A 326,518-nucleotide genomic window follows, 5' to 3' on the forward strand; every position below is an offset into this window, starting at 1 on the left:
GCGCGTGGCGCTGCACGGCCGTGGGTGCGAACAGGGCCACGAGCGCCTCCAGGAGCGCGCGCGCCTTGCCCGAATGGTCCGCACCGAAGTTGCACACATAGACGTCGAGCGTGACGGCCTGCTGTTCGGGCCAGGTGTGCACGCACAGGTGCGACTCGGCCAGCAGCACGGTGGCGGTCACCCCGCCAGGTCCGTGGGCGGTGGCGGGAAATCCGTGGAACAGCTGGCCCACGGGCTGCAGCCCGGCGGCGCGCACGGCGTCGCCGCAGGCCTGGCCCAGGGCGGCGGCATCGAGCAGCCACACGGGGGCGCAGCGGCAGCCATGGAGATCGGCGGTGAGGTGCAGTCCTTGCATGGCCCGCACTGTAGTGCATCACGGGGGCGGGCGGCGCCGGGCTTTCGGGCCCGCATCGCGGCCGGGCTGGCGCCACCCCGGCCGGTCCCGGCGGTCCAGCGCCCAGGCGGTGGTCGCGCGCGCGGCGCCACGGACTATCCCGCCGGGGTAGGGCGATGCGCCGGGCGCTCGGGTAGCCTGCGCGGCCCATGACAGCCCCTGCCCCGCAACCCCGGCCCGGCCACCCGAAGCCGCTTGTGCCAACTATTACCGGATCACGCCTGCGCGCGATCGTGGGCCGCCGTTTCGCGGGCGCCGACACCCCCCATAGTGTCGCCACCATGAAGATCATCCTTGCCGACGACCACACGCTGTTCCGCGAAGGACTGCAGCACCTGCTGTCGGCACTGGACCCTCAGGCCCAGGTGCTGGAGGCGAACGACTACGCCAGCGCGGCGTCGCTGGTGGTGGAGCATCCCGATGCCGCCCTCGCCCTGGTGGACCTGGACATGCCGGGCCGCGACGCCAGCGCGCCGGGTGGCGGCGGCCTGGAACGCCTGCTGGCGCTGGCGCCCGGCGTGCCGGTGGTGGTGCTCTCCGCCCGCGAAGACCCCGCCGTGGTCCGCGACGTGCTGGACGCGGGCGCCATGGGGTTCATCTCCAAGCGCGAACGCGCCGCCGTGATGCTCAACGCCCTGCATCTGGTGCTGGCCGGCGGCATCTACCTGCCGCCCATGCTCCTGAGCACGGCGGCCCGAGCGTCCGCCTGCGCCGCCCTGACCCCCCGGCAGGTCGAGGTGTTGCACGGCCTGGCGAACGGGCATGCCAACAAGGTGATCGCGCGCCAGCTCGGCATGAGCGAGGCGACCGTGAAGGCGCACACGGGTGCCATCTTCCGCAGCCTGGAGGTCAGCAACCGCGTGCAGGCCGTGCGCATGGCCCGGCGGCTGGGCCTGCTGGCGCCCGACTGAGCCCAGGGAAGCTCCTGATTTGATAGCTTCCAGCGCTTTATAGACAAGCTCCGGCGCCCTGTTTTATTCAAAATTGAAGGTCCGGCAGGCCGCGGTGCGGCGGCCGATCACGGAGCGCAGATGTGCCGCGGGCCGTGCGGCATCCGCCGGGGCAAAAGCCGCCAGCGCGGGGGACCGCGCTCCGGGCTCCAGGCCGCCGGTGGAGGGGCGGGGGCGCCGCCCCGGTAAAATGCCGGGTTTCCCCTGAACCTCCCACCCTGAACCCTCCCCCATGGCCAACACCCAGCAATCCCAACAGATGGCAAATGCGATCCGCGCATTGGCCATGGACGCCGTTCAACAAGCCAACTCCGGCCACCCCGGCGCCCCGATGGGCATGGCCGACATGGCCGTGGCGCTGTGGAGCCGCCACCTCAAGCACAACCCCACGAATCCCCAGTGGTTCGACCGCGACCGCTTCGTGCTCTCCAACGGCCACGGCTCGATGCTGCTGTACGCGCTGCTGCACCTCACCGGCTACGACCTGCCCATTGGCGAACTCAAGAACTTCCGCCAGCTGCACAGCAAGACGCCAGGACACCCCGAAGTGGGCTACACCGCTGGCGTGGAAACCACCACCGGCCCGCTGGGCCAGGGCATCACCAATGCCGTGGGCTTCGCGCTGGCCGAAAAGCTGCTGGCCTCCGAGTTCAACCGCGAAGGCCACGCGGTGGTGGACCACAACACCTACGTGTTCCTGGGCGACGGCTGCCTGATGGAAGGCATCAGCCACGAGGCCGTGTCGCTGGCTGGCGCCTGGAAGCTCAACAAGCTGATCGCGCTGTATGACGACAACGGCATCAGCATCGACGGCCAGGTCGCCCCCTGGTTCGCCGACAACACCCCCCTGCGCTTCGTGGCCAGCGGCTGGAACGTGATCGGCCCCATCGACGGCCACGACGCCGACAAGGTGGCCGCCGCCATCGTGGAAGCCAAGAAGCAGACCGAGCGCCCCACCCTCATCGTGTGCAAGACGCACATCGGCAAGGGCAGCCCGAACCGCGCCAACACCGCCAAGGCCCACGGCGAGCCGCTGGGCGCGGAAGAAATCAAGCTCACGCGCGAAGCCCTGGGCTGGACCAGCGAGCCCTTCGTGGTCCCGGACGACGTGTACGCCGGCTGGGATGCCAAGGCCAACGGCCAGGCTGCAGAGGCCGCGTGGAACGAGCGCTTTGCCGCCTACAGCGCCGCCTTCCCCGAGCTGGCCGCCGAACTCACGCGCCGCATGGAGGGCAACCTGCCCGCCAACTTCGCGCAAGTGGCCGTGGACGCCGTGGTGGCGGCCCACACCAAGGGCGAGACCGTGGCCAGCCGCAAGGCGAGCCAGCTGGCGCTGGAAGCCTTCACCGCCGCGCTGCCCGAACTGCTGGGTGGCAGCGCCGACCTGACGGGCTCCAACCTCACCAACACCAAGAGCACCCCCAACCTGCGTTTTGACATGCAGGGCCACGTGGTGCAGGCCACGCTGGAAAACGGCCAGAAGATCGGCGGGCGCCACATCAACTACGGCGTGCGCGAGTTCGGCATGGCCGCGATCATGAACGGCATCGCGCTGCACGGCGGCTTCATTCCCTACGGCGGCACCTTCCTCACGTTCAGCGACTACAGCCGCAACGCCATCCGCATGGCCGCGCTGATGAAGCAGCGCGTGATCCACGTGTTCACGCACGACTCCATCGGCCTGGGCGAAGACGGCCCCACCCACCAGTCCATCGAGCACGCCGCCAGCCTGCGTTTGATCCCCAACCTGGATGTGTGGCGCCCCGGTGACACGGCCGAAACCGCCGTGGCCTGGAGCGTGGCCCTGTCCAACAAGGACAAGCCCACCGCGCTGCTGCTGTCGCGCCAGAACCTGCCCTACGCGCCCAAGCGCGACCTGGGCGACATCTCGCGCGGCGCCTACGTGCTCTCCGAACCCGCGGATGTCGGCATCAAGAAGAAGGCCGTGGCCGTGATCATCGCCACCGGCTCCGAAGTGCAGCTGGCGCTCAAGGCCCAGCGCCTGCTGGCCGACAAGAAGATCGCCGTGCGCGTGGTCTCCATGCCCAGCACGACCACGTTCGACCGCGAAGACGCCAAGTACAAGGGCAGCGTGCTGCCCGCCGGCGTGCCCCGCGTGGCCGTGGAGATGGGCGTGACCGACGGCTGGTGGAAGTACGGCTGCGCCGCCGTGGTGGGCATCGACACCTACGGCGAATCGGCCCCGGCGCCCGTGCTGTTCAAGCACTTCGGCTTCACCGAAGAGAACGTGGCCGACGCGGTGCTGGTCGCCATTGGCGCCGCACGGCTCAAGCCCGCCAAGAAGGCCAAGGCCCGCTGAGACTCCTCCCCGCCCGCTGCGTGCCCACTGCTGCAGCGGGCGCGCCCCGGCAGATTCCTGATTTCGACTTTGCAACCTTGGAGAGACACCCTATGACGATCAAGATTGGTATCAACGGCTTTGGCCGCATCGGCCGCAACGTGCTGCGCTCGGCCATCCAGAACTTCAGCGACATCGAAGTCGTGGGCATCAACGACCTGCTGGAGCCGGAGTACCTCGCGTACATGCTGCAGTACGACTCGGTGCACGGTCGCTTCAAGGGCGAAGTCTCGGTGGACGGCAACACCCTGGTCGTCAATGGCAAGAAGATCCGCCTGACGCAAGAGCGCGACCCCGCCAACCTCAAGTGGAACGAAGTCGGCGCCGACGTGGTGATCGAATCCACCGGCCTGTTCCTGGACAAGGTCACCGCGCAAAAGCACATCGATGCCGGAGCCAGGAAGGTCATCCTGTCGGCCCCGTCCAAGGACGACACGCCCATGTTCGTGTTCGGCGTGAACCACGACACCTACGCCGGCCAGGCCATCGTGTCCAACGCCTCGTGCACCACCAACTGCCTGGCCCCCGTGGCCAAGGTGCTCAACGACAAGTGGGGCATCAAGCGCGGCCTGATGACCACGGTGCACGCCGCCACCGCCACGCAAAAGACCGTGGACGGCCCGTCCAACAAGGACTGGCGCGGCGGCCGCGGCATCCTGGAAAACATCATCCCCTCGAGCACCGGCGCCGCCAAGGCCGTGGGCGTGGTGATCCCGGCGCTGAACAAGAAGCTGACCGGCATGTCCTTCCGCGTGCCCACCAGCGACGTGTCGGTGGTCGACCTGACGGTGGAGCTGGACAAGGCTGCCACCTATGAGGAAATCAAGGCCGAGATGAAGGCCCAGTCCGAAGGCGCGCTCAAGGGCGTGCTGGGCTACACCGAGGACAAGGTGGTGGCCACCGACTTCCGTGGCGACACCCGCACGTCCATCTTCGACGCCGACGCCGGCATCGCGCTGGACGGCACCTTCGTGAAGGTCGTGAGCTGGTACGACAACGAATGGGGCTACTCGAACAAGTGCCTGGAAATGGTGCGCGTTGTTTCCAAGTAAGCGTTACCCTTGAGAATGAAGAAGCATTAGAAGCAACTACCCTGTTCAAGCCGGCCGCCTGCAAAGGCTGCCGGCTTTTTTTTGCCCCCCGCCTGCCCCGCGGTGCGCGGCAGGCCACCGCCTCAACGCGCGGCCACGGACGCGGCGGCGGCCGCCGCAGCAGCAGCACCAGCCAGCGGCGCCGGGCCCTGGGACTGCGCAGGCGCGCTGGCGATGTGCACCGTGCTGGTGGGAAAGGCAAACTCCACCCCCATGGCCTTGAACTCGCGCATGAGGCCCAGATTGATGGACTGCTGCAGGTCCATGTAGAGGTTGAACGCCGGGTCCTGGACGATGTAGACCACCTCGTAGTCCAGCGAACTCGCGCCAAACGCCTTGAAGTGCGCGCGGTCGAAGCGCAGCTCCGGATGGGCGTCGATGAGCTTGCGCACCACGCCCGGGATTGCCTCGGCCTGCTCGGGCGTGGTGTTGTACGACACACCGAAGCCGAACACGATGCGCCGCTTCTCCAGCATGCGGTAGTTGCTGATGGTCTGCTTGAGCAGGTCGGTGTTGGACATCACGATCTGCTCGCCCTGCAGGCTGCGGATGCGCGTGGTCTTCAGCCCGATCACCTGCACCGTGCCCGAGACGCTGCCGACCACGATGAAATCGCCCACCTCGAAGGGCTTGTCCACCGCGATCGCGAGCGAGGCGAACAGGTCGCCCAGGATGTTCTGCACCGCCAGCGCCACGGCGATGCCCCCCACCCCCAGGCTGGCGATGAAGGCCGTGATGTTCACGCCCACGTTGGACAGGATGGCCAGCAGCACCACGCTCCACAGCAGCGTGCGCAGCCCCCAGGACAACAGCGTGGCGGAGGCGCTGACCTGGGTCATGCCCGTGGACGAATGGCGTTCCACATACCGCCGCACGCCCATGCCGATGGCCCGCATGCCCCACAGGCCCATCTGCAGCGCAAGGGCGACAAACCACAGCTGGCTGAGCCGGCTTTCCCAGCGGCCCGGCAGCTCCAGCAGGCTCGCGCCCACCAGCAGGGCCACGACCACCATGAGCAGGCGGCTCGTGCCCTCCAGCACCTCCACCACGGTGTGCGCCGCCGCGCTGCCGGACTGCGTGGCCCACACCCTGGCACGGCCCGTGAGCAGATGCAGCACCAGCAGGATGCCCACATAGGTCGTGGCGGCGGCGGCCAGCGCCACCATCAGGCTCCACAGCGGAACGCCCACGAAGGTCGTCTCGCGGATCCAGGTTGAGAAGGTCGATGGCGGCATGGTTGTTTCTCCTTGGTGGGGCGGCGGGCGCGGCACGCGCGCCGGGCTGCGGCGCGTGGCCCGCTTGCAGGCCTGCGTGGGCGCGGGTGCGGCCGCCGATGGCCGATGGCCGATGGCAGTGGCGCGCGGTGGACTGATTGATCGACAGCCATCGCCGCGCAGAGTTCCCGCACCCTTGCTCGGCAAGGCCGCCAGCACCTGAGCGAGGGACGGGTGAAGCGGTGGACGACGCCCGGCACAGGCCCGGCCACGCCCCACGCAAATTGCAAGCGTTCGTAAGACATGGCCCACAGGAATACAGAGGCAGTGCCTACGCGGGCGGCGGGCCGCGCGGCGAACAATGCATTCATCAAAAAGCTGGCATGCATTGCCTGGCGCCGCGCCCCCTGCCCAGTGAGGCGCGCAACGCGCCGGGGCATGCCCACCAACAATCCACCCGCTCAGGAGGTCTCCACACCATGCACCCATCCACCCCCCTCCGTCTCACGGCCGCAGCCCTCGCGCTGGGCGCCCTGGCAGCGTGCTCGTCCACGCCCCCGCCCACTGAACAGATGGCCGTCACCCGCACCACGGTGAACCGCGTGGCGGCGGCGCCGGCGACGGCCACCAGCGCCCCCGTGGACCTGCAGCGTGCGCAGGAAAAACTCATCCTCGCCGAGAAGGCGATGGCCCAGCAGGACTACAAGAACGCCCGGCGCCTGGCGGCCGAGGCCGAGGTCGACGCCCGCGTGGCCGAGACCCGTGCCGACGCGGCACGCAATGCGACCAACCTTGCCCAGGTCCAGGACAGCATCCGCGCGCTGCAGGAAGAAATCAACCGCCGGTCCCCCCGCTGAGGGCCGAGGGCTCCTGACCACGCCGCCCGCACCGCGGGCCGCTCTTGACCTTTGAAGGACACCACACCATGCACCGATTGATCCAACGTACCACTGCCCTGTGCACCAGCCTCATCGCCGTGGGGCTGCTCGCGGCCTGTGCCAGCACCGCGCCGTTCCCGGCCCTGGAGCAGGCCCGCTCCGCCGTGAGCGCCGTCGCCGGCGACCCCATCGTGAACCAGTACGCCCCCGTGGAACTGAAGGAAGCGACCGACGCTCTGGCCCGCGCCGACCGCGAATGGGCCGACGACCACGACGAATCGGAAACCAACCACCTGGCCTACATCGCACGCCAGCGCGCCGAGATCGCCACGAACGCGGCACGCTCGCGCCAGCTGGACGCCAGCATCCAGCAAGCCAGCGGCGACGCCGACCGCATCCGCCTGCAGGCCCGCACCCAGGAGGCCGACCAGGCCCGCCTGCGCGCCCAGCAGGCCCAGGCCCAGGCCATGAGCGCCGAGCAACGCGCCGCCCAGCAGCAGGCCAACGCCACCGCTGCCATGGCCCAGGCCAGCGCCGCACAGGACCGCGTGCGCGCACTGGAAGCCCAGCTGCGCGACATGGAAGCCCAGCAGACCGAGCGCGGGCTGCTCGTGACGCTGGGCGACGTGCTGTTTGCCTTCAACAAGGCGGAGCTGTCGGCCCAGGCCGGCCCCCGCCTGGACAAGCTGGCCAGCTTCCTCAAGCAGTTCCCGGACCGCAAGCTGCTCATCGAGGGCTACACCGACAGCGTGGGCTCCGACGGCTACAACCAGGACCTGTCGGACCGCCGCGCCCAGTCCGTGCGCGACGCGCTGGTGCAGCGCGGCGTGGACAACAGCCGCATCACCGCGCGCGGCTACGGCAAGGCCCACCCCGTGGCCGACAACGCATCGCCGGAAGGCCGCGCCATGAACCGCCGCGTGGAGATCGTGATCGCCGACGACAAGGGCACCCTGCGCGGCCGTTGAGCCCCTGGGGCGCCCGATCCCTCGGCGGACAGGCCGGGGGACGGCAAGGTCACCAGATCCCGCCAGCGTGCCGAACGAACAAGCCCTGGAGCAGTGATGCTCCAGGGCTTTTTCCTTTCAGGAAGCGCAGCCTTTGAACGTGGCCGCGAGCGGAGGTCTGCGAGGTGTTTGTGACCGCGGAATGCCGCAGCCCGCCTGGTGAGATGGGCGAGAGCCCTCGTGCCTGTGCCTGGCTTAGCCTGCCGAGGACCGACCGGCCGAGACGGCGCTCTGCCGCGCCTTGTTCAATTCGCTCAGGTACGAGCCCGGAATCTGCTGCACCTCCTGCACGGGTCCGAGCACGCTGATGCGCGCGCCGTCCACGGCCACCTGCAATCCCGCCGGCACCGCAAGGAACTGGATCAGGTCGGGGCGGTGCACGCCCAGCTGGTACAGGGAGGTCTTCATGAAGCGTGCCGGATCCTCAAGGCGTGCCTCGTCGTCCAGGTCCGAGAGCCACCAGCCGGAATCCGCCGCGTCGACGGGGTCGTTTCGGGTCAGCAGGATTCGACGGGCTTCCTGGTAGTTCACGTGCACGACGGCGCTTTGGCGAAGCGACGGAAAGTCCGGCGCGATGGACGGGGAGAGGCTCTCCACAACGTCTTTCTGGTTGCGCAGCTGCATGAGCGTGTTGTCGACCGAATCGACGAACTTCACGGGCACCACCTGCATGTCGGGCTCCAGCACCCGCAGGAATCCTGCGGGCCCCTCTTCCAGCATCGTGAACATCCAGCCGACCTGCAGGCTCTCGCCACCGCGGAACTTCTCGCCCCGGGCGACCCGTTGCTCGAAGAACTGCAGCAGGAAGGAGATGTCCTCCACCGGCACCGCGCTGTTCGACACGCGGATCTGGAACTCGGGATGGCCGTACAGCTTGCACCGGGAAGTGGCGTGCACGGATGGCGTGTCCAGCCGCGCCGGTGCAGGCTTGCGGCCGAATGTCGAGAGGATGGAGCGCAGGGACATTTTTTTCAGGTGCGGCTGGGCGGCCCAGGGCGGCCGGGCGTCGTCCGTGGCGCCCGCCAGGCGGTCCGGGGCCGCAGGACGACTTACACCGCGTGGCTTTCGAACGTCTCGGTGTCCACCTCGCTCGCGCTCTGCGCGCTGTAGCGCGGGCCCACCACGGTGCGCTCGTTGATCAGTGCATCCAGCCGCGCGAGCACCGTGGCATCGAGCCGCACACCGGCCGCGCCCACATCGTCCCGCAGGTGCTCCACGCTGGTCGTCCCGGGGATGGGAATGATGTGCCCGCCCTGGTGCAGCAGCCAGGCCAGCGCCAGCTGCGCCGGCGTGCAGCCCACTTCGCGCGCGATGGCCTGGTAGCCGTCCAGCAGCTGCAGGTTGGCGGCGTAGGCATCGGGCGCGAAGCGGGGCATGGCGCGGCGGATGTCCTTGGGGTCGAGGGCGGAGACGTCCCTGAGTTCGCCGCACAGAAAGCCCCGCGCCACGGGGCTGAAGGCCACGAAGGCCGCGCCCAGGTCGCGGCAGGCGTCGAGCACGGCGATCTCGGGGTTGCGTGTCCACAGCGAATACTCGGTCTGCACCGCCGCGACGGGGTGCACCGTGTGCGCGCGGCGCAGGGTGGCGGCCGACACTTCGGACAGGCCGATGCTGCGGATCTTGCCCGCGCGCACCAGGTCGGCCAATGCGCCCACGCTGTCCTCGATGGGCACCTTCTTGTCCCAGCGGTGCAGGTAGTACAGGTCGATCACGTCGGTCTGCAGGCGGCGCAGGCTGTCCTCGCAGGTCTGGCGCAGCGTGGCGGGGCGGCCGTCGATCACGCGCACCAGCTTGCCGTCGCCGTTCACGTCCACGCCCTGCATGCCGCATTTGCTGGCCAGGGTGAAGCGGCTGCGGTGGCTTTTCATCACGCGGCCCACCAGCGTTTCGTTGGCGCCGAAGCCGTACAGCGTGGCGGTGTCGAACAGCGTCACGCCCGCATCGAGCGCGGCCAGCAGCACGCGCTCGCCCTGCTCGGCCGACACGGGCGCGCCGTAGGCGTGCGAGAGGTTCATGCAGCCCAGGCCGATGGCCGAGACGGAGAAAGGTCCAAGGTTTCTTTGTTGCATGGCGCAAGCTTACGGCATGCATGCACCCCGCGCCGCACGGCCGCTACGCGGCGTGCTCACTCCCAGAAGCTGTCCGTGGTGCGCGCGCGCACGCGCTGCACGCTGTACCGCGCAATCTGTTCGATCAGCTCTGCCGGCAGCGGCTGGTCGTAGGGCAGCACGATGGTGCCCTTGGTCGTCCTGACGGCCTGCAGCGCCTGCCCGAAATGCGCGAGTGCCGCAGCGGGCGGCGCAAAGCTCGCATGCGCCTTGTGCGCCGAAAAGGCGTACACGAAGCGCGGCTCGATGAAGAACGGCGTGTTCCACTTGATGGCTTCCTCGGCCTGCGGCGCGGCGCGCTTCAGGATGGCGTACAGCGCATGCAGCAGCGGCTGGCCCGCCTTGGGGGCGGCCGCGATGTAGTCCGCGATGGTGGTGGGTTGGGAGGGCGCGGGCGGGGCCATGGTGGGCGAGGTCCTTTCAGGCCGAAGGTGTAGCAGCATCGCCCGCGCGGGGGCGCCGGGTCCACAGGTCGATCCGCTCGCCGGCCACCGAGGCCGCCAGCAGCTGCGCAAACCGCGCCGCGCGGGTTTCAGGCCGCTTGGCCGACGTCACCCAGTGCAGCATGGACTTGCGGTAGCCCGCGGGGGCGGCCTCGAAGAACTGCCATGCCTTCTTGTGGCGTTTGAACTCGCGCGACTGCGCGGCGGGCAGCTCGGCCACTGCGGCCTGTTCGTGCGAGTAGATCGCGGACTTGTCGGCCTTGCGGTGGCTGAAGGCCGCCAGGCCCGCGGGCGTCATGCGGCCGGCGGCCTTCAGCTGCTCCATCTTGGCGATGTTCACCGCGCTCCAGACGGACGATGGCTTGCGCGGCGTGAAGCGGATGGAATAGGTGTGCTCGTCGATGCGCCGGCGCACGCCGTCGATCCAGCCAAAACACAGCGCCTCGTCCACCGACTCGGACCAGGTCATGCACGGGCGGCCCGAGCCGACCTTGTGGAAGCCCACGAGCAGTTCGGGCGCGTGTGCCGCATGGGCTTGCAGCCACTGGCGGAAGGCAGCGGAGGTGGCAAAGAAGGCAGGCGTGGTCATGGGGTGCCATTGTTGCCAACATCCGCGCGCACGGATAGCCGGCCATGGCGCGCCGGCCACGGAGGCCGCGGTGGTTTGCTGCGCCGGGTCGGCGCGATACATTACGCGAAGCCGCGCGCACCGCAGCGGCCCATCCCGCCCAGGAGAAGCGCCATGCCTTCCGCCATCTACGCAGCCTTCTTCTTCACTGTCGCCATGCTCGTCACCACCGCCTACTTCCTGCTGGGCGGCCTGCCGCTGCTGATCCTCCAGCACGACGAGCCGCTCGACGCCCGGTTCGTGCGCGGTTTCTTCAATGTCTACTACAAGGCTGCATTTTGGGTGGCCCTGTGCGCGTCGGCCAGCTACGCGCTGTGGGGACAGTGGGCCTATGCCGCTGGCGCGGCGGCCATGGCAGCGGTTTCCACGGCCTTGCGCAAGCGCCTGGTGCCCGCCATGCAGCAACTGGGCAGCCAGATAGAAGCCAGGAACGGCGGGGCGGTGCAGCGGTTCCGCCGGGTGCATGCCACCGCGCTGCTCGTCAATCTTGCCCAGCTGGTGGTGCTTGTCTGGGGGCTCATCGCGCTGTCCCGGTCCCTGTGACAGCCCGCGCCTGCCGGCCGCGTGGTGCCGGTGGCGTCAGGCCCCGCGGCCGGGGGTGCCCAGCACCAGCGGCTTGCGGAACACGCAGTTGCGCTGTTCCACAACGAAGCCGCAGTCCGTATAGACGCGCAGCGCGCCGCTCGCATTCTCACTGTCCACCCCCAGCCCGGACTCCTGCATGCCTGCATCGGCCTGGACGCGCAGGCTGCGCGCAATCAGGGCCCGCGCCAGGCCGCGGCGCCGCCAGCGCTCGCCCACGCTGATGAATTCCGTCCATCCGCGCTGGCGGCCATTGCCCGCGTTCCATGTGGTGTCGATGTAGGTGCGCACCTGGCCCGCCACCTCGTTCATCCGCACGTCCCAGGCCACCTGCCACAGGTGCGGCTGGAAGACCGGGCTGGCCAGCCAGCGCTGGTAGTCCGCCTCGTCGGGCGGTGCATAGCCCCAGTGCGCATGGAAAGCGCGGGCATGCGCATCCCAGATGGCGCGGTAGTGGCCGGGCTGCACCGCACGCACTTCCAGGCCGGCAGGCAGCGCAAAGTCGGCAATGGCCTGCAGCGTGGGGCGGCCCATGGTGAAGAAATAGCGCTCGGGCCGGTAGCCCGCTTTTTCCAGCAGCGCCGCACGTGCGGTTTCGCCCTCTGTGACGAAGGCGTGATGCGCATGCGGGCCGGCCTGGCCCAGGGCCGCCGCCATCTCGCGCTGGCGCGCCTCCAGCCACGCATGCAGCCGTGCGCCGATGCCCTGCCGGCGCCACCGCGGCGCAACGACCGCAAACTGCCCGTAGAGCTGCAGCCCATCGGCCTGTGCCCAATGCCAGGCACGCACATAGCCAGCGATCTCATCGCCCGCCTGCGCGATCCACACGTCCTGCTGCGGCACGCACTGGGTGAACGCGGCGTAGTCCCGCGCCACGTCCTCCACGGTGCGAAAGAACCGGGTCTGGTCGGCGGCAAAGCTGGCGTTCGCACAGGCGACCATGGCCGGAAAATCCGAGGCCCCGGCAAAAGCCCGGAATGTCACGTGCTGCGGTGGTTGCATCGGGATGGGCTCCTGGGGCGGTGTGTCCGGGGTGTGAGGGCATGGCAAGCCTGGCATTGTGGCCAGCGCACCCTGTGTGCCACCTTAAGACGCAGCCACACGTTTTATATATAATTCGTATACGTTTTGTATAGAGATCATCCATGGGTATCGTCAAGATTTCAGACCAGATGCACGAAAACCTGCGTGTCGCAGGCACCGCGCTGAGCCGCTCCATCAACGCGCAGGCCGAGCACTGGATGCGGGTGGGCATGCTGACCGAGATGCACCCGGAGCTCGACCACCGCGAGATCTGCCAGTTGCTGGTGCGGGCCGAACTGGCGGGTGGCTTCGATATCGGCATGGCGGTGAACGGCCTGCCGGCCAAGCCCCGCGCCGTGGCCAACGGGAAGCACTGATGGCGCGCGACGTTCCCATCCGGTCTGCGGACGAGCTGGCACAGTCCCGGCGCGCCGCGCAGCTGGCCGCCGAGGTGCTGCACATGATCGAGCCCCACGTGGTGCCCGGCGTGAGCACCGAGGAACTGGACCGCATCTGCCACGACCACATCGTGAACGTGCAGGGCGCGGTGCCGGCCAACGTGGGCTACCTGGGGTATCCCAAGACCATCCTCACTTCCGTCAACCAGGTGGTCTGCCACGGCATTCCGTCGCACGACAAGATCCTGAAGAAGGGCGACATCGTCAACATCGACGTGGCCGTGATCAAGGACGGCTGGTACGGCGACACCAGCCGCATGTACTTCGTCGGTGCGCCCAGCACGCTCGCCCGGCGCCTGGTGGAAACAACGTACGAAGCCCTGTGCGCAGGCATCCGGCAGGTGCGGCCCGGCGCCACGCTGGGCGACGTCGGCCACGCGATCCAGACCGTGGCGCAGCGCGAGCGCTTCAGCGTGGTGCGCGAATACTGCGGCCACGGCATCGGACAGGTCTACCACGACGTGCCCAACGTGCTGCACTACGGCCAGCGCGGCACCGGGCTCACGCTCGAGGCCGGCATGGTCTTCACCATCGAGCCCATGCTCAACGCGGGCGGCCGCGAGACCAAGGAGCTGGCAGACGGCTGGACCGTGGTGACCAAGGACCGGTCGCTGTCCGCGCAATGGGAGCACATGGTGGCGGTGACGCCCGACGGGTACGAAGTGCTCACGGCCTGGCCGGGCGGCACGGGCAGCTACGCACCGATCTGACCGCCGGCTTCAGCCAGGGGCACTGCGTGTGCAGGACGCCCGGGCAAGAAAAAAGCAGCTATCGATTCGATAGCTGCCCGCGCGCTCCTAATGAGCGCAGGGGGCCTATCCAGCCCCATAAACCCAACTTCAGCCCGCGTTGAGCTGCTGCTCCAGGTCGTGCAGCACCTCGTAGCAGGCGAGCACGCGGCTCACGCTGGAGTTGGGCTCGCGGCCTTCGCGGATGGCGGCGAAGAACTCGCGGTCCTGCAGCTCGATGCCGTTCATCGACACGTCGACATGGCTCACGTCGATCTTCTCGTCCTTGCCGTTGTACAGGTCGTCGTAGCGCGCCAGGTACGTTGCCGTGTCGCCGATGTAGCGGAAGTACGTGCCCAGCGGGCCGTCGTTGTTGAACGAGAGCGACAGCGTGCAGATGGCGCCGTTCTCGGCCTTGAGCTGGATGCTCATGTCCATCGCAATGCCCAGCACCGGGTGGATCGGGCCCTGGATGGCGTTGGCCTTCACGATGGGGCTGCCCGCCTGGTACGCGAACAGGTCCACGGTGTGGGCGGCGTGGTGCCACAGCAGGTGGTCCGTCCAGCTGCGCGCCTGGCCCAGCGCGTTGGTGTTGGTGCGGCGAAAGAAGTAGGTCTGCACATCCATCTGCTGGATGTTGAACTCGCCGGCCTGGATCTTCCGGTGCACGTACTGGTGGCTGGGGTTGAAGCGGCGCGTGTGGCCGCACATGGCCACCAGGCCTTTTTCCTTTTGCGCGGCGACGACCTGCTGCGCGCCCTTCAGGCTGTCGGCCAGCGGGATCTCCACCTGCACGTGCTTGCCGGCCTTCAGGCATGCGATGCTCTGCTCGGCGTGCATCTGCGTGGGCGTGCACAGGATCACCGCGTCCACCTCGGGCAGGGCCAGGCTGTCGGCCAGGTCGGTGGTGACATGGCCGATGCCGTACTTGGCGGCGACTTCCTTCGTTTTGTCGAGGTCGCGGCTGATCAACGAAACGACTTCCACGCCGTCGATGTTCTGGATGCCGTCCAGGTGCTTGATGCCGAAGGCACCCGCGCCCGCAAGCGCTACTTTGATGGTCTTGGTCATGTCAGGTGTTCTCCAGGATCAGGTGGCCCACGGCCGTGTTGGATGCGGGCACATGGTAGAAGCGGTGCACCAGCTTCGGGGGCTTGCCGCCGGCCACGTCGGCCATGGCGCCGCGCGCGATGAGCCACATCACGAGTTCGATGCCCTCGCTGCCCGCCTCGCGCACGTAGTCGATGTGCGGGATGCTGGCGGCGGCCTCGGGGTCGCTGATGAGCTTGTCGAGGAAGGCGTTGTCGAAGTCCTTGTTGATCAGGCCCGCGCGCGGGCCCTGCAGCTGGTGGCTCATGCCGCCCGTGCCCCAGATGTGCACGTTGACGTCTTCGTCGTAGCTCTCCACGGCCTTGCGGATCGCCTGGCCCAGGTTGTAGCAACGGCGGCCGCTGGGCACGGGGTACTGCACCACGTTGACCGCGAACGGGATCACCGGGCAGGGCCAGGCTCCGTCCACCGGATCCTGCGGGCCGCACATGAGCGACAGCGGCACCGTGAGGCCGTGGTCCACGTCCATGCGGTTGACGATGGTGAGGTCGAAATCCTGCTGGATGACCGACTGCGCGATGTGCGAGGCCAGGTCCGGGTGGCCGATGACCTTGGGCACGGGGCGCGGGCCCCAGCCCTCGTCGGCGGGCTGGTACTCGGCGGCGGTGCCGATGGCGAAGGTGGGGATCATCTCCAGGCTGAAGGCCGTGGCATGGTCGTTGTAGACGAGGAAGATGACGTCGGGCTTGTTGTCCTTCATCCACTGCTTGGAGAAGTCATAGCCCGCGAACAGCGGCTTCCAGTAGTCCTCTTGCGTCTTGCCCAGATCGAGCGCGGCACCGATGGCGGGCACGTGCGAGGTGAAGACGGAGGCGGTGATACGCGCCATGTTCAGTTTCCTTTCTTTCCCGCAGCACCCTGCGGCTGGCGGTGCGCCTGGGCATCGCCGTCTTCGCCGATGACGCGGTTGCCCTGCGCCGACCGGCCGCCGCTGACCATCATGGCGCGGTACTCGTCCTCGGTCATTCCGGTCATGGAGCCGGCCATCTGCTGGAAGCTCTTGCCATCGGTGGCACCGATCTTGGCCAGGAAGTAGATGTTGCCGCCCAGGCGGATGCACCAGTTGAGGTCGCGCGCGAGCACGGCCTGCTTCTGTTCCTCGGTCATCGCCCACTCGTCGAGGTAGGCGCGCTCGTCGGCCTTGAAGCGGGCGCGGTTGTCGGCCTTCATGAGGCTCATGCAGAACTGGTTGAGCCAGTAGCCCTTGCGGCTTTGCTCTGCATCGAAGATGGTCGTGCCGGGCACGTCCAGGTAGGGTTTGTCGAGGGACATGGCGTCAGCCCTTTTCTTCTTCCGGCCAGTACAGCCGCATGGGATTGTCCACCAGCAGTTTTTGCTGCAGCCCGGCCGTGGTGGCGATGTGCGGGATGAAGTCCACCAGCAGGCCGTCGTCGGGCATGTGGTCCTTGAGGTTGGGGTGTGGCCAGTCGGTGCCCCAGAGCACGCGGTCCGGGAACTCCTCGACCACGCGGCGCGCGAATGGCACCACGTCGCGGTAGGCGGCCTGCTCGCCATCGAGCGCCTTGGGCCCGGCCACGCTCAGGCGCTCGGGGCAGCTGACCTTGCTCCACACATTGGGGTGCTGGCGCATGAATTTCAGGAACAGCTCGAACTCGGGCCCGTCCACGGGCTTGGTCACGTCAGGGCGGCCCATGTGGTCCACCACCACCGTGGTGGGCAGTGCGGTGAAGAAATCCCACAGCTCGGGCAGGTCCACCGCCTCGAAGTAGATCACCACGTGCCAGCCGAGCTTGGCGATGCGCGCCGCGATCTCCATGAGCTCGTCCTTGGGCGTGAAGTCCACCAGGCGCTTGACGAAATTGAAGCGCACGCCGCGCACGCCGGCGTCGTGCATGGCCTGCAGCTCCTCGTCGCTCACCGAGCGGCGCACCGTGGCCACGCCGCGCGCCTTGCCGCCCGAGTGCACGAGCGCATCGACCATGGCGCGGTTGTCCGCGCCATGGCAGGTGGCCTGCACCACCACGTTGCGCGCGAAGCCCAGGTGGTCGCGCAGCGCATAGAGCTGCTGCTTGCTGGCGTCGCAGGGCGTGTACTTGCGCTCGGGCGCGTAGGGAAATTCGGCGCCGGGGCCGAACACGTGGCAGTGCGCGTCCACGGCGCCCGCGGGCACCTGGAAGCGCGGCTTGCTCGGGCCGGCGTACCAGTCGAGCCAGCCAGGGGTCTTGGTGAATTCACTCATGTGCGTGCTCCTTGCGTTTCGCTCCGATCAATCCAGCGACACATTGGCCTTCCTGATCACGTCGCCAAAGCGCTGGCTCTCGTCCTTCACGAACTGGGCGAACTGCGCACGCGTGGTGGGGAACTGCTCGTAGCCGAAGGTCTTGAACTTCTCGGCCACATCGGCACCCGTCAGGGCCTGCTCGATGTCGCGCTTGATCTTGTCGGTGACGGCCGCGGGCAGGCCGGGCGGCACGGCGATGGCGTTCCAGCCGGTCACGGCGAAGTCCTTGGGGCCACCGGCTTCGGCCACGGTGGGCACGTCGGGGAACTCGGCCGACCGCTGGGGGCCGGCGAACGCCAGCAGGCGCAGCTTGCCCGCGCGGTACAGCGGCCCGGCGGTGGCGGCGCTGCCCAAGGCGAAGTCGATGTCGCCGGTGGCGACCGAGGTGTACAGCTGCGTGGTCTCCTTGAAGATCACGTGCTCCATCTGCGTGCCGGTGGCGCTCTCGAACAGCTCGGAGCCCAGGTGCACGGGGTTGCCCACCGACCAGGAGCCGTAGTTGAGCTTGCCCGGGCGGGCCTTGGCGTCGGCCACGATGTCGCCCACGGTCTTGTACTTGCTGCCCGTGCCCACGGTGAAGAAGAAGTGGGTCTTGAACAGCGGCAGCAGCGTGTCGAAGTCCTTGGCCACGTCGTAGGGCAGCTTCTTGAACAGGCTGGGGTAGGCGGCCAGGTGCACGTTGTCCAGCACGATCAGGTCGTGGCCGTCCTTGGCACCGCGCTTGAAGGCATCGATGGCGATGAAGCCGTTGCCGCCGGGGCGGTTCTCGACCACCACGGGCTGGTTCCAGATGCGGCCCAGCTTCTCGGCCACGATGCGCGCCACGCCGTCGGGACCACCGCCCACGGGGAAGGGCGTGATGATGCGCACGGGCTTGGTAGGGAAGGCCTGGGCGTGTGCGCCGTGGGACGCGAGGCCCAGGGTGGCGGCCAGGCCCAGGGCCAAGGCAAGACTGCGACGCAGGGGGGACAAGGTGCGAAAGGTCATGGGATGCAGAAAAAAAGAATGCTATAAATTCAATAGCTTCCAGCGCTTTCCAGTAAAGCGTTAGAGGCCTGAAAGATTCAAAACTGGCGTGTCAGTCGATGTACCTGAGGCCCGCCTTCTCCAGGCCGGGGCGCATGTTGTACATATCCAGGCCCAGCACGCCCGAAGCGAGCTTGGCGCGCTTTTCGCCTTCGAAGCTCTCGCGCTTTTGCGCGGCTTCCAGCGTGGCGGCGGCACGTGCGGCGGGCACGCAGACCACGCCGTCGTCATCGGCCACGATCACGTCGCCCGGCGTGACGAGCGCACCGGCGCACACCACGGGGATGTTCACCGAGCCCAGCGTGGCCTTGATCGTGCCCTTGCTGCTGATGGCGCGGCTCCACACGGGGAAGTTCATCTCCTGCAGCGTCTTCACGTCGCGCACGCCGGCGTCGATGATGAGCGCGCGGGCGCCACGGGCCTGGAAGGACGTGGCCAGCAGGTCGCCGAAGTAGCCATCGGTGCATTCGGAGGTGACGGCCGCCACCACGATGTCGCCGGGCTGGATCTGCTCGGCCGCCACATGCATCATCCAGTTGTCGCCGGGCTGCAGCAGCACGGTCACGGCCGTGCCGCTGACCTGCTGGCCGCCGTAGATGGGCCGCATGTACGGCTTGAGCAGGCCCACGCGGCCCATGGCCTCGTGCACGGTGGCCGAGCCCAAAGCGGCCAGGCCGTCGGCGGCCGCGCGGTCGGCGCGGGTGATGTTGCGGTAGACAACGCCTAGTTCGTACATGTCAGAGCCCCTTTGCCTTCAGGCGTGCATCGAGTCGGGAGAACACGCGGCGCGTGTTGGCTTCGTAGATCTGGTGCTTGTCTTCGGCACTGAGGATCGTGGACGCCTCGATGTAGCGCTTGGTGTCGTCGTAGTAGTTGCCGGTGGTCGGGTCGATGCCGCGCACCGCGCCGATCATTTCGCTGGCGAACAGCACGTTCTTCACCGGGATCACCGTGTTCAGCAGGTCGATGCCGGGCTGGTGGTACACGCAGGTGTCGAAGAACACGTTGTTCATCAGGTGCTCGTCGAGCAGCGGCTTCTTCATCTCTTGCGCCAGCCCCCGGAAACGGCCCCAGTGGTAGGGCACCGCGCCGCCGCCGTGCGGGATCAGGAACTTGAGCGTGGGGAAGTCCTTGAACAAATCGCCCTGGATCAGCTGCATGAAGGCCGTGGTGTCGGCGTTCAGGTAGTGCGCGCCCGTGGTGTGGAAGCACGCGTTGCAGCTGGTGCTCACGTGGATCATGGCGGGCAGGTCGTACTCCACCATCTTTTCGTAGATGGGGTACCAGTGCTTGTCGGTCAGCGGCGGGCTGGTCCAGTGGCCGCCCGAGGGGTCGGGGTTCAGGTTGATGCCGACGGCGCCGTATTCGTGCACGCACTTCTCCAGCTCGGGGATGCAGGTGGCGGGATCGACACCGGGGCTTTGCGGCAGCATGGCCACGGGCACGAAATGGTCGGGGAACAGCGTGGAGACGCGGTAGCACAGCTCGTTGCAGATGGCGGCCCAGGTGCTCGACACGTTGAAGTCGCCGATGTGGTGGGCCATGAAGCTGGCGCGCGGGCTGAACAGCGTGATGTCGCTGCCGCGCTCCTTCATCAGCTTGAGCTGGTTGGTCTCTATGGATTCGCGCAGCTCGTCGTCGCTGATGTGCAGGTCTGCCACTTTGGGCATGGCGGCTGGGTCTTTGATGCCGGCGATCTGCGCATTGCGCCAGTTCTCCAGCGCCTTGGGGGCCGTGGTGTAGTGGCCGTGGCAGTCGATGATGAGGCTCATGTCTCGGTTCTCCTTATGTCTATGTCAGTTCTTCGCACCGGCCCGCAAAGCCCGCAAGCCTTGCCGCTGGCACGACGTCATCGCGAGGGACGCCAAGCAAGGGCCGCCCCGCAGCGAGGGCGTCGTCCCCCTTCCCGCAGCGCGCAGCGGTGCGAGAGAAGGGGGAAGGCGCGAAGCGCCTCGGGGGGTTGTTCCTCATACAGGCTCCATGCCCTGCTTGCGCTTGGCATCTGCAGCCTGTGGCGACGCCATGTAGACCAGCAGTTCGCGCGCGGCATCGGCCTGCTGCGACAACGCGCCGATCCCAGCGGAAAACGTGGTCGTGATCTGGATGGCGGGCGGCAGCGGCCCGACGATGGTGATGCCCTGCACGTGCAGCAGCTCGCTCAATTGCTGAAAACCGAGTTCCACCTCGCCCTTGGCCACCAGCGAGCCCACGGGCACGCCGGGCGGGGCCTGCACCATGCGGCCGGCGATCTCATCAGCGATGCCCCAGCGCTCGAACAGTTTTGCCAGCGCCACGCCGCTCGGGCCGGTGGAATAGCTGATGCTGCGCGCCGCCAGCACGGCCTGGCGCACGGCGTCTTCGGAGCCGATGTCCGGCAGCGGCGCACCGGCGGGCACGGCCACCGCCACGCCCGAATGCACCAGGTCCACCACGCTGCCGGGCACGATGCAGCCCGCGGCCAGCAGCCTGGCGATGGCGTCGGAGGCGAGCACCACCACATCGAAGGCCTCGCCGGCCAACACGCGCTGGGCGGCGTCCACACCGCCCACCGCCTCGATGCTGGCGCGGTGACCGGTCGCCTCCTCATAGCCGGAGGTCAGCTCGGCCAGCACCTGGCGGGTGGCCATGGACGAGATTCCGCGAAGGTGTTGGGGCATGACGGGCGTCGATTGGAAAGGGGACAACAAGGCTGCGGCACAGGCGGCGGTGCCGCTGTGTAGGCCGATTCTGGGTGAAGGCAAGTTATACAAAAAGTAGGCACACCATCTATCAGGTATATCATTTACCGATAGGAAACACTCCCCTCTGTCGACCCCCATGGACCTCAAGCAGCTGGAATACTTTGTGCGCGTGGCCGAGCTGGGCAGCTTCACCCGCGCGGCCGCCGCGCTGGACGTGGCGCAGTCGGCGCTGAGCCGCCAGATCCGCCTGCTGGAGGTGGAGCTGCGCCAGAACCTGCTGGTGCGCAACGGCCGGGGCGCCACGCCCACCGAGGCGGGCAAGCTGCTGGTGGAGCACGGGCGCGGCATCCTGCACCAGATGGCGCGGGCGCGCGAAGACATGGACCGCATGCGCGGCGGGCTGTCGGGCCGCGTGGCCATCGGCCTGCCCAACAGCGTGGCGCGGGTGATGACGGTGCCGCTGACCCGCGCGTTCCGCCAGGAGCTGCCCGAGGCGCGCCTGTCCATCAGCGAGGGGCTCTCGGGCGCCATCCTGGAGGGGCTGGTCAGCGGGCGCCTGGACATCGTGGTGCTCTACAACGCCCAGCCCTCGCGCGACATCGATGTGTCGCACCTCATCGACGAAGACCTGGTGCTGGTGCGCGTGCGCCCGCCCGGCCTGGCCGAAGACCCGCCGCCCGGCCCCATCCCGCTGGCCGAGGTGGCGCGGCTGCCGCTGATCATCCCGTCGCGCCCGAACGCCATCCGCATGCATGTGGAATCGGAAATGGCCAGCATCGGCTGCCGCCCCGAGGTGGCGCTGGAGATCGACGGCGTCTCCGCCATCCTGGACCTGGTGGCCGACGGCGCGGGCTGCGCGGTGCTGTCGCGCAATGCGCTGCTCAACTCGCCCCGGCCTTCGGCCTATACCGCCCAGGTCATCGGCACGCCTGGCAAGCCACCGCTGCGCATCGCGCTGTCGCTGGCCACCAGCCTGCAGCGGCCGGCCACGCAGGTGCAAAAGGCGGCGCTGGACCTGATCCAGCGCACCGTGCCGCTGGTTTTCGAGCCTACCTAGAACGGTCCCCCGAGGGAGTGCGGGCCGCAAGCAAGGCATCCGCGTAGTCCTGCCAGCGCGCGCCTTGGGCCACGTCCGCAAACGCGCCCGTGGCGGCCAGGTCGGCCACCCACTGCTGCTTGGCGGCAATGGCCGATGCCATCACGGGCTCCATGCCCGCTTCGCGCACGGTGTGGGCGGACTCGCGCATTTCCTCCGCGCGGCGTTGGCCGTGCTGCGCCACGCGGCTCAGGAAGTACGCGCCCTGCGCGCTCCAGTCGATGCCGGGAAAGGTCTCCTGCAGCGTGGGCAGCACCTGGTCTTCCACACCGTAGTGGCGGGCCGTGGCGTAGCTCTCGGCCACCAGCGCCTCCAGGCCCTTGATCATGATGCTGCGGCACATCTTGATGGCGCTGGCGATGCCCAGTTGCGCGCTCACCGGCTTGGCATCCATGCCCCAGCGGCCCAGCACCTCCGCCAGCGCGGCGGCCTGTGCGCCGCCCAGCAGCATGGGAACGCGGATGCCATGGGGCGGCACCGAGGTCATCACGCCCGCCTCCACGTAGTGCGCGCCGCGCGCATCCACCAGCGCGGCCGCCTGCTGCTTGGTGCCGGGCGATGCGGAATTCAGGTCGAGGAACACCGTGCCCGCGCGCAGGTGCGGTGCGGCCGCTGCGGCCACGGCCAGCGTGCTGGAGGCAGTGACGGCCGAGATGACAAGGTCCGAGCGCCCGCACAGCTCGCGCACCGAGGCCGTGGCCACGACGCCCGCCCGGTCTGCGTGCGCGCGCTCTGCGGACGCGGTGCGATCGTCCCCGAACTTCAGGTCCCAGGCAGCGATGCTCGCCACGCCCGGCTGGCCCTTGAGGCCCGTGCCGAAAATCTTGCCCACCTCGCCGTAGCCAATGAGGCCGATGTGTTCAATCTGCAGGTTCATCTTTTGCCTCCGTGTCGACGCAGCCCCCGGGCGCACCATGCGCCTTGCGGAGCGCCCTACTGCCGCGCGATCTTGGCCCGGGCGATCACATCGGCCCAGCGCCGCGCGTCGGCCGCCAGGTGTTCGCTGGCCTGCGCGGGCGTGCTGCCCTGGGCCTGCAGGTTCAGCTCCAGCAGGCGTTTTTTCACGTCGGGCTGGGCCAGGGCCGCCTGCACTTCGCGCGAGAGCCGCTCCACCACGGCGGGCGGTGTGCGCGCGGGCACGGCCAGGCCGTTCCAGGACGTGACGTTGAAGTCCTCCAGCGGGCCGCCGCTTTCGCGCACCGTGGGCACACCGGGCAGCTGCGGCGCGCGCCGGGCGCCCAGCACGGCCAGCGGGCGCAGGGCCTTGGCGGCGACCTGCGGCATCAGAGCGCCGAGGATGTCCACCATGGCGTCCACCTCGCCGCCGCGCACGGCCGTGATGACCGGCGGCGTGCCGTTGAAGGGCACCACCTGGGCGTCGATGCCGGCGGTCACCTTGAAGAGTTCGGCCGCCAGGTTCTGCGTGGTGCCGATCTGCGGCGTGCCGATGTTGAGCTTGCCCGGGTGGGCGCGGCCGTAGGCCAGCAGGTCCGCCAGGGTGGAAAAGCGCCCGCCTTCGCGCACGACGATCGCGAGGTCGAAGGTGGCCAGCAGGGACACCGGCGCGAAGTCCTTGAGGGTGTCGAAAGGCAGCGAATGGAACAGCGCGGCGCTCACCGCCGTGCCGCTGCTGATGAGCAGCAGCGTGTGGCCGTCGGGCTCGGCACGCGCCACCAGTTCGCCCGCCACCACGCCGCCGGCGCTGGGCTTGTTCTCGATCACCACGCTCTGCCCCAGGGGGCCCGCGATTTTCTGGCCCACCGTGCGCGCCGTGATGTCGGCCGCGCCGCCCGCGGCGTTGGGCACCACGATGCGGAGGGGGCGCGAGGGGAACGCCGGCTGCTGCGCCTGGCTCCCGGCCGCGAAAGGCACGGCGCACAACGCCAGCAGGGTTCTGCGGTGCAGGAAGGCCATGGCGGATCTACCGCGCCACGCCCAGCAGGCGGCCGAGCAGCTCGGGCTGCGCCTGCAGCTCCGCGGCCGTGCCGGTGTGCACCACGGTCCCCCGGTCCAGCACGGCGGCCTGGTCGGAGATCGCCAGGATGGCCTGCGGGTGTTGCTCCACGATGATGGCCGACAGGCCTTCTTCGCGCGTGATGCGGCGGATGGCGCGCAGCAGCTCTTCCACGATGATGGGCGCCAGGCCTTCGAGCGGCTCGTCGAGCAGCAGCAGGCGCGGGTTGAGCACCAGCGCGCGGCCCACGGCCAGCATCTGCTGCTCGCCGCCCGACAGTTGCGTGCCCAGGTTGGTCTTGCGTTCGGCCAGGCGCGGAAACATTTCGTACACGCGCTCTGGGGTCCAGGGCCGGGCACTGGAACCCTTGCGGCCGGGGCGCGCCACGGCCGTGAGGTTCTCGTGCACCGTGAGCGACTTGAAGATGTTGCGCTCTTGCGGCACCCAGCCGATGCCGGCCGCCGCGCGCTCGTGCGAGGGCAGCCTGTGCAGCACGGCACCGCCCAGCGACACGCTGCCGCCATGCTGGCGCGTGGCCCCCGCCAGGGTGTTGATGAGCGTGGTCTTGCCGGTGCCGTTGCGGCCCAGCAGCGCCAGGGTGTCGCCCTCGGCCAGCGAGAGGGAGATGCCTTGCAGCACCACGGCCTCGCCGTAGCCCGCGCTGAGGCCTTCGATCTTCAACAGCTCAGGCATGCGCATCCTCCCCATGCCCCAGGTACACGGCCTTCACCTGCGGGTCGTTGGCAATCGTGTCCGGGTCGCCCTCGGTGAGCACCGTGCCGTTGACCAGCACCGTCATGCGGTTGGCAAAGCTGAAAACCAGGTCCATATCGTGTTCGATCAACAGCACCGAGACATCGGCGGGCAGTGCCGCCACGGTCTGCAGCAGTTCTTCGCGTTCGCCCGCAGGCACGCCGGCCACGGGTTCATCCAGCAGCAGCACGCGCGGCTCGCAGGCCAGGGCGATCGCGATCTCCAGCAGGCGGCGCTTGCCGTAGGCCAGCACGCGCGTTTCCTCGGCCATCACGGAGGTCAGGTGGAACTGCTCGAGCAGTTGCTCGCAGCGCTCGGTAACCGCACGGCGCGCGCCCAGCGGCTGCCACCATTTGCCGCCCAGGCCCTGGTGCTGCGACACGGTGAGCGCCAGGGTTTCCAGCGGCGTGAGGCTGTCGAACAGCTGGTTGATCTGGAAGGTGCGCACCATGCCGCGCGCCACGCGCTGGTGCGGCGCCAGGCGCGTGATGTCCTGCCCTTCGAGCACGATGGAGCCTTCGGTGGGCTCCAGCACGCCGGTCAGCAGGTTGATCAGCGTGGTCTTGCCCGCGCCGTTGGGGCCGATGAGCGCATGGCGTGCACCCTTTTTCAGATCGAGCGTGACGTTGTTCGTGGCCGTGATGCCGCCGAAGCGCTTGACCAGTCCCTGCGCCGACAGCACGGTGGTGGAGGTTGTCGTGTTCATATCAATGGCCTCCCGCGCTGGAGCTGGCGCCGGGCTTGCGCCCGGCGCGGAACCAGGTCCAGGGGCGGAACAGGCGGTCGCGCCCGACCAGCACCAGCACCACGAGGAACAGGCCGATCCAGAACGTCCAGTACTGCGGTGTGACGGAGGAGATCACGTCCTGCAGCAGCTTGAAGCCCACGGCGCCCAGGATGCCGCCGTAGAGCCAGCCCACGCCGCCGATCACGAGGATCAGCATCACGTCGGCCGAGCGGTGGAACTCGAACAGGTCCAGCGACGCAAAGCCCGTGGTCTGCGTGAGCAGCGCGCCCGCGGCGCCCGCCAGTGCGGCGGCCAGCGTGTACACCTGCGCCAGCTTGGCCGTGACGGGGATGCCGATGGCCATGGCGCGCAGCCGGTTGTCGCGGATGGCCTTGAGCGTGGCGCCGAACGGCGACTGCACGATGCGCCGCGCGATGAGGAAGAACACCAGCAGCACGGTGAGCGAATACCACGCCGCCGTGCGCCCGTACAGGTCGAACTCGAACTGGCCGAGCACCGGGCCCATCACCACGCCCTGCAGGCCGTCGGCGCCGCCGGTCAGCCAGTCGAGCTTGTTGGCCAGCTCCAGCATGATGAGGCCCACGCCCAGCGTGACCATGAGCCGCGTGAGGTCGGTGCCGCGCATGATGGTGAGCGAGGCCACCGCCCCCAGCACCGTGGCCGCCGCGATGCCCACCGCCAAGCCCACCAGCGGGTCGGGCATCACGTGCTTGGCGAACAGCGCCGCCGCATAGCCGCCCAGGCCGAAGAAGGCCGCATGGCCCAACGACACGATGCCGGTGTAGCCCAGGATCAGGTCCAGCGACAGGGCGAACAGCGCCACGATGGCGATCTCGTTGATGATGAGCGCATGGCTGGGCAGCGCCAGCGGCGCCACGAAGGCCAGGATCCAGAAGATGGGTTCCCACCAGCGAAAGCGCCGGGCCTTCAAGAGGATGGAGGTCTGAGCGTTCATCTCATTTCCCTCCCTTGCGGACAAACAGGCCCTGGGGCCGCCAGATCAAAATCACGATCATGAGGCTGTACACGATGAAGGCACCCAGCTTGGGGATGTAGTACTTGCCCGCCACGTCGGCGATGCCCAGCAGCAGCGCGGCCAGCAGCGGGCCGGTGATGGACGAGGTGCCGCCCACCGCCACCACGATCAAAAAGTAGATCATGAACTTGAGCGGGAAGCTCGGATCGAGCCCCAGCACCTCGGCGCCCAGCGCACCGCCCAGCCCCGCCAGGCCCGAGCCAAACGCGAAGGTGGACAAAAACACGATGTTCACGTTGATGCCCATGCCGGCGGCCACGCGCTGGTCGTCCACGCTGGCGCGCAGGCGGCTGCCGAAGCGTGTCTTGGTCAGCACGTACTGCAGCCCTACCGTGAGCGCCGCGCACACCGCGATGATGAACAGCCGGTAGTGCCCCATGCCCAGCATGAAGGCGCCGCTGCCGATCTCGGTGCGGCCCTTGAGCCATTCGGGCAGCTGCATGATCTGCTGGGTGGAGCCCACAAAGTAGTCCACGCTGGCCACGGCCATGAAGACCAGCCCGATGGAGAACAGCACCTGGTCCAGGTGCGCCTTGTTGTAGAGCGGCCGGTACAGCGTGCGCTCCAGCACCGCCCCCAGCAACGCCGTGCCGACAAAGGCCAGAGGCAGGCACACCAGAAACGGCACGCCCAGCCGCTGCATCAGCAGCACCGTGATGTACCCGCCCGCCATGGCAAAGGCCCCGTGCGCCAGGTTGATGAAGTTCATCAACCCCATGGTCACGGCCAGACCCACCGCCAGGATGAACAGCAGCATCCCGTAGGCCACGCCGTCGAAAAGAATGGTCAGCATGAAATCACTTCAATGAAGACGAACAAGAGTCATGGGCTCGTGCACGGCGCCCTGGCTTCGACATGCTCAGCCCGAACGGGTGGAGGAAAGAGGGCCACCGACCCCAAAAACTGGCACGCCCCACACCGGATGGAAAACCGCCCCCGCCCGCAACAACCGGCGCGCCCCAGGCCAGTGCCACCGTGGAACTGGCTTCGCCAGGCCACGGGTGGCGTCCCCCTCCGGGGGAAGGCGCGAAGCGACTCAGGGGGGCTTCCTATCCCGGGGTTACTTGGTTTTTCCGGGGTCCTTCACATCCTTGATCACATCGAACTCCACGTTGTACAGCTGCCCATTCACGCGCTCCACCTTGCGCAGGTACACGTTCTGCACGATGTCGCGGGTCTGCGCGTCGATGAACACCGGGCCGCGCGGGCTTTCAAAAACCTGGCCCTTCATGGCGGCCAGCAGCGCGTCGCCACCACCCGCGCCCTTGGTGGTGCGCAGCGCTTCGTAGATCACGCGCATGCCGTCGTAGCCGCCCACGGCCATGAAGTTGGGGCGCAGGCCCTTGTTGGCCTTCTCGAAGGCATCCACGAACTTCTTGTTCAGCGGCGAGGGGTGCGCGGCCGAGTAGTGGTGCGAGGTGACCACGCCCAGGGCGCCGTCGCCCATGTCGTTGAGCTGGTCGTCATCGGTCACGTCGCCAGTGGCGATGAGCTTGATGCCGGCCTTGTCCATGCCGCGTTCCAGGAACTGCTTCATCACCGCGGCGCCCGCGCCCGAGGGCACGAACACGAACAGCGCGTCGGGCTTGGCGTCGCGCACCTTCTGCAGGAAGGGCGCGAAGTCGGGGTTGCGCAGCGGCACGCGCAGGGCCTCGGTCACCTGGCCGCCGTTGAACGTGAGGCGCTGGTTGAAGTACTTCTCGGCGTCGATGCCGGGGCCATAGTCGCTCACCAGCGTCACCACCTTCTTGATGCCGTTCTTGGGCGCCCAGTCGGCCAGGGCGACCGACACCTGGGGCAGCGTGAAGCTGCTGCGCACCACGTAGGGCGATGCCTCGGTGATGCTCGACGTGGCGGCCGCCATCACCACCAGCGGGGTCTTGGACTGCGTGGCCAGCGGCGCCGTGGCCATGGCCGACGGCGTGATGCCCATGCCGGCGAGCACGTTCACCTTCTCGTTCACCACCAGTTCCTGGGCCAGGCGGCGCGTCACGTCGGGCAGGCTGGTGTCGTCCTTGATGATGAGCTGCACCTTCTTGCCGGCCACGGTGTCGCCGTTCTGCGCCATGTAGAGCTTGGCGGCGGCCTCGATCTGGCGCCCCGTGGTGGCCTGCTGGCCTGTCATGGGCAGGATGAGGCCGATCTTGAAGACGTTGTCCTGCGCCGACGCGGGCACGGCGGCCAGGAGGCCTGCGGACAAAGCCAGGGCGGCAGCGGCCGAGGCGCGAAGAAGGTGGCGTTTTTGCATCGTTGTCTCCTGTGGAATGTCGTTGTATACAGCAACTGCTGGCCGGAGTTTGGAGCGTGGGGCGTCATTTCACAAGTGGGATTTCCGACTTTTAGATATCGCCAAATGGGATAACTAAGCCTTCCGCTGGGTGCCCTGGGGCGGCACCCTGTCCTTCGGGCGCAGAGGGCAGCCACGGGCTGGGGCCAACCCGGACTCGCCGGGGCCGCGCCCGCCTGCTTCATGCGCGGCACCCTGGAGGGCCGGCAAAAGTCCACATCGCCGCAGTATCAAAAAGATAGCTGCTGGCGCTTTCCACATATGCCCCGAACCCCATTTTTCCGCCCAAGAATCACCCGCGCTCGCGGATGAGCCCCACCCCCGGCAGCCCCTGCACCTGCGCCGCCTGCACGGCCGCCAGCAGGTTGCGCCGGGTGACGCGCGAGTGTTCGCGCATGATGGCCTCCGCCCGCGCGCCCTCGCGGCGTTCGATGGCATCCAGGGCCTGGCGGTGCTGGTCCTGCGCCACCACCAGCATGTCGCGCGCCGCGTGCGAATGCGTCTGGACCACCACGAAGGCCGAGGGCGACGCGAAGGGCAGGCCCTTGACGCGGTCCAGCTCGCGCGCAATGACATCGCTGCCCACCATGCGGCTGAGCAGCAGGTGAAAACGCGCGTTGAGCTCCACGTAGCGCGCGAAGCCCTCGTCGTCCAGCGTGCGCGGGACCAGGGCGGCATCGATGTCGTCCAGGCAGGCGTGGGCCTGGGCCAGCACGGTGGCCTCCACGCCGCGCTCGGCGGCCAGGCGCGCGGCCAGCCCTTCCATGGTGCCGCGCAATTCGATGGCATCGGCGACATCCGTCTCGGAGAAGGTGCGCACCGCATACCCGCCCCCGGGCAGCCGGTGCAAAAGCCCTTCCTGCTCCAGCCGCATCAGCGCCGCGCGGATGGGCGTGCGCGACACCCCCAGTTTTTCCACGAGCGTCAGTTCGGCGATGCGCGCACCGCCCGGCAGCTCGCCCGCCAGGATCATCTCGCGCAGCCGCAACTGCGCCTTCACGGCCTGGGAGGCGCCCGCGTCAGCCACGGGGGAAGGACCGGAAGCGGTCAAGGGGTCGTCGTTCAGATTCATGGGGGGAACTCCACGCCCGGCCTTGCGCAGGCCGGCGAAGAAATACACAGACAGAGGCGCCATGTGGCGCCCCTCAATGTATACAAAAATTCCCCCCTGGATTCACAACACGCCCAGCAAAATCAATCAAAACAACAGCTTATAGGCCATGCCAATGTGCGATAGCTGATTTCGTTGATTTTTATGTATACAGCGCCGCCGGCATTTCGCACAATTCGGACCAGCGCCCAGGCTTTGCGGCCGTGCCGCCCCGGGCCCCACGACCCCCACAGAAAGAGACAAACCGCCATGTATCCCAAGAACGCCTGGTACGTCGCCTGCACACCCGACGAAATCGCGGACAAGCCCCTGGGCCGCACCATCTGCGGCGAGAAGATCGTGTTCTACCGCCCCGCGCCCGACCAGGTCGCCGCGCTCGACGACTTCTGCCCCCACCGGGGCGCGCCGCTGTCGCTGGGCACCGTGTGCGACGGCCACCTGCAATGCGGCTACCACGGCCTGCGGGTGGAATGCACGGGCAAGTCGGTGTCCATGCCCGGCCAGCGCGTGCAGGGGTTTCCCAAGGCGCGCAGCTTTCCGGTGGTGGAGCGCTACGGCTTCATCTGGGTGTGGCCCGGCGACGCGGCCCAGGCGGACCCGGCCACCATCCACCACCTGCCCTGGGCCGACAACCCCGAATGGGCCTATGGCGGCGGGCTGTACCACATCGCCTGCGACTACCGCCTGATGATCGACAACCTGATGGACCTCACGCACGAGACCTACGTGCATGCCACCAGCATCGGGCAAAAGGAAATCGACGAGGTGCCCTGCAAGACCCGCGTGGAGGGCGACGAGGTCATCACCAGCCGCTTCATGGAAGGCATCGAAGCCCCGCCGTTCTGGAAGATGGCGCTGCGCATGAACGGCCTGCCCGACGACCAGCCCGTGGACCGCTGGCAGATCTGCCACTTCACGCCACCGAGCCACGTGCTGATCGAAGTGGGCGTGGCGCTGGCCGGCCACGGTGGCTACGACGCGCCGGCCGACAAGAAGGCGTCGAGCATCGTGGTGGACTTCATCACGCCCGAGACCGAGACCTCCATCCACTACTTCTGGGGCATGGCGCGCAACTTCAAGCCGCAGGACCCGTCGCTCACCACGCAGATCCGCGAGGGCCAGGGCAAGATCTTTGCCGAAGACCAGGAAATGCTGGAGCTGCAGCAACAGAACCTGCTGCGCTACCCCGAGCGCAAGCTGCTCATGCTCAACATCGACGCGGGCGGCGTGCAATCGCGCAAGGTGCTGGACCGCGCCCTGGCGGCCGAACGCGCGCCCGCGGAGCAGCCGGCATGACCGCCCAGGAGACCCTGCAGGTCCGCGTGGCCAGCAAGCGGGCCGAGGCCGAAGGCATCGCCAGCTTCGAGCTGGCGCGCGTGGACGGCGCGGCGCTGCCCCCTTTCAGCGCGGGCTCGCACATCGACGTGCACCTGCCCGGGGGGCTGACCCGGCAGTACTCGCTGTGCAACGCCTCGCACGAATCGCACCGCTACCGCATCGCGGTGCTGCGCGACCCCGCTTCGCGCGGCGGCTCGGTTGCCATGCACGACAGCGTGCACGAGGGCGACGTGATCACCATCAGCACGCCACGCAACCACTTCGCGCTGCACCCGGCGCAGCGCACGCTGCTCCTGGCGGGCGGCATCGGCGTGACGCCGCTGCTGTGCATGGCCGACCGGCTGGCGCACACGGGCGCCGACTTCACGCTGCACTACTGCACCCGCTCGGCCGAACGCACGGCGTTCGCCGGCGAGATCGCCGCCTCGGCCATGGCGCCGCACACGCAGTTCCACTTCGATGCGGGCGCTCCCGGCCAGAAGCTCGACCTGCCCGCGGCGCTGGCCGGACCCGGGCCCGACAAGCGCCTGTATGTGTGCGGCCCCCCGGGCTTCATCGACCACGTGGTGAGCACCGCCAAGGCCCTGGGCTGGCCGCAGGACCATATCCACCTCGAATACTTTGGCGCCCCCGCGCAGGACACCTCGGGCGATCAGGACTTCGACGTGCGCATTGCCAGCACCGGCAAGGTCTACCGCATTGCCTGCGATGTGTCGGTGGTGGAGGCCCTGCGCAGCGAAGGCATCGACATCCTGACCTCGTGCGAGCAGGGCGTGTGCGGCACCTGCCTCACGCGCGTGCTGGAGGGCGAGGTGGACCACCGGGACATGTACCTCACCGACGAAGAAAAAGCGGGCAACGAGCAGTTCATGCCCTGTTGCTCGCGCGCGCGCAGCAAGCTGCTGGTGCTGGATCTGTGAAGTTGACCGCCCCCTGAGTCGCCCGTGGCGCCGTCCTCCTGAAGGGGGACGGAGCCCCCGAAGCGGGGCGGTTGTTGCTTGGCGGGCCTCGCGGGGGGCACGCCCAGCTCATGCACCCGCTCCAGGACAAACACCAGGCTCCTGGAAAAGCTCCTGAATTTATAGCTGCCAGCGCTTATCCATCAAGCGCTGGCGGCCAATTTCATTCAAAACTACTCTTCCACCGCCGTCCGGATGGTGTCGCGGCCGTGGCGGTCCTTGGCCCGGCCCAGGTCGGTATCGAGGGCGCGGCCCAGCTTGTCGGCGGCACCGATGAAGGCGTTGGCCATCTTGTCGGCTTCGTCGGTCACGGTGATGGGCTGGCGACCCGTCACGCGCGCTTCGATGCGGCAGCGCTTGTCGTTGGCGCCGGACTTGCCCGCATCCAGGTCCGACAGAAACACCTCCAGCCGCGTGACGTGATCCTGAAAGCGCGACAGGCGGCTTCTGGATTCATCCGTGATCCACTGCGCGAGCGACTCGCCGCCGTGGATGTGGTCGTCTGTGTTGACGTGTACTTGCATCGGGGTTCCTTTCAGATGACGTTGCTTGAGAAACCTGTCTGACTGGGAGTCGTCGGCTGCGGATTGGCCACAGCGGTCCATTTTTTTACCGTCTTTGGCCCCATGGCTCGGCCATGGGGCTGCAAATCCAGCAAAAACCATCCTCGCCGGGGCCAATCTTCGCTTCGACGCTCCAGGTCAGACAGGCTCCCGACCCCATGATGGCACCGCGGGCCATGTCCCCGGTGAATACATGTCAAAACATCCTCACAACTTGTCCAGCGCCACGGCGGGCGACCAGTCGCCGCCAGCGGGCAAGGCGCGCGCCACGGCCACGCGCTCCTGCAGGCGCAGCGCCGCCGCATCGCCGGGCACGCGCGCCAGCACCTGCGCCAGATGGCCATTGGCGCGCTCCCAGTCGCGCGCATGGAAGGCGCCCAGCGCCGCCAGGCTGGCATCGCGCACCACGGCATCGTCGCAGGGCGTGAACACGCGCACCGACTCGGTCTTGCCCTTGACGATCACATCGTCCAGCGCGCGCAGCGCCACCGAGGCGGGCAACTGCGCGGCCGTGGCGGCCGACAGCAGGATGCCCGTGCCAAACGCCTTGTTGGCGCCCTCCAGCCGGGCCGCGAGGTTCACCGCGTCGCCGATCGCGGTGTACGAAAAGCGCTGTTCCGACCCGACGTTGCCCACGACCACCCGCCCCGTGTGCAGGCCGATGCGCATGTGGATGGGCGGCAGCCCCCGCGCCACGAGGTCGGCCACCAGCGCCTGCATCGCCTGCTGCATGGCGATGGCCGCCTGCACCGCATGCGCGGCATGCTGCGGGTCGTCCAGCGGCGCGCCCCAGAACGCCATCACGGCATCGCCGATGAACTTGTCCACCGTGCCGCCGCTGGCATGCACGATGGGCGTCATCGCGTTGAAATAGCCGGTGAGGACCTCCACGGTCTGCTCCGCGCTCAGCTGCTCGGACAAGGTGGTGAAGTTGGCCAGGTCGGTGAACATCAGCGTCACCTCGCGCGCCTCGCCGCCCAGGCGCATCAGCCCGGGCTGCGCGATGAGGCGCGAGACCACGGCGGGGGGCACGTACTGCGCGAACATCGCCCGCGTCTGGCGGGCCCGCTGGCGCACGATGGCAAAGCCCACGAGCGCGGCCGCGCCATAGACGGCCACCGCGGCCGCGGCGGGCAGCAGCGGCGGCCACCAGAGGCGAAAACCGGCGAACAGCCACCACGACACGGCCCCCATCGCCACCACCAGCGCCCCCGTGAGCGCCGCCGCGCCCGCAGGGTGCAGGCGGCGGCTGCCCCACAGCAGCACGGGTACCAGCAAGGCGGTGAGCGCGAGCGTCCAGCCCTCCGAAACGCTGCGCAGCCCGCCGCCGGACAGGAAGTTGTCCACCAGCGTGGCCTGCAGCTCCACCCCCGGGAACAGCCGCTCGCCCCCCGCCGTGCCAAACGGCGAATTGAAGAGATCGGCCTGCGAGCGCGTGAGCTCGGTGGCCGTGCGCGCCGAGCGCCCCACCAGCACGATCTTGCCTTTGAAGAAGCCCGCGGGCAGCAGGCCCGGCTCCAGCGCCTGGTAGTACGAGCGCGTGTCAAAGGTGCCACGCGGGCCCCGGTAGCCAATCCAGTCGAAGTGGCGCAGCACCGGCATCTGGCCGCGCGCCTCGGCCGCGCGCTGCGCCAGGCGCAGCGCAAAACTCTCGCGCGCCACCGGGGCGCGGCGCACCACGAAGTCGTCGTCCGGCTCCACGCCGGCATCGCCCGCATCGGCACCGGCGTCCAGAAAACGCTGCAGCGGGAGAACGTCCATCCACAGCGCGGCGTTGGCGCTGTCGATCTTCTCGCGGGTGGCGGCCAGGACCACGGGGCCTGTCTCGGCGATGCTGCGCGCCAGGGCGGCGTCTTGCGCCTCGGTGGACGGGTCGGCGAACACGATGTCCAGGCCCACGGCGGCGGCGCCCTCCGCGTGCAGGCGCCGCAGCAGGGCCGCATGCATGCCGCGCGGGAACGGCCAGGTCTGCTGCAGTTCCTGGAAGGTGGGTTCGTCGATCGCCAGGATCACCACGGGCAGGCCCGGGCGCTGCGGCGCGGCCAGGGCCGTGAGCACGTCGAAGGTCTTGAACTCCAGCGCGTGCCACGGGCGGCTGAGCGTGGCGGCGCCCACCAGCAGCAGCGCCAGCGCGCAGGCCCCCAGCGACAGCAGCCGCTGCCGGCGCCGCGCGGTGGGCGCGGCAGGCTCAGAAGCGGTAGCGCGCGTCCAGGACATAGCGGGTCTTCCTGCGGTCCGACTTCGGCGCCCACAGGTTCATGGCGGCCACACCCACGACCCAGTGCTTGTCCTGCGATTCCCAGAATCCCATGAGGTCCACGCCCCAGCCCGGCGCGATGCGCGTGAGGTTCTCCTTGTCCTCGAAGCGCTCCGACCGGTACACCGCGCGGCCGCTCAGGTACAGCCGCTGCGGGCTGGCCCAGGTGGCGCCCACCGCCAGCGTGTGGCGCGGGATGTAGGGGATGCGGCCTACGGGCACGTCCGCGTCGTGGCTGCGGCTTTCGCTGCCCTGGTAGAGGTACTTGGCATAGCCCGACCAGCGCCGGCTGAACATGTGGTTGAGGCCCGCGCCCAGGGTCTTGAGCGTGCCGGAGTCGAAGCTGGGCGTGTCTTCCAGCAGGTCGGTGGTCGAGAGGTTGACGAGCTGCGCGTTGCGCATTTCTTCGAGGAACGGCAGGCTGGGCGTGCGCAGGTCCACGCCCACGGTGCCGGGGTTGCGCACGCGCAGGTGGTCCGCGCGCAGGCTCAGGAAGGTGCTGGCACCCAGCTCCAGGCCCACCTGCGCCACGGTGCGCTTGTGGCGGCCGCCGGCCTCGACCAGACGGTCCTCGACGGGAATCCCCGCCGTTTCCACGCTGGTGAGCGTCGATACGCTGAGCGGGCGCAGCCAATCCTGGTAGGCCATGCGCACCGTGGTGCCCTGCGCTGGCTGCCAGACGAGGCCGACGCGCGGCGTGACCACGCGTTCCATCTCGGCGCGGCGCGCCTCCTCCTCGCTGAAGTGGTCCAGATTCACCAGGTAGCTCTGCGTCAGGCCATCGACGCGGTGGCGTATCTGCTGCAGGCCCAGCGCCGCATCCAGGTTCAGCGCGGGGTCCAGGCGCTGGGTCGTGGCCAGGGTCAGGGCGGTGTAGCGCCGGTCCACGCGGTTGTACCCGCCCACCAGCAGGTAGTCGCGGTACTCGCCTACGCCCGGGATGTTGGCGCCCACGGCCGCCTCGCCCCCGATCAGGTTGTTCTGGCGTTCGCGCACGTGCTCCAGCGCCACGCTCCAGCGGCTGCCGGGCGCGGTGTCCACCGTATGGCGCAGTTGCAGGTCGGTGAACTGTTTCTTGGGTTCGCTGCTCACGCCCATCAGGCTCACGAAGGGCGGCTGCAGATACAGCGTGGGGTAGCGCAGCAGCAGGATGTCCTCCACGCTGCGCCCCAGCTTGATCCAGGTCTGCTCGGTCGGCCCCCAGCGGTAGGACATGCCCAGGGCGCCCTGGGTGCTCTTGTTGTCCATGGAGGTCTCGAACAGGTTCTGGCTGCGCAGGCGCATGTCGAACTGGTTCACATAGGCAAACAGGTTGATGCGCTCGGTGGGCTGCATGCCTGCGCCCACCGTGACCGCGCGTGCGCGCACGTCGCCATAGCCGCCCCGCACGGCCGGGGCATCGTTGACCTGCAGATCGAACGGAAACTCGCTGGCATTGGCCGACTGCGCCTTGAAGAACCACGACACGGGCACGTGGGTATTGTCCATGCCGTTGAGGGTGACCGCGGGCGCCCGCATGCGGTACAGGTCCTTGTCCAGCGTCACCCCCACGGCCCCGTGCGCGCCCGGCTGCTGCAGCAGCGACGAATACCGCTGGCTCGCGCCAAACGCCATCGGGTCCGTGAGGAAGCCCTGGAACAGCGCCGAGTTCTTGTTGAACTCGCCCGGGTAGCGGTCCGCCAGGAACAGGTGGCTGCCGCCCCAGTACGGGTAGAAGCTCTGCTGCGCCAGCTCCAGCGCCCAGTCCTCCATGCCGAAGAACGCGAGCGAGGCGCCCAGGTTGGCGCTGCCCTTCTGGTCATTGGCCACCTGGTTGAGGGACTTGAGATAGGGCATGCGTTCGACGGCGGCGCGGGCCGCCTCCACGGCCTCGCCAGGCTGGAACAGGTCGGTGTGGATCTGCGCGAGCAGCATGTACGGGACGGGGTCCTTGTCGTCCAGGGCGCTGGCCTGGTGCAGCGTGGCCAGGGCATCCTGGTGGCGGCCGAGCTGGTAGTACGCCACGGCCGTCCAGGTCTTGGCGCGCGCGTAGCGGGGCTCCATCACCCCGGCGCGCAGGAACACGTCGAGCGCGGCCTGCGGCTGGCCCTGCTTGAGGTGCAGCAGCCCCTGCCCCGTGAGCGCCACATAGTCCGCCGGGTTCTCGCCGAGCGCCGTGTTGAATGCCTGGCCCGCCTCCGTGAACTGGTTGGCGAAGATCTCCAGCGTGCCCAGTTCGCCCCAGGCGCCCGGGCTCTGCGGCGCGAGCGCCAGGGCCTGCTTCAGGCTGGCGCGGGCCGGGCCGGAGTCCTCGCGCTCCGTGTGCGCGCTGCCCAGGCCCTGCCAGCCGCGCGCGTCGCCCCCGGCCAGCCGCGTGGCCTCGGTGTAGGCCGCCAGCGTGGCGGGCGCATCGCCCCGGCGGCGGGCCAGCTCGGCGCGCACCAGGGCGATCTCCGCGTGCGCGGTGCCCTGCGCCGGGGCCAGCGTGGCCGTGGCGTCCTCCACGCGGTCGCTCAGCATCTGCACCCGGGCCAGCTGGGCCACCAGCGCGGGGTGCGCGGGCCAGTGCTGCAACGCCGTGCGCAGGGTCTGCGCGGCGGCGGCACCATCGCCGTCCATGAGCTGCAGGTCCGACTGCATCAGCCACGCGGGCAGCGGGGCGGCGGCCGGCGCGGCGGCGGCGAGCTGGCGCGCCAGCAGTTCGCGGGCGGCCAGCACCTCGCCGGACTGCAGCGCGATGGCGGCGTCCATCACCGCCGCCCACGGTGCGGGCGCCTGGCCCCGCGCCTGCGCCAGCGCGGCGCGGGCGGTGGCCAGATCGCGGGCGGCCAGCGCGGCGCGCACCGGCGCGAGCGGCGGCGGCACGGGCTCGGCGGCGAGGTGCGGCACGGGGTCGGCGCGCAGGGCGTTCACCCACTGGATGCGGTCGCGCGGCTGGCTCAGCACGAGCTTGACCGGGGCCTTGCCCACCTCGGCGATGGCGGCCTCGTTGGCGCCCACCGAGACCTGGCCCTGCGCATTGGAGAACTCCACCGTGCCCGACAGCACCGTGAGCAGCGTGCGGCCATCGTCCTCCACGGCGAGGTCCCAGTCCGTGCCGCGGATCGCGGCGGTGGCGGCCGGCGTCTCCAGGTTCAGCCGGCTGCCATCGGCCCGGCGCGTCTGCGTCCACGCGCGCCCGGCGTTGAGCAGCAGGGTGGTCACGGGCTGGGCCGGCGTGGCCACGCCCTTGACCTGCAGCACGGTGTTCTGGTGCAGGCGCAGCTGCGTGTCGTCGGCGAACAGCAGGGCCATCTTGGCGGCCTGGCGCGTGCGCACGAAGTCGCCCGTGGCCAGGGCCTGGGCGGGGCGGGCGGGCTGCCAGTCGGCGGCGGCCGCGGCGCGCTGGTCGCCCGTACCCTGCAGGCTGATGATCTCCGCGGCCGCGCCCGCGGGCACGGCCGCGTGGCCGGAGAGCGGCCAGGCCAGGGCGGTCAACGCGGCCAGCGCCGTGAGGGCGGGCAGGCAATTCTTCTTGTGGGGCATGTCGTGGACTTTCGGGGAAGGCTGGAATGGCACCCGCCGGGCGCAACCTCCCTGGCGCCCGGCGTGCAGAAATTATCACGAGCCCCGGCCCCGCAGCCCCCCGCCTTCACGCTGCATGCGCTTGCATTTTCATGAAGAAAGCCACATTTCGCAGCATCAAGTCAGGGCCCGGGGATCGCGCACCACCCCGCACGGCCCCTTCCTACAGACGCCGTGCGGGGTCGGTGCTACAAATTGGCATACCCCTTGCATCGCACCGGGTGCACACCATTTGCGTACTGCCCGGAGCCCTCCACCATGCCCGCTTCCCGCCGCCTCAAGATTGGTCTGTCCGCCTGTTTCCAGCATGCCGACCCCACCCGCCCGCTTTTCACCGGCAAGACGCTGCAGTATGTCGAGCAGTCCATCGCGCACTGGCTCATGTCCGCCGGCGCGATGGTCGTGATGGTGCCCTGTCCCACGGGCGAGACGGCGCGCGGCGACGTGACGCTCGCGCACTACGCCGACTGGCTCGACGGCGTGGTCATGCACGGCGGCGCCGACGTCTGGCCGGGCAACTACGGCGAGGAACCGCTGCGCGAGGAGTGGCTGGGCGACCGGGTGCGCGACCTGTACGACCTGGCCGTGGTGAAAGCGTTCGCCGAGGTGCGCAAGCCCATCTTCGGCGTCTGCCGGGGCCTGCAGCTGATCAACGTGGCGTTTGGCGGTGCGCTCTACCAGGACCTGCAGACCCAGCACCCCGGGGCGCTGGAGCACCGCAACGCGACCACGTACGACCAGCATTTCCACGACATCCATATCGTGCCGGACTCGCACCTGGCCAAGCTGTATCCCGACACGCCCCGCGCCCGCGTCAACAGCATCCACCACCAGGGCATCAAGCGGGTGGCGCCGGATTTTGTCGTCGAGGCCCTGAGCGAACCCGACGGCGTGCCCGAAGCGATCCGCCTGAAGCCCGCGCCAGGGCGCGGCTACATCGCCGCCACGCAGTGGCATCCGGAATTTCACAAGGTGGGCGCGGACACCTTGGACGACACCGCCATCCTCGACGACTTCCTGTCCGCCTGTGCGCTGGCCAAGGCCAACCCCCCGCCGCACCGCGGCCCCCTGCGCATCCGCGACCGGGCGACACGGATGCTGCGGCAGGCGCTGCACAGGACCCGGGAGTGAGCGCACGCCGCGCCCGGGCGCGGCGCCTCAGGCGGGCTGCGCCCGCACGGCTTGCCCGGCCTTGACCTCGGCGCCCAGGCCGCCGGCCAGGGCCGTCCCCACCACATCCTCCATCTGCGCCCGCAGCCAGCGGTGCGCCGCATCCTGCTGGTAGCGCGCGTGCCAGACCAGGTACATCGGCAGGCGCGGGCAAGGCACCGGCACGGGCGCGCTGGCCAGCGCCGAGAGCGCCGTGCGGCCCAGCAGCGAGGGGGCGGTGGTGAGCAGCGGCGTGCCGCGCACGAAGGCGGGCAGCGCCCCGAAGCCCGGCACGCGCACCGCGAAGCGGCGGTGCAGGCCGCGGGCCGCCAGCTGGCGGTCCAGCGCCAGGCCGCGGTGCGCCTCATAGGCCACCGTCACATGCGCCGCCGCGAGATAGTCCTGCGCGTCGCGCGGCGCCTCGCGCACGGCAGGGTCGTAAAACACCCGGTACTGGTCCTCGAACAGGCGCTTTTGCAGGATGTCGGTGCCGTCCGGCGGGCGCGGGGTGATGGCCAGCTGGCATGCATCCGAGCGCAGCAGGTCCGCGCCGGGCGCGCCGCTGGGCACGATGCGCAGCGTGACATCGGGCGCGGCCTCGCGCAGGCGGGCGGCCAGGGGCGGCAGCAGCAGGTCGCGCTGGAAATCGTTGGCGGCCAGGGTCAGGTCGGCCCGCCAGCGGGCAGGGTCGAACGCGCAGCCCTGCGCGAACTGCTGCATCTGGCGCAGCAGCTCGCGCGCCGGCGCCGCCAGGCTTTCGGCCCGCGCGGTGGGCACGATACCCCGCCCCCGCTTGACGAACAGCGGGTCGCCCGTGATGGCGCGCAGCTTGCCCAGCAGGTGGCTCACCGCCGACTGCGTGACGCCCAGGCGGGCGGCGGCGGCGGTGATGCTGCCGGTTTCCAGCACCGCCACCAGCAGTTGCAGCAGGTGGGCATCCAGGCCGGACCAATCATCGATTCTGCTCATGCGTTCGATGATCTTTGCCCCCTTCATCTTTCGCAATGCACGCCCGACACTGCGGCCTGACCTACATCAAGCCACGGAGACATCGTGACCACGAAACCCACCCCGCCGCGCCCCATCCCGGGCACCACGCCGTTCGACGGCGCCCAGGCCCGCAAGGGCTATGCGCTCAACAAGATGTGCTTCTCGTTCAACGACGAGGCCAACCGCAAGGCCTTCGCCGAGGACGAGGAGGCCTACATGAAGCAGTACGGCCTGAACGCGCAGCAGGCCGCCGCCATCCGCGCCAGGAACGTGCTGCAGCTCATCGCGGCGGGCGGCAACGCCTACTACCTGGCCAAGTTCGCGGGCATCTTCAAGCTCGACATGCAGGACATCGGCGCGCAGCAGACGGGCATGACCAAGGACGAATTCAAGGCCATGCTCGTGGCCGCCGGCCAATAAGGAGACATCACATGGCACAACTCATCGGTGGCCTCGGCACCTCGCACATCCCCGCCATTGGCGGCGCCATCCACAAGGGCCTGCAGAACGAGCCCTACTGGAAACCCTTCTTCGACGGCTTTCCGCCCATCCGCCAGTGGCTGCAGGCCCGCAAGCCCGATGTGGTCGTGATGTTCTACAACGACCACGGCCTGAACTTCTTCCTGGACAAGATGCCCACCTTCGCCGTGGGCGCCGCCGCCGAATACCACAACGCCGACGAGGGCTGGGGCATTCCCACGCTGCCGCCATTCGCGGGCGAGGTGGACCTGTCGTGGCATCTCATCAACACGCTGATCGACCAGGAGTTCGACGTGACCACCTGCCAGGAGATGCTGGTGGACCACGCCTGCACGCTGCCGCTCAAGCTCTTCTGGCCCGAGGGCGACTGCCCCGTGACGGTGGTGCCGGTGTGCATCAACACCGTGCAGTTCCCGCTGCCGTCGGCCAAGCGCTGCTATGCGCTGGGCAAGGCCGTGGGCCAGGCCATCCAGAGCTGGGACAGCGACAAGAAGGTGGCGGTGATGGCCTCCGGCGGCCTGAGCCACCAGCTCGACGGCGAGCGCGCGGGCTTCATCAACAAGGCGTTCGACCTGCAGTTCATCGAGAGCCTGACCACCAACCCTGAATGGGCCACGCAGTTCAGCGTGCACGAGCTGGTGGAGAAGACGGGCACCCAGGGCGTGGAGCTGCTGATGTGGCTGGCGATGCGCGGCGCGCTCAGCGCCGCCGCGCCGGGCGTGCGCCGCGTGCACAGCAACTACCACATCCCGATCTCGAACACCGCCACCGCTGTCATGGCGCTGGAGGCGGCGTAGCACCGTGGACGGCAGCCCAGGCGCCCAGAACCTGCCCAGGGGTTCTGGATGCGCGGGTTAACGGCCGGCCACCGCGACTGGCATCCCATCCAGGCAAGGAAGGCGCGCTGCGCCACCAAGACCTCGAACAGGTTCCAAGGAACGCTGGCCGCCGCCTTCAACGCCCTGCCGGCTGGTGCAGGCCAAAGCGGACCCCGCCGGGGTCCGTGCACATGAGAAACACGCCAAAGCCGGGCTCCTGCGGCCCCGGAGGCTGCACGGTCCCTCCCAGCGCCAGCACACGCTGGGCCGCCTGCGTCGCATCGGCCACTTCAAAGAAGGGGGTGATGGCCCGCGCAGGGTCTGCGCCATGCAGGCCGACGTTCATGTTCCCATTGCGAAACCAGCCCTCGCCCTCCTTCTCCGTGGGCTCGAAGGCCCATTGAAAGAGGTGGCTGAAAAACTGCTGCGAAACCAGGGCGTTTTCGGCTCCAATTTCAAGGAATGAGACGTTGGCGTGCATCGGAAGCTCCATCTGAAAAAAACAAGTCAGGTTCGCCAGTCTGGGCTGCTTGCGCCTGTCCGTCTTGAAGAAAAATGACCTGGGGGGTTCCGGTGCCTCGGACCGCGGCCCCGTCCTCTCCCCCCGGCTACGCCGTCTCCACCAGGCTGGCAGGCTTGCCCGGGACATCGGCCCAGCCTGCGCGCTGATAGGCCGCTGGCGAGCAACCGGCAAAGTGCCGGAACTCCCGGCTCAGGTGGCTCTGGTCGGCATATCCGCAGCGGGCGGCCAGATCCGCCAGGTCCGCCATCCCCGCAGGCCCGGTGACCTCTCCCAGGGCCTGCTGGGCCGCGCCAAAGCGCAGCCGCCGCGCCAGGCGCTTGGGTGTATCCCCCAGCTGGTTGCGGGACTGCAGCGCCAGATGCCGCTCGCTCCAGCCCACGGCGCGGCACAGGGCAGACATGGACAGGTTGCCGCGCTGCGCGCTGAGCAATGCCCAGGCCTGCCGCACCGGGGCCTGCGCCGTGTGGCGCGACCGGCCCAGCACCCCCTGCAGGCACCGCTGCACCAGGGCAAACCGCGCGGGCCAATCCGGCGCGTGGTGCAACTGCTCGGACAGCCGCGTGGCCGTGCCGCCCCACACATCGGCCAGCGCGGCCACCGGGCACGAGAGCACATCCGGACTGCCATGGAACAGCTGAAAGCCCAGCCAGGGTGCCAGCGTCACTTCCACGCAGGACTGCGCTCCCAGGTGCTCGGTCACCATCGGCCCACCACCGAGCCCCGCCACCAGGGATTGGTACCGCTGCATGGCGCCGCCGGGCTGCCCGACGCCGTAAGCCGCGTGCCAGCCGATGATCAGCTTGATGCCCGCGTGCGCGACCTCCAGGCGGCGCACCGTGTGCGGCAGGTATTCCTCGAACCCCCACATCGCACAGGCGGCGGCGGGCAGCCCCGGCAAGCCGGGGCCGGGGATGGCCCGGCTTGAGGCGATGAGCGATGGCATGGGTTCCTCCTGCCGGGGCCGAAGTGCGCCGGTGGGCCACCTTACACCGCCCAGCGGCTCCCCAGGTCGCCGGGGTTCACGGACCCCGCGCGGCCCGCGAACCCCGGCGGTGCTGGCACGGGAGGCCGCGCAGCCACAGGCTTCAAGCCTTTTTGGCGCCCAGCGCTTGATCCATCTGCACGAACAGCTACTTTTTTAATAGCAAAGACACCCTGGAGGCTGGTCGGGCATCGGAAAATACTGTAAATTCATACAGTGAATTTACAGTCCAAACTCGCCATCCTGGCCGACGCCGCCAAGTACGACGCCTCGTGCGCATCCAGCGGCGCGGCGCCGCGCGATTCGGTGGGCGGGCGCGGCATGGGCTCCACCGAGGGCATGGGCATCTGCCACAGCTACGCGCCGGACGGCCGCTGCATCTCGCTGCTCAAGATCCTGCTCACCAACTTCTGCCAGTACGACTGCCTGTACTGCGTGAACCGGGTCAGCAGCAACGTGCCGCGCGCCCGCTTCACGGTGCAGGAGGTGGTGGACCTCACGCTGGACTTCTACCGGCGCAACTGCATCGAGGGGCTGTTCCTCTCCAGCGGCATCATCCAGAGCCCCGACTACACCATGGAGCAGGTGGTGGAGGTGGCGCGCGTGCTGCGCGAGGAGCACGACTTTCGCGGCTACATCCACCTCAAGACCATCCCCGATGCCTCGCCCGAGCTGATGGAGCGCGCGGGCCGCCATGCCGACCGGCTGAGCATCAACGTGGAGCTGCCCACGCCCGAAGGGCTCACGGCCCTGGCGCCGCAGAAGGACGGCGCGGCCATCGCGCGCTCCATGGCGCGCATGGCGGTGCACATCGAGGACGCGCGGCAGGCGCGCAAGGAACAGCAGGCCGCCGCCCAGGTGGTGTCGATGCCCGCCACCCGGCGCACGCTCACGCGGCGCGCGGCGGCACCACACTTCGCGCCCGGCGGCCAGAGCACGCAGATGATCGTCGGCGCCGACGCCACCGACGACCGCACCATCCTGGCCACCAGCGCCGGGCTGTACGGCGTGCACCGGCTGCGGCGCGTGTACTACTCGGCCTTCAGCCCCATCCCCGACGCGGCGCGCGCGCTGCCGCTCGTCGCGCCACCCACCGTGCGCGAGCACCGCCTGTACCAGGCCGACTGGCTGATGCGCTTTTATGGCTTCGCGCACGGCGAGATCGTGCCCGCCGGCCAGGGCGGCATGCTGGCGCTGGACATGGACCCCAAGCTCGCCTGGGCCATCGCGCACCGCGAGCGTTTTCCCGTGAACCTGAACACCGCCCCACGCGAGCTGCTGCTGCGCGTGCCCGGCTTCGGCGTGTTGACGGTGGACCGCCTGCTGGCCGCGCGCCGCCTGCGCCGCCTGCGCCACGCCGACCTGGCGCGGCTGCACGTGCCGCTCCAGAAGGTGCTGCCTTTCGTGGAAGCCGCCGACTACCGGCCCGGCCGCACGCTGGATGCGACCGACCTGGCCGCGCGCATGGCCCCGCCGCCAGCGCAGCGCAAGCTTTTCGATTGAGGCAAGCCACCATGGCCCTGCACACCATCACCCTCGCACATGCCACCGACTGGCCGGGCTTTCGCCGGGCCGCGCGCGCGCTGGTGCAGGCCGGCGTGCCGCCGCAGGAGGTGCAGTGGTTCACGGCGCAAGGGGCCGCGCAGGACCTGTTCGCCAGCCCCGCGCCACCGGGCTCCTCCGTGGATCCGCTGCCGTCCCCGGCGGGCGGCGCAGCGCCCCGGGTGCCCGAGGATTTCCTGCGCCTGTGCGAGCGCCTGGTGCTGCACCGCAACCCGGTGCGCTTCGCGCTCATGTACCGCCTGCTGTGGCGCCTGGTGCGCGAGCGCGGGCTGCGCCACGACCCCTTGGATGCCGACCGCCTGCAGGCCCACCACATGGTGCGTGCCGTGGCGCGCGACATGCACAAGATGCACGCCTTCGTGCGCTTTCGCCCCGTGACCGACACCGAAGGCCATACCGTGCAGGTGGCCTGGTTCGAGCCCGACCACTTCATCACCGAGGCCAATGCAGGCTTCTTCGTGCGGCGCTTCACGCAGATGCGCTGGGCCATCCTCACGCCCGATGCCAGCGTGCGCTGGGATGGCACGGCGCTGCACACCGGCCCGGGCGGCCAGCGCAGCGATGCGCCGCCGCCCGACGCCGGCGAGGCGCTGTGGCTCACCTACTACCGCCACATCTTCAACCCCGCGCGCCTGAAGACCGACATGATGCGCAAGGAGATGCCGCAGCGCTACTGGCACAACCTGCCCGAGGCCTCCCTGATCACCGAGCTGGCGCGCGGCGCCCACGAACGCAGCGCGCGCATGGTGCAGGCCGAGGCCACCACGCCGCGCAAGGCCATCGCGCCGCTCATTCCGTCGCACGCGCACGCATCGCGCTGAACTGCGGCGCGGGCTCGGCGGCCGTCCAGCGCCAGGGCAGCGCATGTGCGCGCCACACGCCGCCCAGCACCTGCAGCCGCAGCACGCGCTGCGCGCCGGGCCAGCGCGCACGCGGGGCCTCGTCCCAGAGCAGCTCGGCGCGGGCGGCCACGTGCAGCAGGCCGCCGCCGTCATAGTCCACCCACAGCAGCCCGGCCTGCGGGTGCAGCGCGAGATTGCCCAGGGTGTTGAAGAACAGGTTGCCAGGGTAGTCGGGAAGGCTGAGCACCAGGCCCTCGGCCGTTTGCTCGGCATGCACGAAGCCCGGCTCGCCGCCACGGTGCGACACGTCCACGCCTTCATCGCGCCCTGCGCCCGGGTGCGCCGCCGAGGCACTCGCGATGAACATCGTGTCGCTGCGCGCGATCAGGCCCCGCGCGGCGGCGTCGAGCCCCGCACCCAGCACCTGGGCCGGTGCCGGCGGCGTCACCTCCGCGCGCAGGCCGGGCGCACGCGCCTGGATGTACTTGGGGCAGTTGCCGAAGCTCTGCACCACGTCCACCTCCAGCCCGCGGGCGCCGAACGACGCCACCCGCCCGTTCATGCGGTTGCGCCGGCGCGTGTGCGGCTCCAGGCCCAGCACGCCCACCGGCGCAGCGGGCACCAACTGGGCCAGCACCGGGTCGGCCGCATCGGGCACCACCGCCATGTGCATGGCACGGGCATCGGGCGTGTGCACGAAGCCCGGCGGTCCGGCCACCATGGTGGCCCAGGGCTGGCCCTGGTCGTCGAGCGCACCCAGCAGCAAGGTGGGCAGCTTCTCGAACAGCTCGCGGTGCTGGTCGGGCATGTGGTCGCGCAGCACCAGGGGCCCCACGGCGGCCATGCGCTCGCGCACGCCCACGCGCTCCTGCAGGGCCTGCTCGCCCGCGTGGAAGGCGGCGGCGGGCGTGGCGTTCATGCCGGCACCATGGCGCCAGGGGCGGGCAGGCGGTCCGCCAGCGGCACATAGCCCGGCAGGGCTTCCATGCGCGCCACCCAGGCCGCGATGCGCGGATAGGTGGCGAGCGACAAACCGCCGATCGGCGCCTGCGAGGTGTAGCTCACCATGGCGATGTCGGCCAGCGTGGGGGCGGCACCGCCCAGCAGCCAGTCGCGGCCGTCAAGCGCGGGCTCCATGAAGTCGAAGAGCCTGCGGCCGATGGCGAGCGCCGCCTCGCTGGGCTCGCGGCCCGTGAGGGCGGCAAAACGTGCGCTCGATGCCCCGGGGGCCAGCATGCCGGCCGCCAGGCTGAACCAGCGCTGCAGGCCGGCCTGGCCCACCGGGTCCTGCGGCAGCCATTGGCTGCCGGGCGCGTAACGCTGCACCAGGTACACGAGGATGGCGTTGCTGTCGGACAGCACCACGTCGCCATCCACCAGCACGGGCACCTGGCCCAGCGGGTTGCGCGCCAGGTGGGCGGCCTGCCGGTGTTCGCCGGCGAGCAGGTTCACGTCGATCAGCGCGTGGGGCAGGCCCAGCATCGAGAGCATCAGCTCGGCACGGTGGCAGTGGCCCGAGATGGACATGCGGTACAGCGTCAAAGGGGAGGTGGGTGCCATGGCGGTGGGTCCTGGAGAGGGTCAACAAAGAAGCCTCCACGTTAGCTATTGCGTATCCTGCCGTGAATAGCCATAGTTCGCCTTTCAAAATTGCATTTTCCGCAACAATGGACCATCTCGACACCCTGCGCTGCTTCGTGGCCGTGGCCGATGCGGGCGGCTTCGCCGTGGCGGCGCGGCGCCTGGGCTGCTCGGCCACGGCCGTGACCCGCGCCATCGCGGCGCTGGAGGCACGCCTGTCGGTGCTGCTGTTCCAGCGCAGCACGCGCACCGTGCGCCTGACCGAGGCGGGCGAGCGCTTCCTGGCCGACTGCCGCCCGATCCTGAACGACCTGCAGGAGGCCGAGCAGGCCGCCAGCGGCGCGCAGGCCGAGGCGCAGGGCCTGCTGTCCATCACCGCGCCGCAGATGTTCGGCATCCAGCACGTGGCGCCCATCGTGCTGGACTTCCTGCAGGCCCAGCCCCGCGTGCAGGCGCGCACGCTGTTCGTGAACCGGCTGGTGCACCTGCTGGAGGAGGACATGGACGTGGCCGTGCGCATCGCCCACCTGCCGGACTCGGGCCTGACCGCGCTGCGGGTGGGTGCGCTGCGGCGCATGGTGGTGGCGTCGCCCGGCTACCTCGCGCGGCATGGGGAGCCGCGCCACCCGCAGGAACTGGGGCAGCACCGGGCGATTGCCTTTTCGTTCGATGCGCGCGCGCCCGCGCCCTGGAAGTTCCGGGGCGGCGCCACGGGCATGCCGCAGCAGGCCTGGATCAGCAACAGCAACGAGGTGGACATCGCCGCCGCCGAGGCAGGCCTCGGGCTCACCCGGTGCCTGGCCTACCAGGCCGCCGCCAGCCTGCGCGCCGGGCGCCTGCGCGTGGTGCTGGCCGAGCACGAGCCCGACCCGGTGCCCGTGCACATCGTCTACCCCGCGGGACGGCGCGCGCCCGCCAAGGTGCGGGCCTTCGTCGAATTCGCGCGCGGGCGGCTCGCGGCCGAGCCGGTGCTGCAGGGGCGGGGCCTGGCGCGGCGCAGCGGCGGGCGGGGGTGACGGGCCGCCATGGCGATCTCGATGATTTTGGCCGCCAACGCCCGTCCATCCGGCGCAAATAGCTATTAAATAAATAGCAATCCGACCCCTCAGTCCGCAGCATGCCCCGGCAGCCGCAGCGCCGCCGCCGTGGCCTGCAGGATCTCGTCGGAGAACTGCGGGTCGTCCGCAGCCCGCGCCAGCACCAGGGCGCCCACGAGGCTGGCGTAGTCGGCCAGCGCGCGCTGGCGCCTGGCGGCCTTGCTGCGCCCGGGCACCAGCGTGGCCAGGCCCGCCACCTGGGCCTGCATGCCTTCGGTCACGGCCCGGCGCACGGCCGGCCCCTGGCGCGACGCATCGCCGCCCAGCGCGGCGAGCAGGCAGCCCTGGCCCGGCGCATCGCGGTGGCCCGGCGACAGGTAGGCCGACTCGATCGCGGCGAGCGGATCCCGCCCCTGCGCCGCGGCGCCGCGCGCGAGCGCGGCCCATGCCGACTGCAGCCCGTCCAGCGCGCGTGCCGTGGCCTGCGCCATCAGCTCGTCCTTGGACGCGAAGTGCCCGTAGAAGCCGCCGTGCGTGAGCCCCGCGCTCTTCATGAGGTCCGCCACGCCGATGCCGTCAAACCCGCGTTCGCGGAACAACCGCGCCGCCGCGTCGAGGATGCGCTCGCGGTTTTCCGCCATTTGTTCCTTGCTCACCTTCATCGCCGATCCCCTTTGTGCCGGATGCCCCGAAAACGCCAGCTTGACATTTTAAATGATGGTCGTCATATAATTTAAACGTGATGATCGTCATCTAAAACACGCTTCCAGGAGCCCCCATGACCACCCCCACGGCCCCTTCCCCGCGCCCCTTGCCGGGCACGGCGCCACGCCGCCGCCGCCACGGCCTGATTCCGCCCACAGCCACGCCATCCGCAGGAATAGGGAAGGCTCCGCCATGCAAGCACTGATTTCCGCCTATGCCCGCTCCCCCTTTCACTTCGCGCGCAAGGGCGCGCTGGCGGGGGTGCGGCCCGACACCCTGGCCGCGCAGGTCGTCACGGGCCTGCTGCAGCGCACCGGCATAGACCCGGCCACGCTCGAGGATGTGATCGCCGGCTGCGCCTACCCCGAGGCCGCGCAGGGCAACAACATCGCGCGCATCGTGTCGCTGCTGGCGGGGCTGCCGCACGCGCTGGGCGGCATGACGGTGAACCGCTTCTGCGGCTCGTCCATGTCGGCCATCCACATCGCCGCCGCGCAGATCGAGGCGGGCCTGGGCGAGGCGTACCTGTGCATCGGCGTGGAGTCGATGAGCATGGTGCCGCAGGGTGGCTTCAACTTCTCGGCCCACCCCGCGCTGTATGAGCACAGCGACGCCTACATCAGCATGGGCGAGACGGCCGAGAACGTGGCACGCCGGTACGCGGTGTCCCGCGCCGACCAGGAGGCGATGGCCGTGTCATCGCACCGCAAGGCCGCCGCCGCGCGCGAGGCCGGCCGGCTGCAGGCGGAGATCGTGCCCATCGCGCTGGACGCGGGCGAGGTGGTGGCGCAGGACGGCTGCATCCGCCCCGGCACCACGCCCGGGGCGCTGGCCGCGCTGCGCCCCGCGTTCCGCGAGGACGGCGTGGTGACGGCGGGCACCTCGTCGCCGCTGACCGACGGCGCCGTGGCCGTGCTCGTGGCCACCGAGGCCTACGCCGCCCGGCACGGACTGTCACCCCTGGCGCGCATCCGCGCCCTGGCCACGGCGGGCGTGGACCCGGCCTACATGGGCATGGGCCCCGTGCCCGCCACGCGCAAGGCGCTGGCGCGCGCGGGGCTCTCGGCCAGCGACATGGATGTGGTGGAGATCAACGAAGCCTTCGGCTCGCAGGCGCTGGCCTGCATCCGCGAACTCGGGCTGCGCGAGGACACGATCAACCTCGACGGCGGCGGCCTGGCCATCGGCCACCCGCTGGGCGCCACGGGCGCGCGCATCACCGGCAAGGCGGCCGCGCTGCTGCAGCGCCAGAAGGGCCGCTACGCACTGGCCACGCAGTGCATTGGCGGCGGACAGGGGATTGCGACGGTGCTGGAGGCGCTGTAGCCCTCTCCACGCCGGGCCTCGGCCTGCCCGGGGGCCGGCCCACGAGGCCGCAGCCAGCGTGGGCGGCCGCCACCCTCCATGTCAGTGCTGGTGCCCGTGCGCGCCATGCACATGGCGGTGCGCAATTTCTTCGGCGCTGGCGGCGCGCACATCGGTCACCTTGCAGCTGAACTTCAGGGCCTGGCCCGCCAGCGGGTGGTTGCCGTCCAGGTGCACTTCGGGGCCCTTGATCTTGACCACGTTGAACACGGCGGGCTGGCCGTCGCTGCCCACGCCCTGCAGCTGGCCGCCGACCTTCACGCCGGGCGGAAACTCGGTCTTGGGGATGGTGCGCACCAGGTTTTCGTCGCGCGCGCCGAAGGCGTCTTCCACGGCGAGGTCCAGCGTGGTGGCAAAGCCCACGGACTGGCCTTCGAGGGCGGACTCGACCTTGGGGAAGATGTTTTCGTAGCCGCCGTGCAGGTACGACAGGTTGCCGGCATCCAGCGGCTTGCCCTGGGGCGTGGTGACCTTGTAGGTGAGGGTGACGGCGGAGTCTTTGGTGATGGGGGTGCTCATGGCTGGGCTTGCGCTTTCATCTTTGGGTCAGGGGGTGCGGCGCGGCGCCTTGCCCGCCGGCAGGCGCCCGGGCCGCGCTGCGCGCATCGAAAACCTGAATTGTCCACGAGCGGCCCGGCACCCCGCCCGGCCGCGCCCGCGACCCCACCGGGCGAAGGTGTTCAGGCCTGCGCCGCCGCGGCGTCCTCGCCGGGGCGCTCTTCCTCGGCCTGGCCGGGGTAGCGCGCAAACCGCCGCGCCTCGGTGCCGTGCACCGGGTCCTGCTCGGCCCAGGGCCAGCCGCCGAACTGGGTGCGGCGGTAGTCGTTCATGGCCTGCATGATCTCGGCCTGCGTGTTCATCACGAAGGGGCCGTACTGCGCCACGGGTTCGCCAATCGGCCGGCCCTGCAGCACCAGGCATTCCACGGTGGTGGCGCCGGTGTTGGCCAGCAGCCAGTCCTCTTGCGGGCGCACCTGCAGCGCGGCGTGGCGGTCCACGTCCTGCGGGCCCACGCGCAGGCTGTCGCCCACGAAGAAGTACAGCATGCGCTGCGTGCCTTCGCCCTGGGCGGCAGGCAGGGTCCACTCGGCCCCCGGCTCCAGGCGCAGCGTCCAGATGGCCACGTCGCCCTCGGGCTGCGAGGCCCAGGATTCCGGGGGGGGCGGCAGGGGCGCGGGCGCGCCGGGCAGGGCACCCGCCACCACCGTCACCGTGGTGGCGCGGCCGGCGGCGTCGTGGTGCACCAGGCGCGGGATGCGCTCGTTCCACAGCATGGTGAAGTGCGGCTCCACCATCTTGTTGCGCGCGGGCAGGTTCAGCCAGATCTGGAACAGCTCCAGCGGGTTGGGCTCGGTGGCGTTGAGCAGCGGGAACATCTCGGAATGCACGATGCCCTTGCCGGCCGTGACCCACTGCACGTCGCCGCCGCCAAACCGCGCGGCCGCGCCCAGCGAATCGGAATGGTCGATCAGGCCCTTGCGCACCAGCGTCACGGTCTCGAAGCCCCGGTGCGGGTGGCCCGGAAAGCCGGGCACGGTGTCGCCGTGGTACATGCTCCAGCCGTCCTTGCGGCTGAAGTCGCTGCCGATCTGGCGGTCTTCGATGGGCACGGCCGGGCCAAACGCGGCGTTGCCCGCGGGATAGGCATCGTCGTGGTGGGCGCAGAAAAGAAACGGGTCGAGCGTGGGCCACTGCGGTCCCAGCAACTGGGCGCGCACGATGGGCACCAGGGCGGTGGTTGCAGCAGGTGTGGACGACGACATACGAAGGCTCCTCGTGTTGTGCACCACCACGATCGGGCGGCATGCCAGTGGAATATGGCGCCAATGGTGCCTGAGCAGAAGTGCGCCCGGTGGAACAGTGCGGTGCGCCAGGCAGGACAGTGGGGGCCATCCCGGCGGGCCCACCTTGCTCGCAATTTGAAAGAAATGGGGCGCTAGCGCTTATGGATATTGCGCCAACAGCTATCTATTCAATAGCAATAGCAGTTCGTTTTTTATCCCCTAGTGAGCCGCCACCTGCGCGCCCACGGCCGGGGGCCGCGCGGGCCGCAGCACCAGGCCACCCAGCAGCGCCGCCGCCAGCGAGCCCGCGGCCGCCACCCAGAACGCCAGCTGGTAGCCGCCGTTCAGGGCCATCGGGGCCAATGCCCCCGCTTCGCGCAGCGCGCCGGTGCGCGCATCGGCCAGGCTGGCCAGCACCGCCAGGCCCAGCGCGCCGCCCATCATGAACGCGGTGTTGACCACACCCGAGGCCAGGCCCGAATCCTCGGGCTTCACGTCGCCCATGGCGGCCAGCAGCAGCGGATTGAGCGCGATGCCCGCCCCCACGCCCAGCAGCAGCATGCCGGGCAGCACATGCGGCACGAAGCGGCCGTCCACGGGCGCCAGCGCGAACAGCACCAGGCCCACGGCGGCCAGCAGCAGGCCCCAGCCCAGCGTGCCGCGGATGCCGTAGCGCATCACCACCCAGGCCGACAGCCCCAGCGAACAGCCCGCCATGATGAGATTGGACGGCAGGAAGGCCAGGCCCACCTGCATGGCGTCGTAGCCCAGCACCAGCTGCATGTACAGCGCCGACAAGAAGAACCACGCGAACATCCCGGCGGCCCACAGCACGCCCACCACGTTGGAGATGGCCAGGTTGCGCTGGCGCAGCAAGGGCAGCGGCACCAGGGGCGCGGCCACGTGCGATTCGATGTACAGGAACAACGCCAGCAGCGCGGCCGAGGCGCCCAGCAGCCCCACCGACTGCAGCGAGGCCCAACCCGCCTCGTTGCCGTTGACGATGGCATACACCGCCAGCATCAGCGACGCGGTGATGGTGACGGCGCCCGCCACGTCCAGCCGCTGGCCGTGGGCATGCCCCTTGCCGCCCGGCAGCAGCACCAGGCAGGCCGCGTAGATGGCCGCGCCCACGGGGATGTTGACCAGAAAGATCCAGTGCCAGCTCAACGCACTGGTGAGCACGCCGCCCAGCAGCACGCCAATGCTGCCGCCTCCCGCGCAGACAAAACCATAGACCCCCATGGCCCGCGCGCGCTCGCCGGGCTCGGTGAACAGGTTCATGATGAGCGACAGCGCCACGGCCGACACCACGGCCCCGCCCACGCCCTGCACCGCGCGCGCCGCCACCAGCAGCCCCTGCGTATGGGCCAGCCCGCAGGCCAGCGACGCGAGGGTGAACAGCGTGATGCCCGCCAGGAACAGCCGCCGGTGGCCATACAAGTCCCCGAGCCGCCCGCCCAGCAGCAGGCAGCCGCCAAAGGTGAGCATGTAGGCGTTGACCACCCACACCAGGGACGTTTCGGTGAAGCCCAGGTCGGCCTTGATGCTGGGCAGCGCGACGTTCACGATGGTGGTGTCGAGCACGATCATGAGCTCGCCCAGGCACAGCAGGATGAGGGCGGGCCAGCGTGCGCGGCCTTCGATGCGGAGGGTCATGGAGCGGCGGGAGTGAAAAAAAGGATTCGCAGCGCGGCGCGCGCCCCTCCAGGGGGGGCGCACCGCGGCGGCTCAGGGGGTTCTCGTGTATTTTGCTTGCATGATCTGGTTCCAGCTGCCGTCCGGCTGCTGGCTGAACGACGTCAGCGTGCGCTCGGTGGCGCTCACCAGCGTGATCACGTCACGGTAGCAGGCGGTCTTGCCGTCGCCCTTGAAGCTGGGGCCTTCGGTCTCCAGCGTGAGCACCTTCCGGTCGGCATCGAGCGTGCCGCGATAGACCCACATGTGGGTCATCATCGAGCCCACCCAGGTGCCCAGGAACACGTTCTTCTCGGGGTCGTAGCCCAGCGTCATCTGCATGCGCGCCTCGCCGCCACCGGGCATGGTGCCGGTGCCTTCGAGGATCACCCACAGGTCGCCCAGGGCGCGGCCATGTTCGGCGCCCACGGACTGCTGCGCCGGTTCGCCCGGCGGCGGGTCGCAGTCGGAGGTGCTGGTCCAGTGGCCCAGCAATTGCTGCAGCCAGCGGTGCATGGCATGGGGTTCGGGATTCATCATGGAAGTCTCCTTGCAGGGGAATGTGAGGGGGTGTGAGGGTTGGGGGGTCAAGCCGCCCGGCCGTCGTAGTGGTGGACGGGCACGCTGCCCAGGTCGAGGCCCTCCACGCAGCGCAGATTGACCGCCGCCACGGGCTGGCCCTTGGGGTCCACGCCTTCGCCAAAAGGATGGATGCCGCAGGCCGGGCAGAAACGGTGCCGGATCACGTGCCTGTGGAAGGTGTAGGTGGCCGCGTCGGCCTCGGGCGTGGTCAGCCGCAGCGCGCCGCGCGGCACGAACCACAGCAGCGATCCGCGCCGGTGGCACATGCTGCAATTGCAGGCCAGGCCGCTGTCGACGGTGCCTTCCACTTCAAAGGCGACCTTGCCGCAGTGGCAGCTTCCCTGGTACTTCATGGCCGCCGCGCTCATTCCGGCGCCACCACCATCCACGACACGCCAAAGCGGTCGGCCACCATGCCGAAGGCTTTCGAGAAGAAGGTCTTGGCCAGCGGCATCTGCACCTGCCCGCCCTCGGCCAGCGCGTCGAAGTAGCGCTTGGCCTCCGCCTCGTTCGCGGGGCTCAGCGCCAGCGAGATGCCCTGGAAGTTCAGCTGGCCCGAACCCATGCCGTCCGACGCCATGAGCTGGGTCTCGCCCACGTTGAAGGCGGCGTGCATGACCATCTCGGGCGTGGGGCCGGGGCCGGCGCCCTCGGCGCAGCCCTGGCCGGCGGCGGGCTCGGGGTTGTCCTTGTAGCGCATGAGCATGGTGACCTGCGCGCCCAGGGCGCGGCGGTAGAAATCCAGGGCCTCTTCGCAGCGGCCTTCAAACATCAGATACGGCTCGACTTTCATGGGGGTCTCCTTGGGAAGGTCTCGGAACATGGATTTCGGCGCACAATTGTGAACACCGTCCACAAACAATACCAAAGATAATGGACAGTGTCCACATCTCACCGCCCATGACCGTAACCACTCGCAACACCCCCGCCGCACGCAGCACCTACCGCCATGGCGACCTGCGCCGCGCCCTGCTGGACGCGGGCATCGAGCTGGCGCGCCAGGGCGGCCCCGACGCCGTGGTGCTGCGCGAGGCCACGCGCCGCGCGGGGGTCGCGCCCAATGCGGCCTACCGCCATTTCGCCAACCGCGACGACCTGCTGGACGCGGTGCGTGCCGCCGCCGTGGCGGCCGTGGCCCAGGCCATGGAGGCCGAACTGGCCCAGGTGCCCGCCACGGGCACGGCCACCGAGCAGGCCCACGCCAAGGTGCGCGCCGTGGGCGCGGGCTACCTGCGCTTCGCGCATGCCGAGACAGGCCTGTTCCGCACCGCCTTCGGCGGGCGCTTCACCGTGCAGCACGACCCCGACCCGGCCATGGGCGGCGCCACGGGGCTCAACCCGTTCCAGCACCTGAGCGCGGCACTCGATGACCTGGTGACGGCAGGCGCCCTGCCGCCCGAGCGCCGCCCGGGCGCCGAATACCTGGCCTGGTCCACCGTGCACGGCATGGCGCTGCTCTCCATCGACGGGCCGCTGCGCGGCACGCCGCAGCAGATGCTGGACCTGCTGGGCCTGCGCCTGCTGGACATGGTGCGGCGCGGCCTCTAGGCGCCCGTTTCCGGCGCGCGCAGCGCCGCATGTCCGAAGCCATTCCACGCGCTGGCGCTTGAAGGACAAGCGCTTTAAGCTACATATTTGATAGCAAATTCACATTCTGCTGCTCAGCCACCGTCCAGCCCGTACATCCGCGCCGTGGCCCGCACCCGGGCCACCAGCGCACGGCGCAGGGCGGCGGGCCGCAGCACCTCCACCTGCGGGGACAGGCGCAGGAGCTGGCCGCAGGCGTGCTCCACCGACTCGATGGGAATGGTCACCGCCACGCGCCCGTCCGCCCGGCGCGGGGGGGTGGCCGTGGGCGCGGCCGCCACGGCCCGGGCCACCGCGCTGCTGAGCGCGCGCAGCCCCTTGAGCCCGGCGGGCGTGGCCAGCAGCGCCGCCTCGCCGGTGTAGAGCCCGGATTCAAAGCGCCGGATCGAGCGCGCCCAGTAGCCCGGCAGGTCGAACCGCGCGGGGCGGCGCACCGGCGTGGCGAGCGCCTGCGCCGCCAGGATGTTCGAGACGCGGTAGGTGCGTGGCCCGCTGTCGCCACCATCGCCACCATCACCGCCGCCCTTGCCCGTGGCCTTGTCCGCCGGCAGCGCCACCAGGTACCAGGCACCCGCCTTGAGCACCAGGCCCAGCGGGCTCACGGTGCGCTCCACGGTGTCGGACCAGCTTTCATAGCGCATCGCGATCTGGTGCCCGCTCCACACGGCGGCGGCCACCGTGGACAGGTGCGGCGTGGGGTCGCTCTCGCGGTACCAGTCCACCGGGTCCAGGTGCAGGCGGGCGCTCACGCGCTGCGCGTCCTCGCGCCATGCGGCGGGCAGGGCGGCCAGCAGCTTCAGGCGTGCGCCCTGCACGTCGCTGCCCAGGCCCAGGTCCTGCGCGGGGCCGGGCAGGCCGCTGAGGAACACGGCCTGCGCCTCCGACGGCGTGAGGCCCGTGAGCGTGGTCTTCCAGCCCGGCAGCAGCGCAAACCCGCCATGGCGCCCGCGCTCGGCATAGATGGGCACGCCCGCGGCGCTGAGCTGGTCCACGTCGCGGTACAGCGTGCGCACCGACACCTCCAGCGCCCCGGCCAGCGCCGGCGCGCTCATGCGGCCCTGGGTTTCGAGCAGCATCTGGAGCGAGAGCAGGCGGCTGGCGCGCATGGCGGGAAGGAAGTGGTCCGGTAGGGTGCGGCGCGGGCCCGGGGCCCCTGGCCAGAAAAAAAGAAGGCAGCTGCGGCGAAGATACCTGAAATACCTGCCATGCGGTGTCATGTATGGGGGCGCAGACTGCGGGCATGACTTTCATCGACCCCCACCCTGCAGGAGCCCGCATGCACGACACCGCCATGGCCACGCGCCACCCCTGCGCCCCACCCGCCGCCGACGAATGCGCCATCGTCGAGCTGCGCCAGTACACGCTGCACCCGGGGCAGCGCGACGTGCTGATCGAGCTGTTCGACCGCGAGTTCGTGGAGACCCAGGAGGCGCAGGGCCTGCGCGTGCTGGGCCAGTTCCGCGACCTGGACCGGCCCGACCTGTTCGTGTGGCTGCGCGGCTTCGGCAGCATGCAGGCGCGCCGCCAGGCGCTCGAAGCCTTCTACAGCGGGCCCACCTGGGCCGCGCACCGCGACGCCGCCAACGCCACCATGATCGACTCCGACAACGTGCTGCTGCTGCGCCCCGCCTGGCCCGGCGCGGCCGCCGCGCTGCCCCAGCACGCGCGCGCGGCGCCGGGCGCCAGCGGCGCGGCCCCCGGCGTGGTGGCGGCCACGGTGTTTCACCTGCGCGAGGCCGCCACGCCCGCGCTGCTGGACTTCTGCCGCCACCGCATGGCGCCCACGCTGCAACGCGGGGGCGCGCGCCAGGTGGCCTGGTACTGCACCGAGACCAGCCCCAACACCTTTCCCCGCCTGCCCGTGCGCGAGGGCGAACATGTGCTGCTGGGGCTGGCGCTGTTCGGCCGCGAGGCCGCGCTGGAGGCGTTCACCGGCAGCACCCCCTGGGCGCGGGGTGTGGCGCCGGGCCTTGCCCCCTGGCTGGCCCGCGAACCCGAGACCCTGCGCCTGCAGCCCACCGCCCGCTCCGCGCTGCACGCCTGACGCCCCCCGCTTCACCGATGAAAGACCCCACCATGGCCACCCCGAACCTCATCACCATCCCCTCGCCCGCCGTGGCGCCCAGCGCCGTGCGCGACTTCGACTTCCTCATGGGCCCCTGGCGCATCCGCAACACGCGCCTGGTGCGGCGCCTGGCCGGCTGCACCGACTGGGAGGTGTTCGACGCCACCGGCACCGCCCGCCCCCTGCCCGCCGGCATCGGCAACTGCGACGACTTCACGCCCCTGGCCTGGAAGCCGGGCTTCGTGGGCATGACCCTGCGCGTGTTCAGCCCCGCCACGCAGCGCTGGAGCATCTACTGGCTCGACAACGCCACCGGCGGCCTGGACCCGGCCACGGGAATGCTGCAGCCCCCGGTGGTCGGCGGCTTCCAGGACGGTGTCGGCATCTTTGACGGCCAGGAGCTGTTCGAGGGCCGCCCGGTGCGGGTGCGCTTCGAGTGGTCACGGATGCACACCGGCGCGCCACGCTGGCAGCAGGCGTTTTCCGAGGACGGCGGCGCCACCTGGGAGGTGAACTGGGTGATGGAGTTCACGCGCCCGGTGTAGGCGCGCTCCGGCCGTTCTCAGCGCGCGGCCGACATCACCCCGGCCAGCCAGTCCACGAAGACCCGCACGCGCGGCGACAGCTGGCGGCTGTGCGGGTACAGCACCGACACCGGCATGGGCGCGGGGCGAAACGGCGCCAGCACCTCGCACAGGCTGCCATCGGCCAGCCGGGGCGCGATGTGGTAGCGCGGCACCTGGATCAGCCCCAGGCCCGCGGCGCAGCAGGCGTGGTACGCATCGGCATCGCTCACGGCCACGGGGCCCTTGAGCTGCACGCTTGTGGCCACGCCGTCCACGATGAAGTCAAAAGGCAGGGGCTTGCCCGTGCGCTGCGAGAGGAAGTTGACGGCCCGGTGCCCGCGCAGCGCCTCCACGGTGGCGGGCGTGCCGTGGCGCGCCAGGTACCCGCGGCTCGCGCAGGTCACCTGCTGCAGCAGTGCCACGCGCCGCGCCACCATGGTGGAGTCGCGCAGCTCGCCGCCGCGCAGCACGCAGTCCACGCCCTCGCGCACCAGGTCCACCAGCCGGTCGCCCATGCCGATCTCCAGTTCCACCTCGGGGTAGCGCGTGCAGAACTCGCCGATGCGCGGCAGCACGAAATGCCGGGCCAGCGTGCCCTGCAGGTCCACGCGCAGCTTGCCACGCGGCGCGCTCGCGGCGTGGCCGAATGCCGCCTCTGTTTCCTCCAGGTCGGCCAGCAGACGCTGGCAGCGCTCGTAGTACGCCTGCCCGTCGGGCGTGGTGCTCACGTGGCGCGTGGTGCGCTGCAGGAGCCGCGTGCCCAGGCGCTTTTCCAGCGCCTGCACCGCCAGGGTCACGCTCGCGCGCGGCAGCTGCCGGTCTTCGGCCGCGCGGGTGAAGCTGCCCAGCTCGACGATGCGCGTGAAAAGCTGCATGGATTGAAAGCGGTCCATCGCGACGGGCTCCCGGTGGGTCTTGATTGTTGTTCTGTATTGAACAGTGAAGTCAATTCTAGGTATTTATCAATTTTCGCAACAACAGAACAATACCGCTGCCACACGCCGCCACCGGGTGGCGTCCCTTCCCCACCGCACCAGGAACCTTGCCATGCAGCCGCTGTCCACCACCCCTTCCTCCTACTCCTCTTCCCGGGAGTCCGCCCCCACGGGCCCGCGCACCGCGATCGTCACGGGCGCATCGCGCGGCATCGGAGCCGCCATTGCCCACCGGCTCGCGCGCGACGGTTTCCGCGTGGTGGTCAACTACGCCGGCCGCACCGAAGACGCCCAGGCCGTGGTGCAGGCGATCACCGCAGCGGGCGGAGCGGCCGTGGCGGTGCAGGCCGACGTGGCCGACAGCAGCGCCGCGCGCCAGCTGTTCGACGCCGCCGAGCAGGCCTTCGGCCGCGTGGACGTGCTGGTCAACAACGCGGGCGTGATGCCATCCACCCTGCCGCACCTGGCGCAGACGGACGACGCCACCTTCGACCGCCTGGTTGCCATCAACCTCAAGGGCACGTTCAACACCCTGCGCGAGGCCACGCACCGGCTGCAGCCCGGGGGGCGCATCGTCAACTTCTCGACCAGCCTGGTCGGCACGGCCCTGCCGGGCTATGCCGTGTACGCCGCCACCAAGAGCGCGGTGGAGACCCTGACCAGCGTGCTCGCCAAGGAACTGCGCGGCCGGAACATCACGGTGAACGCCATCGCGCCCGGCCCCACGGCCACCGCGCTGTTCCTGGACGGCAAGACGCCCGAGCTGATCGGGCGCCTGGCCCAGGCCAACCCCATGGAGCGCCTGGGCACGCCCGAGGACATCGCCAGCGCCGTGGCCTTCCTGGCCGGGCCGGACGGCGGGTGGATCAACGGGCAGACCCTGCGCGCCAACGGCGGCATGGTGTGACGGCGCGCTCCGCGCGGGCCCCGGCACCTACGCCGGCGCGTGGATCACCGGCGCGCCCCGCCCCAGCGGATCGAGCGCCACCGCCAGCCGCGGGGCATCCGCCAGATCGGGCCGGCCCGTGCCGCCCAGGTCTTCCAGCGCGGTGAACTGGCCGTCCAGGAAGAGGAAGCTCGTCGTGCGCGCGATGTGCGCCAGCGCCTCCCGCGCACCGGCGAACCCGCTGCCCGTGGCCTGGTCGCCGTCGAGCAGGTAGGCGTAGGTGCCGCCGTCTCCCTCCTGCGACAGGCGCCCCAGGTCCACGAGCTTGTGCCTGACGTTGCTGGCGTACACGCGGCCCTGCAGCGCATACAGCACGAAGCGCGCGCCCGCGGGCGCCGGGGAGGGCGAGGCGGCGGTGGTGTTGGTGGAAACAGGCATGCCGGGCTCCTCACGATGAACGGCGGCGGGCGGCCCACACGCCAAGGCCCAGGCCGACCACGCCCAGCACGGCCACCAGGCCCATGCCGTGGCGCCGCGCATCGCGCTGGCCGCCATCGATGGCGGTGCCGCGCGACGGTGCGAACAGGTTGCCGTCGCTGCGGGGCGCGGGCCGGGCGCCGCGCAGCGCACGCTCGGTCACCCAGCGCATCGCGGCGCCCAGGCGCTGCGGCGCCAGGGCATGGACCACGCGGCCCGGCGCCGCACCGGCGCCCAGCCAGGTCACGGCCCTGGGCCGGTCGGCCAGCGCGGCCACCGCCTGGGCGACCCGGCGCGGATCCAGCAGCGGAATGCGGGGCTGGATGCTGCGGCCCGTGTAGTTGGCGCCGTGCGAGAGGCCCGGCGAATCGACGAAGGTGGGCGCCACGTCGCACACATGGACCCCCGGCAGGTCCGACACCTCGGCGCGCAGCGCCTCGGAGAGCCCTCGCAGCCCGAACTTGCTGGCCGTGTACGCGGCCGCATATGGCGACGGCAGCCAGCCGCCCACCGAGATCATGTTGATGAGCGTGCCCTGCCCGCGTTCGCGAAAGTGCCGCAGCGCCGCATGCGCGCCATGCAGGTGCCCGAGCAGGTTGGCCTCCAGCACGCGGCGGTGCGCGGCCAGGGGCGTCTGGTCGAACCGCCCCACCGCGCCCACGCCCACGCCGTTGACCCAGACGTCGATGTGGCCATGGTGGCGCAGCGCCGTATCGGCCAGCCGGGCCACGGCATCGGCGTCGGTCACATCGGTGGGCACGCCCAGCGCCGCCGCCGCGCCCGCGTTGCGGCAGGCCATGGCCACCGGGGCCAGCGTGTCGGGGTTGCGCGCGGCGAGCACCAGGCACGCGCCCCGCCGCGCGAACGCGAGGGCGGTGGCGTGGCCGATGCCGCTGGACGCGCCGGTGATGACCACCACCTGCGCCGGGGGCGGCGGCAGCGGCACGGTGGCGGCATCGGCCGGGGAAACGGGATCGGCCGGCGCGGCCGAAGGAGCGCCCGGGAGCGCGGCGGGGTAAGTGGGGGAAGTGGGGGAGGAAGACACCATGGCAGAAGAAAAGCGCTTGCTGGAGGACTGGGGAATGGCTGGCCCACGGGCTGGCGGCAATGCGGCAAGCCTGTGCCTGTTGTAGATCGTCCGCCGGTCCGGCGCTGTAGGACGGCTGCCAGAGAGCCTTGCGGACAGGACAGCACCCGCCGCGGCGGGCGGGCCGGCGGATCCGAGCCCCCATGGCATCCAGCGCTGTCTTCGCAATGCCCCAATGCTATTCATTCAATAGCAAACGCAGCCAGTGGCCGCCCCTTCACGTCACGGCCGTCCCGGCAGCCTGGGGAAAGTCCGTCGACGCGGCCACGGCGCTCCACTGCGCGGTCTCGGCGGCCACCCGCGCATGCTGCTCGGCGATGGTGCGCAGCGTGTCGGAGCCCAGGGGCAGGCGCACCGGCGGCATGGGGCTGGCCACCAGCTGCAGCAGGGCGCGGGCCAGCCGCGCCGGGTCGCCGGGCTGCTGCAGGTTGATGCCGGGCACCGCCTGGCGCACCACGCCCGCGCTGGCCGCATAGTCGTCCAGCACGCGGGGCGAGACCTCCAGCGACGCGCCATCCAGGAACTCGGTGCGGAAGTACCCCGGCTGCACCGCCGTGGCATGGATGCCCAGCGGCGCGAGCTCGGCGTGCAGCGCCTCGGTGATGCCCTCCACCGCGAACTTGGTGGAGCAGTACAGGCCAAAGCCGGCACTCGAGCGCACGCCCCCCAGGGAGGAAATGTTGATCACGTGCCCCGCGCGGCGCGCCCGCATGGCCGGCAGCACCGCGCGCGTGACGTTCAGCAGGCCGAACACGTTGGTGTCGTACAGGCGGCGCACCTCGTCGGCGGTGGCCTCCTCCACCGCCCCCATCAGGCCGTAGCCCGCGTTGTTGACCAGCACGTCGATGCGGCCGAAACGCGCGAGCGCGGCCTGGACGGCGTGCTGCGCCTGGGCCTCGTCGGTCACGTCCAGCGCCAGGGGCAGCAGCGCGCCCCCGCCGCCCAGGCGCTGGCCGACGGCGGCGGCATCGCGCGCGGTGGCGACCACGGCATCGCCCTGGGCGAGGGCCGCTTCGGCGATGCGCGCGCCCAGGCCGCGCGAGGCGCCGGTGATCATCCAGACGCGGGAGGGTGAAACGGTGGTGGTGGTGGTCGTGTCGGCAAAAGCCATGGCGAATCCTTCGGGGGTTCAGGGGTGGTGGATGGGCTGGGTGGGCGCCTTGGCGGGCCCACGGGGGTGAACTGTAGGGAGCCCATTGACATCGGACTAGCCCATAATTTATGGATACATTCACAAGCAGCACTTGCCAATCCACTCCCCAACCCCACCATGGCCATCAACGAACTGCGCGCCATCGCCAACTTCGTGAAGGCGGCCGAACTGGGCAGCCTGCGCCAGGCCGCCGCCACGCAGGGCATCACGCCCCAGGCCTCCAGCCAGCTGCTGGTGCAGCTCGAGGCGCACCTGGGCGTGCGGCTGTTTCACCGCACCACCCGCAGCCTGAGCCTCACCGAAGAGGGGCGCCAGTTCCTCGCGTCGGCGCAGCCCGGCCTGGCCACGCTGCAACACGCCGTGCAGGGCGCACGGCGCGGCCGGGAAGAGATGGCGGGGCCGCTGCGCATCGTGGCGCCGCGCTCCATCCTGCTGGAGGTGATCTGGCCGGTGCTCGACGCGTTCTGCCGCCGCCACCCCCGGGTGGAGCCGGACGTGCAGCTCGACGACCGCATCGGCAACTGGGTGGAAGACCGCGTGGACGTGGGCTTTCGCTCGGGCTATCCGCCCGAGGGCGGCGTGGTGGCGCGGCGGCTGCTGGCGCTGCAGCTCATCGTGTGCGCCGCGCCGTCCTACATCGCACGACACGGCGCGCCCGCCAGCATCGACGCGCTGGCAACCCACACCTGCAGCGGCTTTCGGCACCCGTCCACGGGCAAGCCGATGCCGTGGGAATTCCAGGTGGGGGACGACATCGTCTCGCACGCCATCCCCGCCGCGTTCTGCACCAACGACATCGAGGTGGAAACCCGCGCCGTGCTGGGCGGGCACGCCATCGGCCAGCTGGTGGGCCCCACGGCCGCGCCGCTGGTGCGCAGCGGGCAGCTGGTGCCCCTGCTCACGGAGCACGTGGCCGAGCACCTGGGCCTGTACGTGTACTACGGCAGCCGCACCGCGCTGCCCGCCCGCGCGCGCGCCTTCATCGACCTGGCGGTGGAGATGGTGGCGAACAACCCCGCCCATGCGCTGACGCCGCAGGAGCTGGCGGCATCCCCCGGCCGCAAGGCCCGGCCGCGCAGGGCCAAGGGCTGAGAAAGAGAAACCGCCCCGGGCTCGCCCGCGCGGCGGCTCAGGCCGCGAAGCCGCCGTCGATGAGCAGGCTGGCCCCGGTCACCATGCCCGACTCGGGCCCGGCCAGGTAGGCCACCATGCCCGCGATCTCGTCGGGGTGCGCGTGGCGGCCGAGCGCCATCAGGCCGTGCATGCTGCCGGCCATAGGGCCGTCGGCGGGGTTCATGTCGGTGTTGACGGGACCGGGCTGCACGTTGTTCACGGTGATGCCGCGCGGCCCCAGGTCGCGCGCCAGCCCTTTCGTGAGGCCCACGATGGCGGCCTTGCTCATCGCATAGACGCTGAACCCGGCCCATGGCACGCGGTCGGAATTGGTGCTGCCGATGGTGATGACGCGGCCGTAGGCGCCGCCCTGGCCCATGTGGCGCGCGGCGGCCTGCGTGGCCACGAACACGGCGCGCACGTTCACGTCGAGGGTGTGGTCGAAGTCCGCCAGCGCGAAGCTGTCCAGCTCGCCCGCCACCGCCACGCCGGCGTTGTTGACGAGGATGTCCAGGCGGCCCAGCGTGCGCGCCGCGCCGTCGATGGCCTGCGCGAGCGCCTGCGCATCCGCGCTGTCGGCCCGCAACGCCAGGGCCTTGCCGCCGTCCGCCTCGATGGCGGCCACCAGCGCCTGGGCGGGGGCTTCGGAGCTGCTGTACGTGAAGGCCACGGCCGCGCCATCGCGTGCCAGGCGCCGCACGATGGCCGCGCCAATGCCGCGCGCGCCGCCGGTGACGAAGGCGGCCTTGCCGGCCAGCACGCGTGAAGCAGCGGCGGGCCCGGGGGCGGGGAGTGTGGTGTGGGGCACGGAAGACATGGTGTTTCTCCAGAAAAAGTGATGGTGAAGAGGAAGCGGTTCGTGGCAGAACCGGGAACACCTGCAGTGTCGGAAAACCATTGCACGGGCGGTAGCCATGAATGGGCTGGATCTATTTCAACCAGCAGTTGAAAATGTAGGCCATGCAGCCCCTGAGCCATCTCGAGTCCTTCGTCCAGTCCGCCGAGTGCGGCAGCTTCTCGGCCGCCGCGCGGCAGATGGGCCTCACGCCGGCCGCCGTGAGCAAGAACGTGGCGCGCCTGGAGGCCAGCCTGGGCGTGCGGCTGTTCCAGCGCAGCACGCGGCGCCTCACGCTCACCGAGGGCGGGCAGCGCCTGCTTGCGCAGATCGGCCCGCCGCTGACGGCGCTGGCCGATGCGGTGGAACACGCGGCCGAGGCCGAGCAGCAGCCCGCGGGCACGCTCAAGGTGAGCATGGGCCAGGCCTTTGGCCGGGCCTACCTGGTGCCGCTGCTCACCGAGTTCTTGCAGCGCTACCCCGCCATCCAGCCCGACTGGCGCTTCGAGAACCGCCAGGTCGACCTGATCGGCGAGGGCTTTGACGCAGGCATCGGCGGCGGCCTGAACCTGAACCCCGACATGGTGGCGCGCACGCTGGGCCCGATCCACCTGGTGGTGGTGGGCTCGCCCGCGCTGCTCAAGGGCTGCAAGGCACCGCGCCACCCGGCGGACCTGGCGCGGTGGGACGGCATCGCGCGCCGCGCCATCCGCACGGGGCGCATCCCGGTCATCACGCTGCGCAACAGGGCGGGCGAGGCCGCCGCGGCCGAGTTCCGCCCGCGTGCCGTGTTCGACGACCCCGAAGCCATGTGCCAGGCCGCGCTGATGGGCCTGGGCCTGGCCGTGCTGCCCATGCCGTTCGCGCAGCCCTGGCTGGCCAACGGCGGCCTGGTGCGCGTGCTGCCCGGCTGGTGGGCAGACGCAGGCCCCACCTCGCTCTACTACCCCAGCAAGAAGCTGCTGCCCGCGCGCACCCGGGTGTTCGTGGATTTCGTGGTGGAGCAGTTCGCGCAGCGCGGCTTCGCGCAGCGGGTGCGCGGCGACTGACCCGCAGCGCCCGCGCGCAGGCGGCCGTGGCCCACCGGGCATGGCCGCGTGGGAAGCGCTGCTGGCATCATGGCGCCTGTCCGCCGACACGGCGCCCTCCGGCCACCCGCCCAACCGCATGACCGCTTCCATCACCCCCGCCCCTTCCATGCCTTCCGGGGCCGCGCCGCTGCACATCGGCATCGTGGGCTGCTCCGCCGAGGGCGCGGCGCTGTGCTACCGCACCATCTGCACCGAAGGTGCCGCGATCCTGGGCCAGGCCCATGCGCACCCCGAGGTGTCGATGCATACCCCCTCGCTGGCCGCCTATGTCGACTGCCTGGAGCGGGGCGACCTGCAGGGCGTGGCCGACCTCATGCTGGCATCGGCCCGCACGCTGGCACGCGCGGGCGCGGACTTCCTGGTCTGCCCGGACAACACCATCCACCAGGCCTTCGACCGCGTGGCCCCCCACTCGCCGCTGCCCTGGCTGCACATCGCCGAGGTGGTGGCCGCCGAGGCGGCGGCGCGGGGCCACCGGCGGCTGGCGCTGACGGGCACGCGCTGGCTGGTGGACAGCAGCGTCTACCCCGACAAGCTGGCCGCCCAGGGCCTGGCCTGCGTGCGCCCCACCGAGGCCGAGCGCACCGAGATCGGCCGCATCATCATGGACGAGCTGGTGCCCGGCGTGGTGCGGCCCGAGGCGGTGGCCACGTTCCAGCGCGTGATCGCGCGCATGCAGCGCGAAGAGGGCTGCGATGCCGTGGTGCTGGGCTGCACCGAGATTCCGCTCATCATCAGCGACGCGAATTCCGCGCTGCCCACGCTCGACTCCACGCGGCTGCTCGCGCGCGCGGCGCTGCGCAGGGCCGTGGGCAGCGGCGGCAGGGCCTGAGCGCAGGCGCGCGGCACTGCGCCCCGCCGCGCCGCCTTTGTTCTTTGGCCGGCGCAAAGGTTGCGGCGCCTACACTGCGCGCACCGTCCGTTCTTCGCCCGAAGGAGCCCGCATGCGCCCCCGCTGGACCCGCCGTTCGACCTGCATCGCCCTGGCCCTGCCCGCCTGCCTGGCCGCTGGCGCCGCGCTGGCCCAGCCGGCACCCGCCGGCGCCTGGCGCGAAGCCCCGGCCCCCGGCGAGCAGGCACTGGATGCCGCCGCCTTCCAGGGGCCCGATGCCGCGCTGGCCCGCGAGTTCACCGACGTGCAGAGCGCCGTGGTGGTGCTGGACGGGCGCGTGGTGTACTCGTTCTACCGCGACGGCGACGCCGAGAAGCTGCGCGACACGCAGTCCGCGTCCAAAAGCGCGCTGTCGGTGCTGCTGGGCACGGCCCTCGCGCAGGGCCGCATCGCCAGCGTGGACCAGCGCGTGGTGGACCTGGTGCCCGAGTGGGCCGGGGCCCACAGCGACCCGCGCGCGGCCGCCATCACGCTGCGGCACCTGCTCACGCTGACGGCGGGCTTCGCGGTCCGCGACGCCATCGGCACCGCCGCGCCGCTGCGCCCGCGCGATGCCTGGGCACGCCCGCTGGCCAGCGACCCGGGCCAGGCCTTCGCCTACGACAACTCGGTCGTGCCGCTGCTCGTCGCCGTGCTGGAGAAAGCCACGGGCATGCCCCTGGCCGACTACGCGCGCCAGCAGCTGGTGGGCCCCCTGGGCTTCGCCGAGCCGTCGTACCGGCAGGGCCTGCACCTGCGCACGCTCGACATGGCCAAGCTGGGCCAGCTCTACCTGCGGCATGGGCGGTGGAACGGCCAGCCGCTGGTGCCCGAGGCATTCGCCGATGCGTCGGTGAAGGCGCAGAACGCGGGCGGCCCGCCGGTGGGCCTGTCGTACGGCTACCTGTGGTGGGTGGTGCCGTCGCCAGCGCCGCGCCCGACCTTCCTGGCCAGCGGCTACGGCGGCCAGTTCATCTGGGTGTACCCACCCCTGGACCTGGTGGTGGCCACCACCTCCGCGGTGTCGCCGGACAGCCACCGGCGCGGCCATGCGCTGCAGTGGATCCGCACGCAGGCGTTCGCGGCGGCCCAGCAGCGCGCGCAGGGCGCGCCGCGCTGATCCGCGAAAGCCGCCCAGGGAATTTCAGGCAAAAAGGCCTTCAGCGCTTTTCCATTAAGCGCTGATAGCTATATTTTTAATAGCAAATGTAGACAAATGCGGACGACGGCGCTCAAGGCTGCGGCTTGTTCACGAAGGCCACCACCAGTCCCCGGGCCGTCACGGTGATGGGCCCCGGCTGCAGGCCCAGGCCGTCGAACACGGCCGTGTCCTGCGGGCGCAACTGGTGCAGCACCACCTCGCGCAGCGACTGCTCGGCGAGCACCGGGCCGTAGGCGTTGAGCATCTCGTTCACGGCCGGCTTGAGGCTCGGGAAATCCAGGCGCCCCAGCCGGATCTGGTGGGCACGCACCGTGCGGTCGCCGGCCTCGTAGCGCAACGCGAATTCCACATCGAACGTGCCCGCATGGCTGCGGCGCAGCGCCGGGCCCGCGACCTCCACGGCCATGGTGGCTCCCAGCCGGTTGGCCTCGGGCAGCAGGCGCAGGCGCGGCGCCTGCACGGCCAGGTCCACCAGCCCCTGCACCGGCACGCTGCGCGGAAACTTCTGCGCCACGGCCTCCTGCAGCTGCCCGAGCGGCACGGTGTAGCTGGGCTGGGCCCGGGCGGCGCGCAGCCCGGCCAGGGCGGAGGCCCCCCCGGCCAGGCCCCGCAGCGCGGTGCCCAGGAATCTTCTGCGGTGCACCATGCGTGCGCTCCTTTGCTGCGGTGATGGTGGTGGTGGTGGGATCGGCCCCGGGCGGCGCGGGCCCGCAATAATCAGCGCCATGACGCCCCCGCCCGTGCACCATTGCCAGGTTTTTGCCTCGCCCTGGCAAGGTGTGTACTGCACACGCGCCGAAAGTTCCCGCCGCTACGGCAAGCACTGGCACGCAGTCTACGGGCTGGGCCTGCTGGACGACGGCGCGCAAAGCTCGGCCAGCGGGCGCGGGCCGGTGGATGCCTATGCGGGCGACCTCATCACCACCAACCCGGGCGAGGTGCACGACGAGCAGCCGCTGGGCAGCGCATCGCGCCGCTGGCGCATGGTGTACATCGAACCGGCGGTGCTGCAGGCCCTGGCCGACGACGAGGGCGCCGTGGCGGGGCAGGCCGGCATCGCGCTCACGCGCCCCGTGATCCAGGACGCCGCCCTGGCCCGCGCGCTCCACACCCTGGTCGCGCGCATCGCCCTGTGGAATGTGGTGCAGCCGCCGGCGCCGCCCACCGCAGCGATGGCCGGCGCCGTGGACCGCCTGGCCTGCGAGGAGTCGCTGGCCCAGACCTGCGCCCTGCTGCTGCAGCGCCACGCCAGCACGCCCCCGGCAACTGCCCCGCGCACCGCCCACGCCGCGCCCGCGCTCGGGCAGGTGCGCGACTGGCTGGCCGACGCGCCCCTGGCGCCCCCCACGCTCGCGCAGATGGCCGCCTTCGCCGGGCTCAGCCGCTACCAGCTGCTGCGGCGTTTCGCCGGCACCTACGGGCTGCCGCCGCACGCCTGGCTGCTGCAGCAGCGCGCCGAGCGCAGCCGCCACCTGATCGGCCAGGGCGTGGGCCTGGCCGATGCGGCGGCGGCCAGCGGCTTCGCCGACCAGAGCCACATGACGCGCATGTTCACGCGGCAGTTCGGCTTCACGCCGGGCGCGTGGCAGAAGGCCCGGCGCGGCCCGGCGGCGCAATAACGTTCAAGACGCGCCGCGCCAGACGCCGCAGACTGGCCGCTGATTCACCACTTCGGCAGGGTTTCCGGTCATGTCAGATTCATTCAAGGGCCAGCTGCTGTGCAGCCTGGCGATGGTGCTCGTGGGCAGCACGGTGGTGGCCAGCAAGGTCATCGGCCAGGACATCGAACCTTTTCTCGCCACCGTGCTGCGGCACGCGCTGGCGCTGCCCGTGTTCTTTGCGCTGATGCGCTGGCGCGGCCAGCGGCTGCCGCGCGTGGGCCGGCGCGACGCGGTGCTGCTCACGGTGCAGGCGGCCGCAGGGAGCGTGGGGTACTCGGTGCTGCTCATCCTGGGCGTCACGCTGTCGAGCGCATCGGACGCGGGCATCGTGGCGGGCACGCTGCCTGCCGCGGCCGCGCTGCTCTCGGCCGTGGTGCTGGGTGAGCGGCCCGCGCTGCGCCTGGTGCTGGCCATCGGGCTGGCCACGCTGGGCGTGATGGCCGTGGCTTTCTCGCCCGGCGGCGGCGGGGCCAGCCCCGCGCGGCTGGCGGGCATCGCGCTGGTGCTGGCCGCCGTGGCCTGCGAGGCGGTCTTCATCCTGGCCCACAAACGCCTGGCGCGGCCGGTGCCCGCGCTGGCGCTGTCCACCCTCATGTCGGCGGGCGGCCTGCTGCTGTCGGCCCTGCCCGCCGCGTGGCTGGCGTGGCGCGCCGCCACCCCCCTGGCCTTCGGCGCGCCCGCGCTGGCGGGCGTGCTGTACTACGCGTGGGTGCCCACGGTGGGCGGCTTTCTGCTGTGGTACGCCGGCAGCGCGCGCACCAGCGGCGTGCGCGCCTCGCTGGCCACGGTGTGGCTACCCGTGTCGGCCCTGGTGCTGTCGGTGCTGCTGCTCGGCGAGTCCGTGCGCCCTTGGCAATGGGCGGGCCTGGCCTGCGTGCTGCTGGCCATGGTGCTGGCGGCCAGGGGCGCCCCGGAGCGGGCGACGGCGCGCGGGGAACGGGCCACCCTGCGCGCCTAGCGCCCCACCACCGACCAGCCGGCCTGCTGGTTGGTCTTGTCGTTCTCGTACTCCCACGCGGTTCCGCAGCGGTCGCACACGTAGCGGGTGATGGTGACGGAGCCGTGGTCGCGGTCTTCCTTGCGATTGCCCCGCTGCACCAGTTCGGCATGGCCCGGCGCCTTGCGCCAGTTGCGCTGGATGCCCTGGCAGGGCTCGCACAGCGCCATGGGTTTGAGTTCGTTCTGTCGCGCCAGGTCTTTGGTCATGGGGGGCAGCCTTGGGGGCCGTGGTGTCGGGGTGGGATTGCATGCTGCGGGGCGGCTACTGTAAGCCACCCGCGCACGCCCGGGCGAAACACGGCGCCCGAACCACTCCCCGCCACAGGCCCGGCAGCGCGCCGGCGCTGGATGGACCGGCACAGCAAGCTATCAAAACAAGAGCTTAATGCGGCCCCAGCAGCTTGGCCATGCGCGCATTGCGCAGCACCACGCCCTGCCGCTCGGCGTGCTGGCGTGCCAGGACCTCGAAGCCGCTGGCGGCGAAGAAGGACTCGGCGGCCAGGCTTACATCGGCATGCAGCCGCGCGATGCCGCGCCGCGCCGCCTGCGCGTGGATGTGCGCCATGAGCGCGCGGGCCACGCCCTGGCCGGCCCAGTCGGGCGCGACGAAGAACTGGTCGATGTACCCCGTGGGCTGCAGGTCGGCAAACCCCGCGATGGCGTTGCCGTCCGCGGCCTGGGCGACGAAGGGCTGGTTGGCCCGCATGCGGGCGGCCCACTGCGCGGCGTCGTGCTGCGGAGGTGCCCAGGCCGCGAGCTGCCCGGGGGTGTAGTGCCTCGCGGCCAGGCCGTGCACCGACGCGTGGAAGACGGCGTGCAGCAGGGCTTCATCGCCGGGGCGAAAGTCGCGGATGAGGATCTCGGGCAGGGGCATGGGCGTGAAGGCGGACGGGGGGCAGAGGCAGGAAAAGCGCGCGATTGTGCCGCACGCCGGGGGCGCTGCGGCCCGACGGGACGCACCGGCGCTGCCTCGGGCTGCGGGGACGTAGGCCGTGGCGCACGGAAGCCCGGGATCACCCGCCGCGACGCCCTCCCCGGCGCCCCGATAGCATTGCCCGCATGCCCCGCGCCCCTTCGCCCGCCCTGCACCTGCCCGCAACACCCCCGCCCGGCCCGCCGCTCGTGCGGGCCGCCATCGATTTCGCGGCCCCCGCGCACGAGGTGGCGCGGCGCCTGATCGGCGTGACGCTGCTCGTGGACGGCGTGGGCGGCCGCATCGTGGAGACCGAGGCCTACGACCAGTCGGACCCGGCATCGCACACCTTTGGCGGGCCCACCGCGCGCAACGCCGCCATGTTCGGGCCACCGGGCTGCGCGTACGTGTACCGCTCGTACGGCCTGCACTGGTGCATCAACACCGTGTGCCGCGAGGCCGGGCACGGCGCCGGCGTGCTGCTGCGCGCGCTGGAGCCCACCCACGGCATCGGCACCATGCAGGCGCGGCGCGGGCTGGAGGACGCGCATCTGCTGTGCGCGGGCCCCGGGCGCCTGGCCCAGGCGCTGGGCATCGATGCCAGCTTCAACGGACGGCCGCTGCACCTGCCGCCATTCGCGCTGCTGGAGCCCGATGCGGCCGGCGCCCCCGGCTGCCCCCCCGTCGGCGTGGTGGCCGGCCCGCGCATCGGCATTTCCAAGGCGGTCGATGTGCCGTGGCGCTTCGGGCTTCGCGGGTCGCGCTACCTGAGCCGCGCGTTTGCCGCTCCGGCGGGCGCTGGCGGGCCCGGCCGCCGCTGAAAGGACGCCTCAGCCCGCGGCCATGCGCAGCCTGCGCGCCGCGTCCTCGGCCCGCGCATCGTCGATCTCGCGCAGCACCGCCTGCATGTCCACGTCGGCATGGTCCGGCGCGTAGCGGCCCGTGAGCGGCGTGGCGTTGTCGAGCAGGCCGCTCTGGAACAGGCTCCAGATCTCGGGGCCGTACTGGGTGCTGCGCAGCTCGGGCGCGAACTGGCCGAAGAAGTCGCGCAGGTTGGCCACGTCGCGCAGCAGCATGCGCTGGGCATGGTTGTTGCCGGCGGCGTCCACCGCCTGGGGCAGGTCGATGATGACGGGGCCATCGTGGCCCCCTTCGCCATCAGCGCCGGGCAGGTGCGCCAGCAGGATGTTGAACTCCGACAGGTCCCCATGCACCACACCCGCGCACAGCATGCGCACCACCTCGGCCACCAGCGTGGCGTGGTGGGTGCGCGCGTCCTCGGGCGTGAAGCTCACGTCGTTCAGGCGCGGCGCGGCGTCGCCGTGGGCGTCGGTCACCAGCTCCATCAGCAACACGCCGTCGTGAAAGTTGTAGGGCTGCGGCACGCGCACGCCCGCGGCGGCCAGGCGGTACAGCGCATCGACCTCGGCGCTTTGCCAGGCGGCCTCCTGCTCCTGCCGGCCGAACTTGCTGCCCTTGGCCATGGCGCGGGCCGAGCGCGAGTTCTTGACCTTGCGGTTCTCGGTGTAGTCCACCGCCTGGCGGAAGCTGCGGTTGTTGGCCTCTTTGTAGATCTTGGCGCAGCGGGTGTCGTCCCCGCAACGCACCACGTAGACCATGGCCTCCTTGCCGCTCATGAGCTGCCGGACCACGGAGTCGATCAGGCCTTCCTCGATGAGGGACTGGAGTCTGGGGGGTGCTTTCATCGGGCCTGTGCGCTAGAGGGGAAGCGGACCATTGTCGCCGCATGGCCGGTGCACGGCCTTGGCGGGTGGGGGCGGGCGCGGCGGACGCCACGTGCTGAACGACAATCCGGCGGCTGCCCGCCCCCGTGGGCACGCCATCCCTTCCCCGCCGCGCCCAGCTCCCCGGAGACCTTCCCCATGCCCTTCGCCATTGCGCCCCCAGCCCCTGCCCTGCGCGCCGTCTTGCTCGGGTGCCTGCTGGCCTGTGGGTGCGCCGGGGCCGCGCAGCCGGCGGCGGCGGCCGGGTTCCGCCCGGGCGCGTACGCCGATGCGCTCGGCGGCCCGGCGGTGGTGTGCGTGACCTCGGAGCACATGGCCCGCCTCACGGCCGCCGCCTGGAAACTCGCCCTGCAGCAGCGCGGCGTGGACTGCACGCTCAGCGAGTCCGCCCGGCCGATGCCCGGCCACGAAACCTGGGCGGCCAGCTGCACGGGCCCGGCCCTGGGCGCCAGCGCCCCGCACCGCTACCGGTTCACGGTGCACGCCGACGGCGACCAGCTCGTCATCGACAGCAGCATGGCGGCTTCCGCGGGCCCGCCGATGATGATGACGAAGAAGGCCTTTGCCGGCAGGTACCAGGGGGCGTGCGCGCCCGGCCACCCGCCCCTGGACGTGGAGGCCTACCTGGACGGCATGCACGGCAGCGAAGGCACGCCCGCGCAGGCAGGCGCCCGCAAGGCGGTGGCCCTGGACCTCATCCGCTGCGGCCATGTGTTCAACGGGCTGTCGCTCGGCGTGGCGAAACCCCGGCAGGAAGGCATGCGCGCAGCAGCGGCGGCGATGATCGCGGCCGCCGTGGAGCTGCACCCCGGAGAGGGCGGCTTCCACCTGGAAGCGCTCAGGCAATCCGCGCCCGAGGTGTCCGCCGAGCTGGTGGGGGCGCCCGCGGAGAAGAAGTTTGCGCTGTACCAGTCGTGCAGCCCGTACCTGGAGCCGGAGGGTGTCGCGCGGGCCGTGCAAGGCCGCATGGCGGCGGACGCGGCCGCACGCTAGGCCCGTGGTACGCGATGCGCGGCTACAGCGCCCCCGCGTCCCGGGCGCGAAGCGCGGCCAGCCGCTGGTGCACCGCGTCGCCCGCATCCACGGGCCGCTGGTGCTTGGCCTCGAGGTAGTGGGTGGTGAACACGTCCAGGTACGCCTCCAGCGCCTGCGCGGCATGCGCCTCGCCCGCCAGCTCCAGGCACAGGGCGCCGACCTCGGACGTGCAGAAATGGTCCCTGCGCGTGGACCGGCGCAGGTGGTAGCGCGAGAGCTGCTCGGGCTGCAGGCTGAGCACGGGCAGGAGGTCGAGGTACGGGCTCTTGCGGAACATCTTGCGGGCCTCGGGCCAGGTGGCGTCGAGCAGCACGAACAGTGGGCGCTTGCCTTCTGGCATGGCCACCTGCGTGACCACGCGCCCGGGCGCCACGAACTCGCCGGGGAACACCACATACGGCTGCCACTGCGGGTCGGACAGCAGCGCCAGCAGGCCGGGGTGCACCTCGGTGCGGGCCCAGCCAAAGGCAAACGTGTCGGGCACCACGTCGGCGATCAGCCAGCCCGTGTTGCTGGGCTTGAGCGGTTCGATGTCGGCCATCAGCAGGCACATGCCCGCGCGCGTGGGCAGCACGGGCCGCAGCGCGCAGATGCAGTGGCTGGGCACCAGGCGGCAGCCCGCGCAGCGCTCGCCCCTGGGGCCGCCCCGGGCCAGGAAGGGCTTGGCGCTGCGCGCCAGGCGCTCGGCGCGCAGGCGCGCCACCGCGTGCGGCGCGGCGGGGTTCGCGGGGGAATGCGTCACTGCCCGCCCGCCTGTTCCAGGGCAAACAGCGGCACCTGGGCCTGGCGGCTCAGCCACACGCCGCCGCCCAGTTCGATCGCGCCCTCCTGCAGGCCGCGCCGGTACAGCTCGGCGCGGTGGCGGAACAGGCGCGGATCGGTCAGGTCCTCGTCGATGATGTCGCGCTCGTAGTCCTCGCGCGAGACGGCCTCCACGTACAGCGCGCCGCGGCTCAGGCGCCCCAGGTTGTGCAGCGCGGCCTTCAGGTCCGGCGGGCTCAGGTAGGGCAGCACGCCCTGGCAGATGACGAGGTCGAACGGCTCGCCGGCCGCGTAGTCCACCACCGAGCCCTGCTGCCATCCGAAGCGCTCGCACAGGTAGGCGCTGAACTCCACGCCCTGGTAGGTGGCCAGCGGGAAATGCCGCGCCACGATGTCCTTCCACAGCCCGATGCCGCAGCCCACGTCCAGCACGCGCTGCACCGGCACGCGCAGGTACTTGAGGTAGCTGCACACGAACGTGCCCAGGCGCTCGACATGGTCCGGGTCCACCACGCTGGTCTTCTTGTCGAAGTAGTAGCGCTGGTAGTAGGCCTCGTCGAAGGTGGTGGCGCTGGCGGATTTCAATGGGGGTCCTTGTGTCTAGGCGGTGGGTGTGAAGCGGGCGAGTATCCCCCACCCGGCCGCGCACGGCTGCGTGTAGGCTGTCGCCATGGATTCGCTGATCACCGCCGCCGCACGCGCGCTGGCCGCCGGGGACCCGCTGGGCGCGCTCAAGCGCGTGGCGCTGCGCGACGACCCGCCCGCGCTGGCCCTGCGCGGCATCGCCATGGCCCAGCTGGGCGAGCTGGCCCGCGCGCGCGACCTGCTGCGGCAGGCGGGCCGCGCGTTTGGCGCCCACGAGGCCCGGGCCCGCGCGCGCTGCGCGGTGGCCGAGGCCGAGGTGGCGCTGGCCCTGCGCGACCTGGGCGGCCAGGGCCAGGCACTGCTGGCGGCGGCCGACACGCTGCAGGCCCATGGCGACGCGATCAACGCCCTGCAGGCCCGGCTGGTGGCGGCCCGCAGGCTGATTCTGCTGGGGCGGCTGGCGCAGGCCTCCGCCGCACTCGCAGCCATCCAGGCGGCGGGCATGCCGGCCCAGCTGCCCGCGCCGCTGGCCGCCGTGGCCGCGCTCACGGCCGCAGAGCTGGCCCTGCGCACCTTGCACATCGACGCCGCAGACGCCGCGCTGCAGCGGGCCGCCGAGGCGGCCGGCCACGCCGGGGTGCCCGCCCTGGTGGCCGAGGTGGCCCACGCCCGCACGCTGCTCCAGCAGCCCGCGGCCCGCCGCCTGGGGCCGGGCACAGAGCACCTGCTGCAGCTGCGGGACGTGGCGGCGCTGCGCGCAGCGGGCGACACACTGGTGGTGGACGCCTGCCGCCACGGCGTGCAGGCGGGCGGCGCGTGGCACCCGCTGGCGCGCCGGCCGGTGCTGTTTGCACTCGTGCGCGCGCTGGCCCAGGCGTGGCCGGGCGACGCGGACCGCGATACGCTGATCGCCGACGTGTTCCGCACGCGCCACCCCGACGAGACCCACCGCGCCCGCCTCCGCGTGGAAATGGGGCGCCTGCGCGCGCTGATGGCACCGCTGGCGGGCGTGGAGGCCACCGCACGCGGCTTCGTGCTGCGCCCCCAGGGGGGCCGCGGGGTGGCCGTGCTCGCGCCGCCGGTCGATGGCGCGCAGGGCGCGCTGCTGGCGCTGCTGTCCGACGGCGCCGCGTGGTCCACATCGGCCCTGGCGCTCGCGCTGGGCGACAGCCAGCGCACCGTGCAGCGCGCGCTGGCCGAGCTGGAGGCCGGCGGCCAGGTGCGCGCCATCGGCCAGGCCCGCGCCCGCCGCTGGCTGGCGGCGCCGCTCGTCGGATTCACGACGATCTTGTTACTCCCCACGGCGCAGCCGATTCCCTAAAGTGGCATCACCAACCGTTGAAGGAGCCCAGCCATGACCACCATCACCCGCACCCCACAAGCCCCCCGCGACGCAGCCTGCAGCAGCCAGGTGGGCGACACCCCGCCGCCGCACCGGCAGATGCCCATCGCCTCGCGCCAGCCCGCCCAGGTGGTGCGCGAGTACGGACCGTTCGGCGATGCCGGGGCGGTCCATGGCGTGACGCACGACGGCCAGCGCGTGTGGGCCGCCACGGGCGAGCACCTGGTGGCTTTCGACCCCGCCAGCGGCACCACCGCCCGCACGCTCGACGTGGCGTGCGACGCGGGCACGGCCTTCGACGGCACGCACCTCTACCAGATCGCCGAGGCGCGCATCGACAAGATCGACCCTTCCACCGGCCGCGTCCTGGCCACCATCCCCGCGCCGGGCGGCGGCAACGACTCGGGCCTGACCTGGGCCGAAGGCAGCCTGTGGGTGGGCCAGTACCGCGACCGCAAGATCCACCAGATCGACCCCGCCACGGGGGCCATCCGCCGCACCATCGAGTCCGACCGCTTCGTGACCGGCGTGACCTGGGTGGACGGCGAGCTGTGGCACGGCACCTGGGAGGGCGACGAAAGCACGCTGCGCCACATCGACCCCGCCAGCGGTGCCGTGCTGCAGCAGCTGGACCTGCCGCAGGGCATGGGCGTGAGCGGGCTCGAGTCCGACGGGGCCGGCCTGTTCTACGCCGGCGGCGGCAGCAGCGGCAAGGTGCGCGCCGTGCGCCGGCCCGGGGCGCCCCGCGCCTGAACGGGGCGGCCGCGCGCCGCGCCCATCGCCGTGCACCCCACGGGCCCTGCACCGGCCCCGCGCTTTCCGCGCGGGCCGCAGGCCGGGGACAGGTGCGCCTGGCCCGCCCGCGAGCCCATCCTTCTTCTACCCCACCCACCACCCCATCGAGGAGTCCTCCATGAACGCCCCCACACAACAACATCCCGTGGTCTCCGCCCGCCAATGGCTGGCCCAGCGCCACACCCTGCTGGCCCGCGAGAAGGCGCTGACCCGCCTGCGCGACGAGATCGCCCAGGAGCGCCGCGCACTGCCCTGGACCCGCGTGGACAAGCGCTACACCTTCGACACGCCCCAGGGCCCGCGCGCCCTGGCCGACCTTTTCGACGGCCGCAGCCAGCTGCTGGTGCAGCATTTCATGTTCGGCCCGGGGTGGGAGCAAGGCTGCCCCAGCTGCTCGTTCATGGCCGACCACCTGGGTGGCATGGAGCTGCACCTGCAGCACCGCGACGTGTCGGTGCTTGCCATCTCGCGCGCGCCGCTGGCCGAGATCGAGCGCTTTCGCGAGCGCATGGGCTGGCGGTTCCGCTGGGTGTCGTCGCACGGCAGCGACTTCAACCACGACTTCGCCGTGAGCTTCACGCCCGAACAGCGCGCACGGGGAAACGGCGAGGTCTTCTACAACTACGGCATGCGGCCGTTCCCCGCCGAGGAGGCACCGGGCATCAGCGTGTTTTTGCGCAACGATGCGGGCGAGGTGTTCCACACCTACTCGACCTTCGGGCGCGGCGTCGAGGCCATGATGGGCACCTACCAGCTGCTGGACCTGACGCCGCTGGGGCGCCACGAAACCAACCCGGCCTACCCCATGGACTGGGTGCGCCACCACGACCGCTACGCGCCCGCCGACGCCGCCCGCACCCCGGCCGCTCCGGCTGCGCAGGCAAGCCAGGCCCACCCGGCACCGGGCGCGTGCTGCGCCGCACGGGGCTGAACACCGCCCCACGGCCATGGACACCCTCTGGCCCTGGCTCGCCACCGCCGCGCTGGGCGCCCTGCATGGGATGAACCCTGCCACGGGATGGGGACTGGCGGCGGCCTGGGGCCTGCGGACGCACGACCACGGCATCCCGCTGCGCACCGTGCTGCCCCTGGCCACCGGGCACCTGGCCTCGGTGGCGCTGGTGGCCGCCACGGCGGTGTGGGGCCTGCCGCTGGCCCGGCCCGTGCTGCTGGCGGTGGCGGGCGGGTTGTGCGCGGTGGTGGTGCTGGCCCACCTGCGTGGGCATACTGCGCCGCCCGGCATCCGCGGGCCTGCCGGGCCCGCGGGCCTGGCCCTGTGGTCCTTTGGGACGGCCACCGCCCACGGCGCGGGGCTGATGCTGGTGCCCGCGCTGGCGCCGCTGTGCCTGGGCGGTGGCGCGGCAGGGGGCGGTGCCGCATCCACCCCCCTGCTGCTGGCGCTGGCCGCACTGGGCGTTCACACCCTGGCCATGCTGGCGGCCAGCGCCGCCATGGCCGCCGCCGCATGCCGTGGCGTGCGGGGGGCCACACGCTGGCTGCAGCGCCACAAGCGCCGCGCCTGCCGCCCAGTCCGTTGACTATGCCTTTGGGGGGCGGTGCAGCGCGCAGAGCTTGTTGCCGTCCGGGTCGCGCAGGTACGCCAGGTACAGCTTGCCGCCGGGGCCTTCGCGGTAGCCGGGCGGGTCTTCGCAGGTGGTGCCCCCGTGGGCGACACCCGCCGCATGGAACGCATCGGCCTGCTCGGGCGACTGCATGGCAAAGCCGATGGTGCCGCCGTTGGCAAAGGTGGCGGCCTCGCCATTGATGGGGGTGCTGATGCAGAAGGTGCCGGAGGGGCCCCGGTAGAAGTAGCGGTTCTTGTTGGCGACGCCAGGGGGCACACCGATGGTGCCGAGCAGCGCGTCGTAGAACTTTCGGGATACCTCCAGGTCGTTCACACCGACCATCACATGACTGAACATACTTTTTTGTCTCCGCTGGGCCCCGATGGGGCGGTTGATGGGCGAAGGGATGTTACCGGCTGCGCACCCGCGCGCTGTCGCCCAGCAGACCGTGGCGCGGGCAGCGCCTGCTTGGAGTGAGTGGCCTGCACGGCGCGCGGGGGCACCACTGCCGGCGAACACGCTGCAGCCTGGCATTTTTCAAGCCAAAATGCCCTGGAGCGCACATTCAATCACCGCCATCAGCTATCAATTAGAGAGCATTCACCCTCCCGCCATGCCACCCACCGCCCACTTCACCCCCGTCCCCCTCGACAAGGCCTACCGCCTGCTCAACCACGGCCCCACCGTGCTGGTGTCGGCCGCGCACGCCGGCCAGCACAACGTGATGGCGGCCGCCTGGGCCTGCGCGCTGGACTTTTCCCCGCCCAAGGTGACGGTGGTGCTCGACAAGGCCACGCGCACGCGCGAACTGGTGGAGGCCAGCGGCGCCTTCGCGCTGCAGCTGCCCACCGTGCCCATGGCGGCGATGACCGTGGCCATTGGCACCGACAGCGCCAAGACCCACCCCGACAAACTGCGGCAGCACGGCGTGGAGCTGTTCCACGCCCCCGGCCACGCCAATACCCCGCTGGTGCACGGCTGCGCGGCCTGGCTGCTGTGCCGCGCCATCCCCGAGCCGCACAACCAGCAGGCCTACGACCTCTTCATCGGCGAAGTGGTGGCAGCCTGGGCGGACGAGCGCGTGTTCCGCAACGGGCACTGGGAGTTCGACACAGCACCCCAGGAGCTGCGCACGCTGCACTACGTGGCGGGCGGGCAGTTCTATGCGACGGGGGCGTCGGTCGTGGTGTGAAAGGCGCTGTGGCCACCACAGCGCGGCAGGAAGGGCAGTGGGGGCCGCCTCCCGGAGAATCCGGTCCATGCGGAATACCCTAGTGGCTCCGGTTCTTTGACCAGATAATATGCATGCATAGCGAATGCGAAGCCGCTGCGCTGCCGTGCCACGGTCAACCGCAGTCCCGGCGCGCTGCGGCAGCGGCGCCGTGCGGCGGCTGCCTTTCGACTTCGCTGCGTGTATCCCCCGGTTGTAGATGAAACAAGGAAGCTGAAATGAACATGGGTTTTCGAAAGACCGTGCTGGCCGTGGCGAGCGGCGTGGTGGTGTCGGTAGGTGGGGCAGGGGTTGCGCAGGCGCAGTCGCTCACCATCGCGCTGGCGGCCGAGCCGACCGCGGCCGATCCGCACTATCACAAGATGACGGCCAACGATGCTTTTTCGGCCCATGTCTATGACTCGCTGGTGGCGCGCAACGCCAAGATGGAGCTGATCCCTTCGCTGGCCACGTCGTGGAAGAACCTGGACAACCTGACCTGGGAGTTCAAGCTGCGCCCCGGCGTCAAGTTCTCGAACGGCCAGCCGTTCACGTCCAAGGACGTGCTGTTCACCATCTGCCGCACGCTGAACAACGAGACCAACGTCTCGGAGTCGTACACCGACACCACCAAGCGCATCACCGACGTGAAGACGCCCGATGACCTGACCGTGATCATCAAGACCGTGGCGCCGCTGCCGCTGCTGCCCGCCGAAATGGCGCGTTCATTGCCGATTCTGTGGAGCGGTATTGCCCAGGGCGGCAAGCTCGCGTTCGCACCCAAGACGGGCTGCGGCGTGACCGGCGCCTGGCCGACCGTGACCGATTTCAATACCGGCAAGACCGCCATCGGCACCGGCCCGTTCCTGATGAAGTCCTACGTCAAGGGCACCGGCATCCAGCTGGAGCGCAACGAAGCCTACTGGGGCGAGAAGCCCCACTGGAAGACGGTGAAGATGGTGCCGGTGCCCAGCGCCGGCCCGCGCCTGACGGGCCTGCTGTCGGGTGACTACGACGTGATCGAGAACCCCGCCGCGCGCGACCTGACGCGTGTGAAGGACAACGCCAAGTTCGACTTCGTCGCCACGCCATCGACGCGCCTCGTGTTCCTGCAGCCCGACATCGGCCGCAACCCCAGCCCCCTGGTGAAGGCCGCCGACGGCAAGAACCCGCTGCAGGATGTGCGCGTGCGCCGGGCCATGAACATGGCCATCGACCGCAAGGCCATCGTGCAGCGCATCATGGACGGCATGGCCACGCCCGCCTACCAGTACATGCCCGACGGCATGTTCGGCGCGCTGCCCCAGGCCCCCGAGATCAAGTTCGATCCCGAAGGCGCCAAGAAGCTGCTGGCCGAAGCCGGTTACCCCAACGGCTTCGAGCTGACGCTGTCATCCACCAACGACCGCTACGTGAACGACGCCCAGGTGGCCCAGTCGGTGGCGCAGTACTTCACGCGCATCGGCATCAAGACCAACGTGGATGCGATGACCGCGTCGATCTACTTCCCCAAGCGTGCCAAGCGCGAATTCAGCCTGCCCATGGGCGGCTGGCCCGCGGAAACGGGCGAGGCGTCGGCGCTGTTCCAGCTGTGGGTGGCATCGCTGGATGCGCCCAAGGGCCAGGGCACCAGCAACTACGGCGCCAACTACAACCCCGAGTTCGACAAGCTGTACCTGCCGGCCGCCGACACGGTGGACCCCGCCAAGCGCAAGGCCGGCCTGGAAGCCGCCACCAAGTTCGCCCTGGACAACGTGGCGCTGATCCCGCTGCACTTCGAGAGCAGCATCTGGGCCTTCAAGAAGGGCCTGAGCTACGAAGGCCGCCGCGACCAGTACACGCTGGCCACCTCGGTCAAGGCCAAGTAAGCCACTGCCGGCCAGTGGACGGATACGGGGTGCGCTTGCGCACTCCGTATTTTTATTTGCCACGCCGCGTTGTCGCAGGCCCGCCATGTCCAGGCCCCCACGCCTTGGCCTTTGCAACGCCACCGTGGCGCGGCTTCCATCCATTTCGCAAGGGGGTGCCTGAGTGCTCGTCTTCATCCTGCGAAGGTTCATGCAGAGCCTTCTTGTCCTCCTGGCGGTGTCGCTGGTGGTGTTCTTTGCGGTGTATGCCGTGGGCGACCCCATCGAACTGCTGGTCAACGCCGAGGCCAGCGAGGCCGACCGCCTGGCGATGATCAAGCGCCTGGGCCTCGACCTGCCCATCTGGCAGCAGTACACGAGCTTTCTGTTTCGCGCGCTCAAGGGCGACCTGGGCACCTCGTTCGTGCACGGGATTCCGGCCATCGAACTGATCGTGCAGCGCATTCCGGCCACGCTGGAGCTGGTGCTGGTGGCGATCACGCTGACCATCGTGGTCGGCATTCCGCTGGGCCTGGTCGCCGGCCTCAAGAATGACAAGCCCACGGGGCGGGGGCTGATGGCGGGCTCGGTGCTGGGTTTTTCGCTGCCCAACTTCTGGCAGGGCATGGTGCTGATCCTGTGTTTCGCCGTGTGGCTGCAGTGGCTGCCCGCCGCGGGGCGTGGTGACACGGTGGCGGTGTTCGGCGTGCCGCTGTCGTTGCTGACGGCGGATGGCTGGTCGCATGTGATGCTGCCGGCCGTGAACCTGGCGCTGGCCAATATCGCGCTGGTGTTGCGCCTGACGGCGACGGGCGTGGTGGACGCCAAGACACAGGAGTACGTGAAATTCGCCCGCGCCAAGGGCCTGACGCCGCGCCGCATCCTCACGCGCCACATCCTGCGCAACATCCTGATCCCGGTGGTCACGGTGATCGGCATGGAGTTTGGCTCGCTGATCGCCTACTCCACCATCACCGAGACCGTGTTTGCCTGGCCCGGCATGGGCAAGCTGCTGATCGACAGCATCTACCAGCTCGACCGCCCCGTGGTCGTGGCGTACGTGATGCTGGTGACCTTCATCTTCGTGATGATCAACATGCTGGTGGACATGCTGTATGCGGCGCTGGACCCGCGCGTGCAGCTGCAAGAGTCCGAATAGGAAAGCGGGCACAAGCGATTTATGCAAACTCCAGAATCCCCCCCCACTCCCCACGCCCCGTTGACGGAAACGCCGCGCCGCCGGGCCATCCTCAAGCAATTGCGCAGCCGCCCGTCCCTCAGGGGCTCGGCGATTTCGCTGGTCGTGCTGCTGCTGGTGGTGATGCTGGCGCCGTTCCTGGCGCCGCAGAACCCCTATGACCTGGCCGCCCTGGACCTGATGGACGGGCGCCTGCCGCCGGGCTCGGCCAGCATGGACGGCTTCCACTACTGGCTGGGCACCGACAGCCAGGGCCGAGACATGCTCAGCGCCATCCTGTATGGCCTGCGCATCAGCCTGACCGTGGGCCTGGCCGCGGTGGCGCTGGCCACCGTGATCGGCAGCCTGATCGGCCTGCTCGCGGCCTACGTGGGCGGCCTGGTCGACACCGTGCTGATGCGCATCGTGGACTTCATCCTGGGCTTTCCGACCATCCTGGTGGCGCTGGTGCTGCTGGCGATGCTGGGGCGCGGCGTGGACAAGGTCGTGATCGCCATCGTGATGGTGCAGTGGGCGCACTACGCGCGCATCATGCGCAGCCGCGCGCTGCAGGAGCGCCGCAAGGAATACATCGAGGCGGCACAGAACCTGGGCTTTCCAGCCTGGCGCATCATGCTGCGCCACCTGCTGCCCAACTGCCTGGGCCCGGTGATGGTGTTTGCCACCATCCAGATCGCCAACGCCATCGTGCTGGAAGCCACGCTGTCGTTCCTGGGCGTGGGCGTGCCCATCACCGAGCCATCGCTGGGCCTGCTCATCGCGAACGGCTTCCAGTACCTGCTGTCTGGCGACTACTGGATCAGCATGTTCCCCGGCCTGGCCCTGCTGGCCCTCATCCTGGCGATCAACGTGATCGCCGACCGCCTGCGCGCCGCGCTGGACCCGAGAAGCCCATGACAACCCCTTTGCTTGCAGTGCGTGGCCTGCACACCGTTTTTCACACCGAGGAAGGCGCCTGGCCCGCCGTCAGCGGGATCGACCTGTCCATCGGGCCTGGCGAGATCCTGGGCCTGGTCGGCGAATCCGGCTCGGGCAAGTCGGTCACCGGCTTTTCCATCTTCGGCCTGATCGACCCTCCCGGCGAGGTGATCGCCGGCGAGGTGCTGTTCAAGGGCCGGAACCTGCGCGAGCTGAGCGAGGAGCAGATGCGCCAGCTGCGCGGCGACCGCATCGCGATGATCTTCCAGGACCCTCTGATGACGTTGAACCCGGTGCTGCGCATCGAGGAGCAGATGCTCGAGGCCATCCAGACCCATGCCAGCGTGCCGCGCACCCAGGTGCTCCAGCGCTGCGTGGAGGCGCTGGAGATGGTGGGCATCCCCGCCCCGGCTTCGCGCCTGCGCAACTACCCGCACGAGTTCTCGGGCGGCATGCGCCAGCGCGTGGCGATCGCCATCGCCATGCTCAACAAGCCCGAGCTGATCATCTGCGACGAGCCCACCACGGCGCTCGATGTGACGATTCAGGGCCAGATCCTGTACCGCATGCAGGAGATCTGCCGCACGCACGGCACGGCGCTCATCTGGATCACCCACGACCTTGGCGTGATCGCCGAGCTGGCCGACAAGGTCGCGGTGATGTACGCGGGCAAGATCGTCGAGTCCGGCCCGGTGGATGAGGTGCTGGATGCCCCGGTGCACCCGTACACCCGTGGCCTGCTCGATTCGCTGCCCGGCGCCGCCCTGCCCGGCGGACGCCTGCGGCAGATCAGCGGCATGGCGCCGATGCTGGGCAACCGCCCCGCCGGCTGCGCCTTTGCGCCGCGCTGCGCGCACGCCCTGGCGCAATGCGCCACGGGCGAACCGGAGAACACCACGGTGAATGGGCGTACCTACCGCTGCTTTGCCCCCCTCGTTGCCCTGGACCCTGCCGCATGAGCCACACCGCACCACCTCCCGTCATCGAATTGCGCAATGTGTACAAACGCTTTGTCAAAAGGCAGGACCTGATCGGGCGCGTGTTCGAGCTGGCCGGCAAGAAGCCCGAGCCGCGCACCGTGCATGCCGTCAACGGCGTGAGCCTGGCGATTGCGCAGGGCGAGGTGCTGGGCCTCGTGGGGGAGTCCGGCTGCGGCAAGTCCACGCTTGGCCGCATCGTCGCCGGCCTGCACCGCCAGACCGAAGGCGAACTGCTGTACCAGGGCGCCGCCGTGGACGGCCTGGACCGGGCCGCCAGACTGGCCTACACACTGGGCGTGCAGATGGTGTTTCAGGACCCCCAGGCCTCGCTCAATCCGCGCCAGCGGCTGCACCAGATCCTGGGCGAGGCGCTGCACGTGCACAAACTCGCGCCCGCCGGCGAAATACCGGCACGCGTCGACAGGGCGCTGGCCGAAGTGGGCCTGGCCGCCGAGTACCGCACCCGCCTGCCGCACCAGCTCTCGGGCGGGCAGCGCCAGCGCGTGGGCATTGCCCGGGCGCTGATGGTGTCGCCCCGCTTCCTGGTCTGCGATGAGCCGGTCGCGGCGCTGGACGTGTCGATCCAGGCGCAGGTGATCAACCTGTTCATGGACCTGCGTGCCCAGCACGGCCTGACCTCCCTGTTCATCAGCCATGACCTCGGTGTGGTGCGCCACATCTCGGACCGCGTGGCCATCATGTACCTGGGCAAGATCGTCGAGATCTCGACCACGGCCGAGATTTTTGCGCGCGCCAACCACCCATACACCCAGGCGCTGATGGCCGAGGTGCCGAACCTGGAGCGGCGCAAGCGCGTGTTCGTGCCGATCCAGGGAGAGATTCCCTCGCCACTGAAACCGCCACCGGGCTGCACCTTCCACCCGCGCTGCCCGCACGCCATGGCCCGCTGCCGCGAGGAAGCACCGGCGCTCGAAGCCATCGCCCCCGGCCATTGGTCGGCCTGCCACCTGAACACCGCAGCGGCCTGACAACGGCAATGCCGCCCCGCCTGCTGCCCTGCCCCATTTCTTGCCTATGCCCAACGAACTTCATCTGCAATCCCTGCGCGACGCCGTGCAGCGGGTGGGCCGCCACGCGGTGGACTACAGCAACAGCCCCCTGCCCGGTGGCCGCTCCATCACGCTGAACACCTACCGGCCCGCACATGCCACGGACCACAGCCCCATCGTGCTGGTGCAGCACGGCGTGATGCGCAACGGCGACGACTACCGCGACTTCTGGATGCCCGCCGCCGACGAGCATGGCCTGGTCATCATCGCGCCCACGTTCTCGAACGCGCAGTGGCCCGACGTGGTGAGCTACAACAACGGCAACCTGCTGGCCACCGCCGACCGCGAAGCCCACGCCGACACGGCTCCGGCGAACCCACCCGGGGACTGGTCGTACACCGTCGTGACGCGGCTGGTCGATGAACTCAAGGCATCGGGCGTGTTGACCACGCAGCCGCTGTACCTGTTCGGCCACTCCGCCGGCGGGCAGTTCGTGCACCGGCTGATGAGCGTGCTCACGCCCGGCACCTTTGCCGGTGTGGCCGCGGGCAACCCCGGCTGGTACACGCTGCCGCTGCTGGAGCTGCCGTTCCCCGAAGGCCTGGCCGGCACTCCCGCCGACACCGGCAGCCTGGCGCGCCTGTTCGCCTACCCGTTGACCATCCTGGCGGGCGACCAGGACATCGCCACGGCCGACGTGCACTTGCCGTCCGAACCGGCGGCACTGCGCCAGGGCCCGCACCGCTATGCCCGCGCGTTGAACTACTACGCCACCGCCCGGGCCGAGGCCGCGCGCCGCGGCCTGCCGCTGGCTTGGCAGCTGCACACCGTGGCGGGCATTGGCCACGATGGCAAGGCCATGTCGGCCGTCTGCGCGCACCTCTGGTTCCACGGCCACCTCCCCGACGCTGCGCAACTGGCCCGGCTGGCCGGCGAGCACACAGCCTGACGCCCGCCGCCTGCACCTCCTCGGCCTCAGCCCTCCGTCCTGCGGGAAGCAGGCGGAGCCCCCGAACCACCCTGTCCCACCCTGTCCCACCTTGCACCGCCATGACCACCTCCGCCACGACACAGACGCTCATTGACGGCATCACCGCCTGGATGCAGTGCGAGTCACCCACCAGCTCGCCCGCGGGCGTGGCGGCCATGGTGGCCGACATGGCCCGCTATGCCCTGGAAGGCGGACTGCAGGCCACCGTGACGCCACTGGGCGAGCGCGTGGGGCCGCTGCTGCACGTGACCAACCGCGCAGCCGGCGACACGCGCCCCGGGCTGCTGGTCCTGGGCCACTCGGACACCGTGCACCCGGTGGGCACCTTGAGCGACAACCCCTGCCGCATCGAGGGCGACCGCTTCTACGGCCCCGGCGGCTACGACATGAAGGCAGGCATCTACCTGGCCATGACGGCCCTGCGCGACCTGGCGGCCGCCGGCGCCAGCGCGATGCCGATCGACTTCGTGGTCGTGCCCGACGAAGAAACCGGCAGCCACGCTTCGCGTGTGCACATCGAGCGTTTTGCGCACAATGCCCGCTACGCCCTGGTCTGCGAGCCTGCCCGTGCCAATGGCGGCAGATGCGTGACCGCGCGCAAGGGCACGGGCATGCTGCGCCTGGGCGTGAAGGGCCAGGCAGCCCATGCGGGCGTGGCGCATGAAAAAGGCCGCAGCGCGATCCGCGAAATGGCGCACCAGATCCTGGCGCTGGAGGCCATGACCGACTACGCGCGCGGCGTGACGGTGAGCGTGGGCACCATCGAAGGTGGCACCGCCACCAACACGGTGCCGGCGCAGTGCCGCTGCGTGGTGGACTTTCGCCTCCCCGACCTGCAGGCCGCCGACGAGCTGGTGCACAAGATGCAGGCGCTGCGCCCGGTGGGCGCGGACATGGAACTCGACATCGAGGTCGAGGTGAACCGCCCGCCCATGGTCAAGAGCGAGGCCGTGGTGGCCCTGCTGGACCGCGCCAAGGCGTCGGCCCGGCATGCGGGCTTCGCGCTCGAAGATGCGCCCATGACCGGCGGCGGCAGCGACGCCAACTTCACCTCGGCCCTGGGGGTGCCCACACTCGACGGGCTGGGTGCCGACGGCGACGGCGCCCACACGCTGCAGGAACACATCCTCGTCTCGACCCTGGAGGCGCGCCTGAACTTCTGGCGCCATCTGCTGGCGCACCTGGCGTAAGGGGGCGATTCCCTGGCGGGCGCCTGAAAGGCGGTGTCAGGGCTGTTCGAGGTAGCGGACGGCCAGCGCCTGCCGGGCCGCCGCGCTCACGCCCAGCACGTCGCCCAGGTAGGCATCGACGCCCTGGAACTCGGTGTCCACCATGTGCAGGGCTGCATTGAGAAACTCCTCCTGCACACGCCACAGCACGGCCAGCACTTCGTCGGGCGCGTGGCTGGCCAACCCCTCGGGGCGGCGGTAGAGGGTGTTGGTGAGCAGGTAGTCCTGCATCACCACCTCGCGCGGCACGCCCAGCGCCAGCAGGATGAGGGCGGCGGCAAAGCCTGTGCGGTCCTTGCCCGCGGTGCAGTGGAACACCAGCGGGGTGGCGCTGCCTTCATCGAGCAGCAGGCGGAACAGCTCGGCAAATCGATGCGCGTTGTCGTGCACAAAGCCCCGGTAGGTGTCCTGCATCAGCGCCACGGCGTCTTGCGCGGTGAGCTGGCGGCCGGTGCGCTGCAGTTCCAGCGCGCGCTGCACCACCGTGGGCTCGATGGCCAGCGGGTGGTAGCTGATGCCCGGCAGCGCGTAGGCATACGCGGCGCTTTCGGCCTGGCCGCGAAAGTCCACCGCGCGGGCCAGGCCCAGCTCGGCCAGCAGGGCCCGGTCCTGCGCGGTGAGGCCCGCCAGGTGGTCCGAGCGGAAGATGCGCCGCCATTTGACGGTGCGCCCGCCATGGCCGGCGTAGCCGCCCAGATCGCGGAAGTTGGTGGCCCCGGCCAGGGGAAGGGAGCGGGTGGGTGCTGACTGCATGGTGCGTGGCGGGGGATGCGGTGGTGGGCTGGTGAAGCGGAAAGGATAGCCGGGCGGTGCGGCAGGCGCATGTCGCGCGCGTGGCTGGACGGGTGTGCCTGCCAGCACATCGCCGGTGTGCAGAATCCGGGCATGCAGCGTCTTGTGCCCCTCCCCTCCGATCTACAGCCCTGGTTGATGGCAGCGGTGGTGATCGATGCCCCTGCGGAACTGGCGCAGTCGCATTTCCCGGCGATGGTGTCGAGCATGCTGGTGGTGCGGCTGGCCGGGCAGGTGCGGTGCCGGGGCGCGCTGGTGCCGCCGTCGGCCTGGATCAGCGCCAGCACCACGGCCACGGTGTACGAACACGGCGGACCGGTGCGGGCCGTGGGGCTGGTGCTGCAGCCTGAGGCCGCCGCGGCGCTGTTTGGCAGTGCACGCGGGCTGGTGAACACGCTACGGCCGCTGGCGGAACTGGTGGGCCCGCAATGGGCAGAGGTAGAGCATGGCGTGCTGGCGGCGGCAGACGATGCCACACGGCTTACGGTGCTGCACCAGTTCGTCCGGCAGCTGGCCGCACCGCCGTCGCCTTGTGATGCACGGCGGCGGCAAGCCCTGGCCTTGCTGCAGGCGGCCAGCGCCGACGCCACGGGCGCGGAATCAGGCCACCAGCGCATGGGCCTGGGCCAGCGGCAGTTTGAGCGGCGCTTTGCGGCGCACTGGGGCATGGCGCCCAAGCAGTTTCAGGTGATTGCGCGGCTGAACCGCACGCTGGGCAACGCCCTCGCCGCGCCCGGCGGCCCGGTGGTGGACCTGGCCGCCGGCCAGGGGTACTACGACCAGTCGCACATGGGGCGCGATGTGCGCAGGCTGGCGGGCCACCCGCTGCAGGCCCTGGTGCAAGGCACGCGCAGCCCGCTCACCGCGCACTGGCCCTTGCAGATCGGCGCGCAGGCCCTGCCGAATCAGCCTGCCCCACCCTTGGAGCCCACGCGCAAGCGCTGAGCCAGGTAGAGCGGCATCACAAACGCGAGGCCAATGCCAAAGCAGGCCGCGATGTAAGCCCAGCGCCACGCACCCAGGCTGCGGTCTGCCGCCACCCAGGCCGAGAACGCCACGGCGGCCAGGTACACGTCGAGGGTGATGCCGGTGGTGAGTGCATTGGCAAACGCATCCCGCCAGAAGACATCGGGCATCACGCTGCCGCCCGCCAGAAAGTACACCCCATTGAAGTACCAGGGGACGGCCAGGCCCACGAGGGCCAACAAAAGAAAAAAGGCGCGCAGGTGTGTGTTTTTTTGCATCGGTGCATGCGGCCCCCCAAAGAAAAGGAGAGAGGCCCTGGGTAGTGAATCAATGCACCGATTGAATCCGCGCGGCCCCCTGGCGGGCTAGGAAAAAAACGACATACCTCGCACCGGCGGACGAGCCGCTGCACGCCATCTTCATGAACTTACTGCGCGCGCGGCAGCGATGTCACAGCGCCATCCACCGGCAGCTCCTGCGTGCCCTTGGGGCAGGGCTGGTCGGTGTAGGTGGTGCGGCCGTCCTTCACACACTTGCGCGGCTGCGGGGCCACGGGCTCAGACGCTCCACTGTTCGCAGAGCGGGCCTGCGCGGCAGGCTGCTGCTTGCCGGGCGGCAAGGTGTCGGGGCCGGGGCGGGTGATCTTCTTCCAGGCCTGCTCGGTCCACGGCCCGGCGTGGGGCAGCCACTGGTCGGCCGTCCACCATGCGGCGGCTGCGGCGGCCAGCAGCAGTGCGGCCAGGATGGACCAGAGGGTGCGTTCGCGGGTGCTGCGCATGGGGTGGGCCTGTGGTGTGGTGGGTGACCACCAAGCTTAAAACATCACGACGCCCACCCGACCACGCGGTATCACGGCTGCTTGCCTTTGGCCGCAGGGCGCCCATAGCGCGCCGTGAGCGTGGCCTTGCCCAGGCTGTTGGCGTTGATCATGTAGCCGGCCAGCGCGGCGGTGGCGTCGGCAGGCAAGTCCAGGCGCGGCACCTTGAGCGCGTGCACGGTGAAGATGTAGCGGTGCGGCGCATCGCCCTCGGGCGGGCAGGTGCCGCCCCAGGCCGCCACGCCGTAGTCGATACGCACATGACTGGCGCCTGCGGGCAGCTTGGCGCCACCGGCAGCACCCGCGTCGGGCCGCAGCTCGGTGGTGCTGGCGGGGATGTTGACCACCGACCAGTGCCACCAGCCCGAGCCTGTGGGGGCATCGGGGTCGTAGGCGGTGACGGCAAAGCTCTGTGTACCCACAGGCGCGCCGCTCCAGCGCAGGGCGGGCGACTGGTTGTCGCCCGCGCAGCCAAAGCCCTTGAACTCAAACCGCTGGGGCAGTGTGCTGCCCGCCGCAAAGTCGGGGCTGCTGAGGGTGAATGCCTGGGCGTGGGCGGCTGGGGCCAAGCCGATCGTGGCGAGTGCCGCGATGGCGGTGCCAACGCGAAGAGGGCGCGAAAGTGGGTGGGTCATCTGAAAAGCTCCTTGCAGTAGCGGTGTGAAACAAGGGCTTGATGGTGCTGCGCGCCGCGCCTTCGCATTGGCCCGGTGGCGTCAATGGCTGTGCGCTGCGCGTCAGCCGCAGGAATCAGGGCCGCAGCTGCGAGGGCGGAAAGCCAAAGCGTTCGCGGAAGGCCGCGCTGAAGCGGCTGTGCGACTCGTAGCCGCAACGCGCTGCGATCTCGGACACCTGCAGCGCGGAGCTTTGCAGCAGCACCAGCGCCGTCTCTAGCCGCACGTCGCGCAGGCACTGGCTCACGGTTTCGCCCTCTTGCGCCAGGCGGCGCTGCAGGGTGCTGGCGCTGGTGGCAAAGGCGCTGGCGATGCGCTCCACCGTCCAGTCGGCCTGCGGGCTGGGGGCCACCAGGCGGCGCACGCGTTCGGCCCAGCCCAGCTCGCCGGGCGGGGCGAAGACGATGCCCGCCTCAGCCAGCATCAGCAGCACTTCGAGCGCGCGGTGTTCGCGCAGCGCCTGCGAGCTGGCTTCGCTCTCCAGCGCGGCCACGGCGCGCATGAAACTGTCTTCAAAGGCGGCGTCGGCCGCGAGGCCCGCGCAGCCTTGCACTGGTGGAATGGCCGCGAACTGGCCGAACTGGCGGTGGAACTGCGCCACCAGCTCGGGCGCGAAACACAGCAGCCGCGCCACATAGCGGCCTTGGGGCGCCGGGTCGTTGACCACCTCCCACTGCGCGCCGCGCGGCAGCACAAACACCCGGCCGCTGGGGTAGCGGTGCCCGCCGCCGGGCGTGACCAGGTGCTTGGTGCCCGACACCACCCAGCCCACCGAATCCATGCGCACGGTGACGGTGTGGATGCGGTGGTGCACCGTGGTGGCGATCTGCAAGGACAGCGCGGGTTCGCCCATCATTCTTTCCCCTGCGGTTCAGGTTCCATCATCGACCGTGGGGGCGGAAAGGCTGGCTCCGCGCAGGTTCGGCAGGTTCAGCGGGGACGGCCTGCAAGGCAGCACACCACGCGTCAGCGCGTGCGCTCCCGCGTCACGCCCACATCGATATCGCCAAACACGGTGACGCCGCTGGCGCCCCGCGGTTGCTGCGGGCTCGCGGGGTCGCTGGAGCGCGCAAAACCTGTCGTGCTGCTGCAGCCGCCCAGCGCGCCAACGACCGCGAGAGCCACCAGCGCGGTGCGCCAGAAGCCCCACACAGGCGATGCTGCGGATGCTGCGCGTGGCTTCATCCTTCGCCACCCAGGTGGTTGCCCAGAATGCCCGCCAGCTCGAACATGCCCGCGCTGTCCTTGCCAAACACGGCGCGCAGCTTGTCGTCGGCGACGATCGTGCGCTTGTCCTTGGGATCCTGCAGGTTGTTTGCCTTGATGTATTCCCACATCTTCTTGACGGCCTCGGGCCGGGCCACGGGCTCGGCGCCGATCACGGCGGCCAGGGCGGCGCTGGGGGCCTTGCCGGCTGCGGCCTTGCGCGGTGCCTTGGCAGCGGCGGTCTTGGTGGCCGGGGCTTTCTTGGCGGCGGCAGGTTTGGCGGCTTTTTTGGCCGCAGCGCTTGTCTTTCCTGCCTTTGCTGCTATTGCTTTTGCAGCAGCACCTGGGCGCGGCGGGAACTTGCTGGGCGCAAACTCGAAGTTGACCTTGCCCGCCTCCTTGTCCCACGCCAGGTGGGCCTTGAAGGCGCGGCGCGTGCGCATGCTCACGAACTTGTCGAGCAGGTCGGTCTTGCCCGTTTCCAGCAGCTTGTGCATCTGCTCGCGCTCCACGGGCTGCTGCAGGATGATCTTGCCGCTCTTGAAGGTGCAGCTGGGCGTGGGCTGCGCGGCGGTGGGCACGGCCTTGCTGCACACGTAGTTGCTGCCGTGCTCGTGCACTTCCGATCCGCAGATGGGGCAGGGGCCGAGCGCGGCGTCTTCAAACTCCACGAGCTCGCCCGATTCCTCGCCCTTCTTGTCGTCGCCAAAGTCGAATTCGAGCTTGTAGTTGTGCGCCTCGTCGTCGTACTTGATGACGATCTCGGAGGTGAAGGGCCAGCCGGCCTTGGAGCGGAAACCCTCCAGCGGCCCGATCTTCTTGTCGCGCAGCAAGGCGTTGGCCTCGGCCGTCTCGAAGGTGCGGCCGGCTGGCGACTTGCCGAAGCTGAAGCCGCAACCCTCGGCACCAGGCTTGCCCACGCAGGCAAAGCGGCGGTAGTTCTCTTTCACCACACCACCGCAGTTGGGGCAAGGCGATTCGAGCGTGGCGTAGTCGCCGGGGATGGTGTCGCGGTCGTATTCCTTGGCCTTCTTGACCATGCGCTCGGTCATGGCGGCGATGTCGGCCATGAAGGATTCGCGGCTGAGCTGGCCCTTTTCCATCTGCGAGAGCTTGAACTCCCATTCGCCGGTCAGGTCCGCGCGGCACAGTTCCTCGACCTCCAGCCCGCGCAGCAGCGTCATGAGCTGGAAGGCCTTGGCCGTGGGAATGATTTCGCGGCCTTCGCGCAGCATGTACTTTTCGGTCAACAGGCCTTCGATGATGGCCGCGCGCGTGGCAGGCGTGCCCAGGCCTTTTTCCTGCATGGCCTCGCGCAGTTCGTCGTCGTCGATCTGCTTGCCGGCGCTTTCCATGGCGCCCAGCAGCGTGGCTTCGGAGTAGCGGGCGGGCGGCTTGGTCTTGAGGCCCTTGGGGTCGGCTGCCAGGGTGTTGACGCTTTCGCCGGGCTTCACGGGCACCAGGTTCTGGCCCTTGTCGCCGTCCTTGCCGCCTTCGACCTCGTCGGCCGCTTCCTTGCCGTAGATGGCCAGCCAGCCCGGCTTGACCAGCACCTTGCCTTCGGTCTTGAAGCTGTGGGGCGCCACCGTGGAAATACGGGTGGTGACGGTGTATTCGGCGCTCGGGAAGAACACCGCCATGAAGCGGCGCACGACCAGGTCGTACAGCTTCTGCTCGGCGTCGGAGAGGCCGCTGGGGGCCTGCAGCGTGGGGATGATGGCAAAGTGATCGCTCACCTTGCTGTTGTCGAAGATGCGCTTGGACGGGCGCACGTAGTTGTTGCTCAGCGCCGTGGCGGCGTGCGGCGCGAGGTGGCGCATGCCGCTGTCGGCCAGCATCTCGAAGGTCTGCCTGGCCACGGGCAGGTAGTCCTCGGGCAGCGCGCGCGAGTCGGTACGCGGGTAGGTCAGGGCCTTGTGGCGTTCGTACAGGCTTTGCGCCAGCGCCAGCGTGGTCTTGGCCGAGAAGCCGAACTTGCCGTTGGCCTCGCGCTGCAGGCTGGTCAGGTCGAACAGCAGGGGCGACGCCTGCGTGGTGGGCTTGCTCTCTTCGGTGACGGTGGCCTGCTGGCCGCGCACGGCGTTCGCAATGGCCGTGGCCTCGGCGGCGGACCACACGCGGTCCGCGCGCATCTCCACGTCCTCGCCCTTCTTCCACTTGGGGTCGAACCACTTGGCGGGGTACTCGCCGGCCTGCGCGCCGAAGGTGGCGTGGATTTCCCAGTAGTCGCGGCTCACGAACTTGCGGATCTTTTCCTCGCGCTCCACCACCAGCGACAGCGTGGGCGTCTGCACGCGGCCCACGGTGGTCAAGAAGAACCCGCCGTCGCGCGAGTTGAACGCCGTCATGGCGCGCGTGCCGTTGATGCCCACCAGCCAGTCGGCCTCGCTGCGGCTGCGCGCGGCGCTGGCCAGGCCCGCCATCTGCTGCTCGGTGCGCAGTGCGTCGAAGCCGTCGCGGATGGCCTGGGGCGTCATGGACTGCAGCCACAGGCGCTTGACGGGCTTGCCCAGGGGCTTGGCGCCGCCGGCGTACTGCTCGATCAGGCGGAAGATCAGCTCGCCCTCGCGGCCCGCGTCACAGGCGTTGATGAGTTGCGTCACGTCCTTGCGCTTGGCCTGCTTGACCACCGCGTTCAGGCGCGTCTTGGTCTTGTCCACGGGCTTCAGGTCGAAGTATGGCGGGATCACGGGCAGGTGGGCAAAGCTCCACTTGCCGCGCTTCACGTCGAACTCCTCGGGCGCCTGGATCTCCACGAGGTGACCCACGGCGCTGGTGACCACGTAGCGGTCGTTCTCGAAGTGGTCGTCGTGCTTGTCGAACTTGCCCGCCACGGGGGTGAGCGCGCGCACGATGTCCTGCGCCACGGAGGGTTTCTCTGCAATTACCAGGGTCTTGGTCATTTGGGGCTCTTGCCTGTCATCGTCGTCGTTCGTTCTGAGCGCCCGGTTCCGGCCCGGTCGCTCCTACAATTCGGGTTTCGCGCGCATACACGCGCACGCACACATGTGTGCACTATCAAGTTAACAGAGTTTTTGCCATGCCCCGCTTTGCCTCGCCCGCCGCCCCCACCGCCGCACCGGGACGCCGCATCCAGACCCGGCGCTCGGGCGTCCATGGCAACGGCGTGTTCGCCGCCCAGGACATCGCCGAGGGCGAGGTGCTGGTGGAGTACACCGGCGAGGTCATCACCTGGCAGGAGGCGCAGGACCGCCACCCGCACGACCCCCTGCAGCCCAACCACACGTTCTACTTCCACGTGGATGAAGACCGCGTGATCGACGCAAAGTTCGGCGGCAATTCCTCGCGCTGGATCAACCACAGCTGCAACCCCAACTGCTACGCCGACGAACGGGACGGCCGCATTTTCATCACGGCGCTGCGCAATATCAAGGCGGGCGAAGAGCTGAACTACGACTACGGGCTGATCATCGAAGAGCGCTACACGCCCAAGCTGAAGGCGGAATACCCCTGCTGGTGCGGCAGCGACAACTGCCGCGGCACGCTGCTCGCGCCCAAGCGCGGCTGGGCGCCGCCGGTGCCGCGCAGCCCCGCCAAGGCGGCCACAAAGCCCGCCCTGCCCGCCAAACCGACCAAAACCGCCAAGGCCACCCAGCCAGTCCCAGGGAACCTCCAGCCCGGCGCCCGGAAAGGCCGCCGCCAGTGACCGCCGCCCCCATCCGCTGGCCCGCCGAGGCCGTGTGGGAGGCGGTGTCACCGCTGTTACCCGGTTTTACCGTCGAGGTGCTGCCCAGCATCGACTCGACCAACACCGAACTCATGCGCCGCGCCCGCGCCGGCCAGTGCGAGCCCACGCTGCTCGTGGCCGAGCAGCAGACCGCCGGTCGGGGCCGCATGGGGCGGGCGTGGCAGAGCGATGTGGGGTCTTCGCTGATGATGTCCCTGGGCCTGCCGCTCGCGCCGCGCGACTGGTCGGGGCTGTCGCTCGCCGTGGGCGTGAGCGTGGCCGAGAGCCTGCAGCCCGTGCTGCCGCCGCTGGGTGCGGGCCAGGCCGCCCGCGTGGGCCTGAAATGGCCCAACGACCTCTGGCTGGGCGGCGCGGGTGGCGACCGCAAGCTGGGCGGCATCCTGGTCGAGACGGCCAGTTTCGTGGCGCTCCAGGGGGCCGCGCCGTCCCCGCAGGGGCCAGCCGGCACGGCGCGCTACGTGGTCGTGGGCATCGGCATCAACGTGCTGCCGCGTGGCAGCGAAGGCATGAGCATGCCGCCGGGCAGCCTGCAGGACGTGGAGCCCGGCCTGGACGCACCCGCCGCCCTGCTGCGCATCGTGCCGCCGCTGATCGGCATGCTGCGCTCGTTCGAAGGCTACGGCTTTGGCCCCATGCAGCCACGTTTCGCAGCCCGCGACGTGCTGCAGGGCCGTGCCGTGGCCCTGAGCGACGGCACCGCGGGCACGGCCCACGGCGTGGGCGAGGACGGCGCGCTCCTGGTGCACACGGCCGGCGGCATGCAGGCGATCACCAGTTCCGAGATCAGCGTGCGGCCCAGCGCAGTGCAAGAGCTGGGGAGCCCCCCCTGAGCCGCGCCGCGCCTCTCCATCGGGGCAAAGGCCGCCCGTCGTGGCCTGGCGACGCCCGCTCCAGGGCGGCCCTGGCCCTGGGCGGGCCCGCCACGCGGGCGGGGACGAGGACGCGCAACCCCATGGACAACCGGCGGGAAAACAAGGAAGGGCCCCCATGCTGCGACTTGCCGTGATCGCGCTGCTGCTGGCCAACGCGGGCTACTACGCGTGGTCGCAGGGGCTGCTTCGGGACTGGGGCTTCGCCCCCGAGGAGCAGGCCGAGCCCCAGCGCATGGACCAGCAGATACGGCCCGAGACGCTGCAGATCCTGCGGGTGAACTCCGGCAAGGCCCCCGCCGCGGCGCCCGCCGCCCCCAGCGCAGCGGCTGCGGCTTCCGCCGAGACCCCCACCCCGCCCGACACCGGCGAATGCCTTCAGGCGGGCGTGTTCGACGAACGCCAGGCCGACGCCCTGCGCGCCGCCGCCGCCAACCTGCCCCAGGGCAGCTGGCTGCTCGAGCCCACGCCCGTGCCGGGCCGCTGGATGGTCTACATGGGCCGCTTCGAGGACCTGGAAACGCTGGACAGGAAACGGGCCGAACTGCGTGCCCGCAAGGTCGACCACGACCGCGCGGGCGGCACCCTGGAATTCGGCCTTTCGCTGGGCCGCTTCGCCTCGAAGGAGGCCGCCGAGCGCGAGCTGGCCACCCTGGGCGGCAAGGGCGTGCGCACGGCCCGCGTGGTGCAGGAGCGGCCGGACACGGCAGGTTTCACGCTGCGACTGCCCGCCGTGACCGAATCGCTGCGCCCCCAGCTGGACGCCCTGCGCACGGCGATGGCCGGCAAGACGATGCGCGCCTGCGGCTGAACCGTGGTGGCCGCGCTGGCGGTCGCGCCCGGCGTTCCGCGCCCATCCTTCGATTCCGCCCCTCCTTTCGCGAGCCCCGCGCCATGACCGAAGAACTCTCCGCCATCCACTGCCACCGCCACGGCGAAGCCACCGCCACCTACGTCTGCGGGCACCTGTGCCGCCAGCCGGCGCAGCGCTGGTTCTGCGACATGCCGGCGCCGGACTGCCCCTTTCCCGACGCCTGGTGCGCCAGTTGCCAGGCAGCCCTGGAGCGGGAGGGCGGCGAGTGGAACGAGCGCAACGAGGACTGCCTGGACCTGCAGATCATCTGCCACCACTGCTACCAGGACTCCATGGCGCAGAGTGTCGGCGCCATGGCGGATGCGCCGCACGACGCCTGGGTGGACGCGGTCACCGAAAGCCACCAGGCCCTGGTGGGCAAGCAGGATGCCCTGGAGACGGACCACGGCATCTCGCGCTTCGAGCGCTGGGACTATGACCAGGTGCAGGGCACGCTCACCTTCTCGCACGCCGGCGTGCCGCGGCTGGTGGCGGACATTGAATTCATCGGATCGATTTCCCGGACCAGCGGCACCTGGCTGTGGGCCTGGGCCAATTTCCACAACGATCCCCAGGTGGTGGCCCGCATTCCCGCGGTGTGGGAGTGGGGCGACGAGCGCGGCTTTGCGCCCCTGACGGTGCCGCGCTGGGAAGCGGACGAGACCGACGGCTGGGAACTCGCGGGCGTGGCGGCGCAGGTGCTGGGCGCGCTGGGGGTGTACCGCGCGCCCACCCAGAATGGCTTTCTCTTCATGGCGCTGATGTCCCTTCGCGCGCTGCGTCCGCCGCATGCGCCTGCGGCATAGCCGTCACGCTGCGTCCTTGCCGAGCGTGATGCGCGCAAACCGGCTGACGCGCCGCATCTTCTCGACCTCCTTGCGGATCTGCGCGGCAAACTCGTCCGGCAGGCTGCCCGAGGCAAACAGCCCCTGCTCTCCCAGGCGCGCCAGCACCGCGGGCTCGCGCAACACCGTGGCCACCGCGTCGCGCAGCCGCCGCGCCGTGGCGGCCGGCGTGTGCGCAGGGGCCACCAGGCCGAACCAGGACGGGTCGTTGTTCGAGAACAAGCTGAGCTCGGCGTAGGTGGGCACCTCGGGCAGCAGGGCCAGGCGCCGACTCCACGACACGGCCAGGGCCCGCAAACGGCCGGCCTGGATGTGCGGCAGCGACGACGCCACCTGGTCGAAGTACACCGGCACCCGGCCCGCCAGCACCTCGGCCAGTGCTGCGGTGGCGCCCGCCTGGGGCAGGTGGTCCATGCGCACATTGGCACTGCTCTTGAGCAGCTCGCCCCACATGTGGCCGATGGTGCCGTTGCCCGGCGAGGCATAGGCCAGCTGGCCCGGCCGCGCCTTCAGGTGCTGCATGAACTGCGCGAAATCGCGCACCGGCAGGCCGGGGTGCACCACCAGCACGCCCGGGGCCTTGACGATCTCGGTGACGGGGGTGAAGCCGTCCAGCACGTTGTAGGGCAGGTGTTTGTAGACGGCTGGGTTCACGCCATGGGTGGACAGCGTGGCCACGCCCAGCGTGGCGCCGTCGGGCGCGGCGGCAGCGACCTCGGCCATGCAGGTGGCACCGGCCGCGCCGGGGCGGTTCTCCACGGCCACGGGTGCACCCAGCAACTGCGACAGCGGACCGGCGAGGGCGCGCGCCGTGATGTCGGTGGCGCCGCCCGCGGCAAAGGGCACCAGCAGCCGCAGGGGCCGTGCGCTGCCCGTGGACACCGGGGCGGATTGCGCCTGGGCAGCACCTCCCAGGCAGGCAGCGGCGGTGGAGATCAGCAGCTTGCGCCGTTTCATCGTCGTCATCGTGGTCCTCTCCTCGCCTCGCGGCATGTGCGGCCCATTCTGGAGAGGCATGGCCGGGCTGGCTAACGACGTTTGGAACTCATCCCATTCCGGCGCGGAATGTGCCGCAGCGCGAAAGGCCATGCGGCGGGGTGCACCCGGCCTGGCTCAGGACCCCGCCACCACATCCCGCGCCGCGAACCGCACGCTGAAACGCGCGCCGGGCGGGTGGTGGCCAGGGCGCGCGTCTTCCAGCGTGACCTCGGCCCCGTGCTTGCGTGCGATCTCCAGCACGATGGGCAGGCCCAGGCCCGAGCCGTCGGCCTCGCTGCCCAGCGCCCGGTAAAAGGGCTGGAACACCAGCTCGCGCTCGGCCTCGGGCACGCCGGGGCCGGAGTCTTCCACCTGCAGCAGCAGCACGTGGCCGAAGGTATCGGCCAGCACGTGGGCCGTGACCACGCCGGGCTTGGCGGGGGTGGAAGGCGTGTAGTTGATGGCGTTGTCGAGCAGGTTGCGCACCAGTTCCTTGAGCAGCGTGGGGTTGCCGTCCAGCAGCACGCCGGGAGAGCCGGGCTCGGCGCCGTCGTAGCCCAGGTCGATGTGTTTTTCGAGCGCGCGCGGCACCGAGTCGCGCACCACCTCGATCACGAGGCGCGCCAGGTCGCAGGGCTGGCGCGCGATGCCCACGCCGCTGCCTTCCGCGCGCGCCAATGCGAGCAGCTGGTTCACGGTGTGCGTGGCGCGGATGCTGGAGCGGCCGATCTGCTGCAGCGAGCGCTTGAGCTCTTCGGTGCTGGTGCCTTCGCGCTGGGCCAGGTCGGCCTGCATGCGCAGGCCCGCCAGCGGGGTCTTGAGCTGGTGCGCCGCGTCGGCCAGGAAACGCTTTTGCGTGGCCAGCGAGTCGTTCAGGCGCGTGAGCAGGTCGTTCACCGACGAGACCAGCGGCGCGACCTCGAGCGGCACGGTGCGGTCGTCCAGCGGCGAGAGGTCGTCGGGGTTGCGCGCGCGGATGCGCTGCTCCAGCTGGTTCAGCGGCTGGATGCCGCGCGCGAGCGCCAGCCACACCAGCAGCACCGCCAGCGGCAGGATGACGAACTGCGGCAGCATCACGCCCTTGATGATCTCGGTGGCCAGCACGCTGCGCTTTTCGCGCGTCTCGGCCACCTGCACCAGCGCCACGGGCGTGCCCTCCAGCGGCAGGCGCACCCAGATGTAGGCCACGCGGATCTCGATGCCGCGCATCTCGGCGTCGCGCAGGCGCACCTCGCCGGACAGGGGCACCTCGTCGCTGGCGGGCTCGGGCAGTTCCCGTTCGCCGGAGAGGAATTCGCCCCCCGGGCCGATGACCTGGTAGTAGACGATGTCGGAGTCGTCCGCGCGCAGGATTTCGCTGGCCGGCTGGGGCAGGTTGAACTGCACCTTGCCGCCCACCACGGACACGAGCTGGGCCAGCGCATGGGCGTTGTACTCCAGCGCCCGGTCGAACGGCTTGTTGGCCAGACCCTGGGCCACGAGCCAGGTGAGCGCCAGGCTCACGGGCCACAGCAGCAGCAGCGGCGTGAGCATCCAGTCAAGGATCTCGCCGAAGAGGGAGCGCTGCTCTCGCTGGAAGATTTTCAAGGTTTCAAGCCCTTTGAGCCACTGGCGCCCGTCTAGAAAGCGCAAGCAGCTATCATTTCAGGAGCTACCCTGGAATCTTTTCGAGGCAATAGCCCAGGCCGCGCACGGTGGCGATGCGGATGGGCCCGCCCTCGATCTTCTTGCGCAGGCGGTGGATGTAGACCTCGATGGCGTTGTTGCTCACCTCCTCGCCCCATTCGCACAGGCGCTCCACCAGCTGCTCCTTGCTCACCAGGCGGCCCGCGCGCTGCAGCAGCACTTCCAGCAGGCCCAGTTCGCGGGCGGACAGCTCGATCATCTTGCCGTCGATGGTGGCCACGCGGCCGGCCTGGTCGTACACGAGCGGGCCGTGCTTGATGGCGCTGCTGGTGCCGCCCATGCCCCTGCGCGTGAGGGCCCGCACGCGCGCCTCCAGCTCCTGCAGGCTGAAAGGCTTGGCCATGTAGTCGTCGGCACCGAAGTCCAGGCCCTTGACGCGCTCTTCCACGCTGTCGGCCGCGGTGAGGATGAGCACGGGCAGCGCCGAGCCCCGGCTGCGCAGCTTCTTGAGCACCTCCAGCCCGTGCATCCGGGGCAGGCCCAGGTCCAGGATCAGCAGGTCGAACTCGTTGTTGGTCAGCAGGGCCGCGTCGGCCTCGCTGCCGCTGGCCACGTGGTCCACGACGGCGCCCGACGCCCGCAGCGTGCGCAGCAGGCCATCGGCCAGCACCTGGTCGTCTTCGGCAATGAGGATGCGCATGCGGTGTCTCCTTGAGGGTTGGCTACGGTCTGGCGCCGCGCCTGCCCTCGATTCTAGGATGGCCCCGCCCTTGCGCGCCGCGTCAGCGCGGATCGTGTGCGAGCAGCAGGCGCACCAGTTTCTGCAGGTCTGCCTGCAGCCGGGCCATGCCCTCGGGGTGCTGGGCGAGCGTGCCCTCGTCCATGTAGAGCTTGCGGTTGATCTCGACCTGGATGCTGTGGCGGTGCTGCGCGGGGTTGCCGTAGCGGCGCACCAGCTCCACGCCCTTGTAGGGGTGGTTGTATTCCACGCTGTAGCCACAGCCGCGCAGGTGCTCGCACACCAGCGCCGACAGCGCCGGGCTGGCGGTGGTGCCGTCGCGGTCGCCCACCACGAAGTCCGCGTGCTCCAGCCCCGGGAACTCGGTGGCGAAGCGCCCTGCCACGGCGGGCATGGAGTGGCAGTTGATGTGGATGCTGTAGCCGTGGCGCGCATGGGCGGCGTCGATGGCCTGGGCCACGGCCGCATGGTAGGGGCGCCAGCAGCGGTCGATGCGCGCGCGCACCTCGGCCACGGTGAGCTGGCGGCTGTAGATGGGCTCGCCCTCGTCGGTGAACTTCCAGATCAGGCCCTTGCCCAGGCGCACCTTGCTGAGCACCTGGGGGTCGGTGGAGATGGGGCCGGTCCACTCGCCGTCGAGCAGGGAGGTGTCGAGCTCGGTCGTGTCGCGGTTGGCATCGAGGTAGATGCGGGGGAAGTGGGCTTCGACCCAGGCCACGCCCAGCGCGGGGGCAAAGGCGTAGATCTTCTCGACGTGCGTGTCCTCGGCGCGGCGCAGCGTGGGCAGGTCGCAGGCCGAGCCGAAGTCGGCGGGGTATTGTGTGCCGCTGTGCGGCGAATCGAGCACCAGCGCCGTGGTGCCGGGCAGGTAGGTGAAGGCCGCAGGCGCCAGCGGGGTGCCGGGGGAACCGGTGGCACCGGGCTGGGCCTGCTGGAATCGTCGGTTGATCAGTTTCAAAGCGGCATGCATAGGCAGAGTGTGCGCAAAGTGGGGCGGCCGGCCTAGCCGCCCGGACCGGTTGGAGACCATGGTTATCCCTGAGACGGGCTCCTCCAGCTGTGGCCGCCGGGCCCAGGGGCCCGGTATCGAAGAAAATGGGGCTCCCCCTGGCCGCCGGCCCGCCACCGCCCGTGGGGTGGATCGCGCGAGGCGGCTCAGCGGGGGCCCATGTCAATCCAGCGCCACCTTCGCAAAGGCCGCCACCCGTTTCATCTTGTCGATCTCGCGGGCGATCTGCGCCGTGAAGTCCCGGGACGTTGTGCCCGACGGGTACAGCCCCTGTCCCGCCAGGCGCTCGCGCACGGCGGGCTCCTTGAGCGCCTGGGCCACGGCCTGCTGGATGCGGTCCACCGCGGCCGCGGGCGTGCCCGCGGGAGCCACCAGGCCGAACCAGGACGGGTCGTTGTTGTTGGCGAAACCCAGCTGTGCGTAGGTGGGGACGTCGGGCAGCACGTCAAGCCGCTCGGGCCAGGACACCGCCAGCGCCCTGAGCTTGCCGGACTTGATGTGCGGCAGCGAGGAAGCCACCTGGTCGAAATACACAGCCACCTGGCCGGCCAGCACGTCGTTGACGGCCGGGCCCGCACCGCGGTAGGGAATGTGCACCATGGCCGTGCCGGTGCTGCTCTTGAACAGCTCGCCCCACATGTGGCCGATGGTGCCGTTGCCGGGCGTGGCATACGAAACCTTGCCGGGATGGGCCTTCAGGTACTTCACGAGGTCGGCAAAGTCCTTGACGGGCAGCACGGCCGGGTTCACCACCACGACGCCGGGGGCCTTCACCATCTCGGTCACGCCCACGAAGTCCTTGATGGGGTCGTAGGGCAGCTTGCTGTAGACGGCGGGGTTCACGCCATGCGTGGACAGCGTGGCCACGCCCAGCGTGAGGCCGTCGGCCGGAGCGCGCGCGGCTTCGGCCATGCCGATGGAGCCCCCCGCGCCGCCGCGGTTTTCCAGCACCACGGGCTGCTTGAGGATGCGGGCCAGCGACTCCTGCAGGCTGCGCACGGTCATGTCCGTGGCGCCTCCGGGCGGAAAGGGCACGATGATGCGCAGGGGCTTGCCTTCTTGCGCCAGAGTTATTCCAGGAACGAAAGATACTGTGGCCAGGGCTGAGAGCAGATGACGGCGTTGCATGGGACATTTCTCCTATGGGGTAAGTTGAGACTAATGGAATCCACAAGCCCTACCAAGCAATGGATATGCCTGATAACATTCCCATATGGAATGATTTGATAACTTACGATGTCTTCCCTGCGCCGCCTTTCACCCCCCTTGCACCTGCTGCGGGCGTTTTCCACCGTCACGCGCTTCGGCAGCGTCTCGCGGGCCGCCGAGGCCCTGCACCTCACGCAGAGCGCGGTGAGCAAGCAGGTGAAGGAACTGGAGGCCTGGGTGGGCGTGCCGCTGTTCGAGCGCAGCCGCAAGCGCCTGGCGCTGACCCCCGCGGGCGAGCGCTACGAGAAGGCCGTGCGCGCCGTGCTGGCGCAGCTGGAGGCCGCCACCCTGGAGCTGATCACCAGCGATGACGGCGGCGGCGCGCTGCACCTGTCGAGCCTGCCCACCTTCGCCGCCAAGTGGCTCATTCCGCGCCTGCCGCAGTTCCAGCAGCAGCACCCGCAGGTCACGCTGCACTTCGTGCCGTACGTGCACAGCTACAACTTCGAACGGCCCGAGCTCGACTGCGCCATCCTGTTCGGCGATGGCCACTGGCCGGGCGCCCACGCCCACTACATCACGGGCAACGACGTGGCCCTGATCGCGCCGCGCGCCAAGGTGGCGGACTGGCCCATCCACACCCCGCGCGACGTGGCGCGCTACGCGCTGCTGCGCCATGTGACCGTGCCCGAGGCCTGGCTGCGCTGGAGCGAGACGCACGGGGTACAGGGCCAGCTCGACCCGCTGGCCGGCCCGCAGTTCGACCAGTTCCAGACCATGATCCGCGCGGTGATGGCCGGCATGGGCCTGGCCCTGGTGCCGCGCTGCCTGGTGCAGGACGAGATCACCGCCGGCCTGGTGCGCGAGCCGCTGGCCGCCGCCGTCCAGCGCGGGGGCTACCAGAGCGAGGTGGGCTACTGGCTCTGCTACCCCGAAGGCCGCACGCAGTTGCATGCGCTGCAGTGCTTCCGGCAGTGGTTGCTGGCCTGCGCGGAGCCCGCAGGCGCGGCGCCCCCGCCCACGGGCGCCGCGGCTGGCACCGGGCCGGCGCCCTGAGGGCCCGCCCCCCCGGGCCAGGCTCCCGGCCCTGTCGTCAACCCTTGTTGACGATACGAGTTCCGTCAACTACAGTTGACGAATGCCGAGCCCACCGCCCCTGCAGCTGCCCCCGCACGACGACCCCGAAGCCGCGCTGGCCGCCGTGGTGGCCTTGCGCCTGATGGCCGACCGGCTGGAGGCGGCGGCCGTGGCCACCGCCCTGGAGCGGGGGTGGTCGTGGGCGCAGATTGCCCAGGCCCTGGGCGTCAGCAAGCAGGCGGCGCACAAGCGGCTCTCTCCCCAGGCCACGCGCCCCGCCCACCCTGGATGATGGAAGGACTCCTCCCCATGCTGCAACACATCCGCCAGCGCCTGAACGACATGCGCACCCTGCACCGGCTGTGCACGCGCGCCGAGCACCACGCCCGCGCCCGGGGCCAGCCGCAACCGGGCGCGGAGCACTTCCTGCTGGCCGCCATCGAGCTGCCCGACGGCTCCGCGCGCCGCGCTTTCGCGCGCGTTGGCGCGAACCCGGACGCCCTGCCCGCCGCGATCGAACAGCAGTACCGCGATGCGCTGGCGCAGATCGGCATTGATGCCGAAATGCCGCCCGCCGCACCCTGTGCGCCGCAGGCCGGGATCTACCGCGCGCAGCCCTCCGGCGAGGGCCTCATCCAGGCACTGGCGGAGGCCCGCAAGGGCCAGCCCGGCCCCTTGCTGGGTGCGCACGTGGTGGCGCTCATCGCGGCCACGCCGCAGGGCGTGGCGGCGCGGGCATTGCGCGCGCTGCGGCTGGACCCCCACGCGCTGAGCCACGCCGCGCGGCAGGAGAGCGCCCCGCGCGCCTGAAGGCCAGGCCCACACCCCGGGGCGCCTGGATGACCGTGCAGCGGCCTAGCCGCCCGCATAGGCCTCCAGCCCGATCGCCACCACGGTGGCCACGTCGTTGCCCACCTCCGCCCGGAACTCCGCCTCGGCCTGCGCGACGGCATCGCGAAACGCCTGCAGCCAGGCCAGGCCCGTGGGCGTGAAGCACACGCGGCGCGCACGCGCATCCAGCGGATCGGCCTCGCGCGTGACCAAGCCCCAGGCCTCGCACTGGTCCACCAGGTTGGCCATCGCCTGCTTGGTCATGCCCGCGCGCTGGGCCAGGTCGGTCAGCCGGTCGCCCTGCAGCGCCAGGTGGCGCGTGATGTGCACGTGGGCGGCGCTCACCTGGTCGCGCGCCGCGAGGTTGGACAGCGCCAGCGGCACCTCCACGTTGTGCGCCATGAGTTGCAGCACGCGCGCGTCGAAGCGCCGCATGGCGTGGCCGAACAGGCGGCCCAGGTGGGTCTGGCGCCAGCCGTCTTCGGCGGGTGAAGGAAGAGGCATATCAGGCATCCGCACATTGTCAGGCAAACTGACTAAATTAAGCTTGAATGCCCCGCGACGACTCGCATAAACTACTGTTCAAGCATCCAGCCTGTGATTAACCGCAGAGCGGTGCAGGCACCCAACCCATTGTTTCTCAAGGAGTTTTCTCATGGACGTCGCAGTCAAAGGCACCAACCCCGCATTGCCCGTGAACACCGAAAAGGCCAAGGCCCTGGCCGCCGCGCTCGCCCAGATCGAGAAGCAATTCGGCAAGGGCACGATCATGCGCCTGGGCGAAGGCGAGGTGATCGAGGACATCCAGGTGGTCTCCACCGGCTCGCTGGGCCTGGACATCGCCCTGGGCGTGGGCGGCTTGCCGCGCGGCCGCGTGGTCGAGATCTACGGCCCGGAATCCTCGGGCAAGACCACGCTCACGCTGCAGGTGATTGCCGAGATGCAAAAACAGGGCGGCACCTGCGCGTTCGTGGACGCGGAACATGCCCTGGATGTGCAATACGCCCAGAAGCTCGGCGTGCAGCTGTCCGACCTGCTGATCAGCCAGCCCGACACCGGCGAGCAGGCCCTTGAAATCGTGGACAGTCTGGTGCGCTCGGGCGCCGTGGACCTGATCGTCATCGACTCGGTGGCCGCGCTCACGCCCAAGGCCGAAATCGAAGGCGAGATGGGCGACGCCCTGCCCGGCCTGCAGGCCCGTCTCATGAGCCAGGCGCTGCGCAAGCTCACGGCCACGATCAAGAAGACCAATTGCATGGTCATCTTCATAAACCAGATCCGCATGAAGATCGGCGTGATGTTCGGCAGCCCCGAAACCACCACCGGCGGCAACGCGCTCAAGTTCTACGCCTCGGTGCGCCTGGACATCCGCCGCACCGGCACCATCAAGAAGGGCGACGAGGCCATCGGCAACGAAACCAAGGTCAAGGTGGTCAAGAACAAGGTGTCGCCGCCGTTCAAGACGGCCGAGTTCGACATCCTGTTCGGCGAGGGCATCAGCCGCGAGGGCGAGATCATCGACATGGGCGTGACCGCCAAGATCGTGGAGAAGTCGGGCGCCTGGTACGCCTACAACGGCGAGAAGATCGGCCAGGGCCGCGACAACGCGCGCGAGTTCCTGCGCGAGAACCCCGACCTGGCCCGCGAGATCGAGAACAAGGTGCGCGAGGGCCTGGGCATTGCGCTGCTGCCCGACGCGCTGCAGGCCCCTGCCGCCGCGGCCGAATGACCGCCACAATTCAAGCCAGATTGCCTTCCAGCGCTTGATTGACAAGCGCTGGCAGCTATTGAATTGAAAGCAAAGAAGAGGCCATGGGGTTCACCACGCTCTCGCTCAAGGGGCGGGCGCTGCGGCTGCTGAGCCAGCGCGAGCACTCGCTCGCTGAACTGCGGCGCAAGCTCGCGCCGCATGTGCAGGAGGGCGACGACCTGCAGGCCCTGCTGGAAGACCTGCAGGCGCGCGACTTCATCAGCGAGGCCCGGGTGGTGGAATCCGTGCTGCACCAGCGCGCGGGCCGCCTGGGTTCCCAGCGCATACGGCAGGAGCTGCACGCCAAGGGCATCGGCCCCGAGGCGATTCAGCACGCCCTCGACCAACTCAAAGGCAGCGAATGGGCACGCGCCCATGCACTGTGGCTGCGCAAATTTGGCGCCGTGGCGGACGATGCGCAGCAACGTGCGCGGCAAGTCCGCTTTCTGACCGCACGCGGGTTTTCGGGCGAGATCACCCGGCGCGTCGTGCGTGGCGAAGCACCCGAAATCCAGGGCGAGATCTAGGGCCGGTCACGCGGGCAGGGGCGGCGCCCCAAGGCCCCGGGACCCAGAAGACAGCACAGGCGGCCACGCTCCGGAGCCGCCTGTTGTCCCCACCGATCCCCGCCGTCAGAGGCCCAGCATCAGCTGCAGGTTCTGCACGGCCGCGCCGCTGGCGCCCTTGCCCAGGTTGTCCAGGCGCGCGATCAGCACCGCGTGCCGGTACTCTTCGTTGGCGAACACGCGCAGCTCCAGCTTGTTGGTGTCGTTCAGCGCGGTCGCATCCAGCTTGCCGTCGGCCGTGGCGGGCAGCACGCTGACCCACTGCTCGGGTGTATTGCTCCTGGCGTAATGCGCCGCCAGCGCGTCGTGCAAATCGGCCGCCTTGGGCGCGCCGGGCAGCAGGTCCAGATGCAGCGGCAGCTGCACCAGCATGCCCTGGCGGAAGTTGCCTACCGACGGCACGAAGATGGGCCGGCGGGTGATGCCCGTGTAACGCATGATTTCGGGCAGGTGCTTGTGCTGCAGCGTGAGCGCATAGGCCTCGAACAACGGCGCCGTGCCGGCCTCATAGGCCTCGATCATGGTCCGGCCGCCGCCCGAGTAGCCGCTGACCGAGGGCAGGGCGAGCGGGAAGTCCGGGGGCACCAGGCCCGCATCCACCAGCGGGCGCAGCAGCGCAATCGCACCGGTGGCATAGCAGCCGGGATTGGCCACGCGGTCCGCCTGCGCGACCGCTTCGCGCTGGCCGGCGGCCAGCTCGGGAAAGCCGAACACCCAGCCGGGCGCCGTGCGGTGGGCCGTGCTGGCGTCGATCACCTTGACCTTGCGGCCCATGCTCCGGGCAATCTCGTCCACCATCGCCACGGTGTCACGCGCAGCATCGTCGTGCAGGCACAGGATCACCAGATCCACGCCGGCAATCAGGTCGCGTTTCGCGGCAGGGTCCTTGCGCAACTCGGGCGCGATGCTGACCAGCTCGATCTGCGGCATGGCCTGCAGGCGCTCACGGATCTGCAGGCCCGTGGTGCCGGCTTCGCCATCGATAAAGACTCTGGACATAAGGGTGCTCCTGCAAAAAATGGGCAGCAAAGTCTGCCAAGAAACCACGAGAAAAGCCAAGAAACTGCCACCCGGCAGGCGCGGCGAAGCCGTCAGCCACGCACAAGGATGGTGCATTGCAACATGATACAGTCGCTGGTTGCCATGTCCCCAGCCCGCGGCCAGACATTTTGTTGTTCATGGCAAACGGGTAACCACCATCCTTCCCTGAGAGAGACCTCATGAAGATTCACGAATACCAAGGCAAGGAAATCTTGCGCAATTTTGGTGTGCCCGTTCCGCGCGGCATTCCCGCATTCACGGTGCAAGAAGCCGTGGAAGCAGCCCAGAAACTGGGCGGCCCCGTGTGGGTCGTCAAGGCCCAGATCCACGCCGGTGGCCGTGGCAAGGGCGGCGGCGTGAAGGTTGCCAAGACCATCGACGACGTCAAGCGCATCGCTGGCGAGATCCTGGGCATGCAGCTCAAGACGCACCAGACCGGCCCCGAAGGCCAGAAGGTCCGCCGCCTGTACATCGAAGACGGCGCCGACATCAAGAACGAACTGTACGTCTCGCTGGTCACCGACCGCGCCACGCAGAAGGTGGCCCTGATCGCTTCGAGCGAAGGCGGCATGGACATCGAGGAAGTGGCGCACTCCACGCCCGAGAAGATCATCACCGAGATGATCGATCCGATTGCCGGTATCACCACCGAGCAGAGCAAGAAGGTCGCAGCCGCCATCGGCCTGACCGGTGCTTCCATTGACCAGGCCGTGGACATCTTCGCCAAGATCTACAAGTGCTACATGGACACCGACGCGTCGCTGGTGGAAATCAACCCGCTGAATTGCGACTCCAAGGGCAATCTGATGGCCCTGGACGCGAAGTTCAACTTCGACGCCAATGCGCTGTTCCGCCACCCTGACATCGTGGCTTTCCGCGATCTGGACGAAGAAGATCCAGCCGAAGTGGAAGCATCCAAGTTCGACCTGGCCTACATCAGCCTGGACGGCAACATCGGCTGCCTGGTGAACGGTGCCGGCCTGGCCATGGCGACCATGGACACCATCAAGCTGTTCGGCGGCGAGCCGGCCAACTTCCTGGACGTGGGCGGCGGCGCCACCCCCGAGAAGGTCACCGAAGCCTTCAAGATCATGCTCAAGAACCCCAAGGTCGAAGGCATCCTGGTCAACATCTTCGGCGGCATCATGAAGTGCGACACCATCGCCACCGGCGTGATCACCGCCTGCAAGGCCGTGAACCTGAACGTGCCGCTGGTCGTGCGCATGAAGGGCACGAACGAAGAGCTGGGCAAGAAGATGCTGGCCGAGTCCGGCCTGCCCATCATCGCCGCAGACACCATGGCCGAAGCTGCGACCAAGATCGTTGCTGCCGTCAAGTAAGCCCGGAGAACACACATGTCGATCTACATCAACAAAGACACCAAGGTCATCACCCAGGGCATCACGGGCAAGACCGGCCAGTTCCACACCGAAAAGTGCCAGGAATACGCGAACGGCAAGAACTGCTTCGTGGCAGGCGTGAACCCCAAGAAGGCCGGCGAGTCGATCTTCAACATCCCGATCTACGCCTCCGTCAAGGAAGCCGCATCGCAGACCGGCGCCACCGTGTCGGTGATCTACGTGCCGCCCGCAGGCGCTGCTGATGCGATCTGGGAAGCTGTGGAAGCCGACCTGGACATGGCCATCTGCATCACCGAGGGCATTCCGGTCAAGGACATGCTGATGGTGCGCAACAAGATGAAGGCCAAGGAAGCCGCCGGGGGCAAGAAGACCCTGCTGCTGGGCCCGAACTGCCCCGGCCTCATCACGCCCGACGAAATCAAGATCGGCATCATGCCCGGCCACATCCACCGCAAGGGCCGCATCGGCGTCGTGAGCCGCTCCGGCACGCTGACGTACGAAGCCGTGGCCATGTTGACCGAAGTGGGCCTGGGCCAGTCGAGCGCCGTGGGCATTGGTGGCGACCCCATCAATGGCTTGAAGCACATCGACGTGATGAAGGCGTTCAACGATGATCCGGACACCGACGCCGTGATCATGATCGGCGAAATCGGCGGCCCTGACGAAGCCGAAGCCGCCCAGTGGTGCAAGGCCAACATGAAGAAGCCTATCGTGGGCTTCATCGCTGGCGTGACCGCGCCTCCCGGCAAGCGCATGGGCCATGCCGGCGCGCTGATCTCCGGCGGCGCCGACACGGCCGATGCCAAGCTCGCCATCATGGAAGAGTCGGGCTTCATCATCACCCGCAACCCGTCGGAGCTGGGCAAGCTGCTCAAGGCCCAGCTCAAGTAAGCTGCCGGCCCTACACCGGCACGGGCATTCGTAAGCACAACTACGGACGCCCGCAGCCGCAAGGCCCGATAAACTGGCCGCTCCAATAAAAAGAGAAGCGCTCGGAACCCTGGTTCCCGGCGCTTCTTGCATTCATAACAGTGGAGTTCAGTATGGAGTTTGTGCAAAGTGCCGATTTCTGGATCGGCCTGATGAAGATCGTCTGGATCAACATCATTCTTTCGGGCGACAACGCCGTCGTCATCGCCCTGGCGGCCCGGTCCCTCCCTCCCCATCAGCAGCGCAAGGCGGTTTTCTGGGGGTCTGGCGCGGCAGTGGTGCTGCGCATCCTGCTCACCGTGGTGGCAGCCAAGCTGCTGGAGCTCTCGTTCCTGCAGATCGTCGGCGGCTGCCTGCTGCTGTGGATCGGCTTCCAGCTGCTCAGTGACGATGAGGAAGAGGAAGGCGAGTCGAAGGCCTATGGCAGCCTCATGGCGGCGGTGCGCACCATTCTCATTGCGGACCTCGTGATGAGCCTGGACAACGTGATCGCCGTTGCCGCTGCGGCGCACGGCAACGTGCTGCTGCTGGTGCTCGGCCTGGCCATCAGCATTCCGCTCGTGATCTTTGGCAGCACGCTGATGATCAAGCTCATGGAGCGCTTCCCCGCCATCGTGCTGATGGGGGCCGCCTTGATTGGATGGGTGGGGGGCGAAACCATTGCCAATGACGCAGCGCTGCATGGCTATGTGGTGGCGCATCCTTCGCTGCACTATGTGGCCGCGGCGCTTGGCGCGCTGCTGGTGGTGGGCGCCGGGAAATTCTGGCCCCACAGGGCCCGGCGGGAATCGGCGGCCTGATTACGCCCATCACATGGTGCAACAAATTGTTGCACCATGTGACAAAAGTGGCACCCCCACAGCGTGGCGGCCGCCTCGCCACGACAAGAAGGGCATCCGTGCCTGCAGGGGCCCAGCGGCGCTGCGGTAACGGCGACGGCCGCGCACCCTGCCCGCCCGGGCGCAGATATTGCTTTTACCCACACAAATACAGTGTGGAACCAATAGCAAGTGGGACGAACAACCTCGGGTCGGTGGCTGGGCATGTGGCGGACCGATGGGTTTCGGGGCGCAGTGGCCTCGGCGGTGGTCATTGCGCTGTGTGCGGCCGCTGGTGTCTTCCAGTCCCTGGAATACCGCGTGTATGACGCAGCGAGCAGTGTCGCCACGCCACCCCCCTTGCCTGAAATTGTCATCGTCGGCATGGACGATGCCAGCCTGGCAGCGCTGGGAAGCGCACCCTGGTCCCGCGATGTCTACGCCCGGCTCGTCGACCAGCTGGCGGCCGCGGGCGCCAAGACCATTGTCTTAACCCCTTCCTTCGCCACCCCTGAATCCGACCGCGGCCTTGCCTACGTCCGCAAGGTGCGGGAGACGCTTGCGCGTGCCGGAGACACATCTCCGCTGGCCGCCGAGTTGGGCCGTGCCACCGCCGAGGCGGAGCAGGCGCTCGACACCGATGGCCGCCTCGCGGCCAGCATCCAGCGCGCCGGCAATGTGTTCCTGGCCTCAAGCTATGCCCTGGCCGGAGGAAAGGCCACGCCGCTGCCCCCCTATGCGCACCGCAGCGTCCTGCCCGACTCCGGGTCCTTCGCCACGCCCGCCACGTCGGCCCGGCACCCCATCGCGGAACTCGGCTCCGTGGCGGCAGGCGTCGGCCACCTGTCCATGGAAGCGGATGACGACGGCCGCGTGCGCCGCATCCCACTGCTGCTGCGGTATGACGGAGTCGCGGTGCCCTCGCTGGCATTGCTGGCAACGCGGCACAGCCTGCATCTGGGCCCGAACGAGATCCGCACCCAGGACGAGCCGCGCGGTGTGCGTGTGGGCGGACTGCACATTGCCACGGACGAGGTCGCCGCCATGCACCCGCGCTTTCATGCCGCGCAGGATGGCGCGACACCGTTTCCCACGGTGTCCTTTGCCCAGGCGCTCAGCGGCAAGGTGCCCCTTCACACCTTCAAGGACAAGGTCGTCTTGGTGGGGGACACCAGCGAGGCACTGGCGGCCCTCTGGGTTCAGCCGGGCGCACGGACGATGTACCCGGTCGAGATGCTCGCGCACACCGTCTCCGCCATGCGGCAGGGCCTCGGTGTGCAAAGGCCCTCCTGGGCGCCCGCGGCTGCATGGGGAGCGGTGCTGGGGGCCTGGCTCTTCGTGGCCTTGGTTCTTCCCCGGCTTTCACGCGCCGCGGGATGGGCGCTGAGCGCAGTGCTGCTGTTGCTCCTGGCAGGCACCGAATGGGGCTTGCTGCGCCATGCCGGGCAGTGGATATCGTTGGTACCCGGCGCCCTGGCCTTGCTCGTGGGGGTGGTGGCATTCACCGCGCTGCGCATGGGGGGAGGCAGCACCCAGGAATCGTCCGGGGAAGCCGCCGAAACCGACCGCATGATGGGGCTGGCCCTGCAAGGGCAGGGGCAGCTCGACATGGCATTCGAGCGCCTGCGCAAGGTACCTCCCAGTGATGCCTTGATGGACAACCTGTACCACCTGGCGCAGGACTTCGAGCGCAAGCGCAACTTTGCCAAGGCCAAGTCCGTCTACAAGCACATCCTGCAGCACAACCGCGCCTACAAGGATGCATATGCCCGCTACAAGCGCGTGCGGGCCCAGCTGCAGAAGGACGCGGATGGCCCGCCCTCCAGCACGCCCGCGTCGGTCCCGCCGGCCTCGCCGCGCCTGCCGGGCGATGCCACAGCCGGTATCCCGATGCTCGGTCGCTACCGGATCGACAAGGAGATCGGCAAAGGAGCGATGGGCGTCGTCTACCTGGGACGGGATCCGAAGATCGGGCGCGTGGTCGCCATCAAGACGCTGGCCCTGGGAGAGGAATTCGAAGGGGACGCGCTGATCGACGCGAGGGCCCGCTTCTTCCGCGAGGCGGAAACCGCGGGACGCCTGCAGCATCCCTACATCGTGACGATATTCGATGCCGGCGAAGAACACGACCTCGCCTACATCGCCATGGAATTCCTCAAGGGCTCCGACCTGACGCAGGCATGCCGGGCCGGGCAGCTCCTGCCCGTGGACACCGTGCTGTCCATTGCGGCCCGCGTCGCCGAGGCACTGGACTATGCCCATGCGCACAACGTGGTGCACCGCGATATCAAGCCGGCCAACATCATGTTCGACGCCGCCACGGACGCCGTGAAGGTGACGGACTTTGGCATCGCGCGCATCACGGACTCCAGCAAGACGCGCACGGGGATGGTCCTGGGCACCCCCAGCTTCATGTCGCCCGAGCAGCTCGCGGGCAAGAAGGTGGATGGCCGATCGGACCTGTATTCCTTGGGCGTCACGCTGTTCCAGCTGCTGACCGGGTCCTTGCCGCTGCGCGGCGAGTCGATGACCGAGCTCATGCACAAGATCGCCAGCGTGGACGCACCCGACATCCACCAGCTGCGGCCGGAGCTTTCATCCGCGGTGGCCCGCGTGGTGGCCCTGGCCCTCCAGAAGCGCCCGCAGGCGCGCTACCAGACGGGGCGGCAATTCGCTTCCGACCTGCGCCAGGCAGGCGCAGCATCCTCGGCGCCGGAAGTGTTACCGAGCCCGGAAGCAGTCGTCTATGATGCGGACCGCGATGCAACAGGGCATGAAATGGCGGATTTTCAGGAAACCGTGATGGAGCCACCCGCCGGGCGGGGTGCGGCATCCCCGCCGATTCCAGGCGCCCGATGACGCACGCCTCCACATCCATGACCTACGAATTTTTCGCGCGGACCGACAAAGGCCGCGTGCGCACCAACAATGAAGACGCGGTGGCGGTCGACCGGGATGCGCAGGTCGCCATCCTGGCCGATGGCATGGGCGGATACAACGCCGGCGAAGTGGCAAGCGGCATGGCCACCACCTTCATCCGCACCGAGATGGCCCGCTGGCTGGGGCAGGCAGGCGGCACGCCGCAATCCACCGACGTACGCCGCGCCCTGGAAATCTGCGTGGAGAACGCCAACCACGCGATCCTTGGAGCGTCGCTGTCCAACCCCCAGTACGCAGGGATGGGCACCACGCTGGTGGTGGGGGTCTTCCACGGCAGCCGCCTCATCCTCGGGCACATCGGCGACTCCCGCTGCTACCGCGTGCGGGACGGCGTCCTGCAGCAGATCACGCGCGACCACTCCTGGCTTCAGGAACAGGTGGATGCCGGCTTGCTCACCGCACAGCAAGCGGCCCTGTCGTCCAACCGCAACCTGGTCACCCGCGCGCTGGGCGTGGAGCCCAACGTCATGATGGAAGTCAACGAATTCCAGGTCGCGCCGAATGACTTGTTCCTGATGTGTTCGGACGGGCTCACGGACATGGTCGCGGACGCGGACCTGGCGGAACTGGTGCGGGCACCTGTTCCCCTGGAGGAAAAAGCCACACTGCTCATCGACACCGCCAATGCGAATGGTGGCCGTGATAACGTGAGCGTACTGCTGGTGCAAGCGGCCGCGGGAGGCAAGAAGCGCGGCCTTATGTCCCGATTGCTAGGGGCCGCGTGAGTGGCCGCTACTACAACAATTACTCATCACATCAGGAGTGGATCATGCCCAGAATGATCGTTTCAATCGACGGGGTTGTCATCAAGGAAGTGCAACTGACCAAGGAGCGGACCACGCTGGGCCGGCGCCCCTACAACGACATCGTGATCGACAACCTCGCTGTGAGCGGCGAGCATGCCGTCATCCACATGGCGGGCCAGGATGTGGAGATTGAAGACCTGGGCAGCACCAACGGCACCTACGTCAATGCCAAGGCCGTCAAGCGGCAGGAACTGCGCAACGGCGACACGGTCGAGGTGGGCAAGTACAAGATCCGCTTCCTGCACGAGGCCGAGGGGCAGAACTTCGAGAAGACCATGATCTTCAAGCCCGGCATGGTCCCGCCCGTCGGCGCAGCCGCGCGCCCCGCAGTTCCGGCGCCGGCTCCTGTTCCCATTTCCGCGGTCATCCGGGTCATGTCGGGAGCCGCCGCCGGGCGTGAAGTGTCGCTGCAGAAGGTGGTCACCACCATTGGCAAGCCTGGCGTGGCGGTTGCCTCCATCACCAAGCGCCATCAAGGATTCGTGCTGGCCCATGTGGAAGGTCCCGACATGCCGTTGCTCAACGGCGCCTCCATCGGAACATCGCCCGTGCCGCTCAAGAACGGTGACCGGCTCGAACTGGCCGGCACGGAAATGCAGTTCGAACAGAGCTGACCGCCACCGCCGGACTGCAGCAGCCCCATAGGCGGCTCATTCCGGCCCACTGCCCCTGGAATTCGTGCGCAATCCCGTCTTGCACCTGTTCTGGCGCCATGGGCGGCGCATGGCGGTCACGTTGATTCCGCTGGTATTTGCGCTGCTGCACATTGCAGGCGTTCTTCATCTCCAGGTCCTGGAGCGGCTGGAAAACATCATCTACGACACCCGGCTGCGCGCCACCATGCCGCGCACGCTGGACGAGCGCATCGTCATCGTCGACATCGACGAGAAAAGCCTGGAGCGGGTGGGGCATTGGCCCTGGGGGCGGGACAAGCTCGCCACCCTGAGCCGTGAATTGTTCGAGCGCCAGCAGGTGGCGGTCGTGGGCTTCGACGTCCTCTTTGCGGAAGCCGACGGAAGCTCGGGACTCTCGAGCCTCGAGCAGCTGGCCCGGGGCCCCTTGCGGGCCCAGGCAGGGTTCAAGGAACAACTCGTGCGCCTGGCCCCGGCGCTCGACTATGACGCGCTCTTCGCCCGGTCGCTCCAGGGGCGGCCGGCGGTTCTGGGCTACTACCTCACCAGCGACCGGGACGGAAGGACAAAAGGCGTGTTGCCCGCGCCAGCGCTCTCCCCGGAGCGGCTGCGCGGGCTGCCGCTGAAAACCACTTCCTGGGGCGGTTATGGCAGCAACATCGAAGAGCTTGCCAGCGCCGTGCCCGCCGCAGGCTTTTTCAACTCCATCACCGATGACGATGGCGTCGTCCGCTCCCTCCCCCTGCTTGCGGAGCACCAGGGGAAGTACTACGAATCCCTCGCGCTGGCGATGTTTCGCACGGTGCTTGGCATGCCGGAAGTGCACCCCGGCTTTGCCAGCCCCCTTCCTGAAGGCGGATATGACACGCTGCAGAGCGTCGTGCTGCGCCAGGATGGCCGCGCGCTGGCATTGCCCGTGGACGCCCAGCTCGCAACCCTCATCCCCTTTCGCGGCCCCGGGGATGTCGGCGGTGGGTCGTTCCGGTACATCTCCGCGTCCGACGTCCTGGAGGGCAAGCTCCCTTCCCATAGCCTTCAGAACCAGCTGGTGCTGGTGGGCTCGACCACGCCCGGCTTGCTGGACCTGCGCGTGACCCCGGTGGGCCGCACCTACCCAGGCGTGGAGACGCACGCCAACATGCTCTCGGCCTTTCTGGACGGGAAAAGCATCGTGCGGCCAGACTACGCCGTGGGCTTTGATGCCGTGCAGCTGCTCATCGCAGGCCTTTTGCTGGCGGTGGCGCTGCCAGCGCTTTCGGCGACCTCCGCGGTCTTGCTCAGCCTTGGGACCGTCTCAGTCCTTGCCGTGCTCAATCTCTGGCTCTACCTCGCCCATGGCCTGGCCATGCCATTGGCTACCGTGGTGGTGATGGCGGTGTTCGCATTCGCCCTGAACATGGTCTACGGCTACTTTGTGGAAAGCCGCTCCAAGCGGGAACTGGCTGCGCTGTTTGGCACGTATGTGCCGCCGGAACTGGTGGACGAGATGGTCAAGCAGCCCGACAAATACAGCATGCAGGCCAGCAACCAGGAACTGACCGTCATGTTCTGCGATATGCGGGGGTTTACGGCCATGTCGGAACAGATGGAACCGCTGCAACTCCAAGCCCTGCTCAACGAGGTGTTCAGCCGGCTCACCCACATCATTCGCAGTCATCGCGGCACCATCGACAAGTACATGGGGGACTGCGTGATGGCGTTCTGGGGAGCGCCGGTGGCTACGCCAGACCATGCGCAACTGGCGGTGCGGGCAGCGCTGGACATGGAGCAGACAGTGGAACAGATCAATCTGTCGCATCGGGAGCGCAAGCTACCGGAGATTGGTATCGGCATAGGACTCAACACCGGCACCATGTGTGTGGGCGACATGGGCTCGGAAATGAGGCGCAGTTACACGGTCATCGGCGACGCGGTCAACTTGGGATCTCGTCTAGAGGGCCTGTCCAAGCACTATGGCGTTCGCACCGTGGCGAGTGAATCCACCCAAGCCCAGGCACCAGGTTTTGTCTGGCAAGAGTTGGATCGGGTGCGCGTCAAGGGCAAGGCTCAGGCAGTGGCTATCTATTCGCCGGTTGCCGCACTGCACGCCACGATGCCTCAGAAAGCGGAAGAATTATCCATATGGAAGCACTTTCTGGACGCCTATCGCGCCCAGGACTGGGCACAATGCGACAAACTGCTGGTGAGCTTGCAGCAAACTACCGTGCCCTCTGCCATCTATGACATGTATGCGTCCCGCGTGCAAACCTTACAAGGGCAGCTCTTCGACCCAGAATGGGACGACGCCACCAATTTCGACACTAAATAGACAGGTTGGCCCATGAAGGTTCGTGTATTGGGCTGCTCCGGGGCCATCGCCAAAGATTGCCGGACTACTTCCTTCCTCATCGACGATAGCATTCTGGTCGATGCGGGTACGGGGGTGGGCGACCTGACACTGGACGAGATGCGCAAGATCGACCATGTGTTTCTGACGCATTCCCATCTGGATCACATCGCGGCGTTGCCGCTGATGCTCGACGCCGTGTCGTCGCTTCGCCAAGCCCCTGTGCAAATTCACGCTTTGCGGCCGACAATTGAGGTGCTGCGCAAACACATCTTCAACGATATCATTTGGCCTGACTTCGCACGTATCCCTTCGACAGACAGTCCATTCATGCGGTTTTGTCCGCTCAATGTGGGCGAACAATGTACTTCCGCTGGTGTGGTCGTGGAGGTCCTTCCAGCAGTCCACACCGTGCCCGCGGTGGGCTATGCCATTCAAGGACTGCAAGGATGGTGGGTCTTCAGCGGTGATACCGAACGGAACTCGGCCTTCTGGGACCGGGTGAACCAGTTGCCTGTTGCCATGCTCGTCATGGAGACCGCATTTAGCGAACGCGAGAGAGCCCTGGCCCGCCGTAGCTTGCACCTGTCGCCTCGGTCGTTGTTGGCAGAATTGCGCCTGTGCGAACAGCGTGGCTGTCCGGTGTACATCACCCACACCAAGCCGGCTGAAACGGAAGTCATCATGGGCGAGATACGGGAGCTGCTTGCCGACAAGACTGTCAATCTTTCGGATGAGGGGACCCCATTTAGCATCCAGTGGTTACAGGCAGGACAGGAATTCACCTTGTAGACCAGCGTTGTTCACGCACGCGCCCCCTCGTCGGCTGCGCAGCTTCAATGACAAATCCTGCACAACTGGCAACAAAACATGGAATCGATGACAGTCGTGACGGAACAAAAATGTCACCCCATCCTCCGTAGCCGCATATTAGGCTGCGCCAGCGAGCTGGGATCGTGCAGAGTGGACTCACTGCCTTTGGCAGACACCAAGCTGGCATGAGAAATGCTGCATCATGATCAGACCTGGAGAATTCTTCTGCAGGTTGTTAATTGCAATCGACCTCCAAGGAGTTTCTTATGAAGCGCAATCTGCAAAAGGGTTTCACACTCATCGAACTGATGATCGTAGTGGCCATCATCGGTATTCTGGCTGCTGTGGCACTGCCTGCTTACCAAGACTACACCATCCGCGCCAAGGTATCTGAAGGCCTGAGCTTGGCATCGGCCGCGAAGACGGCAGTTGCAGAAACATTTGCGAATACCACGCAAGGCACGATTGAAGCCTATGCTGGCACCGGTGCGATTGTCGCTCCCGCGCTTGGAAACACCACGTATGGATATGAATATACCGCCGGCACCAATGTAGCTTCTATTGCGATTGCAGCGACTACCATTGCTGTTCCCGTCGCAGCTAATTCTGGTCGAATCACCGTTACCTATGCCGGTTCCCTTGGAACCACTTTGGGCAATCCGTTGTTGCTCACTCCCGGCGCTGGCACGGTAACCAATTCCGCCGTACCAAGTGGTCCTTTGACAGCAGGCGCTCCTGTTGTCTGGGGTTGCGGCATTGCTGCCACCGCCTCTTTCAAGTATGTTCCGGCCAACTGCCGCTTTAACAACGTCTAATAAAGGCGATTGGAGAAAGGCCGCCTTGTGCGGCCTTTTTTTTGGTGAATCACATTTGAATGTTGCTGTGCTTTCATTCGTCACTCATTCAATTCAAGTGCCACTTCAGTTGTATGGAAGAGAGGAAGAAGGCATGAAACAGCACTTTCAATCGGGATTCACTTTGATCGAATTAATGATCGTAGTGGCCATCATCGGAATCTTGGCAGCGGTGGCACTGCCCATGTATCAAGATTACACCATCCGTGCCCGAGTTACAGAGGGCCTTAGCCTAGCTGGCACTGCCAAAACAGCGGTGGTGGATTCATTCTTTGCAACGCAAAGCGGCGGTATCTTGCCCTATGCTGGCACGGGTGCCCCGGTGGCGGGCAGCTATGGATATCAGTACGTCCCAGGAACGCATGTCACCTCGATTGCTATTGGCGCCATTGCAGACGTCTCTGCACCTGTATTGCCAGAAGGCCGCATCACGATCAACTACGGAGGTGGGGTAGGTTCTGTATTGGGGACTCCATTGGTTCTGACCCCCGGCAGCGGCATTGTGACCAACACCGCGGTCCCCGGGTCACCGCTCGCCGCCAGAGCTCCTGTAGTATGGGGCTGTGGAGTGGCCTTGATGACCGCCTTCCGCTATGTACCAGCCAATTGCCGCCATCCACTTTAAGGGGAAATCGTGGTTTATAGGAGTTGGTGTTTTTAACGTTTTTTGACTTACTTTGTCCCATGCGTATTCGCCACCGTGCCGCCCTAAAGGCCTCGACCACTCACTTGCTCGTGACCGTCATGATCGCCACGTTGGCCGCGATTCTGGTTTTTTATGTTTGGTATCCCTGGCCGTTCTATGAACTCGTTTCTGGCCGTGAATTGTTTTGGTTGGTAATTGGGGTTGATGTGGTATGCGGGCCGCTGCTGACCTTGGTGTTGTGGAATCCCGCTAAGTCTGCAAGAGAACTAACCCTCGACATGTCGCTCGTCGGTTTAATCCAAGCTGCAGCGCTGGCCTACGGAATGAGCACCGTGACAGATACTCGTCCTGTACGCTTGGTATTTGAGGTGGACCGTATTCGTCTGGTTTCGGCGGCAGAAGTCAACTCCGCCCATTTAGCGCATGCGGTAAAGGGACTTCAACAGCTCCCATGGATGGGGCCAGTGCTCGTTGGCATCCGGCAACCCAAAGATAATCAAGAGATGCTGGAAAGCATCGACATGTCACTGGAAGGGCTGGAGCCGTCACTGCGGCCGGACTGGTGGCAAACATATGATCTGTCGATTCCTCAGGTGTTGAAGGCGGGGCGGTCAATAGCCGTCTTGAGAGCTAATCGCCCAGCGGATGCAGAACGAATAAACACTGCGGTACGAGCTGCAAAAACTTCTGAATCCGATCTAATCTGGCTACCACTGACAGCTGGACGTAGATTTGATTGGGTAGTTTTTCTTCACAAATCAACTGCCTTGCCTGTGTCTTACGCCCGTATTGATGGTTTTTTCTGACAGCCTAGTCTCACCTCCCAGCTCGGCGAGCCTCTCGGTCACAAAACTCCCTGACTTGCCCCCATGCTTTTCCACTATGCACACATCGTGGATAGACATTCCCCTGTCAACGGCCTTGCACATGTCGTAAATAGTAAGTAGGGTTATCTGAACGGCGGTGAGTGCTTCCATTTCCACACCAGTAGGGCCAACCGTTTCCACTGTTGCAGAGCAAACTATGCCAATCGTTCCCGGCTGCCGCGCACCAGAATCTTCGAATTCAAGGGCAACGCGGGTGAGTGCCAGAGGATGACACAGAGGGATTAAGTCACTGGTTTTCTTCGCTGCCATGATGCCTGCGACACGCGCAATGCCAAGCACATCTCCCTTGTGGGTAGTACCGGATTGGATCAACGCCAGAGTGGCAGGCAGCATTTCAATCCGGCCCCTGGCCACTGCGATTCGGCGAGTAGCGGGTTTGGCACCAACGTCCACCATATGGGCTTTGCCTTGGGCGTCGAAGTGGGTGAGAGGCGAGGTGAAGATGGACATGCGAATGGAGCGAAACATTTAGAAGGCGAAGGCATCATACGGCGTTAGTACAGGGCAAGGCATGTGCATCGCCCTGCGGATGGGAAGGACCTTCGTGCGGAAATTTCAGCGAAAATGGCTTCGAGTGCCTATGCATAAAGCGGTAGCAGCTATATTTCTTGTAGCTCATGAGGCGTTGCATATGCCGTTGGCGGTGGCCCAGACCGATCTCCCCACCCTCGGCGACTCCAGCGACCTCACCACCAGCGCCGAGCGCCGCCTGGGTGACCGCATCATCCGCGAACTCTACCGGGATCCCGACTACATCGACGATCCTGTGATCGCGGACTATGTACAAGGCATATGGCGCCCGCTGATGGCTGCCGCCAAGGCACGCGGGGAACTCTCTTCCGAGCTGGATGAGCGCTTTGCCTGGGAAATCCTTCTGGGCCGGGACCGCACAGTCAATGCCTTCGCGCTGCCTGGGGGCTATCTGGGCCTGCACCTGGGGCTCGTCGGCGTCGTGACCAGCCGCGACGAACTGGCCTCTGTGCTGGCCCATGAACTCAGCCATGTCACCCAGCGCCATATCTCCCGCCTGGTCACCCAGCAAAGCAAACAGACGCCCCTGCTGCTGGGCGCGATGATTCTGGGTGCCCTGGCGGCCAGCAAGAACCCGGGTGCCACACAGGCGCTGGTGGTGGGAGGCCAGGCGCTGGCGATGCAGAACCAGCTCAATTTCTCGCGCGACATGGAGCGGGAGGCAGACCGCATCGGCTACGGCCTGATGGCGCCCGCGGGGTTCGCGCCGCAAGGATTCGTGAGCATGTTCGACAAGCTCCAGCAGGCCAACCGTCTTAACGACAACGGCTCCTGGCCCTATCTGCGCAGCCACCCGCTGACCACCGAGCGCATGGCGGACATGCACTCGCGCATTCCCCCGGGTGCCACCACCACGGCGGCAGCGCCTTCCACGCTGGAACACGCGATGGTCGCGGCGCGTGCCAGGGTGCTGTCCAATCCGGGGGTCGACACCCTGCGCCAGTGGATCGCCGAGCCCCAGGGCACGGGGTTTACCTCCCAGCCCGCCACCCGGCGCGCCGCCGTGCTGTACGCGGCAGCCCTGGGCAGCAGCCAACTGCGGGATGCCACAGGCGCGCGCGCGACCGCAAAAAAACTGGAAGATCTGGTTCGCAGCGACGCCCCGGCCCACCGATTGGCAAGGCTGCTGGAGGCCGAAATTGAACTGGCGGCTGGCGAGGCAGGCGCCGCTGTGAACATGCTTTCCAGCGATGTGGGCGGCGGCGACAGCCATGGCGGCAACCGCCGCCCTGAACTGGTTCTGCGTTCACAGGCCCTCCTGCGTGCCGGGCGTGCGGCCGAGGGCGGCGGGCCACTGCAAAGCTGGGTTGCCACAAACCCCAGGGACGCCACGGCGTGGCAACTCCTGGCATCGACTTGGCAGGCCCAAGGCCAGCCGCTGCGGGCCGTGCGTGCGGAAGCGGAGGCGCACGCCGCGCGCTATGACTACGCGGCGGCGGTGGACCGTTTCAAGGCAGGCCAGGATCTCGCACGGCGTGGCGGACCGCAGGTGGACCACATCGAGGCATCCATCATCGACACGCGGCTGCGGGCCGTGGAGTCACTTCTTCGTGAACAGGCCGCCGAGCGCTGATTCGATCACCACGCCGAGCAGGGAGTAGATCAGCGATCCCAGCAACGCGGCGCCGAAGCCATTGACGTGAAAACCGTCCAGCACGCTGGCCGCCGCCCAGAACATCAGCGCATTGATGACGAAGAGAAAGAGGCCCACGGTGACGATCGTGACCGGCAGTGTCAGCACCACCAGCACCGGCCGCAACACCACGTTGAACAGGCCAATCACAAAGGCCGCGATCAATGCGGACGTGAAGCTTTGCACTTCCACGCCGCTGTAGACATAGGCCACGAACAGCAGCGACGCGGCGCTGAGCAGCCATTTCAGAAGGAGTTTCATGGCCGGAGAATAGCACCGGCCCGGCGTGAAAAGGAAATGCGCGAAGCAGGCCCCTCGCCCCCCGACGCCGGGAAGAAGGCGCCCATGCAGGCCCGCCGCCGGTCTACTCGAGTGCAAGCACCCACAACGCCCCGAAGCCCGTGAGCAGGCTGCCCAGCGTTCCGGGCAGCGGCGACCAGCGCTTGTTGTTGTCGGGACGGGCGGGCTCCTGGGGCATGTCGGTCTTCGGCCGGCGGGCATCCACCACCTGGGCGACAGACGCCCCCGCAGCCTGGAGCTGGTCCGTGAGTTCGGCCAGCGGCCCCTTGGCCAGCACCGTGGTCACCCTGCCCGCAGGCACCCGCAGCACGGGAAGAATCTGGGCGAACAGCTTGTCTGCCCACTTGAGCCGCCAGTTCTCCCGCGCGCTGTGGCTCACCCATTTGCTGATGCGGTGGGTCATTCGCGGCGCGCATGCCACCAGCACCCACTGCGTCTGGGCAGCCGCGTCACGGGCGAACAAGGGTGCCAGCACCTGCTGCGCATATGCCGCGTCGTCCACATACACGATGACTCTGTCCATACCGCCTCTCCTGTTGGTGCCAAGAACAAAGGGGGGCTGAACGCCCCCCTTTTTCTCCTGGCCGGTTCAGATTGTTGCCTCTATTCCTCAGCCCTGCTGCTCGGCTGGTGCCGCGGCCGCACGGCGTGCAAGGATGATCTTGCCCGCCAGCAAGACGAGCAGGGCACCGGCCACGCTGGCGCCGTACTTGATCACGTCCGTCTGCGGCAGCTTCAGCATCCATTGCCATTTGTCGGGGTTGGAGAAGGCGGGGTCCGTCACCAGCATGCCGCCAGCGATCCAGCCCAGCAGCATGCCGCCGAGCGTGATGATCATGGGGAAGCGCTCCATGAGCTTGATGACCAGCTGGCTGCCCCAGACGATGATCGGGATGGAGATCAGCAGGCCCAGCACCACCAGCAGGAACGAGTGGTCGCCCGCATTCTGTGCCGCGCCCGCGATGGCGATCACGTTGTCCACGCTCATCACGAGGTCGGCCACGATGATGGTCTTGATGGCGGCCAGCAGCTTGTCGCTGCCCTGCACGTCGCCGTGGCCTTCTTCATCGGGGGCCAGCAGCTTGACGCCGATCCACACCAGCAGCAGCGCGCCCACGAACTTGAGGAACGGCAGCGCCAGCAAGGTCATCGCGAAGGCGATCAGGATCACGCGCAGCACGATGGCGCCGGCTGTGCCCCAGATGATGCCCTTGGTCCGCTGTGCGGGAGGCAGCTTGCGGCAGGCCAGCGCGATGACCACCGCGTTGTCGCCGCCCAGCAGGATGTCGATGATGATGATCTGGCCGAGTGCGAGCCAGAATTCGGGCGAAGCCAAAAAGTCCATAAAGTCCTCAGTATCAATGTGCGCGAAGGAGGGTCTCGCCGCCACTGTAGCGCCGAGTCCGCCCAAGGGATAGAGGGCCCGCGGCAGGAGGATCAGGACGGCCCCGGGGCTGGGGCGTGAATGCGAAGGGCGGCCTTGATCAGCCCTGGCGGGCCCATCAAAGGTCTTGCTCAGTCCGGCGCCCTGGTGGGGTGCGCTGAACCCGGACCGCCGGAAGCGATGTTTCGCTTCGTATTGACGACGGTTCCGATGCCTCGCTTCCCAATCGCCAGCGCCTGGCCGTGCCGGAATGCAAGTCGGGAGCTACTCCCCTTCGAAGCGTCGATTGGAACATCGCCAGCACGGACGCGCAAGTGCGGCGCGATTGTGGTTATTGCGTATGCGACGCGATGGCGGTCCGCCGGGGCATAACACCTTTGCCAGGATTGCCTTGCCCGCGCGGCTATGATCCAGCCCCCTTCGCGCAATCGCCCATGGCCGCCATTCACATCACCGACATCGAAGCCGCCATCAACCACTGGCGCGGCCGCGCGCCGTCACCCGATGGAGTCACCCTGGCGCCGCAGATCCGCGCCCTGGGGGAGGTGTATGCGCTGATGGTGTACCGGCGCGAGGATGCCGTGGACGAGGACAGCTTCCCCCTCGATGCGCTGGCCGCCTGGCAGGCCTGGTATGACACGACCCCCGACACGCCCTGTATCGCCATCTGCTCCACCAGCCAGGGCGATGACCTGTGCAAGGGCTGCGGACGGACTTTTGACGAGGTGCAGTTCTGGCCGGCGATGACACCTGTCGAGAAACGCACGGTGTGGCGGCGCATCACGCTGGAGCATTCCGCGTGGCGGTTCAACCGCTATGCGGAGCGTGCCGCCGAAGGCGCATCCCGGACACCGGCCGAGGCACCTTAGCGGCTGGGGCCCGCGCCCCGCGGGGACTGTACGCCAGGCGTTCAAACCGCTATGGTGGTCCCATGCTGCGCCTCACCCAAGCCCCGAACATCGCCATCGCCACGCTGTGGGCGGACTTGTTGTGCGAGGCGGGCATGGCGGCGTCCGTGCAGCGCCAGTATCTGGGCGCTGCGGCGGGGCACCTGCCGCCCGACCAGTGCCTGCCCGAAATCTGGCTGGACTACGACGAACACGCCGCCCGCGCTCGTACTCTGCTGCAGGAACTGCAAGATTTGCCGCAGCGCCGCTGGGCATGCCAGTGTGGGGAGACGGTCGAAGGCGGGTTCGAGCAGTGCTGGCAATGTGGCACGCTCATGCCACGGGATTGATTCGAAAGCTACGAAATTGATAGCTACTGACGCCTATCTAGCAAGCGCCAGAGGTTATTCTGACTAGCGCTCCAGTCACTTCCAGCGCACGGGCTCCACATGTACGCTGCCCTGGGTGCTGCTCAGGGTGATCGCGCCCTCCTGCACCGTGGCCTGCAGCTGCATGCTGCGCTCGGCCAGCTGGGCGAGCGCCTGGGAGGCCTCGGTGGGAATGCGCCACACCTGCAGCTTTTCCAGCCGCGACAGCTTGGTCTCGATGCCCTTCCACCAGATTTCCGCGGCGTGGTTGAAGCAGTAGACGATCACGGAATCGGCCTTGCTGCAGGCCTTGGTGAGCGGCTTGTCTTCCGGCTGGCCCACCTCGATCCAGACGCGCTTGCGGCCCGTGAAGTCGGTCAGCGACGCATCCGGGTCATCGGGGTCCGACAGGCCCGCGCCAAACGCCAGCGTGGCGTCGCCATTGCACAGGTCGTTGAGCTGGTGCGCGGCAATGGCCAGGGCGGCCAAGCGGACCATCATGCGCTCATCCGTCTCGCTGGGATGGCGGGCGAGCGTGAGCGCATGGTCGGCGTAGTAGCCGTGGTCGATGTCGGCGATCTGGAGATTCGCCTTGAAGATGGTGGATTTGATGGCCATGCAGCCTCACTACTAAATAGATAGCTGCCAGCGCTTGACAGGCAAGCGCCAGAGGCCAAAAAGGCTGAAAAACCTGAGGTCAGACCCGGCGAGCCAGCTCGGCCGCCTTGCCGACGTAGCTGCCCGGCGTCATCGCCAGCAGCCGGTCCTTTTCGGCCTGGGGGATTTCCAGCGAATGGATCAGCCCGTGCAGCGCCTCGGCCGTCACGGTCTTGCCGCGCGTGACTTCCTTCAGTTTTTCGTAAGCGCCCTGCACGCCAAAGCGGCGCATCACCGTCTGGATGGGCTCGGCCAGCACTTCCCACGAGGCGTCCAGGTCTTCGGCCAGGGCCTCTTCGTTCAGCTCCAGCTTGTTCAGGCCGGTCAGCAGCGAGGCATAGGCCAGCGCCGCGTAGCCCAGGGCCACGCCCATGTTGCGCAGCACGGTGCTGTCGGTCAGGTCGCGCTGCCAGCGGCTGATCGGCAGTTTTTCGGACAGGTGCTTGAGCAGCGCATTGGCCAGGCCCAGGTTGCCCTCGGCGTTTTCAAAGTCGATGGGGTTGACCTTGTGCGGCATGGTGCTGGAACCGATCTCGCCAGCCTTCAGGCGCTGCTTGAAGTAGCCCAGGCTCACATAGCCCCAGATGTCGCGCGACAGGTCGATGAGGATGGTGTTGGCGCGGGCCACCGCGTCGAACAGCTCGGCCATGTAGTCGTGCGGCTCGATCTGGATGCTGTAGGGCTGGAAGGTCAGGCCCAGGCCCAGCGGCTCGGGGGTTTCGATGACCTTCTTGCTGAAGGCTTCCCAGTCGAAATCGGGCCAGGCGGACAGGTGGGCGTTGTAGTTGCCCACGGCGCCGTTCATCTTGCCCATGATCTTGACGGCGGCCACGCGCTCGCACGCCGTCTGCAGGCGCATGACCACGTTGGCCATCTCCTTGCCCACGGTGGTCGGGCTGGCGGTCTGGCCGTGGGTGCGGCTGAGCATGGGCACGTCGGCGTAGGCGTGCGCCATTTCGCGCAGCTTGAGCACGATGCGGTCCAGGCCCGGCAGCACGACCTGGTCGCGGCCCGAGCGCAGTTGCAGCGCGTGGCTGGTGTTATTGATGTCTTCGCTGGTGCAGGCAAAGTGGACGAACTCCGAGGCTTTTTCCAGCTCGGGGCGCGCTTCGAACTTGCTCTTGATCCAGTACTCCACGGCCTTCACGTCGTGGTTTGTTGTTTTTTCGATCTCCTTGATGGCCGCGGCGTCAGCCTCGGAGAAGTTCTTGATGAGGCCCAGCAGGTAGGCGCGGGCGCCGGTCGTGAGAGGCTTGAATTCGGCAAAACCAGCGTCCGAGAGGGCGATGAACCAGGCCACTTCCACCTGCACGCGGCGGTGCATGTAGCCATGTTCGCTCATGATCGGGCGCAGGGCGGCAAGTTTGCTGGCGTAACGGCCGTCAAGCGGCGACAGGGCGGTGATGGTGGACAGGCTCATGGCGCGCAATTGTAGGCGCCGCGCATCAGTCAGCCCCGCGCAGGCCGCTGCCGATAGAATCAAACTCGAATTGTTCTGCTTACCCGCGCACTGGAAGACAAACCATGAAATTGATCGGAGCCTCTGCCAGTCCCTACGTCCGCAAGGTGCGGATCGTGATGGCTGAAAAAAAGCTCGACTACCAGTTCGTACAGGAAAACGTCTGGGCGGACGACACCCATATCTCCACCTCCAACCCGCTGGGCAAGGTGCCCTGCCTGGTGATGGAGGGCGGCGAAGCCGTGTTTGATTCGCGCGTGATCGTGGAATACCTGGACACCCTGTCCCCGGTGGGCAAGCTCATCCCCACCCAGGGCCGCGAACGCGCCGAGGTCAAGACCTGGGAAGCCCTGGCCGATGGCGTGGTGGACGCCGCCATCCTCGCGCGGCTGGAAGCCACCTGGGCCCACCGCAAGGACAGCGAACGCAGCCAGGCCTGGATCGACCGCCAGCTGCGCAAGGTGCACGACAGCCTCAAGTCCATGAGCCAGGGCCTGGGCGACAAGCCGTTTTGCAGCGGCATCCACCTGAGCCTGTCCGACATCGCCGTGGGCTGTGCGCTGGGCTGGCTGGAATTCCGCTTTCCGGAGATCGCCTGGCGCAATGAATACCCCAACCTGGGCAAGCTGCTGGACAAGCTGATGCTGCGCCCGAGCTTCGCGGACACCAAGCCCAGCTGAGCCGCCCGCCAGCGGCGCGGGGCGGCACGGCCGGACGCCGCGCACGGGCTTGCGGCACGGCGTGGCGGGCATGCCGTATGCTACGCAGCTTATGAACGAAATGGTTCAAAACATCCCCAAGGCCCTTGGCGCGCGCGCCAGCCGGCAACGCGCGGCGCGCGACGCCGCCGCCACGCCGGGCGCGGACCGGGTGCGCGTCAACGACCCCGACCGCACCATGGCCAACATCCTGCAGGTGGCCACGGCGGAGTTTGCCGACAAGGGCCTGGCGGGGGCGCGCATCGATGAGATCGCGGCGCTGACCAGCACCAGCAAGCGCATGATCTACTACTACTTCGGTAGCAAGGAAGGCTTGTATGTCGCTGTGCTGGAGGATGCCTACCGGCGCATCCGCCGCATCGAATCGGAACTGCACCTGGAAGACCTGGCGCCCGAGCAGGCGCTGCGCACGCTGGTCGGGTTCACAGTGGACTACCAGCTCGCCAACCCCGATTTCATCCGCCTGGTGATGAATGAAAACATGCACCGGGGCGAGTTCATCAGCCGCTCCACCACCATCCAGGAACTCAACATTCCCGTCATCCACGCGGTGCACAACGTGTACCAGCGCGGCGTGGCTGCCGGCGTCTTCCGCCCCGACGTGGACCCGGTGGACCTGCACATGTCGATCTCGGCGCTGTGCTTCTTCAATGTGGCCAACCGCCATACGTTCGGCGCGATCTTCAAACGCTCGCTCGACACCCCGGCCGCCACGGCCCAACGCCGGGAATCGATCATCGAGATGATCGTGCGCTTCCTGCGCCCCTGAACCACCGGCGCCGGCGCGCGCCACCACGCCCTCGCCCTGAACAGGCCGCAGCGCGATGCAGCACCGCGCCCGGGCGGCATTGCGTCCCCACGCGGCTGCGGCCAATACGGCAAAACGGTGTTCAGGGTTTGCACCTAGATCAAATACTAACCAGTTCGTACAAAATTCTTCCAGCCTTTCAACCACAACGACTGGAGACACCATGTTCGCACTGGCCGACCGCGTGCTGCGGGGATACACCCGCGTGCTGGATGTATTGGCGGGCCTGTGCCTGGCCATCATGGTGGTGCTCGTTTTTGGCAATGTGGTGCTGCGCTACACCTTCAACTCCGGCATCACCATCTCCGAAGAGCTGTCGCGCTGGCTGTTCGTGTGGCTGACCTTCATGGGTGCCGTGGTGGCGCTGCGCGAACATGGCCACCTGGGCGTGGACGCCCTGGTCTCGCGCCTGCCCACGCTGGGCAAGAAGATCTGCCTCCTGGTGGCGCAGGTGGCCATGCTCTATGTGTCGTGGCTGCTGCTCACGGGCAGCTGGTCGCAGACGGTCATCAACTGGGAAACCGAAGCCCCCGTGACCGGCGCCTCCGTGGGCATCTTCTACGCCAGCGGCGTGCTCATGGGCGCCTCGGCCATCGCCATCCTGCTGCGCGACCTGCTGCGCACCCTGTTCGTCCCCCTGGCCGACCATGAGCTGATCATGGTGCAGGAGAGCGAGGAGGCCGCCGCGCTGGAGCAGATCCAGCGGGACGCGCAAGCGGCCGCCGACACCCCGGGCGCGAACAGGCCCTGACGACAGACAACCAGCCCGGAATACCTCCCATGACCGTCGCGATCTTCCTCGGCTCCCTGCTGCTGGCCATGGCCATCGGCATTCCCATCGCCTACGCGCTGCTGCTCAGCGGCGTGGCGCTGATGTGGCACCTCGATCTGTTCGATGCGCAGATCCTGGCGCAGAACGTCATCAACGGCGCGGACAGCTTTCCGCTGCTGGCCGTGCCCTTCTTCATGCTCGCGGGCGAGATCATGAACGTGGGCGGCCTGTCCAGGCGCATCGTCAAGCTGGCGCTGGCCCTGGTCGGCCACATCCCTGGCGGGCTGGGCTATGTGGTCATCATGGCGGCGGTGATCCTGTCGGCGGTGTCGGGTTCTGCGGTGGCGGACGCGGCCGCGCTGACGTCGCTGCTGCTGCCCATGATGGTGGTCGCGGGCCACAGCAAGGAGCGCTCGGCCGGACTCATCGCCTCGGCGGGCGTCATCGGCCCCATTATTCCGCCGTCCATCGGCTTCGTGATCTTTGGCGTGGCGGCCAATGTGTCCATCAGCAAGCTGTTCCTCGCGGGCATCTTCCCCGGTCTGCTGCTGGCCGTCTCGCTCGCGGTCACGTGGTGGTGGCTCGGCCGCCGTGAAAACGTCATGCCTCCACCGCGCGCCACCCGCGCCGAACTGAAGGTGGCGCTGCGCGAGGCCGCGTGGGCGCTGGGCCTGCCCATCATCATCCTAGTGGGCCTGCGCATGGGTGTCTTCACGCCCACCGAGGCCGCCGTGGTGGCCGCGATGTATGCGCTCGTCGTCTCCATGGCGGTGTACCGCGAGCTCTCGTGGCGCCAGCTGGTGGGCATCTTCCAGGCGGCCGCGCGAACCAGCGCCGTGATCATGTTCCTGGTGGCCGCCGCCATGGTGTCGGCCTGGCTCATCACCGTGGCCGACCTGCCGTCCAAGGTCATCGGCATGCTCGAACCCTTCATGGGCAACCCCACCCTGCTGCTGGTGGCGATCATGGTGCTGGTCATGGTGGTCGGCACGGCCATGGACATGACGCCCACCATCCTCATCATGACGCCCGTGCTCATGCCGGTGGTGAAGGCCGCAGGCATCGACCCCGTCTACTTCGGCGTGCTGTTCATCATCAACAACTCCATCGGCCTCATCACGCCGCCCGTGGGCACCGTGCTCAACGTGGTGGCGGGCGTCGGACGCATCTCCATGGGCCAGGTCACGCGCGGCGTGATGCCCTTCATGCTGGCGCAGTTCGTGGTGATGTTCCTGCTGGTCGCGTTCCCCTCGCTCGTCACCGTGCCCCTGCGCTGGCTCGGCGGCTGATTCCCGTGCCCCTCCCGCCTTCCGTTCCTTCCTGTTTCTGCCCCGCCCAAAACCCAAGGAGACATCCATGAAACTCTTGAAGACCCTGCTCGCCACCGCCCTCGTCGCGGCTTCGCTGCTGCCCGGTGCGCATGCTCAGGAACGCACCATCAAGTTCGCGTTCCAGAACCAGAAGGAGCACCCGCAGGCCCAGGGCGCGCAGAAATTCGCCGACCTCGTCGCGGCCAAGACCAGCGGCCGCATCGCGGTCAAGCTTTTTCCCGGCGGCACGCTGGGCGGCGACCTGCAGACCGTCTCGGCGCTGCAAGGCGGCACCGTGGAGATGACGGTGCTCAACGCCGGCATCCTGTCCGCACAGGCCAAGGAATTCGGCATCTACGACTTCCCGTTCCTGTTCGCCTCGCCCCAGGAGGCCGATGCCGTGACCGACGGCCCCTTCGGCAAGAAGCTGCTCGACAAGCTCGCGGCCAAGAACCTGGTGGGCCTGGGCTACTGGGAACTGGGCTTTCGCAACCTGACCAACAGCAAGCGCCCCATCACCAAGGCCGAGGACATCGCGGGCCTCAAGATCCGCGTGATCCAGTCGCCCATCTACATCGACATGTTCAACGCGCTGGGCGCCAACGCCGTGCCCATGCCGTTCCCCGAGCTGTACACGGCCATGGAGCAAAAGGCCGTGGACGGCCAGGAGAACCCGTTCTCCACCATCCTGTCGTCCAAGTTCGCCGAGGTGCAAAAGCACCTGACCATCACGCGTCACATGTACAACCCGCAGGCGGTCATCGTGAGCAAGAAGTTCTGGGACAGCCTGAACCCCGCCGACCAGAAGGCCGTGACCGAAGCCATGGCCGAGGCCACCGCGTTCCAGCGCAGCGTCTCGCGCTCGCAGGCCGACGTGGCGCTCGAAGAGCTCAAGAAGGCCGGCATGCAGGTCACCGAGTTCTCGCCGGCGGAAGTCGACAAGCTGCGCGCCAAGGTCAAGCCCGTGGTGGAAAAGCACAGCGACAAGGTGGGCGCCGAGACCGTGCAAGAGGTCTATGCCACGCTGGCCAAGCTGCGCGGCGGCAAGTAGGCCATCGCAACGCAGCAGCCACCCCCGCGCTGCGGTGCGGGCACCAACGCCCACACGCCAGCGCGTCCTCCACGCAACCCGCCCATGAGCACCCAGCTCCTTGATCCCCCGGTGTCATCCACCGCATCCGCCATGTCTTCCACAAGCCCCCGCAAGGTGCTGATCGGGCTGATCGGTGCCGGCATCCAGAAGTCGCTGTCTCCCGCCCTGCACGAAGAGGAGGCGCGGCACCACGGCATGCGCCTGCACTACCAGCTGATCGACCTGGACCGCTCGGCGTCTTCTCCCGCACAGCTGCCCACGCTGCTGTCGGCTGCACGCATCATGGGCTATGCCGGCTGCAACGTGACCTACCCGTGCAAGCAGGCCGTGATCCCCTACCTCGACAGCCTGTCGGAAGAAGCGCAAGCCATGGGGGCCGTGAACACGGTCGTGGTCCACGATGGCAAGCTCGTGGGGCACAACACGGACGGGTCAGGCTGGGCCCGGGGCTTCACCCGTGCGCTGCCGGGCGCCGACCTCGGCCGCGTCGTGCTGCTGGGCGCGGGCGGTGCGGGCGCCGCCATCGCGCATGCCGTGCTGCGCCTGGGTGCACGGCACCTGACCATCGTCGATGCGCAGCCCGAACGGGCCGCGCAACTGGCCGCCGACGTGAATGCGCTCTATGGCCCCCGGGCCGAGGCCGGCGAGATCCACGCGGCCATGGCGCGGGCCACCGGGCTGATCCACGCCACGCCCACGGGCATGGACAAGCTGCCCGGCCTGCCCCTCGATACGGGCCTGCTGCACCCCGCGCTGTGGGTGTCCGAGGTCGTGTACTTCCCGCTCGACACCGCCCTGGTCCAGGCCGCGCGCGCACTGGGCTGCCGCGTCTCGGACGGGGGCGGCATGGCCGTGGGCCAGGCGGTGGGTGCCTTTGAACTGTTCACCGGCGTGGCGCCCGACGCGGACCGGATGGACGCCCACTTTCGCCGGCTCGTCAGCCCGCGCTGACACCACCGCAACCACACGCAAGGAGTCCAACGCATGAGCACCCCGATGATGGCCGCCCGCGAGGCGCTCGGAGACCTGCCCAACCCCCTGGGACTGCAGGGGGTGGAGTTCATCGAATACGCCACCAGCCGCCCGCAGGCCCTGGGGCAGGCGCTGGAGCGCATGGGCTTCCAGCCGGTGGCGCGCCACCGCTCGCGCGAGGTCCTGCTGTACCGGCAGGGCGACATGAACATCATCGTGAACGCGCACCAGGACGAAGAGCGCACCGGGCCGCACGCGCCGTCCGCCCTGGCGGAAACCCCCGTGCTCGCCGCCATCGCCTTCCGTGTGGGCAACGCAGCCGCCGCCTACCGCCGCGTGCTGGAGCTGGGCGCCTGGGCCGTGCACACCGAGGTCCAGGTGATGGAGCTGAACATTCCCGCCATCCACGGCGTGGGCGCGAGCCGCATCTACTTCGTGGACCGCTGGAAGGAATTCTCGATCTACGAGGTGGATTTCATCCCCATCCCCACCGTGAATCCGCGCCCGCCCGCGCTGCAGGGCCTGCATCTGTTCGGCGTGGTGCAGTACATCGGCCTGGGCAGGGCGCCTGACTGGATCCATTTCTACGGCGAACTGTTCGGCTTCGCCGAGCTGGCGCCCGACCAGTCGTTCGGCGTGCTCACGCATGGCCGCATCCTGGCCAGCCCCTGCGGCACGCTGCACTGGCAACTGATCGAGCCGCTCGTGGATGCGCTCGATGCCGACCCCGAGGAGCTGCTGCAGCGCGTGGCCTTCGGCACACCGGACGTGCTGGCCACGGTGAACGCGCTGCGCGCCCGGGGCGTGGACTTCGTGGAATCCCCCACGGGGGTGCACACGGGCACGCGCGGCGCGCTCACGCGGGCCGATGCCGGCTCGCCCAGCTTCGAGCTGGTTCTCGACGCCCGCTGACCACCGCCCGGAGACTTCGATGCGCACTTCGACCATGCAACGCAACGTCGCCGACTTCGGCATGGACACCATCAGCCTGGCCGGCCCGCTGGAGGCCAAGCTGGCCGCCGTCAAGGCGGCGGGTTTCGGCCAGATCATGCTGGCGGCCCGCGACATCGTGGGCCATCCGCAGGGCATCGAGGCGGCCGTGCACGCCGTGCGCAGCAGCGGCCTGCGCGTGACGGGCTTCCAGGTGCTGCGCGACTTCGAGGGCCTGTCGGGCCACCTGCACAGCTACAAGGTGGACATCGCCAAGCAGATGATCCTGATGGCGCGCGACCTGGGCGCGCCGGTGCTGCTGGCCTGCAGCTCCACGTCATCGCACGCCACCGCCGATGCCGATGCCATCGCGCGCGACCTGCGCAAGCTGGCCCTGCTGGCGCTGCCGCACGGCATCCGCGTGGCGTTTGAAGGGCTCTCGTGGGGACGGCACATCAACGAGGTGCACCAGGCGTGGGCGGCGGTCGAGCAGGCCGATTGCCCCAACCTCGGCCTGGCCATCGACTCGTACCACCAGTTCGCCACCAGCACGCCGCTCACGGCGCTGGCCGACGTGGACCCCGCCAAGATCTATCTGGTGCAGCTTTCGGACTTCATGTGGCAGGAGACCCGCACAGTGCAGGAGCGCATCGACACGGCGCGGCACTTTCGCGTGTTCCCTGGCGAAGGCGTGCACAGCCAGGCGCTGGCCGAGCTGGTGCGCACGCTCGATGGCATGGGCTACCAGGGTGACTACAGCTTCGAAGTCTTCAATGACGACTACCAGCAGCTGCCGCTGCCTTATGTAGCACAACGCGCATGGAACAGTGCGCTGTGGCTGGCCGAGGGCGTGCTGCAGCGCGCCGTGCCGCTGCCGGGGCACCCACGCATCAAAACGCTGGCGTGATCAATGCGTCAACGGCCAACAATCAACTGTTGGCGCGTTTCTTGAGCCAGCGCATCAGCGCGCCCAGCACCGGCAGCTTTTCATACAGCTCTTCGGCGGCGTCCCAGTAGTCGCGGTGTAGCGCCACCAGGTCCTGGTCATCGAACACCAGGTGCGAGGCGCCGCGCACGGTCTGCGTCACGCCCTTGTCAAAGCCCTTGAAGGCGAACAGGAACTCCCAGGTCAGGAAACACTGCGGGCCCTGCACCACGCGGCCGGTGACCACGAAACGCGGCTGCTCCAGCGCATCGAACATGTGGTCGAAGATGGCCTGGATGGCGGGCAGGCCCAGCACTTCGTTGAACGGGTCCTTGAAGCGCGCATCGGCCGCGTACAGGCGGCCCAGTGCCGCCACGTCGGCCGGGGCCAGGGTCTCGAAGAAGGCCACCACGCGGGTGACGGCTTCTTCGGTGGAGGTTGTGGTGCGAGGTGGCTGCAGCATGGCGCTCAGAGTCCCGTGAACCTGCGGACCGCAGGAAAGTACCACCGATACGGCAACACGCGCAGCAGTTTCATCACCCGCGTGAAGCGCTTGGGGAAGTGGATGTCGAAATGCCCCCGCTCCCAGCCCTGCAAGATGGCCGCTGCCGCCGCCTCGGGCGAGATCAGCGCGGGCATCGTGAAGTCGTTGCCCGCCGTGAGCGGCGTGGCCACGAAGCCGGGGTTGATCACGCTCACGCCAAGCCCCAAGCCGTGCAGATCCAGGTACAGCGACTCGGCCAGGTTGATGAGCGCAGCCTTGGTCGGCCCGTAGGCCAGGCTCCTGGGCAGCCCCCGGAACCCCGCCACGCTGCTGACCACGCTCACATGCCCGGGGCGCCCCGCGTGCGCCGCGGCCAGCATGGCGGGCAGCACGGCCGCCAGCACGTGCAGCACACCGCTGTAGTTGATCTGCCCGTGGCGCAGCATGTCGGCCAGATCCAGGTCGGTGGCGCGCATGTCGCGGTAGGTGCCGGCGCAGTAGCACACCAGGTCGGGCGCGCCCCCGGACAGCACCCGTGCGGCGGCAGCCTGCACCTGCTCGGGCTGCGCTATGTCCAGGGGCAGGGCCAGGCTGCCGGGGTGCTGGGCGGCAAAGGCATCGAGCGCATCGCCGCTGCGGGCCGACACCGTGACCTGCGCACCGCGCGCATGCAGGGCCGACGCCGTGGCGCGCCCGATGCCGCTGGACGCGCCGATCACCCAGGCCCTGCGGCCCTGCCAGTCGCGCAGCGGTGGGTTCAGGCTCATGGCGCGCGCCTGGTGAACGACAGCGTGATCTCGCCCAGGCGCACGCCAAACTTGCTCATGGTGGCGCGGTTGAGCATCACGCGGTCGTCGATGAGAACCATCCAGTCGTCCAGGTCGACGTGGTAGACCGTGCCATCCACCGGCAGGGCCAGCGTGTAGTTCCAGCGGAAGACGTTGCCCCGCGCCTGCCCGTGGGCCGTGCCCACCACGTCGTCGGCGGTGCCGGTGGTACGGCCGTCGGCGTGCTGGGTCAGGCGCCAGATGCGGCGCTGGGTGGTGCCGTCCGAATAGGTGAAGGCCTCGTCGAGCACGCCCTCGTTGCCCTGCCACTGGCAATCCATGACCACGGTGAAGCGTTTGACGATCTGGCCGCTGCGGTCCTGGAAGATGCCCCAGGCGTCGATCTTGCCGTTGAAATACCGGGCCAGGTCCAGCACGGGCTTCTCGCTGGCATAGCCTTCGATGCCCGGGCTGGCGCAGCCGGACAGGGCCACGGGCGCAGCCGCCACGGCGGAAAGGAGGAGGCGTCGTTGCATCATGGGGTGGGCCCTGGGGTCGGTTCGGACAGGTTGATTCAAACAATCGCTGCGCTGCGGGGACGCCGCAGGAGCAGGGCGTAGAGCGCCGCCGCCGCCATCAGCTTGAGCACGCAGGGCAGCACCGCATAGGCGATGCCCAGGGTCTGCAAGCCGCCGTCGCCGCGCGTGCCGGGGGTGTAGCCCAGCCAGCCCAGCAGGGGCAGCGCCAGGCCCGCGGCCAGCGCCAGGTTGAGCTTGGTGGCGAAGTTCCACCAGCCGAAGTACGCGCCTTCGTGCTGGCCGCTGTCGCCCTCGGCCGCGATCACGCCGGCCAGCAGGGCGCCGGGCAGCGCCAGGTCGGTGCCCAGCGCCACGCCCGACAGCGCGCAGACCGCGAGGAAGGGCAGCACATCGCCCACCCCCACGAACGCGGCCCACACAAACACTGCGACCGCCAGCAGCATGCCCGCCAGCCAGGTGCGCGCCAGGCCCCAGCGCGCCACGGCGCGCAGCCACAACGGGATCGACAGCGCGGCGCAGACGAAGTAGGCCGCGAGGAACAGGGGCTCCTGGGCGGGTGGAGCCTGCAGGCGGTCCTGGATGAAGAACAGCACCAGCGTGGCCGGGATGGCGCTGGCAATGCCGTTGAGCATGAACACCGCCAGCAGGCGGCGGAACGCGGGGCGCCCCCACGGCCGCCACAGGCTGGCGCGCCGCGACGGGCGATACCCGCCCGCCACGGCGCCACCCGCATGCGCCGGGGGGCGCGGCGCGCGCGTCCAGGCCCACCAGCCCAGCAGCAAGGCCATGGCAAACACGCCGAGCATGACCGGCAGCCCCAGCAACGCGGGCAGCACCGAGGCCAGCACCACGCCCGCCAGCGCGGCGCCTTCGCGCCATGCCACGATGCGGCCGCGCTGCAGTTCGTCGCCGCCCAGGCGCGCGCCCCACGCCTGGTGCGCAATGCCCAGCTGGCTGTAGGCCGTGTAGGTGATGAGCAGCGCCACCAGGGCCCAGGCGGTCAGCCCATCGGCCCCGCGCACCAGCGGAAAGAACAGGCCGGTCAGCCCCAGTGCGAGCACCATGGCCGACACCGCGCCCGCCGCCAGCACGGCACGCACCGAGCGGCCGAACAGGTGGTCGCAGAGGCGGCCCAGCAGCGGGTCCGACACCGCATCGAACAACCGCGCCGCCAGCAGCACCGAGCCCAGCGTGGCCAGCGGCATGCCGAACTCGCGGGCATAGTGGTTGGGCAGCAGCACGTACAGCGGCAGCGCCACAAACGCCAGGGGCAGGCCCAGCAGCCCATAGGCCAGGCCGTGGCGGGCGCGCAGGGGCTGGGTGGTGCGGGTCATGGCTGCCCCATGGCGCGGGTCGCGCCCAGCAGTTCCTGGCGCAGCCTGGGTTCGGAGGTCTGGGGCGAGAGCCAGATGCCGAAGAACAGGCGCGAGAACTCGGCATCGGGCACCTCGCCCACCACGCGCCCGGCCATCCTGAACACCGCACCCACGCCCGGCTGGTGAATGCCCAGCAGGCGGTCGCCCGCCTTCACGTCCGGCAGCGCCGCCTGCAGCGCCTGCTGCCAGCGCGCGGCCTGCTGGGGCGTGAAGCTGCCCACGCGGCGCATTTCCTCGATGGAGCGCCTGGCGATGGCCTCCGCCGTGAAGTCGCGGTGGTAGGTCAGCTCCAGCGCCAGCGGCTGGGCGCCGTAGTTCTCGGCGTCAAAGCCCGGCTGCACCCACAGGCGTGCGCGGTAGACCTCGAAACCCAGGAACCGGAGCACGCCCTGGCCCGCCAGGCGCACGCCGGACAGCGGCGCCGCCGTGGCCTGGGCCGCCCCTGCCCCTTGCGCCACAGCCATGCTGGAATGAAAAACGGCTGCAGCGCAGATAAAACACGCGGTGGCAGCTATATTTTTCATAGCAATCTCAATCCTTGGCCAGCGTGTACTGCACCAGGTCGATGTTGCTCATCGCAAACGCCGCCTCGCAATACGCCAGGTAGAACTCCCAGATGTGCAGGAAGCGCTGGTCGAACCCCAGCTGCAGGATCTGCGTGCGCTGGGCCACGAAGCGGTCACGCCAGCGCCTGAGCGTTTCGGCATAGTCCTGGCCAAAGGCGAACTCGTCCACCACGCGCAGGCCCGCGGCCTCGGCCTCGCGGCGGAACTCGCGCGGGCACGGCAGGCAGCCGCCCGGGAAGATGTACTGCTGGATGAAGTCCGTGGAGCTGATGTAGCGCTCGAACAGGCTGTCGTCGATGACGATGCTCTGGATGCAGGCCTTGCCACCGGGCTTGAGCAGGCGGTTCACCGACTGGAAGTAGGTGGGCCAGTACTCGCGGCCCACGGCCTCGACCATCTCGATGGAGCAGATGGCGTCGTAGGGGCCATCGTGGATGTCGCGATAGTCCTGCAGCCGCAAATCGGCCTGGTGCTCCACCCCCTGCCCCGCCATGCGCCCTTGCGCGAAGGCCAGTTGCTCGGTGGACAGGGTCACACCGGTCAGCGATGCGCCGAACTCGGTGGCCGCCATCTCGGCGAGCGCCCCCCAGCCGCAGCCGATCTCGAGCACGCGGTGCCCCGGCCGCACCCCCGCCTGGCTCAGGGCGCGGCGCACCTTGGCATGCTGGGCCTTGCGCATGTCGCCGCCCGCATCGCCTTCGAACCAGGCGGACGAGTAATTCATCGTGTCGTCCAGCCACAGCGCGTAGAACGCATTGCCCAGGTCGTAGTGCGCATGGATGTTCTTCTGGCTGTTGGCGCGCGTGTTGCGGTTGAGCAGGTGCTTGATGCGGTACAGCAGGCGTCCGGCCCAGCTTCCATAGATCACGCCTTCCACCTGCTGGCGGTTGGCGATGAAGAGCTTGATCAGGTCGGTGAGGTGCGGCGTGGTCCAGTCCCCCGCGATGTAGCTCTCGGCGAAGCCGATGTCCCCCGACCTGAGCGCCGCGCTGCACACGTTCCAGTTCCTGAGCGTGATGGCCGCCGAGAGGCCGCCCCCCTGGCCGAAGTGCTGCAGCGTGCCGTCCGGCAGTTGCACCGTGAGGTTGCCATGCTGCAGCCCCTGCAGGAGCCGAAGGGCCGTGCGCGCGGCAGCCGGCGTGCCGGCGGGCAGGGTGGCGTGCAGGGCGGCGCCGGTGGTCGTGGTCGTGTTCATGGCGGTCTCGTCGGGCTGTGGGGTCAACGGGTCACGATGGAGGCAGGGGCCTCGGGCTTGCGGTGAAAGCGCACGCGCTTGAGCCACAGCCGCAAGGCCTGCCAGTGGATGCGCGCGATGACGGCCAGCGTCATGGCCGGGTAGCCCCACAGGGCCCGGCGCAGCGTCTGCCCCGTGATGGGGTGCAGGGTGCCGCTCACGCTGGTCTCGATCAGCGGTCCGGCGTCGTCGTCGTAGTCGATGCGCGCCACGGTGCGGCCCGCATCGGCGGGCCCGCCCGCCGTGCGCAGGAAGCGAAAGCGGTAGCCCCCGCCCGCCTCGCAGAAGGGCGAGACATGGAACACCTTGCGCGCCCGCAGTTCCACGCCGTAGCGGGGCGCGTCCAGCAAGTAGCAGTGCCGCTCGCCAAAGGTGTTGTTCACCTCCACCACGATGGCGCGCAGGCTGGCGTCGGCGCGGTGGCAGTACCAGAAGCTCACGGGTTTGAAGGTGTAGCCCAGCACGCGCGGGTAGCAGTGCAGCCAGACTTCGCCGGTGGCGTCGGCAATGCCTTCGGCGCGCAGCAGCTCGTCCAGCCAGGCCAGCGCCCCGCCCTGCGCGGCGCTGCGGCCGTCGCCATGGTCCGTGTCGTGAAAGCTGATGGCGCCGCGCCGGTTCACGGCCAGCGGGCCCGGCGCTGCGGCGCCCATGGTGCGCAGGGGCAGCAGGAGAAAGAACGTGGGGTAGGCAAACGCATGCCGCCGGGGCCGCAGCCGCGCATGGCGCACCTGGCCAAAGCCGATCAGCGGCTGCGGGGCCTCGGGAGCGGTGCCCATGCCGATGTTCATGCGGCCTCCGCCAGGGGAGCGGGCTGGCGGGCCAGCACCTGTTCGGCCACGGCGAGCCCGGACTTCAGTCCGTCTTCGTGGAACCCGTAGCCCGTCCACGCCCCGCAGAACCAGGTGTGCCCATGGCCCTGGATCTCGGCCACCTGCCGCTGCGCGCGAATGGCAGCCAGGTCGAACACCGGGTGGGCGTAGTCGTAGCTGCCGATCACCTGGTCGGGCGCGATCTCGCGCACGGGGTTGAGCGAGACGACCACGGGCTGCGCGAAGGGCACGGGCTGCAGCTGGTTGATGAGGTAGTGCAGGCACACGCGCGCCGATTCGCGGCCGGGCTGCGCGGCGCGCTCATAGTTCCACGCGGCCCAGGCGGCGCGGCGCGCGGGCAGCACCGCGGTGTCGGTATGCAGCACCGCGCGGTTGGCCTGGTAGCGGATGGCGCCCAGCACGGCGCGTTCCTGCGGCGTGGGCCGCGCGAGCAGCGCCAGCGCCTGGTCGGAATGCGTGGCCACGACGACCTGGTCGAAATGCCCGGTGCCGCCGTCGGTCACCACCCACACGCCGGCCGCATCGCGCTCGATGCGGCGCACGGGGGTCGACAGGCGCTTGTCCGCGATACCGGCCACGATCTTGTCCACATAGTGGCGCGCGCCCCCCGCGACCGTCCACCACTGCGGGCGGTCGCTCACCTGGAGGAGGCCATGGTTGTGGCAGAACCGGATCAGGGTGGCTACCGGAAACTGCAGCATCTGGTCGGTCGGGCAGCTCCAGATGCAGCCCAGCATGGGCAGGAAGTACCAGTCGCGGAAGGCATCGCCAAAGCGGTGCTCGCGCAGGAAGTCGCCCAGGGGCTGCATGAGCGCCGCATCGGCCCCGGCCTCGGCGATGCGGGTGCACAGGCGGTTGAACTGCAACAGGTCCGCCAGCATGCCCAGAAAGCGCGGACTGACCAGGTTGGCGCGCTGCGCGAAGACGGTGCCCAGGTTCGTGCCGCTCCACTCCAGCGGCCGGCCGCCCCGGGCCCCGGGCACCTGCACCGAGAACGACATGTCGGACCGGCACGTCTGCACGCCCAGTTCGGCCAGCAGGCGGATCAGCTGCGGATAGGTGCGTTCGTTGAAGACGAGAAAACCGGTGTCCACGCCCTGCGTGACCAGCCGGCCGCTGGCATCCCGCAGCGTGACATCCACGGTGTGGGTGTGGCCGCCAAAGTGGTCGCCGGCCTCATACAGGGTGATGTGCGCCTGGCCACGCAGCCGGTGCGCGGCCGCCAGTCCGGAGATGCCGGAGCCGATGATGGCGATTTTCATGGCCGGCCCCCTCTGGCCGGTGCCTGGAATAAAAAGGTTGCGAAGCGTCCCGAAACGAATAAGAGAGGGAGGGAGGAGAAGCGCTCCAGGAGGTCAGTCGGAACCCGGGGGCCCGAAAGGCTTCGCAACACTAAAACTGTACGCCACGCAATCGCAGCGTGCAGGGAATAGAGTGGGGCCCTCGCGCGGAAGTTCCAGGCCCCGCGCCGGTTTTTTTTAAAGAAACGTAAAGAAAACATTGCAATCACCGTGGAGCGGCAACAGCGAGTTGCTGTTCGATGGCGCGCATCAGGCCCTTGCTGTCAGGGGCGGTGAGGCTGGAGTACTGGTCGACCAGCTTGCCGTCGCGGCCCAGCAGGTATTTGTGGAAGTTCCAGCGCGGCGCGGTGCCCGACAGCTGTGCCAGCTGGCGAAACAGCGGCGAGGCGTCCGCGCCCTTCACGCTGCTCTTGGCGAACATCGGGAATTTCACGCCGAAGGTGTTCTCGCAGAAGTCCGCGATCTGCTGGTTGCTGCCGCTCTCCTGCGAAAAGTCGTTGGACGGAAAGCCCAGCACGACGAGGCCCTTGTCCTTGTACCGGGCATACAGCTCCTCGAGCCCCTTGTACTGGCCGGTGAAGCCGCAGAAGCTGGCGGTATTGACCACCAGCACGACCTTTCCGCTGTACTGGCACAGCGACTGCGGCTTTTCGTCCTGCAGCCGTGCAAAGGTGTGCTGCAAGGTGGCCGGGCAGCTTTCCGCGTCCGCCGCCCACGCGCGAGGGGCAAGCCCGGCGGCCATTGCGAGGACAAGAAGGCCCGTGGCCGGAAAAAGGCGTCTGGAAGAGGTTTTCATAGGACTCATAGCGCAGTGGTGTGGGCAATTTAACCATTCCATCATTTTTTGTCCACATGAGTTTTTATTTGTACTCATTGGTATACGCCGATGGATGGCCACTGGATTCAGATTCCCGGCAGCGGGAAGGGGGTATTGCGTGGCGCACGGCCAGGCGGGCATCGGATGCAAGCCGGATGCCGGGCATCAGCCCCCGTGGGAGCGTTGAAAAGCGGGCCAGGGAGTGCCCATGGCGGCCACACCGGGCGAGGGGGCGTTCACCCGCATCGGGTGCGGCCCCGCTGCGGGGCCGAAAAGATCAGCCCAGGTTGAGCAGGCGGTCGAGCGGGAGCTTGACCCGCACGTCCTTGAAGGCGACCACGCCCGTGACTTTCCAGGGCGGCATGCCGGTGTCGCGGGGAATCGGCTCGCCCGTGGGCATGCCGTCCCGGTTGGTCACAACCGCTACCTTGGGCGTGGTGGCCGTCGTACCTCGGCGGATGACGACACCCACCTCCTGGCTGGCCAACCGCACAAAGGCCCCTGGCGGATACACGCCCAGCGTCTTGACGAGCGCTGCACCGGCCTCGTCCACCTGGTGCTCCTCATCGTAGTAGCTCGCCTGCATGGCCGCCGTGACCGGCATGGGCCAGCGGGCGGCGCGGGGCGCCATGCGGGCGCCAAAGATATCGGCGCGCTGGATCAGCCGGGCCATCTGCTGGGCTTCCGTCTTCTTGGCCAGCGGGCCAGGCGTGCGGTGGTGGTGGCAGCGCACGGCCTCCAGCCATGCGGTGTCGGCCACGCCCAGCGAGCGCAGCAGCGCCTCGGACCGTGATGCGTGGTCTTCCACGGCCGCGATCTGCTGGGCAGTCAGGGGGTGGGTCTGCTGGGCCAGCTGGTCCTGCAGTTCGGTCATGGCGATGTTCATGGACAAGGCCGCATGCCCGAGCTGCTGCACCCGGCCCTCGGGCCAGCGCAGCATCTCGCGCGCGACCACCATGCACACGCAGGCCACCAGCATGGAGTGGGTGGCGCTGTACATGCGGGTTTCCTGGGCCGACAGGTAGATCAGGGCCAGCAGGGTGACATCGGGCGTCTGCTCACAGTGGCGCGAGAGTTCGTCGTGCAGCGCCTGGAAGCGCCCGCCAAAGTCCGACGGGGACGGCGCGCGCAGCAGTTGCGTGGCGCGCAGCTGCAGCTCGGGCCAGTCGGGCAGGGCCCGGCCTCCGCGCCCGCGCCCCGCCGGGTCGTCGGCCGCCGTCATCTGCATGGCGGCGATCTCGCCCAGGTTGGTGTCCGCGATCAGCATGCGCTGCAGCTGCGCCAGGTAGGCGCGGTGGCTGTCGCCGGATTCATCGGTGTCCACGCACAGCTGGCGGCCCCGCGCCACCATTTTGGCCAGCTCGTCCCGGGTGCGGATGACATAGCCCTTTTGCGCCAGCAGCACGCCATCGGCCCCCCGCAGCACGAAGGGCAGCGGGTGGCCAAGCTGAATGGATTCGATGTTCAGGCTGACGAGGTTCATGGTGCTCGTTACATTATCTAACGACTGGCGCGCCACCAAACCCTGGTCAACCCGGGTGATTGCCCGGTTGTTCGGGCAACCACCACCGGGCCATCACGGTGCGGGCGGCGAGGCGGGCACCGGGGGCAGCGCCGGGGCGGCGGGCGCGTGGTGCGCACCCCGCAGCCGGCGCACCAGGCGCCCGAACCGCTGGCCCAGATCATCCACCCCGGTGAAGACGGCGGGGATGACCAGCAGGCTCAGCAGCGTGGACGTGATGAGCCCCCCGATCACCGCCACCGCCATCGGCGAGCGGAAGCTCGCGTCGGCCGCGCCGATGCCGATGGCAATGGGCAGCATGCCCGCGCCCATGGCCAGCGTGGTCATGATGATGGGGCGCGCGCGCTTGTGGCACGCGTCGATCAGCGCCTCGAAGCGCGTCATGCCGTGCTCGCGCCGCGCCAGGATGGCGTACTCGACCAGCAGGATGGAATTCTTGGTGGCGATGCCCATGAGCATGATGAGCCCGATGAGCGAGGGCATCGAGAAGCTCTTTTGCGCGATCAAGAGGCCCACGAACGCGCCGCCCAGCGACAGCGGCAGCGCCGCCAGGATGGTCACCGGGTGCAGGAAGTCCTTGAACAGCAGCACCAGCACGATGTAGATGCACAGCACGCCCGTGAGCATGGCCAGGCCGAAGCTGGCGAACAGCTCGCCCATCATCTCCGCGTCGCCGATGGTGATCTGGCGCACGCCCGGCGGCAGGTTCTTGATGGAGGGCAGCGCCTCCACGGCCTTGGTCACGTCACCCAGCGGCTGGCCCGACAGCTCGATCTCGAAGTTCACGTTGCGTGCGCGGTCGTAGCGGTCCACCACGGCCGGGCCGCCGCTGAATTCGAGCGTGGCCACCTGGCCCAGCATCACCGGGCCCTTGGCGCCCGGCACCGCCAGGCGCTCCAGTAGCGACAGGTCCTTGCGGGCGTCGTCCTGCAGCTTCACGACGATGGGCACCTGCCGCGACGCGAGGTTGAGCTTGGGCAGCGACACGTCGTAGTCGCCCATGGTGGCGATGCGCAGGGTCTCGGCGATGGCGCTGCTGGTCACCCCCAGGTCGGCGGCCCGGGCGAAGTCCGGACGCACCGCGATCTCGGAGCGCACCAGGCTGGCGGTGGACGAGATGCTGCCCAGGCCCGGGATGGTGCGCAGGTCCTTCTCGACCGCCAGCGCGGCCGTGGTCAGCGCCTGCGGATCGTCGCCGGAGAGCACCAGCACGTACTTCTCGCCCGATCCGCCCAGGCCCACCTTGCTGCGCACGCCGGGCAGGGTTTCGAGGGCCGTGCGGATCTTGTTCTCGATGCCCTGCTTGCGCGGCCGCTCGCCGCGCTCGGCCAGCAGGATGGTCAGCGTGGCCTTGCGGGTCTCGGCATTGGCTCCGCCCATGAAGGGGTCCGCCCCCGCGGAGCCACCGCCGATGGTGGTGTACACGCTCTGCACGTGCTCCACCTTGGCGATGCGCTCGCGCGCATCCTCGGCCACGGCGCGGGTCTGCGCGAGCGTGGCGCCGGGCGGCAGCTCCAGGTACACCTGGGTCTGCGAGTTGTCGTCCGGCGGGATGAAGCCGGTGGGCAGCAGCGGGATCAGCGCGAGCGAGCCGATGAAGAACGCCGCCGTGGCGATGAAGGTGATCCAGCGGTGCCTGATGCACCAGGCCGCCCAGCGCAGGTACACGGTCATCCAGCGCGGGTCCTGGTGCTTGTCCACGATGGGTTTGAGGATGTAGGCCGCCATCATGGGCGTGAGCACGCGGGCCACCACCAGGCTGGCGAACACGGCCAGCGACGCGGTCCAGCCAAACTGCTTGAAGAACTTGCCCGCGATGCCGCTCATGAAGGCCGTGGGCAGGAACACCGCGATCAGCGTGAAGGTGGTGGCCACCACCGCCAAACCGATCTCGTCGGCCGCCTCCATGGCCGCCTGGTAGGGCGTCTTGCCCATGCGCAGGTGGCGCACGATGTTCTCCACCTCCACGATGGCGTCGTCCACCAGGATGCCCACCACCAGCGACATCGCCAGCAGCGTGATCACGTTGATGGAAAAGCCCAGCAGGTGCATGCCGATGAACGCCGGGATCACCGACAGCGGCAGCGCCACGGCCGAGACGAACGTGGCGCGCCAGTCGCGCAGGAACAGCCACACCACCAGCACGGCCAGCAGCGCGCCTTCGTACAGCAGGTGCATGGAGCCGTCGTATTCCTCCTGCACGGGCTGCACGAAGTTGAAGGCTTCGGTGATCTCCAGGTCGGGGTGCTGCACGCGCATCTCCTTGAGCGCGGCCTGCACGGCCCCGCCCACCTCGATCTCGCTCGCACCCTTGCTGCGCGCCACCTCGAAGCCCACCACGGGCTTGCCGTTGAGCAGGGCCAGCGCGCGCGGCTCTGCAATCGTGTCCGACACCGTGGCAACCTGATCGAGCCGCACGTGGCGGCCGTCCGACAGCGACAGCGTGAGGCTGGAAAGCTCCTGGGCCGACTGCACCGTGGCCAGCGTGCGCACGGGCTGCTCGCTGCCGCCCAGGTCGGTGCGGCCGCCGGCGCTCTCGGTCTGCACCAGGCGCAGCTGGCGCGACACGTCGGCCGCCGAGGCGTTGAGCGCCTGCAGCTTCACCGGGTCCAGCGCCACATGCACCTCGCGCTGAACACCGCCCACGCGGTTGACCGCGCCCACGCCGCGCACGGTGAGCAGCTTCTTGGCCACGGCATCGTCCACGAACCACGACAGCGCCTCGCTGTCCATGCGGCTCGAGGCGATGGTGAAGGCCAGCACGGGCTGCGCGGCCAGGTCCATCTTGGTCACGATGGGGTCGCGCACGTCGCCGGGCAGGTCGCCGCGCACCCGCGCCACGGCCGAGCGCACATCGTCGAGCGCCTCCTGTGTGGGCTTTTCCAGGCGGAACTCGGCCGTGATGGTGGCGCCGCCGTCCTGCACCTTGGTGTAGATGTGCTTCAAGTCCTGCAGCGTGGCGATGCTGTTCTCGATCTTGCGCGCCACGTCGTTTTCCAGCTGCGCGGGCGATGCGCCCGGCAGCGCCACGGTCACGGAGATCGTGGGCAGGTCGATGTCCGGAAAGTTCTGCACCTTCATCGCGTTGAACGACAGCAGGCCGCCGAACGTCAGCAGCACGAACAGCATCAGCGCCGGTATCGGGTTCTTGATGGACCAGGTGGATACATTCATGGAGAACGCTCCTTATTTGATAGCTACCAGTGCTTGATCAACCTGCGCTACAGGCACTTTTTGTTTGAATTCCTGCAGGGAGGAGGTGCTGCCGCTCGCCGGCGGCGCGCCGACCACACGCACCAGGTCCCCGTCATTCAGGAAGCCCGCGCCGCGCACGGCGACGGAGGCATTCGCGTCCAGGCCCGAGAGCACTTCCACCCGGTCGGCCACGCGGCGCCCCGTCTGCACCTTGCGCTGCTGCACGCGCTGCTCGGCGCCCACCACGAACACGTACGAGAACCCGTCGCGCACCACCAGCGCCTCTTGCGGCACCGTGAGCGCATCGCTGCTGCCCAGCGCGAACTCGCCGCGCGCGAACATCCCGGCGCGGAAATCGCTGTTCGCCGGCAAATCGACATACACCAGCGCATTGCGGGTTTGCGGGTCCACCGTGGGGGCCACCATGCGCACGGTGCCTTCGGCCGCCGCGCCGCTGGCCGCGGTCACGCTGACCTTGGCGCCCGGCGCGATGCGGCGCAGCTCGGTGGACGTGACTTCGGCGCGCCATTCGAGGCGCCCCTTGCGCACCATGCGGAACAGCTCCGTGCCCGCGCCCACCACCGCGCCCACCGTGGCCGTGCGGGCCGAGATCACGCCGCTGTCGGGCGCCACCACCTGGGTGTACTTCAGGCGCAGCTGCTGCGCGTTCAGCGTGGCCTTGGCGGCCTCCACCCGGGCCTGCGCCGTCTTCTCGGCGGTGGTGTACTGCTGGATCTGCTGCTGGCTCAGGGCGCCCGTGGCCTGCAGCGAGCGGGCCCGGTCGGCATTGGCGGCGGCTTCGGCCGCGTTGGCCTGGGCTTCGAGCAGGCTGGCGCGCATCTGCGCCACGTCGGCCTGCACCGTTTCGGCCGAGAAGGTGGCGAGCACCTGGCCGGCCTTGACCACGTCACCCACATTCACCCGCACATCGGTCAGGCGCAGTCCATTGCTTTCGGCGCCGATGCTGGCCTCCTGCCAGGCGGCCACATTGCCGTTGGCCGCCAGGCGCAAGGGCACCGACGTCCGCTGGGGCTGGGCCGTGCTCACCGTGAGCGCGGGGCGGGGCTGGCCCGCCTTGGGCTCGTCGGCGGCGCGCGATGCGCTGGAGAAAACCAGGGCGCCGCCGGTGGCCAGCACGCAGGCAGCAATCACGGCGAAGGCCGTCGGAGAGAACTTGAAGGAAGAGAAATTTTGCATTTGCTTTCGTCCTGAAGAATTCATATCAACTATCCACGGCGCTACGCGCCACTCGCACGGGATGAAACTGGCGCGGCGCAGGCCAGTGCCCCCGCGCAAGGGCCGCCCCGCCGCGCCGGGGGCGTCCCCCTCTCCCGACTCGCCCAGCGAGTCGGGAGAGGGGGAATGCGCGAAGCGACTCAGGGGGTGTTTCACTCTTTCCAGCCACCGCCCGCGGCGCGGTACAGCGAAACCCAGGCGGCCTGGCGTTCGTGCTGCAGCGCGATCAGCGCGTTCTCGGCCGCCAGGGAGGTGCGGCGCGCGTCTTCCAGCTCCACCAGGCTCGCCAGCCCGCCGCGCCAGCGCGCCTGCGTGGCATCGAACGAGTTGCGGTAGCCCGCCGCCGCCACCCGCGCACTGGCATTGCGCTCGGCCGTGCTCTGCAGCCGCACCAGCGCCTGCTCGACCTCGCTCACGGCCTGGCGCACCTTGGCGCGGTAGAGCGCGGCGGCCTCGTCGTAGCGTGCCTGCGCCGCCTCCACCTGGGCGCCACGGCGGCCGCCGTCGAACAGGGGCACGCTGAGCGCCAGCGGGCCGATGGTCCAGGTGTTCAGGTCGGTCGTCACGCCGCCGCTGCGCACCCAGGCCGTTCCCACCGAGCCGCTGAGCGACAGGCGCGGGTAGCGCTGGGCCTGCGCGCTGCCCACGTCGGCGCTGGCGGCGGCGACTTCGCGCTCGGCGTTGTACACGTCGGGGCGCTGGGCCAGCACCTGGGCGGGCAGGGCGGCGATGGCGAACAGGGTGTCGGGCGCGGCGGATGCCGGCGTGGACAGGCGCGCGCGCAGCGCGGGCTCTTCCCACCCGGTCAGCGCCACCATGGTCTTGACGTCGACATCGCATTGCATGCGCTGCTGCGATGCGCGCGCCTGGGCTTCGGCGGCGCTGGCACGCGCCAGGGCGGCGGTGGCGGGCGCCGTGAAACCGGCGCGTTCGCTGAGGTCGGACAGCCGCGAGGTCTCGCCGCGCGACTGCGCATCGCGCTCGGCCACGCGCAGCTGCTCCAGGCAGGTGCGCAGGCTGCTCGTCTGCTGCGCCACCTCGGCGGCCACGCTCACGCGCGCCTCGTGCCACAGCGCCTGCGCGCCCGCCAGCCGCTCGTCGGCCGCCGTCTTGGTGGCCCGGTTGGCGCCGAAGAGGTCGATCTCCCAGCTCGCCTGCAGCCCGGCCTGCGCCGTGGTGGCGATGCCCGCGAGCTGCTCGTTGAAACCCCGGCTGGCGCTGGCCTGCGCATCGAGCGACGGAAGCAGCGCGGCGCGGCTGCTCACCTGCGTGGCACGCGCCTGCGCGATGCGGGCCTGGGCCTGCGCCACGCCAGGGCTGATGGCTTGCGCGGCATCGATCAGCTCGACGAGCAGCGGGTCGCCCAGCTGCGTCCACCACCGCGCCAGGTCCCCCAGCGAGCCCTGGTGCGGCAAGGGCGCCTGCCACGCCACCGGCGGCGGCGCGGGCACCTGCGCGGGGGGCGCCGTGACGGCACAGGCGCCCAGGGCCAGCGGCAGGCAGGCGGCCCAGAAGAATCGGGTCTTGCTCAAAGTCATGCGTTGGATTCCTTGTGCGAATTCCGTGAAGTACTGCGGCGCGCGGGCCGTTGTGCGGCCTGCCGCCGGGCGATCTCGCCCTGCACCATGCTCAGGGCGTAGCCGGTCAGCCGGTCCACCCACTCATCCACAGCCCCCGCCCCTGCCAGCTGCGGCGCAATGACCTGCAGCGGGTCGCGCTGGGTCCACATCTGCATGATCAGCCCGGCCAGGGAAAAGGCGAGGCGGTGCATGTCGTCGTCCACATCCTGCACGCCCATGTGGCGGCACAGCACCTGGACCAGGGCCAGGTGGGGGGCCCGGCACTCGCGCTCGATGAGCTCGGGCCACACGTGGGTCGGGTCCAGCAGCTCGCGCACATGCAGGCGCAGCGACTGGGTCACGAGGTCATCGTGCTTGAGCGGCTCCAGAAACCCCCCGAAATAGGAGGCGAGCGCCTGCGGCAGGGTCAGTGCGGGATCGGCGAACACGGCGATGAGGTCGCTGCCGCTGCCAAAGGGTTCATAGAACGTGGCCGTGTACAGCCGGGCCTTGTCGCCAAAGTGGTAGGCGATCGCGGCGACATTGGTGCCAGCGGCCTCGGCGATGGCGCGCACCGAGGTCTGTGCGAAGCCCCGCTCGGAGAACAGCTGCAGCGCCGCGTGCAGCAGGCGTGCGCGCGTGTCCTCGCCATCACTGCGGGCGGTGCGCTGGGCTGCGGGAATGAAATGGGCGCCAAAACTCATGGCACCGGATTAAACACCAGAATTCAAACAGTTGTTTGAATTGGCGAAGGCCAGCGGAAAATTCGCCCGCCAAAAATGCAACGAAACGTCACACCGGGACCGGCCTCAGCCGAACACCGCCCTCCACAGCGCCAGCACCGCATTCCGCTCGGCCTGCAGCGCGGGCGGAGCAACCTGGGTGGGCGCCTCGTCCAGGCGCGCCACGTGCTGCACGCGCCGCAGTTCGCGGTAGGCGTCGGCCGCCGCCATGCCCACTCCGGGCGGCAGCAGGCCCACCTGCTCGGCGCGCTGCAGCAGCGCGATGTTGCCCACGTTGCCCACCAGCTCCGGGTGGTTCGCGGATTGCGAGAGCACGAGGTACTGCACCGCGAACTCCGCATCCACCATGCCGCCCGGGCTGTGTTTCACATCGAACTGCCCGTCGCGCGTGGGGTGCGCCGCGCGCACGCGCTCGCGCATGAGCACGATCTCCTCACGCAGGGCGGCGGGGTCGCGTTCGGAGGTGATCACGGCCTCGCGCACGGCATCGAAGCGCGCCTGCAGGGCGTCGCTGCCCATCACGAAGCGCGCGCGCGTCATGGCCTGGTGCTCCCAGGTCCAGGCGGTGTTGCTGCCCCGGCGCTGCTGGTAGTTGGCGTAGGCCTCGAAGCTCGTGACCAGCAGGCCCGAGCTGCCATTGGGCCGCAGTGCGGTGTCGATCTCGTACAGGTCGCCCTCGCCCGTCTTCACGGTGAGCCAGTTGATGAGCTTGCGCACGAAAGCGGCGTAGACCTCGGGCGCGCGCTCGTCGTCGTCGTCGAACACGAAAACGATGTCCAGATCGCTGCCGTAGCCCAGCTCCTTGCCGCCCAGCTTGCCGTAGCCAATGATGGCGAACTGCGGGCTCTCGCGATGGCGCGTCTTGAGCCGGCTCCAGCACCACTGGGCGGTGATGCGCAGCACGCTGTCGGCCAGGGCGGACAGGTCATCCGCCACCTGCTCGACGGTGATGCGCCGCTCCACGTCGCGCGCGAGGGTGCGGAAGGTTTCCGCGTGCTGGGCGCGGCGCAGCAGGTTCAGCAGGGTTTCATCATCGTCCTCGCCCGTGGACTGCAGCGACGCGAGCCGCACGGCCAGTTCGCGCTCGAAGTCCGCCACCACGAAGCGCTCGGCCAGCAGCGAATCCCCCACCAGTTCATCGATCACGCCCGGGTGCTGCAGCAGGTAGCGGGCGGGCCATTTGGCCGCGCCCAGCAGGTGCAGCAGTTGTTCGTGCACGGAGGGGCGCTCCAGCAGCAGCGCCAGATAGCTCTCGCGGCGCAGCAGCGGCTCCAGCCAGTTGGCTAGGCGCAGCGCGGCCTCTTCGGTGACGCGGCCCTCCTTGAGCCACTGCGCGGTGCGCTGCACCAGCCGGAACAGGCGGGCGCGGGCTTCGTCGCGCAGGCCCGCCACGCGCGGGTGGCTGCGCCACTCGGCCACGCGCTCGCGGAATCCGGGCGGCAGCTGTTCCAGCAGGGTGTCGAATTCGGGGGGCGGGGGCGCCGAGGCGCGAGGGCCGCCGCAGCCGCCCCCATTGCACTGCTTCTTGCCCGCGCCACCCAGCAAGGTGTCGAACTCCTGGGCCACGAGTTCGCGGTGCGCGTCCAGCTCGTGCAGGAAGGCGCAGCAGTCGGTGTAGCCCAGGGTGTAGGCGATCCAGGCGAGGTCGTCGTCGCGCGTGGGCAGCACGTGGGTCTGCTGGTCGTCCAGGTACTGGATGCGGTGCTCCACCCGGCGCAAGAAGACATAGGCGCGCGCCAGGGCATCGGCGGTTTCCTGCGGCATGAGGCCCGCCTGGGCCAGGCGCGTGAGCGCATCGAGCGTGGGCCGGCGGCGCAGCTCGGGAAACTGGCCGCCGCGCACCACCTGCAGCAGCTGCACCGTGAACTCGATCTCGCGGATGCCGCCGCGCGAGAGCTTGACGTCGTTGGCGCGCTCGGGGTGGCCCGCGCTGCGCTTGGCCGCATGGTCGCGGATCTGGCGGTGCAGGGAACGCAGCGCATCGAACACGCTGTAGTCCAGGTAGCGGCGGAACACGAAGGGCAGCACCACGCCCCGCAGCGCCTGCACCTCGGGGCTGCCAATGCAGTCGTGCGGCGCCACCACCCGGCTCTTGAGCCAGGCAAAACGCTCCCATTCGCGGCCATGCAGCTGCAGGTACTCCTCCAGCGCCGACAACGAGACCGACGGCGGGCCGGAGTTGCCATTGGGGCGCAGCGCCAGGTCCACGCGGAACACAAAGCCGTGCTCGGTGGTATCCCCCACCAGGCTGTAGATGGCCTTGACCGCCCGCGCGAAGTATTCGTGGTTGGAGATGCGCCCCCGGCCGTCGGCCGTGCCCGCGGTCTCGCCATCGTGTTCGTACACGTAGATCAGGTCGATGTCGCTGGAGACATTGAGCTCGCGCGCACCCAGCTTGCCCATGCCGATGATCCACAGCTGCACGGGCTGGCTGTCCGGTCCGCGTGGCGCGCCGTGGCGCTCGTCCAGCTCCTGCCGCGCCTGGCGGCTGGCGCGGTCCAGCGCCAGCTCGGCCAGCTCGGTGACGGCGCGGGTGATGTCGGCGAGCGGCGCCTGCGCGTCGCAGTCCAGCTGGACGAGCCGTTCCATGACGAGCTGGCGCAGCACGCGCAGGGCCGTGCCCGTGTCGCAGCCGCGCGAGCGCAGCGCATCGTAGGCCGTCTCCATGGTGGCCAGGACCGGCGCCCCTGCGGGCAGCAGGGACAGATCGTCCGCATAGCGGCGGTGCAGGCGCTGGTAGAAGCGCGAATGCGCGGCCAGCGGGCCCTCGGGACGGGGCTGGTGGCAGCGGGGATCAGCGGGAGACGCGGGCATGGCAGACATGGCAAGGGGCCACATACATAAGGACACTGGTTTGTAGTGAACCCGCGCTAAGGCCGCGGGTCATAATTCCTGCCACATTCAATCCCACCATGATCGCTCCCACCACGCACCCCACCCGCCTGCTGAAATTCGTGGCAGGTCTCGCGCGGTGGTCGCTGGGTTTGCTGCTGGCCTTCTGGCTGCTGCTGGCCATCGCGTGGGGGGCACTTCATGGCTGGATTGTGCCGCGAATCGGCGATTTCCGCCCGCAGCTGGAGGCACATGCCGCACGGGCCCTGGGGGTTCCGGTGCGGATCGGGGCCATCGCGGCGCACACGGAGGGCCTGATCCCATCGGTCGAACTCTCGGATGTCGCGCTGCTGGACGCCGCGGGCCGTTCCGCGCTGCGCCTGCCGCGCGTGGTCGTGGCGCTGTCGCCCCGCTCCTTGCTCAACGGGGGTTTCGAGCAGCTCTACATTGAAGGGCCCGAGCTGGAGGCGCGGCGCACCGCCGACGGGCGCATCCAGGTGGCGGGCCTGGACTTTTCCCAGCAGCAGGGCGAGGACAACGCCGCGGCCGACTGGCTGTTCTCGCAGGGCGAAGTGTTCATCCGCAATGGCACGGTGCGCTGGACCGACGAGCAGCGGGGTGCCCCCGAGCTTGCCCTGGAGAAGGTGGACCTTCTGCTGCGCAATGGCAACTGGCACCACCACCTGCGGCTGGACGCCACCCCGCCGGAGGCCTGGGGCGACCGCTTCACGGTGGTGGGGCTGTTCCGCGCGCCTCTGCTGAGCGCACGCGACGGCAACTGGAAGCACTGGAACGGGCAGGTGTTTGCCGATTTCGCGCGGGTGGACGTCTCGCGGCTGCGCCACCACGCCGACGTGGGCGTGGAGGTGGCCCACGGCCGTGGCGCGCTGCGCGCCTGGGCCGACGTGCAGCGCGGGCAGATCGTGGGCGGCACGGCCGACCTGGCGCTGGCCGACGTCAACGCGAAGCTGGGCCCCGATTTGCAGGCGCTGGTGCTGCCCTCGATCCAGGGGCGTCTCGGCGGCCGCCGGCTGAACGGGGGTTTCGAGTTTTCAACCCAGGGCCTGCTGTTCCAGACCGATGACGGACTGACCTGGCCGGGCGGCAATTTGCGGCTGCTCCACACGGCCGCCGCGGGCAAGGTGCCCGCCCAGGGCGAGTTCCGCGCGGACCGCCTGGACCTGGCCGCGCTCGCGCAGATCGCGAGCCGCCTGCCGCTGGGGGCCACGGCGCACGATGCGGTCCGCACCTACGCGCCGCAAGGCCTGGTGGATGAGATCCAGGCCACCTGGAAAGGCCCCCTGGACAACCTGCAGCAGTACCAGCTGCGCGGGCGCATCCGCGGCCTCGCGCTGGCCGGCGATACCTCCGCCGGGGCCACCGCCCACCTGGGCCTGCGCGGGGCCACGGTGGACGTGGACATGACCCAGGGAGGGGGCAAGGCGGCCCTGACCATCGCCTCGGGCGCCCTGGTGCTGCCCGGCGTGTTCGAGGACCCGGTGCTGCCCCTGGACCGGCTCAGCGCCGACGTGCGCTGGCAGCTCGAGGGCAGCCGCATCGCGGTGCAGGCCAACGACGTGCAGTTCGCCAACGCCGACGCGCAGGGCGAGGCACGGGCGACCTGGCACACGAGCGATGCGGCCAAGGTGCCGCACCAGTCGCGGTTTCCCGGCGTGCTGGATCTCACCGGCACGCTGCACCGCGCCGACGGCACCCGCGTGCACCGCTACCTGCCGCTGTCCATTCCGGCGGATTCGCGCCACTATGTGCGCGACGCGGTCGTCGCGGGCAGCGCCAGCAACGTGCAGTTCCGCGTGAAGGGCGACCTGCACCACCTGCCGTTCAACGACCCCAGGCAGGGCGAATTCCGCATCGCCGCGCGCGTCAAGGACGTGACCTACGCCTACGTGCCCCCCAGCCTGCAGCCGGCGGGCACCCTGCCCTGGCCCGCGCTGACGGAACTGGGCGGCGAGCTGATCTTCGAGCGCTCGTCCATGCAGGTGCGCGGCGCCACCGGCAGCTTCGCGGGGCGCCAGGGCCTGCGCCTGTCCAAGGTGGATGCCCGCATCCCCGACCTGGCCCACACCGTGGTCAGCGTCAGCGCCGACGCCCGGGGGCCGCTGCCCGAACTGCTCGCGCTCATGGGCACATCGCCCCTGGGCCGCATGACCGGCAACGCGCTCGATCAGGCCAGCGGCACGGGCAATGCGGACTTCCAGCTGCGCCTGTCCCTGCCCATCAGCGACATCAACAAGTCCAAGGTCCAGGGCAGCGTCACGCTGGCCGGCAACGAACTGCGCATCACGCCCGACACCCCCGCGCTGAGCCGCGTGCGGGGCGTGGTGCAGTTCACCGAGGGCGGCTTCTCGCTCAACGCCGTGCAGGCGCAGGCGCTGGGTGGCAGCGTCAAGCTGGAAGGCGGCATGCGCGCGCTGCCGGCCCACGCGCCGGCGGCCGAGTCGGCCGTGCAGGTGCGCGCCCAGGGCACCGCGACGGCCGAAGGGCTGCAGCAGGCGCCGCAGCTGGGCATGCTCTCGCAGCTGGCGCGCCACGCCACGGGCAGCACGCCGTACGCCATGACGCTGGCGTTTCGCCGGGGCGTGCCGGAGGTGCAGGTAACGACCAGCCTGCAGGGGCTGGCGCTGGCGCTCCCGCCGCCGCTGGGCAAGACCGCGGAGACCAGCCTGCCCCTGCGCTTTGAAACCCAGGTGGCGCGCGAATCCCTGGCCGGCGTGACCCAGGCCGGGCACGGGAGCGGTGCCGACGCCCCGCCCCTGCGCGACCAGGTCACGGTGGACCTGGGCGCGCTGGGTTCGGCCGTGTACGTGCGCGATATCAGCGGACCCCAGGCCCGGGTGCTGCGGGGCACCATCGGCGTCGGCCTGTCGGGTGGCGAATCGGCCCCCATGCCCGCCCAGGGCGTGGCCGCCAACATCAACCAGGGCAAGCTGGATGTGGATGCCTGGGAGGACGTGCTGACGCAGGCCACCTCCCGCGTGGAAACCGCCGCGCGCGCGCCGGCCGCCGCGGCCCCGGCCAGCGCGCACAGCCTGGCGCAGGACTACCTGCCCACCACGCTGGCCCTGCGCGCGCGCGAGCTCACCCTCCAGGGCCGGACGCTGCACAACATCGTGGCCGGGGCCCTGCGCGACGGCACCACCTGGCGCGCCAACCTCGATGCCACCGAACTCAACGGCTACCTGGAATACCGCCAGCCCGGCGCCGCCGACCAGCCCAACGGGCGCCTGTTCGCACGGCTGTCCCGCGTGAACATGCCGCAAAGCGATGTGAACCAGGTCGAAGCGCTGCTGGATGAACAGCCCGGAGCCCTGCCCGCGCTGGACATCGTGGTGGACGACTTCGAGTTGCGCGGCAAGCGGCTGGGGCGCGTGGAGATCGAAGCGCAGAACCGCGGCGGCGACGGCGCGCAGCGCGAATGGCGCCTCTCCAAATTCAACATCACCGCCCCCGAGGCGAATTTCACCGCCAACGGCAACTGGGCGGTGATGAATGCCGCGGGAGGCGGGCCGCGCACCCCCGACCGGCGCACGGTGCTCAATTTCAGGCTGGACATCCGCGACTCCGGCGACCTGCTGGGGCGCATGGGCATGCCGGGCGTGGTGCGGCGCGGCAAGGGACGCATGGAGGGCCAGGTGGCCTGGATGGGCGCGCCCTTCAGCCCGGACTACCGGTCCATGACGGGCCAGATCAACGTGAACATCGAAGCAGGCCAGTTCCTCAAGGCCGAGCCGGGCCTGGCCAAGCTGCTCAGCGTGCTCAGCCTGCAGTCGCTGCCGCGGCGCCTCACGCTCGATTTCCGCGACGTGTTCAGCGAAGGCTTCGCGTTCGACTTCGTGCGCGGCGACGTGCGCATCGAGCAGGGCGTGGCCACCACGAACAACCTGCAGATGAAGGGCGTGAATGCCGCCGTGCTGATGGAGGGCAGCGCCAACATCGACCACGAGACCCAGGATCTGCGCGTGGTGGTGGTGCCCGAGATCAATGCCATGACGGCATCGCTGGTGGCCACCGCCATCAACCCCGTGATCGGCCTGGGCAGCTTCCTGGCCCAGGTGTTCCTGCGCGGACCGCTCATCGAGGCCGCCACGCAGGAGTTCCGCATCGACGGCACCTGGACAGACCCGCGCGTCGTGCGCGTCCCCCGCCGCGGGCGCGAGCCGGGCCCCGCCAGCGACGCAGCGCCCCGCACCAGCCCCGCCAGAACCGGAGAAGCCTCATGATGAAAGTCGCCGCGATCCAGATGGTGTCGGGCACCCGCCTGGAAGACAACCTGCGCGCCGCGCGCACGCTGCTGGAGCAGGCGGCCGGCACCGGCGCCGAGCTGGCGGTGCTGCCCGAGTACTTCTGCGCGATGGGGCACAAGGACACCGACAAGCTCGCGCTGCGCGAGACCCTGGGCGAAGGCCGGATTCAGGATTTCCTGGCCAGCGCGGCGCGCGACCTGCGGATGTGGGTGGTGGGCGGCACCTTGCCGCTGCAGACCTCCGCGCCGGACCGGGTGCGCAACACCACCCTGGTGTTCGACCCCACGGGCGGCTGCGTGGCACGCTACGACAAGATCCACCTCTTTTACTTCGACAACGGCCGCGAGCAGTACCACGAAGGCCGGGTCATCGAGGCCGGTGGCACGCCCGTGCAGTTCGAGCTGCCATCGCGCGACGGCCACCGCTGGCGGGTGGGCCTTTCCGTGTGCTATGACCTGCGCTTCCCCGAGCTGTACCGCCTGCATGCCAGCGCCGGAGCGGACCTCCTGCTCGTGCCCAGCGCGTTCACCCACACCACCGGCCAGGCGCACTGGGAGGTGCTGCTGCGCGCCCGCGCCGTGGAGAACCTGGCGTACGTGCTGGCCCCCGCCCAGGGCGGCGTGCACGAGAACGGCCGGCACACCTGGGGCCACAGCATGCTGGTGGACCCCTGGGGCACCATCCTGGCCGAGCAGGACCAGCAGGCGGGCGTGGTGTCGGGCGTGGTCGACGCGCAGCGCCTGCGCGACGTGCGCCTGCAGCTTCCCTCCCTGTCGCACCGCGTCCTGTGAAGATCCCGCAGCAGCGCACACTTTTCAGGCGCTGGCGGGGCGCATGGCGGCGCTGGTCGCTGTGGACCCTGCTGGTACTGCTCGTGATCTCCATGCTCGCCACCATGGTGTGGCTTGCGGGGCGGTACGAGGCCAGCCAGGTGCAGTCCCGCCTGGAGCGCGACACGGCCGACGCGGTGTCCGACATCCGCGTGGCGCTCACGCGCAACCTGCAGAGCCTGCAGGCGCTGCACGCGGGCGACCCGGGCCAGCTCGCCTGGGAAGTGGATGCCTCGGAGCTGCTGCGCAACCGGCGCGAGCTGGTGCGCATCGAGTGGCGGGATACCAGCCTGCGGGTGCGCACGCATGCCCAGTCGCCCTACCGCCCCGTGGCCTGGGACGCGCGGCTGCGCGAAGGCAACCAGTCCGACGCCGCCATTGCCTGCGCCAACGCGCGCCGCCTGAGCAGCCCCGCCTATTCCAGCAGCTACTTCCAGCCGCACGGCGACGGGCTGGGCTCGGAAATGATGGAGCTGTGCCTGCCCCTGAGCTCGGGGGGGCGCAGCACGGGCTTCCTCGTGGCCACCTACGCCCTGCAGGACGTGCTGATCAACCTGGTGGCGCACAACCTCACGCGCAGCCAGGAGGCCTCCTTCACCGAGGCCGACGGCACCCGGCTGGCCGTGCTGGGCGCCGCGCGCCGGGGCTCGCGCATGTTCACGGCCACGCACCTGCTGGATCTGCCCGGCAGCACGCTGGTGCTGCGCATGGACACCTGGCACAGCGCGCCCAGCCTGTTCCCCAATGTATTGACCGCGCTGGTCACCGCCATGTCGATCGCGCTGGTCACCGTGATGGTGGTGCTGGTGCGCGACAACCGCCGGCGCCTGCGCGCCGAGCGCGACCTGGCCGACGCGCTGGCATTCCGCAAGGCGATGGAGGACTCGCTGGTCACGGGCCTGCGCGCCCGCGACCTGGAAGGCCGCATCACCTATGTGAACCCGGCGTTCTGCGCCATGGTGGGGTTCAGCGCCCCGGAACTGCTGGGCCAGAGCGTGACCGCACCCTACTGGCCGCCCGAGCGCGTGGAGGAGTACCGCCAGCGCCAGGCCATCCGCTTCGCGGGCACCATGCCGCCACGCGAGGGGTTCGAGTCCGAATTCATGCGCAAGGACGGCACGCGCTTTCCGGTGCTCATCATCGAGGCCCCGCTCATCAACGCCCAGGGCCTGCACACGGGATGGATGAGCGCGTTCCTCGACATCAGCGAACAGCGGCGGGTAGAGGAGCTTTCGCGTGCCTCGCAAGAGCGGCTGCAGGCCACCGCCCGGCTGGCCACCGTGGGCGAGATGGCCTCGCTGCTGAGCCACGAACTCAACCAGCCCCTGGCCGCCATCTCCAGCTACGCCACGGGCTCCATCAACCTGCTGGAGGCGCCGGCGCCCCAGGCGGGAAGCCCGGCGGGCGCCGCACCCAACGCGGAGCAGCTGCAGGACGTGCGCATGGCCATGCAGCACATCGCGCGGCAGGCCGAGCGCGCGGGCAAGGTGATCAAGAGCGTGCACGACTTCGTGCGCCGCCGCGACCAGGCGCGGGAGGCCGTGCAGGCGCGCCAGCTGCTCGACGCCATCCTCCCGCTGGTGAGCCTGCAGGCGCGCAAGCTGGCCGTGCGGGTGAACACCACGGTGGAGCCGAACCTGCCCCCCGTCCTGTGCGACCGCACCATGGTCGAGCAGGTGCTGCTCAACCTGGCGCGCAACGCCATGCAGGCCATGGACGACCCCGCCATTCCCACGCGCGTGCTCGACATCCGCGTGCGGCGAGCCGCCTCGAACCAGCACAGCGGATGGATCGAGTTCGCGGTGACGGACCTCGGAACCGGCATCGCGGCGGACGTGGCGAAAAAACTCTTCACGCCCTTCTTCACCACCCGCGCCGAAGGCATGGGCCTGGGCCTCTCGATGTGCCGCACGGTGATCGAGCAGCACGGTGGTTTTCTCGGATTTGCCCCCCACGAGCCGCGTGGTACGGTCTTTACCTTCACGCTGCCCGTTCCCCAACCTTCGCCTGACACCTGATGGAACCCGTATCCAACGCCACCGTGTACATCGTGGACGACGACGCCAGCGTGCGCGAGGCCCTGGCCTGGCTGCTGCGCTCGCGCCGGCTCCCGAGCGAATCGTTCGACAGCGCCGAGGCCTTTGATGCCATGCTGCAAAGCCGCCCGGCGCAGCGCCAGCCCTGCTGCCTGCTGCTGGACGTGCGCATGCCCGGCATGAGCGGACTGGCGCTGTTCGACCTGCTCGCCGTGCGTGGCGACCTGGCCACCATGCCGGTGATCTTCCTCACGGGCCACGCCGACGTGCCCACGGCCGTGGACACGGTCAAGCGGGGCGCCTTCGATTTTTGCGAGAAGCCCTTTTCCGACAATGCCCTGGTGGACCGGATCGAGCAGGCGCTGGCGCAGTCGGCGGAGCGGCTGGCGCAGCTGCGCGAGCGCAGCGACCTGCAGGTGCGGCTCGCGGACCTGACGGAGCGCGAGCGCGATGTGATGGACCTGGTGGTGGCGGGCCTGCCCAACAAACTGATCGCCGACCAGCTGGACATCAGCGTGCGCACGGTGGAAGTGCACCGCTCGCGGGTGTTCGACAAGATGCAGGTCAAGTCGGCGGTGGAGCTGGCCAACCTGCTGCGCACGGGGCAGTAGGCCGGCCCCCGCGCCCGCGCGCCGGGGTGCGGCGGCTAGCCGCTAGCCGCGCGGGCGCTCACCCACGAAGATTTCCACCCGCCGGTTGCGGGCGCGGCCATCGGCCGAGTCGTTGGTGGCGATCGGGTAGCGCTCGCCCATGCCATCGATGGCGATGCGGCGCCCGTCCACGCCCCGTGCCGTGAGGTAGCTGCGCGTGCTGGCGGCGCGGTCCACCGAGAGCGGGTTGTTGATGGCGTCGCTGCCGGTGTTGTCCGTGTGGCCCACGATGCGCACATCGGTGTTGGGGTTGTTGCGCAGGCCGGCAGCGAACTGGTCGAGCACCGGGGCAAAGTTGGGCTGGATGTCCGAGCGGCCCACGGCGAACGAGATGTCGCTCGGGATGTTGAGCATGAGCTGGTTGTCGGCTGTCTGTGTCACGGCGATGCCGGTGCCCTGGGTCGCACGCTCCATCTCGCGCTTTTGCCGCTCCATGTTCTGCGACCAGATGTAGGTGCCCAGCGCCCCCACGCCCGCGCCCACGACCGCCCCCGTGCCGGCGCTGCCGCCGGTGGCGGAGCCGATGACGGCGCCGGCCAGCGCGCCCACGCCGGCCCCTGTGGCGGTACGGCGCTGGGTGTCGTCCATGCTGGCGCAGCCTGTGGCCAGGACGATGACGGCGGTGGCGCCGAGAAGAATGTGTTTGCGCATGGTGGTGCTCCTTGAAAGATTCGTTGGAGCTGGGCGCTTCGGGAGTTCCGTTCGCGTGCCGTGTGGCCTGTCCTTGGCCCCGGCCTCGGGTGCGCCCAGCTCAACGCCATCGTGGCCGCGGGCGGACACGGGCGCCATCGGCACAGCGGCACCCTGGCTGTAGGACGGCACCGCCTGGCGCCCGCGCCCCGCGCGCATGCCAAGTCACTGCGCCGGGGGCGGTGGAGGGGCGGGGGGCGGCGGCGGGGAATCCTTCGGGGGCTGCTGCAGCTCACCACCCTTGCGGCCTGAGAACATGGTCCACCAGACGATGGCGACCAGCAGCACCAGCGCGAGCAGCGCTTCAAGCAAAATCAGCCCCATGAAATTGACACTCCCAAGAACGTATTTACGGTCACCCCGTGGCCGCGCAGAGGCCTTTGCGGGATGGGATACAAGGCGCGGTCTGCGGCCCATGGCCCCGCTATTGGCAAGCGCCGCAACGCAGCAGACCGACCGCAAAGCCCTCGGCCCTTCGGGCTGGAGTGAAAGCGGGCGATGGGACGCCCCGGCTGCTTGCACAAGCGCGAGCCCCTGCGGCGCATCCGAGCCATCCACTCATCCCGAAGGCACTCCAACACGGCCACGGCATGATCGCAAACACCTTCTAGGCCTTGTATTGACGGCACTGATTGTAGGAACGCTGGCCGCCTGCTCGAGCCCACCGCCCGCAAGCCCCTCCCGCCCCCCGGCCATCCCGGCGCCCCTGCCGCCCGGCGCGGTGGTTCTGCCGGGCGACACCGGCCCGCTGCCCCCGCCGATGTCCCAGCCTAAGAGCCGCTGGGTGCCCGTGCGCTGGGCCGAGCTGCCCGGCTTCACCGAAGACGCGCTGCACGAGGCCTGGAACGCCTGGATCAAGAGCTGCGAGCGGCCCGCGCCGCCCTTCACCTCGCTGTGCAGCGACGTGCGCCAGCTGAGCATCGCCACAGGTGAGGAGCAACGCGCCTGGCTCATCGCGCGGCTGCAGCCCTACCGCGTGGAGGCGACCGACGGCAACCCCGACGGCCTGCTAACGGCCTACTACGAGCCGATGATGGAGGGCTCCCGCCAGCCCGGCAACGGTTTCAACGTGCCGGTCTACCGCGTGCCCGCCGGGCTCGGGACGCGCAAGCCCTGGTACACGCGCCAGCAGATCGAGACACTGCCCGAGGCCCAGGCCGCGCTGGCCGGCCGGGCCATCGCCTGGCTGCGCGACCCGGTCGAATCGATGGTGCTGCACATCCAGGGCTCGGGCCGCCTGCGCATCGCCGAGGCGGACGGCACGGTGTCGCTGGTGCGCGTGGCCTACGCGGGCACCAACGACCAGCCCTACCAGAGCATCGGCCGCTGGCTGCTGGACCAGGGCTACACCCGCGACGCCACCTGGCCCGGCATCCGCGCCTGGCTGGCCGCCAACCCCCAGCGCACGAATGAGCTGATGTGGACCAACCCGCGCTACGTGTTCTTCCGCGAGGAGCCGCTGAGCCCGCTGGACGCGGGCTTTGGCCCGCGCGGCGCGCAGGGCGTGCCGCTCACCCCCGGCCGCTCCATCGCCGTGGACCGCCAGAGCATTCCCTACGGCACGCCCGTGTGGCTCGCGTCCAGCGGGCCGCAGGTGCAGCTCAACCGCATGGTGATGGCCCAGGACACCGGCAGCGCCATCCTGGGCGCGGTGCGCGCGGACTTCTTCACGGGCTGGGGACCGGAGGCGGGCGACATCGCCGGGCGCCTGAAGCAGAACCTGCGGCTGTGGGCGCTGTGGCCCCGGTGATTTTTTTAAGTCATTTTAGCTTCCAGCCCTTATTGGAAAAGCGCTGAAAGCTATTGAATCAGGAGCATTTTCTTCAAGTGTCCCTGTGCCCCAACGCCCCGCGGCTGGCGGCCCCGTTCACGGGCACGGCACCCGCGCCGCATCGGTTTCCACCCGCTGGGCCGCAGCGGCCGCCGCGAACGCCATGGCCGGCGGCACGGTCACGGTGTGCAGTTGATCGCCTTCGATGCGGTACTCGTACTCGCGCGTCGAGCCCACCATCTCCGTCCTGAAGGTGCTGCCCGCCATGGTGGCCGCATACACCCGGGGGCGGACGACCTGATACCGGTACGTGGTGGTGGCCGTCCCGCTGGTGGTCTTGCAGGTGGATTCGAACTGGTCCGCCTTGAATTGCAGGGTGCAGCGGCCGGAGGTGTCTTCGGCCTTTTCGCCATCCGGGGCGGTCAGCACGATCCTGGCGGCGCGCCAGCAGCCGAGCAGGGAGGGGTCGGGGGCCGCCGCGCAGGCCCAGGAGGCCGCGAGCGCAAGGGAGAGGAAGCTGGAACGCGTGAAGCACTTCATAGGGAGGTCAACGTGCAAGGTCAGGGGCTGGGGCGGGCCTTTGCAAGGCATCCCGCGATGGTAGAGGCATCGTCCCTGGCGCCCCGCGCTGCAGGGCTGCCCGCCCCCGGGGCCCTGGCGCCCTACGGCTCCACCGTCCACCGCGTCACCCGCGGCGGCGCATCGCCCACGTGGAAGGCCAGCTTGCGGTCGCGCAGGGCCACGTCCGAGGCCGTCACCCGGTCGAAGCGCCGCAGGTGCTCGGTCCACGACTCGTCCTCGATGCGCTCCACATACCGCGCGGGCTGGCTGATGTCGTGCAGTAGCTGCCAGCCCAGGGCGCCCTGGCGCAGGCGGCTGCGGCGGCTTTCCTGCATGGCGGCGCGGAATTCGGCTGCGCGGGCCGGGTCGATGAAATACTCGATCGTGACCACGAGGTGCCCCGCCCCCGGCGGCACGTCGGCCACGGGCGCCTGGAAGGCGCGCGAGGGGCTCAGGTCCTCCTCCATGCTGCGGTCGGCCACCAGGCGCTGCACCAGCAGCATGGCCACCACGCCGGTGCCTGCGGCGATTCCCAGGCTCGCGTGCACGTCGCTCACCGTGGCCACCTGGCCCCACACGGCGGCACCCAGGGCCGTGGAGCCCATGATGGCCATCTGGTAGATCGACATGCCGCGCGCGCGCACCCAGTTGGGCAGCGCCAGCTGGGCCGACACGCTCAGTGAATTGGCCGTGGTGATCCACGCCATGCCGGCCACGAACATCGCGGGCACGGCCACATACACGTTGGGGGCCACGGCCATCACGCCGGTGGCCGCCGCCTGCAGCAGCGTGCCCCGGATCACCAGCACGTCGCGCGCCATGGCCTGGCGCAGGCGCGGCAGGAACATGGCGGCGGTGATGGCCCCCGCGCCCATGGACGCGAGCAGCAGGGTGAAGGTGCCCGCGCCGCCGCCTTCCAGGCCCCGGGCCAGCAGCGGCAGCAGGGCCAGCAGCGCGGTGGCGTGCAGGAAGAAGATGGAGATGCGCCACAGCACGGCCCGCATGCTGGGCGACTGCCGCACGAACTGCAGGCCCACGCGCATGGCGCTGGGCAGCTTCTCGCGGCCGAGCGGGCTGGGCACGTGGGTGCGCTTCCAGCGCATGATGACCAGGCCCGAGATGACGGACAGCACGGCGTTGAGCACGAACACCCAGGCGCTGCCCGCGCTGGCGATGATGGCACCGGCCAGCAGCGGGCCGATGATGCGCGAGGCGTTCATGGCCACGCCGTTGAGCGCCAGCGCCGCGGGCAGCTGCGGGCGGCTGACCAGCTCGGGCACGATGGCCGCGAACACCGGCCAGCGCATGGCCAGGCCGATGCCGTTGGCGAACGTGAGCGCGAGCAGCAGCGGCGCCGTCATGCCGCCCGCCATGATGGCCACGCACAGCACCAGCGCCACGGCGGCCACCCAGAACTGCGTGGCGATGAAGTAGCGCCGCCGGTCCAGGATGTCGGCCAGCGCACCGCTGGGCAGGCCCAGCAGGAACACGGGCAGCGTCGAGGCCGACTGCACCAGGGCCACCAGGATGGGCGAGGTGGTGAGCGTGGTCATGAGCCAGGCGGCCGCCACGTCGTTCATCCACATGCAGGTGTTGGCCGCCACCCAGGTGAGCCAAAGCATGCGGAACACGGGCACCGACAGCGGCGCCAGGGGCGAGAGCGAGGCGGAGTGGTCGAGCCGCGCCGCCACGGATTCTTCCGTGCCCTGGGCGAGGGCCGCGCGGTCCGCGGCCGCTTCACGCGCCGCGAGGTCGGCGGGCGCTTCGGGGGCCGGGCTCAGTTCAGGAGGGGGCGGGGGCGCAACGCTGCGCGTGCTTTCGTGGGACGGCAAAGGTGGCATGTCCGCGCATTGTGCGACGGGTTCTGCCGCCGCGCTGCGCCCGGCGGCGCGTCCGACGCCGGTGCAGGGGCATGGCCCGGGCCGGCGGCCCGATGCATTTTGGGCACCTGGCGCTTTCCCAGCAAGCGCCAAAAGCTATTGAAATGATAGCAATCAGGATTTGGCGCGCGCCAGGTGCGTGAGCGGCAGCGCGCTGCTGGCCTTGACCTCGCCCAGCGAAAAGCTGGTGTGCATGTCTTTCACGTTGGGCAGGTTGAGCAGCACGTCGCGCGCGAACTGCGAAAAGCTGTCCAGGTCGCGCGCCACCACCTGCAGCTCGAAGGTGCCCGTGCCGCTGATGTAGTGGCAGGCCACCACCTCGGGGATGCGCGCGATCGCCGCCTCCATCTCGCGCGTGAGGTCGCCGGTGCTGCGGTCGGCATCCAGCCGCACGAACGCCAGCACCCCCAGGCCGATCTTGTGCCGGTCGATCTCGGCGCGGTAGCCCTTGATGAAGCCCTGCTCCTCCAGCGCCCGCACCCGCCGCCAGCAGGGCGCGGCCGAAAGGCCCACGCGCTGGGACAGTTCGGCGTTCGTCAGGCGTGCGTCAGCCTGCAGCTCATTGAGGATGGCGATGTCGAATTTGTCGAGAGTGTTCACAAAATGGCCGTACCGAGAAAGATCCTTTCTCAGAATAGCCCAAACACGGCACAGAACGCAAAGACATATCAGCAATGCAGACATACACTTCTCTGCACACTGGAGTCGCTGCCCTAAACGGGCGGAAGGACTGCGCCCCGACCGGGCCCACAAGGCCCGGCCCCACAAAAAAGCCATTGGAGACATAGCCATGAACGCCCCACTGCCCGAGCACATCCGCAAGGCCCTCGAAACCGTCACGCTCGACGACAAATACTCTTTGGACCACGGCCGGGCGTTCATGAGCGGGGTGCAGGCCCTGGTCCGCCTGCCCATGCTGCAGCGCCAGCGCGACGCCGTGGCCGGCCTGAACACCGCCGGTTTCATCAGCGGCTACCGGGGCTCGCCCCTGGGCACGTACGACCAGGCGCTGTGGGCGGCCAAGAAGCATCTGGCGGCCAACAACATCGTCTTCCAGCCCGGCGTGAACGAGGAACTCGGCGCGACGGCCGTCTGGGGCACGCAGCAGCTCGACCTGTATCCCCAATCCAAGAAGTTCGACGGCGTCTTCGGCATCTGGTACGGCAAGGGTCCGGGCGTGGACCGCTGCTCGGACGTGTTCAAGCACGCCAACATGGCGGGCACCGCCAAGCACGGCGGCGTGATCGCGATTGCGGGCGACGACCACATCAGCAAGAGCAGCACGGCCGCGCACCAGAGCGACCACATCTTCAAGGCCTGCGGCACGCCGGTGTTCTTCCCCAGCAGCGTGCAGGAAATCCTGGACATGGGGCTGCACGCCTTCGCCATGAGCCGCTTCTCGGGCGTGTGGTCGGGCATGAAGACCATCCAGGAGGTGGTGGAGTCCTCGAGCAGCATCTCGGTGGACCCGGACCGCGTGAAGATCGTGATGCCCGAGGACTTCGTGATGCCGCCCGGCGGCCTGCACATCCGCTGGCCCGACGCGCCGCTGGAGCAGGAAGCGCGCCTCATGGACTACAAGTGGTACGCGGCCCTGGCCTATGTGCGTGCCAACAAGCTCAACTACAACGTGATCGAAGGCCAAAACGACCGCTTCGGCATCATCGCCAGCGGCAAGGCCTACAACGACACGCGCCAGGCCCTGGTGGACCTGGGCCTGGACGATGACACCTGCCGTCAGCTGGGCATCCGCGTGCACAAGGTCAACGTGGTGTGGCCGCTCGAAGCCACCATCACGCGCGACTTCGCCCAGGGCCTGCAGGAGATCCTGGTGGTCGAGGAAAAGCGCCAGGTCATCGAATACCAGCTCAAGGAAGAGCTGTACAACTGGCGCGCCGACGTGCGCCCCAACGTGCTGGGCAAGTTCGACGAGCCCGAGGGTGATGCCACGGGCGGCGAATGGTCCATGCCCAACCCCAGCCAGAACTGGCTGCTGCGCGCCAAGGCCGACCTGACGCCGGCCATCATCGCCAAGGCGATCGCCAAGCGCCTGAAGAAGCTGGGCGTCTCCAGCGACATCATCGCGCGCATGGATTCGCGCATCGCCATCATCGAGGCGAGCGAGCGCGGCATGGCCGAGCTCAAGGTGGACACGGGCGAGCGCGCCCCCTGGTTCTGCAGCGGCTGCCCGCACAACACCAGCACCCGCGTGCCCGAGGGCTCGCGCGCCGTGGCCGGCATCGGCTGCCACTACATGGCCAACTGGATGCCCGACCGCAACACGTCCACCTTCACGCAGATGGGTGGCGAGGGCGTGACCTGGGTGGGCCAGGCGCCGTTCACCACCGACCAGCACGTGTTCGCCAACCTGGGCGATGGCACCTACTTCCACAGCGGGCTGCTGGCCATCCGCCAGAGCATCGCGGCGGGCACCAGCATCACCTACAAGGTGCTCTACAACGACGCCGTGGCCATGACCGGCGGCCAGCAGGTAGGCGAGCGGCCCGAGGGCCACTCGGTGCTGCAGATCATGAACAGCCTGAAGTCCGAGGGCGTGGCCAAGCTCATCATCGTGACCGATGAGCCGCAGAAGTACGACGGCGTGGCGCTGGCCGAGGGCGTGACGGTGCACCACCGCGACGAGCTCGACACGCTGCAGCGCCAGTTCCGCGAGATCAAGGGCTGCACGGTCATCATCTACGACCAGACCTGCGCGACCGAAAAGCGCCGCCGCAGAAAGCGCGGCACCCTGGCCACGCCCGACAAGACCGTGGTCATCAACGAGCTGGTGTGCGAGGGCTGCGGCGACTGCTCCACCAAGTCCAACTGCCTGAGCGTGGAGCCGGTGGAGACGGAATTCGGCCGCAAGCGCCGCATCAACCAGAGTACCTGCAACAAGGACTACTCGTGCGTGAACGGCTTCTGCCCGAGCTTCGTCACAGTGGAAGGCGGCAAGCTCAAGAAGCCCAAGAAGGAAAAGAAGGGCGACCTGGCCAGCCTGCCGGCCATCCCTGAGCCGGTGCTGCCCGTGGCCGAAGCGGCCTGGGGCATCGTGGTCGGCGGCGTGGGCGGCACGGGCGTGATCACCATCGGCTCACTGCTGGGCATGGCCGCGCACCTGGACGGCAAGGGCGTCATCACGCAAGACGCCGGCGGCCTGGCCCAGAAGGGTGGCGCCACCTGGAGCCACATCCAGATCGCCAACCGGCCCGAGGCCATCTACACCACCAAGGTCGACACCGCCAAGGCCGACCTGGTGATCGGCTGCGATTCCATCGTCGCCGCGCACAAGTACACACTGGCCGTGATGCAGCCGGGCCGCACCTTCGTGGCGCTGAACACGCATGGCACGCCCACGGCGGCCTTCGTGACCAACCCGGACTGGCAGTTCCCGGGCGCCAACTGCGACAGCGCCATCGCGGCGGCCGTGGGGGCCGGCGGCGTGGGCAGCTTCGATGCCGAGCAGGTGGCCACGCAGCTCTTGGGCGACAGCATCTACACCAACCCGCTGATGCTGGGCTACGCCTGGCAAAAGGGCCGCGTGCCACTGACCTACGCGTCGCTGATGCGTGCGATGGAGTTGAACGGCGTGCAGGTGGACAACAACAAGGCCGCCTTCGAATGGGGTCGCCGCTGCGCGCACGACCTGGCGTCGGTGCAGGCACTCTTCCAGGCCGCGCAGGTGATCCAGTTCGTCAAGAAGCCTTCGCTGACCGAAATGATCGCCAAGCGCGTGGAGTTCCTCACGGGCTACCAGAATGCCGCCTACGCGTCCGAGTACACGGCCTTCGTAGAGAAGGTGCGCGCCGCCGAAAGCAAGCTGGGCACCACCACCCGCCTGTCGGAGGCCGTGGCCCGCTACCTGTTCAAGCTGATGGCCTACAAGGACGAGTACGAGGTCGCGCGCCTGCACACCGACAAGGCCTTCACGGACAAGATCGCGAACATGTTCGAAGGCGACTACAAGCTGGTGCACCACCTGGCCCCTCCGATGACGGCCAAGAAGAACGACAAGGGCGAACTCGTCAAGCAGCCGTTCGGCCCCTGGATGCGCAGCGCCTTTGGTCTGCTGGCCAAGATGAAGGGGTTGCGTGGCACGGCACTGGATGTGTTCGGCAAGACCGAGGAGCGCCGCATGGAGCGCGCGCTGATCGTGGAATACCGCGCCTGCATCGAGGAGCTGCTGGCCCGCCTGAACGCGGACAACCTGGCCCTGGCCGTGGAGATCGCCCGCATCCCCGAGGAAATCCGGGGCTATGGCCACGTGAAGGAGCGCCACCTGTCGGCCGCACGCCCCAAGTGGGACGGCCTGATGGCGCAGTGGCGCGCCGGCGGCACCACCGCCCAGCCGCAGCGCCAGGCGGCGTGAAGCCGGCTGCCGTGGCAGCCCTGTCGTGAAGAGCCCGCGCACCGCGCGGGCTTTTTACTATCAAGTCAGGAGCATCAAATGATTGACAGGCTGGCATCAATGGCCATTTTGATCTGATTTTTTCCCGCCATCGCGGCGCACCGCCCGCCCGCGGCAAACACCCGCCAGCGGCTTGGGTCTTCCCCCTTGGGCCGCGCACAGGGGGCCGCATACAATGCCCTGTTCCGCCCTGGAAGGCGCCCTCGCGCCGGCCCCTGGCGGGTTTTGTGAATTTTGACCATCCGTTGTGGAGTCCAGTCCGTGTTTATTTCTTCCGCTTTTGCCCAAACCGCACCCGCCGCAGCCGCTGGTGGTACCGACATCATGTCCTCGCTGACCGGCATGCTGCCCCTGGTGCTCATGTTTGTGGTGCTCTACTTCGTCATGATCCGCCCCCAGATGAAGCGCCAGAAGGAACACCGCGCCATGATCGACGCCATCGCCAAGGGTGATGAAGTGGCCACCTCCGGCGGCATCGTCGGCAAGGTCACGCGCCTGTCCGAAGGTTTCCTGCACATCGAGATCGCCAACGGCGTCGAAGTGCAGCTGCAGCGCAGCGCCGTGGTTCAGGTCCTGCCCAAGGGTTCGGTCAAGTAATCAATGAACATTCCCCTGAGGCGCTGCGCGCCTTCCCCTTGCCCCCGCGCCGCGCGGGAGGGGGACGACGCCCCCGGACTGGCAGAGCCAGATCCACGGCGTCCCTGGCAGGGGTCGGCGCATGGCGCCATGCACAACTGAGATAAGAGCGCGATCATGAACCGTTATCCGGTCTGGAAGTACGCGATCCTGGTGATCGTGCTGCTGGTGGGGGTCCTGTACACCCTGCCCAATTTCTTTGGCGAAGCGCCTGCGGTGCAGGTTTCGTCGGCCAAGGCCACCGTCAAGGTGGACACCGCCGTGCAGCAGCGGGTGGAAGAAGCGCTCAAGGCCGCGGGCGTCACGCCCGACTTCGTGGCGCTGGAGGGCAACTCGGTGCGCGCGCGCTTTGACACGCCCGACACCCAGCTCAAAGCCAAGGACGCGATCCAGAAGGCCCTGGTGCCCGATGCCAGCGATCCGTCGTACATCGTGGCGCTGAACCTCGTGTCCCGCTCGCCCGTCTGGCTCAAATCCCTGCATGCCAACCCCATGTACCTGGGCCTGGACTTGCGCGGTGGCGTGCACTTCATGCTGCAGGTGGACATGCAGGCGGCCCTGACCAAGAAGGCCGAGTCCTATGCGGGCGACATCCGCACCGCGCTGCGCGACAAGAGCATCCGCCACGGCGGCATCAGCCGCGAAGGCCAGAACATCGACATCAAGGTGCGCGACGAGGCCATGCTGACGGCGGCCCGCAACCTGATCGCGGACCAGTTCACCGACCTGCAGGTCGCCAGCACGCCTGAAGGCAGCGAATTCAAGCTGCGCGCCTCCATCAAGCCCGAAGCCACGCGCCGCGTGCAGGAGCAGGCCCTCAAGCAGAACATCGTCACGCTGCACAACCGGATCAATGAGCTGGGCGTGGCCGAGCCCGTGATCCAGCAGCAGGGCCTGGACCGCATCGTGGTGCAGCTGCCCGGCGTGCAGGACACCGCCAAGGCCAAGGACATCCTGGGCCGCACGGCCACGCTGGAAGTGCGCATGGTGGACGAGGGCACCGAGGCCCGCACCGCCGAGACTGGCCGCGGCCCCGTGCCGTTCGGCTCCGAACGCTACCTGGAGCGCAGCGGCCAGCCCGTGATCGTCAAGAAGCAGGTCATCCTGACCGGCGAGAACCTGACCGACGCGCAGCCCGGCTTCGACGGCCAGACGCAGGAGCCGACCGTCAACCTCACGCTGGATGCCAAGGGCTCGCGCATCTTCCGCGACATCACGCGCGAGAACGTGGGCAAGCGCATGGCCATCGTGCTGTTTGAAAAGGGCAAGGGCGAGGTGGTGACGGCCCCCGTGATCCGCAGCGAAATCGGCGGCGGCCGGGTGCAGATCTCCGGCCGCATGACCACGGCGGAAGCCAACGACACCGCGCTGCTGCTGCGCGCGGGCTCGCTGGCCGCACCGATGGAAATCATCGAGGAATTCACCATCGGCCCGACGCTGGGCGCAGACAACATCGAACGCGGCATCCACAGCGTGGTCTGGGGCCTGGCGGCCATCGCGGTCTTCATGTGTTTCTACTACACGCTGTTCGGCGTGTTCTCCAGCATCGCGCTCGCCGTGAACGTGCTGCTGCTGGTGGCCATCCTGTCGATGCTCCAGGCCACCCTGACCTTGCCGGGCATTGCCGCCATGGCGCTGGCCATCGGCGTGGCCATCGACTCGAACGTGCTGATCAACGAACGCATCCGCGAGGAACTGCGCTCCGGCATGTCGCCGCAGGCGGCCATCCATGCGGGCTACGAGCGCGCCTGGGCGACCATCCTGGACTCGAACGTGACGACGCTGATCGCGGGCCTGGCGCTGCTGGCCTTCGGCTCCGGCCCGGTGCGCGGCTTTGCCGTGGTGCACTGCATCGGCATCCTGACCAGCATGTTCTCGGCCGTGTTCTTCTCGCGCGGCCTGGTGAACCTGTGGTATGGCCGCCAGAAGAAGCTCAAGAGCGTGTCGATCGGCCAGGTCTGGAAGCCGGACGCCGATGCCGCCGTGGCCAAGACGAACTAAGAAACTCCAAGCAAGGAACAAAGATCATGGAGTTTTTCCGCATTCGAAAAGACATCCCGTTCATGAAGCACGCGTTGATCTTCAACGCGATCTCCTTCATCACGTTCGCGCTGGCCGTGTTCTTCCTGCTCACGCGCGGGCTGCACCTGTCGGTGGAGTTCACGGGCGGCACGGTCATGGAAGTGGCCTACAGCCAGCCGGCCGAGCTGGCCAAGGTCCGCGAGACGGTCTCCGGCCTGGGCTATCCCGACGTGCAGGTGCAGAACTTCGGCACGGCCCGCGACGTGATGATCCGGCTGCCCGTGCAAAAGGGCGTGACGTCGGCGCAGCAAAGCGAACAGGTACTGGGCGCGCTCAAGGCCGCCAACCCCGAGGTCACGCTGCGGCGCACCGAGTTCGTGGGCCCGCAGGTGGGCGAGGAACTGGTGCACGGCGGCTTGATGGCGCTGGCCATGGTCGTGGTGGGCATCGTGATCTACCTGGCCTTCCGCTTCGAGTGGAAGTTCGGCGTGGCGGCCATCATCGCCAACCTGCACGACGTGGTGATCATCCTGGGCTTCTTCGCGTTCTTCCAGTGGGAGTTCTCGCTGTCGGTGCTGGCGGCCGTGCTGGCCGTGCTGGGGTATTCGGTCAACGAATCGGTCGTGATCTTCGACCGGATCCGCGAGGCCTTCCGCAAGTACCGCAAGATGACGACGCACGAGGTGATCGACCACGCCATCACGAGCACGATGAGCCGCACGATCATCACCCACGCATCCACCGAGGCCATGGTGCTGTCGATGTTCTTCTTTGGCGGCCCGAGCCTGCACTACTTTGCCCTGGCGCTCACCATCGGCATCCTGTTCGGCATCTACTCCTCCGTGTTCGTGGCCGCGGCCATCGCCATGTGGCTCGGTGTGAAGCGCGAAGACCTTGTCAAGCCCGTGAAGAAGGATGGGGATCCGAACGATCCCCATGCCGGGGCCACCGTCTGAACCGCTAATATCGGTCCATGCAAGCCACGCCCCCTTCCGTTCCACAGCGCCGCCTGGCCCGCCAGGCGCGCCAGCGGTTCGTAGAGGGGCTGTGCGGCGGACTCCCGGACCTGGACAAGACGGTCCTGGATTTCCTGACAACGCTGATGTCCCAGACGGGCACAGCGCGCGAAATGCAGGCGCACCGCGATGCCTGGATGCAATATCAGCAGCACCATGCTGCCTGGACCGAACGCACCGGCAAGGCCTGGCGCGATGCGCTGGCGCCGCACAGCAGCACCACCCGCGGCACCCTCGCCACCGGCGGCGCGAGCCCCCAGTTCGAGCTGCTGAGCGACGACGTGGTGGAAAACAAGATCCTGGCTTCCCGCATGGCCCTCACGGTCAGCGAACAGGTCAGCCACCAGTTCGACACCTTGCGCCAGCGCACCCAGTCGCTGGAAGGGCAGGAGCTCGACAGCAGCGACATCCTCCGGCCCGACGCCGTGTGCCTGCTGCTGGTCGAGCAGTGGGTCGAGGCCGGCCTGCCCCGCACCGACCTGCAGACCGTGGTGGACCCGTTGCAGCGGGAACTGGCCAACCTGCTCCAGAAGCAGTACCAGGCCGTCAATGTGTTCTATGTGGAGCAGGGCGTCACGCCCCAGGCCGACCTCAAGTCGCGCGTGCGGCGCACTTCGGGCGGCACGGTTGCCGGTGGCGCCAGCAACTCTGGTGCCGGGGGCCTGGCGTCCCAGGCGCTGGCCCAGACGCGGGAAGCCATGGCTGCGGCGCGCGGCGGCGGCATCCCCCAGCCGGGCGGCGGTCACCCCATGCCCCAGCATCACCTGCCCGGCGGCAGGCCGCCGGCGGGCTATCCGCGGCATGGCCTGCCCACGGGGTTTGCCACGGGCATGACCCCGCTGGCGCGGGCCCGCCAGCGGGCGCAGGGCGTGATGGGGCAACTGCGCAGGCTGCTGACGCAACCGGCGACCGGGTTCGACATGGTCAATGCCCCGCCGGCTTCGGCCGCGCTCGCCCATGCCCTCACCGCCCACCGCGTGCACGCCGACACCTACTACAGTGGCGTGGCCACCCTGATGGAAGACTACAGTCCCGCGGCCGTGGTGCAGTTGGCGGGCGCGGTGCGCGAACGCTCGACCGAGCTCAAGAAGAAGGCCTCCACCGCCGGGGAAAAAGCCATCATCGAAGTGGTGGCCCTGATGTTCCAGAGCATCCTGGCCGAGGACCGCATCCCGCCGGCCGTGCGTGTCTGGTTTGCCCGGCTTCAGGTGCCCGTGCTGCGCGTGGCGCTGGCCGAGCCAGAGTTCTTCAGCAACCTCAACCACCCCGCGCGCCAATTGATCGACCGCATGGGGGCCTGCGTGATGGGCTTTGATGCCACCAGCATCAATGGCAGCGCGCTGGAGGCGGAAATCCGCCGCGTGGTCCAGGTGATCGAGCAGTACCCCGAGACCGGCCGGCGTGTGTTCCAGCTGGTCTACGACGAGTTCGAGAAATTCCTGTCCAAGTTCCTCACCGAAAAGCAGGCCACCTCGCGCCTGGTCACGGTGGCCCAGCAGGTCGAGCAGAAAGAAACCCTGGCGATCCAGTACACCATCGAGCTGCGCACGATGCTGCGCGACATGCCGGTGCGCGACGAGATCCGCGAGTTTCTCTTCAAGACCTGGGCCGAGGTGCTGGCCCTGTCGGCCGTGCGCGACGGCCCGCAGCACGCAGACACCGTATCGCTCAAGCGCACGGCCGCGGACCTGGTCTGGGCGGCCAGCGCCAAGCCCAACCGCAGCGACCGCGCGCAGGTCATCCAGAATCTTCCGGGCCTGCTGCAACGCCTGCGCCAGGGATTGGCCCTGATGGGGGTGAATGGCCCGGCGCAGGATGCGCAGATCAAGGTCCTCACCGACACGCTGGCCGACGCCTTCCTCTCCAAGACGGCATCCATTCCGCAGGCACACATCGACGCCATGGCCAAGCGCCTGGCCAACCTTGAGGATTTCATCAACGACGCGACGCTGGGCGACATGCCGCTCAACGCCGACAACATCGAGATGATGCTGGGCATTGATGCCTCGTCCATCCATGTGGTCGCCGACAACGGCGCGCCCGTTCAGGACGACATGGTCGCCTGGGCCCAGGAACTGCAGCCTGGCACCTGGTACACGCTGGACCACAACGGGGCATCGGCCCAGGTCCAATATGCCTGGCAAAGCCAGCGCAAGCAGCTGCATTTGTTCGCCGCTGTCGACGGCAGCAGCTACCTGATCCAGTTGCGCAGGCTCGCAGCCTATCTGCAGGCCGGCTTGCTCGTGGCCCAGGACGAAGAGGGCCTGACCTTGCGCGCCACGCGCGATGCGCTGGCCAAGCTGGACGCCAACCCCGAGCGGCTTCTGGACTGACCAGGCCCGGGCGCACCGAACGAAGCGGCGCGCGCCCGAACCACCACCGTCCAGAGGGGGCGCCTCAGGCGGTCCCCAGCCGCTGGAACAGGCCGCCCGGCAAACGGGCAACGCGGCCCTCGAGCTCCAGCTCCAGCAACGCCACCTGCAGCGACGCCGCATCCATGCCGGTGCGGGCCACCAGGGCATCCACGCCCATGGGGTCAAAACCCAGGGCCTTCAGCACAGGGCTGTCTGCCCCCCCGGGGATGCCCGGGTCGGTGTTGCTGCATGCTGATCCGGAGTCAACGAGCTGCCTGTCCACCGCCGGGGCGGAAGGCAGGCGCAACTCTTCCAGCACGTCCTGCGCGGACTCCACCAGCTTGGCCCCCTGGCGTATCAGCGCATGGCAGCCCCGTGATTGCGGTGCGTGGATGGAGCCGGGAATCGCAAACACTTCGCGGCCCTGTTCGGCCGCCATTCGGGCAGTGATCAGCGACCCCGAGGCCAGTGCCGCCTCGACCACCAAAGTCCCCTGGGAGAGGCCGGAAATGATGCGGTTGCGCTTGGGAAAATTGGCGGCCAGCGGTGGCGTGCCCAGGGGGTACTCGCTGACCAGAAGCCCGTGCGTGGCGATGCGGTGCGCGAGGTCCAGGTTCTTGCGCGGATAGACACGGTCGAGCCCCGTGCCCACCACGGCAATGGTGGCAGGTGCAACCTGCGCCGCAGCTTCAGTGTCAACGTCCAGCGCCCCTTCATGGGCCGCAGCATCCACCCCCAGCGCAAGCCCCGAGACAATGGTGAGGCCCGCCCCGCGCAGTGTCCGGGAAAAAAGCCGCGCGTTGTCCGCGCCTTGGGCGGTGGGATTGCGGCTTCCGACCACCGCGAGGCACCGGCCAACGGGAAACGGGGCCTGCGTGACCAGCCGGGCCGGGCCCATCAGGTACATCAGCAGCGGCGGGTCTTCGGTATCCAGCAGAGACTGTGGATACCGGTGGTCACCCAGCGTGACCACCGCGCGCGCAGGCCCCTGGGGATCGGCGCCCTCCAGCCATTGCCAGGTGGTATCGAGCAGCGCTTCCCATTCGGTGGGCACGGCGCACAGCGCCTTGGCCTGGGCCAAGGTCACACATTGCTGCAGCGCAGACTCCGATTGCTGGAAGACCGCCTGGGGCAGGCCAAAGCGCGCCAGCAGGCGCCGTGCGGCGCCATTGCCCACCCCCGCGGAGAGGGTGAGGCGCAACCATGCTCCCAGCTCGTCGCGGTCCATGATGGCGGTTGTAGAAGGCAAACAGCAGCAAAACAGGCCAGGGCCCGTGCCGCCCCTGGGCGGCTTCGCGGCCCCGGCAGGTCCGCGCAGTTACTCCTGGGGATTCACCAGGCGGTCGCCAACCCGCACGCCACTGCGAATCTCCAGGATCAGGGCATACGAAACCCGGTCGAAGGTCCGGAACACCATGGCGGTTCCGTTGTTCTCACTGGGCAGCTTGACCATGGTCTTCGCATCGCCGGTCACATCCTTGATGCGATCGCCCTTGGTCAGCAACGACAGCACATGGCCCGGCTCGATGCCGTCCTGCGAGCCCAGGTTGATCGCAACCACCTGGTTCTGGGCGGCGTAGGCCGCCGAGAAGCTACCGTAGATGGAGACGACCCGCGCGTCGACGTCGATATGGGGCGCACGGGGTGTGTAGCTGGTAAAGACCCGGGCGGGCGCAGGCAGGATGCGGTCCCCCGCGCGGATCTCCTCCTTGGTGCCCGACAGATCCACCGTGGCAGGCACATACTCGGAAACATAGCCGCCCTTGCCGTTGGGGATGTCCTCGAAAGACTCTCCCCGCACCAGCTCGGCCTTGCCCAGATACTGCGCTTCGTACCCCAGGATTTCACCCGTCACGGGATCCTTCATGGCCACGGCATCGCGAAAGACACGGAAGAAACGGGGCTCGCCCGCCTCGGCTCGAACGGGTGCGGAAGCATCCCCGCGCACATAGGCCCGGTCGCCACTGGCCATCAGCACCCGGTCTTCGGTGGTAGCGATGATGCGGGGAGCGCGCTGCAGCACCTGGGCATCCACCACCAGGGGCTCCACGAGGAAAGGCTCGATCAGGTGGGGCTTGAGGGTGGGCAGCGCGGTGCTGGCCAGGCTGTCGCTGCGGGTGCGCGGAGACACGCGCACCGTCTGCGTCTCGGGTTCCGCCACGCCCGGGGGCGTGGTCCGCAGGCGTGCGTAGCCTCCATCCTTGTCCAGATACAGCGTCTGGCCCGGGTAGATCAGGTGGGGGTTCGGAATGGACTGGAGGTTCATGCCCCACAGCTCGGGCCAGCGCCAGGGACGCTTGAGGTACATGCCCGAAATGCCCCACAGCGTGTCGCCGCGCTTGACGGTATAGGTATCCGGTGCGTTGGGCGCCAGCTCCGAAAGGGGAACGCCACGCTCCGATACCTGCTGTGCGGTCGCGCGCTGGCCGCTGGAGATGGGGTGGTTCTGCGCCTGGGCCGGGGCGATCAGCAAAGCGCCAGCGATCATGGTGAGCGCGCCCAGGGCGGTCCGCCGAACGCTGGTGAATGCCGTCATGTTGTTCCTCTTCTCATGCATTGTGAAACGCCCCCTCACTGGCGCCTCGGTGCCAGCAGCATGCGGGCGACCGGGCAAATACGTTACAAACCCTCTTAGATTCTCTGCTCAAGCCCTTGATTCGGCAACGATTATTGGCCTGCAACGCTGCGGCGAACCTCAAAAGTGGCGAAAATAGCGACATCTCTCGGCAGCATCCATGGCAATCCTTCCCATTCTCTGTTACCCGGACCCCCGGCTCCACAAGGTCGCCCGCCCCATCGAGGCGGTGGATGACCGCGTCCAAAAGCTGGCGGCCGACATGCTCGCCACCATGTACGACGCCCACGGCATCGGCTTGGCCGCCACCCAGGTGGACGTGCATGAGCGGCTGGTCGTCATCGACGTGTCCGAGGAGCGCGACGCGCCCTTGGTGCTGATCAATCCGGAACTTGTCTGGACCAGTGCGGAAAAACACCTCAACGACGAGGGCTGCCTCTCGGTGCCCGGTATCTATGACGGCGTGGAGCGCTTCGATGCCGTGCATGTGCGGGCACTGGATGCGCAGGGACAGTCGCGCGTCATCGAGGCCGATGGCCTGCTGGCAGTCTGCATCCAGCACGAGATGGACCATCTGATGGGCAAGGTGTTCGTGGAATACCTCTCGCCGCTCAAGCGCAACCGCATCAAGACCAAGATGATCAAGCAGCAGCGGGGGGCGCGCGAGTGACCCGCCCGGCGCTCTGCACCCTCAGGGGTGGCGGAGTGCTGGCGCTGTCGGCGCTGGTGGTCCAGCTCGCGGGCTGCGCGCTACCCGCCCGTGAAACGCCCGGCGCGCTGCGCGCCGATGTCATCGCCAGGCTGGGACCACCCACCGCCACCTTCTCCCTGCCGGGCGGCGAGCGGCTGCTGTACTCCGAGCTTCCCGCGGGGTTTGCGGCCTATAACCTGGATTTCGACGCCAGCGGCAAGCTGGTGCGCAACGAACAGGTGCTGACGCAGACACGCTTTGAGAACATCCCCGTCGGAGCCTGGACCCTCGCCGATGTGCAGCGCACCTTCGGCGCCCCCTTGCGCGTGGAACGGGTGGCGCGTTTTGATGGCGACATCTGGACCTACCGCTTCCGCCAGAATTCCGACCCGCGCCTGGCCCATGTCCACCTGGACCGCCAGGGCGTGGTGCGGCTCGTGATGTTCACGGACGAACAGCCCAACTTCGACAACACGCGCGACTGACCTGCCGCGCACCACCCCATTGGTTTCCATGAGAGTCATTTTTGCCGGCACGCCCGAATTCGCCCGCGCGGCGCTGGAACAGCTTCTGGCCGCAGGCTTCACCGTCCCGCTGGTCCTCACCCAGCCCGATCGCCCCGCGGGCCGCGGCATGAAGCTCCAGGCGTCTCCCGTCAAGCAGTGCGCGCTGGACCACCGCATTCCCGTCGCCCAGCCGCGCAGCCTGCGCCTGGAAGGCAAATACCCGGACGATGCCGCCGCAGCGCGCGACGCCCTGCTGGCCGCCCAGGCCGATGTGATGGTGGTGGCCGCCTATGGGCTCATCCTGCCGCAGTGGGTGCTGGACCTCCCGCCACGGGGATGCCTGAACATCCATGCCAGCCTTCTGCCGCGCTGGCGCGGCGCGGCGCCCATCCACCGCGCCATCGAAGCCGGGGACGCGGAAACCGGCATCACGATCATGCAGATGGACGCTGGCCTCGATACCGGGCCCATGCTGCTCACGGAGCGGCTGGCCATCGCGCCGACGGACACGACCGCCTCCCTGCACGACCGGCTGGCCTCCCTGGGCGGCCGCATGATCGTGGAAGCGCTCGAACTGGCCGCCTGCGGGGGCCTGCGGACAGAACCCCAGCCAGCCGAAGGCATCACCTATGCCCACAAGATCGAAAAAGCCGAAAGCACCATCGACTGGTCTTTGCCTGCCACGCTGATCGGGCAGCGCATCCGGGCCTTCGATCCCTTTCCTGGCGCCAGCACCGAATGCGCAGGAGAAACGATCAAGGTATGGAGCTATGAAATAGATAGCAATACACCCAATACTGGAAAGCACCACGGCCAGATAATCTCGGTGGACGGCCAGGGCGTGGCGGTGGCCTGCGGCGAAGGCGCGCTGCGCCTGACCACCTTGCAGCGCGCCGGCGGCAAGCGGCTGGCGGCAGCGGATTTCCTGCGGGGGTTCGACCTGCAGCCCGGCATGGTGCTGGGCGCCGCGCCCGCCGCGGCGGTGGCGCCGGCATGAGCCGCAGGGACCTCGTCGGCCGCACGCTGCGCCACCCCTCCTTTCGCATGGCCGCCACCGACATGGTGGGCACGGCCGTGGGCATTGGCGCGTGGGGCCTGGTCACCGGGGTGGTCATGGTCAAGAGCGGCCTGCCCATCGGCATGGCCGTCTTCATGTCCCTGGTGGTGTATGCCGGCAGCGCACAGCTGGCGGTCATCCCGCTGATGGCGGCGGGCGCGCCGCTGTGGGTGGTCTGGCTCACGGCCAGTTGCGTGAACCTGCGCTTCGTGATCTTCAGCAGCATGTGGCGCAGCTACTTCGCGCACCTGCCCGTGCGGCAGCGGCTGGCCGTGGGCTATTTCAGCGGCGACGTGATCTATGTGGCCTTCATGAAACGCTTTCCCGAACCGCGCCCGCAGCCCGAGCAGTTGCCGTACTTCTGGGGCGCGGCGGCCACCAACTGGCTGGCCTGGCAGGTGCCGTCCATCGCGGGCATCTTCCTGGCCAATGCCGTGCCGCTGTCCTGGGGCCTGGGGTTCGCGGGCGTGCTGGCGCTGCTGGGCGTGCTGCTGTCGCTGCTGTTCGACCGGGCCACCTGGCTCGCCACGGGTGTCGCCGCGACGGCCGCGATCGCGGCCTTCGCGCTGCCGCTCAAGCTCAACATCCTGGTGGCCCTGGCCGCCGCCGTGGCCGCGGGGTTGCTCATGGAGGCCGTGGACCGCCGCCGCCACAAGCCGGAACTGCTGCTGGTGCCCGCTGACAGCGTGATGCCGCCCGAGGAACGCGAACACGTCGAGGCGGGCGACATCGTGCCGCTGCGCGAGGAGCGCCACCCATGAATGCGCCCTGGTCGTCCTGGTGGGATCTGCTGGAACCCTTCATCGCCGTGGCGGGGCTGGCCGTCATCACGGTGGTCTCGCGCTCCTTCTTCATGATTCCCGAGCGCGAGCTGCCCCTGCCCGACTGGCTCAAGCGCGGCCTCAAGTACGCGCCACTGGCCGCCCTGACGGCCGTGATCGCGCCCGAGATCCTCATCACCCGGGGCGAGCTCATCGATACGCTCATGGACGCCCGGCTCCCCGCCGTCCTGTGCGCGAGCGCGTACTACTTCTGGCGGCGGGGCATCCTGGGGACCATCGTGGTCGGCATGGCCGTGTACCTGCCGCTGCACATCGGATGGGGCTGGTAGGGATCGGTGGCGGGGCAGGGCCGCGGGATGGGGCCGCGGGTGGGGCCGCCTAAAATGGCGGCCCTGATCCACGTGCCCCCACCAGGAAGCCCCCTCCCATGAACATCCTCCGCTTTTCCGATCTCTGTGCCCAGGGCAAGGCCCAAGGCCAGCGCGTCTTCATCCGCGCCGACCTGAACGTTCCACAGGACGACGCCGGCCGCATCACCGAAGACACCCGCATCCGCGCATCCATTCCCTGCATCCGCATGGCGCTGGACGCCGGCGCCGCGGTGATGGTGACCAGCCACCTGGGCCGTCCGACCGAAGGCGAATTCAAACCCGAGGATTCCCTGGCCCCCGTGGCCGCGCGCCTGGCCGAGCTGCTGGGCCGCGAGGTGCCCCTGGTCTCGAACTGGGTGGACGGCGTCGCCGTCGCCCCCGGCCAGGTCGTGCTGCTGGAGAACTGCCGCCTGAACGTGGGCGAGAAGAAGAACAAGGAAGACCTGGCCCGCAAGCTGGCCGCTCTCTGCGACATCTTCGTGAACGATGCCTTTGGCACCGCCCACCGCGCCGAAGGCACGACCTACGGCATCGCCCAGTTCGCACCGATCGCCTGCGCCGGCCCGCTGCTGTCGGCCGAGATCGATGCCCTGACCAAAGCCCTGGCCCATCCCCAGCGCCCGCTGGCGGCCATCGTGGCGGGCTCCAAGGTATCGACCAAGCTCACCATCCTCAAGAGCCTGGCCGACAAGGTGGACCAGCTCATCGTGGGGGGCGGCATTGCCAACACCTTCATGCTGGCGGCGGGCCTGCCCATCGGCAAGAGCCTGGCCGAGCCCGACCTGCTGGAAGAAGCGCGCGCCGTGATCGCCGCCATGAAGGCGCGGGGCGCGGAAGTGCCGATCCCGACCGACGTGGTCACCGCCAAGAGCTTTGCCGCCGACGCCCCCGCCACCGTCAAGGCCGCGGCCGATGTGGCCGAGGACGACCTGATCCTGGACATCGGCCCCGACACCGCCGCCCGCCTGGCCGCCCAGCTCAAGTCGGCAGGCACCATCGTCTGGAACGGCCCCGTGGGCGTCTTCGAATTCGCCGCCTTTGAGAACGGCACGCGCGAGATCGCCAAGGCCATCGCCGACTCGCCCGCGTTCAGCATCGCCGGTGGTGGCGACACCCTGGCGGCCATCGCCAAATACGGCATCGACAAGCAGGTGGGCTACATCTCCACGGGAGGTGGGGCCTTCCTGGAAGTGCTGGAAGGCAAGACGCTGCCCGCGTTTGAAATCCTCGAAAAACGCGCCGTTACCAGTGTTTGAAATTTGTTACACGCGGACGCACAAGCAAATGCAGCCGCGCGTAAGCAAGCACGCCAATCTGTGACCAAAAACAACGAATTGCGTGTGTCTGGGCGCAGTTACCTCAATTTTTTCTTGTTTTTGTTGAGTATCGCGCCCAGAATTATTTTTCAATCGCGTGGGATGTATCTGTTCATGTCCCCGCCTCTCAAAGTCCGTAGGAGGGAATCATGAAATTTTCAAAGGCAGTCAGCTTGGCGGTGCTCGCCGGCGCTGTGGCTACTTTGGCGGGATGTGCTTATCGTTCGCCCATTCCCCTGGCGGAAAACTTTGAGCTCACGGTACAACCCAAGGTCCGCTCCGCCGGTCACTGGGAACTGGTTTCCAACGACGTGGTGGCGCAAACGCTCAGCACGCTCGACAAGTCTGGCATGGCGCCGGGCACGCCGCTGCATGTGGCCTTGCCGCCCAACCCCAGCCCGTTCGACCTGGCGTTCCGCGACTTCCTGATCACCAAGCTGGTCCAGAGCGGCGCCCCCGTGCTGCAAGACCCCGGCCAGACGCTCAACGTGACCTACAACACGCAGGTCGTTCGCCACAACAGCCCGCGCCCCCATTTCATTCCCGGCCAGTTCACCATGATCGCCGCGGGCCTGATGGCCGCCTATGGCCTGCGCCACGAACACCTGGACGCGCAGATGCTGGCCACGCTGGGCCTGACCTCGCTGGCCGACTACGGCGCCAGCATCAACTCGGGCGGCCCCACCAACACCGAAATGATCCTGACCACCACCGTGACGCGGGGCGGCCAGTACGTGGCACGCAAGACCGATGTGTACTACCTGGAAAACGCGGACACGCCGTTGTTCCTGCGCCCCTCGTACTACAAGAACGTCAACATGAAGGTGGTCTCGCAATGAAATCCACAGCACTTCTGACCGCGCTGGCCGCCGCAGCCCTGCTGGCAGGTTGCGCCAACAACGGCACGCCCGTGCGCACGGAGCCCACGTACCAGGAAGCCGCCAACAACCAGTTCCTGGCCAACAGCCGCGATGCCGTCGCCAAGCTCACCGCGGGCTTTGACCTGAGCGCCGCAGGCAGCGGCCCGGTCCTGGTGGCCACCATCGTGAACGTGAACGACCTGAGCCGCTCAGCCCCCCTGGGCCGCACGCTGTCCGAGCAGTACGCCTCGCACATGGCGTCCAGCGGCTTCAACGTCAAGGAAATCAAGCTGCGTGGCGACGTGTTCGTGCGCGAAGGCGCCGGCGAGCTGCTGCTGTCGCGCGAGATCAAGGACATCGCGCGCAGCCACAACGCGTCGCTGGTGCTCGTCGGTACGTACTCGGCCGCGGCCAACTACACCTACGTGAGCCTGAAACTCGTGCGCACCGAAGACAGCCGCATCATCCGCGGCTACGACTACGCACTGCCCAACGACCGCGACGTGCAGCGCCTGCTGGCCGTACAGCGCTGAGCGGCCGGCCGCAAGCCGGTCCCGCACAAGAGCAATCAAAAAGGCCGTCTCGACGGCCTTTTTTGTTGCCCGCCGGCGGCCACCAGGCCATGCCGGTGCCACGGCAGCCGTCCCGGCCGCCAGAAAACCCCGCCGCGGCGGATGCCCCCACCTAAAATCACGCCCCATGACTTTCACCGACATGCTGCGCGACGCCACGGCGCAGAACAACTCCCTGCTGTGCGTGGGCCTGGACCCGGAACCCACGCGGTTTCCCGTGGGAATGCAGGGCGAAACGCACAGGATCTACGACTTCTGCGCGGCCATCGTGGACGCCACGGCCGACCTGGTCTGTGCGTTCAAGCCCCAGATCGCCTACTTCGCCGCGCATGGCGCCGAAGACCAGCTTGAGCGCCTGATGCAGCACATGCGCGCCAACGCGCCGCACGTGCCGGTGATCCTGGACGCCAAGCGGGGCGACATCGGCTCCACGGCCGAGCAGTACGCCAAGGAAGCCTTCGAGCGCTATGGCGCCGATGCGGTCACGCTGTCGCCCTTCATGGGGTTCGACTCCATCGAGCCCTACCTGGCCTACCACGGCAAGGGGGCCTTCCTGCTGTGCCGCACCTCCAACCCGGGCGGCGACGACCTGCAGACCCAGCGCCTGGCCAGCGTCGAAGGCCAGCCGCTGATGTACGAGCACGTGGCGCGTCTGGCGCAGGGCCCCTGGAACAAGAACGGCCAGCTGGGGCTGGTGGTTGGCGCCACCTACCCGCAGGAGATCGAACGCGTGCGTGGCATCGCGCCCACGCTGCCGCTGCTGATTCCCGGCGTGGGAGCCCAGGGGGGCGATGCCGTGGCCACGGTGCGGGCGGGGCTGCGCGACGGGGGGCCGATCATCGTGAACTCGTCGCGCTCGATCCTGTACGCATCCAAGGGCAGCGACTTTGCGGCCGCCGCCCGTACCGAGGCCCAGCGCACCCGCGCGGTGCTCGAAGCGGCGCGCGCGCGCTGATCCGCACCCGCACGGCCCCCAGCCCCGCGCCGCCGCCGCACCCCGGATCGGCCCATGCAGCTCAAGTGGCTTGAAGACTTCATCGTTCTCGCGCAGGAGCGCAGTTTCACGCGCGCGGCCGAACTGCGGCATGTGACGCACCCCGCATTTGGCCGGCGCATCCGCGCGCTGGAGGCCTGGGCGGGAACGCCGCTGGTGGAGCGGGGCGGCGGCCCCGTCTCGCTCACGCCCGCGGGGCAGAGCTTTCTGGAGACCGCAGGCCACATGGCGCGCAGCCTGGCGCAATCGCACGAGGAACTGCAGAGCCTGGCCGGCCGGCAGGCCCGCACCGTGACGCTCGCCACGGGCCGCACGCTGGCACGCACCGTCGTGGCCGACTGGCTCGTGCGGCTGCAGCCCCTCCTGCAGAACGGCGAGCTGTGCATCCGCACCCGCGCCCTGGCCGACACCGTGGCGATGCTCGAGCGCAACGAGGCCGACTTCTCGCTGGTCTACCACCATCCGGCACTGGCGATCCGGCTGGACGCGCGCCAGTTCACGCACGTCACCGTGGCCTCCGACCGGCTGGTGCCCGTGTCGCGCGCCACCGCGCAGGGCCAGGCGCTGCACCGGTTCGGGCAGGGCACGGCACTGGTGCCCTACCTGGCCTACGCGCCCCAGCTGGCCCTGGGCCGGCTGGTGGAAGACCACCTGACGCAGAACCCCCACGCGCCGCGCCTGCAGCGCGTGGTGGAGTGCGACTCCGCCGACGCCCACTACGAATACGTGCAAAAGGGCCTGGGCGTGGCCTGGCTGCCCTGGTCCATGGTGCATGCCGATTGCAAGGCCCGGCGCCTGGCGCCCGCGGGCGACGCGCGCATGGAAGTGCGCTTCGACGTGCGCCTGTACCGGCCCAAGCGCCGCCTGGGGCCCCTGGCCGAGGCGCTGTGGAAAGCCCTCTCCCAGCGCTGAAGCCCAGGGGTTTCCACCAGGGCCTGCAACCCATTTGGCAACAGACCGTGCCGTTTCAGCACCACGCTGGGGGGCGCGCCTTTTCACAATCGTGCCACCCACCGCGCGTGCCGCCGGGGCCGGCCTGCATGCATGCATGCACCGCCGGCCCGGGGCGCGCGGTGCCCAGCCCCCACGACGACCCAGGAGCCCGAACCATGCCCCACACCTTTTCCCGCCGCCGTGCCACGGCCGCCGCCACCGCCCTGCTGTGCGGCCTGTGCTTGCCCGCCGCGTCCGCGCTGGCGCAGGACGCCTACCCCTCCAAGCCCATCACCATCGTCGTGGGCTACCCGCCGGGGGGCAGCACCGACCTGACGGCGCGCACCGTGGCCACGGAGCTGGGCAACAAGCTCGGCGTGCCCGTGGTGATCGAGAACGTCGGCGGCGCGGGCGGCGCCATTGGCGCGCAGAAGGTGGCCAGCGCGGCCCCGGACGGCTACACCCTGCTGGTGGGCGCGAGCAACGAGATCGCCATCAACAAGCTCGTGACCAAGAAGGTGAAGTACGACGTGAAGGACTTCACCGCCATCGGCCTGATCGCCTCGCAGCCCCTGGTGCTCGTGGCGTCCACCGGCTCGGGCGTGAAGAACCTGGCCGAATTCACGCAGAAGGTCTCGAAGAACCCCGGCAAGTTCAGCTACGGCAGCTCGGGCGTGGGCACCTCGCTGCACTTGGCGGGCGAGATGGTCAAGGAGCAGGGCAAGCTGTTCATGACGCACATCCCCTACCGCGGCGTGGCGCCGCTGACCAACGACCTCATGGGCAACAACCTGGAGTACGGCGTGTTCGTGCTCTCCAGCGGCCTGCCGCACATCCGAAGCGGCAAGGTGATCGCCCTGGGCACCACCGAGGCCAAGCGTTCGGCCACCACGCCCGAGATCCCGGCGCTGGCCGAAACACCGCAGTACAAGAACGTGGACATCGGCGTGTGGTTTGCCCTCATGGCACCCGCGAACCTGCCCAAGCCGGTGTTCGACAAGGTGAAGAAGGCCCTGAACGACAGCCTGCAGTCGCCCGAATTCCGCAAGAAGATGGAAGCCACCGGCTCCACCGTGGCCGCCACCAACGTGAACATCGACCAGTTCCTGTCCGCCGAAGTGGCCAAGTACAAGAAGATTGTTGAATTCGCCAAGATCGAAGAATGAACGCCCAACACGACCACAGCAACGCGGCCCAGCCGCTGCGTTTTGAACTGCCCGCACCCGACCTCGGCGCCTGGCGCGCGGGCAACACCGGCACCGAGGGCGTGTGGCATTTCGACTCGGGGCAGCCCGGGCGCCACGTGATGGTCAGTGCCCTGGTGCATGGCAACGAGCTGTGCGGCGCGTGGGCCCTCAAGGGGCTGCTCGAAGCGGGCGTGCGCCCCGAACGCGGCACCCTCACGCTCGCGTTCTGCAATCTCGATGCATTCGACCGGTTCGACGCCCGCCAGCACGACGCCTCGCGCTTCACCGACGAAGACCTCAACCGCCAGTGGCTGGACGAGCGCATCGACGCTGCCGACACGGCTGAGCGCCGCCGGGCCGCCGCGTTGCGCCCTTTTGTGGCCCGCGCAGACTGGCTGCTCGACATCCACTCCATGCACGAGCCCTCGGCACCGCTGCTGCTCACCGGCACTCAGCCGCGCAACCTGGAGCTGGCGCGCGCCATGCGCTCGCCCGAACACATCGTGGTGGACGCAGGCCACAAGGACGGCGTGCGCATGCGCGACTACGGCCGCTTCGGTTGGCTGGACGCCGAGGGTGGGGACACCCGCTCCCTGCTCATCGAATGTGGCTTCCACGGTGACCCCGCCAGCCGCGCGGTGGCGCAGGACCAGTGTGTGCGTTTCCTCGCTCAGTCCGGCGTGCTTAGCGCCGAGGCCTTGGCGCAGCAGTTGCCCGGCTGGTGCCTGCCCGATGCGCCCCGCCAGTGGGCGCTGGAAGTGACCGGCCCCGTGGTCGCCACCAGCAGCGCCTTCCGCTTCGTGGCGCCGTACACCGGGCTGGAGGTTTTCGAAAAGGCCGGCACGGTGATCGGCGATAACGATGGCGTGCCCGTGGCCACGCCGTACGACGATTGCGTGCTGGTGATGCCCTCGGTGCGGCAGGCGCGGGCGGGCGTGACGGTGGTGCGTTTTGCGCGGCGACGTGTGCTGTAGGCGGCGACAAGTCGCGCGATTTGCTACATTTTTGCTAGCTACTAGTGCTTGATAGACATGTGCTGGCGGGTCATTGGATGGCTATTTCGCCAGATAGGCCTGCAGCTCCTTGCGGCTTTGCACGCCCAGCCGCGTGTAGATCTGCCGCCGGTGGTACGTGGCGGTGTTGGCGCTGATGCCCATGCGTGCGGCGATCTGTTCTTCAGGCACGCCGCGCGCGAGCCAGTAGGCCAGCTCCTGCTGGCGCTGCGGCAGGCCCAGCGCGCGCAGCGTGGGCAGCAGCCGCGCCACGCGCGCCACCCGCTGCGTGATGTGGATGCCCACCGCCCGGCTGCCGTCGAAGTCGCCTTCACCGGCCCCCGCCGCGGCCGCCATCTGCGTGGCGCGCAGCGAAAACCAGCCGCTGGCGTTGTGCAGGTCCAGTTGCGGCAGCGCTGGCGCCCGGCCCCGGCCGGTGCCGTCCTGCTCCACCCAGCGCAGGCGCTCCAGCAACACGCACAGCGCGTGTGGCAGCTCGTTGCGGCGGTACCAGCGCATGCCAAAGGCCAGCGCCATCAGCTGGTCTGCCTGGGGCGATGTCCACAGCAGCCTGCCCTGCGGCGTGGCGACCAGCATGGCGCTGTCATGCACCACACTGTCCTGCGCATCCAGCTCGCCCGGCTGCAGGGCACGCGCCAGCCAGGGCGAGGTCCGTTCAAGCAGGGCGATGTCTTCAGGCGCAAAGCGCGGCGCGCCAGGCCTGCGGCACAACTTGAGCGAGCCCACGCCCCGGCCTTGCGGCGTGCGCAGCACCAGGCTCAGAAAATCCTGCCACTCCGACGGCCGCGCCAGCTCGTTGTAGAAATCGCTGCGGATGAATTCGTGGTGAGTGACCTGGAGGATCTGCTCCATCAACAGCACCCCATGCTCATGGCGCACGGCCGCGTCGAAGTCGTGCAGGCTGTAGCGCACTAGCTTCAGCTCCTGCGCCTTCATCCGCGGGTCGAAGTACAGGTGCATCCACTCGCGCGCGGGTGAGGGCTCGATGTAGGCGTCCAGCGCCCCCTGGGCATCCGGATAGAAAAAAACCCCGCTATCGAAGCCGATGAGGCGGTGCAGTTCGTGCAGCACAGGCTCGATGAGCTGCAGCCCGCTGAAATCCAGGCAGGCCATCTGCCGCAGGCGCGCCAGGGCCTGCTGCTGCGTGCGGGAAAGGGACATGGACATAGGGCGCGTGGCAGGTGCGCCGCATCCATGCGGCACCTGGCGGGAGCGTAACGCATCGCACCGCCCCTGCGCCCCGCCCCCAGGGGTGGGGCACCGGGGGCGATGGGAACTCCTGCCGTGTCAGTGGCAGGGGCTGGCCCGGACACGCCACGAAAAAACTCCCCGCGTTCCTGGCCCCGGCCACCGGCGTCCACATGGGCGCGAGCGACGGCCCGCCTGGAAGACCAGCGAGGGGCACGCCACCCTGTTCGCCTGCGGCCCGCCGGGATGACATGCCTGCCAACGTTGTCGCAGGAGGAAAGCAGGCCCTCGGCCCCGGGGGCGCGTTACCGCCCCATGCGGCGCCGGACCAGGGCCAGCATGGCCAGGGACAGTCCCATCAGTGCCAGCGGACTGTTCGCGGGCACCGACACAGGGCCGCCGCCACCGCCGGGCGGGATGGATCCCGCGATGTTCGTCAAGGCAAACGTCTGCGTGATGGGTTGCTCCAGCACGGTGTCGTACACAATGGCGCTGACCTGGTGCAGGCCCACCGTGGCATCAGCGGTGGCCGTGACTTCCGCGAACCCACCGGCATCGGCCAGCGCGCTTTCCGCAGACAGCACCACCCCGCCGGAGGTGATGAAATAGACACGCACCTGCGGCGTGTTGCTGCCGTCCCAGCCAGTGACTTTCACGCGCAGTTTCTGGGCAAAGGTGGTATTGATCGGCGTGCTTTGGGGCGTGCCACCCACCGTGGTCATGAACTTGGGCAGATCGGCCACGTTTCTCAGCAGACGGGTTTGGGGGCTGACCAGCGCACTGCCCTGCACGCTGGCCTTCACCGAGTAGGTGCCGACAAACCCGTTGGCCGTCCCGCTCACCTGCGCGTTGCCTGCGGCATCGGTCACCGCCGTCAGTGCCGAGAAACTCGCCGTGGCACCCGAGACCGGATCGGTCGTGATGGCAAAAACAACCGTTGCGCCTTGCACCGGGTTGCCAAAAAAGTCCTGCACGTGCGCCGTGACGGGTGCCGAGAACGGCTTGGTGACATACGTCCATTGCGGCGTGGACACGTCAAAGGCAATGGCGGCGGCGGCGCCGGCCGGTGCGGAGTTCGACAGCTTGATAGAGGCACCGGTGGTGCCAGGCGCCGTGGCACTGACACTGTAGGCGCCAGACTTGCCCGTGGCGGTGGCCGTGACCGCCGCGAACCCGTTCGCATCCGTCACGGCCGTGGACGACGACAGCACCACGCGCGACGGTACGCTGGGGCCGCCGAACGTCACCGTGACGCCGGCCTTCGGATTGTTCGAGGCGTCGGTCACCCGCACCTGCAATGGCGTGCCAAAGGCAGTGTTGACCAGCGTGGTCTGGTTGTTGCCCGCCGTGACCGCCAGACTGTCCGTGTTGGTATTGCACAAATTGAAGAGCGGCACATTGCCCAGGCCGGTGATGAATCCCTTCATCTGATAACAACCCATCACGCCATTGGCCACCGGGGTATAGCTGAAGACACCTTGCGCATTGGTGGTGCCCGAGCCCGTGGACGCGATGGGCAGGCTGGGCCCCGGGTTCACCGGGGTCATGCTCACCACCAAGCCCGGCACGCCCACGCCATTGCTGTCGAGCACCTTGATCGACAGGGGTTGCGCAAAAGGGGTACTGAAAACGGTGCTCTGCGGCGTGCCGGTCGTCACGATGGACGAAGCAGCAAGGGCAGTGGTCTTGAAAACCGCAATTGTTCCAGCCCCCGGGCCTGAAGTCACGAGATCGGCGCGGCCATCGCGATTCAGATCAATGGCGGCGAGCATGCGCGTGACCGAATAGCCAATATGCTCATTCAATACAAAGCTGTGGTTGGCCTGCTGCAATCCCACATAGCCATCGGAGATCACGTCCAGCCGGCCATCGCCATTCACATCGGCGACGATGACTCGCCCCATGTCGCGGCCGCCTCCGCTGGAAACCCCCGTGGCGAAAAGCTTGGTGCTCGGTAAAAAGATACCGTTGCCCACGCCCTTGGCCAGCCAGACACCTTCGCCGTACTGGTTCTGCAAGAGCAAATCCAGCTTGCCATCTCCATCGACGTCAGCGATTTCAATATCTTCAATATTACCGACGCCGGCGCCTACACCAAGAAGTTGCGCTTGCGGTGCAAATGCTCCGTTGCCCGTACCTTTCAACCATGAAACCGTTGGGCTATTAACATCGTCGACAAAAACCAGGTCTGCTTCCCCATCGCCGTCAATGTCGGCCAGCTGTGTTTCACGTATAGTGCTATAGGAGGCCAGACCGCTGTAGGACACCTCATATTGACCCGTCAATATGAAAAATCCCAAGCCGACGTTCTGCAAAACCTCAAAATAGTGATTTCCACCCAAATCGCCTGGTTCATAGACGCCGACAACAATGTCCAATTTCCCGTCATGGTTCAGATCGGCAAGCATGGGGTTTTGAGCACCATAATCACTCGCATCCGCCAGCCCGGGCCGGGCCAGGGCACTGAAATCCCCATTGTTGTTGCCCGACCCTTTCAATATGGATACACCCAGACGGTCGGTAATGACCAGGTCCATCTTGCCGTCCCCATCCATGTCGCCCGCAGAAATGCCGTTGGGTGTTTGCAGGCCGAACACCAGGTTATTGAAATCATGCTTGAGCGCCAGGCCGCCAATGGGAGTGCCGAGATAGATGAGAAGCTGGTCGGTCTGAGCATTGAGAACCGCCAGATCGGGATAGCCATCGTTATTGAAGTCAGCACTCACGGCCGCTGTCGAAACATTGGGGGCGTTGCTGGCGCTATTGGCCTGCAAATCTGGCGGGCCATAGATATTGGCCGCTTGCGCTGGCAGCGCTGCCACGCAGAACGCGGCGGCGGCTGCAATGCCCATGGCAACGCCTTTCGCCCCTTTTATCCATCTGGTTGCTGTTTTGGGAGTTTTCATGGCTCTTGAATCCGACTGTTTCACTGGAAATCAGTTTAGGAAGCCAAGTCCCCCGGCGCCCCACCCCTGGGGATAGGCGCATCCACAAACAATCCGGCATCCCGGATCAACCGGGTGCAAGCCAGTGGATGACTGTGGTGGCGCGCAAAGCGAGCCCTTCGCCATCCCGCCCCTGGGGGTGGGGCGCAGCGGCGGGGGAATCCATAGACTGGGCGGCAGGTGCGAAATTGCTCCTGAAAACATAGCTTTTTGCGCTTGATGGGCAAGCGCTGGGGCAGTTTTTCTGCCATTTTTCGCCCATCACATCCACACACCGCCCATGCGAAAACACCTTGCCCTGCTGGCCCTCGCCGCCTTCGCCCACGCGGGCGCCTGGGCCGCCACCTACAGCTACACCAACAACGGCTACGCCGCCGCCAGCCTGCACAACTACACGGCGCCCTGCGGCGCGGGCAACTGCGCCAACTTCACCGCCGCCATGGCCCCGACGGCCACCTTCACCACGGCCGTGCCGCTGGCGCCCAACCTCGCCAACGCCGATGTCCTTTTTCCGGGCGGCAACATCCTGGCATTCACGGTGTTCGACGGGGTTACCACCTATACCCTGGGGGACCCGCAGGTGGCGGGGTTGTACCAAGTGAATGTCTCCACCGATGCCGCGGGCCAGCTGACGGCACTGTCGATGATCGTCCTGCGCTGGCAGAACCCCGGCCCGCACAGCGGCGCCAACATGCGGCTGGACTCGGTCAACACCGAGGGCGGCGCCTACCACAACGTGATATGCCAGGCCATCGATGTCGAAGACCGATGCACCGTCTGGGAAGCGCCCGGCAGCATCGACGGCAATACCAGTTGGGCCAATGTGGGCACGGCGCCCGCAGCCGCCGTGCAGAGCGTGCCCGTAGACAACCCCTTTGCCTTGGCCATCACTGCCGCCGGCCTGCTCGGCCTCTCCGGGCAGACGCTGCGAAGACGTCGCAAATTGCTCCCCAAAAAATAGCGCGCAGCGATTGATCCACCACCACTGAAGGCGCTTTTCATTTCGGAAACGCCACACCCCATGAAAAAACACATTGCGCTGCTCGCGCTGGCTGCATTCACCCACGCCGGGGCGCAGGCCGCCACTTTTGTGGTCGATGCCACGGCAGACCTGATCGACCCCACCCCCGGTGACAACATCTGCGGCACGGGTGCTGCGGGCACCTGCTCGCTACGCGCCGCCATCATGGAAGCCAACGCGCTGGCGGGCGCCGACACCATCACGCTGCCCGCGGGCACCTTCACACTGACGCGCGTGCCCGCCCCCAGCAACCTCCTGCAGATCACCAGCGACCTCACCATCAACGGCGCGGGCGCGGGCGACTCCTTCATCGTGGCCAGCAGCGGCAGCGGCGGCGACCGCATCGTCCTCCAGATCCTGGGCAGCCCCACCGTCAACCTCAACAACCTGGCCATCACCGGCGGCACCGGCGCGGGCGCGTCGTATGGGGGTGGGCTGTTCATCGGGGGCGGCACGGCCACGCTCGACCATGTGGCGGTGCACGGCAACAGCGCGGCCGGGTCCTCCACCCAGCAGGGCGGCGGCATCTACGTGTATGAGACGGCCACGCTCCACCTGATCGACAGCGAAGTCTCGGGCAACACCGCCCCCAGTGGCGGGGGCGGCATCGCGGTGCGCCAGACCGGCATTGCCAACATCACGCGCAGCACCATCACGGGCAATACCATGCCCCATCCTGGGGGCAGTGGCGGCGGCATCGCCAACAACGGCACGCTGAACCTCACCAACTCCACCGTCTCGGGCAACACGGCGGTGGGGGCCGGGGGCGGCATCTCGGGGGGCAGCGGCGGCACCACCACCATCCGCTTCAGCACCATCGCCCACAACACCACCGGCGCAGGCAATGGGCAACTGAGCGTCTTTGGCGCCACGGCCCACATCAGCGGCAGCATCGTCGCCAACCCGGCGGCGGGCCTCAATTGCCGGTTCCAGGCGGGCGCCCTGGTGTCCGGTGGCAACAACCTCGACAGCGGCACCACCTGCGGCTTTGGCGCGGTGGGCGATATCGCCAGCGCCAACCCCCTGCTGGCGCCGCTGGCCTACGCCAACAGCCTGCCCAACCAGACCCACGCACTGCTGCCGGGCAGCCCCGCCATCAACGCCGGCCCCACCACCGACCTGCCCGCCACCGACGAGCGTGGCACCCCACGGGTGCAGATGGGGCGCGCCGACATCGGCGCCTATGAATCCGCCCTGGCCCCAGGCGCCGGGCCGGGGAATGGGGGCGGCGTGCAGGCAGTGCCCGTGGACAGCCCCATCGCCCTGGCGCTGTCTGCCTTGGGTCTGCTGGGCCTCGCGCTGCGCGGCGGGCACAGGCTGCTTCTAAAGAAATAGCTGCATCGCTTTAGTTCTGAACGCTTGAGGCATTTCTTTACTCCCCCAAAAGCCCCATGAAGAAGCACCTTGCGCTGCTCGCGCTGGCCGCAGGTACCCACGCGGGCGCCTGGGCCGCCACCTACACGTATACCTATACCGGCAACCCCTACACCGCGCCCACCCTGTACAACTTCACCCACTGCACAGTGGGCAACTGCGGCAGCTTCACCACGGCGATGTTCCAGTCGGGCTGGTTCACCACGGCGGCGCCCTTGCCGCCTGGCCTGGGCAATGCCGACATCTCCGCCCTGGTGACAGGCTTTGTGTTTTCAGACGGGCTGACCAGCTATTCCAGCGCGGCGGGTGACACGCTGTATTCCGCCTCCGCGGACACCGATGCCAACGGCGCATTCACCGACGCCAGCCTCACCTTCTTCCACTGGGAGACACCGGCTCCCCATGCCGTGGGCGACCGCGTGAACCTCATGGGCCTGCATGAATTCGTCAATCACAACTACGAATGCCAGCAAGTTCCCGCTCCCTACAGCGGCGTGTGCACGACGGCGGTGGCAGGCACTTCGGGCAGCTACATCGACAGCCATCCCCACACCACAGGCTCCTGGCTCGTGACCGTCCTGCCTGCAGCGCCGGGCGCAGGCGTCAGCGCGGTGCCCACGCTGGGCGAAGGGGGCCTTCTGCTGCTGGCCGCCTTCATGGCGGGCACCGGCATGGTGATGCGACGCAAGGCGCCCCGCGACTTTTGAAAGAGGCCGGCCACGCCGCAGGGGCCTCGCAGACTTTACCTATCGACATCTTTCCGTTTCAAGGAGTTTCCCCATGTCCCCCGAACAGATCCACCTCGTGCGCCAGAGCTTTGCGCAGGTTGCGCCCGTCGCTGCGCAGGCAGGCGCGCTTTTCTACTCGAAGCTGTTCGCGCGCGACCCGGCCATCCAGGGGCTGTTCGGGTCGTCCGACATGCACGTGCAGGCACGCAAGCTGCTGGACATGATCGGCGATGCCGTGCGCCTGCTTGACCACCCCGAGCGGCTGGACGCCGCGCTGCGCGCCCTGGGCCAGCGCCACACGGGCTACGGCGTGCAGGCCGCGCACTACGACACGGTGGGCGCCGCCCTGCTGGAGACGCTGTCCGACGCGCTGGGCGGTGCCTTCACCCCCGCCACGCGCGAGGCCTGGGGCGCCATGTATGCCCACGTGGCGCGTACGATGCAGGCGCAGGCACAACTGCAGCACTAGCCAGAAAGCCCCATGACCCCCACCACGCCCCGCCTTCGCGCCCGCGCCGCCGCCTGCCTGGCGGCCGCACTGGCCATCTCTTGCGTCACTGCCATGGCCCAGACCGCAACGCCCCTGCTGTTCAAGATCGTCACGGTGCGCGACGAGATCCTTGTCGCCGTGCCGCCGGACGAGGCCGGGGCTCCGCGCCCCGAGGCGGCCGCCATCGGCCAGGCCCTGGCCGCCAAGGGCGCGCTCAGCCTCTGGCAATACGCCCCGCGCAAGGGCACCGACGGCGCGCTGGAGCTGGCCCCCCGCGCCAGGATCAGCGTGCTGGCGCACGACAGCCTGCGCGTGGAGCCGTACCCGCCCGCGCTGCGGGTCGTGCCGGTGCCATAGGCCCGCCGCGCACCGCGCCGTGAGTGCCTGTCCACGTTCCCCATGCGGGTCCGCACGCCTGCGCTGACAGGGTCGGCTGCCACCGGGCTCACCCGCGCCTGCGCGCTGGCGCTCGGGGCGCTGGCCGCGCTGTGCGGCTGCGACGGCAGTGCCACGGGCTACCAGCGCGGCTGGGCGGGCGCCTGGACCTACGGCGGCGCGGCCCTTGCCCCGGCCGACCCGGCCACGTTCCAGCCGCTCTCGCCGCACTTCGGGCGCGACGCGCGGCAAGGCTACTGCCGGGGCAGTGCCGTGGAGGGCAGCGAGGGCGCCACGTTCGAGGCGCTGTCGGAGCACGAGGCGCGCGACGGCCGCGCGGTCTACTACTGCAGCACCTACCGCAAGGCGCAGGAGTACTGGGCCTACCAGCACCTGCGCATCGCCACCATTCCCGGCGCCGACGCGGCCAGCTACCGCGTGCTGGCCCACCGCCATGCCCGCGACCGGCACCGCGCCTACGACCGGGGCCAGCCCTTCGCGGTGCGCGATGCGGCCAGCTTCGAGCCGCTCAGCCCCCGCTTCGCGCGCGATGCGCAGCGCGGTTATTTCGAGCATGCCGACATCCCCGGCAGCCACGGCGCAAGCTTTGCGCTGATGGACGAAGACGATCCCGGCTACGCCCGCGACCGCGCGCACGCCTGGCACGGCCACATCGAGGTCAACCAGCCGAACCGGGGCCCGCACCCGGTGCTGCGCCCCTTGCAGGGCGCCGACATGGCCACGCTGCGCGCCCTGGGGCGGGGCTACGCGGCCGATGCGCGGCGGGTGTGGTACCAGGGCGAGCCGCTGGCGCGGGCGGATGCGGCCAGCTTCACGGTGCTGACCGAGGCGACCGCGGAGGTGGACGCACGCGACCGCGCGCAGGCATGGCAGCGCGGGCGGGCCGTTGCGGGCAACGATCCAGGCCCCAGCCCCGGCGTGAGGTGAGGCACGCCGTGTCCCCACCCGCCGCCCTCCAGGGGCAGGGGCCTGCCGCGCGTTGCCAGGGCCCGAAGGCCACCGGCGGGCGGAACAACGCCGCCCGCCCCCGTCACTGCGCCGCGCGCGCGGCCTCCACATGCGCCTTCACCCGCTGCGCCAGGGCCATGTCGCCCGGGGTTTCGGGGCTCCACCTGTCGATGGCGCGGGGCTGTTCATCGGCGTCCACGGCGGTGTACACCGCCACGCAATGCAGCACCTCGTGCTGCGGCTCGCCATGGATGCCGCCGCTGCGCACCTCCACGGCCAGGTGCATGCCGGTCTCGGTGGTGAAGGCCAGGCGCGCATGCACTTCCACCAGGTCTCCGGGCCGGATGGGGCGCACGAAGTGCGCGCCGCCCACGAACTCGGTGATGCAGGGGCCCTTGGCCCAGGCGCTCGCACAGGCAAAACCCGCCTCGTCCACCCAGCGCAGCACGGTGCCGCCGGGCACCCGCCCCGCCTGCGGCAAGGTGCTTTGAGACGCCAGGAAACGCAGGGTGAGGGATTGCATGCCGGGGTGCTCCACGGGAGTTGGTGGGCCATTATTCTCCAGCCCCTGGCGGCGGCGCGGGGCGGTGCGCGGGCCGCCCCCCTCGAAGGCGCGCGCACCCGCATCTTGACCTGAGTCAAAACCCTGCGGGCGACAGTTGCCTACATTGCGTAACAACTCTGCGGGCCCCTGCGACACCGGGCCCGCCCAGCCGGGGCAATGGCCGCCCCCGCCGACCCGGCCTTCCCTACCCGCACGCCCAGCGTGTCTTCTGCCATGTCACTGCTTCACCGACTGAACCTGCTCGAGAAATTCCTCATCCTGGGAACCATCGGGTTGATGATGAGCGCGCTTCCCACATACCTGTATGTGTCCGATGCGCTGCGCGCCATCGGCCACGCCCGGCAGGAGGCCCGGGGCGTGCCGCCCGCGCAGGCGCTGACCCGCGTGGTGCAGCTGGTGCAGGTGCACCGGGGGCTGTCGGCGGGCATGTTCGGCGGCGACGAGTCGCTGGCGACGCGGCGCCCCGCCGCCCGCGACGCGGTGGAAAAAGCCCTGGCCGACGCCGCCGCGCACTTCGCGGCAGCCCAGGTGCCGGCGCAGCAGATGGCCGCCTGGACCGATGCCCAGCAGGCCTGGCGCACGCTGGAGCAGGCGGTGGCCGCCCGCAGCATCGGGCTGGCGCAAAGCACGGCGCAGCACACCCAGCTCATCGCCGCGCTGCTGCAGCTGACCGAGTCGCTGGTGCACGCCTACGGCCTGCAGGTGGACCCCGAGGCACCGACGCATGCGCTGATCCAGGCATCGCTGGTGCAGGCGCCGCAGCTGGGCGAGAACCTGGGCATGCTGCGCGCCCAGGGCGCCGGGGCGCTCGGCCGTGGCGAACTCTCGCCCCAGGGCAAGGGCCAGCTGCTCGTGCTGCAGCAGCGGGTGGCGGAGCTGCAGGCCGACACCTTCCGCGGCCTCGGCCGCGCCCTGCAGGGCAATGCGCAGTTCAAGCAGGCGCTGGGCAGCGGGGTGCAGGCCATCCAGGGCCAGATCCAGCAGTCGCTGCAGCTGGCCGAGCGCGAGGTGATGAACGCCGGCGAGCTCAAGTTCGCCTCCAAGGATTACTTTGACGCGTTCACCCGCACCATCGATGCGCTCAACACGCTCAATGCACAGTCGCTGTCGAGCCTGGACCAGGCCCTGCAAGACCGCGTGAGCGCGCTGCAGCGCCGGCTGCTGTGGGTGGCGCTCGCCCTCGCCGTCACGCTCTCGGCCACCAGCGCCATGGCCCTGGTGTTCGTGCGCTCCATGACGGGGCCGCTTTCGCAGGCCGTGGCGCTGTCGCGCGCCGTGGCCCAGGGCGACCTGAGCGGCAGCGCGCTGGCCCACGGCACCAACGAGGTCGGCCAGCTGCTGGAGGCCCTGATGCAGATGCGCGCCCAGCTCACGCAGGTGGTGCGCCAGGTGCGCAACGGATCGGAGAGCGTGGCCACGGCCAGCGTGCAGATCGCGCAGGGCAACAGCGACCTGTCGGCCCGCACCGAAAGCCAGGCCAGCGCGCTGGAGGAAACCGCCGCGTCGATGGAACAGCTCAGCTCCACCGTGCGCCAGAACGCCGACAGCGCGCACCAGGCCAGCACGCTGGCCCACAGCGCGAGCACCGTGGCCGTGCAGGGCGGCGAGGTGGTGGCCCAGGTGGTGGACACCATGCAGGGCATCAACGCCTCGTCGCAGAAGATCTCGGACATCATCGGCGTGATCGACTCCATCGCGTTCCAGACCAATATCCTCGCGCTCAACGCCGCCGTCGAGGCGGCCCGCGCGGGCGAACAGGGCCGGGGCTTCGCGGTGGTCGCGTCGGAGGTGCGCTCGCTGGCCGGGCGCAGCGCCGAGGCGGCGCGCGAGATCAAGGCCCTCATCAGCGCCAGCGTGGAGCGCGTGGAGCAGGGCACGGCCCTGGTGGACCGCGCGGGCACCACGATGAACGAGGTGGTGACCGCCATCCGCCGCGTGACGGACATCGTGGGCGAAATCAGCACTGCCAGCCATGAACAGTCGCTGGGCGTGGCCCAGGTGGGCGAGGCCGTGACGCAGATGGACCAGGTCACGCAGCAGAACGCCGCGCTGGTGGAAGAAATGGCCGCCGCCGCCGGCAGCCTCAAGGTGCAGGCCGAAGACCTGGTGCACGTGGTGTCGGTGTTCCGGCTGGGCGACGAAGGCCAGGGCCAGCACAGGGCGCTGCGCCCGGCAAAATCGCTACAAATTCAGTAGCTATTGGCGCTTATCCATCTATCGCTGGCGGCCAATTTCATTCAGATTCTGCGCCCCTATTCCCCTGGGGGCTGAGCCGCAGCGGCCGGCCCCGCCAGCGGCAGCACCAGCCGCGCGCGCAGGCCCTGGCCGGGAGCGCTGTGCAGCTCCAGCGCTCCCCCATGGGCGCGCGCCACGCGCTCGGCAATCGCCAGGCCCAGCCCGGCCCCGGGAACACCCGCGCGCGCCGCGCCGCCGCCACGCGCGAAAGGCTGGCGCATGTGGTCCAGCTCTTTGGCGTCCATGCCGGTGCCGTGGTCGGCCACCTCGATCCACGCCTGCTGCGCGCTGCCGCCCGTGCGCAGCACCACCGGGGCGGCGCCGTGGCGCCAGGCGTTTTCCACGAGGTTGTCCAGCGCACGGCGCAGCGCCTGCGGGCGCACGGGCAGGTTGGGCAGGTTGGGCAGGCCGCCCAGTTCCAGCGCCAGCACACGGCCGTGGTCGGCCTGCGCTTCGGCCACGGCCTGGGCCAGGTCGTTGAGCGATGCGGTGGCGGGCGCCTCGGCCTCGCCCGCGTCAGCGCCCACCCGCGCAAAGTCCAGGAACTGGCCCACGATCGCATCCATCTCGTCGATGCTGCGCGCCATGCTGGCCGCCAGCGGCGCATCCACCTGTGCCCCGGCGATCTCCACGCCCAGGCGCAGCTTGGTCAGCGGCGTGCGCAGGTCGTGCGACACACCGGCCAGCATCAGCGCGCGCTCGTGGTCGGCGGCGGCCAGGCTCTGCGCCATCTGGTTGAAACTGCGGCCCACGGTGGCGATTTCTTCGGGCCCGGCCTCGGGCAGCACCGCGGGTGTCTGGCCCCGCGCGAGCTGCCGCGCCGCCGCCACCACCTGGGCCAGCGGCTGGTGGATGTGGCGCTGCAGCCACCACGCGCCCAGCAGCGCCAGCAGCATGCTGGCCAGCGTGGCCACCAGCCAGGCCCCGGTGAACTCGCGCGTGGGGAACACGCTGGGCAGGTTGAGCCAGTAGTCAGCGCCCTCGTGCACCATGCGCAGGGCCAGCACGCCGGTGCTGTCGCGGCGCCACAGGGGCTGCGGGCTCTGCGCAGGCGCATCACCCACACCCAGGCGGCGGGCCACCGCCTGCACAAACTGCCGCTCCAACGGCGACAGCAGCGCGCGCCGCGCTGCGCTTTCCGGCGCAACGGGCGGCGTGGCCAATGCGGCCTGCCGGTTGAACGCCTCTACAAACGCCACACGCTGCGCCGGGGGCAGCGCCTGCAGCCCCGCCCGCAGCGCGGCCACATTGCGCGCCACGCCATCGGCCACCTGCGCCACGCGGGGCTGGAAGATCATCTGCCGCACCAGCACCGCCGCCACCAGCTGGCCCAGCACGATGAGCACGGCCATCAGCAGCAGGTTGCGCCCGAGCAGGCTGCGCGGCCAGAGCCCCCCGTGGCGGCGGGCGGGGGTTGCGGGTGCCGTCATGGCTGCCGCCCTCCGGCGGGCGCGGCGCCATCGGGCACGAACACATAGCCCACGCCCCACACGGTGCGGATGTGGCGCGGCTGGGCCGGGTCGGCCTCGATGAGTTTGCGCAGCCGCATGATCTGCACGTCAATGCTGCGGTCGGTGGCCGTGTGGTCGGGGCCATAGGCCAGGGCCATGAGCCGGTCGCGGCCCAGCGGGCGCTGAGGGTTCTGGGCCAGGGCCAGCAGCAGGGCGAATTCACCGGTGGTGAGGGGCACGTCCTCGCCGGCCCTCGCGCCCGCCCGCTCCAGCCGCCGTTCAGTCGGCAGCAACACGAAGTCGCCGAACGTCAGGCGTCCGTGCATTCCCTGCGGCCCGGTGTGCGCGCCCAGCATGCGCTGGCGTCGCACCATGGCCTGGATGCGGGCCAGGAGCTCGCGCGGGTTGAAGGGCTTGGGCAGGTAGTCGTCCGCCCCCATTTCCAGGCCCACGATGCGGTCCACCGGGTCGCCACGCGCGGTGAGCATCAGGATGGGAATGGTCTCGCCCTGCGCACGCAGGCGGCGGCAGATGGCCAGGCCGTCTTCGCCCGGCATCATCACGTCCAGCACCAGCACATCAAACCTCTCGCGCTGCAGCAGCACGTCGAGCGGGCCCGCGCCCTCCACCGTGCGCACGGCGTAGCCCTGGTCGCTCAGGTAGCGCTGCAGCAGGGCGCGCAGGTCGGGCTCGTCATCGGCGACCAGGATCTTGGCCAGGGTGTCGGTCATGGGCAGGGAGCAACGTGGCAGGTGAAGGCGGCGTGGTGGCAATGGTAGGCGCTGGCGCGGGCCATGCACCCCCAGCCATGACAAGGGATGACGGGGCCGCAGGCGTTTGTCATGGTTTGTCATACATCGGCGGATTCCTGCCATCAATGGCTCACACCTGGGACCCACAGTACAGCCATGCCACGCCCCCAGGCAAACCCCAAGGAGTTGACCACCATGCCTTTGCCGACACGCCCCGCTGACAACGACCTGCTGCAACGCCCCGCACTGGCAGCGGGTGTGTTGGTGTTCTCCACCCTCGCCACCCTGGGGCTGAGCGCCGTGCTGGCGCTGGCCGCCCCCACCGAAGCGCAGGCCCGCACCCGCCGCAGCGTGGAACACAACGCCGATGGCAGCACCACCGCCCGCACCGGTGTGGCCCGCAGCGGCCCGAATGGCGCGGTGCTGCGCGGGCGCACAGCCACCACCGATGGGCAGGGCAACGCGAGCGTGACGGGCCGGGGCGCCGCTGTGGGTGCGCAGGGCGGAGTGGCCGAGCGCCAGGGCAGCACCACCCGCAGTGCAGACAGCAGCGCCAGCCACAGCGGCACCGTGTCCGCCCAGAATGCCCAGGGCAGCCTGCAGAGCAGCGGCGGGGCGAGCCGCAACGCCGACGGCACCGTGACGCAGGCCCGCAGCACCACCGCCACCAACGCGACGACCGGCAACAGCGTGCAGGCGCAAAGCAGCTACAGCAAGGACAACGGCTGGAGCCGCAGCGCCACCTGCTACGACGCGAGCGGCACGGCCTTGGCTTGTCCAACGCGGCCTTGACGCCCTCTGGACCCAGCTACCGCTTGCCACCCTCTGACCTCAGGAGCCTTGCCATGTCCCCGCGCCATCTTCTGACCATGACCGCCCTGGCTGCCCTCACGCTGGCCACCGCCAGCGTGCAGGCCCAGACCACCGCGCAGAACGGCGGCCGCCTGCGCGCCCTCATCGCGCAGAAGCAGGCCGCCGCCGCACCGGCCACGCTGGCCGCCGGCGTGCAGCGCATCGCCGATGTGCCCTACGGCGCCGACCCGGCGCAGCGCATGGACGTGTATGTACCCACCAGCCCCACCACAGGAACCAACAGCCTGGTGGCCAGCGCGGTGCGCGCCCCGGTCATCTTCATGGTGCACGGCGGCGGCTGGCGGCATGGCGACAAGGCCATGGGCCGCGTGGTGCAGGAGAAGGTGAACCGCTGGGTGCCCAAGGGCTTCCTCCTCATCTCCATCAACTACCGCATGCTGCCCGATGCCCCCGTGGCCGTGCAGGAGCGCGATGTGCAGGCCGCCCTCATGGCCGCGCAGCAGCGCGCGGGCACCTGGGGCGGAGACCCGAGCCGCTTCATCCTCATGGGCCACTCGGCCGGGGCCCACCTGGTGGCCCTGCTCAATGCCCGTGCCCCGCAGGCACTGCGCGAAGGCGCCTGGCCGTGGCTGGGCACGGTGTCACTCGACAGCGCCATGATGAACGTGCCCGCCCGCATGCGCGCCCCGCACCTGCCGCTGTATGACGACGCATTCGGCGCTGACCCTGCGTATTGGGTGGCCATGTCGCCCTTGCACCAATGGACGGCGGGCGCCCCGCCGATGCAGATGGTGTGCTCGACCCAGCGGGCTGACGACCCCTGCCGGCAATCCGATGCCATGGCCCGCCATGTGCGCCACCAGGGCGGCCGCGCCGAGGTGCTGCCGCAGGACCTGGACCATGGCGAAATCAACGCCCAACTGGGCCTGGACAGCGACTACACCCGGGCCGTGGAGACCTTCATGGGATCGCTGGACGCCGAGGTGGCCCGCCGCCTGCAGTGATGTAGCGGCAATTTGCTACCAAATCAATAGCTCATAACGCTTGATAGATAAGCGCTAGCAGCCATTTTCATTCAGATTTCGCCCGCAGGTAGGGCGCCAGGTAACGCCCCGTATGGCTTGCCGGGTTGGCCGCCAGGTCCTCGGGCGTGCCCACCCCCACCACGGTGCCGCCGCCGGCGCCACCTTCAGGCCCCATGTCGATGAGCCAGTCGGCCGTCTTGATGACGTCCAGGTTGTGCTCGATGATGACGATGGTGTTGCCCGCGTCGCGTAGCTGGTGCAGCACCTTGAGCAGCAGGTCGATGTCCGCGAAGTGCAGGCCGGTGGTCGGTTCGTCCAGGATGTAGAGCGTGCGGCCGGTGTCGCGCTTGGAGAGTTCCTGCGCCAGCTTCACGCGCTGCGCCTCGCCGCCCGAGAGCGTGGTCGCCGCCTGGCCCAGGCGGATGTAGGAGAGCCCCACGTCCAGCAGCGTCTGCAGCTTGCGCGCGATGGCCGGCACGTCCTTGAAGAACGCGTGCGCGTCCTCCACGGTGAGCTCCAGGATCTGCGCGATGTTCTTGCCCTTCCACAGAACTTCCAGCGTCTCGCGGTTGTAGCGCTGGCCGTGGCACACGTCGCAGGGCACGTACACGTCGGGCAGGAAGTGCATCTCCACCTTCACCACGCCATCGCCCTGGCAGGCCTCGCAGCGGCCACCCGCCACGTTGAAGCTGAAACGCCCGGGGCCATAGCCGCGCTCCTTGGCGGTGTTCACCTCGGCCATGAGTTCGCGGATCGGCGTGAACAGGCCGGTGTAGGTGGCCGGGTTGCTGCGCGGCGTGCGGCCGATGGGGCTCTGGTCGACGTTGATGACCTTGTCGAAGTACTCGATGCCCACGATCTCTTCGTGCGCGGCGGGCTCTTCGTGGGCGCGGTAGATCTGGCGCGCCACGGCGGCGTACAGTGTGTCGTTGACCAGGGTGCTCTTGCCCGAGCCCGAGACGCCCGTCACGCAGGTGAGCAGGCCCACGGGGAAGTCCACGGTCACGTTCTGGAGGTTGTTGCCCGTGGCGCCCGCCACGCGCAGCGCCTGCACCGCGCCCTGGCGCGCGTGGTGTTCGGCCATGCGCTCGGCGCGGCGCTTGCTGGCCTCGGTCTGCGGAAAGCGCGACTTGCCCTTGGCCTCCACCACTGGCGCCGCCTGCTCCACCACCGGCAGCCAGGGCGTGCGCCGCTTCGGCACGGCGATGGACAACGTGCCCGACAGGTACTTGCCGGTCAGCGATTCAGGGTGGCTGCGCACCGCGTCGTACGTGCCCTGCGCCATCACGCGGCCGCCGTGCACGCCGGCGCCCGGGCCCATGTCGATCACGTGGTCGGCCGCGCGCATCATGTCCTCGTCGTGCTCGACCACGATCACGCTGTTGCCGATGTCGCGCAGGTGCTGCAAGGTGGCGATGAGCCGGTCGTTGTCGCGCTGGTGCAGGCCGATGCTGGGCTCGTCGAGCACGTACATCACGCCGGTGAGGCCCGAGCCGATCTGCGACGCGAGGCGGATGCGCTGCGCCTCGCCGCCCGACAGCGTCTCGGCGCTGCGGTCCAGGCTCAGATAGTTCAGGCCCACATCGTTGAGGAACTGCAGCCGCGTGGTGATCTCGCGCACCACCTTGTCGGCGATCTCGGCCTTGGCGCCCGTGAGCGTGAGCGCCTGGAACCAGCCGTGCGCGGCGCTGAGCGTGGCGTGGCTCACCTCGAAGATCGCGCGGGCCTGCGCGCCCTCGCCCACCTTCACGTGGCGCGCCTCGCGGCGCAGGCGGGTGCCGTGGCATTCCGGGCAGGGCTGGCTGCTGCGGTAGCGGGCCAGGTCCTCGCGCACCACGACCGAATCGGTCTCGCGGTAGCGCCGCGCCATGTTGGGCAGGATGCCTTCGAACGGGTGCTTCTTGGTGTAGACCTTGCCCTTGTTGGCGCCACTGTCCAGGATGTAGCTGAACGCGATCTCGTCCTCGCCCGAGCCGTGCAGCACGGCATGCTGCACGGCGGCGGGCAGCGACTCGAACGGCGCCTCCACGTCGAAACCGTAGTGCCGCCCCAGACTCTCCAGCATCGCGAAGTAGTAGCCGTTGCGCCGGTCCCAGCCCTTGATGGCGCCGCTGGCCAGGCTCAAGCCGGGGAAGGCCACCACGCGCGCCGCATCGAACACCTCGCGCTGGCCGATGCCGTCGCACGCCGGGCAGGCGCCCATGGGCGAGTTGAACGAGAACAGGCGCGGCTCCAGCTCGGCCAGCGAGTAGCTGCACACCGGGCAGGCGAACTTGCTGCTGAACAGGTGCTCCCGGCCCGTGTCCATCTCCAGCGCGAGCACGCGGCCGTTGCCGTCGTTGCCGCCCACGCGCAGCACGGCCTCGATGCTCTCGGCCAGGCGCTGCTGCATCTCGGGGCGCACCTTCAGGCGGTCGATCACCACGTCGATGCTGTGCTTCTCGGTCTTCTTGAGCGCGGGCAGGCTCTCGTATTCGTAGATGGTGCCGTCCACGCGAAAGCGGATGTAGCCCAGCGCCTGCATCTGCGTGAAGAGCTCGGTGAACTCGCCCTTCTTCTCGCGTGCCACGGGGGCCAGCAGCATGAGGCGCGTGTCCTCGGGCAGCGCCAGCACGGCGTCCACCATCTGGCTCACGGTCTGCGCGGCCAGCGGCAGGCCGTGGTCGGGGCAGTAGGGCGTGCCCGCGCGGGCGTACAGAAGGCGCAGGTAGTCGTGGATCTCGGTCACCGTGCCCACGGTGGAGCGCGGGTTGTGGCTGGTGGCCTTCTGCTCGATGCTGATGGCGGGCGACAGGCCCTCGATCAGGTCCACGTCGGGCTTGTCCAGCCGCCCGAGGAACTGCCGCGCATAGGCCGACAGGCTCTCCACATACCGCCGCTGGCCCTCTGCATACAGCGTGTCGAACGCCAGGCTCGACTTGCCCGAGCCCGACAGCCCCGTGATCACCACGAGCTGGTTGCGCGGGATGTCCAGGTCGATGTTCTTGAGGTTGTGCGTGCGCGCGCCGCGGATGCTGATGCGCTGCTCGCGCAGGGCATTGGCGAGGTAACGGCCAGCGTCGGACGGGGCAGCGGGCTCGGGGAGCGGGGCGGAAGGGGGGTTCACGGTGGGCGCGGCTCTGTGCAGGGAAACCCACCATGATAGGCCAGGCCCGCCGCGCCGGTGGGTGGCGGCCGTCATGCCATTAACATGGCGCCAAGTTCATCCGCACATTCCACCCCAGTGTCCGATCCCACCCTCCATATCCATGCCCAGGCGCTCACCGTCACCCGCAAGGAGCGCGAACAGCTCGGCGGCCACCCCGGACGGGTCATCTGGCTCACCGGCCTGTCCGGGGCCGGCAAGTCGACCATCGCCAACGCGCTGGAAGGCGAACTCCATCGCCAGGGCAAACGCACCTACATCCTGGATGGCGACAACATCCGGCAGGGCCTGAACCGGGACCTGGGCTTCTCCGACGCGGACCGGGCGGAGAACATCCGCCGCATCGCGCAGGTGGCCCGGCTGTTCGTGGATGCGGGGGTAATCGTCGTGGTGGCCTTCATCTCGCCCTTTCGCGCCGAACGCCAGGCGGCCCGGGACCTGTTCGCGGCGGGGGATTTCGTGGAGATCTTCGTCGACGTTCCACTCGCGCTCGCAGAGCAGCGGGACCCCAAAGGCCTGTACCGGAAGGCCCGCACGGGCGAGCTGCGCCAGTTCACCGGCATTGATTCCCCGTACGAGGCGCCGCTGGCCCCGGAGCTGGTGCTGCCCACCGCCGAGCTCACGCCCCGCGAGTGCGTGCAGCGGATCTGCGGCCTGCTGTGAGCCTGCCGCCGCCGTCCGGCAGGGCACCGCCATGGTCCGCTGAACCGGCACCGCGCCGCCCGCGCACCGGCAGGGGCCTGCCGCCAGGCGCCGCCCCCGCAGAGGCCTTCGGCCCCCTTCGCTCGCCCCTGCGGACAGGCGCTTGCGCGCAATGGGCGAAAATCCCCGCTTTACCCGCCCCATAGGGCACCACCGTGCCGGAATCCTCTTCCCCTTCTTTTTTGGGCGCCGCCCCGCAGCCCCCGTCCCCGCCGCCTTCCGACAACGCAATGACACCGCTGGAGCGCCGCTCCAGCGTGAGTCTGGCGCTGATCTTCGCGCTGCGCATGCTGGGCCTGTTCCTGGTCCTGCCGGTTTTCGCGCTGGAGGCACGCAAGTACCCCGGCGGGGACGATCCGGCGCTGGTGGGACTGGCCATGGGCATCTACGGTCTCACGCAGGCGCTGCTGCAGCTGCCGCTGGGCATGGCCTCCGACAGGTTCGGGCGCAAGCGCGTGATCGTGCTGGGGCTTTTGGTGTTCGCCGCCGGCAGCCTGCTGGCGGCGCTGGCCGATTCGCTCACGGGCCTGCTCGCGGGCCGCGCGCTCCAGGGCGCGGGGGCCGTGTCGGCCGCCGTGACCGCCCTGCTGGCCGACCAGACGCGCGACGCCGTGCGCACCAAGGCCATGGCGCTGGTGGGCGGCAGCATCGGCCTGATGTTCGCCGTGGCGCTGGTGGCGGCCCCCGTGCTGGCGGCCCACATCGGGCTGGCGGGCCTGTTCGGCCTGACCTGCGCCCTCGCACTGGCCGGGGTGGCGGTGGTGATCTGGTGGGTGCCTGCGGAGCCCGCGCGGCACGGCGATGCCGCACGGGGCCGCCTGGCCGACGTGTGGAGCCACCCGGATCTGCTGCGCCTGAACCTGGGCGTGTTCGTTCTGCACACCGTGCAGCTATCGATGTGGGTGGCCGTGCCGGCCCTGCTGGTGCAGGCCGGCCTCGCCAAGGACCACCACTGGCAGGTCTACCTGCCCGCCGTGGTGCTGTCGTTCGGGGCCATGGGCGGGCTCTTCGCGCTGGAACGCGCCGGCAGGCTGCGCGCGGCGCTGCTGGGCGCCATCGCGCTGGTGCTGCTCGTGCAGGTGGGCCTGGGCACGCTGGCGTCCAGCGCCGCGCCGCCGACGCTGTGGGTGCTGGGGCCGCTGCTGTTCGTCTTCTTCTGCGGGTTCAACGCGCTGGAGGCCAGCCAGCCCAGCCTGGTCTCGCGCATGGCGCCGCCCCAGCTGCGTGGCGCCGCGCTGGGCAGCTACAACACGCTGCAGTCGCTGGGGCTGTTCGCCGGCGGCGCGCTGGGCGGCGCGCTGGTGAAATGGGCCGGGGCTCCGGGCCTGTTCGCGGCGACCGCCGCACTCACGGCCCTGTGGCTGGCGCTGACCTGGCCGCTGCGGCCCGTGGGCCGCGGCGGCCATTGAGCACAACAAGCGGCGGCGGGCCTGGGCACGGCCGGGCGCTGCCGGGTGGGGGCTTCCATTGCCCCCCGCTTGCGGCACAATGGCGCGTTTGGCGCCCGGAAACTCTCTCCAAATCCGGCGCTTTGTTACTTCCTTAAGGCAAAGACAGCACCATGGCATCCGTAAACAAAGTCATCATCGTCGGCAACCTGGGCCGCGACCCTGAAATGCGCACTTTCCCCAGTGGCGACCAGGTGGCCAACGTGACGATCGCCACCACCGACAAGTGGAAAGACAAGCAGTCTGGCGAAATGCGGGAAGCCACGGAATGGCACCGCGTGGTCTTCAACGGCCGCCTCGCCGAGATCGCCGGCCAGTACCTGCGCAAGGGCTCGCAGGTGTACGTCGAAGGCTCCCTGCGCACGCGCAAGTGGACCGACCAGAGCGGCGTGGAAAAGTACAGCACCGAAATCCGCGCCGACCAGATGCAGATGCTGGGCAGCCGCCAGGGCATGGGCGGCCAGGGTGGTGGTGGCCAGCAGGGCGGCGGCTATGACGATGGCGGCTACGGCGGCGGCGACCAGGGCGGCGGCTATGACCAGGCCCCCCGCCGCGCCGCGCCCGCGCCGCGCCCCATGGCGGCACCCGCCCAGCGCCCCGCCCCCGCCCCCGCACCCGCGGCCCAGGCACCGCGCGCGGCCTCGGGCTTTGACGACATGGATGACGACATCCCGTTCTGATGGACCCACCCCTCTTGCAATGACCCGGCCAGGGGCCCGCAGCACGGACGCTGCGGGCCCTTTTTTTTTGCCCCGGCGGGCGCCGCGCGGCGCTTTTACACCGGCCGCGGCGCCGCCCACCCCGCCACTTTGTCCAGTGCGGCACCGCCGCAACGGGGCCAACACTTTTTTACATCCGGCGCGCCCAACTCGAAGATCATCTCGTCCTTGCCGGCCGCTGCATCCAGCAGCGGCGGCAATTTCAGCCTGTATCCACAACATTCAAGCAAGAACGAGAGAGAGGGAACGTCATGCCAGGATTCGTCCGCAAGATTCTGATTTTCATCACCGGCTACGCATGGCTGCTGCTGCTGGCCGGCCCGGGCCTGATCGGCCTGTCGCTGTACAGCGGCTGGAAGGCCGAGGGCGACCATGCCTACGCGGCGCGCGAGAGCCTGCAGTCCGTGGCAGGCACCGTGACGCAGGCGTCCGAGGTGACGGTCAAGCGCAAGCGCCGCTCCACCAAGAAGTACTACGAAATCAGCGTGAAGCCCGATGCCGCGGGCGCCGAGGAGCGCAAGCTGCGCATCGACTACAGCACGCCCCAGCAGCTGGTTGGCAACCTCATTGACGAGAAGATCACCGCCCTGGTGGACAAGAGCGACAGCGACCTGGTGTACGAAGTGGCGGTCGATGGCAAGCCCGTGATCAGCTACGAGGCGACCCGGCAGCGCCTGCAGGCCGAGGCGGCCTCCTCCGCACGGTCCTTCAGCGGCGCGGGCACCTGGATCTTCGCGATTGTGCTCACCCTGCTGGGCGCCTTGGGCGTGTGGTGCAACCGCAAGCTGCGCGCCGCCGACCAGGAGCAGCAGCTCAGCGCTGCCTGAGAATTTTTCACAGAGAGGGAGGGAGGGGCGCTGTGGCCATGCCCTTCCCCTGTTTTCACAACGATCCAATGGAGGAATGCGCCATGAACCCCAATGCACTGACCCCTTCGACGCCCGAGGGCGCGCCGTTTGAACGGCGCGACTTCATCGTCTCCACCTACAAGCACCTGGGCGCCGCCATGCTGGCCTTCGTGGTGCTTTCCGCCGTGCTGATGGCGACCGGCTTTTCCGGCGCAACGGCCAAGATGCTGCTGGGCAGCGGCAACAAGTTCCTGTGGCTGGGCGTCATGGGCGCGTTCATGCTCGTGGGCTGGCTGGCCTCGTACATGGCCGACAACTCTGAAAACCCGCAAACACAGCTGATGGGCCTGGGCCTGTACGTGCTGGCCGAAGGCCTGATCTTCGCGCCGATGTTCGGCATCGCGCAGATCGTGGCCCCCGGCGCCATCGGGGCGGCGGCCTTCATCACGCTGCTGCTGGTGGGCGCGCTCACCTGGACGGCGTTCACCACCAAGACCGACTTCTCGTTCCTGGGCGGCATCCTGAAGGTGGGGGGCCTGGTGGCCCTGGGCACCATCATTGCCGGCGCCATCTTCGGCTTCAAGCTGGGCATCTGGTTCTCCGGGATCATGGTGCTGTTCGCGGGCGCCTGCGTGCTGTACGACACCTCGCGCATCATCCACGACTACCCCGCCGACCGCCCTGCGGGCGCCGCGCTGCACCTGTTCGCCTCGATCGCGCTGATGCTCTGGTACGTGCTGCGCATCCTGATCAGCCTGGCGACCAACGACGACTGAGCCGAGCCGCCCGCGCGGCCCGCAAGGCCGGACTCCCGCCCGGAGTCCGGCCTTTTTTGTTGAGTGGCCACAGATGGAGGCAAGAAAACCGCCTCACCCCTTGCTGGCAAAGCGCCAGAAGCTACAAAAACAATAGCAAACCAGTACACGCCACGCCGTGCGCCCTGCCGGCCGCGGGATGCGCCGGGCCGCCGCGCCCCGCCCAGCAAGCCCGCAGCCCCTTGCGGTGCCCCATTTCCCATCGTCCTTTGGGCCTGCTGCTGGCACAATTGGACACCGCCAGCCAGCCTGCATGCCGCGCATGCGCGCCGGCTGGCGCGCCGAGTGCGCCTTGCGCCATGCCCCGGTGCGGAGGTCTCCAGCACTGCGGCAGGTGCCGTGCTTGCGCACCCGCGCCACCCACCTGCCACCCACTGATCTTTCTTTCTGTCCATCATGCGCAAATCTCTTTGGCTTTCTTTGTCCTGTGCGGCCTTGCTCGCCAGTTGCGGCGGCGGCTCCTCCGATGGAGCGGATGTGGGCCCCGCCCCGGGGGTTCAGCAGTTCCCTGGCGGCGTGTGGGAAGGCACGGTGGGCACGGGCGCGGCGCAGCGCCAGGTCGTGGGCTACATCGATCCGGGTCCGATGGGTACCGGCGGGGAGTTCTACCTGGCGCGCGAAGCTCCTGGCGCGGCGGGCTTCGATGCGCTCTACGGGCGCCTGAATGTCAACGTCACCGCGGTGCTGGCCACCGGCGTGACGTATTTCTCGGTGCAGGACGGCAAATTCGCCACCGGCCTGACGCTGCGCGGAACGGCATCGAACAGCGGCAAGATCGGCCGCACCGACGGCATCAGCGGCAACTACAGCGATCCGGCGCAGACGGCGGCCGCCTCCGGCGCCGTGGTGCCGTTGAAGCTCTCGTACAGCAGCCTCAATTTCCACACCGCGACCGCCACGCTGATCGAGGGCACCTACCGGGGCACGGGCCTGTTTGGCGGCGGATGGGTGCTCACCGTCACTCCCCAGGGCCAGCTCTCGGGCCGCATTGGCGGCTGCCTGGTCACGGGCTCGGCAACGCCCCGCGCCGCGGGCTCGCCCCTGTACTCGCTCACGCTGAACCTCTCCGGCGACACGACCTCCTGCGGGGCCAGCGGCACCCAGCAGTCCGGCATCGCCGTGCTGCGCTTCGACGCGGCGGGCGTACCCAACGGCATCTGGGCGTTCACGCGCAACGCAACGGGCCCCGACAACACCTACACCCTCAACGGCATCGCCGACCCGCGCACCACGACGCCGCCCTCGGCCACGCCGCTGTCCGTGGCGGGCAACTGGCAGGGCGCCTTCACGCTGCCCACAGGCGTGATTGGCGACACGTCCGTCTGGGGCAGCGTGCTCCCGGATGGCGGCCTGTTCTTCTACACCAACAGCAGCCTGGACCACAATGCGCTGTACGGTCGGCTCATCCGCTACGCGAACAACGCGACGAACAACCGCTTCGTGACCGCGAACGACGGGGTGTTCTTCAACCGGCTGCTGGCCAACACGGGCGCCTACAACGAGTCCGTGCTGATCGACGGCACGCTGCAAAGCGCCACGGGCTCCAGCACCGCCAGCCTGTTCACCGGCACCTTCAGCTACCCCACCCAGCCCGGCGGCGCCCCGACCCGCTTCAGCGTCCAGCCCGACCCCCTGTATGCGCTGCCCGCCGGCAAGGTGCCCACCACGGCCCTGATCGTCGGCACCTACAAGATGGCAGGCACCGGCTTTGGCGGTGACACCACGACGCTCACGGTCTTCGCCGATGGCGCGATCACGGGCCTGACCACCAGCGGCTGCGAGGTCGCGGGCAAGCTCCTGGGCGAACTCGGCAGCGGCCTGAACCTGTACCGCGTGGAGGCGTTCGGCTACCTCAACAGCCCGAATGCCCCCATCACCTGCGGCCTGTCGTCCGGCCCGCCGCAGTCCGGTTCAGCGGCTGCGCAGTTCGACGCCAACGGCAACGTGGTCGGCCTGCGTATCCTGACCGCCGGGCTGTCCGTCGCGGGATCGCGCGCCCACACGGTGTTTGTGGGCGCCAAGCAGGCCACGCCCTGAAGGTAAGGGGGTGGCACTCTGCCGCAAGACGGGGGCCACCCGCCGGCCCCTCGACGGCTTGTGCATGCGATGCCTTGCGTGCGTGCAGGCAGGCTGAGGCACACAGGTAGGTAGGCTGGCAAGCAGGCCACACGCGTGGCCGCCAGCAACAAAAAGGCCCGCCGCACTTCATGTGCGGCGGGCCTTTTTGTTGCCTGCAGAAAGCTGGTGGGCCCTCTGGGAAGTTCTGTGGCCTCAGTAGCTATAGGGCGACCGCAGCGGGTTGACCGGGAAGGCCTGCAGGCCGCTGTAGGGCTGGAACGCGTACCGCACATACAGGCCCCCCGCGAATTCGCGGTAGTTGCGCGCGTTGTTGAGCGACAGGTGCCCGCCCAGGAACACCTGCGGGTGCATCTGGTACTCCATGGCGGCGCCCAGGTTGTAGCCCAGGCCCGTGCGGGACTGGCCGGGGTAGATGGCGGTGGCGCCGGTTTCGCCGAAGGCCAGCGCGTCGCTGGCCGCCTGGACGGCACTGGCCTGCCGCGACGGGCTGTTGGGGAAGTACGGTGCCGCGTCTTCCTTGAAGTACTGCACGCCCACCGAGCCCTTGAGCTGGTAGGACAGGCGGCCATTGCGCTGCGCCCATTCGACCGGAATGCCGAAGGACACGAATTGCTGCGGGCTGAAGTACCCGCCGTGGCCCACGGTGAAGTAGCGCAGGTTGCGCTGGTACGACAGGCCCGTGAAACTCAGGCCGGCCGTGAGGTCCTCGTTGGAGGTGCGGTGCACATGCCAGTACATGCCGCCGCCCAGTTCGGCCCGCGCATTGCTGCGCACACGGGTGCCGGTCAGGCCGTGCAGCGAGCCGTAGCCGTACACGCCCAGCTCGCCATCGTCCCAGGTGAGGTCCAGGCGCCCGCCCGTGGCCGACACCCCCCCCCAGCGGTCTCCCGTGCGCGCATCGCGGGCACCGGCGAACGACAGCAGGCTGTCGGTCACCGGGCGGCGCGACAGGTCTCCCGCCACGGTGAGGTTGTCGGTGAGGGCCGTGCGGTATCGCACGCCGGCCGTGACGTCCGACTGGCCGAAGCCCAGCGGCGTGCTGCCGATGTCGGCCCGGAAGCCGCCGTTTTCATAGCCCACGCTCAGCCCGATGCCGCTGTCGCTCTGCGACCCCGCCGCGCGCTCGGGCATGTCCAGCGCGGTGACCGGGCCGCCGCCAAAGCGGCTGACGGTGCCGTACGGAGACCCGGGCGATCCCGCGCTGGCGCCCGTGGGGGTCACGCCCAGGAGCAGGTGCCCGTCGCCCACGCTCATCTTCAGCTGGACGGGGGCTTCGATCTCGGAATGCTGGCTCATGCCCGCCTCGCCCTGCCGGGCACGCGCCGTGGCACCGACCGAGAAGCTGGATATCTGGCTTTGCTGGACTTCCCGCAGCTCGTCGCGGGCCGTACGGGGCCGCGCAGGGTCCGGCACGTTGCCCATCCCGGCCGTGGCCCAGGCCGAGGGAGCCGCCGCGGCAGGCGCACCACCGCGCTGCAGCGGCTGGGGTGCCGCCGCATACCCGCCATAGGCCTGCGCGGGCGTGAGGTAGCCCCCGCTGGCGGCGGGCTGCGCAGGCACCTGGGAGGCGGACGGAGCAGCGTACGCGGGCGCCACGGCCGGTGCCACGGGCGCGGCGGCGGACGACCGCTGGACGGGGGCCTGTGGCGCCGCGCCGCGTGTCGCCGTGGCGCGGCGCGCGGTGCCTGCGGATGCAGCCGCATCGGCCACCGCGGCCGGGCTGGCGGCCTCGGGGTAGTAGCTGGCGGGCGTCATGGGGGCGGCCGGGGCGTAGGCCTGTGGCGCCGTGCCAAAGCGGCTGGCCCCCGCCGGATCCGGAATGTACAGGCCTGCGGGCGCATTGCTGCGCGCCACGGGCTGCGGGGCGTACTGCTGGGGGGTGTAGCCCACCGGCGAGCGCACTGCCGTCGTGGCGGCGCCCGGCACCGACAGCCCACCGCCGGCACGCTGGAACTGCTGCCCGGCGCGCTGGGCGAATGGATTCCCGGAGCGCGCCGGACCCGCCGGCACGCCACTGGCGGCCAGCACGGCATCGCGCTGCGCGTTTTCGGCCGCAACGGCCGCCGTGAAGAACTCGGTGGCCTTGGAGTTCTTGCCTTGCGCGCGGTACAGCCGCCCGGTGGCGGTCAGCACCTCGGGATCGCGGGGTGCGCGCGCCAGCGCCACGGACAGCAGCGACTCCGCGTAGCCGTAGTCCTTGGCGCCGGTGGCCATGGCCGCGGTCTGCAGGAGCAGGGACACATCATTGGGCGACTTTTCCAGCAGCCGCGCATACAGCGCCTGCGCCTGGGCATAGTCGTTGTTGGCCGCGTACATGCGGGCCAGCGCCGCCATGGCCAGGGGTTCGTCGGGCTGCTCGGCCAGCAGGGGGGCGAGCGTGTCGTAGGCGGCGACCAGGTCGCCCGCTTCGCGCAGGCCCTCGGCCTGGCGCACGATGTAGGCCCGGCGGATGTCGCTGAAGCTCTTGCGCTCGCGGTCGTTCATGGGGGCGGTCTGCAACTGCCGCAGGATGCCCGCCAGTTCCACGTCCTGCTGGGTCTTGAGCAGGGTCGCCGCGTACTGCAGGCGCAGGCCCACGTCGGGCCGGGCGGTGCGTGCCAGCACCTGGCGCACCATGCCCAGGGCGCGCTGCGGCTCGCCCGCGTCCGCGTAGGCCAGGGCCATGGCCCCCAGCAGCTCGGGATCTTGCGTGGCAAAGGACTCCGCCTGCGCCAGGGCGGCCAGCGCCTCGGACTGCCGGCCTTGCGCCGCCAGCGCCGACGCCGCCGAGGCCTGCACATGCACCCACACGCGCTTTTGCAGCGCGGCGATGTCCCGGGTGCGGTGCTTTTCGGGAATGCGGTCCAGGAGGGCCAGCGCACCCGGCCAGTCACCGGCCTCGGAGGCCAGCAGGGCGCCCGCGTACAGCGCCTCGGGCATGTTGGGGTTGGACAGCAGCAGCCCGTCCATCACGCCGCGGGCCTCGGCCACCGCGCCCATGCGCAGGTACAGGCGCGCGAGGTCCAGCCGCACCCAGGGGCTGGCCGGGTCGTTCAGCAGCGCGTCTTCCAGCGCGGCGCGGGCAGCCGCGACATCGCCGCGCTCCGTGGCGGCGCGCGCCTGGCCCAGGGCCTGCGCGGCGCGCAGGCGCCCCAGGGCGCCCACTTTTTCCTGCTGCGAGGGGGACAGTTTCTCGACGAGCGCCAGCGCTTCGGCGGCCTTGTTGTTCTGCGCCAGCACGCCCACCAGGCCGCGCACCGCGTCGGGGTTGTCGGCCTGGCGCGCCAGCACGCGCCGGTAGGCCGCCTCCGCCGCGTCGTATTGGCCGTCTTCGACCAGCAGGTCCGCCAGATCGCTCTCCGCCGTCACCTCGGCGGGATTGAGCCGCACGGCCTGTTCCAGCGAACGCCGGGCCGCCGCCGTGTCGCCGCGTTCGCGTTCCGTGGTGGCCTGCTCCACCAGGCTCCAGTAGGTGGCGCTGTCCAGGGCCTGCTTCCAGCGGCTGGCCGATCCGGCGCGCGAGGCGCGCTCCAGCAGCCCCCGCGCCTCGGCAAACCGCTCCTGGCGCAGCCGCAGGATGCCCAGGCCGCCCAGGGCGTCGCCATCGCTGGGGCGCGATTCGAGCACGTTCAGGAAGGCGGCCTCCGCCGCGTCCAGTTCGCCGTCGTCCAGGGCCTGGAATCCTGCCGTGGTGCGCTGGCGCAGCGGATCGGCCGTGCGGCCGGGAGCGGCCTGGGACTGCTTTTGCAGGTTCTGCGCCTGCACCAGGCGTGTCTGCACCGCCGTGTCGCCAGGATTGGCGCGCAGGAACTCCTGGTACAGCGGGATGTCGGCCGAGCGATTGCCTGTCCAGGCCAGCGCCTTGCGCCAGCTTTCCGTGGCAGCCTTGCCCACGTCGGGACGCCCCGCCAGCCGCGCCAGCTGGGCGATGCCGTCGCGGCGCGTGGACTCGCGGTAGGTCAGGTGCTGCGCCAGGGCCAGCGCGATCTGCGGATCCTCGGGCGACTCCTGCGCCAGGCGGCTCAGGCCGCGGCGGGCTTCGTCCCAGCCGCCCGCCGTGGCGCCCAGGGTCTGGTAGTACTCCAGGGCCAGCGGCCCGGTGGGGGCGCGGTCTCCCAGCGCCGCCTGGTAGGTGCTCAGCGCCTGGCTGGCCTGGCCGCTGCGGGCCTGCTGGCGCGCGGTTTCGATCTGCGGCGCGCTGCGCCCCGTGCGGATGGACTCCTGCAGCCGGCTCACCAGGGGGCTGCGCGGGTGCGCCGCCTGCAGCTGGTTCAGGTAGCGCTGCGCGCCCTCGGGGCGCTGGGCATTGAGCTCCACCAGCGCCATCCCGTACAGCGCCTGGGCATTCTGCGGGTTGATGCGCAGCAGCTTCTGCCATGCCTCGCCCGCCCGCTCGGTGTCACCGCGCTCCTGCCAGTACTGTCCCTGGTCCAGCAGGGTCTGCTCCGCCCCGGTCTGCGCCCAGGCCGCGGCGGGCGCCATCAGCGAGGCCAGCAGCCCCATGGCCAGTGTGTGGTGACGACGACGTTTGGAGGACATGCCTTCCTTCTCCCTGCGAGGTTCCCGGCCACCGAGGTGCCGGGACTGTGTTGCGTGATTCAGAAAATACCGGGCGTGCTGCGCCTTGCCTCAACCTTTTTGCTTGAGCCGCGCCCGTGCGCGCGCCCTGAGCGACAGGTACATGATGATCGCAATCAGCACCGCCGCCGACACGCCCAGCAGGATCAGCAGCAGCGGGTTGCGCGAAAGAAACCACTGCGCGTACAGCAGGGGGCCCAGCTGGCCCACATGGTAGTTTTTCTCGGCGACCAGGCTGTCCACCTGCTTGCCGCGGATCACCGTGGTGCTGCCCTGCACGTGCTTGAGCAATTCGGCGTCCAGCAGGGCATCCATCACCTGCCCCAGCCCCGCGGGCTGGTTGCTGGCCACGAGCACCACGCTGCGGCCGCTGCGCAGGGGCGATTCAAAACCAGCCACCAGCGCATCGGTGCTGTTGCTGGAGAACGCGACCTGGTTGCGCCGCGCGTGCACGCTGGACTCCTGGCCAAAACCCCACCAGCGCAGCAGGCGGTTGGCGAAGTCCGACATCTGGAAACTCTTCGCATCGCCCTGCAAGGCCGCGGGGATGGCGCTGGCCCACTGCTTGAGCAAGGGCTGGTTGCCGCCGGAGGCAATGACCAGCAGGTCCTTGTCGGCGAGCCTGTCCACCTGCTGGGCCTGCGCCACGGTCACGCCCAGGGCGGGGTACCCCGTCACGCGCCCCATGACGCCCATCAGCCCCAGGTAGGCCGTGTACTCCTGCACCCCCGGCTTGTCCGGCATGACCACGGCGGACTCCGAGAGATCGGCCATGCGGGTGAACGGGAACCCGGCATTGCCGAAGGCGGCCAGGTCGGGCATCGCGATGAAATGCGGGAAGCCGGAGATGTCGATGGTCGAATCGGCCTCCACCGAACCGCGCACGTTGTCCAGCGGCACGTCCTTGCACGCGCCCTGCTTGACCACGTCGTAGTAGTAGTGCATCTGCAGCTGCGACTGGGCTGGCAGCTTGAACAGCGGGATGTGGAAGCTCTCGCGCTCCGGCGCCATCTCGCCCTTGGGCATCACCGTCGTCAACAGGCGGTCGAGCGCGCCCGGCTCCTCATGGTTCACAGCATGCAGCGGCAGGGACCGCAGGAACTGCTGGTTCACGTTGATATTGAGCGTGGACTTGTCCGCGTTGGGGCGCGGCGTATAGCGGTAGCGCAGGTCCACCGGGATGCCCTTCTGGCGCCACGCGAACAGGTCGGGCGGCAGGAAGAAGTTCACGCGGATCAGGTCGGGCGAATAACCGGACACGTTGAGCGCCTGGGCTTCGACCAGCTCGCCAAACTTCACCGGACGGTCGTTGGCCAGCCAGTTGGGCGCGTCGTAGGGCTTGCGGGGCTTGAGTTCCGTGACCTCGGTGATCCGCGCCAGCGGGCCGGACAGGGCCGAGGAGCCGATGGCCAGCGCCTTGGCGGCCACGGCCAGCTCAGCCTCGTCACGCCCCATGACCAGCAGCAGCTTGCCGTTGCGGTCGGCCGGGTGGCTGACCACCGCCACCGTGGGGCCCTGGATTTCGGGCAGCGCCAGGCCCGCCGGGGCCTGGCCCCGGCCGGCCACCATCACGACGGCATTGCCGCGCGGTGGCAGTTCGCCAATGAAGGAGGGGAACTTCGCGCCCCGGAAACCCGCCAGCGCGCCGAACCAGGAAGACATGGTTCCCGCGGCCTGCAGCATGCCCGCGTTGGGCGCCGCGTTGAACACGATGGGCAGGTCCAGCGGCCGCACGTCCCGGCGGTCGAAGAACGGCTGGGGCAGCAGCGCCAGATCGTTCGTCTGCGCCACCGGCGCGACGGTGAGCTCCAGCACGCTGTCGTTGCCGATGTTGGCCCACAGGCTGGAGTGCAGCGGGTCCTCGCACTCCATGGTGTAGTGGCCGATGAGCTGCAGGTTCAGCCGGTTGAACTCGGTGATGAGGCGCGGCGGGATGGTGATCTCGCGCTGCAGGTTCTCGCCCGCCTGCTGCGTGGTCACCGGAATCGTCGCGGCCACCTGTTCGTTCACCAGCACCTTGATGTGGGACAGGTTGGTGAGCAGGGCGGGCGAGTACGAATAGTTCAGCTTCAGCCGGGCGCCGGTGACCACCTCGTCGCCGCGCACGCTGAAGGCCACGCCGCTGGTGCCGTCCACGCCCCGCAGTTGCAGGGGGAAAAGGGCGCCCAGGTCCTTGAAGCTGGTGCGGTGCACGCGCACGCCGCCGTCGGACTGCGGTGCCGCCGCCGCCGCGTCCACGCCGGCCGCCACGGGCGCGGGGGCGGCGGAGAGCTGCGAAACCGGCACGGCCGTCCCTGCCAGTACCAAGGCCAGCATGGCAGGCAGCATGCGCTTGCGCGGCAGCCGCGCTGTCGGATGTCTTTTGGAAATCATGGTGTGGAGTCTTTGGAAACAGGGAAAGGCTTGGAACGTGTCGGTGTTCTCAGCGGGGTTTCAGGGACTTGACGGCCGAGACGGTCAGCTGCCCCATGCCGCGCAGCCCGATCACGATCACGCTTCGGAGCGAGCGCAGTGGCTTGTCGCGCTGGCCGGTGCCCCAGCTGGTGATCCACGCATCGGCCCGCGCGAAGGTCAGCGACGCCAGCTCGGCCTGCTGGTGCAGGCTGAGGTTGTCGAACTTCACGCCCAGGCGGCCCTTGCCGCTGAACGTGACGACCGCGGGAAAGACACCTTCTTCGTCCGACCGGAACAGCGACACCGAAAGGCGGCTGCCCATGGGAATGTCGCTGTCCGGGGGCACGGACAGGCCCAGCCCGTGCTGGGAAAAGTCTTCGGTCTTGCACACCAGCGTGCGCCCGTTGTCGAAGCGGATCACGGCGGGCAGGGAGGCGGCCACGCGCGGCGTGCCCCGGATCTGGCGGGTCTCGCTGGCCACCGCGACGCTGGCGCCCAGCAGGATGACGTTGTAGGTGGTCCAGACCATGTTGATGACCAGCGTCGTGGTTTCATCGCCCGCCGACGAGAACAGCTTCCAGATTCCCACCGCGAACCCGACGAGATTGATGAGGAGCAGCACCACGTAGGGCCGTGCGATGGTCCAGTCGAAATAGGCCTTCTCGATCACCCCGCCCTTGGCCGTCACGTTGAACTTGCCCAGCTTGGGGTTGATGAACGCCACCAGCACCGGGCGCATGATGTACCAGGCCAGCACCGATTCGTACACCTCGTTCCAGAACGAATGGCGAAAGCGCCCCTGGATGCGGGAGTTGGTCACGCTGGCGTGGGCCAGGTGGGGCAGCGCGTAGGCGGTGATCATCAGCGCAGTGGCCTGGAACACATGCGCGCCAAAGAACAGGTAGGCCAGCGGCGCCGTCAGGAAAACCAGGCGCGGCAGGCCGTAGAAGAAGTGCAGCATCGCGTTCAGGTAGCACAGGCGCTGCCCGAACTTGAGGCCCTTGCCGAACAGCGGATTGTCGGTGCGCGCGATCTGCGCCATGCCGCGTGCCCAGCGGATGCGCTGGCCCACGTGGCCGGACAGGCTCTCGGTGGCCAGGCCCGCGGCCTGGGGCACCTCGAGGTAGGCCGTGTTGTAGCCCAGGCGGCTGAGCTTGAGCGCGGTGTGCGCGTCCTCGGTCACGGTTTCCACCGCGATGCCGCCCACTTCCAGCAGCTCCTTGCGGCGGATGATGGCGCAGGAACCGCAGAAGAACGAGGCATTCCACAGGTCATTGCCGTCCTGCACGATGCCGTAGAACAGTTCGCCCTCGTTGGGCATGCGGTGGAACGTGTCCAGGTTGCGCTCGAACGGGTCCGGCGAGAAGAACACGTGCGGTGTCTGCAGCATCACCAGATTGGTGTCCTTGAAGAACCAGCCCATGCAGATCTGCAGGAACGAGCGCGTGGGAATGTGGTCGCAGTCGAAGATGGCGATGTATTCGGAGTGCGTGACTTTCAGCGCCGCGTTGATGTTGCCGGCCTTGGCATGGTGGTTGTTGTCGCGGATCAGGTAGCCCACGCCCAGCTCTTCGCAGAATTCGCGGAACTCGGGGCGGCGGCCGTCGTCGAGCACGTACACGTGGAGCCGGTCGGCCGGCCAGTCCAGGCTCATGGCCGAGAACACGGTCTGGCGCACCACTTCGAGCGGCTCGTTGTACGAAGGGATGAACACGTCCACGCTGGGCCAGGTGCTGATGTCCTGGGGCATGGGAACCGGGCGACGTTGCAGCGGCCACGCCGTCTGGAAGTAGCCGATGAGCAGCACCGCGAACGCATACAGCTCCGCCAGCACCAGGCCGTACCCGAAAGCCGCATCCAGCAGGTTGGTGAACCCGATGGTGTCCGTGAAGCGCCAGTAGATGTAGCGCGACGACGCCGAGATCGACAGCACGATCATGGCCAGCGTGGACAGGCGGCCGGGCGTCTTGCTCAGCAGCAAGGCGGCACCGAACGAGCCCACGGAAAAGAGGATCTGGCCCTGGAGGTCGAGCGGCACGCTGATGACCAGCCCCATCAGGAGGGCACTGAACACCACCGCCGCGACACGCACCACGGGGTGCTGCCACAGGTTCCACCCGGTGATGGCATGCACCACGGTGCGCCAGCGGGCCTGGGGGCTGTGGGAGTCGGCGTCGGCGACTTCGTCGGCCCGGGGACGCTGGTCGACGCTCATCGCGCGGCCCCCGCCAGCGGCAGGCGCAGGCGCTGCGCCAGGACGCGCGCGCAGGCGCGCAGGTCATCGGCCGCCTGGCCCTGTGCGTCGTACTCCAGCACGCTCTGGTCGTAGGCCAGCGCTTCGCGCACGGCCTGGTCCTCGTGGATCACGCCCACCAGCCGCTCGCCCAGGTTGTCCTGCATGACGCGCGTGATGTCCTTGGACAGCTGGCGCGCGCCGTCGGCCTGGTTGAGCACATAGAGCGTTTCGGAAAAGTCGGGGCGCGGCGTGCAGTACGTGTGCACCAGGCGCTGCATCAGGGCGAGCGAGGCATACGATGCCGCGTCGGGCAGGCTGACCACGACGACCACCTGGGCTGCCGCCAGCGCCTGCTGCATGTAGACGGAGGGGCCGGGCGGCGTGTCGATCAGCACGACCGCGTCCTGCGGCAGTTCCAGGCTCTCCAGCTGCTGTGCCAGCCAGTGCGGATGCGCATCCAGATGCCGCTCGAAGGCCACGCGGTCGGCCTCGTTCACCACCCCATAGGGCAGCACATGCACCCCCGAGGGGCTTTCCACGCAGACGGAGGCCCAGCCTTCGCCCGCCAGGCTGGCCCGGGACACGCCCGCGAGGGAGCGGGGATCGGCTCCGAAGTGCAGGCCCAGCGCATTCTGGGGGTCCATGTCCACCACCAGCAAGGTCGCCACGCCCTGGCGCTCCAGCGCGGTGGCCAGGTTCGCGGTCAGTGTCGTCTTGCCCACGCCGCCCTTGGCAGAAACGATGGCAATCACTTTCATGGGTGGCCCTTGCGAGGCTGCCAGGCCGCTGCGGGCCGGGGCGGGGTGTCGCCCGCGCCCGCCAGGCGCGCAAACACCGACGGCAGATCGGCGGGCAGCGAACCGGGTTGCCCCGCCGCCGCATCGGAAGGGGAAGGGGCCGCCGCGGTGCGCAGGCCGGCCAGGCCGGCCAGGGGCGAACGGGCGGCCAGCGCGGCCGAGGGTGGCACGCGGTCCGCCGGGGTCATAGGCGCAGGCATGGGCGTGGGCGCCACCACGGGCGGAGGAACCTCGGCCGCAGGCCGCGCGGCGGGTTGCGCCCAGCCCGCGGGGACGGGCCGTGCCGAAGCCGGCGCGGGCGCGAAGGCCGCCTGGGGCGTCGGGGCGCCGGGGGCGCCGGCGCGGCGGTCTACGGAGGGAATGTCATCGGCGACGGCGTCCCGGACGGCCGACACCAGGGGCCAGCGCTCCCTGGAGAGCTTGTGCTCCTGCTGGCGGGCCAGCTCATGGTAAGGGTCCGCCTTGGCGCCGAACTGCTGAAAGAGGTTCACGATGTCGTCTGAATGCTTCATGGGTCACCGTCAATGCCGAAACGTAGAAATCCGAAATCCGCAGGGCTCAGCGTGCCAGCTGGAGGTGCACGCACCCCCAGGCATCCGCGGGCGCGCGCTGCACCACCTTGAGCTGGCCAGCGCCGGCCAGTTCGAACCAGCCCTGATAGACGCCCTCCAGGAAACCACCCGACCATGGTGCGTGGTCGGGCCCGAACGCAGCGGACACGGGCGACAGGCTGTGGTGGATGTCCAGTTGCGCCACGTCCTGCACCAGGCGGACCCAGCCCCAGTCGATGCGGGTCCACACGGCCGACATGGCCTGCTCCAGCTCCTGCAGGGTGGCGCACGCCGGCAGGGGATGCTCCGCCGCGAACCGTGCCCCCACCCGGAACATCAGCGCGCGCAGGTCTTCCGGCGCGAGTGCGGCGGCAAACTCCGACGCCAGGGCCTGAAAGAACCCCCTCCACTGGACCGTGCACTGCTGCTGGGCCAGGTGTTCGGCGATCTCGGGACTGGAGGGCATGGAAACGATGGAGGACATGGCGCGCACGCGAGCAAGCATCGGGCCGGTGATGGCCCTCGGCGGGGTGGACTAAGGGTTTACCATATGCATCGGTTGATACATGTGGTTTCAAACAGCGTTTGCAGGAATTTTAGGAGCCCTGCCCGCCGAAATGGCACTTGCCGCAGCGAACAGAAGGTCAACTTAGTTCAACTGGCGGTATCTACGTAGAGGGTTGTGGGTGCCACACCACATATCTCGCATCAATTGCTATTGAATCGTTAATTCGATAGTCAGTGACAATTGAAAAGCCCGCATTTGCGACCCGCCGCCACCTGGGCTGCGCTGGAAAAATCCCGAGTGTTTCAGTCTGTAGCCGACCCGATGACCCCGCCACCCAGGCACACCTCCCCGTCGTACAGGACCGCGCTCTGGCCGGGCGTGACCGCCCATTGCGCCTGGGAAAACCGCAGCTGGAAATCCGTGCCCGCCGCGCTGACGACCGAGCAGGCGGCGTCCTGCTGCCGATAGCGGGTCTTGGCGCCGTAGTGGCCGGGAACCGGTGGGTGGCCCGACGTCCAGCTGGCATCCTGGGCCTGCAGGGCGTGGGACAGGAGCCAGGGATGGTCATGCCCTTGCACCACGCGCAGCGTGTTCGTGGCGAGATCCTTGCGGGCGACAAACCAGGGCGCGTGATCGCCGCCGCCGCGCTGCACGCCTTTTTCCTTGATGCCGCCAATGCCCAGCCCCTGGCGCTGGCCCAGCGTGTAGAAGCTCAAGCCCACATGCTTGCCGATGGTGCGCCCCCGGTCGTCCTGGATGGGGCCCGGTGCGTGGCTGATGTAGCGGTTCAGGAACTCGCGGAACGGCCGCTCGCCGATGAAGCAGATGCCGGTGGAGTCCTTCTTCCTGGCGTTGGGCAGCCCGATCTCCTCGGCGATGCGGCGCACCTCGGTCTTGTGCAGCTCGCCCACCGGGAACAGGGTCTTGGACAGCTGGGCCTGGTTCAGGCGGTGCAGGAAGTAGCTCTGGTCCTTGGACGGGTCGAGCCCCTTGAGCAGCTCGAACAGGCCCGAGGCCGGGTTCCGGCGCACCCGCGCGTAATGTCCCGTGGCGATCTTCTCGGCGCCCAGGCGCATGGCGTGGTCCAGGAAGGCCTTGAACTTGATTTCGGCGTTGCACAGCACGTCGGGGTTGGGCGTGCGGCCGGCCTGGTACTCGCGCAGGAACTCGGCGAACACGCGGTCCTTGTAGTCGGCCGCGAAGTTGACGTGCTCGATCTCGATGCCGATCACGTCGGCCACGGCGGCCGCGTCCACGAAGTCGATGTTGGACGAGCAGAACTCGCTGTCGTCGTCGTCTTCCCAGTTCTTCATGAAGATGCCGACCACCTCATGGCCCTGCTGTTTGAGCAGGTGGGCGGTCACGGCGGAGTCCACGCCGCCGGAGAGGCCGACGACGACGCGCTGCTTGGGGGATGCTGTCATCGCACCGATTGTATTTTTTGTAGCGGCAGGGCACGCGCGGGCGCCAGGAACGCCCTGTCCCCCGGCAGGCCATCCGGCGGCCGGGGACAGGGCTGGGCGGAACTACACGAACTTGCCCGTGATGCCGCCGTCCACCACCAGTTCGGTGCCGGTCACATAGGCCGCCGCATCGCTGGCCAGGAAGGCGCAGGCGTGCGCCACGTCCCAGGCGGTGCCCATGCGGCCCATGGGCACCTGGCGGGCGCGCGCGGCGCGGGCCTCGTCGAGGCTGGCGTCCGAGAACATCTTGGCCACCGTGGTCGCGATGCGCGGCGTGTCGATGAGCCCCGGCACCACGGTGTTGGCGCGCACGCCCTGGCCCGCGTACTGCTGCGCCACCAGACGCGTGAAGTGGGTGACCGCCGCCTTGGTGACGCCATACGCCAGGTGCGGGTAGCCCAGGTAGCGCATGCCCGCGATGGACGAGATCACAATGATGGAACCCCGCCCGCGCTCCACCATGCCGGGCAGCACCTGCTGGCAGGCCAGCAGCAGGCTGTTCACGTTCACGCCGTGGATGCGGTCGAAGTCCTCGGCGCTGGTCTCCAGCGGGCCGCCCGTCTTGCCGATGCCCACGTTGTGGTGCAGCACGTCGATGGCGCCGCCGAAGCGTTCGCGCGCCTCGGCGAACAGGCGCTTCACCTCCGCCGCCTCGGCCACATCGCCCACGAAGGTGGCGGCGGTGCCGCCCTCGGCATGGATCAACGCCGTGGTCTCTTCAGCGGAGGCCGCATCGCGGTCGGCCACGCAGACGCTGGCGCCCAGGCGGGCGTAGGTCACGCAGGCAGCGCGGCCAATGCTCCAGCCCGGTCCGGCAGACCCGCCCCCGGCCACGAAGACCACACGGCCCGAGAGGTCCAGCGGCAGGGCGGGTGGATGCGGTACGGCGCTCACGCCGGGCCGCCCTGGCCCGCGCCGCCGACGAAGGGGATCGCATGCTCCACCGTGTCCCAGATGAAGCGGCCCGACGGGCTGTCTTGCTCCTCCACGATGTGCGCCACCAAGCCGGCCGCGCGCGAGATCACGGCAAAGCCGCGCATCACCGCCGTGGGCACGCCGATCTCGCCCAGCAGCGCCGCCACCGCGCCCGTGGCGTTGATGGTGATGGCGCGGCCTGCGACCTCATCGACGGCGCTGGACAGCATCTCCAGCGCGCGGATCTTGTCGCCCTGCAGTTCGGCCTCGGCGCGGCCCATCTCCAGCAGCTTGTAGGCGCGTGGGTCCACGGGCTTGTGCAGGTGGTGGCCAAAGCCGGGCACTGGGGATTTCAGGCCCTTGTAGTGGCGTGCAATGGCCAGCGCTTCGGCTTCGGGGTCCTCAGCCGCCGCGATGCGGTCGAGCAGACTGGAGCAGTTCTCCATGGTGCCCACGAAGGAGCTGCCCACGGCCAGCAGGCCCGCGCTCACGGCGCCCTGCAGGTTCTCGGGCGCGCTCATGTAGATCAGCCGCGTGGCGATCGCACTGGGCGTGAGGCCGTGCTCCATGAGCACGATGAGCACCACGTCGGTGATGCGCAGGTCCACGCCGCGCGGCGCGCGGCCCAGGATCTGCATGAGCATCACCTCGGTGAAGGTCTTCTTCCCCATCAAGTCCTCGACCAGGTTTGCATCGCGGTAATGCAGGCTGGTGAGGGTGTGGGTGCACAGGCGGGTGACGGGGGTCTTGGAAGTGGTGGAGGTCATGTGAATGGTTCCTTCAGGCCGTGGCGGCCAATGCCGCATCGCGCACGGCGGACTTGAGCACCTTGCCCACGGGCGAACGGGGCAGGCTCTCGTGGAAATGGATGTGCTTGGGCGTCTGCACCGGCCCCAGGCGTTCGCGCACGAAGGCGATCAGCTCGGCTTCCGTCGCCTGCGCGCCGGGGCGCAATTGCACGGCGGCCTGCACGGTCTCGCCCCACTTGTCGTCGGGCAGCCCGAACACGGCGCATTCGTGCACCGCGGGGTGCTGGCCCAGCGCGTTCTCCACATCCACGGGGTAGACGTTGAAGCCGCCGGTGATCACCATGTCCTTGAGCCGGTCCTTGAGGTAGAGATAACCGCGTTCGTCGATGAGCCCGCGGTCGCCGGTGTGCAGCCAGCCGTCCACCAGGGTCTCGGCGGTCTTCTCGGGCAGGCGCCAGTAGCCGGTCATCAGCAGGTCGCCACGCGCCACCACCTCGCCCACCTCGCCCGTGGGCAGCAGGCGGCCGTCGGGCGCCATGATGGCCACGTCGCTGAACCAGGTGGTGCGGCCCACGGCCGCCCAGTTGGCCGGGTCCTCGAAGTCCCCGGGCTGCATCACGGTGAGGATCTGCGGCGCCTCGGTCTGGCCGTAGGTGGTGCCCAGCACGGGGCCGAAGAAATCGCGCACCTGGCGGATCTTCTCGGGCGGCATGGGCGCACCGCCGTAGATCAGCCGGCGCAGGCGCGGAAAGTCCGCGCGCGACACGCCCGGCAGCGCCATCAGCATATAGACCAGTGTGGGCGGCATGAAGCACACCGTGCCGCCGCGCTCGCGGAAGGCCGTGCGCACCGCCTCGGCGCCCGCGCCGCCCAGCACCACGTGGCAGCCGCCCTGCGCCAGGATGGGCAGCAGGTAGGTGGAGGTACCGTGCGTGATGGGCGCGGCCACGATGTAGCGCTCGTGCTCGTCGAAGCCCCAGGCGTGGATCTGGTTAGTGATGTTGGCCATCCACGCGCGGTAGGGCTGCATCACGCCCTTGGGCGCGCCCGTAGTGCCGCCCGTGAACTTGATGGCCTGGGTGGCGTCGTCCGGCAAGTCGATCACCGGGCGCTGCGCGCCCGCATGCACGGCGGCCAGGTCGGCAAGCCCTGCGGTCGGCACGCGGGCACCGGGTGCCCCTTCGACCAGATCGGCACAGGCCGTGTCGAGCACCAGGATGGAGGGCTCGGTCGCGTCGATGATGCGGCGGATTTCGGGTCGGGTGCTCTTGGGGTTGAGCGGCACCCAGACCTTGCCGCAGGCCAGCACCGCCAGCAGCGCAGCGATGTGGTCGGCGCTGTTGCCCGCGCAGATGCCCACGCGGCTTTGGGGTGTGGGGTCGATGGCGGTGAAGCCCGCCGCCAGCGCTGCCACGCGGGCGGCCAGCGCGTCGTAGCGGATGGCGCCCTCGGGCGCGTCGATGGCGATGCGGTCGGGCCAGCGCTGGGCGGCGCGCCAGAAGAAGTCGATGGGGAACATAGGGGCGGCAGGGGAGGTTGCGGGAGGTTGCGTATTACTCGGCCGATGCGCCCGATTCCTTGACGACCTCGCGCCAGCGCTTGATCTCGGCGGCGGCAAAGCCGCGCATCTTGTCGGGCGTGCCCCCATCGGGCGTGGCGGCCAGCTCCTGCAGGCGGTTGCGCACCTCGGGCTGGGCCAGCACCTTGTTGAGGGCCGCATTGACCTGCTCGACCACGGCGCGCGGCGTGCCCGCCGGTGCGGCCAGACCAAACCACGACTGCACGTCGAAGCCCGCATAGCCCGACTCGGCCAGCGTGGGCACATCCGGCAGCAAGGGCGAGCGCTGGGCGCTGGTGATGGCAATGGCGCGCAGCTTGCCCGCCTGCACATGCGGCAGCGCCGAGGGCGTGTTGTCGAACATCGAATCCACCTGGCCGCCCAGCAAGTCGGTGACGGCAGGCGCGCTGCCCCGGTAAGGCACGTGCAGCATCTTGAGCTTGGACTGCATCTTGAACATCTCGCCCGAGAGATGGATGGACGAGCCGCTGCCCGAGGACGCGAAGGTGATGCCGTCCTTGGACTCCTTGGCGTAGCGCACGTAGTCGGCCAGGTTCTTGATGGGCAGCCTGGGGTTGACCACCAGGATGTTCGGAATCCTGGCGATCATGCCGATGGGCTCGAAGTCCTTGACCGGGTCGTAGCCGAGCTTGGGGTACAGCGTGGCGTTGATGGTGTTGGCGATGGTGTAGACGTACAGCGTGTAGCCGTCGGCCGGCGAGCGCGCCACGGCCTCGGCGCCCACGTTGCTGTTGGCGCCCGCGCGGTTGTCCACCAACACGGGCTGGCCCAGCTGGTCGCCGAGCCTGGCGCCCACCAGGCGCGCGATCACATCGGTGGCGCCGCCAGCCGCATAGCCCACGACGAGCTTCACGGGCTTGGCGGGCCAGCCCGTGGCGCTGGCGGTCTGGGCCTGCAGGGGCAGGGCGGCGGTGCAGGCGATGGCGGCGGCCAGGGCCAGCAGGCGCCGGCGCGGAGCCGTGTAGGGCGTGGCAGAGGGAGTGGTATGCGAGGTCATGTCTTGTCTCCTGGTGTGTCTGAAAATCCGTCTGGGCGCCCCGGCGGCGTGGCTCTGCGGCACACTGCGCGCTGGTTGCATCGACGGACAAATTCTTTCCCATGCCCTCCCGACCTGCGAATCGAAACGTCCGTCTGCCGGACGTTCCACCCCCGCCCGAAGCCCCCGACGACCCCGGCAGCCGCACGCTGCGCCGGGGCCTGCAGGTGCTGGACGCCGTGCTGGCCCAGGGTCGCGACGGCGCGCGCGTGGTCGACCTGTGCCGCGCGGCGGGGCTGGAGCGCGCCACCGTCTACCGCCTGCTGGCCACGCTGCTGGAGAGCGGCTATGTGGCGCAGCGCGGGCGCTTTCGCTACGTGGCGGGCCCGCGCCTTGCGGCCATGGCCGAGCCCGCGGGCCAGCCCAACATGGCCATGCGCCTGGCGCCCGTGCTGGAGCGCGTGAGCCGCGCCTGCGGCGATGCGGCCTTCGCCATCGTGCGCGAGGGGCCCACTTCGCACTGCATCGCCCGCCACGTGGGCACGCACCCGGTGCAGATCCTCGTGATCCAGGTGGGCACGCGCCAGCCGCTGGGCGTGGGCGCGGCGGGCCTGGCGCTGCTGGCCGCATTGCCCGATGCCGAGATGCAGGCCGCCATCGCCGCCAACGCGCAGGCGCTGCCGCGCTACGGCGGCATGACGCCCGAGCGCCTGGCCATCCTGGTGCGCGCCACGCGCGAGCGCGGCTGGTCGGTGGTGGGCAACCACGCCACCCAGGGCGTGCTGGCCGCCGGCATGGCCGTGCGCAACGCGGCCGGCGAGCCCGTGGCCGCGATCAGCGTGGCATCCACCGTGGACCGCATGCCGCGCGAGCGCCAGCAGCTCATCGCGCGCTGGATGCGCGAGGCGCTGGCGGCGCTGCTGCCGGGCGGGGTGTGAGCGGCCGGGCGCCAGATACTATCAAAACAGTAGCTGTCAGCGCTTATGGATAAAGCGCTACAAGCCTATTTCGACCAAAACCCCGGTCGCGGCGGAATGTGCGAACATCCGCCCCATCACGCGCCGTGATGGCCGCGGCCCCGAGGACCCCGATGGAACTGAGACAACTGCGCTACTTCGTGCGCGTGGTGGAGCGCGGCTCCATGAGCCGCGCCGCGCTGGACCTGGACGTGGTGCAGTCCGCGCTGAGCCAGCAGATCACCCGGCTGGAGGGCGAGCTGGCCACGCGCCTGCTGCACCGCACGCCGCGCGGCGTGGCGCCCACCGAGGCGGGGCTGGCCTTCTTCCGCGAGGCGCAGCTCACCCTGCGCCATGCCGACCAGGCCGTGCGCGCCGCGCAGCAGGCGCGGCTGTCGGGCACCGTCACCGTGGGCCTGGCGCCCACCACGTCGAGCGTGCTGGGCCTGCCGCTGATACAGGCCATGCGCGCGCGCTACCCCGACGTGCGGCTGCACATGGTCGAGAGCATGTCGGGCCACCTCACGGCCATGCTCAACGCGCGCGAGCTGGACCTGGCCGTGCTGTTCGACACCCGCCTGCACCAGGCGCGCCAGGCCAGCGGCGCGCGCCGCTGGGAGATGGCGCCTTTGCTCGAGGAAGACCTGTTCCTCATCTGCGCGCGCAGCGGCCCCGGCAACCCCGGCGGCCGGCAGCTGCCCGAGACCCTGACGGTGGCCGAACTGGTCCATGAACCCCTGATCCTGCCCACCGGCCCGCACGGCCTGCGCAGCACGCTGGACACCGCCTTCGCGCGCGACCGCGTGGCGCCGCACGTGGTGCTGGAGGTGGACTCGCTCGCCATGGTGATGGCCGCCGTGGACGCGGGCCTGGGCTCCACCGTGCAGCCCTGGGCCGCCATGGGCCGCTACCCGGATGCCGCCCTGCGCTTCCAGTGCGCGCGCCTGACCGACGCGCCCGCGCGCCGCGTCAACCTGCTGTGCAGCCTGCCCGATGAAGAGCTCTCGCCCGCCGCGCTGGCCACGCGCGTGGTGGTGGCCGACTGCGTGCGCCAACTCGTGGCCACCGGCCAGTGGTTCGGAACGACATGGATCGGTGGCGAGGGCGCGCCCGCCTGAACCTGCCACGCGCTGCCATCTCGATCCGTGATACCCCCATGACCTGAGCCTGCTGCACGGAGGGCCCACGTCTCCCTACAGTCGCCGTCACCACGATGAACGACACGGCGACCTCGCCAGGAGACACCCCATGGGCCCCAAAACCCCTTCTTCATTCCCCCACGCACAGCGCATGGCCTGGAGCCACCGGCCATGAGCGGCGACGCTGTGGTTGATGTGCTCGTCATCGGCGGCGGCAACGCCGCCCTGTGCGCCGCCCTGATGGCGCGCGAGGCCGGCGCCAGCGTGCTGTTGCTCGAATCGGCCCCACGCGCCTGGCGCGGTGGCAACTCTGCCCACACCCGCAACCTGCGCTGCATGCACGACGCGCCGCAGGACGTGCTGGTCGGCGCCTACCCCGAAGAAGAGTTCTGGCAAGACCTGCTCAAGGTGACGGGCGGCCTCACCAACGAACACCTGGCGCGCCTGGTGATCCGCGAGTCGAGCACCTGCCGGCCCTGGATGCGCCGCCACGGCGTGCACTTTCAGCCCGCGTTGGCCGGCACGCTGCACGTGGCGCGCACCAACGCGTTCTTCATGGGCGGGGGCAAGGCGCTGGTCAATGCCTACTACCGCAGCGCCGAGGCGCTGGGCGTGCGGGTGCGCTACGAAGCCCCGGTGGAGCGCCTGGACATCGACAACGGCCGCTTCGTCGCGGCGCACCTGGCCGGCGGCGAGCGCATCACGGCCAAGAGCTGCGTGCTCGCGGCGGGCGGGTTCGAGTCCAATCGCGAATGGCTGCGCGAGGCCTGGGGCCAGAACGAACGCGGCGAGTGGCCGTCGGACAACTTCCTCATCCGCGGCACGGCCTACAACCGGGGCGTGCTGCTGCGCCACCTGCTCGACGACCACGGCGCCGACCGCATCGGCGACCCCACGCAGGCGCACATGGTGGCCATCGACGCGCGCGCGCCGCTGTACGACGGCGGCATCTGCACGCGCATCGACTGCGTGTCGCTGGGCGTGGTGGTCAACCGCGATGGCGAGCGTTTCTACGACGAGGGCGAGGACTTCTGGCCCAAGCGATACGCGATCTGGGGCCGCCTGGTGGCGCAGCAGCCGGGGCAGATCGGCTACTCGGTCATCGACAGCCAGGCCATCGGCCGCTTCATGCCGCCCGTGTTCCCGGGCGTGAAGGCCGACACCCTGCCCGAGCTGGCGCAACAACTCGGCCTGCCCGTGGACCGCTTCATGCGCACGCTGGACAGCTACAACGCCGCCTGCCGCGTGGGCACCTTCGACCACACCACGCTGGACGACTGCCACACCGAGGGCATCGCGCCCGCCAAGACCCACTGGGCGCGGCCCATCGCCACCGGCCCGTTCTACGGCTACGCGCTCAGGCCCGGCGTGACCTTCACCTACCTGGGCCTGCGCACCGACGACACCGCCGCCGTGCGCTTTGGCGACGTGCCGAGCCCCAACCTGTTCGTGGCCGGCGAAATGATGGCCGGCAACGTGCTGGGCAAGGGCTACACGGCCGGGGTGGGCATGAGCATCGGCACGGCCTTCGGCCGCATCGCGGGCGCACAGGCCGCTTTGGCATCCAAACAGGCTCCAGCGCTTATCCACAAAGCGCCAGCAGCTATGAAAACAGGAGTTAGTGATGCAAACGCTTGAAGCCCTGACGCGCGACGCCCGGGCGCTGGCGAACGGCAACATCGTGCTGTCGGCCCCCGAAACCGAAGTGGCCCGTCAGCTGCAGATCTGCAACGCCTGCCGCTACTGCGAGGGCTTTTGCGCCGTCTTCCCCGCCATGACGCGGCGGCTGGAGTTTGGCAAGGCCGACATCCACTTCATTGCCAACCTGTGCCACAACTGCGGTGCCTGCCTGCACGCCTGCCAATACGCGCCGCCGCATGAATTTGCGGTGAACGTACCGCAGGCCATGGCCCAGGTGCGGGGGCAGACCTACACCGACTACGCCTGGCCCCTGGCGCTCGGTGCGCTCTACCAGCGCAACGGGCTGACCCTGGCACTGGCCCTGGTGGCAGGCCTCACGCTGTTCATGGTGCTGGCCGTAGCGCTGCATGGCCAGGGCCTGGGTGCGCTGTGGCAGTCGCCCGTGGGCGGCTTCTACGGCATCTTTCCGCACAACCTGCTGGTGGGCCTGTTCGCGCCGGTGTTCCTGTTCGCCACGCTGGCGCTGGGCCTGGGCGTGCGCCGCTTCTGGCGCGACGTGACGCCCGCCACCAGCGGCGCGCCGCTGAGCGCGCCCGCCACGGTCGAGGCCGCCGACGCGGTGCTCCGCCTCAAATACCTGGACGGCGGCCATGGCGACGGCTGCCACAACGAGGACGATGCCTACACCCTGTCGCGCCGGCGGTTTCACCACCTCACGTTCTACGGCTTCATGCTGTGCTTTGCCGCCACCAGCGTCGCCACGCTGTACCACTACCTGCTGGGCGCGCCCGCACCGTACGACCTGCCCAGCCTGCCCAAGCTGCTGGGCGGCGTGGGCGGCATCAGCCTGGCCATCGGCACGGCGGGCCTGTGGCGCTTGAACCTGCGCCGTCACCCACAGCATGGCGACGCCGCGCAAAAGCCCATGGACCGCGCCTTCATCGCGCTGCTGTTCCTCACCGCCACCAGCGGCCTGCTGCTCTGGGCCGCGCGCGGCACGCCCGCCCTGCCGCTGCTGCTGTGCCTGCACCTGGGCGCGGTGATGGCGCTGTTCGCCACCCTGCCCTACGGCAAGTTCGCGCACGGCATTTTCCGCACCGCATCGCTGCTGCGCCATGCGGTGGAAAAGCGCCAGCCCAACCCCATCGGGCTGGGCGCTGATTGATTCACTGACACCACACAACCCACGATGAAGGAGACCCCATGACCCCCAAACGAACCCTGCTGCAATGCGCCCTGGCGCTGGCAATCCTGCCCCTGGCCTTCGGCGCCGCCGCGCAAGACTTTCCGCCCAAGAAGCCCGTCACCCTGGTCGTGGGCTTTGCCGCGGGCGGCGCGGCCGATGCGGCCGCCCGCCTGATCGCCAAGAAGCTCTCCGAGAACATCGGCCAGTCGGTGGTGGTGGACAACAAGGGCGGGGCGGGCGGCAACATCGCGCACCAGTTCGTGGCCAATGCGGCGCCGGACGGCACGGTGCTGCTGCTGGGCTCGGTGGGACCGCTCACCATCGCGCCGCACCTGATGAAGCTCACCTATGACCCGTTCAAGGACCTGGCGGCGGTGTCGGGGGGTGTGAACTTTCCGAACGTGCTGGTGGTGCACAAGGCTGCGGGCGCGAAGACGCTCGCAGAATTCGTGCAGCTGTCCAGGAAGAAGCCCGGCAGCGTGGACTTCGCCTCCACGGGCGCGGGCTCGGCATCCCACCTGGCGGGCGAATTGTTCAACCAGCGCGCGGGCATCGACATGACCCATGTGCCCTACAAGGGCGGGGCACCCGCCTTGCAGGATTTGCTGGGCGAACGCGTCACCTCGTACTTTGCCGCGCCCCCCACCGCGCTGCCGCATGTCGAAACGGGCAAGCTGATCCCGCTGGCCACCACGGGCCTCACGCGGCCGGCCTATCTGCCCAATATCCCCACCGTGGCGGAATCGGGCTTTCCCGGCTTCGAGGCGCTCAACTGGTACGCCTTCGTGGCGCCGGGCAAAACGCCGGTGCCGCTGCTGGAACGCTGGAACCAGGAGATCGTGAAGGTGCTGAACGACGCGGGCGTGAAAGAGGCGCTCAACAAGCATGGCCTCACGCCCCAGCCCACCACGCGCGCCGAGCTCACGGCCTTCATGAAGAAGGAATCGACCCAGTGGGCCACCATCATCAAGGAGCGCAAGCTCACGGCGGAGTAGAGGGGGGAAGAATCACTCCCTTGAGGCACTGTACGGCGTCCCGTGGGCACGCCGGTGAAGAGGATGCGGCAGTCCCGGGCCTCAGGGCCGCGCCGTGTCCGGCATCTGCAGCACGCTGGGGTCGGTATGGATCAAGTCCAGCGGAAAGCGCTGCCCGGCCAGGTAGTCCTGGATGCACTGCAGCACCAGTGGCGTGCGGTGGCGGTCGGCGCAGGACCTGATCTCGTCCAGCGTCATCCAGACCGAACGCACGATGCCCGCGTCCAGCGGGCGCCACGCATGGTGCGTGCCCAGGGTGCCGGCGAACGCAAAGCGCATGTAGGTGATGTCGTCGCCCGTGCGCGTCTTGGTGAACCGGTTCATGTACACCCCCACGAGCGCCGTGGGCACGAAATCATGGGCCGTCTCTTCCAGCACCTCGCGCGCGCAGGCCTGGATGGGCGATTCGCCCGGGTCCAGGTGGCCGGCGGGGTTGTTGAGCTTGAGACCGTCGGTCGTCTCTTCCTCGACCAGCAAAAAACGGCCATCGCGCTCGATGAGGGCGGCCACGGTGACGTTGGGTTTCCAGCGGTGGGGCATGGCGCGCATTATGACCACGGGCCATGACGCGCGCTGCCGCGGCCGGCATCGCCCTTCGCAGCGCCGTCCCGCGCTCAGCGCTGCGGGGCCGGTGCGGGCCGCAGCACCAGCCACAGCGCCAGCGCGATCAGCACGCCGCCGGCGGCGTGCGCCAGCGTGGCCACCTCGCCCAGCACCAGCCAGCCCCAGGCCACGCCGAACAGCGGGATCAAGAAGGTCACGGTGAGCGCCTTGACGGGCCCCACGTCGGCGATGAGCCGGAAATACAGCACGTAGGCGGCCGAGGTGCACAGCAGGCCCAGCGCCAGCATCGCGCCCCAGACGGCGGGGCCGGCCGCGAGCCAGGTGGCCACCGGCTGGTGCGCCGCCTCCCACAGGGCGAACGGCGCCAGCGCGAGCACGGCCCCCCACTGGCTGCCCAGCGCCACCAGGCGGCTGTCGAGCCCGCCGCGCTGCGTGATCCAGCGCCGCGTGAGAAAGCCCGCCAGGCCGTAGCAGGCCGTGGCCACCAGGCAGGCGGCGATGCCGCCCAGCACCGGCGCGCTGAGCGCCACCGGCCCCGCCTGCGCGAGCACCGCCACGCCCGCCATGCCCAGCAGCACGCCGCCCACGCGGGCGGGCGTGAGGCGCTCGCCGAATGCCAGCGCACCGATCACCACGCCCATGAGCGGCGTGGTGGCATTGAGGATGGCGCTGTAGCCCGCTGGCAGCACGCGCGCGGCCAGCGCGAACATCAGGAACGGTATGCCCGAATTGATGGCGCCCAGCACCAGCGCGGCGCCCAGCTTGCCCCCGAACGCGGGCCGCAGCCGCACCACCGCCAGCAGCGCGAGCAGCCCCGCCGCGCCCAGCACCACGCGGCCGAACGCGGTGGGCACCGCCCCCCACACCGGCGCGGCGATGCGCATGAAGAGAAAGCTGCCGCCCCACAGGGCGGCCAGGGCGAAAAGACGGAGCAGGCTGGGGAGGTTCATGCCCGGCATCTTCGGGGCATGGTGCCGTGGCGGCAAACCATTTATCCTGCACACCCGTTTAGCCACGCTATACAAGCACCATGCGCCTGCCGCCCCTGATCGCCATCCGCTTCTTCGAGGCCACGGCCCGCCACGCCAGCGTGCGGCGCGCGGCCGAGGAGCTGCATGTCACGCCCGGCGCCGTCTCGCAGCAGGTGCGCAAGCTCGAGGAGTTCCTCGGCTGCGCGCTGTTCGAGCGCCAGCCGCGCGGCCTGGCGCTCACGGCGGCCGGGCGCGACTACCAGGTGGCCTGTGCCGAGGGCCTGGCCCTGATCGGGCATGCCACCTCGCGCATCGCGTCGACGAACCGGCGGCACGTGGTGCTGGTGAGCTGCACGCCGGGCTTCGCCGTGCAGTGGCTGGTGCCGCGCCTGCATGGCTTCCTGCAGCAGCATCCGGACATGGACGTGCACGTGGGCACGACCAACCGCGCGGTGGACCTCGCGGCCGAAGGCGTGCACTTTGCCGTGCGCCATGGGCAGGGTGCATACACCGGCCTGCGGTCCGAGGTGCTGGTGGCCGACGACCTGGTGCCCGTGTGCAGCCCGCGCCTGCTCGCGCCGCGCCGGTCGGCGCGCGTGGCCGACATCAACAGCGCCCGGCTGCTGCACGACGAGCACCGTGGCGACTGGCGCCTGTGGTGCGAGGCGCATGGCGTGGCGGGCGTGGATTGCGACGGCGGCGTGGTGTTCGCGCATTCCAACGCCGCCATCGAGGCCGCCGTGGCCGGGCGGGGTTTTGCGCTGGCAAGGCGTGCGCTCGTGCAGCAGGAGCTGGCCGCGCGCGCGCTGGTCTGCGTGCACTGCAAGCCCCTTCCGGCGCCGCTGGCCTACCACCTGGTGTACCGGCCCGAAGCCCTGATCGACCCCGCGCTGCGCCGCTTTCGCGACTGGGTCATGGCGCAGGGGAGCGCCGGTCAGGGAGCGAGTGCACGCACCATGTAGACCGCGCCGTCTCCATAGCTCGCCAGCCGTTCGCGCTGCGCCGCATCGGCCAGGGGTTGCACGGCATAGCCTTGCCGCTCCCAGTACGCCTGCGAGCCCTGCACCGACACCAGCGCTGTGTGCCGCAGGCCCTGGCCCCGCGCCCCTTCCCACATCGGCTGCAGCAGCGCGCGGGCCAGGCCCTGGCCCGCGCAGCCGGGCAGCACGGCCATGTCGTGCAGGTAGAGCGTATCGGGCTGCGGCACGGCCTCGAAGCCGCCATGCAGTGGCGTCACCTTGCCCATCACCGACCGGTAGGCCGCCAGATAGGCGCACACCACGCCCGCGCGCTCCAGCACCAGCGAGCAGTTGGCCGGGCTGGCCAGGCGGGCCGCGAAGACCTCGCCGCTCTCCACGAAGCCCGCGCCATAGCAGGCCAGCTGCACCGCGAGCAGGCCGGGCAGGTCGGCGACGGCCAGGGGGCGCACCCTCGTCATCGGATCATCGGAAGGGGCCACCACGCCAGGGCCCGGATGTGTTCCATTCAATGCGGCAACACCGGCGGCTGCACGAAGTCGTCGAGCGACAGGCCCTTTTCCCTGAGCAGGGCTTCCAGCACCGGCTGCAGCCGGCCCAGGCTTTCCTGCACGGCCTCGCGCACAGTGTCCACCACCACCTGGGTGCTGCGCTCGATCTCGATGTTGAGCGGGTCGCCCACCTTCTTGTGTTCAAACACCGTCGCACGGCGCGTTTCGGGAATCATCCAGATCTCGAACCAGCCCTCCTGCCGGTTCACCTCGGCCACCGTGAGGCTCGCGCCGTGGATGGCGATGTAGCCCTTGGCAAAGATGTAGCGGCGAAACGCCTCGGGCACGGCCACGCGCCACACCAGGTTGTTGTCGAACTCGCGGCGCTCGATGAGCGTGCCGGTGAAGTCCACATGGCCCGACAGCGGGTGGCCGCCGATCTCGGCGCCGTCCTTGGCCGCGCGTTCCACGTTCACGCGGTCGCCCTGCTGGTAGCCGCCCAGCGTGGTGATGTTCAGGCTCTGCAGCATCACGTCGAAGCTGGCCTGCGTGGGCGAGAGGATTTCCGTCACCGTGAGGCACACGCCGTCGGTGGACACGCTGGCGCCGATGGCGAGGTCCTGGCAGAAGCCTTCCGGGAAGTCGAGCGTGAAGGTGCGCAGGCCTGCGCGATCGTGGATGGCGGCAATGCCTGCCGTGGCTTGGACGATGCCTGTGAACATGGCGCGGTTTCCGGGTAGGTGGCAGAGGGGAGGGCCTTCAATTTTGCCACCCGGCCCCGCGCGCCGGGGCGGCGCGGTCCCGCCGCGCCTACGGGCTGTGCGCCAGCGGGGGCGCACGCCGCGCGTGGCCCACCAGGCAGCCGACAAAGTCCATGAGCGTGGCCGAGACACGCTCGCGGTGCCAGACCACGGTGATGGGCCCGAAGCGGATGCTGGAGTCGATGGCGATCTTCCTGAACAGCCCCAGCGACGCCATGTAGTCGGCCATGGATTCCGAACACACGCCCACATAGTCGCCCTTGTGCAACAGCGCCTGCATCATGGCCAGCGACGCCGTCTCGGCCTTCGGCACCAGCCATGAGGCCTCCTGCGCGATCAGGTAGGCATCCATCTGGATGCGCGTCAGCGTGCCGCTGGGCGGCATGACCCAGTTTTCGTGCAGCACGTCCGCGAAGCCCAGCCCCGCGCTGCGCGACCAGTACTTGCTGCCGTGCCCGATGACGACGGCCACCTGGTCGTCAAACAGGACCTGGTGGTCCAGCCCCGGCCGGTGGGCCCGCGCATCGAGCACGCCGATCACGGCATCGAGCGCGCCCGTCTCCAGCCCCTTGAGCAGATGGTCGAACGGCCCGTCGTGGATCGACACGGCCACATCGGCATGGTCCTGCTGAAAGGCGCTCACGGCCTCGGGCAGGCCGCCGGCGATACCCGCCCAGACACTGCCCACGTTCAGGCGCGGCACGCGTCCCTCGGCCATGGCGTGCATCTCCCGGCCCGTGCGGGCAATGTCGCCCAGCACGTTGATGGCCAGCCGCTTGAGCAGGTGCCCGGCGGGCGTGAGCTGCACCTTGCGCCCACGCACCACGAGCGCCGAGCCCACCACGCCCTCCATCTCGGCCAGCCAGTGCGACATGGCCGACTGCGTCATGTGCAGCCGCGCCGCCGCCAGCGTGAGCGTGCCCGCCTCGTCCAGCACCAGGAACGACTCCAGGTGCCGGACCTTGATGCGCCGCGCCCAGGACGTGCCTTCCGAACGATCAATCATGAACAAATCCTCATGGCCCCATTCTGCCTTTTCACTAGGCAATCAGCAGTATTCGTCATGACAATGTGCTCATCTTTTCTGTAACTTCCCCGTCGAGGTCACCGTGTTCAACACAATCAACAACGTCTCCAGGCTACTGATGGGCGTCGCTGCCGCAGCCGCCACGGCCACCGCCGCGCATGCGCAAGGCGCCTACCCAAACCGTCCCGTGCGCCTGGTGGTCTCGCAGGCGGCGGGCGGCAGCTCCGACACGATCGCGCGCCTGTGGGCAGAACATGCCGGCAAGGCCCTGGGCGGCACCATCGTGGTGGAAAACAAGCCCGGCGCAGGGGGGCTCATTGCCGCACAGAACGCGCTGAGCGCCCCCGCCGACGGCTACACCCTGCTGTACGGCAGCGTGTCGCTCATGGTGCTCAACCAGTTCACCTACAAACCCCTGCCCTACAACCCCGAGAAGGATTTCACGGGCGTGGCCATGCTGACCACCGTGCCGATCGTGCTGTCGGCCAATCCCGCCACGGGCATCAAGACGCTGAAAGACCTGACGGAGAAGGCCAAGGCGGCCCCCGGCAAGCTCAATTTCGCGTCCGCCGGACTGGGCAATTCCACCCACCTCGCCGTGGAACTGGTGAATGAAGCGCTGGGCATTTCGATGACCCACATCCCCTACAAGGGCGAAGCCGACGGCGTCATGGCCACCATGGGCGGGCAGACCGAACTGATGGGCGTGGTGTATGGCACAGCGTTGCCGCACATCAAGGCCAAGAAACTCAATGCGCTGGCCGTGCTGTCCCCCCAGCGCGCACCCGAGCTGCCCGATGTGCCCACCCTGGGCGAGCTGGGCGTGAAGGGTTTTGACTCCCTGGGATGGAGCGCCGTGGTGGCGCGCGCCGGCACGCCGGCCGACATCGTGGACAAGCTCAACAAGGCCACGGAAAGCTTCCACAAGAGCCCCGAAGTGCAGGCCAAGCTCAAGACCATGGGCGTGATCGCCGTGTCCGGGCCTGCGTCGCTGGTCATGGAAACCACGGTGCGCGACGCCAAGGCCTGGGGCCCCACGCTCGAAAAGCTGAACCTCAGCGCCAAGTAAGCCCGCGCCCCGCAAGCCCCTCTCTCTCAATCCACCCCGTGCCGTGTCACTGATGCCGCACGGGGTTCGCCCTTGAATGCTATGAAAAAAGAAGCCATGGTGGTCTGCCCGCAGCCCGAGGCCGCCGAATCCGGTATCGACATCCTGCGCGCCGGCGGCAATGCCGTGGATGCGGCGGTCGCCTGCGCCCTGGCCCAGACGGTGGTCGATCCGCTGATGTGCGGCATTGCGGGCTTTGGCACGGCCGCCGTGTACCTGCCCGGCGCCCGGGTGCATGAGTATTTCGACTTCCACTCGCCCGCGCCGCTGGCAGCCCGGGAGAACATGTGGGAGCACCTGCTCGAAGGCGAGACCAAGGACGGCTTCGGCTTCATCTTGACAGGCCGCGTCAACGACATCGGCCCCCAGTCGATTGGCACACCCGCCACGCTCAAGGGCCTGGAAGCCATGCACCAGGCGCACGGCCGCCTGCCGTGGAAGCAGGTGGTGGAGCCCGCGATCCGCTGGGCCTCGGACGGTTTCTTTGTGCGCCCCGGCATGCACGCCTTCTGGATCGACGAGCCCGCCATGGGCCGCGTCGGCAACCTGGAGCGGCTGCAGTACTGCGAGGACAGCCGCCAACTCTACTGCCGCCCCGATGGCCGCCCCAAGCCCATCGGCACGCCGCTGCGGAACGTTGGCATGGCCAGCGTGCTGCGCCAGATCGCCGAAGAGGGCTCGCAGCCGTTCTACCGGGGCGATCTGGCCCAGAAGATGATCGCGCACCTGCAGTCGCTGGGCGCGTTGATCACGCTCGAGGACCTGGCCCGGTACGAGGTCACGCGCAACCCGCCGCTGGTGGGCAGCTACCGCGACCGCACCGTCACCACCAACCAGCCTCCGGGCGGCGGCGCCATGCTGCTGGAGATGCTCAACATCCTGGAGCACTTCGAGCTGCGCGGCATGGAGCACAACAGCCCCGAATACCTCCGGCTGGTGTGCGAGGCGATGAAGAAGGCGACGGCCGACAAGGACCGCTGCATCGGCGATCCGAAATTCTTCGACGTGCCGCTCGACAAGCTCCTGTCCAAGGACATGGCCCGCGAGGCGGCCGAACAGATCCGCGCGGGCCAGCGCTTCAGCGTGGAGCGCGTGAACCCCGGCGCGCCCGTGCCACGCGACACCACGCACCTGAGCGTGGTCGATGCGGACGGCAACGCCGTGTCGATGACGCACTCGCTGGCCATGCCCTCGGGCATCATCACGCCGGGCATGGGCTTCCTGTACAACGGCTGCATGGGCGTGTTCGACCCGCGCCCGGGCCGTGCGGGCAGCATCCAGCCGGGCAAGAGCCGCTTCACGTCGTCCTGCCCCACCATGACGTTCAAGGACGGCGGGCTGGACATCGTGCTGGGCGCACCGGGTGGAACGCAGATCGCCATGGGCGTGCTGCAGGTGCTGCTCAACGTGATCGACCACGGCATGGAGATGCAGGCCGCCGTGTCGGCGCCGCGGTTTTCGTCCACCAGCAACGCCATCGACGTGTGCAACCGCATCCCGCGTCACACCACGCGCGCGCTCGAAGCCCAGGGCTACGCGGTCGGCCGCAACCCCTACAACTACACCATTGGCTGGGTGCACGGCGTGCAGGTGCAGCCCGACGGCCTGCACGGCGGCGCCGACCCCGGGCGCGATGGCGTGGCGTACAAGCTGCGCATGGACGCGGCGCACTGAGCGCCAGCGGGCGGGCAGGCGGGCCCGCGGCGAAGCCGCGTCACTCGCTCCTCTTTGGATAGCTGGTGGCGATTCATCGATCAGCGCCACCCGCCTCTCCGGCCCCCTGTCCGCGCGCCCGGCCCCTGATCGGCCGCGCAACGTAACGCAGCGCAGGGCGGGGTGCGCGGGCCGGGGCGCCAAGGCATCATCGGCCCGCTCCCGGCATGCGCCGACCGGCTTGCCCCTACCTGGCCCGCAGCAGTTCGCCCACTTCCAGCAGCACCAGCTCGTTGTCATCGGCCTTGTTCGGCTCGCGGCTGCTGCTGAAGGGCAGGTTGTTGTCGTTGCCCACGACGATGTGCGTGCCGTCCACCACGTCCACGTTCTCGATGGTGAAGAACGGGAAGGTGAGCACGCCGTTGTTCAGCGGCTTCCGGGCCAGGCGCTGCGGGTCCTGGATGTTCATCAGGTCGATGTAGCCCACCTTGCGGATCTCGCCGCCCACGTTGGCGTCGCTCATCTCAACCTTGTAGACGCGCTTGAACTTGGCCAGGTCGTGGAAGCAGTCGGTGCGCTTGTGGCCTTCCGGGCAGGCCTTGTCGGCTGTGCCTTCGCCGTTGTCGCGTTCGATGATCAAACCCGTGGTGCTGTCGATCATGTTGAAGTCGCCGATCGCGTGGTGGTTGGCCTCCAGCACGTACTTCCAGTGGCGGCCCGTCCACTGCTCGCTCTTCACATCGAACTCCAGCACGCGCAGGTACTGCCTGCCGCCCACGTTCTCATACGCCTTGGCCTCCTCGTTCCACAGCGCGCCTTCCAGCAGCGCATAGAGCTTGCTGCCGTCCCTGGACGCGGCCATGCCTTCGTAGCCCTTGGAACGCTTGACCTCGAACGGCGTGGGCTTGGCGTCCGGCGCGCCGGGCATCAGCACGCCGGGGGCGTCGGGCGAGCGCACCACCTTGCCGTCCACCTTGGTCTCGAACACACCCAGCACCTTGCCGTTCAGGTCGGCCTTGATGAGGGAGGGACCGAACTCGTCGCCGATCCACAGCGCGCCGCCCGCGAACTGGAAGCTCTCGGGGTCGAAGTCGGCACCGGTCAGGTAGCGCTGTTCCGTGCCTTCGTGCGTGATGCGAAACGGCACCTTCTTGTCCGGGTCGTGCAGGAACACGGTCTTGATCCGGTTGAACTGGCCGCTCTTGAAGTCCACGGCGTAGTGGTTGAGGTAGAGCATGAAATCCGGCGAATTGGCCTTGGCGCCCGCGCCGTTGTCGGTGAGGATCCAGAACGAGCCGTCGGCCATGCGCTTGATGCCCGAATGGCCCTGGATGGGCTGGCCCCTGAAGGGCACGGACACGCCGGTGTCGCGCCCGCCCGACTGGCCCATCACGGTGCCCACGGCCTCCACGCGGCGCGGGGTAGTGAACTTGCCGCTGGCCTGCAGGTCCTGCGGGGCGTCCTTGGGCGCGGCGATCAGCGTGAAGGCCGGCAGCACGGCGTGGCCCGCCAGCGTGGCGGGGTAGGCCTGCTGGGCGTGGGAAGGAACCAGGGCAGCGCAGGCCAAGGTGGCGCCAGCAGCAATGCGTGAGAGGTGAAACATGCGTCGACTTTGAAGAAACAAAAGGCGGACGATGCCGGGGCGGTGTGACAGGGAAGTGACGGAGGGCACACGCGCGTTCTTTTCTACGCACCGGAAAACCTGGACACCCCCCTTGCCGTGCGGGCGGGTGGCCCGACGCGGCCAAAAATCCAATATGATGGACAAAATCCCATTTGATGGAAATCCAATGCCCCTCTCCGCCGAGGACATCAGCGCCAGGATTGGCCGCCGCATCCATGGGCTGCGTGCGTCGCGCAACGACAGCCTCGACAGCCTGGCCGCCCGTTCCGGCGTGAGCCGCTCGATGATCTCCGTGATCGAACGGGGCCAGACCAACCCGACGGCGGTGGTGCTCGACCGCCTGGCATCGGCGCTGGGCGTGTCGCTGGGCGAACTGTTCGGCGAGGCGCCGCCCACCCCGGCGCGGGCCGCTCCGCTGGTGCGGCATGGCGACCAGGTGGAGTGGGTGGACCCGCAGTCCGGCTATGTGAGAAAGCAGGTGTCGCCCCCCGCGTGGCCCTCGCCGCTGCAGCTGGCGGAGGTGCGGTTTCCCGCCGGCGCGCGCGTGGCCTACGAGGGCGGCCGGCTGGACGGCTCGCTGCACCAGCAGGTGTGGGTGCTCAAAGGCCGCATGGAGATCTCGCAGGGAGACACGCTCCATGTGCTGCGCAAGGGCGACTGCCTGGCCGTGCGGCTCACGGAGCCCCTGGTCTTTTCCAATCCCGCCGACCAGGAGGCCCACTACCTGGTCGCTCTCTGCGATGTGGCCGCCCACGGCCACCGCTGACCGGATTCCCGCCACTTTGTCCATCTCCGCCACCATGAACTCCACCACCACGCCCTCTCCCGACGTCCATCTCATCGACTGCACCGAGCCAGCGCATGCCAGCGCCATTCTGGACATCCTCAACGATGCCATCGTGACCTCCACGGCGCTGTATGACTATGTGCCCCGCCCGCCGTCGGCCATGGCCAGCTGGTTCGCCGCCAAGCGGGCCGGCGGATTCCCGGTGCTGGGGGCCGCCGATGCCCAGGGCAGGCTGCTGGGCTTTGCCTCGTGGGGCACATTCCGCGCGTTTCCGGCCTACAAGTACACGGTCGAGCACAGTGTCTATGTCCACAAGGACTGCCGGGGCCGCGGACTGGGCGCCTGGCTGATGCGGGCCTTGATTGAGCGGGCGAAGGCCGCCGACATCCACGCCATCGTGGGGTGCATCGACGCGGCGAACGCAGGCAGCATCCGGCTGCACCAGCAGCTGGGGTTCGTGCACACGGGCACGATGCCCCAGGTGGGTTTCAAGTTTGGGCGGTGGCTGGATGCGGCGTTCTACCAGCTCACGCTGGACACCCCCCGCACCCCCATCGACGGCTGACACCGCGGAGGGCGCCGCCCCTGGCAAGGGTGGGGCCTGGTGTCATGGCGCCCGCCCCCCTGTCAGGAGGCGGCGCTCTCCTCGATGCGCACCAGCGTGCCGACGGCGACCCGGTCGAACAGGTCCATCACATCGGCATTGGCCATGCGCACGCAGCCGTGCGAGGCGGGCACCCCGAGGGGCGATCCCTCCGGGCAGCCATGGATGTAGATGAAGCGGCGCAGCGTGTCCACCGCGCCGCCCCGGTTCACGCCGGGTTCGCAGCCGGCCAGCCAGAGGATGCGGCACAGGATCCAGTCGCGCCCCGGGTGCCGTGCCGCCAGCGCGGGCGAATAGATCTCGCCGGTGGCCCGCCGCCCGACGAACACCGTGCCCGGCGCGCAGCCCGCGCCCACCTTGGCGCGCACGCGGTGCTGGCCGCGCGGGGTGCAGCCGCTGCCCTTGCGTTCGCCCACGCCGTTCAGGGCGGTCGATACCTGGTAGCTGCGCTCGATGGCCCCGGCCACCACCAGGTGCAATCGCTGCTGCGCCACGTGGATGTGCAGTTCAGGCCCGGCCATCGGGGTCAGCCCGCCGCCACCAGCCCCGCGCCGTGCCCGCGCGTGAAGGCCTCTTCGAACACCGAGTAGCCCGACCAGTCGCTGTGCGCGAACGCCAGCCGCGCCGTGGCGGGGGTGGGAATCCAGGGCGTTTGCTCACCATTTGATAGCTGCCTGCGCTTTCCTGGTAAGCGCTGGAGGCCAATTTGACTTAAAAAGCCGAGCATCCCGGGCGTGGGGATGGCCATGGCGTGGCCGTAGCGCGTGATGTCCACGCGCGTGGCACGCTGGCGCAGGTCGGGGTGGGGCACCGCCAGTGCGGCCAGGATCGGATCGGCCCAGTGCTGCCAGGGCTGGGTGGCGAGTTGCTGGCGGCCGTCGGGAGCATCGCCCAGCGCCTGGTAGTAGGTCAGCACCGTGGGCCCCGCGAGCACGGCACGCGCGTCCAGGCGCTGGTGTCCGGCGTTCACGTAGCCCAGGCCGCCCGCCGTGGGGTCGGCGTACAGAACGTTGTCCCAGGCGGGGGCGGCGCCGGGCCTGTCGGTCAGGGCACTGTCGATGTGGATGTTGGCCACGAGCCAGGGCGCCCAGCCCAGGCGCCTTGCGGCGCCGGTGAGGAACGCGGGCGGGTTTTGCACCACGCGCGCCGCCATGAACACCGGCAGCGCCACGATGCAGCGCGGCGCCTGCCAGCGCTCCACGCTGTCGGTGGCGTGGTTGAAGGCATCCACCTCCACGCCGTGGCGATTCTCGGTGATGCGCAATACGCTGGTGGCGGCGCGCAGCTGGCCGCCACCTTGGGCACTGTTCTGCAGCGGGGCCGCCAGGCGCTGGGTGATCCAGCCATTGCCCTGCGGCCAGGTGAGCACGCTTTCGCGTGCCTCGTCCGCGGCCTCGCCCGGGGCGTGAAAACCATGGCGGCTCGCAAAGTAGTGGATGCCCGCCCATGCCGACACGCGCGCGGTGCCCGCGCCGTAGTCGTCGCGGCAGCAGTAGTCGAGGTACCAGCGCAGGTGCGGATCGTCCAGCTCCTGCTGCTGCAGCCAGGCGTCGAACGTCACCGCATCCAGCGCCTGGTGCGCGGGTGCCAGGGGCTTTCTGGCGTCCAGCGACTTGAGCACCGGCATGGTGAAGCGCGCGGCCTTGGACTGCTGCGCCACGGCCTGCGCGAAGCGGCGGTACTGGGCCAGGGTTGCATCGTCCACGCCCTGCACCGGCAGCAGGCCTTCCTGCCATGCGCCCTCGAAGAACAGGCGCTCCTGCGGGCTGTGGCACAGGTGGCGCTCGTCGTAGCGCCAGCGGCCGGCCACGCGCTGGCGCAGGCCCAGCTCTTCCAGCAGGTCCTGCACTTCGCGCGCATCGTCGCCGGGCACCGGCAGGTAGTGCGCGCCCAGCGGGCAGGCAATGCCCTGCACGGCCCCGCCCCGGCTGTTGCCGCCCGCGCTGTCCTCCAGCTCCAGCAGCGCGAAGTCCGCGATGCCCGCCAGCCGCAGCGACCGCGCCGCCGCCAGCCCCGCCACGCCGCCGCCCGCGATGATGACCTGCGCGCGCCGCACCACGGCCGGCGCGGGCCAGGAGCCGGTCTTGAGCCAGTCGCGCAGCTGGTGGCCGCGCGCCATGTCGATGCCGGTGAAGCCGCCTTCCAAGACGCGAGGGGCCTTGTCGCAACCCGGCAGGAGCACCGCGGCGGCAGTCGAGGCGGCGGCGGTGGCTAGGAAATGGCGACGTTGCATGGCGTCAGTGTCTCCGGGTGTACGCAACGCCTGCGCGGCTTGCGACCGGCGCGGCCCAGACCAGCGGCCCCCGCGCAAGGGCCGCAAAGCCGCATTGGCGGCGCTTCGCTGGCGTGCGCTGGGGGCGTCCCCCTGCCCGCTGCGCGCAGCGCTGCGAGAGCGGGGGGAAGACGCGAAGCGGCTCAGGGGGGCTTCTCAATGTTTTCCCCACTCGCGCTCGTACGTGTGCACCAGCGCCTGGTTGGACAGCCGATTCACCTCGGCGGGCACCCGCGCCATGTCGCGCGGAAAATCGAACAGCAGGGGCAGCGAGTCGGTGCCCAGAAACCGCAGGCCATCGGGCAAGGCCCCGGGCAGGCGCCAGGGCCTGCGGCTGGCGATGATGAAGCCCCATTCGCCAAAACTGGGCACATGGGCGTGATACGGCGCGGCCTGCAGGCCCACGGACTCGATGGTCTGCACCACGGTCCAGAAGCTCTGGCGCGCCACCAGCGGCGACGTGGTCTGCACCACCGCGTAGCCGCTGGCCGCCAGGCGCTTGTCCAGCAGCGCATAGAAGCTGTTGGTGTAGAGCTTGCCGATGGAAAAATTGGTGGGGTCGGGAAAGTCCACCACGATGACATCAAACGTGTCCGACCCCTCCTGCAGCCAGCCAAAGGCATCGGTGTTGACGATCTTCACCTTGGGGTTCTGCAAGGCGTTGCCGTTCAGGCGCGCGAGCGTGGGGTTCTCGCTGAAGATTTTTGTCATGGCCGGGTCCAGTTCGACCAGCGTCACGGACTCGACCGACGGGTACTTGAGGATCTCGCGCACCGCCATGCCGTCGCCACCGCCCAGCACCGCCACGCGTTTGGGCGCGCCGTGGGCCGACATGGCGGGGTGCACCAGGGCCTCGTGGTAGCGGTACTCGTCGGACTGCGCGAACTGCAGGTTGCCGTTGAGGTACAGCCGGTGCCCCACACGCCCGTGCGTGACCACGATGCGCTGGTAGGGCGATGCGGTGCTGAACACGATGCGGTCCTGGTAGAACTTGTCCTCGGCCACGCTGGTGATGTACTCGGCCCCCGCCAGGGCGGCCAGCAAAATGCCCAGCACCATCACGCAGGCCACCAGGTGCGCCTTCAGGCGCCGCAATTCATGCCGGAACAGCCACACCGCCCACAGCGCCACGGCCGCGTTCATCAGGCCGAAGAGCAGCCCCGTGCGGATGAGCCCCAGGTGCGGCACCAGCAGCAGCGGGAACGCCAGCGACACCGCCAGCGCGCCCAGGTAGTCGAACGTGAGCACCTGCGAGACCAGGTCCTTGAGCGCCACGTTGCGCTTGAGGATGCGCATGACCAGGGGGATCTCCAGCCCCACCAGCGTGCCCACCATGAGCACCATGCCGTACAGCAGAAAGCGAAACGCGCCCGGCGTGTAGGCGTTGGCCAGGAACAGGGTGGCCGGCAACGCGCCGCCAACCAGCGCCACCAGCAGCTCGATGCGCAGGAAGTGCGCGGGCAGCTGCCGCTCGAAGTAGCGCGACAGCCACGAACCCACGCCCATGGCGAACAGGTAGGTGCCGATGATGGTGGAGAACTGCAGCACCGAGTCGCCCAGCACATAGGACGCGAGCGCGCCCGCGGCCAGCTCGTACAGCAGGCCGCAGGCGGCCACGACGAAGACGCTGGTGAGCAGGGCGATCTCGATGGGGCGGGGGCCGGAGCGGGCGCCCATGGCCTCGGGCGGGGAGGCGGGGGAATTCAGGTCGGATTGCAAGGCGGTCACCGGCGCGGCCCCGGGGGGGGCGCCGCTTCAGGCAAGGTGCGTCAGTGGATCGCCGCCGCCACGATGATGCTGATGCCCAGGCACATCGCCGCCACCACCAGGCCCAGCGCCTGGTTCTGCTTCTCGACGATTTCGCGCCACAGGTCATACGGCGTGATCTTGTCGACGATGACGAAGCACAGCCAGAAGATGACCACGCCAATCAGCGCATACAGGATGGACCCGAGGAACGCCGCGGGCCTGAGCCATTCGATTCCCATCATGATGTGATCTCCTTGAACGAAAAGGTTGCCGCCAGACAGGCTGGCGGGAAAGGTTGCAAAACTGCCGGCGCCCCCCGGGCTTGCGGCAACCCGGGGCTACTTGTGGCTGCCGCCGGACGAATACCCGCCATACGAGCCGCCCGAGCTGCGGTAGCTGGACGACGAGCAGTTCTCCACCCGCGGGTCGCAGCGGCTGCAGCGGCTGAGCAGCAACAGCAGGATGAGGATGACAATGGCGATAAGGATGACGGTGCCGCAGCCCAGCCCGGACTTGGCCACGAAGGGCCCCGGGTCGTCGCGCTGCAGCACGTCTTTCTTGTCGTCGAGCTTGAAGGCCTTGGCCACCGTGTCGCTGGCGAGCTTGTCGCCGGCCGACCAGGTGATCTCATTGGGGCTTTGCTCCATCGAGAGCAGGCCTTTGGCGCTGGCGAAGTCGCGGTTGGTGGTTTTCTGCCCGCGCGTGACCTGCCAGTAGAACTCGCCCAGCACATAGGTGGTTTCGGCCTCGTAGGTGTACTTGAGGTCGTACTTGGTGCCCATGTAGGTGGCCGAGCGCCCCGTGGCCGCCATCTGCGGCGCGCCCGTGGTGGGGCGCACCATGCTCCAGCCTTCTTCGGAATCGACCAGGAAGGCAAAACCGCGCTTCTGGTTGTAGAGCAGGTATTCGCTCCAGCCGAAATGCTCGTCGTCGCCGGGCTCCACGCCCATGCGGTGCTGAAAGCCCACCACCTGCCAGTGCACGCCTTGCAGCTGGCCCTTGCTGCCCAGCGGAATGAGGGGCTGCACGGGCTCGTCCTGCTCGGCCGAGCGCAGCTCGCCGCCCACACCGCTGTCCAGGCTGATGATGCTGGCGCACGAGCCGCAGGTGACGCTCTTGGAGGTGGACAGCTGCACCTGCACGGGCGCGCCGCAGTGCGGGCAGTTGAACTGGCGGCCTTTTTCGTCCTTGGCCGATTCGTCCTTGAGGCCGGTGAGCTGCAGGTCTTCCAGCAGCACGGCCTTGCCGCGCTCGACGTTGGGCGGCGTGTGGCCGTAGTCGATGCTGACCACTTCGCCGTCGGCGCTGCGCAGCTCGACCATGCCGAACGGATGGCCCAGCGGCGGCAGCTTGGGCAGCTCGCCCTGGGCCGAGATGAGCGATGCCTGGCCCGTGTAGGCCACGCTGTAGGGCTTGCCGTTGATGGCGGTGGTGCTGCCGATGCGAAAGCGCGCGGCCTCGGGCATCTCGCGGCCCGGGTCGATGGGGCGGGTGAAGACGTAGGCGCCGTTGTCCTCGCCCAGCGTGGCCAGGGTGCCGTCCTGCAAAAAGGCGGCCCATTCGGTCCAGGTGCCCGCGTCGCCCTTGTACTGCAGGCGGCCGATGAGGGTGAAGGGCACATCCTTGCCATCGAGCTGGATGCGCCCGCTGGCCATGAGCTGCAGCGGGCTGTGGTCGTCGAACAGCTCGGCCATCTTGCCCAGGCGCTGCAGCACGTCGCCATTGCGCACCACGGTGCTCTGGCAGTAGCCGCAGACGGCGTGCGTGGACTGCGCGCTGCGGAATTCAACCGGCGCGCCGCAGCCCGGGCAGGGCGCGCGGTAGTAACGCTGTGTGGGGTCGGTGGCCATCGGGGGGCTGCTGCCTGCGCCGCGCTACGCGGCTTTGGGGCCTTTTTGGCCTCTGGCGCTGATCCCTCCAGCGCAAGCAGCTATATTTATGATAGCAACCGGAATCAGACCAGCTTCTTGAGCAGTTCGGCCTTCTTGGCGTCGAACTCTTCCTGGGTCAGGATGCCCTTGGACTTGAGCTCGCCCAGCTTCTCCAGCGTGGCCATCACGTCCTCGGGCTTGACGCCCACTGCGGCAGCAGCAGCAGCCGCAGGCGCTGCCTGCGCGGCCGCACCGCCGCCTTGCAGGCCCTGCTGCAGGTTCTGCGCCAGCACCTGGCCCAACGCCACGCCCGCGCCCAGGCCCATGGCGTCGCCCGCGATGCCGCCACCGCCATTGCCCGCGCCTTCGGCGAACTTGGGGATGGCCTGCGCCGTCTGGTACTGCATGAACTTGCCCATGTCGTCGCCGACCATGCCCATGCCGATCTTCTGGTCGAGGATCTTTTGCAGCTCCTCGGGCAGCGAGACGTTCTGCACCGTGAGGTTCTCGATCAGGAGGCCCAGCTTGGCGAAGACGGGCGCGAGCTCCTTGGTCAGCGCATCGGCGAACATGACCTGGTTGGCCGCCAGGTCCAGGAACGGCAGGCCGCTGCCCGCGATGGCGTTGCTGATGTTCTGCAGCACCAGGCCGCGCAGCTGGCCTTCGAGGTCGGCCACGGGGTAGGACTCGCGCGTGCCGGAGATCTCGGTGTGGAACAGCTTGGGGTCGGCGATGCGGAACGCGTAGTTGCCGAACGCGCGCAGGCGCACGGCGCCGAAGTCCTTGTCGCGGATCGTGATGGGCTGGGGCGTGCCCCACTTCTGGTCGATCTGCTGGCGCGTGCTGAAGAAGTAGACATCGCTCTTGAAGGGGGACTCGAAGAGCTTGTCCCAGTTCTTGAGGTAGGTGAGCACCGGCAGCGTCTGCGTGGTGAGCTTGTAGGTGCCGGGCGCGAACACGTCGGCCACCTGGCCCTCGTTCACGAACACCGCCATCTGCGACTCGCGCACCACCAGCGTGCCGCCGTTCTGGATTTCCATGCCCGCCATCGGGAAACGCCAGGCCAGGGTGCCGTCCCCCTCTTCAGTCCACTGGATGATGTCAATGAACTGTTTCTTGATGAAGTCCATGAGGGCCATGTGTGCTCCCGGCGGTTGTAAGAGGGGGTTGAAAAGAGCGGCCATCATAGCAACGGCACCGGTGCCGGCCGGCGCTTTTTTCAGCCCGCCGGCGTGAAGGGCTTCCCACCCGGGCGCGGCCCCGCCGCACCACCCGTCCGGCGCGGGCGTTTGATAGCGCCTATGTTTGTATAGCCTGTACCAATTGGCTTTTGCTATTGAGAATGACTACCATTTCTTCATCCCTGCCGCCACGGCGGGGCTTGCAGATACCCGGAGTCCTCCATGTCCCACATCCGCCGCGCCGCCCGCCAGAACAAGACCATGCTGCTGAAGACGGGCAGCTACTACCTGATCCACATTGGCGTGGCCGCCCTGGTGGCCTACGCCGTGACCGGCAACCTGTGGGCCTCGCTCACCCTGAGCCTGCTCGAGCCCACGGTGCAGGCGGTGGCCTTCTTCTTCCATGAGAAGGCCTGGGACCGCGCCGCCCGGCGCCGCGCGCGCGATGCCGCCCTGGCCCACACGCCCAGCGCGGCGCTGCAGGCCGGCTGACCCCCGTCATCCGAAGGAGCCACCATGTACACAATCCCCCTGCGCAGCCGCACCGCCACGGGCCTGGCTTTTCAGCGCTGGCTGGTCCAGCGCCTGGCCGGGCTGGCCCCCGCCGGCCCCGGCTAGGCACCGGAAGGAAACAGGAAAAGAAAAAAGCCCCGGCTGGCGGGGCTTTGTCGGGGGCGTGGACCGCGATGGCCGTCAGGCCTTCACGTCCAGCAGCGAGCCCATCATCTCATCCTGGGTCTTGAGGGTCTGCAGGTTGGCCTTGAACGCATAGGTGGCCGACATCTGCTCGACGGCCTCCTTCTCCAGCGCCACCCCTTGCGCCTCCTGCTCGCGCTGCACCGTGGCGCGCACCCCCGCGCTGTCGGCGGCCTCTTCCTGCGCCACCACCTCGCGGCGGTAGCCCGGGGTGTTCATGTTGGCCACGTTGTTGGCCGACGCGTCCAGCCGCAACTGGGCGGCCTGCAGGCCGGAGCTGCCGATCGAAGAAATGCTTGCCATCACGTACCCCGCGCACAGCGCCCAGTCAAGGAACGGGGATTGTCCGCCCGCGCCGCTGCGCAGGCAAGGAAGGCGCCATCAACCATGCGCCTGCAGCAGGCATTGCGCGAAGGCCTGGGCCGCGCGCGGGGGCTGCGGCGACTTGCGCAGCACGCTCACGAACTGGCAGCGGTAGTGGAACCGCCCGGGCAATACCGCCTGCATGAGCCCCTGGCGCTCGAAGCCCTCGGCATAGTGGTCCGGCAGGAAGCCCAGGTAGCGGCCCGAGAGGATGAGCGTGGCGATCGACTCCTGGTCGAAGCCCGTGGCCTTGCGCGGCAGGCGCGTGCTGTGGCTCAGCTCCATGTTGGGCGAGTGGTAGCCCAGCCCCGCGAACTGGTAGGCGCGCAGCGATTCCCAGGTCAGCGCGGCATGGTCGGTGCCGTGCAGGGGGTGGCGCGCGCCGCAGTACAGCAGCATGGTTTCGGCGAACAGGTCGGCATAGACCAGGCTTTGCGATGTGCGGTGCGCCGGGATGATGCCCACGTGGAAGCTGCCGTCGATCAGCCCGCGCTCGATGGCCGGGATCGAGGCCACGTGCATCTGCAGGCTCACTTCGGGCGCCTGGCTGGCGAACAGTGCGATCGCATCGCCAATGTGGGCGGCCGGGTTGCTGGCGGTCTTGTCGAACACCGCCACCTCCAGCCTGCCGCCCATGCGGCGGTGGATGTCATCGATGCTGCTGCGAAACGCGTCCACCGCGGACAGCAGCCGCAGGGTTTCGTCGTATACGCGCTGCCCCTCGGCCGTGAGCGCGAAACCGGCCCGCCCGCGCCGGCACAGGGTGAGGCCCAGGCGGGTCTCCAGGTCCTTCATGTGGCGGCTCACGGTGCTGGTGCCGATGTTCAGTTCCAGCTCGGCGGCCGACATGCCCCCGCACTCCGCCACGCTCTTGAACACCTGCAGCAGGCGCAGGTCCATGTCGCTGAGCTGCCCCAGCACGGCGCGGTGCCGGGCCGCACTGGCGGGCGGGGCAGCTGCTGGGGTGGCGGTGGCGTGCGGGGTGGCGGGCATTACTTGCATAAACCGTCAAGTAAACATTGATATTGGACTATTTTAGAGATTAACCGCCAGCGCAACAATGCCACGCACCCGCCCTGCATGGACGGGCCTGCCCCTGCTTTTGCCGCCGTCTTGCACTGGAGAATCCCATGAGCTTCGTCAACATCGAAAAAACCGCCGCTGGCGCCGAAGGCCCCCGCATGGACGCCGAATGGCTGGAGGCGCACTGGATGCCCTTCACCGGCAACCGCAACTTCAAGGCCAAGCCGCGCATGATCGTGAGCGGCCAGGGCGCCTACTACACCGACGCCGAGGGCCGCAAGATCTTCGACGGCCTGTCGGGCCTGTGGTGCTCGGGCCTGGGCCATGGCCGCAAGGAAGTGGCCGAAGCCATCGGCAAGGCCGCCGCGACGCTGGACTACTCCCCGGCCTTCCAGTTCGGCCACCCGGCTTCCTTCGAGCTGGCCAACCGCCTCAAGGCGCTGACCCCCGCCGGGCTCGACTATGTGTTCTTCACCGGCTCGGGCTCCGAGTCGGCCGACACCTCGCTCAAGATGGCCCGCGCCTACTGGCGCGCCAAGGGGCAGGCCAGCAAGACGCGCCTGATCGGCCGCGAGAAGGGCTACCACGGCGTGAACTACGGCGGCATCTCCGTGGGCGGCATCGTGGGCAACCGCAAGACCTTCGGCCAGGGCATCGAGGCCGACCACCTGCCCCACACCCAGCCGCCCGCCGGCACCTTCCAGAAGGGCATGGCCGAGGACGGCGGCCGTGCGCTGGCCGACAAGCTGCTGGACGTGATCGCGCTGCACGACGCATCGAACATCGCCGCGGTGATCGTGGAGCCGTTCTCGGGTTCGGCTGGCGTGGTGATCCCTCCCAAGGGCTACCTGGAACGCATCCGCGAGATCTGCACGCAGAACAACATCCTGCTGATCTTTGATGAAGTGATCACTGGCTTTGGCCGCTGCGGCGCCTGGACGGGGGCCGAGGCCTTCGGCGTGACGCCCGACATCCTGAACTTTGCAAAGCAGGTCACCAACGGCGCGCAGCCGCTGGGCGGCGTGATCGCCACCAAGGAGATCTACGACACCTTCATCGGCCAGGGCGGGCCCGAGTACATGCTGGAGTTCCCCCATGGCTACACCTACTCGGCCCACCCCGTGGCCTGTGCGGCGGGCAATGCAGTGCTCGACATCCTGCAAAAGGAGGACATGCCCGGCCGCGTCCAGGCGCTGGCACCGTATTTCGAGCAGGCCGTGCATGGCCTCAAGGGCACCAAGCACGTGGCGGACATCCGCAACTACGGCCTGGCCGCGGGCATCACCATCGCCGCGCTGCCGGGCGAGCCCGCCCGCCGGCCCTACGAGATCGCCATGAAGTGCTGGGACAAGGGCTTTTACGTGCGCTACGGCGGCGACACCATCCAGCTGGCCCCGCCCTTCATCAGCACCGAGGCTGAAATCGACCGCATGGTGAACGCCCTGGGCGACGCCCTGGCGGAAACCGCCTGACACGCGGCACGCCTTTTGCTCCTGAATTGATAGCTTTCAGCGCTTGTCACATGGGCGCTGGAAGCATTTTTTAATCATATCCAGACATGAACCACGACAAGAACGTCACCACCACCATCGGCCACCTGATCGACGGCCAGCCCGTTGCCGACACGGCGCGCACCCAGCCGGTGTTCGACCCCGCCACCGGCGAGTCCCACACGAGCGTGGCCCTGGCAAGCAAGGCCACGGTGGAACAGGCCATCGCCTCGGCCCAGGCCGCCTTCCCGGCCTGGCGCAACACCCCACCGCTCAAGCGCGCGCGCGTGATGGGCAAGCTGAAAGTCCTGCTCGAGGACAACGCCGACAAGATCGCCGCGCTGATCACCGCCGAGCACGGCAAGGTGCTGGCCGATGCGCATGGCGAGCTGCAGCGCGGCATCGAGAACGTGGAGTTCGCCAGCTACGCGCCCGAGCTGCTCAAGGGCGAGCACAGCCGCAACGTGGGCCCGTCCATCGACTCCTGGAGCGAATTCCAGGCGCTGGGCGTGTGCGCCGGCATCACCCCGTTCAACTTCCCGGCCATGGTGCCGCTGTGGATGTGGCCCATGGCCGTGGCCTGCGGCAACACCTTCGTGCTCAAGCCGTCGGAGCGCGACCCGTCCTCGACGCTGTTCGTGGCCCAGCTCGCGCTCGAAGCCGGCCTGCCGCCCGGCGTGCTCAACGTGGTCAATGGCGACAAGGAAGCGGTGGACACGCTGCTGGCCGACCCGCGCGTGAAGGCCGTGAGCTTCGTGGGCTCCACGCCCATCGCCGAGTACATCTACGCCGAAGGCTGCAAGCACGGCAAGCGCGTGCAGGCCCTGGGCGGCGCCAAGAACCACGCGGTGCTGATGCCCGATGCCGACGTGGGCAACGCCGTGAGCGCGCTGATGGGCGCGGCCTATGGCTCCTGCGGCGAGCGCTGCATGGCCATCCCCCTGCTCGTCGCCGTGGGTGACGAGGTGGGAGACGCCGTGGTCGCCGGGCTGAAGGCCGAGATCGCCAGGATGAAGGTCGGCCCCGGCACGGACAACGGCAACGACATGGGCCCGCTGGTCACCCGGCAGCACTTCGAGAAAGTGAAGTCCTATGTGGACAGCGGCGTGGCCGAAGGCGCGACCCTGGTGGTGGATGGCCGGGGCGTGCAGGTGGCCGCAGGCCATGAGAACGGCTACTTCCTGGGCGCGTGCCTGTTCGACAACGTCCGGCCCGGCATGAAGATCTACCAGGAAGAGATTTTCGGCCCCGTGCTGGGCGTGGTGCGCGTGAAGACGCTGCAAGAGGCGATGAACCTGATCGACGCCCACGAATACGGCAACGGCACCTGCATCTTCACGCGCGACGGCGAAGCCGCGCGCTACTTCACCGACCACATCCAGGTCGGCATGGTGGGCGTGAACGTGCCCCTGCCCGTGCCCGTGGCCTACCACTCGTTCGGCGGCTGGAAGCGCAGCCTGTTCGGCGACCTGCACGCCTACGGGCCCGATGCCGTGCGCTTTTACACCAAGCGCAAGACCATCACGCAGCGCTGGCCCTCGGCCGGCGTGCGCGAAGGCGCTGTGTTCAGCTTCCCCAGCAGCCGCTGACCGAGCCCCCGCGCCCAGGCCAAGACGCCCCGCAGCCGCCCCGGCTGCGGGGCGTCTTGCCTTGTGGGGGATTGCAGCCGATGGGGTCATGGCTGATCCACCCATATAAGCAGATTCGCTTACTAGGGTTTTCACGACCACCGCCCTACAATCGCAGACCCTTACAAAGCTGACAGCCACTGCAGCGCCTCTGCAGCCCGGTTTTTGCACCCACCCCCTGAGTTGGAGACACTGAATGCCCGAGAACACCACGGCCCAGAACAACAACAACGATTCCGACAAGCGCGCCCAGCTGCGCCGTGCCGCTCTCGAGTACCACGAATTTCCCAAGCCCGGCAAGATCGCCATCGCCGCCACCAAGCAGATGGTGAACCAGCACGACCTGGCCCTGGCCTACTCGCCCGGCGTGGCCGCGCCCTGCGAGGAGATCGTGAAGGACCCCGCCAACGCCTTCCGCTACACCGCGCGTGGCAACCTGGTGGCCGTCATCAGCAACGGCACCGCCGTGCTGGGCCTGGGCGACATCGGCGCGCTGGCCTCCAAGCCGGTGATGGAAGGCAAGGGCGTGCTGTTCAAGAAGTTCGCCGGCGTGGACGTGTTCGACATCGAGATCGACGAGAAGGACCCGGCCAGGCTGGTGGAGGTGATCGCCGCGCTGGAGCCGACGTTCGGCGCGATCAACCTCGAAGACATCAAGGCACCCGACTGCTTCTACGTGGAGCGCGAACTGCGCAAGCGCATGAAGATCCCCGTCTTCCATGACGACCAGCACGGCACGGCCATCACCGTGGCGGCGGCCATCGTGAATGCGCTCAAGGTGGCGGGCAAGAAGATCGAGGACGTGAAACTGGTCACCAGCGGCGCGGGCGCGGCGGCGCTGGCCTGCCTGAACCTGCTGCTCAAGGTGGGCGTGCAGCGCAAGAACGTGTTCGTCACCGACCTGGCCGGCGTGGTCTATGAAGGCCGCGAAGAGCTGATGGACGACGACAAGCGCCAGTTCATGCAGAAGACCGAGGCCCGCAAGCTGGCCGAGGTGATGGTGGGCGCGGACGTGTTCCTGGGCCTGTCGGCGGGCAACGTGCTCAAGCCCGAGATGGTGGCCACGATGGCCGAGCGGCCGGTGATCTTCGCGCTGGCCAACCCCAATCCGGAGATCACGCCCGAGCTGGCGCACAGCGTGCGCGGCGACATCATCATGGCCACGGGGCGCTCGGACTACCCCAACCAGGTGAACAACGTCCTGTGCTTCCCCTACATCTTCCGGGGCGCGCTGGACTGCGGCGCGACCACCATCACCGATGAGATGGAGATCGCCGCCGTCCACGCCATCGCCGACCTGGCCCAGGCCGAGCAAAGCGAGGTGGTGGCCGCTGCCTATGTGGGCGAGAAGCTGACGTTCGGCCCCGAATACCTGATCCCCAAGCCGTTCGACCCGCGCCTGATGATGAAGATCGCGCCGGCCGTGGCCCAGGCCGCCGCGGACAGCGGCGTGGCGCAGCGCCCCATCGCCGACATGGACGCCTACCGCGACCGGCTGCAGACCTTCGTCTACGCCTCGGGCACGACGATGAAGCCCATCTTCGACGCCGCGCGCACCGCGGCCCGCAAGCGCGTGGCCTACGCCGAGGGCGAAGAGGAACGCGTGCTGCGCGCCGCGCAGATCGTGGTGGACGAGAAGGTGGCCCGTCCCACGCTGATCGGCCGCCCGGCCATCATCGCCCAGCGCATCGAGAAATTCGGCCTGCGCCTGAAGGAAGGCGTGGACTACGACGTGGTCAACACCGATTTCGACCACCGCTACCGCGACTTCTGGCAGACCTACCACCGCATGACCGAGCGCAAGGGCATCACCCAGCAGGTCGCCAAGATCGAGATGCGCCGGCGCCTCACGCTCATCGGCTGCATGATGCTGCACAAGGGCGAGGTGGACGGCCTGATCTGCGGCACCTGGGGCACCACGGCCAACCACCTGCTCTACATCGACCAGGTGATCGGCAAGCACGCGGGCGGCGCCGACAGCACGGCGCAGGACGTGCCCGTGTATGCCTGCATGAACGGCCTCATGCTGCCAGGGCGCCAGGTCTTCCTGGTGGACACGCACGTCAACTACGACCCCACGCCCCAGGAGCTGGCCGAAATCACCGCGCTGGCCGCGGAGGAAATGATGCGCTTTGGCATCAAGCCCAAGGCCGCGCTCCTGTCGCACTCCAATTTCGGCACCAGCAACCACCCCAGCGCCGTGAAGATGCGCCAGACGCTGGAACTGCTGCGCCAGCAGGCGCCCTGGCTGGAAGTGGACGGCGAGATGCACGGCGACGTGGCCTTGGACGGCAAGGCCCGTGCGGCCCTCATGCCCAGCAGCGAACTGACGGGCGACGCCAACCTGCTGGTGTTCCCCAACATCGACGCGGCCAACATCGCCTACAACCTGCTCAAGACCGCTGCGGGCGGCGGCATCGCGATCGGCCCGGTGCTGCTGGGGGCAGCCAAACCGGTCCACATCCTGACGCCCAGCGCCACCGTGCGCCGCATCGTGAACATGACAGCCCTGACCGTGGCGGATGCCAACGTGTCGAGATAAGCCCAAAATAGATAGCAAGCACTAACTTAAAAAGCTGCTTGCCCCCTTCAGCGTCTGCCCAATCTTTGTGCAGACGCTTGCTTTTTGGGGGCCGTTGAGCGACACTAGCGGCTCGAAATTTCGGGTTAACCCGTAGTTTCTGAAAGGTTCGTTGATGCTGAAGGCTGTAGCCACCCGGGCGCGCAAAGCAGGGTTTTTGTGTGTTTTGGGTGTTGCGTTCGTGTTGTCCCCGGTGGCGGGGCATGCCCGGAAATCCCCGTCCACCGACGGTTCCCTCACCCCCATCGCACTGGCCGAGTTGCCGCCCCAAGGGCGTGCGACGTATGCGCTGATCCGTGAGGGGGGCCCCTTTCCGTATGACAAGGACGGATCGGTTTTTGGTAATCGCGAGCGGCTGTTGCCCGCCCACAAGCGGGGCTATTACCGTGAGTACACCGTCAGAACGCCAGGATCGCGCGACCGGGGAGCCCGGCGCATCGTGTGCGGCGGCAAGCCCCGGGTTCCGGACGCCTGCTACTACACCGGCGACCACTACGCCAGTTTTCGCGAGATCGTCGAATGACCCCCGATGCGGTGCACGCAGACCAGAAGAACCCTGGCAGCGCACACCGCGCCACCTTGAATCCCCCACGCGCAGGCCGCATTCCGCAGCCTTGCGAGAAGCCAGAAGTTTGTGGACTTTATAAAGAAAGAGTAGCGGAGATGCAGACGCCACTTCGTAAAGACCTGGAAACGCCACTGCGTGGCGTGCGCACCAACATCGTGCAGTCCATTCGCGCCTTCCGCGTGCAGGACCTGCAGGATGCCGCCACCTCCATGGGTCACCATTTCTTGTACGCCAACCTGGCCCACGCGCAGTCCAAGCAGGATGTGCTGGACCTGATTGCCGGGCAATTCACCTTCCCGTCGCACTTCGGCAAGAATTTTGATGCGCTGTACGACTGCATGACGGATCCCTTGCACAAATCGGGCCCGCAGCCTGGTTTCATCGTGGTGCTGGAGCAGATCCCCGCCACCGGCAAGTTCGACAAGGAAGCGCGTGAACAGCTGCTCGATATCTTCCGCGACGCCGCCGACTATTGGGGCGACCGAAAAATCCCCTTCCGCTGTTTCTATTCTTTTCTGTAGCCCGTTCTGCATCCACCAGCCAAGCAGAACGGGCGAACGAGGCTACCGGCACCCAGGGTGTCGAGGGCATTGAGATCGCCGCGGAGCCCGCCGAGAAAATGCCGACCGACAAGCTCGTCGACGTGTCCCCGATGGCGCTGCGCATGAGCAGCCCTTTCAACGCCGGCTACTGGCTTTCGGCTGCCTGAGTCTGGCGGCTCATCCCCCTGAGCGGCTGCGCGCCGCTTCCCCCTTCTCCCGGCGTCGCCGGAAAGGGGGGATGCCCTCACTATGGGGCGCCCCTTGCCTGGCATCCTCCGCTCGGGCCGCGCCAGTGGCTGGCGTTTTAGTCAAATCAAACCCTAGCGCTTGTCCATCAAGCGCCAGCAGCTATTGATTCAAGAGCACTGCTGTGCCAAGGCCACAAACTCGCTCACCGGAACCTCCTCGGCGCGGCGCTGGGTGTCGAAGGTGCCGGCGAACTGGCGCGCTTCGAGCCAGCGGCCCAGCGTGTGGCGCAGCAGCTTGCGGCGCTGGCTGAAGGCGACCTGCACCAGCTCTTCCAGAAGGGGCATCGACAAGGGCGCGGGCTCTGCGTGCGGCACCATGCGCACCACGGCGCTGTCCACGCGCGGGGGCGGGTCGAAGCTCTCCGGGGGAACGAACAGCACGTTTTCCATCGCGTAGCGCCATTGCAGCATCACCGACAGGCGCCCGTAGTCGCTGGTGGCAGGCTGGGCCACCATGCGGTCGATCACTTCCTTTTGCAGCATGAAGTGCTGGTCTTCGATGACCTGCACATGGTCCAGCAGATGGAACAGGATGGGCGTGGAGATGTTGTAGGGCAGGTTGCCCACCACGCGCAGCCGCAGGTCGGGCTGCGCGGCTTTTTCGCGCATCGCGAGCGCCAGCGCGGTGAAATCCACCTTGAGCACGTCGGACTCGATCACCTCCAGCTGGCCATGCAGCCGCAGGCGCAAGGCCAGGTCGCGGTCCAGCTCGATGACCGTGAGGCGCCCCAGACGCTCCACCAGGGGCTGCGTGAGCGCCGCAAGGCCCGGTCCGATCTCGACCATGGGCTGGCCCGGCTGGGGCGCAATGGCCTGCACGATGTCTTCGATGATGCCCTTGTCGGACAGGAAATGCTGCCCGAAGCGCTTGCGGGGGATGTGCTTCATGCCATTGGCCCGCTGGTGCTGTCGATATGCCGGGAGACGGCATGCGAGCTGTGCAAGGGCGGCCAAGCCGCGCAGGCGGCGCTTCGCCGGGGGGCGCTGGCGGGGGCCCCTCCCTTCCCGCATCGCGCAGCGATACGGAAGAAGGAGGAGAAAGGTGCGTAGCGCCTCGGGGGGACGTACTCCATCTTCATTGCGGCGGGTCGCGGTATTCCACATACGCGCGCCCGCGCAGTTCCTGCGCCCAGGTGGCGTAGGCCTCGTCCAGCTTCTTCTCGCGCACGGTATCGCGCGCCATGTCGCGCTGCTCGCGCTGCGTGAGCTTGGCCTCGCGGCGCTCGAGCAGCTGGATCAGGTGCACACCGAAGCGCGACACCAGCGGCTCGCTGACATCGCCGGGCTTGAGGCTGTTCAAGGCCTGCTCGAATTCGGGCACGTAGCGGCCCGGATTGGCCCAGCCCAGGTCGCCGCCCTCCTTGGAGCTGCCGTCCTGGGAATGCTCGCGCGCCAGCGCCGCGAAGTCGGCCTGGCCCGCCAGCACGCGGCGCCGGTAGTCCGCCAGGCGCGCCGCGGCGGCGGACTCCGTCAGCTGCGGCCCGGTGCGCAGCAGGATGTGGCGGGCATGGTTCTGCACCACCGTGGTGGGCACCCCCGCCGTGACGCGCTCCACCACCTTGAGCACGTGAAAGCCCGCCGGCGACCGCACGGGCCCGACGATGCTGCCCACCGGCAGGCCCAGCGTGGAGTTCACGAACAGTTCGGGATACCGGTCCGCCGGCCGCAGGCCCAGCAGGCCTGCGGCGCGCTGCCCTTCGGGCGCGTCGGAGAACTCGCGCGCGACGGCCGCGAAGTCCTCACCCGCGCGCACCTTGTCGGCCGCGCGCTGGGCGCGTGCCTGGCGCTCGGCCACCTGCACGGGGCTGGCATTCTCGGGGACGAGGACGAGCACGTGCCCCAGGTTGATCTCCATCGAGGCCACGTCGGCGCCCCGTTGCTGCTCGCGCAGGTACTGGTCGATGTCCAGGTCGGACACCTTCACGCGCGCCTCCACTTCACGTTCGCGCAGGCGCTGCTGCAGCAGCTGGTTGCGCAGCTCTTCACGGAAGCGCTCCTTGCCCATGCCGTCCCGCGCGAGGCGGCGGTAGAGGTCGTCCACCGTCATGTTGTTCTGCCGGGCCACGCCCTGCTCGGCCTGCGACACGGCGAAGTCATCCACCTTGACGCCGGACTCCTTCGCCTGCTGCAGCTGCACGCGCTCCAGGATGATCCGTTCGAGCACTTCACGGGCGAGCAGGTCCCGCGGCGGCATGGCGCCCCCCTGCTGCGCCAGCTGTGCCTCGGCGCGCGCGAGCCGCGAGCGCACCTCGTTGTTGGTCACGGGTTCGGAATTGACCACGGCCACGATGAAATCCGCCTGACGGGGCGCCGAACTGCCGCCGCTGCCCGCCGCCGTCTCCGCGGGCAGCGTGATCGAAGGTGCGGCCGCCGGGCGCGCCGTCAGCCCCTTGCCTGCAGGCGCGCCGGAAGGGCGCAGGCCCTGGGCCAGGGTGCCCTGGGACATCAGGGAAGCCAGGGTGGCAATGGCCAGTGCGATGACACGGTGATTCATGGCGTTAAGCGTTAGTCATAGTTGCTGAAACGGCTGGGCGTTGTCACCTGCTCGCGCAGGTTCTGGTAGCGCGGCACATTTTGCTTGAAGGTATCCAGGGGGCTGGAGCCCAGGCTCAGGCGGGAGAAGCCCACGAATTCGATCTGGAACAGCAGGCGGGTGTTGGACGTGGTGACACTGCTTTGCAGGCGCTCGAGGACCACGCGGCCGATCCAGCAGCAGCTGTCGTACTCAAAGCCCACCACGGTGTCCACGAGTTTGCGGTCCTGCAGGCTGTAGTTCAGTCGCCCGACGCTGTACCAGCGCCCGCCGCCCTGGCCACGGCCGGCGGCGCCGGATGGCTTGTTGTTGTGGGTCTCGCTGCTGCCCCACAGCGCGTCCAGCGGCCATTGCCAGCCAATGTCGATCTGCTCGCTGGTGCCGCGCTGCAGGCGGTAGGCGGCGCTCACGGTGCGGTAGTTGCCCGGGCTGTAGCGCGCACCGATGGTCGAGCGGATGGAACGGCCGGTCTTGGGGTTGTACTGCACGGTGGAGTCAAAGCCCCACTGCGGCGTCCAGGTGATGCCCGCGCCCAGCAGCAGGTCCGACAGGCGCTCGCTCACGGGCGCGCCGCCCGGCAGCGTCACCTGCTGGTCGGAGAAACGAACGCGTTGCGCAACGCCGAAGCGCGCGGCCTCGGCGCCCGTGTTCGGGTCCAGCAGCCGTGTGCTGAGGCCCAGGGTGAGCAGGTTGTTGTCGGCCAGCCGGTCGTTGCCCCCGAAGGCGTTCTCGGTGTAGATGGTGGCGAAATTGAAGTCGTTGGCCGCCGTGTCGTACACGGGCAGGCGGCTCTGGTCACGGTACGGCGTGTACGTGTAGAAAGCACGCGGTTCCAGCGTCTGCAGGAAGGCGCGGCCGAAGTATGCGGCGTCGCGCTCGAAGACCAGGCCGCTGTCCAGGCTGAAGGTGGGCAGCGCGCGGCTGGCCGAACGCTCGCCATTGGACAGCGGGGTATCGAACTGGTACTGCGTGGCGTGCAGCTGCAGGCGCGGCGTGACGAAGCCCCCGGGCGACAGGAACGGCCGGCTGATCTGCGCCATCGCATAGCTGCGGTGGGCATTGGGCTGGCCCGTCAGCTCGCGGGCCGCCTGGAAGCGCGTGGTGTCCAGCTCCACGCTGGCATCCACCCCGCCACCGAGCTGCGAGGGGGCATAGCGCCATTGCAGCTGGGGCATGCGGTCGTAAGGCGGCACGATGGGAGAAGTCACGTCCTGCAGCGTCTGCCACTTGAGGGTGCGCACGCTCGCGGACATGTCATTGCGCGCCCAGGACAGCGTGGCATCGCCGGGCAGCAGGCGCTGGCGCAGAAGCTCGGAGGCGCGGCCGAAGTCGCGCCAGTAGTTGTCATCGCTGACGCGATTGAGGTTGAGGTTGAGCCCCACCCCGCCAATGCCGGTGTTGAAAGCACCTTGGTGCTGTCCCGAAAAGCTCCACCGCATGCGGTCGCGCAGGCGGTCGGTGGGCATGACGTCGGCGCTGACCTGGCCGGAATAGCTCGGCTCCAGGTAGCGGAACTCGCCCCCCAGGTTGGCGCCGCGCTTGGTCATGAGGGCGGCGCGCAGCGTGGCATCGCGGTTGGGCGCGATGTTCCAGTAGTACGGCTGCATGTAGGCCACCCCGTCGCGGCTGTCCAGGCCGATGGTCGGGGGCAGCAGGCCGGACTTGCGCTTGTCCGACAGCGGGAAGGTGATGTACGGAATCGGCAGCAGCGACACGCCCTTGAACTCCAGCACCGCGTCTTCCGCCGTACCCACCTCTTCCTCGTTGTCGATGCGGATGGTGGCGGCGCGCAGCACCCAGTCGGGCCGCCAGCTTTCTTCATTGCCGCGCTCGCACGTGGTGTATGTGGCGTTGTGCACCACGGCCCGGTCGCGGTCGATGAAATCCACGCGCGTGGCATCGCCGTGCGCCTGGGTGGCCAGAAACTTGTACCGCGCGTCGCTGAAGAAGCCCTCGAACGCATCCACCCGCAGCTCCAGCGCCGTGCCTTCGTACACATTGCCCGCGCGGTTGATGCGCACCTGCCCGCTGGCCTTGGCCAGGTCTTCGGGCACGTTGTAGTCCAGGCGGTCGGCGCGGATCACGGTGTCGCCCCGGCGCAATTCGGCATTGCCTTCGATGACGGCGTTCAGGTCGGTCTGGCCGCTGATGTGGTCACCCTTCACGAACACCGGCAGCTGGGGGCGCACGGCGTCCGGAATCTTTTCCTGCAGCAGCGGCGAGGTGCGCAGCGCGGGCGGTGCATCCCAGGCGCTGGGCGGGGGGGCCTCCGCCGCCTGCGCCAGCGCGGAGAGCGGCAGCCCGCACCAGGCCAGCGCCACGCCATAGGCCAGGGCCCGGGGCACGGGCGCGCGCAGCCGCACGGCCTTCGCCGTGGCGGGCCGGGTCCGGGGGGAAGGGGTCTGCACGGTAGGGGGCTTGCGGCGTGGCACGTGGGGCGATGGGCAGGGGCGGATGAAAGAAGGACCCGCTCACCACGGAGGCGGGGAGCGGGTTTGTAAAATCGGATTATCCATGAGCCACCCATCCTCCCCTTCTCCCGCCTGCCCGCCCCCGGGCATGGCCGTGGCAACCCCCGCAACTTGTACCGTGGCCTGGCCCGACGCGGCCCGCCAGACAGCCTTCGAAGCCTGGCTCGCCCCCCTGGTGGGCCCGCACCAGCTGCTGCCCGCCACGCTGCGCCCGGCGTCGGCCGATGCGAGCTTCCGCCGCTACCTGCGCATCGACAGCGCCACGGGCAGCAGCCGCATCGTGATGGATGCCCCGCCCCACCAGGAGAACTGCCGCCCCTTCGTGCAGGTGCAGGGCCTGATGGCGTCCGCGGGCCTGAACGTGCCGCAGATCCTGGCCTGGGACGAGCCCGGCGGGTTCATGCTGCTGTCCGACCTGGGGCATCGGACGGTGATCGAGCTGCTGGACCCCGGGCAGCCCCAGGCCGCCTACGCCTGGTACCAGCAGGCCACCGATGTGCTGCTGGACTGGCAGAAGGCCTCCCAGCCCGGCGTGCTGCCGGCCTACGACGAGGCGCTGCTGCGCCGCGAGCTGGCGCTGTACCCCGACTGGTACCTGGGCCGACACCGCGGCGTCACGCTGGACGACCAGCAGCAGGCCACCCTGGGCAGCGCCTTCGATGCCATCGTGGCGCACAACCTCGCTGCGCCCCAGGTCTACGTGCACCGCGACTTCATGACGCGCAACCTGATGGCCCCCGTCGAAGAAGGCGCGCCCCTGGGCGTGCTGGACTTCCAGGACGCCGTCTACGGTCCCATCACCTATGACATCGCCAGCCTGCTGCGCGACGCGTTCATCAGCTGGGAAGAGGAGTTTGTCATCGACATTACCGTGCGTTACTGGGAAAAGGCGCGCAAGGCCGGGCTGCTGGGCGCCCGCAGCGCCAGCGGCTGGGGCGATGACTTCGGCGAGTTCTACCGCTCGGTGGAATGGATGGGCCTGCAGCGCCACCTCAAGGTCGCGGGCATCTTCGCGCGCCTGACCCTGCGCGACGGCAAGCCCAGGTACCTGGCCGACGCGCCGCGCTTCATGGCCTACATCCGCGCCACGGCCAACCGCTACCGCCAGCTGGGGCCCCTGCTCAAGATGCTCGACCAGATCGAGGGCACCGAGCCGGTCACGGGATTTGCCTACGGCCGGATGTAGGGGCGCCACCGGGCGCATGCCAGGAAAAATCGAGTCCAATCAGGCTGTAGCGCTTGTCCTTCAAGCGCAAACAGCTATAAATTAGGTAGCAAATGCCCCGTTTCCACTGCCCGGCCCTTCTGTCCACCGGCGCCGAGCTGGACCTGCCCCCGGGCGCCGCGCGCCATGTGCAGGTGCTGCGCCTGCAGCCGGGCGATGCCATCACGCTGTTCCACGGCGGCCAGGACGGGGGCGACCCGGGCGGCGAGTTCGACGCCACCGTGCTGCGCATGGGCCGCAGCGACGTGCGGGTGCTGGTGGGCGCGCACCATGCCACCGAACGCGAAGCCGCGCGCACGGTGCACCTGCTGGCGGGCATCACCGCCAACGAGCGCATGGACTGGCTCGTCGAGAAAGCCACCGAACTGGGCGTGGCCAGCATCACGCCCCTGGTGGCCGAGCGCAGCGTGCTCAAGCTCAAGGGCGAGCGGGCCGAGAAAAAAATCGCCCACTGGCAGGCCGTGGCCGTGGCCGCCTGCGAACAGTGCGGCCGCAACCGCGTGCCCGTGGTGCACGGCGCCGTGGACCTGGCCAGCTGGGTGCGTGCGCGGCAAGCGGGTGGCGCCGGGGCCGAAGCGGCGGCGCAGCGCCTGCTGCTGTCGCTGCGCGCGGGCACCGCGCCACTGCATGCGGCGGCGGCCCCCGCCGGGCCCGTGGTGTTTCTTTCCGGCCCGGAAGGCGGCCTCTCCGGCGCCGAGGAAGATCTGGCGCTGCTCCACGGCTTCGCCCCGGTCACGCTGGGGCCGCGCGTGCTGCGCGCCGAGACGGCGCCGCTCGCGGCCCTGGCGGCGCTCACGCTTCTCGCGGGCCCGTGAGGGGTTCACCCAGGCTGTACGCAGGGCGGCCCCCGCCCTAGAATGAACCGCAGAGCACCGGCAGCCGCCCACCCGCGCGCCGCTGGCCCCGCGTTCCGCGCGATCCCACCACACTGGCAGGAGTTTCCATCTTGCGCACATCTTCCCGCCGGCGCCGCCTCAGGGATGTGGTTCTGTCGACCGATCCCCGGCGGCGCACGCTGGTGAGCATGGCGCTGCTCGCGCTGGCGCTCATGTCCAGCAGCGCGGGCGTGATGCTGCTGGTGTCGATGGCGAGCAGCGCGGTGAACGCCGCCGCCGTGCAGTGGTGGGCCGCCATTTCAGTGGGCGGGCTCGTGGTGATGACGGCGTTCATCCGCTCGGGCGAGACCGCCCGGCTCAACGACCCCTCGCTCACCGTGCCCCAGATGGTCTGGACCATCACCAGCGGCGCCGTGGCCTACGTGCTGGCGGGCGATGCGCGCGGCGTGGTGCCCAGCGTGCTGGCCATGATCCTGTTCTTCGGCACCTTCGGGCTGACCGTGGCCGAGGTCATCGGCATCGGCGTATATGCGCTGCTGGCCTTTGCCTGCGCCGTGGCCGCCACCACCCGTTTCAGCGCCAGCCCATTCGGCTACCTGGACACCGCCTATGCGCTCATGGTGCTCATCGTGCTGGGCGGCAGCATCGCGCTGAACCTGCGCATCCAGCGCATCCGCGCGCGGCTGCGCGAGCAGCGCGAGGCCTTGGCCCACGCCCTCGCCGTCAACCGCGAGCTGGCCACGCGCGACGAGCTCACGGGCCTGCCCAACCGCCGCGCGATGCTCGACCTGATGGACCTGGAGCATCGGCGCAGCCTGCGCAGCGGCCGCCCCATGCTGCTGGCGGAACTTGACATCGATCACTTCAAGCGTGTCAACGACAGCCACGGCCATGCCACCGGCGACCGCGCGCTGCAGGCCTTTGCCGGCGTGGTGCGCGCGAGCGTGCGCGACACCGACGTGCTGGCCCGCTGGGGCGGCGAAGAGTTCGTGCTGATGCTGTCGGACACCCATCTGGACGATGCGCGCGACCTGCTCGAGCGCGTGCGCCTGGCCGTGGCCGCGATGGAGATCCCGCACTCCACCGGCGTGCTGCGCCTGTCCGTGTCGGCCGGCCTGGCGCTGCACCTGCCGGGCGACACGGTGGAGCTCACGCTGGAGCGCGCGGACCAGGCGCTCTACACCGCCAAGTCGCTGGGCCGCAACCGCGTCGTGGTGGCGCCGTCCGGCCCACGGGGCGCGGTCTCGCTCGGCGCCCGGGCTTGACATGGGGCGGCATGCCGCGCGTGCCCACGACCGCGACCTGCGCCGCGAAGGACGCGGGCAAAGCCGCCACCCGGCGGGCGCTTTCAGGCCCGCAGGCGGGGCGGGGCGCGCATCTGCTCCGGCGTGGTGAAGTAGGCGGTCGACGCGCCCAGCTGGCCGCGCACCTGGGCCAGCTCGTGGCGCGCCACGCTGCGCAGGTGCACCTCGTCGGGCCCGTCCATCAGGCGCAGCGCGCGGCCCCAGGTCCAGAACGCGGCCAGCGGCGTGTCGGGCGACAGGCCCATGGCGCCAAAGATCTGCATGGCGCGGTCCACCACGCGCTGCTGCAGGCGCGCGGCCACCACCTTGATGGCCGCGACCTGGGCACGCACCTGGCGGACATCGGCGGCATCGCCCTGGTCCAGCAACCAGGCCGCATGCAGCACCAGCAGCCGCGCCTGGTCGATCTCGATGCGCGACTCGGCAATCCACTCCTGCACGTTGGCCTGCTCGGCCAGCGCCTTGCCGAAGGCCGTGCGTTCGAGCGCGCGCTCGGTGGCCAGGCGCAGCGCCAGCTCGCACTGCCCGATGGTGCGCATGCAATGGTGCACACGCCCCGGCCCCAGGCGCGCCTGTGCCATCGCAAACCCCGCCCCCCAGTCGCCCAGGAGGTGGTCGGCCGGCACCCGGACATCCTGCAGCAGGACCTCGCAATGCCCCTCGGGGGCGTGGTGGTGCAGCACGCTGATGTTGCGCACCACCCGCAGGCCCGGCGTGGCGGCGGGCACCAGCACCATGCTGTGGCGCGCGTGGCTCGGGGCCTCGCCGCCGCCACCGTCTGCGCCGGCATTGCGGCACAGCACGATGAACAGCCGGCACCGAGGATGCGCCGCCCCCGTGATGAACCACTTGCGGCCGCTGAGCACCAGCACATCCCCTTCGCGCCGTACCGTGGTCTGCAGGTTGGTGGGGTCGGACGAGGCCACATCCGGCTCGCTCATGGCGAAGGCCGAGCGCATCTGGCCACGCAGCAGCGGCTGCAGCCAGCATGCACGCTGCGCGGGCGTGGCAAAGCGGTGCAGCAGCTCGATGTTGCCGGTGTCCGGCGCCTGGCAGTTGAACACCTCGGCGGCCCAGGGCAGGCGGCCCATCGCCTCGGCCAGCGGCGCGTAGTCGAGGTTGGACAGGCGGGTGCCGGGCTCGTCGGGCCCCAGCGTGGGCAGGAACAGGTTCCACAACCCCTCCTCGCGGGCCAGGGCCTTGAGGTCTTCCACGAAGGGCGGCGGGTAGTCGCCCGCCAGCGCGGCCGCATGCCAGGCGGCGTTGTAGGGCAGCAGATAGCGGTCCATGAACGCCACGAGGCGGTCATGCAGTTCACGGGCCAGGGGCGAAGGTGCGAAGTCCATGCGGCCATTGTGAAAACCGCACGGGCACGCGTCACAACGCAGGCGACACCGGGCTTGACGCAGGTCACGCACACCGCGGCCCCGGCCCGCTGCCTGCTCTGAAACGCTCCTCATTTCATAGCTGCCAGCGCTTGCCAATCCGGCGACAGCGGGCATTTTTTCCATGGGTCGCGCGGCAGGCCGGTACCATCGCACGATGAGCACGCACTACGAAACCCTGCACCCCGCCGACGTCTACCGCGAGGCATTCGCGGTGGAACCTCCGCCGGCACCCGACGAGCGCCACCTGTGGCCGCGCAAGCCGGGCGGCTTCATCGTGCATGCAGCCGCCGCGGCGGCCATGGCCACCCCGCGGGGCGAACAGGCCCCAGCACCGGCTGTGGACGACAAGGCAGCCGCCGCCCGCGTGCTGGTGCCCGCGCAGTGGGGGCTGGTGCCGCACTGGGTCAAGTCGGCGTCCGACGCGAAGCTGCGCGCCCCCAAGCTGGTCAACGCCAAGTCCGACCTGGCCTCCACCGGCACGGCATTCCGCGATGCCTGGCTGAACGGCCAGCGCTGCATCGTGCCGATGATGGCGTTCTATGAAGACGACTTCCGCTCCGGCAAGGCCGTGCCCACGCGCATCTCCCGCGTGGACGGCAAGCCCATGGGCGTGGCCGGGCTGTGGGCCCGCTGGCAGGGAGCCGGTGGGGAGGTGATCGTGAGCTACTGCCTGCTCACCGTGAACGCCAACAACCACGCGCTGCTGCACCGCTACCAGCAACCCGGCAGCGAAAAGAGCATGCCCGCCATCCTGAACGAAGGCGCCTACGACGCCTGGCTCACGGCCCGCCCCGACAAGGCCAAGGAGTTCATGCGCCAGTACGCGGCCACCGCGCTCACGGCCAACCCGGTGGAGAAGAAAGCCGACAAGGTGCCCAGGGGCTGGCTGGACTGACGGCCATCTTGCCCGCGGCCATTGCAAGGCCGCCGGCTCCGCTGACTCACTTACCTGTGAGCAAAGCTGCACAACGAAGGGCTGCTGACCTCGTTATGCACTTTCGTGCTGGCCGAATGGAACTCCATGGATCGGGACAAGAAAATTCAACCATCCGGGATGAAAATGAAAATTAATGTCTCTAATAATATTCGACCAATGCGCTCTTAAAAATGCGGAATGGTTCCCGAGGGCGCACCGTCAAATACATTACCATTTACCATATTGTCACCAAAAGACGAAAGGCTGCCACCCAAGTTGTTATAACCTGTGTCGTTGGCCACGATCGTGGATCCTCGAAGGTAAGTCATGCCGCCACGGGTGGTGATGCCGTATGTGTAACCTCGGACGGATACATTGCTGATGGTTGATATGGAATTGGCTGCACCAATGTGGATGCCGTAGGTGCTGGTAGCGGTCGTCGCATTCGTCATTTGGACGTTGCGAATATCCATGCGCCCATTGACAACGCTGACGGCCATATTGATGCCGTAGGCATAGCCTTCGATGGTACTGTCTTCCACGACAACATACCTGGCCGCAAGGTACCTTACAGCACTCGCCGCCCCAGACACGCCAGTAAATGTAAGCCCACGCAATACCACGACGTCGGTCGGCGCCGCATTAATCACAACACCATTCACCCCAGAACCCGCCGTCAAAATCCCTGCAATATGTCCCTTTCCATTAATGGTAATGGATTTTGTAATGGTGACGCCCCCGAAACCTCCATCATCCAATGCATTGATCTCGCCGCCAGCTGCCGTTTTGCTGATCGCCCCAGCAAATGTCTTGCAGGGGGCTGTCCGGCTGCAGGGGTTTACGTCATCTCCGACTCCTGATACCCAGGTTCGTGTTGCTTGCGCGTATACCGAGGAACTGAGTCCCAGCATGAGCGTGGCCCAGAACAATACGCCCCATTTTGAGAAAGACTTTTTCATGTTGATCTCTTTCGTTAGTCTGACCATGAGCCAACCGCTGGTAGATCGTGTTGACTACTGGCACCACGTTCCCGCGCGGGAGGTTGGCAAACCCGCACACAAACAAGTGTATTGATTTGTATCACTTCATACAACGAAATACCAACAGCCTCGCAGACGCATGCTGAGCATGCAATTCATGCAGCGTCGGTGCAGGAAAAGAGTCGACAAGATGGCCAAGTGCTTTCTGGAGCGAACCGGCACCTCAGCTGCCGGGCCCTCAACCGAGTCTCCCAGCACAAACGTTCGCGCGATGAATCCCTATCCGCCCAACGGAAGCTGAGGCTCCCCCAGCGACAGCATCAGCCGGTTCGCCCAGTTGAAGAACGCCGCGCCATGCAGCGCGTCGGAGATCGCGAAGTCGTCGAGCCCGGCAGCGCGCAGGCTTTCGATGTGGGTGCCGTCCAGCGCCGTCGGCGTGGCGGTGAGGGCCACCGAGGCCCCGACGATGGCGTTCCAGCGCGGGCCGAGATCGGCCCCGACACCCTTGTCCAGCAGGCGCTGCACATCGGCCACGCGGTGCGAGAAGTGCGCGGCGAAGCGCGCATGCACCGACGCGCAGTAGATGCAGCCGTTGGCGCGCGACGTGGCCGTGGCCGACAGCTCGCGCTCGGCCCGGGGCAGGCCGGCATCCGGGTTGTAGAAGATGTCCTTGTCGGTGCGGGTGCGCGCGCCCAGCGTGTCCGGGTCGCGCGCCAGCAGGCGAAAGTAGGGCGACTTGGCGCGTGCCGCGTCCACCAGGCCGGCGTAGTGGCGCTCGGTCAACTCGTCCTCGGGCAGCGGCGGCAGCCAGGGCAGCCATTCGAGCTGCGCCTGCGTGAAGGCCGTGGGCTCATGGTTGCCGGGGTGGGTGATGACGGCGGTATCGCTCACGGCTGGGCCTCTGCGGTGCGGGGGGTGGATGACGGCGTGGCAGGTGCCGGATGCGCTGCGAGCAGGCGCAGGCCCACGACCACGCGGATCTGGAACGACAGGAAAGCCACCAGCTGCGACAGGATCACGATGTCGGTGGCCGGCCAGCCTGCGTCCAGCAGTGCCTGCAAGGCCTCGGGGCTCGCGTCGCGCGGGTGCAAGGTCAGCAGGTGCGCATGCGCCAGGCCCGCCGACAGCCGCGCGCCCAGCACGGCGCGCTGCGCCTCGGACACGGCGTAGGCCGGGCCGGTGGTGTTTTCACGGCTCAGCGGGCCGGCGGGGTAGTGGCCGTACGGGCCCTGCGCCGCGCCCCGGCTGACCTCGGCTGCGATGGCGGAGGCCAGCCCCGCACCCGCGTCCTGCGCTACCAGCGCGGCGGCATAGAACGCCGCGGCGTCCGGCTGCTGGTGCAGGCCCGCGACAAAGGCCGCAACCGCCAGGCGCTCGGCCAGCGTGACGGTGCCCGGGGCCGGCGCGGTGGGTGCAAACAGCGCGCGGTAGCTCTCCTGCGCATGGGTGCGCGCCTCCAGGCGGTGGCGGCGGATGGTGTCCAGGTGGTCGCCGGGCTCGATGCCGGCGAGCAGGTCGATCACGTCGGGCAATGCCGCAGCGAGCGGCGTAGCGCCGGGGGAGGGAATGGGGGCAGGGGTGCTCATGCAATGGCCTCGGTGCGGGTGGAGGATGCTGTTGGTGTGGGTGCCGTGGTGGCTGCGGCTGCAGTGATGGGAGTGGTGGTGGCAGCGCCGGTGTGCTTGCGCACCCAGCCCAGCGCCGGCGCGACGCGCGTGGCCGTGAGTTCGATGGAGCGCAGGATGTGCGCATGCGGCGGGTCCACCGAATGCACCTGGAACACGATGTCGGTGGCGCGCGCCAGCGCCGTGTCGGCCTGCAGCGAGGCGATCACGTCGTCGGGCGTGCCCACATGCACGTCGTACGCGGCGATCAATGCCTCCAGGGACGCGTCGGGCCCGGGGCGCGGCGCCTGGCCGGGTTGCAGCGCGGCCGCGGCAAAACGCGCGGCGGCACGGCGCAGGCCGGTGTCGGCCAGGCGCAAAGCCTCCTTGCGGTCGTCGGCCACGAACAGGCTGCGCGAGCCGACGATGCGCGGCGTGGCGCCGCCGGGCAGTGCGGCAAGGTAGGCGTCGATGATGGGGTGCTGCAGGTCGTGCAGCGCGGCGCCTGGTGCCTCGGCCGTGCGCGGCTGGGTGCGCGACAGCATCAGCCCGTCGCCCGCCTGCCCCGCGCGTTCGCCGCCCGCCACCGAGAACGTGGCCTGCCAGATGCGACCCAGCAGCTGCTCGGCGGCCGGGTACAGCCGGTCGCCACCGGGCAGGGGCCTGCCAGCCCAGGCCTCGCGCACCAGGGCCAGGTGGCGTGCATAGACCGCGCTGCGGTCATCGCTGGTGATGCCGAAGGCCGCGAACGACTCGGGCGTGCCGCCCGTGCCCACGCCCAGCTCCAGCCGCCCGCCCGAGAGCAGGTCGAGCACGATGGCGTCCTCGGCCACGCGCACCGCGTTCTCCATGGGCAGGGTCACGATGCCGGTGCCCAAGCGGATGCGCCGCGTGCGCGCCGCCACATGGGCCAGAAAGACGAAGGGCGAGGGCAGGCCGCCTTCGTGCTCGTGGAAGTGGTGCTGCGCCACCCAGGCAGAGTCGAAGCCGAAGGCCTCGGCATGGGCGATCTGCTCGGTCACCAGCCGGTAGCGTTCGGCCGCAGGCGCGTCGTCAAGCAGCCTGCTGAAAAAGCCCAGGCGCTTGGGTGGTGTGGGTTGCGTAGGTGTCGAGAGGGTCATGGTGAAGATGGATGTTTTTCTTGCCGGGAATGGCTTCGATGAGTTCACGCGTGTAGTCGCTGCCGGGGCGCAGGAAAACGTCTTCCACGCGGCCCGCATCCACCTGCCGGCCGCCCTGCAGCACCGAGACGGTGTCCGCGATCTGGCGCACCACGGCCAGGTCGTGCGAGATGAAGAGGTAGGTCAGGCCCAGGTCGCGCTGCAGCGTCTCCAGCAGCGCCAGGATCTGCGCCTGCACCGTCACGTCCAGGGCCGACACCGCCTCATCGAGCACCATCACGCGGGGCTGCAGCACCAGGGCGCGCGCAATGGCCACGCGCTGGCGCTGGCCGCCCGACAGGGCGCGCGGGCGGCGCTCCAGCACGGCCGGCGGCAGGCCCACGCGCGCCAGGATGTCGTGCACGCGGCGCGCGCGCTCGGCGGCGGGCAGCGGCTCGAAGTTGAGTAGCGGCTCTTCGATGATCTGGAAGATGGTCTGGCGCGGGTCCAGCGAGCTGAACGGGTTCTGGTAGACCAGCTGTACCGTGCGGCGGAACTGGCGCAGCGCCTCGCCGCGCAGGGTGGTGAGGTCCGTGCCCTCGATGAAGATGCGACCCGCCGTGGGCTGGCGAAAGCCCACCACGTCGCGGATGGTGGTGGTCTTGCCCGAGCCCGACTCGCCCACGATGGCGTGTGTGGTGCCGCGCCGCACGCGGAACGACACGCCGTCCACCGCGCGGAAAGGCTGCTTGCGCCCGGCCACGTCGAAGTCGTGCACCAGGCCCTCCACCACGATGGCGAAGTCCTCGGGCCGCTCGGGCGTGTCGTTGGCGGCGGCGGCACGGGCCGGGCGAAACGCCCCCTGCGCAAGCGACGGCGCATCGGCCAGCAGCTTGCGCGTGTAGGCGCTGTGCGGGTTGCGCAGCACGCTGGCCGTGTCGCCCTGCTCCTGGATGCGCCCGCCCTGCAGTACCACCAGCCGGTTGGCCCGGTCGGCCGCCACGCCCAGGTCGTGCGTGACCAGCAGCACGGCGGTGCCGAACTCGCTGCGCAGCTCGTCGATGAGGTCGAGGATGCGCCGCTGCACCGTCACGTCGAGCGCGCTGGTCGGCTCGTCGGCAATGATGAGCGCGGGCTGCAGCGCAATCGCAATGGCGATCAGCACGCGCTGCTTCATGCCGCCCGACAGCTCGTGCGGGTACTGCCGCGCACGCAGCTCGGGCTGCGACAGGCCCACCTTGGTCAGCAGCTCGACCACGCGTTGCGCGATGGCCTGGCGGTCGCCAAAGCGGTGGATTTTCAGGATCTCGCCCACCTGCTCGCCCACCGTGCGCACGGGGTTGAGCGAGCTGGTCGGATCCTGCGGGATAAGGCTGACCACGCGGCCGCGCACGGTGTCGAAGCGGTCGGGCGACCAGTCGGCGATGTCCGTGCCGTTGAGCCGGATCGCGCCGTGCTCCACCCGGCCGTTGTCGGCGAGCAGTCCGATAAGCGCCTGCGCGGTGGTGGTCTTGCCCGAGCCGGACTCGCCCACTAGCGCCACGACCTCGCCGGGCGCGATGGCGAACGACACGCCGTGCACCACACGCTGTTCATGGTCCTTGTCGCGGTAGGCGATGGAGAGGTTCTCCACCTCCAGCACCAGCGGCAGCGCCACGGCCTGGTCGATGGTGGTCATGCGCGCCCCTTCGTCAGCGCCGCGCTGATGCGGTTGGCCGCCAGCACCACGGCCACCACCACCAGCCCCGGCACGGTGGTGAGCCACCACGCCGTGGAAATGTAGTTGCGCCCCTCGGCGATGAGCAGGCCCCATTCGGGGGTGGGCGGCGGCGCGCCGTAGCCCAGGAAGCCCAGCGTCGAGATCGACAGGATGGCCGAGCCGAACTGCAGCGCCGCCATGGCGATCACCGAGGTGAGCGAGTTGGGCAGCACATGGCGCCACAGCACGGCGCCAAAGCGCCCGCCGCTGCCAAAGGCCGCCTCCACGTAGTCGGAGCGGCGCACGCGCACCACCTCGGACCGGGTGAGCCGCGCGAAGCTGGCCACCGACGCCACGCCCACGGCCACCGCCGCATTCAGCGTGCCAAAGCCCAGGATGATGATGATGGACAGCGACAGCAGCAGCGAGGGCACCGACAGCAGTACGTCGACGGTGCGCATGATCACGTCCTCCACCCAGCCGCCGATGGAGCCGGCCAGCACGCCCAACAGCGTGCCCAGCACCAGCCCCACGGCCACCGCCAGGAACGCGCCCGACAGCGAATGCACCGCACCGAACACCAGCCGCGCATAGCCGTCGCGGCCCAGCGCATCGGTGCCCAGCCAGTGCGCGGCCGACGGCGCCTGCAGCTGCTGGCCCGCCACGCCCGCGGTGGCGCTGTAGCTGGTGAAGACACCGGGCGCGACGGCCCACAGCGCCACCAGCGCAAGAACGCCCCAGGCCAGCCACAGGCTGATGGGCGCGCTGCGCGCGCGCTGCAGCAAGCGGCGGCCCCACGTGCCGCCGTGAGCGCGCGGCGGCGGGGCGGCAGGGATGGGCGCCGTGGGCACCACGACAGCAGCAGGCGCCGCCACGGCACGCTCAAAGCGGTGTGGGGCCGGCTGTGCGGCACCCGTGAAAGCGCCCAGGTGGGCGGTCGAAGACGTGGTGGTCATGCGGGATCTCCTCAGGTGCCCAGGCGCGAACGCAGGCGGGGGTCGAACACGGGGTAGAGCAGGTCCACCACCAGGTTGATGAACACGAAGGCCGTGGCCGAGACCACCACCACCGCCTGCAGCACGGCGGTGTCCTGATTTCCCACCGCCTGCTGCGTGAGGCTGCCCAGACCGTTGAGGCCGAACACCGCCTCGGTCACCACGGCGCCCGCCAGCAGTTCGCCGAACAGCACGCCCGCGATGGTCAGCGTGGGCAGCACGGCGTTGCGCGCCACGTGCTTCCACAGCACCCACTGGCGCGTCGCGCCCTTGGCCCGCGCCACGGCCACGAAGGGCTGCGTGAGCACCTCGTCGATGTTGCGGATCAGGATCTGCGCCAGCGGCGCGGCAATGGGAATGGCGAGCGTGAGCGTGGGCAGCACCAGGCCCTGCCACTTGCCGGGGTTGATCACCGGAATCCACCCCAGGCGGAACGACACCACCTGGATCAGCATGATCCCCAGCCAGAACACCGGCACCGAGATGAACAGCGAGGGCAGCGACTGCAGCGCCGAACGCAGCCAGCCCCAGCGCGTGAGCTGCGAGGCAAAGGCCAGCACCACCGCCAGCAGCAGCGCGGCCGCAAAGCCCAGCCCCGCCAGGCGCAGCGTGGGCGGCAGGTTGGTCGCCAAGCCCTGGCTCACGGGCACGCCCGCCTGCACCGAATACCCGAAGTTGCCGCCGAGGAAGCCCAGCAGCGTGTGTTGGTACTGCTGCCACACCGACGTGTCCGCGCCGTAGGCCGCACGGATGTCCGCGATCTCCTGCGGGCCCAGGCCGAACTCGGGGTTCAGGAACTTGATCAGGATCGCATCGCCCGGCAACAGCTGCAGCAACACGAACGACGCGGTGAACGCCGCCCACAGCACCAACAGGGCCTGGCCCGTGCGATGGGCAAGGTACTTGAACATGGAATTCACTCCTTCAGCAGCAGCAACTGCAGCGGCACAACGTTTGAAACCGGCGCAACGCCCATGCGAGTGCCACCGTGGAACCGGCTCCGCCGGGCCACCGGTGGCGTCCCCCTCAGGGGGAAGGCGCGCAGCGACTCAGGGGGGTCAATGTTTTGCCGCGACCCAGGTGCCGTAGAAGCTGGGGCGGCCGACGGCCTCGAACTCCACGCCCTTGACCGAAGGTGCGCCTGCGAAGGCCTGCGGCTCCTCGAACACCGGGATCACATAGGCCTGGTCGATCAGGTAGTTCTGCACATCGGCCGTGAACGCCAGGCGCCTGGCCGGGTCGGTCTCGGCGGCGATGGCTTCGAGCAAACCGTTCAGCTTCGTGTCTTCGAACGACTTGACCTTGCTGCTCACGCCACCCTTTTGCAGCAGCACGTTGCGGTTGGTCGGGTAGTAGTTGCTCTTGATCACGTCGGGGTCGGCGCGGCCCACCATGCCGGGGGCCACGGGGGTCTTCTCGGGGTCGAGGCTGTCCACCACGCGGCTGCCGGCGTCGCCCGCCAGCACGTTGAGCTTGACGCCCACCTTGGCCCACTGCTGCGCCACGAGCTGCAGGGTTTCCTTGTTTTGCGGCTGCGGCAGCGACTCGTACGCGGCCAGCACCAGCTCCTTGCCGTCCTTCTCGCGCAGGCCGTTGGCATTGATCTTCCAGCCGGCGTCGTCGAGCAGCTGTTGGGCCTTGGCCTCGTCGTAGCCCAGCTTGGCCGACAGGTTCACGTAGCCCAAGGCCGTGGACGCGATGACCGAGGTGGCCTGCGGGTAGTTGGCCGAGAACAGGGTCTGCACGATCTCCTTGGTGTTGGTGGCGTGCAGCAGCGCCTGGCGCACCTTCACATCGGCCACCAGCGCGTTGTCGGGGCGAAAGACCACGCTGTTGTTCACGCCGCGCGTGGAGGGAGCGTAGATTTCGAACTTCTGGTCCAACACGCGCTTTTCGTCATAGGCCTGCACCTGGCGGATGAAGCCCGCCTGGCCCGACAGCAGCGCGCCGATGCGCACGCTGTCTTCGGGCGTGACGATGAGCTTGATCTCGTCGAGCCGCGCCCGGCCCTGGTGGGCGTGCTGGGCCGGGCCCCAGGCGTAGTCCTTGCGGGCGGTGAGCGTGAGCTCCTTGCCCAGCGTCTCGGCCGTCACCACGAAGGGGCCCGAGCCGATGATCTTGGTCGCGTCGCCCAGCTCTTCGAAAGGCCGCGCCAGCGTGGCCAGCGACACCAGGCCCGAGCCGATGACGGACGTGCCCTGCAGAAAGCCCGGCGAGGGCTTCTTGAAGTAGAACTTGACGGTGAGCGGGTCCACGACCTCGCTCTTGTCGTAGTTGTTGATGACCTCGGACACCGGCAGCTTGAGCTCTTTGTTACCCAGGCCGTAGGTGTCGTAGTTCCTGGCCACGGCGGCGGCATCGAGCGGTGTGCCGTCCGAGAAGGTCACGCCTTTTTTCAGCTTGAAGGTGTACTCGGTGGCCGTGTCGTTCACGGTCCAGGACTCGGCGATCCAGGGCTGGATCTGCAGCGTCTTCGGGTCCTGGTAGGTGAGCTTGTCGGTGATCTGGTTGAGGATGCCGCCGTTCGGGTAGAAGCCCCCCGCCGGCGGGTACAGGTTGGTGTGCGCCTGCTGCTCCAGGTACACCAGCGTGCCGCCCTGCACGGGCTGGTCTGCGGCTGCACTGGTGGAGGCGGCTGGCTCGCTGGCCTGCTTGGAGCAGCCCGCCACCAGCACGCCCAGGGCCACGGCCGATACGCCCACTGCCCACCATCCCGCTGATTTTTTCTTTGCAAGAAACACGTTTTGACCTCGTCGCCGCACAGGCATTGAAATGACACATCCGGCCCCCTTCGTCGCAGGCAGCGGCACGGTGTGCACACTGCGGCGGAGCCAGTTCATGTGTATTCATGCTATCGGTGCACAGGCCCGGGCATGCATGTATTAAGTAGCATCGATATGCGGAAAACGATGCAGCAAACCGCCCGCCGCGCTTATCTGGAACCTGCATATGCGAGCACGGTTTTCTTTGTTGGCTTCGCGGGTGCGGCTTCCAACAATCTCCCCACGACGCTGCTTGTTCCGTGCCCGATGTCCGAGGCCGCAAGCGGTTGGAAAGAACACCGCCACATGTCCCACTCCCCCGCCCCCCTCAACGACTACCTGGCCGAGAAGCGCGCCGCCGTGCTCGCGCGCGACGCGGCCATCGAGCGCGGCACGGCGCAGCCCGCGGCCCTGAAAGCCCGCGTGAGCGCCGAAGGCCGCAGCGGCGTGCGCCGCATCCGCATCCGCGACCACCAGGTGATCAGCGACAGCCCGCCCGATTTCGCGGGCTACAACCTGGGCCCCAGTTCGCCCGAGCTGCAGCTCGGTGTGCTGGGCAGCTGCGTGACGCACATCTTCCTGATCCAGGCCGCCTCGCGCCAGGTGCCGCTGACCAGCCTGGAGGTGGAAGTGAGCGGCGTGATCGACCCGCGCGGCGGCAAGCCCGGGCACGAACAGACGCCCATCTGGCCGCACGACATCGCCTACACGGTGCACATCGACTCGCCCGCGAGCCGGGCCGACATCGACGCACTGTTCGAGGCGGTGGAACGCACCTGCCCCATCCTGAACCTGCTGCGCAACCCGCAGCAGGTGCGCGCCAGCGTGGCGCTCACCAACTCCGGCGCCGCCGCACCGCTGCCTGCCGCACAGCCCTCCGCAGCCGCCGAAGCCGTGCCCGCCTGACCCGCCGATTGACCACGCAAGGAGCCCAGCCACCATGGCATTGACACTCGACCACATCGTGATCGCGGTGAAGGATCTGGACCAGACCATCGCCGACTACCGCGCCCTCGGATTCAACGTGCTGCAAGGCGGCGACCACCCCGGCCGGCCCACCTACAACGCACTGGTCGTCTTCGCGGACGGCGCTTACTTCGAGCTGATCGCCTGGCGCTCGCCATCGCCCGGCGAGCGCTGGTGGGAGCTCTTGAATGCGCACGGCGACGGCATCGTGGACTTCGCGCTGCTGCCACCCGACACCGCCGCCACGGTGGCCGGCGCCAAGGACCGGGGCCTGGCCTACAGCGGCCCGCACGACGGCGGCCGCGTGCGGCCCGATGGCGAGCGCCTGCGGTGGCAGACGGCGCGCCCCCCGTCGCACGACCTGCCCTTCTTGTGCGGCGACCAGACCCCGCGCGCGCTGCGCGTGCCCGAAGGCAACGCCCGCGTGCACCCCAACGGCGCCCGCGGCGTGGCCAGCCTGGCCCTGGCCGTGAAGGACCTGGATGCGAGCCTGGCCCACTACCGCGCCCTGCTGGGCGAGGCCCAGGCCGCCAACGTGAGCGCGCCCTTCCTGCAGCCCGGCACGGGCGCGCGGGTGGGCACGGTCACCCTCGGGCGCAGCACCCTGGTGCTGACGCAGGCAGGGCCGCTGCCGGGCACGGCAGGCCATGCAGCCAGCACACAACTGGGCACGCGGGGCGAGGGCCCATACGCACTGGTACTGGCCACCGACGGTGCCACGCCGGCGCCTCCCACGGCAGACCGCACCCATGGCGCGGCCATCGAATTCGCGGCGGCGTAAGAGTCCTCCCGAGTGGCTGCGCGGCTGACGGTCCTAGAGCCCCAGCGCCGCGAACAACTGCTCCGCACGGGCCGTGGCCGCGTCGGCCATGCGCATGGGCCGGCCCCACTCGCGTTGGGTTTCGCCGGGCCATTTGTTCGTGGCGTCCATCCCCATCTTGCTGCCCAGGCCGCTCACGGGCGAGGCGAAGTCCAGGTAGTCGATGGGCGTGTGTTCCACCAGCAGCGTGTCGCGCGCCGGGTCCATGCGGGTGGTGATGGCCCAGACGACATCCTTCCATTCGCGCACGTCCACATCGTCGTCCACCACCACGATGAACTTGGTGTACATGAACTGGCGCAGGTGGCTCCACACGCCCATCATCACGCGCCGCGCGTGGCCCGCGTAGGCCTTGCGGATGCTCACCACCGCCATGCGGTAGCTGCAGCCCTCGGGCGGCAGGTAGAAGTCCACGATCTCGGGGAACTGCTTTTGCAGGAGCGGGATGAACAGCTCGTTCATCGCCAGGCCCAGCACGGCGGGCTCGTCGGGCGGCTTGCCGGTGTAGGTGCTGTGGTAGATCGCGTCCTTGCGCATCGTGATGCGGTCCACGGTGAGCACGGGGAACTCGGCGCATTCGTTGTAGTAGCCGGTGTGGTCGCCGTAGGGCCCCTCCAGCGCATGCTGCCAGCCGCTCGCGTGGCTCGCGTCCGGCGCTATGTGGCCTTCGAGCACGATCTCGGCGGTGGCGGGCACCGAGAGCGGCACGCCCAGCGCGGGCGTGACCTCGGTGCGTGCGCCGCGCAGCAGGCCGGCGAACTGGTATTCGCTCAAGGAGTCGGGCACGGGCGTGACCGCGCCGAGCAGCGTGGCCGGGTCCGCGCCCAGCGCCACGGCCACGGGGTAGGGCTGGCCGGGGTACGCGGCGCAGTGGTCGGCGAAGTCGAGCGCGCCGCCCCGGTGGGCGAGCCAGCGCACGATGACCTGGTTGCGCGAGAGCACCTGCTGGCGGTAGATGCCCAGGTTCTGCCGCGCCTTGCGCGGCCCGCGCGTGATGGTCAGGCCCCAGGTGATGAGCGGGGCCACGTCGCCCGGCCAGCAGTGCTGCACGGGCAGGCGGGCCAGGTCCACGTCCGGCCCTTCCCACACCACCTGCTGGCAGGGCGCGCCCCGGGCCACGGTGTGCGGCGCCATGTGCCACAGCGTCTTGAGGAAGGGGCCCATGGCCAGCATGTCCTTGACGCTGCGGGGTGCCTCGGGCTCCTTGAGGGTGGCCAGCAGTTCGCCCAGGGCGCGCACGCCGTGCAGGTCGGCCACGCCCATGGCGCGGGCCACGCGGCCGGGCGTGCCGAACAGGTTGGTGAGCACGGGCAGCGCGTGGCCCGTGGGCTGCGTGAACAGCAGCGCGGGGCCGCCCGCGCGCAGCACGCGGTCGCTCAGCGCCGTCATCTCCAGGCGCGGCGACACGGGCTCGCGCACGCGGCGCAGGTCGCCCGTGGCTTCGAGCTGGGCCATGAAGTCGCGCAGGTCGCGGTAGGCCATATCAGTACCAGATTTTGATTTTGAATTTGAATGAGATCAGCCTGTAGCGCTTATAAATGGTGCGCCAGTAGCTATCAATTAATGAGCATCCAGTTCCAGCCCCGACCAGCGCGGCGCCAGGTCGTGGGGCACGTCGATGAGGTCGAGCACGCGCGCCACGCTGTAGTCCACCACCTCGCCCACGGTCTGCGGGCGCAGGTAGAAGGCCGGCAGCGGCGGGCAGACGATGCCGCCCATCTCGGTCACGGCGACCATGTTGCGCAGGTGCGTGAGGTGCAGCGGCGATTCGCGCACCATCAGCACCAGACGGCGGCGTTCCTTGAGCGCCACGTCGGCCGCGCGCGTGAGCAGGTTGTCGGCCAGCCCATGCGCGATGGCGGCCAGCGTGCGCATGGAGCAGGGTGCGACCACCATCGCATGGCACTGGAACGAGCCACTGGCAATGGCCGCGCCCACGTTGTGCACGTCGTGCACGCGGTGCGCCAGGGCCTCGACGGCGGGGCGGTCCAGGTCCAGCTCGTGCTGCAGGTTGCGCCAGCCCGCGTCGGAGACGACCAGGTGCGTCTCGATGCCGCCCTGGCCCTGCAGCACCTGCAGGAGGCGCGCGCCGTACACGGCGCCGCTGGCGCCCGAGATGGCGACGATGATGCGGCGGGTGGGCACGGGCTCAGCCATGGGGCGCGCCCTCGGCCGCCCGGGCGCGCAGGGGTTGCGCCTGCTGGTCGGCCTCGACCTGCTCCAGCACGAGCGCCGCCTGCACGGGGTCGAAGTCTTCGTGCGCGCGCTTCTTCACGCCGTAGTGCTGCAGCTGGTAGTGCCGGTCGGCGGTGATGCCGTGGCGCGCGAGCGTGCTTTTCACGCAGACCAGCGGGCAGCCGTCGAGCGCGATGATGGGCCGGCCCGAGCGCACGGTTTTCAGCAGGTGCGGCACATCGCCGCCCACGCCGGCGATGCACGACATCTCGGCGACGCCGTGCCGGTCCAGACGCAGCGCCACGTGGTTGGCCAGCTGCGCGGCGCTGGAGCAGCCCGAGCAGGAGTAGACGAGGGGGTGGTTCAGGGCCTGGTGGGGGGTCATCGCTCACCCTCCGTGGCGTGGCGCAGGGCCCCGGCGGCGCCGCAGGTGGTCCAGCACCTGGCGCGGTGCCAGCCTCTGCGCCCACTGGCGCGGGTCCAGCACCGGCAGCTCGATGGCGTCGAGCGCGTTCTTCACCACCAGGCCCAGTTCGGTGTCGCCCTCCATCGACAGGCGGCGGCTGAAGAACAGCGTGTCGGGGTCCTGCTGGCGCTGGGCGAGCAGCAGGAAGTCGTGGGCCGTGGCGCTGAGCGTCAGGTCCGCCACGGCGGGTGCCGCGAGCGGGGCATGGGGCGCGAAACGCTGGCCGGTCCAGGCAAAGTCGAACGCCAGGCGCGCATCGCGCACCTGCACTCGCATCTTCTTGTCGAACAGCAGGCGGCCCACGTCGGGGGGCAGGTGCCGGGCCAGCGCGAGGTTGAGCGCCGTCACCAGCAGCACCGAGCCCGGGTAGGCGGGCAGGCGCGACAGCACGGCCCCCACGGGAGGGGGAACCACCCGCGGGTTCGAAGGCGAAGAGGAGAAAGCAGCCATAGGGTAGGAATCGGGCGCTCAGGCCACGTAGAAGAACACGGTGAAGAAATGGCAGGCACTGCCGCCCAGCACGAACAGGTGCCACAGCCCGTGGCCATGGCGCACGCGGTGGTCCAGCGCGTAAAAGACGATGCCCAGCGTGTAGCAGGCCCCGCCCGCCAGCAGCCAGCCAAAGCCCCCGGGCGTGAGCGCCCGCCACAGCGGCACCACGGCCACCAGCGCCAGCCAGCCCATGAGCACGTAGATGACCAGCGACAGCGCCCGCGCGCCGCGCGCCCACCAGATCTCCTGCGCGATGCCCAGCAGCGCCAGGCCCCACACCACGCCCAGCAGCGACCAGCCCCAGGGGCCGCGCAGCGACACGAGCGCGAACGGGGTGTAGCTGCCGGCGATCAGCAGGTAGATGCTGCAGTGGTCGAGCTTTTGCAGCACGGCCTTGACGGCGCGCCGGCGCACGCTGTGGTACGCGGTGGACGCGGCGTACAGCGCCACCAGCATGGCGCCGTAGATGCTGAAGGCGACCACCTTCCACGGGTCGCCCAGGCGCGCCGCGAGCGTGATGAGCACGGCCGCGCCCGCCGTGGCGAGCACGGCCCCGGCCAGGTGGCTGATGCTGTTGAAGCGTTCTCCGGCGTACATGCGATGGGGGCCCGCGGGTCAGGACTGCGCCACGGCGCTCCGCACGCGCCCCTGCTCCAGGCCCGGGCGGCCGAACCAGTAGCCGTCGCAGGGGAGGTCGGGCATCAGCGGCTGCATGCGCTCCACCAGGTCGCAGGCCGCCTCGGGGGCGCGCGCGTGGCGGGCTTCGTCAAACGCGGCCACCACCTGCGGCATGTGCTGCGCCTGCGGGCTCAGGCGCAGCACGTCCACGCCGCAGGCGCGCAGGCCCGCCAGTTCGTTGGCCAGGTTGTAGACGCGGGCCGATTGCGTCTGCGTGCCATTGAGCACGAGAAAGCCCTCGTTCTCGCGCGTGCGCAGCGGCAGCCCGTCGGCATGCTGCAGGCAGCTGAACTGGCAGTCGTCCTTGGGCAGGTTGCGGTGGCGCGCGGTGAAGCAGCGCGCCGAGTACGCCAGCGGCATGCGCCCGTAGGCGAAGACCTCGGTCTCCAGGCCCTGCGGGCGCTGCGCCAGCACGGCCGACAGCGCGTCCCGCGACATCTCCACCGGCATCACCCAGCGGGTGGCGCCGAACTGCGCCATCCACTGCAGCGAGTGCGCGTTGTACAGGTTCAGGTGCGGCCCGGCCACGAAGGCCCGCGGCCCGGTGGGTGGCCGCGAGAGGCAGTGCACGGCGCCCATGTCGTTGGCCTCCACGGTGAATTCGCCGTTGGCCGTGATCTTGTGCAGCAGGCCCACGTCCGCACTGGATTCGATGAGCACCTGGGTGGACAGCACGGCCTCCTTGCCCGCGTCCCGCAGCATGCGCGCCAGCGCCAGCCAGTCGGCCAGGCGCAGCTCATGGCGGCGCGAGCACACTGTCTCGCCCAGGTACACCACGTCGACGGGCGTGGCGGCCATGGCTTCGTAAAACGCGAACACGGTGTCGCGCGGCCAGTAGTACAGCAGGGGGCCGAGAGAGAGTTTCATGGGGCGGGCTTCAGGGGTTTGATCGTGGGATCCAGATGCTGGGAGCGGCGCATGGAGTTCGAATCTGGCGCGGCCCAAGCCAGCGACCGCCGCGCAAGGGCCGCCTCGCCGCGCTGGCGGTGTCCCCCTTCCCGCATCGCGCAAGCGAGGCGAGAGAAGGGGGAAGGCGCGAAGCGCATCAGGGGGTTGTTCTTCATTTCCAGGGGCGGTGGTAGGCGCCCAGCGTGTGCTGCTGCCCTTCGGCCACCTGGTCCAGGCTGGCCATCCAGCGCGTCTTGGGCGCGTAGCGGTGGGGGTGGGCCAGGCACTGGTCGATGGCCTCGCGCCAGACCTGCGTGACCTGGGCCACGTAGGCCGGGCTGCGCTGGCGCCCTTCGATCTTGATGGCGCGCACGCCCATCTTCACGAGCTGGGGCAACAGCTCCAGGGTGTTGAGGCTGGTGGGCTCCTCGATGGCGTAGTAGTTCTCGTCGCCGCCCACGTCGAAGCGGCCCTTGCACAGCGTGGGGTAGCCGGCGCTCTCGCCGGGCGCATAGCGGTCGATCAGCACGCCGTTCAGGCGCGACTCGCGGCCCTGCGGCGTTTCCACCCAGCGCACGGCCTTCGGGGGCGAGCACACGCCGTGCGTGTTGGGCGATTCGCCCGTCGCATACGACGACAGCGCGCAGCGCCCCTCGACCATCACGCACAGGCTGCCAAAGCCGAACACCTCGATCTCCACGGGCGTGCGGTCGATGACCTGGCGCACCTGCTCCATCGACAGCACGCGCGGCAGCACGGCGCGCACGATGCCGAACTGCTCGCGGTAGAAGTTGATGGCCTCGTAGTTGGTGGCCGAGCCCTGCACCGACAGGTGCAGCCGCAGCCGGGGGTGGCGCTGCACCGCGTATTGCATGAGGCCCGGGTCGGCCAGGATGACCGCGTCCACGCCCAGGTCCACCGCCTTGTCCAGGGCGCTGCGCCACGGCCCCGGGTTGGCGGCCTGCGGGTAGGTGTTGAGCGCCATGAAGACCTTGCAGCCACGCGCATGCGCATGGGCGATGCCGCTGGCGATGGCCGCCTCGTCAAAGTTCAGGCCCGCGAAGTTGCGCGCGTTGGTCGCGTCGCGCAGGCCCAGGTAGACGCAGCTGGCACCATGGTCCACCGCCGCCTTGAGCGCGGGCAGGCTGCCGGCGGGGCAGACGAGTTCGAGGGCGGGCGCGGCCTCTGCAGGGTTGTGGGGTTCCATGGCTCTGGTTCAAACGCAGGCCCCCGGTGGGAGCCCAAGCACTGGGTGGCACCATACCGAGGCCGCTGCGCGCGCCGGCTGATCTTCATCAACCGGAGTGCACAATGCCAGAGCAATGCAGTCGGACTTTGACGCGGCCCGGCCGCCCATGCCCGCCTCGACCCTTTCCTTCCCCATTCCAACAACACCCTTCGCCGTGAACAAGAACCTGTGGCTGCTGGCCCTGTGCCAGGGCCTTTTCCTGACCAACAACGTGGTCTTCATCGCCATCAACGGCCTGGTGGGCCTGCAGCTCGCCCCCTTTGGCTGGATGGCCACGCTGCCCGTGATGGGCTATGTGGTGGGCGGGGCCCTGTCCACCGCGCTCGTGGCCCGCAGCCAGGCCCGGTGGGGCCGCAAGGTGTCGTTCCAGATCGGGCTGGCCGTGGCGGTCGCGTCGTGCGGCCTGTGCGCGTGGGCGGCCTTCAGCGCCAGTTTCTGGCTGCTGTGCGCCGCCACCGTGGTGGCGGGCTACTACAGCGCCAATGGCCAGCTCTACCGCTTTGCCGCCGCCGAGCTGGCCCCCGCGGCCTACCGCGAAAAGGCCGTGTCGCTGGTGCTGGCGGGCGGCCTGCTGGGCGCCGTGGCCGGGCCGAACCTGGCCAGCGCCACGCGCACGCTGTTTCCGGTGCCTTTCGCGGGCGCCTACGTGGTGCTCATGGGCGTGGCCCTGCTGTCCATGCTGTGCATGGCGGCGATCCGCTTCGAGGCGCAGCCCGCGCGGCGCGACGCCGCGGGGCAGCCCGTCGCGGGCCGCCCCCTGTCCGAGCTGATGCGCCAGCCCGCGTTCGTGGTGGCCATCCTGGGCGCCGCGCTGGGCTATGGCGTGATGAACCTGCTGATGGCCGCCACGCCGCTGGCGATGCAGGTGTGCGGCTTCAACTTCGATGCGGCCGCGCTGGTGCTGGAGTGGCACGTGATCGGCATGTTCGCGCCCGGCTTCGTCACCGGCCACCTCATCAAGCGCTTTGGCGTGCTGTCCATCATGGGCGCCGGCGTGCTGCTGAACCTGGCCTGCGTGGCCGTGGCGCTCATGGGCGTGGAGCTGCACCACTTCGGCATCGCGCTGTTCATGCTCGGCGTGGGCTGGAACTTCCTGTTCACGGGGGCCACCACGCTGTCCATGACCGCCTACCGCCCCGAGGAAAAGGACCGCGCCCAGGCCGCCATCAACTTCTGCGTGTTCGCCACGCTGGCGCTCAGCTCGTTCTCGTCCGGCGTGCTGGTCACCACGCAGGGCTGGACGCTGCTCAATGCCGGGTCCCTGGTGCCCATCGTGGTCACGGGCCTGGCGCTCGCCTGGCTCGCGGCCCGGCGGCGGCGCGCCGTCTAGGCCCGCGTGGCTCCGGTGCCGGCACCGCCCGGCACCGCGACCGCGTGGGCGAGCCACCGGGCAAACGCGGCCACGGCGGGGTCTTCCTGCCGCCCCTGCGCCACGAAGAGACTGTAGCCACGCAGGCCGCTGTCATGGTGGGGATGCGCCAGCGCCAGTTCGCCGGACAGCAGCTCGCGCTCCACGAAGTAGTGCGGCACCAGGCCGATGCCCAGGTCCGCGCGCACCGCCTCGACCAGCATGGAAAACAGGTCGAACCGGTGGCCGCCCAGGCTGTGCGCCGGCACGCGCGTGATGCCCGCGCGGGTGAACCACGCATCCCACGCGCCCAGCCGCGAGCTCAGCTGCAGCAGCGGCACCGCGCGGAAGTCGCCGCGCTCCATCGCACGCCGGTGGCGCGAGCCGGGAGCGCACACGGCCACGCACACCTCGCTCATCAGCGGCACGGGCTGCACCCCGGGCCAGGCGGCGTCGTTGTACTGCACGGCCACGTCGAAAGGGATCTCCTGCATGTAGGTGTGCGTGGGGTACACCTGCAGGTGCAGGCTGCAGCCCTTGTGCGTGGCCAGGAAGGCGGGCAGGCGCGGCAGCAGCCAGCGCTCGGCGAACACGGGCACGCAGCCCACCAGCAGCCGCGCGCCGTCGGGCCGCTGGGCCATGGCTTCGAGCGTGTGGTTCTGCAGGCGCAGCAGGTCGCCCACCACCTGCGCGTGGTAGCGGCGGCCCGCCTCGGTGAGCGTGGAGCCGCGCGCGCCGCGCTGCACGAGCTGCAGGCCCAGCTGGCCTTCGAGCAGGCGCAGCTGCTGGCTCACGGCGCTGTGCGTGAGGCACAGCTCTTCGGCGGCCTTGCTCACGCCGTGGTGGCGCGCCACGGCATCGAAAACGAGCAGGGCGCGGGTGCTGGGAATGTGCTGGCGCATGTAAGAAAAACTGTCGGCCCGGCAGATTAAAGCAGAACCGCGCCCCGCCAATCGGTCCAACAATTGCAGGGCGCTTGCGTGCCAGGCGCCGCGCGCACCGGATGCCGCGGCCCGCGTCTGGCCGGGCCCCCCTTCCTTCGCAACTCCGCACTCTCCATCATCCCGACCATGAAGAACCCTGCCTCCATCTTCCGCTTCACTCCCGGCGCCGTGGCGCTGGCCGCCGCGCTGCTGGGCCCTGCCGCCCACGCGCAAGGCGCCGTCGCCGCCACGCCCACCACGCTGCGCCCGGCCGTGGACCAGGCCTACACGCAGCTCATGGCGGCGCCCCAGATCCTGAAGCTGCTCGACGCGGTGAAGGCCGACCACGACCGCGCGGCGCAAGACCTCCGCATGCTCACCGAGATCGAGGCGCCACCGTTCAAGGAGCAAAGGCGCGCCGAGGCCTTCCTCGCACGCCTGAAGGCCCTGGGCCTGGCCAGCGCCGCCATCGACGCCGAAGGCAACGTGGTCGGCATCCGCAAGGGCACGGGCAGCGGGCCCAAGCTCGTGATCTCGGCCCACCTGGACACCGTCTTCCCCGCCGGCACCGACGTGAAGGTGAAGGAGCGCGACGGCAAGCTCTATGCGCCCGGCATCTCGGACAACACGCGCGGCCTGGCCGTGCTGCTGTCGTGGCTCAAGGTGCTCAACGACCAGAAGGTCGCCACGGTGGGCGACCTGGTGTTCGTGGGCAATGTGGGCGAGGAAGAGCTGGGCAACCTGCGCGGCATGAAGCATCTGTTCAAGGAGCACTTGGACATTGACGGCCTGGTGGCGCTGGAGCCCGCGCCCGACGGCACGGTGCTGGTGCTGGGCACGGGCAGCCACCGCCACGAGGTGACCTTCAAGGGCCCGGGCGGCCACAGCTACGCAGCGTTTGGCGAGGTGCCCAGCGCCATTCACGGCATGGGCCGCGCCATCGCCAGGATCGCCGAGATCCGCACCCCCAAGAGCCCCAAGACCACCTTCACCGTGGGCACGGTGGGCGGCGGCACCTCGGTGAACACCATCGCGCCCGATGCGCGCATGGCGGTGGACATCCGCTCCGACGAGATGGCCCCGCTGCTGGCCACCGAAAAGCAGGTGCTCTCGGCCATCGATACCGCCGTGGCCGAGGAGAACGCACGCTGGAATGTGAACACGCTCTCCGCCTCCACCAGGCTCATCGGCGACCGCCCCGGCGGCCGCACGGCGGCGGACTCGCTGATCGTGGAAGCCGCCGTGCGCGCCAACACCGCGTTCGGCCGCAAGACGGTGCTGGGTGGCGCGAGCACCGATGCCAACGTGCCCATGTCGCTGGGCATCCCGGCCATCGTGATCGGGGGCGGGGGCAAGACCGGTGGTTTCCATGCGCTGTCGGAGTGGATCGACCTGACCGATGCCTGGCAGGGCGCGCAGACCTCGCTGGTCACGGTGCTGGGCCTGGTGGGGGTGCAGGGCGTGAGCGAACCCCTGCTGGAGAAACGCCCGGCGCGCAGCCAGTGAACGGCGGGCGGCGGGCCCTCCCGCCACGCCCTGGCCGGCGGCCCGGCACCTGCCAGCCTTGCCGGCCCAGCCCGTCGCCCACGCACGGGCGGTAGGGGAATTCACGATTGTTGACACTGGGGCCAGGGCGCGGATGCGTACCATCGCTGGTACCGGGCCCAGGGCCGTGAGCGGCCCCGGGCCGGCGCTCGGCCGTTTTTTACCCCCTTCTGCAGGAGATCACCATGGGTTTGCTCGATTCCGTATTGGGTGCCGTCATCAATAGCGCATCACAGGGCGGCCCCCAGGGCTCCGCCGGCGGGGGCGGTGCCGCCGGCGGGCTGGGTGGCCTGCTGAGCCTGGCCGCGCAGAACCCCCAGCTGGTGCAGGCCGTGATGTCCCTCATCAGCAACGATGGCCCGGTGGGCGGACTGCCGGGCCTGATGGCCCGGTTCCAGCAGGCCGGGCTGGGCAACGTGATCACCTCCTGGCTCAGCGCGGGGCCCAACCAGGCCATCTCGGGCGAGCAGCTTTCGGACGTGCTGGGCAGCGGCCCGCTGTCGCAGATCGCCGCGCAGCTGGGCGTGGGCTCCGGCGCGGCGGCAGGCCAGCTGGCCCAGGTGCTGCCGGGCCTGATCGACCAGCTCAGCCCGCGCGGCGAGGCGCCGCAGGGCGGGTTTGGAACGTCCAGCGACCTGTTTGGAATGCTGGGCGGTTTGCTACAAAAATAGTAGCTTTCAGCGCTTGATGGACAAGCGCTACCGGCCATTCTGGCCCGAAACCGCTGCGGCGGCGCTCACCCCGCCGCCGGGCAGCGCCGCTCCAGCCACTGCCGCAGCATGTCGAACACCGGCGCGGCCAGTTCGGGGCTTTCATTGAACAGCTCGTGGAACAAGGGCTCGAAGCCGTGCGACTGCACCAGCGCCCGGGGCGCGGCGGCCGCGAAGGCACGGCTGCCGGCGGGATTGACCAGCTTGTCGCTGCCCGCCCACAGGAGCAGCGTGGGCACGCTCCAGTGCGCGGCGCGGGCCACCGTGGCGGGGCCGCCCGTGGCGATGAAGCGCGCCAGGCGCGCGCTGATGCGGTCGTGGCACAGCGGGTCGGCCAGGTAGGCCGCGGGCACGGCCGGGTCGTGGGAGAGGTACTGCGCATCCAGCCCGTTGCCCACGCGCAGGTTCGGTGCGATGCGCGGCAGCGTGGCCAGCAGCAGTTTTTGCACGGCGCCCAAGCCCGCGTCGAGCGCGGGGGATGAGAGCACCAGCGCATCCACCGGCCGCAGGTTCAGGGACACAAAACGCGAGGCGACCAGCCCGCCCATGCTGTGGCCCAGCAGCACCAGGGGCTGGCCGGCCGGCATGCGGGCACGGGTGGCGTCCACCATGTCGGCCAGGTCGTCCAGCAGCCGCATGTCCGAGGTGAGGCCGCCGCGCGGGCCGCTCGACTCGCCGTGGCCGTACTGGTCGTAGCCGCGCGCGGCGAATCCCCAGGCATTCAGGCGCCGCGCCAGGGCGTCGTAGCGGCCCACGTGTTCGCCCAGGCCGTGCACCAGCAGCACGGTGCCCCGTGCCGGCACGCCGCGCCCCACCAGGGGCCAGTCCTGCACCGCCAGGTTTTCCCCATCCCCCGCGGTGAAGGTGGTCAAGGTGCTCAGGGTGGACGCAATGGAGTCAGAGGACATGGTGGAACGGGCTCAAGGCAACGCGGCCGGCCGGGCCAGCGCCCTGGCGGCGCGCGTTGCGGTGCGGGGGAAGGGGGGCGGCTGCATCCACACACCGGGGGAGGAGACAGCGCCAGGGCACATGCGCGGGGGCGGCGATGCGCGCGGTGGGGTTCAGGCCGCCACGGCGGTGGCCTGCTGCGCCGCCATGGCCGCGATCACCTGCGCCACGGCGGCGGTGAGCTTCTTGGCGTAGGGCACGTGCAGGAACTCGTTGGGGCCGTGCGCGTTGCTCTTGGGGCCCAGCACGCCGCAGACCATCATCTGCGCGGTGGGAAAGCCTTCGCTGAGCATGTTCATGAGCGGGATGGTGCCGCCCTGTCCGATGTGGCCGCACGGCGCGCCGAAGTGGGCCTGCGAGGCGTCGTTGAGCGCCTGCTCGAACCAGGGCGTGGCGCTGGGCGCGTTCCAGCCCGTGGCGCCGCTCGTGCCCTGGAAGGTGACCTTGGCCTGGTAGGGCGCGTTGTCTTCGAGCAGGGCCTTGAGCTCCTGCACGGCCTGGCCGGCATCCACCAGGGGCGGCAGGCGCAGGCTGAGCTTGAACGCGGTGTAGGGGCGCAGCACGTTGCCGGCGTCCTGCAGCGCCGGGAAGCCCTCGGCGCCGGTGACGCTGAGCGTGGGCTCCCAGGTGCGCTTGAGCAGGGCCTGCACCGGGTCGGTGGTGGTGGGCAGGGCGAAGGTGGTGGCGCCGCCGCAGTCGTAATGGGCCCAGGGGAAGCGCTTGTACACCTCTTCGCCCAGGATGGCGGCCGTGGCGCGGGCCTGGGCCAGGCGGTCGGGGGGCACCTCGCAGTGGAAGCTCTGGGGCAGCAGGCGGCCGGTGGCACTGTCTTCCAGCCGGTCGAGCACCTGGCGCATGATGCGGAACGACGAGGGCACCAGGCCCGAGGCGTCGCCCGAGTGGATGCCTTCGGTCAGGATCTCGACCTTGAGCGTGCCGGTGGCCATGCCGCGCAGGCTGGTGGTGAGCCACAGCTGGTCGTAGTTGCCCGCGCCCGAATCCAGGCACACCACCAGCGCCACGTTGCCCATGCGGGGCTTCAGGGCATCGATGTAGGGCAGCAGGTCGCGCGAGCCGCTTTCCTCGCAGGTCTCGATCAGGCCCACGATGCGCGGGTGGGGCACGTTCTGGCGCTTCAATTCCTGCACGGCCGCGATGCTGGCATAGACCGCGTAGCCGTCGTCGGCGCCGCCCCGGCCATAGAGCTTGCCGTCCTCGTACTTGGGCGTCCAGGGGCCCAGGTCGCCGCGCCAGCCCGAGAACTCGGGCTGCTTGTCGAGGTGGCCGTACATGAGCACGGTGTCCGTCGCGCCGGGCTGCGTGGATGCGATCTCGAAGAACAGCACGGGGGTGCGGCCTTCCAGGCGCACGACGTCGAGCGTGAGGCCTTCGACTTTCTGCGATTCGACCCACGCGGCGGCGTTGCGCACCACGGTGTCGAGCAGGCCCTGCTCGGCCCAGTCGGGCGAGAACATGGGCGACTTGGCGGGGATGGCGATGTAGTCCGTGAGCTGGCGCACGATATCGTCGTCCCACGCCTGGCTCACCCGCTCGAGCGCGAGTGCAGGTTGCAGGATCTGGTGGGGGACACGGGCATTCATGGGGCTCTCCTGAAAAAGTCTCTGGGGGACCAAAAACAGCATTCCAACACAACCCCCGCGCGGACGCCACGGTGGGCGCGCAGAGACCTTCACGGCGGGCGCGGACGCCGCACGCGCCCCAGCCCCCGCGCAGCGGGCGCCGCCCCCTGAGGGAGGGCGGCGCGGGGAGGCATTTCAATACCTGGAAGCCGGGTGGGTCTCGGGGTTGTCCCGCGCCGCCATCTGGGAGGCGGGGCGCCGCAGGGCCGTGGCCACCTCGACGCGGTTGCGCCCGTTCTCCTTGGCCTGGTAGAGCGCGCGGTCGGCGGCGGCGATCAGCATGTCCCAGCTGTCGCCGGGTTCCAGCCGGCCGCCGAAGACGCCGATGCTCGCGGTGACGGCGATGCCCACGCCCGCATCGGCATCGGCGGCGCCGGCGGGGCGAACGCGGCAGCGCGATTCCTCCACCGCCTTGCACAGCTCGCGCGCCAGCTGCTCGGCCCCCAGCAGGGTGGTGTCGGGCAGCACCACCATGAATTCCTCGCCGCCGTAGCGGCCCACGAGGTCCTGCGCCCGCACGCGCTCCTTCAGCACGCTGACCACGCTGCACAGCACCTGGTCGCCCGCGGGGTGGCCGTGGCGGTCATTCACGCGCTTGAAATGGTCGATGTCCACCATCATCAGCGCGATGGACTCGCGCGTGCGCACGGCGCGCGCCACGTCGCGGTCCAGCGCGGCGATCAGCGCGCGGCGGTTGGCCACGCCCGTGAGCGGATCGAGCGCCGCCATGATGCGGTTGTTTTCGTCCGCGCGGTCGCGCGACATGAACACGAAGCCCATGGAGCTGATGAGCACCACCGACACGGTGCCCATGAAGGTCAGGGTCTGCAGGGCGCTGCCCTGCAGGATGCCGGTGGCCGCCTCGCTGGCGCTGAGGGCCAGCAGCGCGCGGCCGCCCAGGACCAGCGCCTCCAGCCCGAGCCCCGCCACCAGCAGCCATTGGCCGCGCCCCACGGTGGCATGGCGGCGCTCCAGCGCCGCGGCCAGGGCCCACACGGCCTGCAGGCCGATGGCCAGGCCCACGAAGCTCACGCGCGCCGGAAAGTTGTCGATGAATGCGATGACGAACCCCGTGACCAGCGCGGACGGCGTGAGCAAGAGCAGCCACCGCACCGGACGGCCCTGGAACTGGTAGATCGCCGCGATCATCCCCACGAAGACGCAGGACAGCAGCAGGTTGCCCACCACCACGGACAGCGCGTCCGGCACCTGCCCGCGCAGCATGATCAGCAGGTGCCCCATGGCATTGACCAGCAGGGCGGCGGCCCACCGCCCCAGGCCGTCGCGCCGGCGCCCCCAGCCCACCACGGCCATGGAGGCCGCCATCATCAGCGAGCTGACAATGATCATTGCCAGCATGGTGGGAACATGGGCGGCCATGGCGGGCAGGTGGGGTTGTGCGGACAAGGAAGTTCAGCCCAGCATAAACCATGGAATCGGGCGCGAGAACCGATCAATTGCCAAGCCGCCCGCGCCGGGCCCGCCGCCGGCCCCCGCAGGCCCGGGCCCGTCAGCGCAGCCGGGCGGGGGCGGGGGACGCTGCCAAGGCCGGCCGGTCCGCGGGCGCAGGCTCGCCGCCGGGGCCGCGCGAGAGCTTGAAGACCTGCACCGCCCCGGCCAGCCGCTGCGCCTGGTCGCGCAGGCTCTGGGCGGCGGCGGCGGACTGCTCCACCAGCGCGGCGTTCTGCTGGGTCATCTGGTCGAGCTGGTTCACCGCCGTGTTCACCTGGCCGATGCCGTCGGACTGCTCGCCCGAGGCCGCCGTGATCTCGCCAATGATGTCGCCCACGCGTTGGACAGAGCCCACGATCTCGTCCATGGTGCTGCCCGCGTTCTGCACCAGGCGCGCGCCCGACTCCACGCGCTCCACCGAGGCGCCGATGAGCGCCTTGATCTCGCGCGCCGCCTCGGCGCTGCGCCCCGCCAGCGACCGCACCTCGCTGGCCACCACCGCGAAGCCCCGGCCCTGTTCGCCCGCGCGCGCCGCCTCCACCGCCGCGTTGAGCGCGAGGATGTTGGTCTGGAAGGCGATGGAGTCGATCACGCTGATGATGTCGGCGATCTTGCGCGAGCTCTGGTTGATGTCGCCCATGGTGGTGACCACCTCGCCCACCACCTGGCCGCCGCGCGCGGCCACGGCGGCGGCGGTGCTGGCCAGCTGGTTGGCCTGGCGCGCGGCATCGGCCGACTGGCGCACCGTGGACGTGAGCTGCTCCATGCTCTGTGCCGTCTGGGCCAGGCTGCTGGCCGTGGCCTCGGTGCGGGCCGACAGGTCCTGGTTGCCGCTGGCGATCTCGGCGCTGGCGGTGGTGATGCTGTCCACCGCCGTGCGCACCTGCTGCAGCATCTGCGTGTAGCGCTGGCGCATGCCTTCGACCTCCTGCACCAGCGCGCCGATCTCGTCGCGCCGCGTGGTGCGGAATTCCTCGGTGAGGTCGCCCTGCGCCACCAGCGTGATGGCCTGCGTGAGGTCCTGCAGCGGGCGGCTCACGCCCCGGCGCAGCATGAGGAACAGGCCGATGGCCAGCAGCACCACGGCCAGGGCCATCAGGCCCCACACCGCCAGCGTGACGCGGCGCTGGCTGGCCATGGCTTCGCCGTCGGCCACCTCGGCCACCACCCACCAGCCCCCGCCCGTCTTGCGCACCAGCGCCCAGGGGTCGGTGGCGCCCGCGCCCAGCACGGGCGCGGCCTCGCGCACGAAGCCGTCGCCGGAGGCGGCCAGCGCCTCGAAGAAGGGGCGCGCCTCGGGGTAGGCCTCCAGCACGCGCTTGCCGCGCGCCGTGGGGTGGTACACGAACACGGCCTTGTCGAGCGAGGCGCCGGGGTTGACCACGTAGGTGCCGCCGTGCTCGAAGAATTTTGTCTGCGCCACCTGCTTTTGCAGCATGGCATGGAACACGCTGATGTCGTTGCCGATAAAGAGCAGCGCGATCACCTTGCCCGAGGCGTCCTTGGACGGCAGGTAGTGGCCCATGTAGGGCTTGCCCCCCACCACGGTGACGCCGGTGTAGGGCTCGCCCCTGGCCACCGTGGCGTAGGCCGGGTCGTCGCGGGACAGGGGCGTGCCCTGCTGGCGCTCGCCCTTGTCGTTCTTGACCGACGTGGTCACGCGCATGAAGTCCTCGCCCTTGCGCGCGAACACCGTGGCGATGCCGCCCGTCTCGCTGGCGAACTTGTCGACCGAGCCGTAGTCCTCGTTGACCAGCGCGCCGTAGCTGCGCAGCTCGCCCGTGGCCTCGTCCAGGTGCATCACGCCCTCGAAGTAGCGCTGAAAGCCCCGCATGGTGAGCTGCACCAGTTCGCGGTTGGTGTTGTCGGCCGCGTCCAGCGACTGGGCCACGCTCTGCGCCGTGTCGCCCACGCTGGCCACCACCTGGGCGCGCGTGCTGCGCTCGGTCAGCACGGCGATGGCCAGCCCCACGAACACCAGCACCAGGGCCACCAGCGCAATGGCCGCCAGCGTGACCTGCCGGGCGACGGAACGGTTGTTGGCAAGGGAAGCGGCCATGCGGTATGTCTCCTGGAGATTGAAAGCCCAAAGCCGGCTGGGCCGGTCTCAGAAAGGGTTCTCAAACGCCTGAGAACACGCTGCTTCACTCTAAGTCCGGAGGCTTGTTACATTTATTCACGCATTCCCTTACGCAAAGCTGCGTACCTCGACGCGGCCCGTGCATGGACCATAGCGTGCGAAACGGGGCCCCCCCGGGGGGACGGCCCAACGCGGATCAGGGGGTCTTCCCCCTCATCCAGCCCAGGCCCTGGGAGGTGCCGGCCGCCGGCCGGTATTCGCAGCCGACCCAGCCGCGGTAGCCCAGGGCATCGATGGTGTCGAAGAGGTAGGGGTAATTCAGCTCGCCGGTGTCGGGCTCGTGGCGGCCGGGCACGCCGGCGATCTGGATGTGCGAGACGCGGCCCGTGGGCAGGTAGCGCCGCAGCTTGGCCGCCAGGTCCCCTTCCACGATCTGGCAGTGGTACAGGTCCATCTGCACCTTGAGGTTGTCGGCCTGCACCGCATCCAGCAGCTCGTGGGCATGGTCCTGCCGGTTCAGGAAGTAGCGCGGCATGTCGCGCAGGTTGATGGGCTCGATGAGGATCTCGCGCCCGGCCCGCGCGGCCTGCGCTGCCGCCCAGCGCAGGTTGCCCGCGCACAGGTCCTTGAGCGATTCGCGCTCGACGCCCGGCGGCACGGTGCCCGAGAGCACATGGATGCGCGGGCAGCCCAGCACCTCGGCATGGCGCAGGGCTTCCTCGACTCCCGCGCGGAACTCTCCCTCGCGCCCCGGCAGCGCGGCCGTGCCGCGTGCGCCGTGCTCCCAGGCGGCGGCCATGCCGGCGCGGTCGGTGCCGCCCGCCGGGGCGTTGAACAGCACCAGCTGCAGGCCGCTGTCCTGCAGCCGCGCGGCCACCTCGGCGGGCGCGAACGCGTACGGAAACTGGAACTCCACGGCGGTGAACCGGTCGCGCGCGGCGGCCTCGAAGCGCTGCAGGAACGGCAGCTCGGTGTACATCAGGCTCAGGTTGGCGGCAAACTGGGGCATGGCAGGCGGTGGAGGGCGTCGGGACCCGGCAGCTTATCGCGCGGCATGGGGGCCTGGGCGCCCCGCCGCGAAGCAATAGGCTCAAAACAGCCCCTGGCACTGCATGGACAAGCGCGAACAGCTATATATTCAATAGCAGCCTGACGGTACACCAAGGACACACGCATGCGCATTGGAGAACTCGCCCGACGCACCGGCACCACCCCCAAGGCCATCCGCCTGTACGAGGGGCGAGGCCTGCTGGGCACCGTGGCGCGCAACGGCAGCTACCGCCAGTACGGCGAGGCCGATGTGGCCCAGGTGCAGCTGATCCGCCAGGCCCAGGCCCTGGGCTTTCGGCTGTCGGAACTCGACGGCCTGGACCAGATGCACACCGCCGAGGGCGGGGACCGCATGGCGCAGCGGGTGGCGGCCCGGCGGGTGGCGGTGGCGCAGGAGCTGCTGCGGCTGCAGGCGCTCGATGCCGAACTGGCGCAGCTGCAGGCGCAACTGCATGCCTGCGACGGTATGGCCGTGCCCGCCACGGCGCAGGCCTGCGCCGTGGCCGCGCCGGTTCCGCCCGCGGCCCGCGACGCCCGGCAATTCACCGCCCCGGTGGCGCGGGGCGCGCCGCATCGCGCGCCGGCTTGATCCAGCTGCTTGACTCTGCCCCGTGGGGCAAGGTGACCATGGCGCCATCGACAACAACGTGTGTGATGGAGGTTCTGTGGCACAACAACGCATTCTGGTCATCCTGGGCCACCCGGCGCCCGCCAGCCTGTGCGCGGGCATGGCCCGCGCCTATGCCGAAGGGGCGCTGGACGCGGGCGCCGAGGTGCGGTTCCTGGACGTGGGGCAGCTGGCGTTCGATCCGCTGTTCCTGGGCTACGGCGCCGCGCAGCCCCTGGAGCCCGATCTGGCCGCCGCACAGGCCGACATCCGCTGGGCCGGACACCTCGTGTGGGTCTACCCCATCTGGTGGGGCGCGATGCCCGCGCTGCTCAAGGGTTTCATCGACCGCACCTTCCTGCCCGGCTACGCGTTCAAGTACCGCGCCGGCTCGCCGCTGTGGGACAGGCTGCTGGCAGGGCGCTCCGGCGAACTGCTGGTGACCATGGATTCACCGCCCTGGTACTTCCGCTGGGTCACGCGCATGCCGGGGCATCACCAGATGAAGAAGGCCATCCTGGAGTATTGCGGCATCCGGCCCGTGCGGGTGCACAGCTTCGGGCCGGTGCGCACCGCCAGCAAGGAGCGGCTGGCGGGCTGGGTGGCGCACGCGCGGGACCTGGGGCGGCGCAGGGGCGCGAAACCCGGCACCGCGGGCGCCAGCCCCGCGCCGCGGGCCCCCGCATCGCCCTGACGCCGCGGCGCCCGTTCAGGCCGGGGCCAGGTACTTTTCAAGGTGGCCCATGGCGCGGGCCACGTACGCCTCCTTCTCGCCAACCGGAGCCACGTAGTGAAGCGCGCTTTCCGCGGCCTCCACGCCTTCCAGCCGGGCGATCACCCACGCGGCCAGGTACGGCGCGGCCAGGCAGCCGCCGGCCGTGGCGATGTTGCCGTGTGCGACCAGGGGCTGGTTCAGCACCGTGACCCCGGCCTCTTGCACCCAGGGCCTCGTGGTCAGGTCGGTGCAGGCGGGCACGCCGCCAAGCAGGCCCAGGCGGGCCAGCACCAGCGTGCCCGAACACTGGGCGCCCAGCAGCTGGCGGGCAGGATCGAAGTCCATCTGCGCCATCAGGGATGCGTCGTTCACCACCTCGCGCGTCTGCATGCCGCTGCCCACCAGCACGGCATCGGCCGTGCGGGCCCAGGACAGCGGCGCCTGCGCTTCCACCACCACGCCGTTCATGGACCGCACCCGGGGCGCGGGGCAGGCCAGGCACACCTGCCAGCCCGGCTTCTTCACCCGGTTGAGAACACCCAGGGCGATGAGCGAGTCCAGCTCGTTGAAACCTTCGAACGTCAGTATGGCAATGCGCATGGCGCTTCTCCTGGCGGGAAAACGGCCCCCGCCGGCGGTGGATGAACAGTGGAACCCATGGTATCGGCGGTGTTCAATACAATCAAAAAATTGTCATGAATACACTGCGGAGGCGCCATGGGCCAGGTCCGGTACAAGCAGGTGGTGGATGCGCTGGCCACCGACATCCGCGCGGGCCGGCTGCGGCCCGGCACCCGGCTGCCCACGCACCGCGCCCTGGCGCAGCGCCACGGCCTGGCGCTGGCCACCGCCAGCCGCGTGTACGCCGAGCTGGAGGCCATTGGCCTGGTGGTGGGCGAAACCGGGCGCGGCACCTTCGTGCGCGATGCCTCCTGCCCGCGCGGCCTGGGCGCCGACCTGGCCACGCCCGCACCCGGCTCGGCGGACCTGTCGTTCAACAGCCCCGGCGTGCCGGGGCAGGCGGACCTGCTGCGCGACGCGCTGCGCAGGCTGGCGGCATCGGGCGACCTGGAATCCCTGCTGCACTACCACCCTTACGGCGGGCGGCCGCACGAGCGCGCCATCGTCGCCCGGCACCTGGCCACCCGCCAGCTGTGGGTGACCGGCGAGCAGGTGCTCATCGTCAACGGCGCGCAGCACGGCATGGCGGTGGCGGCGCTGGGGCTGCTCAGCCCCGGCGATGTGGTGGCGGTGGATGCCCTCACCTACCCCGGTTTTCGCGTGCTGGCCGAGCGCATGCGGCTGGACCTGGCGCCCGTGCCCGTCGGGCCGGGCGGCACGGACCTGGACGCCCTGCAGCGCCTGTGCCAGGCCCGGCCCGTGCGCGCCATCTACACCATGCCCACGCTGCACAACCCGCTGGGCTGCGTGATGGATGCGGGGGCCCGCAAGCGCCTGGTGGCGTTGGCGCGCGCCCACGACCTGCTGGTGCTGGAGGACGCCCCCTACGCCTACCTGGCGGCCGACGCGCCGCCGCCCGTGGCCGCGCTGGCGCCCGAGCGCACGGTCTACCTGTCGAGCCTGTCGAAGAACGTGGCCACGGGCCTGCGCTTTGGTTTTGTCGCGGCCGCGCCGGCGCTGATCGCCCCCATCGAGCGCGCCGTGCGTGCCACCGCCTGGAACACGGCGGGCGTGATCACTGCCATCGCCTGCGGCTGGATCGAGGACGGCACCGTGGCGCGCCTGGAGGCCGAAAAGCGCACCGACGCGGCCCGCCGCCAGGCCATCGCCAGCGAGGCCCTGGCCGGGCTGCCGCTGGTGCGGCACCCGCATTCGTACTTTGCCTGGCTGCCGCTGGGCGACGACCAGCGTGCGGACCGCGTGGCCGGGGCGCTCGCGCAGCGCGGCGTTGCGGTGTCCACCGCCGAAGGGTTTGCCACCACGGCACACGTGCCGCATGCGCTGCGCCTGGCGCTGGGCTCCATCCCCTGCGAGGACCTGCCACGGGCCCTGGCCGCCGTGAAGGCGGTCGTGGAAAGCGACTCTTCCTGAGCGGTATGGCCGCGCCGCGACACGCCGCGCCTTCCGGGGCAGCCGCCCGGCTTCACTGCTTGCCGGTGAACGCCCGCACCGCGGCGCGGCCCACGGCGGGGTCATCGGTAAAGAAGCCGTCGATGCCCGCGCGCAGATACGCCGTGATCTCGGCGGCGCTGTCGCCGCGCGCCGTGCCATCCGCCGCCGGAGCCTTCTTCAGGCCGGCGGGCAGGAAGGCGTTCTCGGGCCGCAGCGTCCAGATGTGCACGGCCAGGCCTTCGGCGCGGGCACGCGCGACCAGCGGCGTGGGTTCGCCGGGCAGGCCGTCCTTCACCGGCACGACCAGGGTCTTGAAAGGGCCGATGGCATTGGCATACGTGGCCACCTGCTTCAGGCCTTCGGGCGTGATCAGGTCGGCATAACCGCGCGCATTGGCCGCGCCCTGGGCCACAAAGTCATACGGCCGGCCCGAGGGAGCCACCAGCTGCACCAGGCGCACGCTGCTGAGCCTGCGGATCGCCTGCAGGTTGGCCACCTCGAACGACTGCACGAACACGGGGGCGTCCTTGTGGTTCCAGCCGTTCTTCTCCAGCACGGCGAGCAGCGGCGCCTCCAGCGGCTGGCCGATGGACTGGAAATAGGTGGGGTGCTTGGTCTCGGGGTAGATGCCGATCACGCGGCCGGTTTTGGCCGTCGCCGCCTTGGCCAGGTCGATCACCTCCTGCAGCGTGGGCACCTCGAACTGGCCGTTGTAGGCCACGTTGGCGGGGCGTTGCGCGGGGATGCGCTCGCGGGCGCGCAGGGTTTTCAGCTCGGCCAGCGTGAAGTCCTCGGTGAACCAGCCGGTGATGGACTGGCCGTCGATGGTCTTGGTGGCCTTGCGGCCCGCGAACTCGGGGCGGTCCACCACGTCGGTGGTGGCTTCCTTCACCGAGCCATCGGCGCCCAGGATGGCAATGGCGTTCTCGTGCCGGGCCACCAGCACGCCGTCCCTGGTGATGACCAGGTCGGGCTCGATGATGTCGGCGCCATCGTCAATGGCCTGCTGGTACGCCGCCAGCGTGTGCTCGGGCCGCAGCGCCGAGGCGCCCCGGTGGGCGATCACCGTGGGGGTGGGCGGCCAGGCCTGGGCCATGGCGCCCAGCGCCCAGGTGGCGAGCAACGCGGCAGCAGTCGTGGCGCGCAGTGCAATGCGTTTCATGCGGGTCTCCTACAAGCAGAGCCCGCACCTTAGCCGATGCGCTTGACAGCGGCGTGTCGCCGGGGCGCACACACCCACAAGCGCTACGCGTGTTCGAAGTGGAAGACCGCCGTGCCCGCGCGTGCATTCGGCAGCCAGCGCACCTCCTGCCCATCCTGCAGGCCGAAGGCATCCAGGATGCGCAGGCTGTTCTTGGTGGCCAGCACCTCGAAGTCCTTGTAGGTGCCCACGCGGATGTTGGGCGTGTCGTACCACTGGTAGGGCAGGCGCCGCGTGACGGGCATGCGACCGCGCAGGATGGACAGGCGGTTGGGCCAGTGCGCAAAGTTGGGGAAGGCCACCACGCCCGTGCGGCCCACGCGCGCCGTCTCGCGCAGCATGGTTTCGGCATTGCGCAGGTGCTGCAGCGTATCGAGCTGCAGCACCACGTCGAACGAGTTGTCGCCGAACATGGCCAGGCCCTCGTCGAGGTTGAGCTGGATCACATCGACGCCGCGCTGCACGCAGGCGAGCACGTTGGCATCGTCGATCTCCACGCCGTAGCCGCTGCAGCCGCGCTCGCGCTGCAGGTAGTCGAGCATGGCACCGTTGCCGCAGCCCAGGTCGAGCACGCGCGAGCCGGGGGGCACCAAGCGTGCCAGGGCTTGCATCGCCGCTTTTTCGGTCATGGCTGCAGCTCCTTTGCAATGCTATCGAAGTAAGAGCGCATCACGCCCATGTAGCGGGCGTCATCGAGCAAAAAGGCATCATGCCCGTGGGGCGCGTCGATCTCGGCGTAGCTCACGCTGCGGCGGTTGTCGAGCAGCGCCTTGACGATCTCGCGGCTGCGCTTGGGTGAAAAGCGCCAGTCGGTGGTGAAGCTCACCAGCAGGAAGCGCGCCGTGGCCCGCGCCAGCGCCCGCGTGAGGTTGCCGCCCTGGGTGCGCGCGGGGTCGAAGTAGTCCAGCGCGCGCGTGATCAGCAGGTAGGTGTTGGCATCGAAGTAGTCGCTGAACTTGTCGCCCTGGTAGCGCAGGTAGCTCTCGATCTGGAATTCGATGTCCTGCGTGCTGTACTTGAGTTCCAGGCCCTCGCGCAGCTGCCGCCCGAACTTCTCGTTCATCACGTCGTCGCTCAGGTACGTGATGTGGCCGATCATGCGGGCGATGCGCAGGCCACGCTTGGGGATCACGCCGTGCCGGTAGAAGTGGCCGCCGTGGAAGTCCGGGTCGGTCACGATGGCGCGGCGGGCGACCTCGTTGAAGGCGATGTTCTCGGCCGTGAGGTTGGGCGCGCTGGCCACCACCACCGCGTGGCGCATGCGCTCGGGGTACTGCAGCGTCCAGGAGAGCGCCTGCATGCCGCCCAGGCTGCCGCCCAGCACGGCGGCGAGCTGCTGGATGCCCAGGCGGTCGAGCAGGCGGGCCTGGGCGTTGACCCAGTCCTCCACCGTGACCACCGGGAAATCCGCGCCGTAGACCTCGCCCGTGTCGGGGTGGTTGTGCATGGGGCCGGTGGAGCCGAAGCACGAGCCCAGGTTGTTCACGCCGATGACGAAGAAGCGGTCGGTGTCCACGGGCTTGCCCGGGCCGATCATGTTGTCCCACCAGCCCTCGCTCTTGTCCTGGCCCGCGTAGACGCCGGCCACGTGGTGCGAGGCGTTGAGCGCGTGGCACACGAGCACGGCATTGGAGCGGTCGGCGTTGAGCCTGCCGTAGGTCTCGTAGGCCAGGTGGTAGTCGCGGATGGACGCACCGCTTTGCAGCGGCAGCACCTCCGCAAAGTGCATGGTCTGAGGTGTTGCGATGAACGACATAGTTGGAACTGGTGAGCCCTCATGTTCCACCGCTTGCGCGCGCCGCTGCTCCACAAACAAGGAAGCCGCCCTGGCCTGGAGCGCCGCCCCAGGACAAAAAAACCCGGCGTCGCTAAAAACGAGGCCGGGTACATAGGTCGGACGGGTCTTTAGCAGGATTTATAAAGCGCCCGCAAGCTGTGGCAAATCGGCGCGTCTGGCAAATATACCAAAAGCGCCTGCGGATGGCTCCTGCTTTTCGCAGCCTCCCTCAGCCGACCGGCGTGAAGATGGCCAGCAGCCCCAGCACCAGGAAGATCACGGCAGACACGATGTGCACCGCGCGGATCGGCACCCGGCGGGTGATGCGCTCGCCCAGCCACACCACGGGCGCGTTGGCGATCATCATGCCCAGCGTGGTGCCTGCCACCACCCACAGGTAGGCGTTGTACTGCGCGGCCAGCATGACGGTGGCGATCTGCGTCTTGTCGCCCATCTCGGCCAGGAAGAACGCGATCAGCGTGGTGCCGAACACCCCCCAGCGCGGCGAGCCGTCGGCCTCGCCTTCGTCAAGCTTGTCGGGGATCAGCATCCAGATGGCCATCGCGATGAACGATGCCCCCAGGATCCAGCGCAGGATCTGCGGCCCCACGAACGTCGTCACCCACGAGCCCACTGCGCCGGCCAGGCCATGGTTGACCAGCGTGGCCACCAGGATACCGAGGACGATGGGCCAGGGTTTGCGAAAGCGTGCGGCGAGCACGAGCGCCAGAAGCTGCGTCTTGTCGCCCATTTCGGCGAGCGCGACGATGGCGGTGGAGATGAAAAACGGTTCCATGTGGGGGTCCTGTCCGGCCGGATGTTGTTCGAAACGCACTGACTGCACCCCGACTCCGGCCATTTGGATCGGCATGCAGTCAATGGTCTCGCCCAGCTAGAAAACCGCATGCGCCATAGGTCCACCGGACCCAAGTTTGTTGACGCATGCCCCCGGCGCATTGCGCACCGGGCGGGCTACTCCCCAAAGACCCGCGTATTTTACCCTGCGCCAGCCTGGCGGGGGTGCCCCGGCCGTGACCGCCTGTCTTTTTTCCTCGGGAAAACCCTTCCGCGCACGCGTGAAAACCCTGATTTGTGCACGACGGGCGGCTTTCCCCAGAAATAAAACCCCACGCGCCACATAAAGTGATTAATAATGGGTTCGCTTTTCTGCTTGCAGGAGAGCAGTTAGCTTAGCGGTGAATGGTCAGTTTCGCGTCTTTGAAGTCGTCACAGGTTTGTTGATTGCGTCGGGCTCCATCGCGTTTTCATGTTTTTTCAGGAGTCCTTCATGGGCAACAAACTTTACGTGGGCAACCTGCCCTACTCTTTCCGCGACGAAGATCTGCAGCAGACCTTCAGCCAGTACGGCTCGGTTGGCAGCGCCAAGGTCATGATGGAGCGCGACACCGGCCGCTCCAAGGGTTTCGGCTTTGTCGAAATGGGCAGCGATGCAGAAGCCCAAGCCGCCATCCAAGGCGTGCATGGCCAAAACTTCGGCGGCCGTGACCTCGTGGTCAATGAAGCCCGCCCCATGGAGCCCCGTGCTCCCCGTAGCGGCGGCTTCGGCGGCGGCAACGGTGGTGGTGGCGGCTACGGCGGTGGTGGCGGCGGCGGTTACGGCGGTGGCCGTAGCGGCGGCGGCGGTGGTGGTGGTTACGGCGGTGGCCGTAGCAGCTACTAAAAAGACCTCATCGGCAGACCTCGCGGCCTGCCGAAGGCAAGACAAAGGAGCCCCAGGGCTCCTTTTTTCATGGCCGCGCGGTATCGCCACCACAGTCGGCATCACCGCTTGCTTTTTCGGCAAAAGTGTGGCGCATAATGGGTTGGCGGGTGCAACCCGTTTCCAAGTTTGCGGTGATCCGTCAGTTTCGCGCTGAGAGCGTCATTGAGATTAGCTGGCTGCGTTTTCGGGACTCCATCGCTTTATCCATGTGTTTTTGAGGAGTCCCTCGATGGGCAACAAACTGTACGTCGGCAACCTGCCGTACTCGGTGCGCGACAGCGATCTGGAACAGGCCTTCGGCCAATTCGGCGCAGTGACCAGCGCCAAGGTCATGATGGAGCGCGACACGGGTCGATCCAAGGGCTTTGGCTTCGTGGAAATGGGCAGCGACGCAGAAGCCCAGGCCGCGATCAACGGCATGAATGGTCAGCCCCTGGGCGGCCGCAGCATCGTCGTGAATGAAGCACGCCCCATGGAGCCCCGCCCACCCCGCAGCGGTGGATTTGGCGGCGGTGGCGGCGGCTACGGCGGCGGTGGTGGCCGCAGCGGTGGTGGTGGCGGCTACGGCGGTGGCCGTGAAGGCGGCGGTGGTGGCTATGGCGGCGGCCGCGAGGGTGGTGGCGGCGGTGGTTACGGCGGTGGCGGCCGCAGCGAAGGTGGATTCCGCAGCCCCTACGGCTCCGGTTCCCGCAACGGCGGCGGTGGCGGTGGTGGCCGCAACGGCGGCGGTGGCGGCTATGGCGGTGGCGGCGGCAGCAGCTACTGAAGAAGCACCCTGCCGGGGAGTTTTCCTGGCAAGGCCAAAGCCCCTTCGGGGGCTTTTTTCATGGGCGGCCGCCCCAGCCGGCGGGCGGGCGGCGGCGGCCCGGCGCGGGGCCGGCGCGCTATGTCTGCTCGTCCTGGCGCCGCTTGCGGGGGCGGCCTGACAGCAGCTTGTCGAAAAGCGCGTTCGGCAGGAGCCGCAGCACCTTGGCGACCACCCCCATCTGCCACGGGATGACCCGGTAGCTCACGCCCTGGGTGATGGCCCGGTAGGCATGGTCCGCGAAATCACCGGCCTGCATCAGAAACGGCATGCTGTAGCGGTTCTGGCGCGTGAGCGGCGTGTCGATGTAGCCCGGCGAAATGGTGACCACGCGCACGCCGTGCGGGCGCATTTCCCCGCGCAGGCTTTCGCAATAGCTGATGACGGCGGCCTTGCTGGCGCAGTAGGCGCCGTGGCCGGGCAGGCCCCGGATGCCCGCCACGCTGCCGATGCCCACCAGCGTGCCGCTGCCCCGCTGTGCCATGGCATCGACAAAGGGGTGGAACGTGGCCGCCACGCCGATGTTGTTGGTGGCAAAGGTGCGCGCCATCACTTCGAGGTCATCACGCACGGCCGTGTCCATGCCCACGCTGATGCCGGCATTGGCGATGACCACGTCCGGCACTCCCTGGCGCGCGACACAGTCGCGGCCCGCCGCAACGATGCTGTCGGTGACCGCCACGTCTGCGCTATAAATTTCGTAGCTATCCGCGCTTATCCCTTGTGCGTCAGCCCATGTTTTCACTTCGGATGTCCGGCGCGCCGCCAGCGCCAGTCGGTAGCCCGAGCGATGGAAACGCAGGGCCAGCGCCTGCCCGATGCCGCTGGACGCTCCGGTGATGAAGACAAGGGGAGTGGTCATGGGGGGCTCCGGGCAGGGACAGGGGTGGGCTCGGCGGCTAGGGCTTGGCCGTGCCGGGCTGGAGCACGCCGCGCACGCGCCCGCGCAGTTGCAGCACCTGGTCGAGGTTGTCGTAGTCCATGCCGTCGGCGGTGAAGCGATCGTTGCCGCGCGTGAGGGTGACGGGCTTGTCCGAACGCACACGCTCCGTGCTGGTATAGGCGTGCAGGAATTCGCTGCGGAACTCGAGCCGCGGCTGCGCCGGCGTCCCCGGCCTGGCGGCCAGGGGCTCGCGCGTGACGATGGCGTTGCCGAACAGCTGGACCTCCGAACCATCGGCGTTGGTCAGGGCGCGGTCCGCCGTGGCCACGGTGAGGCGCCCGGCGGGCGTGACCGAGCGCATGCGCGCCTTGTCGATCTCCAGCGTGTCGGTGTCGGGGTAGTGCCGCGCCTCCGCGCCCTGCACTTCGCTCTGCAGCCGCCCCGCGGCGTCAAAGCTCTTCACCGAGAAGGATTTCATGAAGTAGTCTGGCTGGTGCCCCTGCTGGCGTTCGGCGGCGGGCAGCAGGGGCATGGGCGCGTTGCGCACCAGCCACCAGGTGCCCAGCGCCAGCAGGCCCATGAGCACGACGGGCAGGTACAGCGAGAACTGGTCCCAGCCCTGGCGGATCACGTTGCGCGTCATGGGGCCGCCTCCGGGCCGGGGGCGCCAGCCTGGCCCGTGGTCCATGGGTGCGGGGCGGGCCGGGTCATGCGGTGTATTCCGCCAGCAGTGCGGCGTAGCGGCCCGTGGCCACCAGCAGCAGGTCGCACAGCTCCCGCGCGGCGCCGTCGCCTCCCCGGGCCTGGGTCACGAAATGGGCCGCCTGGCGCACTTCGGCCTGGGCATTGGCCGGCGCGCACGCAAAGGCGCTGCGGCGCATGACGGGCAGGTCGGGCCAGTCGTCCCCCATCGCGGCGGCGTCGGACCAGCCCAGCCCCAGGGTGGCCAGGATCTGCTCGGCGGCCGGGCGTTTGTCCTCGGTGCCGAAGACGGCGTGCTCCACGCCCAGGGCCTTCAGGCGCACGCGCAGGGGCAGGGAGTCGCGCCCCGTGATCACCACGGGGGTGATGCCCGCCTTTTGCAGCAGCTTGAGCCCGTGCCCATCCAGGGTGTTGAAGCGCTTGAGGGTCTCGCCCGATTCGCTGATGTACAGGCCGCCGTCGGTCAGCACGCCGTCGACATCGAAGAAGGCGACGCGCACGCCCTGGGCCCGCAGCAGCAGCTCGGGATCGATCTGCAGCGCGGGCGCGGCATCGGGCAGGAAGGAGGAGGAAGAGGGGCCCGCCACCATCAGATCACCTTGGCGCGCATGAGGTCGCCGATGTGCACGACCCCGGTGAGCACGCCCGCGGCATCCACCACCAGCACGCTGGTGATGGCATGGGCCTCCATCATTTCCGCGGCATCCACCGCCAGCGCATCCGGCGCGATGCGGCGCGGGCTGGGGTGCATCACCTGCTCGGCCGTGGCGGTGCGCAGATCGGCCCCCGCCTCGATGCGGCGGCGCAGGTCGCCGTCGGTGAAGATGCCCAGCACCTGCCCGGCCGCGTCCACGATGGCCGAGGCGCCCAGCCCCTTGGCGCTCATCTCGCGCATGAGGTCGCTGAAGGCGGCGCCGGGCGCCACTTTCGGGATTTCCGCCCCTGTCCGCATGACGTCGCTCACATGGGTGAGCAGCTTGCGCCCCAGCGCACCGCCAGGGTGCGAACGGGCAAAGTCTTCGGGGCGGAAGCCCCGGGCATCGAGCAGCGCCACGGCCAGGGCATCGCCCATGGCCAGCTGGGCGGTGGTGCTGGCGGTGGGGGCGAGCTGCAACGGGCAGGCTTCTCGTTCCACGCCGCTGTCGAGCACGATGTCCGCATGTTTGGCCAGGGTGGATTGTGGCCGCCCTGTCATCGCAATCAACATGGCTCCCAGGCGTTTGATCACGGGCAGCAGGGTGGTGACTTCATCCACCTCCCCGCTATTGGAGAGCGCCAGCACGATGTCGATGGACTTGATCATGCCAAGGTCGCCGTGACTGGCTTCGGCCGGGTGCACGAACATCGCGGGTGTCCCGGTGGAGGCGAGCGTGGCGGCAATCTTGCGCCCGACATGCCCACTCTTGCCGATGCCCATCACCACCACCCGCCCGCGCACAGTGAGGATCGCCTGCACGGCCTGCGTGAACGACGCGCCAACACGGGTCTTCAGCCCCAGGACGGCCGCAGCCTCGATGTCAAAAGTCTCACGTGCCAGACGCAGGGCCTGATCAGCATCAAAGGGGGGCAGTGCGGCAGGTGCGGGAGTCATCCCGGGATTCTATCGACCGGGCAGGCCCTGGGCGGGCCCTGGATTTATTGTCCCCCTCTGGCACGCCCCGTGCTTCGGACAAGAAGATCGTGAACAGGCTGCTGGCCTCGGATAGCATCGAACCATGTCCTCTCTCGCCCTCACCTTGCTCTACCTGCTGGCCGCGGTGCTGGGCGTGGTGGCCTGCCGCAGCCTCAAGCTGCCCCCCATGCTGGGCTACCTGGCGGCGGGCGTGCTGATCGGGCCGCATGCGCTGGCGCTGGCGCAGAACTCGGAAGGGGTGCGCCACCTGGGCGAATTCGGCGTGGTGTTCCTGATGTTCGCCATCGGGCTGGAGTTCAGCCTGCCCAAGCTGCGCGCCATGCGCCGCCAGGTGTTCGGCCTGGGCCTGATGCAGGTGGTGCTGACGATGGCCGTGGTGTCGGGCGCGGCGCTGCTGCTGGCGCGCGTGGCGGGCGGCGTCTGGGAGATGGGCTGGCAGACCGCGCTGGCGCTCTCGGGCGTGATGGCCATGAGCAGCACGGCCATCGTGGTCAAGCTCATGGCCGAACGGGCGGAGCTGGAAAGCGAGCACGGCCGCAGGGTGATGGGCATCCTGCTCTTCCAGGACCTGGCCGTGGTGCCGCTGCTGGTGCTGATTCCCGCGCTGAGCTCGTCCCCGGACCAGCTCCTGACCGCGCTGGCGTGGGCCCTGGTCAAGGCCACGGTGCTGGTGGGCATCCTGCTCACGGGCGGGCAGCGGCTGATGCGCTGGTGGCTGACCCTGGTGGCGCGGCGCAAGAGCGACGAGCTGTTCATGCTCAACCTGCTGCTGATCACCCTGGGCCTGGCCTGGCTCACGGAGCTGGCGGGGCTGAGCCTGGCCCTCGGGGCCTTCATCGCGGGCGTGCTGGTGTCGGAAACCGAGTACCGCCACCAGGTGGGCACGGACATCCGGCCTTTCCACGACGTGCTGCTCGGCCTGTTCTTCATCACCATCGGCATGATGCTGGACTGGCACATCCTGGTGGACCGCTGGGCCCTGGTGCTGGCGCTGCTCACGGTGCCCCTGCTCCTCAAGCTGGTGATCATCCTGGTGCTCGCGCGGGGCATGGGCGCCACGACCGGCGTGGCCCTGCGCACCGGGCTGTACCTGGCCCAGGCGGGCGAATTCGGCTTCGTGCTGCTGTCGCTCACGCAGGCCAACGGGCTGGTGCAGCCGGCGCTGATGAACCCCATCCTGGCGGCCATGGTGCTGTCGATGCTGGCCACGCCGTTCCTCATCCTGTACAGCAACCGCATCGTGATGAAGCTGGTGGCCAGCGACTGGCTGCAGCAGTCGCTGCAGATGACGAGCATCGCGCGCAAGTCCATCAACAGCAGCAAGCACGTGATCATCTGCGGCTACGGCCGCTGCGGACAGAACCTGGCGCGCATGCTGGAGCATGAGGGCATCCCCTACATGGCGCTCGACCTGGACCCGGACCGCGTGCGGCAAGCCGCCGCCGCCGGTGATTCGGTGGTGTACGGCGACGCCACCCGCCTGCAGGCGCTGATGGCCGCGGGCCTGGTGCGCGCGAGTGCCGTGGCCATCACCTACATCGACGTGCCCGCCGCGCTGAAGGTGCTGGCCAACGCGCGCTCCCACGCGCCGCAGGTGCCGGTGGTGGTGCGCACGCAGGACGATCTCTACCTGGACAAGCTGCAGGCCGCCGGCGCCACCGAGGTGGTGCCCGAGGCCATCGAGGGCTCGCTGATGCTGGCCAGCCATGCGCTGGCGCTGGTGGGCGTGCCCATGCGCCGCGTGCTGCGCCTGGTGCAGGACCAGCGCGACGCGCGCTACAACCTGCTGCGCGGCTACTTCCACGGCGCGGACGACGACACCGTCAATGAGCGCGACCAGGAACGCCTGTCCACCGTGAACCTGCCCCCCGGCTCCACCGCGCTGGGCAAGAGCCTGGGCCAGCTCGCGCTGTCGGCCATGGGGGTGCGGGTGGTGAACCTGCGCCGCGGCAGCGGCCACATGAGCTCGGCGGTGGACGATGCGCTGCTGGCGGCGGGCGACACGCTGGTGCTCTCGGGTCACCCGGCGGCGCTGATGCTGGCCGAGGACAAGCTGCTGCGCGGGTAGCAGGGTACATCCCCCTGAGGCACTGCGTGCCTTCCCCCTTCTCTCTACGCGCTACGCGCTCCGGGAAGGGGGACGATGCCCTCGCTGCGGGGCGGCCCTTGCTTCGCATCTCTCGCCCGATGCGTGCCAGTGGCTGAGGCTGACGCCAAAATTTGAATTAAATATGGCCCTGGCGCTTATCTATCAAGCGCCAATAGCTATATATTTAATAGCAAACTACAAAAGTTCGGCGGGCCCGGGCCGCCCGAACAGGTAGCCCTGGAAGCGCTTGCAGCCGTTGCGCAGCAGGAAGTCGCGCTGCCCCTCGGTCTCCACCCCTTCGGCCACCACGTCCAGCCCGAGGCTGTGGGCCAGCGCGATGATGGTGCAGGCGATGGTGGCATCGTTGGGGTCGGTGAGCACATCGCGCACAAAGCTCTGGTCGATCTTGAGCTGGTCCAGCGGCAGGCGCTTGAGGTAGGAGAGCGACGAGTAGCCCGTGCCGAAATCGTCCAGCGAGAACCCCACGCCCTGGGTGCGCAGCGCCTGCATCTTGTGGATGCTCTCCTCCACGTCCTGCAGCAGCAGGCTTTCCGTGAGCTCCAGCTTGAGGCGCGCGGGGTCGGCCCCGCAGTCGCGCAGCACGCTGAGGACTTCCTCCGCGAAGTCGGGCTGCCGGAACTCCTGCGCGCTCACATTCACAGCCACGCTCCAGCCCGCGGTCCCGGGCGCCGCGGTCCACCGCGCCAGCTGGCGGCACGCCATGGCCAGCACCTGGCGCCCCAGGGGCAGGATGAGGCCGGTCTGCTCCGCCAGGGGGATGAAGTCCCCGGGCGGCACCATGCCGCGCAACGGATGGTTCCAGCGCACCAGCGCCTCGGCGCCCAGCACCCGGCCCGTCTCGTCCACCACCGGCTGGTAGTGCAGCAGGAACTCGTTGCGCGCGAGCCCCTGCCGCAGATCCCCCTCCAGCGCCGACCGCGCGGAGGCCGCCGCCTGCATGGCCGGATCAAAGAAGCACAGCGTGTTGCGGCCCTGCGCCTTGGCCTGGTACATGGCCAGATCGGCGCGCTTGAGCAGCTCCTGCACGGGCAGCTGCACATCGCGGAACAGGGCAATGCCAATGCTGGGCGTGCTGTGCACTTCGCTGCCGTGCACCACATAGGGCTGGTTCAGCGCGGCCAGCACCTTCTGGGCCACGGCTTCCGCTTCGGCCGCGGCCGCCTGCGTCTCGGCATCCAGGCCCTGGACCACCACCACGAACTCGTCGCCCCCCAGGCGCGCCACGGTGTCCGTGGCCCGCACGCTGGCGCTGACGCGGCCGCCCACCTGCACCAGCAGCCGGTCGCCCCACTCGTGGCCCATGGTGTCGTTGACGCCCTTGAAGTTGTCCAGATCCAGGAACAGCAAGGCCCCATGGCTGCCCTCGCGGGCGCACATGTTCACCGCGCGCTCCAGCCGGTCCATCAGCAGCCGCCGGTTGGGCAGACCCGTGAGCTCGTCGTAGAACGCCAGGCGCTGGATCTCCGCCTCGGCCAGCTTGCGCTCGGTGATGTCGCGGGCCACGCCGCGGTAGCCCGTGAACTGGCCCTCTTCATCGAAGATGGGCTCGCCGCTGATCGATACCCAGACGGGTTTTCCGTCTTCGGTCAGGCGCTGCATCTCGAAGTCGTGAAAGACCTCGTGCGCCTCCAGCTGCCTGCGGTGCTCGCGCCACTGGCCATCGCCCACGAAGGTGTTGGGCAGCTCCCAGCGCGTGAGGCCGTAGTGCATCTCGTTGGGCACGCCGGCCTCGTGGTAAGGGTTGCCGTCCAGCCGCACGAAGCGGAACTGCGCGTCCTGCTCCCAGTACCAGTCGGAGGACAGGTGCGTGAGGCTGCGCCAGCGGGACTCGCTCAGGCGCAGGGCTTCCAGGGTGCTCAGGTAGTCGGTGACGTCCGTGAACGTGCGCACGCGGCCGCCCTGCTCCAGGGCGCGCGTGCGCACCTCGATGTAGCGGCCGCCGCGGGTGCGCCGCACGTAGGCGTCGGGCATGGTGAGCCGGCCACCGTGGGAGGAATACTCGGACGCCACGTAGTTGCGCGCCGCGGGCTCTATGAGCTGGAATTCTGCGCCGAAATCCCCCCGCTCGGTCTGGAAACGCACCACTTCCTCGACCTTGGGCTGCGTGGCCAGCAGTGCTTCCGGCAGATCCAGCAGCTCCAGATAGCGCCGGTTGTAGACGCGGATCCGCCCTTCGGCATCCACGTTGGTGATGCCCTGCGACACGCTGGCGAGCGTGCCTTCCAGGGCTCGTGTCTTGTCGGCCAGGAGGGCGCTGGTGCGTTCGAGCTCCGCCTCGACCGCGCTGCGCGCCAGCTCGGCGCGGCGGGCCATCTCCAGCTGGCCCACCGTGTTCAGCAGGGGCTGGAGGAACTGCACGTCCGACGCCGAATAGCCCTCGGGCCGGTTTGCCAGGCCGACCATGGCCACCAGTTCCCCCGCCGCGTGGATGGGAAGCCCCAGGTAGGTGCGCAGCGGCGGGTGGCCCCGGGGCGTGCCCACGCCGCGCGTGTCGTGGCTGGCGTCGTTGGAGAGCACCGGCTCGCCGGACACCAGCGCCGCCCCGACCAGGGAGTGCAGGTTGTCGAACACCATGCCTTCCTCGGAATGCTGGGCATAGCGGGCCCTGGAGGCCTCGTCCCAGCTGATGTCGGTCATGGCGTGCACGCGCAGGTAGGGGTGCCCATCCTCGGCGCGCTGCACCTGGCCCACGAGGCCGAAGGCGCTCTGCGTGAGCGACATCAGCTCCTTGAGCAAGGCCTCGAAGGCGGCCCGGGGTCCCGAACTGGCGATGAACATCGCCTGGGCGAGGGAGATGGCCTGCAGCAAGCGGTGCTGGCGGGCCAGCATGGCCTCGGCCGCCAGCCGCGCGCGGGCGCTGGAATTGCGCTCGAGCACCGAGTCGATCTGCGCGGGCAGCGTCAGCAGATAGTCCAGCGCGGGGTCCTGCACCGCGAAGTCGTCGAAGCCATGGCGCATGGCCTGGGCCGCATGGGTTTCCGCCCCCATGCGCACGACGATCATGGCCGGCACGCCGTCGAGCAGCCGCAGCAGGTCGAAGGCCGAGCCATCGACCGTGCGCTGCGCCGCCAATACGATGTCCGGCCTGCTGTGCCCCAGATGTTCCCGCGCATCCGCCAGCGACGCGGCCACGTCCACCCGCCAGCCGGACCACGGGTCCGCGAGCGCGTCGACCACCGCCTGTGCATGGTGGTGATCGCTTTCGATCAGCAGGATGGAGATGGGCATGGCCGATCTGCGGTGTGAAGGGGTGTTTCAGCGTGGCGGTACAGCGGATGTAACAGCGCTGAAACATTATGAGGGTTCGCGGCGCGGGGTGCGGTCCCGATCAACCCTGCTGGATACACTTGCCACGCCTTTCGCCTTCGGGCGCCCCGCGCAATCCTTCATTTCCCCCCGCAGCCATGCAGCCACTCAGCGTCAACGAATACCTCCGCCAACACATCCGCACCGTGCCCGACTGGCCGGCGCCCGGTGTGCAGTTCCGGGACATCACCCCGCTGCTGCAGGACCCCAAGGTGTTCCGGGTGCTGATCGATGCCTTCGTGCACCGCTACATGGACAAGGCGCTGCGCCCGGATGTGGTCGCCGGGCTGGATGCGCGCGGATTCATCCTGGGCGCCGTGGTGGCCTATGAACTGAACGTGGGCTTCGTGCCCATCCGCAAGAAGGGCAAGCTGCCCTTCACCACGGTCGAGGAAACCTACGAGCTCGAATACGGCAGCGCCACCGTGGAGCTGCACACCGACGCCGTGAAGGCCGGGGACCGCGTGCTGCTCATCGATGACCTCATCGCCACGGGCGGCACGATGATGGCGGGCAGAAAACTGCTGGAGAAGCTGGGCGCCACGGTGACCGAGGGCGCCGCCATCGTGGACCTGCCGGAACTGGGCGGTTCACGGCGCCTGCGCGAGTCCGGGCTGCCGCTGTACACGCTGGTGGACTTCGAGGGCCATTGAGGCGGAGGCGGCAACGCCCGCGCCGCCCTGCGCCACGGCACCACCTTCGCCCCCCCCCCCTTTCGACGACCCGGGGGAATGCAGGACCTTCGGGTCCCGCCCCGGGGGTGTTCAGTTCAGCTCGCCGTACTGGGTGCTGCTCAGGTCGGGTGCGGGGCTGTCGGCACCCGGCATTTCCGTGTCTTCAAAGCCCGTGGGCTGGGCAGGGGGCAGCAGTGGCCCCGAGCGCACCGGCACGCCGGGCTTGGCGGCCGCGGCGGGCACGGCCACGGCGGAAGCACCGGCCGCCGTGGCCAGGGCGCGTTTGAACGCCGCCACTTCGTCCGCCTCGATGGGCTCGTAGCGCGGGGCGGGGCGGGGCGCCGCGGCCGGCGCGGCCGCCGCAACGACCGGTGGCGGCACCTGCGGAGCCGCCGCCGCAGGGCGCAGTGCTGCGGCCGCCGGGGC

302 protein-coding genes, 1 pseudogene and 1 riboswitch (1 of these 304 cut by a window edge) are annotated in these 326,518 nt (G+C 69.2%); of the genes and pseudogenes, 143 read left to right on the forward strand and 160 right to left on the reverse strand.

Annotation, left to right across the window (positions count from 1 at the left end):
• Positions 1 to 355, reverse strand: partial view of an S-adenosylmethionine decarboxylase family protein gene (locus tag AC07OD_RS11815; protein WP_218297889.1) — the 5' portion only. Its footprint begins 35 nt before the window's first position; only the first 355 of its 390 coding nucleotides appear in the window; its start codon is at positions 353 to 355; the stop codon falls past the left edge of the window.
• A gap of 320 nt (positions 356 to 675) precedes the next feature.
• On the opposite strand from AC07OD_RS11815, the gene AC07OD_RS11820 reads away from it, so the two are divergent.
• From AC07OD_RS11820 to gap, 3 genes are all read left to right on the forward strand, one after another.
• Positions 676 to 1,305: a response regulator transcription factor gene (locus tag AC07OD_RS11820; protein WP_218341773.1), complete on the forward strand. Its 630-nt coding sequence runs from the start codon at positions 676 to 678 to the stop codon at positions 1,303 to 1,305.
• Between the two features lie 271 nt (positions 1,306 to 1,576).
• Positions 1,577 to 3,664, forward strand: coding sequence for a transketolase (gene tkt, locus AC07OD_RS11825; RefSeq protein ID WP_494596786.1), 2,088 nt, complete (start codon positions 1,577 to 1,579; stop codon positions 3,662 to 3,664).
• Positions 3,665 to 3,756: 92 nt separating this feature from the next.
• The gene (gap, locus tag AC07OD_RS11830) at positions 3,757 to 4,755 is read left to right on the forward strand and encodes a type I glyceraldehyde-3-phosphate dehydrogenase (protein WP_218297892.1); all 999 of its coding nucleotides are present in this window, start codon (positions 3,757 to 3,759) and stop codon (positions 4,753 to 4,755) included.
• 122 nt (positions 4,756 to 4,877) lie between these two features.
• Here gap and AC07OD_RS11835 read toward each other — a convergent pair whose 3' ends face one another.
• A complete protein-coding gene (locus AC07OD_RS11835; RefSeq protein ID WP_494596788.1) occupies positions 4,878 to 6,029 on the reverse strand; it encodes a mechanosensitive ion channel family protein in 1,152 nt (383 codons plus the stop codon).
• Positions 6,030 to 6,487: 458 nt separating this feature from the next.
• Here AC07OD_RS11835 and AC07OD_RS11840 point away from each other — a divergent pair, with 458 nt between their 5' ends.
• The gene (locus AC07OD_RS11840) at positions 6,488 to 6,865 is read left to right on the forward strand and encodes a DUF4398 domain-containing protein (RefSeq protein ID WP_218341771.1); all 378 of its coding nucleotides are present in this window, start codon (positions 6,488 to 6,490) and stop codon (positions 6,863 to 6,865) included.
• A 68-nt stretch (positions 6,866 to 6,933) separates the two neighbouring features.
• Entirely contained in the window at positions 6,934 to 7,854 is a 921-nt protein-coding gene (locus AC07OD_RS11845) for an OmpA family protein (protein WP_494596791.1), read from the forward strand.
• Between the two features lie 234 nt (positions 7,855 to 8,088).
• On the opposite strand, the gene AC07OD_RS11850 is transcribed toward AC07OD_RS11845, so the two are convergent.
• The 4 genes from AC07OD_RS11850 to AC07OD_RS11865 form a co-directional block, all read right to left on the reverse strand.
• Positions 8,089 to 8,859: an immunity protein Imm33 domain-containing protein gene (locus tag AC07OD_RS11850; protein ID WP_494596793.1), complete on the reverse strand. Its 771-nt coding sequence runs from the start codon at positions 8,857 to 8,859 to the stop codon at positions 8,089 to 8,091.
• A gap of 83 nt (positions 8,860 to 8,942) precedes the next feature.
• Positions 8,943 to 9,962, reverse strand: coding sequence for an aldo/keto reductase (locus AC07OD_RS11855; RefSeq protein ID WP_494596795.1), 1,020 nt, complete (start codon positions 9,960 to 9,962; stop codon positions 8,943 to 8,945).
• Between the two features lie 56 nt (positions 9,963 to 10,018).
• On the reverse strand, positions 10,019 to 10,405 hold the full coding sequence (locus tag AC07OD_RS11860) for an iron chaperone (RefSeq protein WP_492254132.1): 387 nt from the start codon (positions 10,403 to 10,405) through the stop codon (positions 10,019 to 10,021).
• Between the two features lie 16 nt (positions 10,406 to 10,421).
• Positions 10,422 to 11,033, reverse strand: coding sequence for a YdeI/OmpD-associated family protein (locus tag AC07OD_RS11865; RefSeq protein ID WP_494596798.1), 612 nt, complete (start codon positions 11,031 to 11,033; stop codon positions 10,422 to 10,424).
• Between the two features lie 153 nt (positions 11,034 to 11,186).
• Between AC07OD_RS11865 and AC07OD_RS11870 the strand changes: the two genes are divergently transcribed.
• Positions 11,187 to 11,615, forward strand: a complete 429-nt coding sequence (locus tag AC07OD_RS11870; RefSeq protein ID WP_218297901.1) for a hypothetical protein — start codon at positions 11,187 to 11,189, stop codon at positions 11,613 to 11,615.
• Between the two features lie 36 nt (positions 11,616 to 11,651).
• Here AC07OD_RS11870 and AC07OD_RS11875 read toward each other — a convergent pair whose 3' ends face one another.
• Positions 11,652 to 12,656: a GNAT family N-acetyltransferase gene (locus AC07OD_RS11875; RefSeq protein ID WP_494596800.1), complete on the reverse strand. Its 1,005-nt coding sequence runs from the start codon at positions 12,654 to 12,656 to the stop codon at positions 11,652 to 11,654.
• A gap of 143 nt (positions 12,657 to 12,799) precedes the next feature.
• Here AC07OD_RS11875 and AC07OD_RS11880 point away from each other — a divergent pair, with 143 nt between their 5' ends.
• Together AC07OD_RS11880 and map are read left to right on the forward strand one after the other, a co-directional pair.
• A complete protein-coding gene (locus tag AC07OD_RS11880; protein ID WP_369643656.1) occupies positions 12,800 to 13,054 on the forward strand; it encodes a ParD-like family protein in 255 nt (84 codons plus the stop codon).
• The gene (gene map / locus AC07OD_RS11885; RefSeq protein ID WP_494596802.1) at positions 13,054 to 13,845 is read left to right on the forward strand and encodes a type I methionyl aminopeptidase; all 792 of its coding nucleotides are present in this window, start codon (positions 13,054 to 13,056) and stop codon (positions 13,843 to 13,845) included. The genes AC07OD_RS11880 and map overlap by 1 nt, the downstream gene beginning before the upstream one ends.
• A gap of 129 nt (positions 13,846 to 13,974) precedes the next feature.
• Here map and AC07OD_RS11890 read toward each other — a convergent pair whose 3' ends face one another.
• From AC07OD_RS11890 to AC07OD_RS11925, 8 genes are all read right to left on the reverse strand, one after another.
• Positions 13,975 to 14,934 carry a Gfo/Idh/MocA family oxidoreductase gene (locus tag AC07OD_RS11890; RefSeq protein ID WP_494596804.1) on the reverse strand — a complete coding sequence of 320 codons (960 nt, stop codon included), beginning with the start codon at positions 14,932 to 14,934 and terminating at the stop codon, positions 13,975 to 13,977.
• 1 nt (position 14,935) lies between these two features.
• A complete protein-coding gene (locus tag AC07OD_RS11895; RefSeq protein WP_218297905.1) occupies positions 14,936 to 15,802 on the reverse strand; it encodes a class III extradiol dioxygenase subunit beta in 867 nt (288 codons plus the stop codon).
• 2 nt (positions 15,803 to 15,804) lie between these two features.
• Positions 15,805 to 16,245: a protocatechuate 4,5-dioxygenase subunit alpha gene (gene ligA, locus AC07OD_RS11900; RefSeq protein WP_492806592.1), complete on the reverse strand. Its 441-nt coding sequence runs from the start codon at positions 16,243 to 16,245 to the stop codon at positions 15,805 to 15,807.
• 4 nt (positions 16,246 to 16,249) lie between these two features.
• Complete coding sequence (locus AC07OD_RS11905; protein WP_218297907.1) at positions 16,250 to 17,173, reverse strand: amidohydrolase family protein; 924 nt, start codon at positions 17,171 to 17,173, stop codon at positions 16,250 to 16,252.
• Positions 17,174 to 17,200: 27 nt separating this feature from the next.
• Positions 17,201 to 18,202: a Bug family tripartite tricarboxylate transporter substrate binding protein gene (locus tag AC07OD_RS11910; RefSeq protein WP_218297908.1), complete on the reverse strand. Its 1,002-nt coding sequence runs from the start codon at positions 18,200 to 18,202 to the stop codon at positions 17,201 to 17,203.
• Between the two features lie 91 nt (positions 18,203 to 18,293).
• Complete coding sequence (gene ligK, locus AC07OD_RS11915) at positions 18,294 to 18,977, reverse strand: 4-carboxy-4-hydroxy-2-oxoadipate aldolase/oxaloacetate decarboxylase (RefSeq protein WP_218297909.1); 684 nt, start codon at positions 18,975 to 18,977, stop codon at positions 18,294 to 18,296.
• Position 18,978: 1 nt separating this feature from the next.
• Entirely contained in the window at positions 18,979 to 20,013 is a 1,035-nt protein-coding gene (locus AC07OD_RS11920) for an amidohydrolase family protein (RefSeq protein ID WP_494596808.1), read from the reverse strand.
• A gap of 195 nt (positions 20,014 to 20,208) precedes the next feature.
• Positions 20,209 to 20,868: a substrate-binding domain-containing protein gene (locus AC07OD_RS11925; protein ID WP_494596810.1), complete on the reverse strand. Its 660-nt coding sequence runs from the start codon at positions 20,866 to 20,868 to the stop codon at positions 20,209 to 20,211.
• Between the two features lie 190 nt (positions 20,869 to 21,058).
• Between AC07OD_RS11925 and AC07OD_RS11930 the strand changes: the two genes are divergently transcribed.
• The gene (locus tag AC07OD_RS11930) at positions 21,059 to 21,979 is read left to right on the forward strand and encodes a LysR substrate-binding domain-containing protein (RefSeq protein WP_218297912.1); all 921 of its coding nucleotides are present in this window, start codon (positions 21,059 to 21,061) and stop codon (positions 21,977 to 21,979) included.
• Here AC07OD_RS11930 and AC07OD_RS11935 read toward each other — a convergent pair.
• The 8 genes from AC07OD_RS11935 to AC07OD_RS11970 form a co-directional block, all read right to left on the reverse strand.
• Positions 21,972 to 22,889: a DUF1932 domain-containing protein gene (locus AC07OD_RS11935; protein ID WP_494597031.1), complete on the reverse strand. Its 918-nt coding sequence runs from the start codon at positions 22,887 to 22,889 to the stop codon at positions 21,972 to 21,974. The two genes, AC07OD_RS11930 and AC07OD_RS11935, sit on opposite strands and share 8 nt — an antisense overlap.
• Before the next feature lie 62 nt (positions 22,890 to 22,951).
• Positions 22,952 to 23,932 (reverse strand): Bug family tripartite tricarboxylate transporter substrate binding protein, encoded by a 981-nt coding sequence (locus AC07OD_RS11940; RefSeq protein ID WP_494596811.1) that lies wholly within the window; start codon positions 23,930 to 23,932, stop codon positions 22,952 to 22,954.
• Between the two features lie 7 nt (positions 23,933 to 23,939).
• Positions 23,940 to 24,665: an ABC transporter ATP-binding protein gene (locus AC07OD_RS11945; RefSeq protein ID WP_218297914.1), complete on the reverse strand. Its 726-nt coding sequence runs from the start codon at positions 24,663 to 24,665 to the stop codon at positions 23,940 to 23,942.
• A complete protein-coding gene (locus AC07OD_RS11950) occupies positions 24,658 to 25,431 on the reverse strand; it encodes an ABC transporter ATP-binding protein (RefSeq protein ID WP_218297915.1) in 774 nt (257 codons plus the stop codon). The genes AC07OD_RS11945 and AC07OD_RS11950 overlap by 8 nt, the downstream gene beginning before the upstream one ends.
• A 1-nt stretch (position 25,432) precedes the next feature.
• Positions 25,433 to 26,428, reverse strand: a complete 996-nt coding sequence (locus tag AC07OD_RS11955; RefSeq protein WP_218297916.1) for a branched-chain amino acid ABC transporter permease — start codon at positions 26,426 to 26,428, stop codon at positions 25,433 to 25,435.
• A gap of 1 nt (position 26,429) precedes the next feature.
• Positions 26,430 to 27,302 (reverse strand): branched-chain amino acid ABC transporter permease, encoded by an 873-nt coding sequence (locus AC07OD_RS11960; RefSeq protein ID WP_492254144.1) that lies wholly within the window; start codon positions 27,300 to 27,302, stop codon positions 26,430 to 26,432.
• A gap of 267 nt (positions 27,303 to 27,569) precedes the next feature.
• Entirely contained in the window at positions 27,570 to 28,757 is a 1,188-nt protein-coding gene (locus AC07OD_RS11965; RefSeq protein WP_218297918.1) for an ABC transporter substrate-binding protein, read from the reverse strand.
• 331 nt (positions 28,758 to 29,088) lie between these two features.
• The gene (locus AC07OD_RS11970) at positions 29,089 to 29,868 is read right to left on the reverse strand and encodes a GntR family transcriptional regulator (RefSeq protein WP_494596814.1); all 780 of its coding nucleotides are present in this window, start codon (positions 29,866 to 29,868) and stop codon (positions 29,089 to 29,091) included.
• A gap of 288 nt (positions 29,869 to 30,156) precedes the next feature.
• Here AC07OD_RS11970 and AC07OD_RS11975 point away from each other — a divergent pair, with 288 nt between their 5' ends.
• Both AC07OD_RS11975 and AC07OD_RS11980 read left to right on the forward strand, forming a co-directional pair.
• Positions 30,157 to 31,203 (forward strand): aromatic ring-hydroxylating dioxygenase subunit alpha, encoded by a 1,047-nt coding sequence (locus AC07OD_RS11975; RefSeq protein ID WP_218297919.1) that lies wholly within the window; start codon positions 30,157 to 30,159, stop codon positions 31,201 to 31,203.
• On the forward strand, positions 31,200 to 32,165 hold the full coding sequence (locus AC07OD_RS11980; protein WP_218341756.1) for a PDR/VanB family oxidoreductase: 966 nt from the start codon (positions 31,200 to 31,202) through the stop codon (positions 32,163 to 32,165). The genes AC07OD_RS11975 and AC07OD_RS11980 overlap by 4 nt, the downstream gene beginning before the upstream one ends.
• Before the next feature lie 212 nt (positions 32,166 to 32,377).
• On the opposite strand, the gene AC07OD_RS11985 is transcribed toward AC07OD_RS11980, so the two are convergent.
• The 3 genes from AC07OD_RS11985 to AC07OD_RS11995 all read right to left on the reverse strand — a co-directional run bounded on the left by AC07OD_RS11985 (position 32,378) and on the right by AC07OD_RS11995 (position 38,528).
• Entirely contained in the window at positions 32,378 to 32,728 is a 351-nt protein-coding gene (locus AC07OD_RS11985; RefSeq protein WP_218297921.1) for an HPF/RaiA family ribosome-associated protein, read from the reverse strand.
• A gap of 246 nt (positions 32,729 to 32,974) precedes the next feature.
• Positions 32,975 to 34,984 carry a CHASE2 domain-containing protein gene (locus AC07OD_RS11990; protein WP_494596818.1) on the reverse strand — a complete coding sequence of 670 codons (2,010 nt, stop codon included), beginning with the start codon at positions 34,982 to 34,984 and terminating at the stop codon, positions 32,975 to 32,977.
• Positions 34,956 to 38,528 (reverse strand): TonB-dependent receptor domain-containing protein, encoded by a 3,573-nt coding sequence (locus AC07OD_RS11995; protein ID WP_494596820.1) that lies wholly within the window; start codon positions 38,526 to 38,528, stop codon positions 34,956 to 34,958. The genes AC07OD_RS11990 and AC07OD_RS11995 overlap by 29 nt, the downstream gene beginning before the upstream one ends.
• Before the next feature lie 297 nt (positions 38,529 to 38,825).
• Between AC07OD_RS11995 and AC07OD_RS12000 the strand changes: the two genes are divergently transcribed.
• Entirely contained in the window at positions 38,826 to 39,698 is an 873-nt protein-coding gene (locus AC07OD_RS12000; protein ID WP_218298053.1) for a gamma-glutamyl-gamma-aminobutyrate hydrolase family protein, read from the forward strand.
• A gap of 27 nt (positions 39,699 to 39,725) precedes the next feature.
• Here AC07OD_RS12000 and AC07OD_RS12005 read toward each other — a convergent pair whose 3' ends face one another.
• Entirely contained in the window at positions 39,726 to 40,694 is a 969-nt protein-coding gene (locus AC07OD_RS12005; RefSeq protein WP_494597033.1) for a LysR family transcriptional regulator, read from the reverse strand.
• Positions 40,695 to 40,766: 72 nt separating this feature from the next.
• On the opposite strand from AC07OD_RS12005, the gene AC07OD_RS12010 reads away from it, so the two are divergent.
• Both AC07OD_RS12010 and AC07OD_RS12015 read left to right on the forward strand, forming a co-directional pair.
• Positions 40,767 to 41,126, forward strand: a complete 360-nt coding sequence (locus AC07OD_RS12010) for a protocatechuate 4,5-dioxygenase subunit alpha (RefSeq protein WP_492806812.1) — start codon at positions 40,767 to 40,769, stop codon at positions 41,124 to 41,126.
• Between the two features lie 11 nt (positions 41,127 to 41,137).
• Complete coding sequence (locus AC07OD_RS12015) at positions 41,138 to 41,983, forward strand: class III extradiol dioxygenase family protein (protein ID WP_494596822.1); 846 nt, start codon at positions 41,138 to 41,140, stop codon at positions 41,981 to 41,983.
• 157 nt (positions 41,984 to 42,140) lie between these two features.
• On the opposite strand, the gene AC07OD_RS12020 is transcribed toward AC07OD_RS12015, so the two are convergent.
• Both AC07OD_RS12020 and AC07OD_RS12025 read right to left on the reverse strand, forming a co-directional pair.
• The gene (locus tag AC07OD_RS12020) at positions 42,141 to 42,485 is read right to left on the reverse strand and encodes a VOC family protein (protein ID WP_218298057.1); all 345 of its coding nucleotides are present in this window, start codon (positions 42,483 to 42,485) and stop codon (positions 42,141 to 42,143) included.
• Positions 42,486 to 42,612: 127 nt separating this feature from the next.
• Complete coding sequence (locus AC07OD_RS12025; protein WP_255591883.1) at positions 42,613 to 43,470, reverse strand: helix-turn-helix domain-containing protein; 858 nt, start codon at positions 43,468 to 43,470, stop codon at positions 42,613 to 42,615.
• 255 nt (positions 43,471 to 43,725) lie between these two features.
• On the opposite strand from AC07OD_RS12025, the gene AC07OD_RS12030 reads away from it, so the two are divergent.
• The gene (locus AC07OD_RS12030; RefSeq protein ID WP_494596824.1) at positions 43,726 to 45,012 is read left to right on the forward strand and encodes a putative DNA modification/repair radical SAM protein; all 1,287 of its coding nucleotides are present in this window, start codon (positions 43,726 to 43,728) and stop codon (positions 45,010 to 45,012) included.
• An 11-nt stretch (positions 45,013 to 45,023) separates the two neighbouring features.
• A complete protein-coding gene (locus AC07OD_RS12035) occupies positions 45,024 to 45,893 on the forward strand; it encodes a TIGR03915 family putative DNA repair protein (protein WP_492254151.1) in 870 nt (289 codons plus the stop codon).
• Here AC07OD_RS12035 and AC07OD_RS12040 read toward each other — a convergent pair.
• Together AC07OD_RS12040 and AC07OD_RS12045 are read right to left on the reverse strand one after the other, a co-directional pair.
• A complete protein-coding gene (locus AC07OD_RS12040; protein ID WP_494596826.1) occupies positions 45,862 to 46,833 on the reverse strand; it encodes a flavin-nucleotide-binding protein in 972 nt (323 codons plus the stop codon). The two genes, AC07OD_RS12035 and AC07OD_RS12040, sit on opposite strands and share 32 nt — an antisense overlap.
• A complete protein-coding gene (locus tag AC07OD_RS12045) occupies positions 46,830 to 47,474 on the reverse strand; it encodes a glutathione S-transferase family protein (RefSeq protein WP_492254153.1) in 645 nt (214 codons plus the stop codon). The genes AC07OD_RS12040 and AC07OD_RS12045 overlap by 4 nt, the downstream gene beginning before the upstream one ends.
• A gap of 107 nt (positions 47,475 to 47,581) precedes the next feature.
• On the opposite strand from AC07OD_RS12045, the gene AC07OD_RS12050 reads away from it, so the two are divergent.
• The gene (locus AC07OD_RS12050; protein WP_492254154.1) at positions 47,582 to 48,511 is read left to right on the forward strand and encodes a LysR family transcriptional regulator; all 930 of its coding nucleotides are present in this window, start codon (positions 47,582 to 47,584) and stop codon (positions 48,509 to 48,511) included.
• An 89-nt stretch (positions 48,512 to 48,600) separates the two neighbouring features.
• Here the strand turns inward: AC07OD_RS12050 and AC07OD_RS12055 are convergent, their stop codons facing one another.
• Positions 48,601 to 49,194, reverse strand: a complete 594-nt coding sequence (locus tag AC07OD_RS12055) for a TetR/AcrR family transcriptional regulator (protein WP_218341747.1) — start codon at positions 49,192 to 49,194, stop codon at positions 48,601 to 48,603.
• 235 nt (positions 49,195 to 49,429) lie between these two features.
• Between AC07OD_RS12055 and AC07OD_RS12060 the strand changes: the two genes are divergently transcribed.
• Entirely contained in the window at positions 49,430 to 50,563 is a 1,134-nt protein-coding gene (locus AC07OD_RS12060; protein ID WP_218341746.1) for a thiolase family protein, read from the forward strand.
• Between the two features lie 81 nt (positions 50,564 to 50,644).
• Here AC07OD_RS12060 and AC07OD_RS12065 read toward each other — a convergent pair whose 3' ends face one another.
• The 6 genes from AC07OD_RS12065 to AC07OD_RS12090 all read right to left on the reverse strand — a co-directional run bounded on the left by AC07OD_RS12065 (position 50,645) and on the right by AC07OD_RS12090 (position 55,438).
• The gene (locus AC07OD_RS12065) at positions 50,645 to 51,121 is read right to left on the reverse strand and encodes an FKBP-type peptidyl-prolyl cis-trans isomerase (protein ID WP_218298065.1); all 477 of its coding nucleotides are present in this window, start codon (positions 51,119 to 51,121) and stop codon (positions 50,645 to 50,647) included.
• A gap of 161 nt (positions 51,122 to 51,282) precedes the next feature.
• A complete protein-coding gene (locus AC07OD_RS12070; protein ID WP_218298066.1) occupies positions 51,283 to 52,365 on the reverse strand; it encodes a pirin family protein in 1,083 nt (360 codons plus the stop codon).
• Between the two features lie 240 nt (positions 52,366 to 52,605).
• Positions 52,606 to 54,045: an MFS transporter gene (locus AC07OD_RS12075; protein WP_494596830.1), complete on the reverse strand. Its 1,440-nt coding sequence runs from the start codon at positions 54,043 to 54,045 to the stop codon at positions 52,606 to 52,608.
• A gap of 72 nt (positions 54,046 to 54,117) precedes the next feature.
• A complete protein-coding gene (locus tag AC07OD_RS12080) occupies positions 54,118 to 54,603 on the reverse strand; it encodes a DUF1579 domain-containing protein (protein ID WP_218341742.1) in 486 nt (161 codons plus the stop codon).
• Between the two features lie 47 nt (positions 54,604 to 54,650).
• Positions 54,651 to 54,998 carry a GFA family protein gene (locus AC07OD_RS12085; protein WP_218298069.1) on the reverse strand — a complete coding sequence of 116 codons (348 nt, stop codon included), beginning with the start codon at positions 54,996 to 54,998 and terminating at the stop codon, positions 54,651 to 54,653.
• A gap of 11 nt (positions 54,999 to 55,009) precedes the next feature.
• A complete protein-coding gene (locus AC07OD_RS12090) occupies positions 55,010 to 55,438 on the reverse strand; it encodes a VOC family protein (protein ID WP_218298070.1) in 429 nt (142 codons plus the stop codon).
• Positions 55,439 to 55,545: 107 nt separating this feature from the next.
• Here AC07OD_RS12090 and AC07OD_RS12095 point away from each other — a divergent pair, with 107 nt between their 5' ends.
• The gene (locus tag AC07OD_RS12095; RefSeq protein WP_255591880.1) at positions 55,546 to 56,193 is read left to right on the forward strand and encodes a TetR/AcrR family transcriptional regulator; all 648 of its coding nucleotides are present in this window, start codon (positions 55,546 to 55,548) and stop codon (positions 56,191 to 56,193) included.
• Positions 56,194 to 56,306: 113 nt separating this feature from the next.
• Here AC07OD_RS12095 and AC07OD_RS12100 read toward each other — a convergent pair whose 3' ends face one another.
• Positions 56,307 to 57,338 (reverse strand): helix-turn-helix transcriptional regulator, encoded by a 1,032-nt coding sequence (locus AC07OD_RS12100; protein ID WP_218298072.1) that lies wholly within the window; start codon positions 57,336 to 57,338, stop codon positions 56,307 to 56,309.
• A 170-nt stretch (positions 57,339 to 57,508) separates the two neighbouring features.
• Between AC07OD_RS12100 and AC07OD_RS12105 the strand changes: the two genes are divergently transcribed.
• Together AC07OD_RS12105 and AC07OD_RS12110 are read left to right on the forward strand one after the other, a co-directional pair.
• Entirely contained in the window at positions 57,509 to 58,276 is a 768-nt protein-coding gene (locus tag AC07OD_RS12105) for an NIPSNAP family protein (RefSeq protein ID WP_494596834.1), read from the forward strand.
• Positions 58,277 to 58,308: 32 nt separating this feature from the next.
• Complete coding sequence (locus AC07OD_RS12110) at positions 58,309 to 58,842, forward strand: hypothetical protein (protein WP_218341739.1); 534 nt, start codon at positions 58,309 to 58,311, stop codon at positions 58,840 to 58,842.
• A 17-nt stretch (positions 58,843 to 58,859) separates the two neighbouring features.
• Here AC07OD_RS12110 and AC07OD_RS12115 read toward each other — a convergent pair whose 3' ends face one another.
• On the reverse strand, positions 58,860 to 59,756 hold the full coding sequence (locus AC07OD_RS12115) for a LysR family transcriptional regulator (RefSeq protein WP_218298074.1): 897 nt from the start codon (positions 59,754 to 59,756) through the stop codon (positions 58,860 to 58,862).
• A 154-nt stretch (positions 59,757 to 59,910) separates the two neighbouring features.
• Here AC07OD_RS12115 and AC07OD_RS12120 point away from each other — a divergent pair, with 154 nt between their 5' ends.
• On the forward strand, positions 59,911 to 60,705 hold the full coding sequence (locus tag AC07OD_RS12120; RefSeq protein ID WP_255591857.1) for an SDR family oxidoreductase: 795 nt from the start codon (positions 59,911 to 59,913) through the stop codon (positions 60,703 to 60,705).
• A 27-nt stretch (positions 60,706 to 60,732) separates the two neighbouring features.
• Here AC07OD_RS12120 and AC07OD_RS12125 read toward each other — a convergent pair whose 3' ends face one another.
• The 3 genes from AC07OD_RS12125 to AC07OD_RS12135 form a co-directional block, all read right to left on the reverse strand.
• Positions 60,733 to 61,122, reverse strand: a complete 390-nt coding sequence (locus tag AC07OD_RS12125) for a hypothetical protein (RefSeq protein WP_218341738.1) — start codon at positions 61,120 to 61,122, stop codon at positions 60,733 to 60,735.
• A gap of 10 nt (positions 61,123 to 61,132) precedes the next feature.
• On the reverse strand, positions 61,133 to 62,209 hold the full coding sequence (locus tag AC07OD_RS12130; protein ID WP_492273074.1) for an SDR family oxidoreductase: 1,077 nt from the start codon (positions 62,207 to 62,209) through the stop codon (positions 61,133 to 61,135).
• A gap of 256 nt (positions 62,210 to 62,465) precedes the next feature.
• Positions 62,466 to 63,359, reverse strand: a complete 894-nt coding sequence (locus tag AC07OD_RS12135; RefSeq protein WP_494596837.1) for an oxidoreductase — start codon at positions 63,357 to 63,359, stop codon at positions 62,466 to 62,468.
• 159 nt (positions 63,360 to 63,518) lie between these two features.
• Between AC07OD_RS12135 and AC07OD_RS12140 the strand changes: the two genes are divergently transcribed.
• Positions 63,519 to 64,493, forward strand: coding sequence for a LysR family transcriptional regulator (locus tag AC07OD_RS12140; protein ID WP_494596839.1), 975 nt, complete (start codon positions 63,519 to 63,521; stop codon positions 64,491 to 64,493).
• A gap of 37 nt (positions 64,494 to 64,530) precedes the next feature.
• Here the strand turns inward: AC07OD_RS12140 and AC07OD_RS12145 are convergent, their stop codons facing one another.
• A complete protein-coding gene (locus tag AC07OD_RS12145) occupies positions 64,531 to 65,331 on the reverse strand; it encodes an SDR family oxidoreductase (RefSeq protein WP_492806609.1) in 801 nt (266 codons plus the stop codon).
• A 143-nt stretch (positions 65,332 to 65,474) separates the two neighbouring features.
• Between AC07OD_RS12145 and AC07OD_RS12150 the strand changes: the two genes are divergently transcribed.
• From AC07OD_RS12150 to AC07OD_RS12160, 3 genes are all read left to right on the forward strand, one after another.
• Positions 65,475 to 66,398, forward strand: coding sequence for a LysR family transcriptional regulator (locus tag AC07OD_RS12150; protein WP_494596841.1), 924 nt, complete (start codon positions 65,475 to 65,477; stop codon positions 66,396 to 66,398).
• 148 nt (positions 66,399 to 66,546) lie between these two features.
• Positions 66,547 to 67,272, forward strand: coding sequence for an aspartate/glutamate racemase family protein (locus AC07OD_RS12155; RefSeq protein WP_218341797.1), 726 nt, complete (start codon positions 66,547 to 66,549; stop codon positions 67,270 to 67,272).
• A 112-nt stretch (positions 67,273 to 67,384) separates the two neighbouring features.
• Positions 67,385 to 68,431 carry a serine hydrolase domain-containing protein gene (locus AC07OD_RS12160; protein WP_494596843.1) on the forward strand — a complete coding sequence of 349 codons (1,047 nt, stop codon included), beginning with the start codon at positions 67,385 to 67,387 and terminating at the stop codon, positions 68,429 to 68,431.
• A gap of 112 nt (positions 68,432 to 68,543) precedes the next feature.
• Here the strand turns inward: AC07OD_RS12160 and AC07OD_RS12165 are convergent, their stop codons facing one another.
• Positions 68,544 to 69,119, reverse strand: coding sequence for a DUF1439 domain-containing protein (locus AC07OD_RS12165; protein ID WP_218341733.1), 576 nt, complete (start codon positions 69,117 to 69,119; stop codon positions 68,544 to 68,546).
• 79 nt (positions 69,120 to 69,198) lie between these two features.
• Here AC07OD_RS12165 and AC07OD_RS12170 point away from each other — a divergent pair, with 79 nt between their 5' ends.
• Together AC07OD_RS12170 and AC07OD_RS12175 are read left to right on the forward strand one after the other, a co-directional pair.
• Entirely contained in the window at positions 69,199 to 70,092 is an 894-nt protein-coding gene (locus tag AC07OD_RS12170) for an AraC family transcriptional regulator (RefSeq protein ID WP_494596845.1), read from the forward strand.
• A 70-nt stretch (positions 70,093 to 70,162) separates the two neighbouring features.
• Positions 70,163 to 71,092 (forward strand): DMT family transporter, encoded by a 930-nt coding sequence (locus AC07OD_RS12175; RefSeq protein ID WP_492806612.1) that lies wholly within the window; start codon positions 70,163 to 70,165, stop codon positions 71,090 to 71,092.
• Here AC07OD_RS12175 and AC07OD_RS12180 read toward each other — a convergent pair.
• Both AC07OD_RS12180 and AC07OD_RS12185 read right to left on the reverse strand, forming a co-directional pair.
• The gene (locus AC07OD_RS12180; RefSeq protein WP_218298083.1) at positions 71,089 to 71,340 is read right to left on the reverse strand and encodes a hypothetical protein; all 252 of its coding nucleotides are present in this window, start codon (positions 71,338 to 71,340) and stop codon (positions 71,089 to 71,091) included. The two genes, AC07OD_RS12175 and AC07OD_RS12180, sit on opposite strands and share 4 nt — an antisense overlap.
• A gap of 175 nt (positions 71,341 to 71,515) precedes the next feature.
• Complete coding sequence (locus AC07OD_RS12185; protein WP_218298095.1) at positions 71,516 to 72,007, reverse strand: GNAT family N-acetyltransferase; 492 nt, start codon at positions 72,005 to 72,007, stop codon at positions 71,516 to 71,518.
• 185 nt (positions 72,008 to 72,192) lie between these two features.
• On the opposite strand from AC07OD_RS12185, the gene AC07OD_RS12190 reads away from it, so the two are divergent.
• Positions 72,193 to 72,867, forward strand: coding sequence for a DNA-3-methyladenine glycosylase (locus AC07OD_RS12190; protein ID WP_494596848.1), 675 nt, complete (start codon positions 72,193 to 72,195; stop codon positions 72,865 to 72,867).
• A 9-nt stretch (positions 72,868 to 72,876) separates the two neighbouring features.
• On the opposite strand, the gene AC07OD_RS12195 is transcribed toward AC07OD_RS12190, so the two are convergent.
• A complete protein-coding gene (locus AC07OD_RS12195) occupies positions 72,877 to 73,752 on the reverse strand; it encodes a PA4780 family RIO1-like protein kinase (protein ID WP_494596850.1) in 876 nt (291 codons plus the stop codon).
• A gap of 177 nt (positions 73,753 to 73,929) precedes the next feature.
• Between AC07OD_RS12195 and AC07OD_RS12200 the strand changes: the two genes are divergently transcribed.
• The gene (locus AC07OD_RS12200; protein ID WP_494596852.1) at positions 73,930 to 74,784 is read left to right on the forward strand and encodes a DUF3617 domain-containing protein; all 855 of its coding nucleotides are present in this window, start codon (positions 73,930 to 73,932) and stop codon (positions 74,782 to 74,784) included.
• A 22-nt stretch (positions 74,785 to 74,806) separates the two neighbouring features.
• Here the strand turns inward: AC07OD_RS12200 and AC07OD_RS12205 are convergent, their stop codons facing one another.
• Together AC07OD_RS12205 and AC07OD_RS12210 are read right to left on the reverse strand one after the other, a co-directional pair.
• A complete protein-coding gene (locus AC07OD_RS12205) occupies positions 74,807 to 75,568 on the reverse strand; it encodes a tRNA-uridine aminocarboxypropyltransferase (protein WP_218298087.1) in 762 nt (253 codons plus the stop codon).
• Positions 75,565 to 76,173: a class I SAM-dependent methyltransferase gene (locus AC07OD_RS12210; RefSeq protein ID WP_218298088.1), complete on the reverse strand. Its 609-nt coding sequence runs from the start codon at positions 76,171 to 76,173 to the stop codon at positions 75,565 to 75,567. The genes AC07OD_RS12205 and AC07OD_RS12210 overlap by 4 nt, the downstream gene beginning before the upstream one ends.
• 85 nt (positions 76,174 to 76,258) lie before the next feature.
• Here AC07OD_RS12210 and AC07OD_RS12215 point away from each other — a divergent pair, with 85 nt between their 5' ends.
• From AC07OD_RS12215 to AC07OD_RS12230, 4 genes are all read left to right on the forward strand, one after another.
• The gene (locus tag AC07OD_RS12215) at positions 76,259 to 77,494 is read left to right on the forward strand and encodes a helix-turn-helix domain-containing protein (protein WP_494596855.1); all 1,236 of its coding nucleotides are present in this window, start codon (positions 76,259 to 76,261) and stop codon (positions 77,492 to 77,494) included.
• Between the two features lie 120 nt (positions 77,495 to 77,614).
• Positions 77,615 to 78,268, forward strand: coding sequence for a Vgb family protein (locus AC07OD_RS12220; RefSeq protein WP_218339512.1), 654 nt, complete (start codon positions 77,615 to 77,617; stop codon positions 78,266 to 78,268).
• A gap of 160 nt (positions 78,269 to 78,428) precedes the next feature.
• Complete coding sequence (locus tag AC07OD_RS12225) at positions 78,429 to 79,241, forward strand: DUF899 domain-containing protein (protein WP_494596857.1); 813 nt, start codon at positions 78,429 to 78,431, stop codon at positions 79,239 to 79,241.
• Positions 79,242 to 79,257: 16 nt separating this feature from the next.
• Positions 79,258 to 79,848 (forward strand): hypothetical protein, encoded by a 591-nt coding sequence (locus tag AC07OD_RS12230; RefSeq protein ID WP_494596859.1) that lies wholly within the window; start codon positions 79,258 to 79,260, stop codon positions 79,846 to 79,848.
• Here AC07OD_RS12230 and AC07OD_RS12235 read toward each other — a convergent pair whose 3' ends face one another.
• The gene (locus tag AC07OD_RS12235; protein WP_218297200.1) at positions 79,849 to 80,232 is read right to left on the reverse strand and encodes a VOC family protein; all 384 of its coding nucleotides are present in this window, start codon (positions 80,230 to 80,232) and stop codon (positions 79,849 to 79,851) included.
• 256 nt (positions 80,233 to 80,488) lie between these two features.
• Between AC07OD_RS12235 and AC07OD_RS12240 the strand changes: the two genes are divergently transcribed.
• The 8 genes from AC07OD_RS12240 to AC07OD_RS12275 all read left to right on the forward strand — a co-directional run bounded on the left by AC07OD_RS12240 (position 80,489) and on the right by AC07OD_RS12275 (position 89,219).
• Complete coding sequence (locus AC07OD_RS12240) at positions 80,489 to 81,067, forward strand: flavin reductase family protein (protein ID WP_494596861.1); 579 nt, start codon at positions 80,489 to 80,491, stop codon at positions 81,065 to 81,067.
• A gap of 263 nt (positions 81,068 to 81,330) precedes the next feature.
• Complete coding sequence (locus tag AC07OD_RS12245; RefSeq protein ID WP_494597036.1) at positions 81,331 to 82,953, forward strand: ABC transporter substrate-binding protein; 1,623 nt, start codon at positions 81,331 to 81,333, stop codon at positions 82,951 to 82,953.
• Between the two features lie 163 nt (positions 82,954 to 83,116).
• Positions 83,117 to 84,091: an ABC transporter permease gene (locus tag AC07OD_RS12250; RefSeq protein WP_492806619.1), complete on the forward strand. Its 975-nt coding sequence runs from the start codon at positions 83,117 to 83,119 to the stop codon at positions 84,089 to 84,091.
• Between the two features lie 21 nt (positions 84,092 to 84,112).
• Positions 84,113 to 85,027 (forward strand): ABC transporter permease, encoded by a 915-nt coding sequence (locus AC07OD_RS12255; RefSeq protein WP_218297197.1) that lies wholly within the window; start codon positions 84,113 to 84,115, stop codon positions 85,025 to 85,027.
• Positions 85,024 to 86,007 carry an ABC transporter ATP-binding protein gene (locus AC07OD_RS12260; protein ID WP_494596863.1) on the forward strand — a complete coding sequence of 328 codons (984 nt, stop codon included), beginning with the start codon at positions 85,024 to 85,026 and terminating at the stop codon, positions 86,005 to 86,007. The genes AC07OD_RS12255 and AC07OD_RS12260 overlap by 4 nt, the downstream gene beginning before the upstream one ends.
• The gene (locus AC07OD_RS12265; RefSeq protein ID WP_218339471.1) at positions 86,004 to 87,017 is read left to right on the forward strand and encodes an ABC transporter ATP-binding protein; all 1,014 of its coding nucleotides are present in this window, start codon (positions 86,004 to 86,006) and stop codon (positions 87,015 to 87,017) included. The genes AC07OD_RS12260 and AC07OD_RS12265 overlap by 4 nt, the downstream gene beginning before the upstream one ends.
• A 46-nt stretch (positions 87,018 to 87,063) precedes the next feature.
• Positions 87,064 to 87,987 (forward strand): alpha/beta hydrolase family protein, encoded by a 924-nt coding sequence (locus AC07OD_RS12270; RefSeq protein WP_218339470.1) that lies wholly within the window; start codon positions 87,064 to 87,066, stop codon positions 87,985 to 87,987.
• Between the two features lie 101 nt (positions 87,988 to 88,088).
• Positions 88,089 to 89,219, forward strand: a complete 1,131-nt coding sequence (locus tag AC07OD_RS12275; protein ID WP_494596866.1) for a M20 family metallopeptidase — start codon at positions 88,089 to 88,091, stop codon at positions 89,217 to 89,219.
• 36 nt (positions 89,220 to 89,255) lie between these two features.
• Here the strand turns inward: AC07OD_RS12275 and AC07OD_RS12280 are convergent, their stop codons facing one another.
• Positions 89,256 to 90,011: a tyrosine-protein phosphatase gene (locus tag AC07OD_RS12280; RefSeq protein WP_494596868.1), complete on the reverse strand. Its 756-nt coding sequence runs from the start codon at positions 90,009 to 90,011 to the stop codon at positions 89,256 to 89,258.
• A gap of 132 nt (positions 90,012 to 90,143) precedes the next feature.
• On the opposite strand from AC07OD_RS12280, the gene AC07OD_RS12285 reads away from it, so the two are divergent.
• Entirely contained in the window at positions 90,144 to 90,995 is an 852-nt protein-coding gene (locus tag AC07OD_RS12285) for a helix-turn-helix domain-containing protein (RefSeq protein ID WP_369643700.1), read from the forward strand.
• On the opposite strand, the gene AC07OD_RS12290 is transcribed toward AC07OD_RS12285, so the two are convergent.
• The 6 genes from AC07OD_RS12290 to AC07OD_RS12315 all read right to left on the reverse strand — a co-directional run bounded on the left by AC07OD_RS12290 (position 90,956) and on the right by AC07OD_RS12315 (position 96,616).
• Positions 90,956 to 91,294, reverse strand: coding sequence for a DUF2834 domain-containing protein (locus AC07OD_RS12290; protein WP_494596870.1), 339 nt, complete (start codon positions 91,292 to 91,294; stop codon positions 90,956 to 90,958). The genes AC07OD_RS12285 and AC07OD_RS12290 overlap by 40 nt on opposite strands.
• Positions 91,295 to 91,443: 149 nt before the next feature.
• Positions 91,444 to 91,794, reverse strand: a complete 351-nt coding sequence (locus AC07OD_RS12295; protein WP_055401712.1) for a DUF4124 domain-containing protein — start codon at positions 91,792 to 91,794, stop codon at positions 91,444 to 91,446.
• A gap of 71 nt (positions 91,795 to 91,865) precedes the next feature.
• Positions 91,866 to 92,468 carry a YbhB/YbcL family Raf kinase inhibitor-like protein gene (locus tag AC07OD_RS12300; RefSeq protein ID WP_494596872.1) on the reverse strand — a complete coding sequence of 201 codons (603 nt, stop codon included), beginning with the start codon at positions 92,466 to 92,468 and terminating at the stop codon, positions 91,866 to 91,868.
• A gap of 115 nt (positions 92,469 to 92,583) precedes the next feature.
• The gene (locus AC07OD_RS12305; RefSeq protein WP_494596874.1) at positions 92,584 to 93,363 is read right to left on the reverse strand and encodes a helix-turn-helix transcriptional regulator; all 780 of its coding nucleotides are present in this window, start codon (positions 93,361 to 93,363) and stop codon (positions 92,584 to 92,586) included.
• Positions 93,364 to 93,473: 110 nt separating this feature from the next.
• Positions 93,474 to 93,692: a hypothetical protein gene (locus AC07OD_RS12310; protein ID WP_494596876.1), complete on the reverse strand. Its 219-nt coding sequence runs from the start codon at positions 93,690 to 93,692 to the stop codon at positions 93,474 to 93,476.
• Complete coding sequence (locus AC07OD_RS12315) at positions 93,689 to 96,616, reverse strand: DNA topoisomerase III (RefSeq protein WP_494596878.1); 2,928 nt, start codon at positions 96,614 to 96,616, stop codon at positions 93,689 to 93,691. Before AC07OD_RS12315 ends, AC07OD_RS12310 begins: the two co-directional genes overlap by 4 nt.
• 137 nt (positions 96,617 to 96,753) lie before the next feature.
• On the opposite strand from AC07OD_RS12315, the gene AC07OD_RS12320 reads away from it, so the two are divergent.
• From AC07OD_RS12320 to AC07OD_RS12335, 4 genes are all read left to right on the forward strand, one after another.
• Positions 96,754 to 97,380, forward strand: coding sequence for an SET domain-containing protein (locus tag AC07OD_RS12320; protein WP_218297185.1), 627 nt, complete (start codon positions 96,754 to 96,756; stop codon positions 97,378 to 97,380).
• A complete protein-coding gene (locus AC07OD_RS12325; protein WP_218339462.1) occupies positions 97,377 to 98,252 on the forward strand; it encodes a biotin--[acetyl-CoA-carboxylase] ligase in 876 nt (291 codons plus the stop codon). Before AC07OD_RS12320 ends, AC07OD_RS12325 begins: the two co-directional genes overlap by 4 nt.
• Positions 98,253 to 98,409: 157 nt before the next feature.
• Positions 98,410 to 99,102 (forward strand): SPOR domain-containing protein, encoded by a 693-nt coding sequence (locus AC07OD_RS12330; protein WP_494596881.1) that lies wholly within the window; start codon positions 98,410 to 98,412, stop codon positions 99,100 to 99,102.
• A gap of 83 nt (positions 99,103 to 99,185) precedes the next feature.
• Complete coding sequence (locus AC07OD_RS12335; RefSeq protein WP_494596883.1) at positions 99,186 to 99,950, forward strand: DUF6882 domain-containing protein; 765 nt, start codon at positions 99,186 to 99,188, stop codon at positions 99,948 to 99,950.
• Between the two features lie 3 nt (positions 99,951 to 99,953).
• Here the strand turns inward: AC07OD_RS12335 and AC07OD_RS12340 are convergent, their stop codons facing one another.
• The 5 genes from AC07OD_RS12340 to AC07OD_RS12360 all read right to left on the reverse strand — a co-directional run bounded on the left by AC07OD_RS12340 (position 99,954) and on the right by AC07OD_RS12360 (position 105,469).
• On the reverse strand, positions 99,954 to 100,946 hold the full coding sequence (locus AC07OD_RS12340; protein WP_494597037.1) for a tripartite tricarboxylate transporter substrate-binding protein: 993 nt from the start codon (positions 100,944 to 100,946) through the stop codon (positions 99,954 to 99,956).
• 156 nt (positions 100,947 to 101,102) lie between these two features.
• Positions 101,103 to 102,554, reverse strand: a complete 1,452-nt coding sequence (locus AC07OD_RS12345) for a sensor histidine kinase (RefSeq protein ID WP_218297181.1) — start codon at positions 102,552 to 102,554, stop codon at positions 101,103 to 101,105.
• A gap of 64 nt (positions 102,555 to 102,618) precedes the next feature.
• A complete protein-coding gene (locus AC07OD_RS12350; RefSeq protein WP_218297180.1) occupies positions 102,619 to 103,293 on the reverse strand; it encodes a response regulator in 675 nt (224 codons plus the stop codon).
• A gap of 82 nt (positions 103,294 to 103,375) precedes the next feature.
• The gene (locus AC07OD_RS12355; RefSeq protein ID WP_218297179.1) at positions 103,376 to 104,302 is read right to left on the reverse strand and encodes an N-formylglutamate amidohydrolase; all 927 of its coding nucleotides are present in this window, start codon (positions 104,300 to 104,302) and stop codon (positions 103,376 to 103,378) included.
• A 201-nt stretch (positions 104,303 to 104,503) separates the two neighbouring features.
• Positions 104,504 to 105,469, reverse strand: coding sequence for a tripartite tricarboxylate transporter substrate binding protein BugE (locus AC07OD_RS12360; protein ID WP_218297178.1), 966 nt, complete (start codon positions 105,467 to 105,469; stop codon positions 104,504 to 104,506).
• A 108-nt stretch (positions 105,470 to 105,577) separates the two neighbouring features.
• Here AC07OD_RS12360 and AC07OD_RS12365 point away from each other — a divergent pair, with 108 nt between their 5' ends.
• The 3 genes from AC07OD_RS12365 to AC07OD_RS12375 all read left to right on the forward strand — a co-directional run bounded on the left by AC07OD_RS12365 (position 105,578) and on the right by AC07OD_RS12375 (position 107,377).
• On the forward strand, positions 105,578 to 106,546 hold the full coding sequence (locus AC07OD_RS12365; RefSeq protein WP_369643709.1) for a LysR substrate-binding domain-containing protein: 969 nt from the start codon (positions 105,578 to 105,580) through the stop codon (positions 106,544 to 106,546).
• Positions 106,547 to 106,628: 82 nt separating this feature from the next.
• Positions 106,629 to 106,859 carry a helix-turn-helix domain-containing protein gene (locus AC07OD_RS12370; RefSeq protein ID WP_494596887.1) on the forward strand — a complete coding sequence of 77 codons (231 nt, stop codon included), beginning with the start codon at positions 106,629 to 106,631 and terminating at the stop codon, positions 106,857 to 106,859.
• Positions 106,860 to 106,876: 17 nt separating this feature from the next.
• Positions 106,877 to 107,377 (forward strand): Clp protease N-terminal domain-containing protein, encoded by a 501-nt coding sequence (locus tag AC07OD_RS12375; protein WP_218297175.1) that lies wholly within the window; start codon positions 106,877 to 106,879, stop codon positions 107,375 to 107,377.
• A gap of 45 nt (positions 107,378 to 107,422) precedes the next feature.
• Here AC07OD_RS12375 and AC07OD_RS12380 read toward each other — a convergent pair whose 3' ends face one another.
• Positions 107,423 to 107,911 carry a MarR family winged helix-turn-helix transcriptional regulator gene (locus AC07OD_RS12380; RefSeq protein WP_218339455.1) on the reverse strand — a complete coding sequence of 163 codons (489 nt, stop codon included), beginning with the start codon at positions 107,909 to 107,911 and terminating at the stop codon, positions 107,423 to 107,425.
• Between the two features lie 142 nt (positions 107,912 to 108,053).
• Between AC07OD_RS12380 and recA the strand changes: the two genes are divergently transcribed.
• Both recA and recX read left to right on the forward strand, forming a co-directional pair.
• Positions 108,054 to 109,127: a recombinase RecA gene (gene recA, locus AC07OD_RS12385; RefSeq protein ID WP_218297173.1), complete on the forward strand. Its 1,074-nt coding sequence runs from the start codon at positions 108,054 to 108,056 to the stop codon at positions 109,125 to 109,127.
• Between the two features lie 83 nt (positions 109,128 to 109,210).
• Complete coding sequence (recX, locus tag AC07OD_RS12390) at positions 109,211 to 109,675, forward strand: recombination regulator RecX (RefSeq protein WP_494596890.1); 465 nt, start codon at positions 109,211 to 109,213, stop codon at positions 109,673 to 109,675.
• 105 nt (positions 109,676 to 109,780) lie between these two features.
• Here recX and argC read toward each other — a convergent pair whose 3' ends face one another.
• Entirely contained in the window at positions 109,781 to 110,713 is a 933-nt protein-coding gene (argC, locus tag AC07OD_RS12395; RefSeq protein ID WP_494596892.1) for an N-acetyl-gamma-glutamyl-phosphate reductase, read from the reverse strand.
• 221 nt (positions 110,714 to 110,934) lie between these two features.
• Here argC and sucC point away from each other — a divergent pair, with 221 nt between their 5' ends.
• The 11 genes from sucC to tfpZ all read left to right on the forward strand — a co-directional run bounded on the left by sucC (position 110,935) and on the right by tfpZ (position 123,687).
• Complete coding sequence (sucC, locus tag AC07OD_RS12400; RefSeq protein WP_218339453.1) at positions 110,935 to 112,095, forward strand: ADP-forming succinate--CoA ligase subunit beta; 1,161 nt, start codon at positions 110,935 to 110,937, stop codon at positions 112,093 to 112,095.
• Between the two features lie 15 nt (positions 112,096 to 112,110).
• Positions 112,111 to 113,007 (forward strand): succinate--CoA ligase subunit alpha, encoded by an 897-nt coding sequence (gene sucD / locus AC07OD_RS12405; RefSeq protein ID WP_218297169.1) that lies wholly within the window; start codon positions 112,111 to 112,113, stop codon positions 113,005 to 113,007.
• A 152-nt stretch (positions 113,008 to 113,159) separates the two neighbouring features.
• The gene (locus AC07OD_RS12410) at positions 113,160 to 113,846 is read left to right on the forward strand and encodes a TerC family protein (RefSeq protein ID WP_218339452.1); all 687 of its coding nucleotides are present in this window, start codon (positions 113,160 to 113,162) and stop codon (positions 113,844 to 113,846) included.
• Positions 113,847 to 114,089: 243 nt separating this feature from the next.
• Positions 114,090 to 116,723, forward strand: coding sequence for a CHASE2 domain-containing serine/threonine-protein kinase (locus AC07OD_RS12415; protein WP_494596895.1), 2,634 nt, complete (start codon positions 114,090 to 114,092; stop codon positions 116,721 to 116,723).
• Positions 116,724 to 116,740: 17 nt separating this feature from the next.
• Positions 116,741 to 117,529 carry a Stp1/IreP family PP2C-type Ser/Thr phosphatase gene (locus AC07OD_RS12420; protein ID WP_218297166.1) on the forward strand — a complete coding sequence of 263 codons (789 nt, stop codon included), beginning with the start codon at positions 116,741 to 116,743 and terminating at the stop codon, positions 117,527 to 117,529.
• Between the two features lie 44 nt (positions 117,530 to 117,573).
• Positions 117,574 to 118,224: an FHA domain-containing protein gene (locus tag AC07OD_RS12425; protein ID WP_218297165.1), complete on the forward strand. Its 651-nt coding sequence runs from the start codon at positions 117,574 to 117,576 to the stop codon at positions 118,222 to 118,224.
• A gap of 109 nt (positions 118,225 to 118,333) precedes the next feature.
• A complete protein-coding gene (locus AC07OD_RS12430) occupies positions 118,334 to 120,550 on the forward strand; it encodes a CHASE2 domain-containing protein (protein ID WP_218297226.1) in 2,217 nt (738 codons plus the stop codon).
• 12 nt (positions 120,551 to 120,562) lie between these two features.
• Positions 120,563 to 121,360, forward strand: a complete 798-nt coding sequence (locus tag AC07OD_RS12435; RefSeq protein ID WP_218297164.1) for a 3',5'-cyclic-nucleotide phosphodiesterase — start codon at positions 120,563 to 120,565, stop codon at positions 121,358 to 121,360.
• 287 nt (positions 121,361 to 121,647) lie between these two features.
• Positions 121,648 to 122,196, forward strand: coding sequence for a pilin (locus tag AC07OD_RS12440; protein WP_218297163.1), 549 nt, complete (start codon positions 121,648 to 121,650; stop codon positions 122,194 to 122,196).
• Positions 122,197 to 122,329: 133 nt separating this feature from the next.
• Complete coding sequence (locus AC07OD_RS12445) at positions 122,330 to 122,860, forward strand: pilin (RefSeq protein WP_218297162.1); 531 nt, start codon at positions 122,330 to 122,332, stop codon at positions 122,858 to 122,860.
• Between the two features lie 59 nt (positions 122,861 to 122,919).
• The gene (gene tfpZ / locus AC07OD_RS12450) at positions 122,920 to 123,687 is read left to right on the forward strand and encodes a TfpX/TfpZ family type IV pilin accessory protein (RefSeq protein WP_494596897.1); all 768 of its coding nucleotides are present in this window, start codon (positions 122,920 to 122,922) and stop codon (positions 123,685 to 123,687) included.
• On the opposite strand, the gene moaC is transcribed toward tfpZ, so the two are convergent.
• On the reverse strand, positions 123,640 to 124,218 hold the full coding sequence (gene moaC / locus AC07OD_RS12455) for a cyclic pyranopterin monophosphate synthase MoaC (RefSeq protein ID WP_218297160.1): 579 nt from the start codon (positions 124,216 to 124,218) through the stop codon (positions 123,640 to 123,642). The two genes, tfpZ and moaC, sit on opposite strands and share 48 nt — an antisense overlap.
• 130 nt (positions 124,219 to 124,348) lie before the next feature.
• On the opposite strand from moaC, the gene AC07OD_RS12460 reads away from it, so the two are divergent.
• Entirely contained in the window at positions 124,349 to 125,872 is a 1,524-nt protein-coding gene (locus AC07OD_RS12460) for a M48 family metalloprotease (RefSeq protein WP_494596900.1), read from the forward strand.
• Here AC07OD_RS12460 and AC07OD_RS12465 read toward each other — a convergent pair.
• The 3 genes from AC07OD_RS12465 to AC07OD_RS12475 form a co-directional block, all read right to left on the reverse strand.
• The gene (locus tag AC07OD_RS12465) at positions 125,840 to 126,193 is read right to left on the reverse strand and encodes a phage holin family protein (RefSeq protein WP_218297158.1); all 354 of its coding nucleotides are present in this window, start codon (positions 126,191 to 126,193) and stop codon (positions 125,840 to 125,842) included. The genes AC07OD_RS12460 and AC07OD_RS12465 overlap by 33 nt on opposite strands.
• 103 nt (positions 126,194 to 126,296) lie before the next feature.
• Complete coding sequence (locus AC07OD_RS12470) at positions 126,297 to 126,755, reverse strand: hypothetical protein (RefSeq protein WP_218339445.1); 459 nt, start codon at positions 126,753 to 126,755, stop codon at positions 126,297 to 126,299.
• An 87-nt stretch (positions 126,756 to 126,842) separates the two neighbouring features.
• Complete coding sequence (locus AC07OD_RS12475; RefSeq protein ID WP_218297156.1) at positions 126,843 to 127,577, reverse strand: TerC family protein; 735 nt, start codon at positions 127,575 to 127,577, stop codon at positions 126,843 to 126,845.
• A 473-nt stretch (positions 127,578 to 128,050) separates the two neighbouring features.
• Between AC07OD_RS12475 and AC07OD_RS12480 the strand changes: the two genes are divergently transcribed.
• Positions 128,051 to 128,485 (forward strand): DUF3717 domain-containing protein, encoded by a 435-nt coding sequence (locus tag AC07OD_RS12480; protein WP_218297155.1) that lies wholly within the window; start codon positions 128,051 to 128,053, stop codon positions 128,483 to 128,485.
• 62 nt (positions 128,486 to 128,547) lie between these two features.
• Positions 128,548 to 128,853 carry a putative signal transducing protein gene (locus tag AC07OD_RS12485; protein ID WP_010464546.1) on the forward strand — a complete coding sequence of 102 codons (306 nt, stop codon included), beginning with the start codon at positions 128,548 to 128,550 and terminating at the stop codon, positions 128,851 to 128,853.
• A 75-nt stretch (positions 128,854 to 128,928) separates the two neighbouring features.
• On the opposite strand, the gene AC07OD_RS12490 is transcribed toward AC07OD_RS12485, so the two are convergent.
• Both AC07OD_RS12490 and purB read right to left on the reverse strand, forming a co-directional pair.
• Positions 128,929 to 129,489 (reverse strand): YaeQ family protein, encoded by a 561-nt coding sequence (locus AC07OD_RS12490; protein ID WP_010464548.1) that lies wholly within the window; start codon positions 129,487 to 129,489, stop codon positions 128,929 to 128,931.
• A 79-nt stretch (positions 129,490 to 129,568) separates the two neighbouring features.
• Entirely contained in the window at positions 129,569 to 130,948 is a 1,380-nt protein-coding gene (gene purB, locus AC07OD_RS12495; protein ID WP_057271328.1) for an adenylosuccinate lyase, read from the reverse strand.
• 104 nt (positions 130,949 to 131,052) lie between these two features.
• Here purB and AC07OD_RS12500 point away from each other — a divergent pair, with 104 nt between their 5' ends.
• From AC07OD_RS12500 to AC07OD_RS12535, 8 genes are all read left to right on the forward strand, one after another.
• The gene (locus tag AC07OD_RS12500; protein WP_494596905.1) at positions 131,053 to 131,667 is read left to right on the forward strand and encodes a glutathione S-transferase N-terminal domain-containing protein; all 615 of its coding nucleotides are present in this window, start codon (positions 131,053 to 131,055) and stop codon (positions 131,665 to 131,667) included.
• A 91-nt stretch (positions 131,668 to 131,758) separates the two neighbouring features.
• A complete protein-coding gene (locus AC07OD_RS12505) occupies positions 131,759 to 132,475 on the forward strand; it encodes a TetR/AcrR family transcriptional regulator (RefSeq protein WP_218297152.1) in 717 nt (238 codons plus the stop codon).
• 202 nt (positions 132,476 to 132,677) lie between these two features.
• The gene (locus AC07OD_RS12510) at positions 132,678 to 133,265 is read left to right on the forward strand and encodes a TRAP transporter small permease (protein ID WP_494596907.1); all 588 of its coding nucleotides are present in this window, start codon (positions 132,678 to 132,680) and stop codon (positions 133,263 to 133,265) included.
• A 29-nt stretch (positions 133,266 to 133,294) separates the two neighbouring features.
• Complete coding sequence (locus AC07OD_RS12515; protein WP_218297150.1) at positions 133,295 to 134,575, forward strand: TRAP transporter large permease; 1,281 nt, start codon at positions 133,295 to 133,297, stop codon at positions 134,573 to 134,575.
• A 67-nt stretch (positions 134,576 to 134,642) separates the two neighbouring features.
• A complete protein-coding gene (locus AC07OD_RS12520) occupies positions 134,643 to 135,647 on the forward strand; it encodes a TRAP transporter substrate-binding protein (RefSeq protein ID WP_218297149.1) in 1,005 nt (334 codons plus the stop codon).
• 132 nt (positions 135,648 to 135,779) lie between these two features.
• Entirely contained in the window at positions 135,780 to 136,640 is an 861-nt protein-coding gene (locus AC07OD_RS12525; RefSeq protein ID WP_218339441.1) for a shikimate dehydrogenase, read from the forward strand.
• 33 nt (positions 136,641 to 136,673) lie between these two features.
• The gene (locus tag AC07OD_RS12530) at positions 136,674 to 137,573 is read left to right on the forward strand and encodes a VOC family protein (protein ID WP_218297147.1); all 900 of its coding nucleotides are present in this window, start codon (positions 136,674 to 136,676) and stop codon (positions 137,571 to 137,573) included.
• 19 nt (positions 137,574 to 137,592) lie between these two features.
• A complete protein-coding gene (locus tag AC07OD_RS12535) occupies positions 137,593 to 138,498 on the forward strand; it encodes a sugar phosphate isomerase/epimerase family protein (protein WP_369643722.1) in 906 nt (301 codons plus the stop codon).
• 22 nt (positions 138,499 to 138,520) lie between these two features.
• On the opposite strand, the gene AC07OD_RS12540 is transcribed toward AC07OD_RS12535, so the two are convergent.
• The 15 genes from AC07OD_RS12540 to glnE all read right to left on the reverse strand — a co-directional run bounded on the left by AC07OD_RS12540 (position 138,521) and on the right by glnE (position 157,499).
• Positions 138,521 to 138,979, reverse strand: a complete 459-nt coding sequence (locus tag AC07OD_RS12540) for a nuclear transport factor 2 family protein (protein ID WP_494596911.1) — start codon at positions 138,977 to 138,979, stop codon at positions 138,521 to 138,523.
• A gap of 5 nt (positions 138,980 to 138,984) precedes the next feature.
• The gene (locus tag AC07OD_RS12545) at positions 138,985 to 139,767 is read right to left on the reverse strand and encodes an SDR family NAD(P)-dependent oxidoreductase (RefSeq protein ID WP_494596913.1); all 783 of its coding nucleotides are present in this window, start codon (positions 139,765 to 139,767) and stop codon (positions 138,985 to 138,987) included.
• A complete protein-coding gene (locus AC07OD_RS12550) occupies positions 139,764 to 140,306 on the reverse strand; it encodes a DUF3833 domain-containing protein (RefSeq protein WP_218297143.1) in 543 nt (180 codons plus the stop codon). The genes AC07OD_RS12545 and AC07OD_RS12550 overlap by 4 nt, the downstream gene beginning before the upstream one ends.
• A gap of 35 nt (positions 140,307 to 140,341) precedes the next feature.
• Complete coding sequence (locus tag AC07OD_RS12555) at positions 140,342 to 141,640, reverse strand: MFS transporter (RefSeq protein WP_492245176.1); 1,299 nt, start codon at positions 141,638 to 141,640, stop codon at positions 140,342 to 140,344.
• Positions 141,637 to 142,146 carry a chalcone isomerase family protein gene (locus AC07OD_RS12560; RefSeq protein ID WP_492254194.1) on the reverse strand — a complete coding sequence of 170 codons (510 nt, stop codon included), beginning with the start codon at positions 142,144 to 142,146 and terminating at the stop codon, positions 141,637 to 141,639. The genes AC07OD_RS12555 and AC07OD_RS12560 overlap by 4 nt, the downstream gene beginning before the upstream one ends.
• 67 nt (positions 142,147 to 142,213) lie before the next feature.
• Complete coding sequence (locus tag AC07OD_RS12565) at positions 142,214 to 143,443, reverse strand: SAM-dependent methyltransferase (protein WP_218339435.1); 1,230 nt, start codon at positions 143,441 to 143,443, stop codon at positions 142,214 to 142,216.
• Positions 143,444 to 143,466: 23 nt separating this feature from the next.
• Complete coding sequence (locus tag AC07OD_RS12570) at positions 143,467 to 144,258, reverse strand: DUF1365 domain-containing protein (RefSeq protein ID WP_494597040.1); 792 nt, start codon at positions 144,256 to 144,258, stop codon at positions 143,467 to 143,469.
• 8 nt (positions 144,259 to 144,266) lie between these two features.
• Positions 144,267 to 145,574 (reverse strand): NAD(P)/FAD-dependent oxidoreductase, encoded by a 1,308-nt coding sequence (locus AC07OD_RS12575; protein WP_494596916.1) that lies wholly within the window; start codon positions 145,572 to 145,574, stop codon positions 144,267 to 144,269.
• Between the two features lie 244 nt (positions 145,575 to 145,818).
• Positions 145,819 to 146,409 (reverse strand): glutathione peroxidase, encoded by a 591-nt coding sequence (locus AC07OD_RS12580; protein ID WP_494596918.1) that lies wholly within the window; start codon positions 146,407 to 146,409, stop codon positions 145,819 to 145,821.
• A gap of 298 nt (positions 146,410 to 146,707) precedes the next feature.
• Positions 146,708 to 147,913 carry an HD-GYP domain-containing protein gene (locus tag AC07OD_RS12585; RefSeq protein ID WP_218297139.1) on the reverse strand — a complete coding sequence of 402 codons (1,206 nt, stop codon included), beginning with the start codon at positions 147,911 to 147,913 and terminating at the stop codon, positions 146,708 to 146,710.
• Positions 147,914 to 148,006: 93 nt separating this feature from the next.
• Positions 148,007 to 151,126: an efflux RND transporter permease subunit gene (locus AC07OD_RS12590; protein WP_494596920.1), complete on the reverse strand. Its 3,120-nt coding sequence runs from the start codon at positions 151,124 to 151,126 to the stop codon at positions 148,007 to 148,009.
• A 12-nt stretch (positions 151,127 to 151,138) separates the two neighbouring features.
• A complete protein-coding gene (locus AC07OD_RS12595; protein ID WP_369643728.1) occupies positions 151,139 to 152,344 on the reverse strand; it encodes an efflux RND transporter periplasmic adaptor subunit in 1,206 nt (401 codons plus the stop codon).
• A 191-nt stretch (positions 152,345 to 152,535) separates the two neighbouring features.
• Positions 152,536 to 153,921, reverse strand: coding sequence for an efflux transporter outer membrane subunit (locus tag AC07OD_RS12600; protein WP_494596923.1), 1,386 nt, complete (start codon positions 153,919 to 153,921; stop codon positions 152,536 to 152,538).
• Complete coding sequence (locus tag AC07OD_RS12605; protein WP_494596924.1) at positions 153,918 to 154,646, reverse strand: TetR/AcrR family transcriptional regulator; 729 nt, start codon at positions 154,644 to 154,646, stop codon at positions 153,918 to 153,920. The genes AC07OD_RS12600 and AC07OD_RS12605 overlap by 4 nt, the downstream gene beginning before the upstream one ends.
• A 105-nt stretch (positions 154,647 to 154,751) precedes the next feature.
• On the reverse strand, positions 154,752 to 157,499 hold the full coding sequence (gene glnE / locus AC07OD_RS12610; RefSeq protein ID WP_494596926.1) for a bifunctional [glutamate--ammonia ligase]-adenylyl-L-tyrosine phosphorylase/[glutamate--ammonia-ligase] adenylyltransferase: 2,748 nt from the start codon (positions 157,497 to 157,499) through the stop codon (positions 154,752 to 154,754).
• A 98-nt stretch (positions 157,500 to 157,597) separates the two neighbouring features.
• Between glnE and AC07OD_RS12615 the strand changes: the two genes are divergently transcribed.
• The 4 genes from AC07OD_RS12615 to AC07OD_RS12630 are packed head-to-tail and all read left to right on the forward strand — an operon-like array spanning position 157,598 to position 165,259.
• A complete protein-coding gene (locus AC07OD_RS12615; protein WP_492254195.1) occupies positions 157,598 to 161,758 on the forward strand; it encodes a YhdP family protein in 4,161 nt (1,386 codons plus the stop codon).
• Positions 161,758 to 162,573 (forward strand): carbon-nitrogen hydrolase family protein, encoded by an 816-nt coding sequence (locus AC07OD_RS12620; RefSeq protein ID WP_494597042.1) that lies wholly within the window; start codon positions 161,758 to 161,760, stop codon positions 162,571 to 162,573. The genes AC07OD_RS12615 and AC07OD_RS12620 overlap by 1 nt, the downstream gene beginning before the upstream one ends.
• Positions 162,570 to 164,630, forward strand: a complete 2,061-nt coding sequence (locus AC07OD_RS12625; protein WP_370627760.1) for a two-component system sensor histidine kinase NtrB — start codon at positions 162,570 to 162,572, stop codon at positions 164,628 to 164,630. Before AC07OD_RS12620 ends, AC07OD_RS12625 begins: the two co-directional genes overlap by 4 nt.
• Positions 164,630 to 165,259, forward strand: a complete 630-nt coding sequence (locus tag AC07OD_RS12630) for a response regulator transcription factor (RefSeq protein ID WP_218297133.1) — start codon at positions 164,630 to 164,632, stop codon at positions 165,257 to 165,259. The genes AC07OD_RS12625 and AC07OD_RS12630 overlap by 1 nt, the downstream gene beginning before the upstream one ends.
• 42 nt (positions 165,260 to 165,301) lie before the next feature.
• Here the strand turns inward: AC07OD_RS12630 and AC07OD_RS12635 are convergent, their stop codons facing one another.
• Positions 165,302 to 165,949: a YiaD family glycine zipper/OmpA-like lipoprotein gene (locus tag AC07OD_RS12635; RefSeq protein ID WP_218297132.1), complete on the reverse strand. Its 648-nt coding sequence runs from the start codon at positions 165,947 to 165,949 to the stop codon at positions 165,302 to 165,304.
• 204 nt (positions 165,950 to 166,153) lie between these two features.
• Entirely contained in the window at positions 166,154 to 166,312 is a 159-nt protein-coding gene (locus tag AC07OD_RS12640; RefSeq protein ID WP_218297131.1) for a hypothetical protein, read from the reverse strand.
• A 295-nt stretch (positions 166,313 to 166,607) separates the two neighbouring features.
• Between AC07OD_RS12640 and mltA the strand changes: the two genes are divergently transcribed.
• Positions 166,608 to 167,738 carry a murein transglycosylase A gene (gene mltA / locus AC07OD_RS12645; RefSeq protein WP_369643732.1) on the forward strand — a complete coding sequence of 377 codons (1,131 nt, stop codon included), beginning with the start codon at positions 166,608 to 166,610 and terminating at the stop codon, positions 167,736 to 167,738.
• Positions 167,739 to 167,855: 117 nt separating this feature from the next.
• Here the strand turns inward: mltA and AC07OD_RS12650 are convergent, their stop codons facing one another.
• The 3 genes from AC07OD_RS12650 to AC07OD_RS12660 form a co-directional block, all read right to left on the reverse strand.
• The gene (locus AC07OD_RS12650; RefSeq protein WP_255594852.1) at positions 167,856 to 168,299 is read right to left on the reverse strand and encodes a hypothetical protein; all 444 of its coding nucleotides are present in this window, start codon (positions 168,297 to 168,299) and stop codon (positions 167,856 to 167,858) included.
• Positions 168,300 to 168,421: 122 nt separating this feature from the next.
• Positions 168,422 to 170,161, reverse strand: coding sequence for an MFS transporter (locus AC07OD_RS12655; protein WP_218339426.1), 1,740 nt, complete (start codon positions 170,159 to 170,161; stop codon positions 168,422 to 168,424).
• 153 nt (positions 170,162 to 170,314) lie between these two features.
• On the reverse strand, positions 170,315 to 170,800 hold the full coding sequence (locus tag AC07OD_RS12660) for an Lrp/AsnC family transcriptional regulator (RefSeq protein ID WP_494596931.1): 486 nt from the start codon (positions 170,798 to 170,800) through the stop codon (positions 170,315 to 170,317).
• A gap of 190 nt (positions 170,801 to 170,990) precedes the next feature.
• Here AC07OD_RS12660 and AC07OD_RS12665 point away from each other — a divergent pair, with 190 nt between their 5' ends.
• From AC07OD_RS12665 to AC07OD_RS12685, 5 genes are all read left to right on the forward strand, one after another.
• Entirely contained in the window at positions 170,991 to 174,569 is a 3,579-nt protein-coding gene (locus AC07OD_RS12665) for an indolepyruvate ferredoxin oxidoreductase family protein (RefSeq protein ID WP_494596933.1), read from the forward strand.
• A gap of 300 nt (positions 174,570 to 174,869) precedes the next feature.
• Positions 174,870 to 175,205: a preprotein translocase subunit YajC gene (gene yajC, locus AC07OD_RS12670; RefSeq protein ID WP_218297126.1), complete on the forward strand. Its 336-nt coding sequence runs from the start codon at positions 174,870 to 174,872 to the stop codon at positions 175,203 to 175,205.
• A 156-nt stretch (positions 175,206 to 175,361) separates the two neighbouring features.
• Positions 175,362 to 177,245: a protein translocase subunit SecD gene (gene secD / locus AC07OD_RS12675; protein WP_218297125.1), complete on the forward strand. Its 1,884-nt coding sequence runs from the start codon at positions 175,362 to 175,364 to the stop codon at positions 177,243 to 177,245.
• A 26-nt stretch (positions 177,246 to 177,271) separates the two neighbouring features.
• Complete coding sequence (gene secF / locus AC07OD_RS12680) at positions 177,272 to 178,222, forward strand: protein translocase subunit SecF (protein WP_218297124.1); 951 nt, start codon at positions 177,272 to 177,274, stop codon at positions 178,220 to 178,222.
• A gap of 17 nt (positions 178,223 to 178,239) precedes the next feature.
• Positions 178,240 to 180,615 (forward strand): DUF1631 domain-containing protein, encoded by a 2,376-nt coding sequence (locus tag AC07OD_RS12685; protein ID WP_494596936.1) that lies wholly within the window; start codon positions 178,240 to 178,242, stop codon positions 180,613 to 180,615.
• Between the two features lie 64 nt (positions 180,616 to 180,679).
• Here the strand turns inward: AC07OD_RS12685 and dprA are convergent, their stop codons facing one another.
• Both dprA and AC07OD_RS12695 read right to left on the reverse strand, forming a co-directional pair.
• On the reverse strand, positions 180,680 to 181,864 hold the full coding sequence (dprA, locus tag AC07OD_RS12690) for a DNA-processing protein DprA (RefSeq protein ID WP_494596938.1): 1,185 nt from the start codon (positions 181,862 to 181,864) through the stop codon (positions 180,680 to 180,682).
• A 90-nt stretch (positions 181,865 to 181,954) separates the two neighbouring features.
• Entirely contained in the window at positions 181,955 to 183,172 is a 1,218-nt protein-coding gene (locus AC07OD_RS12695) for a LysM peptidoglycan-binding domain-containing protein (protein ID WP_494596940.1), read from the reverse strand.
• A 199-nt stretch (positions 183,173 to 183,371) separates the two neighbouring features.
• On the opposite strand from AC07OD_RS12695, the gene def reads away from it, so the two are divergent.
• The 12 genes from def to AC07OD_RS12755 all read left to right on the forward strand — a co-directional run bounded on the left by def (position 183,372) and on the right by AC07OD_RS12755 (position 193,454).
• Complete coding sequence (gene def, locus AC07OD_RS12700) at positions 183,372 to 183,881, forward strand: peptide deformylase (RefSeq protein ID WP_218297120.1); 510 nt, start codon at positions 183,372 to 183,374, stop codon at positions 183,879 to 183,881.
• 35 nt (positions 183,882 to 183,916) lie between these two features.
• Positions 183,917 to 184,387 carry a hypothetical protein gene (locus AC07OD_RS12705; RefSeq protein ID WP_370627759.1) on the forward strand — a complete coding sequence of 157 codons (471 nt, stop codon included), beginning with the start codon at positions 183,917 to 183,919 and terminating at the stop codon, positions 184,385 to 184,387.
• A gap of 28 nt (positions 184,388 to 184,415) precedes the next feature.
• Positions 184,416 to 185,405, forward strand: a complete 990-nt coding sequence (gene fmt, locus AC07OD_RS12710; protein WP_494596942.1) for a methionyl-tRNA formyltransferase — start codon at positions 184,416 to 184,418, stop codon at positions 185,403 to 185,405.
• Positions 185,402 to 186,226: an AzlC family ABC transporter permease gene (locus AC07OD_RS12715; protein ID WP_369643740.1), complete on the forward strand. Its 825-nt coding sequence runs from the start codon at positions 185,402 to 185,404 to the stop codon at positions 186,224 to 186,226. Before fmt ends, AC07OD_RS12715 begins: the two co-directional genes overlap by 4 nt.
• Entirely contained in the window at positions 186,223 to 186,576 is a 354-nt protein-coding gene (locus AC07OD_RS12720; RefSeq protein ID WP_218297116.1) for an AzlD domain-containing protein, read from the forward strand. Before AC07OD_RS12715 ends, AC07OD_RS12720 begins: the two co-directional genes overlap by 4 nt.
• 98 nt (positions 186,577 to 186,674) lie before the next feature.
• On the forward strand, positions 186,675 to 187,874 hold the full coding sequence (locus AC07OD_RS12725; RefSeq protein ID WP_218297115.1) for a phosphoglycerate kinase: 1,200 nt from the start codon (positions 186,675 to 186,677) through the stop codon (positions 187,872 to 187,874).
• 209 nt (positions 187,875 to 188,083) lie between these two features.
• Complete coding sequence (locus AC07OD_RS12730; RefSeq protein WP_218297114.1) at positions 188,084 to 188,773, forward strand: hypothetical protein; 690 nt, start codon at positions 188,084 to 188,086, stop codon at positions 188,771 to 188,773.
• A complete protein-coding gene (locus AC07OD_RS12735) occupies positions 188,770 to 189,327 on the forward strand; it encodes a FlgO family outer membrane protein (RefSeq protein WP_494596945.1) in 558 nt (185 codons plus the stop codon). Before AC07OD_RS12730 ends, AC07OD_RS12735 begins: the two co-directional genes overlap by 4 nt.
• A gap of 166 nt (positions 189,328 to 189,493) precedes the next feature.
• On the forward strand, positions 189,494 to 190,321 hold the full coding sequence (pyrF, locus tag AC07OD_RS12740) for an orotidine-5'-phosphate decarboxylase (protein WP_494596947.1): 828 nt from the start codon (positions 189,494 to 189,496) through the stop codon (positions 190,319 to 190,321).
• Between the two features lie 54 nt (positions 190,322 to 190,375).
• On the forward strand, positions 190,376 to 191,272 hold the full coding sequence (locus tag AC07OD_RS12745) for a LysR family transcriptional regulator (protein ID WP_218339419.1): 897 nt from the start codon (positions 190,376 to 190,378) through the stop codon (positions 191,270 to 191,272).
• Between the two features lie 197 nt (positions 191,273 to 191,469).
• Positions 191,470 to 192,459, forward strand: coding sequence for a Bug family tripartite tricarboxylate transporter substrate binding protein (locus AC07OD_RS12750; protein ID WP_218297110.1), 990 nt, complete (start codon positions 191,470 to 191,472; stop codon positions 192,457 to 192,459).
• Positions 192,456 to 193,454 (forward strand): M14 family metallopeptidase, encoded by a 999-nt coding sequence (locus tag AC07OD_RS12755; RefSeq protein ID WP_494596949.1) that lies wholly within the window; start codon positions 192,456 to 192,458, stop codon positions 193,452 to 193,454. The genes AC07OD_RS12750 and AC07OD_RS12755 overlap by 4 nt, the downstream gene beginning before the upstream one ends.
• Positions 193,455 to 193,535: 81 nt before the next feature.
• Here the strand turns inward: AC07OD_RS12755 and AC07OD_RS12760 are convergent, their stop codons facing one another.
• Together AC07OD_RS12760 and AC07OD_RS12765 are read right to left on the reverse strand one after the other, a co-directional pair.
• Positions 193,536 to 194,654, reverse strand: coding sequence for a helix-turn-helix transcriptional regulator (locus AC07OD_RS12760; protein WP_494596951.1), 1,119 nt, complete (start codon positions 194,652 to 194,654; stop codon positions 193,536 to 193,538).
• A gap of 332 nt (positions 194,655 to 194,986) precedes the next feature.
• A complete protein-coding gene (locus AC07OD_RS12765) occupies positions 194,987 to 197,587 on the reverse strand; it encodes an FG-GAP-like repeat-containing protein (RefSeq protein ID WP_494596953.1) in 2,601 nt (866 codons plus the stop codon).
• A 319-nt stretch (positions 197,588 to 197,906) separates the two neighbouring features.
• Between AC07OD_RS12765 and AC07OD_RS12770 the strand changes: the two genes are divergently transcribed.
• The 6 genes from AC07OD_RS12770 (at position 197,907) to AC07OD_RS12795 (ending at position 202,562) form a co-directional block, all read left to right on the forward strand.
• On the forward strand, positions 197,907 to 198,587 hold the full coding sequence (locus AC07OD_RS12770) for a hypothetical protein (protein WP_494596955.1): 681 nt from the start codon (positions 197,907 to 197,909) through the stop codon (positions 198,585 to 198,587).
• Between the two features lie 60 nt (positions 198,588 to 198,647).
• Positions 198,648 to 199,982: a right-handed parallel beta-helix repeat-containing protein gene (locus AC07OD_RS12775; protein WP_218297106.1), complete on the forward strand. Its 1,335-nt coding sequence runs from the start codon at positions 198,648 to 198,650 to the stop codon at positions 199,980 to 199,982.
• A gap of 56 nt (positions 199,983 to 200,038) precedes the next feature.
• On the forward strand, positions 200,039 to 200,728 hold the full coding sequence (locus AC07OD_RS12780; protein ID WP_218297105.1) for an IPTL-CTERM sorting domain-containing protein: 690 nt from the start codon (positions 200,039 to 200,041) through the stop codon (positions 200,726 to 200,728).
• 73 nt (positions 200,729 to 200,801) lie between these two features.
• A complete protein-coding gene (locus tag AC07OD_RS12785; RefSeq protein ID WP_218297104.1) occupies positions 200,802 to 201,218 on the forward strand; it encodes a globin domain-containing protein in 417 nt (138 codons plus the stop codon).
• A 12-nt stretch (positions 201,219 to 201,230) separates the two neighbouring features.
• Positions 201,231 to 201,596 (forward strand): hypothetical protein, encoded by a 366-nt coding sequence (locus AC07OD_RS12790; RefSeq protein ID WP_218297103.1) that lies wholly within the window; start codon positions 201,231 to 201,233, stop codon positions 201,594 to 201,596.
• Between the two features lie 42 nt (positions 201,597 to 201,638).
• Positions 201,639 to 202,562 carry a hypothetical protein gene (locus AC07OD_RS12795; RefSeq protein WP_494596957.1) on the forward strand — a complete coding sequence of 308 codons (924 nt, stop codon included), beginning with the start codon at positions 201,639 to 201,641 and terminating at the stop codon, positions 202,560 to 202,562.
• Positions 202,563 to 202,665: 103 nt separating this feature from the next.
• Here the strand turns inward: AC07OD_RS12795 and AC07OD_RS12800 are convergent, their stop codons facing one another.
• The gene (locus AC07OD_RS12800; protein ID WP_218297101.1) at positions 202,666 to 203,106 is read right to left on the reverse strand and encodes an acyl-CoA thioesterase; all 441 of its coding nucleotides are present in this window, start codon (positions 203,104 to 203,106) and stop codon (positions 202,666 to 202,668) included.
• 255 nt (positions 203,107 to 203,361) lie between these two features.
• Between AC07OD_RS12800 and AC07OD_RS12805 the strand changes: the two genes are divergently transcribed.
• On the forward strand, positions 203,362 to 205,344 hold the full coding sequence (locus AC07OD_RS12805) for a methyl-accepting chemotaxis protein (RefSeq protein ID WP_494596959.1): 1,983 nt from the start codon (positions 203,362 to 203,364) through the stop codon (positions 205,342 to 205,344).
• Positions 205,345 to 205,400: 56 nt separating this feature from the next.
• Here AC07OD_RS12805 and AC07OD_RS12810 read toward each other — a convergent pair whose 3' ends face one another.
• The gene (locus AC07OD_RS12810) at positions 205,401 to 206,813 is read right to left on the reverse strand and encodes an ATP-binding protein (RefSeq protein ID WP_494596961.1); all 1,413 of its coding nucleotides are present in this window, start codon (positions 206,811 to 206,813) and stop codon (positions 205,401 to 205,403) included.
• Positions 206,810 to 207,565 (reverse strand): osmolarity response regulator transcription factor OmpR, encoded by a 756-nt coding sequence (gene ompR, locus AC07OD_RS12815; protein WP_218297098.1) that lies wholly within the window; start codon positions 207,563 to 207,565, stop codon positions 206,810 to 206,812. Before ompR ends, AC07OD_RS12810 begins: the two co-directional genes overlap by 4 nt.
• Positions 207,566 to 207,781: 216 nt before the next feature.
• On the opposite strand from ompR, the gene AC07OD_RS12820 reads away from it, so the two are divergent.
• Positions 207,782 to 208,378 carry a hypothetical protein gene (locus AC07OD_RS12820; protein WP_494596963.1) on the forward strand — a complete coding sequence of 199 codons (597 nt, stop codon included), beginning with the start codon at positions 207,782 to 207,784 and terminating at the stop codon, positions 208,376 to 208,378.
• 53 nt (positions 208,379 to 208,431) lie between these two features.
• Entirely contained in the window at positions 208,432 to 209,403 is a 972-nt protein-coding gene (locus tag AC07OD_RS12825; protein ID WP_494596965.1) for an alpha/beta hydrolase, read from the forward strand.
• A gap of 67 nt (positions 209,404 to 209,470) precedes the next feature.
• Here the strand turns inward: AC07OD_RS12825 and uvrA are convergent, their stop codons facing one another.
• Positions 209,471 to 212,530: an excinuclease ABC subunit UvrA gene (gene uvrA, locus AC07OD_RS12830; protein WP_218339410.1), complete on the reverse strand. Its 3,060-nt coding sequence runs from the start codon at positions 212,528 to 212,530 to the stop codon at positions 209,471 to 209,473.
• Between the two features lie 117 nt (positions 212,531 to 212,647).
• On the opposite strand from uvrA, the gene cysC reads away from it, so the two are divergent.
• From cysC to AC07OD_RS12860, 6 genes are all read left to right on the forward strand, one after another.
• Positions 212,648 to 213,232 carry an adenylyl-sulfate kinase gene (gene cysC / locus AC07OD_RS12835; protein ID WP_370627756.1) on the forward strand — a complete coding sequence of 195 codons (585 nt, stop codon included), beginning with the start codon at positions 212,648 to 212,650 and terminating at the stop codon, positions 213,230 to 213,232.
• Positions 213,233 to 213,501: 269 nt separating this feature from the next.
• Positions 213,502 to 214,680 carry an MFS transporter gene (locus tag AC07OD_RS12840; RefSeq protein WP_218339409.1) on the forward strand — a complete coding sequence of 393 codons (1,179 nt, stop codon included), beginning with the start codon at positions 213,502 to 213,504 and terminating at the stop codon, positions 214,678 to 214,680.
• A 152-nt stretch (positions 214,681 to 214,832) separates the two neighbouring features.
• Positions 214,833 to 215,399 (forward strand): single-stranded DNA-binding protein, encoded by a 567-nt coding sequence (ssb, locus tag AC07OD_RS12845; RefSeq protein ID WP_218339408.1) that lies wholly within the window; start codon positions 214,833 to 214,835, stop codon positions 215,397 to 215,399.
• Positions 215,400 to 215,689: 290 nt separating this feature from the next.
• Positions 215,690 to 216,265 (forward strand): hypothetical protein, encoded by a 576-nt coding sequence (locus AC07OD_RS12850; RefSeq protein ID WP_218297092.1) that lies wholly within the window; start codon positions 215,690 to 215,692, stop codon positions 216,263 to 216,265.
• An 83-nt stretch (positions 216,266 to 216,348) separates the two neighbouring features.
• Positions 216,349 to 217,062: a Bax inhibitor-1/YccA family protein gene (locus AC07OD_RS12855; RefSeq protein ID WP_218339407.1), complete on the forward strand. Its 714-nt coding sequence runs from the start codon at positions 216,349 to 216,351 to the stop codon at positions 217,060 to 217,062.
• 435 nt (positions 217,063 to 217,497) lie between these two features.
• The gene (locus tag AC07OD_RS12860; protein WP_255590975.1) at positions 217,498 to 219,138 is read left to right on the forward strand and encodes a hypothetical protein; all 1,641 of its coding nucleotides are present in this window, start codon (positions 217,498 to 217,500) and stop codon (positions 219,136 to 219,138) included.
• Between the two features lie 234 nt (positions 219,139 to 219,372).
• Here the strand turns inward: AC07OD_RS12860 and AC07OD_RS12865 are convergent, their stop codons facing one another.
• The 11 genes from AC07OD_RS12865 to AC07OD_RS12915 form a co-directional block, all read right to left on the reverse strand.
• Positions 219,373 to 223,698, reverse strand: coding sequence for a cellulose biosynthesis protein BcsC (locus tag AC07OD_RS12865; protein WP_255590974.1), 4,326 nt, complete (start codon positions 223,696 to 223,698; stop codon positions 219,373 to 219,375).
• Positions 223,699 to 223,788: 90 nt separating this feature from the next.
• Positions 223,789 to 226,110, reverse strand: a complete 2,322-nt coding sequence (gene bcsB, locus AC07OD_RS12870) for a cellulose biosynthesis cyclic di-GMP-binding regulatory protein BcsB (protein ID WP_218339406.1) — start codon at positions 226,108 to 226,110, stop codon at positions 223,789 to 223,791.
• A 49-nt stretch (positions 226,111 to 226,159) separates the two neighbouring features.
• On the reverse strand, positions 226,160 to 228,346 hold the full coding sequence (gene bcsA, locus AC07OD_RS12875) for a UDP-forming cellulose synthase catalytic subunit (RefSeq protein WP_218297089.1): 2,187 nt from the start codon (positions 228,344 to 228,346) through the stop codon (positions 226,160 to 226,162).
• Positions 228,343 to 229,125 carry a cellulose biosynthesis protein BcsQ gene (bcsQ, locus tag AC07OD_RS12880; protein ID WP_218297088.1) on the reverse strand — a complete coding sequence of 261 codons (783 nt, stop codon included), beginning with the start codon at positions 229,123 to 229,125 and terminating at the stop codon, positions 228,343 to 228,345. The genes bcsA and bcsQ overlap by 4 nt, the downstream gene beginning before the upstream one ends.
• Positions 229,122 to 229,676 carry a cellulose biosynthesis protein BcsP gene (bcsP, locus tag AC07OD_RS12885; protein WP_218339405.1) on the reverse strand — a complete coding sequence of 185 codons (555 nt, stop codon included), beginning with the start codon at positions 229,674 to 229,676 and terminating at the stop codon, positions 229,122 to 229,124. Before bcsP ends, bcsQ begins: the two co-directional genes overlap by 4 nt.
• A gap of 46 nt (positions 229,677 to 229,722) precedes the next feature.
• A complete protein-coding gene (gene bcsD / locus AC07OD_RS12890; RefSeq protein WP_255590973.1) occupies positions 229,723 to 230,199 on the reverse strand; it encodes a cellulose biosynthesis protein BcsD in 477 nt (158 codons plus the stop codon).
• Between the two features lie 326 nt (positions 230,200 to 230,525).
• Positions 230,526 to 231,647: a tRNA 2-thiouridine(34) synthase MnmA gene (gene mnmA / locus AC07OD_RS12895; protein ID WP_218339404.1), complete on the reverse strand. Its 1,122-nt coding sequence runs from the start codon at positions 231,645 to 231,647 to the stop codon at positions 230,526 to 230,528.
• 102 nt (positions 231,648 to 231,749) lie between these two features.
• Positions 231,750 to 232,580, reverse strand: coding sequence for an SDR family NAD(P)-dependent oxidoreductase (locus AC07OD_RS12900; RefSeq protein ID WP_494596971.1), 831 nt, complete (start codon positions 232,578 to 232,580; stop codon positions 231,750 to 231,752).
• Positions 232,577 to 233,368 (reverse strand): citryl-CoA lyase, encoded by a 792-nt coding sequence (locus AC07OD_RS12905; protein ID WP_218339402.1) that lies wholly within the window; start codon positions 233,366 to 233,368, stop codon positions 232,577 to 232,579. Before AC07OD_RS12905 ends, AC07OD_RS12900 begins: the two co-directional genes overlap by 4 nt.
• 13 nt (positions 233,369 to 233,381) lie before the next feature.
• On the reverse strand, positions 233,382 to 234,869 hold the full coding sequence (locus AC07OD_RS12910) for a class I adenylate-forming enzyme family protein (protein ID WP_218339401.1): 1,488 nt from the start codon (positions 234,867 to 234,869) through the stop codon (positions 233,382 to 233,384).
• Positions 234,870 to 234,903: 34 nt separating this feature from the next.
• Positions 234,904 to 235,926, reverse strand: a complete 1,023-nt coding sequence (locus AC07OD_RS12915; protein ID WP_218339400.1) for a tripartite tricarboxylate transporter substrate binding protein — start codon at positions 235,924 to 235,926, stop codon at positions 234,904 to 234,906.
• A gap of 101 nt (positions 235,927 to 236,027) precedes the next feature.
• Between AC07OD_RS12915 and AC07OD_RS12920 the strand changes: the two genes are divergently transcribed.
• The 5 genes from AC07OD_RS12920 to AC07OD_RS12940 all read left to right on the forward strand — a co-directional run bounded on the left by AC07OD_RS12920 (position 236,028) and on the right by AC07OD_RS12940 (position 241,822).
• Complete coding sequence (locus AC07OD_RS12920) at positions 236,028 to 236,843, forward strand: IclR family transcriptional regulator (RefSeq protein ID WP_218297081.1); 816 nt, start codon at positions 236,028 to 236,030, stop codon at positions 236,841 to 236,843.
• 152 nt (positions 236,844 to 236,995) lie between these two features.
• Positions 236,996 to 237,979: a LysR family transcriptional regulator gene (locus AC07OD_RS12925; RefSeq protein ID WP_494596974.1), complete on the forward strand. Its 984-nt coding sequence runs from the start codon at positions 236,996 to 236,998 to the stop codon at positions 237,977 to 237,979.
• A 192-nt stretch (positions 237,980 to 238,171) separates the two neighbouring features.
• On the forward strand, positions 238,172 to 239,638 hold the full coding sequence (gene tcuA, locus AC07OD_RS12930; RefSeq protein WP_218339399.1) for an FAD-dependent tricarballylate dehydrogenase TcuA: 1,467 nt from the start codon (positions 238,172 to 238,174) through the stop codon (positions 239,636 to 239,638).
• Positions 239,625 to 240,806, forward strand: coding sequence for a tricarballylate utilization 4Fe-4S protein TcuB (tcuB, locus tag AC07OD_RS12935; RefSeq protein WP_494596976.1), 1,182 nt, complete (start codon positions 239,625 to 239,627; stop codon positions 240,804 to 240,806). The genes tcuA and tcuB overlap by 14 nt, the downstream gene beginning before the upstream one ends.
• 38 nt (positions 240,807 to 240,844) lie before the next feature.
• On the forward strand, positions 240,845 to 241,822 hold the full coding sequence (locus AC07OD_RS12940) for a Bug family tripartite tricarboxylate transporter substrate binding protein (protein WP_218339397.1): 978 nt from the start codon (positions 240,845 to 240,847) through the stop codon (positions 241,820 to 241,822).
• 81 nt (positions 241,823 to 241,903) lie between these two features.
• Here AC07OD_RS12940 and AC07OD_RS12945 read toward each other — a convergent pair whose 3' ends face one another.
• Positions 241,904 to 242,401, reverse strand: a complete 498-nt coding sequence (locus tag AC07OD_RS12945; protein ID WP_218339396.1) for an NUDIX hydrolase — start codon at positions 242,399 to 242,401, stop codon at positions 241,904 to 241,906.
• Positions 242,402 to 242,475: 74 nt separating this feature from the next.
• Complete coding sequence (locus AC07OD_RS12950) at positions 242,476 to 243,375, reverse strand: DMT family transporter (protein ID WP_218297075.1); 900 nt, start codon at positions 243,373 to 243,375, stop codon at positions 242,476 to 242,478.
• 80 nt (positions 243,376 to 243,455) lie between these two features.
• On the opposite strand from AC07OD_RS12950, the gene gcvA reads away from it, so the two are divergent.
• Positions 243,456 to 244,358 carry a transcriptional regulator GcvA gene (gcvA, locus tag AC07OD_RS12955; RefSeq protein ID WP_218339395.1) on the forward strand — a complete coding sequence of 301 codons (903 nt, stop codon included), beginning with the start codon at positions 243,456 to 243,458 and terminating at the stop codon, positions 244,356 to 244,358.
• Here the strand turns inward: gcvA and AC07OD_RS12960 are convergent.
• The 3 genes from AC07OD_RS12960 to AC07OD_RS12970 all read right to left on the reverse strand — a co-directional run bounded on the left by AC07OD_RS12960 (position 244,331) and on the right by AC07OD_RS12970 (position 246,631).
• Positions 244,331 to 244,834, reverse strand: coding sequence for a GNAT family N-acetyltransferase (locus AC07OD_RS12960; RefSeq protein ID WP_218339394.1), 504 nt, complete (start codon positions 244,832 to 244,834; stop codon positions 244,331 to 244,333). The genes gcvA and AC07OD_RS12960 overlap by 28 nt on opposite strands.
• A 47-nt stretch (positions 244,835 to 244,881) precedes the next feature.
• Positions 244,882 to 245,586 carry a riboflavin synthase subunit alpha gene (locus AC07OD_RS12965; protein ID WP_218297073.1) on the reverse strand — a complete coding sequence of 235 codons (705 nt, stop codon included), beginning with the start codon at positions 245,584 to 245,586 and terminating at the stop codon, positions 244,882 to 244,884.
• A gap of 88 nt (positions 245,587 to 245,674) precedes the next feature.
• Positions 245,675 to 246,631 carry a LysR family transcriptional regulator gene (locus AC07OD_RS12970; RefSeq protein WP_218297072.1) on the reverse strand — a complete coding sequence of 319 codons (957 nt, stop codon included), beginning with the start codon at positions 246,629 to 246,631 and terminating at the stop codon, positions 245,675 to 245,677.
• 139 nt (positions 246,632 to 246,770) lie between these two features.
• On the opposite strand from AC07OD_RS12970, the gene AC07OD_RS12975 reads away from it, so the two are divergent.
• The gene (locus tag AC07OD_RS12975; protein ID WP_218297213.1) at positions 246,771 to 247,721 is read left to right on the forward strand and encodes a Bug family tripartite tricarboxylate transporter substrate binding protein; all 951 of its coding nucleotides are present in this window, start codon (positions 246,771 to 246,773) and stop codon (positions 247,719 to 247,721) included.
• A gap of 81 nt (positions 247,722 to 247,802) precedes the next feature.
• Positions 247,803 to 249,434, forward strand: a complete 1,632-nt coding sequence (gene ggt, locus AC07OD_RS12980) for a gamma-glutamyltransferase (RefSeq protein ID WP_218339393.1) — start codon at positions 247,803 to 247,805, stop codon at positions 249,432 to 249,434.
• A 226-nt stretch (positions 249,435 to 249,660) separates the two neighbouring features.
• On the opposite strand, the gene AC07OD_RS12985 is transcribed toward ggt, so the two are convergent.
• The gene (locus AC07OD_RS12985) at positions 249,661 to 251,016 is read right to left on the reverse strand and encodes an esterase-like activity of phytase family protein (RefSeq protein WP_218339392.1); all 1,356 of its coding nucleotides are present in this window, start codon (positions 251,014 to 251,016) and stop codon (positions 249,661 to 249,663) included.
• 187 nt (positions 251,017 to 251,203) lie between these two features.
• Between AC07OD_RS12985 and AC07OD_RS12990 the strand changes: the two genes are divergently transcribed.
• Together AC07OD_RS12990 and AC07OD_RS12995 are read left to right on the forward strand one after the other, a co-directional pair.
• Complete coding sequence (locus AC07OD_RS12990; protein ID WP_218339391.1) at positions 251,204 to 251,803, forward strand: helix-turn-helix domain-containing protein; 600 nt, start codon at positions 251,204 to 251,206, stop codon at positions 251,801 to 251,803.
• Positions 251,804 to 251,837: 34 nt separating this feature from the next.
• On the forward strand, positions 251,838 to 252,389 hold the full coding sequence (locus AC07OD_RS12995) for a GNAT family N-acetyltransferase (protein ID WP_218297068.1): 552 nt from the start codon (positions 251,838 to 251,840) through the stop codon (positions 252,387 to 252,389).
• 62 nt (positions 252,390 to 252,451) lie between these two features.
• On the opposite strand, the gene AC07OD_RS13000 is transcribed toward AC07OD_RS12995, so the two are convergent.
• The 6 genes from AC07OD_RS13000 to AC07OD_RS13025 all read right to left on the reverse strand — a co-directional run bounded on the left by AC07OD_RS13000 (position 252,452) and on the right by AC07OD_RS13025 (position 259,459).
• Positions 252,452 to 252,949: a L,D-transpeptidase family protein gene (locus AC07OD_RS13000; protein WP_494596982.1), complete on the reverse strand. Its 498-nt coding sequence runs from the start codon at positions 252,947 to 252,949 to the stop codon at positions 252,452 to 252,454.
• Between the two features lie 5 nt (positions 252,950 to 252,954).
• Entirely contained in the window at positions 252,955 to 254,661 is a 1,707-nt protein-coding gene (locus AC07OD_RS13005) for an NAD(P)-binding protein (RefSeq protein WP_492806680.1), read from the reverse strand.
• Positions 254,662 to 254,856: 195 nt separating this feature from the next.
• Positions 254,857 to 256,377, reverse strand: a complete 1,521-nt coding sequence (locus AC07OD_RS13010; protein ID WP_492245265.1) for a polyamine aminopropyltransferase — start codon at positions 256,375 to 256,377, stop codon at positions 254,857 to 254,859.
• A gap of 92 nt (positions 256,378 to 256,469) precedes the next feature.
• On the reverse strand, positions 256,470 to 256,691 hold the full coding sequence (locus tag AC07OD_RS13015; protein WP_370627755.1) for a DUF350 domain-containing protein: 222 nt from the start codon (positions 256,689 to 256,691) through the stop codon (positions 256,470 to 256,472).
• A 96-nt stretch (positions 256,692 to 256,787) separates the two neighbouring features.
• Positions 256,788 to 258,299, reverse strand: coding sequence for a DUF4178 domain-containing protein (locus tag AC07OD_RS13020; RefSeq protein ID WP_369640883.1), 1,512 nt, complete (start codon positions 258,297 to 258,299; stop codon positions 256,788 to 256,790).
• Between the two features lie 104 nt (positions 258,300 to 258,403).
• Positions 258,404 to 259,459 (reverse strand): SPFH domain-containing protein, encoded by a 1,056-nt coding sequence (locus tag AC07OD_RS13025; RefSeq protein WP_494596984.1) that lies wholly within the window; start codon positions 259,457 to 259,459, stop codon positions 258,404 to 258,406.
• A gap of 264 nt (positions 259,460 to 259,723) precedes the next feature.
• Between AC07OD_RS13025 and AC07OD_RS13030 the strand changes: the two genes are divergently transcribed.
• Positions 259,724 to 259,993, forward strand: a complete 270-nt coding sequence (locus AC07OD_RS13030; protein WP_218339387.1) for a DUF2061 domain-containing protein — start codon at positions 259,724 to 259,726, stop codon at positions 259,991 to 259,993.
• A gap of 201 nt (positions 259,994 to 260,194) precedes the next feature.
• On the opposite strand, the gene AC07OD_RS13035 is transcribed toward AC07OD_RS13030, so the two are convergent.
• Together AC07OD_RS13035 and AC07OD_RS13040 are read right to left on the reverse strand one after the other, a co-directional pair.
• Complete coding sequence (locus AC07OD_RS13035; RefSeq protein WP_218297062.1) at positions 260,195 to 260,500, reverse strand: flagellar basal body protein; 306 nt, start codon at positions 260,498 to 260,500, stop codon at positions 260,195 to 260,197.
• Between the two features lie 78 nt (positions 260,501 to 260,578).
• Positions 260,579 to 261,481 carry a LysR family transcriptional regulator gene (locus tag AC07OD_RS13040; protein WP_218297210.1) on the reverse strand — a complete coding sequence of 301 codons (903 nt, stop codon included), beginning with the start codon at positions 261,479 to 261,481 and terminating at the stop codon, positions 260,579 to 260,581.
• 209 nt (positions 261,482 to 261,690) lie between these two features.
• Between AC07OD_RS13040 and aptA the strand changes: the two genes are divergently transcribed.
• From aptA to AC07OD_RS13065, 5 genes are all read left to right on the forward strand, one after another.
• Complete coding sequence (gene aptA / locus AC07OD_RS13045) at positions 261,691 to 263,055, forward strand: omega-aminotransferase AptA (protein ID WP_218339386.1); 1,365 nt, start codon at positions 261,691 to 261,693, stop codon at positions 263,053 to 263,055.
• 86 nt (positions 263,056 to 263,141) lie between these two features.
• On the forward strand, positions 263,142 to 264,662 hold the full coding sequence (locus tag AC07OD_RS13050) for a CoA-acylating methylmalonate-semialdehyde dehydrogenase (RefSeq protein ID WP_218297060.1): 1,521 nt from the start codon (positions 263,142 to 263,144) through the stop codon (positions 264,660 to 264,662).
• 235 nt (positions 264,663 to 264,897) lie between these two features.
• Positions 264,898 to 267,243 (forward strand): NADP-dependent malic enzyme, encoded by a 2,346-nt coding sequence (locus AC07OD_RS13055; RefSeq protein ID WP_218297059.1) that lies wholly within the window; start codon positions 264,898 to 264,900, stop codon positions 267,241 to 267,243.
• A 154-nt stretch (positions 267,244 to 267,397) separates the two neighbouring features.
• Positions 267,398 to 267,805 (forward strand): guanyl-specific ribonuclease, encoded by a 408-nt coding sequence (locus AC07OD_RS13060; protein ID WP_218297058.1) that lies wholly within the window; start codon positions 267,398 to 267,400, stop codon positions 267,803 to 267,805.
• A 140-nt stretch (positions 267,806 to 267,945) separates the two neighbouring features.
• The gene (locus AC07OD_RS13065) at positions 267,946 to 268,371 is read left to right on the forward strand and encodes a barstar family protein (RefSeq protein WP_010464776.1); all 426 of its coding nucleotides are present in this window, start codon (positions 267,946 to 267,948) and stop codon (positions 268,369 to 268,371) included.
• 377 nt (positions 268,372 to 268,748) lie between these two features.
• Here AC07OD_RS13065 and rsmA read toward each other — a convergent pair whose 3' ends face one another.
• The 3 genes from rsmA to AC07OD_RS13080 form a co-directional block, all read right to left on the reverse strand.
• A complete protein-coding gene (rsmA, locus tag AC07OD_RS13070) occupies positions 268,749 to 269,528 on the reverse strand; it encodes a 16S rRNA (adenine(1518)-N(6)/adenine(1519)-N(6))-dimethyltransferase RsmA (protein WP_218339384.1) in 780 nt (259 codons plus the stop codon).
• 187 nt (positions 269,529 to 269,715) lie between these two features.
• Entirely contained in the window at positions 269,716 to 271,134 is a 1,419-nt protein-coding gene (locus AC07OD_RS13075) for a peptidylprolyl isomerase (RefSeq protein ID WP_218339383.1), read from the reverse strand.
• 11 nt (positions 271,135 to 271,145) lie between these two features.
• The gene (locus tag AC07OD_RS13080; protein ID WP_370627751.1) at positions 271,146 to 273,581 is read right to left on the reverse strand and encodes an LPS-assembly protein LptD; all 2,436 of its coding nucleotides are present in this window, start codon (positions 273,579 to 273,581) and stop codon (positions 271,146 to 271,148) included.
• Positions 273,582 to 273,687: 106 nt separating this feature from the next.
• Between AC07OD_RS13080 and AC07OD_RS13085 the strand changes: the two genes are divergently transcribed.
• The 3 genes from AC07OD_RS13085 (at position 273,688) to AC07OD_RS13095 (ending at position 276,970) form a co-directional block, all read left to right on the forward strand.
• Complete coding sequence (locus tag AC07OD_RS13085) at positions 273,688 to 274,830, forward strand: aminoglycoside phosphotransferase family protein (protein ID WP_370628522.1); 1,143 nt, start codon at positions 273,688 to 273,690, stop codon at positions 274,828 to 274,830.
• 92 nt (positions 274,831 to 274,922) lie between these two features.
• Positions 274,923 to 275,684: a 16S rRNA (uracil(1498)-N(3))-methyltransferase gene (locus tag AC07OD_RS13090; protein ID WP_492246425.1), complete on the forward strand. Its 762-nt coding sequence runs from the start codon at positions 274,923 to 274,925 to the stop codon at positions 275,682 to 275,684.
• A gap of 131 nt (positions 275,685 to 275,815) precedes the next feature.
• A complete protein-coding gene (locus AC07OD_RS13095; protein WP_255590965.1) occupies positions 275,816 to 276,970 on the forward strand; it encodes a diguanylate cyclase in 1,155 nt (384 codons plus the stop codon).
• 83 nt (positions 276,971 to 277,053) lie between these two features.
• Here AC07OD_RS13095 and AC07OD_RS13100 read toward each other — a convergent pair whose 3' ends face one another.
• A complete protein-coding gene (locus AC07OD_RS13100) occupies positions 277,054 to 278,355 on the reverse strand; it encodes an acyl-CoA dehydrogenase family protein (protein ID WP_218339381.1) in 1,302 nt (433 codons plus the stop codon).
• A 196-nt stretch (positions 278,356 to 278,551) separates the two neighbouring features.
• Here AC07OD_RS13100 and AC07OD_RS13105 point away from each other — a divergent pair, with 196 nt between their 5' ends.
• Positions 278,552 to 279,292 carry an SOS response-associated peptidase gene (locus AC07OD_RS13105; RefSeq protein ID WP_492254219.1) on the forward strand — a complete coding sequence of 247 codons (741 nt, stop codon included), beginning with the start codon at positions 278,552 to 278,554 and terminating at the stop codon, positions 279,290 to 279,292.
• A 206-nt stretch (positions 279,293 to 279,498) separates the two neighbouring features.
• Here the strand turns inward: AC07OD_RS13105 and AC07OD_RS13110 are convergent, their stop codons facing one another.
• The 8 genes from AC07OD_RS13110 to AC07OD_RS13145 form a co-directional block, all read right to left on the reverse strand.
• Entirely contained in the window at positions 279,499 to 280,272 is a 774-nt protein-coding gene (locus AC07OD_RS13110; RefSeq protein ID WP_218297052.1) for a right-handed parallel beta-helix repeat-containing protein, read from the reverse strand.
• 300 nt (positions 280,273 to 280,572) lie between these two features.
• The gene (locus tag AC07OD_RS13115; protein WP_494596992.1) at positions 280,573 to 281,184 is read right to left on the reverse strand and encodes an alkylhydroperoxidase domain protein; all 612 of its coding nucleotides are present in this window, start codon (positions 281,182 to 281,184) and stop codon (positions 280,573 to 280,575) included.
• The gene (locus AC07OD_RS13120; RefSeq protein WP_494596994.1) at positions 281,181 to 281,879 is read right to left on the reverse strand and encodes a CMD domain protein; all 699 of its coding nucleotides are present in this window, start codon (positions 281,877 to 281,879) and stop codon (positions 281,181 to 281,183) included. The genes AC07OD_RS13115 and AC07OD_RS13120 overlap by 4 nt, the downstream gene beginning before the upstream one ends.
• The gene (locus AC07OD_RS13125; RefSeq protein ID WP_494596996.1) at positions 281,876 to 283,018 is read right to left on the reverse strand and encodes a putative FMN-dependent luciferase-like monooxygenase; all 1,143 of its coding nucleotides are present in this window, start codon (positions 283,016 to 283,018) and stop codon (positions 281,876 to 281,878) included. The genes AC07OD_RS13120 and AC07OD_RS13125 overlap by 4 nt, the downstream gene beginning before the upstream one ends.
• Positions 282,951 to 284,675, reverse strand: coding sequence for a dipeptide ABC transporter ATP-binding protein (locus tag AC07OD_RS13130; protein ID WP_494596998.1), 1,725 nt, complete (start codon positions 284,673 to 284,675; stop codon positions 282,951 to 282,953). The genes AC07OD_RS13125 and AC07OD_RS13130 overlap by 68 nt, the downstream gene beginning before the upstream one ends.
• Positions 284,672 to 285,652 carry an ABC transporter permease gene (locus AC07OD_RS13135; protein ID WP_494596999.1) on the reverse strand — a complete coding sequence of 327 codons (981 nt, stop codon included), beginning with the start codon at positions 285,650 to 285,652 and terminating at the stop codon, positions 284,672 to 284,674. The genes AC07OD_RS13130 and AC07OD_RS13135 overlap by 4 nt, the downstream gene beginning before the upstream one ends.
• Before the next feature lie 11 nt (positions 285,653 to 285,663).
• Positions 285,664 to 286,602, reverse strand: coding sequence for an ABC transporter permease (locus tag AC07OD_RS13140; RefSeq protein ID WP_492246431.1), 939 nt, complete (start codon positions 286,600 to 286,602; stop codon positions 285,664 to 285,666).
• Positions 286,603 to 286,749: 147 nt separating this feature from the next.
• The gene (locus AC07OD_RS13145; protein ID WP_494597000.1) at positions 286,750 to 288,459 is read right to left on the reverse strand and encodes a TIGR04028 family ABC transporter substrate-binding protein; all 1,710 of its coding nucleotides are present in this window, start codon (positions 288,457 to 288,459) and stop codon (positions 286,750 to 286,752) included.
• Between the two features lie 300 nt (positions 288,460 to 288,759).
• Here AC07OD_RS13145 and AC07OD_RS13150 point away from each other — a divergent pair, with 300 nt between their 5' ends.
• Both AC07OD_RS13150 and AC07OD_RS13155 read left to right on the forward strand, forming a co-directional pair.
• Positions 288,760 to 289,359, forward strand: coding sequence for an OsmC family protein (locus tag AC07OD_RS13150; protein ID WP_218297045.1), 600 nt, complete (start codon positions 288,760 to 288,762; stop codon positions 289,357 to 289,359).
• A 34-nt stretch (positions 289,360 to 289,393) separates the two neighbouring features.
• Positions 289,394 to 290,200, forward strand: a complete 807-nt coding sequence (locus AC07OD_RS13155; RefSeq protein ID WP_494597002.1) for a VOC family protein — start codon at positions 289,394 to 289,396, stop codon at positions 290,198 to 290,200.
• Positions 290,201 to 290,233: 33 nt separating this feature from the next.
• Here the strand turns inward: AC07OD_RS13155 and ubiD are convergent, their stop codons facing one another.
• The 7 genes from ubiD to ubiU form a co-directional block, all read right to left on the reverse strand.
• Positions 290,234 to 291,721 (reverse strand): 4-hydroxy-3-polyprenylbenzoate decarboxylase, encoded by a 1,488-nt coding sequence (ubiD, locus tag AC07OD_RS13160; RefSeq protein WP_218339370.1) that lies wholly within the window; start codon positions 291,719 to 291,721, stop codon positions 290,234 to 290,236.
• A 78-nt stretch (positions 291,722 to 291,799) separates the two neighbouring features.
• A complete protein-coding gene (locus AC07OD_RS13165) occupies positions 291,800 to 292,396 on the reverse strand; it encodes a UbiX family flavin prenyltransferase (protein WP_494597004.1) in 597 nt (198 codons plus the stop codon).
• Entirely contained in the window at positions 292,389 to 292,799 is a 411-nt protein-coding gene (locus AC07OD_RS13170) for a putative zinc-binding protein (protein ID WP_218339368.1), read from the reverse strand. The genes AC07OD_RS13165 and AC07OD_RS13170 overlap by 8 nt, the downstream gene beginning before the upstream one ends.
• Before the next feature lie 3 nt (positions 292,800 to 292,802).
• Positions 292,803 to 293,330 carry a ubiquinone anaerobic biosynthesis accessory factor UbiT gene (gene ubiT / locus AC07OD_RS13175; protein WP_369640892.1) on the reverse strand — a complete coding sequence of 176 codons (528 nt, stop codon included), beginning with the start codon at positions 293,328 to 293,330 and terminating at the stop codon, positions 292,803 to 292,805.
• An 18-nt stretch (positions 293,331 to 293,348) separates the two neighbouring features.
• Positions 293,349 to 293,969: a PAQR family membrane homeostasis protein TrhA gene (gene trhA / locus AC07OD_RS13180; protein WP_494597006.1), complete on the reverse strand. Its 621-nt coding sequence runs from the start codon at positions 293,967 to 293,969 to the stop codon at positions 293,349 to 293,351.
• Between the two features lie 18 nt (positions 293,970 to 293,987).
• On the reverse strand, positions 293,988 to 294,917 hold the full coding sequence (locus AC07OD_RS13185) for a U32 family peptidase (protein WP_218339365.1): 930 nt from the start codon (positions 294,915 to 294,917) through the stop codon (positions 293,988 to 293,990).
• A gap of 193 nt (positions 294,918 to 295,110) precedes the next feature.
• The gene (ubiU, locus tag AC07OD_RS13190; RefSeq protein WP_218339364.1) at positions 295,111 to 296,145 is read right to left on the reverse strand and encodes a ubiquinone anaerobic biosynthesis protein UbiU; all 1,035 of its coding nucleotides are present in this window, start codon (positions 296,143 to 296,145) and stop codon (positions 295,111 to 295,113) included.
• Between the two features lie 196 nt (positions 296,146 to 296,341).
• Here ubiU and AC07OD_RS13195 point away from each other — a divergent pair, with 196 nt between their 5' ends.
• The gene (locus AC07OD_RS13195) at positions 296,342 to 297,517 is read left to right on the forward strand and encodes an MFS transporter (protein ID WP_369640895.1); all 1,176 of its coding nucleotides are present in this window, start codon (positions 296,342 to 296,344) and stop codon (positions 297,515 to 297,517) included.
• Here AC07OD_RS13195 and AC07OD_RS13200 read toward each other — a convergent pair.
• Positions 297,514 to 298,437: a LysR family transcriptional regulator gene (locus tag AC07OD_RS13200; RefSeq protein WP_218297035.1), complete on the reverse strand. Its 924-nt coding sequence runs from the start codon at positions 298,435 to 298,437 to the stop codon at positions 297,514 to 297,516. The genes AC07OD_RS13195 and AC07OD_RS13200 overlap by 4 nt on opposite strands.
• A 168-nt stretch (positions 298,438 to 298,605) precedes the next feature.
• Here AC07OD_RS13200 and AC07OD_RS13205 point away from each other — a divergent pair, with 168 nt between their 5' ends.
• Together AC07OD_RS13205 and AC07OD_RS13210 are read left to right on the forward strand one after the other, a co-directional pair.
• A complete protein-coding gene (locus tag AC07OD_RS13205) occupies positions 298,606 to 299,964 on the forward strand; it encodes a M20/M25/M40 family metallo-hydrolase (RefSeq protein WP_369640896.1) in 1,359 nt (452 codons plus the stop codon).
• A gap of 224 nt (positions 299,965 to 300,188) precedes the next feature.
• Entirely contained in the window at positions 300,189 to 300,674 is a 486-nt protein-coding gene (locus AC07OD_RS13210) for a YidB family protein (protein WP_494597010.1), read from the forward strand.
• 65 nt (positions 300,675 to 300,739) lie between these two features.
• Here AC07OD_RS13210 and AC07OD_RS13215 read toward each other — a convergent pair whose 3' ends face one another.
• From AC07OD_RS13215 to otnI, 5 genes are all read right to left on the reverse strand, one after another.
• Positions 300,740 to 301,621: an alpha/beta hydrolase gene (locus AC07OD_RS13215; protein WP_218297032.1), complete on the reverse strand. Its 882-nt coding sequence runs from the start codon at positions 301,619 to 301,621 to the stop codon at positions 300,740 to 300,742.
• A 153-nt stretch (positions 301,622 to 301,774) separates the two neighbouring features.
• Entirely contained in the window at positions 301,775 to 303,262 is a 1,488-nt protein-coding gene (locus AC07OD_RS13220) for a M20 family metallopeptidase (RefSeq protein ID WP_494597013.1), read from the reverse strand.
• 174 nt (positions 303,263 to 303,436) lie between these two features.
• Positions 303,437 to 304,681: a GGDEF domain-containing protein gene (locus tag AC07OD_RS13225; protein ID WP_218297205.1), complete on the reverse strand. Its 1,245-nt coding sequence runs from the start codon at positions 304,679 to 304,681 to the stop codon at positions 303,437 to 303,439.
• Between the two features lie 130 nt (positions 304,682 to 304,811).
• Positions 304,812 to 306,812, reverse strand: a complete 2,001-nt coding sequence (locus AC07OD_RS13230; RefSeq protein WP_218339362.1) for a methyl-accepting chemotaxis protein — start codon at positions 306,810 to 306,812, stop codon at positions 304,812 to 304,814.
• Between the two features lie 217 nt (positions 306,813 to 307,029).
• Complete coding sequence (otnI, locus tag AC07OD_RS13235; protein WP_494597015.1) at positions 307,030 to 307,842, reverse strand: 2-oxo-tetronate isomerase; 813 nt, start codon at positions 307,840 to 307,842, stop codon at positions 307,030 to 307,032.
• A gap of 165 nt (positions 307,843 to 308,007) precedes the next feature.
• Between otnI and AC07OD_RS13240 the strand changes: the two genes are divergently transcribed.
• Positions 308,008 to 308,472 (forward strand): MerR family transcriptional regulator, encoded by a 465-nt coding sequence (locus AC07OD_RS13240; RefSeq protein WP_494597016.1) that lies wholly within the window; start codon positions 308,008 to 308,010, stop codon positions 308,470 to 308,472.
• A 139-nt stretch (positions 308,473 to 308,611) separates the two neighbouring features.
• On the forward strand, positions 308,612 to 309,184 hold the full coding sequence (locus AC07OD_RS13245; RefSeq protein ID WP_494597046.1) for an NAD(P)H-dependent oxidoreductase: 573 nt from the start codon (positions 308,612 to 308,614) through the stop codon (positions 309,182 to 309,184).
• A gap of 15 nt (positions 309,185 to 309,199) precedes the next feature.
• On the opposite strand, the gene AC07OD_RS13250 is transcribed toward AC07OD_RS13245, so the two are convergent.
• On the reverse strand, positions 309,200 to 309,805 hold the full coding sequence (locus tag AC07OD_RS13250) for a DJ-1/PfpI family protein (RefSeq protein ID WP_369640899.1): 606 nt from the start codon (positions 309,803 to 309,805) through the stop codon (positions 309,200 to 309,202).
• A 117-nt stretch (positions 309,806 to 309,922) separates the two neighbouring features.
• Between AC07OD_RS13250 and AC07OD_RS13255 the strand changes: the two genes are divergently transcribed.
• The gene (locus AC07OD_RS13255; RefSeq protein WP_494597018.1) at positions 309,923 to 311,257 is read left to right on the forward strand and encodes an aminotransferase-like domain-containing protein; all 1,335 of its coding nucleotides are present in this window, start codon (positions 309,923 to 309,925) and stop codon (positions 311,255 to 311,257) included.
• 52 nt (positions 311,258 to 311,309) lie between these two features.
• On the opposite strand, the gene AC07OD_RS13260 is transcribed toward AC07OD_RS13255, so the two are convergent.
• From AC07OD_RS13260 to AC07OD_RS13275, 4 genes are all read right to left on the reverse strand, one after another.
• The gene (locus AC07OD_RS13260) at positions 311,310 to 312,440 is read right to left on the reverse strand and encodes a glycerophosphodiester phosphodiesterase (protein WP_494597020.1); all 1,131 of its coding nucleotides are present in this window, start codon (positions 312,438 to 312,440) and stop codon (positions 311,310 to 311,312) included.
• An 83-nt stretch (positions 312,441 to 312,523) separates the two neighbouring features.
• A complete protein-coding gene (gene metW / locus AC07OD_RS13265) occupies positions 312,524 to 313,108 on the reverse strand; it encodes a methionine biosynthesis protein MetW (RefSeq protein ID WP_010464865.1) in 585 nt (194 codons plus the stop codon).
• Positions 313,105 to 314,235, reverse strand: a complete 1,131-nt coding sequence (gene metX, locus AC07OD_RS13270) for a homoserine O-succinyltransferase MetX (protein ID WP_492246445.1) — start codon at positions 314,233 to 314,235, stop codon at positions 313,105 to 313,107. Before metX ends, metW begins: the two co-directional genes overlap by 4 nt.
• Positions 314,236 to 314,485: 250 nt before the next feature.
• Positions 314,486 to 315,052 carry a TMEM165/GDT1 family protein gene (locus AC07OD_RS13275; protein ID WP_218297022.1) on the reverse strand — a complete coding sequence of 189 codons (567 nt, stop codon included), beginning with the start codon at positions 315,050 to 315,052 and terminating at the stop codon, positions 314,486 to 314,488.
• Between the two features lie 23 nt (positions 315,053 to 315,075).
• Positions 315,076 to 315,249, reverse strand: a riboswitch (yybP-ykoY riboswitch).
• A gap of 295 nt (positions 315,250 to 315,544) precedes the next feature.
• Between AC07OD_RS13275 and rbp (AC07OD_RS13280) the strand changes: the two genes are divergently transcribed.
• Together rbp (AC07OD_RS13280) and rbp (AC07OD_RS13285) are read left to right on the forward strand one after the other, a co-directional pair.
• Positions 315,545 to 315,937 (forward strand): RNA-binding regulator, encoded by a 393-nt coding sequence (gene rbp / locus AC07OD_RS13280; protein WP_218297021.1) that lies wholly within the window; start codon positions 315,545 to 315,547, stop codon positions 315,935 to 315,937.
• A 271-nt stretch (positions 315,938 to 316,208) separates the two neighbouring features.
• Complete coding sequence (rbp, locus tag AC07OD_RS13285) at positions 316,209 to 316,745, forward strand: RNA-binding regulator (RefSeq protein WP_218339360.1); 537 nt, start codon at positions 316,209 to 316,211, stop codon at positions 316,743 to 316,745.
• Positions 316,746 to 316,863: 118 nt separating this feature from the next.
• Here the strand turns inward: rbp (AC07OD_RS13285) and AC07OD_RS13290 are convergent, their stop codons facing one another.
• The 4 genes from AC07OD_RS13290 to AC07OD_RS13305 form a co-directional block, all read right to left on the reverse strand.
• On the reverse strand, positions 316,864 to 317,646 hold the full coding sequence (locus AC07OD_RS13290) for an SDR family oxidoreductase (RefSeq protein ID WP_218339359.1): 783 nt from the start codon (positions 317,644 to 317,646) through the stop codon (positions 316,864 to 316,866).
• A gap of 37 nt (positions 317,647 to 317,683) precedes the next feature.
• Complete coding sequence (gene lptC, locus AC07OD_RS13295; protein ID WP_218297018.1) at positions 317,684 to 318,310, reverse strand: LPS export ABC transporter periplasmic protein LptC; 627 nt, start codon at positions 318,308 to 318,310, stop codon at positions 317,684 to 317,686.
• 64 nt (positions 318,311 to 318,374) lie between these two features.
• The gene (locus AC07OD_RS13300) at positions 318,375 to 318,959 is read right to left on the reverse strand and encodes a KdsC family phosphatase (RefSeq protein ID WP_494597024.1); all 585 of its coding nucleotides are present in this window, start codon (positions 318,957 to 318,959) and stop codon (positions 318,375 to 318,377) included.
• Positions 318,959 to 319,960: a KpsF/GutQ family sugar-phosphate isomerase gene (locus AC07OD_RS13305; protein WP_218297017.1), complete on the reverse strand. Its 1,002-nt coding sequence runs from the start codon at positions 319,958 to 319,960 to the stop codon at positions 318,959 to 318,961. The genes AC07OD_RS13300 and AC07OD_RS13305 overlap by 1 nt, the downstream gene beginning before the upstream one ends.
• Positions 319,961 to 320,084: 124 nt before the next feature.
• Here AC07OD_RS13305 and AC07OD_RS13310 point away from each other — a divergent pair, with 124 nt between their 5' ends.
• Positions 320,085 to 322,070 carry a monovalent cation:proton antiporter family protein gene (locus tag AC07OD_RS13310; RefSeq protein WP_494597027.1) on the forward strand — a complete coding sequence of 662 codons (1,986 nt, stop codon included), beginning with the start codon at positions 320,085 to 320,087 and terminating at the stop codon, positions 322,068 to 322,070.
• A 216-nt stretch (positions 322,071 to 322,286) separates the two neighbouring features.
• On the opposite strand, the gene AC07OD_RS13315 is transcribed toward AC07OD_RS13310, so the two are convergent.
• Positions 322,287 to 325,340, reverse strand: coding sequence for an EAL domain-containing protein (locus AC07OD_RS13315; RefSeq protein WP_218297015.1), 3,054 nt, complete (start codon positions 325,338 to 325,340; stop codon positions 322,287 to 322,289).
• Positions 325,341 to 325,516: 176 nt separating this feature from the next.
• Here AC07OD_RS13315 and AC07OD_RS13320 point away from each other — a divergent pair, with 176 nt between their 5' ends.
• The gene (locus AC07OD_RS13320; protein WP_218297014.1) at positions 325,517 to 326,071 is read left to right on the forward strand and encodes an adenine phosphoribosyltransferase; all 555 of its coding nucleotides are present in this window, start codon (positions 325,517 to 325,519) and stop codon (positions 326,069 to 326,071) included.
• Between the two features lie 111 nt (positions 326,072 to 326,182).
• Here AC07OD_RS13320 and AC07OD_RS13325 read toward each other — a convergent pair.
• Positions 326,183 to 326,518, reverse strand: a pseudogene (locus tag AC07OD_RS13325) (hypothetical protein); the annotation flags it as partial.

Source organism: Acidovorax sp. GW821-FHT10E03 (assembly GCF_059415205.1).

Coding starts and splice junctions, on each gene's coding strand:
- AC07OD_RS11820 (WP_218341773.1), top strand. CDS start 676: ATGAAGATCATCCTTGCCGACGACCACACGCTGTTCCGCGAAGGACTG.
- tkt (WP_494596786.1), top strand. CDS start 1,577: ATGGCCAACACCCAGCAATCCCAACAGATGGCAAATGCGATCCGCGCA.
- gap (WP_218297892.1), top strand. CDS start 3,757: ATGACGATCAAGATTGGTATCAACGGCTTTGGCCGCATCGGCCGCAAC.
- AC07OD_RS11835 (WP_494596788.1), bottom strand. CDS start 6,029: ATGCCGCCATCGACCTTCTCAACCTGGATCCGCGAGACGACCTTCGTG.
- AC07OD_RS11840 (WP_218341771.1), top strand. CDS start 6,488: ATGCACCCATCCACCCCCCTCCGTCTCACGGCCGCAGCCCTCGCGCTG.
- AC07OD_RS11845 (WP_494596791.1), top strand. CDS start 6,934: ATGCACCGATTGATCCAACGTACCACTGCCCTGTGCACCAGCCTCATC.
- AC07OD_RS11850 (WP_494596793.1), bottom strand. CDS start 8,859: ATGTCCCTGCGCTCCATCCTCTCGACATTCGGCCGCAAGCCTGCACCG.
- AC07OD_RS11855 (WP_494596795.1), bottom strand. CDS start 9,962: ATGCAACAAAGAAACCTTGGACCTTTCTCCGTCTCGGCCATCGGCCTG.
- AC07OD_RS11860 (WP_492254132.1), bottom strand. CDS start 10,405: ATGGCCCCGCCCGCGCCCTCCCAACCCACCACCATCGCGGACTACATC.
- AC07OD_RS11865 (WP_494596798.1), bottom strand. CDS start 11,033: ATGACCACGCCTGCCTTCTTTGCCACCTCCGCTGCCTTCCGCCAGTGG.
- AC07OD_RS11870 (WP_218297901.1), top strand. CDS start 11,187: ATGCCTTCCGCCATCTACGCAGCCTTCTTCTTCACTGTCGCCATGCTC.
- AC07OD_RS11875 (WP_494596800.1), bottom strand. CDS start 12,656: ATGCAACCACCGCAGCACGTGACATTCCGGGCTTTTGCCGGGGCCTCG.
- AC07OD_RS11880 (WP_369643656.1), top strand. CDS start 12,800: ATGGGTATCGTCAAGATTTCAGACCAGATGCACGAAAACCTGCGTGTC.
- map (WP_494596802.1), top strand. CDS start 13,054: ATGGCGCGCGACGTTCCCATCCGGTCTGCGGACGAGCTGGCACAGTCC.
- AC07OD_RS11890 (WP_494596804.1), bottom strand. CDS start 14,934: ATGACCAAGACCATCAAAGTAGCGCTTGCGGGCGCGGGTGCCTTCGGC.
- AC07OD_RS11895 (WP_218297905.1), bottom strand. CDS start 15,802: ATGGCGCGTATCACCGCCTCCGTCTTCACCTCGCACGTGCCCGCCATC.
- ligA (WP_492806592.1), bottom strand. CDS start 16,245: ATGTCCCTCGACAAACCCTACCTGGACGTGCCCGGCACGACCATCTTC.
- AC07OD_RS11905 (WP_218297907.1), bottom strand. CDS start 17,173: ATGAGTGAATTCACCAAGACCCCTGGCTGGCTCGACTGGTACGCCGGC.
- AC07OD_RS11910 (WP_218297908.1), bottom strand. CDS start 18,202: ATGACCTTTCGCACCTTGTCCCCCCTGCGTCGCAGTCTTGCCTTGGCC.
- ligK (WP_218297909.1), bottom strand. CDS start 18,977: ATGTACGAACTAGGCGTTGTCTACCGCAACATCACCCGCGCCGACCGC.
- AC07OD_RS11920 (WP_494596808.1), bottom strand. CDS start 20,013: ATGAGCCTCATCATCGACTGCCACGGCCACTACACCACGGCCCCCAAG.
- AC07OD_RS11925 (WP_494596810.1), bottom strand. CDS start 20,868: ATGGCCACCCGCCAGGTGCTGGCCGAGCTGACCTCCGGCTATGAGGAG.
- AC07OD_RS11930 (WP_218297912.1), top strand. CDS start 21,059: ATGGACCTCAAGCAGCTGGAATACTTTGTGCGCGTGGCCGAGCTGGGC.
- AC07OD_RS11940 (WP_494596811.1), bottom strand. CDS start 23,932: ATGGCCTTCCTGCACCGCAGAACCCTGCTGGCGTTGTGCGCCGTGCCT.
- AC07OD_RS11945 (WP_218297914.1), bottom strand. CDS start 24,665: ATGCCTGAGCTGTTGAAGATCGAAGGCCTCAGCGCGGGCTACGGCGAG.
- AC07OD_RS11950 (WP_218297915.1), bottom strand. CDS start 25,431: ATGAACACGACAACCTCCACCACCGTGCTGTCGGCGCAGGGACTGGTC.
- AC07OD_RS11955 (WP_218297916.1), bottom strand. CDS start 26,428: ATGAACGCTCAGACCTCCATCCTCTTGAAGGCCCGGCGCTTTCGCTGG.
- AC07OD_RS11960 (WP_492254144.1), bottom strand. CDS start 27,302: ATGCTGACCATTCTTTTCGACGGCGTGGCCTACGGGATGCTGCTGTTC.
- AC07OD_RS11965 (WP_218297918.1), bottom strand. CDS start 28,757: ATGCAAAAACGCCACCTTCTTCGCGCCTCGGCCGCTGCCGCCCTGGCT.
- AC07OD_RS11970 (WP_494596814.1), bottom strand. CDS start 29,868: ATGAATCTGAACGACGACCCCTTGACCGCTTCCGGTCCTTCCCCCGTG.
- AC07OD_RS11975 (WP_218297919.1), top strand. CDS start 30,157: ATGTATCCCAAGAACGCCTGGTACGTCGCCTGCACACCCGACGAAATC.
- AC07OD_RS11980 (WP_218341756.1), top strand. CDS start 31,200: ATGACCGCCCAGGAGACCCTGCAGGTCCGCGTGGCCAGCAAGCGGGCC.
- AC07OD_RS11985 (WP_218297921.1), bottom strand. CDS start 32,728: ATGCAAGTACACGTCAACACAGACGACCACATCCACGGCGGCGAGTCG.
- AC07OD_RS11990 (WP_494596818.1), bottom strand. CDS start 34,984: ATGTCCTGGACGCGCGCTACCGCTTCTGAGCCTGCCGCGCCCACCGCG.
- AC07OD_RS11995 (WP_494596820.1), bottom strand. CDS start 38,528: ATGCCCCACAAGAAGAATTGCCTGCCCGCCCTCACGGCGCTGGCCGCG.
- AC07OD_RS12000 (WP_218298053.1), top strand. CDS start 38,826: ATGCCCGCTTCCCGCCGCCTCAAGATTGGTCTGTCCGCCTGTTTCCAG.
- AC07OD_RS12015 (WP_494596822.1), top strand. CDS start 41,138: ATGGCACAACTCATCGGTGGCCTCGGCACCTCGCACATCCCCGCCATT.
- AC07OD_RS12020 (WP_218298057.1), bottom strand. CDS start 42,485: ATGCACGCCAACGTCTCATTCCTTGAAATTGGAGCCGAAAACGCCCTG.
- AC07OD_RS12025 (WP_255591883.1), bottom strand. CDS start 43,470: ATGCCATCGCTCATCGCCTCAAGCCGGGCCATCCCCGGCCCCGGCTTG.
- AC07OD_RS12035 (WP_492254151.1), top strand. CDS start 45,024: ATGGCCCTGCACACCATCACCCTCGCACATGCCACCGACTGGCCGGGC.
- AC07OD_RS12040 (WP_494596826.1), bottom strand. CDS start 46,833: ATGAACGCCACGCCCGCCGCCGCCTTCCACGCGGGCGAGCAGGCCCTG.
- AC07OD_RS12045 (WP_492254153.1), bottom strand. CDS start 47,474: ATGGCACCCACCTCCCCTTTGACGCTGTACCGCATGTCCATCTCGGGC.
- AC07OD_RS12050 (WP_492254154.1), top strand. CDS start 47,582: ATGGACCATCTCGACACCCTGCGCTGCTTCGTGGCCGTGGCCGATGCG.
- AC07OD_RS12055 (WP_218341747.1), bottom strand. CDS start 49,194: ATGAAGGTGAGCAAGGAACAAATGGCGGAAAACCGCGAGCGCATCCTC.
- AC07OD_RS12060 (WP_218341746.1), top strand. CDS start 49,430: ATGCAAGCACTGATTTCCGCCTATGCCCGCTCCCCCTTTCACTTCGCG.
- AC07OD_RS12065 (WP_218298065.1), bottom strand. CDS start 51,121: ATGAGCACCCCCATCACCAAAGACTCCGCCGTCACCCTCACCTACAAG.
- AC07OD_RS12070 (WP_218298066.1), bottom strand. CDS start 52,365: ATGTCGTCGTCCACACCTGCTGCAACCACCGCCCTGGTGCCCATCGTG.
- AC07OD_RS12075 (WP_494596830.1), bottom strand. CDS start 54,045: ATGACCCTCCGCATCGAAGGCCGCGCACGCTGGCCCGCCCTCATCCTG.
- AC07OD_RS12080 (WP_218341742.1), bottom strand. CDS start 54,603: ATGATGAATCCCGAACCCCATGCCATGCACCGCTGGCTGCAGCAATTG.
- AC07OD_RS12085 (WP_218298069.1), bottom strand. CDS start 54,998: ATGAAGTACCAGGGAAGCTGCCACTGCGGCAAGGTCGCCTTTGAAGTG.
- AC07OD_RS12090 (WP_218298070.1), bottom strand. CDS start 55,438: ATGAAAGTCGAGCCGTATCTGATGTTTGAAGGCCGCTGCGAAGAGGCC.
- AC07OD_RS12095 (WP_255591880.1), top strand. CDS start 55,546: ATGACCGTAACCACTCGCAACACCCCCGCCGCACGCAGCACCTACCGC.
- AC07OD_RS12100 (WP_218298072.1), bottom strand. CDS start 57,338: ATGCGCGCCAGCCGCCTGCTCTCGCTCCAGATGCTGCTCGAAACCCAG.
- AC07OD_RS12105 (WP_494596834.1), top strand. CDS start 57,509: ATGCACGACACCGCCATGGCCACGCGCCACCCCTGCGCCCCACCCGCC.
- AC07OD_RS12110 (WP_218341739.1), top strand. CDS start 58,309: ATGGCCACCCCGAACCTCATCACCATCCCCTCGCCCGCCGTGGCGCCC.
- AC07OD_RS12115 (WP_218298074.1), bottom strand. CDS start 59,756: ATGGACCGCTTTCAATCCATGCAGCTTTTCACGCGCATCGTCGAGCTG.
- AC07OD_RS12120 (WP_255591857.1), top strand. CDS start 59,911: ATGCAGCCGCTGTCCACCACCCCTTCCTCCTACTCCTCTTCCCGGGAG.
- AC07OD_RS12125 (WP_218341738.1), bottom strand. CDS start 61,122: ATGCCTGTTTCCACCAACACCACCGCCGCCTCGCCCTCCCCGGCGCCC.
- AC07OD_RS12130 (WP_492273074.1), bottom strand. CDS start 62,209: ATGGTGTCTTCCTCCCCCACTTCCCCCACTTACCCCGCCGCGCTCCCG.
- AC07OD_RS12135 (WP_494596837.1), bottom strand. CDS start 63,359: ATGGCTTTTGCCGACACGACCACCACCACCACCGTTTCACCCTCCCGC.
- AC07OD_RS12140 (WP_494596839.1), top strand. CDS start 63,519: ATGGCCATCAACGAACTGCGCGCCATCGCCAACTTCGTGAAGGCGGCC.
- AC07OD_RS12145 (WP_492806609.1), bottom strand. CDS start 65,331: ATGTCTTCCGTGCCCCACACCACACTCCCCGCCCCCGGGCCCGCCGCT.
- AC07OD_RS12150 (WP_494596841.1), top strand. CDS start 65,475: ATGCAGCCCCTGAGCCATCTCGAGTCCTTCGTCCAGTCCGCCGAGTGC.
- AC07OD_RS12155 (WP_218341797.1), top strand. CDS start 66,547: ATGCCTTCCGGGGCCGCGCCGCTGCACATCGGCATCGTGGGCTGCTCC.
- AC07OD_RS12160 (WP_494596843.1), top strand. CDS start 67,385: ATGCGCCCCCGCTGGACCCGCCGTTCGACCTGCATCGCCCTGGCCCTG.
- AC07OD_RS12165 (WP_218341733.1), bottom strand. CDS start 69,119: ATGGTGCACCGCAGAAGATTCCTGGGCACCGCGCTGCGGGGCCTGGCC.
- AC07OD_RS12170 (WP_494596845.1), top strand. CDS start 69,199: ATGACGCCCCCGCCCGTGCACCATTGCCAGGTTTTTGCCTCGCCCTGG.
- AC07OD_RS12175 (WP_492806612.1), top strand. CDS start 70,163: ATGTCAGATTCATTCAAGGGCCAGCTGCTGTGCAGCCTGGCGATGGTG.
- AC07OD_RS12180 (WP_218298083.1), bottom strand. CDS start 71,340: ATGACCAAAGACCTGGCGCGACAGAACGAACTCAAACCCATGGCGCTG.
- AC07OD_RS12185 (WP_218298095.1), bottom strand. CDS start 72,007: ATGCCCCTGCCCGAGATCCTCATCCGCGACTTTCGCCCCGGCGATGAA.
- AC07OD_RS12190 (WP_494596848.1), top strand. CDS start 72,193: ATGCCCCGCGCCCCTTCGCCCGCCCTGCACCTGCCCGCAACACCCCCG.
- AC07OD_RS12195 (WP_494596850.1), bottom strand. CDS start 73,752: ATGAAAGCACCCCCCAGACTCCAGTCCCTCATCGAGGAAGGCCTGATC.
- AC07OD_RS12200 (WP_494596852.1), top strand. CDS start 73,930: ATGCCCTTCGCCATTGCGCCCCCAGCCCCTGCCCTGCGCGCCGTCTTG.
- AC07OD_RS12215 (WP_494596855.1), top strand. CDS start 76,259: ATGGATTCGCTGATCACCGCCGCCGCACGCGCGCTGGCCGCCGGGGAC.
- AC07OD_RS12220 (WP_218339512.1), top strand. CDS start 77,615: ATGCCCATCGCCTCGCGCCAGCCCGCCCAGGTGGTGCGCGAGTACGGA.
- AC07OD_RS12225 (WP_494596857.1), top strand. CDS start 78,429: ATGAACGCCCCCACACAACAACATCCCGTGGTCTCCGCCCGCCAATGG.
- AC07OD_RS12230 (WP_494596859.1), top strand. CDS start 79,258: ATGGACACCCTCTGGCCCTGGCTCGCCACCGCCGCGCTGGGCGCCCTG.
- AC07OD_RS12235 (WP_218297200.1), bottom strand. CDS start 80,232: ATGTTCAGTCATGTGATGGTCGGTGTGAACGACCTGGAGGTATCCCGA.
- AC07OD_RS12240 (WP_494596861.1), top strand. CDS start 80,489: ATGCCACCCACCGCCCACTTCACCCCCGTCCCCCTCGACAAGGCCTAC.
- AC07OD_RS12245 (WP_494597036.1), top strand. CDS start 81,331: ATGGGTTTTCGAAAGACCGTGCTGGCCGTGGCGAGCGGCGTGGTGGTG.
- AC07OD_RS12255 (WP_218297197.1), top strand. CDS start 84,113: ATGCAAACTCCAGAATCCCCCCCCACTCCCCACGCCCCGTTGACGGAA.
- AC07OD_RS12260 (WP_494596863.1), top strand. CDS start 85,024: ATGACAACCCCTTTGCTTGCAGTGCGTGGCCTGCACACCGTTTTTCAC.
- AC07OD_RS12265 (WP_218339471.1), top strand. CDS start 86,004: ATGAGCCACACCGCACCACCTCCCGTCATCGAATTGCGCAATGTGTAC.
- AC07OD_RS12270 (WP_218339470.1), top strand. CDS start 87,064: ATGCCCAACGAACTTCATCTGCAATCCCTGCGCGACGCCGTGCAGCGG.
- AC07OD_RS12275 (WP_494596866.1), top strand. CDS start 88,089: ATGACCACCTCCGCCACGACACAGACGCTCATTGACGGCATCACCGCC.
- AC07OD_RS12280 (WP_494596868.1), bottom strand. CDS start 90,011: ATGCAGTCAGCACCCACCCGCTCCCTTCCCCTGGCCGGGGCCACCAAC.
- AC07OD_RS12285 (WP_369643700.1), top strand. CDS start 90,144: ATGCAGCGTCTTGTGCCCCTCCCCTCCGATCTACAGCCCTGGTTGATG.
- AC07OD_RS12290 (WP_494596870.1), bottom strand. CDS start 91,294: ATGCAAAAAAACACACACCTGCGCGCCTTTTTTCTTTTGTTGGCCCTC.
- AC07OD_RS12295 (WP_055401712.1), bottom strand. CDS start 91,794: ATGCGCAGCACCCGCGAACGCACCCTCTGGTCCATCCTGGCCGCACTG.
- AC07OD_RS12300 (WP_494596872.1), bottom strand. CDS start 92,468: ATGACCCACCCACTTTCGCGCCCTCTTCGCGTTGGCACCGCCATCGCG.
- AC07OD_RS12305 (WP_494596874.1), bottom strand. CDS start 93,363: ATGATGGGCGAACCCGCGCTGTCCTTGCAGATCGCCACCACGGTGCAC.
- AC07OD_RS12310 (WP_494596876.1), bottom strand. CDS start 93,692: ATGAAGCCACGCGCAGCATCCGCAGCATCGCCTGTGTGGGGCTTCTGG.
- AC07OD_RS12315 (WP_494596878.1), bottom strand. CDS start 96,616: ATGACCAAGACCCTGGTAATTGCAGAGAAACCCTCCGTGGCGCAGGAC.
- AC07OD_RS12320 (WP_218297185.1), top strand. CDS start 96,754: ATGCCCCGCTTTGCCTCGCCCGCCGCCCCCACCGCCGCACCGGGACGC.
- AC07OD_RS12330 (WP_494596881.1), top strand. CDS start 98,410: ATGCTGCGACTTGCCGTGATCGCGCTGCTGCTGGCCAACGCGGGCTAC.
- AC07OD_RS12335 (WP_494596883.1), top strand. CDS start 99,186: ATGACCGAAGAACTCTCCGCCATCCACTGCCACCGCCACGGCGAAGCC.
- AC07OD_RS12340 (WP_494597037.1), bottom strand. CDS start 100,946: ATGAAACGGCGCAAGCTGCTGATCTCCACCGCCGCTGCCTGCCTGGGA.
- AC07OD_RS12350 (WP_218297180.1), bottom strand. CDS start 103,293: ATGCGCATCCTCATTGCCGAAGACGACCAGGTGCTGGCCGATGGCCTG.
- AC07OD_RS12355 (WP_218297179.1), bottom strand. CDS start 104,302: ATGCATGCCGCTTTGAAACTGATCAACCGACGATTCCAGCAGGCCCAG.
- AC07OD_RS12360 (WP_218297178.1), bottom strand. CDS start 105,469: ATGCAACGCCGTCATCTGCTCTCAGCCCTGGCCACAGTATCTTTCGTT.
- AC07OD_RS12365 (WP_369643709.1), top strand. CDS start 105,578: ATGTCTTCCCTGCGCCGCCTTTCACCCCCCTTGCACCTGCTGCGGGCG.
- AC07OD_RS12370 (WP_494596887.1), top strand. CDS start 106,629: ATGCCGAGCCCACCGCCCCTGCAGCTGCCCCCGCACGACGACCCCGAA.
- AC07OD_RS12375 (WP_218297175.1), top strand. CDS start 106,877: ATGCTGCAACACATCCGCCAGCGCCTGAACGACATGCGCACCCTGCAC.
- AC07OD_RS12380 (WP_218339455.1), bottom strand. CDS start 107,911: ATGCCTGATATGCCTCTTCCTTCACCCGCCGAAGACGGCTGGCGCCAG.
- recA (WP_218297173.1), top strand. CDS start 108,054: ATGGACGTCGCAGTCAAAGGCACCAACCCCGCATTGCCCGTGAACACC.
- recX (WP_494596890.1), top strand. CDS start 109,211: ATGGGGTTCACCACGCTCTCGCTCAAGGGGCGGGCGCTGCGGCTGCTG.
- argC (WP_494596892.1), bottom strand. CDS start 110,713: ATGTCCAGAGTCTTTATCGATGGCGAAGCCGGCACCACGGGCCTGCAG.
- sucC (WP_218339453.1), top strand. CDS start 110,935: ATGAAGATTCACGAATACCAAGGCAAGGAAATCTTGCGCAATTTTGGT.
- sucD (WP_218297169.1), top strand. CDS start 112,111: ATGTCGATCTACATCAACAAAGACACCAAGGTCATCACCCAGGGCATC.
- AC07OD_RS12410 (WP_218339452.1), top strand. CDS start 113,160: ATGGAGTTTGTGCAAAGTGCCGATTTCTGGATCGGCCTGATGAAGATC.
- AC07OD_RS12415 (WP_494596895.1), top strand. CDS start 114,090: ATGTGGCGGACCGATGGGTTTCGGGGCGCAGTGGCCTCGGCGGTGGTC.
- AC07OD_RS12420 (WP_218297166.1), top strand. CDS start 116,741: ATGACCTACGAATTTTTCGCGCGGACCGACAAAGGCCGCGTGCGCACC.
- AC07OD_RS12425 (WP_218297165.1), top strand. CDS start 117,574: ATGCCCAGAATGATCGTTTCAATCGACGGGGTTGTCATCAAGGAAGTG.
- AC07OD_RS12430 (WP_218297226.1), top strand. CDS start 118,334: ATGGCGGTCACGTTGATTCCGCTGGTATTTGCGCTGCTGCACATTGCA.
- AC07OD_RS12435 (WP_218297164.1), top strand. CDS start 120,563: ATGAAGGTTCGTGTATTGGGCTGCTCCGGGGCCATCGCCAAAGATTGC.
- AC07OD_RS12440 (WP_218297163.1), top strand. CDS start 121,648: ATGAAGCGCAATCTGCAAAAGGGTTTCACACTCATCGAACTGATGATC.
- AC07OD_RS12445 (WP_218297162.1), top strand. CDS start 122,330: ATGAAACAGCACTTTCAATCGGGATTCACTTTGATCGAATTAATGATC.
- tfpZ (WP_494596897.1), top strand. CDS start 122,920: ATGCGTATTCGCCACCGTGCCGCCCTAAAGGCCTCGACCACTCACTTG.
- moaC (WP_218297160.1), bottom strand. CDS start 124,218: ATGTCCATCTTCACCTCGCCTCTCACCCACTTCGACGCCCAAGGCAAA.
- AC07OD_RS12460 (WP_494596900.1), top strand. CDS start 124,349: ATGCATAAAGCGGTAGCAGCTATATTTCTTGTAGCTCATGAGGCGTTG.
- AC07OD_RS12465 (WP_218297158.1), bottom strand. CDS start 126,193: ATGAAACTCCTTCTGAAATGGCTGCTCAGCGCCGCGTCGCTGCTGTTC.
- AC07OD_RS12470 (WP_218339445.1), bottom strand. CDS start 126,755: ATGGACAGAGTCATCGTGTATGTGGACGACGCGGCATATGCGCAGCAG.
- AC07OD_RS12475 (WP_218297156.1), bottom strand. CDS start 127,577: ATGGACTTTTTGGCTTCGCCCGAATTCTGGCTCGCACTCGGCCAGATC.
- AC07OD_RS12480 (WP_218297155.1), top strand. CDS start 128,051: ATGGCCGCCATTCACATCACCGACATCGAAGCCGCCATCAACCACTGG.
- AC07OD_RS12485 (WP_010464546.1), top strand. CDS start 128,548: ATGCTGCGCCTCACCCAAGCCCCGAACATCGCCATCGCCACGCTGTGG.
- AC07OD_RS12490 (WP_010464548.1), bottom strand. CDS start 129,489: ATGGCCATCAAATCCACCATCTTCAAGGCGAATCTCCAGATCGCCGAC.
- purB (WP_057271328.1), bottom strand. CDS start 130,948: ATGAGCCTGTCCACCATCACCGCCCTGTCGCCGCTTGACGGCCGTTAC.
- AC07OD_RS12500 (WP_494596905.1), top strand. CDS start 131,053: ATGAAATTGATCGGAGCCTCTGCCAGTCCCTACGTCCGCAAGGTGCGG.
- AC07OD_RS12505 (WP_218297152.1), top strand. CDS start 131,759: ATGAACGAAATGGTTCAAAACATCCCCAAGGCCCTTGGCGCGCGCGCC.
- AC07OD_RS12510 (WP_494596907.1), top strand. CDS start 132,678: ATGTTCGCACTGGCCGACCGCGTGCTGCGGGGATACACCCGCGTGCTG.
- AC07OD_RS12515 (WP_218297150.1), top strand. CDS start 133,295: ATGACCGTCGCGATCTTCCTCGGCTCCCTGCTGCTGGCCATGGCCATC.
- AC07OD_RS12520 (WP_218297149.1), top strand. CDS start 134,643: ATGAAACTCTTGAAGACCCTGCTCGCCACCGCCCTCGTCGCGGCTTCG.
- AC07OD_RS12525 (WP_218339441.1), top strand. CDS start 135,780: ATGTCTTCCACAAGCCCCCGCAAGGTGCTGATCGGGCTGATCGGTGCC.
- AC07OD_RS12530 (WP_218297147.1), top strand. CDS start 136,674: ATGAGCACCCCGATGATGGCCGCCCGCGAGGCGCTCGGAGACCTGCCC.
- AC07OD_RS12535 (WP_369643722.1), top strand. CDS start 137,593: ATGCGCACTTCGACCATGCAACGCAACGTCGCCGACTTCGGCATGGAC.
- AC07OD_RS12540 (WP_494596911.1), bottom strand. CDS start 138,979: ATGCTGCAGCCACCTCGCACCACAACCTCCACCGAAGAAGCCGTCACC.
- AC07OD_RS12545 (WP_494596913.1), bottom strand. CDS start 139,767: ATGAGCCTGAACCCACCGCTGCGCGACTGGCAGGGCCGCAGGGCCTGG.
- AC07OD_RS12550 (WP_218297143.1), bottom strand. CDS start 140,306: ATGATGCAACGACGCCTCCTCCTTTCCGCCGTGGCGGCTGCGCCCGTG.
- AC07OD_RS12555 (WP_492245176.1), bottom strand. CDS start 141,640: ATGACCCGCACCACCCAGCCCCTGCGCGCCCGCCACGGCCTGGCCTAT.
- AC07OD_RS12560 (WP_492254194.1), bottom strand. CDS start 142,146: ATGGCTGTGGCGCAAGGGGCAGGGGCGGCCCAGGCCACGGCGGCGCCG.
- AC07OD_RS12565 (WP_218339435.1), bottom strand. CDS start 143,443: ATGAACACGACCACGACCACCGGCGCCGCCCTGCACGCCACCCTGCCC.
- AC07OD_RS12570 (WP_494597040.1), bottom strand. CDS start 144,258: ATGGGCACCGCTCCCGAGGCCCCGCAGCCGCTGATCGGCTTTGGCCAG.
- AC07OD_RS12575 (WP_494596916.1), bottom strand. CDS start 145,574: ATGAAAATCGCCATCATCGGCTCCGGCATCTCCGGACTGGCGGCCGCG.
- AC07OD_RS12580 (WP_494596918.1), bottom strand. CDS start 146,409: ATGAAAACCTCTTCCAGACGCCTTTTTCCGGCCACGGGCCTTCTTGTC.
- AC07OD_RS12585 (WP_218297139.1), bottom strand. CDS start 147,913: ATGAACCTCGTCAGCCTGAACATCGAATCCATTCAGCTTGGCCACCCG.
- AC07OD_RS12590 (WP_494596920.1), bottom strand. CDS start 151,126: ATGAATGTATCCACCTGGTCCATCAAGAACCCGATACCGGCGCTGATG.
- AC07OD_RS12595 (WP_369643728.1), bottom strand. CDS start 152,344: ATGCAAAATTTCTCTTCCTTCAAGTTCTCTCCGACGGCCTTCGCCGTG.
- AC07OD_RS12600 (WP_494596923.1), bottom strand. CDS start 153,921: ATGACTTTGAGCAAGACCCGATTCTTCTGGGCCGCCTGCCTGCCGCTG.
- AC07OD_RS12605 (WP_494596924.1), bottom strand. CDS start 154,646: ATGAGTTTTGGCGCCCATTTCATTCCCGCAGCCCAGCGCACCGCCCGC.
- glnE (WP_494596926.1), bottom strand. CDS start 157,499: ATGCCCGCGTCTCCCGCTGATCCCCGCTGCCACCAGCCCCGTCCCGAG.
- AC07OD_RS12615 (WP_492254195.1), top strand. CDS start 157,598: ATGATCGCTCCCACCACGCACCCCACCCGCCTGCTGAAATTCGTGGCA.
- AC07OD_RS12620 (WP_494597042.1), top strand. CDS start 161,758: ATGAAAGTCGCCGCGATCCAGATGGTGTCGGGCACCCGCCTGGAAGAC.
- AC07OD_RS12630 (WP_218297133.1), top strand. CDS start 164,630: ATGGAACCCGTATCCAACGCCACCGTGTACATCGTGGACGACGACGCC.
- AC07OD_RS12635 (WP_218297132.1), bottom strand. CDS start 165,949: ATGCGCAAACACATTCTTCTCGGCGCCACCGCCGTCATCGTCCTGGCC.
- AC07OD_RS12640 (WP_218297131.1), bottom strand. CDS start 166,312: ATGGGGCTGATTTTGCTTGAAGCGCTGCTCGCGCTGGTGCTGCTGGTC.
- AC07OD_RS12650 (WP_255594852.1), bottom strand. CDS start 168,299: ATGAAGTGCTTCACGCGTTCCAGCTTCCTCTCCCTTGCGCTCGCGGCC.
- AC07OD_RS12655 (WP_218339426.1), bottom strand. CDS start 170,161: ATGCCACCTTTGCCGTCCCACGAAAGCACGCGCAGCGTTGCGCCCCCG.
- AC07OD_RS12665 (WP_494596933.1), top strand. CDS start 170,991: ATGAACGCCCCACTGCCCGAGCACATCCGCAAGGCCCTCGAAACCGTC.
- secD (WP_218297125.1), top strand. CDS start 175,362: ATGAACCGTTATCCGGTCTGGAAGTACGCGATCCTGGTGATCGTGCTG.
- secF (WP_218297124.1), top strand. CDS start 177,272: ATGGAGTTTTTCCGCATTCGAAAAGACATCCCGTTCATGAAGCACGCG.
- AC07OD_RS12685 (WP_494596936.1), top strand. CDS start 178,240: ATGCAAGCCACGCCCCCTTCCGTTCCACAGCGCCGCCTGGCCCGCCAG.
- dprA (WP_494596938.1), bottom strand. CDS start 181,864: ATGGACCGCGACGAGCTGGGAGCATGGTTGCGCCTCACCCTCTCCGCG.
- AC07OD_RS12695 (WP_494596940.1), bottom strand. CDS start 183,172: ATGACGGCATTCACCAGCGTTCGGCGGACCGCCCTGGGCGCGCTCACC.
- def (WP_218297120.1), top strand. CDS start 183,372: ATGGCAATCCTTCCCATTCTCTGTTACCCGGACCCCCGGCTCCACAAG.
- fmt (WP_494596942.1), top strand. CDS start 184,416: ATGAGAGTCATTTTTGCCGGCACGCCCGAATTCGCCCGCGCGGCGCTG.
- AC07OD_RS12715 (WP_369643740.1), top strand. CDS start 185,402: ATGAGCCGCAGGGACCTCGTCGGCCGCACGCTGCGCCACCCCTCCTTT.
- AC07OD_RS12720 (WP_218297116.1), top strand. CDS start 186,223: ATGAATGCGCCCTGGTCGTCCTGGTGGGATCTGCTGGAACCCTTCATC.
- AC07OD_RS12725 (WP_218297115.1), top strand. CDS start 186,675: ATGAACATCCTCCGCTTTTCCGATCTCTGTGCCCAGGGCAAGGCCCAA.
- AC07OD_RS12730 (WP_218297114.1), top strand. CDS start 188,084: ATGAAATTTTCAAAGGCAGTCAGCTTGGCGGTGCTCGCCGGCGCTGTG.
- AC07OD_RS12735 (WP_494596945.1), top strand. CDS start 188,770: ATGAAATCCACAGCACTTCTGACCGCGCTGGCCGCCGCAGCCCTGCTG.
- pyrF (WP_494596947.1), top strand. CDS start 189,494: ATGACTTTCACCGACATGCTGCGCGACGCCACGGCGCAGAACAACTCC.
- AC07OD_RS12745 (WP_218339419.1), top strand. CDS start 190,376: ATGCAGCTCAAGTGGCTTGAAGACTTCATCGTTCTCGCGCAGGAGCGC.
- AC07OD_RS12750 (WP_218297110.1), top strand. CDS start 191,470: ATGCCCCACACCTTTTCCCGCCGCCGTGCCACGGCCGCCGCCACCGCC.
- AC07OD_RS12755 (WP_494596949.1), top strand. CDS start 192,456: ATGAACGCCCAACACGACCACAGCAACGCGGCCCAGCCGCTGCGTTTT.
- AC07OD_RS12760 (WP_494596951.1), bottom strand. CDS start 194,654: ATGTCCCTTTCCCGCACGCAGCAGCAGGCCCTGGCGCGCCTGCGGCAG.
- AC07OD_RS12765 (WP_494596953.1), bottom strand. CDS start 197,587: ATGAAAACTCCCAAAACAGCAACCAGATGGATAAAAGGGGCGAAAGGC.
- AC07OD_RS12770 (WP_494596955.1), top strand. CDS start 197,907: ATGCGAAAACACCTTGCCCTGCTGGCCCTCGCCGCCTTCGCCCACGCG.
- AC07OD_RS12775 (WP_218297106.1), top strand. CDS start 198,648: ATGAAAAAACACATTGCGCTGCTCGCGCTGGCTGCATTCACCCACGCC.
- AC07OD_RS12780 (WP_218297105.1), top strand. CDS start 200,039: ATGAAGAAGCACCTTGCGCTGCTCGCGCTGGCCGCAGGTACCCACGCG.
- AC07OD_RS12785 (WP_218297104.1), top strand. CDS start 200,802: ATGTCCCCCGAACAGATCCACCTCGTGCGCCAGAGCTTTGCGCAGGTT.
- AC07OD_RS12790 (WP_218297103.1), top strand. CDS start 201,231: ATGACCCCCACCACGCCCCGCCTTCGCGCCCGCGCCGCCGCCTGCCTG.
- AC07OD_RS12795 (WP_494596957.1), top strand. CDS start 201,639: ATGCGGGTCCGCACGCCTGCGCTGACAGGGTCGGCTGCCACCGGGCTC.
- AC07OD_RS12800 (WP_218297101.1), bottom strand. CDS start 203,106: ATGCAATCCCTCACCCTGCGTTTCCTGGCGTCTCAAAGCACCTTGCCG.
- AC07OD_RS12805 (WP_494596959.1), top strand. CDS start 203,362: ATGTCACTGCTTCACCGACTGAACCTGCTCGAGAAATTCCTCATCCTG.
- AC07OD_RS12810 (WP_494596961.1), bottom strand. CDS start 206,813: ATGACGGCACCCGCAACCCCCGCCCGCCGCCACGGGGGGCTCTGGCCG.
- ompR (WP_218297098.1), bottom strand. CDS start 207,565: ATGACCGACACCCTGGCCAAGATCCTGGTCGCCGATGACGAGCCCGAC.
- AC07OD_RS12820 (WP_494596963.1), top strand. CDS start 207,782: ATGCCTTTGCCGACACGCCCCGCTGACAACGACCTGCTGCAACGCCCC.
- AC07OD_RS12825 (WP_494596965.1), top strand. CDS start 208,432: ATGTCCCCGCGCCATCTTCTGACCATGACCGCCCTGGCTGCCCTCACG.
- AC07OD_RS12840 (WP_218339409.1), top strand. CDS start 213,502: ATGACACCGCTGGAGCGCCGCTCCAGCGTGAGTCTGGCGCTGATCTTC.
- ssb (WP_218339408.1), top strand. CDS start 214,833: ATGGCATCCGTAAACAAAGTCATCATCGTCGGCAACCTGGGCCGCGAC.
- AC07OD_RS12850 (WP_218297092.1), top strand. CDS start 215,690: ATGCCAGGATTCGTCCGCAAGATTCTGATTTTCATCACCGGCTACGCA.
- AC07OD_RS12855 (WP_218339407.1), top strand. CDS start 216,349: ATGAACCCCAATGCACTGACCCCTTCGACGCCCGAGGGCGCGCCGTTT.
- AC07OD_RS12860 (WP_255590975.1), top strand. CDS start 217,498: ATGCGCAAATCTCTTTGGCTTTCTTTGTCCTGTGCGGCCTTGCTCGCC.
- AC07OD_RS12865 (WP_255590974.1), bottom strand. CDS start 223,698: ATGTCCTCCAAACGTCGTCGTCACCACACACTGGCCATGGGGCTGCTG.
- bcsB (WP_218339406.1), bottom strand. CDS start 226,110: ATGATTTCCAAAAGACATCCGACAGCGCGGCTGCCGCGCAAGCGCATG.
- bcsA (WP_218297089.1), bottom strand. CDS start 228,346: ATGAGCGTCGACCAGCGTCCCCGGGCCGACGAAGTCGCCGACGCCGAC.
- bcsQ (WP_218297088.1), bottom strand. CDS start 229,125: ATGAAAGTGATTGCCATCGTTTCTGCCAAGGGCGGCGTGGGCAAGACG.
- bcsP (WP_218339405.1), bottom strand. CDS start 229,676: ATGAAGCATTCAGACGACATCGTGAACCTCTTTCAGCAGTTCGGCGCC.
- bcsD (WP_255590973.1), bottom strand. CDS start 230,199: ATGTCCTCCATCGTTTCCATGCCCTCCAGTCCCGAGATCGCCGAACAC.
- mnmA (WP_218339404.1), bottom strand. CDS start 231,647: ATGACAGCATCCCCCAAGCAGCGCGTCGTCGTCGGCCTCTCCGGCGGC.
- AC07OD_RS12905 (WP_218339402.1), bottom strand. CDS start 233,368: ATGACCTCCACCACTTCCAAGACCCCCGTCACCCGCCTGTGCACCCAC.
- AC07OD_RS12910 (WP_218339401.1), bottom strand. CDS start 234,869: ATGTTCCCCATCGACTTCTTCTGGCGCGCCGCCCAGCGCTGGCCCGAC.
- AC07OD_RS12915 (WP_218339400.1), bottom strand. CDS start 235,926: ATGACCTCGCATACCACTCCCTCTGCCACGCCCTACACGGCTCCGCGC.
- AC07OD_RS12920 (WP_218297081.1), top strand. CDS start 236,028: ATGCCCTCCCGACCTGCGAATCGAAACGTCCGTCTGCCGGACGTTCCA.
- AC07OD_RS12925 (WP_494596974.1), top strand. CDS start 236,996: ATGGAACTGAGACAACTGCGCTACTTCGTGCGCGTGGTGGAGCGCGGC.
- tcuA (WP_218339399.1), top strand. CDS start 238,172: ATGAGCGGCGACGCTGTGGTTGATGTGCTCGTCATCGGCGGCGGCAAC.
- tcuB (WP_494596976.1), top strand. CDS start 239,625: ATGCAAACGCTTGAAGCCCTGACGCGCGACGCCCGGGCGCTGGCGAAC.
- AC07OD_RS12940 (WP_218339397.1), top strand. CDS start 240,845: ATGACCCCCAAACGAACCCTGCTGCAATGCGCCCTGGCGCTGGCAATC.
- AC07OD_RS12945 (WP_218339396.1), bottom strand. CDS start 242,401: ATGCCCCACCGCTGGAAACCCAACGTCACCGTGGCCGCCCTCATCGAG.
- AC07OD_RS12950 (WP_218297075.1), bottom strand. CDS start 243,375: ATGAACCTCCCCAGCCTGCTCCGTCTTTTCGCCCTGGCCGCCCTGTGG.
- gcvA (WP_218339395.1), top strand. CDS start 243,456: ATGCGCCTGCCGCCCCTGATCGCCATCCGCTTCTTCGAGGCCACGGCC.
- AC07OD_RS12960 (WP_218339394.1), bottom strand. CDS start 244,834: ATGACGAGGGTGCGCCCCCTGGCCGTCGCCGACCTGCCCGGCCTGCTC.
- AC07OD_RS12965 (WP_218297073.1), bottom strand. CDS start 245,586: ATGTTCACAGGCATCGTCCAAGCCACGGCAGGCATTGCCGCCATCCAC.
- AC07OD_RS12970 (WP_218297072.1), bottom strand. CDS start 246,631: ATGATTGATCGTTCGGAAGGCACGTCCTGGGCGCGGCGCATCAAGGTC.
- AC07OD_RS12975 (WP_218297213.1), top strand. CDS start 246,771: ATGGGCGTCGCTGCCGCAGCCGCCACGGCCACCGCCGCGCATGCGCAA.
- ggt (WP_218339393.1), top strand. CDS start 247,803: ATGAAAAAAGAAGCCATGGTGGTCTGCCCGCAGCCCGAGGCCGCCGAA.
- AC07OD_RS12985 (WP_218339392.1), bottom strand. CDS start 251,016: ATGTTTCACCTCTCACGCATTGCTGCTGGCGCCACCTTGGCCTGCGCT.
- AC07OD_RS12990 (WP_218339391.1), top strand. CDS start 251,204: ATGCCCCTCTCCGCCGAGGACATCAGCGCCAGGATTGGCCGCCGCATC.
- AC07OD_RS12995 (WP_218297068.1), top strand. CDS start 251,838: ATGAACTCCACCACCACGCCCTCTCCCGACGTCCATCTCATCGACTGC.
- AC07OD_RS13000 (WP_494596982.1), bottom strand. CDS start 252,949: ATGGCCGGGCCTGAACTGCACATCCACGTGGCGCAGCAGCGATTGCAC.
- AC07OD_RS13005 (WP_492806680.1), bottom strand. CDS start 254,661: ATGCAACGTCGCCATTTCCTAGCCACCGCCGCCGCCTCGACTGCCGCC.
- AC07OD_RS13010 (WP_492245265.1), bottom strand. CDS start 256,377: ATGGGCGCCCGCTCCGGCCCCCGCCCCATCGAGATCGCCCTGCTCACC.
- AC07OD_RS13015 (WP_370627755.1), bottom strand. CDS start 256,691: ATGATGGGAATCGAATGGCTCAGGCCCGCGGCGTTCCTCGGGTCCATC.
- AC07OD_RS13020 (WP_369640883.1), bottom strand. CDS start 258,299: ATGGCCACCGACCCCACACAGCGTTACTACCGCGCGCCCTGCCCGGGC.
- AC07OD_RS13025 (WP_494596984.1), bottom strand. CDS start 259,459: ATGGCCCTCATGGACTTCATCAAGAAACAGTTCATTGACATCATCCAG.
- AC07OD_RS13030 (WP_218339387.1), top strand. CDS start 259,724: ATGTCCCACATCCGCCGCGCCGCCCGCCAGAACAAGACCATGCTGCTG.
- AC07OD_RS13035 (WP_218297062.1), bottom strand. CDS start 260,500: ATGGCAAGCATTTCTTCGATCGGCAGCTCCGGCCTGCAGGCCGCCCAG.
- aptA (WP_218339386.1), top strand. CDS start 261,691: ATGAGCTTCGTCAACATCGAAAAAACCGCCGCTGGCGCCGAAGGCCCC.
- AC07OD_RS13050 (WP_218297060.1), top strand. CDS start 263,142: ATGAACCACGACAAGAACGTCACCACCACCATCGGCCACCTGATCGAC.
- AC07OD_RS13055 (WP_218297059.1), top strand. CDS start 264,898: ATGCCCGAGAACACCACGGCCCAGAACAACAACAACGATTCCGACAAG.
- AC07OD_RS13060 (WP_218297058.1), top strand. CDS start 267,398: ATGCTGAAGGCTGTAGCCACCCGGGCGCGCAAAGCAGGGTTTTTGTGT.
- AC07OD_RS13065 (WP_010464776.1), top strand. CDS start 267,946: ATGCAGACGCCACTTCGTAAAGACCTGGAAACGCCACTGCGTGGCGTG.
- rsmA (WP_218339384.1), bottom strand. CDS start 269,528: ATGAAGCACATCCCCCGCAAGCGCTTCGGGCAGCATTTCCTGTCCGAC.
- AC07OD_RS13075 (WP_218339383.1), bottom strand. CDS start 271,134: ATGAATCACCGTGTCATCGCACTGGCCATTGCCACCCTGGCTTCCCTG.
- AC07OD_RS13085 (WP_370628522.1), top strand. CDS start 273,688: ATGAGCCACCCATCCTCCCCTTCTCCCGCCTGCCCGCCCCCGGGCATG.
- AC07OD_RS13090 (WP_492246425.1), top strand. CDS start 274,923: ATGCCCCGTTTCCACTGCCCGGCCCTTCTGTCCACCGGCGCCGAGCTG.
- AC07OD_RS13100 (WP_218339381.1), bottom strand. CDS start 278,355: ATGGACTTCGCACCTTCGCCCCTGGCCCGTGAACTGCATGACCGCCTC.
- AC07OD_RS13105 (WP_492254219.1), top strand. CDS start 278,552: ATGAGCACGCACTACGAAACCCTGCACCCCGCCGACGTCTACCGCGAG.
- AC07OD_RS13110 (WP_218297052.1), bottom strand. CDS start 280,272: ATGAAAAAGTCTTTCTCAAAATGGGGCGTATTGTTCTGGGCCACGCTC.
- AC07OD_RS13120 (WP_494596994.1), bottom strand. CDS start 281,879: ATGAGCACCCCTGCCCCCATTCCCTCCCCCGGCGCTACGCCGCTCGCT.
- AC07OD_RS13125 (WP_494596996.1), bottom strand. CDS start 283,018: ATGACCCTCTCGACACCTACGCAACCCACACCACCCAAGCGCCTGGGC.
- AC07OD_RS13130 (WP_494596998.1), bottom strand. CDS start 284,675: ATGACCACCATCGACCAGGCCGTGGCGCTGCCGCTGGTGCTGGAGGTG.
- AC07OD_RS13135 (WP_494596999.1), bottom strand. CDS start 285,652: ATGACCACCACGTCTTCGACCGCCCACCTGGGCGCTTTCACGGGTGCC.
- AC07OD_RS13140 (WP_492246431.1), bottom strand. CDS start 286,602: ATGTTCAAGTACCTTGCCCATCGCACGGGCCAGGCCCTGTTGGTGCTG.
- AC07OD_RS13145 (WP_494597000.1), bottom strand. CDS start 288,459: ATGCCTGTGCGGCGACGAGGTCAAAACGTGTTTCTTGCAAAGAAAAAA.
- AC07OD_RS13150 (WP_218297045.1), top strand. CDS start 288,760: ATGTCCCACTCCCCCGCCCCCCTCAACGACTACCTGGCCGAGAAGCGC.
- AC07OD_RS13155 (WP_494597002.1), top strand. CDS start 289,394: ATGGCATTGACACTCGACCACATCGTGATCGCGGTGAAGGATCTGGAC.
- ubiD (WP_218339370.1), bottom strand. CDS start 291,721: ATGGCCTACCGCGACCTGCGCGACTTCATGGCCCAGCTCGAAGCCACG.
- AC07OD_RS13165 (WP_494597004.1), bottom strand. CDS start 292,396: ATGGCTGAGCCCGTGCCCACCCGCCGCATCATCGTCGCCATCTCGGGC.
- AC07OD_RS13170 (WP_218339368.1), bottom strand. CDS start 292,799: ATGACCCCCCACCAGGCCCTGAACCACCCCCTCGTCTACTCCTGCTCG.
- ubiT (WP_369640892.1), bottom strand. CDS start 293,330: ATGGCTGCTTTCTCCTCTTCGCCTTCGAACCCGCGGGTGGTTCCCCCT.
- trhA (WP_494597006.1), bottom strand. CDS start 293,969: ATGTACGCCGGAGAACGCTTCAACAGCATCAGCCACCTGGCCGGGGCC.
- AC07OD_RS13185 (WP_218339365.1), bottom strand. CDS start 294,917: ATGAAACTCTCTCTCGGCCCCCTGCTGTACTACTGGCCGCGCGACACC.
- ubiU (WP_218339364.1), bottom strand. CDS start 296,145: ATGGAACCCCACAACCCTGCAGAGGCCGCGCCCGCCCTCGAACTCGTC.
- AC07OD_RS13200 (WP_218297035.1), bottom strand. CDS start 298,437: ATGCGCCAGCACATTCCCAGCACCCGCGCCCTGCTCGTTTTCGATGCC.
- AC07OD_RS13205 (WP_369640896.1), top strand. CDS start 298,606: ATGAAGAACCCTGCCTCCATCTTCCGCTTCACTCCCGGCGCCGTGGCG.
- AC07OD_RS13210 (WP_494597010.1), top strand. CDS start 300,189: ATGGGTTTGCTCGATTCCGTATTGGGTGCCGTCATCAATAGCGCATCA.
- AC07OD_RS13215 (WP_218297032.1), bottom strand. CDS start 301,621: ATGTCCTCTGACTCCATTGCGTCCACCCTGAGCACCTTGACCACCTTC.
- AC07OD_RS13220 (WP_494597013.1), bottom strand. CDS start 303,262: ATGAATGCCCGTGTCCCCCACCAGATCCTGCAACCTGCACTCGCGCTC.
- AC07OD_RS13225 (WP_218297205.1), bottom strand. CDS start 304,681: ATGGCCGCCCATGTTCCCACCATGCTGGCAATGATCATTGTCAGCTCG.
- AC07OD_RS13230 (WP_218339362.1), bottom strand. CDS start 306,812: ATGGCCGCTTCCCTTGCCAACAACCGTTCCGTCGCCCGGCAGGTCACG.
- otnI (WP_494597015.1), bottom strand. CDS start 307,842: ATGCCCCAGTTTGCCGCCAACCTGAGCCTGATGTACACCGAGCTGCCG.
- AC07OD_RS13240 (WP_494597016.1), top strand. CDS start 308,008: ATGCGCATTGGAGAACTCGCCCGACGCACCGGCACCACCCCCAAGGCC.
- AC07OD_RS13245 (WP_494597046.1), top strand. CDS start 308,612: ATGGCCCGCGCCTATGCCGAAGGGGCGCTGGACGCGGGCGCCGAGGTG.
- AC07OD_RS13250 (WP_369640899.1), bottom strand. CDS start 309,805: ATGCGCATTGCCATACTGACGTTCGAAGGTTTCAACGAGCTGGACTCG.
- AC07OD_RS13255 (WP_494597018.1), top strand. CDS start 309,923: ATGGGCCAGGTCCGGTACAAGCAGGTGGTGGATGCGCTGGCCACCGAC.
- AC07OD_RS13260 (WP_494597020.1), bottom strand. CDS start 312,440: ATGAAACGCATTGCACTGCGCGCCACGACTGCTGCCGCGTTGCTCGCC.
- metW (WP_010464865.1), bottom strand. CDS start 313,108: ATGACCGAAAAAGCGGCGATGCAAGCCCTGGCACGCTTGGTGCCCCCC.
- metX (WP_492246445.1), bottom strand. CDS start 314,235: ATGTCGTTCATCGCAACACCTCAGACCATGCACTTTGCGGAGGTGCTG.
- AC07OD_RS13275 (WP_218297022.1), bottom strand. CDS start 315,052: ATGGAACCGTTTTTCATCTCCACCGCCATCGTCGCGCTCGCCGAAATG.
- rbp (WP_218297021.1), top strand. CDS start 315,545: ATGGGCAACAAACTTTACGTGGGCAACCTGCCCTACTCTTTCCGCGAC.
- rbp (WP_218339360.1), top strand. CDS start 316,209: ATGGGCAACAAACTGTACGTCGGCAACCTGCCGTACTCGGTGCGCGAC.
- AC07OD_RS13290 (WP_218339359.1), bottom strand. CDS start 317,646: ATGACCACTCCCCTTGTCTTCATCACCGGAGCGTCCAGCGGCATCGGG.
- lptC (WP_218297018.1), bottom strand. CDS start 318,310: ATGACGCGCAACGTGATCCGCCAGGGCTGGGACCAGTTCTCGCTGTAC.
- AC07OD_RS13300 (WP_494597024.1), bottom strand. CDS start 318,959: ATGGTGGCGGGCCCCTCTTCCTCCTCCTTCCTGCCCGATGCCGCGCCC.
- AC07OD_RS13305 (WP_218297017.1), bottom strand. CDS start 319,960: ATGACTCCCGCACCTGCCGCACTGCCCCCCTTTGATGCTGATCAGGCC.
- AC07OD_RS13310 (WP_494597027.1), top strand. CDS start 320,085: ATGTCCTCTCTCGCCCTCACCTTGCTCTACCTGCTGGCCGCGGTGCTG.
- AC07OD_RS13315 (WP_218297015.1), bottom strand. CDS start 325,340: ATGCCCATCTCCATCCTGCTGATCGAAAGCGATCACCACCATGCACAG.
- AC07OD_RS13320 (WP_218297014.1), top strand. CDS start 325,517: ATGCAGCCACTCAGCGTCAACGAATACCTCCGCCAACACATCCGCACC.